Source organism: Pseudomonas sp. FP453, from assembly GCF_030687495.1.
In the GTDB taxonomy this organism is placed as follows: domain Bacteria; phylum Pseudomonadota; class Gammaproteobacteria; order Pseudomonadales; family Pseudomonadaceae; genus Aquipseudomonas.
This window is the reverse complement of sequence record NZ_CP117435.1, coordinates 4224835-4686207: the sequence shown is the minus strand read 5'-3', so window position 1 is coordinate 4686207 and position 461373 is coordinate 4224835. Positions and strand designations below refer to the sequence as shown.

General features: G+C 61.8%; 391 protein-coding genes, 2 tRNA genes, 1 other RNA gene, 20 pseudogenes and 1 riboswitch (2 of these 415 cut by a window edge). Of the genes and pseudogenes, 255 read left to right on the top strand and 159 right to left on the bottom strand.

Going from position 1 to position 461373, the window contains the following annotated elements; translation table 11 throughout:
- Positions 1-1015: the start of a ribonuclease E gene (gene rne / locus PSH87_RS21220; RefSeq protein ID WP_305430986.1), read on the bottom strand. 2126 nt of this gene lie to the left of the window's left edge; only the first 1015 of its 3141 coding nucleotides appear in the window; it begins with the start codon at positions 1013-1015; its stop codon lies beyond the left edge, outside the window.
- A 760-nt stretch (positions 1016-1775) separates the two neighbouring features.
- Here rne and rluC point away from each other — a divergent pair.
- From rluC to PSH87_RS21205, 3 genes are read left to right on the top strand one after another with little or no spacing between them, the layout of a single operon-like run.
- Positions 1776-2735 carry a 23S rRNA pseudouridine(955/2504/2580) synthase RluC gene (gene rluC, locus PSH87_RS21215; protein ID WP_017737764.1) on the top strand — a complete coding sequence of 320 codons (960 nt, stop codon included), beginning with the start codon at positions 1776-1778 and terminating at the stop codon, positions 2733-2735.
- Positions 2722-3384, top strand: a complete 663-nt coding sequence (locus PSH87_RS21210) for an HAD-IA family hydrolase (RefSeq protein ID WP_305430985.1) — start codon at positions 2722-2724, stop codon at positions 3382-3384. Before rluC ends, PSH87_RS21210 begins: the two co-directional genes overlap by 14 nt.
- 21 nt (positions 3385-3405) lie before the next feature.
- Complete coding sequence (locus tag PSH87_RS21205) at positions 3406-4389, top strand: S49 family peptidase (RefSeq protein ID WP_305430984.1); 984 nt, start codon at positions 3406-3408, stop codon at positions 4387-4389.
- 133 nt (positions 4390-4522) lie between these two features.
- Here the strand turns inward: PSH87_RS21205 and PSH87_RS21200 are convergent, their stop codons facing one another.
- Positions 4523-5101, bottom strand: coding sequence for a nucleoside triphosphate pyrophosphatase (locus PSH87_RS21200; protein ID WP_305430983.1), 579 nt, complete (start codon positions 5099-5101; stop codon positions 4523-4525).
- Positions 5102-5206: 105 nt separating this feature from the next.
- On the opposite strand from PSH87_RS21200, the gene PSH87_RS21195 reads away from it, so the two are divergent.
- The 20 genes and pseudogenes from PSH87_RS21195 to PSH87_RS21100 all read left to right on the top strand — a co-directional run bounded on the left by PSH87_RS21195 (position 5207) and on the right by PSH87_RS21100 (position 22878).
- Entirely contained in the window at positions 5207-5737 is a 531-nt protein-coding gene (locus PSH87_RS21195; protein WP_017737760.1) for a YceD family protein, read from the top strand.
- Between the two features lie 13 nt (positions 5738-5750).
- A complete protein-coding gene (gene rpmF, locus PSH87_RS21190; protein ID WP_008152339.1) occupies positions 5751-5933 on the top strand; it encodes a 50S ribosomal protein L32 in 183 nt (60 codons plus the stop codon).
- 4 nt (positions 5934-5937) lie between these two features.
- Entirely contained in the window at positions 5938-6948 is a 1011-nt protein-coding gene (plsX, locus tag PSH87_RS21185) for a phosphate acyltransferase PlsX (protein ID WP_026136916.1), read from the top strand.
- 126 nt (positions 6949-7074) lie between these two features.
- On the top strand, positions 7075-8013 hold the full coding sequence (gene fabD, locus PSH87_RS21180; protein WP_305430982.1) for an ACP S-malonyltransferase: 939 nt from the start codon (positions 7075-7077) through the stop codon (positions 8011-8013).
- A 31-nt stretch (positions 8014-8044) separates the two neighbouring features.
- Positions 8045-8791, top strand: a pseudogene (gene fabG, locus PSH87_RS21175) (3-oxoacyl-ACP reductase FabG).
- A 191-nt stretch (positions 8792-8982) separates the two neighbouring features.
- Positions 8983-9219 (top strand): acyl carrier protein, encoded by a 237-nt coding sequence (gene acpP, locus PSH87_RS21170; RefSeq protein WP_003175607.1) that lies wholly within the window; start codon positions 8983-8985, stop codon positions 9217-9219.
- A gap of 125 nt (positions 9220-9344) precedes the next feature.
- Complete coding sequence (fabF, locus tag PSH87_RS21165) at positions 9345-10589, top strand: beta-ketoacyl-ACP synthase II (protein WP_305430981.1); 1245 nt, start codon at positions 9345-9347, stop codon at positions 10587-10589.
- Positions 10589-11404 (top strand): aminodeoxychorismate lyase, encoded by an 816-nt coding sequence (gene pabC, locus PSH87_RS21160; RefSeq protein WP_017737755.1) that lies wholly within the window; start codon positions 10589-10591, stop codon positions 11402-11404. The genes fabF and pabC overlap by 1 nt, the downstream gene beginning before the upstream one ends.
- Before the next feature lies 1 nt (position 11405).
- The gene (gene mltG, locus PSH87_RS21155; RefSeq protein WP_305430980.1) at positions 11406-12506 is read left to right on the top strand and encodes an endolytic transglycosylase MltG; all 1101 of its coding nucleotides are present in this window, start codon (positions 11406-11408) and stop codon (positions 12504-12506) included.
- A 19-nt stretch (positions 12507-12525) separates the two neighbouring features.
- Positions 12526-13158, top strand: a complete 633-nt coding sequence (gene tmk, locus PSH87_RS21150) for a dTMP kinase (protein WP_017737753.1) — start codon at positions 12526-12528, stop codon at positions 13156-13158.
- A complete protein-coding gene (locus PSH87_RS21145) occupies positions 13151-14140 on the top strand; it encodes a DNA polymerase III subunit delta' (protein WP_017737752.1) in 990 nt (329 codons plus the stop codon). The genes tmk and PSH87_RS21145 overlap by 8 nt, the downstream gene beginning before the upstream one ends.
- Positions 14141-14203: 63 nt before the next feature.
- Positions 14204-14989 (top strand): TatD family hydrolase, encoded by a 786-nt coding sequence (locus tag PSH87_RS21140; protein WP_257782295.1) that lies wholly within the window; start codon positions 14204-14206, stop codon positions 14987-14989.
- 429 nt (positions 14990-15418) lie between these two features.
- Complete coding sequence (locus PSH87_RS21135) at positions 15419-16072, top strand: TetR/AcrR family transcriptional regulator (RefSeq protein WP_017737750.1); 654 nt, start codon at positions 15419-15421, stop codon at positions 16070-16072.
- A 115-nt stretch (positions 16073-16187) separates the two neighbouring features.
- Positions 16188-17156 (top strand): GTP 3',8-cyclase MoaA, encoded by a 969-nt coding sequence (locus PSH87_RS21130; protein WP_305430978.1) that lies wholly within the window; start codon positions 16188-16190, stop codon positions 17154-17156.
- Positions 17157-17364: 208 nt separating this feature from the next.
- Positions 17365-17970, top strand: a complete 606-nt coding sequence (locus PSH87_RS21125; protein ID WP_017737748.1) for a DUF4823 domain-containing protein — start codon at positions 17365-17367, stop codon at positions 17968-17970.
- Positions 17971-17986: 16 nt separating this feature from the next.
- On the top strand, positions 17987-18547 hold the full coding sequence (locus PSH87_RS21120; RefSeq protein ID WP_305430976.1) for a DUF1285 domain-containing protein: 561 nt from the start codon (positions 17987-17989) through the stop codon (positions 18545-18547).
- A gap of 70 nt (positions 18548-18617) precedes the next feature.
- Positions 18618-19331: a GntR family transcriptional regulator gene (locus PSH87_RS21115; RefSeq protein WP_026136913.1), complete on the top strand. Its 714-nt coding sequence runs from the start codon at positions 18618-18620 to the stop codon at positions 19329-19331.
- On the top strand, positions 19328-20329 hold the full coding sequence (locus tag PSH87_RS21110) for an ADP-ribosylglycohydrolase family protein (RefSeq protein WP_305430974.1): 1002 nt from the start codon (positions 19328-19330) through the stop codon (positions 20327-20329). Before PSH87_RS21115 ends, PSH87_RS21110 begins: the two co-directional genes overlap by 4 nt.
- 184 nt (positions 20330-20513) lie before the next feature.
- Positions 20514-21980 carry a cytosine permease gene (locus PSH87_RS21105; protein ID WP_305430973.1) on the top strand — a complete coding sequence of 489 codons (1467 nt, stop codon included), beginning with the start codon at positions 20514-20516 and terminating at the stop codon, positions 21978-21980.
- Complete coding sequence (locus tag PSH87_RS21100) at positions 21973-22878, top strand: PfkB family carbohydrate kinase (RefSeq protein ID WP_305430972.1); 906 nt, start codon at positions 21973-21975, stop codon at positions 22876-22878. Before PSH87_RS21105 ends, PSH87_RS21100 begins: the two co-directional genes overlap by 8 nt.
- Before the next feature lie 122 nt (positions 22879-23000).
- Here the strand turns inward: PSH87_RS21100 and PSH87_RS21095 are convergent, their stop codons facing one another.
- Both PSH87_RS21095 and PSH87_RS21090 read right to left on the bottom strand, forming a co-directional pair.
- Positions 23001-23327: a hypothetical protein gene (locus PSH87_RS21095; RefSeq protein ID WP_017739263.1), complete on the bottom strand. Its 327-nt coding sequence runs from the start codon at positions 23325-23327 to the stop codon at positions 23001-23003.
- 34 nt (positions 23328-23361) lie between these two features.
- Positions 23362-24564, bottom strand: a complete 1203-nt coding sequence (locus PSH87_RS21090) for an MFS transporter (RefSeq protein ID WP_305430969.1) — start codon at positions 24562-24564, stop codon at positions 23362-23364.
- Positions 24565-24748: 184 nt separating this feature from the next.
- Between PSH87_RS21090 and PSH87_RS21085 the strand changes: the two genes are divergently transcribed.
- From PSH87_RS21085 to PSH87_RS21060, 6 genes and pseudogenes are all read left to right on the top strand, one after another.
- A complete protein-coding gene (locus PSH87_RS21085; protein ID WP_010208407.1) occupies positions 24749-25228 on the top strand; it encodes a GNAT family N-acetyltransferase in 480 nt (159 codons plus the stop codon).
- Positions 25229-25507: 279 nt separating this feature from the next.
- Positions 25508-26329, top strand: coding sequence for an SDR family oxidoreductase (locus PSH87_RS21080; protein ID WP_017739261.1), 822 nt, complete (start codon positions 25508-25510; stop codon positions 26327-26329).
- Positions 26330-26359: 30 nt separating this feature from the next.
- Positions 26360-27340, top strand: a complete 981-nt coding sequence (locus PSH87_RS21075; RefSeq protein ID WP_305430968.1) for a substrate-binding domain-containing protein — start codon at positions 26360-26362, stop codon at positions 27338-27340.
- Positions 27337-28836, top strand: a complete 1500-nt coding sequence (gene araG / locus PSH87_RS21070; RefSeq protein WP_305430966.1) for an L-arabinose ABC transporter ATP-binding protein AraG — start codon at positions 27337-27339, stop codon at positions 28834-28836. The genes PSH87_RS21075 and araG overlap by 4 nt, the downstream gene beginning before the upstream one ends.
- Before the next feature lie 17 nt (positions 28837-28853).
- Positions 28854-29820, top strand: a pseudogene (araH, locus tag PSH87_RS21065) (L-arabinose ABC transporter permease AraH).
- A gap of 197 nt (positions 29821-30017) precedes the next feature.
- Positions 30018-30821: an IclR family transcriptional regulator gene (locus tag PSH87_RS21060; RefSeq protein WP_305430964.1), complete on the top strand. Its 804-nt coding sequence runs from the start codon at positions 30018-30020 to the stop codon at positions 30819-30821.
- Positions 30822-30886: 65 nt separating this feature from the next.
- On the opposite strand, the gene PSH87_RS21055 is transcribed toward PSH87_RS21060, so the two are convergent.
- The gene (locus PSH87_RS21055) at positions 30887-31939 is read right to left on the bottom strand and encodes an NAD(P)-dependent alcohol dehydrogenase (RefSeq protein ID WP_122485029.1); all 1053 of its coding nucleotides are present in this window, start codon (positions 31937-31939) and stop codon (positions 30887-30889) included.
- A gap of 182 nt (positions 31940-32121) precedes the next feature.
- Here PSH87_RS21055 and PSH87_RS21050 point away from each other — a divergent pair, with 182 nt between their 5' ends.
- Positions 32122-33015 (top strand): AraC family transcriptional regulator, encoded by an 894-nt coding sequence (locus PSH87_RS21050; RefSeq protein WP_305430962.1) that lies wholly within the window; start codon positions 32122-32124, stop codon positions 33013-33015.
- A 170-nt stretch (positions 33016-33185) separates the two neighbouring features.
- Here PSH87_RS21050 and PSH87_RS21045 read toward each other — a convergent pair whose 3' ends face one another.
- Positions 33186-34850, bottom strand: a complete 1665-nt coding sequence (locus PSH87_RS21045; protein WP_305430960.1) for an electron transfer flavoprotein-ubiquinone oxidoreductase — start codon at positions 34848-34850, stop codon at positions 33186-33188.
- Between the two features lie 506 nt (positions 34851-35356).
- Between PSH87_RS21045 and PSH87_RS21040 the strand changes: the two genes are divergently transcribed.
- The 14 genes and pseudogenes from PSH87_RS21040 (at position 35357) to PSH87_RS20975 (ending at position 46931) form a co-directional block, all read left to right on the top strand.
- A complete protein-coding gene (locus PSH87_RS21040) occupies positions 35357-36106 on the top strand; it encodes an electron transfer flavoprotein subunit beta/FixA family protein (RefSeq protein ID WP_017138339.1) in 750 nt (249 codons plus the stop codon).
- 2 nt (positions 36107-36108) lie between these two features.
- Positions 36109-37038 (top strand): electron transfer flavoprotein subunit alpha/FixB family protein, encoded by a 930-nt coding sequence (locus PSH87_RS21035; protein WP_017739253.1) that lies wholly within the window; start codon positions 36109-36111, stop codon positions 37036-37038.
- A gap of 74 nt (positions 37039-37112) precedes the next feature.
- A complete protein-coding gene (locus PSH87_RS21030; protein WP_017739252.1) occupies positions 37113-37928 on the top strand; it encodes an ABC transporter substrate-binding protein in 816 nt (271 codons plus the stop codon).
- 9 nt (positions 37929-37937) lie between these two features.
- Complete coding sequence (locus tag PSH87_RS21025) at positions 37938-38300, top strand: DUF4398 domain-containing protein (RefSeq protein ID WP_026137113.1); 363 nt, start codon at positions 37938-37940, stop codon at positions 38298-38300.
- Positions 38297-39112, top strand: a complete 816-nt coding sequence (locus PSH87_RS21020; protein WP_017739250.1) for an OmpA family protein — start codon at positions 38297-38299, stop codon at positions 39110-39112. The genes PSH87_RS21025 and PSH87_RS21020 overlap by 4 nt, the downstream gene beginning before the upstream one ends.
- Before the next feature lie 286 nt (positions 39113-39398).
- The gene (locus tag PSH87_RS21015) at positions 39399-40838 is read left to right on the top strand and encodes a PLP-dependent aminotransferase family protein (protein WP_017739249.1); all 1440 of its coding nucleotides are present in this window, start codon (positions 39399-39401) and stop codon (positions 40836-40838) included.
- Positions 40839-40942: 104 nt separating this feature from the next.
- Positions 40943-41407 carry a translation initiation factor 2 gene (locus PSH87_RS21010; RefSeq protein WP_305430958.1) on the top strand — a complete coding sequence of 155 codons (465 nt, stop codon included), beginning with the start codon at positions 40943-40945 and terminating at the stop codon, positions 41405-41407.
- Positions 41408-41569: 162 nt separating this feature from the next.
- The gene (locus PSH87_RS21005) at positions 41570-41824 is read left to right on the top strand and encodes a YkgJ family cysteine cluster protein (protein ID WP_026137112.1); all 255 of its coding nucleotides are present in this window, start codon (positions 41570-41572) and stop codon (positions 41822-41824) included.
- A gap of 41 nt (positions 41825-41865) precedes the next feature.
- Positions 41866-42471 (top strand): START domain-containing protein, encoded by a 606-nt coding sequence (locus tag PSH87_RS21000; protein ID WP_017739246.1) that lies wholly within the window; start codon positions 41866-41868, stop codon positions 42469-42471.
- Positions 42472-42574: 103 nt separating this feature from the next.
- Positions 42575-42811 (top strand): hypothetical protein, encoded by a 237-nt coding sequence (locus PSH87_RS20995; RefSeq protein WP_207045904.1) that lies wholly within the window; start codon positions 42575-42577, stop codon positions 42809-42811.
- A gap of 213 nt (positions 42812-43024) precedes the next feature.
- A complete protein-coding gene (locus tag PSH87_RS20990; protein WP_015885395.1) occupies positions 43025-43366 on the top strand; it encodes a ribonuclease E inhibitor RraB in 342 nt (113 codons plus the stop codon).
- A 401-nt stretch (positions 43367-43767) separates the two neighbouring features.
- Positions 43768-45177 carry a circularly permuted type 2 ATP-grasp protein gene (locus PSH87_RS20985; protein WP_017739244.1) on the top strand — a complete coding sequence of 470 codons (1410 nt, stop codon included), beginning with the start codon at positions 43768-43770 and terminating at the stop codon, positions 45175-45177.
- Positions 45178-45181: 4 nt separating this feature from the next.
- Positions 45182-46132 carry an alpha-E domain-containing protein gene (locus PSH87_RS20980; protein WP_026137110.1) on the top strand — a complete coding sequence of 317 codons (951 nt, stop codon included), beginning with the start codon at positions 45182-45184 and terminating at the stop codon, positions 46130-46132.
- Positions 46129-46931, top strand: a pseudogene (locus PSH87_RS20975) (transglutaminase N-terminal domain-containing protein). The gene PSH87_RS20980 and the pseudogene PSH87_RS20975 overlap by 4 nt, the downstream one beginning before the upstream one ends.
- A 176-nt stretch (positions 46932-47107) precedes the next feature.
- Here PSH87_RS20975 and PSH87_RS20970 read toward each other — a convergent pair.
- Positions 47108-47914, bottom strand: coding sequence for a cytochrome c (locus PSH87_RS20970; protein ID WP_305430956.1), 807 nt, complete (start codon positions 47912-47914; stop codon positions 47108-47110).
- 650 nt (positions 47915-48564) lie between these two features.
- Between PSH87_RS20970 and PSH87_RS20965 the strand changes: the two genes are divergently transcribed.
- The 3 genes from PSH87_RS20965 (at position 48565) to PSH87_RS20955 (ending at position 52751) form a co-directional block, all read left to right on the top strand.
- Positions 48565-49770, top strand: coding sequence for an acetyl-CoA C-acetyltransferase (locus tag PSH87_RS20965; protein ID WP_305430955.1), 1206 nt, complete (start codon positions 48565-48567; stop codon positions 49768-49770).
- A gap of 16 nt (positions 49771-49786) precedes the next feature.
- Entirely contained in the window at positions 49787-51931 is a 2145-nt protein-coding gene (locus PSH87_RS20960; protein ID WP_305430954.1) for a 3-hydroxyacyl-CoA dehydrogenase NAD-binding domain-containing protein, read from the top strand.
- A 94-nt stretch (positions 51932-52025) separates the two neighbouring features.
- The gene (locus PSH87_RS20955) at positions 52026-52751 is read left to right on the top strand and encodes an amidotransferase (protein ID WP_305430952.1); all 726 of its coding nucleotides are present in this window, start codon (positions 52026-52028) and stop codon (positions 52749-52751) included.
- Here PSH87_RS20955 and PSH87_RS20950 read toward each other — a convergent pair.
- From PSH87_RS20950 to PSH87_RS20940, 3 genes are all read right to left on the bottom strand, one after another.
- Positions 52748-53719, bottom strand: a complete 972-nt coding sequence (locus PSH87_RS20950) for a magnesium and cobalt transport protein CorA (RefSeq protein WP_017739237.1) — start codon at positions 53717-53719, stop codon at positions 52748-52750. The genes PSH87_RS20955 and PSH87_RS20950 overlap by 4 nt on opposite strands.
- 143 nt (positions 53720-53862) lie before the next feature.
- On the bottom strand, positions 53863-54585 hold the full coding sequence (locus PSH87_RS20945; RefSeq protein WP_305430951.1) for a 1-acyl-sn-glycerol-3-phosphate acyltransferase: 723 nt from the start codon (positions 54583-54585) through the stop codon (positions 53863-53865).
- Positions 54586-54798: 213 nt separating this feature from the next.
- The gene (locus tag PSH87_RS20940; RefSeq protein ID WP_017739235.1) at positions 54799-55491 is read right to left on the bottom strand and encodes a crotonase/enoyl-CoA hydratase family protein; all 693 of its coding nucleotides are present in this window, start codon (positions 55489-55491) and stop codon (positions 54799-54801) included.
- Between the two features lie 336 nt (positions 55492-55827).
- Here PSH87_RS20940 and PSH87_RS20935 point away from each other — a divergent pair.
- Positions 55828-55917, top strand: a tRNA-Ser gene (locus tag PSH87_RS20935).
- A 266-nt stretch (positions 55918-56183) separates the two neighbouring features.
- Here the strand turns inward: PSH87_RS20935 and PSH87_RS20930 are convergent.
- The 6 genes and pseudogenes from PSH87_RS20930 to PSH87_RS20905 all read right to left on the bottom strand — a co-directional run bounded on the left by PSH87_RS20930 (position 56184) and on the right by PSH87_RS20905 (position 59834).
- Positions 56184-57134 (bottom strand): fimbrial protein, encoded by a 951-nt coding sequence (locus tag PSH87_RS20930; protein ID WP_305430950.1) that lies wholly within the window; start codon positions 57132-57134, stop codon positions 56184-56186.
- A gap of 76 nt (positions 57135-57210) precedes the next feature.
- Positions 57211-57588 carry a c-type cytochrome gene (locus tag PSH87_RS20925; RefSeq protein WP_305430948.1) on the bottom strand — a complete coding sequence of 126 codons (378 nt, stop codon included), beginning with the start codon at positions 57586-57588 and terminating at the stop codon, positions 57211-57213.
- Between the two features lie 73 nt (positions 57589-57661).
- Positions 57662-58015, bottom strand: a complete 354-nt coding sequence (locus PSH87_RS20920; protein WP_305430947.1) for a gamma-glutamylcyclotransferase family protein — start codon at positions 58013-58015, stop codon at positions 57662-57664.
- 17 nt (positions 58016-58032) lie between these two features.
- Positions 58033-58692: a M24 family metallopeptidase gene (locus tag PSH87_RS20915; RefSeq protein WP_305430946.1), complete on the bottom strand. Its 660-nt coding sequence runs from the start codon at positions 58690-58692 to the stop codon at positions 58033-58035.
- A 144-nt stretch (positions 58693-58836) separates the two neighbouring features.
- A pseudogene (locus tag PSH87_RS20910) lies at positions 58837-59413 on the bottom strand (DUF4337 domain-containing protein).
- Between the two features lie 37 nt (positions 59414-59450).
- Complete coding sequence (locus PSH87_RS20905; RefSeq protein WP_305430945.1) at positions 59451-59834, bottom strand: DUF2784 domain-containing protein; 384 nt, start codon at positions 59832-59834, stop codon at positions 59451-59453.
- A 108-nt stretch (positions 59835-59942) separates the two neighbouring features.
- Between PSH87_RS20905 and PSH87_RS20900 the strand changes: the two genes are divergently transcribed.
- The gene (locus tag PSH87_RS20900; protein WP_017739227.1) at positions 59943-60629 is read left to right on the top strand and encodes an HAD-IA family hydrolase; all 687 of its coding nucleotides are present in this window, start codon (positions 59943-59945) and stop codon (positions 60627-60629) included.
- A 110-nt stretch (positions 60630-60739) separates the two neighbouring features.
- On the opposite strand, the gene PSH87_RS20895 is transcribed toward PSH87_RS20900, so the two are convergent.
- On the bottom strand, positions 60740-61486 hold the full coding sequence (locus PSH87_RS20895; protein WP_305430943.1) for a 3-oxoacyl-ACP reductase family protein: 747 nt from the start codon (positions 61484-61486) through the stop codon (positions 60740-60742).
- Between the two features lie 126 nt (positions 61487-61612).
- Between PSH87_RS20895 and PSH87_RS20890 the strand changes: the two are divergent.
- Positions 61613-62544: pseudogene (locus PSH87_RS20890) on the top strand (LysR substrate-binding domain-containing protein).
- 122 nt (positions 62545-62666) lie between these two features.
- Here the strand turns inward: PSH87_RS20890 and PSH87_RS20885 are convergent.
- From PSH87_RS20885 to PSH87_RS20875, 3 genes are all read right to left on the bottom strand, one after another.
- Positions 62667-63395: an aspartate/glutamate racemase family protein gene (locus PSH87_RS20885; RefSeq protein WP_305430941.1), complete on the bottom strand. Its 729-nt coding sequence runs from the start codon at positions 63393-63395 to the stop codon at positions 62667-62669.
- 13 nt (positions 63396-63408) lie between these two features.
- Positions 63409-64935 carry an NCS1 family nucleobase:cation symporter-1 gene (locus PSH87_RS20880; RefSeq protein WP_305430939.1) on the bottom strand — a complete coding sequence of 509 codons (1527 nt, stop codon included), beginning with the start codon at positions 64933-64935 and terminating at the stop codon, positions 63409-63411.
- A gap of 480 nt (positions 64936-65415) precedes the next feature.
- Positions 65416-66150, bottom strand: coding sequence for a phosphoadenylyl-sulfate reductase (locus tag PSH87_RS20875; protein WP_017739222.1), 735 nt, complete (start codon positions 66148-66150; stop codon positions 65416-65418).
- 152 nt (positions 66151-66302) lie between these two features.
- Here PSH87_RS20875 and thrH point away from each other — a divergent pair, with 152 nt between their 5' ends.
- Positions 66303-66920 carry a bifunctional phosphoserine phosphatase/homoserine phosphotransferase ThrH gene (thrH, locus tag PSH87_RS20870; RefSeq protein WP_305430937.1) on the top strand — a complete coding sequence of 206 codons (618 nt, stop codon included), beginning with the start codon at positions 66303-66305 and terminating at the stop codon, positions 66918-66920.
- Positions 66921-67033: 113 nt separating this feature from the next.
- Here the strand turns inward: thrH and pabB are convergent, their stop codons facing one another.
- The 4 genes from pabB to PSH87_RS20850 form a co-directional block, all read right to left on the bottom strand.
- Positions 67034-68377 (bottom strand): aminodeoxychorismate synthase component I, encoded by a 1344-nt coding sequence (gene pabB, locus PSH87_RS20865; protein WP_017739220.1) that lies wholly within the window; start codon positions 68375-68377, stop codon positions 67034-67036.
- A 218-nt stretch (positions 68378-68595) separates the two neighbouring features.
- Positions 68596-69582, bottom strand: coding sequence for an alpha-L-glutamate ligase-like protein (locus PSH87_RS20860; RefSeq protein WP_027603666.1), 987 nt, complete (start codon positions 69580-69582; stop codon positions 68596-68598).
- Complete coding sequence (locus PSH87_RS20855) at positions 69582-71117, bottom strand: inactive transglutaminase family protein (protein WP_305430935.1); 1536 nt, start codon at positions 71115-71117, stop codon at positions 69582-69584. The genes PSH87_RS20860 and PSH87_RS20855 overlap by 1 nt, the downstream gene beginning before the upstream one ends.
- Before the next feature lie 5 nt (positions 71118-71122).
- Positions 71123-71659, bottom strand: coding sequence for an ATP-dependent zinc protease (locus PSH87_RS20850; RefSeq protein ID WP_305430934.1), 537 nt, complete (start codon positions 71657-71659; stop codon positions 71123-71125).
- Between the two features lie 272 nt (positions 71660-71931).
- Here PSH87_RS20850 and PSH87_RS20845 point away from each other — a divergent pair, with 272 nt between their 5' ends.
- From PSH87_RS20845 to PSH87_RS20815, 7 genes and pseudogenes are all read left to right on the top strand, one after another.
- Positions 71932-72642: a GntR family transcriptional regulator gene (locus tag PSH87_RS20845; RefSeq protein ID WP_017739216.1), complete on the top strand. Its 711-nt coding sequence runs from the start codon at positions 71932-71934 to the stop codon at positions 72640-72642.
- The gene (prpB, locus tag PSH87_RS20840; RefSeq protein ID WP_017739215.1) at positions 72642-73535 is read left to right on the top strand and encodes a methylisocitrate lyase; all 894 of its coding nucleotides are present in this window, start codon (positions 72642-72644) and stop codon (positions 73533-73535) included. The genes PSH87_RS20845 and prpB overlap by 1 nt, the downstream gene beginning before the upstream one ends.
- Before the next feature lie 160 nt (positions 73536-73695).
- Entirely contained in the window at positions 73696-74823 is a 1128-nt protein-coding gene (gene prpC, locus PSH87_RS20835; protein ID WP_305430933.1) for a 2-methylcitrate synthase, read from the top strand.
- A gap of 183 nt (positions 74824-75006) precedes the next feature.
- Positions 75007-77599, top strand: a pseudogene (gene acnD, locus PSH87_RS20830) (Fe/S-dependent 2-methylisocitrate dehydratase AcnD).
- An 11-nt stretch (positions 77600-77610) separates the two neighbouring features.
- Positions 77611-78801 carry a 2-methylaconitate cis-trans isomerase PrpF gene (gene prpF, locus PSH87_RS20825; protein WP_017736129.1) on the top strand — a complete coding sequence of 397 codons (1191 nt, stop codon included), beginning with the start codon at positions 77611-77613 and terminating at the stop codon, positions 78799-78801.
- 139 nt (positions 78802-78940) lie between these two features.
- On the top strand, positions 78941-80425 hold the full coding sequence (prpD, locus tag PSH87_RS20820; RefSeq protein WP_305430931.1) for a 2-methylcitrate dehydratase: 1485 nt from the start codon (positions 78941-78943) through the stop codon (positions 80423-80425).
- Between the two features lie 420 nt (positions 80426-80845).
- Positions 80846-81124, top strand: a complete 279-nt coding sequence (locus tag PSH87_RS20815) for a hypothetical protein (protein WP_305430930.1) — start codon at positions 80846-80848, stop codon at positions 81122-81124.
- Positions 81125-81300: 176 nt separating this feature from the next.
- Here PSH87_RS20815 and PSH87_RS20810 read toward each other — a convergent pair whose 3' ends face one another.
- From PSH87_RS20810 to PSH87_RS20780, 7 genes and pseudogenes are all read right to left on the bottom strand, one after another.
- Positions 81301-82623, bottom strand: a complete 1323-nt coding sequence (locus PSH87_RS20810) for a nitrate/sulfonate/bicarbonate ABC transporter ATP-binding protein (RefSeq protein WP_305430929.1) — start codon at positions 82621-82623, stop codon at positions 81301-81303.
- 15 nt (positions 82624-82638) lie between these two features.
- Positions 82639-84385 (bottom strand): annotated as a pseudogene (locus tag PSH87_RS20805) (ABC transporter permease).
- Positions 84386-84622: 237 nt separating this feature from the next.
- On the bottom strand, positions 84623-85351 hold the full coding sequence (locus PSH87_RS20800) for an alanyl-tRNA editing protein (RefSeq protein WP_257781155.1): 729 nt from the start codon (positions 85349-85351) through the stop codon (positions 84623-84625).
- Positions 85352-85353: 2 nt separating this feature from the next.
- The gene (locus PSH87_RS20795) at positions 85354-86346 is read right to left on the bottom strand and encodes a serine O-acetyltransferase (protein WP_257781156.1); all 993 of its coding nucleotides are present in this window, start codon (positions 86344-86346) and stop codon (positions 85354-85356) included.
- 37 nt (positions 86347-86383) lie between these two features.
- A complete protein-coding gene (locus PSH87_RS20790; protein WP_017739554.1) occupies positions 86384-87298 on the bottom strand; it encodes a PLP-dependent cysteine synthase family protein in 915 nt (304 codons plus the stop codon).
- A gap of 15 nt (positions 87299-87313) precedes the next feature.
- The gene (gene moeB / locus PSH87_RS20785; RefSeq protein ID WP_305430926.1) at positions 87314-89176 is read right to left on the bottom strand and encodes a molybdopterin-synthase adenylyltransferase MoeB; all 1863 of its coding nucleotides are present in this window, start codon (positions 89174-89176) and stop codon (positions 87314-87316) included.
- 23 nt (positions 89177-89199) lie between these two features.
- Positions 89200-90093 carry a DMT family transporter gene (locus tag PSH87_RS20780; protein WP_177325364.1) on the bottom strand — a complete coding sequence of 298 codons (894 nt, stop codon included), beginning with the start codon at positions 90091-90093 and terminating at the stop codon, positions 89200-89202.
- A 160-nt stretch (positions 90094-90253) separates the two neighbouring features.
- Between PSH87_RS20780 and PSH87_RS20775 the strand changes: the two genes are divergently transcribed.
- Complete coding sequence (locus PSH87_RS20775) at positions 90254-91678, top strand: PLP-dependent aminotransferase family protein (protein ID WP_305430924.1); 1425 nt, start codon at positions 90254-90256, stop codon at positions 91676-91678.
- Between the two features lie 117 nt (positions 91679-91795).
- Here the strand turns inward: PSH87_RS20775 and PSH87_RS20770 are convergent, their stop codons facing one another.
- Positions 91796-92614, bottom strand: coding sequence for a pyruvate, water dikinase regulatory protein (locus PSH87_RS20770; protein WP_017739558.1), 819 nt, complete (start codon positions 92612-92614; stop codon positions 91796-91798).
- Positions 92615-92792: 178 nt separating this feature from the next.
- Between PSH87_RS20770 and ppsA the strand changes: the two genes are divergently transcribed.
- The 8 genes and pseudogenes from ppsA to PSH87_RS20730 all read left to right on the top strand — a co-directional run bounded on the left by ppsA (position 92793) and on the right by PSH87_RS20730 (position 100878).
- The gene (gene ppsA, locus PSH87_RS20765; protein ID WP_124526656.1) at positions 92793-95168 is read left to right on the top strand and encodes a phosphoenolpyruvate synthase; all 2376 of its coding nucleotides are present in this window, start codon (positions 92793-92795) and stop codon (positions 95166-95168) included.
- 106 nt (positions 95169-95274) lie between these two features.
- Positions 95275-96252, top strand: a complete 978-nt coding sequence (locus tag PSH87_RS20760) for an alpha/beta fold hydrolase (RefSeq protein ID WP_305430922.1) — start codon at positions 95275-95277, stop codon at positions 96250-96252.
- Positions 96253-96440: 188 nt separating this feature from the next.
- The gene (gene rraA, locus PSH87_RS20755; RefSeq protein WP_017739561.1) at positions 96441-96932 is read left to right on the top strand and encodes a ribonuclease E activity regulator RraA; all 492 of its coding nucleotides are present in this window, start codon (positions 96441-96443) and stop codon (positions 96930-96932) included.
- A 24-nt stretch (positions 96933-96956) separates the two neighbouring features.
- A complete protein-coding gene (locus PSH87_RS20750; protein WP_207041693.1) occupies positions 96957-97952 on the top strand; it encodes a zinc transporter ZntB in 996 nt (331 codons plus the stop codon).
- An 86-nt stretch (positions 97953-98038) separates the two neighbouring features.
- Positions 98039-98284 carry a hypothetical protein gene (locus PSH87_RS20745; RefSeq protein ID WP_025854229.1) on the top strand — a complete coding sequence of 82 codons (246 nt, stop codon included), beginning with the start codon at positions 98039-98041 and terminating at the stop codon, positions 98282-98284.
- 2 nt (positions 98285-98286) lie between these two features.
- Positions 98287-99112 (top strand): annotated as a pseudogene (locus tag PSH87_RS20740) (mechanosensitive ion channel domain-containing protein).
- A gap of 87 nt (positions 99113-99199) precedes the next feature.
- Entirely contained in the window at positions 99200-99790 is a 591-nt protein-coding gene (sigX, locus tag PSH87_RS20735; RefSeq protein ID WP_124526653.1) for an RNA polymerase sigma factor SigX, read from the top strand.
- 107 nt (positions 99791-99897) lie between these two features.
- Complete coding sequence (locus tag PSH87_RS20730; RefSeq protein ID WP_305430919.1) at positions 99898-100878, top strand: OmpA family protein; 981 nt, start codon at positions 99898-99900, stop codon at positions 100876-100878.
- A 60-nt stretch (positions 100879-100938) separates the two neighbouring features.
- On the opposite strand, the pseudogene cobA reads toward PSH87_RS20730, so the two are convergent.
- The 8 genes and pseudogenes from cobA to PSH87_RS20690 all read right to left on the bottom strand — a co-directional run bounded on the left by cobA (position 100939) and on the right by PSH87_RS20690 (position 112312).
- A pseudogene (gene cobA, locus PSH87_RS20725) lies at positions 100939-101683 on the bottom strand (uroporphyrinogen-III C-methyltransferase).
- A gap of 10 nt (positions 101684-101693) precedes the next feature.
- Positions 101694-104402, bottom strand: a complete 2709-nt coding sequence (locus PSH87_RS20720; RefSeq protein WP_305430918.1) for a nitrate reductase — start codon at positions 104400-104402, stop codon at positions 101694-101696.
- Positions 104402-104719, bottom strand: coding sequence for a nitrite reductase small subunit NirD (gene nirD / locus PSH87_RS20715; RefSeq protein WP_017739567.1), 318 nt, complete (start codon positions 104717-104719; stop codon positions 104402-104404). Before nirD ends, PSH87_RS20720 begins: the two co-directional genes overlap by 1 nt.
- Entirely contained in the window at positions 104716-107169 is a 2454-nt protein-coding gene (gene nirB / locus PSH87_RS20710; RefSeq protein WP_305430917.1) for a nitrite reductase large subunit NirB, read from the bottom strand. The genes nirD and nirB overlap by 4 nt, the downstream gene beginning before the upstream one ends.
- 234 nt (positions 107170-107403) lie before the next feature.
- On the bottom strand, positions 107404-109074 hold the full coding sequence (locus PSH87_RS20705; protein WP_305430916.1) for a bifunctional protein-serine/threonine kinase/phosphatase: 1671 nt from the start codon (positions 109072-109074) through the stop codon (positions 107404-107406).
- Positions 109074-110285: a NarK/NasA family nitrate transporter gene (locus PSH87_RS20700; protein ID WP_017739570.1), complete on the bottom strand. Its 1212-nt coding sequence runs from the start codon at positions 110283-110285 to the stop codon at positions 109074-109076. The genes PSH87_RS20705 and PSH87_RS20700 overlap by 1 nt, the downstream gene beginning before the upstream one ends.
- A gap of 211 nt (positions 110286-110496) precedes the next feature.
- On the bottom strand, positions 110497-111072 hold the full coding sequence (locus PSH87_RS20695; RefSeq protein ID WP_305430914.1) for an ANTAR domain-containing response regulator: 576 nt from the start codon (positions 111070-111072) through the stop codon (positions 110497-110499).
- 13 nt (positions 111073-111085) lie between these two features.
- A complete protein-coding gene (locus PSH87_RS20690; protein WP_305430913.1) occupies positions 111086-112312 on the bottom strand; it encodes a CmpA/NrtA family ABC transporter substrate-binding protein in 1227 nt (408 codons plus the stop codon).
- Between the two features lie 299 nt (positions 112313-112611).
- On the opposite strand from PSH87_RS20690, the gene PSH87_RS20685 reads away from it, so the two are divergent.
- From PSH87_RS20685 to PSH87_RS20665, 5 genes are all read left to right on the top strand, one after another.
- A complete protein-coding gene (locus PSH87_RS20685) occupies positions 112612-113493 on the top strand; it encodes a secretin N-terminal domain-containing protein (protein WP_305430911.1) in 882 nt (293 codons plus the stop codon).
- Positions 113494-113508: 15 nt separating this feature from the next.
- A complete protein-coding gene (locus tag PSH87_RS20680) occupies positions 113509-113724 on the top strand; it encodes a FliM/FliN family flagellar motor switch protein (RefSeq protein WP_017739574.1) in 216 nt (71 codons plus the stop codon).
- Between the two features lie 165 nt (positions 113725-113889).
- On the top strand, positions 113890-114276 hold the full coding sequence (locus tag PSH87_RS20675; RefSeq protein WP_017739575.1) for a winged helix-turn-helix domain-containing protein: 387 nt from the start codon (positions 113890-113892) through the stop codon (positions 114274-114276).
- Complete coding sequence (locus tag PSH87_RS20670) at positions 114269-114730, top strand: transglycosylase SLT domain-containing protein (protein WP_017739576.1); 462 nt, start codon at positions 114269-114271, stop codon at positions 114728-114730. The genes PSH87_RS20675 and PSH87_RS20670 overlap by 8 nt, the downstream gene beginning before the upstream one ends.
- 85 nt (positions 114731-114815) lie before the next feature.
- On the top strand, positions 114816-115835 hold the full coding sequence (locus PSH87_RS20665) for a quinone-dependent dihydroorotate dehydrogenase (protein WP_017739577.1): 1020 nt from the start codon (positions 114816-114818) through the stop codon (positions 115833-115835).
- A 156-nt stretch (positions 115836-115991) separates the two neighbouring features.
- Here the strand turns inward: PSH87_RS20665 and rmf are convergent, their stop codons facing one another.
- Positions 115992-116207, bottom strand: a complete 216-nt coding sequence (gene rmf / locus PSH87_RS20660) for a ribosome modulation factor (RefSeq protein ID WP_002553055.1) — start codon at positions 116205-116207, stop codon at positions 115992-115994.
- A gap of 532 nt (positions 116208-116739) precedes the next feature.
- Here rmf and rlmKL point away from each other — a divergent pair.
- Both rlmKL and PSH87_RS20650 read left to right on the top strand, forming a co-directional pair.
- Positions 116740-119004: a bifunctional 23S rRNA (guanine(2069)-N(7))-methyltransferase RlmK/23S rRNA (guanine(2445)-N(2))-methyltransferase RlmL gene (gene rlmKL, locus PSH87_RS20655; protein ID WP_017739578.1), complete on the top strand. Its 2265-nt coding sequence runs from the start codon at positions 116740-116742 to the stop codon at positions 119002-119004.
- 140 nt (positions 119005-119144) lie between these two features.
- On the top strand, positions 119145-121553 hold the full coding sequence (locus PSH87_RS20650; RefSeq protein WP_305430908.1) for a GGDEF domain-containing protein: 2409 nt from the start codon (positions 119145-119147) through the stop codon (positions 121551-121553).
- 832 nt (positions 121554-122385) lie between these two features.
- On the opposite strand, the gene dacB is transcribed toward PSH87_RS20650, so the two are convergent.
- Positions 122386-123846 (bottom strand): D-alanyl-D-alanine carboxypeptidase/D-alanyl-D-alanine-endopeptidase, encoded by a 1461-nt coding sequence (gene dacB / locus PSH87_RS20645; RefSeq protein WP_017739580.1) that lies wholly within the window; start codon positions 123844-123846, stop codon positions 122386-122388.
- A gap of 237 nt (positions 123847-124083) precedes the next feature.
- Between dacB and PSH87_RS20640 the strand changes: the two genes are divergently transcribed.
- Positions 124084-124428: a YggL family protein gene (locus PSH87_RS20640; protein ID WP_017739581.1), complete on the top strand. Its 345-nt coding sequence runs from the start codon at positions 124084-124086 to the stop codon at positions 124426-124428.
- A 37-nt stretch (positions 124429-124465) separates the two neighbouring features.
- Here PSH87_RS20640 and PSH87_RS20635 read toward each other — a convergent pair whose 3' ends face one another.
- On the bottom strand, positions 124466-125656 hold the full coding sequence (locus PSH87_RS20635) for a benzoate/H(+) symporter BenE family transporter (protein WP_017739582.1): 1191 nt from the start codon (positions 125654-125656) through the stop codon (positions 124466-124468).
- A 214-nt stretch (positions 125657-125870) separates the two neighbouring features.
- Between PSH87_RS20635 and PSH87_RS20630 the strand changes: the two genes are divergently transcribed.
- The gene (locus PSH87_RS20630; protein ID WP_017739583.1) at positions 125871-126635 is read left to right on the top strand and encodes a GntR family transcriptional regulator; all 765 of its coding nucleotides are present in this window, start codon (positions 125871-125873) and stop codon (positions 126633-126635) included.
- 156 nt (positions 126636-126791) lie between these two features.
- On the opposite strand, the gene guaD is transcribed toward PSH87_RS20630, so the two are convergent.
- The 4 genes from guaD to xdhA all read right to left on the bottom strand — a co-directional run bounded on the left by guaD (position 126792) and on the right by xdhA (position 132911).
- Entirely contained in the window at positions 126792-128096 is a 1305-nt protein-coding gene (gene guaD / locus PSH87_RS20625; protein ID WP_305430903.1) for a guanine deaminase, read from the bottom strand.
- A gap of 12 nt (positions 128097-128108) precedes the next feature.
- Entirely contained in the window at positions 128109-128948 is an 840-nt protein-coding gene (gene xdhC, locus PSH87_RS20620; protein WP_305430901.1) for a xanthine dehydrogenase accessory protein XdhC, read from the bottom strand.
- A 122-nt stretch (positions 128949-129070) separates the two neighbouring features.
- Positions 129071-131470, bottom strand: a complete 2400-nt coding sequence (xdhB, locus tag PSH87_RS20615) for a xanthine dehydrogenase molybdopterin binding subunit (protein ID WP_305430899.1) — start codon at positions 131468-131470, stop codon at positions 129071-129073.
- Positions 131463-132911 (bottom strand): xanthine dehydrogenase small subunit, encoded by a 1449-nt coding sequence (xdhA, locus tag PSH87_RS20610; RefSeq protein ID WP_305430897.1) that lies wholly within the window; start codon positions 132909-132911, stop codon positions 131463-131465. The genes xdhB and xdhA overlap by 8 nt, the downstream gene beginning before the upstream one ends.
- Positions 132912-133191: 280 nt before the next feature.
- Between xdhA and PSH87_RS20605 the strand changes: the two genes are divergently transcribed.
- The 6 genes and pseudogenes from PSH87_RS20605 (at position 133192) to ffs (ending at position 142515) form a co-directional block, all read left to right on the top strand.
- Positions 133192-133851 (top strand): GntR family transcriptional regulator, encoded by a 660-nt coding sequence (locus PSH87_RS20605; RefSeq protein ID WP_124526631.1) that lies wholly within the window; start codon positions 133192-133194, stop codon positions 133849-133851.
- 2 nt (positions 133852-133853) lie between these two features.
- Entirely contained in the window at positions 133854-137342 is a 3489-nt protein-coding gene (gene smc / locus PSH87_RS20600; protein ID WP_305430896.1) for a chromosome segregation protein SMC, read from the top strand.
- A 259-nt stretch (positions 137343-137601) separates the two neighbouring features.
- Positions 137602-138465 carry a cell division protein ZipA gene (zipA, locus tag PSH87_RS20595; protein WP_017739590.1) on the top strand — a complete coding sequence of 288 codons (864 nt, stop codon included), beginning with the start codon at positions 137602-137604 and terminating at the stop codon, positions 138463-138465.
- A gap of 64 nt (positions 138466-138529) precedes the next feature.
- Positions 138530-140892: pseudogene (gene ligA / locus PSH87_RS20590) on the top strand (NAD-dependent DNA ligase LigA).
- A gap of 121 nt (positions 140893-141013) precedes the next feature.
- Positions 141014-142180 (top strand): putative zinc-binding metallopeptidase, encoded by a 1167-nt coding sequence (locus tag PSH87_RS20585; protein ID WP_017739592.1) that lies wholly within the window; start codon positions 141014-141016, stop codon positions 142178-142180.
- Positions 142181-142418: 238 nt separating this feature from the next.
- An RNA gene (ffs, locus tag PSH87_RS20580) (signal recognition particle sRNA small type) lies at positions 142419-142515 on the top strand.
- A 116-nt stretch (positions 142516-142631) separates the two neighbouring features.
- Here the strand turns inward: ffs and PSH87_RS20575 are convergent.
- Positions 142632-143357, bottom strand: coding sequence for a retron system putative HNH endonuclease (locus PSH87_RS20575; RefSeq protein ID WP_017739593.1), 726 nt, complete (start codon positions 143355-143357; stop codon positions 142632-142634).
- Positions 143354-144730 (bottom strand): AAA family ATPase, encoded by a 1377-nt coding sequence (locus PSH87_RS20570; RefSeq protein WP_017739594.1) that lies wholly within the window; start codon positions 144728-144730, stop codon positions 143354-143356. Before PSH87_RS20570 ends, PSH87_RS20575 begins: the two co-directional genes overlap by 4 nt.
- A 341-nt stretch (positions 144731-145071) precedes the next feature.
- On the opposite strand from PSH87_RS20570, the gene PSH87_RS20565 reads away from it, so the two are divergent.
- Positions 145072-146118, top strand: coding sequence for an N-acetylmuramidase family protein (locus PSH87_RS20565; protein WP_305430892.1), 1047 nt, complete (start codon positions 145072-145074; stop codon positions 146116-146118).
- A gap of 1 nt (position 146119) precedes the next feature.
- Positions 146120-146707, top strand: coding sequence for a hypothetical protein (locus PSH87_RS20560; protein WP_305430890.1), 588 nt, complete (start codon positions 146120-146122; stop codon positions 146705-146707).
- 123 nt (positions 146708-146830) lie between these two features.
- Here PSH87_RS20560 and PSH87_RS20555 read toward each other — a convergent pair whose 3' ends face one another.
- Positions 146831-147694, bottom strand: coding sequence for a LysR family transcriptional regulator (locus PSH87_RS20555; protein ID WP_305430888.1), 864 nt, complete (start codon positions 147692-147694; stop codon positions 146831-146833).
- Between the two features lie 102 nt (positions 147695-147796).
- Between PSH87_RS20555 and PSH87_RS20550 the strand changes: the two genes are divergently transcribed.
- Positions 147797-148696 carry a DMT family transporter gene (locus PSH87_RS20550; protein ID WP_305430887.1) on the top strand — a complete coding sequence of 300 codons (900 nt, stop codon included), beginning with the start codon at positions 147797-147799 and terminating at the stop codon, positions 148694-148696.
- Here PSH87_RS20550 and PSH87_RS20545 read toward each other — a convergent pair.
- Positions 148647-149405 (bottom strand): ABC transporter substrate-binding protein, encoded by a 759-nt coding sequence (locus PSH87_RS20545; protein WP_305430886.1) that lies wholly within the window; start codon positions 149403-149405, stop codon positions 148647-148649. The genes PSH87_RS20550 and PSH87_RS20545 overlap by 50 nt on opposite strands.
- A 133-nt stretch (positions 149406-149538) precedes the next feature.
- Between PSH87_RS20545 and dnaX the strand changes: the two genes are divergently transcribed.
- The 5 genes from dnaX (at position 149539) to PSH87_RS20520 (ending at position 155229) form a co-directional block, all read left to right on the top strand.
- Positions 149539-151575, top strand: coding sequence for a DNA polymerase III subunit gamma/tau (dnaX, locus tag PSH87_RS20540; protein WP_305430884.1), 2037 nt, complete (start codon positions 149539-149541; stop codon positions 151573-151575).
- A gap of 43 nt (positions 151576-151618) precedes the next feature.
- The gene (locus PSH87_RS20535) at positions 151619-151957 is read left to right on the top strand and encodes a YbaB/EbfC family nucleoid-associated protein (protein WP_003175481.1); all 339 of its coding nucleotides are present in this window, start codon (positions 151619-151621) and stop codon (positions 151955-151957) included.
- Between the two features lie 203 nt (positions 151958-152160).
- The gene (locus PSH87_RS20530; protein ID WP_257781828.1) at positions 152161-153195 is read left to right on the top strand and encodes an NADP-dependent oxidoreductase; all 1035 of its coding nucleotides are present in this window, start codon (positions 152161-152163) and stop codon (positions 153193-153195) included.
- 66 nt (positions 153196-153261) lie between these two features.
- A complete protein-coding gene (gene recR, locus PSH87_RS20525) occupies positions 153262-153864 on the top strand; it encodes a recombination mediator RecR (protein WP_017735338.1) in 603 nt (200 codons plus the stop codon).
- A 216-nt stretch (positions 153865-154080) separates the two neighbouring features.
- Positions 154081-155229, top strand: a complete 1149-nt coding sequence (locus PSH87_RS20520; RefSeq protein WP_305430882.1) for an acyl-CoA dehydrogenase family protein — start codon at positions 154081-154083, stop codon at positions 155227-155229.
- A 116-nt stretch (positions 155230-155345) separates the two neighbouring features.
- Here PSH87_RS20520 and PSH87_RS20515 read toward each other — a convergent pair whose 3' ends face one another.
- On the bottom strand, positions 155346-155894 hold the full coding sequence (locus PSH87_RS20515; RefSeq protein ID WP_017735336.1) for an adenine phosphoribosyltransferase: 549 nt from the start codon (positions 155892-155894) through the stop codon (positions 155346-155348).
- Positions 155895-155974: 80 nt separating this feature from the next.
- Positions 155975-156709, bottom strand: coding sequence for a fumarate/nitrate reduction transcriptional regulator Fnr (gene fnr, locus PSH87_RS20510; RefSeq protein WP_016979302.1), 735 nt, complete (start codon positions 156707-156709; stop codon positions 155975-155977).
- A 155-nt stretch (positions 156710-156864) separates the two neighbouring features.
- On the opposite strand from fnr, the gene PSH87_RS20505 reads away from it, so the two are divergent.
- Complete coding sequence (locus PSH87_RS20505) at positions 156865-157329, top strand: hypothetical protein (protein WP_026136610.1); 465 nt, start codon at positions 156865-156867, stop codon at positions 157327-157329.
- Between the two features lie 6 nt (positions 157330-157335).
- On the opposite strand, the gene hemN is transcribed toward PSH87_RS20505, so the two are convergent.
- From hemN to ccoG, 6 genes are all read right to left on the bottom strand, one after another.
- Entirely contained in the window at positions 157336-158718 is a 1383-nt protein-coding gene (hemN, locus tag PSH87_RS20500; protein ID WP_305430878.1) for an oxygen-independent coproporphyrinogen III oxidase, read from the bottom strand.
- A gap of 103 nt (positions 158719-158821) precedes the next feature.
- Complete coding sequence (locus tag PSH87_RS20495; protein WP_305430877.1) at positions 158822-159505, bottom strand: sulfite exporter TauE/SafE family protein; 684 nt, start codon at positions 159503-159505, stop codon at positions 158822-158824.
- Entirely contained in the window at positions 159498-159710 is a 213-nt protein-coding gene (gene ccoS, locus PSH87_RS20490) for a cbb3-type cytochrome oxidase assembly protein CcoS (RefSeq protein WP_305430876.1), read from the bottom strand. The genes PSH87_RS20495 and ccoS overlap by 8 nt, the downstream gene beginning before the upstream one ends.
- Positions 159711-159732: 22 nt before the next feature.
- On the bottom strand, positions 159733-162177 hold the full coding sequence (locus tag PSH87_RS20485; protein ID WP_305430875.1) for a heavy metal translocating P-type ATPase: 2445 nt from the start codon (positions 162175-162177) through the stop codon (positions 159733-159735).
- 115 nt (positions 162178-162292) lie between these two features.
- Complete coding sequence (locus tag PSH87_RS20480) at positions 162293-162832, bottom strand: FixH family protein (protein ID WP_026136609.1); 540 nt, start codon at positions 162830-162832, stop codon at positions 162293-162295.
- Positions 162833-162847: 15 nt separating this feature from the next.
- Entirely contained in the window at positions 162848-164251 is a 1404-nt protein-coding gene (gene ccoG / locus PSH87_RS20475; protein WP_305430874.1) for a cytochrome c oxidase accessory protein CcoG, read from the bottom strand.
- A gap of 513 nt (positions 164252-164764) precedes the next feature.
- On the opposite strand from ccoG, the gene PSH87_RS20470 reads away from it, so the two are divergent.
- The gene (locus PSH87_RS20470; RefSeq protein WP_305430873.1) at positions 164765-165418 is read left to right on the top strand and encodes a hypothetical protein; all 654 of its coding nucleotides are present in this window, start codon (positions 164765-164767) and stop codon (positions 165416-165418) included.
- A gap of 262 nt (positions 165419-165680) precedes the next feature.
- Here PSH87_RS20470 and ccoP (PSH87_RS20465) read toward each other — a convergent pair whose 3' ends face one another.
- From ccoP (PSH87_RS20465) to ccoN (PSH87_RS20450), 4 genes are read right to left on the bottom strand one after another with little or no spacing between them, the layout of a single operon-like run.
- Entirely contained in the window at positions 165681-166658 is a 978-nt protein-coding gene (gene ccoP, locus PSH87_RS20465) for a cytochrome-c oxidase, cbb3-type subunit III (protein WP_017735326.1), read from the bottom strand.
- On the bottom strand, positions 166655-166840 hold the full coding sequence (locus PSH87_RS20460; RefSeq protein ID WP_005790274.1) for a CcoQ/FixQ family Cbb3-type cytochrome c oxidase assembly chaperone: 186 nt from the start codon (positions 166838-166840) through the stop codon (positions 166655-166657). Before PSH87_RS20460 ends, ccoP (PSH87_RS20465) begins: the two co-directional genes overlap by 4 nt.
- A gap of 5 nt (positions 166841-166845) precedes the next feature.
- Positions 166846-167454 (bottom strand): cytochrome-c oxidase, cbb3-type subunit II, encoded by a 609-nt coding sequence (gene ccoO / locus PSH87_RS20455; RefSeq protein WP_003193167.1) that lies wholly within the window; start codon positions 167452-167454, stop codon positions 166846-166848.
- Positions 167454-168896 carry a cytochrome-c oxidase, cbb3-type subunit I gene (gene ccoN / locus PSH87_RS20450; protein WP_017735324.1) on the bottom strand — a complete coding sequence of 481 codons (1443 nt, stop codon included), beginning with the start codon at positions 168894-168896 and terminating at the stop codon, positions 167454-167456. The genes ccoO (PSH87_RS20455) and ccoN (PSH87_RS20450) overlap by 1 nt, the downstream gene beginning before the upstream one ends.
- A gap of 504 nt (positions 168897-169400) precedes the next feature.
- Here ccoN (PSH87_RS20450) and PSH87_RS20445 point away from each other — a divergent pair.
- Positions 169401-170012, top strand: coding sequence for a hypothetical protein (locus PSH87_RS20445; protein WP_305430872.1), 612 nt, complete (start codon positions 169401-169403; stop codon positions 170010-170012).
- 101 nt (positions 170013-170113) lie between these two features.
- Here PSH87_RS20445 and ccoP (PSH87_RS20440) read toward each other — a convergent pair whose 3' ends face one another.
- The 4 genes from ccoP (PSH87_RS20440) to ccoN (PSH87_RS20425) are packed head-to-tail and all read right to left on the bottom strand — an operon-like array spanning position 170114 to position 173290.
- Positions 170114-171046 (bottom strand): cytochrome-c oxidase, cbb3-type subunit III, encoded by a 933-nt coding sequence (gene ccoP / locus PSH87_RS20440; RefSeq protein ID WP_017735322.1) that lies wholly within the window; start codon positions 171044-171046, stop codon positions 170114-170116.
- Entirely contained in the window at positions 171043-171243 is a 201-nt protein-coding gene (locus PSH87_RS20435; protein WP_010208563.1) for a cbb3-type cytochrome c oxidase subunit 3, read from the bottom strand. The genes ccoP (PSH87_RS20440) and PSH87_RS20435 overlap by 4 nt, the downstream gene beginning before the upstream one ends.
- Before the next feature lie 3 nt (positions 171244-171246).
- Positions 171247-171855 (bottom strand): cytochrome-c oxidase, cbb3-type subunit II, encoded by a 609-nt coding sequence (ccoO, locus tag PSH87_RS20430; protein ID WP_017735321.1) that lies wholly within the window; start codon positions 171853-171855, stop codon positions 171247-171249.
- A gap of 10 nt (positions 171856-171865) precedes the next feature.
- Positions 171866-173290, bottom strand: a complete 1425-nt coding sequence (ccoN, locus tag PSH87_RS20425) for a cytochrome-c oxidase, cbb3-type subunit I (protein WP_017735320.1) — start codon at positions 173288-173290, stop codon at positions 171866-171868.
- 79 nt (positions 173291-173369) lie between these two features.
- On the opposite strand from ccoN (PSH87_RS20425), the gene PSH87_RS20420 reads away from it, so the two are divergent.
- Entirely contained in the window at positions 173370-174062 is a 693-nt protein-coding gene (locus PSH87_RS20420) for an alpha/beta family hydrolase (RefSeq protein ID WP_305430869.1), read from the top strand.
- Positions 174063-174179: 117 nt separating this feature from the next.
- On the opposite strand, the gene PSH87_RS20415 is transcribed toward PSH87_RS20420, so the two are convergent.
- The 4 genes from PSH87_RS20415 to PSH87_RS20400 form a co-directional block, all read right to left on the bottom strand.
- Positions 174180-175745 carry a PAS domain-containing methyl-accepting chemotaxis protein gene (locus PSH87_RS20415; protein ID WP_017735318.1) on the bottom strand — a complete coding sequence of 522 codons (1566 nt, stop codon included), beginning with the start codon at positions 175743-175745 and terminating at the stop codon, positions 174180-174182.
- Positions 175746-175818: 73 nt separating this feature from the next.
- Positions 175819-176610: a CPBP family intramembrane glutamic endopeptidase gene (locus PSH87_RS20410; protein ID WP_305430868.1), complete on the bottom strand. Its 792-nt coding sequence runs from the start codon at positions 176608-176610 to the stop codon at positions 175819-175821.
- Positions 176611-176687: 77 nt separating this feature from the next.
- Positions 176688-177584, bottom strand: coding sequence for a DMT family transporter (locus PSH87_RS20405; RefSeq protein ID WP_305430867.1), 897 nt, complete (start codon positions 177582-177584; stop codon positions 176688-176690).
- 52 nt (positions 177585-177636) lie between these two features.
- On the bottom strand, positions 177637-179247 hold the full coding sequence (locus tag PSH87_RS20400) for a methyl-accepting chemotaxis protein (RefSeq protein ID WP_370695330.1): 1611 nt from the start codon (positions 179245-179247) through the stop codon (positions 177637-177639).
- Between the two features lie 405 nt (positions 179248-179652).
- Here PSH87_RS20400 and aceK point away from each other — a divergent pair, with 405 nt between their 5' ends.
- The 5 genes from aceK to PSH87_RS20375 all read left to right on the top strand — a co-directional run bounded on the left by aceK (position 179653) and on the right by PSH87_RS20375 (position 187982).
- Positions 179653-181368 (top strand): bifunctional isocitrate dehydrogenase kinase/phosphatase, encoded by a 1716-nt coding sequence (gene aceK, locus PSH87_RS20395; protein WP_305430865.1) that lies wholly within the window; start codon positions 179653-179655, stop codon positions 181366-181368.
- Between the two features lie 221 nt (positions 181369-181589).
- Positions 181590-185501 (top strand): ATP-dependent RNA helicase HrpA, encoded by a 3912-nt coding sequence (gene hrpA, locus PSH87_RS20390; protein WP_305430864.1) that lies wholly within the window; start codon positions 181590-181592, stop codon positions 185499-185501.
- Positions 185502-185855: 354 nt separating this feature from the next.
- A complete protein-coding gene (locus tag PSH87_RS20385; protein WP_305430863.1) occupies positions 185856-186977 on the top strand; it encodes a beta-ketoacyl-ACP synthase III in 1122 nt (373 codons plus the stop codon).
- Between the two features lie 151 nt (positions 186978-187128).
- The gene (locus PSH87_RS20380) at positions 187129-187743 is read left to right on the top strand and encodes an RNA polymerase sigma factor (protein ID WP_257782714.1); all 615 of its coding nucleotides are present in this window, start codon (positions 187129-187131) and stop codon (positions 187741-187743) included.
- Entirely contained in the window at positions 187737-187982 is a 246-nt protein-coding gene (locus PSH87_RS20375) for an anti-sigma factor (RefSeq protein WP_305430862.1), read from the top strand. Before PSH87_RS20380 ends, PSH87_RS20375 begins: the two co-directional genes overlap by 7 nt.
- A 107-nt stretch (positions 187983-188089) precedes the next feature.
- On the opposite strand, the gene PSH87_RS28880 is transcribed toward PSH87_RS20375, so the two are convergent.
- Together PSH87_RS28880 and PSH87_RS20370 are read right to left on the bottom strand one after the other, a co-directional pair.
- The gene (locus PSH87_RS28880; RefSeq protein ID WP_370695329.1) at positions 188090-188293 is read right to left on the bottom strand and encodes a hypothetical protein; all 204 of its coding nucleotides are present in this window, start codon (positions 188291-188293) and stop codon (positions 188090-188092) included.
- Between the two features lie 267 nt (positions 188294-188560).
- A pseudogene (locus PSH87_RS20370) lies at positions 188561-189436 on the bottom strand (putative porin); the annotation flags it as partial.
- A gap of 283 nt (positions 189437-189719) precedes the next feature.
- Here PSH87_RS20370 and PSH87_RS20365 point away from each other — a divergent pair.
- The 5 genes and pseudogenes from PSH87_RS20365 to PSH87_RS20345 all read left to right on the top strand — a co-directional run bounded on the left by PSH87_RS20365 (position 189720) and on the right by PSH87_RS20345 (position 192842).
- A complete protein-coding gene (locus tag PSH87_RS20365) occupies positions 189720-190844 on the top strand; it encodes a GNAT family N-acetyltransferase (RefSeq protein WP_305430861.1) in 1125 nt (374 codons plus the stop codon).
- 317 nt (positions 190845-191161) lie between these two features.
- The gene (locus PSH87_RS20360; protein ID WP_305430860.1) at positions 191162-191698 is read left to right on the top strand and encodes a transposase; all 537 of its coding nucleotides are present in this window, start codon (positions 191162-191164) and stop codon (positions 191696-191698) included.
- Between the two features lie 63 nt (positions 191699-191761).
- The gene (locus tag PSH87_RS20355; RefSeq protein WP_305430859.1) at positions 191762-192082 is read left to right on the top strand and encodes a transposase; all 321 of its coding nucleotides are present in this window, start codon (positions 191762-191764) and stop codon (positions 192080-192082) included.
- Positions 192083-192336: 254 nt separating this feature from the next.
- Positions 192337-192615: a BrnT family toxin gene (locus tag PSH87_RS20350; RefSeq protein WP_305434352.1), complete on the top strand. Its 279-nt coding sequence runs from the start codon at positions 192337-192339 to the stop codon at positions 192613-192615.
- Positions 192593-192842 (top strand): annotated as a pseudogene (locus tag PSH87_RS20345) (BrnA antitoxin family protein). Before PSH87_RS20350 ends, PSH87_RS20345 begins: the two are co-directional and overlap by 23 nt.
- 55 nt (positions 192843-192897) lie before the next feature.
- Here PSH87_RS20345 and aqpZ read toward each other — a convergent pair.
- From aqpZ to PSH87_RS20320, 5 genes are all read right to left on the bottom strand, one after another.
- The gene (aqpZ, locus tag PSH87_RS20340) at positions 192898-193599 is read right to left on the bottom strand and encodes an aquaporin Z (RefSeq protein ID WP_305430858.1); all 702 of its coding nucleotides are present in this window, start codon (positions 193597-193599) and stop codon (positions 192898-192900) included.
- 294 nt (positions 193600-193893) lie between these two features.
- Positions 193894-195726 (bottom strand): ABC transporter ATP-binding protein, encoded by a 1833-nt coding sequence (locus tag PSH87_RS20335; RefSeq protein WP_017735359.1) that lies wholly within the window; start codon positions 195724-195726, stop codon positions 193894-193896.
- Between the two features lie 82 nt (positions 195727-195808).
- Positions 195809-196372: a peptidylprolyl isomerase A gene (locus tag PSH87_RS20330; RefSeq protein ID WP_017735360.1), complete on the bottom strand. Its 564-nt coding sequence runs from the start codon at positions 196370-196372 to the stop codon at positions 195809-195811.
- 3 nt (positions 196373-196375) lie between these two features.
- Entirely contained in the window at positions 196376-197179 is an 804-nt protein-coding gene (locus tag PSH87_RS20325; RefSeq protein WP_305430856.1) for an alpha/beta fold hydrolase, read from the bottom strand.
- A gap of 14 nt (positions 197180-197193) precedes the next feature.
- Entirely contained in the window at positions 197194-198117 is a 924-nt protein-coding gene (locus tag PSH87_RS20320) for a LysR family transcriptional regulator (RefSeq protein ID WP_305430855.1), read from the bottom strand.
- A gap of 49 nt (positions 198118-198166) precedes the next feature.
- Here PSH87_RS20320 and PSH87_RS20315 point away from each other — a divergent pair, with 49 nt between their 5' ends.
- From PSH87_RS20315 to PSH87_RS20305, 3 genes are all read left to right on the top strand, one after another.
- Positions 198167-198481, top strand: coding sequence for a 3-phosphoglycerate kinase (locus PSH87_RS20315; RefSeq protein WP_305430853.1), 315 nt, complete (start codon positions 198167-198169; stop codon positions 198479-198481).
- 151 nt (positions 198482-198632) lie between these two features.
- Complete coding sequence (locus PSH87_RS20310) at positions 198633-199232, top strand: FMN-dependent NADH-azoreductase (protein WP_305430852.1); 600 nt, start codon at positions 198633-198635, stop codon at positions 199230-199232.
- Positions 199233-199435: 203 nt separating this feature from the next.
- Positions 199436-200302: a carboxylate/amino acid/amine transporter gene (locus tag PSH87_RS20305; RefSeq protein WP_305430850.1), complete on the top strand. Its 867-nt coding sequence runs from the start codon at positions 199436-199438 to the stop codon at positions 200300-200302.
- A gap of 40 nt (positions 200303-200342) precedes the next feature.
- Here PSH87_RS20305 and PSH87_RS20300 read toward each other — a convergent pair whose 3' ends face one another.
- Positions 200343-201641, bottom strand: a complete 1299-nt coding sequence (locus PSH87_RS20300) for a mechanosensitive ion channel family protein (protein ID WP_305430849.1) — start codon at positions 201639-201641, stop codon at positions 200343-200345.
- A gap of 193 nt (positions 201642-201834) precedes the next feature.
- On the opposite strand from PSH87_RS20300, the gene PSH87_RS20295 reads away from it, so the two are divergent.
- Entirely contained in the window at positions 201835-203181 is a 1347-nt protein-coding gene (locus PSH87_RS20295) for a DEAD/DEAH box helicase (protein ID WP_017735367.1), read from the top strand.
- Between the two features lie 118 nt (positions 203182-203299).
- Here PSH87_RS20295 and PSH87_RS20290 read toward each other — a convergent pair whose 3' ends face one another.
- Positions 203300-203575 (bottom strand): hypothetical protein, encoded by a 276-nt coding sequence (locus PSH87_RS20290; protein WP_305430848.1) that lies wholly within the window; start codon positions 203573-203575, stop codon positions 203300-203302.
- A gap of 155 nt (positions 203576-203730) precedes the next feature.
- Between PSH87_RS20290 and PSH87_RS20285 the strand changes: the two genes are divergently transcribed.
- The 5 genes from PSH87_RS20285 (at position 203731) to copD (ending at position 208054) form a co-directional block, all read left to right on the top strand.
- Positions 203731-204120, top strand: coding sequence for a transcriptional regulator (locus tag PSH87_RS20285; protein ID WP_305430847.1), 390 nt, complete (start codon positions 203731-203733; stop codon positions 204118-204120).
- Between the two features lie 126 nt (positions 204121-204246).
- On the top strand, positions 204247-205944 hold the full coding sequence (locus tag PSH87_RS20280) for a copper resistance system multicopper oxidase (protein ID WP_305430846.1): 1698 nt from the start codon (positions 204247-204249) through the stop codon (positions 205942-205944).
- 10 nt (positions 205945-205954) lie between these two features.
- Positions 205955-206770 carry a copper resistance protein B gene (locus PSH87_RS20275; protein WP_305430845.1) on the top strand — a complete coding sequence of 272 codons (816 nt, stop codon included), beginning with the start codon at positions 205955-205957 and terminating at the stop codon, positions 206768-206770.
- A 49-nt stretch (positions 206771-206819) separates the two neighbouring features.
- On the top strand, positions 206820-207194 hold the full coding sequence (gene copC, locus PSH87_RS20270; RefSeq protein ID WP_305430844.1) for a copper homeostasis periplasmic binding protein CopC: 375 nt from the start codon (positions 206820-206822) through the stop codon (positions 207192-207194).
- On the top strand, positions 207191-208054 hold the full coding sequence (copD, locus tag PSH87_RS20265; protein ID WP_017735373.1) for a copper homeostasis membrane protein CopD: 864 nt from the start codon (positions 207191-207193) through the stop codon (positions 208052-208054). The genes copC and copD overlap by 4 nt, the downstream gene beginning before the upstream one ends.
- On the opposite strand, the gene PSH87_RS20260 is transcribed toward copD, so the two are convergent.
- From PSH87_RS20260 to PSH87_RS20250, 3 genes are all read right to left on the bottom strand, one after another.
- The gene (locus PSH87_RS20260; protein ID WP_305430843.1) at positions 208051-208917 is read right to left on the bottom strand and encodes a DUF6279 family lipoprotein; all 867 of its coding nucleotides are present in this window, start codon (positions 208915-208917) and stop codon (positions 208051-208053) included. The genes copD and PSH87_RS20260 overlap by 4 nt on opposite strands.
- Positions 208918-208983: 66 nt before the next feature.
- Positions 208984-209706: a TorF family putative porin gene (locus tag PSH87_RS20255; RefSeq protein ID WP_305430842.1), complete on the bottom strand. Its 723-nt coding sequence runs from the start codon at positions 209704-209706 to the stop codon at positions 208984-208986.
- 206 nt (positions 209707-209912) lie between these two features.
- Positions 209913-210092: a hypothetical protein gene (locus tag PSH87_RS20250; RefSeq protein WP_003193095.1), complete on the bottom strand. Its 180-nt coding sequence runs from the start codon at positions 210090-210092 to the stop codon at positions 209913-209915.
- Between the two features lie 323 nt (positions 210093-210415).
- Here PSH87_RS20250 and PSH87_RS20245 point away from each other — a divergent pair, with 323 nt between their 5' ends.
- The 3 genes from PSH87_RS20245 (at position 210416) to PSH87_RS20235 (ending at position 213344) form a co-directional block, all read left to right on the top strand.
- The gene (locus tag PSH87_RS20245) at positions 210416-211252 is read left to right on the top strand and encodes a S1 RNA-binding domain-containing protein (RefSeq protein ID WP_017735376.1); all 837 of its coding nucleotides are present in this window, start codon (positions 210416-210418) and stop codon (positions 211250-211252) included.
- A gap of 52 nt (positions 211253-211304) precedes the next feature.
- Complete coding sequence (locus PSH87_RS20240; protein WP_305430841.1) at positions 211305-211703, top strand: DUF2177 family protein; 399 nt, start codon at positions 211305-211307, stop codon at positions 211701-211703.
- A 198-nt stretch (positions 211704-211901) separates the two neighbouring features.
- Complete coding sequence (locus PSH87_RS20235) at positions 211902-213344, top strand: NCS1 family nucleobase:cation symporter-1 (RefSeq protein ID WP_305430840.1); 1443 nt, start codon at positions 211902-211904, stop codon at positions 213342-213344.
- On the opposite strand, the gene PSH87_RS20230 is transcribed toward PSH87_RS20235, so the two are convergent.
- A complete protein-coding gene (locus PSH87_RS20230; RefSeq protein WP_305430839.1) occupies positions 213256-214452 on the bottom strand; it encodes a YbfB/YjiJ family MFS transporter in 1197 nt (398 codons plus the stop codon). The genes PSH87_RS20235 and PSH87_RS20230 overlap by 89 nt on opposite strands.
- Positions 214453-214555: 103 nt before the next feature.
- On the opposite strand from PSH87_RS20230, the gene PSH87_RS20225 reads away from it, so the two are divergent.
- Positions 214556-215449: a LysR family transcriptional regulator gene (locus PSH87_RS20225; protein ID WP_305430838.1), complete on the top strand. Its 894-nt coding sequence runs from the start codon at positions 214556-214558 to the stop codon at positions 215447-215449.
- A gap of 142 nt (positions 215450-215591) precedes the next feature.
- Positions 215592-215714, top strand: coding sequence for a PA1414 family protein (locus PSH87_RS20220; protein WP_017737772.1), 123 nt, complete (start codon positions 215592-215594; stop codon positions 215712-215714).
- A 197-nt stretch (positions 215715-215911) separates the two neighbouring features.
- Here PSH87_RS20220 and PSH87_RS20215 read toward each other — a convergent pair whose 3' ends face one another.
- From PSH87_RS20215 to speB, 4 genes are read right to left on the bottom strand one after another with little or no spacing between them, the layout of a single operon-like run.
- Positions 215912-217294, bottom strand: coding sequence for a sodium:solute symporter (locus PSH87_RS20215; RefSeq protein ID WP_305430836.1), 1383 nt, complete (start codon positions 217292-217294; stop codon positions 215912-215914).
- 24 nt (positions 217295-217318) lie between these two features.
- The gene (locus tag PSH87_RS20210) at positions 217319-218827 is read right to left on the bottom strand and encodes a cytosine permease (protein WP_305430834.1); all 1509 of its coding nucleotides are present in this window, start codon (positions 218825-218827) and stop codon (positions 217319-217321) included.
- Between the two features lie 21 nt (positions 218828-218848).
- Positions 218849-219271, bottom strand: a complete 423-nt coding sequence (locus PSH87_RS20205) for a nuclear transport factor 2 family protein (RefSeq protein ID WP_017737774.1) — start codon at positions 219269-219271, stop codon at positions 218849-218851.
- Positions 219271-220221, bottom strand: a complete 951-nt coding sequence (speB, locus tag PSH87_RS20200) for an agmatinase (RefSeq protein ID WP_017134866.1) — start codon at positions 220219-220221, stop codon at positions 219271-219273. The genes PSH87_RS20205 and speB overlap by 1 nt, the downstream gene beginning before the upstream one ends.
- A gap of 257 nt (positions 220222-220478) precedes the next feature.
- Here speB and PSH87_RS20195 point away from each other — a divergent pair, with 257 nt between their 5' ends.
- The 8 genes and pseudogenes from PSH87_RS20195 to PSH87_RS20160 all read left to right on the top strand — a co-directional run bounded on the left by PSH87_RS20195 (position 220479) and on the right by PSH87_RS20160 (position 234245).
- Positions 220479-221372 carry a LysR family transcriptional regulator gene (locus PSH87_RS20195; protein WP_034108063.1) on the top strand — a complete coding sequence of 298 codons (894 nt, stop codon included), beginning with the start codon at positions 220479-220481 and terminating at the stop codon, positions 221370-221372.
- A 6-nt stretch (positions 221373-221378) separates the two neighbouring features.
- Positions 221379-221969 (top strand): tRNA-uridine aminocarboxypropyltransferase, encoded by a 591-nt coding sequence (locus tag PSH87_RS20190; RefSeq protein ID WP_305430833.1) that lies wholly within the window; start codon positions 221379-221381, stop codon positions 221967-221969.
- Between the two features lie 74 nt (positions 221970-222043).
- On the top strand, positions 222044-227989 hold the full coding sequence (locus tag PSH87_RS20185) for a dermonecrotic toxin domain-containing protein (protein WP_305430832.1): 5946 nt from the start codon (positions 222044-222046) through the stop codon (positions 227987-227989).
- 80 nt (positions 227990-228069) lie between these two features.
- The gene (gene cysM, locus PSH87_RS20180) at positions 228070-228972 is read left to right on the top strand and encodes a cysteine synthase CysM (RefSeq protein ID WP_305430831.1); all 903 of its coding nucleotides are present in this window, start codon (positions 228070-228072) and stop codon (positions 228970-228972) included.
- On the top strand, positions 228972-230324 hold the full coding sequence (gene rlmD / locus PSH87_RS20175) for a 23S rRNA (uracil(1939)-C(5))-methyltransferase RlmD (RefSeq protein ID WP_305430830.1): 1353 nt from the start codon (positions 228972-228974) through the stop codon (positions 230322-230324). The genes cysM and rlmD overlap by 1 nt, the downstream gene beginning before the upstream one ends.
- 122 nt (positions 230325-230446) lie before the next feature.
- Positions 230447-232692, top strand: a pseudogene (relA, locus tag PSH87_RS20170) (GTP diphosphokinase).
- Between the two features lie 148 nt (positions 232693-232840).
- The gene (mazG, locus tag PSH87_RS20165) at positions 232841-233674 is read left to right on the top strand and encodes a nucleoside triphosphate pyrophosphohydrolase (protein ID WP_207045299.1); all 834 of its coding nucleotides are present in this window, start codon (positions 232841-232843) and stop codon (positions 233672-233674) included.
- Between the two features lie 25 nt (positions 233675-233699).
- Positions 233700-234245 (top strand): DUF2058 domain-containing protein, encoded by a 546-nt coding sequence (locus PSH87_RS20160; RefSeq protein WP_017734625.1) that lies wholly within the window; start codon positions 233700-233702, stop codon positions 234243-234245.
- A gap of 113 nt (positions 234246-234358) precedes the next feature.
- Here PSH87_RS20160 and PSH87_RS20155 read toward each other — a convergent pair whose 3' ends face one another.
- From PSH87_RS20155 to purM, 4 genes are all read right to left on the bottom strand, one after another.
- Positions 234359-234547, bottom strand: coding sequence for a hypothetical protein (locus PSH87_RS20155; protein WP_017734626.1), 189 nt, complete (start codon positions 234545-234547; stop codon positions 234359-234361).
- A gap of 355 nt (positions 234548-234902) precedes the next feature.
- Positions 234903-235616, bottom strand: a complete 714-nt coding sequence (locus tag PSH87_RS20150) for a DUF3108 domain-containing protein (protein WP_017734627.1) — start codon at positions 235614-235616, stop codon at positions 234903-234905.
- 8 nt (positions 235617-235624) lie between these two features.
- On the bottom strand, positions 235625-236275 hold the full coding sequence (purN, locus tag PSH87_RS20145; RefSeq protein ID WP_017734628.1) for a phosphoribosylglycinamide formyltransferase: 651 nt from the start codon (positions 236273-236275) through the stop codon (positions 235625-235627).
- Positions 236275-237333 carry a phosphoribosylformylglycinamidine cyclo-ligase gene (gene purM / locus PSH87_RS20140; protein ID WP_005790182.1) on the bottom strand — a complete coding sequence of 353 codons (1059 nt, stop codon included), beginning with the start codon at positions 237331-237333 and terminating at the stop codon, positions 236275-236277. Before purM ends, purN begins: the two co-directional genes overlap by 1 nt.
- A 356-nt stretch (positions 237334-237689) precedes the next feature.
- Here purM and PSH87_RS20135 point away from each other — a divergent pair, with 356 nt between their 5' ends.
- The 5 genes from PSH87_RS20135 to PSH87_RS20115 all read left to right on the top strand — a co-directional run bounded on the left by PSH87_RS20135 (position 237690) and on the right by PSH87_RS20115 (position 242238).
- Complete coding sequence (locus PSH87_RS20135; protein WP_305430829.1) at positions 237690-238706, top strand: DUF2066 domain-containing protein; 1017 nt, start codon at positions 237690-237692, stop codon at positions 238704-238706.
- A 36-nt stretch (positions 238707-238742) separates the two neighbouring features.
- Entirely contained in the window at positions 238743-239816 is a 1074-nt protein-coding gene (locus PSH87_RS20130) for an AI-2E family transporter (RefSeq protein ID WP_017734630.1), read from the top strand.
- A 194-nt stretch (positions 239817-240010) separates the two neighbouring features.
- Positions 240011-240715: a DnaA regulatory inactivator Hda gene (hda, locus tag PSH87_RS20125; RefSeq protein ID WP_017734631.1), complete on the top strand. Its 705-nt coding sequence runs from the start codon at positions 240011-240013 to the stop codon at positions 240713-240715.
- A gap of 213 nt (positions 240716-240928) precedes the next feature.
- The gene (locus PSH87_RS20120) at positions 240929-241558 is read left to right on the top strand and encodes a C40 family peptidase (protein ID WP_026136507.1); all 630 of its coding nucleotides are present in this window, start codon (positions 240929-240931) and stop codon (positions 241556-241558) included.
- Between the two features lie 143 nt (positions 241559-241701).
- On the top strand, positions 241702-242238 hold the full coding sequence (locus PSH87_RS20115; protein ID WP_017734633.1) for a C40 family peptidase: 537 nt from the start codon (positions 241702-241704) through the stop codon (positions 242236-242238).
- A 134-nt stretch (positions 242239-242372) separates the two neighbouring features.
- On the opposite strand, the gene PSH87_RS20110 is transcribed toward PSH87_RS20115, so the two are convergent.
- The gene (locus PSH87_RS20110; protein ID WP_017734634.1) at positions 242373-243686 is read right to left on the bottom strand and encodes a sorbosone dehydrogenase family protein; all 1314 of its coding nucleotides are present in this window, start codon (positions 243684-243686) and stop codon (positions 242373-242375) included.
- A gap of 99 nt (positions 243687-243785) precedes the next feature.
- Positions 243786-244022: riboswitch (cobalamin riboswitch) on the top strand.
- Positions 244023-244100: 78 nt separating this feature from the next.
- On the opposite strand from PSH87_RS20110, the gene cobO reads away from it, so the two are divergent.
- The 13 genes and pseudogenes from cobO to PSH87_RS20045 all read left to right on the top strand — a co-directional run bounded on the left by cobO (position 244101) and on the right by PSH87_RS20045 (position 255571).
- Positions 244101-244712, top strand: a complete 612-nt coding sequence (cobO, locus tag PSH87_RS20105) for a cob(I)yrinic acid a,c-diamide adenosyltransferase (protein ID WP_017734635.1) — start codon at positions 244101-244103, stop codon at positions 244710-244712.
- On the top strand, positions 244709-246145 hold the full coding sequence (locus PSH87_RS20100; protein WP_305430825.1) for a cobyrinate a,c-diamide synthase: 1437 nt from the start codon (positions 244709-244711) through the stop codon (positions 246143-246145). The genes cobO and PSH87_RS20100 overlap by 4 nt, the downstream gene beginning before the upstream one ends.
- Entirely contained in the window at positions 246142-246792 is a 651-nt protein-coding gene (bluB, locus tag PSH87_RS20095) for a 5,6-dimethylbenzimidazole synthase (protein WP_017734637.1), read from the top strand. The genes PSH87_RS20100 and bluB overlap by 4 nt, the downstream gene beginning before the upstream one ends.
- Positions 246789-247698, top strand: a pseudogene (gene cbiB, locus PSH87_RS20090) (adenosylcobinamide-phosphate synthase CbiB). The gene bluB and the pseudogene cbiB overlap by 4 nt, the downstream one beginning before the upstream one ends.
- Complete coding sequence (cobD, locus tag PSH87_RS20085) at positions 247691-248680, top strand: threonine-phosphate decarboxylase CobD (protein WP_305430823.1); 990 nt, start codon at positions 247691-247693, stop codon at positions 248678-248680. The pseudogene cbiB and the gene cobD overlap by 8 nt, the downstream one beginning before the upstream one ends.
- On the top strand, positions 248677-250128 hold the full coding sequence (locus PSH87_RS20080; RefSeq protein ID WP_305430821.1) for a cobyric acid synthase: 1452 nt from the start codon (positions 248677-248679) through the stop codon (positions 250126-250128). The genes cobD and PSH87_RS20080 overlap by 4 nt, the downstream gene beginning before the upstream one ends.
- Positions 250129-250285: 157 nt before the next feature.
- The gene (gene cobU / locus PSH87_RS20075; RefSeq protein WP_305430820.1) at positions 250286-250807 is read left to right on the top strand and encodes a bifunctional adenosylcobinamide kinase/adenosylcobinamide-phosphate guanylyltransferase; all 522 of its coding nucleotides are present in this window, start codon (positions 250286-250288) and stop codon (positions 250805-250807) included.
- Positions 250804-251859, top strand: coding sequence for a nicotinate-nucleotide--dimethylbenzimidazole phosphoribosyltransferase (gene cobT, locus PSH87_RS20070; RefSeq protein WP_305430819.1), 1056 nt, complete (start codon positions 250804-250806; stop codon positions 251857-251859). Before cobU ends, cobT begins: the two co-directional genes overlap by 4 nt.
- Positions 251856-252431 (top strand): alpha-ribazole phosphatase family protein, encoded by a 576-nt coding sequence (gene cobC, locus PSH87_RS20065; protein WP_305430818.1) that lies wholly within the window; start codon positions 251856-251858, stop codon positions 252429-252431. The genes cobT and cobC overlap by 4 nt, the downstream gene beginning before the upstream one ends.
- Before the next feature lie 2 nt (positions 252432-252433).
- Complete coding sequence (locus tag PSH87_RS20060) at positions 252434-253162, top strand: adenosylcobinamide-GDP ribazoletransferase (protein WP_305430817.1); 729 nt, start codon at positions 252434-252436, stop codon at positions 253160-253162.
- A gap of 42 nt (positions 253163-253204) precedes the next feature.
- The gene (locus tag PSH87_RS20055) at positions 253205-253609 is read left to right on the top strand and encodes a MarR family winged helix-turn-helix transcriptional regulator (protein ID WP_305430815.1); all 405 of its coding nucleotides are present in this window, start codon (positions 253205-253207) and stop codon (positions 253607-253609) included.
- 63 nt (positions 253610-253672) lie between these two features.
- On the top strand, positions 253673-254872 hold the full coding sequence (locus tag PSH87_RS20050) for an MFS transporter (protein WP_177325305.1): 1200 nt from the start codon (positions 253673-253675) through the stop codon (positions 254870-254872).
- 150 nt (positions 254873-255022) lie between these two features.
- Positions 255023-255571 (top strand): glutathione peroxidase, encoded by a 549-nt coding sequence (locus PSH87_RS20045; protein WP_017734648.1) that lies wholly within the window; start codon positions 255023-255025, stop codon positions 255569-255571.
- A gap of 65 nt (positions 255572-255636) precedes the next feature.
- On the opposite strand, the gene PSH87_RS20040 is transcribed toward PSH87_RS20045, so the two are convergent.
- The 4 genes from PSH87_RS20040 to PSH87_RS20025 all read right to left on the bottom strand — a co-directional run bounded on the left by PSH87_RS20040 (position 255637) and on the right by PSH87_RS20025 (position 258790).
- A complete protein-coding gene (locus tag PSH87_RS20040) occupies positions 255637-256905 on the bottom strand; it encodes an OmpP1/FadL family transporter (protein ID WP_026136509.1) in 1269 nt (422 codons plus the stop codon).
- A gap of 146 nt (positions 256906-257051) precedes the next feature.
- A complete protein-coding gene (locus tag PSH87_RS20035) occupies positions 257052-257534 on the bottom strand; it encodes a hypothetical protein (RefSeq protein ID WP_017734650.1) in 483 nt (160 codons plus the stop codon).
- A gap of 282 nt (positions 257535-257816) precedes the next feature.
- Positions 257817-258041 (bottom strand): hypothetical protein, encoded by a 225-nt coding sequence (locus PSH87_RS20030; RefSeq protein WP_005790139.1) that lies wholly within the window; start codon positions 258039-258041, stop codon positions 257817-257819.
- Positions 258042-258484: 443 nt separating this feature from the next.
- A complete protein-coding gene (locus PSH87_RS20025) occupies positions 258485-258790 on the bottom strand; it encodes a hypothetical protein (protein WP_026136510.1) in 306 nt (101 codons plus the stop codon).
- Between the two features lie 456 nt (positions 258791-259246).
- Here PSH87_RS20025 and PSH87_RS20020 point away from each other — a divergent pair, with 456 nt between their 5' ends.
- Complete coding sequence (locus tag PSH87_RS20020) at positions 259247-259570, top strand: sel1 repeat family protein (protein WP_257780414.1); 324 nt, start codon at positions 259247-259249, stop codon at positions 259568-259570.
- A gap of 61 nt (positions 259571-259631) precedes the next feature.
- Positions 259632-261110 (top strand): DNA recombination protein RmuC, encoded by a 1479-nt coding sequence (gene rmuC / locus PSH87_RS20015; protein WP_017734653.1) that lies wholly within the window; start codon positions 259632-259634, stop codon positions 261108-261110.
- 105 nt (positions 261111-261215) lie between these two features.
- Here the strand turns inward: rmuC and PSH87_RS20010 are convergent, their stop codons facing one another.
- From PSH87_RS20010 to PSH87_RS20000, 3 genes are all read right to left on the bottom strand, one after another.
- Complete coding sequence (locus PSH87_RS20010) at positions 261216-264686, bottom strand: PAS domain-containing hybrid sensor histidine kinase/response regulator (RefSeq protein ID WP_305430812.1); 3471 nt, start codon at positions 264684-264686, stop codon at positions 261216-261218.
- A 120-nt stretch (positions 264687-264806) separates the two neighbouring features.
- Complete coding sequence (locus PSH87_RS20005; RefSeq protein WP_305434350.1) at positions 264807-265190, bottom strand: YbaN family protein; 384 nt, start codon at positions 265188-265190, stop codon at positions 264807-264809.
- A 20-nt stretch (positions 265191-265210) separates the two neighbouring features.
- Positions 265211-265798, bottom strand: a complete 588-nt coding sequence (locus tag PSH87_RS20000; RefSeq protein ID WP_017734656.1) for a YecA family protein — start codon at positions 265796-265798, stop codon at positions 265211-265213.
- 276 nt (positions 265799-266074) lie between these two features.
- Here PSH87_RS20000 and recQ point away from each other — a divergent pair, with 276 nt between their 5' ends.
- Positions 266075-268201, top strand: a complete 2127-nt coding sequence (gene recQ / locus PSH87_RS19995) for a DNA helicase RecQ (protein ID WP_017734657.1) — start codon at positions 266075-266077, stop codon at positions 268199-268201.
- Between the two features lie 121 nt (positions 268202-268322).
- Positions 268323-268757: a MarR family transcriptional regulator gene (locus PSH87_RS19990; protein ID WP_017734658.1), complete on the top strand. Its 435-nt coding sequence runs from the start codon at positions 268323-268325 to the stop codon at positions 268755-268757.
- 140 nt (positions 268758-268897) lie between these two features.
- Here PSH87_RS19990 and PSH87_RS19985 read toward each other — a convergent pair whose 3' ends face one another.
- Positions 268898-271087 carry a patatin-like phospholipase family protein gene (locus PSH87_RS19985; RefSeq protein WP_017734659.1) on the bottom strand — a complete coding sequence of 730 codons (2190 nt, stop codon included), beginning with the start codon at positions 271085-271087 and terminating at the stop codon, positions 268898-268900.
- An 84-nt stretch (positions 271088-271171) separates the two neighbouring features.
- Between PSH87_RS19985 and PSH87_RS19980 the strand changes: the two genes are divergently transcribed.
- A complete protein-coding gene (locus PSH87_RS19980) occupies positions 271172-271459 on the top strand; it encodes a SelT/SelW/SelH family protein (protein WP_017734660.1) in 288 nt (95 codons plus the stop codon).
- A 37-nt stretch (positions 271460-271496) separates the two neighbouring features.
- On the opposite strand, the gene PSH87_RS19975 is transcribed toward PSH87_RS19980, so the two are convergent.
- From PSH87_RS19975 to PSH87_RS19965, 3 genes are all read right to left on the bottom strand, one after another.
- Positions 271497-271778, bottom strand: a complete 282-nt coding sequence (locus PSH87_RS19975) for a hypothetical protein (RefSeq protein ID WP_017734661.1) — start codon at positions 271776-271778, stop codon at positions 271497-271499.
- A gap of 128 nt (positions 271779-271906) precedes the next feature.
- Positions 271907-272791, bottom strand: coding sequence for a DMT family transporter (locus PSH87_RS19970; protein ID WP_305430808.1), 885 nt, complete (start codon positions 272789-272791; stop codon positions 271907-271909).
- A gap of 99 nt (positions 272792-272890) precedes the next feature.
- Positions 272891-273637: an AraC family transcriptional regulator gene (locus PSH87_RS19965; protein ID WP_305430807.1), complete on the bottom strand. Its 747-nt coding sequence runs from the start codon at positions 273635-273637 to the stop codon at positions 272891-272893.
- 137 nt (positions 273638-273774) lie between these two features.
- Here PSH87_RS19965 and PSH87_RS19960 point away from each other — a divergent pair, with 137 nt between their 5' ends.
- Positions 273775-274584: a UDP-2,3-diacylglucosamine diphosphatase gene (locus PSH87_RS19960; RefSeq protein ID WP_305430806.1), complete on the top strand. Its 810-nt coding sequence runs from the start codon at positions 273775-273777 to the stop codon at positions 274582-274584.
- A gap of 124 nt (positions 274585-274708) precedes the next feature.
- Here PSH87_RS19960 and PSH87_RS19955 read toward each other — a convergent pair whose 3' ends face one another.
- From PSH87_RS19955 to phhA, 3 genes are all read right to left on the bottom strand, one after another.
- Complete coding sequence (locus tag PSH87_RS19955; protein WP_305430804.1) at positions 274709-275902, bottom strand: amino acid aminotransferase; 1194 nt, start codon at positions 275900-275902, stop codon at positions 274709-274711.
- Complete coding sequence (locus PSH87_RS19950; protein ID WP_017735186.1) at positions 275902-276258, bottom strand: 4a-hydroxytetrahydrobiopterin dehydratase; 357 nt, start codon at positions 276256-276258, stop codon at positions 275902-275904. The genes PSH87_RS19955 and PSH87_RS19950 overlap by 1 nt, the downstream gene beginning before the upstream one ends.
- 98 nt (positions 276259-276356) lie before the next feature.
- Positions 276357-277148: a phenylalanine 4-monooxygenase gene (gene phhA, locus PSH87_RS19945; RefSeq protein WP_017735187.1), complete on the bottom strand. Its 792-nt coding sequence runs from the start codon at positions 277146-277148 to the stop codon at positions 276357-276359.
- A 257-nt stretch (positions 277149-277405) separates the two neighbouring features.
- Here phhA and PSH87_RS19940 point away from each other — a divergent pair, with 257 nt between their 5' ends.
- From PSH87_RS19940 to yegS, 57 genes and pseudogenes are all read left to right on the top strand, one after another.
- Positions 277406-278968, top strand: a complete 1563-nt coding sequence (locus PSH87_RS19940) for a sigma-54-dependent transcriptional regulator (protein WP_305430802.1) — start codon at positions 277406-277408, stop codon at positions 278966-278968.
- Positions 278969-279285: 317 nt separating this feature from the next.
- Positions 279286-280026, top strand: coding sequence for a flagellar basal body rod protein FlgF (locus PSH87_RS19935; protein ID WP_026136592.1), 741 nt, complete (start codon positions 279286-279288; stop codon positions 280024-280026).
- Between the two features lie 61 nt (positions 280027-280087).
- Entirely contained in the window at positions 280088-280873 is a 786-nt protein-coding gene (gene flgG / locus PSH87_RS19930) for a flagellar basal-body rod protein FlgG (protein ID WP_017735191.1), read from the top strand.
- A 53-nt stretch (positions 280874-280926) separates the two neighbouring features.
- The gene (gene flgH, locus PSH87_RS19925; RefSeq protein WP_026136593.1) at positions 280927-281622 is read left to right on the top strand and encodes a flagellar basal body L-ring protein FlgH; all 696 of its coding nucleotides are present in this window, start codon (positions 280927-280929) and stop codon (positions 281620-281622) included.
- A 6-nt stretch (positions 281623-281628) separates the two neighbouring features.
- Complete coding sequence (locus tag PSH87_RS19920) at positions 281629-282738, top strand: flagellar basal body P-ring protein FlgI (RefSeq protein WP_370695328.1); 1110 nt, start codon at positions 281629-281631, stop codon at positions 282736-282738.
- A 4-nt stretch (positions 282739-282742) separates the two neighbouring features.
- Complete coding sequence (flgJ, locus tag PSH87_RS19915) at positions 282743-284011, top strand: flagellar assembly peptidoglycan hydrolase FlgJ (RefSeq protein ID WP_305430801.1); 1269 nt, start codon at positions 282743-282745, stop codon at positions 284009-284011.
- A 10-nt stretch (positions 284012-284021) separates the two neighbouring features.
- Positions 284022-286070 (top strand): flagellar hook-associated protein FlgK, encoded by a 2049-nt coding sequence (flgK, locus tag PSH87_RS19910; RefSeq protein WP_026136594.1) that lies wholly within the window; start codon positions 284022-284024, stop codon positions 286068-286070.
- Between the two features lie 14 nt (positions 286071-286084).
- The gene (locus PSH87_RS19905) at positions 286085-287674 is read left to right on the top strand and encodes a flagellar hook-associated protein 3 (protein WP_305430800.1); all 1590 of its coding nucleotides are present in this window, start codon (positions 286085-286087) and stop codon (positions 287672-287674) included.
- 281 nt (positions 287675-287955) lie between these two features.
- On the top strand, positions 287956-288885 hold the full coding sequence (locus PSH87_RS19900) for a ketoacyl-ACP synthase III (RefSeq protein WP_305430798.1): 930 nt from the start codon (positions 287956-287958) through the stop codon (positions 288883-288885).
- 266 nt (positions 288886-289151) lie between these two features.
- Positions 289152-290891, top strand: a complete 1740-nt coding sequence (locus tag PSH87_RS19895) for a flagellin (protein WP_257780429.1) — start codon at positions 289152-289154, stop codon at positions 290889-290891.
- A gap of 75 nt (positions 290892-290966) precedes the next feature.
- Positions 290967-291317, top strand: a complete 351-nt coding sequence (locus PSH87_RS19890; RefSeq protein WP_305430795.1) for a flagellar protein FlaG — start codon at positions 290967-290969, stop codon at positions 291315-291317.
- Between the two features lie 83 nt (positions 291318-291400).
- On the top strand, positions 291401-292771 hold the full coding sequence (gene fliD, locus PSH87_RS19885) for a flagellar filament capping protein FliD (protein ID WP_124526523.1): 1371 nt from the start codon (positions 291401-291403) through the stop codon (positions 292769-292771).
- A 139-nt stretch (positions 292772-292910) separates the two neighbouring features.
- Positions 292911-293300 carry a flagellar export chaperone FliS gene (gene fliS / locus PSH87_RS19880; RefSeq protein WP_026136596.1) on the top strand — a complete coding sequence of 130 codons (390 nt, stop codon included), beginning with the start codon at positions 292911-292913 and terminating at the stop codon, positions 293298-293300.
- A gap of 25 nt (positions 293301-293325) precedes the next feature.
- Positions 293326-293623 (top strand): annotated as a pseudogene (fliT, locus tag PSH87_RS19875) (flagellar protein FliT).
- Positions 293624-293792: 169 nt separating this feature from the next.
- A complete protein-coding gene (locus PSH87_RS19870; protein ID WP_017735203.1) occupies positions 293793-295265 on the top strand; it encodes a sigma-54 dependent transcriptional regulator in 1473 nt (490 codons plus the stop codon).
- Positions 295266-295376: 111 nt separating this feature from the next.
- On the top strand, positions 295377-296567 hold the full coding sequence (locus PSH87_RS19865) for a PAS domain-containing sensor histidine kinase (protein WP_305434348.1): 1191 nt from the start codon (positions 295377-295379) through the stop codon (positions 296565-296567).
- Positions 296568-296573: 6 nt separating this feature from the next.
- Entirely contained in the window at positions 296574-297950 is a 1377-nt protein-coding gene (locus tag PSH87_RS19860) for a sigma-54 dependent transcriptional regulator (protein ID WP_305430792.1), read from the top strand.
- A 131-nt stretch (positions 297951-298081) separates the two neighbouring features.
- Positions 298082-298411 carry a flagellar hook-basal body complex protein FliE gene (fliE, locus tag PSH87_RS19855; RefSeq protein ID WP_017735206.1) on the top strand — a complete coding sequence of 110 codons (330 nt, stop codon included), beginning with the start codon at positions 298082-298084 and terminating at the stop codon, positions 298409-298411.
- A 16-nt stretch (positions 298412-298427) separates the two neighbouring features.
- The gene (fliF, locus tag PSH87_RS19850; RefSeq protein WP_017735207.1) at positions 298428-300209 is read left to right on the top strand and encodes a flagellar basal-body MS-ring/collar protein FliF; all 1782 of its coding nucleotides are present in this window, start codon (positions 298428-298430) and stop codon (positions 300207-300209) included.
- A complete protein-coding gene (gene fliG, locus PSH87_RS19845) occupies positions 300202-301221 on the top strand; it encodes a flagellar motor switch protein FliG (RefSeq protein WP_017735208.1) in 1020 nt (339 codons plus the stop codon). The genes fliF and fliG overlap by 8 nt, the downstream gene beginning before the upstream one ends.
- Positions 301222-301231: 10 nt before the next feature.
- Complete coding sequence (gene fliH / locus PSH87_RS19840) at positions 301232-301996, top strand: flagellar assembly protein FliH (protein ID WP_305430791.1); 765 nt, start codon at positions 301232-301234, stop codon at positions 301994-301996.
- Complete coding sequence (gene fliI, locus PSH87_RS19835) at positions 301986-303344, top strand: flagellar protein export ATPase FliI (RefSeq protein ID WP_017735210.1); 1359 nt, start codon at positions 301986-301988, stop codon at positions 303342-303344. The genes fliH and fliI overlap by 11 nt, the downstream gene beginning before the upstream one ends.
- Before the next feature lie 3 nt (positions 303345-303347).
- Positions 303348-303797: a flagellar export protein FliJ gene (gene fliJ, locus PSH87_RS19830; protein WP_017735211.1), complete on the top strand. Its 450-nt coding sequence runs from the start codon at positions 303348-303350 to the stop codon at positions 303795-303797.
- A 183-nt stretch (positions 303798-303980) separates the two neighbouring features.
- Positions 303981-304286 (top strand): STAS domain-containing protein, encoded by a 306-nt coding sequence (locus tag PSH87_RS19825; RefSeq protein WP_017735212.1) that lies wholly within the window; start codon positions 303981-303983, stop codon positions 304284-304286.
- Entirely contained in the window at positions 304283-306001 is a 1719-nt protein-coding gene (locus PSH87_RS19820) for a fused response regulator/phosphatase (RefSeq protein WP_017735213.1), read from the top strand. Before PSH87_RS19825 ends, PSH87_RS19820 begins: the two co-directional genes overlap by 4 nt.
- Positions 306002-306031: 30 nt before the next feature.
- The gene (locus tag PSH87_RS19815) at positions 306032-306379 is read left to right on the top strand and encodes an Hpt domain-containing protein (protein WP_017735214.1); all 348 of its coding nucleotides are present in this window, start codon (positions 306032-306034) and stop codon (positions 306377-306379) included.
- Positions 306380-306574: 195 nt separating this feature from the next.
- Positions 306575-307891 (top strand): flagellar hook-length control protein FliK, encoded by a 1317-nt coding sequence (locus tag PSH87_RS19810; RefSeq protein ID WP_305430790.1) that lies wholly within the window; start codon positions 306575-306577, stop codon positions 307889-307891.
- A gap of 220 nt (positions 307892-308111) precedes the next feature.
- A complete protein-coding gene (fliL, locus tag PSH87_RS19805; protein ID WP_017735216.1) occupies positions 308112-308612 on the top strand; it encodes a flagellar basal body-associated protein FliL in 501 nt (166 codons plus the stop codon).
- 9 nt (positions 308613-308621) lie between these two features.
- A complete protein-coding gene (gene fliM / locus PSH87_RS19800; protein ID WP_017735217.1) occupies positions 308622-309590 on the top strand; it encodes a flagellar motor switch protein FliM in 969 nt (322 codons plus the stop codon).
- A 34-nt stretch (positions 309591-309624) separates the two neighbouring features.
- Positions 309625-310092 carry a flagellar motor switch protein FliN gene (gene fliN / locus PSH87_RS19795; RefSeq protein ID WP_010208756.1) on the top strand — a complete coding sequence of 156 codons (468 nt, stop codon included), beginning with the start codon at positions 309625-309627 and terminating at the stop codon, positions 310090-310092.
- A gap of 1 nt (position 310093) precedes the next feature.
- Entirely contained in the window at positions 310094-310531 is a 438-nt protein-coding gene (gene fliO / locus PSH87_RS19790; protein ID WP_305430788.1) for a flagellar biosynthetic protein FliO, read from the top strand.
- On the top strand, positions 310531-311274 hold the full coding sequence (gene fliP, locus PSH87_RS19785) for a flagellar type III secretion system pore protein FliP (protein ID WP_017735219.1): 744 nt from the start codon (positions 310531-310533) through the stop codon (positions 311272-311274). Before fliO ends, fliP begins: the two co-directional genes overlap by 1 nt.
- Positions 311275-311278: 4 nt before the next feature.
- Positions 311279-311548 carry a flagellar biosynthesis protein FliQ gene (gene fliQ / locus PSH87_RS19780; protein ID WP_003214552.1) on the top strand — a complete coding sequence of 90 codons (270 nt, stop codon included), beginning with the start codon at positions 311279-311281 and terminating at the stop codon, positions 311546-311548.
- Positions 311549-311552: 4 nt separating this feature from the next.
- Entirely contained in the window at positions 311553-312341 is a 789-nt protein-coding gene (fliR, locus tag PSH87_RS19775) for a flagellar biosynthetic protein FliR (RefSeq protein ID WP_305430787.1), read from the top strand.
- A 3-nt stretch (positions 312342-312344) separates the two neighbouring features.
- Positions 312345-313481, top strand: a complete 1137-nt coding sequence (flhB, locus tag PSH87_RS19770) for a flagellar biosynthesis protein FlhB (protein ID WP_017735221.1) — start codon at positions 312345-312347, stop codon at positions 313479-313481.
- A gap of 457 nt (positions 313482-313938) precedes the next feature.
- Entirely contained in the window at positions 313939-314142 is a 204-nt protein-coding gene (locus tag PSH87_RS19760) for a cold-shock protein (RefSeq protein ID WP_017735223.1), read from the top strand.
- 263 nt (positions 314143-314405) lie between these two features.
- Positions 314406-316520: a flagellar biosynthesis protein FlhA gene (gene flhA, locus PSH87_RS19755; protein WP_017735224.1), complete on the top strand. Its 2115-nt coding sequence runs from the start codon at positions 314406-314408 to the stop codon at positions 316518-316520.
- Between the two features lie 11 nt (positions 316521-316531).
- Positions 316532-317848 (top strand): flagellar biosynthesis protein FlhF, encoded by a 1317-nt coding sequence (gene flhF, locus PSH87_RS19750; RefSeq protein WP_305430785.1) that lies wholly within the window; start codon positions 316532-316534, stop codon positions 317846-317848.
- 105 nt (positions 317849-317953) lie between these two features.
- Positions 317954-318787 carry a flagellar synthesis regulator FleN gene (gene fleN / locus PSH87_RS19745; RefSeq protein WP_003192912.1) on the top strand — a complete coding sequence of 278 codons (834 nt, stop codon included), beginning with the start codon at positions 317954-317956 and terminating at the stop codon, positions 318785-318787.
- Positions 318784-319524, top strand: coding sequence for an RNA polymerase sigma factor FliA (fliA, locus tag PSH87_RS19740; RefSeq protein WP_017735226.1), 741 nt, complete (start codon positions 318784-318786; stop codon positions 319522-319524). The genes fleN and fliA overlap by 4 nt, the downstream gene beginning before the upstream one ends.
- A gap of 168 nt (positions 319525-319692) precedes the next feature.
- On the top strand, positions 319693-320067 hold the full coding sequence (locus PSH87_RS19735; protein WP_015885173.1) for a chemotaxis response regulator CheY: 375 nt from the start codon (positions 319693-319695) through the stop codon (positions 320065-320067).
- Between the two features lie 18 nt (positions 320068-320085).
- The gene (locus PSH87_RS19730) at positions 320086-320874 is read left to right on the top strand and encodes a protein phosphatase CheZ (protein ID WP_026136598.1); all 789 of its coding nucleotides are present in this window, start codon (positions 320086-320088) and stop codon (positions 320872-320874) included.
- An 11-nt stretch (positions 320875-320885) separates the two neighbouring features.
- Complete coding sequence (locus PSH87_RS19725; protein ID WP_305430782.1) at positions 320886-323084, top strand: chemotaxis protein CheA; 2199 nt, start codon at positions 320886-320888, stop codon at positions 323082-323084.
- Between the two features lie 47 nt (positions 323085-323131).
- Positions 323132-324259: a chemotaxis response regulator protein-glutamate methylesterase gene (locus tag PSH87_RS19720; protein ID WP_017735229.1), complete on the top strand. Its 1128-nt coding sequence runs from the start codon at positions 323132-323134 to the stop codon at positions 324257-324259.
- Positions 324259-324999, top strand: coding sequence for a flagellar motor protein (locus tag PSH87_RS19715; protein ID WP_017735230.1), 741 nt, complete (start codon positions 324259-324261; stop codon positions 324997-324999). Before PSH87_RS19720 ends, PSH87_RS19715 begins: the two co-directional genes overlap by 1 nt.
- A 15-nt stretch (positions 325000-325014) precedes the next feature.
- Positions 325015-325902: a flagellar motor protein MotD gene (motD, locus tag PSH87_RS19710; RefSeq protein ID WP_026136599.1), complete on the top strand. Its 888-nt coding sequence runs from the start codon at positions 325015-325017 to the stop codon at positions 325900-325902.
- Positions 325903-325952: 50 nt separating this feature from the next.
- A complete protein-coding gene (locus tag PSH87_RS19705) occupies positions 325953-326741 on the top strand; it encodes a ParA family protein (protein ID WP_017735232.1) in 789 nt (262 codons plus the stop codon).
- Positions 326741-327517 carry a CheW domain-containing protein gene (locus tag PSH87_RS19700; RefSeq protein ID WP_017735233.1) on the top strand — a complete coding sequence of 259 codons (777 nt, stop codon included), beginning with the start codon at positions 326741-326743 and terminating at the stop codon, positions 327515-327517. Before PSH87_RS19705 ends, PSH87_RS19700 begins: the two co-directional genes overlap by 1 nt.
- Positions 327518-327597: 80 nt before the next feature.
- Positions 327598-328083: a chemotaxis protein CheW gene (locus PSH87_RS19695; RefSeq protein ID WP_017735234.1), complete on the top strand. Its 486-nt coding sequence runs from the start codon at positions 327598-327600 to the stop codon at positions 328081-328083.
- Positions 328084-328476, top strand: coding sequence for a DUF2802 domain-containing protein (locus PSH87_RS19690; RefSeq protein WP_017735235.1), 393 nt, complete (start codon positions 328084-328086; stop codon positions 328474-328476). It begins immediately after the preceding gene.
- Between the two features lie 1127 nt (positions 328477-329603).
- Entirely contained in the window at positions 329604-331310 is a 1707-nt protein-coding gene (locus PSH87_RS19685) for a ShlB/FhaC/HecB family hemolysin secretion/activation protein (RefSeq protein WP_305430780.1), read from the top strand.
- An 11-nt stretch (positions 331311-331321) separates the two neighbouring features.
- On the top strand, positions 331322-331843 hold the full coding sequence (locus PSH87_RS19680; protein ID WP_305430779.1) for a toxin-activating lysine-acyltransferase: 522 nt from the start codon (positions 331322-331324) through the stop codon (positions 331841-331843).
- Between the two features lie 24 nt (positions 331844-331867).
- The gene (locus PSH87_RS19675) at positions 331868-339634 is read left to right on the top strand and encodes a hemagglutinin repeat-containing protein (protein ID WP_305430777.1); all 7767 of its coding nucleotides are present in this window, start codon (positions 331868-331870) and stop codon (positions 339632-339634) included.
- 11 nt (positions 339635-339645) lie between these two features.
- Positions 339646-339957 carry a hypothetical protein gene (locus PSH87_RS19670; RefSeq protein ID WP_026136600.1) on the top strand — a complete coding sequence of 104 codons (312 nt, stop codon included), beginning with the start codon at positions 339646-339648 and terminating at the stop codon, positions 339955-339957.
- A 24-nt stretch (positions 339958-339981) separates the two neighbouring features.
- Positions 339982-340308, top strand: coding sequence for a hypothetical protein (locus tag PSH87_RS19665; protein ID WP_017735240.1), 327 nt, complete (start codon positions 339982-339984; stop codon positions 340306-340308).
- A gap of 156 nt (positions 340309-340464) precedes the next feature.
- Entirely contained in the window at positions 340465-341010 is a 546-nt protein-coding gene (locus PSH87_RS19660; protein WP_305430775.1) for a hypothetical protein, read from the top strand.
- A gap of 92 nt (positions 341011-341102) precedes the next feature.
- Positions 341103-342020 carry a lipid kinase YegS gene (gene yegS, locus PSH87_RS19655; RefSeq protein WP_305430774.1) on the top strand — a complete coding sequence of 306 codons (918 nt, stop codon included), beginning with the start codon at positions 341103-341105 and terminating at the stop codon, positions 342018-342020.
- Here yegS and PSH87_RS19650 read toward each other — a convergent pair.
- The 3 genes from PSH87_RS19650 to PSH87_RS19640 form a co-directional block, all read right to left on the bottom strand.
- The gene (locus tag PSH87_RS19650; RefSeq protein WP_026136602.1) at positions 341979-342638 is read right to left on the bottom strand and encodes a response regulator transcription factor; all 660 of its coding nucleotides are present in this window, start codon (positions 342636-342638) and stop codon (positions 341979-341981) included. The two genes, yegS and PSH87_RS19650, sit on opposite strands and share 42 nt — an antisense overlap.
- Positions 342635-343528: a sensor histidine kinase gene (locus tag PSH87_RS19645; protein WP_017735244.1), complete on the bottom strand. Its 894-nt coding sequence runs from the start codon at positions 343526-343528 to the stop codon at positions 342635-342637. The genes PSH87_RS19650 and PSH87_RS19645 overlap by 4 nt, the downstream gene beginning before the upstream one ends.
- A gap of 229 nt (positions 343529-343757) precedes the next feature.
- On the bottom strand, positions 343758-344207 hold the full coding sequence (locus PSH87_RS19640) for a hypothetical protein (RefSeq protein WP_017735245.1): 450 nt from the start codon (positions 344205-344207) through the stop codon (positions 343758-343760).
- A 518-nt stretch (positions 344208-344725) separates the two neighbouring features.
- On the opposite strand from PSH87_RS19640, the gene PSH87_RS19635 reads away from it, so the two are divergent.
- On the top strand, positions 344726-345661 hold the full coding sequence (locus PSH87_RS19635) for a chemotaxis protein CheV (RefSeq protein ID WP_017735246.1): 936 nt from the start codon (positions 344726-344728) through the stop codon (positions 345659-345661).
- Between the two features lie 39 nt (positions 345662-345700).
- Complete coding sequence (locus tag PSH87_RS19630) at positions 345701-346507, top strand: MOSC domain-containing protein (protein WP_305430773.1); 807 nt, start codon at positions 345701-345703, stop codon at positions 346505-346507.
- A gap of 47 nt (positions 346508-346554) precedes the next feature.
- On the opposite strand, the gene PSH87_RS19625 is transcribed toward PSH87_RS19630, so the two are convergent.
- From PSH87_RS19625 to PSH87_RS19590, 8 genes and pseudogenes are all read right to left on the bottom strand, one after another.
- Positions 346555-346839 (bottom strand): pyrimidine/purine nucleoside phosphorylase, encoded by a 285-nt coding sequence (locus PSH87_RS19625; RefSeq protein ID WP_010208796.1) that lies wholly within the window; start codon positions 346837-346839, stop codon positions 346555-346557.
- A gap of 63 nt (positions 346840-346902) precedes the next feature.
- Positions 346903-347433 carry an exonuclease domain-containing protein gene (locus PSH87_RS19620; protein ID WP_305434345.1) on the bottom strand — a complete coding sequence of 177 codons (531 nt, stop codon included), beginning with the start codon at positions 347431-347433 and terminating at the stop codon, positions 346903-346905.
- A gap of 84 nt (positions 347434-347517) precedes the next feature.
- Positions 347518-349401, bottom strand: a complete 1884-nt coding sequence (locus tag PSH87_RS19615) for an acetyl/propionyl/methylcrotonyl-CoA carboxylase subunit alpha (RefSeq protein ID WP_305430771.1) — start codon at positions 349399-349401, stop codon at positions 347518-347520.
- Between the two features lie 111 nt (positions 349402-349512).
- Positions 349513-350274, bottom strand: a complete 762-nt coding sequence (locus tag PSH87_RS19610) for an enoyl-CoA hydratase/isomerase family protein (protein ID WP_305430770.1) — start codon at positions 350272-350274, stop codon at positions 349513-349515.
- Complete coding sequence (atuD, locus tag PSH87_RS19605) at positions 350271-351428, bottom strand: citronellyl-CoA dehydrogenase (protein ID WP_017735251.1); 1158 nt, start codon at positions 351426-351428, stop codon at positions 350271-350273. Before atuD ends, PSH87_RS19610 begins: the two co-directional genes overlap by 4 nt.
- Positions 351429-351444: 16 nt before the next feature.
- Positions 351445-353061 carry a geranyl-CoA carboxylase subunit beta gene (gene atuC, locus PSH87_RS19600; protein ID WP_305430768.1) on the bottom strand — a complete coding sequence of 539 codons (1617 nt, stop codon included), beginning with the start codon at positions 353059-353061 and terminating at the stop codon, positions 351445-351447.
- A 3-nt stretch (positions 353062-353064) separates the two neighbouring features.
- A pseudogene (locus tag PSH87_RS19595) lies at positions 353065-353939 on the bottom strand (SDR family oxidoreductase).
- 13 nt (positions 353940-353952) lie between these two features.
- Positions 353953-355731 (bottom strand): acyclic terpene utilization AtuA family protein, encoded by a 1779-nt coding sequence (locus PSH87_RS19590; protein WP_305430766.1) that lies wholly within the window; start codon positions 355729-355731, stop codon positions 353953-353955.
- 153 nt (positions 355732-355884) lie between these two features.
- Here PSH87_RS19590 and PSH87_RS19585 point away from each other — a divergent pair, with 153 nt between their 5' ends.
- Together PSH87_RS19585 and PSH87_RS19580 are read left to right on the top strand one after the other, a co-directional pair.
- Entirely contained in the window at positions 355885-356508 is a 624-nt protein-coding gene (locus tag PSH87_RS19585; protein ID WP_017735255.1) for a TetR/AcrR family transcriptional regulator, read from the top strand.
- Between the two features lie 93 nt (positions 356509-356601).
- On the top strand, positions 356602-357393 hold the full coding sequence (locus PSH87_RS19580) for an ABC transporter substrate-binding protein (protein WP_305430765.1): 792 nt from the start codon (positions 356602-356604) through the stop codon (positions 357391-357393).
- A 142-nt stretch (positions 357394-357535) separates the two neighbouring features.
- Here the strand turns inward: PSH87_RS19580 and PSH87_RS19575 are convergent, their stop codons facing one another.
- Positions 357536-358087, bottom strand: coding sequence for an RNA polymerase factor sigma-70 (locus tag PSH87_RS19575; protein WP_026136875.1), 552 nt, complete (start codon positions 358085-358087; stop codon positions 357536-357538).
- A 302-nt stretch (positions 358088-358389) separates the two neighbouring features.
- Here PSH87_RS19575 and PSH87_RS19570 point away from each other — a divergent pair, with 302 nt between their 5' ends.
- The 3 genes from PSH87_RS19570 (at position 358390) to PSH87_RS19560 (ending at position 375051) form a co-directional block, all read left to right on the top strand.
- Positions 358390-359142, top strand: a complete 753-nt coding sequence (locus tag PSH87_RS19570; protein WP_305430764.1) for a thioesterase II family protein — start codon at positions 358390-358392, stop codon at positions 359140-359142.
- A gap of 51 nt (positions 359143-359193) precedes the next feature.
- Entirely contained in the window at positions 359194-372078 is a 12885-nt protein-coding gene (locus PSH87_RS19565) for a non-ribosomal peptide synthetase (protein WP_305430763.1), read from the top strand.
- A 258-nt stretch (positions 372079-372336) separates the two neighbouring features.
- On the top strand, positions 372337-375051 hold the full coding sequence (locus tag PSH87_RS19560; protein WP_305430762.1) for a hypothetical protein: 2715 nt from the start codon (positions 372337-372339) through the stop codon (positions 375049-375051).
- A gap of 121 nt (positions 375052-375172) precedes the next feature.
- On the opposite strand, the gene dsbG is transcribed toward PSH87_RS19560, so the two are convergent.
- From dsbG to dsbD, 3 genes are read right to left on the bottom strand one after another with little or no spacing between them, the layout of a single operon-like run.
- Positions 375173-375934 (bottom strand): thiol:disulfide interchange protein DsbG, encoded by a 762-nt coding sequence (dsbG, locus tag PSH87_RS19555; RefSeq protein WP_305430761.1) that lies wholly within the window; start codon positions 375932-375934, stop codon positions 375173-375175.
- The gene (locus PSH87_RS19550) at positions 375910-376755 is read right to left on the bottom strand and encodes a TlpA disulfide reductase family protein (protein ID WP_305430760.1); all 846 of its coding nucleotides are present in this window, start codon (positions 376753-376755) and stop codon (positions 375910-375912) included. The genes dsbG and PSH87_RS19550 overlap by 25 nt, the downstream gene beginning before the upstream one ends.
- Positions 376755-378485, bottom strand: coding sequence for a protein-disulfide reductase DsbD (gene dsbD, locus PSH87_RS19545; protein WP_305430759.1), 1731 nt, complete (start codon positions 378483-378485; stop codon positions 376755-376757). Before dsbD ends, PSH87_RS19550 begins: the two co-directional genes overlap by 1 nt.
- A gap of 175 nt (positions 378486-378660) precedes the next feature.
- On the opposite strand from dsbD, the gene PSH87_RS19540 reads away from it, so the two are divergent.
- The 5 genes from PSH87_RS19540 (at position 378661) to PSH87_RS19520 (ending at position 383498) form a co-directional block, all read left to right on the top strand.
- Entirely contained in the window at positions 378661-379341 is a 681-nt protein-coding gene (locus PSH87_RS19540) for a response regulator (RefSeq protein WP_017737527.1), read from the top strand.
- Positions 379338-380660 (top strand): ATP-binding protein, encoded by a 1323-nt coding sequence (locus tag PSH87_RS19535; RefSeq protein WP_305430758.1) that lies wholly within the window; start codon positions 379338-379340, stop codon positions 380658-380660. The genes PSH87_RS19540 and PSH87_RS19535 overlap by 4 nt, the downstream gene beginning before the upstream one ends.
- A 122-nt stretch (positions 380661-380782) precedes the next feature.
- Positions 380783-381550 (top strand): N-acetylmuramoyl-L-alanine amidase, encoded by a 768-nt coding sequence (locus PSH87_RS19530; protein ID WP_017737529.1) that lies wholly within the window; start codon positions 380783-380785, stop codon positions 381548-381550.
- Positions 381551-381796: 246 nt separating this feature from the next.
- Complete coding sequence (locus PSH87_RS19525) at positions 381797-383191, top strand: aspartate aminotransferase family protein (protein ID WP_305430757.1); 1395 nt, start codon at positions 381797-381799, stop codon at positions 383189-383191.
- An 82-nt stretch (positions 383192-383273) separates the two neighbouring features.
- Positions 383274-383498 carry an MbtH family protein gene (locus PSH87_RS19520; protein ID WP_017737531.1) on the top strand — a complete coding sequence of 75 codons (225 nt, stop codon included), beginning with the start codon at positions 383274-383276 and terminating at the stop codon, positions 383496-383498.
- Positions 383499-383622: 124 nt separating this feature from the next.
- Here PSH87_RS19520 and PSH87_RS19515 read toward each other — a convergent pair whose 3' ends face one another.
- The 7 genes from PSH87_RS19515 to minC form a co-directional block, all read right to left on the bottom strand.
- Complete coding sequence (locus PSH87_RS19515) at positions 383623-385791, bottom strand: mechanosensitive ion channel family protein (RefSeq protein WP_305430755.1); 2169 nt, start codon at positions 385789-385791, stop codon at positions 383623-383625.
- A gap of 52 nt (positions 385792-385843) precedes the next feature.
- Positions 385844-386020 (bottom strand): hypothetical protein, encoded by a 177-nt coding sequence (locus tag PSH87_RS19510; protein ID WP_010208820.1) that lies wholly within the window; start codon positions 386018-386020, stop codon positions 385844-385846.
- 191 nt (positions 386021-386211) lie between these two features.
- The gene (locus PSH87_RS19505; protein WP_017737533.1) at positions 386212-387501 is read right to left on the bottom strand and encodes a M18 family aminopeptidase; all 1290 of its coding nucleotides are present in this window, start codon (positions 387499-387501) and stop codon (positions 386212-386214) included.
- Positions 387502-387696: 195 nt separating this feature from the next.
- Positions 387697-388332 carry an RluA family pseudouridine synthase gene (locus tag PSH87_RS19500; protein ID WP_017737534.1) on the bottom strand — a complete coding sequence of 212 codons (636 nt, stop codon included), beginning with the start codon at positions 388330-388332 and terminating at the stop codon, positions 387697-387699.
- 96 nt (positions 388333-388428) lie between these two features.
- Positions 388429-388683 (bottom strand): cell division topological specificity factor MinE, encoded by a 255-nt coding sequence (gene minE / locus PSH87_RS19495; RefSeq protein WP_003175252.1) that lies wholly within the window; start codon positions 388681-388683, stop codon positions 388429-388431.
- A 3-nt stretch (positions 388684-388686) separates the two neighbouring features.
- Positions 388687-389499, bottom strand: coding sequence for a septum site-determining protein MinD (minD, locus tag PSH87_RS19490; RefSeq protein ID WP_017737535.1), 813 nt, complete (start codon positions 389497-389499; stop codon positions 388687-388689).
- Positions 389500-389699: 200 nt separating this feature from the next.
- The gene (gene minC, locus PSH87_RS19485; RefSeq protein WP_026136878.1) at positions 389700-390437 is read right to left on the bottom strand and encodes a septum site-determining protein MinC; all 738 of its coding nucleotides are present in this window, start codon (positions 390435-390437) and stop codon (positions 389700-389702) included.
- A 119-nt stretch (positions 390438-390556) separates the two neighbouring features.
- Between minC and PSH87_RS19480 the strand changes: the two genes are divergently transcribed.
- Both PSH87_RS19480 and PSH87_RS19475 read left to right on the top strand, forming a co-directional pair.
- A complete protein-coding gene (locus PSH87_RS19480; protein ID WP_305430751.1) occupies positions 390557-391492 on the top strand; it encodes a lipid A biosynthesis lauroyl acyltransferase in 936 nt (311 codons plus the stop codon).
- A 142-nt stretch (positions 391493-391634) separates the two neighbouring features.
- Positions 391635-392777: a patatin-like phospholipase family protein gene (locus PSH87_RS19475; protein WP_017737538.1), complete on the top strand. Its 1143-nt coding sequence runs from the start codon at positions 391635-391637 to the stop codon at positions 392775-392777.
- Positions 392778-392891: 114 nt separating this feature from the next.
- Here the strand turns inward: PSH87_RS19475 and PSH87_RS19470 are convergent, their stop codons facing one another.
- The 8 genes from PSH87_RS19470 to puuE all read right to left on the bottom strand — a co-directional run bounded on the left by PSH87_RS19470 (position 392892) and on the right by puuE (position 400132).
- Positions 392892-393677, bottom strand: a complete 786-nt coding sequence (locus PSH87_RS19470) for an outer membrane protein OmpK (protein ID WP_124529478.1) — start codon at positions 393675-393677, stop codon at positions 392892-392894.
- Positions 393674-394069 carry a hypothetical protein gene (locus PSH87_RS19465; RefSeq protein ID WP_157356524.1) on the bottom strand — a complete coding sequence of 132 codons (396 nt, stop codon included), beginning with the start codon at positions 394067-394069 and terminating at the stop codon, positions 393674-393676. Before PSH87_RS19465 ends, PSH87_RS19470 begins: the two co-directional genes overlap by 4 nt.
- Before the next feature lie 45 nt (positions 394070-394114).
- Positions 394115-395461: a nucleobase:cation symporter-2 family protein gene (locus tag PSH87_RS19460; RefSeq protein ID WP_017737540.1), complete on the bottom strand. Its 1347-nt coding sequence runs from the start codon at positions 395459-395461 to the stop codon at positions 394115-394117.
- 226 nt (positions 395462-395687) lie between these two features.
- Positions 395688-396974: a urate hydroxylase PuuD gene (locus tag PSH87_RS19455; RefSeq protein WP_124529482.1), complete on the bottom strand. Its 1287-nt coding sequence runs from the start codon at positions 396972-396974 to the stop codon at positions 395688-395690.
- Positions 396975-397025: 51 nt separating this feature from the next.
- The gene (locus PSH87_RS19450) at positions 397026-397529 is read right to left on the bottom strand and encodes an ureidoglycolate lyase (RefSeq protein ID WP_105694926.1); all 504 of its coding nucleotides are present in this window, start codon (positions 397527-397529) and stop codon (positions 397026-397028) included.
- Between the two features lie 127 nt (positions 397530-397656).
- Positions 397657-398652: an allantoicase gene (gene alc, locus PSH87_RS19445; RefSeq protein WP_017735898.1), complete on the bottom strand. Its 996-nt coding sequence runs from the start codon at positions 398650-398652 to the stop codon at positions 397657-397659.
- 41 nt (positions 398653-398693) lie between these two features.
- Positions 398694-399209 (bottom strand): 2-oxo-4-hydroxy-4-carboxy-5-ureidoimidazoline decarboxylase, encoded by a 516-nt coding sequence (gene uraD, locus PSH87_RS19440; protein ID WP_207045001.1) that lies wholly within the window; start codon positions 399207-399209, stop codon positions 398694-398696.
- Positions 399206-400132 (bottom strand): allantoinase PuuE, encoded by a 927-nt coding sequence (gene puuE, locus PSH87_RS19435; protein ID WP_257780616.1) that lies wholly within the window; start codon positions 400130-400132, stop codon positions 399206-399208. Before puuE ends, uraD begins: the two co-directional genes overlap by 4 nt.
- A gap of 386 nt (positions 400133-400518) precedes the next feature.
- Here puuE and uraH point away from each other — a divergent pair, with 386 nt between their 5' ends.
- The 3 genes from uraH to PSH87_RS19420 all read left to right on the top strand — a co-directional run bounded on the left by uraH (position 400519) and on the right by PSH87_RS19420 (position 406247).
- Positions 400519-400872: a hydroxyisourate hydrolase gene (gene uraH / locus PSH87_RS19430; RefSeq protein WP_017735895.1), complete on the top strand. Its 354-nt coding sequence runs from the start codon at positions 400519-400521 to the stop codon at positions 400870-400872.
- Between the two features lie 145 nt (positions 400873-401017).
- Positions 401018-403456, top strand: a complete 2439-nt coding sequence (locus PSH87_RS19425; RefSeq protein ID WP_305430745.1) for a dermonecrotic toxin domain-containing protein — start codon at positions 401018-401020, stop codon at positions 403454-403456.
- A complete protein-coding gene (locus tag PSH87_RS19420) occupies positions 403407-406247 on the top strand; it encodes a dermonecrotic toxin domain-containing protein (protein WP_305430744.1) in 2841 nt (946 codons plus the stop codon). The genes PSH87_RS19425 and PSH87_RS19420 overlap by 50 nt, the downstream gene beginning before the upstream one ends.
- Here the strand turns inward: PSH87_RS19420 and PSH87_RS19415 are convergent.
- From PSH87_RS19415 to PSH87_RS19405, 3 genes are all read right to left on the bottom strand, one after another.
- On the bottom strand, positions 406186-406812 hold the full coding sequence (locus PSH87_RS19415) for a LysE family translocator (protein WP_017735893.1): 627 nt from the start codon (positions 406810-406812) through the stop codon (positions 406186-406188). The genes PSH87_RS19420 and PSH87_RS19415 overlap by 62 nt on opposite strands.
- A 14-nt stretch (positions 406813-406826) precedes the next feature.
- A complete protein-coding gene (locus tag PSH87_RS19410) occupies positions 406827-408173 on the bottom strand; it encodes an NCS2 family permease (protein ID WP_305430742.1) in 1347 nt (448 codons plus the stop codon).
- Between the two features lie 187 nt (positions 408174-408360).
- On the bottom strand, positions 408361-408795 hold the full coding sequence (locus PSH87_RS19405; protein ID WP_305430741.1) for a MarR family winged helix-turn-helix transcriptional regulator: 435 nt from the start codon (positions 408793-408795) through the stop codon (positions 408361-408363).
- An 81-nt stretch (positions 408796-408876) separates the two neighbouring features.
- On the opposite strand from PSH87_RS19405, the pseudogene PSH87_RS19400 reads away from it, so the two are divergent.
- Both PSH87_RS19400 and PSH87_RS19390 read left to right on the top strand, forming a co-directional pair.
- A pseudogene (locus PSH87_RS19400) lies at positions 408877-410044 on the top strand (PLP-dependent aminotransferase family protein).
- Positions 410045-410054: 10 nt separating this feature from the next.
- Positions 410055-410658: pseudogene (locus tag PSH87_RS19390) on the top strand (glutathione S-transferase family protein).
- Between the two features lie 106 nt (positions 410659-410764).
- On the opposite strand, the gene PSH87_RS19385 reads toward PSH87_RS19390, so the two are convergent.
- Positions 410765-411661: a LysR family transcriptional regulator gene (locus tag PSH87_RS19385; RefSeq protein WP_305430740.1), complete on the bottom strand. Its 897-nt coding sequence runs from the start codon at positions 411659-411661 to the stop codon at positions 410765-410767.
- A 125-nt stretch (positions 411662-411786) separates the two neighbouring features.
- Between PSH87_RS19385 and PSH87_RS19380 the strand changes: the two genes are divergently transcribed.
- From PSH87_RS19380 to PSH87_RS19370, 3 genes are read left to right on the top strand one after another with little or no spacing between them, the layout of a single operon-like run.
- Positions 411787-413079, top strand: coding sequence for a CitMHS family transporter (locus PSH87_RS19380; protein ID WP_017735887.1), 1293 nt, complete (start codon positions 411787-411789; stop codon positions 413077-413079).
- Between the two features lies 1 nt (position 413080).
- Complete coding sequence (locus PSH87_RS19375; RefSeq protein ID WP_305430738.1) at positions 413081-414403, top strand: acyclic terpene utilization AtuA family protein; 1323 nt, start codon at positions 413081-413083, stop codon at positions 414401-414403.
- Entirely contained in the window at positions 414400-414720 is a 321-nt protein-coding gene (locus tag PSH87_RS19370; protein WP_017735885.1) for a hypothetical protein, read from the top strand. The genes PSH87_RS19375 and PSH87_RS19370 overlap by 4 nt, the downstream gene beginning before the upstream one ends.
- Before the next feature lie 140 nt (positions 414721-414860).
- Here PSH87_RS19370 and PSH87_RS19365 read toward each other — a convergent pair whose 3' ends face one another.
- From PSH87_RS19365 to PSH87_RS19345, 5 genes are all read right to left on the bottom strand, one after another.
- Entirely contained in the window at positions 414861-415232 is a 372-nt protein-coding gene (locus tag PSH87_RS19365; protein ID WP_017735884.1) for a glutathione S-transferase N-terminal domain-containing protein, read from the bottom strand.
- Between the two features lie 101 nt (positions 415233-415333).
- Positions 415334-415879, bottom strand: coding sequence for a GTP cyclohydrolase I FolE (folE, locus tag PSH87_RS19360; protein ID WP_003442011.1), 546 nt, complete (start codon positions 415877-415879; stop codon positions 415334-415336).
- Between the two features lie 78 nt (positions 415880-415957).
- On the bottom strand, positions 415958-416515 hold the full coding sequence (locus PSH87_RS19355; RefSeq protein ID WP_017735883.1) for a Smr/MutS family protein: 558 nt from the start codon (positions 416513-416515) through the stop codon (positions 415958-415960).
- A 75-nt stretch (positions 416516-416590) separates the two neighbouring features.
- Positions 416591-416911, bottom strand: a complete 321-nt coding sequence (locus PSH87_RS19350) for a hypothetical protein (RefSeq protein ID WP_017735882.1) — start codon at positions 416909-416911, stop codon at positions 416591-416593.
- 136 nt (positions 416912-417047) lie between these two features.
- Positions 417048-417638: a cysteine hydrolase family protein gene (locus PSH87_RS19345; RefSeq protein ID WP_026136688.1), complete on the bottom strand. Its 591-nt coding sequence runs from the start codon at positions 417636-417638 to the stop codon at positions 417048-417050.
- A gap of 238 nt (positions 417639-417876) precedes the next feature.
- Here PSH87_RS19345 and prmB point away from each other — a divergent pair, with 238 nt between their 5' ends.
- Positions 417877-418785: a 50S ribosomal protein L3 N(5)-glutamine methyltransferase gene (gene prmB / locus PSH87_RS19340; RefSeq protein WP_305430735.1), complete on the top strand. Its 909-nt coding sequence runs from the start codon at positions 417877-417879 to the stop codon at positions 418783-418785.
- Positions 418786-418917: 132 nt separating this feature from the next.
- On the opposite strand, the gene PSH87_RS19335 is transcribed toward prmB, so the two are convergent.
- Both PSH87_RS19335 and PSH87_RS19330 read right to left on the bottom strand, forming a co-directional pair.
- Positions 418918-419724: a hypothetical protein gene (locus PSH87_RS19335; RefSeq protein ID WP_017735879.1), complete on the bottom strand. Its 807-nt coding sequence runs from the start codon at positions 419722-419724 to the stop codon at positions 418918-418920.
- 98 nt (positions 419725-419822) lie between these two features.
- On the bottom strand, positions 419823-420785 hold the full coding sequence (locus tag PSH87_RS19330; RefSeq protein ID WP_305430734.1) for an alpha/beta hydrolase: 963 nt from the start codon (positions 420783-420785) through the stop codon (positions 419823-419825).
- Positions 420786-420927: 142 nt separating this feature from the next.
- Here PSH87_RS19330 and aroC point away from each other — a divergent pair, with 142 nt between their 5' ends.
- From aroC to PSH87_RS19310, 4 genes are all read left to right on the top strand, one after another.
- Positions 420928-422019 carry a chorismate synthase gene (aroC, locus tag PSH87_RS19325; protein WP_017735877.1) on the top strand — a complete coding sequence of 364 codons (1092 nt, stop codon included), beginning with the start codon at positions 420928-420930 and terminating at the stop codon, positions 422017-422019.
- Between the two features lie 70 nt (positions 422020-422089).
- On the top strand, positions 422090-423247 hold the full coding sequence (locus PSH87_RS19320) for an MFS transporter (protein ID WP_017735876.1): 1158 nt from the start codon (positions 422090-422092) through the stop codon (positions 423245-423247).
- Positions 423244-423771 (top strand): acireductone dioxygenase, encoded by a 528-nt coding sequence (locus PSH87_RS19315; RefSeq protein ID WP_305430733.1) that lies wholly within the window; start codon positions 423244-423246, stop codon positions 423769-423771. Before PSH87_RS19320 ends, PSH87_RS19315 begins: the two co-directional genes overlap by 4 nt.
- A gap of 206 nt (positions 423772-423977) precedes the next feature.
- Positions 423978-424247, top strand: a complete 270-nt coding sequence (locus PSH87_RS19310) for a response regulator transcription factor (protein ID WP_017735874.1) — start codon at positions 423978-423980, stop codon at positions 424245-424247.
- A gap of 62 nt (positions 424248-424309) precedes the next feature.
- Here PSH87_RS19310 and PSH87_RS19305 read toward each other — a convergent pair whose 3' ends face one another.
- Positions 424310-424588, bottom strand: coding sequence for a DUF3509 domain-containing protein (locus PSH87_RS19305; protein WP_010208870.1), 279 nt, complete (start codon positions 424586-424588; stop codon positions 424310-424312).
- 354 nt (positions 424589-424942) lie between these two features.
- Here PSH87_RS19305 and PSH87_RS19300 point away from each other — a divergent pair, with 354 nt between their 5' ends.
- From PSH87_RS19300 to PSH87_RS19280, 5 genes are all read left to right on the top strand, one after another.
- Positions 424943-426769 carry a long-chain-acyl-CoA synthetase gene (locus tag PSH87_RS19300; protein WP_305430732.1) on the top strand — a complete coding sequence of 609 codons (1827 nt, stop codon included), beginning with the start codon at positions 424943-424945 and terminating at the stop codon, positions 426767-426769.
- 110 nt (positions 426770-426879) lie between these two features.
- Positions 426880-427395 (top strand): ankyrin repeat domain-containing protein, encoded by a 516-nt coding sequence (locus PSH87_RS19295; RefSeq protein WP_017735872.1) that lies wholly within the window; start codon positions 426880-426882, stop codon positions 427393-427395.
- Between the two features lie 41 nt (positions 427396-427436).
- Positions 427437-427967 carry a hypothetical protein gene (locus PSH87_RS19290; RefSeq protein ID WP_305430730.1) on the top strand — a complete coding sequence of 177 codons (531 nt, stop codon included), beginning with the start codon at positions 427437-427439 and terminating at the stop codon, positions 427965-427967.
- Positions 427968-428034: 67 nt separating this feature from the next.
- Complete coding sequence (locus tag PSH87_RS19285; RefSeq protein WP_003172956.1) at positions 428035-428226, top strand: PLDc N-terminal domain-containing protein; 192 nt, start codon at positions 428035-428037, stop codon at positions 428224-428226.
- 459 nt (positions 428227-428685) lie between these two features.
- On the top strand, positions 428686-430773 hold the full coding sequence (locus tag PSH87_RS19280; protein ID WP_017735870.1) for an LTA synthase family protein: 2088 nt from the start codon (positions 428686-428688) through the stop codon (positions 430771-430773).
- Between the two features lie 54 nt (positions 430774-430827).
- On the opposite strand, the gene PSH87_RS19275 is transcribed toward PSH87_RS19280, so the two are convergent.
- Positions 430828-430980: a DUF3309 family protein gene (locus PSH87_RS19275; protein ID WP_015885095.1), complete on the bottom strand. Its 153-nt coding sequence runs from the start codon at positions 430978-430980 to the stop codon at positions 430828-430830.
- A gap of 317 nt (positions 430981-431297) precedes the next feature.
- Between PSH87_RS19275 and PSH87_RS19270 the strand changes: the two genes are divergently transcribed.
- The gene (locus PSH87_RS19270) at positions 431298-432113 is read left to right on the top strand and encodes an SDR family oxidoreductase (protein WP_305430727.1); all 816 of its coding nucleotides are present in this window, start codon (positions 431298-431300) and stop codon (positions 432111-432113) included.
- Between the two features lie 263 nt (positions 432114-432376).
- Positions 432377-432574 carry a carbon storage regulator CsrA gene (csrA, locus tag PSH87_RS19265; protein WP_257782391.1) on the top strand — a complete coding sequence of 66 codons (198 nt, stop codon included), beginning with the start codon at positions 432377-432379 and terminating at the stop codon, positions 432572-432574.
- A 5-nt stretch (positions 432575-432579) separates the two neighbouring features.
- Here the strand turns inward: csrA and PSH87_RS19260 are convergent, their stop codons facing one another.
- The 4 genes from PSH87_RS19260 to PSH87_RS19245 form a co-directional block, all read right to left on the bottom strand.
- The gene (locus PSH87_RS19260; protein ID WP_003192759.1) at positions 432580-432807 is read right to left on the bottom strand and encodes a YheU family protein; all 228 of its coding nucleotides are present in this window, start codon (positions 432805-432807) and stop codon (positions 432580-432582) included.
- A 69-nt stretch (positions 432808-432876) separates the two neighbouring features.
- Positions 432877-434061, bottom strand: coding sequence for an osmoprotectant NAGGN system M42 family peptidase (locus PSH87_RS19255; RefSeq protein WP_017735867.1), 1185 nt, complete (start codon positions 434059-434061; stop codon positions 432877-432879).
- 148 nt (positions 434062-434209) lie between these two features.
- Positions 434210-435943 (bottom strand): N-acetylglutaminylglutamine synthetase, encoded by a 1734-nt coding sequence (gene ngg, locus PSH87_RS19250; RefSeq protein WP_305430726.1) that lies wholly within the window; start codon positions 435941-435943, stop codon positions 434210-434212.
- Between the two features lie 3 nt (positions 435944-435946).
- The gene (locus tag PSH87_RS19245) at positions 435947-437719 is read right to left on the bottom strand and encodes an N-acetylglutaminylglutamine amidotransferase (RefSeq protein ID WP_305430725.1); all 1773 of its coding nucleotides are present in this window, start codon (positions 437717-437719) and stop codon (positions 435947-435949) included.
- 399 nt (positions 437720-438118) lie between these two features.
- On the opposite strand from PSH87_RS19245, the gene PSH87_RS19240 reads away from it, so the two are divergent.
- Positions 438119-441217: an NEL-type E3 ubiquitin ligase domain-containing protein gene (locus tag PSH87_RS19240; RefSeq protein ID WP_305430724.1), complete on the top strand. Its 3099-nt coding sequence runs from the start codon at positions 438119-438121 to the stop codon at positions 441215-441217.
- On the opposite strand, the gene mnmC is transcribed toward PSH87_RS19240, so the two are convergent.
- Positions 441200-443188 (bottom strand): bifunctional tRNA (5-methylaminomethyl-2-thiouridine)(34)-methyltransferase MnmD/FAD-dependent 5-carboxymethylaminomethyl-2-thiouridine(34) oxidoreductase MnmC, encoded by a 1989-nt coding sequence (gene mnmC, locus PSH87_RS19235; RefSeq protein WP_305430722.1) that lies wholly within the window; start codon positions 443186-443188, stop codon positions 441200-441202. The two genes, PSH87_RS19240 and mnmC, sit on opposite strands and share 18 nt — an antisense overlap.
- Positions 443189-443329: 141 nt before the next feature.
- Between mnmC and pap the strand changes: the two genes are divergently transcribed.
- From pap to PSH87_RS19220, 3 genes are all read left to right on the top strand, one after another.
- Positions 443330-444847 carry a polyphosphate:AMP phosphotransferase gene (pap, locus tag PSH87_RS19230; RefSeq protein ID WP_305430720.1) on the top strand — a complete coding sequence of 506 codons (1518 nt, stop codon included), beginning with the start codon at positions 443330-443332 and terminating at the stop codon, positions 444845-444847.
- Between the two features lie 91 nt (positions 444848-444938).
- A complete protein-coding gene (locus PSH87_RS19225) occupies positions 444939-446123 on the top strand; it encodes a thiolase family protein (protein ID WP_305430718.1) in 1185 nt (394 codons plus the stop codon).
- Positions 446124-446330: 207 nt separating this feature from the next.
- Complete coding sequence (locus tag PSH87_RS19220) at positions 446331-447287, top strand: DMT family transporter (RefSeq protein ID WP_305430716.1); 957 nt, start codon at positions 446331-446333, stop codon at positions 447285-447287.
- On the opposite strand, the gene PSH87_RS19215 is transcribed toward PSH87_RS19220, so the two are convergent.
- Positions 447284-448666 carry a class II fumarate hydratase gene (locus tag PSH87_RS19215; RefSeq protein ID WP_305430714.1) on the bottom strand — a complete coding sequence of 461 codons (1383 nt, stop codon included), beginning with the start codon at positions 448664-448666 and terminating at the stop codon, positions 447284-447286. The genes PSH87_RS19220 and PSH87_RS19215 overlap by 4 nt on opposite strands.
- A 182-nt stretch (positions 448667-448848) precedes the next feature.
- Between PSH87_RS19215 and PSH87_RS19210 the strand changes: the two are divergent.
- From PSH87_RS19210 to PSH87_RS19180, 7 genes and pseudogenes are all read left to right on the top strand, one after another.
- Positions 448849-449365 (top strand): annotated as a pseudogene (locus tag PSH87_RS19210) (DUF2059 domain-containing protein); the annotation flags it as partial.
- Positions 449366-449375: 10 nt separating this feature from the next.
- Positions 449376-449669, top strand: coding sequence for a BolA family transcriptional regulator (locus tag PSH87_RS19205; RefSeq protein WP_305430713.1), 294 nt, complete (start codon positions 449376-449378; stop codon positions 449667-449669).
- 101 nt (positions 449670-449770) lie between these two features.
- Positions 449771-450712 (top strand): rhodanese-related sulfurtransferase, encoded by a 942-nt coding sequence (locus tag PSH87_RS19200; RefSeq protein ID WP_017735403.1) that lies wholly within the window; start codon positions 449771-449773, stop codon positions 450710-450712.
- Between the two features lie 36 nt (positions 450713-450748).
- Positions 450749-451351, top strand: a complete 603-nt coding sequence (locus PSH87_RS19195; RefSeq protein WP_305434343.1) for a DsbA family protein — start codon at positions 450749-450751, stop codon at positions 451349-451351.
- The gene (locus PSH87_RS19190; RefSeq protein WP_017735401.1) at positions 451344-453146 is read left to right on the top strand and encodes an ABC transporter ATP-binding protein; all 1803 of its coding nucleotides are present in this window, start codon (positions 451344-451346) and stop codon (positions 453144-453146) included. Before PSH87_RS19195 ends, PSH87_RS19190 begins: the two co-directional genes overlap by 8 nt.
- A 71-nt stretch (positions 453147-453217) precedes the next feature.
- Positions 453218-455684, top strand: a pseudogene (locus PSH87_RS19185) (EAL domain-containing protein).
- Positions 455685-455729: 45 nt separating this feature from the next.
- The gene (locus PSH87_RS19180; RefSeq protein WP_026136616.1) at positions 455730-456530 is read left to right on the top strand and encodes a TenA family transcriptional regulator; all 801 of its coding nucleotides are present in this window, start codon (positions 455730-455732) and stop codon (positions 456528-456530) included.
- Positions 456531-456551: 21 nt separating this feature from the next.
- Here PSH87_RS19180 and PSH87_RS19175 read toward each other — a convergent pair whose 3' ends face one another.
- A complete protein-coding gene (locus tag PSH87_RS19175; protein WP_305430708.1) occupies positions 456552-457478 on the bottom strand; it encodes a GGDEF domain-containing protein in 927 nt (308 codons plus the stop codon).
- Between the two features lie 290 nt (positions 457479-457768).
- A complete protein-coding gene (lldD, locus tag PSH87_RS19170; protein ID WP_305430705.1) occupies positions 457769-458905 on the bottom strand; it encodes an FMN-dependent L-lactate dehydrogenase LldD in 1137 nt (378 codons plus the stop codon).
- Between the two features lie 101 nt (positions 458906-459006).
- Between lldD and PSH87_RS19165 the strand changes: the two genes are divergently transcribed.
- The 3 genes from PSH87_RS19165 to PSH87_RS19155 all read left to right on the top strand — a co-directional run bounded on the left by PSH87_RS19165 (position 459007) and on the right by PSH87_RS19155 (position 461321).
- Positions 459007-459903, top strand: coding sequence for a LysR family transcriptional regulator (locus PSH87_RS19165; RefSeq protein WP_017735397.1), 897 nt, complete (start codon positions 459007-459009; stop codon positions 459901-459903).
- Between the two features lie 50 nt (positions 459904-459953).
- A tRNA-Asn gene (locus PSH87_RS19160) sits at positions 459954-460029 on the top strand.
- Positions 460030-460547: 518 nt separating this feature from the next.
- A complete protein-coding gene (locus tag PSH87_RS19155) occupies positions 460548-461321 on the top strand; it encodes a hypothetical protein (protein WP_305430703.1) in 774 nt (257 codons plus the stop codon).
- A 33-nt stretch (positions 461322-461354) separates the two neighbouring features.
- Here PSH87_RS19155 and PSH87_RS19150 read toward each other — a convergent pair whose 3' ends face one another.
- Positions 461355-461373 carry the 3' portion of a very short patch repair endonuclease gene (locus tag PSH87_RS19150; protein ID WP_305430701.1) on the bottom strand. It continues 395 nt past the right edge of the window, so the window shows 19 of its 414 coding nt (coding positions 396-414); its start codon lies beyond the right edge, outside the window — the gene reads right to left on this strand; it ends in the stop codon at positions 461355-461357.

Sequence of the window (461373 nt, the reverse complement as noted above, 5' to 3'; positions counted from 1 at the left end):
GGCCGCCGATATCACGCAGGCGCAGCTGGCGGGCGATTTCTTCAGCCGCTTCCAGGTTGGTCTGCAGGGCGGTTTCTTCGATGTCGCTGCCTTTCGTGGCGCGCGCCGAGTTGATGTCGATGGACACCAATGCTTCGGTCGGGTCGATCACGATGGAGCCGCCGGAAGGCAGTTCGACGACGCGCTGGAAGGCGGTCTCGATCTGGCTTTCGATCTGGAAACGGTTGAACAGCGGCACGCTGTCTTCGTACAGCTTGATCTTGCTGGCGTACTGCGGCATCACCTGGCGGATGAAGGTCAGGGCTTCGTCCTGGGCTTCAACGCTGTCGATCAGCACTTCGCCGATGTCCTGGCGCAGGTAATCGCGGATGGCGCGGATGATCACGTTGCTTTCCTGGTAGATCAGGAACGGCGCGGAACGATCCAGGGACGCCTCTTTGATGGCGGTCCACAGTTGCAGCAGGTAGTCGAGGTCCCACTGCATTTCTTCGCTGCTGCGGCCCAGGCCGGCAGTGCGAACGATCAGGCCCATGTCGGCAGGTGCGATCAGGCCGTTCAGCGCTTCACGCAGTTCGTTGCGCTCTTCGCCTTCGATGCGACGGGAAATGCCGCCGGCACGTGGGTTGTTCGGCATCAGGACCAGGTAACGGCCCGCCAGGCTGATGAAGGTGGTCAGGGCTGCGCCCTTGTTGCCACGTTCTTCTTTTTCGACCTGGACGATGACTTCCTGGCCTTCGCTCAGGACGTCCTTGATATTCACGCGGCCTTCAGGGGCTTTCTTGAAGTATTCGCGGGAGATTTCTTTGAGGGGCAGGAAGCCGTGGCGCTCGGAGCCGAAATCGACAAAGGCAGCCTCAAGGCTTGGTTCGATGCGAGTGATCTTGCCTTTATAGATATTGGCTTTTTTCTGCTCGCGTGCACCGGATTCGATGTCCAGGTCGTAGAGGCGTTGGCCATCTACCAGTGCAACACGCAACTCTTCGGGTTGAGTTGCGTTAATCAGCATTCTTTTCATGTTGTACCGTCGGTTTCCGGGCTGCCGGAAACGGCGTTCGGCACACACGACTTCTCACGGTCGGTGTCAGGTGCGTCAAGAGTGGTTGGCCACTCCAGTGTCCAGCAAATACAGACCAATTGGGCCGGTATCGCGACGGACGCGTCCTGCTTGTTAGCGGTGGTGACAAAGGCACCACTTCAACAAAAGCTAAGGTCAGGAGGAGGAATCAACCGGCGACTGTGGACGAGATGAAGCGTCTAAATATAAGCCTAGTGCTACACGGTCCGACGGTTGTGCATCTCCACCCTACACGGTATCCCTGATAATTCGGGTGCTGCCGCGCGCAGAATCCGCAGCGGGTTGGCATTTACCGTGTTTTCCAATGGGGAGAACACGCTCATGGCTAAACAAGACTGGGTGAGGGCGACTGCGCTCTCACTCAGCTCTTAACAGGCGTTGTTTCCGAAGCATTCGCCATGGTCTGGCTCAAGACTGACTGCACTTTGTGAACTGGCCGTAAATATCGGCGCAAAACGCGAGTATTCACTCTGCTTTCTGCACTCGCTTCAGGCCTCATGTCACCTGCGCTCGTTACAATCCTGAGCTTTCCAAGGTGGCGAAAGCCCCGTAGGACGGCCTCGCGTCCTGATGAATTGCGATGGTCAGGGCCGGCTGTGTGCCGCATGTCCTCTGGCCAGGCCGCTTTTGGCGGCGTTCGCGACTATAGCAGCAATGATTAAGTGCTTCAATTCCATAAAAAATTGTTATCATCGCCGGCATGACGACTACCGCCCCCCAGACCCCCAGCGTCCAGCTGCTTGAGGTCTCGCCGGAATATGCCGGCCAACGCATCGACAATTTTCTCCTGGCCAGGCTCAAAGGCGTGCCCAAGACCTTGATTTACCGCATCTTGCGTAAAGGTGAAGTGCGGGTGAACAAGGGCCGGATCAAGCCCGAGTACAAGTTGCAGGCGGGCGATATCGTCCGTGTGCCGCCGGTGCGCGTGCCCGAGCGTGACGAGCCTGTGCCCTTGGCCCAGGGCTTGTTGCAGCGCCTGGAAGCCTCGATTGTCTACGAAGACAACAAGCTGATCGTGATCAACAAGCCCTGCGGTATTGCAGTGCACGGTGGCAGCGGCCTGACGTTCGGCGTGATCGAAGCCTTCCGTCAGTTGCGTCCGGATGCCAAGGAGCTGGAGCTGGTTCATCGCCTGGACCGTGACACGTCCGGCCTGCTGATGATCGCCAAGAAGCGCAGCATGTTGCGCCACCTGCACACCGCCCTGCGTGGCGACGGCGTGGACAAACGCTACATGGCGCTGGTGCGTGGCAACTGGGCCAGCTCGATCAAGAGCGTGCGGGCGCCGTTGCAGAAGAGCAACCTGCGCTCCGGCGAACGCATGGTCGAAGTGGACGAGGAGGGCAAAGAAGCCCTGACCCTGTTCAAGGTGCTGCGCCGCTTCGGTGACTTCGCCACGATGGTCGAGGCCAAGCCGGTGACCGGTCGTACTCACCAGATCCGTGTGCACACGCTGCATGCCGGGCATTGCATTGCCGGTGACACCAAGTATGGCGACGAGGATTTCTCCAGGGAGATCCGCGACCTCGGCGGCAAGCGCCTGTTCCTGCACGCCTACATGCTCACTGTGCCGCTGCCCGATGGTGGCGAATTGAAGTTGCAGGCCCCGGTCGATGAGATGTGGGCCAAGACCGTGGAGCGTTTGAGTGTCGCACCTTGACTACAAGCTGCTGATTTTTGATTGGGACGGCACCCTGGCCGATTCGATTGGCCGGATCGTCGAGTCGATGCACGCCGCGTCGACCCGTTCGGGTTACGCGCTGTGCACGGATCACGCGGTCAAGGGCATCATCGGCCTGGGTCTGCCCGAAGCGATCCGCACCTTGTATCCCGAGATCAGCGACGCTGAGCTGATCGCCTTTCGCGAGCACTACGCCGATCACTACATTGCGCTGGAGGCCGAACCTTCGCCGCTGTTTGAGGGCGTGGTGCAGTCCCTGGCCGCGTTCCGTGCCGAGGGCTATCACCTGGCTGTTGCCACCGGCAAGGCCCGTCGCGGCCTGGACCGTGTGCTCAAGGCCCACGGTTGGGAAGATTATTTCGACATCACCCGTGCTGCCGATGAGACCGCGAGCAAACCGCACCCGTTGATGCTGGAGCAGATCCTGGCCCATTGCGGCGTATCGCCGCGCCAGGCGCTGATGGTGGGTGATGCCTCCTTCGACCTGATGATGGCGCGCAATGCTGGCATGGACAGTGTCGCGGTCAGCTATGGTGCCCAGGCCGCCGAAGTCTTGCAGCAATACGAGCCGCGGCTGACGATCGATCATTTTTCCGAATTGCAGGCCTGGCTCGGCCGGGCTCAATAAGTCTTTGCTGGGGTTAATGGCATGAGTGATGAGTGGAAAGCGCCCGAAAAGGCCCAGAGTGGTGACGACAAGAGCTGGAAGCTGCTGGAGAAAACCCTCCTGGCCAGCGTCCAGGAGCAGCGTCGTTCGCGGCGTTGGGGGATTTTCTTCAAGCTGCTGACCTTCACTTACCTGCTCGGCATGCTGGTGTTGTTCAGCCCGCTGGTGGACATGGAGAAGAGCGCCACCCGTGGCAGTCATTACACGGCCTTGATCGAAGTGCGTGGTGTGATTGCCGACAAGGAGTCCGCCAGTGCCGACAATATTGTCGGCAGCCTGCGCGCTGCGTTTGAAGACCCCAAGGTCAAGGGCGTGATCCTGCGGATCAACAGCCCTGGCGGCAGTCCGGTGCAGTCGGGTTATGTGTATGACGAGATTCGCCGTCTGCGCGCCCTGCACCCGGATACCAAGCTGTACGCAGTGATTTCCGACCTGGGTGCCTCCGGCGCCTATTACATCGCCAGTGCCGCCGACCAGATCTATGCCGACAAGGCCAGCCTGGTGGGCTCCATTGGTGTGACGGCGGCCGGCTACGGCTTTGTCGGCACCATGGAGAAGCTGGGGGTGGAGCGTCGCACCTACAACTCGGGTGAGCACAAATCGTTCCTTGACCCTTTCCAGCCGCAGAAGGCGGATGAAACCCAGTTCTGGCAGGGCGTGCTCGACACCACCCATCGCCAGTTCATCGCCAGTGTGAAGCAGGGGCGTGGTGATCGGCTGAAGGACAAGGATCATCCAGAGCTGTTTTCCGGGTTGGTCTGGTCGGGTGAGCAGGCGTTGCCGCTGGGCTTGATCGATGGCCTGGGCAGTGCCAGTTCGGTGGCGCGGGATGTGATCGGCGAGAAAGAGCTGGTGGACTTCACCGTGCAGGAATCGCCGTTTGACCGGTTCTCCAAGAAGCTGGGGGCCAGCGTGGCGGAGAAACTGGCGCTGTATATGGGCTTCCAGGGCCCGACCCTGCGCTGAGCTTCTGATCTGATGTAGATCTAAATGTGGGAGCGGGCTTGCCCGCGATAGCGGTGGGTCAGTCAATATAAGTGTTGGCTGGCCCGCCCTCATCGCGGGCAAGCCCGCTCCCACATTGGGTTTTGTGGTGTATTTAAGGGATCTGTACGCCTTCGGCCAGCAGCATGTCTACCAAGCGAATCAGTGGCAGCCCGATCAGGCTGGTGGCATCCGGCCCTTCGGTACTCTGGAACAGGCTCACCCCCAGTCCTTCGGCCTTGAAGCTGCCCGCACAGTCATACGGCTGCTCGATCCGCAGGTAACGCTCGATCCTCTCAACGTCCAGTACACGCATCTGCACCGTAAACGGCACGCAGTCCACCTGGCAGTGCCCCGTCTCGCTGTTGAGTAGTGCCAGGCCGGTCAGGAAGCTCACGCGCTTGCCGCTGGCGGCCAGCAGCTGTTCGCGGGCGTTCTCGAAGGTGTGCGGCTTGCCGATGATCCGTCCGTCGAGTGCGGCCACCTGGTCGGAGCCAATGATCAAATGCCCCGGATGAGTGGCGGCAAGGGCGCGGGCCTTTTCTTCGGCGAGGCGTTTGACCAGTTCGATGGCGGACTCATTGGCGCGATGGCTTTCGTCAATATCCGGCGAGCTGCAGATGAACGGCAGGTGCAGGCGGCCGAGCAATTCCCGGCGATAAACCGAGCTGGAAGCGAGTAATAAAGGCAGCATGGGCGTCTCCTCAAGGCAGTCGCGGATTCTAGCGAGGAGTCCAGGTGACGGACAGGGCTGAATTTCCTTTGACATGGCTGGGTGCATCCCTATAATGCTGCGCCTATGTTGAATGACCCGATTCCACCTCACGTTGACCCGCGCAAATTGGCAGATCGTGGCACTTCCCTTCAAGGTGAATTGCTGCTGGCCGATTTGGAGAGACTCTGCGACCCGCTTTCCGACACTGTCGGTACGGTGCAGGCGAAATTCGTTTTTGAACGAGATGAACGTAAATCTGTGGTAATTCACAGCTTTATCGACACCGAGGTCAAAATGGTTTGCCAGCGTTGTCTTGAGCTGGTCACCCTGCCGATTCACAGCGAATGCAGTTACGCTGTGGTGAAGGAGGGTGCGAATACCCAGTCGTTACCGAAAGGTTATGACGTGCTGGAACTGGGCGAAGATCCATTGGATCTGCATGCACTGATCGAGGAGGAGCTCTTGCTCGCCTTGCCCATTGTGCCTGCTCATCATCCGGAAGAATGCCAGCAGCCGGAGGGGCTCGATGACGAGCCCGAACCGAGCGAGGACGAGGTAACGCGGTCCAACCCGTTCAGTGTATTGGCGCAGTTAAAGCGTGACCCAAACGTTTAGGAGTTAATCAATTATGGCTGTTCAGCAGAACAAAAAATCCCGCTCTGCCCGTGACATGCGTCGTTCGCACGACGCCCTGACGGCGAGCACTCTGTCTGTAGAAAAAACCACCGGTGAAATTCACCTGCGTCACCACGTATCGCCAGAAGGCGTATACCGTGGCCGTAAAGTGATCGACAAGGGCGCTGACGAGTAATCACTTGTCTGCTCTAGTCATCGCGATAGACGCAATGGGCGGGGACTTCGGTCCCCGCAGCATTGTTCAGGCCTGCATTGCCAGCCTGTCTGCAACGCCCTCGCTGCACCTGACCCTCGTCGGTCAACCCTCCTTACTTGAAGACCTGATTGCCAGCCATCCGGCGGTGGATCGCGCGCGCCTGACGATTACGCCAGCCAGTGAAACCATCACCATGGATGAAAAACCGGCGGCTGCCCTGCGTGGCAAGCCTGACTCTTCAATGCGCGTGGCTTTGGAGTTGCTGCGTGATGGCAAGGTGCAAGCCTGCGTCAGCGCCGGCAACACCGGCGCGCTGATGGCGTTGTCGCGTTATGTGCTCAAGACGTTGCCGGGCATTGACCGGCCGGCGATGGTCGCAGCGATTCCGACGCAGAAAGGCTATTGCCAGCTGCTGGACTTGGGGGCGAACGTCGATTGCAGTGCCGAGCATCTGTTCCAGTTCGCGGTGATGGGCTCGGTGGCCGCTGAAGCATTGGGCGTGGCCCGGCCGCGTGTCGCGTTGCTGAATATCGGCACCGAAGACATCAAGGGCAACCAGCAGGTCAAGCTCGCCGCCACGTTGTTGCAGGGCGCGCGCGGCTTGAATTACATCGGCTTTGTCGAGGGCGACGGTTTGTACCGTGGCGAAGCGGATGTGGTGGTGTGTGACGGGTTTGTCGGCAATATCCTGCTTAAATCCAGCGAAGGCCTGGCGACGATGATCGCCACGCGCATTGAAGCGCTGTTCAAGCAGAACGTCGCGTCACGCCTGGTGGGCGCTCTGGCGCTGCCATTGATGCGCCGCTTGCAGGCTGACCTGGCGCCGGCACGGCATAACGGTGCGAGCTTTCTCGGCTTGCAGGGGATCGTGGTGAAAAGCCACGGCTCGGCCGGTGTGGAAGGCTTTCAAAGTGCGATTGCGCGGGCCGTGATCGAGATCCAGGAAAACCTGCCGCAACGCTTGCACGGCCGTCTCGGGGACCTGTTGCCTTAGGCGAATCGGCCCGGAAATGCTTAAATGTGACCGGCCAGTTCAATTGACCATCCAATTTGTCAGTTTCGTGCGCTCCCACCGTAGGCGCGTTCATTTTTGACGACCAGATCATTAGGGGCTTGTTACATGTCTACATCCCTCGCATTCGTCTTTCCAGGGCAGGGTTCGCAGTCCCTCGGCATGTTGGCCGAGCTGGGCGCGCAATACCCGCTGATCCTGGATACCTTCAAGGAAGCTTCCGACGCCCTGGGTTACGACCTGTGGGCGCTGACCCAGCAAGGGCCGGAAGAGCAACTCAATCAAACCGATAAAACCCAGCCGGCCATCCTGACTGCTTCGATCGCCCTGTGGCGCTTGTGGCTGGCAGAGGGCGGCGCGCGTCCGGCATTTGTTGCCGGTCACAGCCTGGGCGAATACAGCGCCCTGGTGGCGGCGGGCAGCCTGACCCTCACGGAAGCGGTCAAGCTGGTCGAGCGTCGTGGCCAATTGATGCAAGACGCCGTTCCGGCCGGGCAGGGCGGCATGGCCGCGATCCTGGGCCTGGACGATGCTGTGGTGATCGAAGCCTGCGCCGAAGCGGCCCAGGGCGAAGTGGTCAGCGCGGTGAACTTCAACTCACCTGGCCAGGTCGTGATCGCCGGTGCCAAGGCCGCCGTTGAGCGCGCCATCGAAGGCTGCAAGGCCCGTGGCGCCAAGCGTGCGTTGCCGTTGCCGGTGAGCGTGCCGTCGCACTGCGAACTGATGCGTCCGGCCGCCGAGCGTTTTGCCGAGTCCATCGCCGCCATCAACTGGCAGGCGCCGCAGATCCCGCTGGTGCAGAACGTCAGCGCGGCCGTGGCCGCTGATCTCGACACCCTCAAGCGTGACCTGCTGGAGCAGCTCTACAAGCCAGTGCGCTGGGTAGAGTCGGTGCAGACCCTGGCTGCCAATGGCGCCACCGAGCTGGTCGAATGCGGCCCGGGCAAAGTCCTGGCCGGCCTGAACAAGCGCTGCGCCGACGGCGTGTCGACCACCAACCTCAATACCCCGGATGCCTTCGCTGCCGCTCGTGCAGCACTGGCCTGAGCCTTTATTTACGAACTTGGGAGAAGCCTGCATGAGTCTGCAAGGTAAAGTTGCACTGGTTACCGGCGCCAGCCGTGGCATTGGCCAGGCAATCGCTCTGGAACTGGGCCGTCAGGGCGCCGTTGTGATCGGCACCGCCACTTCCGCTTCGGGCGCCGAGCGTATCGCCGCGACCCTGAAGGAAAACGGCGTGCAAGGCACCGGCCTTGAGCTGAACGTGACCAGCGATGAATCCGTGGCGGCTGTATTGGCCCAGATCACTGCACAGTTCGGCGCGCCGGCTATTCTGGTGAACAACGCCGGTATCACGCGCGACAACCTGATGATGCGCATGAAAGACGACGAGTGGTACGACGTGGTCGATACCAACCCTGAACAGTCTGTTTCGCCTGTCCAAGGGCGTTCTGCGCGGCATGACCAAGGCGCGTTGGGGCCGAATTATCAATATTGGCTCCGTAGTGGGTGCCATGGGCAACGCAGGCCAAGTAAACTACGCGTCCGCCAAGGCCGCGGTCTGGAAGGTTTCAGCCGCGCATTGGCACGTGAAGTCGGTTCGCGGTCGATTACGGTCAACTCGGTGGCCCCTGGGTTCATCGACACCGATATGACCCGCGAACTGCCGGAAGCACAGCGTGAAGCCTTGCTGACGCAGATTCCGCTGGGCCGTCTGGGCCAGGCTCAAGAGATCGCGAATGTGGTGTCTTTCCTGGCATCCGACGGTGCGGCATACGTGACTGGGGCTACAATCCCGGTGAACGGCGGGATGTACATGAGTTAAATTGTGACGGATCGCTTCAAAAAAATGTCATACGAGCTGTCTAAAATCCGTTATAAAGCTGCAACTTAATTTAGAGGCGGGTGGCCGAACGGGTAGGTGGTGAAGCTTTCAGTTGAAAAGCTGAAAAGGCTTTCTATACACTTACCCACTGGCCAGCTGCCTGAATTTGTCCATTAGGAGTTAAACAAGGTATGAGCACCATCGAAGAGCGCGTCAAGAAAATCGTTGCCGAGCAACTGGGCGTTAAAGAAGAAGAAGTGGTCAACACTGCTTCCTTCGTAGAAGACCTGGGTGCCGATTCCCTTGACACCGTTGAGCTGGTGATGGCTCTGGAAGAGGAATTCGAGACCGAAATCCCGGACGAAGAAGCTGAAAAAATCACTACTGTTCAAGCTGCTATCGACTACGTTACCAGCCATCAGGCGTAATAGTTTTTAGTCGTCGCTTGCTGTTGGGAAAAACCGCACTGCTGTTACAGCGTGCGGTTTTTTCTTTAGCTCGGGCGAAAAGTGGTTTTGAAGCGAAGTGTCGTCATTAGAAAAAGGAGAGTGCTGTGTCGCGTAGACGCGTCGTAGTCACCGGTATGGGTATGTTGTCGCCACTGGGTACGGATGTGCCGAGCAGTTGGCAGGGCATTCTGGCTGGCCGCAGTGGTATTGGTCTGATTGAACACACGGACCTTTCTGCCTATTCCACCCGTTTTGGCGGCTCGGTAAAGGGCTTCAATGTCGAGGAATATCTCTCGGTCAAAGAGTCCCGCAAGCTCGACCTGTTCATTCAGTACGGCCTGGCAGCCGGTTTTCAGGCAGTGCGTAACGCCGGCCTGGAAGTCACCGACGCCAACCGTGACCGCATTGGCGTGGCCATGGGCTCGGGTATTGGTGGTCTGACCAATATCGAAGAAACCAGCCGCATCCTGCACGATACTGGCCCCCGTCGAATTTCACCGTTCTTCGTGCCGGGCTCGATCATCAATATGATTTCCGGTTTCCTGTCCATCCACCTGGGTGCACAGGGGCCTAACTACGCGATTGCCACGGCGTGTACCACGGGTACGCATTGCATCGGCATGGCGGCGCGCAACATCGCCTATGACGAAGCAGACGTGATGATTGCCGGTGGCGCTGAAATGGCTGCCTGCGGCCTTGGCATGGGCGGCTTCGGCGCGTCCCGTGCGCTGTCCACCCGCAACGACGAGCCAACCCGTGCCAGCCGTCCGTGGGACAAGGGCCGTGACGGCTTCGTGCTGTCCGACGGCGCCGGTGCCCTGGTGCTGGAAGAGTTGGAACACGCCAAGGCGCGTGGTGCCACCATCTACGCCGAACTGATCGGCTTTGGCATGAGCGGCGACGCCTACCACATGACCTCGCCACCGTCCGACGGTGCCGGTGCTGCACGTTGCATCACCAACGCCTTGCGCGATGCGAAGATCAATGCGGACCAGGTGCAGTACATCAACGCCCACGGCACCTCGACCCCGACGGGCGACCTGGCGGAAGCCGAAGCCATCAAGTCGGTGTTCGGCGAGCACGCCTGCAAGCTGGCGGTCAGTTCCACCAAGTCCATGACCGGTCACCTGTTGGGCGCCGCGGGCGCGGTCGAAGCGATCTTCAGCGTGATGGCCATCAAGGACCAGGTCGCTCCGCCGACCATCAACCTGGATGAGCCGGACGAAGGTTGCGACCTGAACTTCGTGCCGCACGAAGCGCAGCCGATGCCGATCGACGTGACGATTTCCAACTCGTTCGGCTTTGGTGGCACCAACGGCTCCCTGGTGTTCCGCCGGTTCGCCGAGTGATGGACAGCTGGGTCGACGGTCAGCCAGCGGCCAATGTGCCCCTGAAAGATCGCGGCCTGGCCTATGGCGATGGGCTGTTCGAGACCATCGCCGTCAAGGCCGGGCAGCCGGTGCTGCTCGACCGTCACCTGCAACGTCTCGATGACGGCTGCAGGCGCCTCGCTTTGGTTGCGGATCACGGGTTGATCCGCAGCGAAGTGCTGGCCTATGCCGCCGCCCTTGGCGATGGCGTGCTCAAGTTGATCCTCACCCGCGGCGACAGCCTGCGCGGTTATGGCATCAACCCCGGCGCCCCGGTGCGCCGTATCTTGCAGGGCAGTGCGCCTGCAACCTATCCCCCCGCCCATGGACTCGACGGCATTCGCCTGTTTCCGTGTGCCACCCGTTTGGCCGAGCAACCCTTGCTGGCCGGTCTCAAGCACCTCAATCGCCTGGAACAAGTGATCGCTCGCAGCGAATGGCAGGATACCGAGCACGCCGAAGGCTTGATGCTGGATGTGTCCGGGCGCGTCATCGAAGGTGTGTTCAGCAACCTGTTCCTCGTGTGCAACGGCTTGTTACTAACCGCTGATCTGACGCGTTGCGGGGTTGCCGGCGTCATGCGCGCCGAGATCCTGGCCCAGGCGCAAACCCTGGGCGTCCCGGTGGCCGTGGCCGATATCAGCCTTGAGCAGTTGCAACAGGCCGATGAAGTGTTTGTCTGCAACAGCGTTTATGGCATTTGGCCGGTGCGCGGCTGCGCTGCGATGAGCTGGTCGGTTGGGCCGCTCACCCGTAAACTGCAGGGCATTGTTCGCGCGCTATTGGATATTTGAGTTGATACGAAAACTGGTTGTACTGCTGCTGGTCGGTGTGTTCTCGGCGGCGTTGCTGTTGGGCTATGGCGCCTGGAAATACGACGCTGCCCTCAAGCAGCCCCTGAACCTGACCCAGGAGCAATTGCTCGACGTACCGGCCGGGGCGACGCCCACCGGCACCTTCAATCGCCTGGAAGCCGACGGTGTGCTCGACGGCGCGTTCTGGCTGCGCCTGTACTGGCGCTTCAACCTTGATGGCCAGCCCCTGCACAGCGGCGAATACCGCATGACCCCCGGCATGACGGCGCAGGGCTTGATCGGTCTGTGGCAGCGTGGCGAAGTGGTGCAATACAGCCTCACGTTGGTGGAAGGCTGGAATTTCCGCCAGGTGCGCTCGGCCCTGGCCAAGCATGAAAAGATCGTACAAACCCTGTCGGGCCTGACCGACAGCGAAGTCATGGAAGAACTCGGCCACCCTGGCGTGTTCCCTGAAGGGCGATTCTTCCCCGACACCTACCGCTTCGTACGCGGCATGACCGACGTCGAGTTCCTGAAAAAAGCCTACAACCGCCTGGACGATGTCCTCGCCCAGGAATGGAGCAAACGCGCGCCTGATGCGCCCTACACCGAGCCCTATCAAGCGCTGATCATGGCGTCGCTGGTCGAGAAAGAAACCGGCGTGCCGGAAGAGCGTGGCCAGATCGCAGGCGTGTTTGTGCGGCGCCTGAAGATCGGCATGCTGCTGCAGACTGACCCGACGGTGATCTACGGCCTGGGCGAGCGCTACAACGGCAAGTTGACCCGCGCCCACCTCAAGGAAGCCAACCCCTACAACACCTACATGATTGCCGGCCTGCCGCCGACGCCGATCGCCATGGTCGGCCGCGAGGCGATCCATGCCGCGCTGAACCCGGTGCCGGGCAGCAGCCTGTATTTTGTCGCCCGTGGCGATGGCAGCCATATTTTCTCCGATGACCTGGATGCCCATAATGCCGCCGTGCGTGAGTTCCAACTCAAGCGCCGCGCCGATTACCGCTCCAGCCCGGCGCCCGTGGTAAAACCAGCGGAGGATGCAACACCTCCGGCCGACACGCCCGCCGAGCCGCAAAGCCCGCAATGACTCTGACTAAGGACTGCCTGTGACTGGCTTGTTTATTACCCTGGAAGGCCCCGAAGGCGCCGGCAAGAGCACCAACCGCGATTACCTGGCCGAGCGTTTGCGCGCCGATGGCATCGAGGTGGTGCTGACCCGTGAGCCCGGCGGTACGCCGCTGGCCGAGCGCATCCGCGACGTGCTGCTGGCCCCAGGTGACGAGCCAATGAACCCGGACACCGAGCTGCTGCTGGTGTTCGCCGCCCGCGCCCAGCACCTGGCCGAAGTGATCCGCCCGGCGCTGGCACGCGGTGCGGTGGTGATTTGCGACCGTTTCACCGATTCCACCTATGCCTACCAGGGCGGCGGCCGGGGGTTGTCCCTGGAGCGCATCGCCACGCTGGAAACCTTCGTGCAGGGCGATCTGCGTCCCGACCTGACCCTGGTGTTCGACCTGCCGGTGGAAGTCGGCCTGGCCCGCGCCAGCGCCCGGGGTCGCCTGGACCGCTTCGAGCTGGAAGGCCGCGCCTTCTTCGATGCAGTGCGCAGCGCATTCCTCGCCCGCGCCAAGGCCGAGCCTGCGCGTTATTACCTGTTGGATGCCGCCCAGCCGCTGACCCAGGTGCAACAGGCCATCGATGCCTTGCTGCCGACCCTGCTGGAGCGCGCCCGTGGCTGAAGCCTACCCGTGGCAGGACAGCCTCTGGCAGCAATTGGCCGGCCGTGCCCAGCATGCCCACGCCTATCTGTTGCACGGGCCGATCGGCATCGGCAAGCGCGCGCTCGCCGAACGCCTGATGGCCAGCCTGTTGTGCCAGCGTCCGGTCAACCTGGAAGCCTGTGGCGCGTGCAAATCCTGCCTGCTGCTCAAGGCCGGCAGCCACCCGGACAATTACCTGCTGGAACCCGAGGAAGCCGACAAGGCGATCAAGGTTGACCAGGTCCGCGATCTCGTCAGCTTCGTGGTGCAGACCGCGCAGATGGGCGGGCGTAAAGTGGTGCTGATCGAGCCGGTTGAGGCGATGAACATCAACGCCGCCAACGCCTTGCTCAAGAGTCTTGAAGAACCTTCGGGCGATACGGTGTTGTTGCTGGTGAGTCACCAGTCCAGCCGTCTGCTGCCGACGATCCGCAGCCGTTGTGTACAGCAGGCGTGTCCGTTGCCAAGCGAGGCCATGAGCCTTGAGTGGCTGGCGCAGGCGTTGCCGGAATGCAGTGCAGACGAGCGCGGCGAATTGCTCACCCTGGCCGCTGGTTCGCCGCTGGCCGCAGTGAAATTGCAGGCCCAAGGCGTGCGTGAACAACGCGCGCTGGTGGTGGATGGCGTGAAGAAACTGCTCAAGCAGGAACTGTCCGCCACCCAGTTGGCCGAAACGGCCTGGAAGGATATTCCGCTGTTGCTGCTGTTCGACTGGTTCTGCGACTGGTCGAGCCTGATCCTGCGCTATCAGTTGACTCAAGATGAAAACGGCCTGGGCCTGCCGGACATGCGCAAAGTCGTGCAATACCTCGCGCAGAAAAGCGCCCAGGACAAGGTGCTGAATATTCAGGACTGGATTCTGGCCCAGCGCCAGAAGGTGCTCGGCAAGGCCAACCTCAACCGCGTGCTGTTGCTCGAAGCGCTGCTGGTGCAGTGGGTGGGCCTGCTCGGCCGCCGTTAATTTCCGTGGCCGACGGGTGTATCGTCGGCCAGACACTCTCTGTGATTTAAGTCGTAACTACCTATGCTCGTAGATTCCCATTGCCACCTCGACCGCCTCGACCTTGCCCAGCACGGCGGCTCCCTTGACGCCGCCCTTGAAGCGGCGCGCCAGCGCGGGGTAGGGCACTTCCTGTGTATCGGCGTCAGCGCCGACAACGCCGCCGACGTCAAAGCCCTGGCCGAGCGTTATGCCGATGTGGATTGCTCGGTGGGCATCCACCCGCTGGACCTCAAGCCCGGCGAAGCCCCGGCCCTCGACTGGTTGCTGGGTGAACTCAACCACCCGCGCGTCGTGGCGATTGGCGAAACCGGCCTGGACTACCACTACGAGCCCGAAGCCGCCGAGTTGCAGCAGGCCTCGTTCCGCCTGCACCTGCAAGCTGCGCAGCAGACCGGCAAACCGGTGATCGTCCACACCCGTGGCGCTCGCGCCGACACCCTGGCCCTGCTGCGCGAAGCCGCGCTGCCCCAGGCGGGCGTGCTGCATTGCTTCACCGAAGACTGGGACATGGCCAAGGCGGCCCTGGACCTGGGGTTCTACATTTCCCTGTCGGGGATTGTCACCTTCCGCAACGCCGACGCCTTGCGTGACGTGGCGCGCCAGGTGCCGGCCGACCGCCTGCTGGTGGAAACCGACTCGCCGTACCTGGCGCCCATCCCCCATCGCGGCAAGCCGAACCTGCCGGAATACGTGCGGGATGTGGCGGATTACCTGGCGATGCTGCGCGGTGAATCCGTTGAGCGCTTTGCCGAACAGACGACCGCGAACTTCAAGCGCCTGTTCCCGCTGGCCCACGTCAAATCGTAGGCAAAAAAAACCCGGGTTCTGGGGGGTGAATCCGGGCTAAGACCATTAGGAGTAAAACAGGGCACACAGTCCGTCGGTACCCAGGGTCAGCGCGTCACTTGGGGGAGATGCCGCGCCGACAGTTCAAGTATTGATCAGTATCTGATTCAGTCCAGTCGCGACTGGTCGTTTTTTAAACAGATTTGGAATACGCGCGCTTCGCTTGAGTTCTCATTAAGCGGGTGCACAAGTGCCTTTGTTACGTATGATTTCTGACTGCAAGGGATGAAATCGTTGGCGCGCTGAAACTTAAGTGTGCGGCGGGTTCACATAGGCGTTGCCCAACGACCGTTCAGTCGGGATAATCCCTCGCACCGGGTAAATCGTATCGCCACGTGTTCGTGGCCCTGCGCAACCCTCCCCACAGTCACCTTTGCAGACCTCTTTCTCATGCACAAAGAACCCCGTAAGGTCCGTGAGTTTCGCCGCCGTGAGCAGGAAATTCTCGACACCGCGCTCAAGTTGTTTCTCGAACAAGGTGAAGACAGTGTCACCGTCGAGATGATCGCGGATGCCGTGGGTATCGGCAAAGGCACGATCTACAAGCACTTCAAGTCCAAGGCCGAGATCTACCTGCGCCTGATGCTCGACTACGAGCGCGACTTGAATGAGCTGCTGCATTCGGCTGATGTGGACAAGGACAAGGAAGCCCTGTCCCGCGCCTACTTCGAATTCCGCATGCGCGATCCCCAGCGCTACCGCCTGTTCGACCGCCTGGAAGAGAAGGTGGTCAAGGGCCATCAGGTGCCGGAAATGGTCGAGGAGCTGCACAAGATCCGTGCCTCGAACTTCGAACGCCTGACCCTGCTGATCAAGGGCCGCATCAGCGAAGGCAAGCTGGAAGACGTGCCGCCGTATTTCCACTACTGTGCCGCCTGGGCGTTGGTGCACGGCGCAGTGGCGCTGTACCACTCGCCATTCTGGAGCAATGTGCTGGAAGATCAGGAAGGTTTCTTCCAGTTCCTGATGGATATCGGCGTGCGCATGGGCAACAAGCGCAAGCACAGCAGCGAACTGCCACCGGCTGAACCGCCGGTTGCGTAAGGATTTACTGCCAGACGCAGTACCCCAGGAATATACTCAGGCAAGGACTCTTGCTAAAAGCTGATTTATCAGTCAGCTTTTAGCGCGCCCGAATCATCCTCTGCCGGAGTGATCCATGATCGTTGATCGTCAAGGCAGGCGTTTTCGCAATTTGCGGATCAGCCTGACCTCAGCCTGCAATTATGCGTGTACCTACTGCGTGCCCAACGGCAAGCGGCTGGTGGCTGCTCAGGACGAACTCTCGGCCGAGGCCATGGCGCGGGGCGTCGAATACCTGATCGAAGCGGCGGGCATCGACCGCCTGCGTATCACCGGTGGTGAGCCGCTGGTCAGCCCCAAGCTGGAAGCCTTCATGGGCGCGGTGGGGCAAATGGGCCTCAGTGACATCAGCCTGACCACCAACGGCCAGTTGCTGGCGCGCAAACTGCCGCTGCTGGTGGATGCTGGCATCCAGCGCATCAACGTCTCCCTCGACACCCTGGACGCCGACGCCTTCCGCAGCATTGCCCGTGGCGGCGACCTCGCCACTGTGCTCGATGGCATGGACCAGGCCCGCGCTGCCGGGATCAAGATCAAGGTCAACATGGTGCCGTTGCGCGGCCAGAACCTGGACCAGGTGATGCCGTTGCTCGACTACTGCCTGGAACGTGGCTACGAGCTGCGTTTTATCGAATTGATGCGCATGGGCCACCTGGCCAAGGATTCCAATGCGTTTTTGCAGCAGTTCGTCAGCTTGCAGCAATTGCTCAGCCTGATTGGCGAGCGCCACGAATACCTGCAAGCCAATGCCCCGGTGGACGCCACCGCCGTGCGTTATGAAATCCCCGGCAAAGGCTATTTCGGCGTGATCGCCAATGAAAGCGTGCCGTTCTGCCGGACATGCTCGCGCCTGCGCCTGTCGTCTACCGGCTGGCTGCATGGCTGCCTGTCATCGAGCAACCGCCACTACGTCGGCGACCTGCTGGACAAGCCGCGCCACCAGGCATTGCCGGCGCTGCAAGGGCTGCTGATGAAAGCCCTGGGCGACAAGCAGGAAGTGGCGTTTTCGGGCGGTGCGACGATCATGAAGATCATCGGCGGCTGACCCCGCGTTCAATTCCCCTGTACGTACGGGCTTGTGTGGGAGCTGGCTTGCCTGCGATAGCATCCACTCGATGTCACTGTAAGACCGAGGTGCCTGCATCGCGGGCAAGCCCGCTCCCACATTTGATTGGTGTCGTCTGTGAATGGCGCGGATTCTGCATCTCACGCCCATTCGCCGGTTTTCCGTCACCGGCCTCTGGAGGATTAGGATGCGTAGTCTGGTTTTGTTGCTGGCGTCATTGACGCTGAGTGGTTGCATGACCGTCAGCGATATGGCCGAAGGCACCCGCTATCAGATGAGCGATGCCGGCTTGCTGGACCACAGCGATACCCGTCGTACCAACTCGATCCGCGTGCAACCGGACTCCTTTATCTTTATCGCCCAGGGCGCCTTCGTGCCGCCCGGCAGCGCCTATCCGCGCCCGAACGTGGTGGCCGAAGAAGCCTTCAACGGCTTCATCGAGTATTTCCCCATGGTGCGCCGCGCCCGCCAGCCGGAAGGCCTGGAGCAGGCAATGGCTGAAGCCCGTGCCGCCGGCGCGCATTACCTGCTGTACTGCCGTTTCGCCAAGGCGGATGACCGCATCGGCAACGCCGACGAGTGGGCCGACCAGGAAGCCCTCGACCGCGTCGGCCTCGACAGCGGTGTGATCCAGGTCATGCTGATCGAGACCAGCACCCAGTATTTGATTGATACTGTGCGTATTCGCAGCCGTGGCGGTTTACTGACGTTCCACGACAACAAGCCAGAAGACCTGATCGCCCGCCCCCTGGCCAAATACGCCCGTGGCCTGCTGGGCATGAGCGATCAGTAAGACACAGGAGATGCCCATGACCGATTCCGCCAAGGCCAACGATCTGTTGGCCCAACTGCCCAAGGGCAAGGGGCCGGCGCCGGTACACCTGTGGAACCCGGCGTTCTGCGGGCATATCGACATGCGTATCGCCCGCGATGGCACCTGGTTCTACCAGGGCACGCCGATCGGGCGTAAGCCGATGGTCAAGCTGTTCTCCAACATCATCCGCCGCGATGGCGATGATTACTTCCTGATCACCCCCGTGGAAAAAGTCGGCATCAGCGTCGAAGATGCGCCGTTCGTCGCACTGACCCTGGCGGTCGAAGGGCAGGGCGAAAGCCAGGTGCTGCGCTTTACCACCAATGTCGACGAGACGGTCGACGCTGGCCTGGAGCATCCGCTGCGTGTGGTCATCGACCCACTCACCGAAGAGCCGTCACCTTATTTGCGGGTACGCACCAACCTCGAAGCCCTCGTGCATCGCAACGTGTTCTACCAACTGGTGGAGCTGGCGGTAAGCCGTCCGATCAACGGTCAGAACTGGCTGGGCGTCTGGAGTGGCGGGGAGTTCTTCCCCATTGGCCTGGAACCCTGAGGCCGGTTTTTTCATTTCCCTGAAATAATTCGCTTGCTGCCAACGGCGGCTTTCGGTTATCAATTTGTACATGATTAGACATGTCCGATTTGATAAGAAAAAACGCGTCGTCGACGAACTGATCCGCCGTATCGAAGGTGGGGTGATGGTCGATGGCTTTCTGTTGCCCGGTGAGCATCAACTGGCCGAAGAGTTTGCGGTCAGTCGCGGCACCCTGCGTGAAGCCCTCGCCGAGCTCAAACGCCGCAACTACATCGCTACCCAGAGCGGCGTCGGCTCCATCGTCACCTTTGACGGCATGGTGCTCGACCAACGCAGTGGCTGGGCCCAGGCTTTGGCCGACACCGGCGCGCGGGTCAACACCGATATCCTGCGCCTCGAAGCCGTGACCCGGCCGGACCTGCTCAGCCGTTTCGGCAGCGACCAATTCATTGCCCTCGACCGCCTGCGCTACACCACCGATGGCACCGCCGTGTCCCTGGAGCGCTCGCTGATGCCGGCGTCCGGCGGCCTGGAAAGCCTGCCCACCGTCGGCCTGATCGAAAACTCCCTGACCATCACCCTGGCGGCCTACGGCTATGTAGGCGCCGAAGGTGACCAGTGGATCGGCGCCGAGCCCCTCAATGCTGAAGATGCCGAATTGCTCGGCCGTCCAGCCGGCAGCGTGTTTCTCAAGGCCTCGCGCACCACCTACGACCGTCGCGAGCGCTTTATGGAACATGTCGAAAGTCTGCTCGACCCGCTGCACTTCCGCCTGCACCTGCAATTTGGGAATTCGAAATGACCCCGCACAACCGCGCCCTCGGCGCCTTCTACGGCTTGGCGTTGGGCGACGCCCTGGGCATGCCCACCCAGTCGTTGAGCCGCGAGCAAGTACGCGCCCGCTTCGGTGCCATCACCGCGCTGGAAGCTGCCGGCGCCGACCAACCCATCGCGCCAGACATGCCCGCCGGTTCCATCACCGATGACACCGAGCAGGCGATCCTGGTGGGCGAGTTGCTGGTGGCAGGCCAAGGCCGCATCGAACCCACCGTGCTCGCCCAGCGCCTGATCGACTGGGAAGCAGTGATGCGCGCCAAGGGCTCCCAGGATTTGCTCGGCCCCTCGACCAAACGCGCGATCGACATGATCCTCGCCGGCCACACGCCGGAAGAGTCCGGCCGTTATGGCACCACCAACGGCGCGGCGATGCGTATCACGCCCGTCGGGATTGCCGCCGATGTCAGCGACCCCGCGCACTTTATCCAGGCCGTGATCCAGGCGTGCCAGGTCACCCACAACACCAGCCTGGGCATTTCCAGCGCCGCCGCCGTGGCGGCCGTGGTCTCGGCCGGCATCAACGGCGTGGACCTGGGCGAAGCGCTGAACATCGGCACCCAGATCGCCCAGCAGGCCGAGCACCATGGCCACTGGATCGCCGGCGGGCGCATCTCCACCCGCATCAGCTGGGCGCGCACCTTGAGTGTCGGCAGTGGTGATAAAGCGTTGTTTGCCGATTTGCTCTACGAGTTGATCGGCACTTCGGTCGCGTCCCAGGAATCGGTGGTGGTGTCGTTTGCCCTGGCCCAGCAAGTGGCGGTGGGCGAGATGGATGCCTTCGAAGCCCTGTGTTTGGCCGCCAGCCTTGGCGGCGACACCGACACCATCGCCGCGATTCTCGGCGCCATGCTGGGTGCCTGCCTGGGCATGCAGTGCTGGCCGCAGGAGATGGTGGAGCAGGTCAAGCGGGTGAATGGTTTGGACTTGCAGCCGCTGGTCGAAGGGTTACTCGCAATTCGATAAGCACCACCGATCAAAATGTGGGAGCTGGCTTGTGTGGGAGCTGGCTTGCCTGCGATGCAGACACCTCGGTCTGTCAGTAGAACTGCAGTGATGCAATCGCAGGCAAGCCAGCTCCCACATTGGACCGAGTTGAATAGAACATCTGCCACAACCACAACAATATCGGCACCCGGAGTATCCCTTCATGAGCAACACCTCTTCCGGCCAAAGCGCCGGGCAATTGGAAACACGCGGCATCGAGCCGGTCCCGGAAGGCGAGTGCAACGGCCATCCGCTGCAACTGTTCTGGGTCTGGTTCGCGGCCAATATCAGCATCCTCGGCTTGCCATTGGGCGCGACGCTGGTGGCGTTTCGTGGCCTGGCCATCTGGCAGGCGATCATCGTTGCGATCCTCGGCGCGGCCGGTTCGTTCGCCGTGGTGGGCATCATCTCCATCGCCGGCCGACGGGGCCGCGCGCCGAGCCTGACGCTGTCCCGGGCGATCTTCGGCGTGCGCGGCAATATCGGCCCGACGCTGGTCTCGCTGATGTCGCGCCTGGGCTGGGAAACCGTCAACACCACCACCGCCGCCTTCGTGCTGCTGTCGTTGTGTTCAATCCTGTTCGGCTCGCCGGTCGCGGCAAAAAGCGCACCCCTGCTGACCCTGCTGTTCATCGCCATCTTTGTGCTGTTGACCCTGGCAGTGTCCGGCCTGGGCCATGCCACCTTGCTGGTGATCCAGAAGTGGGCGACCTACGTGTTCGGCGCGCTGAACGTTCTGGTGGGCGGCTTCCTCTGCGCCACCATCGACTGGAGCGCCGTGTTCAACGCAACCCCGGCGCCGCTCAGCGCGATGATCATCGGCGTCGGCACCATGGCGGCCGGCACCGGGATTGGCTGGGCCAACGCCGGCGCCGACATGTCGCGTTACCAACACCGCAGCGTCAAGGCCGTGCGCCTGGTGGCGTCGGCGGCGTTTGGCGCGGGTATTCCGCTGGTGTTGCTGATCACCCTCGGGGGCCTGCTGTCGGTGGGCAACAATGACCTGGCCTCGGCCACCGACCCGATCATCGCGATCCGCGACATGCTGCCGACCTGGATGGCCGTGCCGTACCTGATCACGGCGTTCGGCGGGTTGCTGCTGTCCAACAACCTCTCGGTGTACTCGGCGGGTCTTACCACCTTGACCCTCGGCTTGAAGGTCAAGCGCGTGCACGCGGTGATCGTCGATATCGTCGCGATCTTTGCTGGCTCCATCTACTTCATGCTGATTGCCGACAGCTTCTACGGCCCGTTCATCACCTTCATCTCGCTGTTGGCGGTGCCGATTACCGCGTGGGTCGGGATCTTCGTGGTCGATCTGATCCACCGTCACTACTACAGCCCCAAGGACTTGCTGGACGTCAGCCCGACCAGCGCCTACTGGTATCGCGGCGGCGTGGAATGGCGTGCGTTCGGCGCGTGGGCGGTGGCGATTGTGCTGGGTTTCAGCTTCACCACCATCGGCACCACCGCCGAAAATATCTGGTTTGCCGGGCCGCTGTCCGACTCCTGGCTGGGTCACAACGGCCTGGGCTGGATCGTGACCTTCCTGGTGGCCGGTGGGATTTATGCGGTATTGGGCGGCGCGGCTGATCGTCGCCCGGCGTTAGTTGAGAGCCACCATGTCTAGATTGCTGCACACCGGCCAGGTCATCGTCGACCTGGTCATGGCCCTGGATTCCCTGCCTGTCAGCGGCGGCGATGTGCTGGCGCGGTCTGCCAGCTTTGAAGCCGGCGGCGGTTTCAACGTGATGGCCGCCGCCAAGCGCAACGGCTTGCCGGTGGTGTACCTCGGGCGCCATGGCACCGGGCGTTTCGGCGACCTGGCGCGCGCGGCGATGCAGGCCGAAGGGGTGGAGATGGCCCTGGCGGCCAGCACCGATAAAGACACCGGCTTATGTGTGTCGCTGACCGAGGCGAGCACCGAGCGCACGTTCATTTCCCATCTCGGCGCCGAGGGCGAGTTGAGCGCCGAGGATTTGGCCGGCGTGCTGCCGCGTGCGGACGATTATGTCTACGTCAGCGGCTACAGCCTGTTGCTGGACGGCAAGGCGCAGGCGTTGCTCGATTGGCTGCTGGCGCTGCCGCGTGACATCTGCGTGGTGTTCGACCCGGGCCCGCTGGTCAGGGCGGCGGATTCGCCGCTGATGGTCGCGTTGTTGCCGCGCATCGACATCTGGACCAGCAATGGCCCGGAAGCCTTGGCCTTTACCGACGCGGGTACGTTGGCGCAAGCATTGGGCGAGCTGCAACGCCATCTGCCGGAGGGCGCTTTGCGCGTGGTACGGGATGGACCGAATGGGTGCTGGGTGAATGCCGAGCATGTGCCGGGCTTCAAGGTGAAAGCCGTGGACAGCAATGGCGCAGGGGATGCTCATGCGGGCGTGTTTATCGCTGGGTTGGCGAGTGGTTTGACACCCGCCCAAGCGGCACGTCGAGCGAATGCGGCGGCGGCATTGGCCGTGACACGCTGGGGCCCGGCCACGTCCCCCGGCACTGCCGAAGTGGACGCGCTACTGGCTGGATAAACCCAATCAAAACTGTGGGAGCGGGCTTGCCCGCGATAGCGGTGTATCAGCCACATCATCCTTGGCTGACAGGACGCCATCGCGGGCAAGCCCGCTCCCACACAAGCCAGTCACAGGCTGGTTTATTCTGCCGGCTGTTTAGGCGCCCCCGGAATGTTCGAGTCATCACCTTTATTGACCTTCGGCTCATTCACCGCCGGCCCCATCTTGCCATTACCTACAGCAGCGGGCGCCTGGCGCTGGGTGTCCTGGCCTTTGGTGTGCGGATCGGCACTGTTGCTGTTGTCGACGGCGCCGCCGTTGATCTCCATGCCGGTGCCCATGGATTTCTGGGTCTCGCTGGTGGACGGATTGGTCGGGCCGGTGGACGACGTGGCCGCAACACCACTCAGGGAAACCGCAGACAGCAGGCCGGTGAGGGCGAGGGCAGCAAACTGGGAATGCTTCATGGGGGTGTCTCCTTAGGATGATTGTCCTTACCCTCTATTGGTCCACCCCCATTGGCTGTTGGTGCCTGGCTGGCGACGAACGGCGCCAGAGCAGCCGCACCACGGTGATCAACCAGTTGCACAACGCCACCGCCACGACCGTCATCAGCAACGTCGCCAGCCCGTATTCGACGATGATCCGCCCTGCCAGCAACGGGAACCCGAACACCCCGACAAAGTACCCAAGACTGAACAGCAACAGCGCCTGGGGCGTGGTGCCCGCCGGCGCTTCATTGGCCACCAAGCCGTTGATCACCGAGTACGTCAGGCCGTAACCCACGCCCAAGGTGACCGCCGCCAACAGGTAGCTGAAGGGGCCCGACACGGTGAAGGCAAACATCAGCACCGACAGCAGCATCAGCCCCGACAACACACACGCCGCCGCGTAGGCATCCCGCTTGACCACCCACCCGGCGATCAGCAAGCGGCTGGTGATCGCCGCGCTGAGGAAGCCGGCAAAGAACAGCGAATAGTCCAACCCGTGCGCCGCCGCATAGCTGGTCTGGAACGAGGACAACCCACCAAACACACAACCGCCCAGGCCGACCATGATGATTGCGAATGCCGCTTTGGAGGACAGTACCTGGCGCGTGGCGGCCCAGGAGATTTTCGCCACCGCCGCTTCTCTCGTGAGATGCCGGCTCAGGCGCCAAAACACCAGCACGCCAATCAGGCTGGCCAGTGCGGCGATGTAGAACGCCGTGGCCAGCGGCAGCCCCAACGCGCTCGCCGCCCGCCCCAACAATGGCCCGGCACCGATGCCGCTCATCATGCTGCCCGACAGCAACGCGAAGTACTTGGCCCGTTGCTCGGGTGCGACCAGCATCGCGACGATGATCGGCCCCAACGTATAGAACACCCCCCAACCCAGGCCCAAGGCCAGGCCAAACACCCGCAAGCCCTGGCCAAACCCGGGCATCAGCGCAAAACCCAGGCAAGCCAGCACCAACAGCAAGCCCATCCCGGCAATCGTGCGGGCCGCGCCCCAGGCATCGGACAAGTGCCCGGAGATCATCACCGCCACAAAGGTGCTGAGCATCGCCGTGGAAATCACACTGCCGGCATCGTGCTCGTCACCGCCGCGTGTATGAATCAGCAGCGACAGCAAAAAGGTCGAGCCGTAGGACAGCGACAGCAAAAAACTGGCAAGGCAAAACAGGGCGAACAGCTTGGTGCTCACCGGCGATGAGGCATGCATGGGAAGGCCTGGAAGTCGTTGGAGTTATGCGCAACTTTTTACCATGCACGCTCAGGGCGATTGTTGCGTGGTTGCTGGTCCCAGCGTTACCCGGCGACGGAGTAACGCTGCCCATGAAAATGCACTGCAATCAGTCATCAAACCCCCTTAGTATGTGTGCTTTGCAATTGCCCAAGGCTCGCCCATGACCATCGAGATTCGCCCCGCCGTGCCCAGCGATGCTGCGCAGATCCTGACTTTCATCACCGAGCTCGCCGAATACGAGAAGGCCCGGCACGAAGTGATCGCCAGTGTGGTGGACATTGAGCGCAGCCTGTTCAGCGAGGGCGCCACCGCCCATGGCCTGATCTGTTTGCGCGACGGCTTGCCGATTGGTTTCGCGGTGTTCTTTTTCAGTTATTCCACGTGGCTGGGCAGCAACTGCCTGTACCTCGAAGACCTCTACATAAACCCCGAGCAACGCGGCGGCGGGGCCGGCAAGAAGTTGCTGCGCCACCTGGCCAAGATCGCCTTTGACAACGGGTGCGGGCGTTTCGAATGGAGCGTGCTGGACTGGAACGAACCGGCGATTGCCTTCTACAAATCCATCGGCGCGCAGCCGCAGGAAGAGTGGGTGCGTTATCGCATGGAAGGTGATGCGCTGCGGGATTTTGCGCTGGGCTGAAAACACTGAAGTTCAAATGTGGTAACCCAACTCCCTGTGGGAACACAATCCCCTGTGGGAGCTGGCTTGCCTGCGATAGCGGTCTGTCAGTTGATACATCTTTAGCTGACCCACCGCTATCGCAGGCAAGCCAGCTCCCACATTGGGATTGGGTTGTCACATTTTTTTCGCGATATGTTCAATATATGGGATGAGAATTTATATATTGAGATATTTCAAAAGATCGGTTTATAGTCGCCTGCATCAGCACTCACTACCAAAAATAAAACAGGTGAAGCGATGCAGGCACAACCGTTGTCACTCCCCGCCGTGCCCGAGCCAACCTATGGCGAGCGGCTCAAAGACAAGGTGGTGATCATCACCGGCGCCGCCCAAGGCATTGGCGAGGCCATCGTCGCGTGCTTCCAGGCCCAGCAGGCGCGCCTGGTCATCGCTGATATCCAGGCTGAAAAAGTCGAAAAAGTCGCCGCCCACTGGCGCGACCGCGGCGCTGAAATCTACGCGCAAGCCGTCGATATCACTTCAAACGAGCAATGGCAGGCGCTGGTCGAACGGGCCATCGCGCGCTTCGGTCGCGTCGACGTGCTGGTCAACTGCGCCGGGGTCAACGTGTTCCGCGACCCGCTGCAAATGAGCGACGAAGACTGGCGCCGCTGCTTCGCCATCGACCTCGACGGCGCCTGGTTCGGCTGCCGCGCGGTGTTGCCACACATGATCGCGCAGGGCATCGGCAACATCATCAATATCGCCTCCACCCATTCCAGCCACATCATCCCCGGCTGCTTTCCCTATCCCGTGGCCAAGCATGGCCTGCTCGGCCTGACCCGTGCCCTGGGCATCGAATACGCGCCCAAGGGCATCCGCGTAAATGCCATCGCGCCGGGCTATATCGAGACCCAACTCAACGTCGACTACTGGAACGGCTTTGCCGACCCCCACGCCGAGCGCCAGCGCGCCTTCGACCTGCACCCGCCCAAGCGCATCGGCCAGCCGGTCGAGGTGGCGATGACGGCGTTGTTCCTGGCCACCGACGAGGCGCCCTTTATCAATGCCACCTGCCTGATGATCGATGGCGGGCGGTCTGTGATGTACCACGACTAGCACTTTTCCAATAACAAGAAGAGGTGGTTCATGTTGAAGAAGACACTCGGCACCCTGGCCCTTGCGATGGCCTTCAGCGGTGTGGCGCTCGCCGAAGAAGTGAAGATCGGTTTCCTCGTCAAGCAGGCCGAAGAGCCCTGGTTCCAGACCGAATGGGCCTTTGCCGAAAAAGCCGGCAAGGAACACGGCTTCACGGTGATCAAGATCGCCGTGCCCGATGGCGAGAAGACCCTCTCGGCCATCGACAGCCTCGCCGCCAATGGCGCCAAGGGTTTTGTGATCTGCCCACCGGACGTGTCCCTCGGCCCGGCCATTGTCGCCAAGGCCAAGGCCAACGGCTTGAAAGTCATGGCAGTGGATGATCGCTTCGTCGATGCCAAGGGCAACTTCATGGAAGACGTGCCGTACCTCGGTATGGCGGCCTTCGAAGTCGGCCAGAAACAAGGTGCGGCGATGGCCGCCGAAGCGAAAAAACGTGGCTGGGATTGGAAAGACACCTACGCGGTGATCAACACCTACAACGAACTCGACACCGGCAAAAAGCGCACCGATGGCTCGATAAAATCCCTTGAAGACGCCGGGATTCCCAAGGACCACATCCTCACCGCCGCGCTGAAAACCCTCGATGTACCGGGCAGCATGGACGCCACCAACTCGGCCCTGGTCAAGCTGCCCAGCGCCGCGAAAAACCTGATCATCGGCGGCATGAACGACAACACCGTGCTCGGCGGCGTGCGCGCCACCGAAAGCGCCGGGTTCAAGGCGGCCAACGTGATCGGCATCGGCATCAATGGCACCGACGCCATCGGTGAATTGAAGAAAGCCGACAGCGGCTTCTTCGGTTCGATGCTGCCGAGCCCGCACATCGAGGGCTACAACACCGCGCTGGCGATGTATGAGTGGGTCACCACCGGCAAGGAACCGGCGAAGTACACGGCCATGGACGAAGTGACCCTGATCACCCGCGCCAACTTCCAGGAAGAACTGACCAAGATCGGGCTGTGGAAATGACCGGCGCGGCCCTGCGCTTCAACGGCATCGGCAAGGAGTTTCCCGGGGTCAAGGCCCTGGCGCAGATCAGCTTTGAAGCGCGGCCGCATCAGGTGCATGCGCTGATGGGCGAGAACGGCGCGGGCAAGTCCACGCTGTTGAAGATCCTCGGCGGCGCCTACATGCCGAGCAGTGGCACGGTGCATATCGGCGAGCAAACCATGGCGTTCAAGTGCGCCGCCGACAGCATCGCCAGCGGCGTGGCGGTGATTCACCAGGAGCTGCATCTGGTGCCGGAAATGACCGTCGCCGAGAACCTGTTTCTCGGGCACTTGCCGTCGCGGTTTGGCGTGGTCAATCGTCGGCAACTGCGCGAGCAGGCGCTGGCGTGTCTCAAGGGCCTGGCGGATGAAATCGACCCGGAGGAGAAGTTGGGGCGCCTGTCCCTGGGCCAACGGCAACTGGTGGAAATCGCCAAGGCGCTGTCCCGTGGCGCGCATGTGATTGCCTTTGATGAACCCACCAGCAGCCTCTCCGCGCGGGAAATCGACCGGCTGATGGCGATCATCACGCGCCTGCGCGACGAGGGCAAAGTGGTGCTCTACGTGTCCCACCGCATGGAGGAAGTGTTCCGTATCTGCAACGCGGTGACGGTGTTCAAGGATGGCCGGTTTGTGCGCACCTTCGACGACATGCGCGCGCTGAGTCATGACCAGTTGGTGACCTGCATGGTCGGCCGCGACATTCAGGATATCTACGACTACCGCCCGCGCGAGCACGGCGAGGTGGCGCTCAAGGCCAAGGATTTACTCGGCCCCGGCTTGCGCGAGCCGATCAGTTTTCAGGTGCGCAAGGGAGAAATCCTCGGCCTGTTCGGGTTGGTGGGGGCAGGGCGCACCGAGCTGTTCCGCTTGCTCAGCGGTTTGACCCGCAGCACCGCCGGAAGCTTGGAACTCTGCGGGCAAAAACTGCAACTGCATTCACCGCGCGATGCCATCGGCGCCGGGGTGTTGCTGTGCCCCGAAGACCGCAAAAAGGAAGGCATCATCCCGCTGTCCAGCGTCGCCGAGAACATCAATATCAGTGCCCGTGGCGCCCATTCCGCGTTCGGTTGGCTGCTGCGTGAAGGCTGGGAAAAGAGCAACGCAGCGCAGCAGATCAAGGCGATGAAGGTCAAGACGCCGAACGCCGAGCAGAAAATTATGTACCTCTCGGGCGGCAACCAGCAGAAGGCCATTCTCGGCCGCTGGCTGTCGATGCCGATGAAAGTCCTGCTGCTGGATGAACCCACGCGCGGCATCGACATCGGCGCCAAGTCGGAGATTTACCAGATCATCCATAACCTGGCGGCCCAAGGCATTGCCGTGATCGTGGTGTCCAGCGACCTGATGGAAGTGATGGGCATCAGCGACCGCATCCTGGTGATGAGCGAAGGCGCCCTGACCGGCGAAGTGAGCCGCGACCAGGCGGATGAAGCGCGGCTGTTGCAACTGGCTCTCCCGCGTTCGCGGGCTTGAAGAATTCGAGGTGAATGATGTCCGACGTAAAAACTGCAAAGGGCTTCTGGCCGGGTTTCAACCAGCGCAAGTTCCTCGATGACTGGGTGATGCTGCTCGCGGCGCTGGGCATCTTTGTGCTCAGTGCGCTGTTTATCGACAACTTCCTTTCGCCGCTGAACATGCGTGGCCTGGGCCTGGCGATTTCCACCGTGGGTATTGCCGCGTGCACCATGTTGTTTTGCCTGGCGTCGGGGCACTTCGACTTGTCGGTGGGCTCGGTGATCGCCTGCGCCGGCGTGGTGGCGGGCATTGTCATTCGCGATACCGACAGCGTGGTGCTCGGCGTGTCAGCGGCGTTGGCCATGGGCCTGGTGGTGGGGCTGATCAACGGCATCGTGATTGCCAAGCTGCGTATCAATGCGTTGATCGCGACGCTGGCGACCATGCAGATCGTGCGGGGCCTGGCGTACATCTTCTCCAACGGCAAGGCGGTGGGGGTGATGGATGAGCGCTTCTTCGTGTTCGGCAACGGCCAACTGCTGGGCGTGCCGGTGCCGATCATCATCACCGTGCTGTGTTTTGTGTTCTTCGGTTGGCTGCTGAACTACACCACCTACGGGCGCAACACCATGGCCATTGGCGGCAACCAGGAAGCGGCGCTGCTGGCGGGGGGTGAATGTTGATCGCACCAAGATCATCATCTTTGCCGTGCACGGCTTGGTGGGCGCCTTGGCGGGGGTGATCCTCGCCTCGCGCATGACCTCGGGCCAGCCGATGATTGGGCTGGGGTTCGAGTTGACGGTGATCTCGGCGTGCGTGCTGGGCGGGGTGTCGTTGAGTGGGGGGATCGGCATGATCCGGCATGTGATTGCCGGGGTGTTGATCCTGGCGATTATTGAGAATGCGATGAACCTGAAGAACATCGATACCTTTTACCAGTATGTGATCCGGGGCTCGATCCTGTTGTTGGCCGTCATCATCGACCGCATGAAACAACGCTGAAGCTAGACCCAATGGAGATCCAAATGTGGGAGCTGGCTTGCCTGCGATAGCATCACCTCGGTTTAACTGGAAAACCGAGGCGCCTGCATCGCAGGCAAGCCAGCTCCCACAAAAGCCAGCTCCCACATTGGGAACGCCACTGTATTGATGTTCGGTATTTGCCATAATGCCCGCGCTTTCACACTTATAGGCCCGACATGCAGGAAAACGCCCCCACCCCCAGCAAAGACACCGCCCCCACCGGCACCCAGACCCTGCTCCGTGGCCTGGGCGTGGTGCAGGCGGTGGCGGCCGGTGCGCGGGATCTCAAAGAGATCGCCAAGCGCATCGGCACTACCCGCAGCACCACCCACCGCCTGGCCAGTTGCCTGGTGGAGGAGCGTTACCTGCGCGTGGTGCCGCAAGTCGGTTACCTGCTAGGGCCGAAGCTGATCGAGCTGGGTTTCCAGGCGCGTGAAGAACTGCCATTGGTAACCCTGGCGGTGCCGTACCTGGACGAGTTGTCGGCGCTGACCGGCGACACCATCCACCTGGCCATTCGCGAATACGATGACGTGCTCTACCTGCACAAGAACCCCGGCCGCAACGGCCCGGAAATGCGCTCGCGGGTCGGCCATCGCATGCCGCTGGCGCGCACCGGTATCGGCAAGGCGTTGTTGTTGGATGACCCGGTGCAAGAGTGGCAGCGCCTGTACGACGTGAGCCAGCCGGCGGCCGGCAAAAGCCCGCAGTGGCCACAGCACCCGGAGCAATCCTGGGCGCAGTTCGAGCAGCGCATGCGCGAATACGTGGTGGGTGGTTTTGCGTTCGATCTGGAAGACAACGAACCGTCGATCCGTTGTGTCGCGGCACCGGTGCGCGATGCCAGCCGGCGAATCGTCGCCGGCATCAGCATCGCCAGTACCGTGCCCTACATGCCGCTGGAAAAAATGGCCGAGCTGATCCCTGTGATCAAACAGGTCGCAGCACGGCTGTCAGCGGAGTTGGGCGCGAAGGCCTGATCAGACCTGATCGTTCCCACGCTCTGCGTGGGAACGTCGCCCCGGACGCTCCGCGTCCAGCGCCATCAGACCTTCAAAGTCGCCATGTCGATGACAAAGCGGTACTTCACATCGCCGGCGATCATGCGGCTGTAGGCTTCGTTGATGTTGCGGATGTCGAGCATCTCGATGTCGCAGCTGATGCCGTGCTCGGCGCAGAAATCCAGGACTTCCTGGGTTTCGGCAATGCCACCGATCAGGGAGCCGGCCAGCACTTTGCGGCCCATGATCAGCTTGGCGGCGTTCACCGGTGGGTCAACCGGTTCGATCAGGCCGACCAGGATGTGCACGCCGTCAAAGCGCAGCACGTCGAGGTAGGGGTTCAGATCGTGCTGCACCGGGATGGTGTCCAGCAGGAAGTCGAAGTGCCCGGCGGCGGCTTTCATCTGTTCGGCGTCGGTGGACACGATCACATGGTCGGCGCCCTGGCGACGGCCTTCCTCGGCCTTGCTCGCGGAACGGGTGAACAGGGTCACCTCAGCGCCAATCGCCTTGGCCAGCTTGATGCCCATATGGCCCAGGCCGCCCATGCCCAACACGCCGACTTTGTCTCCGGCCTTGATCCCGTAGTGCTTGATCGGCGAGTACATGGTCACGCCTGCGCAGAGGATCGGCGCGGCGCTGGCCAGGTCGAGCGTGGCCGGGATCTTCACGACGAAGTGCTCGCTGACGACGATGCTGTCGGAGTAGCCGCCCATGGTGTTGCTGCCATCGACGCGGTCCGGGGTGGCGTAGGTCATGGTCGGGCCTTCGAGGCAGTATTGCTCCAGGTCCGACTTGCACGCGTCGCAGTGGCGGCACGAATCGACCATGCAGCCCACACCGACCAGGTCGCCGACTTTATGCGCGGTGACGTTGGCGCCGACGGCGGTGACCTTGCCGACGATCTCGTGGCCCGGCATCAACGGGTACACGGCGATGCCCCACTCGTTGCGCGCCTGGTGGATGTCGGAGTGGCACACGCCGCAGTAGAGGATCTCGATCGCCACGTCATCCACGCGCGGGCTGCGGCGCTGGAAGGACATCGGGGCGAGGGGTGTGGTGGCCGACTGGGCGGCATAACCGATGGCGGTGTACATGGGGAAAACCTCGCAAAAACAATCACAGGAGAGGCGGCGCATTCTCCGCGCCGGGCCTTGCAGCGGCCATGGCGATTGCTCCGAGTCTCATGCCTATTCGTCCGGGAGTGCCCTGTGTTTGGATTTATGTGTCGCCAGACCTGCGATGATGCTCTCATCCCTTTTTCGCGAAGTTTTTTGCCATGTTGTTGACCCGCCATCTCGACGCCAACGCCACGCTGGTCTCCTTGATCGAAGGGCTGACGCCCTGCGACGGTTTCTCCCCGACGAACCTGCCGGGCGTGAAGGTGTTGCGCGCCAGTTGCGATGTGGCGCGCGGGCCGCAGATCTATGAGCCGAGCCTGATGTTCGTGGCCCAGGGCAGCAAACTCGCCTATCTGGGCCCGCGCACGCTGGAGTATGGCGCCGGGCATTACCTGATCCAGGCGATGCCGGTGCCGTTCGAATGCGAGACGTTTGCCATGGCGCCGGATGCACCGCTGTACGGGGTGACGGTGAACATCGATCGCGTGGTGTTGGGCGAGTTGGTGATGGCCATGGGCATTCAGGCCGGGCCGCCGCCGACGGCGCAGACCTTGGAGTCGATGAGTTCAGTGGTACTCGATGACGCCATGCGCGGTTGCGTCGAGCGGCTTTTGCAGTGCCTGCACGATCCGCTGGAAAGCCGGATCATGGGCCCGGCGCGGGTGCGTGAATTGTTGTTCACCGCACTGCGTGGGCCGCAGGCGGATGTGTTGCGTGCGTTGGTGGAGCAGCAAGGGCAGTTTTCGCGGATTGCCACGTCGTTGAACCACCTGCATGCGCATTTTGACGAGCCGCTGAATATCGAGACGTTGGCCGGGTATGCGCACATGAGTGCGTCGACCTTTCATGAGCATTTCAAGCGCTGCACGTTGTTGTCGCCGGTGCAGTATCTGAAGCGCCTGCGGTTGTTGAAGGCGCAGCAGTTGCTGTTGGTGGAGGGCATGGGCGTGGCGCAGGCGGCGCACAGCGTGGGGTATCAGAGTACGTCGCAGTTCAGCCGCGAATATAAGCGCTACTTCGAGCGTAACCCCGGCGAAGAGCGGGTGGCGTAGGTCTTGCTGGCTCACCACAGTCAATGTGGGAGCTGGCTTGCCTGCGATAGCGGTCTGTCAGTGTCTTATGTGTAGCTGACCCACCGCTATCGCAGGCAAGCCAGCTCCCACATTTGACCGAGTTGTGCCAGCTATAAAAAAGGCTCCCATCTGGGAGCCTTAGTTGGCGCTTACATATTCGGGTAAGTCGGCCCGCCCGCGCCTTCCGGCGTAACCCACGTGATGTTCTGCGAAGGGTCCTTGATGTCACAGGTCTTGCAGTGCACACAGTTCTGGGCGTTGATCTGGAAGCGCTTCTCGCCGTCTTCCTTGGTGATCACCTCATACACGCCAGCCGGGCAGTAGCGCTGCGCCGGTTCATCGTAGAGCGGCAGGTTGGTGCCGATCGGGATGCTCGGGTCTTTCAGCTTCAAGTGGCACGGCTGCTCTTCTTCATGGTTGGTGCTGGAGAGGAACACCGAGCTCAGCTTGTCGAAGCTCAGCTTGCCGTCGGGTTTCGGGTAGTCGATCTTCTGGCTGTCTTTCGCCAGCTTGAGGCAGGCGTAGTCCGGCTTGGTGTCGTGCAGGGTGAACGGCATCTTGCCGCCGAGGATGTTCTGGTCGAACCAGTTGAAGCCGGCGCCGATGATCGGGCCGAACTTGTGCATCGCCGGGCCGAAGTTGCGGCTGGCGAAGAGTTCTTTGTACAGCCAGCTCGACTTGAAGCTGTCGACGTAAGCGGTCAGTTCGTCACCGCCCTCGGAGTCGGCGAACAGGCGGTCGGCCACGGCGTCGGCGGCGAGCATGCCGGATTTCATCGCGGTGTGGCTGCCCTTGATCTTGGCGAAGTTCAGGGTGCCGAGGTCGCAACCGATCAGCGCGCCACCGTTGAACACCATCTTCGGCAGCGAGTTCAGGCCGCCTTTGCAGATGGCGCGGGCGCCGTAGCTGATGCGCTTGCCGCCTTCCAGGTACTGGGCCAGCACCGGGTGATGCTTGAGGCGCTGGAACTCATCGAACGGCGACAGGAAGGTGTTGCTGTAGGACAGGTCGACAATCAGGCCCACGACAACCTGGTTGTTTTCCAGGTGATAGAGGAACGAGCCACCGGTGTTCTCGTTCTTCATGATGTCCAGCGGCCAGCCGGCGGTGTGCACCACCAGGCCTGGCTGATGCTTGGCGGGGTCGATTTCCCAGATTTCTTTGAGGCCGATGCCGTAGTGCTGGGCGTCGGCGTCGCTGTCCAGGTTGAAGCGCTGGATCAGTTGCTTGCCGATGTGGCCACGGCAACCTTCGGCGAACAGCGTGTACTTGCCACGCAGCTCCATGCCCGGGGTGTAGACGCCTTCTTTCGGATGGCCTTCACGGTCGACGCCGAGGTCGCCGGTGATGATCCCGCGCACCACGCCATTTTCGTCGAACAGCGCTTCCTGGGCGGCGAAGCCTGGGTAGACTTCCACGCCCAGGTTCTCGGCCTGCTGGGCCAGCCAGCGGCACAGGTTGCCCAGGGAGATGATGTAGTTGCCTTCGTTGTGCATGGTCTTGGGCACAAAGAAGTCGGGAACCTTGGTGGAGGCTTCGGGGCTGCGCAGTACATAGATGTCATCGCGCACCACGGGGGTGTTGAGCGGGGCGCCAAGCTCTTTCCAGTCCGGGAACAGTTCGTTCAGGGCGCGTGGTTCAAACACGGCACCGGAGAGGATGTGGGCGCCGACTTCGGAGCCTTTCTCGACCACGCAGACGCTGATTTCCTTACCGGCTTCGGCGGCCTTCTGCTTCAGGCGGCAGGCGGCAGACAGGCCCGCCGGGCCAGCGCCGACGATGACCACGTCGAATTCCATGTATTCGCGTTCCACAGGTTATCTCCTACTCAAGGCTCAACAGGCTTTTTTTCTAATGGGGTGGAGGTTTGGTGTCGTCTGGCGCGAAGGCCCGACCCACCTTTCTCTCTAGGTGGCGCATTATATATAGACCACTGCGAGCGTCCAATACAAACGTTTGTTTGAATTGGCCGCAGGCTAGGTAAATCAAAGCAACGCGGCTTATGACTGGCTATTTTGGCGTATTGACCAGAATAGGCGTTCCGGTCAATATACGGTCGGTTTTGCGCTTACCGTAGGCAGACAGCGGGTTTCAAGAGCACGTCCAAAGACAGGCTAAAGGCATGCGTGCCCAAATGATGGCGCGCAGTTTACACGCCGCGATAAAGAATGACCTCTCAGTCACCACTGACGAACGGTCATCACTTCCCGTGAGCAAGGTCCCTGCCGAAGGTTTTGGAGGTGCCCTTGTGTGCCGATGAGCATCAACCGCCAGGTTCGCCTAGGCGACTTTCTTTTCAACGGAGAGTAACGAGGAATCCATGAAGGTTCTTGTAGCTGTCAAACGCGTTGTCGATTACAACGTGAAAGTTCGCGTCAAGGCGGACAATTCCGGCGTCGATCTTGCTAACGTCAAGATGTCGATGAACCCTTTCTGTGAAATCGCCGTGGAAGAAGCCGTACGCCTCAAAGAAAAAGGCGTGGCAACTGAAATCGTCGTGGTTTCCATCGGCCCTACCACTGCTCAAGAGCAGCTGCGTACCGCCCTGGCCCTGGGTGCCGACCGTGCCATCCTGGTCGAGTCTGCCGAAGACCTGACCTCCCTGGCCGTGGCCAAGCTGCTCAAGGCCGTTGTCGACAAGGAACAGCCTCAGCTGGTGATCCTCGGCAAACAGGCCATCGACAGCGACAACAACCAGACTGGCCAGATGCTGGCTGCCCTGACCGGTTACGGCCAAGGCACCTTCGCCTCCAAAGTCGAAGTGAGCGGCGACAGCGTAGCTGTGACCCGTGAAATCGACGGCGGCGCCCAGACCGTTTCCCTGAAACTGCCGGCCATCGTCACCACCGACCTGCGTTTGAACGAGCCGCGCTATGCGTCCCTGCCAAACATCATGAAAGCCAAGAAGAAGCCGCTTGAGTCGGTCACTCCTGAAGCTTTGGGCGTTTCCACCGCCTCCACCAACAAGACTGTAAAAGTTGAAGCCCCGGCTGCACGCAGCGCGGGCATCAAGGTCAAGTCGGTGGCTGAACTGGTCGAGAAACTGAAAAACGAAGCGAAGGTAATCTAATCATGACTATCTTGGTAATCGCTGAACACGACAACAAGGTTGTGGCCCCGGCCACCCTGAACACCGTGGCGGCTGCCGCTAAAATCGGTGGCGACATTCACGTGCTGGTAGCAGGCCAAGGCGCTGGCGCCGTGGCTGAAGCCGCGGCGAAAATCGCTGGCGTGAGCAAGGTACTGCTGGCCGACAACGCCGCGTACGCTCACCAGCTGCCAGAAAACGTGGCCCCGCTGATCGCAGAGCTTGGCGCTGGCTACAGCCACATCCTGGCTGCCGCGACCTCCAACGGCAAAAACATCCTGCCACGCGTTGCCGCGCAGCTGGACGTTGACCAGATCTCCGAGATCATCTCGGTTGAAAGCGCTGACACCTTCAAGCGCCCGATCTATGCCGGTAACGCCATTGCTACCGTGCAATCGACCGCTTCGGTAAAAGTCATCACCGTGCGCGCCACCGGTTTCGACCCGGTTGCCGCTGAAGGTGGTTCGGCTGCCGTTGAAGCCGTCGCGGCTGCCCACGACGCTGGCACCTCCAGCTTTGTCGGCGAAGAGCTGGCCAAGTCGGATCGTCCTGAGCTGACCGCTGCCAAGATCGTCGTTTCCGGCGGCCGTGGCATGCAGAACGGTGACAACTTCAAGCACCTGTACGCCCTGGCCGACAAGCTGGGCGCTGCGGTCGGCGCTTCCCGCGCGGCCGTCGACGCAGGTTTCGTACCCAACGACATGCAGGTCGGCCAGACCGGCAAGATCGTTGCGCCACAGCTGTACATCGCGGTCGGTATCTCCGGCGCGATCCAGCACTTGGCCGGTATGAAAGACTCCAAAGTGATCGTTGCGATCAACAAGGACGAAGAAGCACCGATCTTCCAGGTGGCTGACTACGGCCTGGTCGCGGACTTGTTCGACGCCGTACCTGAGTTGGAGAAGCTGGTCTAATCCAGCCGCTTCACTTATAAAGAGCCCGGTCCTTGTGACCGGGCTTTTTTTTTGACTGGCTGGAGAACTTCCCCATGGAATTGCGTCGCTGGACTGTACTGCTGGGCCTCACGCTGCTGCCAGGCCTGACGCTGGCCGCCGGCAAATGCGAACGCCTGGTGATCACCGGCAGCCCGGACGCACCGCCCTTGCTCTGGCGCGACCCCCAAGACCCCACGCGGCTGATCGGTGCCACCGCCGATGTGTTGCAACAAGTGGCCAAGGACCTCGGCCTCAAGGTTGACCTGCTCTACGGCGGCAAACGCTCCCTGGCCCTGGACGAAGTGCGCAGCGGGCGCATGGACATCCTCGCCGATGCACCGCTGAACCTCGGCGAACTGGACACCCTCGACTACATCCACCCGGCACTGGTGCACACCGATTACCTGGTGTGGACGCGCAAGGATTCGGCGCTGGCCTACACCACCGCCACCGACCTGCACGGGCACAAGGGCGCGGTCTCGGAGCGTGCACGCTTGAGCGCCGGTTTCGAAACCTTCGCCGGCCAGCAACTCACCCTGCAACGCTTGCCCAGCTTGACGCCGGCCTTCCAGAAACTGCTGCTTGGCGAAGTGGATTACGTCCTCGCCGGACGTTACTCCGGCATGGCCATGGCCCAGACCCTGGGGATGAGCAATGACTTGATCGCCCACGAAGTGCCGGTCGATCAGCCCGGCCTGTACCTGGCGATTTCCCACAACTCCGCCTGCAATGATCCGTGGCTACGCGGACAGTTGGCTAAAAAGATGACAGAATTGTCGGCCTCCGGTGTGGCGCAAGCAGCGTTGCAGAGCAATCTGGAACGTTGGAAAGCGCAATTGCAGCAACCTGTCGGCACCCCAGCAAAGTAAGGATTTTCAGTGACTCTTCGACCTCTTTTCGCGGCCCTCGCCGTTGTAGCTCTGGCGGGATGTGCGAGCGATCCTGCGCCGATTGAACAAATGCGCCTCACCCAGCAAGCCTTGGAACAAGCCAGTGCCGTAGGTGCCAACGCGGATGAATCGGCTGAATTGAAACTGGCCGAAGCCAAGTTCGCTCGGGCCCAGGGCAGCATGGCCGATGAGTCCTACAAAAATGCGCGCATGCGCGCCGAACAGGCTGAACTGGATGCGCGCCTGGCCGAAGCCCAAGTGCTGACCCGCAAGAGCCAGGAGCAGTTGAACGTGCTCAACACCCGCATCACACGCCTGCGCAAACAGCTGCAGTTGGGAGAAGCCCAATGAGCCCGCTGATCCGTGGTCTGAGCTGCGCGTTGCTGGTGAGTAGCGCAGTGCTGGGCGGTTGTGCCAGCCATCCCAACAGCGAGCAGGCCTTGCAGCAGGCGGGCAGCGACTTCCAGAAGGTCAAGGAAGACGCCAACGTGCTGCGCTTCGCGCCCAAGGATGTGATCCGCGCCGGCGAGTCCCTGGCCCGTGCCGACCGCCTGTCCAGCTACTGGGGCAGCGGCAACGACGTTGCGCATTACGCCTACCTGAGCCAGCGCTACAGCGCCATCGCCCGCGAACACACCGAGCAGGCGCTCAACGCCGAACGGGGCGCCAAGCTCGAACTGGAACGCCAGCGCCTGCAACTGGCCCTGCGGGAAAACAAGCTGACCAGCGTGCAGCAGCAGGGCAAATGGCTCGAAGAACAGATCGCCAGCCTGACCACCACCCAGACCGATCGCGGTTTGGTGATGACCCTGGGCGACGTGCTGTTTGATACCGGCGAAGCCGAGCTGAAAAACTCGGCGAACCGCACCGTGTTGAAAATCGTCCAGTTCCTGCAACTGAACCCCAAGCGCGTGGTGCGGATCGAGGGTTATACCGACAGTACCGGTGGCGAACAGGAAAACCTCAAACTGTCTCGTGACCGCGCGCAATCGGTGGCCGATGTGCTGGTGGACCTGGGGATCGATGAAAAACGCATTCAGGTCGAGGGGTATGGCGACCAGTATCCGGTGGAGGCCAACGCGTCCGAGCGGGGCAGGGCGCAGAACCGTCGGGTAGAGATTGTGTTCTCCGACGAGAAAGGCCAACTGGGCGCTGCTCGCTAAAAGCCAGCTACCAATTCAAATGTGGAGTGGGCTTGTGTGGGAGCGGGCTTGCCCGCGATAGCGGTGGGTCAGTCAAGAATGTTTTTGCTGATACACCGCTATCGCGGGCAAGCCCGCTCCCACATTTTGTCTGGTGTACACCCAAAAGGCACTTAAGCACCCTTACAGTTTTTACTGTCACTCCCGCCCGCGCTCGACTATTGTGGCAACTGTCCCCGTACACTTCTAAACTGTGCCGGTATGTTTCACACAAAAATAAAATACCCGTGAAATCGAGTGCTGCGTCATGACCAATCTGTTGCTCTACCAACGTATCGCCCAGCAACTGGCTGAGGATATCCGGCGCGGTGTCTATCAACCGGGCGAGCGTGTGCCTTCGGTGCGCAAGATGAGCTCCCAGCTCAACGTCAGCCATGCCACGGTGTTGCAGGCATACGCCAACCTGGAAGACCAGGGGCTGATCCGCGCGCGGCCGCAGTCCGGCTACTACGTGCACCAGACGCCCGCGCTCACCGCGCCGACGCCAGACATCGCCCGTGTAGAGCGCCCAGGGTTGGTCACCCGCAGCAGCATCATCCAGCAGGTATTGGTCGAGTCGCGCCGCGAAGGCGTGTTCCCGCTGGGCGCCGCCGTGCCGAGTGTCGATTACTTGCCGGTGCGCGCACTGCACCAGCAGTTGGCCAAGGTCACGCGCTTCCAGAGCCCGCGGGCGTTCAGCTACATGTTCAGCCCCGGTTTCGAGCCGCTGCGGCGCCAGGTGGCGATCCGCATGCGCGATGCGGGCGTGGTGGTGGACCCGTCCGAAGTGGTGATCACCCACGGTTGCGTGGATGCGTTGCAGATGTCGCTGCGGGTGCTGACCCGTCCCGGCGACCTGATCGCTGCGGAATCGCCGACTTATTACGGGTTGCTGCAACTGGCTGACCTGCTCGGCCTCAAGGTCATCGAAATTCCCAGCGACCCGGCGTCGGGCATGAGCCTGGAAGCCCTGCAACTGGCGGCCAACCAATGGTCGATCAAGGCCCTGGTGCTGACCACGCGCCTGAGCAATCCCCTCGGCGGCACCATGCCCGAGGAACGGCAGAAACAGTTGCTGCGCCTGGCCTCGGATTTCGATATCCAGATCGTCGAGGATGATATCTACGGCGAGTTGATGTTCGAAGTCGGCCGCACCAAGGCCCTGAAAGCCTATGACCGCCTGGATCGGGTGATCTACTGCTCGAGCTTTTCCAAGACCTTGTCCCCGGGCGTGCGCATTGGCTGGATGATTGCCGGCAAATACCAGCAGGAAATCCAGCGCTTGCAGATGTTCAGCACCCACTCGGCGTGCAGCGTCACGCAGATGGGCGTTGCGGCCTACCTGGAAAACGGTGGTTATGATCGTCACCTGCGCTATATCCGCCAGGAATATCGCAAGAACCTCAACGCCTTCCAGCTGGCGGTGCAGCAGTACTTCCCCGAAGGCACGCAGATGACCCGTCCCAGTGGTGGTTTTATCCTGTGGGTCAGTTTGCCGGGGCGGGTCAATACCCAGGAACTGCACGTACGCGCCCTGCAACAGGGCATCAGCATTGCGCCGGGGCTGATTTTCAGTAACACCGAGCAGTTCAACCACTGTATCCGTCTCAACTGCGGCACGCCGTGGAACCGCGAGGCAGAGCGCGCGCTGATGACCTTGGGGATGCTCGCCAGCCAGTTGTGCCAGGAAACCGCAGCGGGCTTTTGAACTCCGGAACAGGGGCATGATCGGTAGTAGGCTAATCACCACGCTTGTCATGCCGCGCACAACAAGCGAGCATATGGCCCTCTGCCGTTAATGCTGTTGGCGATATGACCTCTATTTTTCGTGCTGTCTGGGTGATTGGCCTGCTAAGCCTGTGCAACGTCGGCACCGTGCTGGCGGCGGCGCCTGTGACGGAACGCGCACCTGTCGCTGCCGAGCAAAAGACGCCGGCGAAAAAAGCCCCGGTGGCGAAAAAGAAGGCCCCGGCAGTGAAAAAACGCGTAACGAAAGCGAGCAAATCCGCCAGCGAAGTGGCCCAGACTAAATTGCCACCGGCACAGTTGGATCTGTCCTTGCCTTCAGACATGGTCAGGCACTTGCAGCCCATTGGCACCATGCCCAAACCCAAGAGCGTGCCCTTGCTGCCGCCGATGTTCGGTGAGAAACCCACCGACAACAGCGCCTTCCAGATCAACGGCCGCCTGCTCAGCAATGAGATGAAGCTGCAACTGCGCAACGAAGAGCGCCGTGACGTGGAAGGTGCAGCGTTGGAATTCGAGTTCAAGCAGTAAACTTTTCCCACAAACGTGACGGCGCCCTTCGACCATCTGTCGCAGACTGGTCAGTCACTTTTGTTTTCTGCGAAAAACCCCTGTTAGACCATTTTAAAACGGCTGTTTAAGGGCGTACTCTAGCCCGGCCATCCACATTGAGTCGTCGAGGACCTGCTGGTCATGAAATGCCGTGAAGGCTGTGGCGCTTGCTGCATCGCCCCCTCCATCAGTTCGCCACTCCCCGGAATGCCACAGGGCAAACCGGCGGGCGAACGCTGCCTGCACCTGTCGGTCGAACAGCTGTGCCAACTGTTCGGGCAACCGGAGCGACCGGCGGTGTGCAGTGATTTCAAGGCGGATATCGAGGTCTGCGGCACCGACCAGGCCGATGCGATCCGTTTGATCGGCTGGTGGGAGCAGATGACGGCGGCTTGATGGGCTTTACTATCGGAACTTCAACAATAAGGAATACAACAATGGGTTCGCTGAAACGAATGGCTGTGTTGTGCGGTTTTACGGTGATGTTTGCTGCCACTGCCCAGGCTGAGGATTGGCAGGTCGCCAAGGACGAAGACGGGATCAAGGTGTCGCTGAGCGAAGTCGCTGGCTCCAAGTACAAGGCGTATCGCGGTGTGACCACGATCAAGGCGCCGGTGGCCAAGATCCAGGCGCTGCAAGAAGACGTGGCGGGCGCCTGTTCCTGGATTCACGAGTGCAAATCGCAAAAACTGCTCAAGCAGGAAGGCGACAAGAGCTGGACCTACACCCAGTTCAAGGCACCGTTCCCGGTGACCGACCGTGACTCCATCCTGGAGATCACCACCTCCAAGGCCGCCGACGGCACGCTCACCCGCAAGTTGCTGGAAGTGCCCACCTATCAGCCGGAAGTCAAAGGCTACGTGCGTGTCGCCCAGGTCGAGGGTTTCTGGAAGCTGGTGCCAAAAGGCGACAACCTGACCGAAGTCACCTATCAAGTACACACCGAGCCAGGCGGCAGCGTGCCATCGTGGTTGGCCAACAAGTTCGTGGTGGACGCGCCGTTCAACACCTTGAAAGCCCTCAAGGACCACGCCGAGAAGTAAGCGCAGTTGATCAGGTGCCTCCGGCCTTGGGTGGAACGTTTGGCGAACCCTCAAGGTCCAGATGGATGTGAGCCCACACACGGGCTTTATCGAGGAGGCACCGATGCAAACGTGGAAAATTACCTTCGTTGACGATCACGGCGAGACCTCGGTGGAGCAGTTCGCCTGCGCTGAAAAACCCAGCCTCGAAGACGCCGCGCACATGATCCGCAACAAACTGGTACCGGTCGCCGCCGAACTTGACCTCAATGACCTTGAGGGGCGCAAGCCCGAGCCGACGGTCAAGATCCTCAAAGACCAGAACAGCATTCAAATCCTCGACATCTCGCCTGCCGCCTGAACATTCCCTGATTGCCATTAAAGCGCCTCTGGTGGAGGTGATAGCTTCGCGCTACTCTGCAATCGAGATCAGCGAATGAATCGCTAAGGTCTGGTCTTGTCAGCTACATGCTTGTTTTCCAGCGGTGTTGTCATTGCCGTGGTACCCACGCCATTGCGGCGTGGGCTTCGGGAAGCACGGAAAGTCTATCCATCGGTTAGAGGAGCACTTTTCATGAGCACAGCCTATCAAGAAGACATCAGCACCAACGTTCTGCGCCGCATGAAAGAAGGCGGCTTCGACTTCTCGCGTTTTCACCCCATCGAGTTCTACGCCATTTTCCCGGATGAGGAACGGGCGCGCAGGGCTGCGGGCGAGTTTCGTGGGGAATCCCTGAATGCCCAGGTCAGCGCGCGCGACGATGGCGCCTGGTACCTGGAACTGAGCAAGATCATGTTCGCCACCTACGACGGCATCGGCGACTTCGAGCAAGACTTTGAAGCCGTGGTGGAACCGCTGGGCGGGATTATCGAGGGCTGGGGCGTCAAGCAGGAGGTGCGTGGTTTACCCATGTAGCCGTATGAGAAACACAGCGTATCGGCTGACCTCAGGGTCGGCCGATTTTGTTTGTGCCGTAGGCAAACTTTTCGGAACTTGCGGGCCCTTTTTCAGCACCAAAAAAAAAGCCACCCAGCAAGGGTGGCCTAAAGGGAAGAGCGGTGTGCTGAAAGGAGCGTGTTCAGCAGATGAGCGCGATTATCCGCAGGCGTGGCCGGGCAGTGAAATCAACTCTGACTATGCTGTTGATAGTCAAAGCTCGCATTGCGATGAAGCGTACGACAGGACGGCGGGCATTCCTCGCACCAGGACGGTGCGGCTGGATTTCTGTTTCTATTCAACTCACTGATTTTTAAGTGTTTATGCCGCTGGCACGGGCCTTGCGATGGTTCTTGCGTCCGGGTGACAAGGAGTACGGCATGATCCGCACTTATTACGATGAAATGTACGATGGGGCAGGGCAGGTCCGCCCCCATTACCGCGAATTCGCCCGCTGGTTGGCCGAAACCCCTGCTGAACTGCTGGCCCAGCGCCGGCGCGAAGCCGATTTGCTGTTTCACCGCGCCGGGATCACCTTCACCCTTTACGGCGACGAGCAGGGCACCGAACGCCTGATTCCGTTCGACACGATCCCGCGCAGCATTCCTGCCAGCGAATGGCGGATTGTCGAGCGCGGCTGCATTCAACGGGTCAAGGCGCTGAACATGTTTCTCGCCGACCTGTACCACGAGCAGCGCATCATCAAGGCCGGGATCATCCCCGCCGAGCAGGTGCTGGCCAACGAGCAGTACCAGTTGGCAATGCAGGGCCTGGACCTGCACCGCGACCTGTATTCCCACATCTCTGGGGTCGATCTCGTACGTGATGGCGACGGCACCTACTACGTGCTGGAAGACAACCTGCGTACCCCCAGCGGCGTCAGCTACATGCTCGAAGACCGCAAGATGATGATGCGCCTGTTCCCCGAACTGTTCGCGGCCCAGCGCATCGCCCCCATCGACCATTACCCCAACCTGCTGCTCGACACCCTGAAAAGCTCCAGCCCCCTGGACAACCCCAGCGTGGTGGTGCTGACGCCGGGGCGCTTCAACAGTGCGTTCTTCGAGCATGCCTTCCTGGCCCGGGAAATGGGCGTGGAACTGGTAGAAGGCGCCGACCTGTTCGTGCGCGACGACCGCGTCTTCATGCGCACCACCGACGGCCCCAAGGCAGTGGACGTGATCTATCGCCGCCTCGACGACGCCTTCCTCGATCCGCTGGCGTTCAACCCCGACTCCATGCTCGGCGTGCCCGGCCTGCTCGCGGCCTATCGCTGCGGCAACGTGGTGCTGGCGAACGCCATCGGCACCGGGGTCGCGGATGACAAGTCGGTGTACCCCTTCGTCACCGACATGATCCGTTTTTACCTGGATGAAGAGCCGATCCTGAAGAACGTTCCGACCTTCCAGTGCCGTAAGCCCGACGAACTGTCCCACGTGCTGGCCAACCTGCCGGATCTGGTGGTCAAGGAAACCCAAGGCTCCGGCGGTTACGGCATGCTGGTGGGCCCCGCTTCCACGGCGGCGGAGATCGAAGCCTTCCGCGCACGCATCAAGGCCAAGCCCCATGCCTATATCGCCCAGCCCACCCTCTGTTTGTCCACGTGCCCGACTTTTGTCGAAAACGGCATCGCGCCGCGCCATATCGACCTGCGCCCGTTCGTCTTGTCCGGCAAGGAAACCCGCGTCGTGCCGGGCGGCCTGACCCGCGTGGCACTGCGCGAAGGCTCGTTGGTGGTCAACTCGTCCCAGGGCGGCGGCACCAAAGACACGTGGGTGGTGGAGGACTGATGCCATGCTGAGTAGAACTGCCTCGGATCTGTACTGGATGTCGCGCTACCTGGAGCGCGCGGAAAACCTCGCGCGCATGCTCGATGTCAGTTATTCGCTGTCGCTGATGCCCCAGGATGGGCGCGGCGATGGCCTGCATGAACTGGCGATGCCGCTGCTGATCACCGGCACCCTGGATGATTACCGCGAGCGCCACGGTGAACTGCACGCCGAACACCTGCTGCACTTTTTCGCCCTGGATGCGGCCAACCCGGCGAGCATCTACAGCTGCCTTGGTGCGGCGCGGGCCAGCGCCCATGCGGTGCGTGGGCGAATCACCGCCGACATGTGGGAAAACATCAATGCCACCTGGCTGGATATTCGCGATATCGCCCAGCAAGGCCTGAGCCGCTACGGCATGAGCCGCTTTTGTGAGTGGGTCAAGGAACGTTCCCACCTGTTTCGCGGCGCGACCTACGGCACCATCATGCGCAACGACGCCTTTCGGTTTATTCGCCTGGGCACCTTTATCGAACGGGCCGACAACACCCTGCGCCTGCTGGATGCGCGCTACGAAATGGCCGGCGACCAGGCTGCCGCAGTCACCGACGGCACGGCCCACGCCTACTATCAATGGAGCGCCTTGCTGCGCGCGCTGTCCTCGTTCGAGGCCTACACCGAGATCTACCGTGATGCGCCTGGCGCGCGGCAAGTCGCCGAGTTGCTGCTGTTGCGCGCCGATGTGCCGCGTTCGCTGCGCGCCTGCAGCGAGGAAATCGACCAGATCCTCGCCAGCCTGCCCGGCCTCAACGGTCGCCCGGCCCAGCGCCTGGCCGCCGAGATGGACGCGCGCCTGCGCTTTACCGCCATCGATGAAATCCTCGAGGAAGGCCTGCACGCCTGGCTGACCGACTTTATCCCCTTGGTCCGCCAGTTGGGCGACGCCATCTACAGTTCCTACCTGGAGGCCGCATGAGACTCTCCATCAGCCACGAAACCACCTACCACTACGACGACCAGGTTCGCGCGAGCATCCAGTACCTGCGCCTTACGCCCCACGACAGCGAGCGCCAGCACGTCCTCAGCTGGCAACTCGACCTGCCACGCCCAGTGCGCGCCCAAGTGGACCCGTTCGGCAACATCCTGCACGTGCTGACCCTGGACGAACCCCACGACGCCATCATCATCGGCGCCCGTGGCCAGGTCGACATCGACGAGCTGCGCGAAGCCGAACACGAGAGCCAGTCCGCGTTCCCCTTCCTGCGCAGCCCGCCTGACCGAGGCCGACGAAGCCCTGCGCGGCTTTGCCCGGCAGCACTGCCAGCAACGTCGCGACCGCAATGCGTTGATCGACCTGATGCAGGCGCTGAATCACTCGATGGTCTATACCCCCCGGCGCCACCGAAGTGGACACCAGCGCCGCCGAAGCCTTTGCCGGCGGCGCGGGCGTGTGCCAGGACCACACCCACGCGTTCCTCGCCTGCGCCCGCAGCCTGGGGGTACCGGCGCGATATGTGTCGGGGTATTTGTACACAGAAGACAGCGCGCACCTGGCCAGCCACGCCTGGGCCGAAGCCTGGCTGGATGACGCCTGGTACAGCTTTGACGTGACCAACCAGCTCGCACGGCCCGAGCGGCATTTGAAGCTGGCTGTGGGCCTGGATTACCTCGACGCCTGCCCGGTGCGCGGCATGCGCCGTGGCGGCGGGCATGAGCAGATGCATGCCAAGGTATTCGTGGCGCCGACGCCGGTGATTGCGGTGCAGCAACAGTAGGCGAAGGTGATCAGCTGTGGGCGCTGTGTTGGAAGGGCTGACAGTGCTCCCACAGGCACATCCAATCCCCTGTGGGAGCTGGCTTGCCTGCGATAGCGGACTATCAGCCAGTACCTGTTTAGCTGACCCACCGCTATCGCAGGCAAGCCAGCTCCCACAGTTGATATAGGTTGTACTCAGGGATGTTGTTTACGCCCTGCCATATGCTTCAAATACCCCACCAACAAATCCAGCTCATTATCCGGCAACACACTCGCCGCAAACCCCGGCATCTTCGCCTGCGACCAGTGCCTCAGGCTTTGCGGGTCACGGATATAACGCTTGAGGAAATCCCCGCCGAAATACTCCGTGGGGTTGTAGGGAATATTCAGGTCCGGCCCCACCTGCGCATCGCCGGCGCCATTGAGCCGGTGACAGGCCAGGCAATTCTTCTGGAACAGCGCAAAGCCCTGGTTGATCGGATCATCGGCGGCCAGTTTCGGGTCCGGCAACAGGGACGGAAACCGTTCGGCCACGCCCTTGAGCTGCTTGATCGCGGCGACCTGGAAGGGCCACTGCTCCGGGCTGATATGGCCGGCTTGCGGGTCCGTCCACACCAGGTAGAAGGGCCCGGCACTCGGTTTTCCAGGCGCCAGTGCGGGCCACGGGTGCGCCGGGTCTTCCACCGCCAGCCAGGCGCGGGCGCCACGTTTCTCCAGCAGCGGTGCAGCAGCGAGTTCGGCAGCGAACCCATCGAGGGCAACCGCTTGCAGATGGCTCTGCGGATCAAGGCCCGGTAGGAGCACCGCCAGCGGCACTGCGCGATACGTCATGGCGCGCTTGTAGGAAACGTCATCGACGATCTGCACCGTTTGCGCGTCCGGGTGCTTGAGCAGCTCGGCGGTCTGCCAGGTCTTGCTGGCGTGGTCCAGTTCGACGCTCAATGGCGCGGCCGCGACCGGCAGGGTGAAGAACAAGGCGAGGAGGGCGAGGATCGATTTCAAGAGAAAGGCCCGATACAAAGTGGCAATGGCGCCCACGATACCGGAAATGCGCAGGCAAAAAGACAGCGCCTGCAACGGGAGCGCTATGCGCAATGTCCCGGCAGGCGCTGCCAAAAGCTGCAGTCCTGATGCTGTGTGTGCACGGAATGTGTGGGCTGAAGGGTCACCCAATGACCTTGGTCAGATTGGGCAGGATCAGAATCAGTGTGGTGGCGAACAGAATAAGTCCCGCCTGACGTACTTTCGAATGTTTGAACATGGCTGACTGCCTTTTGTTGTTATTCCTGAGCGTCAAATACGTGCCGGTCAATTTCAGTATTGCGCTGTGGCGTGACACTTTTCTTACAGCTGCTCCAGCAAAACCCGGCAGCAGCCTCCTACTGATTCAACCTTAGAGCCCTCGTTCTGCGTGGCTTAGATCCATTTCATATCAGCTAAGCAATATTTGCGCTAAAAAAGGCATGAGGCTTAACGCCATCTTGGCGCCAGACCGTTGGCTAGACAGCTAAAACGATTAACCCACTGATGGCCCGCACTGCCTACCGTTCGTCCGAGCGTGGGGGTCAAAAGCAATGAGCGCATCCGTCATTGAAACCGTGTCAATCGGGCCTAAGGTAAGGGGCACACATGCACAGCGGTTCGAGGACGTCATGACCCAAGCTTTGATCTTTGATGCGATACGCACGCCCCGTGGCAAAGGCAAGGCTGACGGCGCCTTGCACAGCGTCAAGCCGGTAAACCTGGTGGCCGGCCTGCTCAATGCGCTGGCCCAGCGCACTGACCTCGACACACATCAGGTGGATGACATCGTCCTCGGTTGTGTCACTCCCGTGGGCGACCAGGGCGCCGACATCGCCAAGACCGCTGCGCTGGTGGCGGACTGGGACATCAGCGTCGCCGGCGTGCAGGTCAATCGCTTCTGCGCCTCGGGCCTGGAAGCGGTGAACCTCGGCGCGATGAAGGTGCGTTCCGGCTTTGAAGACCTGGTGGTGGTCGGCGGCGTCGAGTCCATGTCCCGCGTGCCCATGGGCAGCGACGGTGGCGCCTGGGTGCTGGACCCGCAAACCAACCTGCACAGCCACTTCACCCCCCAGGGCATCGGCGCGGACCTGATCGCCACCCTGGAAGGCTTCACGCGCGAGGATGTGGACGCCTTCGCCCTACATTCCCAGCAGAAAGCGGCCAGGGCCCGTGCAGACGGTTCCTTCAACAAATCGCTGATCGCGGTGCAGGACCAGAACGGCATCGTATTGCTCGACCACGATGAGTTCATCCGTGGCGACTCCACCCTCGAAGGCCTCGGCAAGCTCAAGCCCAGCTTCGAAATGATCGGGCAGATGGGCTTCGACGCCACCGCGCTGCGGGTCTACAGCCATGTCGAGCGCATCCACCACGTACACACCCCCGGCAACAGTTCCGGGATTGTCGACGGCGCCGCGCTGATGCTGATCGGCTCCGAAGCCAAGGGCCGCGAGCTGGGCCTGCAACCCCGTGCACGCATCGTCGCCACGGCGGTGACCAGCACCGACCCGACCATCATGCTCACCGGCCCTGCGCCGGCGACGCGCAAGGCCCTGGCCAAGGCCGGCCTGCGCGTGGAAGACATCGACCTGTTTGAAGTCAACGAAGCGTTTGCCTCGGTGGTCCTCAAATTCATCAAGGACATGGGCATCGACGCTGCCCGGGTCAACGTCAACGGCGGCTCCATCGCCATGGGCCATCCCTTGGGCGCCACCGGCTGCGCGATTCTCGGCACCTTGCTCGATGAGCTGGAAACACGCCAGCAGCGCTACGGCCTGGCCACCCTGTGTGTCGGCGGTGGCATGGGCATCGCCACCATCATCGAACGGCTCTGAGCCCAAGGAATCCATCATGACCCAAGCCATTCGCTACGAAAAAGGCCAGGACCGGATCGTCGTGCTGACCCTCGACATGCCCGGCCAGAGCGCCAACACCATGAACGGCGCGTACCGCGAGGCCATGGCCGCGACGGTCGAACGCCTGGAAGCAGAAAAAGACACGCTGGCCGGCGTGGTCATCACCTCGGCGAAGAAGACCTTTTTTGCCGGCGGCGACCTCAATGAACTGATCAAGGTCGACAAGGCCCACGCCAAGGATTTCTACGACGGCGTACGGGTGCTCAAGGCGCAACTGCGCCGCCTGGAAACCCTTGGCAAGCCGGTGGTCGCCGCGATCAATGGCGCAGCGCTGGGCGGCGGCTGGGAGATTTGCCTGGCGTGCCATTACCGGGTCGCGCTGGACGACAAGTCGGTGCAACTCGGCCTGCCGGAAGTCACCCTGGGTTTACTGCCTGGCGGCGGTGGCGTGGTGCGCATGGTGCGCCTGCTCGGGCTGGAAAAGGCCTTGCCGTATTTGTTGGAGGGCAAAAAAGTCCGCCCACAACAAGCGTTGCAGGCCGGATTGATCAACGAACTGGCGGCAGATCGCGATGAGTTGCTGGCCAAGTCCTGCGCCTGGATTCTGGCCAATCCCGAGGCCCGACAGCCTTGGGACAACAAGGGTTACCAGATCCCCGGCGGTACGCCCTCGAACCCCAAAGTCGCGCAGATGCTGGCCATCGCGCCGTCGATCCTGCGCAGTAAAACCCAGGGTTGTTTCCCCGCGCCGGAGAAAATCCTGTGTGCCGCCGTGGAAGGCGCCCAGGTGGATTTCGACACCGCGCATTTGATCGAGACCCGCTACTTCACCGAGCTGGTGACCGGGCAAGTGGCGAAAAACATGATCGGCACCTTCTGGTTTCAACTCAATGAAATCAACGCCGGCAGCTCCCGGCCGCGAGGCTTTGCGCCCTATGTCACGCGCAAGGTCGGCGTGCTCGGCGCCGGGATGATGGGCGCGGGTATCGCCTACGTCAGCGCCAGCGCCGGGGTCGAGGTGGTGCTCAAGGACATCAATCTGGCGGCGGCCGAGAAGGGCCAGGCACACTCGGCGGCGTTGCTGGACAAGAAAGTCAGCCGTGGGCAATTGAGCGCCGAACAGCGGGAAACCATCCTCGCGCGGATTCATCCTACGGCCGAGGACGCAGACTTGGCCGGCTGCGATCTGATCATCGAAGCGGTGTTCGAAGACCGCGAACTCAAGGCCAAGGTCTCCGCGGCGGCGCAACGTGTGGTCGGTGCCGACGCGGTGATCGCCTCCAACACCTCCACCTTGCCCATCAGCGGGCTGGCAACGGCGGTGCCGGACCAAGGCAAGTTTATCGGCCTGCATTTCTTCAGCCCGGTGGACAAGATGCCCCTGGTGGAAATCATCAAGGGCGCCCACACCTCGGACGAAACCCTGGCGCGAGGTTTTGACTTCGTACTGCAAATCAAGAAAACCCCGATTGTGGTCAATGACAGTCGCGGCTTCTTCACCTCGCGGGTGTTCGGCACCTTCACCAACGAAGGCATTGCGATGCTTGGCGAAGGCGTGGCGGCGCCAATGATCGAGACCGAAGCGCGCAAGGCCGGTATGCCGGTAGGGCCGTTGGCGGTATCCGATGAAGTGTCCCTCAGCCTGATGAGCCATATCCGACAGCAGACGGCCAAGGATCTACAGGCCGAAGGCAAGGCCGTGCCGACGCATCCGGCGACGCTGGTGATTGATCTGTTGGTCAACGAGTACAAGCGCTTGGGCAAGGCGGCAGGCGGCGGTTTTTACGATTACCCCTTGGGTGGCCAGAAGCAGCTGTGGCCGGAACTGAAAGCGCGCTTTGAGCGACCTGATCAACGCATCTCTGCGCAGGATGTGCGCGACCGCTTGCTGTTTATCCAGGCCATCGAAACCGTGCGTTGCGTGGAGGAGGGCGTGCTGATGTCCACGGCTGACGCCAACGTCGGCTCGATCTTCGGCATCGGCTTCGCCGCGTGGAGTGGCGGCGCGTTGCAGTTCATCAATCAGTATGGCCTGAACGACTTTGTCGCCCGCGCCCGCTATTTGGCCGAGCAGTATGGTGAGCGCTTCACACCGCCTGCGTTGCTGCTGGAAAAAGCCGCACAGGGTGCTAGCTTCTAGCAGATGGGCGCACGGGCAGGGCTTGCCTTGAAGGGGTATTTCAAGGCAGGCTCTGGGCTGTGCATTATTCCCATCACCGTGTCAGGTATTTTTTATGTCGCTACGCGTCTGCATTCTGGAAACCGATGTCCTGCGCCCGGAGTTGGTGGATCAATATCAGGGTTATGGGCAGATGTTCCAGCGTCTGTTTTCCCAGCAGCCGATTGCGGCCGAGTTCATCGTCTATAACGTGATGAATGGCGATTACCCGGCGGACGACCAGTTGTTCGATGCCTACCTCGTCACCGGCAGCAAGGCCGACTCCTTCGGCACCGACCCATGGATCCAGACCCTCAAGACCTACCTGCTCAACCGCTACGAGCGCGGCGACAAACTGTTGGGCATCTGCTTCGGCCACCAGTTGCTGGCGCTGCTGCTGGGCGGCAAGAGCGAGCGCGCGAGCCAAGGCTGGGGCGTGGGCATCCACAACTATCAAATGGCCGCCAAGGCACCGTGGATCAGCCCGGTGGTGGAGGAACTGACCCTGTTGATCAGCCACCAGGACCAGGTCACCGCGCTACCGGAAAACGCCACCGTCATCGCCTCCAGCGATTTCTGCCCGTTTGCCGCGTACCACATCAATGATCAGGTGCTGTGCTTCCAGGGCCACCCGGAATTTATCCACGATTACTCCCGCGCCTTGCTGGATATTCGCCAGCAGAACCTCGGCGAGCAGATCTACAGCAGCGGCGTGGCCAGCCTGGAACATGACCACCACGGCGTGACCGTGGCGGAATGGATGATGCGCTTTGTGGCGCACAAGCCCGGCGCTGCGGCTTAAAGCCAGCCCGAACGCTTGAAGCTGGCCCACAGCCCGGTGCAGCCAAATGCGATAAACCCGAGCACCGCAAAATAGCCGTAGTGCCATTGCAGCTCGGGCATGTTCTGGAAGTTCATCCCATAAATTCCCGCCACCGCCGTGGGGAACGCAAGGATCGCCGCCCACGCGGCGAATTTGCGCTGCACCACGCTCTGGCGCGAGGCCTCCAGCAACACACCGATCTCGATGGTCTGGCTGGCGATATCGCGCAGGGTGGTGAGGTCTTCCATCTGCCGCGTGACGTGGATCTGCACATCACGGAAATACGGGCGCATGTTCTTGTCGATAAACGGAAAGCTCAGCTTCTGCAGCTCCTGGCTGATCTCCACCATCGGTGCCACATAACGCTTGAGCCGCAGTACATCGCGGCGCAGGCCGTGAATCTTCTGGATGTCGCGTTCACTCAATGAGCTGCACAGCACGTTGCGCTCCAGCTCATCGATCTCGGCATGGATCGCTTCGCTGACCGGCTGGTAGTTCTCGGTGACGAAATCCAGCAACGCATAGAGTACGAAATCTTCCCCATGCTCCAGCAATAGCGGCCGCGCCTCACAGCGCTGGCGCACAAAGCCGTAGGACGCCGAGTGACCGTTACGGGCGGTGATGATGTAGCCGTTGCCGGCAAAGATATGGGTCTCGATAAACACCAGCTTGCCGTTCTCGCGCACCGGTGAGTAGGTGACGATAAACAGCGCATCGCCGAAGGTTTCCAGCTTCGGGCGGCTGTGTTTCTCCAGGGCGTCTTCGATGGCCAGTTCATGCAGGTTGAACTGGCGTTGCAGATTGGCCAGCTCCTGGGCGTTGGGTTCTTCCAGGCCGATCCATACAAAGTGGTTGGGTTTGGCGGCCCAGGCCGCGCCTTCGTCAAGGGTGATATCCGTAACTTTCTTACCGGCGCTGTAGACGGCGGCCGCAACAACTCTACCCATGGTGCTGATCACTTCTTATTAGGAGGACAGGTGTTGGGCAGCTTAGCCTGAAAGGCGTTCCATTGCGGCTGCTCACTGTGCCGAGCGAGCTAGTTGTGGCGAGCGAGCTTGCTCGCGCTGGGGCGCGAAGCGCCCCCAAAGGCTTAGCCCACCCGCAACTCAAGATCCATCTGCGCAATGCAAGCTTCCATCTGCGCCTGACACGCCTGCATCAACCTCGGCACGTCATCCACCGTCATCCCAACCGTAGGAATCGGCGGCAACGAGCGTATGAGCACATCACCACTGTTCCAGCGATTCAGCCGCATATGCGTGACGTAATTGCTCACGCACACCTGCACGATCGGCACGCCGGCCGCAATCGCCATATGGAACGCGCCTTTCTTGAACGGCAGCAACCCCTTGCCCAGATTGCGCGTACCTTCCGGGAACACCCAGATCGACGTGTCCTTGTGTTGCAACGTATCGGTGGTGGTGAGCATCGCCCGGCGCGCCTTGTGCGCGTTGCCCCGGTCGATCAGCACATTGCCCGCCAGCCAGAACAACTGGCCGAACAGCGGCACCCACTTCAGGCTTTTCTTGGCGATGCACACGGTGCGATAGGGCACCACGTTGCCAAACACAAACAGGTCATAGTTGGACTGGTGGTTGGCGATGATCACGCAACCGCTGGGCTTGTCTCGCAGCGAATCCACATCGGTCTTGACGTTCAGCCCCAGGATCCACATGGCCGGCAACGCATAGAGGCGTGCGCACAGGCGACTGTTGTCCGGGTTGAACGGCCGGCAGATCCCGACGAGCACGCCTAGCACGCCCGCGATCATAAAATGCAGGCCCATCAACAACATACGCAACAGAAAAAGCATCGACACGGCCTATCGAGACAAAAGGTGGCGCAGTGTACGGATGTGCACTGTATTCGGCAATTACCCCTGTAGAGGTAGGAGATAGGCGATGTTTTAGTACATGTTTCAACATGTGCCAGCAGCGGCTGGCTAGAGCGGCTAAAGGTGTTTCGGATTTTTTTGTAAGAAAAAGCCCGACTCAAGGTCGGGCTCTGGTATTGCGGATGTAGGCGGTCAGCTCAGGTTATGGCCCTGATCCTGGATGATGGCATCGTCCAAGGCCTCCAGCAGCGCTTTGCGCACCTTCAATTTGGTGTGCTTGTGCGCATTCATATTGATCTTCTTCAACTGGCGTGCGGCTTCCAGGGCGGCAGCGTGCAGTTCTTCAGGCGCCACCACCTTATCCAGGAAGCCAGCCTGCAACGCGCCCTGCGGGTCGAACATCTCGGCATTGATCACCGAACGATGAAACGCCGATTTGCGCAGACGATCCCGCGCCAACTCGATCCCGGCGTGGTGCATGGTCATGCCGATGGCCACTTCATTCAGGCCAATGCTGAACGGGCCTTCGACGCCAATCCGATAATCCGCCGACAACAACAGGAACGCACCTTTCGCCACCGCATGCCCAGGGCACGCCACAATCACCGGGAACGGGTGCGACAACAGGCGGCGCGCCAGGGTCGAACCCGACGTCACCAAACCGATTGCCTCTTTAGGACCGGCAGTCATGACCTTCAAATCATAACCACCGGACAAAATCCCCGGCGTGCCGGTGATGATCACCACCGCCCGATCCTTCTCCGCCTGATCCAGCGCTGTATTAAACGCACTGACCACATCGGGAGAAATGGCATTCACCTTGCCGTTGCTCAACGTCAGGGTCGCGATACCGTCTTCGAGGTGGTAAGCAATCAACTCACTCATGACGCGGTTCCTTGTAGGACTTGTTATAGATAGGCTGTTTATAGACGAGCATGCACAGACGTTACCCACCACGCCCGTCTCGGTAAAGCGCCATGACTGACTACCCAGTCAGACTTTTCCCGCTTACCCAGCGCTGGGCGGCCTAGGGCAGGGGACAACAGCCTCCCCGGGCGTGCGCTGCCGGTGCCCGAGAATGGCAGAAACACCGCCCCTTGCCGGGCATGGAATGGCATATCCCGCTAAGCGCATGAAAATTCTGAAAAAAACCTTTGCCATCTGAAAGGCTTTCGACTACATTAGCGCGCCTCGACAGACTGAACTGGTTTGACGAGATACGGTGAAGTGTCCGAGTGGCTTAAGGAGCACGCCTGGAAAGTGTGTATACAAGAAATTGTATCGAGAGTTCGAATCTCTCCTTCACCGCCACATTAAGTAAACACAAACCCCCGGTTTTCCTAGAGGAAACCGGGGGTTTGTGGTTTCTGGCGTCTGAAAAATCGCTATATGGGACGGATCGGGGACTGGGGCTCTATTTGGCTGCGCAAAAAGAGCCAGCCGGATGAGTGGCTGACCTTGGCCGGCAATGCGCTTGGGGTGGCAGTGGAGGGGGGGCACTAAATGGCTTTCGGAGGTTGCGAGTTCACGATTTTTTGAATGGCCGCTTCTGACGGTAAATGAGACGACCTTCCTCTTTACAGGTAATTCACGATAAAGGTGACTTCCGAATTGGCGCTGCCAGCTTGGAGGGTGCTGTCCGCCAGGCGAATATAAGCGGCGGTTAACGGGATTTTGAAGTCGGTACCCGTGGTGTTGAACCCGCTGAATACATAAGGCGTGTTTAGCACAATGGGTTGGCCTGCATCGTTCTTCAGCTGCAAGCCGATGCCTTTGGCGGTGGATGCGCCGCTCAGTGCGACAATGCCTTTTTGCGCGTCGATGACCGGCGTATTGGCCTGGAGTTGGTAAGTGACTTTTTGTATTCCTCGTTGGCAGTTGTTCAACGACAGGTCGAATTTTATGGGGCGAGGCGCGTCGCCAGTGTTGTCGAATTCAAACAATTGGTAATCGTCACCCATCGCCACAAATACCGACGGTGTTTGGCAGGACGCAGCATTCACCGTCACTGGATTGATTAGGTTGAACGTGATTACTTTCAAGTTATCGCCTCGGAACTCTCCCAGTGAGATTGCAGGGACCGGGCTCTGTGATAAAAGCTCGCCAGACTTGATGATTTCAAGGCGGTAACTTGTAGAGGGGTAGAAAAAGGTGATGTTACCGGATTCAAGTGCTGGCGTGGCTACATAAAAGCCACCGAAATATATTCGGAACGAGAGCCCTGGCACTCCTAAAGGAAAGACCGTTCCAGTGGTCGCACTACCCAAAGCAGGATTGACGTTAAAGCCGAGTGTTGCGTTTTGGCAATAAAGGTCAAACTTTGGCATTACCGCGGAAGTTTCCGAGTAAAGTACCGTTCCGTTCGGTACATCTTGGGGTGTCGTAATGCTCTGAGTTAGATTTTTTCCGAAATTAATGGTAAGTGCGCTGCTATTCGAGGCGCAGGCTGCTGCAGCACTCGATGAGTAAGCCTGGCCAATAAACTTTTCCAAAGCGTCATGTTGATACCGATAGAGTTTTCTGAACAATGAAGCACTCTATTCAGCATCGAAACCCGCGAATATCAGACGTTCCCTAATTTATGGCTGTGCCTTTTCCGCCTGTTCATCGGGCTTTAGTGATCGCGCCACTCATGTATTCATTCAAGTCGCGCAGGTCCTGGATGGTCCACGTATGCGGCGCGAGCTTTACCCCGTTCTCCCGCAAGGTGCGTGGAATCAAGTCGCCATTGGGGCGAAGGATGATCGAAGACACGATGACGCCCGGGTAATCATCCAGCCGTTTCTTGAAGGCAGGTGTAGTCAGGTTGGGCGTAGGCGGGGTGCTTTTATTGGCCAGTGGTTCTGTGGCTTTGAGGTCGGCTCCGTGACACATGGCGCATCGCTGTGAAAAGAGATTCTTGCCGTTGCTATTCTCCGCGAGGGAGAGTGACGCGTGTATCAGCGATAAAAATCCCAACGCAGCGATGAGTGACATCCTCATTGATAGATGGCCTTTTTCATAAAGAAGGTTTGGGTCGAGAGGGGGCCGCGAGTGCTCAGGCCCCCATGACTCATTATGCCTGCACGTACACCCAAGCCGTCAGCCCTGACGCCAGGGCTACCGACACCCGCTTGTAGTCCGACACTTCATACGCATCCGCCGCCGCCAGTTCTTTCTCGGTGATCTGAAAGACCATGCCCTCCACGCTGTGGCCGTTTTCGGTCGTGGGCGCCACGATCGGGTGATGGGTTTTGCCGCTGGTGGCCAGCACTTCGGGATCGGTGATCTCTACCCAGCTTTTTGTGTAGCCGAGCATTGCATCGTGCTGGCCCGCCAGCTCGCGGCCGAAGTTGGCCAGTTGTACGGCTTTGTCCTGCAATGTGCCGTAGGAAAAAAGCAGCACGGGGGGCTCGGTGGAGCGTTCCATTTGGGTTCCTTAAGGGGTCAGGCAAGCAGGTCTTCGTAGAAGGCGCCGTAGGGTTTGCTCGGGTGGGCGATCTGGATTTCGAGGATCCACAATCCCGCATTCGGGTAGTGCTCGAAGTCGCCGAGGTCGCCGCCACGGTGGATGGCGTGGGGGAAGTCGCTGACGCGGTGGCCCTTGATGTCGAGGTTCAGTTGCCAGCCCATGGCCCGGGCTTGTTCTTCGGCGTAGCGGTAGAGTTCGAGGCCGACGACCTGGTCGTTTTTCCAGCGGGCCTGTACGCGGTCGAACAGCGCTTTGGCGGCGCTGGCGCAGGCGATCATGTCTGCATCGTTGCCGGTGGTGAATGTGGCGCCGGCGTCACCTTCGTGGCCTTGCCATACGGCGCCCATGTCGATGAAGAAGATATCGTCTTCGCCCAGCACCGGATCGCCTTCGGAGCGCTGGTTGAAGGCCTTCAGCGTGTTGGCGCCGAAGCGCACCAGCAGCGGGTGCCAGATGCGTTGCATGTCGAGGTCGGCGAGGACTTGTTTGCCCAGTTCTCGGGCTTCGGACTCCAGCATGCCGGGGCGGATGCGTTGGGCGAGGTGTTCGATGGCTTGCCAGGTCATGGCCTGGGCGTAGCGCATGGATTCTATGCTGTAGGCGGCGCCCACGGCTTCCTTGGGTTGTGCGGTCACCAGCTGTTCCTCGGCTTGTGTAGGTTTTTTCGTTATGCTTTTTACTATATAGCGATGGGGTGGTGGAGTGACAGTGCAAATTGTGGGGGCTGGCACACCGTTATCGCAGGCAAGCCAGCTCCCACATTTTTGGCCTGGGGGGTGTCAGATGTGCAGCCATGCCAGGCTACCGAGCACGACCGCCACTCCCGCCGCCGCATACGACATCCGTTTCAACCACTCCTTCCTCGTCAACAACGTAATCGCCGCCAGCGAGATCGCGATCTGAATCGCGGTCATCGCCTGGGCCCAGCGGTGATGCTGGTGCAGCGCCTGTTCCGACTTTTCATCCCATGCCTTCGAGGTAGCCTCAAGCTTCTCGGCCTGTTTGCGCACGTCTTCTTTCTGGCTCTTGTAGCGCTCGATCTCGTCCTTGTAATGCGCCGCGTCCACGCCGGGAATGTGGGTGGCCAGTTCCGCCAGGTTCTGCCGGCTGGACTTGGCCTGGTAGTAGTTCCACTGGTTGGCGGCTTCGGTCTTGATGATGGCGGCGTTGTTCTTCCATCGCCGCTTCGCTTTCGGTGGAGCCGGCCTGGTAGCTGAGCATGGCGCCAAGGGTGGCCATCAGTGCCGTCATCACGGCAATGCGGCTGGCGAAATTGTCCCCGCGGCCGTGGGCATGTTCGGTGGTGTGTTCGATGTGTTTTTCGTGGGGGCTGGGGACTTCGAAGGCTTCGGACATGGCGACGGCTACGCACGGACTGAGGGAGCCTGATTCTTCACCAGCCGAGCTGTCTCAAGCCTGTACGTAACGCCCGGATCAGCCAGCCGTACACCGCGACATTGATCGCCACCACCACGGCGCCCAGCACCAACTGGATATCCGGCGTCAGCCCGGCGGGATAAATCAGCGCGAGGATGTAGTGTTCGATAAACCCGGCGCCATAGCCGTCCTGCCCGGCGAGGTGGCGCAGCAGGTTTTCCCAGCGGGTCAGCGGGCAGGGCAGGTGCAGCACCTCGACGGCGATGCCCCATGCCACGGCGGGCAGGTGCAACCACATCACGCGGTGCCATTTGAGGGCGAGCAACCCGCCAAACAACACGAACAGGATAAAGCTGAGGTGAAACAGCACCAGGCTGTCGGCGGCAAGGCGGTAGAGCATCGTGGGCACTTCAAAAGGAGAGGCGCACAGTCTAAAGGGTTGCTTGCCGGCAAGCGTGACCGTTATTGTGCTGAATCCTTTTAGTCCTTCCTCCCAGGATCTGTTTTGATGAACGCACCGCGTACCGCCGGCCCGATCAAGGCCGTGATTTTCGATATGGACGGTTTGTTGCTGGATACGGAAGGCATCTACACCGAAGTCACGCAGATCATCGCCGAACGCTATGGTCGCACCTATGACTGGGGGATCAAGCAGCACATCATCGGCCGTGGCGCGCAGGACTTGGCCGAGTATGTGGTCAAGGCGCTGGACCTGCCGATCACCCCGGCGGAGTTCCTGGTGATTCGCGAGCCGCTGATGAGCGAGCGCTTTCCCAAGGCCCTGGGCATGCCCGGCGCCGAAGCGCTGGTGCGGCACTTGAAGGCGCACAATATTCCGATTGCCGTGGGCACCAGTTCGTCGCGCAATTCGTTTGGGCACAAGACCACGTTGCACCGCGAATGGTTTGGCTTGTTCGATACCATCGTCACCGCCGATGACCCGGAAGTCGGCGCCGCCAAACCTGCGCCGGATATCTTCCTCACCGCCGCCCGCCGTTTGGGCGTTGCGCCCGAGGATTGCCTGGTGTTCGAGGATTCGCCGTTCGGTGTGACCGCTGCGAAGGCCGCCAACATGACCGCCATCGCCGTGCCGGATGAGGCCATGGCCGACAGTAAGTACCAGCATGCGGATCAGATCATTCGCAAGCTCGCCGAGTTTGACCTGGCGGCCTACGGCCTGCCGCCATTGCGCTGACTGAACTCGGTCAAAAACTGTGGGAGCTGGCTTGCCTGCGATGGCGTCCTCAAGACCGCCATCGCAGGCAAGCCAGCTCCCACAGTGGGTTTTGCGGTGTTTCTGAAGTCTTAGGCGCTGAAACCACCGTCGATGGTCAGGCTGGCCCCCGTAATGTAGCCGGCCTCTGGGCCCGCCAGGTACGCCACAAAGCTCGCAATCTCTTCCACATGCCCATACCGCCCCACCGCCATCAACCCGATCAGGCTCTCGGCAAAGTCACTGTTCGCCGGGTTCATATCCGTGTCCACCGGCCCAGGCTGCACGTTGTTGATGGTGATGCCGCGCGGCCCCAGATCCCGTGCCAAACCCTTGGTCAGGCCCACCAGCGCCGCCTTGCTCATCGCATACGGCCCACCGCCACCGAAGGGCATGCGCTCGGCGTTGGTGCTGCCGATATTGATCACCCGACCACCATCACCCATGTGTTTCGCCGCTTCCTGAGTCGCGATAAACACGCTGCGCACGTTGATTGCCAGGGTCTGGTCAAAATCTTCCAGCTTGAAGTCTGCCAGCGGGGCGATGGCCAGTACGCCGGCGTTGTTCACCAGGATGTCCAGGCGGCCAAAGGCTTCGACGGTGGCGTTGACCGCGTTGCGGATGGCGTCGGCACTGGCGCTGTCGGCGTGGATCGCCAGGGCTTTGCCGCCGGCGCTGATCACGCTGTTCTGCAATTCTTCAGCCTTGGCGGCCGAGCTGACGTAGGTGAAGGCAACCGCTGCGCCCTGTGCGGCCAGGCGCTTGACGATGGCGGCGCCGATGCCACGGGAACCGCCTTGAATCAAGGCGACTTTGCCGCTGAGGTTTTGTGTGGTCATGTCGATCTCCTAGCTGTTCAAGGCGGAATGCCTTGTTGTTGGAGCCGAGTATCCGCCTCGCCCCGGGGCGCCGGTAGACCGTGATTGCTATAGTCTGTGTAAACCAAAAGTTTAGAGTGAGGCGATATGGAAAGCTTTGGCAGTATCGAATGCTTTGTGCGCAGCGCCGAAGGGGGCAGTTTTGCCGAGGCTGCGCGGCACCTGAGCCTCACCCCGGCGGCGGTGGGCAAAAGTGTCGCCAAGCTGGAGGCGCGCCTCGGTGTGCGCCTGTTCCAGCGCAGCACTCGGCGCCTCACCCTGACCGAAGCCGGCAAGCTGTTTCTTGAGGAAGTCAGTGGCAGCCTCACCACTATCCAAAATGCCGTGGCCAACCTGGCGAGCGCCGAAGGGCGGCCGGTGGGCACCCTCAAAGTCAGCATGGGCACGGTGTTTGGCAACCGCTATGTGGTGCCGCTGCTGGGGGCGTTCATGCAGCGCTTCCCGGATATCAGCCCGGATTGGCACTTCGATAACCGCCAGGTGGACCTGATCGGCCAAGGTTTCGATGCGGCCATCGGCGGCGGTTTTGAGCTGCCCCAGGGCGTGGTGGCGCGCAAGTTGACGCCGGCCCATCGGGTGTTGGTGGCCGCGCCGGATTACCTGGCGCAACGCCCGCCGGTCAATGCGCCAGAAGACCTGGCGCGCTGTAGCGGTATCCTGATCCGCTCCCCGCAAACCGGGCGCGTGCGTTCGTGGCAACTGACCAGCGCCGAGCGCGAGCACCGCCCGCTGGTGCTCAAGCCGGGCATGACCATGAGCGACTCCGAAGCCGCCTGCTGCGCCAGCGCCCAGGGCTTGGGCATTGCGCTGGTGAGCATGCCGATGGCCGTGCCATTCCTGGACAGTGGCGCGGTGGCGCGGTGGTGCGGGTGTTGCCGGATTGGTATGTGGACGACGGCAATATCTCCATCTATTACGCCGAGCACAAGTTGTTGCCGGGCAAGACCCGGGCGTTTGTGGATTTCATCATCGAGCAGTTTGCCGAGCAGCAGTGGGGGCGGCGGTTTAGTGCGGTTTAATGAGTCTGGTAGACCGAGTCGCCGGCATCGCAGGCAAGCCAGCTCCCACAGGGGAATGCATTCCAAAGTTGCAATGCGATCAACTGTGGGAGCTGGCTTGCCTGCGATGGCCGCACCTCGGTCTACCGCCCGAACTGTCCCGGCCAGCCAATGACTTTCTTCGGCCGCGGTGTCGCATACGTCCTGATCTTCGACGTCGACAACCCCAGTCGCACCAACGCCTCCGCAATCGTCACCGCCGCCGTCACCCCGTCCACCACCGGCACGCCGGTGCGCTGGCGAATCTGCTCGTCCAGCCCGGCCATGCCGCCGCAGCCCAGGCAGATCACCTCGGCCTTGTCTTCGCTGATGGCCAGTTCCGCTTGGCGCACGATGGCCTCCATCGCGGCCAGCGGGTGTTCTTCCAGCTCCAGCACCGCCATGCCGCTGGCCCGCACCGAGGCGCAGCGTTGGTACAGGCCGGCGAGTTTCAGGCGGTCTTCGATCAGCGGCACCGTGCGGTCGAGGGTGGTCACCACCGAATAGGCGTGGCCCAGAAACATCGCGGTGCTGGCGGCCGCTTCGGTGATGTCCACCACCGGCACGTTCAACAGCTCCTGCAACCCTTCGCGGCCGTGTTCGCCGTAGCCGGCCTGGATCACCGCGTCGAAGGGTTGATCGTAGGCCATCACCCGGTCCATCACCGCGATGGCGGCCAGGTAGCTTTCAAAATTGCCCTCCACCGATTCCGCGCCGAAGTAGGGCGTGAGCCCGACAATCTCGGTGCCTGGCGCGGCCACGGCCCGTGCCTGCTGGGCGATGGTGTCGGTGATGGATTCGGTGGTGTTGACGTTGACCACGAGGATGCGCATGGAATGTCCTTGATTAATGGCTGACGTTATCGACGGCAATGCTTTCGCCGCTGACATCGGCGTAGAACGGCTGGCGCTTGGCGATCAGCAGGTACAGCAACCCTGCAATACCGGCGCCAAACATCCAGGAAAACGGTGACACGCTGGCGAAACCGGGCAGCAGGGCCAGGAGAATGGCAATCACGGCTGCGGGAATAAACGCCGCCACCGCGCGCAAGTTGACGCCACGGCTGTAGTAATAAACGCCGTTCGGGTCTTCGCTATACAGCTGCAGCACATCGACCTGGCTTTTACGGATCAGCCAGTAATCGACCATGATGATCCCGTACAACGGCCCCAGCAGCGCGCCCAGGCCGGAGAGGAAATACACGATTACCAACGGGCTGTTGTAGAGGTTCCACGGCAGGATCAGCACCGCGACCGTGGCGCTGATCAACCCGGCGCGGCGGAAGTTCAGGTACTTGGGCGCCAGGTTGCTCAGCACAAACGCCGGCGCGACGAAGTTGGCCATGATGTTCACCGCCACGGTGACGATCAGGAACGCCAGGCAGCCGAGTACCAGGAAGAAGGTATTGGGGATCGCGGCGATGATCTCGGTCGGGCTTTCGATTACCCGGCCATTGAGCTGGAATTGGCCGCCGCACAGCAGCACGGTGATTGCGGCAAATACCAGGATATTCACCGGCAGGCCCCAGAAGTTGCCGACCTGGATGGTCTTGCGGCACGGCGAGGAGCGGGCGAAGTCGCAGAAGTTGAGGATCAGCGTGCCGTAGATCGCCAGCCACAGCGCGCCACCGGCGAAGATATTGCGCCACATCTCGCCGCCGCTCAGCGGCTCGCGGATCGACCAGGCGATGTTGCCGCCCGTCTGGAAGTACATCCAGCCGGCCAACGCCGCCACCGTCAGCAAAATCACCGGCCCGGCGAAGCCTTCGTAGCGACGCACCATCTCCATGCCGTAGGCCAGGATCACCAGTTGCACCAGCCAGATCACGACAAAACACGCCCAGCCTAGGGATGACAGGCCGAGGATCGAGTCGTGGTCATAGTCGGCAAAACCTGGATGAATCGCCGTCAGCAATACGCGGAAAACCACCGAGGCCAAGTAGGTCTGAATACCAAACCAGGCAATCGCAATCACCGCACGGATCAAGGCCGGAATCTGCGCGCCATGAATGCCGAAACTGATGCGGCTGATCACCGGGAATGGCACACCGGTCTTTTGGCCCATATACCCCGACAAGTTCATGAAGAAGTACACCAGTGCGGCACCTATCCCCAAGGACAGCAAAATCTGCCAGCCGCCCAGGCCCAAGGCATATAAACCAATGGCGAACGAATAGTTGGCGATGTTGTGCACGTCATTGGTCCACAGCGCGAAGATGCTGTAGCGCCCCCAGCGTCGGCCTTCGACCTTGGTGGGGGCCAGGTCCTTGTTGTGCAGGCGCGGGCTCAGCACCAGCGGGCCGGGGCCCTCGGCCGCAGGGTTCAGGGAGGAGGGCAGATCCAGTGCGATGTTATTCGAGAGACTTGTACGCATTCCGGCAGGCTCCAGCACATCTGCGAGAGATCCGCGGATGGCAAAGTGTATGTAGGTTTTGTATTTATTGTATACAAAGCGCTTTTCACCTTAAGCCACTTGCGTGCCAGTTTTTGATCTATGAAAACTTTGGTTAATTTCGTTTTTATAGGTTGGTTAAATAACTTGCTGAATTAGAAGAAATATAAATTGACCGATTGAACAGGTATTTATTTTTCGGCGAGAAGAGGGTGATTCGCGAGCGGGGAAGATAGGCGGGAAGAGGTGTTACGTATTGGTGCGGGTAAAGAAAAATTGCACACATAAATGGCACCGATGGTTACATTTGTGTGTACACCTTAAGTAACCAATACGAAAACAAATGTGGGAGCGGGCTTGCCCGCGATAGCGGTGTTTCAGTTGATACATTCATCACTGATACACCGCTATCGCAGGCAAGCCAGCTCCCACACAAGCTCGCTCCCACATCTTTTTACTGCATCAAGCCTTGCTGATGATGTTCCCCGCATGCAGCCCACATTCCTTCTGCGTCGCCTCTTCCCACCACCAACGACCCTCGCGCTCGTGCTGGTTCGGCAACACCGGACGGGTGCAGGGCTCGCAGCCGATGCTGATAAAGCCACGCTCATGCAGGCTGTTGTAAGGCAGCTCCAGCATGCGGATGTAGCCCCAGATTTCCTCGCTGGTCATCTGTGCCAGCGGGTTGAACTTGTACAAGGTGCGCTCCGGCGTGGAGAAGGCTGCGTCGATCTCCAGCGCCGCCACCTGGCTGCGGGTGCCGGGGCTCTGGTCGCGACGCTGGCCGGTGGCCCAGGCGCTCACGCCGGACAGCTTGCGGCGCAGCGGCTCGATCTTGCGCACGCCGCAGCACTCGCCGTGGCCGTCCTTGTAGAAGCTGAACAGGCCCTTTTCCTTGACGAAGGGTTCCAGCTTGGTCTGGTCCGGCGAGATCAGCTCGATGTCGATCTTGTAGAACTCGCGCACCTGCTCGATAAACCGGTAGGTCTCCGGGTGCAGGCGGCCGGTGTCGAGGCTGAACACCTTGACGTTCTTGTTCAGCTTCCAGGCCATGTCCACCAGCACCACGTCCTCGGCACCGCTGAAGGAAATCCACAGGTCATCGCCGAACTGGCTGAACGCCAGCTTGAGAATGTCCTGGGCGGACTTGTTGGCATAAGTCGCGGCGAGTTCAGCGACGTCGAAGGCTTGGTTCATCAGCACGGTTCCTACAAGGTCAGTGGCGCTAAGCGCTCTATAGGTGGGCGATGGTATCAAAATCCGCTCTGCGTTGCGGCGGCGAGCATGAATCGCTAGAGTTCGGCAGTCCTTTTGCTCGCTCAACCAACAACATCCAATGGGAGTGTCTTGTGGAAATTGCCTGTCTCGACCTGGAAGGGGTACTGGTCCCGGAAATCTGGATCGCCTTCGCTGAAAAAACCGGTATTGAATCCCTGCGGGCCACCACCCGCGACATTCCCGACTACGACGTGCTGATGCAGCAACGCCTGCGCATCCTCGATGAACACGGGCTCAAGCTCGCCGACATCCAGGCAGTGATCGCCACCCTCAAGCCGCTGGACGGTGCCGTCGAGTTCGTCAACTGGCTGCGCGAGCGCTTCCAGGTGGTGATCCTGTCGGATACTTTCTACGAATTCTCCCAGCCGCTGATGCGCCAACTGGGTTTCCCGACGCTGCTGTGCCACCGCCTCATCACCGATGAAACCGACCGCGTGGTGAGCTACCAACTGCGCCAGAAAGATCCCAAGCGCCAGTCGGTATTGGCCTTCAAGAGCCTGTATTACCGCGTCATCGCCGCGGGTGATTCCTACAATGACACCACCATGCTGGGCGAGGCTGATCGTGGGATTCTGTTCCATGCGCCGGAGAATGTGATCCGTGAGTTCCCGCAGTTCCCGGCGGTGCACACGTTTGAGGATTTGAAGCAGGAATTTATCAAGGCGTCGAATCGGTCGTTGAGTCTGTAGGGCTTTCAGCGCGGCGGATGGCCCTATCGCAGGCAAGCCAGCTCCCACACTAGAATGGGTTCACACCTCAAAATGTGGGAGCGGGCTTGCCCGCGAAGAGGCCAGCCCAGTCACTACAAAGCTTCCAGTGTCTCCAACAACACCCGCACCTTCGTCAGCGACTCTTGGTACTCCGCCTCCCATTCCGAATCCGCGACAATCCCGCCGCCGCCCCAGCAGCACACCTGCCCGTCCTTGACCAGCAAGCTGCGGATGGCGATGGAGCTGTCCATCTCGCCGCGCACATCCAGGTACACCAACGAGCCGCAGTACAACCCGCGCCTTGTAGGCTCCAGCTCGTCGATGATCTGCATCGCCCGGATCTTCGGCGCGCCGGTGATGGAGCCGCCGGGGAAGCTGCCGGCGATGAGGTCGAGGGCGTCCTTGTCGTCGGCCAGTGTGCCGATGACGCTGCTCACCAGGTGGTGCACGTTGGGGTAGCTTTCCAGGCTGAACAGCTCTGGCACGCTGACCGAGCCGGTGCGGCAGGTGCGGCCGAGGTCGTTGCGCAGCAGGTCGACGATCATCAGGTTTTCCGCGCGGTCCTTGGGGCTGGCCAGCAGTTCGGCGGCGTTGGCGGCGTCTTCTGCGGGCGTCAGGCCACGGGGGCGGGTGCCCTTGATCGGGCGGGTTTCGACGCGGCGGTCGCTGATGTGCACGAAGCGCTCCGGCGACAGGCTCAGCACCGCGCCATCATTCGGCAGGCTCTGGAAACCGGAGAAGGGCGTAGGACAGGCAGCGCGCAGGGCGCAATACGCGGTCCATGGATCACCCACGCAGGGTGCGCGAAAGCGCTGGGCAAAGTTGACCTGATAGCAGTCGCCGGCCTGGATATAGTCCTGGATGCGCACGATGGCTTGTCGGTAAGCGTCGGCGCTGAGGTCCGGGGCCATGGGGCCTTGGAGTTTGAACGTCGCGCCGGTGTCGGCAGCTTCAACGCTGAACACTGCTATCAAGCGTTGCCGCTCGCTGTCAGCCAGCGTGGGGTGGAATACAAGCTGGCTGGTCTGCGCCTGGTGATCGCTGATCAGCGCCCAGGCGTACAGCCCAAAGCGTGCGTCCGGTAGGTGCAGGTCGTCCACCGCCAGGTGCGGCATTTGCTCCAGGTGCCGGCCGAAGTCGTAGCTCAGGTAGCCGATCAAGCCGCCGGCAAAGGGCAGTTCATAACCGGCCGGTATATTCGCTTCGCCCAGTTGTGTGAGGTTCTTCCGTAAGCGTTGCAGAAACGAACTGCCGCTTTCGTCAGGCGATACCGTCAACGTTTCCAAAGGCCAGGCGCTGAGCAGGTCATAACGCCCACGTTCGGCAGCGGGTCGGCCGCTGTCCAGCAGCACCGCGCCGGGGGCATGGCGAATCGCCGTGAAGTACTCGGCGGGGTTGGCCCGGTAGGGCAGCGGGTGTACGGAGCAGGTTGGCATGCGGGGTGGATCAGCCGTTGGCGTGGGGGAGGGGATTGTATTCCCCTGTCGGTTTTGGTCCTAGAGGGGATGTCGGTGATAGGCAGATTGAAGGCTTATAGGGAGGGCTGTATTGCTTGTCAGAAAGCTATCGCAGGCAAGCCAGCTCCCACCTTTTTGATGTGTGAACCCATTCCACTGTGGGAGCTGGCTTGCCTGCGATGCAGTCGACGCGGTCTTCAGCCTTCAACCGGCGGAATATGCCCAAACATCTCCTGCACAAACTTCACCCGTTCTTCCGGCGTTTCCGTCACGCCTGCGGCCTTCAGTTCTTCCAGGCGCGCTTCCACCGCATGGGTGCGCAAGGTCAGCCCGCAGTCGTTGGCAATCTGGATATTCAGCCCCGGCCGCGCATTCAGTTCCAGGATCAACGGGCCTTTCTCCTGGTCCAACACCATGTCCACGCCGATATAACCCAGCCCGCACAACTCATAGCAACCGGCGGCGAGCTTCATGAAACCGTCCCAGTTGGGCAGTTGCACGCCATCCACCGCGTTGGTGGTGTCGGGGTGTTTGGTGATGATGTTGTTCAGCCAGGTGCCCCGCAGGGTCAGGCCGGTGGCCAGGTCCACACCCACGCCGATGGCGCCCTGGTGCAGGTTGGCCTTGCCGCCCGACTGGCGGGTCGGCAAGCGCAGCATGGCCATTACCGGGTAGCCCATCAGCACGATGATGCGGATGTCCGGCACGCCTTCGTAGCTGATGCTCTTGAAGATCTGGTCAGGCACCACGCGGTATTCGATCAGCGCGCGGTCGCGGTGGCCGCCCAGGGAATACAGGCCGGTGAGGATGCTGGAGATCTGATGCTCGATCTCCTCATGGCTGATGATCTTGCCCGACACCGTGCGATAGCGCCCCTCGAAGCGGTCCGCCACCACCAGGATGCCGTCACCGCCGGCGCCTTGTGCCGGCTTGATCACAAAGTCGCTGCGCCCGCCAATGATCTCGTCGAGCTTGTCGATTTCCTTCTCGGTGGAGATCACCCCGTACATTTCCGGCACATGGATGCCGGCGGCGATGGCCCGTTCCTTGGTGATGATCTTGTCATCCACGATCGGGTACAGGCTGCGCTTGTTGTACTTGAGCACGTAGTCGGCGTTACGCCGGTTGATGCCCATGATCCCCCGCGCTTCCAGGGCCTTCCAGGTTTTCCAGAAACCGAACATTACTGGTCAGCCTTCTTGAGGAATGCCTTGAAACGCACCAGCTCGGTCAGGCGATAACCGCGATAGCGACCCATGACCAGCATGAAGCCCACGAGGATCAACAGGATCGCCGGGAAGGTAAACACGAAGTACACCAGTTCCGGCACGCTCATGATCAGGTGCGCCAGGGACGCAGCGAACAGCGTGCCAATCGCCACTTTCAGCGCATGGTTGGCGCCGCGTTCTTCCCAGGTGATCGACAGGCGTTCGATGGTCATGGTCAAAATCACCATCGGGAACAGCGCCACCGACAAGCCGCGCTCCAGGCCGAGCTTGTGGCTGAACAGGCTGATGGCCGCAATCAACACCACCACAAACGTCAACACCACCGACAGCCTCGGCAGCATCTGCAACTTCAAGTGTTCCAGGTACGAGCGCAAGGACAACCCCAGCGCCGTAATAATCGTAAACAGCACAATGCCGAAGCCCAGCTGTGTCTCGCGGAATGCCAGGGCGATCAGCACCGGGGTAAACGTGCCCAGGGTCTGCAGGCCGATCAGGTTGCGCAGGATCAGGATCACCAGCACGCCAATCGGGATCATCACCATGATCATGAAGGTCTGCTGGGTTTGCAGCGGCAAGCCGTACAGCGAGTATTCGAGGAAGTTGGCGTCGGTGTTCTCGTCGGTCAGCTTGGCCAGGCGAATCGCGTTCATCTCGCTGTTGTTCAGGCTGAAGGTCACCATGGCTTTCTTGCCGCCATCCACGGTGATCAGGTTTTCATCACCGGTCCACCACAGCAGGCGGTCGGCGGGCAGGCCTTGTTCGCCGGTTTCCGGGTTGAAGTACAGCCAGTCATTGCCATTGAAGCTGCGCAGCCACAGTTCCGGGGTTTGCGGCTGGTCGGCGACGAGGCGGATGGTGTGGACTTTTTCCACCGGCACGTGGGCGATGGACAGCAGCAACTCGACGATCTTGGCCTTGTGCGGCGTCGACGGGTCGCCCGCCAGCAGCAGCTTGACGTTGTCGTCGTTGAGGTTGTTGGTGCGCTTGATCGCTTCGGTAATAAAGGTCTCGACGTCGGCCGAGTGCTGGCGGATCGGCGCCAGCAGGGCTTCGGCGGCGATTTTCTCGGGGCCTTCCACGGCGATGCTGTCGCGGAAGGTCGGGCCCTTGACCTTGACCTTTTCACCGCTGTAACGCTTGGTCAGCACCAGGCGGTAATACAGGGTCTGGTTGCCCTTGGCGCGGCGTGCCGACCAGGTGACCTTGCGGTTGCCGTCGATGCGGTTGACGCTGACCCCGTAGTTGTTCGAGATAAAACTCTCGTTGAGGCTGACGAAGTCGCGGCTCAGCGGCGGCACGAACATCTGGATCTTCACCGGGTCTTTCGGGTTGGCGACGAACTCGACCTTGGCGTCGATGTTCCACAAGTCGTCGGTGGCGTCCTCGGTGACGGGGATCCCCAGCACGAAGATCTGGTAGGCGGTGACCGAAATACCCAGTACCACCAGAATGGTGATCAGGATTTTCAGGTGCAGGGTCAGAGAGCGCATTCGGTTTACTCGGCGGTATGAGCGTCGGCGGCGCAGGCGGGTTTGCCTGCTGCGTATTTAAGGCTGGGGTCGACCAGCGCATCAAAGCGTTTCAGCGCTTCGGAGCCGATCAGCAGCGGGTATTGGAAGGTGCTGCGGTCGGTCAAGTTCACTTCGATGCTGCGTAAAGCAGTGCCCATGCACACATCGAGGGCAATCACCGGACGAGCCGTGTAGTTCTTGCCCTCGTCGGGGTCGTAGTCACCGGCGCGGCGCTTGATCTTGCTGACGCGGGCCAGGGGCAGTTCGATGGGGTGGGAATGGGCGGTGTCGATGGCCAGGTAGAAGCGCACCCAGGATTCGCCGTTGCGCTTGAAACGCTTGATGTCGCGGGCGCTGAGGGAGGCGGTCTTGGCGCCAGTGTCGAGTTTGGCGGCGACTTCAAGGTCGATGCCCGCCAACTTGGCGTATTCGTTGAGGCCGTACACGGTTTTCTCGGCGGCAACGCCAAGGCCTGGTACGAGCAGCAGGCTGATCAATAGAAGGAAGGGCTTGAGTGTCATAAATCCCGAGGCGGTGCAGTGCGATGTTGAGTTCAAGGCGACTGGCATTACTGCGCAAACTCCCTCGTGCGCCGTTTCATCAGGTGATGTCAGGCAAAAGCGGCGGGCATTCTAACATGATGCTTTTTTGGCGCCAGCGCTGGCAGGCGGCCATGCCCCGTTGGAGTGCGAAAGGGGTTATTAGACGATTGTCGACAATGTGCATTTATTCTTTGACTATCCAGGGATGATTGGCTAGTTTTTGCCACATTGCTTTTAAAGGTGTCGACAATATGCTGGATCAGCTGGAAACCCCAGTGGCGATACAAGACGACTCGCAGACCATGTCCGAGAACGTCTTCCGGCGTATCCAGGCCGCCATCGTCAAGGGCGAGATCGCCCCCGGCAGCAAGATCTCCGAGCCGGAACTGGCGCGCACCTACGGCATCAGCCGTGGCCCGCTGCGCGAGGCGATCCACCGCCTGGAAGGCCAGCGCCTGCTGGTGCGCGTGCCCCACGTTGGCGCGCGGGTGGTGTCGTTGAGCCACGCCGAACTGATCGAACTCTATGAAATCCGCGAATCCCTCGAAGGCATGGCCTGCCGCCTGGCGGCCGAGCGCATGACCGACGCGGAGATCGAAGAACTGCGCCAGGTCCTGCACACCCATGAACGCGACGAAGCGTTCCAGGCCGGCGTCGGCTATTACCAGCAGGAAGGCGACTTCGACTTTCACTACCGGATCATCCAGGGCGCCGGCAACCGCACCCTCACGCAAATGCTCTGCGGCGAGCTGTATCAGTTGGTGCGCATGTACCGCATCCAGTTCTCCGCCACCCCCAATCGTCCACGCCAGGCCTTTGCCGAGCACCACCGCATTCTGGACGCGATTGCCGATCGCGACGGTGAACTGGCCGAACTGTTGATGCGCCGTCACATCGGCGCATCCAAACGCAACATCGCCCGTCACTTCCCCGACGGCGCAGCCCAATCACGAGGTGAATGATGAGTTCCAATAATAAGAGCACCCCAGGCCAGCGTTTCCGTGACGCCGTCGCCAGTGAGCACCCTCTGCAAGTGGTGGGCGCGATCAACGCCAACCATGCGTTGCTGGCCAAGCGCGCCGGGTTCAAGGCGATCTATCTGTCGGGTGGCGGGGTAGCGGCCGGTTCCCTCGGCGTGCCGGACCTGGGCATCACCGGCCTGGACGACGTGCTCACCGACGTGCGCCGCATCACCGACGTCTGCGACCTGCCGCTGCTGGTGGACGTGGACACCGGCTTCGGTTCCTCGGCGTTCAACGTCGCGCGCACCGTCAAGTCGATGATCAAGTTCGGCGCGGCCGCGATCCATATCGAAGACCAGGTCGGCGCCAAGCGCTGCGGCCATCGCCCGAACAAGGAAATCGTGTCCCAGCAGGAAATGGTCGACCGCATCAAGGCCGCCGTGGATGCGCGCACCGATGACAGCTTCGTGATCATGGCGCGCACCGACGCCCTCGCCGTCGAAGGCCTGGAGTCCGCCCTGGAGCGCGCCGCCGCCTGCATCGAAGCCGGCGCCGACATGGTCTTCCCCGAAGCCATCACCGAGCTGGAGATGTACAAGCTGTTCGCTGCCCGCGTGAAAGCGCCGATCCTGGCCAACATCACCGAGTTCGGCGCCACGCCGCTGTACACCACCGAACAATTGAAAGCGGCCGATGTGTCCATCGTGCTGTACCCGCTCTCGGCGTTCCGCGCGATGAACAAGGCCGCCGAAAACGTTTACACCGCGATCCGCCGCGACGGCACCCAACAGAACGTGATCGACACCATGCAAACCCGCATGGAGCTTTACGATCGCATCGACTACCACACCTTCGAGCAGAAGCTCGACGCGCTGTTTGCGGCGAAGAAATAAGACCTGTGGGCGCAGGCTTATGTGGGAGCGGGCTTGCCCGCGATGGCGGTGGGTCAGCAAATATGTTGTGACTGATATACCGCTATCGCGGGCAAGCCCGCTCCCACAGGGGTCTAGCTCCGCACGCGACTCCCTATAAATACAAAATTGGAGAAGAACCATGGCTGAAGCAAAAGTACTGAGTGGCGCCGGCCTGCGTGGCCAGGTGGCCGGGCAGACCGCACTGTCCACCGTGGGCCAGGCCGGTGCCGGCTTGACCTATCGCGGCTACGACGTGCGTGAACTGGCCGCCGATGCGCAGTTCGAAGAAGTCGCCTACCTGTTGCTGTACGGCGAATTGCCGAGCAAGACCGAACTGGCCGCCTACAGCGCCAAACTGAGCAAGCTGCGCGACCTGCCCCAAGCCCTGAAAGAAGTGCTGGAACGCATCCCCGCCGACGCCCACCCGATGGACGTGATGCGCACCGGCTGTTCGTTCCTGGGCAATATCGAACCGGAAAAAGACTTCAGCGCCCAGCACGACGTGACCGACCGCCTGCTCGCCGCGTTCCCGGCGATCATGTGCTACTGGTACCGCTTCAGCCACGACGGCCAGCGCATTGACTGCGTGACCGACGAGCCTTCTATCGGCGGCCACTTCCTGCACCTGTTGCATGGCAAGAAGCCGAGCGAGCTGCACGTCAAGGTGATGAACGTGTCGCTGATCCTCTACGCCGAGCACGAATTCAACGCCTCGACGTTCACCGCCCGCGTGTGCGCCTCGACCCTGTCGGATTTGTACTCCTGCGTCACTGCGGCCATCGGCTCCCTGCGCGGCCCGCTGCATGGCGGCGCCAACGAAGCGGCGATGGAAATGATCGAGCGTTTCTCGTCCGCTGAAGAAGCCGTCGAAGGCACCCTCGGCATGCTGGCGCGCAAAGACAAGATCATGGGCTTCGGCCACGCGATCTACAAAGACAACGACCCGCGCAATGAAGTGATCAAGGGCTGGGCGAAAAAACTCGCCGACGAAGTGGGCGACAAGGTGCTGTTCCCGGTCTCGGAAGCCATCGACAAGACCATGTGGGAACAGAAAAAGCTGTTCCCCAACGCCGACTTCTACCATGCCTCGGCGTACCACTTCATGGGCATCCCGACAGAGCTGTTCACGCCGATCTTCGTCTGCTCGCGGCTGACTGGCTGGGCGGCACACGTGTTCGAACAACGCGCCAACAACCGCATCATCCGTCCAAGCGCCGAGTACATCGGCGTTGAGCAGCGCAAGTTCGTGGCAATCGAACGTCGCTGAGTGGAATGAACCGAGCACACCGGCCACTGTGCTTTTCTGTGGGAGCTGGCTTGCCTGCGATGGGATCAACTCGGTGTGCCTGCCACACTGCAGTGATGCCATCGCAGGCAAGCCAGCTCCCACAGGAAGCAAGGCCAGTGTCGACCGTTCGTCCTGTGAACCTACCGTGACCGAGTCCTGACGATGAACACTGACCACCGCAAACCGCTCCCCGGCAGCCGCCTGGATTTCTTCGACGCCCGTGCGGCAGTCGAGGCCATCACCCCCGGCGCCTACGCCACCTTGCCGTACACCTCCCGCGTGCTCGCCGAGAACCTGGTGCGCCGTTGCGACCCGGCCACCCTCAATGCGTCCCTGAGCCAGTTGATCGAGCGCAAGCGCGACCTCGACTTCCCGTGGTTTCCGGCCCGTGTGGTGTGCCATGACATCCTTGGCCAGACGGCCCTGGTGGACCTCGCCGGCCTGCGTGATGCCATCGCCCTGCAAGGTGGCGACCCGGCGCAGGTCAACCCGGTGGTGCCGACCCAGCTGATTGTCGATCACTCCCTGGCCGTCGAAGCCGGTGGTTTCGACCCGGACGCCTTCGAGAAGAACCGCGCCATCGAAGACCGCCGCAACGAAGACCGTTTCCACTTTATCGAGTGGACCAAAAAGGCCTTCAAGAACGTCGATGTGATCCCGCCGGGCAACGGCATCATGCACCAGATCAACCTGGAGAAAATGTCGCCGGTGATCCAGGTGCGTGACGGCGTGGCCTTCCCGGATACCTGCGTCGGCACCGACAGCCACACGCCCCACGTGGACGCGCTGGGCGTGATCGCCATCGGCGTCGGCGGCCTTGAAGCCGAGAGCGTGATGCTCGGCCGCGCGTCGTGGATGCGCCTGCCGGAAAGCGTCGGCGTGGAGCTGACGGGCAAGCTGCAACCGGGCATCACCGCTACCGATATGGTGCTGGCGCTGACCGAGTTCCTGCGCAAACAGAAAGTCGTCGGCGCCTGGCTGGAGTTCTTCGGCGAAGGCGCCTCGGCCCTGACCCTGGGCGACCGCGCGACCATCTCCAACATGGCCCCGGAATACGGCGCGACGGCGGCGATGTTCTATATCGATCAGCAAACCATCGCCTACCTGAAACTCACCGGCCGTGAAGACGAACAAGTCGCCCTGGTCGAGCAATATGCCCGCCACACCGGCCTGTGGGCCGATGACCTCAAGGGCGCGCAATACGAGCGCGGCCTCACGTTCGACCTGTCCAGCGTCGTGCGCAACATGGCCGGCCCGAGCAACCCCCATGCCCGCGTTGCCACCAGCGACCTGGCGGCCAAAGGCATCAGCGGCCAGTGGGACGAGGTGCCGGGGCAAATGCCCGACGGCGCGGTGATCATCGCGGCCATCACCAGTTGCACCAACACCAGCAACCCGCGCAACGTGATTGCCGCCGGCCTGTTGGCACGCAACGCGAACAAGCTGGGGCTGGCGCGCAAGCCGTGGGTCAAGTCCTCGTTGGCGCCGGGCTCGAAAACCGTGGCGATGTACCTGGAAGACGCCGGCCTGGACCATGAGTTGGAAAAACTCGGCTTCGGCGTGGTGGCGTTTGCCTGCACCACCTGCAACGGCATGTCCGGCGCACTCGACCCGGTGATCCAGCAAGAGATCATCGACCGCGACCTGTACGCCACCGCCGTGTTGTCGGGCAACCGCAACTTCGACGGGCGCATTCACCCTTACGCCAAGCAGGCTTTCCTCGCGTCGCCGCCGTTGGTGGTGGCGTATGCGATTGCCGGCACCATCCGTTTCGACATCGAAAAAGACGTGCTCGGCCTCGACGCCAGCGGCAAGGAAATCCGCCTGCAAGACATCTGGCCGAGCGACGAAGAGATCGACGCGGTGGTCAAGGCGTCGGTCAAGCCGGAGCAGTTCCGCGCGGTTTACATCCCGATGTTCGCGATCCACGAAGACACCGGCCCGAAAGTCGCGCCGCTGTACGACTGGCGCCCGCAAAGCACCTATATCCGCCGCCCGCCGTACTGGGAAGGCGCGCTGGCCGGGGCGCGTCCGCTCAAGGGCATGCGCCCGCTGGCGGTGCTGCCGGACAACATCACCACCGACCACCTGTCGCCGTCCAACGCGATCATGCTCGACAGCGCCGCCGGCGAATACCTGGCGAAAATGGGCTTGCCGGAAGTGGACTTCAACTCCTACGCGACTCACCGGGGCGACCACCTGACCGCGCAGCGCGCCACCTTTGCCAACCCGAAACTGTTCAACGAAATGGTGATGGAAAACGGCAAGGTCAAGCAGGGTTCCCTGGCGCGGATCGAGCCTGAAGGCCAGGTCACGCGGATGTGGGAAGCCATCGAAACCTACATGGAACGCAAGCAACCGCTGATCATCATTGCCGGCGCCGACTACGGCCAAGGCTCGTCCCGCGACTGGGCCGCCAAGGGCGTGCGCCTGGCTGGGGTGGAAGCGATTGCCGCCGAAGGGTTCGAGCGCATCCACCGCACCAACCTGGTGGGCATGGGCGTGCTGCCCCTGGAATTCCTGCCGGGCACCGACCGCCACACCTTGCAGATCGACGGCAGTGAAACCTATGACGTGATCGGCGCGCGCACCCCGCGTGCGACGCTGACCCTGGTGATCAACCGCAAGAATGGCGAACGTGTCGAAGTGCCGGTGACCTGCCGCCTGGACACCGCCGAAGAAGTGTCGATCTACGAGGCGGGCGGCGTGTTGCCGTTTTGCCCAGGACTTCCTGGAATCGGCGGCGACGGCCTGAGGGGGGTAACCATGGCACATGCAGCGCAAATCAAGATTCCCGCCACCTATATGCGTGGCGGCACCAGCAAGGGCGTGTTTTTCAGCCTCACCGACCTGCCCGCCGTGGCGCAGGTGCCAGGCGCTGCGCGGGATGCCCTGCTGCTGCGGGTGATCGGCAGCCCCGATCCCTACGACAAGCAGATCGACGGCATGGGCGGCGCCACATCCAGCACCAGCAAGACGGTGATCCTGGCCAAAAGTACCCGCGCCGATCACGACGTGGACTACCTGTTCGGCCAGGTATCCATCGACAAGCCGTTTGTGGATTGGAGCGGCAACTGCGGCAACCTGTCGGCGGCGGTGGGTTCGTTCGCCGTCAGCGCGGGGCTGGTCGATTCGTCCCGCATCCCCCACAACGGCGTGGCCGTGGTGCGGGTGTGGCAGGCCAATATCGGCAAGACCATCATCGCCCACGTGCCGATCACCGACGGTGCGGTGCAGGAAACCGGCGACTTTGAGCTGGACGGCGTGACCTTTCCGGCCGCTGAAGTGCAGTTGGAATTCATGGACCCGGCGGCGGAAGAAGAGGGCGGTGGCGGTTCGATGTTTCCTACCGGCAACCTGGTGGATGACCTCGAAGTACCCGGCGTCGGCACCTTCAAGGCGACGCTGATCAACGCCGGCATCCCGACCATTTTTATCAACGCCGAAGACCTCGGCTACACCGGTACCGAGTTGCAAGGCGCGATCAACAGCGACCCCAAGGCCCTGGCGATGTTCGAAACCGTGCGCGCCTACGGCGCGCTGCGCATGGGCCTGATCAAGCACCTGGACGAAGCCGCCCAGCGCCAGCACACGCCGAAAGTCGCGTTTGTTGCCAAGCCTGCGGACTACGTGGCCTCCAGCGGCAAGGCGATCAAGGCCGCTGATGTGGACTTGCTGGTGCGCGCGCTGTCCATGGGCAAGCTGCACCACGCGATGATGGGCACGGCAGCGGTGGCGATTGGCACGGCGGCGGCGATTTCCGGGACCTTGGTCAACCTGGCGGCCGGTGGTGTGGAGCGTAATGCGGTGCGCTTCGGCCATCCGTCCGGCACGTTGCGGGTGGGCGCCGAGGCCAGTGAAGTCAACGGTGAGTGGGTGGTGAAGAAGGCCATCATGAGCCGAAGTGCGCGGGTGTTGATGGAGGGCTTTGTGCGCATTCCCGGCGATGCCTTCTAAAACATCACACTAACCCTGTGGGAGCGGGCTTGCCCGCTCCCACAAGGGATCTCTATTCCAAGGCAGGCAACCAGACCGGCCAAAACCCGATTAACCGTGAGCCCGAGGACCAACCCCAACCCATTCTTGGAGTACTGCCATGAGCGCCAACGTCGACCAGAACCACCGCCCCGACTACGACCAGGTCTTGCAGGACATCGCCGACTACGTCCTCAACTACCGGATCGACTCCCCGGCCGCGCTGGACACGGCCCGCAACTGCCTGATGGACACCCTGGGTTGCGGCCTGCTGGCCCTGCGTTTCCCCGAGTGCACCAAGCACCTGGGGCCGATTGTCGAAGGCACGGTAGTGCCGTTCGGCGCACGGGTGCCGGGCACTTCGTTCCGACTCGACCCGGTCAAGGCCGCCTGGGACATCGGCTGCATCGTGCGCTGGCTCGACTACAACGACACCTGGCTCGCCGCCGAATGGGGCCACCCTTCGGATAACCTCGGCGGCATCCTCGCCGTGGCCGACCACCTCTCGCAAAAGCGCGTGGCCAACGGCGACGCGCCGCTGACCGTGCGCGCGGTGCTGGACGCGATGATCATGGCCCACGAAATCCAGGGCGTGATTGCCCTGGAAAACTCGTTCAACCGCGTCGGCCTCGACCACGTGCTGCTGGTGAAAGTCGCCTCCACCGCCGTCACCGCCAAGCTGATGGGCGCCAACCGCGAGCAACTGCTGGCGGCCTTGTCCCATGCCTTTGTCGATGGCCAAGCGTTGCGCACTTACCGCCATGCGCCGAATGCCGGCTCACGCAAATCGTGGGCGGCGGGGGATGCGTCGAGTCGCGGCGTGCGCCTGGCCGACATCGCCCTGCGTGGCGAAATGGGCATCCCCGGCGTCTTGAGTGCGCCGCAATGGGGGTTCTACGACGTGCTGTTCAGCCACACCAACAAGGACCTGGCCCTCAAGCCCGAGGACAAGCGCGCCTTCAGCCTGTCCCAGCCCTACGGCACTTACGTGATGGAAAACGTGCTGTTCAAGATCAGCTTTCCCGCTGAATTCCACGCGCAAACCGCCTGCGAAGCCGCCGTGACCTTGCACCCGTTGGTCAAGGATCGCCTGCATGAAATCGAGCGCATCGTAATCACCACCCATGAGTCGGCGATCCGCATCATCTCCAAGGTCGGCCAACTGGCCAACGCCGCCGACCGCGACCACTGCCTGCAATACATGACCGCCGTGCCGCTGGCGTTCGGCAACCTGGTGGCCGAGCAGTACGAGGATGAGTTCCACGCTGCGCACCCGATCATCGACGCGTTGCGCGACAAGATGGTCATCGTCGAAGACCCGCGCTACAGCCGCGAATACCTGGAAGCGGACAAGCGCTCGATTGCCAACGCCGTGCAGGTGTTTTTCACGGGCGGCTCCAGCACCGAGCAAGTGGCGGTGGAATACCCGATCGGCCATCGTCGGCGCCGGGTGGAGGGCATTCCGTTGCTGGAAGACAAGTTCAAGGCCAACCTGGCCACGCGGTTTGCCGCGCAGCGCAGCGGGGAGATTTTTGCGTTGTGCAAGGATCAGGCGAAGCTTGAGGCCACGCCGGTGAATCGGTTTGTCGATCTGTGGGTGGTGTGAACAGCCTGCGCAAGGGCCAGGCTTGAAGCCTGAAGACTCGGCGGTTCGCGCTTCCTACATTTGCGGAACCGTTTTCGGATAAATGCCAATCAGATAGTCAGGCGACCGGTGGTTACCGGTCGCCCGCCAAGTGCTCCCCGAGCTAAACCTTGAATCTGAAGAGGTACTTCAATGATTTGCACACATCCACAGGCTTATGCGCCTCACTACGCCAGTTTTGAATTGTCTGCGCCCCCTGCGCCCATCCGGTACGCAGACAGTGCCCAGGCCCGCTCCGGGCACATGACTGTGTCAGGTCCAGCGCTGCCTCAGGGGACGATGGCGTCACTACCGCGCGGGCTGTTTGCAACCCATGCGGGTTTGCAAAACCCAATGCCGCTGTCTCGCGTCGACGGGTCCACCCCACGGGGAGGTAGCCTGATGCACGATGGCGTAGGCCAGCTGGCCGTCGATATCAGGGCTGTACCCAACAGCCCGACGCCGCTCTCACGCTTGAGTGGGTTGAATGAGGGGGTCAGACTCCCGGACAGAGAGGTGATAGCGGGCAACGTTGACTCGTTCGTCGGCGATGTCAGGTCTGTACAACACAGCCCGACGCCGCTCTCACGCTTGAGTGCGTTGGATGATCGGTTCGGGCACCAGGACAGAGAGGTGATGCTGCGCAAAATCGACCAGTTCTTCGACGGTCTCAGCGCTTAACCCAACAGCCCGCCCGCACCTTCACGCGGCGTGTGTTGAACCGGGCGCTCAAGCGCGGGGGAGCCATCGCCAGTCAACAAGGCTTGTGATCGTGTTTTTCAGGTGGGCAACGCTACAGTCAATGTGGGAGCCAGCTCCCACATTTCTTTAGGTGTGGTTCATTCAACGCGAAGGGCTTACAGGCTGCCTTCAACATCTTCCAGGCTGAATGTCTCGGTATGGTCGTCATACGAGAAAATCTCCGCATACCGTCCCCACGCCACCACGCTTTCCAGGGTTTTTTCGACGAAGGCCTCGGTCATCGAGTCCTCCAGCTCCTGCTCGAAACGCACCCGTGGCGCGCGGTGCCCGCTGCGTTCGAGCAGCACCTGGTGAATGCGCGCGGCCAACGGCACATGCTGGATCAGGTGCTCGGCGAACAGGGTCTTGCGTTCCTGGGTGCCATAGTCGGCAAACAACTTGCCGGCGTCGGTGAGGGTGATGTCGGCGCCCTTGAGTTCGGCGAAGCCCAGGTGCTCGAGCATTTCCGCCACGGGAAACAGGTCATCGACTTCCAGCAAGCGCCGCTCGGCCACGGTGGGCAAGCCGGCGTGGCCGTTGTAGGGCTCGGCGGCCAGGGTTTCGATCAGGCCGGCCATCAGGTTGGTGGAGACTTCCGGCAGCAGGCTGCTCATTTTCAGCTCGGGCTTGCCGGCGCTGGCATCGGCGCTGCGCCGGTCGGTCATCAGCGCATAGATGTCATCGACCATTTGCCGGAAGGTCGGGTCCAGCCGGTTGCGCGGGTGGGCAAACGGCACCTTGATCTCGGCGACCACACGGCCGGGGTTGGAGGACAGCACGAGGATGCGGTCGCACATCAGCACCGCTTCTTCGATGTTGTGAGTCACGATCAGGATCGACTTGATCGGCAGTTGCTTGCCACTCCACAGGTCCAGCAAGTCGGTGCGCAGGGTTTCGGCGGTGAGCACGTCGAGGGCGGAGAAGGGTTCGTCCATCAGCAGCAGGGTCGGGTTGACCACCAGGCCACGGGCAAACCCGACGCGCTGGCGCATGCCGCCGGACAGCTCGCGGGGGTAGGCGTTTTCAAAACCGTCGAGGCCGATCAGGTCGATGGCGGCCAGGGCGCGGCGGCGGGTTTCTTTGCGTTCGACCTGTAAGGCTTGCAGGCCTGCTTCGACGTTTTCCAGCACGGTCAGCCAGGGGAACAGGGCGAAGGTCTGGAACACCATGGCCACGCCTTCGGCCGGGCCGGTCAGTGGCACGCCGTGGTAACGCACCTCGCCTGATGACGGCTGGATCAGCCCGGCAATGATGCGCAGCAGGGTGGATTTGCCGGAGCCGGAGCGCCCGAGCATGCCGACGATCTCGCCTTCGTGCAGGCTCAGGTCGACGCCGCTGAGCACGTGCAGTTCATCTTTGCCTTTGCCGAACACCCGGTTCACATTTTTCAGCGAATAGATTTGCGGGGTGTCGGCGGTGTGTTCGGTCGTGGTAGTCATCTGGGTGCATCCCCCTCAATTCAGACGCAGTTTGTTTTCCGCCAGGGCGTACATCGGGCGCCAGACCGCGCGGTTGAAGGCCACCACAAAGATCGACATCACCACCACGCCCAGGGCGATCTTCGGGAAGTCGCCGGCAGCGGTGGTTTGTGCGATGTAGGCGCCGAGGCCGTGGGCGACCACGTTGTCCTGGCCCCAGGACACGTACTCGGAAACGATGCTGGCGTTCCACGCACCACCGGAGGCGGTAATCGCGCCGGTGACGTAATAGGGGAAAATCCCCGGCAGCATCACCTTGCGCCACCACAACCAGCCGCGAATGCGGAAGTTGGCGGCGGCTTCCTTGTAGTCATTGGGAAACGCACTGGCACCGGCCACCACGTTGAACAGGATGTACCACTGGGTGCCGAGCACGATCAGCGGGCTGAGCCAGATGTCCGGGTTGAGGTGGTAGTGCAGGATCACGATGACAAACACCGGGAACAGCAGGTTTGCCGGGAACGCCGCGAGGAACTGCGCCACGGGCTGGATCTTTTGCGCCAGGCGCGGGCGCAGGCCGATCATCACCCCCAGCGGCACCCAGATCAGCGAGGCGATCAGGATCAGGCCCGTCACACGCATCAGGGTGATCAAGCCGAGCACGAACACATGGCCGACCTCGGCGAAGGTCACTTCGGTGCCGACGTACATCACGATGTGGTACAGCGCGTAGGCGGTGAGCACGGCAATCAACGTGCCCCAGACCCAATCGATCACCTTGGAGGCTGCCGGTGATTCGCTCGGCAGCGCCTTGAGCGCACCACCGGCCAGGCTGAAGCGTTTGTTGCCGATACGGCTGATGCTGCGGGTGATGGGGCGCAGGATGCGCTGGACCATGCGCGTGCGTTGGATCAGGTTCAACACCCAGGATTGCGGCGCGGCGCCCTGGGAAGCGGTGGTTTCCATGCGGAATTTGTCGGCCCAGGCCACCAGCGGGCGGAACAGGAACTGGTCGTAGATCAGGATCACCGCGATCATCGCGAGGATCACGTACCCCACCGCATGCAGGTCTTTCTGCGCGATGGCCAGGGCCAGGTACGAACCCACGCCGGGCAAAGTGATGGTCTTGTCGCCGACGGTGATGGCCTCGGAAGCGACCACAAAAAACCAGCCGCCGGACATGCTCATCATCATGTTCCACACCAGGCCGGGCATGGCGAAGGGCACGTCGAGCTTCCAGAAACGTTGCCAGCCCGACAGCCGCAGGTTGGTGGACACTTCCACCAGGTCATGGGGCAACATGCGCAGCGACTGGTAGAAGCTGAACGTCATGTTCCAGGCCTGGCTGGTGAAGATCGCAAAGATCGCCGCACACTCGGCGCCGAGCACACGGCCGGGAAACAGCAGCAGGAAGAAGGTCACGGTAAACGAGATGTAACCGAGTACCGGCACCGATTGCAGGATGTCGAGCACCGGCACCAGGAGTTTTTCGGCGCGCCGGCTTTTTGCCGCGAGGGTGCCGTAGAGGAAGGTGAACACCAGCGCCGCCACCATCGCCGCGAGCATGCGCAGGGTGGTGCGCATGGCGTATTCCGGCAGGTTGGCCGGGTCGAGGGAGATGACCTCACTCTGCAACGTGTCGATGGGCGCCCAGGTTTCCCGTGCGGTGATGGAAAAAAACAGCAGAAAGCCGATCACCAACGGCAGGGCGACACAGGTCCCAGCGATTGGGCAGCAAGCGCAAGGTGGAGGCTGGTATGTAGTGACGGAGCACTTTATTCATAGGCAGTCATTCCTGCTGCGTTCAGGTTCAGGGGCGGCGATGGGGTGAGCATGGCTTCTGTACGAAAGACCCTCCGGGAACGGGCGGGTGTGCTTTCCTGGAGGTTCAAGTAGCCGCGCATCAGGACGATGGCTGCTGGTGGGATGATACGTTTCTGAATGTTACAAGCGGATAAATTTCCTGTCAGTTCGCTGTACGAAAAGCGGCTGGGGCATTGGCGCCCCAGGCGCTTGAGGGTTATTCAAAACGCAGGATGACCCGGCGGTTGTGCTTGCTCTTCTTCTCGATCTTCTCGCAGAACACCCGGCCGATTTCCTCGGTGTTGATCACATGGGTGCCGCCGCACGGCTGGATATCCACCCCGGCAATCTCGATGATGCGCACCGAGCCTTGCACCACCGGCGGCGCAACCGCCTGGGTGCGGGTGATTTGCAGCAGGGTCGAATACTCCGAGGCGGGCATCGACAGGGCCTTCACCGTGTGGGCCTGTTCGATCAGCGCATTGAGGTCGCGGGTGATGCTGTCCTTGTCGAGGGTCATTTCCGGCAGGTCGAAATCCAGGCGACCTTTGTCGGCGCTGATGCTGCAACCGGTCACAGGGGCGTCGATGATCGAGCACAACAGGTGCAGGCAGGTGTGCATCTTCATGTGCTGGTAGCGCCGCTCCCAATCGAGGCCGGCGTCAACCTGCACGCCCGAGGTCAATTGTTCGGGGCAGTGTTCCACCTGGTGCCAGATGATCGAGCGCAGCACCGGGTCGCGCACGGTGCCGACGACCTCGACCCGCGTGCCATCGGCCAGGGTGAAGTGCCCGGTGTCGCCCGGTTGCCCGCCGCCCGTGGGGTAGAACAGCGTGTGCTCCAGGGCGATGCCGTGTTCGCTGACGGCGATGACCCGCGCGCTGAACGCATTCTGGTAGGGCGCGCTGTCGAACAGCGCCAGGGTTTCCATGGTGTGCACGGACATGTTCAACCTCCGACGTTCAAAGGGCTGGTTTGCAACAGATGACGCACCATTGCACTCAAGCCAGGGGGGGAAAGCAGGGTGATTTCAAATTCCGGGCCGCAGACCTTCAGGTTCAGTGGCAGGCGCGGCAGGTGGCTATCGGCTTCAATGCGGTGCAGGCGAAATTGCAGGTGGTGGCGCTCTTTCACCGTCGGCTCCAGCATCAGGCCCTGCAAGGGGTGAAAGTCGGCGTCGAGCACCGTGACCTTGTGGTTGGCGTTGATTTCGCCGACCACGTGCAGGCGCTCGTCGAGGGCGAAGGCGCCGAGGTAATTGCTGTGCTCGGACTCGTCGTTTTTTTGCAGTTGCACCTGGTTGACCACCTTGACCTTGGTGCCTGCGGGCACGTCCTGGGTGATCACGCAGGATGGGCTGATGAACACGTTGTCGCCGATCAGCACATAGCCCAGCACCCGCGCGCCGGAGCCGATCTCGACGTTGTTGCCCAGGCGCGGGTGGCGCTTGCCGTCCGGGTTATTGGCGATGCCACGGGCACCCAGGGTCACGCCGCAGAGGATGTAGCAGTCGTTGCCGATCTCGCAGGTCTCGCCGATCACCGTGCCGTAGCCGTGGTCCAGCACAAAGCGCCGGCCGATACGCGCCGCCGGGTGGATCTCGGCGCCGGAGAGGATCTTGCCCTGGTTGCTGAGCTTGAGGGCCATGCGCGAAAACACGCCGTTGACCTGGTCGGGGAAGTTCCACACCAAATGCGCCAGGCGGTAGAACAGCACCGCCTTGAACGAGGCGTAGGACTCCAGGATCAGCTCACCCCGGCCACGCGAGGCGGGATCACGGTAGGCGTAGGCGATCAAGTCTTCGGCCACGGCCTGGGCGGCGTTCTGCACCAAGGGCGCCAGGTGCGGTTCCAGTTGCTTCATCTGCGCAGGCGTCAGGGTCTTGATGAGGTGCGTGAGCAACTCATCGTGCAGCTGTTGCATGTCAATAAACCCCCCCATGGAGGCACCCCCGCATTCTGGATGGTTGGGAAACCGCTTATTCGAAACTGGGCAGGTAGCTGTCGGCATTGTCGTAGACCATGGTCAGTACCACTGTTTCGGTGGGCAGCTCCGGGGCGAGCTTGGCAATGGCCACCATGTTGGCGGCCGAGGACAGGCCCAGGCTGATGGCATCCGTGCGCATGATGCGTTTCATCATGTCGATGCACTCCTGGCGCGACACCTTGAGCATGCCGTCCAGCACATCCAGGTTGAGGATGCTGGGGATCAGGCCGATCGACAGGCCCTGGATATGGTGCGGCGCGTGCTGGTTTTTCAGCAGGTCGCACTCTTCCGGCTCCACGCCCATGACGCGCAGCTCCGGCCAGGCGGCCTTGAGGGTTTCGCCGATGCCGGTGATGTGGCCACCGGTGCCGATGCCGCTGACGAAGTAGTCCACGCGCCGCTCACCAAAAGCGCGCAGGATCTCGGGTGCGGTGGTGTCGCGGTGGGTTTGCGGGTTGGCGCCATTGCGTTGCTGGTTGAGCATCACGTAGCTGGGGTTTTCCAGTTGCAGTTCCAGGCACTTTTCGCCGTGGGAATTGTTACCGAGGCGGCTGTCTGACAGCACCACCTTGGCGCCGTAGAGGCGCAGCAGCTTCTGCTTTTCGGGGCTGTAGTTGTCGGGGATCACCAGCACCACTTTGTAGCCCAGCACGTTGCCCGCCATCACCAGGCCAATGCCGGTGTTGCCGCCGCTGGGCTCGATGATGGTTTGCCCGGCGTCACGGATCAGCACGCCACGGCGCTCGGCGTCGAGGATCATGCCCAGGGCGATACGCGCCTTGTGGCTGCCGCCAGGGTTGAGGGATTCGAGCTTGGCGTAGACCTCGATGCCGAGGTCTTCGGAAAACTGCGCCAGACGTACGATCGGCGTATGGCCGATGACGTCGAGAATGGAGTTATGCAGCATCAGTCAGCCCCCGGCTCAATACAAAGGCATGTCGGGTTCGACGTCGCGCACCCAATGCTTCATGCCGCCCTGCAGCACTTTGGTGTTGGCGAAACCGGCCGCCAGCAGGGTGGTGGCCGCTTGCTCGGCGCGGGTGCCGGCATAACAGATCAGGTAGTGGGTGTTGTCGCGGCTGAGGCTGTCGAGTTGTCCATCCAGCTCGGCCAAGGGGATGTGCACCACGCCGGGCAATTTGCACACTTCCAGCTCGCTGGCGTCGCGCACGTCCAGCAGTACGTCGGCGCTGCGCGGGTGTTCGAGCAGTTGCTTGAGCACGCGCGGCTTGATGTAGCGTTCTGCGGCCAGCGACGGCGTGCTCGGCACTGCGTCGGCCCACACCGCTGGTGCCTGGCTTGCGCTGTGGCGCAGCTCCGAGCAGCACGGGCAGTCGGCGCGGCGCTTGAAGCGGATCTCGCTGAATTTCATTGCCAGCGCATCGAAGCGCATCAGGCGGCCAGACAGGGGGTCGCCGATGCCGATGAGCAACTTGATCGCCTCGGTGGCCTGGATCATCCCGACCACGCCGGGCAGCACGCCGATGACCCCGCCGGCGCTGCAATTGGGTGCCAGCTCAGCGGGCGGCGCCTGGGGAAACAGGCAGCGGTAGCACGGCCCACCTTTATAGTTGAGCACGCTGATCTGCCCGTCGAAACGGTAGATGGCGCCGTACACCAAGGGTTTGCCCAGCTGGACGCAGGCGTCGTTGACCAGGTAGCGGGTGTCGAAATTGTCGGTGCCGTCGATCACCAGGTCGTAGGCGCCGACCAGCTCGAGGGCGTTGTCGGCATTCAGGGCGGTGTCGTGGGCGTTGATCTGGATATGGCGGTTGAGGTCCTGCAGGCGCTGCCTGGCGGACTCGACCTTGGGCATGCCCAATGTGCTGTTGCCGTGGACGATCTGGCGTTGCAGGTTGCTGCTTTCCACCACGTCGAAATCCACCAGGCCCAGGGTGCCGATGCCGGCCGCCGCCAGGTAGAGGCTGATGGGCGAGCCCAGGCCGCCGGTGCCGATGATCAGCACCTTGGCTTTCTTCAGGTTCAACTGGCCTTCGCGGCCGACGCCCGGCAGGGTGATATGGCGCACATAACGTTGCACTTCTTCATTGCTCAACGTCTCCACATCCATGCCGCCGGACGTGGCGAGCAACACTTCGATCCGGGCTTTCCCGGGGAGTGGATCGTCGGCGCCGATCAGCTCTTCCTCGGCGGTAAACAGGAAGTGTTCCTTGAGCTGGTTGTTCTTTTCGTGGAACAGATGCGGGCGCAATTGCGGGTGGCTTTCGCAGAGGTTTTCAATGACTTCGCGCAATGTCGATCCGGTGCCCTCAAGGGTCGATTCCGGCAGCTTGGCCACGCGAACCAGAATGTCGGGGAAAGAGACAGCGTTCATGGACAACTCCGTGTGCAGGTCGTTGAAAGGGTTAAGGGCGAAATGCTTGCCATCCCAGGCAAACAGCTTTGAACTCAGGGCCTGGCCCTGGCGAACATCGACCACCAGGTAGCTCACGGGGAAGATCGGTTCGCCCATGAACAGCGCCTTGTCCTGGTCTTCGTCACTGAAGTAGGCGCCGACGTCGGGGTGGGAGTGGTAGATCACCACCACCGGGTTGTCGCCGCGAAACGCTTTGTTCAGCAGCAGGGTGTCGGCCACCGAGAAGGTGTAGCCGTTGGCGGCGGTGCGCGGGTAGATCTCGGGGTTCTTGCGGTGCAGCTCGTTCTGGATATTGCTGCCCAGGTGCACACTGCCGTCGGCGAAGACGAACCCACAGCATTCCTCAGGATAGCTGCGGCTGGCGTGGGCGTAGATCTGTTCCAGGGCGTTGGGGCGGAGGACGTCCATGTTTCTCTCGCGTCTGTTGAAAGTCATTTTTTCTTGGCCAGGAGTTTTTCAACCGGCAACTTGGTGATCGCAAAACCGGCCAGCAGGATGGCCGAATACAGCATCAGGTCGCGGGAAATCGCCACGCCTTCGTACCAGGCGCCGATGATCACCGCGAACACCGGGAAGATGATGAACACGAACGACAGGATGATCGGGCTCAGGCGCTTGAGCAGCATGAAGTACACGATGAAGCCACCGACCGAGGCGACCAGCCCGAGGTAGAACAGCGCACTCCAGGAGCGCAGGGTGATGCTGTCGAAGCTGGGGGTTTCAAACCACAGCCCGGCCACGAACAGCATCAGCCCGGCAATGCCGATGGGCAGGGTGTTGTAGGTGATCACGCTGATGGCGCTGCCTTTTTGCTTGGTAATGACGTAGCACAAGGCATGCATGATCGCGGCGGTCAGAATCGCCAGCACCCCGAAGAACTCGGCGTGGTCCAGGTGCAGGCCCTGGCTCTTGATGATCATGTAGAGGCTGCCGAAACCGATACCGATGCCGACCACCTGGGAGAAGTAGATGCGCTCGCGCAGGAACAGCGCGGAGAAAATCAGGATGAACACCGGCATGCAACTGAACAGCAGGGCGGTCAGGCCGGATGACACATGCATCTCGCCGTAGTTGAGCAGGTAATAGGGAACGCTGAAGTAGGAGAGGGTCACGAACACAAAGAACCAGCGGCTTTCCCGGGGGAACAGGATCGGCTCGCGGCGCACCATGGCAAAACACAGGAACAGCGGGAAGGCGATCAGGAAGCGCAGGCCCGCGGACGTCAGCGGCGGCACGCTCTCCACGGCAATCTTGATCCCCAGCCAGGTGGTGCCCCAGCTCAGGCACACGATGAGAAACATCAGGCTGGTGACCAGGCCGGCCAACCACTGTTTCTGGGATTTGGTTTTTTCAGCGTTTTCGAGAACGGCGGACATTGGCATCGTTTATTACTTCCCTGAGCCGGAATTGAACTCTATATTGAACTTGTAATGAGTTATTAAATTCGGCGATTGAACCCGTAAAAGCACACTATTAGGGCGAAAGATGGCTGTCAAAACAAATATTGACATGGTGTCAATTATGCGTGAGGGGTTGTCCAGCGGGCAGGGCGTGAAGTACAAGCGCCTGTCCGATGTCATGGAACGGGGCATCCTCGAAGGGCTGATTGAACCAGGACGAAAGCTACCGCCCCATCGGGTGCTTTCCGACAATCTTGGGGTGACCATCGGCACCATCAGCCGGGCCTACGGCGAACTGGAACGCCTGGGCTTGGTGGTGGCGCGGGTGGGTGACGGCACTTTCGTGCGCAAGCGTGGGATGGAGCGCCAACGTGATGAAGGTTTTCGCAACTTCAGCGAGGAGCCGCGCCAGTTCTTCGACATGAGCCGCAACATGCATATCCCCGGGCAAGAGACGGCCTTTCTTTCCCAGAGCCTGCAAACCCTGGCGACCAACGCCAAGTTCCTTCAGGACATCAGTGCGTACACACCCGATGCCGGCCTGCCGCGTTACCGCGAAGCCGGCGCGCAATGGCTGGTACAGCGTGACTTTCATCCGATTCCCGAGCAGGTCATCTGCGTCAACCGCGGCCAGCACGGTTTGCTCTGCGCGATGATGGCGTTGCTGCGCGCTGGCGATACGGTGGTCACCGAACAATTGACGTACCCGGGCTTGATCACCGCAGCCCGTATGCTTGGCGTGCGCCTGATCGGCCTGGAGATGGACGAAGAGGGCGTGCTGCCGAGTGCGCTGGAAGAAGTCTGTCGTAACCACCGGGTTTCGGCGTTGTATTGCACGCCGACCATTCAGAACCCGACGACGGCGGTCCTGTCGATTTCGCGCCGGGAGGCATTGGCCCGGGTCTGCCGGGAACACAACCTGCTGATTCTCGAAGACGAGGCCCACGGCGTGTTGGTGGAAGATCGTCCACCGCCCCTCAGTCACTTCGCGCCCGAGCGTACGATTTTGATCAGCAGTCTGAGCAAGGCGGTGTCGGCCGGGTTACGTGTGGGGTATGTGCACGCACCGCCGGCGCTGGTCAGCCGTATTTCGGCGGCGCTGCGCTCGACCTGCTGGATGGCCACGCCGGTGACGCTGGAACTGGCGACACAGTGGATCGAAAACGGCACTGCGGAATACCTGTTGCGTCAGCAGATCAACGAGATCAGTCGCCGCAAAACCCTGGTCGAGGGGGTGTTGGCCGGGCTTGAGTACCGCACGCACCTCAACAGCCCGCACTTCTGGATCGAAGTCCCGGAACCGTGGCGCGCGTCGGAAATCGAGGCGGAGCTCAAGCAGAATAATTACCTGATCGCCACGGCCGAGGCGTTTGCCGTAGGGCAGACGGCGGTGCCGCAGTTTATTCGGGCGAGTGTCTGCAATACATCGGGGGATGACCAGCTGTTGTTGGCGGGGTTTGATGCGTTGGCGACGGCGCTGGGGCAGGGTGGAGGGCGGTTTCAGTTGTAGGCAGGTTTACCGCGTTATCGTTCATCGCAGGCAAGCCAGCTCCCACATGTTGATGTGTAAATGCAGTCAACTGTGGGAGCGGGCTTGCCCGCGAAGAGGCCAGCCCAGACGACACAACTACTTGAACCGACGCTCCACACCCTTCTCCACCAAAATCTTCGCGGAAATCTCCTCCACCGAAAAGTGGGTGGAATTGATATGCGCAATATTCTCGCGACGGAACAGATTTTCCACTTCACGCACTTCGAACTCGCACTGCGCGTAGCTGGAATAGCGGCTATTGGGCTTGCGCTCGTTGCGGATCGAGGTAAGGCGGTCCGGGTCGATGGTCAGGCCGAACAACTTGTGGCGGTGCGAGCGCAGGGCCGCAGGCAGCGTCAGGTGCTCCATGTCGTCCTCGGTCAGCGGGTAGTTGGCCGCGCGGATGCCGAACTGCATGGCCATGTAGAGGCAGGTGGGCGTCTTGCCGCAGCGGGACACGCCCACCAGGATCAGGTCGGCCTTGTCGTAGTAGTGCGTGCGGGCGCCGTCGTCGTTGTCGAGGGCGAAGTTCACCGCCTCGATACGCTCCATATAGTTGGAGTTGTGCCCAATGGAATGGGACTTTCCTACCGAGTATGAGGAGTGTTCACTCAGCTCTTGTTCCAGTGGCGCAAGGAACGTCGAGAAGATGTCGATCATGAAACCATTGGAAGTCGCGAGGATCTCACGAATGTCCTGATTGACAATGGTGTCGAAAATGATCGGCCGAAAGCCGTCTTTTTCAGCCGCCAGATTGATTTGTTGTACCATGGCCCGCGCTTTATCCACGCTGTCGATATAAGGCCGCGTGAATTTGGCGAAGGTAATGTTTTCGAACTGCGCCAACAGGCTTTGACCCAATGTTTCGGCGGTGATGCCGGTGCCGTCGGAGATAAAGAAAGCAGATCGTTTCATTTGAGCCCTGGGCCTTAAGCTGATGACGAATCTTGGATATGATAGGCGCGATTTTGCCGTCCCGCAGTGGGCCGCATTCTCACTTATTTTCCAGGTCCAGGCCACAAGCGCTGGCGAAAGCTCCTACTGAGCAGCCGGCGTCCTGAGCTTTTCCAACACAGTTAGTGGAGAGATCACCTTGGTAGAGTACGTAGTTTCCCTCGATAAGCTCGGCGTCCATGATGTAGAGCACGTGGGGGGCAAGAACGCATCCCTCGGCGAGATGATCAGTAATCTTGCAGGCGCTGGTGTTTCGGTGCCGGGTGGTTTTGCCACCACGGCCCAGGCTTACCGCGATTTCCTCGAACTGAGCGGCCTCAACGCTCAGATCCACGCCGCGCTGGACGCACTGGACGTCGATGACGTCAACGCCCTGGCCAAGACCGGCAGCCAGATCCGCCAATGGATCATGGACGCCGAGTTCCCCGAGAAGCTCAACGAAGAAATCCGCACCGCCTTCGCCGAACTGTCGGCCGGCAACCCGGACGTGGCCGTCGCCGTACGTTCCTCGGCCACCGCCGAAGACTTGCCGGACGCCTCCTTCGCCGGTCAGCAAGAAACCTTCCTGAACATCCGTGGCGTGGAGAACGTGATCCGCGCGGCCAAGGAAGTGTTCGCCTCGCTGTTCAACGATCGCGCAATTTCCTACCGTGTACACCAAGGTTTCGACCACAAGCTGGTAGCCCTGTCTGCCGGCGTGCAGCGCATGGTGCGTTCGGAAACCGGCACCGCCGGCGTCATGTTCACCCTCGATACCGAATCGGGCTTCCGTGACGTGGTGTTTATCACCGGAGCCTACGGCCTGGGGGAAACCGTCGTACAAGGCGCGGTCAACCCGGACGAATTCTACGTCCACAAGCACACCCTTGAAGCCGGTCGCCCGGCCATCCTGCGCCGTAACCTGGGCAGCAAGGCCATCAAGATGATCTACGGCGACGAAGCCAAGGCCGGCCGTTCGGTGAAAACCGTTGACGTCGACAAGGCTGATCGCGCGCGTTTCTGCCTGACCGACGCTGAAGTCAGCGAATTGGCCAAGCAAGCGATGATTATCGAAAAGCACTACAAGTGCCCGATGGACATCGAGTGGGCCAAAGATGGCGACGACGGCAAGCTGTACATCGTGCAGGCTCGCCCGGAAACCGTGAAGAGCCGCACTTCGGCCAATGTCATGGAACGCTACCTGCTGAAAGAAACCGGCACCGTGCTGGTGGAAGGCCGTGCCATCGGCCAGCGCATTGGCGCCGGCAAGGTGCGGATCATCAAGGACGTGTCCGAAATGGACAAAGTCCAGCCAGGTGACGTGCTGGTCTCCGACATGACCGACCCGGACTGGGAACCGGTGATGAAGCGCGCCAGCGCCATCGTCACCAACCGTGGCGGACGTACCTGCCACGCGGCGATCATCGCCCGTGAACTGGGGATTCCTGCGGTCGTGGGCTGCGGCAACGCGACTCAACTGTTGAAAGACGGTCAGGGCGTCACCGTTTCCTGCGCCGAAGGCGACACCGGCTTCATCTTTGAAGGCGAGCTGGGCTTCGACATCAAGCAAAACTCCATCGACGCCATGCCCGACCTGCCGTTCAAGATCATGATGAACGTCGGCAACCCGGACCGCGCCTTCGACTTCGCGCAGTTGCCGAACGCCGGTGTGGGCCTGGCCCGCCTGGAGTTCATCATCAACCGCATGATCGGCGTGCACCCCAAGGCCCTGTTGAACTACGACGGCCTGCCGCTGGACATCAAGGAAAGCGTCGACAAGCGCATCGCCGGCTACAACGACCCGGTGGGTTTCTACGTCGAGAAGCTGGTGGAAGGCATCAGCACCCTGGCGGCAGCGTTCTACCCGAAAAAGGTCATCGTGCGCCTGTCGGACTTCAAGTCCAACGAATACGCCAACCTGATCGGCGGCAAACTCTATGAGCCGGAAGAAGAAAACCCGATGCTGGGTTTCCGTGGCGCCTCGCGTTACATCAGCGAAGCGTTCCGCGACTGCTTCGAACTCGAATGCCGCGCCCTCAAGCGCGTGCGTAACGAGATGGGCCTGACCAACGTCGAGATCATGGTGCCGTTCGTGCGCACCCTGGGCGAAGCGAGCCAGGTCGTGGATCTGCTGGCTGAGAACGGCCTGTCCCGTGGCGAGAACGGCCTGCGCGTGATCATGATGTGCGAACTGCCGTCCAACGCCATCCTGGCCGAAGAGTTCCTGGAATTCTTCGACGGTTTCTCCATCGGCTCCAACGACCTGACCCAGCTCACCCTGGGCTTGGACCGCGACTCCGGGATCATTGCGCACCTGTTCGACGAGCGGAATCCTGCGGTCAAGAAGCTGCTGGCCAACGCCATCCAGGCCTGTAACAAGGCCGGCAAGTACATCGGTATCTGCGGCCAAGGCCCTTCCGATCACCCGGACCTGGCCAAATGGCTGATGGAACAGGGTATCGAGAGCGTCTCGCTGAACCCCGATTCCGTGCTGGAAACCTGGTTCTTCCTGGCGGAAGGCCAAGCGTCCGCCTAAGGTCGGTACGTCAAAAGTGCCGGTCACTCGTTGAGGGTGGCCGGCATTCTTATCTGTACAGGGCGGGCCTCCTCGCGGACGCCGCCCTTTTTTGTGCAAGAGCATTATGCAAAGCAGCAGCAACCTGTTTCCCGTCGCCCTGATCAGCGCTGAACGTCGTGGCGACCTGAGTGAAGATGTCTATCGCCTCAAACCCGGTAACAGTCCCGACGGCACCGTCGAGCTGGCGGTTACCCGTTTGGGCCAGGCCGATGTCCCGGAAAACCGGGGCATCCCCGTTATTTTGTTGCACGGCAGTTTTTCCAACCGCCGCTTCTGGTATTCGCCCAAGGGGCTCGGCCTGGGCGCCCACCTGGCACGCCAGGGGTTTGATGTGTGGATCCCGGAAATGCGTGGGCATGGCCTGTCCAAGCGCAATCATGACTACGCGCGCAATCGTGTCGCGGACTATGCGCGCTACGATTTGCCGGCCATTGGGGCGTTTGTGCGTGAGCAAAGCGGGCAGATCCCGCATTGGGTCGGTCATTCGTTGGGCGCCACCAGCCTGGCTGCCGCCCTGGGTGGGCAACACCTGGGCGCGCCGGCAGCGGCTTCGGTGGCACTGTTTGGCTGTCAGGTCAGTCGCACGCATTGGCCGTTGAAACTGCCGCCGCTGGAGTGGACCGGCCGCTTGCTGTTGAAACGCTTCGGCGAGATTTCCGGCACACGGTTCAAGCGCGGCCCGGAGGACGAACCGGCGGGCGTGCTGATCGAGGCCATGCGCTGGAACGGCTTGTTCGGACGGTTTGGCGAAGGTAAGAATGATTGGTGGAAAGGCCTGGCCGACGTCGAGGTGCCGCTCTTGGCGGTCAGTGCTGCCGGCGACCTTCAAGACCCGGACTGGGCCTGTCGCAAGCTGTTCGAACAGGTGGGCTCCGAGCATCGCCAATACCTGTGCCTGGGGCGCCAGCAGGGTTTCAGCGGGGATTTCGGCCACGTAGAGATGCTGGTCAGCAAGGCGGCGCAAGCTGAAGTGTGGCCGCTGGTGGCGCAGTGGTTGAAGGACCCGCTTACACCTTTGACCGGGGCCGTCACCCAGGTTTGAGGCAACGCTCAGCCACGGGCGTTTCGCTCCATTACGGTTACGGCTAAGATATGACGCGCCGGACGCTTCTGGTCATATTCAGTCGCGTAGTGGCTATTGCGTTGCGGTGGCGCGGGTGGGATGTTTCCCACCGGCTTCGACCGGTACTTCCTTGAAAGACACTTCTTTGACAGAAAGGAATTTTTTCGATGAACCATTACGTGACCCCCGACCTGTGCGACGCCTACCCGGAGCTGGTGCAGGTCGTCGAGCCGATGTTCAGCAACTTCGGCGGCCGAGACTCCTTTGGTGGTGAGATCGTCACTATCAAGTGCTTCGAAGACAACTCGCTGGTCAAGGAGCAAGCCGAGCAGCCGGGCGCTGGCAAGGTGCTGGTGGTCGATGGTGGTGGTTCCCTGCGCCGCGCCTTGCTGGGTGACATGATCGCCGAAAAGGCTGCGAAAAACGGTTGGGAAGGGCTGGTGATCTACGGTTGCATCCGTGATGTCGACGTCATCGCGCAAACCGATCTGGGGGTGCAGGCGCTTGCCAGCCACCCGATGAAGACCGACAAGCGCGGTATCGGCGACCTCAACGTGGTGGTCACGTTTGCCGGCGTGACGTTCCGCCCGGGTGAATACATCTACGCCGACAACAATGGCGTGATCGTGTCGCCAAGCCCGCTGAAAATGCCTGAATAAACCGCAATAGCCGATGGGGTGAGGATGTTCGAGGAAGAAAACGCGCAATGGGGGCTGGTGCACGCCCTGGTGCTGGACGGTAAAGGCGGTGCGCGTTCGATTGCCCGGACTGAGCTCGACGACTTGCAACTGCAGCCCCAGGAAAGCCTGTGGCTGCACTGGGATCGCAGCCATCCCCAGACGCAGACCTGGCTGCGCAAATCCAGTGGCTTGAGCGAATTCGCCTGTGACCTGCTGCTGGAGGAGAACACCCGCCCGCGCCTGTTGCCGCTGCCGGACGCCGAGTTGCTGCTGTTCCTGCGCGGGGTCAACCTCAACCCGGGTGCCGAGCCGGAAGACATGGTCTCGGTGCGCATCTTCGCGGCAGCCAGTCGCGTGATTTCCCTGCGTTTGCGGCCATTGCGCGCCACCGATGAGCTGTTGGTGCAATTGGCGGATGGCAAAGGTCCTAAAACGGCGTCAGAACTTATCCTTTATATGGCGCAGTACCTGACCAATAAAGTGCAGGACCTGGTCACGGACCTGTCCGAAATCGTCGATGCCGAGGAAGAAAAACTCGATACCGACGAACGGTATACCCCGGAACACGGCAGCGTTTTGCAGATCCGTCGGCGAGCGGCCGGGCTCAAGCGATTCCTCGCGCCGCAACGGGATATTTTTGCCCAGCTGACGCGGATCAAATTGCCGTGGTTCTGCGACGACGATGCCGACTATTGGAACGAATTGAACAACAGCCTGACCCGCTACCTGGAAGAGCTTGAATTGACCCGGGAGCGCGTGGGGCTTGTGCTGGAAGCCGAAGACCGGCGCTTGAGCGTGCGGATGAATCGCACGATGTACCGTTTTGGCATCATCACCGGGATCTTCCTGCCGATGAGCTTTCTGACCGGCTTGCTGGGGATCAATGTGGGCGGGATTCCGTTCTCCGCCAGCCCCTATGGGTTTGTGATTGCATGCTTGTTGATGGTGTCGGTGGCACTGGGACAATGGTGGCTATTTCGACGATTGCGCTGGGTTTGACCTGAATATGACCTGAACGTAGGAAGGGTCCTATGTGACCCCAAGAATTTAACCCTCGTCTTTTAAAACACTTGCGAGAGGTCTTTATGCACGATCCGTTCGAACAGTCTTTGCGTGACATGCTCAATGCTTCGCCGTCCAACCGGGACGACGATGCCTGCCTGGGCCGCGTGTTGAAAACCGCCAACCGTCAGGTAGGGGCGGGTGATTTGTTCGGTCTGCTCGGGCGTTGGGTGCCGGCGTTGATGATGGCCCTGAACAACGGTTCGGCCCACGTATCACCGGTTTCCCGTCGTAAACCTCTTGCTCGCACTGCTGATAAGGCTGATTGAATATGGAACTTGATCTCTGGACCCAGAGCCTGGTCACCGCGATGACCGCATTGTGGACCAAGGTGGCGAACTTCATTCCCAACCCTGTTTGGGGCTTTGGTCCTGGTATTGCTGGGTTTTGTCGTGGCCAAGCTGCTCGACACCCTGCTGTCCAAGCTGCTCGCCAAGCTCGGCCTCGACCGCCTGATGGCAGGCACCGGCCTGACCAAGCTGCTGGGGCGTGCCGGGCTGCAAGTGCCGATCTCCACACTGATCGGTAAGATCGTCTACTGGTTCGTTTTGCTGATTTTTCTGGTTTCTGCGGCTCAATCCCTTGGCCTTGAGCGAGTTTCAGCTACGCTCGACATGCTGGCGCTGTATTTGCCGAAGGTTTTCGGCGGCGCGCTGGTGCTGCTGGTAGGCGTTTTACTGGCGCAATTGGCCAATGGCCTGGTGCGCGGAGCCGCTGAAGGCGTGGGGCTTGACTATGCCGCTGGCCTGGGGCGAATTGCCCAGGGCTTGGTGATCATCATCAGTATTTCGGTCGCGATCAGCCAGTTGGAGGTCAAGACTGACCTGCTCAACCATGTGATTGTCATCGTTTTGATTACCGTTGGTCTGGCCGTTGCGCTGGCCATGGGCTTGGGAAGCCGGGAAATTGCCGGCCAGATTCTTGCGGGAATCTATGTGCGTGAGTTGTATCAGGTTGGGCAACAGGTGCGTGTAGGCGAGGTCGAAGGGCAAATCGAGGAGATCGGCACAGTCAAGACGACGGTGCTGACCGATGACGGCGACCTGGTGTCGCTGTCCAATCGGATCCTCCTTGAGCAGCAGGTCAGTAGCCGCTAACCCGGCAAACCCTGCTAATGTACGCCGCCGCAAACCCGGCTGACCGGGCTGTAGCGGACATTGACCTGACTGTCGGCACGACTTGTTTTGAATAAAGCCCAAACGCTGTCCACGCGCTATGACCCCCGTGAGCTCTCTGATGAGGAGTTGGTCGCGCGCTCGCACACGGAGCTGTTTCACGTAACTCGCGCGTACGAAGAATTGATGCGCAGATATCAACGCACTCTGTTCAACGTTTGTTCAAGGTATTTAGGGAACGATAGAGATGCGGATGATGTCTGTCAGGAAGTGATGCTCAAGGTGCTGTATGGCTTGAAGAACTTCGAGGGAAAATCGAAGTTCAAGACATGGCTATATAGCATCACGTACAACGAGTGCATCACGCAGTATCGCAAGGAACGGCGAAAGCGTCGCTTGATGGACGCCTTGAGTCTGGACCCCCTTGAGGAGGCGTCTGAAGAAAAGACGCCGGCACCCGAGGACAAGGCTGGACTCGATCGCTGGTTGGTGTATGTGAACCCGATTGACCGCGAAATTCTGGTGCTACGATTTGTCGCAGAACTGGAATTTCAGGAAATCGCTGACATCATGCACATGGGTTTGAGTGCTACAAAAATGCGTTACAAACGTGCTCTAGATAAATTACGTGAGAAATTTGCGGGCGAGACTGAAACTTAGTGCGTGGCAAATATCTCTTACGTGTAGGCAAGTTCTGTTAGACTTGTCGCCGAGTTGTCCCCCGGTTTGTGGGACTGCTTTACAATCACCAGATGGGGATTTAACGGATGAAACTGAAAAACACCTTGGGCTTGGCCATTGGTTCTCTTATTGCCGCTACTTCTTTCGGCGTTCTGGCACAAGGCCAAGGCGCAGTTGAAGGCGAGCTGTTCTACAAGAAGCAGTACAACGATAGCGTCAAGCACATCGAAGACGGCTTCAACCCTGGCGCTCGCATTGGTTACTTCCTGACCGACGACCTGTCCTTGAACCTGTCGTACGACAAGACTAACCACACCCGTTCGAACGACGGCACTGGCAACCAGAAGATCAAAGGTGACACTGGCAGCCTGACTGCTCAGTACCACTTCGGTCAGGCTGGCGTTGACAGCCTGCGTCCATACGTAGAAGGCGGTTTCGGCCACCAGAGCCGTGGCAACGTCAAAGCTGACGGCCACAGCGGTCGCGATCAATCGACCCTGGCTATCGCTGGCGCCGGTGTGAAGTACTACTTCACCAACAACCTGTACGCTCGTGCCGGTGTTGAATCTGACTACAACCTGGACAACGGCAAGTGGGATTACTCCGCACTGGTCGGCCTGGGCGTAAACTTCGGCGGCAACGCTGGCGCAGTAGCTCCAGCTCCTACCCCAGCACCAGCTCCAGAGCCAACTCCAGAGCCAGAAGCTCCGGTTGCTCAGGTTGTTCGTGTTGAGCTGGACGTTAAGTTCGACTTCGACAAGGCCGTTGTTAAGCCTAACAGCTACGGCGACGTGAAAAACCTGGCTGACTTCATGAAGCAGTACCCAGCTACCAACGTAGAAGTTGCTGGTCACACTGACTCCGTAGGTCCAGACGCTTACAACCAGAAGCTGTCCCAGCGTCGTGCTGACGCTGTTAAGCAAGTCCTGGTTAAAGACGGCGTTGCTGCCAACCGCGTAACTTCCGTAGGTTACGGCGAATCCCGCCCAGTTGCTGACAACGCAACTGAAGCTGGTCGTGCTGTTAACCGTCGCGTAGAAGCGTCGGTTGAAGCTCAAGCTCAGTAATTACTGAGTGGTAGAAAAAAGCCCGGCTTAGGCCGGGCTTTTTTTCGCCTGCAATTTGCCTCAGGCGCTGACCGCTGCCGCCACATAGGCCGCTTGCCCGCTGGCCGCAACCTGGCCAATCACCAGGATGGCCGGGCTTTTCAAGGCAAAGTCTTGGGGCGTCTTCGTGCATCCGCGACAGCGTGCTGCGGCACTCGCGCTGCTGGGGCAACGAGGCATTTTCAATCATCGCCACCGGCATATCCGCCGCCATGCCGCCCTCCAGCAATTGCTGGCGAATCTCCACCAGCTTCGCCACGCCCATATACACCACCAACGTCGTCCCGCCCTCGGCCAGCGCCCGCCAATTGAGGCTGCTGTCGTCCTGGGTATGCGCCGTCACCAGCGTCACGCCCCGGCTGACACCGCGCAACGTGAGGGGCACCGCGCAATTCGTCGCCCCCGCCAGGCCGGCGGTGATGCCGTTGACCAACTCCACCTCGACCCCACGCTCACGCAACCACATCGCCTCTTCGCCACCCCGGCCGAAAATGCACGGGTCGCCGCCCTTGAGTCGCACCACGCACTTGCCCTGGCGCGCATAACGCAGCATCAGGCGGTGGATAAAATCCTGCGGCGTCGAGCGACAACCGCCACGTTTTCCCACAGTAATCACCCGTGCACCGGCACAGTGTTCCAGCACCATCGGGTTGACCAGATCATCAATCAGCACCACATCGGCTTCATTCATCGCCCTTACCGCCTTGAGGGTCAGCAACTCGGGGTCGCCGGGCCCTGCGCCCACCAGCCAGACTTTTGCGCTCATGTTCTCTCCCTCACACACTGATTGCGATTGGCTGCGGATGGCTGGCCAATAGACGTTTGATTTCCGGTACACAGGAGCCGCATTGCGTGCCGCAACCCAGCTCCCGCTTGAGCCCGTCCAGGTCCAGGCCACGGGTTATGCCCGCGCACACGGCGTTCTCGCTGACGTTCTTGCAGTTACACACCACCTTGCTGCTGGCGGCTGCGCCCCCCGGCGGTGCACTGAGTGGCGCCAACAGCCAGCGCCGCAGTTGATCGTCGGTACGCCCCTCCAGCCACAGGCTTTGCAGCCAGTGGCGCGCCAGGGTTTCCCCGGCCAGGCGCAACGCGGTGATGCGGCCTTTTTCGATTTTCACGCGCTTGCCAATGGAACGACGCGGATCGTCGTAGGCCATCACCGGGCCGTCGTTGAGGCCGAGCAATTGGTCGATACGCGTCAGCAGTTGCAGGTCGGGCGCTTCGCTGTGCGCCGCACGCAACAGCAGGGCCGGGCGCTCGCGTCCGGCCAGGCTCAGGCTGACGTAGGCAAACGCCTCGCATAGCGGGCGCAACGCGGCAAAGTGTTGCTGCACATCGCCTTCGATCAAGGCGAACAACTGCCACGGCAGGTTCACCGCCTCCAGGCGCACACCGCTGTGCTTGAGTTCCGGCTGTTTCGACAGCGGGTCGAACGCCGGTTGGGTGAGGGCATTCACGCCGCCCTTGAGAAAACGATCCCCCCAATGCATCGGCAGGAATGCCTGGCCAGGGCGCACGCTGTCGTCAGCGCTGACCGCCACGATCACTTGGCCGCGACGGCTTTTCAGGTTGACCAGATCACCGTCTTTCACGCGATGGCGGCGCATTTCGTCTGGGTGCAGGCTCAACAATGCCTCGCTGACGTGTCCGAACAGCTGCGCGGCGGTGCCGGTGCGGCTCATGCCATGCCACTGGTCACGCAGGCGGCCGGTGATCAGGGTCAGGGGGAAGCGTGCATCACGCTGTTCCTTGGCCGCGCGGTAAGGGTCGGCGACGAACTGTGCACGCCCACTGGCGGTAGGAAAGTGGCCATCGGTGTACAAGCGTGGCGTGCCAGCCTGTGCACCTGTAGGAAACGGCCATTGCTGTGGGCCGATCGTGTCGAGCAAGGCGTGGCTGATGCCCGACAGGTCGAGATCGCGTCCGTGGGTCAGCCGTTTGTACTCCTCAAAAATCTGCGCTGGCTGCGCGAAGGCAAACAGGCTGTCCCGCCCCGGGCGTAAACGACGCTCCAGGCGCTGTGCGAAATCCACGGTAATTGCCCAGTCCGGCCGCGCTTCCCCTGGTGGGGCGATGGCGCGGCGCACGTGGGAAATACGCCGTTCGGAGTTGGTCACTGTGCCTTCTTTCTCCCCCCAACTGGCGGCGGGCAGTAACAGGTCGGCATAGGCTGCGGTTTCAGTGGTGTGAAAGGCTTCCTGCAACACCACAAAAGGGCAGGTTGCCAAGGCCGCGCGCACGGCGTTCTGGTCCGGCAGCGATTGGGCCGGGTTGGTGCAGGCAATCCACACGGCCTTGATCTTGCCCGCCTGCATCTGCTCGAACAGCTCGACCGCGCTCAGCCCAACGGCGGCGGGCAGCGACGCCACGCCCCAATACGCCGCGACCTCTGCGCGATGTTCAGGGTTCGCCGCCTCCCGATGCCCCGGCAGCAGGTTCGACAAGCTGCCCGTTTCGCGCCCACCCATGGCATTCGGCTGGCCCGTCAGGGAAAACGGGCCACAACCCGGCCGTCCAATAGTCCCGGTGGCCAGGTGCAGATTGATCAGCGCGCTGTTTTTTGCGCTGCCGGCGGTGGACTGGTTAAGCCCCATGCACCACAGCGACAGGAAACTGCTGGAGGTGCCCACCCACTCTGCGCACAAGCGCAGTTGCTCGACGCTGATCCCGCACAGCTGCGTGACCATCTGCGGCGTGTAGTCATGGACCAGGCGTTTCAGCTCGGCCAAACCCTCGGTGTGTGCCTGGATAAACCCGCGGTCGATCCAGTCTTCCCACAGCAATAGATGCAAAATCCCATGGAACAACGCCACATCGGTGCCGGGCAAAATCGCCAGGTGCAGGTCAGCCAGATCGCAGGTGTCTGTGCGCCGTGGGTCGATCACCAGCACTTTCATCTGCGGGCGGCGTGCCTTGGCTTCTTCCAGGCGTCGGAACAGTACCGGATGGGCGTAGGCCATATTGCTGCCGACGATCATCACGCAGTCACTGCTTTCCAGGTCTTCATAGCTGCATGGCGGCGCATCGGCCCCCAGGCTGCGTTTGTAGCCGACCACTGCCGAGGACATGCACAGCCGTGAGTTGCTGTCGATATTGTTGGTGCCCACCAAGGCCCGGGCGAGCTTGTTGAAGCTGTAGTAGTCCTCGGTCAGCAGTTGCCCGGAGATGTAGAAGGCCACGCTGTCCGGCCCGTGTTCGGCGATGGTCTCGGCGAACACGTTTGCCGCGTGATCCAGGGCCGTGTCCCAGTCGGTGCGCGCCCGGGCCATGCCTTTGCCCAGGCGCAGTTCTGGGTACAAGGCGCGGGCGGACAGGTCGCCGGTCAGGTGCAGGCTGGAACCCTTGCTGCACAATTTGCCGAAATTGGCCGGGTGGCTCGGGTCGCCCTTTACCCCGAGGATCTGCGCACCGTCATGTTCGATCAGCACGCCGCAACCCACGCCGCAATAGCAGCAGGTGGACGCGGTGGTCTGGCGGTTCATCACACGGCGTCCCGCAGGGCCAGCAGCACCCGGCCGTTTTCCACGCGGGCCGGGTGATGGTGGGCGCAACCGATGTCCGGCGCCTGGGCTTCGCCGGACGCCAGGTCGATCTGCCAGTTGTGCAGCGGGCAGGCCACGCGCTTGCCGTAGATCAAGCCTTGGGACAACGGGCCGCCCTTGTGTGGGCAGCGGTCGTCGAGGGCGAAGACTTCATCGTCACTGGTACGAAAAATCGCGATATCGCCCTTGGGCCCCTGGATGATGCGCGAGCCCAGCACGTTGATCTCATCGAGGGCGCAGATATTCAGCCAGTTCATGCCGGCACCTCCAGCTGTTGGACAGGGATGACATCGAATTCCTTTTTCAGCAGCGGCTGTTCCAGGCGCTCCTTCCACGGGTCTTGTTCGAACGACAGGGAAAACTGCAGGCGTTCATTGAGGGCCTGGCGGCGCGCGGGATCTTCCAGTACGGCTTTCTTGATGTGCTCCATGCCGACCCGCTGCAGGTAGTGCACGGTGCGCTCAAGGTAGAAGGCTTCTTCGCGATACAGCTGTAGGAAGGCGCCGTTGTATTCGCGTACTTCTTCGGCAGTCTTCAGCTTGACGAAAAACTCCGCGACCTCGGTCTTGATCCCGCCATTGCCGCCGATGTACATCTCCCAGCCGGAGTCGACGCCGATGATTCCTACGTCCTTGATTCCGGCTTCCGAGCAATTGCGTGGGCAACCGGATACCGCCAGCTTGACCTTGTGGGGCGACCACATATTGAACAGGTCATGCTCCAGCTCGATGCCCAGTTGCGTGGAGTTCTGCGTGCCGAAACGGCAGAATTCGCTGCCCACGCAGGTTTTCACGGTACGGATGGATTTGCCGTAGGCGTGGCCAGACGGCATGTCGAGGTCTTTCCACACGCCCGGCAAGTCCTGTTTCTTGATCCCCAGCAAGTCGATGCGCTGACCGCCGGTGACCTTGACCATGGGCACGTTGTACTTGTCGGCCACGTCGGCAATGCGGCGCAGCTCCGAGGGATTGGTCACACCGCCCCACATCCGTGGGACTACGGAGTAGGTGCCGTCTTTCTGAATATTGGCGTGGGCCCGTTCGTTGATCAGGCGCGATTGCGGGTCGTCCTTGGCTTCGCCGGGCCAGGTGGAAATCAGGTAGTAGTTCAGCGCCGGGCGGCAGGTGGCGCAGCCGTTGGGCGTGCGCCAGTTGAGGTAGCTCATGGTGCCGGCGATGGTCAGCAGGTGCTGGTCGCGGATGGCCTGGCGGATCTGCCCGTGGTTGAGGTCGCTGCAACCGCAGATGGCTTTTTCGCTTTTTGGTTTGACGTCAGCCGCACCGCCGACGGTGTTGATCAGGATCTGTTCCACCAAGCCGACGCAGGAGCCGCAAGAGCTGGCCGCCTTGGTGTGCTTTTTCACTTCATCGACACTGAACAGGCCCTGTTCCTGGATCGCCTTGACGATGGTGCCCTTGCACACGCCGTTGCAGCCGCAGACCTCGGCGTTGTCGGCCATGCTCATGGCCTTGTCCTGGCCCTGGTGGCCTACGTTACCCAGGGCGTTTTCGCCGAACATCAGGTGGTCGCGGATCTCGCCAATGGCGTGGTTCTCACGGATCTGGCGGAAATACCACCCCCCGTCGGCGGTGTCGCCGTACAGGCAGGCGCCGACCAGGATGTCGTCCTTGATCACCAGCTTCTTGTACACGCCGCCAATCGGGTCGGAGAGGGTGATGGTCTCGGTGCCTTCGCCGCCCATGAAGTCACCGGCGGAGAACAGGTCGATACCGGTGACCTTCAACTTGGTCGAGGTCACTGAGCCCTTGTAGGTGGCAAAACCCAGCTGGGCCAGGTGATTGGCGCAGACCTTGGCCTGTTCGAACAGGGGCGCCACCAAGCCGTAGGCGATCCCGCGATGGCTGGCGCATTCGCCGATCGCATAGATGCGCGGGTCGTAGGTTTGCAGGGTGTCGTTGACCAGAATCCCACGGTTGCAGGGGATGCCGGATTTTTCCGCGAGTTCGGTGTTGGGCCGGATGCCGGCAGCCATCACCACCAGGTCGGCGGGGATGATGTCGCCGTTCTTGAATTGCACCGAGCCGACGCGGCCATTGCCGGCGTCATGCAGCGCCTGGGTCTGTTCACACAGGCGAAACACCAGGCCACGGCTTTCCAGCTCGGTTTGCAGCAACTGGCCGCTGGTCTTGTCCAGTTGCCGCTCCAGCAGCCACTCGCCGATATGCACCACGGTCACGTGCATGCCGCGCAGCATCAGGCCGTTGGCGGCTTCCAGGCCGAGCAGCCCGCCGCCGATGACCACCGCATGCTTGTGGGTCTTGGCGGTGTCGATCATGACCTGGGTGTCGGCGATGTCGCGGTAGCCGATCACGCCCTGCAAGGTGTTGCCGGGGATCGGCAGGATAAACGGCGTGGAACCGGTGGCGATCAGCAGGCGATCGTATTCGGCTTCGCTGCCGTCTTCGGCGATCACCACGCGTTTGACGCGGTCGATCTGCACCACTTTGCGGTTGAGCAGCAGCTTGATGTGGTTATCCAGGTACCAGCTGAGGTCGTTGAGCACGATCTCCTCAAAGGTCTGTTCACCGGCCAGCACCGGCGACAGCAGGATACGGTTGTAGTTGGTGTAGGGCTCGGCGCCGAACACGGTGATGTCGTACAGGTCGCTGCTCAGCTTGAGCAATTCTTCAAGGGTGCGAACCCCGGCCATGCCGTTGCCGATCATCACCAATTTGAGTTTTTTCATGTCGTTCTCCGCAATGGCTCGACAAATCACGCGCAAACAAAAAAGGCGCCCCCGCTAGCTAGCTAGCGAGGACGCCTTTGTCCTGGTCCCGTTCTGTCGGGAAGCACGGCCCTTCGTCGTTGAAGGGGCGGCTATATGTGTGTTGTTGAAGGAGCTAATGCAGTGCTTGTGCCAAGTTGGCCTGCCCCTGTTTTTATTGGGTTTGCGCCGGATCCGGCGAGCTTGTTTCGCCCTCTAGTGGTGCAACAGCCAGTACAACAGCACCAGATTGAACAGCAAAGACACGGCCGCCAGGGTTTGCCAGACCTTGAGCGGTTCACGCTCCAGCAGCGGCCTGGGGCGCACGCTTAATTCGCGGCGGTCGGCCTGCTCCAGGGCCCGCAGCCATTCCTCGGCCGTTTCGTAACGTTGTGTGGGGTGAGCGGCCACTGCCCGTTCCAGGCAGAGGGGTAGCCATTCGGGCAGGTCGGGACGGTAGCGGCTGGCGCTGACGGCCTGGGTGAAGCGCGGCCGTTGAAAGGCTTCGATCTCACCGTAGGGATAATGCCCGGTCAGCAGGTAATACAGCGTCACGCCAACGCTGTATAAATCCTGCTGGGCCGTAGGAAGTTCACCGCCGAAGGCCTCGGGGGCGATAAAGCTCGGGGTGCCGGGCAGCAAGTGGGCGCGGTCTTCCGAGAGCCCCGGACAGTAGGCCAGGCCGAAATCCAGCACACGCAGTTCGCCGTCGTCCCCCAGCAGCAGGTTCTCCGGTTTTATGTCGCGGTGCAGGATCTGTCGCCGATGCAGCAGGCCCACCGCCCGCACCAACCGCTCGGCGATGGACTGCCATTGCGCCAGGGGCAATGGGCCTTGTTGCTGGAACAACTGCGCCAGGGTTTGCCCCGAATATTCACGCATCACATAGTACAAATGCTGACGCGCGCTGGCGGCATGGACTTCAGGAAATGCCCGCCCGGCGACCCGGCGCAGAAACCATTCCTCCGACAGCAAGGCCTGGCCCGCATCGTTGTCGTCGTCACGGTTGAGCGGCAGGGTCTTCAGCAGCCAAGGTTGCTGTTGGGCATCGCGCACCCGGTACAACAGTGACTGTTGGCTCTGGGCCAGCAGGCTTTCCACTTGCCAGCCTTCGAAGTGTTGTCCGGCTTTTAATCGCGGCGGCAGCGGCCACTGCTGCAACTGCACCAGGGCATCGCCGAGGGTCGCGGCGCCGAGTGTGTCGATCCGCACCAGCAAGGCGCTGGCATTGTCCTGGCTGCCGGCCAGGTGCGCGGCGTTGACCAAGGTGTTGACCGCCAGGTCGAGGTCGCTTTGCTCCCGCAGGATCGTGCTGATGCTGTTGTCGCCCAAGGTGGCCCACACACCGTCGCTGACCAGCAGGAAGCACTCGCCCTCACGCAGTTCGCCGTCGAGAAAATCCAGCACCAGGTGTTGATCCAGGCCGAGGGCGCGCTTGAGCACATGCTGCATGCCCGGCTGTTCCCACACATGGTCTTCGCTGATGCGTTGCAGCTCGCCCTCCAGCCAGCGATACACCCGGCAATCGCCAACATGGGCCAGGGTGAAGCGCTGGCCGCGAAACACCAGGGCGCTGAGGGTGGTCAGCAGCGGCTGGCCACCGCCATTGGCTTGCAACCAGCGATTCTGCGCGAGCAGCAAGCGTTCCAGCGCCTGGGCCACGCCCCAGGTCTGCGGCGTGGCGTAGTAGTCGAGGGCCAGCGCCTGCAAGGTCGAACGGGCGGCCAGGCCGCCATCGGCGCATTGGCTCACGCCGTCGGCCAGCGCGCACAGGTAGCCTTTGCTCGCGGCCAGTTCGGCCACGGGCGTGACCACCCGCAGCGCGTCCTGGTTTTCCGGTCGTGGGCCGATGGCGCTGGCGTGGGCGATGCTCAGTCGCAGGCTCATCAGACGCGCGCGGCCGTTACGGCGGCCGAGCCCCAGGTGGTGCGCCAGCGACGTTTCACGCCGTGCAGGCCGAACCAGGCCAGCACGCCGAGGCTGGCGAACAGCCACAGGGCCAATTGATAGCTGCCGGTGCTCTGTTTGATCGCGCCCATGCCCGCCGCGAGGGCAAAGCCGCCGATACCACCGGCCATGCCGATCAAGCCGGTCATCACGCCGATTTCGCGGCGGAAACGTTGGGGTACCAATTGGAACACTGCGCCATTGCCTGCGCCGAGGCCGAGCATGGTGCAGACGAAAAGCGCCAGGGCCGCGTAGGAACTCGGCAGGTTGAAGCCCACTGCGGCAATGCAGACCGCCGCCACGCCGTACATGCCGAGCAGGGTGCGAATCCCGCCGAAACGATCGGCCAGTGCGCCGCCCAATGGGCGCATGAGGCTGCCGCCGAACACACAGGCGGCGGTGTAGTAGCCGGCCGCCACCGGGCTCAGGCCGTACTGGTCGTTGAAATAGCCGGGCAGGGCGCTGGCCAGGCCGATAAAACCGCCGAAGGTCACGCTGTAGAAAAACATGAACCACCAACTGTCGCGGTCGCCCAGGGCCTTGAAGTAGTCGGCCATGGCTTTGGCTTTTGGCCGTTCCGGGGCGTTGCGCGCGAGCCAGGCGAAGACGATCAGGGTCAGGATCAAGGGAATCAGGGCAAAACCGAACACATTGCTCCAGCCAAACGCGGCGGCCAGCACTGGCGCCAGCAACGCCGCAAACACGGTGCCGGAGTTGCCCGCACCGGCGATGCCCATGGCTTTGCCCTGGTGTTCAGCGGGGTACCACTGGGACGCCAGTGGCAAGGCGACCGCAAACGACGCGCCAGCCATGCCAAGGAACACACCCAGCAGCAAGGCTTGTTCGTAGCTGTGAATCCCGAGTTTCCAGGCGCCGAACAACGCCGCGATCACGATCACCTGGCCGATCAGGCCGGCTGTCTTGGGCGACAGCTTGTCGGCCAGCATGCCCATCAAAAAGCGCAGCACCGCGCCGGCGAGGATCGGCGTCGCAACCATCAGGCCGCGTTGTTGTGTGGTCAGGTGCAGGTCGGCGGCAATCTGGATCGCCAGCGGGCCCAACAAATACCAGACCATGAAGCTCAAATCGAAATACAGGAACGCGGCAAACAGGGTCGGGGTGTGCCCGGATTTCCAGAAGCTTGATTTCATCACGCACCTCAACGGTTGGGAGTCTTATAAGAAGGCCTGGTGATGGAGCTGCCGGCGAAGGCCGCCCCACCGGCCCCAAACGCTGGGGCCAAAACGCAAAAACGCCGCCACCGGGTTCGCGAGGGGCAAACCGGATGTGCGACGTCTTTGTCGTGGAGGGGCAACCGCCGTTGGTTACCTATAGGGATCCTTTAGCAAGAGCTGAGCCAGATCAGCCGAGCAACTCGCTCATGGCGATAATCTGCTCCGCCACCTGGATCAGTTTCTGCTGGCGGCTCATGGCCTGGCGGCGCATCAGGGTGTAGGCCTCTTCCTCGTTGCAGGCCTTCATTTTCATCAGCATGCCCTTGGCCAGTTCGATGCGCTTGCGCTCGGCCAACTGTTGGTCACGGGCCTGCAACTGGGCGCGCAGGGCCTGGTCGCTCTCGAAGCGCGCCATGGCCACGTCGAGGATCGGTTGCAGGCGCTGGGCCTGGATGCCTTCGACGATATAGGCGCTGACGCCGGACTTGATCGCCTGGCGCATCACATTCGGGTCGTGCTCGTCGGTAAACATCACGATGGGCCGGGGCTGGTCGCGGCTGACCAGCACCACTTGCTCCATCACGTCGCGCCCGGGTGACTCGGTATCGATCAGGATCACGTCCGGGCGCACCGTTTCGACGCGCCCGGGCAGGTCGATGGTCAGGCCGGACTCATCGATCACCTCGAACCCGGCCTCGATCAGCGCAGCCTTGAGCCGCCCGACTTTGCGCGGGGTGTCATTGATCAACAGGATTCGCAGCATATCGGTCTTCCTGTCAGCGCTGGGCCTGGCGGCCGGTAGGATCAGTCATGGCGTGCAGACGGAAACTGCGCGCATAGGCGGCGGGGTTGGAACCGTCCCAGAGCTTGCCGTCGATCAATTGGCTGCTGCGCATGTCCTGGGCGATGGGGGTGACGCCAACGGCGCTGGCGGCTTCGCGATACAGCGTCAATTGCTGCACCTGGCGGGCAACTCCGAGGTAGTCCGGGTCTTCGCGCAACAGGCCCCAGCGGCGGAATTGGGTCATGAACCACATGCCGTCCGAGAGATACGGCAGGTTCACCGCGCCATCGGCAAAAAAACGCAGGGCATGGGGGTCTTGCCATTGGTGGCCGAGGCCGTCGTCATAGGTGCCGAGCAGGCGGGGTTCGATGCAGTCGAGCGGCGCGTCGAGGTAGTCGCGGGCGCTGAGCAGTTGGGCGGTGGAGCGGCGGTTTTCCTGGCTCTGTTCGATGAAGCGGCTGGCTTCGAGGATGGCCATTACCAACACGCGGGCGGTGTTGGGGTATTGCTCGACAAACGCCTGGGTACAGCCGAGGACTTTCTCCGGGTGGTCTGGCCAGATCGCCTGGGTGGTTGCCAAGGTAAAGCCCTGGTTTTGTTGCACCGCGCTGGCGCTCCAGGGTTCGCCGACACAAAAACCATCGATACGCCCGGCTTGCAGGTGCGCGACCATTTGCGGCGGCGGCACCACCACGCTGTTGACGTCCTGCAGCGGGTGGATGCCTTGGCTCGCCAGCCAGTAATACAGCCACATGGCGTGGGTGCCGGTGGGAAACGTCTGGGCGAAGGTCAGTTTTGTGCGGCTTTGGTGCACATGGCGATCCAGTGCCTCAGGAGTGACCACGCCTTGCTGTTGCAGGCGGTGAGACAGGTTGATGCTCTGGCCGTTCTGGTTCAGCCCCATCAGCACCGCCATGTCGGTGGGCGCTACACCGCCGATGCCCAGGTGCACGGCATAGATCAGGCCGTACAGGCTGTGGGCGGCGTCCAGTTCGCCGCTGACCAGTTTGTCGCGCAGGGTGGCCCATGACGCCTGGCGCTTGAGGTTGAGTGTCAGGCCATAGGGTTGGGCGAAGCCCTGGGTGGCGGCAACCACCAGCGAGGCGCAATCACTCAGGGCCATGAAGCCCAGGTCGAGGCTGCTCTTCTCCGGCGCGTCACTGCCGTTGACCCAGGCCAGTGGGTCTCTTTTCAGGTGGTTATCTGCCGGTTCGTTCATCAACACCTGCCTTTTCTCTGAAAAAAAAGCGTCGTTCCCTCGGATGGCGCTAGAGGCCATTGCAGGGTAACGACGCCTTTGTCCGTAGGCCCGTGCCTTCGTTGGCACGCGCTCTGATGAGTGTATGTAGCAATGCACATGCCATGGGCAGGGGGGAGGTGTGCCGTCAGTTTTCCGTCAAGATTGAAAACTGGCTGGCTCTCAGTATGGCCGCTTTGTCACGCCAGGCTGCCGAGATAACCAAGGTGAAGAGTGCTTTCCCTGCAAGGATGACCCGCCACCGGCTGTGCAGCTGGTTGTTGTGCGCTGCGTTAGCGCTGGGCACCTGCGCAGCCAGGGGCGAGCCCTACCGGGCGCAGGAGGAGAACCTGCAGCGTTTTTTTACCGCGCTCTCGGTGCCACTGGGCTTGTCGGTTGTGCTCAGCCGCAAAGTCGCTCGCCTGCACGTCAGTGGGTTGTTTGATTTTGATGCGCCGCAACAGGTCCTGGAGCTACTGGCCATGCAGGAGGGCCTGATCTGGCATCGCGATGGGAAAGTCCTGTACCTCTACGAAGCCGATGAGGTGAGGAGCTCGGTGGTGGCGTTGCGGCACATTTCCGTCGACAGGCTGCGGGGCCTGATGCGTCGTACGGGGCTGGATGAGTCCAGCTATCCCTTGCATAAAAGCGCGGAACGCATGTTCTCCGTCACGGGGCCGCCAAGCTATGTCGATCAGGTGCTGCGCATGGCGCAATTGATGGATCGGCCACCTGCCCAGCCGCGCGTGGAGTTGCCCGCCGTTGGCGTGGTGCAGGTGTTCAATGTCAACGTCGCTGATCGTCAATTTGGAGTGGGTGCGGACACGGTCAGCGTGCCGGGGATGGCTTCGATGATCGAAGCCCGGTTGTCCAGCGAGCACAAGACGCAACTGGCTGACGGCAGCCTTACGTTCATTGCCTATCCAGACACCAACAGCCTGCTGATCCAGGGCAAGCCCGACCAGGTGAGCCTTATCAAGCAGTGGGTCGCGGAGCTGGATGTGCTCACCCGGCCGGATGAGGTCTCGTTGTGGCAGGTCGGTGCCGACCACAACGAACTCAAGACCCAGACGACCCCTCCCGGGCCATCACCCTTGACGGCGGAGCAGCATGAGCGTGTGCATCGCGCGTTCATGCAACGGGGTCGCGAAATTTCTCCATGAATAGGGCGCTTGTCCATGCACCTGGAAATACTCCTGCAAGAGCAACTGATCAGTCGCAAGCGTCTGGCGGCGTTTGCAGTGGGCAAGGTGTTGCCGCTGACACCTGAAGTCATTCGCTGTGTGGAGGTGCGGGTCAATGGTCAGTTGATGGCTTTGGGAGAGTTGGTGCAATTGGAGGATCGATTGGGTGTTGAGTTGCATGAGGTTTACCAGGATTGGGTCGCTCGGTAAGGCTGGATAAAGAATCGTCCTACTGAGCACCTGCGAAAAGCGCTGGATGAATGGGTTTTTCCCTAGGGCGAGGTGTAGGACTGCTTCTTATAGTCGTGATGTTGGCGGGTGAGCCAGTACAGGGAATAAGGATTTCAATGTCAGTAGTTGGATGCAGAGGTGCGTATGGCGGTCGTGATTGACGGGTCAGCGACGTCTCTTGTTTTTGCCCGTTGGACCTTGCATGGCGATGGTCGGTTGACGGGGGGAGGGACAGACGTTCAGTTGCCACCCAAGGAGGGTTTGGTGCTGCGGTTGCTGCTGGGGTCTGGTGGCACGTTGATGACCAAGGACCGCTTGCTGGAACTCGCATGGCCCAGAGGCGAGGTGGCCGAGGAGTCGCTGACACGATGCATTTACTCGTTACGCAAGCACTTGAAAGCCGACAAGGGCTTTATCAAGACGATCTATGGCAGAGGGTATCGGTTTACTTGTCCGGTGCAGGCGGGAAGTGCTGATGCGAAGCAGGTGGCGCATGTGTGTGCGGTGTGTGGTCAGGTCAACAATGTTTGAAACCTGGGGGAAAAGCCTGTTGTTGAGCCTGTTGATGGGCAGCAGCCCGGCGCTGGCATACTGCTGGGATGAAGTGGCCAGCCGTTATGACCTTGAGCCGGAGTTGCTGCAGGCCATCGCTGCTGTCGAGTCGGGTTACCGCGCGCAGACCATCAACAATGCCAACAGCAATGGCACGCGGGATATCGGCTTGATGCAGATCAACAGCATTCATCTGCCCCGCCTGCTGAAGCTGGGCATTACGGAAGAACGGTTGTTGAGCGAGCCGTGTCTCTCGGTGGAGGTGGCAGCGTCGATTCTTACCGAGTTCATCCAGCGCTTTGGTTACAACTGGACGGCTGTCGGCTCCTATAACGTCGGTGGCGGGGCAGGCCCCAAACGTGATGCCTTGCGCCTGCAATACGCGCAGAAGATCTGGGCACGCTACGAAGAGCTGGTTGCCAATCGCCCATGATGATTGGCGGCACGCCTCGCATGCAGCCCGCCACCCCGGCTATAATCGTCGCCACCTTTCGCCGCCATCCGAGTCTAGCCCGCCCATGTATACCCTGGCCCGCCAGCTGTTGTTCAAACTTTCCCCGGAAACCTCCCACGATCTGTCCCTGGACCTGATCGGTGCAGGTGGCCGCCTGGGGCTCAATGGCCTGGTATGCAAGGCACCGGCAAAGATGCCGGTATCGGTGATGGGGCTCGACTTCCCCAACCCGGTCGGGCTGGCGGCTGGCCTGGACAAGAACGGTGCGGCCATCGATGGCTTTGCGCAGCTGGGTTTCGGTTTTGTCGAGATCGGCACCGTGACCCCGCGTCCACAGCCGGGCAACCCCAAGCCGCGTATCTTCCGCCTGCCGGAAGCTGAAGCGATCATCAACCGCATGGGCTTCAACAACCTGGGCGTGGATCACTTGCTGTCGCGGGTTCAGGCGGCGAAGTACAAGGGTATCCTCGGCATCAACATCGGCAAGAACTTCGACACGCCGGTGGAGCGTGCGGTGGATGACTACCTGATCTGCCTGGACAAGGTCTACGCCCACGCCAGTTACGTCACCGTCAACGTCAGCTCGCCCAACACCCCGGGCCTGCGCAGCCTGCAGTTCGGTGACTCCCTCAAACAATTGCTCGAAGCCTTGCGCCAGCGCCAGGAAGACCTGGCCGTGCGCCATGGCAAGCGTGTGCCGTTGGCAATCAAGATTGCCCCGGACATGAGCGACGAAGAGACCGTGCTGGTGGCCCAGGCCCTGGTGGACTCGGGCATGGACGCAGTGATCGCGACCAATACCACCCTCAGCCGTGTTGGCGTCGAAGGCCTGGCCCATGGCGACGAAGCGGGCGGCCTGTCGGGCGCGCCGGTGCGTGAGCAGAGCACCCATATCGTCAAGGTCCTGGCAGCCGAACTGGCCGGGCGCTTGCCGATCATCGCCGCCGGTGGCATCACCGAAGGCCAGCATGCGGCCGAGAAGATCGCGGCTGGCGCCAGCCTGGTGCAGTTGTACTCCGGCTTTATCTACAAGGGCCCGGCGTTGATTCGCCAGTCGGTGGATGCGATTGCGGCACTGCGCTGATGCCTTGACTGTGGGAGCCCGCTCCCACAGTAATTTTCAGCCAATAAAAAGGGCTCCATAAAGGAGCCCCCTGGGCCGAAGCCCGCCGCCCGGATAGGACGTGCGTGGTTAAGTCGTTACATCTTCAACAGTGTATGTCGGAATTGAATGCCCTGATTAGCCGACGGCGTGAAGTTCGTTGAGTCTGTGGATTCCCGCAGTGCCAGTCATACCGTCCCAGTTGTCGCCGCGTCCTTCTCGCCAGCCGTTGATCCAGGCTTGGCGTACCGACGGTAGAGTAAATGGGCAAAGCTCACGGGATTTGCCATGAACGCCATATTGATATCCGCGTAAAAATGCTCTTTCCAACGGATCACGCTTAAGTCTTCTCATAGGGTGTTTCCCTCACTTGTTGACTGTCTTGATATCCTTCGGCCTCGTCTGGGGCCGGGCAGAGTTTTTCTGCCGTTGGTGGGCTCGCTGCCGGCGTGGCGAGCCTATGTGTCGGCGTCGTTACGGCGCCAACCTGTGTTGAGTTCTAACCAATAGGTCACATGGATTCAATGATCGTTTTGTCATAAGCACGTAACGATAACGATGCTATAGCCATAAGCTAGGGTGGCTTTTCGCCCCATTTAATGGGCAAAGCCAGCTATGATGCACCCTGCAAAGAGGATGGGTTTAATCCTTTAGTGAGAATGTCCGCCCGTTGCAGTCGGTTACTATTCGACGAAGGGTCGGAATATTTCCTTTTGTTACGCCACATTATCTATCTGCCCCGTCAACCACGGCCTAAAGGCCTGGCAGGCGGGGTGGGACGGCACATTCGTGCCACGCGAGCACTCTTCAAGAAAAGTGCTTGATTGAAAACCGAGCCGGCGATGCGTCGCCCGTTCATTTATTGCTGAAAAGCCTGGAATGCCCCATGTCGGACCGTTTTGAACTCTTCCTCACCTGCCCCAAGGGCCTCGAAGGCCTGCTGATCGAGGAAGCCGTCGGGCTTGGCCTTGAGGAAGCCCGCGAGCACACCTCGGCCGTGCGCGGCATGGCCGACATGGAAACCGCCTACCGCCTGTGCCTCTGGTCGCGTCTGGCCAACCGCGTGTTGCTGGTACTCAAGCGCTTCCCGATGAAGGACGCCGAAGACCTCTACCACGGTGTGCTGGATATCGAATGGGCCGAGCACATGGTCCCCGACGGTTCCCTCGCCGTGGAATTCAGCGGTCACGGCTCGGGCATCGACAACACCCACTTCGGCGCGCTGAAGGTCAAGGATGCGATTGTCGACAAGCTGCGCACCCCGACCGGCGAACGTCCGTCCATCGACAAGATCAACCCGGACCTGCGCATTCACCTGCGTCTGGACCGTGGCGAAGCGATCCTGTCCCTCGACCTCTCCGGCCACAGCCTGCACCAGCGCGGCTACCGCCTGCAGCAGGGCGCTGCGCCGTTGAAGGAAAACCTGGCGGCCGCGATCCTGATCCGTGCCGGCTGGCCGCGCATTGCTGCCGAAGGCGGCGCGCTGACTGACCCGATGTGTGGCGTGGGCACCTTCCTGGTGGAAGGCGCGATGATCGCTGCCGACATGGCGCCCAACCTGAACCGTGAGCTGTGGGGTTTCACCACCTGGCTCGGTCACGTCCCGGCGCTGTGGAAGAAACTGCACACCGAAGCGTCGGAGCGTGCCGCTATCGGCATGAACAAGCCGCCGTTGTGGGTGCGTGGCTATGAAGCCGACCCGCGCCTGATCCAGCCTGCGCGCAACAACATCGAGCGCGCCGGCCTGAGCCATTGGATCAAGGTCTACCAGGGTGAAGTCGGCACCTTCGAGCCGCGCCCGGACCAGAACCAGAAAGGCCTGGTCATCTGCAACCCGCCGTACGGCGAGCGTCTGGGTGACGAAGCCAGCCTGTTGTACCTCTACCAGAACCTTGGCGAACGCCTGCGCCAGGCGTGCATGGGCTGGGAAGCGGCGGTGTTCACCGGCGCGCCGGACCTGGGCAAGCGCATGGGTATCCGCAGCCACAAGCAGTACTCGTTCTGGAACGGCGCGTTGCCGTGCAAATTGCTGCTGATCAAGGTCAACCCGGACCAGTTCGTCACCGGCGAGCGCCGCACCCCGGAGCAGCGCCAGGCCGAACGTGAGCAAGCCGCTTACGATCAAGCCCCGGTGGAGCCACAAGAGCGCCAGTACAACAAGAACGGCAACCCGATCAAGCCAGCCCCGGCGCCAGTGGTTGAACAGGCGCGCCTGAGCGAAGGCGGGCAGATGTTCGCCAACCGCCTGCAAAAGAACCTCAAGTTGCTGGGCAAGTGGGCCAAGCGTGAAGGCGTTGACTGCTACCGCGTGTACGACGCCGACATGCCGGAATACTCCATGGCCATCGACCTGTACCACGATTGGGTCCATGTCCAGGAATACGCCGCGCCGAAGTCTATCGACCCGGAAAAAGCCTCCGCACGCATGTTCGATGCCCTGGCCGCGATTCCCCAGGCGCTGAACATCGACAAGAGCCGCGTGGTCGTCAAACGCCGCGAGCGTCAGAGCGGCACCAAGCAGTACGAGCGCCAGAGCGCCCAGGGCAAGTTCACCGAAGTCAGTGAAGGCGGCGTGAAGCTGCTGGTCAACCTCACCGACTACCTCGACACCGGCCTGTTCCTCGACCACCGCCCGATGCGCATGCGCATCCAGAAAGAAGCCGCCGGCAAGCGTTTCCTCAACCTGTATTGCTACACCGCCACCGCGAGCGTGCATGCAGCCAAGGGCGGCGCGCGCAGCACCACCAGCGTCGATTTGTCGAAGACTTACCTGGACTGGGCGCGTCGCAACTTCTCCCTCAACGGTTTCTCCGACAAGAACCGTCTGGAGCAGGGCGATGTGATGGCATGGCTGGAAGCGAGCCGCGATGAGTTCGACCTGATCTTCATCGACCCGCCGACCTTCTCCAACTCCAAGCGCATGGAAGGCATCTTCGACGTGCAGCGTGACCACGTGCAGTTGCTCGACCTGGCCATGGCCCGCCTGGCACCGGGCGGCGTGCTGTACTTCTCGAACAACTTCCGCAAGTTCGCGCTGGAGGACAACCTCGGCGAACGCTACGCGGTCGAGGAAATCAGCGACAAGACCATCGACCCGGATTTCGCGCGTAACGCGAAGATCCACCGGGCGTGGAAAATCACCGCGCGCTGATCGCCGTCACTAAAAGCCGCAAGCCTGGAATATTCCGGCCTTGCGGCTTTTTTACGCTGGTCAAATACAGGCCCGATGGCTATAACTTAACGCCTAGCCAAAGTGACACCCCCCGCACGCTGGCGTTGTGAGTGTTGCTTATGCCGTTGCAAGCCGTTCGCCCGAAAATCCTTGGTTTTATCAGTGAGCAGGCATCGGCTTGGCTGGTGGCATTGGTGGTGTTATTGGCGGGCGCTGCGCTGACGCTGATTGTCGCGTGGGCGGCGTCCAACCTCTATCAGCAACAGCTGCGCCAGCGCTTTCAGTTGCTGGTCAATGAACGCTACAGCCGCCTGCAAGAGCGCTTTGAGGACCAGGAGCAACGCCTGGGTAGTCTGCGGCGTTTCTTCGTCAACTCCGGCGACGTCTCCCGTGACGAGTTCGATGGTTTCGCCCAACCCCTGCTGCTGCGCGCCCGTGCCTATTCCTGGGCGCCGCGGGTGTTTCGCGACCAGCGCAGCGCGTTTGAGCAGGAGGTGTCACGCCAGCGCGGCAAGCCTTTTGTCATTCGCGAGCTGGACGCCACGGGCGAGTTGGCCCCAGCGCCCGAGCGCGATGAATACGTGCCGGTGCTCTACAGCCAGACCCAGAGCCTGCTCGGTTCGCCATTGGGCTTTGACCTGCTGGCCCAGCCACTGCGCCGTTCAGCCCTTGAGCGTGCGCTGAAGACCGGCAAGATGGCGGTGTCGCAACCCATGCAACTGGTGGGGGTGGAACCGTCCTATGCCGCTGGCGTATTGCTGGTAGCCCCCGTCAGCAAGCTGCCGGACAGCCAGCAATCCCAGCCCGAGGCCTATGGCTTCGTGATGGCGGTGATCAGCATGCGGCAGTTGGTGGCCGATGGCTTGCCCAAACCCAACCGCGACAACCTGGTGATGCAGATCATCGACACCTCCGACACCCAGAAGCGCGTGCTTTATGCATCCAGCAATGCACCAGGCAGCAGCGACCTGGCCGCCGCGCGCCGGCTGACCCTGGGCGATCACGTCTACGCCCTGAGCCTGCAAGCGAGCCAGGTGTTCGACCAGGCCAACCACTCTTCGATGAACACGATCCTGACCATGGGCGGCCTGCTCAGCCTGCTGCTCAGCGCGTTGCTGTATGTGCTGGTCAGCCAGCGTCAGCGCGCGCTGAAAATGGTCGAGCAACGCACCGAGCAATTGCGCCTGAGCGAGCTTGAGTTGCGCGGCGCCCATGGTCAGTTGCGCAGCGTGCTGAACGCGGCGACCCAGGTGGCGATCATTGCCACCGACCTGCGCGGCGTGATCAATACGTTCAATGCCGGCGCCGAGCAGATGCTGGGCTTCAAGTCCGATGAAGTGCTGGGCCGCCTGACCCTGGAAAGCCTGCACCTGGCCCCCGAGCTGGACGCGCGCGCCGCCAGCCTGAGCATGGTCATGGGCAAGCGCATCCCGCCGAGCCAGGCGATGTTGGTCGAGAGCCCTGACCACCAGCACGAGGCCCGCGAGTGGACCTTGAAACGCCAGGATGACAGCCAGTTGACGGTGAATATGCTGGCCACGGTGTTGCTGGATGACCATGGCTTGTGGGTGGGGCACTTGGCGATTTACCTGGACGTCACCGAACAAAAGCGTGCCTACGAAGCCTTGGCTGCACGGGATCGCCTGCTGAAAAAACTCAGCGCCCATGTCCCCGGCGGGATCTTCCAGTTCACCCTCGAGCCCAAGGACAACTGGCGCTTTATCTACGCCAGCGATGGCATACGCGATATCTACGAGATCGAACCGGGGGTGTTGCAACAGGACGCCAGCAAGGCGCTGGACCGCATTCATCCCCTGGACATCGAGCGGGTGCGCGCCTCGATTCGCTTGTCGGCGCTGCAATTGAGCCATTGGCGTGAAGAATACCGCGTGCAGTTGCCGCAGCGCGGCGTGCGCTGGATTCGCGGCGAGGCTACGCCGGAAGAGTTACCCGGAGGCGGTACGTTGTGGCATGGCTATGTGTCGGATATTTCCGATTTGAAACGGGTCGAGGAAGAGCTGCGCGCCCTGTCGATTACCGACTCCCTGACGGGTATTCATAACCGTCGGTATTTCCAGGATCGCCTCAAGGCCGAGATGGTGCGGCTCAACCGGGTGTCGGGGTCGCTGTCGCTGATCATGCTGGATATCGACCACTTCAAGCGGATCAACGACCAGCACGGGCATGGCGTGGGCGACGGCGTGTTGCAGGAGTTGTGCAAGCGCATCAGCGTGCGCCTGCGGCGTACCGACGTGTTCTGCCGCCTGGGTGGGGAAGAGTTCATGGTGCTGTGCCCCAACACCGATGGCGAGCAGGCCTACAGCCTGGCGATGGAGTTGTGGCAGTCGTTGCGCAGCGAGCCGATGGAGCCGGTGGGCATCGTCACCGCGAGCTTTGGCGTGGCCAGTTGGCGCGTTGATGAGGGGATTGACGGTTTGTTGCTGCGTGCTGACTCGGCGGTGTATGTCGCCAAGCAGACCGGTCGGGATCGGGTGGAGGCCCGGGATAGCGGCAGGTCAGTCAACTGATGGGTGACTGAGCGATCGCCATCGCGGGCAAGCCCGCTCCCACATTTTGATCGGGTTCACACCCATTTTGCTTTGCGAACCCAATCCACTGTGGGAGCTGGCTTGCCTGCGATAGCGGCGTGTCAGTCACAGACATGCAAATTGACACTCTGCCATCGCGGGCAAACCCGCTCCCACATTTTGATCGGGTTCACACCCATTTTGCTTTGCGAACCCAATCCACTGTGGGAGCTGGCTTGCCTGCGATAGCGGCGTGTCAGTCACAGATATGCAAATTGACACTCTGCCATCGCGGGCAAGCCCGCTCCCACATTTTGATCGGGTTCACACCCATTTTGCTTTGCGAACCCAATCCACTGTGGGAGCTGGCTTGCCTGCGATAGCGGCGTGTCAGTCACAGATATGCAAATTGACACTCTGCCATCGCGGGCAAGCCCGCTCCCACATTTTGATCGGGTTCACACCCATTTTGCTTTGCGAACCCAATCCACTGTGGGAGCTGGGCTTGCTGCGATAGCGGCGTGTCAGTCACAGATATGCAAATTGACACTCTGCCATCGCGGGCAAGCCCGCTCCCACATTTTGATCGGGTTCACACCCATTTTGCTTTGCGAACCCAATCCACTGTGGGAGCTGGCTTGCCTGCGATAGCGGCGTGTCAGTCACAGATATGCAAATTGACACTCTGCCATCGCGAGCAAGCCCGCTCCCACATTTTGATCGGGTTCACACCCATTTTGCTTTGTGAACCCAATCCACTGTGGGAGCTGGCTTGCCTGCGATGGCGGTGTATCAGTCACTCATATGCAAACTGACACTCTGCCTTCCGGGGTCAGAGAACGGGCGCAGCCGCCGCCAGTTTCGGCTGGCGATACAAGTCCAGCAGCACTTGATCCAGCACCGACGAAGCGCCCCACGGCTTCGGATCGTTGAGGATTGCCACCACTGCCCAGGTGTTGCCGTTGTTGTCGCGGCTGAACCCGGCAATGGCGCGCACGGTGTTCAAGGTGCCGGTCTTGACGTGGGCCTCGCCGCGCATGGCGGTGGTCTTCAGGCGTTTGCGCATGGTGCCGTCGGTGCCGGCAATCGGCAGCGAGCTGATGTATTCCGCCGCATACGGGCTTTTCCACGCGGCCTGCAGCATCGCCGCCATTTCCCGGGCGCTGACCCGTTCGGCACGGGACAGGCCGGACCCGTTCTCCATCACCAGGTGCGGCGCGGTAATGCCTTTTTTCGCCAGCCACTGGCGCACGACGCGCTGGCCGGCCTTGGCGTCGTCGCCGTCGGCATCGTTGCGAAACTGCGCGCCCAGGCTCAGGAACAACTGCTGGGCCATGGTGTTGTTACTGTATTTGTTGATGTCGCGGATGATTTCCGCCAGGTCCGGCGAGAACGCGCGAGCCAGGACCTTGGCGTCCTTCGGCACCGGCGCCTGGATATCGCGGCCCTGGATGCTGCCGCCCAGTTCCTGCCAGATCGCCCGCACGGCGCCGGCGGTGTAGGTGGCGTGGTCGAGCAGCGACAGATAAGTCTGCGAGCTGCAGCCATCGGCCAGTTGGCCGCTGACGGTGACCGTCACGCTGCCATCGGCGGCGGTGACCGGGTTGTAGCGCACGTCGCCGGTGCACTGCTTGGTGTTGGACACTTTGACCTGGTTGTCGATACGGATACTGGCAATCGGCGGCTCGACGGACACGATGACCCGGCCTGAGTCATTACGGGTCACGAAGCGCAGGGCCTTGAGGTTGACCAGCAAGGCGTCGGGTTTGACCAGGAAGGGTTTGTTCTCGTCGTTGCCGTCGTCATTGAACTCGGGCAACAGCGGCTGTTTGAAGAAGGCACGGTCCAGCACCAGGTCGCCGGTGACTTGCTGCACGCCGTTGGCGCGCAGGTCGCGCATCAGCAGCCAGAGCTTTTCCATGTTCAGCTTGGGGTCACCGCCGCCCTTGAGGTACAGATTGCCGTGCAACACGCCACCGCTGAGGGTGCCGTCGGTGTAGAACTCGGTTTTCCACTGGTGGTTGGGGCCGAGCATTTCCAGGGCGGCGTAGGTGGTGACCAGCTTCATGGTGGACGCCGGGTTTACCGAGACGTCGGCGTTGAAGATGGTCGGCGTGCCCGGGCCGTTCAGGGGGATCATCACCAGGGACAGTGCGTTGTTTTGCAGCTTGGCTTTGGACAGTGCCTGCTGGACGTTGGGTGGCAGGGTGTTGTTGACGGTGGCGGCGGTGGCAGAGAAGGCCAGCGGCAGAAGAAGGCCGGCAAGGAGCAATGGACGCAAAGATTTGATCATAGAGAATAAAACCCTACTGCTGAGGAGGGTGAAAAAGGTGAGGGGTAAATAAGAAAAATCCCTCATTGGTCACGAAATTGTCGGCATTATGCCCCAAGGTGGGGCCTCTTGTAGCTGAACGATAGCTGGAAATCGGCGTTTTTTTGCAGGCAATTTGCCGCCCGTCCCAGAGAGTCGGGCAATCGCCGCCTTAAACTGCTAAAGTGCCGCCCGGTATTACTTAAGAGGATTGTTCCAATGGCGACTAACCGTTCCCAGCGTCTGCGCAAAAAACTGTGCGTTGATGAATTTCAAGAGCTGGGTTTCGAACTGAACCTGGACTTCAACGAAGGCCTGAGTGAAGAAGCTATCGACGCTTTCCTCGAAGCATTCATCAACGAAGCCATGGAAGCCAACGGTCTGGGTTATGTTGGCGGCGATGACTACGGTCTGGTTTGCCTGCAGAAGCGTGGCTCGGTCTCCGAAGAGCAACGTGCTGCCGTTGAAGCCTGGCTGAAAACCCGTTCCGAGCTGACCAAGGCTGAAGTCAGCCCGCTGCTGGACGTGTGGTATCCGGAAAAGCCGATCAACGCGGCTAAGTGATACTGAAAAAAACGGCGACCTGAGGGTCGCCGTTTTTTTATGCCTTGCGCCAATTCAGAATCAGCAGCGTCAACACCCCCGCGACAATCCCCCAGAACGCCGAGCCGATGGAAAACAGCGTCAAGCCAGACGCCGTGACCATAAAGGTGATCAGCGCCGCTTCCCGTTCCTTCGGCTCATTCATGGCGATGCTCAGGCCATTGATGATCGAGCCAAACAGCGCCAATGCCGCAATCGACAGCACCAGTTCCTTGGGCAAGGCGGCGAACAGTGCCGCCAGCGTCGCGCCAAACACCCCGGCCATCCCGTAGAACACCCCGCACCAGACCGCTGCCGTGTAGCGCTTGTTGCGGTCTTCATGGGCGTGGGGCCCGGTGCAGATCGCCGCGCTGATCGCCGCCAGGTTGATGCCGTGGGAGCCGAAGGGCGCCAGCACCAGCGAGGCCAGGCCGGTGGCGGTGATCAACGGGGAGGCGGGCACGTTGTACCCGTCCGCCCGCAGCACCGCGACGCCCGGCATGTTTTGCGAGGTCATCGCCACCACGAACAGCGGGATGCCGATGCTGATGGTCGCGGCCAGGGAGAAGTGCGGGGTGGTCCACACCGGCGTCGCCACTTCCAGGTGAAAGCCGCTGAAATCCAGGAGGCCCATCAGCCCGGACAATACGGTGCCGATCACCAGTGCAGCCAGCACCGCATAACGCGGCGACAGGCGCTTGATGATCAGGTAAGTGAAAAACATCCCCAGCACCAGGCCGGTACGGTGTTGGGCGGCGACGAAGATCTCGCTGCCGATCTTGAACAGGATCCCCGCCAGCAAGGCGGCCGCCAAGGACGCCGGAATGCGTTTGACCAGCTTTTCAAAGCTGCCGGTCAACCCGCAGATTGTCACCAGCACCGCGCAAGTGATGTAGGCGCCAATCGCCTCGCCATAACTCACCCCGCCCAGGCTGGTGATCAGCAGCGCCGCGCCGGGCGTCGACCAGGCAATGGTGATAGGCGTGCGGTAGCGCAGCGACAAGCCGATGCTGCACACCGCCATGCCGATGGAAATCGCCCAGATCCAGGAAGAAATCTGTGCCGTGGTCAAGCCGGCGGCTTGTCCGGCCTGGAACATCAGCACCAGGGAGCTGGTGTAGCCGGTCATCATGGCGATAAAACCGGCGACGACGGCCGATGGAGACGTGTCGGCCAGCGGGCGCAGAGGCGCTTGGGTGGCATCGGTCATGGAGCGGTGTTCCTTCTACCTATGAAAAAGCGAATTCAAGCCTAAACTCAAACGTAACCACTCATTGCAATACAGCCGAAGCCACAAACAGCCGTACAGTGTGTTGGCGCATGCGGTTGTGTACAATGTGCGCTGTTTTTAGGTGATACTTGCCAGCAACACGTTGTTGCCGTATTACCGTTATTTCGCCGCCGTTCTCCCGACCCGAGTGCCCATGAACGAACAGTTGCAACCTCTCAAGAAACAACCGCGAGCCGGCAAGGCCGGTCGCAGCGGAACCCAGGACGATATCGTCTACGCGCATATCTTCGAGGCGATCCTCGAACAACGCCTGGCACCCGGCACCAAATTGAGCGAAGAGGCACTGGGCGAAATTTTCGGCGTCAGCCGCACCATCATTCGCCGCGCGCTGTCGCGCCTGGCCCATGAAGGCGTGGTGCTGCTGCGGCCCAATCGCGGTGCCGTGGTGGCCAGCCCGAGTGTCGAAGAGGCCCGCCAGGTCTTCATGGCGCGGCGTCTGGTGGAGCGCGCGATCACCGAACTGGCGGTGCAGCATGCCACGGCCGAGCAACTGGCCGAGTTGCGCCAGATGGTCAACGACGAGCGCGACAGCTTTTCCCGTGGCGACCGGGGTGCGGGTATCCGTCTCTCCGGCGAGTTCCACCTCAAGTTGGCCGAAGCAGCGAAGAACGCGCCGCTGATCAGCTTCCAGCGCAGCCTGGTGTCCCAGACGTCGCTGATCATCGCCCAGTACGAAAGCGGCAACCGCTCGCACTGCTCGTACGATGAGCACACCCAGTTGATCGACGCGATCGAAGCGCGGGACGCGGTGTTGGCGGTGGATCTGATGATGCATCACATGGATCACATCGACAGCAAGCTCAACCTCGATGAGGAAAGCGCGTCGGATGATTTGCATGCGGTGTTTTCGCATTTGTTGCAGACCAAGAAGCCGGGGCGCTCGTCTGTAAAGCTGTAAACCCGATCAACAATGTGGGCGCTGAGCTTGTGTGGGAGCTGGCTCTTGTGGGAGCTGGCTTGCCTGCGATGCAGGCACCTCGGTCTTTCAGTTAGACCCAGGTGATGCCATCGCAGGCAAGCCAGCTCCCACATTTGTTTTGTGGTGGTTCTGAAATCAGCGTTGGTGCACCAGAGCACCCGCCGCATACGTCTGCAACACCGTCCGATCATCCCCCAGCGTCATCAGCACAAACAACGTCTCGGCAATGTCATTCGCCTGCTTCAAGCGATAGCTCAGCAGCGGCGTAGCGTTGTAATCCAGCACCAAAAAGTCCGCATCCGTGCCCGGCTGCAAGGTACCGATCTTGTCTTCCAGGCGCAGCGCCCGCGCGCCGCCCAAGGTGGCGAGATACAGCGACTTGAACGGGCTCAACCGCGCGCCCTGCAACTGCATGACCTTGTAGGCTTCGTTCAGGGTTTGCAGCAGCGAGAAGCTGGTGCCGCCGCCCACGTCGGTGCCCAGGCCGACATTCAGTTTGTGCTTTTCCGCCATCGGCAGGTTGAACAAGCCACTGCCGAGGAACAGGTTCGAGGTCGGGCAGAACGCCACGGCCGAACCGGTCTCCGCCAGCCGCGCGCACTCGTCGTCGCACAGGTGTACGCCGTGGGCAAACACCGAGCGCTCGCCGAGCAATTTGTAGTGGTCGTACACATCCAGGTAACCGTTACGCTCAGGGAATAGTTCTTTTACCCACTCGATTTCCTGCTTGTTCTCACTGATGTGGGTCTGCATGTAGAGGTCCGGGTATTCCCCCAGCAGTTGCCCGGCCAGCGCCAGTTGTTCCGGCGTGCTGGTCGGTGCAAAGCGTGGCGTGACGGCGTAGTGCAGGCGGCCCTTGCCGTGCCAGCGCTCGATCAGCGCCTTGCTTTCCTGGTAGCCGGATTCGGCGGTGTCGGTCAGGTAGTCCGGGGCGTTGCGGTCCATCATCACTTTGCCGGCGATCATGCGCAGGTCGAGCTTTTCGGCCGCTTCAAAAAATGCGTTCACCGACTGCGGATGCACGCTGCCAAACACCAGGGCGGTGGTGGTGCCGTTGCGTAGGAGTTCCTTGATGAAGATGTCGGCAACTTCCTCGGCGTGGTCCTTGTCGGCGAATTGGCTTTCACACGGGAAGGTGTAGGTGTTGAGCCAGTCCAGCAACTGTTCGCCGTAGGCGCCGACCATGCCGGTCTGGGGCAGGTGGATATGGGTGTCGATCAGGCCGGGGGTGATCAACGCGTCCTGGTGATGGGTGATGTCGATATCGGCGGGCAGGGTCGGCAGCAAATCGCTGGCATGGCCGACGGCGCTGATCTTGCCGTTTTCGATCACCAGCAGGCCGTCTTCGAAATACTCATAAGAGGCTTCGATGCCCACTTCGGCGGGGTCGGCGATGCTGTGCAGAATGGCGGCACGGTAGGCTTTGCGAGTCAAAGGCATGGTCATCTCGATTCAAATGGCTTGGCTGCGACGCGACGCCGGCAGCAGTTTGGCAATCGGTTCGGCGCTGGCGGTGTGCTGGCCGAAATTGGCGTTATAGGTGGCGATGATTTCGCCGGCGATGGAGATCGCGATCTCCACCGGCAACTTGCCCTTCACCTCGGTGAGGCCCATGGGGCAGCGCATGCGTTGCAACTGTGCGGCGTCGAAGCCGCGGTCACGCAGGCGATGTTCGAACTTGACCCGTTTGGTCTTGGAGCCGATCAGGCCGAAGTAGGCGAAGTCATTGCGTTTGAGCAGGGCGGCGGTGAGTTCCAGGTCCAGCGCGTGATTGTGGGTCATGACGATGCAGTAACTGCCCACCGGCAGGTCGGCAATTTCATCGACCGGCTCTTCGCTGACGATTTTACGCACGCCTTCGGGGATATGTGCTGGAAACTCCTGCTCGCGGGAATCGATCCAGCGCACCCGACACGGCAGGCTCGCCAGCAGCGGCACCAACGCACGGCCGACATGACCGGCGCCAAACACCGCGATCTGTGCCTGCACCTGGCCCATGGGCTCGAACAGCAGCACGGTCACGCCGCCGCAGCACTGGCCCAGGCTCGCACCGAGGCTGAAGCGCTCCAGATGGGTGTTCTGCTGGCCACGCACGAGCATGTCGCGGGCAATCTGCATCGCCTTGTATTCCAGATGCCCGCCGCCGATCGTGTCGAAGGTCTGGGCGGCGCTGATGACCATCTTGGAACCGGCGTTGCGCGGGGTGGAGCCGAGTTCTTCGATGATGGTTACCAGTACGCAGGGTTCGCCGCTGGCTTGCAGGTGGGCGAGGGCGCTGATCCAGTTGTTCATGTCTACCTCAACATTGCTGTTGTCAGTCAGGCCGCTATCGCAGGCAAGCCAGCTCCCACATTTGACGGTGTTCACGCTCAAAATGTGGGAGCTGGCTTGCCTGCGATGGCAGCACCTCGGTCCTAAAGCGAAGCCAACTCGGTTTCAGTTTCCACAGGCGAAGCCGCCGTCAACTGCCGCATCTGCTCACACCCCCAAAGCACCCGCTCCGGCGTCGCCGGCGCATCGATCTTGGGCTGATACCGATAGTCACCCAAACTCGCCACCGCATCCTTGATCGCACACCACGAGGCAATCCCCAGCATGAACGGCGGTTCGCCCACGGCCTTGGAATGGAACACCGTGTCTTCCGGGTTCTTGCGGTTTTCCACCAGCTTCACCCGCAGGTCCAGCGGCATGTCCGCCACCGCCGGGATCTTGTAGCTGGCCGGGCCGTTGGTCATCAGCTTGCCTTTGTTGTTCCACACCAGCTCTTCCATGGTCAGCCAGCCCATGCCCTGGATAAACCCGCCTTCCACCTGGCCGATGTCGATGGCCGGGTTCAGCGAAGCGCCCACGTCGTGGAGGATGTCGGTGCGCAGCATCTTGTATTCGCCGGTCAGCGTATCGACGATCACTTCGCAGCACGCCGCGCCGAAGGCGAAGTAGTAGAACGGCCGCCCGCGCGACTGGCTGCGGTCGTAGAAGATTTTCGGGGTCTTGTAGAACCCGGTGCTCGACAGCGACACCTGGGCGAAATACGCCTGCTGGATCAGCGCCTCGAACGTGAGGATCTGCTCGCGCACGCGCACGTGGCCGTTGTGGAATTGCACATCCGCTTCGCTCACATCGAACTTGCGCGCGGCGAATTCCACCAGGCGCTGCTTGATGATTTCGGCGGCGTTCTGCGCGGCCTTGCCGTTCAGGTCGGCGCCGCTGGAGGCGGCGGTCGGCGAGGTGTTGGGCACCTTGTCGGTGTTGGTGGCGGTGATCTGCACGCGGTCGATTTCCACCTGGAACACTTCGGCCACCACCTGCGCGACCTTGGTGTTCAAGCCCTGGCCCATCTCGGTGCCGCCGTGGTTCAGGTGGATGCTGCCGTCGGTGTAGATGTGGATCAGCGCACCGGCCTGGTTGAGGAAACTGGCGGTAAACGAAATACCGAATTTCACCGGAGTCAGCGCCAGGCCTTTTTTCAGGATCGGGCTGTGGGCGTTGTACAGGCGGATCGCTTCGCGGCGCTCGGCGTATTGGCTGCTGGCCTCAAGCTCGGCGGTCATCTCTTCGAGCAGGTTGTGCTCGACGGTCTGGTAGTAGTGGGTGACGTTGCGCTCGGTCTTGCCGTAGTAGTTGACCTTGCGCACGGCCAGCGGATCGAGGGCCAGATGGCGGGCAATGGCGTCCATCACCTCTTCGATGGCGACCATGCCTTGTGGGCCGCCGAAGCCGCGATAGGCAGTGTTGGACGCGGTGTTGGTCTTGCAGCGATGGCCGTTGACCGTGGCATCGCCCAGGTAATACGAGTTGTCGGAGTGGAACATCGCGCGGTCGACAATCGAGTTGGACAAGTCCGGCGAGCAGCCGCAGTTGCCGGCCAGGTCGAGGTTGATCCCGTGCAGGCGGCCGCTGTCGTCAAAGCCCACGTCGTATTCGATATAGAAGGGGTGGCGCTTGCCGGTCATCAGCATGTCTTCGACACGCGGCAGGCGCATCTTGGTCGGCTGGCCGGTGAGGCGTGCGACCACGGCGCACAGGCACGCCGGGCTGGCGGCCTGGGTTTCCTTGCCGCCGAAACCGCCGCCCATGCGGCGCATATCCACGACGATTTTATTCATCGACACGTCCAGCACTTCGGCCACCAGTTTTTGCACTTCGGTGGGGTTTTGCGTGGAGCAGTAGACGATCATGCCGCCGTCTTCGGTGGGCATCACCGAGGAGATCTGCGTCTCCAGGTAGAAGTGTTCCTGGCCGCCGATGTGCAGGGTGCCCTGGATGCGGTGTTTCGCCGACGCCAGTGCGCTGGCTGAATCGCCGCGTTGGTGGGTGTGGCTGTCGAGCACGAAGTGTTTCTTGCGGAAGGCCTCGACCACGTCCAGCACCGGTTCCAGGTCTTCATATTCGATCACCGCCGCCATCGCCGCTTTGCGCGCGGTTTCCAGGTCACGGGCGGCGACGGCGAGCACGACCTGGCCGACAAACTGCACCGTGTCGATGGCCAGCAGCGGATCGCCAGGCATCAACGGGCCGATGTCTTTCAGGCCGGGCACGTCTTCGTGGGTGATCGCGATGCGCACACCTTCAAACGCGTAGCAGGGCGCGGTGTCGATGCTGATGATGCGGGCGTGGGCGCGGTCGGACATGCGCGCATACAGGTGCAGCTGGTTGGGGAATTCCAGGCGGTCATCGATGTACTGCGCTTCACCGGAAACATGCTTGGCGGCGCTGTCATGCTTGACGCTGCGGCCGACACCGGAGGTGAGGTCCTGGGCGAACAGCTCGGCCAGTTCGGCTTGGGTTTTAACGACGGCGTGATGGTTAGACATAAGCGGTCACCCGAGTCTCGATGTGCGGCGTTTGCAGTTCGATGAAGTATTTGCGCAGCAGGTTCTGCGCACTGAGCAGGCGGTATTCCTTGCTGGCACGGAAGTCTGACAGCGGGGTGAAATCTTCGGCCAGGGCGGCACAGGCTTTCTCCACGGTGGCGCTGTTCCAGGTGGCGCCGACCAGCACGGCTTCGCAGCTTTTCGCGCGTTTCGGCGTGGCAGCCATGCCGCCGAAGGCGACGCGGGCTTCGCGGATCACGCCGTTGTCGATCTTCAGGTTGAACGCGGCACAGACGGCGGAAATATCATCGTCCAGGCGCTTGGACACCTTGTAGGCGCGGAACAGCGCGTGGCCCTTCGGCACGATGATCTTCTCGATGAACTCGCTGTCCTGGCGCGCGGTGACGCGGTAGTCGATGAAGTAGTCTTCGAGCGCCAAGGTGCGCCGGGTGTTGCCCTTGCACAGCACGACCTGCGCACCGAGGGCGATCAGCAGCGGCGGCGAATCGCCGATGGGCGAAGCGTTGCCGATATTGCCGCCGAGGGTGCCCTGGTTGCGGATCTGCAAGGAGGCGAAGCGGTGCAGCAACTCGCCGAAGTCCGGGTATTCGTGGTGCAGTGCTGTGTAGCAATCGGAGAGGGCGGTGGCGGCGCCGATTTCCAGGCGATCGGCGAAGTCGTCGATGCGCTTCATCTCTTCGATGTTGCCGACGTAGATCATCACCGGCAGCGTGCGGTGGAACTGGGTGACTTCCAGCGCCAGGTCGGTGCCGCCGGCCAGCAGACGGGCTTGCGGATAGGAGTCGTAGAGGTCGGCCAGGTCGGCGACGGTCAGCGGCACCAGGCAGCGTTTGTCGCCGCTGTTGAGTTCGCCGGTTTGCGTCGGCGCGATGGCTTTGAGGCGGGCGATGGTGTCGGCCTGGCGGCTGTCGAACTGATCCTGCGGCTTGTTGCAGCAGGCCTGTTCGGCGGCGGCGAGGATCGGCCGATAACCGGTGCAGCGGCACAGGTTGCCGGCCAGGGCTTCGTGGGCTTTCTGGCTGTCGGGGGCGTCGCTGTTCTTTTGCAGGGCGAACAACGACATGACGAAACCGGGGGTGCAAAAGCCGCATTGCGAGCCGTGGCACTCGACCATCGCCTGTTGCACGCTGTGCAGTTGGCCCTGGTGCTTGAGGTCTTCGACGCTGATCAATTGCTTGCCGTGCAGGGACGAGACAAAGGTCAGGCACGAGTTGAGGCTGCGGTAACGAATCTGCTCCGCGCCTTGCGCATCGGTGTGCAGCTCGCCGACCACCACGGTGCACGCGCCGCAGTCGCCGCTGGCGCAGCCTTCCTTGGTACCGGATTTGCCCAGGTGCTCACGCAGGTAGTTGAGCACAGTGAGATTGGGGTCCAGGGCGTGCTCGCTACGGAGTTCCTGGTTAAGTAAAAACTGGATCACGGAAGGCCTCGCAGACTCATTATTGTTGTTAACCGCTTTGCGCCGAATCTAGTCATGTCTGACTTTTCGGTCAACGATTTTCTGACCAGAAGGTCAAGAAAATCCGGTCGCAACACTTTCAATTATGGTCCAGTCTTCTGGAACCGGCGTTTTCAGGGGCTTTTGCGTTTTCCACGCTGCTTATTCCGTGCCAAATTCGCCACGGTGGGCGTAGCGCCATCAGCGGGCCAATGCGCTACACTGCCGCGCTTGTATCGATAGAAGATTTTGAAGGTAAAACATGACGTTCAAGGCGCCGGACAGCCTCGCCGAGCAAATCGCTCACCACCTCGCCGAACGCATCATTCGCGGCGAACTCAAGCCTGGGGAGCGGATCCAGGAGCAAAAGGTCACGCTGGCGCTTAATGTCAGCCGTGGTTCCGTGCGCGAAGCCTTGCTGATCCTCGAACGCCGCCACCTGATCGCGATCCTGCCGCGCCGTGGCGCCCACGTCACCGAACTCACCGCGCACAAGGTGCAGAGCCTGTGCACGCTGATGGGCGAGTTGTACATCCTGCTCGGCAATGCGGTCGCCCAAGGCTGGCAGACCCAGGCCGACATGGCGCCGTTCGTGCAGATCCAGCAGCGCCTGGTGACCAATTTCGAGCGCCAGGACATCCGCGCCTTCGTCGAAGAAAGCTTCAACGTGATGCGCGCCGCGTACCCCTTCGCCAACAACCCGTACTTGCAGGAAACCGTGGAAAACCTGCAGCCGGCGATGAACCGCGCCTATTACCTGGCCCTGGATCAGCGCAAGGCGTCCATGAGCGAATACCTGGTGCTGTTCGAGCAATTGCTCGCAGCCGTCCTCGCCCGTGACCTGCCACAGATCCGCCAGGTGTTGTCGGCTTACGGCGAGCGCAGCTGCTCGTTGGTCATTGCTGCGTTGGCGGACGCCTAAACGTGCGGCTCAAGTGCATCAAACTGGCGGGGTTCAAATCCTTCGTCGACCCGACCACGGTGAACTTCCCCAGTAATATGGCGGCGGTGGTCGGGCCCAATGGTTGCGGCAAGTCGAACATCATCGACGCCGTCCGTTGGGTGATGGGCGAGAGCTCGGCCAAAAACCTGCGCGGCGAGTCGATGACCGACGTCATCTTCAACGGCTCCACCAGCCGTAAGCCGGTGAGCCAGGCCAGTATCGAACTGGTGTTCGACAACTCCGATGGCACCTTGATTGGCGAGTACGCGGCCTACGCGGAAATCTCGATTCGCCGCAAAGTGACCCGCGACAGCCAGAACAGTTATTTCCTCAACGGCACCAAGTGTCGCCGTCGGGATATCACCGATATTTTCCTCGGCACCGGCCTGGGCCCGCGCAGCTACTCGATCATCGAGCAGGGCATGATCTCCAAGCTGATCGAAGCCAAGCCCGAAGACCTGCGCAACTTTATCGAGGAAGCGGCCGGCATCTCCAAGTACAAGGAGCGCCGCCGCGAGACCGAAAACCGCATCCGCCGCACCCACGAAAACCTCGCCCGCCTCACCGACCTGCGCGAAGAGCTGGAGCGCCAGTTGGAGCGCCTGCACCGCCAGGCCCAGGCGGCCGAGAAGTATCAGGAATACAAGGGCGAAGAGCGCCAGCTCAAGGCCCAACTGTCGGCCCTGCGCTGGCAGGCGCTGAACGAGCAGGTCGGCCAGCGCGAGGCGATCATCGGCACCCAGGAAATCAGCTTTGAAGCGCTGGTGGCCGAACAGCGCAATGCCGACGCCAGCATCGAACGCCTGCGTGACGGGCACCATGATTTGTCCGAGCGCTTCAATCTGGTGCAGGGCCGCTTCTATTCGGTGGGCGGCGATATTGCTCGCGTCGAGCAGAGCATCCAGCACGGCCAGCAGCGTTTGCGCCAGTTGCAGGATGACTTGAAGGAAGCCGAACGCGCGCGCCTGGAGACTGAATCCCACCTGGGTCACGACCGCACCTTGCTGCTGACCCTCGGTGAAGAACTGGACATGCTCACCCCCGAGCAGGAAGTCACCAGCGCTGCCGCCGAAGAAGCCGCCGCCGCCCTGGAAGAATCCGAAAGCACCATGCACGGCTGGCAAGAGCAGTGGGACACGTTCAACCTGCAATCCGCCGAGCCGCGCCGCCAGGCCGAGGTGCAGCAGTCGCGCATCCAGCAACTGGAAACCAGCATGGAGCGCTTGGCCGAGCGCCAGCGCCGCTTGCAGGAAGAGCGCGTGCTGCTCGCCGCCGACCCGGAAGACGCGGCGATCATGGAGCTGAGCGAGCAACTGGCCGAAAGCGAAATGACGCTTGAGGAGCTGGAAGCCAGCGAAGAACAACAAGTGGAGCGCCTGGAGCAACTGCGTCAGCAACTGCAACAGGCGACCCAGGCGCAGCAGCAGGCCCAGGGCGATTTGCAGCGGCTTAACGGCCGGCTGGCGTCCCTTGAAGCGTTGCAACAAGCGGCGTTGGACCCCGGCACCGGCACCGCCGAATGGCTGCGCGACCAGCATCTGGCCGAGCGCCCGCGCCTGGCCGAGGGTTTGAAAGTCGAAGCGGGTTGGGAGCTGGCGGTGGAAACCGTGCTGGGCGCCGACCTGCAAGCCGTGCTGGTGGATGACTTTGGCGGTTTCGACCTGGCCGGTTTTACCCAGGGCGACCTGCGCTTGCTCAGCCCTGCTGCCGATGGCCAGCGGGTGCCCGGCAGCTTGCTGGACAAGGTTGAGGCGGCGATTGATCTGTCGCCGTGGCTGGGGCCGGTCAAGCCGGTTGAATCACTTGAGCAAGCCCTGGCCCAGCGCGGTCAACTGGCGGCCGGCGAAAGCCTGATCAGCCGCGACGGCTATTGGGTCGGCCGGCACTTCCTGCGGGTGCGCCGCGCCAGCGAAGCGGAAAGCGGTGTATTGGCCCGTGGCCAGGAAATCGTCAACCTGATCGCCGAGCGCGAAGAGCGCGAAGCCACCCTGGAAAGTCTGGAAACCCAACTGCAAACCCTGCGCGCCACCCAGCGCCAGCAAGAGACCGGTCGCGAACACCTGCGCCGCCTGTTGCAGGACGAAGCGCGCCAGCAAGGTGAACTCAAGGCCCAGCTCTCCGCGAGCAAGGCCAAGGCCGAACAGCTGACCCTGCGCCGTACCCGCCTCGACGAAGAAGTCGCCGAGATGGGCGAACAGCGCGCCCTGGAACACGAACAGATCGGCGAAGCGCGCCTGCAGTTGCAGGACGCCCTCGACAGCATGGCCCTCGACACCGAGCAGCGCGAACTGTTGCTGGCCCAGCGCGACAGCCTGCGCGAACGCCTCGACCGCGTGCGCCAGGAAGCCCGCCAGCACAAGGATCACGCCCACCAACTGGCGGTGCGCCTCGGCTCGCTCAAGGCCCAGCATGCGTCCACCGCCCAGGCCCTTGAGCGCCTGGAGATGCAGTCCGAACGCCTCACCGAAAAGCGCGAGCAACTGAGCCTCAACCTGGAAGAGGGCGAAGCGCCGCTGGAAGAGTTGCGCCTCAAGCTCGAAGAATTGCTCGACAAGCGCATGACCGTCGACGAAGAACTCAAGACCGCGCAAATCGCCCTGGAAGACGCCGACCGCGAACTGCGTGATGCCGAAAAACGCCGGACCCAGGCCGAGCAGCAATCCCAGTTGATCCGCGGCCAACTCGAACAACAGCGCATGGAATGGCAAGCCCTGACCGTGCGCCGCAAGACCCTGCAAGACCAGTTGCTGGAAGACGGCTACGACTTGCACGGCGTGCTCAACACGTTGACCACCCAGGCCAACGAGAAAGACGCCGAAGAAGAACTGGAGCGGATTGCCGCGCGCATTCAACGCCTGGGCGCGATCAACCTCGCGGCCATCGACGAATACCAGCAACAATCCGAGCGTAAACGTTATCTGGACGCGCAGGACGCCGACTTGGTCGAAGCCCTGGATACCTTGGAAAACGTGATCCGCAAGATCGACAAGGAAACCCGCAACCGCTTCAAAGATACCTTTGATCAGATTAATAGCGGTTTACAGGCGTTATTCCCGAAAGTTTTCGGCGGTGGCAGCGCTTACTTGGAACTGACGGGCGAAGATCTACTCGATACAGGGGTAACGATCATGGCGCGGCCTCCGGGCAAGAAGAACAGCACCATCCATTTGTTGTCCGGCGGCGAAAAAGCCCTGACCGCATTGGCCCTGGTATTTGCCATCTTCAAGTTGAACCCGGCGCCGTTCTGCATGCTCGATGAAGTTGACGCACCGCTGGATGACGCTAACGTTGGACGCTATGCACGACTGGTTAAAGAGATGTCCCAGACCGTGCAGTTCATCTATATCACCCACAACAAGATCGCCATGGAAATGGCTGATCAGTTGATGGGCGTAACGATGCATGAACCGGGCTGTTCGCGTTTGGTGGCGGTGGATGTGGAAGAAGCAATGGCGATGGTGGAATCCTGACCCAGGCTTCGAAAGAGAATTTTCAGCAGGATGTAAGGTGTTTTACCGGTCTGGCAAAGATGGCCTAACGACATAATTGTTCAAGGCATTTTGACAGACGGTGTAAAGTTATCTTTGGTCGTGCTAGTTTAATGTCAATTTTTCGTGTGCGTGGGCAAAACGTCAGTCAGAACATAGAGTTGGCGCCACGTTTTAAAGCGGTTTGCACGGTGCTAAACCCCTTATTTTTCAGCATTTTTTATTAGAGGCACGGGATTACATGGAAATCGGTCTGCGCGAGTGGCTGATCGTCATCGGCATTATTGTCATTGCCGGTATTCTTTTTGATGGCTGGCGCCGGATGCGCGGCGGCAAGGGCAAGCTTAAGTTTCGCCTGGACCGCAACCTGTCCAACCTGCCAGACGACGACGGCGCCGCCGAGCTGCTGGGGCCGCCCCGTGTGCTGGATACCCATAAAGAACCGCAACTGGACGAGCACGACCTGCCGTCGATGAGCGCGCCGCTGCGTGAAGCCCGCGAGCCGTCGTCCAAGCGTGGCAAGCGTGCCAGTGCCGCCGTGGCCGAGCCGCATCAGGGCGACCTGAACCTCGACGTCGATGATGGCCCGAGCTTCAGCAGCCGCGACGATGACTTCCCGGATGAAAACGTCGGCAAGCCCGCGCCGCGCCAATCGGTCAACGACCAGCCAGCCGCTGAAGAAGTGCTGGTGATCAGCGTGATCTGCCGCGACGCTGCCGGTTTCAAAGGCCCGGCGCTGTTGCAGAACATCCTCGAAAGCGGCCTGCGTTTTGGCGAGATGGATATCTTCCACCGTCACGAAAGCATGGCCGGCAACGGCGAAGTGCTGTTCTCCATGGCCAACGCGGTCAAGCCGGGCACCTTTGACCTGGACGACATCGACCTGTTCAGCACCCCGGCCGTGAGCTTCTTCCTCGGCCTGCCAGGCCCGCGTCACCCGAAACAAGCGTTCGACGTGATGGTGGCTGCAGCGCGCAAGCTGTCCCAGGAACTGAACGGCGAGCTGAAGGACGACCAACGCAGCGTCCTCACTGCGCAGACCATCGAACATTACCGTCAGCGCATCGTCGAGTTCGAGCGTCGCGCCCTGACACAAAAACGCTGAGTAGAATAAGCGCACCAACATTTGAGCAGCTTCGGCTGCTCTTTTGCTTTATGAGAGAACACCCATGACCGCCGCCCACACCCGCATCCTCGAACTGCGCGCTGAACTGGATCAGCACAACTACCGTTACCACGTCCTCTCGACGAGCCGAGCATCCCGGACGCCGAGTACGACCGCTTGTTCCACGAGCTCAAGGCCCTGGAGGTCGAGCATCCGGAGCTGGTCACGCGGGATTCGCCGACACAGCGTGTGGGCAGTGCGGCGTTGTCGGCGTTCACCCAGGTCAAGCATGAAGTGCCGATGCTCAGCCTTGGCAACGCATTCGATGAAACCACCATGCTCGAATTTGATCGCCGCGTGAACGAGGGGGGCCTGGACCTGCCGGCCGGTGATCTGTTCGGCGGCGGCGCGGTGGTGGAATACAGCTGCGAACCCAAGCTGGACGGCCTGGCGGTCAGCCTGCTGTATCAGGATGGCGAACTGGTACGCGGCGCCACCCGTGGCGACGGCACCACCGGCGAAGACATCAGCGTCAATGTGCGCACCGTGCGCAATATCCCGCTGAAACTGCACGGCAGCGGCTGGCCGGCGACCCTGGAAGTGCGTGGCGAAGTGTTCATGTCCAAGGCCGGTTTCGAGCGGCTCAACGCCTCGCAGCTGGAAGTCGGCGGCAAGACCTTCGCCAACCCGCGCAACGCCGCCGCCGGCAGCCTGCGCCAGCTGGATTCGAAGATCACCGCCAGCCGCCCGCTGGAGTTCTGCTGCTACGGCGTGACCACCGACATCAGCGACACCCATATCGGCAACCTGCAACAATTGCAAAAGTGGGGCATGCCCATCAGCCACGAGCTGAAACTGGCCAAGGGCATTCAGGATTGCCTGGATTACTACCGCGACATCGGCGAGCGCCGCAACAGCCTGCCGTATGAGATCGACGGCGTGGTGTTCAAGGTCAACAGCATTGCCTACCAGCGCGAGCTGGGCTTCCGCGCCCGTGAGCCGCGCTGGGCTATCGCGCATAAATTCCCGGCCCTGGAAGAGCTGACCGAACTGCTCGACGTGGAATTCCAGGTCGGCCGCACCGGCGCCGTCACCCCGGTGGCGCGCTTGAAGCCAGTCAAGGTCGCGGGCGTGACCGTGTCCAACGCGACCTTGCACAACATGGATGAAGTGGCGCGCCTGGGCGTGATGATCGGCGATACCGTGATTATCCGCCGCGCCGGGGACGTGATCCCGCAAGTCGTCTCCGTGGTGCTCGAACGCCGCCCGGAAGACGCCCGCGCCGTGCCGATCCCCGAAAGCTGCCCAGTGTGCGGTTCCCATGTGGAACGCACCCAGCTGGTCAAACGCAGCAAGGGCAAGGAAACCGTCAGCGAAGGTGCGGTGTACCGTTGCGTCGGGCGCCTGGCGTGTGGCGCGCAGCTCAAGCAGGCAATCATCCATTTCGTCTCGCGCCGGGCCATGGACATCGACGGCCTGGGCGACAAGACCATCGAGCAACTGGTGGACGAAAAACTCATCGGCTCGCCGGCGGATCTCTACAAGCTCAAGTACGAGCAGATCATCGACCTGGAAGGCTTCGCCGACATCTCCAGCAAGAAGCTGATCGCCGCCATCGAAAACAGCAAGACACCGACCCTGGCGCGCTTTATCTATGCGCTGGGCATCCCCGACGTGGGCGAGGAGACGGCCAAGGTGCTGGCGCGCTCCCTGGCGTCCCTGGAGCGCGTGCAGAAGGCCTTGCCGGAAGTGCTGACGTACTTGCCGGACGTGGGCCTGGAAGTGGCGCACGAGATCCACAGCTTCTTTGAGGACAGCCATAACCAGGAAGTGATCGGCGCGTTGCTGTCGCCGGACGAGTGCGGCCTGCAATTGCAGGAGCAGGGCGACCTGAGCGCCGAGTTCGCCGCCAGCACCACCTTGGGCGGCTTGCTCGACAAGCTGCATGTGCCGAGCGTCGGCCCGGGTGCTGCGCAGAAACTCGCGGACAAGTTCGGCAGCCTCGAAGGCGTGATCAAGGCGGACTGGCTGGACATGCGCCAGGCGCTGCCGGAGAAGCAGGCCAAGGCCGTGCGTGAGTTTTTCGACAATCCTGACAACGCCAACCGTGCCCTGGCCATCGAGCAGCAGCTCAAGGACTTCGGCATGCATTGGCACAGCGAGAAGAAGGTCGTCGAAGGCTTGCCCGAAGCCGGTCACACCTGGGTGCTCACCGGCTCCCTGGAGCTGATGAGCCGCGACGTGGCCAAGGACAAACTCGAAAGCCTTGGCGCCAAGGTGGCGGGTTCCGTCTCGGCGAAAACCCATTGCGTGGTGGCTGGCCCGGGCGCCGGTTCGAAACTGGCCAAGGCCAGCGAACTGGGGCTCAAGGTTCTCGACGAAGAAGCCTTCGTCGCCTTCCTGGCCAAGCACAACATCACCGTCTGATCGCGCCCTGTGGCGAGGGAGCTTGCTCCCGCTGGGCTGCGCAGCAGCCCCCCTTGTAGGAAAGCGGAACGATCTCACCCTGGAAATGATCTAGTCTCTGTCATCCAGGGGAGAGATCGCCATGTTCCGCTACTTCGAGCAGCTCAGTTCACGCATCGCCGCCCCTTTCGTGGCCGGGCCATCCCGCGACGGCAAGGTGTGGCAATGCCGCTGCGGCCAATCCCTGTTTTTCCGCAACAGCCAATGCCTGGCCTGTCAGGCCCTGCTGGGCTATCAACCGCAACAAAGCCGGCTCGCCTCCCTGCAACCCGGCCCCGTGGTCGGCACCTGGCTACAAGACGGCAACCTGGAAGCCGGCGCCTTCCGCCGCTGCGCCAACCTCGACACTCCGGCCGCCTGCAACTGGCTGATCCCCGCCCATAGCACCGCGCCACTGTGCGTGGCGTGCAGCCTCAACCGCACCATCCCCGACCTGTCTATCCCGGAAAACCCCGAACGCTGGCGCAAAGTGGAGATCGCCAAGCGCCGCCTGGTGGCCCAGCTCATCAGCCTCGGTTTGCAAGTGGTGCCCAAGAGCGTCGACGAAGACAGCGGCCTGGCCTTCGATTTTGTCGGTATCGACCTCGAAGGCAACGCGCCCATGACCGGCCACGCCAACGGCCTGATCACCCTCGACATCAAGGAAGCCGACGACGCCCATCGTGAGAAAGTTCGCGTACAGATGCGTGAGCCTTACCGCACCTTGCTTGGGCATTTTCGTCATGAAGTCGGCCATTACTACTGGGATCGCCTGATCGCCAATACCCATTGGATTGAACCGTTTCGTCGCCTGTTCGGCGACGAACGCGCCAGCTATGCCGACGCCCTCGACCAGCATTACCAGAACGGCCCGCGTCCCGACTGGCAACAGACCTGCGTCAGCGCCTACGCCACCATGCACCCCTGGGAAGATTGGGCCGAAACCTGGGCCCACTACCTGCACATGATGGATGCCGTCGACACCGCGCTGGGCTTTGGCATGAGCGCCCGCGAGATGGACCTGGATTACCAGCCATTCCCCCTCAGCACCCTCTACGACCCCGAACATCCGGGCGGCGTGGCGTTCCTGTCGTTCGTCAACGCCTGGATCGAACTGGCCGGCATGCTCAACGAACTGTCGCGCAGCATGGGCCAGCCGGATTTCTATCCCTTCGTGCTGCCACCGGCGGTGATCGCCAAGCTGCACTTCATCCATCTGGTGATCCAGGAAGAGGGCGGCCGGGCGGACCAAGTCCTCCAGGCCCAATGAATTGGCTTTTCTGTGGGAGCTGGCTTGCCTGCGATAGCATCACCTCAGTCCAACAGATACACCGAGGTGCCTGCATCGCAGGCAAGCCAGCCCCCACAGGGGGCGATGTACTGGCTGAGGCCGTGGGCAAGTGCTTGAACCGCCAGATGTTTTTATTCCAGCACCAACGGTTGTAACTTCCGATGAGATCGGTACAATGGCCCCGCTTGCCGAGAGGCAGGCGTCGTTATGGTGACCCCATCGGTCCCCCCGCAACGATTACCCGTGAACCTGGTCAGAGCCGGAAGGCAGCAGCCACAGCGGGAACATTGTGTGCCGGGGTGTGGCTGGTGGGGTTGCCTCCATAACGCTCTCCCTTGCAGTACCTCTTCTGCGCCAAATCAAAAATCTTTATTCAGTCACCTGGCCGGTTTATTGCGCAGTTGTGACGGCTATTTCACAGTTTTCCAGTTCATCTCAGGTGGGGGGCATTCTCCTCCAGTACTTCTTCAGCAATGCTGCCAAAGAAGTTCCGTGTGATGCTGAAGAAAGGGCTCAGTTGTTTCCCACGAGGAACGAGGTCAATGCCTGCAAGGCAGGAGAGGCTCATATCCTGTTCAACATGATCATCGAAAAGCACCGACAGTTCGTCCCACCATTGCTGGCGTAAGTCCTTCAGGACGAAGCTATTCAAGTTGAGCAAGTCAATGGTGTAGAGGGCTCGGTCTTCATCCTGAGCAGATAAGCCGTCAGCAGGGACAATCCGTCCATCGGACAGGTAGGAAAAAAAACGGCTGCAATCAGCTTGATGGCAGGACACAAAGCGCTGGATATCAACTGAATCCGATTTCCCAAGGGCGTGTCCGCCAAAGACTTCTGACGCCCGGCCTTTGAAGTGATGCAGATCTGTTTCGCTGTCTAGTGCTGAGGCCGCGAGGTTGTCGTAATCGAACGTACGCTGTGGGTTTTGGCTTTTGTTTTCGACATGCTCTATATGCAGCCCCAGGCTGAGCTGGTCGGGTCGAATTTCACTGTAGCAACACAGACCATATTGCTCTTCAAGCAGGTAGCCAAGTACCTGCTGTTTATAGCCAAACCCTGACCATCGGCTGTCCGCGGCCTTGGCCGTCTGTGGTGGGTTTGCATGTGAGTTATTCAGTTGATACGGGCCTTGGCCCTGTTTGTGAACGGCCCTCATTTTTTTAGTGCTCTTTGCCGTTTGATACTGCGTTGGAGGCGCTGAAGCTGGGGATGTTGTTCACTTAATGCGTTTGTAAGCTGCGTCATCAATTCAATCGCCGGTTGCTCGTCGAAGCGCCCCTTGTCTACCCATTCCGTGAGTTTTAACAAATCGGGCTTTTCGATGACCGGAGGCTGAGGATCTACCTGCATGACGCTATGTAAAACGCTGCTGCTCGGCTCGCCATAGGTCATCGCCAGTGGTGGCGAGGCGATCAAGTTGCCCTGCACATCCTTGCCAATGACTCGAATGTTTTCGCGCCGCACGGTACTTAGGACTTGTGGGCTGTGCGTTGTGACAATGAATTGCATAGCTGGGAAGGCTTCACGCAATGAGCCCAGGATTGTCTGTTGCCAATGAGGGTGGAGAAACATATCCACCTCGTCGATCAACGCAATGCCCGGCGTTTGCAAAGGCGCCTGATCTCCCAGCTGAGGGTTGAGCTTGCAAGCACGAAAGGCCAAGTCAGCAACCATTGCAATGGCGTTACGCAGTCCGTCACTGAGCATCTCTACCGGCAATATTCCTTGTTCTGGATGATGCATGATCAGTTGTTGTTGATGGCTCTCACTGTATTCCAGGCTATGCCAGCCTGTCGGGGCCTGTATCAATCGATCAATCGCTTCTTTGACGGACTTGATGATCTGCCCGAATCGAACACCAAGAACGGACATCGCTGCATTGCGCTCAAGCGCGATTACCTGAGCTTCCCGATAGCTGCGATAAATCCAGACGTACCAAGCAGTAAAGGTTTTGAAGCTCGACGAGTAGGAAAGACAGTTCAGATACCCCGATGTTCTGGAATACTCAGTTTTATCGAGAGTGGTTTGGGCAGCTGCCGAAGTGAAGCGACCCTCGAACCAAAGGCGCGAGGTCCCCAGATAAGTAACCAGTGGCAACACGACGGGCTCATCGCTCCGTACTTTTTCCTGAAGAGACTTGCCGTATCCCGTCAGTGCTTTCGAGCCGATATCACCAAGGGTGTTGGTTGATTTCTTCAGGCTCGTACGCTGCTGCAACCAGTTGTTATCAGTTTCACTGGGTGACCAAGGCCCCCATGCTTCGATCACACTGGCAATCTGAGGCTCCATGTTGCCGCTGGCAAGGTGGGCAAGACGTACGTCGTCGATTTGGATTGTTGCGGATTTTCCGGTCTGGCTCCCCAAGTCAAAGCCTTTGACAAAAGGCCATAGGGCAACTCGCGCGGCATCCAGAATGGTGGTTTTACCACCTCCGTTGGAGGCGATCAATACGGTCAGATGAGGGTCGAAGTCGATCTCGAACTCTCCAAAGCAGCGGTAGTTCTGCACGCGCAGTTTGTCGAGCCTCACAGTTGTTTCTCCGATTCGATTATCTGACCAAGCATAGGGTGTATCCCTCCGCGTTTTTGGGGGGTACAGCATACTAAAGGGAAATGATGAAAATGCTAAGCAAACCTAGCTTGGCAGAAGCACCACCGCCGGACTCTACCGGGAGGACATTCGGGGCAGTAGCCTGAAAGTCGTCGATCGTCGTATACCATTCGATTGCTATCTCACAACTCTCGATCCTCCCACTTTACAAGCCAAAACCACCTTGTTAGTTTGCGCCGGCCACTTGTTTCAGAATGTGACAAGTGCACGGAATTGATATTGAAGTGCCATCACTTCTTTAACTAACAAGGATGTTTGTGATGAAAAGCCTGCAAGGGTTGCCCCGTCTTATCAGTGCGTCGGTGGGCGCTCCCGGTAAAGCCCGCAACTTGCCCGCCGATGTGCAGTGCATCCAGTACTTGTTCAATCTGATCATTCCCAAGCTGGGTTTTCCGCTGGCCGAGAACGGCAAGTGCGACGGCCAATTGGTGCAGTGCATCAGCCAGTATCAGTTCCGCCATCTCAAGTACGCGCACCCCGATGGGGTGATCGATCCCACGGGTCGCACCTTCAACAGCCTGATCGAAGAAGCGGTGAAAGTGCCGGTGAAGGCGTTCCCGGCGATGCGCATCCCGAGCTTTCTCAATGTGTTCGGCAATAACCAGGGCGATGCGGTGCAGGCCACGGTCAATGTGTACCTGGACCGCATGCGCGCCATGGTCGAGGCCGAGCGGCGCAACCGCCAGTTGGTGCTCCAGGCCACGTGCGACGGGGGCATGACCCTGACTGAAACGGACTTCCAGAACGCCGCCAAGCAGGTGGGCAATGGCATTTCGGTAAATATCATCAAGGCCTTTGCCACAGTCGAATCGGGCGGGCGCTCGGGCTTCGGGCCGGCGAAGTTGCCGGTGATCGCCTTTGAAGGGCACCTGTTTCGCAAGTACACCAAGCACATCTACGACCAGGCGCATCCGCTGCTGTCGTATCCCTATGTGCGCAAAGCCGGGCCGCAGTGGCAGGTCAACAACAAGGACCAGGTCAAGGCCTGGGAGACCATGGCCACCGCCTTTGCGTTGGATCAGGACGCGGCGTTGATGTCGGCGTCATGGGGCATGTTTCAGGTCATGGGTTTCAACTTCGCGGCGTGCGGTTACAAGACGGTGTTTGAGTTTGTCGCGGCATTGAAGATCAATGCCGGCAGCCAACTAAGGGCGTTCCTGAGTTTTTGCAGCCAGAGCCCGGCACTGATGAAGGCCATGAAAGACAAGGATTACGTGGCCATGGCCCGTAACTATAACGGCAAGGATTACGGTAACTATGACGTGCTTATCGAAAAAGCCTACAACACGCTTGAAGGGAAAAAATAAGATGAACCGTGTTCTGACGATGGGTGTGTTGTCGTTGTGCGCCGTGGCCCCGGCGTTTGCGGGTGCGCCTGCGCTGCATTCGGGCACGTATGAAGGGCTGATGCTGGCGGTGACGCCCGAGCACCGGGTGGAAGGTTTTTACGCGGAAGAGCTGGGTGAGGGCGTCAGCCGATGTGCGTTCTACCTACAAGGCAGCGGGAACGTGCTGACCACCTGGCTCGTCGATGCCTACCCTGGCAGCGTGACGCCGTCCGCCGACGGCGTGACCTTGACCGTGGAGCAGGGCCGCCAGCATCCCGGTTGCATGAGCGTGTTGATGCCGGAGATTGCCACCGGGTTGGACCTGACCCAGACCGCGAATAAACAGTGGATTGGCTTGGTGACGGTGTCCGTCGATAAGGTTTTCCTGCTGAAAACCCCGGGGGCCAAGGCGGCCAAGCGTCCGTATATCGTCAAGGATGATGTGGTGGGCGTGTTGGCCGTCAAGGATGGCTGGGCGCAGGTTGAGTTTATCAATGCGCAGAATCGATCGTTTATTGGTTGGATTAGCCAGGATCAGTACGCGCGCCTAAATGCCCCTGGAGGCTGACCTAGACTGTGGGAGCTGGCTTGCCTGCGATAGCATCACCTCGGTATCACTGACAGACCGAGGTGCCTGCATCGCAGGCAAGCCAGCTCCCACAGAAGCCAGCTTCCACAGTTATGTTGTGTGTCAGCCAAAGGTTTCGCGCAGCAGCCCAGCGAACGCATCCCTCGCCAGATGCCGCTGGGTGTCCGCGTGCCAGAACAGCAGGTTGTCCACCGCCTGCAACTCCTCAAACCGATACGACGCCAGCTGATTGGCCTGCTCATACCGCGCCAGAATGCCCTCCGGCGCCAACGCCACGCCAATCCCCGCGCTGACGCAACCGATGATCGTGCCCCAGCTGGCATAACTGGCGATGCTCGGCTTGAACGCTTGAGGCTTGACCCAGTTCTCCAGCGCCGCGCGATAGGGGCAGCCCGGCGGCCATACCAGCAGCGTGCGTCCGGCCAGGTCTGCGGCGCTGTGGATCGGCGCGCTGGACGCGCTGGCGATCAGCACCAGGCGTTCGCTGTAGACCACGCTGTGTTCGAGCTTGGCGCGCTTGCCGCCGCTGGCCACCAGTGCCACGTCCAGGCGGTGGTGTTGCAGGTCGTCGAGCAGTTGGCTCCAGGCGCCGGTCACCAACTCCAGGCTGACGTCCGGGTAACGCCGGTGATACTCCGCCAGCAGCGGCGGCAAACGCCCGCTGGCGCTGGATTCCACCGCGCCGATGCGCAAGGTGCCACGGGGGATGGCGCTGGCGTCCACGGCGCGTTTGGATTCGTCCACCAACGCGAGGATGCGCTCGCAGTACTCCAGGAAGATCTCGCCAGCGGCACTGATCGCCAGCCCGCGTCCGGCTCGGATAAACAGCGGTGTGCCCAACTCGTTTTCCAGTTGCTTGATGCGCGTGGTGATGTTGGACGGCACGCAGTGCAATTGCACGGCGGCCTGGGCCACGCTGCCGGTTTGCGCCACGGCTCGCACCATCTTCAGTTGGGCCAGTTCCATTGCTCAGTTCCAGTGATTGCAGAAGTCAGAAACGGTTAATTGTCCTGCGGGTGACCGGGGCCAAGACTGACGGCATTCCTTCTCTGTTTCTGGATGCCTTCGATGAAATCCCCGTCACCCGTGAAGCTTACGCTAGTGGTTGCCAGCGTCATCCTCTGTTGGGCCTATTCGCCGATTGGCGTGCACATGGGGCTGCACAGCTACAGTCCCGGGCAATTGGCGTTGCTGCGGTTTGTGATTGCGTCGCTGTTCATGGGCGGCGTGGCGCTGGTGCTGGGCATTGGCCGGCCGCGCCTGCGGGATCTGCCATGGTTACTGGTGCTGGGTTTTTTCGGCGTGTTCCTGCACCACACCAGCCTCAACTATGGGCAGCAATTCGTCACGGCGGCGGCGTCCAGCGTATTGGCGCAATCGGCGCCACTGTTTAGTGTGTTGATCGCATTTTTCGCCTTGAAGGAGCGGGTCAGCGGCTGGCGCTGGGGGTGTGTGTTGCTCGGCTTGCTGGGCGTGCTGGTGGTGATCTGGGGCGATCAGGGCGTGGCAGGCATCGACCCGCGTGGCCTGTCGATCCTGCTGGCGGCGCTGTCGTGGAGTGTGTATTTCGCCATCCAGAAACATTATTCCCATCGCTACAGCCCGCTGACGCTGGCGTGTTACATGGTGTGGGCGGGCACCTTGATGCTGTGCGTCAACCTGCCAGGCCTGCCCGCCGCCGTGGCGCAGGCGCCGTTGGCGGAGAACCTGGCGGTGCTGGTGCTGGGGATTTTCCCCAGTGCCTTGGCGTACCTGGCCTGGGCCTATGTGTTGAAGCATGTCGAGGTCAGCCGCGCGTCGGTGGCGATGTACCTGATCCCGCCAGTGGCCATGCTGATGGCCGCGACGCTGCTCGGCGAGCAGATTGCCGCGCAAGTGGTGCTGGGCGGGGTGATCGTGCTGGCCAGTGTGGCGGCGATCAGTCTGGAGGGGCGCTGGTTGCGCGATCCCCGGTGTACAACTGGATGATGTCGTCGATCTCGCCGGACATTTTCATCCGCAACAAGGTGCGCAGGATGCGTTGCACCGGCACATTCGGGTCGTTGCGCACGGTGCAGCCCAGGCTTTGTTCTTCGAGCACCGCGACTTTGTGCAAGCGCCGGCCGGGCGCCAGGCGTTGGTTGAAGCGGTCGAGTATCCATTCATTGGCGACTGCGTACTTGAAGCGACCGGCCACCAGTTTGTGCAGCACCTGCTCTTCACTGCGGGCGTCGTCACGGGTGAGCTGGCCGCTGGCGAACAAGGGGTCGAGGGTGCTGTAGCGGTAGTTGAGCACCGTGCCGATCAACTGCGGCGCCAGCTTGCTCAACTCCACGGCCTGCGCGGGCACATGGGTGCTGACCAGCAGGTTGCGCTGCACAAACAGCGGCACGCTCCAGGTGTAGTCGCCGGACATGTCATCGACCCACGCCTGGGCGACATAACAGCGCACATCAATCTCGCCGTGCTCCATGGCGGCGGCGATGCGCGCCCGGGCCAGCACGTGGAAGTGCGCCGGGTGCCCGACCTGGGTGGCGAGGCTGGACATCAAGTCATACAAAATACCCTGGGTCGGCCGGCCGTCCTCCACTTGCACCATGGGCATCGCCCAACTGTCGGAAACCGAGAAACGCAGCGGTGCAGGCGCCGCCAGGCTAGCCGTGGCAATCATCCATAAAGCGCCCAGGACTACGCGCATATGCTCTCCGGGTTCAGGCCTTTTCGGGGCCAGTGCGATGAGCTTAGTCAGATTAGGCGAGCGTGCCGGATGCAATTTCCCCCTTGCTCCGCTAGCATTACCGGCTTCCGCTTCCCAGTTGCGACGGTTTTCGATGAGTTATCAGGTTCTTGCACGTAAATGGCGTCCGCGCTCGTTCCGCGAAATGGTCGGCCAGACCCATGTGCTCAAGGCTCTGATCAATGCCTTGGACAGCCAGCGGCTGCACCACGCCTACCTGTTCACCGGCACACGCGGGGTGGGCAAGACCACCATCGCGCGCATCATTGCCAAATGCCTGAATTGTGAAACCGGTATCACTTCGACGCCCTGCGGCACCTGCTCGGTGTGCCGGGAAATCGACGAAGGGCGCTTTGTCGACCTGATCGAGATCGACGCCGCGAGCCGCACCAAGGTCGAAGACACCCGCGAGCTGTTGGACAACGTGCAGTACGCGCCGAGCCGCGGGCGCTTCAAGGTCTACCTGATCGACGAAGTGCACATGCTGTCCAGCCATTCCTTCAACGCCTTGTTGAAAACCCTGGAAGAGCCGCCGCCCTACGTCAAGTTCATCCTGGCCACCACCGACCCGCAGAAACTTCCTGCAACGATTCTGTCGCGGTGCCTGCAGTTCTCCCTGAAAAACATGACCCCCGAGCGCGTGGTCGAGCATTTGACCCACGTGCTGGGCGTCGAGAACGTGCCGTTCGAAGACGACGCGCTGTGGCTGCTCGGCCGCGCCGCCGATGGTTCGATGCGTGACGCCATGAGCCTCACCGACCAGGCCATCGCCTTTGGTGAAGGCAAGGTCATGGCCGCCGACGTGCGCGCCATGCTCGGCACCCTCGACCATGGCCAGGTGTTCGACGTGCTGCACGCGTTGATCGAAGGCGACGCCAAGGCGTTGCTCGAAGCCGTGCGCCACCTGTCGGAGCAAGGCCCGGACTGGAACGGCGTGCTCTCGGAAATCCTCAATGTGCTGCACCGCGTCGCCATCGCCCAGGCCCTACCCGAGGGTGTGGATAACGGCCATGGCGACCGCGACCGCGTACTGGCCCTGGCCCAGGCGCTGCCGGCCGAAGATGTGCAGTTCTACTACCAGATGGGCCTGATTGGTCGTCGCGACCTGCCCCTGGCGCCGGACCCGCGCGGTGGCTTCGAAATGGTCCTGCTGCGGATGCTGGCGTTCCGGCCCGCCGACGCGACAGACGCGCCGAGACAGCCGCTAAAGCCAGTGGGGATCAGCCAGGCCACAGTTGATTCCGCCAAACCAGTGGCTGGCGCGGCGGTTGTCGCGCCAGTGGTTGCTGCACCGGCGCCGGCTCCCGAGCCGGTGGTGGTTGCGCCGGAACCGGTTGTCGAACCCGAACCCGCGCCGGTCGTCGACCTGCCGTGGAACGATCCGGTAGAAGCCGAGGCCGAACCCGAAGCCGAGCAACAGCCCGCCGTGGAGCCCGTGCTGGAAACCACTGGCGAACAGCCCGAGCTGACGCCGATGCCCACGCCGACCCCGGACAGCGCGGTGCCCGACGCCCCTGAGTGGGTGTCTGCGCCTGTGCCCGAGCCGACCGTCGCCCAGGTTGAGGCGGCTGTGCCGGGTATCGACGACGACGAGCCGCCGCTGGACGAAGACTACATCGAGCCGGACATGGATTCGGCCTACAGCTACCTGGACGACCTGGCCAGCGAGCACACCGCCGAGCCGGCCCCCGAGCCCGAGGCAGAACCCGCCGCGGCGCCGGCCACCGGCCTGGCCCTGCAATGGCTGGAGCTGTTCCCGAAACTGCCGATCTCCGGCATGACCGGCAGCATCGCCGCCAACTGCACACTGATTTCCATTGAGGGCGACCACTGGCTGCTGCACCTGGACCCGGCCCACAGCGCCCTGTTCAACGCCACCCAGCAGCGTCGCCTGAATGACGCACTGAACCAGTACCATGAGCGCACGCTGACCATCGCCATCGAGTTGATCAAGCCGGAGCAGGAAACCCCGGCCCAGGCCGCGACCCGCCGGCGCATCAACCGCCAGCGCGAAGCCGAAGACTCGATCCACGCTGATCCGCTCATCCAGCAAATGATGCAACAGTTCGGTGCGGTCGTCCGTCACGATACTATTGAACCTGTCGAAGCCCCGGTGCCCCAGGCGTCCTGATACCGGGCTACTTACTTGATCCACGTACTTTGAGGTGATTCCCATGATGAAAGGTGGCATGGCCGGCCTGATGAAGCAGGCGCAGCAGATGCAGGAAAAAATGGCCAAGATGCAGGAAGAACTGGCCAACGCCGAAGTCACCGGTAAAGCCGGTGGCGATATGGTCAGCGTGGTGATGACCGGTCGTCACGACATCAAGCGCGTCAGCATCGACCCAAGCGTATTGCCAGGTGTTGGCGAAGACGACCTGGAAATGCTCGAAGCGCTGTTCGCCGCGGCCGTCAACGACGCCGTGCGCAAGATCGAAGCCAACAGCCAGGAAAAAATGGGCGGTGTGACCGCTGGCATGCAACTGCCGCCGGGCATGAAGCTGCCGTTCTGATCGGCGAGCGTTAGCTACACTCGAATGCCAGGCCAAGTGCCTGGCATTTTTTTTGCGCGCGCCGCGATCCCTGTGGGAGCTGGCTGATCGTTCCCACGCTCTGCGTGGTAACGCCGCCGCGGACGCTCCGCGTCCAATCTGAACCCAGGCACCCCAATCACGGTCTGCACCCTATACCGATGGATTCGCGAAAGGAGCCCCAGATGCCGCAACAACCGACTTTGAACCAGCGCATTGTCCTGGTCTCACGCCCACAGGGCGCACCCACCCCGGAAAACTTCCGTCTGGAGCGTGTGAATCTTCCGGAGTTGGCAGACGGCCAAGTTCTGCTGAAGACCCTGTACCTGTCCCTCGACCCCTACATGCGCGGACGCATGAGTGACGCACCGTCCTACGCAGCACCAGTGGAAATCGATGAAGTGATGACCGGTGGTGCTGTCAGCCGTATCGAGCAGTCGCGCAATCCGAAATTCGAAGTGGGGGATCTGGTGGTGGGCGCCACCGGCTGGCAAAGCCACAGCATTTCCGACGGACACAACCTGATCCCGGTGCCCAAGGGCCTCGCCAGCCCCTCCATGGCCTTGGGTGTGCTCGGCATGCCGGGCATGACCGCCTACATGGGCCTGATGGACATCGGCCAGCCCAAGGCCGGCGAAACCCTGGTGGTGGCTGCCGCGTCCGGTGCGGTGGGCTCGGTGGTGGGGCAGGTGGCCAAGCTCAAGGGCTTGCGCGTGGTGGGTATCGCCGGCGGTGCGGACAAGTGTCGCTACGTGGTGGACGAGTTGGGCTTTGACGCCTGTATCGATCACAAGAGTGCAGACTTCGCCGATGAACTGGCCCAGGCCTGTTTCAAGGGCGTGGACATCTATTTCGAAAACGTCGGCGGCAAGGTGTTCGACGCGGTGCTGCCGTTGCTCAATCCCAAGGCGCGCATCCCGTTGTGCGGGTTGATCGCCGGCTACAACGCCCATCAGCCGCCGAGCGGCCCCGACCGGTTGCCGGCACTGCAACGCACGTTGCTGACCAAGCGTGTGCGCATCCAGGGTTTTATCGTGTTCGACGACTACGGCGACCGCCAACCCGAGTTCATCAGCGCCATGGTGCCGTGGGTGCGCGAGGGCAAGGTGAAATTCCGCGAAGACGTGGTGGACGGCCTGGAGCAGGCGCCCGAAGCCTTTATCGGTTTGCTCGAAGGGCGCAACTTCGGCAAGTTGGTGGTGCGCGTCGCGCAGGATTGAGCATTTGACGCTAATCCGGGGCGCGGGTATAAACCGCGTCTCGTTGTTTTGTCGGACCCTTCGCCCATGAGCTTCAGCCCCCTGATTCGCCAACTGATCGACGCCCTGCGCACCTTGCCCGGCGTCGGCCAGAAAACCGCCCAGCGCATGGCGCTGCAACTGCTGGAGCGTGACCGCAGTGGTGGCACCCGGTTGGCCCAGGCCCTGAGCCAGGCCATGACCGGCGTCGGCCACTGCCGCCAGTGCCGCACCCTCACCGAAGAAGACCTCTGCCCGCAATGCGCCGACCCGCGCCGCGACGACACGCTGCTGTGCGTGGTGGAAGGGCCGATGGATGTGTACGCAGTGGAGCAGACCGGTTATCGCGGGCGCTACTTTGTGCTCAAGGGCCACCTCTCGCCGCTGGACGGTTTGGGGCCTGAGGCGATTGGCATCCCGCAACTGGTGGCGCGGATTGCAGAGCAGGGCACCTTTACCGAGGTGATCCTGGCCACCAACCCGACGGTGGAAGGCGAAGCGACGGCGCATTACATTGCGCAGCTGCTGACCAACAAAGGCTTGATCACCTCGCGTATCGCCCATGGCGTGCCGTTGGGGGGCGAGTTGGAGCTGGTGGACGGCGGCACGTTGGCGCATTCCTTTGCCGGTCGTAAACCAATCGCGCTCTAAGCAACACCGCAAACCCCGATGTGGAAGCAGGCTTCTGTGGGAGCTGGCTTGCCTGCGATAGCGGTGGAACAGCGACATTGATGTCGCCTGACACTCCGTTATCGCAGGCAAGCCAGCTCCCACAGTGGTTTTGTGTTGTTGGTGATATTTGCGGACAGCTTGATAAACCAAGCAAGCGCTTGGTAATTTCCCTCCACCTCACCGTGGAGCTTGCCGATGTCTGCCTATCAGGACTACTTCGACCCCAGCCACCAATTGGTCCGCGACAGCGTGCGCCGTTTTGTCGAGCGCGAGCTGCTGCCGGGCATCGAGCAATGGGAGGAGGCCGAGCGCTTTCCCCGCGAGCTGTACCTCAAGGCCGGCGCGGCGGGGATACTGGGTATCGGCTATCCCGAAGCCCTCGGCGGCAGCCATGAAGGTGATCTGTTCGCCAAGGTCGCGGCCAGCGAGGAGTTGATGCGCTGTGGCTCCGGCGGTGTGGTGGCGGGGCTCGGTTCGCTGGATATCGGCCTGCCGCCCGTCGTCAAATGGGCACGGCCCGAGGTGCGCGAACGCGTGGTGCCGTTGGTGCTGGCGGGCGAGAAGATCATCGCCCTGGCCGTCACCGAACCGGGCGGCGGTTCCGATGTGGCCAACCTGCAAACCCGCGCCATTCGTGATGGCGACTACTACCGGGTCAGCGGCAGCAAGACCTTTATCACCAGCGGCATCCGCGCCGACTTCTATACGGTCGCCGTACGCACCGGCGGGCCGGGTTTTGCCGGCATCAGCCTGCTCCTCATCGAAAAAAACACCCCCGGTTTCACCGTCGGCCAGCCCTTGAAGAAAATGGGCTGGTGGTCGTCGGACACGGCTGAATTGTTCTTCGACGATTGCCGGGTGCCCGTAGGCAACTTGATCGGTGCCGAGAACATGGGCTTTGCCTGCATCATGGGCAACTTCCAGAGCGAACGCCTGGCCCTGGCGTTGATGGCCAACATGACGGCGCAGATGGCCCTGGAGGAAAGCCTCAAGTGGGCGGCCCAGCGTGAAGCGTTCGGCAAGCCCATCGGCAAATTCCAGGTGCTCAAGCACCGGTTGGCAGAAATGGCCACGGCGGTGGAAGTCTCGCGGGAATTCACCTATCGCCAGGCGGCGAAGATGGCGGCGGGCAAGAGTGTGATCAAGGAGATTTCCATGGCCAAGAACCTGGCGACCGACACGGCGGATCGGGTCACTTATGACGCGGTGCAGATCCTGGGCGGGCAGGGGTATATGCGCGGCAGCCTGGTGGAGCGGCTGTATCGCGACAATCGCATCCTGTCGATTGGTGGGGGGACGCGGGAGGTGATGAACGAGATCATCAGCAAGCAGATGGGACTGTAGTTTTGTAGTATTTTTCAGGGCCTCATCGCAGGCAAGCCAGCTCCCACATTTGAATGTATTAGCAAATCAAAATGTGGGAGCGGGCTTGCCCGCGATGGCGTCAGCCCTGGCAACCCTTACCTTTCAGTGAGGGCAAACTGCGTCAAACAAAACGTCGGAATCCCCATATCTTCCAAGCGCTGCGAGCCACCCAGCTCCGGCAAGTCAATAATCGCCGCCGCTTCAAAAATCTTCGCGCCCATACGCCGCACCAGGTTCGCCGCAGCAATCAAGGTCCCGCCCGTGGCGATCAGGTCATCGAACATCAGCACCGAGTCGCCTTCACACAGGCTGTCGGCGTGCACTTCCAGGAAGGCTTCGCCGTATTCGGTCTGGTAACCCTCGGCCAGCACGTCGGCCGGCAGTTTGCCCTGCTTGCGGAACAGGATCAGCGGTTTGTTCAATTGATAGGCGATGATCGAACCGATCAGGAAGCCCCGCGCATCCATCGCGCCGATGTGGCTGAAGTCGGCTTCGACATACCGCTGGGCAAAGGTATCGGCCACCAGGCGCAGGGCGCGGGGCGATTGGAACAGCGGCGTGATGTCACGAAAGATCACCCCAGGCTTGGGGAAGTCGATGACAGGGCGGATCAGGGATTTGATGTCGAACGAATCAGCGATCATCGTCGAAGAGTCCTGGGGCTGGAAACGGACTCGAAGTATACCTGCGGCCTCGCCGGTTGGCGCGGCCGCAAGTGTCTGGATCAGCCCTCGAGGGAGCCACCGGCCAGCGCACAGAGCTGGATCGGGTCGAGGATATGCACTTCCTTGCCCTCGGCGGCGATCAGTTCGTTCTGCTGGAAGCGGGTAAATACGCGGGACACGGTTTCTACCGCGAGGCCCAGGTAGTTGCCGATTTCATTGCGCGACATGCTCAGGCGGAACTGGTTGGCCGAGAAGCCCCGGGCGCGGAAGCGTGCGGACAGGTTGACGAGGAAGGTAGCGATGCGTTCGTCGGCGGTTTTTTTCGACAGTAGCAACATCATTTGTTGATCGTCACGGATCTCGCGGCTCATCACGCGCATCAGCTGACGGCGCAGCTGCGGCAATTGCAGGGCCAGTTCGTCGAGGCGTTCGAAAGGGATTTCGCACACCGACGTCGTCTCCAGCGCCTGGGCCGACACCGGATGAATCTCGGTGTCCATGCCGGACAGCCCCACCAGTTCGCTGGGCAGGTGGAAGCCGGTGATCTGCTCTTCGCCGCTGTCGCTCAGGCTGAACGTCTTCAACGCGCCGGAACGTACTGCATAGACGGAATCGAACTTGTCGCCCTGGCGAAACAGGAACTCGCCTTTTTTCAGCGGGCGGCCGCGTTTAACGATGTCGTCCAGCGCATCCATGTCTTCCAAATTCAGCGAAAGTGGCAAGCAGAGGGGGGCCAGGCTGCAATCCTTGCAATGAGCCTGGCTGTGAGCGCGCAGTTTAACTGGCTCGGACATTTCTTAAATCCTTGTGGGAAAACACACATAAGACGTAAGGGTAACGCACTGAGGGAGGGTGAGGCCAGCCTGTACAAAAAACCGGCAGGGGTATAAAGATTTTTCGCCAGGTGCCGATGGCATGCTATCAACCCTGGAACCTGGATGTTCACAAGATGGCTTCCCTTACGCTCGACCTGGCAATGCGCACGCAGATTACGACGACGCCAGATACAAAAAAAACCGCTGTTAAAACCGACGACGCCGACCCCAAGGCCACCGATGCGACCAAACCTGCGGTCTCGGTGGTTATTTCCGGTGCGGCGATGAAAGCGGCGGCGGCCGAGAAAACCTCCAACAGTGACATCGACGACAGCGGCCTGGCAGAAAACGTCAAGCAACTGTTGAAGATGATTCGCGAGATCAAGAAGCAGATCGCCGAGAAACAGGCGGAAATGGCGGCGGTCATGGCTGACAAGAGCCTCAGCCCCGAGCAGGCCAGGGCCAAGGCCACTGCCCTGCAATCGGCGTTGGGTGCGCTGCAGGCCAGCCTGACCAGTGCCCAGGCGTCCTTGACCAAGGCGATGAAGGACCTGAGTGCCGGCGACGCGATCAAGGCCGCCAGCCTGGCAATGAAATAACCGCGCTCAAATCACCCGTGAAAACCGCTGCCTATTCTGGTGCTCCAGGTAGGCATCGAACACCATGCACACCGAGCGCACCAGCAGGCGCCCGGCTGGCAACACGCGAATGCCCTGGGCATCCAGTTCGATCAGGCCATCGGCGGCCATCGCCTCAAGTTGCGGCCAGATCTCGTCGAAATACCCGCGAAAATCGATGTTGAAGGCCTGTTCGACCTTGTCGAATGCCAGGCTGAAATTGCAGATCAACTGCTGGATCACTTCCCGGCGCAAGCGATCGTCCGTGGTGCACACCAAGCCCCGGCTGGCGGCCAGTTGCGCGCTGGCCAAGGTGTTCTGGTAAACGTTGAGGTCGCTGGTGTTCTGGCAGTACAGGTCGCCGATCTGGCTGATGGCCGAGACCCCCAGCCCGATCAGGTCGCAATGGCCATGGGTGGTGTAGCCCTGGAAGTTGCGTTGCAAGGTGCCTTCTTCCTGGGCGATGGCCAGTTCGTCGTCCGGCAGGGCGAAGTGGTCCATGCCGATATAGCGGTAGCCGGCCTGGGTCAGCTGTTCGATGGTGGTTTGCAGCATCAGCAGCTTTTCCGCCGGGGAGGGCAGGTCGTCGGTGTTGATCCGCCGCTGCGGCATGAAGCGCTCCGGCAGGTGGGCGTAGTTGAACACCGACAGGCGGTCGGGTTGCAGCTTGATCACTTCTTCCACGGTGCGTGCAAAGTTGAGCGGGGTTTGCTTGGGCAGGCCATAGATCAGGTCGATGTTGATCGAGCGAAATTGCAGGGTGCGCGCGGCATCGATGACGGCGCGGGTTTCTTCCAGGCTTTGCAGGCGGTTGACTGCCCGTTGTACCTCGGGGTCGAGGTCTTGCAGGCCAATGCTCACGCGGTTGAAGCCCAGCTCGCGCAACAGGCCCATGGTGGCCCAGTCCGCTTCGCGCGGGTCGATCTCGATGCCGTAGTCGCCGGAGTCATCGTCGAGCAGATTGAAGTGCTTGCGCAGGCAGCCCATGACTTGGCGCAGTTCGTCGTGGCTGAGAAAGGTCGGGGTGCCGCCGCCGAAGTGCAGCTGTTCCACTGGCTGTTTCGGGTCGAGGTGGCAGGCCACCAGTTGGATTTCCTGCTCCAGCCGCTGCAGGTAGGCATGGGCGCGGCCACGGTCCTTGGTGATGACCTTGTTGCAGGCGCAGTAGTAGCAGATGTTCGCGCAGAACGGCACATGCACATACAGCGACAACGGCCTTGAGGCCTTGCGGCTCTCGCGCAGGGCGTGGAGCAGGTCGAACGTGCCGACCTGGCTGTCGAATTGTACGGCGGTGGGGTAGGACGTGTAGCGCGGCCCCGCCAAGTCGTAGCGGTGAATCAGATCGGTGTCCCAACGAATGGCGTCGAGCATGCGGGCGTTCCCCCGGATAGGCTAATGGGCCGAGTCTAGGGGCGAGGCGGGGATGGCATCTTGATTTGTATCAACGGGGAGCGGCGCTATGCCACATGGCGATTTAGTGGCCCATTAGCCAGTGCTGATGGGGACCCGGCAGCGTCCAAATCCCAAAGAGCATGACCAGCAGGCCACCGGTCATTCTTACGCTGCGTTTGCGCAATAGCGCCGTGACCCGCTCCGCCGCCAACCCGGTGGCCAGCAGCACCGGCCAAGTGCCCAATCCAAACGCGAGCATCAGCATCCCGCTGTCCAGCGCATTGCCCTGGCTCGCCGCCCACAGCAGGGTGCTGTAGACCAACCCGCACGGCAACCAGCCCCAGAGCGCACCCAGCAGCAAGGCGCGCGGCAGGCTGGACACCGGCAGCAAACGGTTGGCAATCGGCTGGATATGCCGCCACAGGCCGCGCCCGAGGCTTTCGATACGGGTCAGGCCGCTCCACCAGCCGGCCAGGTACAGGCCCATGCTGATCAGCAGCAACCCGGCCAGCACGCGCATGAACATCGCCGCCGGGCTGTTCGCCACGGCCCAGCCTGCCAGGCCGATCAACACGCCGGCCGTGGCATAGCTGAGGATGCGCCCCAGGTTGTACGCCAGCAGCAGGCGAAAGCGGCGGCTGCGCTGCTCCTTGGGGATCGCCAGGGTCAGCGCGCCCATCAACCCGCCACACATGCCCAGGCAGTGGCCGCCGCCCAGCAGGCCAAGGATCAGCGCGGAGATCAGCAGCGGCGCCAATTCAAGCATGGGGCGGGTCTTTGGGTGGCTGTTCGGGGCCGTTGGCCTCGTCGACGGCGGCGAGGTGGTTGGGGTCCTGGTCGTCAAACAGCACGCTGTGGGCCGGGCCGTCGAGGTCGTCGTACTGGCCGCTGTCCACCGCCCAGAAGAAGATGTAGATGGCCACGCCCACTAACAGCAGCGCCGCTGGAATCATCATGTAGAGAGCTGGCATCGGTACTCCATGCCCGCCCGGCTCATGCCGGCAGCGGGCGGGTGACGGTGGGGGCGCTGGTGGCCGGCGTGCTCGGCTGGCGAGTCAGGCGCAGGGCGTTGAGCACCACGGTCAACGAACTGAGGGACATGCCGATCGCCGCCCAGATCGGCGTGATCCAACCCAGGGCGGCAAACGGCAGCATAAGGCCATTGTACAGCCCGGCCCACAGCAAGTTTTCAATGATCACGCGCCGGGTGCGCCGTGCCAGGGTGAAGGCTTGGGCCAGGGCGTCGAGGCGGTTGGACAGCAGCACCGCGTCCGCGCTGGTCTTGGCCAGGTCGGTGGCCGAACCCATGGCCACGCTGATATCGGCGGCGGCGAGGACCGGCACATCGTTGACCCCATCGCCGAGCATCAGCACCTTGCGGCCTTGCTGATGCAACTGTTGCAGCACCTGCAGCTTGTCGTCCGGGCGCAGGCCGCCACGGGCTTCGTCGATGCCCAATTCGGCTGCCACGCTGGCGACCATCGGCGAGCTGTCTCCCGACAGCAGCAAGGTGCGCCAACCGCGCGCCTTGCACGCCGCCAGCAGGGCCGGGGCGTCGCTGCGCAAACGGTCATCGAGGACAAACCAGGCGAGGGCGCCGTGGGTATCGCCCAGCAGCAGCCATTGCCCGGCTTCGTCCGGTGAGGCGGGGATCGGGCAACCGCTGAGGGCGCAGACAAACCCGGGCTGGCCGATGCGCAGCTGGCGCTCGCCGACACGGCCTTCCAGGCCCAGGCCGGGGGAGCTGAGCACCTCGTCGGCGGCCAGCGGGGCGCGGCCAAAGGCGCGGGCAATCGGGTGTTCGGAGCGGTTTTCGAGGGCGGCGGCAAGGCCCAGGCAGGCATCGCTGTCCAGCGTGCCCAGGGGGCGGATCGCGCGCAGGGCCAAGCGGCCTTCGGTGAGGGTGCCGGTCTTGTCGAAAATCACCGTGTCGATCTGGTTCAGGCCTTCCAGCACATGGCCACGGGTCAGCAACAGCCCGAGTTTGTGCAGGGTGCCGGTGGCGGCGGTGAGGGCGGTGGGCGTGGCCAGCGACAGCGCGCAGGGGCAGGTCGCGACGAGCATCGCCAGGACAATCCAGAAAGCACGGGACGAGTCCAGTTCCCACCACACCAGGCCGATCACGGCGGCGGCAATCAGCGAGCACAACAGGAACCACTGCGCGGCACGGTCGGCGATTTGCGCCAGGCGCGGTTTTTCCGCCTGGGCCCGTTCCAGCAGGCGCACGATGGCGGACAGGCGCGTGTCGTGGCCGAGGGCGCGCACTTCGACGGTCAGCGCGCCTTCGACATTGAGGGTGCCAGCGGTGACGGCATCGCCGACCTGGCGTGGTTGTGGCAGGTACTCGCCGGTGAGCAGGGATTCATCGATGCTGGATTGGCCGTCGAGGATCACGCCGTCTGCCGGCAACACGGCGCCGGGATGCACCAGCACGCGATCGCCCAGGGCCAGTTCGCTGAGCAGGATGCGTTCGCTCTGGCCGTCGTTTTGCAAGCGCAGGCAGGACGCCGGTAAGAGGTTGACCAGTTGCGCGGTGGCGGCGGCCGTGCGCTCCCGGGCACGGCGCTCCAGGTAGCGGCCGGCGAGCAGGAACAGAGCAAACATGCCCACTGCATCGAAATACAACTCGCCGACGCCGGTGATTGCCGTCCAGATTCCCGCTAGATAAGCCCCGCCGATGGCCAGGGACACCGACACATCCATGGTCAGGTGGTGCGTGCGCAGGTCGCGCAGGGCACCTTTGAAAAACGGTGCGCAGCTGTAGAACACGATGGGCGTGGTCAGGAACATCGCCACCCAACGCAGGATCACGTGCAACTCGGGGCTCAGGTCGATGTTGAATTCCGGCCAGGTGGCCATGGTTGCCATCATCGCCTGGAACCACAGCAGCCCGGCCACGCCCAGCTGGCGCAAGGCCAGACGGTTTTCGTTGGCCAGTTGTTCGGCCGCGCGGTCCGCTTGATAGGGGTGGGCGGCGTAGCCGATATGGCGCAACTCGCCGAGCAGTTGGCTCAGCGGCAATTGCCCGTCGGCCCAGCGCACTTGCAGGCGATGGTTGGACAGGTTCAGCCGCGCCTCGGCCACGGCGGGCAGGCGGCGCAGGTGTTTTTCGATCAGCCAGCCGCAGGCGGCGCAGCTGATGCCTTCCATCAATAGGGTGGTTTCGGCCAGTTCGCCTTCGTGGCGCACGAAGGGTTTTTGCACGTCGGCACGGTCGTACAGCGCCAGTTCGTCCACCAGTTGCACCGGCAGCGCGTCAGGGTTGGCCGAGGCTTCGCTGCGGTGCTGGTAATAGCTTTCCAGGCCGCCGGCGACGATGGCTTCGGCCACGGCCTGGCAACCGGGGCAGCAGAGTTCGCGGCGTGAACCGAGGATGACCGCTGTGAAACGGCTGCCGGCGGGGACGGGCAGGGCGCAGTGGTAGCAGGGGGTGGTCATGGTTTGGAATCTGTAGTGGCTGGGAGGGCCTCATCGCGGGCAAGCCCGCTCCCACAGTTGGAATGCGTTCTTCCTGTGGGAGCGGGCTTGCCCGCGATGCGCGAAGCGCCGGCTGTTACTTTTTCAGGTCTTCGGCACCTTGCAGCGGTTCATCCCCCAGCAGCAAGTCTTTATCGTGGCTGACCTGTTCCTCTTCGAACATGCGCCAGGTACGGTCGCCTTCCACGCCGAGCAGTTCGACGAAGCGGCGGCCTTCGACCTTGTCGGTGACCTGGCCGATGTAGCGCCCGGGTTCGCTGGCGCTGCGGGCCAGGTTGATCTTGCGATCCTTCTCTGGCTGCGTCGGGGAAATCAGGTTGAGCTCCAGGGTGGTTGGGTTGCTGTTGCCGGTCAGGTGCAGCTCGACTTCACCGGTCAGCTCGTCCAGGTGCACCTTGGCGCGCAGTTGCAGGGTCTGGGCCAGCAGTTCGCGGTCCAGGGAGCGGTTGATGCCTTTGCCGGCCTCGTAGTAGTTGTCGTTGACCAGGTTGTCCGGGTTGTTCACCGCGATGGTCACCATGGACAAGGTCAAGGTCACCGAGCAGGCCAGGATCGCAATGATGATCCAGGGCCAGAGGTGCTTGTACCAGGGGCTTGCGGCAGTAGCTACGGGCATTGTCGTGCTCTCTATTTAACGAACTTGGGGGCCGATGAATCGGCTCTTGGCTTCAATACGGACGTCGGGATCATCGGCATCGGTGAGGATGAATTTGACCTCGTTGGTGCTCGACGGCAATTGCTCCGGCGCACTGGACAGCTCTACCGGCATGCTGACGATATCACCGGCAGCCACCCTGATCTCGCGGCGGCCTTGCAGCTTGAGGTCGGGCAGGCCAGCGGCGTCGAGCACGTAGGTGTGGTCGCGCTGGTCCTTGTTCATGATCTTCAGGCTGTAGACGTTTTCGATGCGGCCTTCGGCGTTTTCGCGGTAGAGCACGCGGTCCTTGCTCACGTCGAAACCCACCAGCGAACGCATGAAAAACGCCGCCACCAACAGGCTGATCATCGCCAGCAGCACCAGCGCGTAGCCGATCAGGCGCGGGCGCAGCTTGTGGGTTTTCTGCCCGGACAGGTTGTGTTCGGTGGTGTAGCTGATCAGGCCGCGTGGGTAGTCCATCTTGTCCATGATGTTGTCGCAGGCGTCGATACACGCCGCGCAGCCGATACACTCGATTTGCAGGCCGTCGCGGATGTCGATCCCGGTGGGGCACACCTGCACGCACATCGTGCAGTCGATGCAATCGCCCAGGCCCTCGGCCTTGTAGTCGCTGCCTTTTTTACGTGGGCCGCGCAGTTCGCCACGGCGTGGGTCGTAGGACACGATCAGGGTGTCCTTGTCGAACATCACGCTCTGGAAGCGTGCGTACGGGCACATGTAGATACACACCTGCTCGCGCAGCCAGCCGGCGTTGCCGTAGGTGGCGAGGGTGAAGAAACCCACCCAGAAATACGACCAGCCATCGGCCTGGCCGGTGAAGAAGTCGAACACCAGTTCGCGGATCGGCGAGAAATAGCCGACAAAGGTCATGCCGGTGACAAAACCGATCAGCAGCCACAGGGTGTGCTTGCTGAATTTACGCAGGAACTTGTTGGCGCCCATCGGCGCCTTGTCGAGCTTGATGCGCTGGTTGCGGTCGCCTTCGGTGACCTTTTCGCACCACATGAAGATCCACGTCCACACGCTTTGCGGGCAGGTATAACCGCACCACACGCGGCCGGCGTACACCGTGATGAAGAACAGGCCAAAGGCCGCGACGATCAGGATGCCCGAAAGCAGGATGAAGTCCTGGGGCCAGAAGGTGGCGCCAAAAATGAAGAATTTGCGTTCCGGCAGGTTCCACCACACAGCCTGGTGGCCACCCCAGTTCAGCCATACCGTGCCGAAGTAGAGCAGGAACAGGCCGGCGCCGCCGAGCATGCGCAGGTTGCGGAACAGGCCGGTGAAGGCGCGGGTGTAGATTTTCTCGCGCGAGGCGTAGAGATCGATGGTCTTGGCAGGGGGGGTAACGTCATGTACCGGTATTTGGTCGCTCATCATTGCATCCCACGGCGGTGGAGATTTGCCTCGGCCAGTACGTGCCGGCCGGGGTCAAATTAGGGGTGTTGCAGTGGCCTAATGATACGCCCCCGATGGTGCGCAAAGGGTGCGACCTTTGGTCGCGTTGGGGGAAATCAATTGATGGTGTACGTGATCTGGATCAATTGACTTGGCAAGTATGGATGGTTTTCGGCGGTAGGTTGGTCATTTGTCCCATGGATCTGCCTGTGCAAAATTGTTCGATCCACACTGCTGGCATTGCCCATGCGGTCACGGCGAGCCTCTGTGGTGGAGTGGTTGTGACGGTGTTCTTTATATCCTGCCTGTCAGACATTGAGAGATTTCTCCCCACTCATTTGAGATTTTGCATACCAAGTGATGTAGGAGCAGCAACGTATTTGCTATAGGAAATATTGTTAAACACTTGTTCAACATTCAGAGGGAACGGTGGGTGGAGGTGTTTCCACGAAAGGTGGGCTACATACAATTTTTTTAATTGAGGAACTGTTGATGACTGCTACTAGTGGTGTTTCTTATAACCCTTCGTTGGCCCCGTTGCAGGCTTCGAACTCTCCAGCGGCGGCCGATGTTTCCGATTTTTACAAGTCTACTTCAGATGAAGGGCTGGTCTTTCTTCTGCGTATGGACTTTGAAAAGTTTACCGATCCGAAGCATCCAGGTTCTGTGACTCGTGAATCACTGGCGAAAATGGCTTACGCGGGCGAGCAGAATGGTGTCGATCCCTTTGAGTCAGCCCTCGCGCGGGCCGTCCTGGAAAGAGAGGGACTATTTGAAAAGTGCGATGGTTATGGCAAGCACAAACATGATGGAAAAATTGATCAGGCCAGTCTCGGGGCGTTTGAGGCAAAGGAAAACGGCCGATTCAGCCTCATGAGTGACAAGGACATCGCGCGGCACTTATTTGATAATTTCAATGATTTCAAGTATGTGAGCCCACTCAGTACGGCAGGTCGTGCTTTCGACGAGTTATCGGTTCCACGACTTCAGCATGTACTCACTTCGAAGACCTCCAGTGATGAACAAAAAATGTTCGTGCGTGAACTGTTGAGTCGTCCTGAGTTAATGCAGCAGTTAGGGTTCGATGGTAAGCGCGCATCGGTCGTTCGTAATGATGTGGAGAAGAAACTTCCGTACATCAAGTAAGTGCGAGAAGTCGCCAGGGCGCTGTGGGTTGTCAACGCCTATAAAAACACCGCGGCGGCTTGGCAAGTTTCCCTATTTGCACCAGCGTCTCAAGACTGAATCCTGAGCTAACCAATTCTTGTAAGGTGGCCTGAGGCATTGCCCTGTCAATACGCCAGTTGGCGGTAGGGGAGTGTCGGGTTTTCAGGTAGTGCAATACGGTTGTTGGTCATCATCAAGCCCCTTACGGTGCCACCGTAAGGGGCTTGATGTTTTACGGGGGTTACTGCTCTTCGGCTTTCTTATCCCCATGCGACAAGCTGTACACATACGCGGCCAGCAAGTGCACCTTGTCGTTGCCCTGCATTTGCTCCTGCGCAGGCATCTGGCCCTGGCGGCCATAGCGGATGGTCTGCTGCAATTGCGCGAAGCTCGAACCGTAGATGAATGCACCCGGGTGGGTCAGGTCGGGCGCGCCCATCGCCGGGGTGCCTTTGCCGGCCGGGCCGTGGCAAGCCACGCAGTTGGTGGCGAACAGTTTTTCACCGTTGGCCACGTCCGCCTTGGCGCCTTCCGGCAGCTTGCGGCCGTCGAGGTTGGTCAGCACAAAAGCGGCCACATCGGCCACGCCTTGTTCACCGATCACTTCGGCCCAGGCCGGCATGATCGCGTGGCGGCCTTTCATGATGGTTTCCTTGATCACGGCCGGGTCGCCACCCCAGCGCCAGTCGGCGTCGGTGAGGTTGGGGAAGCCGTAGGCACCCTTGGCGTCGGAACCATGGCACACCGAACAGTTGGACGCGAACAGGCGGCCGCCCATCTTCAAGGCTTGCGGGTCCTTGGCCACTTCTTCAATGGGCATCGATGCGAACTTGGCGAAGATCGGCCCGAACTTGGCCTCCGACTTGGCCATTTCCTTTTCCCATTCGTGTACGCCGGTCCAGCCGGTCTGGCCGTTGGCGAAGGGCGTTTGCTTGTCGTTGTCGAGGTAGTTGTAGCCCGGCAGCACGCCTTTCCAGTTGCCCAGGCCCGGGTAGAGCACCAGGTAGCCGAGGGCGAAGACGATGGTGCCGACGAACAGCATGAACCACCATTTTGGCAGCGGGTTGTCGTACTCCTCGATGCCGTCGAACGAGTGGCCGACGGTTTCGTCGGTTTGTTCGCTGCGCTGCCCCCTGCGGGTCGACAGCAACAGCCAGGTCAGGGCGAAGATGGTTCCCAGACTGAGGACTGTGACGTACAGACTCCAGAACGTAGTCATTCTTTGTTACTCCTAGAAGCTTGCTCGACGTGCTTGATGGCTTCGGGATCATCCGCAAAGGGCAGCATGGTTGCGTCGTCAAACTCCGACTTGCGGCGGGGGCTGAACACCCACAACGCCAGGCCGACAAAGGCCACCATCACCACAACGGTGCCCAGGCCTCGAATCATCCCGATATCCATGTAGGTCACCGTTTGCTTTTGATGATGGTGCCAAGGCCTTGCAGGTAGGCCACCAATGCGTCCATTTCGGTCTTGCCCTTCACGGCTGCGGCTGCACCGGCGATGTCTTCATCGGTGTAGGGCACGCCCAGGGTGCGCAAGACTTCCATTTTCTTCGCGGTGTCCTTGCCGTCGAGCTTGTTTTCCACGAGGAACGGGTACGCCGGCATTTTCGACTCAGGCACCACGTTGCGCGGGTTGTACAAGTGCGCGCGCTGCCAGTCATCGGAGTAACGTCCGCCGACACGGGCCAGGTCCGGGCCGGTGCGCTTGGAACCCCACAGGAACGGGTGGTCCCACACGCTTTCGCCGGCGACCGAGTAGTGGCCGTAGCGTTCGGTTTCGGCGCGGAACGGGCGGATCATCTGCGAGTGGCAGCCGACACAACCGTTGGCGATGTAGACGTCGCGGCCTTCCAGTTCAAGGGCGGTGCGCGGCTTCATGCCTTCCACCGGCTTGTTGGTGACGTCCTGGAAAAACAGCGGAACGATCTGGGTCAGGCCGCCGATACTCACGGCGATGACCATGAAGAAGGCCAGCAGGCCGATATTCTTCTCGACTACTTCATGCTTCATCAGTGGGCTCCCACTACGGCGATCTTGGCGGCGGCTTCGGCTTCTACTGGATCGGCGGCACGCACGGTGCGCCAGACGTTGTAGGCCATCAGGAACATGCCGGAGGCAAAGAATGCACCGCCCAGGGCGCGCACGATGAACCCCGGATGGCTGGCTTGCAGCGCTTCGACGAAGGAGTAGGTGAGGGTGCCGTCATCGTTGATCGCACGCCACATCAGGCCCTGGGTGATGCCGTTGACCCACATCGAAGCGATGTAGAGCACGGTACCGATGGTGGCCAGCCAGAAGTGCGCATTGATCAGGCCAACGCTGTGCATCTGCGGGCGACCGAACAGTTTCGGGATCATGTGGTACAGCGCGCCGATGGAGATCATCGCTACCCAGCCGAGCGCGCCGGCGTGTACGTGGCCGATGGTCCAGTCGGTGTAGTGGGACAGCGAGTTGACGGTCTTGATCGCCATCATCGGCCCTTCGAAGGTCGACATGCCGTAGAACGCCAGCGACACCACGAGGAAGCGCAGGATCGGGTCGGTGCGCAATTTATGCCAGGCGCCCGACAGGGTCATCATGCCGTTGATCATGCCGCCCCAGCTTGGGGCCAGCAGGATGATCGACATCGCCATGCCCAGCGACTGCGCCCAATCCGGCAGCGCGGTGTAGTGCAGGTGGTGCGGGCCGGCCCAGATGTACAGGGTGATCAGCGCCCAGAAGTGCACGATGGACAGGCGGTACGAGTAAATAGGACGTTCGGCCTGTTTCGGCACGAAGTAGTACATCATCCCCAGGAAACCCGTGGTCAGGAAAAACCCTACCGCGTTATGCCCGTACCACCACTGGATCATCGCGTCCGTCGCCCCGGCGTAGGCCGAATAGGACTTGAACAGGCTGACCGGCAGCGAGGCGTGGTTGACGATGTGCAGCATCGCCGTGACCAGGATGAAGGCACCGTAGAACCAGTTGCCCACGTAGATGTGTTTGGTCTTGCGCTTGACGATAGTGCCGAAGAACACCACGGCATAGGTCACCCACACAATGGCGAGCAAGATGGCGATGGGCCATTCCAGCTCGGCGTATTCCTTGGTGGTGGTGTAGCCCAGGGGCAGGGTGACGATGGCGCCGAGGATCACGGCTTGCCAACCCCAGAAGGTGAAGGCGGCGAGGCCATCGGAGATCAGTCGCGTCTGGCAGGTTCGCTGCACGACATAGTAGGAGGTGGCAAACAATGCACATCCACCGAAGGCGAAGATCACCAGGTTGGTGTGCAGCGGGCGCAGGCGACCGAAGGTCGTCCAGGGCAAGCCGAAGTTCAATTCCGGCCAGACCAGTTGCGAGGCGATGAACACCCCGAGCCCCATGCCAAGGATCCCCCAGACCACCGTCATGATGGCGAACTGGCGGACTACCTTATAGTTATAAGCAGTCGGACTGATTGCTGTGCTCATTCTAAGGTTCCACGGTTTAGGTTTTTTTATAGGTAAAAATCGGCCGCAAGTATGTAGAAAGCGAGAGGCCAATGCAACGCAACGCTGACCTGTGTCAAGGCGTTCCACGCCAGATTCTGCGCCCTTTCCCTGTTTTACGTAAGGATAAAGTCGGCGTTCGAAAGCTGATCAAGTGGACAGGAATTTTTTCGGCTCGCAACGGTACTCGTCGCGTACGCCAGAACCGGACCGCTGTGGGGGAAGCGTAGACCCGAATGGCGGGAGGGGAAAGTTGTGCTTTGGAGGGGGTGTGACAAAAGGTCGCGAAGCCAGGGCGGGTGAACGCCCGATTATTCGCGAAGGGCATCGGCGAGCACTTTCTAGATTTATCTATGCAAAAAAATGAGCGGATGGGAACCGCCCCGGTCCTTTTCCCACATAGGAGAAGCAAATAGACCGTAGGACTTCCAGTTAAGGAGAATGTGATGAGTGTGAATACTGTGTCCAATAACGCTGATGGGTGCTATGCAGCCGGCCGCGCAACTTTCGGCAAAATCCGACACCGGCAACCCGTTCACGCGAATGAATGAGACGGAGTTGGCCAATCATCTCTACGTTCATTTCGACAGATTCAGCGACCCCAAACAGCCAGGTGTTATCACGCGTCAATCCCTTGAGAACATCGCGTATAGCTCCACGCAGTCTGGTGTCAGCACTGAAGATTCGCAGTTTGCACGTGCGCTGTTGGAAAACCACGGCCTCATGGACAAGCTCGACAGGTACGGCAATACCAAATATGACGGCAAGATTAAGCGGGAAAGCGTTCGCATGGTCGCATCCCCGGAGCACCAGAAGTTCAGTGCCATGAGCAATAAGGACATGGCCAACTACTTGATCGCTCATTTCGATACGTTCAAGGAACACCCGGACACTTTTAATGCGTCCAAGTCCATGCAGGGCGTGACCCTCTGGTCGCTTGAGGATGTAGCCCTTTCGCAGGCGTCGCCGCCTGAAGCAAAGATGTTTGCGCGTGAGCTGCTTGCTCGCCCTGAGCTAATGGATCAACTGGGATTGGCGGACCGGGGGAGTCGAGTCACTAAACAATCGCTTGTGATCTCTCTGCCCAATGTTCAGTAGCGGTGCTCAATCAGCGTTGCCGGGGGGATTGGCGTCGCTGTACGCGCAAAAAAGCCCCGCCAGTTTTCACTGAGCGGGGCTCCAGGCCTGCCAAGAAGGGCCTACTCGGCAGTTTGCTTATCACCATGGGACAAGCTGTAAACATACGCCGCCAACAAATGCACCTTGTCATTCCCTTGCAGCACATCCTGCGCCGGCATCTGGCCCTGGCGGCCGTGACGGATCGTCTGCTGCAACTGCGCCAGGCTGGTGCCGTAGATGTAGCCAGCCGGTTTGGTCAGGTCGGGTGCACCCATGGCTTCCATGCCAGTGCCTTGCGGGCCGTGGCAGGCGACGCAGGTGGTGTTGAACGCGGCTTGGCCGGCGGCCAGGTCGGCGCTGTTATCCGCCGGCAATGGCAGCTTGGCCAGGTCGTGACGCACATAGGCGGCAACGTTTTTCACGCCGTCTTCACCGAGGATTTCGCCCCAGGCCGGCATCGCCGCGTGGCGACCGTTGAGGATCGTGGTCTTGATCGCCTCGGCCGAACCGCCCCAGCGCCAGATGTTGTCCGCCAGGTTCGGGAAACCGTACGCGCCCTTGGCGTCCGAGCCGTGGCACACCGCGCAGTTGGAGGCAAACAGGCGACCGCCCATTTTCAACGCTTGCGGGTCTTTCGCCACTTCTTCCACGGGCATGGCCGCGAATTTGGCGAAGATCGGCCCGAACTTGGCGTCGGCCTTGGCCATTTCCTTGTCCCATTCCTTGTTCTGCGTCCAGCCGTCCTCGTAGCCTGGCAACACGCCTTTCCAGTTGCCCAGGCCCGGGTAGAGGATCAGGTAGCCGACCGCAAACACCAGGGTGCCGGCGAACAGCATGAACCACCACTGGGGCAGGGGGTTGTCGTACTCCTCGATCCCGTCGAAGGCGTGGCCCATGGTCTGGTCCACACTGCCCTTGGTCTCGCCCTTGCGGGTGCCGATCAACAGCCAGGTCAGGCCGATCAGGCTGCCCAGGGTCAGTACGCAGATCCATGTACTCCAAAATAGGGTCATGGCCGAGTGCTCCTTATTGCAGGCTCTTCTTGAGCGTCGGATGGAGAAGGTTCATCGGCGAACGGCAGCAGGCGCGCCTGCTCGAACTCCGCATTGCGGCGGTTGTTGAACACCCACAGCGACAGGCCGATAAAGGCGATGGCGACGACCAGCGTGCCAAGGCCGCGGATGGTGCCCGCATCGAATTCAAATCCCATGGCTCACCTCTTGCTCTTGATGGCAGTGCCGAGCACTTGCAGGTACGACACCAGCGCGTCCATCTCGGTCTTGCCCTTGAGGCTGGCGACGGCGCCACTGATGTCGTCGTCGGTGTACGGCACGCCGAGGGTGCGCATCACTTTCAACTTGGTCTCGGTGTGGCTGCTGTCGACCGCGGCGGTGACCAGCCACGGGTAGGCCGGCATTTTCGACTCGGGCACCACGTTGCGCGGGTTGTACAAGTGCGCGCGGTGCCAGTCGTCCGAGTAGCGTGCGCCGACGCGCGCCAGGTCCGGCCCGGTGCGCTTGGAGCCCCACAGGAACGGGTGATCCCAGACGCTTTCGCCGGCGACCGAGTAGTGGCCGTAGCGTTCGGTCTCGGCGCGGAATGGGCGGATCATCTGCGAGTGGCACTGCACACAGCCTTCGCGGATGTAGATGTCACGGCCTTCCAGTTGCAGCGCGGTGTAGGGCTTCATGCCTTCCACCGGCTTGTTGGTGACGTCCTGGAAGAACAGCGGGACGATCTGGGTCAGGCCGCCGATACTCACGGCCAGCACCATCAGCAGCATCAGCAGGCCGACGTTCTTTTCAATCGTTTCGTGTTTCATCACTGACTCCTCAGGCCATCTGCGTGGCGGTGGCGGCTTCGACAGGTTGTGCCGAGCGCACGGTGCGCCAAGTGTTGTAAGCCATCAGGAACATGCCGCTGAGGAACACTGCACCGCCCACCAACCGCACGATGAAGCCAGGGTGGCTGGCCACCAGGGTTTCGACGAAGGAGTAGGTCAAGGTGCCGTCTTCGTTGACCGCACGCCACATCAGGCCCTGGGCGATGCCGTTGACCCACATCGAGGCGATGTAGAGCACGGTGCCGATGGTGGCCAGCCAGAAATGCGCGTTGATCAGGCCGAGGCTGTACATCTGCTCGCGACCGAAGATTTTCGGGATCATGTGGTACAGCGCGCCGATGGAAATCATCGCGACCCAGCCGAGGGCGCCGGCGTGTACGTGGCCGATGGTCCAGTCGGTGTAGTGGGAAAGGGCGTTGACGGTCTTGATCGCCATCATCGGGCCTTCGAAGGTCGACATGCCGTAGAACGCCAGGGAGACCACGAGGAAGCGCAGGATCGGGTCGCTGCGCAACTTATGCCAGGCGCCCGACAGGGTCATCATGCCGTTGATCATCCCGCCCCAGCTCGGTGCCAGCAGCACCAGCGACATCACCATGCCCAGGGACTGTGCCCAGTCCGGCAGCGCGGTGTAGTGCAAGTGGTGGGGACCGGCCCAGATGTACAGGGTGATCAGTGCCCAGAAGTGCACGATGGACAAGCGATAGGAATACACCGGACGCTCGGCCTGTTTCGGCACGAAGTAGTACATCATCCCGAGGAAGCCGGCGGTGAGGAAAAAGCCTACCGCGTTATGTCCATACCACCACTGCACCATGGCATCCGTCGCACCCCCGTAGAGGGAGTAGGACTTGGTCAGGCTGACCGGGATTTCCAGGTTGTTGACGATATGCAAAATGGCCACGGTGATGATGAACGCACCGAAAAACCAGTTACCGACGTAGATGTGCTTGGTGTTGCGCTTCATCACTGTGCCGAAGAACACGATGGCGTAGGCCACCCAGACAATGGTGATGAGGATATCGATCGGCCATTCCAGCTCGGCGTATTCCTTGGAGCTGGTGTAGCCCAGCGGCAAGGTGATCGCGGCCAGCAGGATGACCAACTGCCAGCCCCAGAAGCAGAACGCGGCGATTTTCGGCGCAAACAGCTGGGTCTGGCAGGTGCGTTGCACCGAGTAGAAGGAGCTGGCGAACAGCGCGCAGCCACCGAACGCGAAGATCACCGCGTTGGTGTGCAGCGGGCGCAGGCGGCCGAAGCTGGTCCAGGGTAAATCGAAATTCAGAGCAGGCCAGACCAATTGGGCGGCGAGAAAAACCCCGAGCCCCATGCCGACGATGCCCCACACCACCGTCATAATGGCGAATTGGCGGACCACCTTGTAGTTATAGGCGGTACTTAAAGTAGTGTTCATGGTTCCCCATCCACGGTTCAACCCAAGCAAATGCGGCACTTGGGCTGGAGTTATAGGCAGACTAAATAGCGAGGCAAGCATGGGCAAAGAGCACAAGGCCAGTATTGACGGGGATCAATGGGCGCAGTGTGTGCGGGAACACGGCTGGTTGTGGGGCGTCGCGACAAGCGTTGCAGGGCATGAACCTGTGACGCTGATCCTGGCCCACGGCGCCGGCGCACCGATGGACTCAGCCTTCATGAACGACATGGCTGCACGCCTTGCCGGGCACGGCGTCAACGTGTTGCGCTTCGAGTTTCCCTACATGGCCCAACGCCGTGTGGACGGCGGTAAACGCCCACCGAATCCGGCGCCGAAACTGCTGGAAGCGTGGCGCGAGGTGTATGCGCAAGTGCGACGTCATGTCGCTGGGAAACTGGCGATGGGCGGCAAGTCCATGGGCGGGCGCATGGCCAGTCTGTTGGCCGACGAGTTGGGTGCTGATGGGCTGGTGTGCCTGGGGTATCCGTTCTATGCGGTGGGCAAGCCAGAAAAGCCACGGGTGGAGCATCTGGCCGGGTTGCAGACGCCGACGCTGATCGTGCAAGGCGAGCGCGATGCCTTGGGCAATCGGGCGGCGGTGGAGGGTTATGTGTTGGCGCCGGGCATCGAGGTGATGTGGCTGGTGGCGGGGGATCATGATTTGAAACCGTTGAAGGTTTCAGGGTTTAGTCATGAGCAGCATTTGGCGGCTGCGGCGGTGAAAGTGGCTGGGTTTCTCGGCGGCTGTTAGGGCCTCATCGCAGCGATGCGGCGACCCGAGAAGCCAGCTCCCACATTTGAATGCATTCACAGATCAAAATCTGTGAACCCAGTCCAATGTGGGAGCTGGCTTGCCTGCGATAGCGGTTTACCGGTTGAACCGTTCTACCAGCGAATACTGGGTATTCGCGGTATGAGTAAGCTCTTCACTCAACTGCGCCGAGTTCAACGCCTGCTCCGACGTCTGGTCCGCCAACAGCGCAATGGTGCTGATATTGCGGCTGATCTCTTCGGCCACCGAGCTTTGCTCTTCGGTCGCCGCCGCGATCTGCGTGGTCATGTCGGTGATATGCGCCACCGCTTCACTGATCCCCACCAACGCCTGATCCGCTTCCATCACCCGGGCCACACCTTCTTCGGCCTGGCGATGCCCGGCGTCCATGGTCTGTACGGCAGCGGCAGCGGTTTGCTGCAGCTTGGCGATCAGGGCATGGATCTGCCCGGTGGACTCAGCGGTGCGCTGGGCCAGTTGGCGCACTTCGTCGGCCACTACGGCAAAACCACGGCCCATCTCACCGGCACGCGCCGCTTCGATGGCGGCGTTGAGTGCCAGCAGGTTGGTCTGGTCGGCGATGCCTTTGATCACATCGACCACGCCGCCGATTTCATCGCTGTCCTTGGCCAGTTGGGTGACGGTCACGCCCGTCTCGCCAACGGCCACCGACAGGCGCTGAATCGCCTCCCGGGTTTCCCCGGCGATATCGCGGCCGCGCCCGGTCAGGCGGTTGGCTTCCTGGGTCGCATCGGCCGTGCGCTGCACATGGCTGGCGACTTCCTGGGTCGTCGCGGCCATCTGGTTGACGGCGGTGGCCACTTGTTCGGTTTCCACGCGCTGGCGTTCCAGGCCGCTGGAGCTGTTGTGCGCCAGGGTATTGGACTGCGCAGCCTGGTCGTTGAGGTGTTCGGCGGTGTCCTGCAAGCGCGTCAGGCACGTCTTCAGACGCGCCTCCTGGCTGAGGATCGACATCTCCAGACGCGCCTGGGCGCCCCGGCTGTCGGTGTACATCTGCGCGATCAACGGGTCGGAGGTGGTCTGCTCGGCCAAACGCAGCAAACGCTTGAGGCCGCGCTGTTGCCAGCTCAGGCCCAGCAGGCCCAGTGGTACCGACAACCCCGCTGCCAGGGCAAAGCCCCAGTGGGAGTTGAGTGACGCGCCGATCATGAAGCTCAACTGGCTGACCAGGATAAACGGCAGCCAGTCTTGCAACACCGGCAGCCACTTGTCTTTCTGCGGGATCGCCGACTTGCCCTGGTTGATGCGTTGGTAGAGCGCTTCGGCACGGCGGATCTGCTCGGCGGTGGGCTTGATGCGCACCGATTCGTAGCCGACCACCTGGTTGCCCTCGAAGACCGGCGTCACATAGGCGTTCACCCAGTAGTGGTCACCGGTCTTGCAGCGATTCTTGACAATGCCCATCCATGGCAAGCCTTGTTTGAGCGTGGTCCACATATGCGCAAACACCGCTCCCGGAACATCCGGGTGACGCACCAGGTTATGGGGCGCGCGCAGCAGTTCGTCGCGGGTGAACCCACTGATCTCGACAAACGCGTCGTTACAGTAGGTGATCACACCCTTGGCATCTGTGGTGGAGATCAACCGTTGCTGAGCGGGGAAGGTACGTTCGCGCTGGGTAACGGGTTGGTTATTACGCATGATTGTTCAATCCGCAAGGCTTTCAGGGGTTATCGGCACGGGCAGGGGTTTATTTAACTTATTTTTGCAACAATCAACCGGCCAGCATCGGGTACGTAAACAAGCCGAAGTGAAGCAGATTCAAGCCGAAGTGCGTGGCAACCGCCGCGCCCAAGCCGCCGAAGCGATACGCCAGGCCATAACCGACTCCGGCGATGCTCGCCAGCAGCACCCACTGCCAACCCGCGCCCAGGTGCACCAGGCCGAAGAGCAGCGAGGCCAGCAGCAGCGCGAGATTGTCACCGTAGGGCAGCTGTTTGAAACGCTGGCTCAGCCCACCCTGGACGTAGCCACGGAACAGCGCTTCTTCCACCAGGGTGACAAGAAGCAGATTGTTCAACACCCACAGCCACGCCTGTTCGGGCCATTTCGGCGCCCAACTGATCATGCCCAGCAACGCGGCGCCACCCAGCGCGGCCACGGCGGTCAAGGTCAAGGCCAGCGCGGAGACGCAGATCGACAGGCGCAACGAACGGCGCGCTACGATCCACGGGCAGGCCAGCAGCAGCCAGAAGCCGATCAGCGGTTTGTCCTGGTTCAGGTACATCGAGAAGGGCACCGCGTCGGCGGTGAACCGTTGCGGGGCAATACCGCGCCCGTTGTAGAAACCCGGCAGCCAGTGCATCGCCAGGCCCAGGGCCAGCACGATAAACAAGCCGTGGCCCAGGTAGCGCGCCCAAGGGGTGCGCTGCTGGCGCACGGCATACCCGGCCAGCAACAACAGGGCGACCGAGATGCCGGCGAGCAGGCCCAATTGCCCATAGATCAGGGCCAATACGTAGCCAATGGAAAGAAGCGCCAGGTACAGCCAGGGCAGTGCGAGCATGGGAAATCCTTGGAAAAATCTGGGCGGCATTATAGCGACCGTCCTACAGGCGACACATGAAAACTCCGGTAATCGTCCTACAAGGTTTTAGCCAGCCGTCCTGGTCGCAACACCATCCACAACGCGCCGGCAATCAATAACCCGCCGTACACGTGCGCCATTGATAGAGGCTCGCCCAGCAACAGCGCACCCCACAGCACGCCAAACGGTGGGATCAAGAACGTGGTGGTCATCGACCGCACCGGCCCGATGGCGGTGAGCAAGCGGAAATACAACACGTAGGCCAGCGCCGTACACACCAGGCCCAACCCCAGCAACGAGCCCCACACCGGCCATCCGCCCCAACTCGCGGGCGGATGGCTGATGGCGCTGTAGGCAAACAGCGGCAACAGAAACAACGTCGCGCCGAGCATGCTGCCCAGGGCCGACAGACGACTGTCCAAGCCACCGCGCTGGTCCAGCCAGCGCCGCGCCAGGAACCCGGCAAAGCCATAACAGGTGGTGGCGACCAGGCAAGCCAGCGCGCCCATCAACAATTCCAGGTCAAACGCCACCGGCCCGGCACGGGTCAACACGCCCACGCCAAGCAGGCCCAGGCTGACCCCGGCGAGTTTCGACGGGGTCAGGCGCTCACTGAAAAACAGCCCGCCAATCAACACGCCCATCAACGGCGTGGTGGCGTTGAAGATCGCCGAGTAACCCGCCGGCAGCACCTGGGCGGCCACCGAGTACATCGTCGCCGGGATGCCCGAGTTGATCACGCCCAGCAGCAGGACGGTCTTGAACTTGCCCTGGAAATCCCACTTCACGCGCATCACCGCCAGGATTACCAACAACCCTGCGGCCGCAATCGACACACGGAAGAACGCGGTCGGCACCGCCCCCAGCTCCGGCGCGATAATGCGCATGAACAGGAAGCTGGCGCCCCAAATGGCGGCGAGCCCCAGCAGGTACAAGGTGTCGACAGGTCTCACGGAGTTCTCCTACATCAATCAGGCGGCGAGTGTTGCACGCCACCTCGACTGATTACAGGACAAACCGCGTCACCAGCCCATTGAGGTCCACCGCCAGGCGCGACAGTTCCTGGCTGGCGGCCGAGGTCTGGGTGGCACCGGCAGCGGTCTGGGTGGACAGGTCGCGAATGTTCACCAGGCTGCGGTCCACCTCGCGCGCCACCAGGGCCTGTTGCTCGGCGGCGCTGGCGATCACCAGGTTGCGCTGGCTGATCTGCGAGATGGCTGCGGTGATTTTCTCCAGGGCGCTGCCCGCGCTGTTGGCCCGTTGCAAGGTTTGGCCAGCGTGTTCGGCACTGCTGTTCAGCGCGCCGACGGTGTCCTGGGTGCCTTGCTGGATGCCGGTGATCATCTGCTCGATTTCTTCGGTGGAGTCCTGGGTGCGCTGGGCCAGCGAGCGCACCTCGTCGGCGACCACCGCAAAACCACGGCCGGCCTCGCCCGCGCGGGCGGCTTCGATGGCGGCGTTCAGCGCCAGCAGGTTGGTTTGCCCGGCAATGCCGCGGATCACTTCCAGCACCTTGCTGATGTCTTGCGCCTGCACCGCCAGGCCTTCGGCTTTATTGGAGGCGCCGAGCACTTCGTCCACCAGGTTCTGGATCGAGCTGATGGTTTCGCTGATCTGGTAGTGGCCGTGCTTGCTGTCCTCGTCGGAGGCCTTGGACGCTTCGGCGCTGGACACCGCATTGCCCGCCACCTCGTCCACGGCGGCGCTCATTTCGGTCACGGCGGTCGCGGCCTGTTCGATTTCATCGTTCTGCGCTTGCAGGCCACGGGTGCTCTGTTCCATCACCGAGCTCATTTCTTCGGCGGCCGAGGCCAGTTGTTGCGCCGATTCGCTGATGCCGCGAATGGTGGTTTGCAGCTGTTCCTGCATGGTGGCCAGGGCCGTCAACAAGTGCGCCGGCTCATCCTTGCCGCGCACCACGATGGGCTGGCTCAAGTCGCCGGCGGCGATGGTACGCGCCACGCTCAGCGCCTGGCCGAGGGGCGCGGTGATGCTGCGGGTCAGCAGCCACGCCAGGACCAGGGTGGCCAGCAGCGCGAACACGATGATCAGGCCGACCACCCATTGTGCGTTCACATACATCTGCGCGGCCGACGCCACTGCCGCTTCGACGCCGTTCTGGTTGAACACGATCAGCGCTTCCAGGCTTTTGCTGAGGATCACACCCTGGGGCGCCAGGCGCGTGTTGAGCAGGTCGATGGCGTCTTGTTGCTGATCCTTGTCCACCAGCGCGACGATCTGCCCGACCAGGCTGAGATAGGCGTCCACGTTGACCTTGAGCTGCTGGAGTTTCTCGCCTTCTTCGGCGTCGCTGAGCAGGCTTTCGTGATGCTGCAGCAGGGCTTGCAGTTCGCTGCGGTGGCGGCCGAGCAGGCTTTTGCTGGTGTCACGAATCCGCGATTCGTCGGTGGTGGCCAGGCGCAAGGCCTCCAGGCGGATGCTGGCCACGTAGGCGGCGCTGTCGTGGATATTCTCGATGCTCGGCATCCACGATTGCTCGATGACCAGCGCACTTTCCCGCAGCTTGGCCATATGGCCCAGGCCAAACATCCCCACGATCACCAGCAAGCTGGCCAAAACCCCAAAACTCAGACCCGCACGCAAGCCGATCCTCATATTCCTCAATGACATCTCAATGCTCCTTGGGCGATTAGAACCTGTTCCCGGGTCGGCCTTTTAGCCTTGTTAGGAGGGGAAAGGGCGCGCTGTATAGCAAAGTGCCACTAATGAGGTAATCAGGGTTTCCCTTACGGTGTATCAAGACGGTTACATAGCGGCGTCGGCCGTTGCGGTGCCGGGTTTTTCGCCCGCACAGCGCCAGACAGCGCCGTTGCAGGGGTGTGCAGAAAACATCCTGCGACTTTTTGGTGCGTTTATTGACCGATTGGTCGAATAAAAAAAATTGAAAATAGATGTACGAAATGAACGAAGTTGTACAACGCGCCAGGAAAAATCGTCCTTCTCCTGCCTTCCTACACTGGCTAAGCTCAGTGCTTCCAGATACCCGTAGAGGTTTCCCGCATGTCGCCATCCACGCCCGCCCTCGCCATCGCCCGGATGATCCTTGATGGCTTCGACGATTACCGCGAGCACTTCCGCCAGATCACCGACGGTGCCCGCGAGCGTTTCGAAAAGGCCCAGTGGCAGCAGGGGCAGGCGGCGTCGGCGGCGCGGATCAACCTGTATGAAGAGAAGGTCGGCGAAGTGACCACGCGCCTGCACGCGAGCTTCGCCGAACACGAATTGCTGGACATCGACCTGTGGCCCCTGGTGAAAAGCGCCTACATCGGCCTGATCGACCTGCGCTTTGACGATGAACTGTCCGAGACCTGGTACAACTCGATCTTCTGCGGCCTGTTCAGCCATGACCTGATCAGCGACGGCTGCATGTTCATCCACACCACCCGGCCCAGCCTGCGCCGGGCGCGCGCGGCGCAAACGCGCACCTATGCACCGGCGGGCAACATCGCCGCGATGCTGGCGCAGGTCTTCGCCGACTATCGCTTCAGCGAGCCCTACGCCGACCTGCCTGCCGACCTGCGCCGCCTGGAAGCGCAGTTGCGCGAGAACCTGCCGGACTGGGTGTGCAAAGACCCGGACCTCAAGGTCGAGCTGTTTTCCTCGGTGCTCTACCGCAATAAAGGCGCCTACCTCGTAGGACGCATCTACACCCGCGACGAACAATGGCCCCTGGTGATCCCGCTGCTGCACCGCGAAGGGCAGGGCATCCAGATCGACGCGTTGATCACCGACGAAGCCGATGTGTCGATCATCTTTTCGTTTACCCGTTCCTACTTCATGGTCGACGTGCCGGTGCCGGCGGAGTTCATCGGCTTTCTGCGGCGCATCCTGCCGGGCAAGCACATTGCCGAGCTGTACACCTCCATCGGCTTCTATAAACACGGCAAGTCGGAGTTCTACCGCGCGTTGATCAACCACCTCGCCACGACCGACGACCAGTTCATCATGGCCCCCGGCGTGCGCGGCATGGTCATGAGCGTGTTCACGCTGCCGGGCTTCAACACCGTGTTCAAGATCATCAAGGACCGCTTTTCACCGTCGAAAAACGTCAACCGCGCCACGGTGATCGAGAAATATCGCCTGGTCAAAAGCGTCGACCGCGTAGGACGCATGGCCGACACCCAGGAATTCGCCGACTTCCGTTTCCCGCTGAGCAAATTCGAACCCGAGTGCCTGGCCGAACTGCTGGAAGTCGCCGCCGGCACCGTCGAAGTCGAAGGCGACACGGTGCTTATCCGCCACTGCTGGACCGAGCGGCGCATGACCCCGCTCAACCTCTACCTGGAAAACGCCAACCCCGCCCAGGTACGCGAAGCCCTCGAAGACTACGGCCTGGCCATCAAGCAACTGGCGGCGGCGAACATCTTCCCCGGCGACATGCTGCTGAAAAACTTCGGCGTCACCCGCCACGGCCGCGTGGTGTTCTACGACTACGACGAGATCTGCTTTCTCACCGAAGCCAACTTCCGCCACATCCCCGCGCCGCGTACGCCCGAGGACGAAATGGCGTCCGAGCCCTGGTACTCCATCGGCCCGCTGGATGTGTTCCCCGAAGAGTTCCCGCCGTTCCTGTTCGCCGATGCCGGCCAGCGCAAGTTGTTCGATGAACTGCACGGCGAGCTGTACAACGCCGACTACTGGAAAGGCCTGCAGGATGCGATTCGCGCGGGCAAGGTGATCGACGTGTTCCCATACCGGCGCAGGGACCCAGTGTGACGCGAGCCCCCTGTGGGAGCGGGCTTGCCCGCGATAGCGGTGTATTAGTCGGCAGATGTGTCGCTGACAGATCGTAATCGCGGGCAAGCCCGCTCCCACATGATCGTTGCTCCCACATTTGCTTGTGGTTTACCGCCGATGCCACTCAGGCGCCTGCCAGACGCGACGCTTTTCTGCCACACTTGCCGGCCGTGCCTATATAGATAACCGTCAAGTACCTGATGACTGACCAAGCGCCCACTATCGACCAACTGCTCAAAACCCTCGATCACGCCATGCTCGCCGACCGCCACCGCTTGCGTCGGCAGTTGCTTGAGCTGCGCAAGAAGCCCGACGAGGACAAGTTGGCGCAGTGGGTGGCGCGCATGCAGGCGTCCTGCGCCCAGGTCACGGCGCGCCGCGCCAGCCTGCCGGTGATTCGTTACGACGACAGCCTGCCGATTGCCGCCAAGCGCGATGAAATCAAAGACGCGCTGAACAAGCATCAGGTGTTGATCATTGCGGGTGAGACCGGTTCGGGTAAAACCACGCAGTTGCCGAAGATCTGCCTGGAAATCGGTCGCGGCCAATTCGGCCTGATCGGCCACACCCAGCCGCGCCGGATCGCTGCGCGCAGCGTCGCCAGCCGGGTCGCCGAAGAGTTGGCGACGCCATTGGGCGCACTGGTTGGCTATCAGGTGCGCTTTGAAGATCAGAGCGACTCCAACACCCTGATCAAGCTGATGACCGACGGCATCCTGCTGGCGGAAACCCAGAACGACCGCTACCTGGAACGCTACGACACGATCATCGTCGACGAAGCCCACGAACGCAGCCTGAACATCGACTTCCTGCTGGGTTACCTGAAGACCCTGCTGCCCCGTCGCCCGGACCTGAAAGTCATCATCACCTCGGCGACCATCGACCTGGAGCGCTTCTCCAAGCACTTCGACGATGCGCCGATTGTCGAAGTGTCGGGCCGCACCTTCCCGGTGGACACCTGGTACCGCCCGCTGACCCTGGAGCAGGACGAGGAGGGCAACCGCGTCGAGGACGACCTCACCGTCGACCAGGCGATCCTCGCCACCCTCGATGAAATCGCCGCCTACGAGCGCAGCGAACGCCGCAGCCCTGGCGACGTGCTGGTGTTCTTGCCGGGCGAGCGCGAGATTCGCGACGCCGCCGACATGCTGCGCAAGGCCCAGCTCAAGCACACTGAAATCCTGCCGCTGTACGCGCGCCTGTCGCCGGCCGAGCAGCAGCGGATTTTCCAGTCCCACCCGGGCCGGCGCGTGGTGCTGGCGACCAACGTCGCAGAAACCTCGCTGACCGTGCCGGGCATCCGTTATGTGATCGACAGCGGCACCGCGCGCATCAGTCGCTACAGCTACCGCGCCAAGGTGCAGCGCCTGCCCATCGAGGCGATTTCCCAGGCCAGCGCCAACCAGCGTAAAGGCCGCTGCGGCCGGGTCGAGCCGGGGATCTGCATCCGCTTGTACAGCGAAGAAGATTTTATTGGCCGCCCGGAATTTACCGACCCGGAAATCCTGCGCACGAACCTCGCCGCCGTGATCCTGCAGATGCTGCACCTGCGCCTGGGCGAAATCACCGACTTCCCGTTTATCGAACCGCCCGACGGCAAGGCCATCAGCGACGGTTTCAACCTGCTGCAAGAGCTCTCGGCCGTGGACCGCAACAGCCAGCTCACGCCGTTGGGCCGCCAGTTGGCGCGCCTGCCGGTGGACCCGCGCATGGGCCGCATGCTGCTGGAAGCGGCCAAGCTCGGCAGTTTGCAGGAAGTGCTGATCGTCGCCAGCGCCATGTCGATCCAGGACCCGCGCGAGCGTCCGCCGGAACGTCAGCAAGCCGCCGACCAGGCCCACGCACAATGGAAAGACGCGGATTCGGACTTCGCCGGCCTGGTCAATCTGTGGCGCGGCTTTGAAGAGCAGCGCCAGGAACTGACCGCCAGCCCGCTGCGCAACTGGTGCCGCAAGAACTTCCTCAACTATTTGCGCCTGCGCGAATGGCGCGACTCCCATCGCCAGCTCAGCCTGATCTGCCGCGACATGCAGCTGACGATCAACAAAGAGCCGGCGGATTTCCCGAAACTGCACAAGGCGGTGCTGTCCGGCCTGCTCAGCCAGATCGGCCAGAAGACCGAAGACGGCGATTACCTCGGTGCGCGCCAGCGACGTTTCTGGATTCATCCGTCGTCGGGCATCGGCAAGAAGCGCCCGCAATGGCTGATGACCGCCGAACTGGTGGAAACCACCAAGCTGTATGCGCGCATGGTCGCCAAGATCGATGCTGACTGGATCGAGCCGCTGGCCGGGCATTTGATCAAGAAAAACCACTTCGAACCCCATTGGGAGAAGAAACGCGGCCAAGTGGTGGCGTTTGAGCAGATCACCCTGTTCGGGCTGATCGTGGTCGGGCGCCGGCCGGTGCATTACGGGCCGATCGATCCGGTGGTGTCGCGGGAGTTGTTTATCCGCGAAGGCCTGGTGCGCGGCGAGATCCAGTCGCGGGCCAAGTGCCTGACCGCCAACCAGCAACTGCTGGAGCAGCTCGACGAACTGGAAGCCAAGGCGCGCCGGCGCGACATCCTCGCCGATGAAGAAACCCTGTACGCCTTCTACGATGCGCGCTTGCCGGCGGAGATCCACCAGACCGCGACCTTTGACAGCTGGTACAAGATTCACAGCCAGAAAGACCCGCAGTTGCTGATCATGCGCGAAGAAGACGTGCTGGCCCGCGAGGCCAGTGAAGTCACCGCCGCGCATTACCCGGACACGCTGCACCTGGGCGATCTGGAACTGGCATTGAGTTACCACTTCGAACCCAACCACCCCCGTGACGGCGTGACCCTGCGCGTGCCGGCGCCGCTGTTGCCGGCGTTGCCGCCGGAGCGCCTGGAATGGCTGGTGCCGGGGGTGATCGAAGCCAAGTGCATCGCCTTGGTGCGCAACTTGCCCAAGGCTTTGCGCAAGAACTTCGTGCCGGTGCCGGATTTCGTCAAGGCCGCGTTGCAACGTATGGAGTTTGGCCAAGGCTCGCTGCCCCAGGCCTTGGGGCGTGAGCTGTTGCGCATGACCGGCGCGCGCGTGAGCGACGAAGCCTGGGCCGAGGCGGCGCAGCAGGTGGACAACCACCTGAAGATGAACCTGGAAGTGGTCGACGGCCAAGGCAAGTTCCTTGGCGAAGGCCGCGACCTGGCCGAGCTGACCGCGCGCTTCGCCGAAGCCAGCCAAGCCGCGTTGGCCGTGCCGCAAACCGCGAAAAGCCAGCAGCCGGTGGAGGCCAAGGTGTTCGCGGCGGTCGCCGAAAAGACGCAACAGAAGATAGCCGGCCTGTCGATGACGGTCTATCCGGCGCTGGTGGAAGAAAACGGCACGGTCAAGGAAGGGCGTTTCTCCACGGCTGCCGAAGCTGAGTTCCAGCATCGCCGCGCCTTGCAACGCTTGCTGATGCAGCAACTGGCGGAACCGGCCAAATTCCTGCGTGGCAAATTGCCTGGTCTGACGGAGCTGGGCCTGATGTACCGCGAACTGGGGCGCATCGACGCCCTGGTGGAAGATATCCTGCTGGCGAGCCTCGACACCTGCGTACTGGACGGCGAAGCCAGCCTGCCGCGCGATGGTGCCGGTTTGGCCGCCTTGGCCGAGCGCAAGCGTGGCAGCTGGACCGAACACGCCGAGCGCCTGGCGCGCTTGACCCTGGAAGTGCTGAAGCTCTGGCACGCGCTGCAAAAACGTTTCAAAGGCAAGATCGACCTGGCCCAGGCCGTGGCCTTGAACGATATCAAGCTGCAACTGAGCCACCTGGTGTACCCCGGGTTTGTCCGCGAAACCCCGGCGCAGTGGTTCAAGGAACTGCCGCGTTACCTCAAGGCCATCGAACTGCGCCTGGAGAAACTGCCGAGCCAGGTGCAGAAGGACCGGGTGTGGAGTGGCGAACTCAGTGGCCTGTGGGCGCAATACGAAAACCGCCTGAAAAAACACGCCCAGGAAGGCAAGCGCGACCCGCAGCTGGAGCTGTACCGCTGGTGGCTGGAGGAATATCGGGTGTCGTTGTTTGGCCAGCAGCTGGGCACCAAGGTGCCGATTTCCGACAAGCGCCTGAGCAAGCAATGGAGCCTGGTCGAGGCCTGAAGCCCAACCCAAATCCAAACCCCAATCCCCTGTGGGAGCGGGCTTGCCCGCGATAGCGGTCTATCAGCTGCTGATGTGCAAACTGACCCGCCGCTATCGCAGGCAAGCCAGCTCCCACAGTTCAGGTACATCCAGGAAAATGGCGGTTTGTCCGCAGATAGCGCCAAATTCCGAGGTTTGTGGCAAACTTCGCGCCTATAAATGCCGGGATCGCCGGTTTGGGCTGGCTGCTACAGCCACGGCGCGATGGAATAAAGCGATGCCAGTTTGATGTCCGCCGGGCGGAATAAAACTACTTAAAGTTTGGTACGACGGTACCAATATCTTCTGCCTGACAGATTTAGAGGAACGACCGTGCATAACGTCGTCATCAGCGGCACTGGCCTGTACACCCCTGCCAACAGCATCTCCAACGAAGAGCTGGTGCAGTCCTTCAATACCTACGTGCAACAGTTCAACAGCGAAAATGCTGACCCCATCGAGCGCGGTGAATTACAGGCGCTGACCGAATCCAGTGCCGCCTTCATCGAAAAAGCCTCGGGTATCAAGAGCCGCTTCGTGATGGACAAGGACGGCATTCTCGACCCCAAGCGCATGGCCCCGCGCCTGCCTGAGCGCAGCAACGACGAATGGTCGGTGCTCTGCCAGATGGCCGTCGGCGCTGCCGAACAGGCCCTGCAACGCGCCGGCAAGACCGCCGCCGATATCGACGGTGTGATCGTCGCCTGTTCCAACTTGCAGCGCGCCTACCCGGCCATCGCCATTGAAGTCCAGGAAGCCCTGGGCATCGCGGGTTTCGGTTTTGACATGAACGTGGCGTGTTCCTCGGCCACCTTCGGCATCCAGAACGCGGCCAATAGCATCGCGCTGGGCCAGGCCCGGGCGATCCTGATGGTCAACCCGGAAGTCTGCACCGGCCACCTGAATTTCCGTGACCGTGACAGCCACTTCATCTTTGGCGACGCGGCCACCGCCGTGATCCTGGAGCGTGCCGACCTGGCGACGTCCGAGCACCAGTTCGACGTGGTCAGCACCAAGCTGCTGACCAAGTTCTCCAATAACATCCGCAACAACTTCGGCTTCCTCAACCGCGCGGCGGAAGAGGGCATCGGTGCGCCCGACAAGCTGTTCGTGCAGGAAGGCCGCAAAGTCTTCCGCGACGTGTGCCCGATGGTCGCCGAGCTGATCGGCGTGCACCTGGCGGAAAACCAGTTGGACGTGGCGGACGTGAAGCGCTTCTGGCTGCACCAGGCCAACCTGAGCATGAACCACCTGATCGTGAAAAAACTGCTGGGCCGCGAGGCCACGGTGGAAGAAGCGCCGGTGATCCTTGATACCTATGCCAACACCAGTTCGGCGGGGTCGGTGATTGCGTTTCATACTTATCAGGACGATCTGGCCAAGGGCTCCGTTGCGGTGCTCAGCTCGTTCGGTGCGGGTTATTCGATCGGCAGCGTGATCCTGCGCAAACGCTGATTGATCGGCCAAATGTGGGAGCGGGCTTGTGTGGGAGCTGGCTTGCCTGCGATGCAGACACCTCGGTATTTCAGATACACCGAGTTGATGCCATCGCAGGCAAGCCAGCTCCCACATCGATTGCATTCCCAAAGTGAAATTGAGGTAGACAATGGCAGCAGCCGACGACGCGCACCTGCTTGAACGCCTGCTCAAGGGCGAGCAACGGGCCTACAAGGAGTTGGTCACCACCTACCAGAGCGCCATGCGCGCGGTGGCCTATGCCATCGTCGGCCAGCGCCATGCCGATGAAATCGTCCAGGATGCCTGGTTGTCGGTGGTGCGCAACCTGTCTAAATTCGAAGGGCGTTCCAGCCTCAAGACCTGGCTGCTGACCATCACCGCCAACGCCGCCAAGGGCCGCTACAAGCAGAACCGCCGCGAAGTGCTGCTGGATGATCTGCCTTCACCCCACGGCACCATCGGTGATGATCGTTTTACCCCCGATGATGGCCACTGGGCCGTCGCCCCGTACGCCTGGCACCAGGACACCCCGGAAGCCCTGCTCACCGAGGATGAACTGCGCAATTGCCTGGAACACACCTTGCTGAGCCTGTCGGAGTTGCAAAGCAGCGTGCTGGTCTTGCGTGAACGCCAAGGCCTGGAGTTGGAAGAGATCTGTAATCTTCTGACGCTCTCTCTCTCCAATGTCCGTGTGCTGTTGCATCGAGCACGGCTTAAAGTCTTCGCCACGGTGGAGCATTTTGAGGAAACGGGCGAATGCTGACCTGTAAAGAACAAGTGGCACGTTCCAGTGACTATCTCGATGGGCAACTGACCTTTCGCGAGCGCTTGCTGGTGCGTCATCACCTGATGTTTTGCCCCAACTGCCGACGGTTTATCCGCCAGATGCGCCTGATGCAGGCCACGCTGAAAATACTGCCGGACGAGCCGGTGGGGGATGTGGATGCCTTGGCGCAGCAGCTGGCTGCCGAGCGGCTCAAGGATCAGAACGGCGGGGAATAAGAGGGCTCGCGTGGCGGGATCGAACGGATGATGGGGACCGATCCGACCACGCAAGACTGTTGCAGCCACCTCGGGCCGTCCTGGCCCAAGGCTTCAAGCACTCACATTTAGAACTTGGCTTCTGCGTCCAGCTGCAAGGTGTTGACCTTGGCATCGCGGTAGTTTGTCGCGCTGGAGTAATCGGCCTTGGTCAGGAAGTAAGTGGCGCCGATCGCGAAGTTCTTGTCGATGTCGTAACCGACCTTGAACTTGTGACCGCGCGAACCGGTAACACCGCCGGCGAAGTCCGAGTCGGTGAAGCCACCGACCACGGCGTAACGCTGGATGTCGCGGTAGTTGTAGTCCAGGTTCAAGCCAAACACCTTGGACTTGGCACCCACCAACCAGGCAGTGTCCTTGTCGCTTTCAGTGGCTTTGGTGTTTTGTACATACTGACCGTAGAAGGACAACGGCACGGCCAGGCCGCCGACGTCGATCTGGCTGAAGCCTTCATACAAGCGGTATTCGCTGGCATTGCCGGCCACGGTGTTCAGGATGGTTTCCTGTGGGGTCAGGCAGGCGGTGGAGCCGGCAGTCGGGCAACGGCTGTCTTCGTCGTTCTGGAACGCGTAGACGCTACCGCCCAAGGTCACTTTCAGGTTGTCGGTCACGGCGAAACGCGCGCCCAACTGGCCGGACGTCATGCGCATGTCGTTGCGAAATTGCACGCCTTCGCCGTTGACGTTGTCTTTGAGGCTGTAGTTACCGGCGCTACCGAACAGCTCGGCGCTGCCACCCAGTGGGTATTTGTAGGTCAGTGCCAGGCCTTCCGGGTTCACGTCGGTGTCCCAGATCACGTCGCCCATGCTGACCCACGGTTGCAGCATCTTGCCGCCGATCACGTGCAGGTTCTTGACCTGGTCTGGGTGGTAGTCGATGTAGCCGAGGTCCAGCCACAGCGCTTTCTTGTTGAAGTAGCCGTCCAGGTCAACGTTGGTGGAACGGGCGTCGTCGCTACTGCCGGTGGCGATACGGATACCGGTGTCGACTTGCGAGTTGATCTCGGTGTAGGCACCCAGGCGGGCACGCAGGCGCTGGCGATCCTTGTCCTTGCCGCCATTGTTTGGCGAGCCTTCGACCTTGACGGTCTCCTGGCGCACGCGCACGTCGCCTTTGAATTGGGTCTTGGCCGCCCAGGCCAGCTTCTGGTCGAAGCTGCTCAGCTCGTTGGTTTTCTTCGCGGTGGCCGCGATCTGTTCGTTGGTCTCTTGTTGAGCTTGCCGTGCGATCTGCTGTTCTTTCTGATCCCGTGCCAGCTCAGCTTGCAGTTCGCTGTACTGGGCATTGGTGATCTGGCCGTTGGCCTTGAGCATGTCGAGCAATTTAGCGTCGACTGCAGCGTTGGCCGGTACGCTCAGGGCCAGCAACAGGCCGCCGCACAGGATCGCCGCAGTTTTAGTGGAAGCAAGACGCATATCAATCTCCGAAAGTGAGGAGGGATGGCAAACCATCCAGGACACAACCGACCAATGACGGACGGAAAAAATGCCGCCTGGTAGCACCAGGCGCTCTAAAAACAGGCGTCAGTATCGCGATCGTTTATGACGGAGCAGTGGCGAAGTGATGTCATCTACATGACAAATTATTCATGATGGGAACTATTGCTTTAGAGCCTTGTCCGGCGATTCGAGGGTGTGCGAAGGCCGGCGATAAGCGATACTCGCGAGGCTTTCACGCCCCTGAGCCATGAGGATTCCGATGCCGCTGCAACGTCTGACCAGACTGTCCGAAATCGCCCCGCAGACCTGGGATGCACTGGTGCCAGACGCCCAGCCGTTTGTGCGGCACGCGTTCCTGAGTGCGTTGGAAGACAGCGGCAGCGTCGGCCCGCACTCGGGTTGGCAGCCGGAGCACTTGCTGCACTGGGAAGGCGAGCGGCTGGTGGCGGCACTGCCCAGTTATCGCAAGTGGCACTCCTATGGCGAGTACGTGTTCGATCATGGTTGGGCCGACGCCTGCGAGCGGGCCGGCATCGACTACTATCCCAAGCTGCTGACGGCCGTGCCGTTCAGCCCGGTCAGCGGGCCACGCCTGCTGGCAGCGAGTGCCGAGGACGGTTTTGAGCTGCTCAAAAGCCTGCCGGGTTACCTGGAAATCGAAGGGCTCTCCAGCGCCCATATCAACTTCACCGACGGTTTGGCCGATGATGCGCTGGCCCAGCAACCGGGCTGGTTGCAACGTCTGGGCTGTCAGTTTCACTGGCAAAACCGTGGCTACCGCGACTTCCAGGACTTTCTCGACGCCCTCAGCTCACGCAAGCGCAAACAGATGCGCAAAGAGCGTGAACAAGTGGCCGGGCAGGGCATCGACTTCGAGTGGTTGCACGGCCATGAGCTGAGCGAAGCGCAGTGGGATTTTGTCTACGCCTGCTACGCCAACACCTATGCGGTGCGCCGCCAATCGCCGTACCTGACCCGCGAATTTTTCAGCCTGCTCGCCGCGCGCATGCCCGAAGCAATCCGCGTGGTGCTGGCCAAGCAAGGCACGCGGCCGGTGGCCATGGCGTTCAGCCTGATTGGTGGCAACAACTTCTACGGCCGTTACTGGGGCTGCCTGGCGGAGTTCGACCGCCTGCATTTTGAAACCTGCTTCTACCAGGGCATGGACTACGCCATCGCCCATGGCGTGCAACGCTTTGACGCCGGGGCGCAGGGTGAGCACAAGTTGATTCGCGGGTTTGAACCGGTGATTACGCGGTCGTGGCACTACTTGCGGCACGCGGGGTTGAGGAGCGCCGTGGAGGATTTCCTCGAGCGTGAACGGGTGGGGATTGTGGCGTATGCCGAAGAGGCGCGGACGGCGTTGCCGTATCGGCAGGTGTAACTCGAAATACGGGGGAGTGAGCTTGTGTGGGAGCTGGCTTGCCTGCGATGCAGACACCTCGGTCTTTCAGTGATACTGAGGTGATGCCATCGCAGGCAAGCCAGCTTGTGTCTTTCGCCGGGATTAGACTGTGGATGAGAGCGGTGGATGGCAAGCTGACTGACAGCGGTGCTTGAAGCACGTGTGGGAGCCTAAGCTGCCATCCACCTCTCCACTCTGGTTATTGAGCCCGAACAGTTGAACGAGCCGACCTCGAACAGTTACAAGCGTGGGCCCCGCCAGAGCGCTCTCACTTTTGAGTGTAAGAGGGTTTGGCCATGTTTGCAGGCATCGATGTTTCAAAAGACGATCTTGAAGCGCAGCTCGATTCCCAAGCTGAGGAGATGAGCTGCTCCAACACAGCGGCCGGTTTTTCACGGCTGATTCGTTGGCTGAAGAGTCACCACGTTAGTCGTGTGGTGCTGGAGGCGACGGGCGGTTACGAGCGCCAGGTCATGAAAGCACTTCAGGCGGCAGATTTGGAAGTTGTGAGGATTAACCCCAGCCGGGCCAGGAGCTTTGCCCGAGCGTTGGGGTTGCAAGCTAAAACCGACCCAATAGACGCAAAGCTTCTTGCCCATTTCGCGGCCACTATCAAGCCCCCAAAAAGCCAGCCTACTAGCCCTGAACAAGACGACTTACGAGCCTTGGTGCACCAGCGCGAGAACTTTGTTCAGCAGCGAAGCGACGATGAGCGTCGTGTCAAAACGGCCTCTTCTGATGCTGTTAAAAACCTGCTGAAAAGCCATATCGATTACCTGGCCAAAGTCATAGCGTCAGTTGATATACAGATTCGCCAAGCGTTGAAACCTTAATAAAAAAAGGGTTTCACAATTGTGCTCGGTCAAAGGAATAGGGCTTATTACCGCTGCTGCTTGATGGCCTACCTGCCTGAGTTGGGCAGCGTTGGGCGTCGTGAGATCGCCGCACTCTCGGGCCTTGCTCCGTATAACAACGACAGTGGCAAGCACAAAGGTAAGCGCTATATCTGCGGTGGGAGGTTCTCGGTCCGACGCTCGCTCTACATGGCGTGCTGGTCCGTCATTCGCTTTCAGCCTGAATTCAACGCGCGATATAAAGCTCTGCGTGATAAAGGAAAATGCGCAAAAGTAGCGCTTATCGCCTGCATGCGAGTGTTGTTGATACGCCTGAATGCAATGATCCGAGACGGCTCGGAGTGGAGCGATTGCGTAGCGTAATCAACTACGCGATCACTAGTGGAGTAGTACACGGCATAGGCTGTGGGCGGCTGTGTGGCTGCCGTAATGATGTTTTTTAATAAACTGCCAAGACAGTTGCTCCCACATTTGATTGATGGTGTTTCGGCGCGCGCAGCCATCCAGAAAAAAAGCCCTGCCTCACCGGCAGGGCTAAGACCAATGGTCAGGTAGCACTTTCAAGGACGATATAAATGGCACATCCTGTATGTACAAAAGTACATACAGGATGTGCCATGCTTTTTGAATGGGATGAATCCAAAAATGAGGCCAATATTGCTAAGCACGGCATCGACTTCAATGACGTACCCGCTATCTTTCGGCATCCAATGCTGGCCTTGCGCGATGATCGAGTGGATTATGGCGAAGAGCGTTGGATCAGTATTGGCTGGATCAAAATGTTAATGGGTGTGGTCGTATACACCGAACGGAGTGGTGATGTGATTCGTATCATTTCCGCCCGAAAAGCAACCAAGAAGGAGGCCAAATATTATGACGCAAACATCGAAAACTGATTGGGGAGCGCCTGGCCAAGATGAATGACGAAGACATCGATACCAGTGATATTCCTGAGTTGGACGCCGACTTTTTCAAGCGTGCCGACTTACGTGTTCCGGTAAAACAAGCCGTCACGATTCGACTTGATGCGGATGTCCTGGAGTGGTTCAAAGGTCAGGGTACTGGCTATCAGACGCGTATTAATCAGCTATTGCGCCAGTACATGCAGGCCCATCAGGGCTGAAAACAACTCAGTGATCTCAGCCCTACCTTATCGGCAGGGCTGAGCCCGCTTTGCTTCAGGCCGGCTCCTCCTTGCCCAGCCATCGATAGGTAACACCGCCGATCACCGCACCCACGATCGGCGCGAGCCAGAACATCCACAATTGCTGGATCGCCCACCCGCCAACGATCAAGGCTGGCCCTGTACTGCGCGCAGGGTTGACCGAGGTGTTGGTGACGGGGATGGAGATCAGGTGGATCAGCGTCAAGGCCAGGCCGATGGCGATGGGCGCGAGGCCCTTCGGGGCGCGGTGGTCGGTGGCGCCGAGGATGATCAGCACGAACATCGCCGTCATCACCAGCTCACAGACAAACCCCGCCGCCATCGAATACCCGCCGGGCGAGTGCTCGCCATAGCCGTTGGACGCCAGGCCCGACGCCAGTTCAAAGCCGGGTTTGCCGCTGGCAATGAAGTACAACAAGGCTGCGGCAACTGTGCCGCCGATGACCTGGGCGACGATGTACGCTGGCAACTCCTTGGCGGGGAACCTGCCGCCAACGACCAGCCCCACCGACACGGCCGGGTTGAGGTGACAACCACTGATATGGCCGATGGCAAACGCCATGGTCAATACCGTGAGCCCGAACGCCAGGGACACCCCCAGCAAACCGATCCCGACTGCCGGAAACGCCGCGGCCAACACCGCACTCCCGCAACCGCCCAACACCAGCCAAAACGTACCTAGACTCTCCGTGACTGAACGCTTGAACAAAGACATGGAACACGTCCTTGATAGATCGCTCTACCAGATCAGTAAAACCGTGATGCTCCCTGCACTTACTACAGCGCCCGTCTGGGCACTGCGTTGAGTACAGCAGGGTTGTGGCACAAATCCAGTGCCAAAAAAAGCGCCAGGGCCCAATGGGGTCGGGCGACTGGCGCAGATCAAAATGTGGGAGCTGGCTTGCCTGCGATAGCATCACTGCAGTTCAACTGACAGACCGAGGTGCCTGCATCGCAGGCAAGCCAGCTCCCACAGAAGCCAGCTCCCACAGGGGTGAGAAGTGTGACTTCAGTCGATGCCGACGAAGCCTCCGGTCTGGTGCTGCCACAACCGCGCATACAACCCGCCATGGGCCAGCAATTCGGCATGGCTGCCCGTCTCGGCAATCTGGCCTTTCTCCAGCACCACCAGGCGGTCCATGCGTGCGATGGTCGACAAGCGGTGCGCAATCGCAATCACCGTCTTGCCTTGCATGAGGGTCTCCAGGCTCTCCTGGATCGCCGCTTCCACTTCCGAGTCCAGGGCCGAGGTGGCTTCGTCCATGATCAGGATCGGCGCGTCCTTGAGCAGCACGCGGGCAATGGCGATGCGCTGGCGTTGCCCGCCGGAGAGTTTTACCCCGCGCTCACCGACGTGCGCATCCAGCCCGGTACGACCCTCGGAGTCGGACAACAATGGGATGAACTCATCGGCGCGGGCCTTGTGGATGGCGGCCCAGAGCTCCTCGTCGGTGGCGTCCGGCTTGCCGTACAACAGGTTGTCGCGGATCGAGCGGTGCAGCAGGGACGTGTCCTGGGTAATCATGCCGATCTGTTCGCGCAAGGACTCCTGCGCGACTTCGGCGATGTTCTGCCCGTCGATCAGGATGCGCCCGCCTTGCAGGTCGTACAGGCGCAGCAGCAGGTTGACCAGAGTAGATTTGCCGGCGCCGGACGGGCCGATCAGGCCGATCTTTTCCCCGGCCTGGATCTTCAAGTTCAGCCCGCCGATGATTCCGCTCTGCTTGCCATAGTGGAAATCCACCTGTTCAAAGCGCACTTCGCCATGGGGCACCGTCAGGCGCGGGGCGTTTTCGCGGTCGACCACGGCCAGGGGCTGGGCGATGGTTTTCAAGCCGTCCTGCACCATGCCGATGTTCTCGAAGATGCCATTGACCACCCACATGATCCAGCCGGACATGTTGACGATACGGATCACCAGGCCGGTCGCCAGGGCAATCGCGCCCACGGAAATCAGCGACTGCGTCCACAGCCACAGGGCCAGGCCGGTGGTGGTCACGATCAGCAGGCCGTTCATGCTGGTGATCACGATGTCCATGCTGGTGACGACGCGGCTGGCCAGCTGGGTTTTTTCGGTTTGCTCGATGATCGCTTCCTTGGCGTACTGCTGCTCATATTGGGTATGGGCGAACAGCTTCAAGGTGGTGATGTTGGTGTAGCCGTCGACGATGCGCCCCATCAGCTTGGAGCGCGCCTCGGAGGAGATCACCGAGCGCTCCTTCACCCGTGGCACGAAGTAGCGCAGGGCCAGGCTGTAGCAGATGATCCAGGTCACCAGCGGGATCATCAGGCGCCAGTCGGCCTCGGCAAACAGCACCAGGGAACTGATGGCGTAGATCGCCACGTGCCAGATCGCGTCCACCGCCGCCACGGCGGAGTCGCGCAGGGAGTTGCCGGTTTGCATGATGCGCTGGGCGATGCGCCCGGCGAAGTCGTTCTGGAAGAAATTCAGGCTCTGCTTGAGCACGTAGCTGTGGTTTTGCCAGCGGATCAGGCTGGTCATACCGGGGCTGATGGTCTGGTGCACCAACAGGTCGTGCAAGGCGCCGAAGATCGGGCGCAGCAGCAGGGCGACCACGGCCATCCAGATCAGCTCGGTGCTGTGTACCTGGAAGAAATTCGCCGGCGGCGTGCCCTGGGCCAGGTCGATGATGCGGCTGAGGTAGCTGAACAGCGCGACCTCGATCAATGCACCGATCAGGCCAACGACCAGCAAGGCGGCAAAATGCGGCCACACCTGGCGCAGGTAATAGAGGTAGAAGGGCAGGACTTTATCGGGCGGGGCGTCGCTGGGGGCGTCGCGGAAAATATCGATCAGTTGTTCAAAACGACGATAGAGCATTAGGTATGACGCCCGCGTGGCGGGCTCTCCATTCAAAGGCGCGCATGGCCTTGTGGGCCATGCGCGCAAAGCACTGTAGACCTCAGTCGATGCGCTTGGCCGACTTGATCAGGACAGGATCGATGGGCACGTTCTGCATGCCCTGCTTGGTGGTGGTCTGGGAGTTGACGATGATGTCGACCACGTCCATGCCCTTGACCACTTTGGCGAATACGGCATAACCGGCGTCGCGGCCTGGGTCGAGGAACGCATTGTCGGCGACGTTGATGAAGAACTGGCTGGTGGCCGAGTTCGGGTCGTTGGTGCGGGCCATGGACAAGGTGCCGCGCACGTTATGCAAACCATTGCTGGCTTCGTTGCGGATCGGCGCTTCGGTCGGCTTTTGCGACATCTGCGTGGTGAACCCGCCGCCCTGGACCATGAAGCCCGGGATCACGCGGTGGAAGATCGTGTTGGTGTAGAAGCCCTTGTCCACGTAGGCCAGGAAGTTCTTGGTACTGATCGGCGCCTTGACCGGGTCCAGTTCGATTTCGATGTCGCCGTTGGTGGTGGAGATCAGCACGTGGGGCGCCTTGGCAGGCTCGGCCGCCATCAGGTTGGCAGCGAACAGAACAGAACCGGCAAAGAAGGCGATTTTTTTCAGCATGGGTCAGTGATCCTGGGTAGTGGTTTCGACTGTCTTTAGAAAATCGAGCAAGGTAGCGTTAAAGACTTCGGGTTGGTCCAAGGGCGTGGCATGGCGGGAATCTTCGATCACCACCAGCCGCGCATCGGGCAGCAGTTTTACATAGTTTTGTTTTTGCGCCACGGGGGTGTAGTCGTGGTCGGCGCTGATGACCAGGGTTGGACAGGTGATCCGCGAAAGTTGTTCCTGCACGCCCCAGCCCACAATCGCATCGAAGCTGGCGAGATAAGCACGTTTGTCGTTTTTTGCCCAGCGTTCAGCCATCTTGCGGCGCAGGTCGGCCTGGTCTGGCTTGGGAAACAGGCGGTCGCCCAGGGCCTTGCCGATCGTGGCCAGGCTGAGCACGCGCGCCAGGCTCCAGCGCTTGGCCCACTGCCAATAGTCATTGGCACTGCGCACCTTGACCTCAGGCGCGCTGTTGACGATGCACAGGCTCTTGACCAGGGTCGGTTCGTCCACCGCCAGTTGGAAGGCGATCATGCCGCCCATGGACAGGCCCACCACATGGGCGGGCGGCAGGCCCAGGTGTTCGATCAGGGCCAGCAGGTCATAGGTGAAACCCTGGATGCTGTAGCGCTCGCGGGGTTTGTCCGAGCGCCCGTGGCCGCGCACATCCACCACGATCAGGCGGTAGTGCCTGGCCAGCACCGGGATCTGCAATTCCCAGTCCTGGCTGCTGGAGCCCAGGCCGTGGATCAGGATCAGCGGCGAGCCGTGGCCGTATTCCTCGTAGTGCAGGCTGCATCCTTCGTGGTCGAACCAGGCCATGCGTGAACTCCGTTTCAGGCTTGCTGGGGGGCGGCGAAAGGCGCGTCCAGGGGGGCCGTGTCAAAGGTGCGCAGCATCTCCACGAGGATCTGCGTCGCCGGCCCCAAGGGTTTGTCCTTGTTGGAATACAGGAAGAACGTCGGGTGGCGGCTGCCGCCCTGTTCCAAGGGTAGCTGCTTGAGCACGCCTTCGGCGAGTTCGCGTTCGATCATGTGCCGGGGCAGCCAGGCAAAGCCCAGGCCGCTGCCGACAAAGGCCGCAGCGGTGGCCAGGCTGCCGACGGTCCAGCGCTGTTCGGCGCCGAGCCAGCCGACATCGCGCGGTTGCTGGCGGCCGGAGTCGCGGATCACCACCTGCATCTGGCTTTCCAGGTCCTGGAAGCTCAATTCGCGCTGCATGCGGTGCAAGGCATGTTCGGGGTGGGCCACGGCGACAAATTCCACATCGCTCATTTCCGTACCCAGGTAACCGGGAATGCTGAAGCCGCAGATCGCCAGGTCGGCCACGCCTTCGATCAGCAACTCTTCGACGCCGGAGAGCACCTCTTCGCGCAGGCGCACACGGCAACCACGGCTTTGCGGCATAAAGGCGGAGAGGGCGCGTACCAGCCGCGCATTCGGGTAGGCGGCGTCGACTACCAGGCGCACTTCGGCTTCCCAGCCTTGTTCCATATGGTGGGCGAGGTCTTCCAGTTGGCTGGCGTTTTTCACCAACTGCCGCGAACGGCGCAGCAGCACTTCACCGGCGTCAGTGAGTACCGCCTTGCGCCCGTCGATGCGCAGTAGCGGCACGCCGAGCTGGTCTTGCATGCGGGCCACGGTGTAACTCACCGAGGACTGCGAACGGTGCAGCGCTTCAGCCGCCTGGGCGAAGCCACCATGGTCGACCACGGCTTGCAGCGTGCGCCATTGATCGAGGGTAACGCGGGGCGCTTTCAAGATGGGTTCCTCTTGTCCTAAGCTGGCGGTCCTTATTGGAGACTGCCGAATGAGAAAATTCTGTTGTGTGTTGCTGGCGCTGCTGCCGGCGAGTGCGTTTGCCTACTCCATCGACGTGACAAAAAAGATCGACGGCGTGAGCATCGATTACCGCGCCTCCGACGTAGACGGCGACATCAGTTCGATCCAACTCAATAACTACGGCAGCAACGATGCGGTGTGCACGGTCACCTTCAGCAATGGCCCGGAAGCGCCACGTACGCGTAAGGTCACGGTGCCGGCGGGTAAAAGCACCAACACCACGGTCAAGTTCAACCGCGCCATTATCAAGATGCGCATCGCCCTGGCCTGCACGCCGAAGTAACCCGGCAGCGGGGCATCGCGCTAGCAATACTCCGCTTATAAACAAATTTATAGATGGGTTATAGCAGTTTTTTGCGCTTTTTTATCGAATTGGCTCTGTTTAATCTCCACTCCATCGCCTTACAGCATTTACCGATGGAGCTTACCCAGCCATGTCCAACGTTCTGATCATCGAAAGCAGCGCCCGTCAGCAGGACTCGATTTCCCGCCAACTGACCCAGCAGTTCATCAGCCAATGGCAGGCCGCCCATCCAGCGGACTCGATCACCGTGCGTGACGTGGCCCTCAACCCGGTTCCCCACCTGGACGCCAACTTGCTCGGCGGCTGGATGAAACCGGCGGACCAGCGCAATGGCAGCGAACAGGCCTCCCTCGACCGCTCCAACGAACTGACCGACGAACTGCTGGCCGCCGATGTCCTGGTCATGGCCGCGCCGATGTACAACTTCGCCATCCCCAGCACCCTGAAAGCCTGGCTGGACCACGTGTTGCGCGCCGGTGTGACCTTCAAGTACACCGCCACCGGCCCGCAGGGCTTGCTCACCGGCAAGCGTGCCATTGTGCTGACCGCTCGCGGCGGCATCCACACCGGCGCCACGTCGGATCACCAGGAACCGTACCTGCGCCAGGTCATGGCCTTTATCGGCATCCACGACGTCACCTTCATTCATGCCGAAGGGGTGAACCTGAGCGGCGACTTCCAGGAAAAAGGCATCAACCACGCCAAGGCCTTGCTGGCACAGGTGGCCTGATCCTTTAATCGCCAGATAATCGCGCCGTGTTTATCTAGCCCCACGCAAACCCTTCAAGTACGCGTAATGAACCTCCCTTTGCACTTTTTGCTCCTGAGTGCTCCAACCCGACTGCCGCTTTAGCGAGGTCGGGTTTTTTTTGCCTTGAGTTTCTTCAACCGCCGAAAACCTTTAATGTCCCGCCCATTCGAAACGAGGCGCGCATGGGCTATCTACTGGTTGTCACCCTGATTCAGGCATTTTCCTTCAGCTTGATCGGCGAATACCTCGCCGGCCACGTCGACAGCTACTTCGCCGTGCTGGTGCGCGTGCTGCTGGCCGGGTTGGTGTTTATCCCGCTGACCCGCTGGCGCTCGGTGGAACCGGGGTTCATGCGCGGCATGCTGGTGATCGGCGCGTTGCAATTTGGCGTGACCTACGTGTGCCTGTACCTGAGCTTTCGCGTGCTCACGGTGCCGGAGGTGCTGCTGTTCACCATCCTCACGCCGCTGCATGTGACCCTGATCGAAGACGCCCTCAACCGGCGTTTCAACCCATGGGCGCTCATCGCCGCACTGGTGGCAGTGGCGGGCGCGGCGGTGATTCGCTTCGACCAGATCACCCCGCACTTCCTCGGCGGCTTCTTGTTGCTGCAACTGGCCAACTTCACCTACGCCGCCGGGCAGGTGATGTACAAGCATTTGGTGCAGCGTTACCCGAGCGACTTGCCGCATTACCGGCGCTTTGGTTTCTTCTATGTGGGCGCAGTGCTGGTGGTGTTGCCGGCGTTCCTGCTGTTCGGCAAGGCCAACTTTTTGCCTGAAGCGCCGCTGCAATGGGGCGTGCTGGTGTTCCTTGGGTTGGTCAGCACGGCGCTGGGCATGTACTGGTGGAACAAGGGCGCCTGCCTGGTACAGGGCGGCACGTTGGCGGTGATGAACAACCTGCATGTGCCGGTGGGGTTGCTGCTGAATTTGCTGATCTGGAACCAGCATGAACCGCTGGGGCGGCTGGCGTTGGGCGGGTTGGTGATTCTGGCGGCGGTGTGGATCAGTCGGTTGGGTGTGCGCAAGCAGGTAATTCACCACTGAACCCTTTGTGGGAGTGGGCTCCCACAAAGGGTTGGTGGTGTCAGGCAGATTTGTTTTCCAGGGGCGGCAAATGGCTGGCGCCGAGCAAGGCCGGTAGCACCCCCGCGCGCAAATCATTGCCACTCGGCTGCTGATACAGGCTCAAGCCAAATTCCGGCAACACCGCCAGTAGATAGTCAAAAATGTCCCCCTGGATGCGCTCGTAATCCGCCCACGCGGTGGTGCGCGTGAAGCAGTAGATCTCCAGCGGCACACCCTGCGCCGTGGTTTGCATCTGGCGCACCATGCAGGTCATGTTCGGCTGGATGTCCGGGTGGCTTTTCAGGTAGGCCAGGGCGTAGGCGCGGAACGTGCCGAGGTTGGTCATGCGCCGACGGTTGGCCGACAGTTGCGCGCTGTGGCCCTGGGCTTCGTTCCAGGCCTTGAGCTCGGCTTGCTTGCGTCCGATGTAGTCGGTGAGCAGGTGCACCTGGGTCATGCGCACTTCTTCATCGTCACGCAGGAAGCGCACGCCGCTGGCGTCGATAAACAGGCTGCGCTTGATCCGCCGCCCGCCCGACGCCTGCATGCCGCGCCAGTTCTTGAACGACTCGGACATCAGGCGCCAGGTGGGAATGGAGACGATGGTCTTGTCGAAATTCTGCACCTTGACCGTGTGCAAGGTGATGTCCACCACGTCGCCATCGGCGCCGACCTGGGGCATTTCGATCCAGTCGCCGACCCGCAGCATGTCGTTGCTGGTCAACTGCACGCTGGCGACGAACGACAGCAGGGTGTCCTTGTACACCAACAGGATCACCGCCGACATGGCGCCAAGCCCCGACAGCAGCAACAGCGGCGAACGGTCGATCAGGGTGGCGACGATGATGATCGCGCCAAACACGTACAAGACCATCTTCGCCAGCTGCACGTAGCCCTTGATCGAGCGGGTGCGGGCGTGTTCGGTGCGCGCGTAGATGTCCAACAAGGCGTTGAGCAGGGCGCTCATGGCCAGCATCAGGAACAGGATGCTGATCGCCAGCGCCACGTTGCCGATGAACAGGATCGCGGTCTTGCTCAGGTCGGGCACCAGGTACAGGCCGAACTGGATCACCAGCGAGGGCGTCATTTGCGCCAGGCGGTGGAAGACTTTGTTGTGCCGCAGGTCATTGAGCCAGTGCAGCGCCGGCTGGCGGCCGAGCAGTTTGATCGTGTGCAGGATCAGGTAGCGCGCCACCCGTCCGAGCAACAGCGCCACCACCATCAGCACCACAAAGCCGAGGCTGGCGTGCAGCAGCGGGTGTTCATCGAGGGCGCCCCAAAGGTCTTGGACGTTGAGCCAGAGCTGTTTGATATCCATGGGTGAAACCGATTCTTCTGTAGGACAAGACGGGGCGATTAGAGCATTGAAGTGCTACAAAGTTGGCCTCACAGACAAAAGTGCTCACAAAAAAGCAGCTGATTAGCACCGTTCGCGTAAAGAAACTCGGTTTGGACGCGCGAAACCGGTACCCTATGCCGCTGATATTTTGTATTTCTTCGAGGTAGCACCCGTGTTTTCCCAATTCGCCCTGCACGAACGCCTGCTCAAAGCCGTGGCCGAGCTTAAATTTGTCGAGCCAACGCCTGTGCAAGCAGCGGCCATCCCGCTCGCGCTCGAAGGGCGTGACCTGCGGGTGACAGCTCAAACCGGTAGCGGCAAGACCGCCGCTTTCGTCCTGCCGGTGCTGAACCGCCTGATCGGCCCGGCCAAGGTTCGCGTCAGCATCAAGACCCTGATCCTGCTGCCAACCCGCGAGCTGGCCCAGCAGACCCTGAAGGAAGTGGAGCGTTTCTCCCAGTTCACCTTCATCAAGTCCGGCATCATCACCGGTGGTGAAGACTTCAAGGTCCAGGCCGCCATGCTGCGCAAGGTGCCGGACATCCTGATCGGCACCCCGGGCCGCATGATCGAGCAGCTCAACGCCGGCAACCTTGACCTCAAGGAAGTCGAAGTGCTGGTGCTGGACGAAGCCGACCGCATGCTCGACATGGGCTTTGCCGACGACGTGCAGCGCCTGGTGGCCGAGTGCGTCAACCGTCAGCAGACCATGCTGTTCTCCGCCACCACCGGCGGTTCGACCCTGCGCGAGATGGTCGCCAAGGTCCTGAACAACCCTGAGCACTTGCAGGTCAACAACGTCAGCGACCTGAACGCCACCACGCGTCAGCAGATCGTCACCGCCGACCACAACGTGCACAAAGAGCAGATCCTCAACTGGCTGTTGGCCAACGAGACCTATCAGAAGGCCATCGTGTTCACCAACACCCGCGCCGCCGCCGACCGTATCTACGGCCGCCTGGTTGCCCAGGAATACAAGGCGTTCGTGCTGCACGGCGAGAAAGACCAGAAGGACCGCAAGCTGGCCATCGACCGCCTCAAGGCCGGCGGCGTGAAGATCCTCGTGGCCACCGACGTTGCCGCCCGTGGCCTCGACGTGGATGGCCTGGACCTGGTGATCAACTTCGACATGCCCCGCAGCGGCGACGAATACGTCCACCGTATCGGGCGTACCGGGCGTGCCGGCAACGATGGCCTGGCCATCTCGCTGATCTGCCACGGCGACTGGAACCTGATGTCGAGCATCGAGCGCTACCTCAAGCAGTCGTTCGAGCGCCGCACCATCAAGGAAGTCAAAGGCACCTACACCGGGCCGAAGAAGGTCAAGGCGTCGGGCAAGGCCGTTGGCGTGAAGAAGAAAAAGACCGACGCCAAGGGCGACAAGAAAAAAACCGGCGCCAAGTCGCCGACCAAGCGCAAGATCGCCAACCGGCCGAAGACCGACAACCTGTCGCTCGTCAGCAAGGACGGCATGGCCCCGCTCAAGCGCCGCAAGCCAGAAGCACCAGCCGCCGAGTAAGGTTGGGCTGATGTAAAAAAACCGGACAGATGTCCGGTTTTTTTATGCACGGTGATTGATCGTTCCCACGCTCCGCGTGGGAATGCCTCCAAGGACGCTCCGCGTCCTGCCTCTAGCTTCAATTCTCGGCTTTGGCCGCCGCTTCCTTGAGTTCCTTGAGCCGAGCGTCGATCAGCTGGCACTTGTCAGGGAACTGCGCACTTTCCGTATCCAGGTCCATCTTCTGCAGTTCGTCGTTCATTTCCTTGGCTTTGGTCGCGTTCTGTTCGGTCAGCTTGGCCACTTCCTGGCCCAGTTGCTCGCGCTTTTCCGTGGCCTCGTCCGGCGTACAGGCCCAGGCGGGCAGGGCAGTCAACAAGGTGGCCGCGATGGCCAGGTTCATCAGGGTTTTCATGGGTGGACCTCCTTGGCGGGGATATCTCAGTGGAGGTCGGCGCCGCGTGGAAAGTTCACAAAAGTGACGCTCGTCCATTGGGCTGAACGGCCAGTGACGTGCTCGGTCACACCTTTTAACGGGCTACTTTCCACCCGCCCGCAGGAGGAATCAGGATGACGACTTACAATTGGGATCTGATCGAGCGCTTGCTGCACGAAGTGCAGAATGGTGAAGGCAGTTTCGCCCCGCGCCAGTATGCCGAGCAGGAAGCGGCCGAAAAGGCCACGGCAGGCGAATCCACGGGCAATCTGGACGCGTTGAAAAAGACCGCAGCGGATTATGAAGCGCTGTTGCTCAAGCGCGGTTTCATCGAGCCGCGGCCAGAGGCAGAGGGCGGCACCGGTGAGAATTTCATCTTGACGCCGTTGGGTGCGCAGCTGTTGGCGTTGATCGACAGTTCGATCCCGGGCAACGACCATCCGCGCCAAGTGCTGGACGAGCAAGCCGATGCGCTGGACCCGGCGACCTTCGCCGAAGTCGCGTCCAAGGCCCAGATCGCCTGACCTTAACCGCGCCCGGCACCCGCTGCGGTGCCAGGCGAACCTGTCAGATCGGTAATCTGCCGCTAAGGTGGCTGACAGCCGGCCCCCCCTAATCTGCTGCCATTCCCCTGACGGACGTGAATCGGCATGCATTGCACACCCTCCAGACGCACCTTTGTCAAAGGCCTCGCCGCTGGCGGCCTGCTGGGCGGGCTCGGGCTTTGGCGCAGCCCGGTCTGGGCCTTGACCAGCCCAGGCCAGCCCACTGTGTTGGCGGGCAGTGAATTTGAGCTGTTTATCGACCAGACCCCGGTCAACCTCACCGGCCGCCACCGCACCGCGCTGACCATCAACGGCAGCCTGCCCGGCCTGCTGCTGCGCTGGCGCGAAGGCGACACCGTGACCCTGCGCGTGAAAAACCGCCTGGCCGAGCCCACGTCGATCCACTGGCACGGCATTTTGCTGCCATCGACCATGGACGGCGTGCCCGGCCTGAGCTTCAAGGGCATCGAGCCGGGCGGGGTGTTTGTCTACCAGTTCACCGTCAAGCAGCATGGCACTTACTGGTACCACAGCCATTCAGGGTTCCAGGAACAGAGAGGTGTCTACGGCCCGCTGGTGATCGATCCGAAGGAGCCCGAACCCTTCAGCTACCAGCGTGACTACGTGGTGATGCTCTCGGATTGGACGGATGAAGACCCCGTCGCACTGATGAAGGCCCTGAAGAAGCAGTCCGATTACTACAACCTGCACAAACCCACCGTCGGCGACTTTGTCCGCGATGTGGGGGCGAAGGGCTGGTCCGCCACGGCCGCCGACCGCCTGATGTGGGCGCAGATGAAGATGAACCCCACCGACCTGGCGGACGTCAGCGGCGAGACCTACACCTATCTGCTCAACGGCCAGCCGCCCGAGCGCAACTGGACCGGGTTGTTCGCGGCGGGGGAGACGATTCGCCTGCGCTTTATCAACGGCTCGGCGATGAGCTATTTCGATGTGCGCATCCCCGGACTGAAGATGACCGTGATCGCTGCCGATGGCCAGCCGGTCCAACCGGTCAGCGTCGATGAGTTGCGCATTGCCGTGGCAGAGACGTTTGACGTGCTGGTCGAGCCCACCGCGCCGGCCTACACGCTGTTTGCCCAGGCGATGGACCGCAGCGGCTTTGCCCGTGGCACGCTGACCCGGCAAGCTGGCGTGACCGCGCCAGTCCCGGCCGTCGATCCGCGCCCCTGGATCACCATGGACGACATGGGCATGGGCGGCATGGACCACGGCGCCATGGCGGATATGGAAGGCATGGACCACAGCGCCATGGCGATGCAAAGCCATCCGGCCAGCGAGCAGAACAACCCGCTGGTGGACATGCAAGCCATGAGCCCGGTGCCCAAGCTCGACGACCCGGGCATCGGCCTGCGCAACAATGGTCGCCGCGTCCTCACCTACGCCGACCTGCGCAGTACCTTCGAAGACCCCGACGGCCGCGAGCCCAGTCGCACCATCGAGCTGCATCTTACCGGGCATATGGAGAAATTCGCCTGGTCATTCAATGGGGTGAAGTTCTCCGCGGCCGAGCCGTTGCAACTGACCTACGGCGAGCGGGTGCGGCTGGTGTTGGTCAACGACACCATGATGAGCCACCCGATCCACCTGCACGGCCTGTGGAGCGACCTGGAAGACGAGAACGGCCAGTTCCAGGTGCGCAAGCACACCATCGACATGCCGCCCGGCTCCCGGCGTAGCTACCGTGTGACCGCCGATGCCCTGGGCCGCTGGGCCTATCACTGCCACCTGCTGTACCACATGGAAATGGGCATGTTCCGTGAGGTGCGCGTGCATGAATAAGGACCTGAGGATGAGCCGTCGTGTGGTTGCTCTCGTCATCGCGCTGGGGTGCAGCCCTTTGGCGCTGGCGGATGAATTTCAAGGCATGAGCCCGGCGACCCCGGCACTCACCGAGAGCCGTACGCCGATTCCGGTGCTGACCGATGCCGATCGCGCGGCAGTGTACAACGCCCCCGGTGGCCACTTGGTGCATGACAGTGGCGTCAATTCGATGCTGCTCATCAACCAGCTGGAGTGGCGGGGCGGCAGCGGTGAAGGGGCGCTGAGCTGGGATATGAAGGGCTGGCTCGGCGGCGACATCGACCGCCTGTGGCTGCGCACCGAGGGCGAGCGCAGCGCCGGCCGCACACACAGCGCCGAGGCCCAGGCCCTGTGGGGGCATGCCATCAGCCCATGGTGGGACCTGGTCGGCGGCGTGCGCCAGGACTTCAAGCCGGGTGATGGGCAGACCTGGGCTGCCTTCGGCGCGCAGGGCATGGCGCTCTACAACTTCGAGGCCGAAGCGACGCTGTTTGTAGGGGAAGCCGGGCGCACCGCCGCACGGTTGGAGGGTGACTACGACATCCTGCTGACCAACCGCCTGATCCTGCAACCGACCGCCGAACTCAACTTCTACGGGCGTAATGACCCCCAGCGCGGCATCGGCGCCGGCCTGGCCGACAGTGAGGTCGGCGTGCGCTTGCGCTACGAGGTACGCCGCGAGTTTGCGCCCTATGTGGGTTTCACCTGGCACCGCAGCTATGGCCAGACCGCGCAATACGCCCACGATGAAGGCGAAGACGCCAGCCAATGGCGCTGGGTCGCGGGTGTGCGCCTGTGGTTCTGACGTTTCACTCTTCCTATCACTCGCCGCCATGAGCGGCCTGGAGCCTTGCATGTCGATGTTGAAAACCGCGCTGGTGGGCGTTGCGTTGCTCACCAGCCTGTCGGTCACCGCCCATCCCAAACTGCTCTCATCCATTCCGGCAGCGGGCGCCCGGGGTCCTGCGCCCGCAGTGATTGAACTGCACTTCTCGGAAAACCTGCTGACGCAGTTTTCCGGCGCCAAGCTGACCATGACCGGCATGCAGGGCATGGCCCACGCGCCGATGCCCGTGAAGGCCAGTGTCGCTGCCAGTACCGACCCCAAAGTGATGCTGATCAAGCCCGCGTCCGCACTGACGGCCGGCACCTATCAGGTGGACTGGCGTGCCGTGTCGTCGGATACGCACCCGATCCTTGGCAATGTGGTGTTCAGCGTTCAGCCATGAGTGAACTGATCCCGGTGGTGCTGCGCTTTGTGTTGTATGCGGACTTGATGCTGGTGTTTGGCCTGGGATTGTTTGGCTTCTATGCCGCGCGTCGACTGTTGAGTGTGCAGCGCTTGCTGCGCGTGCTGGCAGGGCTGGGGGTGTTGGTTTCGGTGCTGTCGATGCTGGCCATGACCCAGGCCATGAGCGGTGCCGAGGATTGGCCGACATTGTGGGCGCACCTGCACATGATGCTGGGGCAGACTGAACTGGGCTGGACGTGGTGGTTGCGCGTGGTGGCGCTGGTGTTGGTTGTGCTGGATACCAGGCTGGCCACGCTGTGCGGCGGTGTCGCGCTGGTCACGCTGGCGTGGACCGGGCACGGCGCGATGCACGAAGGCACGTTGCGGCTCTGGCATGTGCTCAGCGACAGCGCACACCTGCTGGCGGCGGCGGGTTGGCTCGGGGCGCTGGCGGCGTTTGGGCTGTTGCTGGTGAGCCGGTCGTTGCCCCAGGCCGGGCGTGTGCAGGCGCTGGCGCGTACGTTGGCGGGATTCGGACGTATCGGCAGCGGGTTTGTGGCGGTGTTGATGGTCACCGGTGTGGCCAACTATCTGTTTGTCGTCGGGCCGAACCTGGACGGCCTCACGGGTGGGCGCTATGGGCTGCTGCTGTGCCTCAAGCTGGGATTGTTCGGCCTGATGCTGGGGTTGGCGGCGCTCAATCGTGTGCACCTGGCGCCGCGGCTGCAACGGTCCCTGGCGGCGGGCGAGCATGGGGCGGCGCTCAAGGCGCTGCGCCGAAGCATCGCCCTGGAGTTGGTGGCGGTGGTGGTGATCCTGGGGCTGGTCGCGTGGCTGGGCACTTTGGCACCCACCTAGGATGGCGTGCTTTTCAGGCATTTAAGCGCCTCGAAATCACCGCGTACCTTGTCGATTTTCTGGCTGAGTTTCTGGCGTTGCGCCGGGGTGCTTTCGGCCATCAGGTCGATAATCAGCCTGCGCGCTGCGGTTTCCGTTTGTGCGTAGGCGCTGCGGTATTGCGGGGTCCACAGGCTTTCGCGGTCCACCAGCAACTGCTGGATTTTCTGCGGGAAGTCGGCGTCGTGGCGTTGCTGTACGGCGGCGATGAAGTGCGCCTGCCAGCGGGCGCGGTTGCCGACCCAGGCCTGGTTCTGTTCACCCAGCGCGACGGACCAGGCGTTGACCCGACTCTGCTGGCTGGCACTGAGCGGGCCGATCCAGGCGTCCAGGCGCTTGCTCATGCGCTCGGCGCGTTCCTGAATTTGCTTGGCCAGTGGCGGTTTGAGGTAGTCGTCCTGGCGCTTGCGCAGGTCCTTGGCCAGGGCGTCGTTCATGCTTTGCACCTGCTGATCGTCGAGGCCTTGCAGCAGTTCGATGGCCGACGGGGTGATTTGCCGGGCGATTTCGCCGATCGCCTGCTTGGCTTCGGCGGTGCGGGCTTGCAGTGCGGCGTCGCTGACCTCGCGGTTTTCGGCCATCTGTTGCAGGCGGTCCAGCCAGTCGAGGTAGCCCGGCAGTTGGGTGGTGCAGTGCCAGGCCAGGTGCGCCTTGAGGTTGTCGTTGAACCAGCTCTTCTGCCCGGCATTCATGTCCAGGTAGTCGCCGAGGGTCCAGGGGATGATCACATCGAGGTTGCGGTAGGCCAGGCCGACGCGGTTGCAGCCACCGAGCACCAGGCTGAGGGCCAGCAATACCATCAGGAGTTTGAGCCGATGCAGCATGGGCGGGTCCTTGCGCAGAGGAGGTGTGTGCATGTGAACCTGCGCGGGGTGCGACAGTTCAGCCCATCAATAAAACGACCGCGCGGCCTTCAGCGTCAACAGGCCATCGCATTGCGAGTTGTGTCCAGAATAGGCCGAGCAATCGCCGCCGCTGAGGCTGGAGTCGCTGTAGATCAGGTTCAGGTCAACGCCCATCCACGCCCGGGAGAATTGCACCGACCAATCGCTGAAGCTGCGGATGGAGCCCCCGTCGACGGCGACCGGGCTGCCCAACTGATGAGTGGTGTACTTCATGCTGACGCCGATGCCGAAGGGTTGCGTGCCGCCGAGGTCGGCGAACAAGGTGCTGTCCTGGCGATCCGGGTCGTTGCTGAAGGACGCGCCGAAGCGGTTGCCCAGCAGGTTGAGACCGCCGTAGAACTCCTGGCTGTCGAGGGGGCTGAGCTTGGGGTAGCTGTAGTGGATCAGGCCGACTTCATAGCCCAGGGTCTGGTCGAAGGGGTGCTTGAAGCCCAGGTAGGAGTCGACTTCGAGGGTGCTGTCCGGCGACAGCCCCATGCTCGGTGAGAACTGGCCGACATACAGGCCGCTGTCGTGGCTCAGGTCGAGCCCGCCATGGAATGAATCGCTGCCCGGCGAGGTCGGCTTGACGAGGCCCTGGGCCATGCTGCGGCTGGGCGTGGTGCCCAGCTTCAAGTCGAAGTCGCCCCATTCGCGCTGAAAGATCTGCGCTTCGGCAAGGGGGCTGGCGACCAGGGCCGTGAGCAGGAAAATGCAGGGTTTGAACATGCGTCACTCCATGAAAAGCGAGGAGCAGTAACGGAAGAAGTCGGGAAGATGCCCGTGCTAGACGTGTGCAAGCATACCGGCGAATGCCTGGGGTTGAGCCCCGTTCGTCGATTGGTGCGAGATTGAATGTGTCGGGAAGGTGTTGCGGGCTCTAGTCCTAGCGCCTTGATTGCAAGGCGCTTAGGGACCAGGTGTGTTGCGCGGTATTACTTCTTGCCCAGGCTGATCTGCTTGGACGGGCCGAAAGTCTGGCCGCTCACGCCCTTGGCAATTTGCTGGATTTCGCCGCCGGACTTGAGGAACGCAGCAATCTGGCTGTTGATCGATTCGCTGGTTTCAACGGCGGGAGCTGGCTTTGCTTTGCTGTTGGATGCTTTTACGCGCATGGCGGCCACTAACCTGTAGAAAATTAACTTGGCCAGGCATCGTACAGGAAATACTTGACAATTGCTTGGCAAATATCCCCCGGGAATAAGCGCGGCGTGTGCAAATAACCGAAGTCTGTCTTTGAAATAAGCCTCTAACTTACTGTTTTAACTCGAAACCCAAGGGCGGGCTGCAGCGTACGTAGCCGTAAAATCGAGCCGATTGATCGGACGAGCGGGGCAGGGCCAGCAGCACGCCACGCCAGCCCGCGATTTTTCAGGGGCGCGCGCGTGGCGGGCGCAACTCGGGTAGAATGCCGCCCACGTAATGAGGGTATTGAAAAATGGCTTTGGTCGGTCGCTACAACAGCTTGCAAGTGGTTAAACACACTAACTTTGGTTTGTACCTGGACGGCGCGCAAGACGGTGAAATCCTCTTGCCCAACCGGTATATCCCCAAAGATATTCCCAGTGAAGATGAAGACTGGCTGAACGTTTTCATTTATCTGGACAGCGATGACAAACTTATCGCCACGACTGAAAAGCCGAAAGTTCAAGTGGGCGAGTTTGCCAGTTTGAAAGTGGTGGAAGTCAACAGCATTGGTGTATTCCTCGATTGGGGTTTGCCCAAGGACCTGTTGCTGCCGTACTCGGAAGAAAAGCGCCAGATGACCGCTGGTGAATATTGCGTGGTGCACGTCTACCTCGACAAGCACACCAAGCGCATCACCGCGACCGCACGCCTGGATCGCTACCTGGATAAGACCCCGGCGAATTACCAGGTGGGCCAGGAAGTCAATCTGCTGGTGGCTGAAGCCACCGACATGGGCTTCAAGGCGATCATCAACAACAAGCACTGGGGCTTGATCCACAAGAACGAAGTGTTCAAGTTCCTGCGCCCGGGCAAGGAAGAGAAAGGCTTCATCAAAGAGATCCGCGCCGATGGCAACATCAGCCTGAGCCTGCAGCCCGTGGGCCAGGAAGCGGCGTCCAGCCTGAACTCGAAGATCCTCGCCAAGTTGCGTGAAAACAACGGCAGCCTGCCCGTCAGCGACAAGAGCGACCCGGCGGTGATCAGCAACTTGTTCGGCGTGAGCAAGGGCAACTTCAAGAAGGCCATCGGTGCCCTCTACAAGCAGGGCCAGATCGTGATTCATGCGGATCGCATTGAACTAAGCTGATCGCGGTTTGCTCTTCTGTAGGCGCCACTCGGCGCCTACAGGGGTTGTTTCAATGTCCAGAAAAACCATCTTCGCCTACCTCGGCACCTTGCTCGCCTTTCTGGTCCTCGATGGCCTCTGGCTCGGCGTTCTCATGGGCCCGACCTACACATCACTGCTGGGTCCGCTGATGCTCGATCAGCCACGGTTATTGCCCGCAACACTCTTCTATCTCCTGTATGTCCTCGGTTGCGTCGTATTCGTCGTGCTGCCCAGCGCCAGTTGGCAACGTGCGGCGCGTCTGGGCGCCTTGTTGGGCCTGGTGGCCTATGGCACCTATGACTTGAGCAACTGGGCCACATTGCACGGCTGGTCTGCCGGGTTGGCGGTGATGGATATGGCCTGGGGCATCTGCCTGACGGCGGTTTGCTGCACGGTTGGGCGCCTGTGTGCAGATCGGGTGCGTGACTGATTGTGTACAGGTTTTTTGTGCACCGTAGCTGAGCGAAGTCCCCGTATCCAATCCTTCGTTAATCGCTTTGGAGCGCCATCCAGAAAGGATTGTGTGCCATTGGCACGCATTCTGCTGACTGCTTCGTATACAGACTAGGCCGCCTCCCGTATGCACACCGCTACGGCGGCGCAGGCCGGTATGACGAGGAGCCCAGCGATGACCGAACAATTGCCCAAAGGCTACAGCCCGCGCCTGTACAACCAGGACCTGGGCCCACTGCCGCAAAAGTGGACCTGGTACAACATTTTCGCCTTCTGGATGAGCGATGTGCACAGTGTCGGCGGCTACGTGTTTGCCGCCAGCCTGTTCGCGCTGGGCCTGGCCAGTTGGCAGGTGTTGATCGCCTTGCTTGCCGGTATCTGCATCGTGCAGTTGATCGCCAACCTGGTGGCCAAGCCGAGCCAGCAAACCGCCGTGCCGTATCCGGTGATTTGCCGGCTGGCGTTCGGGGTGTTCGGCGCGAATATTCCCGCCGTGATTCGCGGCCTGATCGCCGTGGCCTGGTATGGGATTCAGACCTACCTGGCCTCCAGCGCACTGATCATCGTGGTGCTGCGTTTTTTCCCACAGATGGCGGTGTACGCAGAGCCGCATTTCGCTGGCCTGTCCTACCTCGGCTGGTTCGGCTTCCTCAGCCTATGGGTGCTACAAGCAGCTGTGTTCTGGGCGGGCATGGAGTCCATCCGGCGTTTCATCGATTGGGCAGGGCCGGTGGTGTATGCGGTGATGTTTGCCCTGGCCGGTTGGATTGTGTGGAAAGCCGGCTGGGCGAATATCAGCTTTACCCTGTCGGAAAAATCCCTGTCTGGCTGGCAGGCGTTCGGCCAGGTGATTGTTGCGACGGCGCTGGTGGTGTCTTACTTCTCGGGCCCGACGCTGAACTTCGGCGATTTCAGCCGCTATTGCCGCAGCATGCACGACGTGCGGCGTGGCAATTTCTGGGGGCTGCCGGTGAATTTCCTGGCGTTCTCGCTGGTCACCGTTGTGATTGTGTCGGGCACCTTGCCGGTATTTGGGGAGATGCTCCATGACCCGATTGCCACGGTGTCGCGCATCGACAACAACATGGCCGTGCTGCTCGGTGCCTTCGCCTTTGTGACCGCCACCATCGGCATCAATATCGTCGCCAACTTTGTGTCCCCGGCGTTTGATTTCGCCAACGTCGCCCCCAGCAAGATCAGCTGGCGTGCCGGCGGCATGATCGCCGCCGTGGCGTCGATCTTCATCACCCCGTGGAACCTGTTCAACAACCCGCTGATGATCCACTACACCCTGGACATCCTCGCCGCATTCATCGGGCCGTTGTTCGGCATCCTGCTGGTGGATTTCTACCTGATCAAAAAGCAGAAGATCGACGTGGACGCGTTGTTCGACGACAGCCCCAGCGGGCGCTATTACTTCGACGGCGGCGTGAACTGGACGGCGGTCAAGGCGCTGGTGCCGGCCACGTTGGTGGGCGTCGCGATCACCTTTACCCCGGCGTTGCAGGGCATGGCCAACTTCGCCTGGTTTACCGGGTGCTTCCTGGGTGGGCTGTTTTTCCTGGTGCTGGCACGCCGGGAACAGCTGCGCATGCCTGTGTCCTTGGTTGCTGGCTAAGCAACACACCTGCCACGAGCAGGCCGCATCCGGCGATCACCAACGCCGGATGCAGGCCGCCACTCAGATGACTGCTCACCGAGGCCAGCAACGGCCCGCTCAACTGGCCGATGGCAAAGCTGGCGGTGAGCAACCCGGTGCTGCGCTGGTAGCCATGAGGTGCAATGTCCCGCAGGCGCGTCATCACCAACTGCATGCACGCCAGGAACGGCGCGCCACACAGCAGCACACCCAGCGCCAGGCCCCAGGCATTGCCCAGCAGGCAGGCGAACACACCGGCGGCCTGCAGCCACAACGTTGCCATCAGCCAGCGCCGCGTGGTGTCCGGGTCCTTGCGGCGCAGGCTGGCGATGGCTACGCCCAGCGCCGCTGCCAAGCCAAAGCACGGCCAGAACAGATCGGCCTGCCAGGCGCCTTTGAATTGCGCGTTGGCCATCTGCGACAGAAAGGTCGCGGGGATGATGTAGCCCAAGCCAAATAAAAAGTAGATCCAGCCCAGGTGCGCGATGCTCTGATTGCTGCCCGCAAGGGCGGTGGCCGTAGTGGCCGGTGCCGGCTGGGGCAGGAAGGGCAGGACGACCAGCAGCATCACCAGCGCCACCGTCCCATATATCAACCATAGGGTGGCCGAGTCTTGCCCGAGCAGGTTAGAGCCCAGTGCCAGCAATCCCGTGAGCAGGATCCCCAGCCCCGGCCCGGCAAATACCAGGGCGCCCAGGCGCGGACGCCCGGCGGCAAGCGCCAGCGGCTGGCTCAGGCTGGTGATCATCACCAACGCCCAGGCACTCGCGACGCCCGTCCCAAAGCGCAACAGCAGATGGGGCCAGAACCCATGGGCCCAGTACGACGCCAAGGTCAGCAGCACGCACAACCACAGCCCACCGTAGAGCCGGCCGCGCACGTGGTGATGGCTGCGGGCGAAGATCGAATCCACCGCCCCGACCAAATATCCCAGGTAATTGGCGGCGGCGATCAGGCCGGCACCGGTCAGGTCGATCTGCCCTTCGCCGAGCAAATGCGGCATTTGCGGGGTGAGGGCAAAGCGGCCAATGCCCATGGCCATCATCAGGGCGATAAAGCTGGCGAGTAGACGAATCAGGGGTGACATGGCGGTTTTCCTGCGGGTCAACGAATGACTCTCAGGCTAAAGCGGATTGACTTTCTGTAAAATTGAATAATAGTGAGTAACTTGTTCAGTTTTGGAGAAAGGTATGGAGTTCAGTCAATTGCGCATTTTCCAGGCCGTGGCGGAAGAGGGCTCCATCACCCGTGCGGCCGAGCGCCTGCATCGCGTGCCATCGAACCTGTCGACCCGGCTCAAGCAGATGGAGGAACAACTCGGCGTCGAGCTCTTCGTACGCGAACGCCAGCGCTTGCAGCTTTCTCCGGCGGGCAAAGTGTTGCTGGACTACAGCAGCCGTCTGCTGGCGTTGCACGACGAAGCCCATGGTGCAGTGCAGGGCGGGCAACCGGCCGGCGACTTTGTGCTGGGCAGCATGTACAGCACGGCGGCGGTTCATTTACCGAAGCTGCTGGCGAGCTATCACAAGGCTTACCCGATGGTGAATCTCCAGGTGCAATCGGCGCCCAGCGGCGAGTTGCTCGAAGGCCTGATTACCGGTCGCCTGGATGCGGCGTTTGTGGACGGCCCCATCACTATCGCCACCCTGGACGGCGTGCCGTTGTGTGAAGAGCGCCTGGTATTGATCTGTGAGGCCGATCACCCGCCAGTGCGTGGGCCACAAGACGTTGCGGGGCGTTCGGTGTTCACCTTCCGACGCAGCTGTGCCTATCGCACACGGCTGGAGACGTGGTTTTCCCACGAGCATGTCGCCATGGGCCGGGCGATCGAGATCGAGTCCTATCAAGGCATGCTGGCCTGCGTGATTGCGGGTTCCGGAGTGGCGCTGATGTCCGAATCCATGCTCGACAGCCTGCCAGGCAAGGACAGCGTGTCCGTTCATCCGCTGACAGGGCATTTTGCCACTGCGACCACCTGGCTGATGTGGCGAAAGGGTATGCTCGGCGCTAACCTCAATGCATGGATCGACTTGCAGCAAGCGGGCAGGGTCGAAGTCCTGCAAGACGCACGGGCGATTGCTTGAACGATCCGTCAGGATTCAGATCAATTCAGTAATAGTTCGTTGTGGTTTCGTCCATGCAATACGTAGGACTTAGGGCTACTATCACTGTAGGAAAAGGCGACAGAACTTGCGCCTGCCAGCATTACCCTCAAAGGGGGCAACCATGAAAGAGAAAATTCAAACCTGGCTCCATGACCTCGGTGTTGCACTGGGCTTGATCGAGCCGCCACTGCAGCCGGTGCCGATCCGTACCGATGATGAGCAGCGTCGGCCACGTCGCCGGTAATCTCGGGTCACAGCGGGATCAAACATGTGGGAGCAGGCTTGCCCGCGATAGCGGTGAACCAGCGACATCTTCGTCGGCTGACACTCTGCAATCGCGGGCAAGCCCGCTCCCACAGTTGTTTTTCTGCCAGGCAAAAAAACGGGCACGACCTCCGACGTCGTGCCCGCTGAAGAAACCGCTCTAAATCCTGTTATGCCTCAAACCGCGTTAGCCGCCACCGCCTCAGGCTTGCGCGATAACACGCTCACCAGCACAAAACTCACCAACCCGACTGCCAGGCTGTAGTAGATCGGCGTGTTCGCATCCAAGCCATCCTTGAACATGAACACCAGCGCCGTGACAAACCCCAGCGTCATCGAGGTGATTGCCCCGGAGGTGGTCGCGCGCTTCCAGAAGATCGCGCCGATCAACGGGATCAACATGCCGCCCACCAACAGGTTGTAGGCCAGGGTCAGCGCGCTGATCACGTCGTTCACCACCAAGGCGATACCCAGGACGGCGATGCCGGTCAGCATCGTGAACAGGCGGTTGATCGCCAGGCTCGACTGTTTGCCGCCGCGCAGGCGTGGCAGGAGGTCTTCGGTCAGTACGGTGGAGGCCGCGAGCAAACCGGCGCTGGCGGTGGACATCATCGCGGCCAGTGCCGCTGCAATGACCAGGCCACGGATGCCGTCTGGCAGCGAGACTTTGACGATCGCGGCAAACGCATTGTTGACGTTGTCCAGATCCGGGATCAGCACATGGGCCGCCATGCCGATCAACGCGCAGGCCAGGCCGTAAAGGATGCAGTAGAACCCGGCGAACGTGCCGGCGTACTTGGCGACCTTTTCGTCACGGGCGGTGAACACCCGTTGCCAGATGTCCTGGCCGATTAGGATGCCGAAGAAGTAGATCATGAAGTAGGTGATGATCGTGTCCCAGCCAATCGCGGTGAAGCTGAAACTCGACGCCGGTAGCTTGGCCACCAGCTCATCCCAGCCGCCGACGCGGTACAGGCAGATCGGCAGCAGGATAAACATCAGGCCGACGGTCTTGATCACGAATTGCACGATGTCGGTGAGGGTCAGCGACCACATGCCGCCGATGGTCGAGTACACGACCACCACGCCACCGCCGAGCAGCACCGAGATCCAGAACGGCAGGCCAAACAACACTTGCAGCACGGTGCCGATGGCGAGGATCGAGGTCACGCCGATCATCAGCGCGTAGGCCAGCATGATCACCGCGCTGGCCTGGCGGGCCATGGGGTTGTAGCGTTTTTCCAGGACCTGGGTGACGGTGAAGATCTTCAGCTTCAACAGCGGCTTGGCCAGGAACAGGTTCAGCGCAATGATCCCCATGCCCAGCGCGGCGCACAGCCAGAAGCCCGAGATGCCATGCACATAACCCAGGCGCACCGTGCCGACGGTGGACCCCCCACCCAGCACCGTGGCGGCCATGGTGCCCATGTACAGGGTCGGGCCAAGGTTGCGGCCGGCCACCAGGTAATCTTCGTGGGTCTTGGCGCGGCGCATGCCGTAATAGCCGAGCACGAGCATGCCGGCGGCGTAGATGAGTACGACGAATAAATCCAAAGCCATGACGGCGGTTCTCCGATTTTATTTTTAGGTAGGGGAGTGGGCGGTGGTGAGTGAACGTCCTGTGGCGAGGGCGCTTGCTCCCGCTGGCCCATACACCGCAGCCGGCTCGGGAAAAACGCGCAGCAAGGTCAGATACACCACCGATGCCAATCCCAACGTCACCGGCAAGCTGATATCAATGCCATCCGCCAAATTGCCCAGCGGCCCGACAAACTGCCCCGGCAAGTTGACGAAGCACAGCCCCACCAACGCACTCGGAATCCACGCCCCCAGCCCGCGCCAGTTCCAGCCATGGCTGAACCAGTAGCGGCCACCGGTCTCACCGCGGGTGAACACCTGCAAGTCATCCGGGCAGTAGAAGCCGCGGCGCACGATCAGGCCGATGATCATCATCACCATCCACGGCGTGGTGCAGGTGATGATCAGCACGGCGAAGGTCGACACGCTCTGCACCAGGTTGGCAGCGAAACGTCCGATAAAGATGAAGGCAATCGACATCACCCCTATCAGCAACGTGGCCTTGACCCGCGACAGCAGGCGCGGGAACACGCTGGACATGTCCAGCCCCGTGCCATACAGCGACGTGGTGCCGGTGGACATGCCGCCAATCACCGCGATCAGGCACACCGGCAGGAAAAACCAGCTCGGCGCCACCGCCAGCAATCCGCCGACGTAGTTGTTGGCCGCGATGTAGTCCGGTGCCTTGATCGCCACGATGGTCGCGGTGGCCAGGCCGAACAGGAAAGGGATCAAGGTCGCGATCTGCGCCAGCACCACGGCCAGCATGATGCGTATTTTCGGCGTCTCACGCGGGATGTAGCGCGACCAGTCGCCGAGGAACGCACCGAAGGAAATCGGGTTGCTCATGGCCACCAGTGCTGCACCGATAAACGCCGCCCAAAAGCCGGTCTGGCCCAGGGCGACAGTGCCAGCGAAATGGCTGTCGAAGGCTGGTGCAAACGCGAAGATGCCCAGCAAAAACAGCAGGCTCGCCGCCCACACCGCGATGCGGTTGACCCACAGCATGAAGCGAAAGCCGTAGATGCACACGGTCAGCACCAGGATCGCAAACACGCCGTAGGCCAGGCCCAGGGTCAGGTCGGTTTCCGGCAGGCCGATCAGCCGTTTCGCACCGCCCACCAGCGCATCGCCTGAACTCCACACCGACAGTGAGAAGAAGGCAATCGCCGTCAGCAACGACAGAAACGAGCCGACAATCCGCCCGTGCACGCCGAAGTGCGCACCGGAGGACACCGCGTTATTGGTGCCGTTGATCGGCCCGAACAGGCCCATGGGCGCGAGGATCAGTGCGCCCACGAGCACGCCCAGCACAATCGCCCAGACCCCGGCCTGGAACGACAGGCCGAACAGCACGGGAAACGAACCCAGCACGGCGGTGGCAAAGGTATTGGCACCGCCGAAGATCAGGCGGAACAGATCCTTGGGGCCGGCGGTACGTTCGTGGTCCGGGATCTGTTCGACCCCGTTGGTTTCTATCTGGCGAATACTTTTATCGTTGTTTTTATTATTCATGATCAGCTCCGATCACATTGGCTAAGGGGGCGGCAGCCCTTCCGGCATAGCGGACAAATGTTCGTGACAGGCCAGCCACAGGCCTTCTTTTTGTTCTGTGCGAGTCCCTTGCCGTTTGAAGACAATGGTCTCGCGTTCCTGGCTAAAGAATTGCTCCCCTTGCATGCGCAGCTCGGTGGCCACGTCATGCATAAAAATCGCCACGTCACCTTGCAGGCTGACAAAGGCGTTGCTCGACGTGCACGACAGCACCTCGAACCCCTCGTCCCGGCGCCAGCTGTCCCACACTGCCTGGTAGGCATCGCGACTGAGCAGCGGCTGGGGCAGGGTGTAGAACACAAAGCTGGCATCGGCCGTGAACGCGCCGAAGTAGGCGGCGCGGTCATTGCGGGCGAAGGCCGCCACCAGGTCGGCAGCGGCTTGCAGCACCTCGCGGGCGCTCATCAGCGGTGCGCCACGCCAGGCAGTACGCAGAGCATCTCGTACAGCAGGTTGGCGCCGAGCAGCGAGGTGTTGCCGGTGGTGTCGTAAGGCGGTGAAACTTCTACCAAATCGCAACCAACCAGGTCGAGGCCCTGGCAGCCGCGAATGATCTCGATGGCCTGGATGGTGGTCAGCCCGCCGATTTCCGGGGTGCCGGTGCCGGGTGCCCAGGCGGGGTCGATGCCGTCGATGTCAAAGCTCAGGTACACCGGGCCGCCGCCGACTTTTTCCCGCACTTCGGCCATCAGTGGCGCGAGGGAGTGGTGCCAGCACTCTTCAGCCTGGACCACGCGAAAGCCCTGCTTGCGGCTCCAGTTGAAGTCTTCGGCGGTATAGCCCTGGGCGCGCAGTCCGATCTGCACGACGCGGTCGCAATCGAGCAGGCCTTCTTCCACGGCGCGGCGGAAGGTGGTGCCGTGGGCGATTTTCTCGCCGAACATATGGTCGTTCACATCGGCGTGGGCATCGATGTGCACCAGGCCGACCTTGCCGTGTTTCTTGTGGATCGCCCGCAGGATCGGCAGGGTGATGGTGTGGTCGCCGCCCAGGGTCATCGGGATCACATCGTGTTCGAGGATCTCGTCGTAGGCTTCTTCGATGATGCGCACGGCGTCCAGCAGGTTGAAGGTGTTGATCGCCACGTCGCCGATATCGGCCACCGACAGCGAGTCGAACGGTGCGGCACCGGTGGCCATGTTGTACGGGCGGATCATCACCGATTCGGCGCGGATTTCACGCGGCCCGAAGCGGGTGCCGGCGCGCAGCGAGGTGCCGATGTCCAGGGGCACGCCGATAAAGGCAGCGTCCAGGCCCTTGGCGGTTTGCAGGTGGGGGAGTCGCATCATGGTGGCGATGCCGGCAAAGCGCGGCATTTCGTTGCCGCCCAGTGGTTGGTGGAAAATCTTGTCCACGGGAGTGCCTCATCGTTGTTTTGTTTATTAGAGGCCGATTCTGCGAAATACCCCGTGATGGAAGAATCGGCAGGGGCAAATACTTAGTTCAGATTTTTCTAAACTAACGCCTGAGGTAAACTCCGTTCAAATGTGGGAGCGGGCTTGCCTGCGATAGCGGTGGGTCAGCCACACTTTCTTTTTTGATACACCGCGATCGCAGGCAAGCCAGCTCCCACAGTTTTGATTGTGCTGCATCCGTTGAATCCGGAGATCCGATGGCCAACGCCTTGCCCGACCTGAAACTCCTGCGCATCTTCGTCAGCGTCGTGCGGCACCAGGGCTTCGCCAATGCCCAGCACGAACTCAACCTGTCCACCTCGGCTATCAGCACCTATATGAGCCAGCTGGAGTCGGCCTTGGGCCTGGTGCTGTGCCATCGCGGGCGCGGCGGGTTCAGCCTGACCAGCAAGGGCGAGCTGTTCCACCAAGAGACCTTGCGCCTGCTGGGCGAGCTGGAAGGCTTCGAGCAGTACGCCGCCGCACTGAAAGGCGAGCTGCGCGGCACGCTCAAGCTTGGCGTCCTCGACTCCACTGTCAGCGACAAGGCCCTGCCGTTCGCCGAAGTGATCGGCGCGTATAGCCTGGAACACCCGGCGGTGCACCTGCATTTATCGGTGATGAGCCCTTATGAATTGCAATTGGGTGTACAGGACAACCGTCTCGACCTGGCCATCGGCGCCTTCTCCAACCGCATGAGCGGGCTGATCTACATGCCGCTGTACCGCGAGCAACACTGGCTGTATTGCAGCACCCGCCATCCTTTATTCAATGAACGGCGCATCCCTGAACAAGTGATCACCCAGCAACGCATGGTCGGTCGCGGTTACTGGAGCCAGGCGGAACTCGCGCGCCACGGCTTCAAGCACAGCGCCGCCACGGTGGAAAGTATGGAGGCGCAACTGATCCTGGTGCTCTCTGGCGCCTATATCGGCTACCTGCCCGAACACTACGCCCAGGCGTGGGCCGACAAGGGCGACCTGCGCGTCTTGCTGCCGGCGACCTTTGGCTACCAGGCGCCGTTCTCCATGATCATGCGCCGGGGCCGTAGCCGCGAACCGTTGATCCAGACGTTCCGCGACTTGCTCAAAACCCAGCTCAACCAGGCCTGATAAACCATGTCCAGACCCCAATGTTCCCGCTGCCTGCGGCCCGTCACCCACTGCCTGTGCGCGCTGATCCCCAGCCTCGACAGCCGTACCCGTGTGCTGCTGTTGCAGCATCCGAGCGAGGTCAATCATGCGCTCAATACCGCGCGGCTGGCGGCACTGGGGTTGAACAATGCGCAGTTGGTGGTGGGCGAGGTCTTTGACGACTTGCACACCTTGCTTAACCCACCGGGTTACCAGGCGCGATTGTTATTCCCGGGCGACGATGCGCAGCCGCTGCAGGCCTACGGTTCATTCACCGAGCCGTTGCTGCTGGTGGTGCCCGACGGCACCTGGCGCAAGGCGCGTAAGTTGTTGCACCTCAACCCGCTGTTGGCAGCGTTGCCGCGGGTGACGTTGGCCGATGGCGCCGTTTCTCGCTATCGCCTGCGCAAGGCGCCAGGGCCCGGGGCCTTGTCCACGGTAGAAGCGATTGTGCAGGCCTTGCAGGTGCTGGAGGCGCCGACGTGTTTCGAGGCGTTGCTCCAGCCGTTTGAGGCGTTGATCGAGGGGCAGATTGCCGCAATGGGGCCTGCAATCTTCGAAAAAAACCACGGTTGAACCCACGCACTACATAGCTACCCGAGTAGCTGAGGACAAATGGATAGGCTGATCTTTTTTCTGGATACAGATCAATGGTCGAGCCAACCAGCAGTGCTGCATCACCGCAAGACCCGCTGGCCGAATTCATCGCGGATCAACCCTCTCCGCTAATGGCGGCCCCCGAATGGACAGCGGTGCAAGCCCTGGATTTCCTGCGGGTGAAGTTCAACCGCTTTCTCGACGCCCTCAGTGACGAGGAGAAGCTTGAATACGTGCGCCTGCAACGGGTCTGGATCGAGGCCCAGCACGCCCTAGAACAGGACATTGCCCAGTTCACCCAAGCGTTTGAACGTCAGGCCATGGGGGCGTTACGCGCCGCGCTCAAGGCGTTGACGGGCCAGGATATCGACCCGGCCACGGCGTACATCCATACCCGCTACCTGCAGTCGTCCCGGCGCGTGCGGCGTGTGGCCCACGAGGACGGGGCCATAAAGGTGGCAAGCCTTACCCTCTGGGAAGCCGCGTGCCGAAACTATGACGGCTTGACCGGTTGGAGCTACCCCGGCCGCACGGGCTTGGCGGATGCCAGCTACCTGGACAGCCAAATCAACGCCACCGCCGCGGAGTTCATCGCCTTGGTGCGGCGCCTCGATATTGGCGGGCAGCTCAAACAACAGCTCAATGCTGCACTGGCTGCCAACACGAAGCTGGGTGGCAGCTTCATGGCGCTGGCCAGTGCCGAATTCGAGTTTGCCCTGATCGATGCGCTCAAAAACAGCACCCACAGTCACGTCGATCGCGACAGGTATCAATACGTGCGGCGGGCGCTGGCTGGGGAAGAGCGCTGGGGTGTTGTGCAAGAGATGCAACTGTTCATCCCTCACGGTACGGACAACATCAGTTGGCTACCGCAAGCCGTCGGGTTTACCGGGCAATACGTGGCGCCGCCGCCCGGTGATTATTTAGCGATTCCCCACTTGGTTTTTTCGGTCAGTGGTTGCCAGGGCGCCTTCAGTTTTTTTCCGAATCGGCCCGGTGGTTCTTTGCGCCACCATGAAAGCTTTCGTAGTGCCTGCGAAGAATTCCACGTCGCTTTCAACGGTTTTTACGTCAGGGGCGAGATCGACTGGTTGTACCAGATGATGTCGTTTCGCGACTGCGCCCGTCTCAAGCAGATCGTCAAGACCACGGCACGCCCGAACAACCTGGAGTGGTTTGCCAGCCTGGTCTACGAACTGGCCCACGCCGTTCCCAGCGTCGATCATGTGCGAAACATCGGTTTTGTACGCAACACCGTGCAACGCACGCCGGTGGTGTGTTTGAACGACATCTACATCAAGCGCAGCCGCGCCAACCTGCTGGAACTGGCCAATGAAACCCCCGGCTTTATGCCGACATTGATCGAGCTGTCCCAGACCGTGCTGAACGAAGTGATCAATGTGCTGCTGATCCCTGTGCCGGGCGCATTGAAAGGCCTGGGCAGGGTGCGGGCCATCGCGATGTTCTATGCCTTGGCTACGGCGATGGTGGAAGGCTACGCCCTGGCGCTCCAGGGGGAACCCGGCGAGTGGCTACAAGGGCTGGTTGACCTGGTGGATTTGCTGATCAGTGGCCGATTGCACACCCGCGTGGCCAAAAGCGCACGACGTCGCCACCAGCGCTTGTTTGCGCAACTGTCGCAGCCGCGCAGTATGCCCCTCGATCCCGTACCACTGAACGCCCCCCAATTGCTTGAAAAAATGCTCGGCACCCAGGACGCGCCCACTCGCGCCCTGGCGGCCGCGCTCGCCACCAGTGGCACGTCCAGCGAGACCTTGAACCAAGTGTGGGAGGGGGCAGCGCCGTCGGCCTCCCTGGTGGACGCGGCACATCGATTCCGGGCCGACCGCCTGATCGAATGGGTGGCCGAAGGCGCCGAACCCGCGCGCAGCGTGCCGGTTGGCGCCTTTGAAGTCATGGCGCCGTTGCTGACGCAGTTGGCACACTGGCCTGCGGACACGGCGTTGAGCATTGTCAATCAACACGGCCTGCAATTGCGTCGCTACAGCAAGGATGCAACACAGCCGACGACAGTGACTGTGGCCGTGACCGTGCTGGAAAACTATCAATTTGCCTACTCGACACCGCGCCGTATGACGCCACATTTGCCGAGGGCCATCCTGGCGTTGATGCCCGAGCATTTCCCCGGTGGCGAGCCGGTGATGCGCCAACACCTGGCGGCGCAGGCCAGGGCGCTGGGCGTGGAACTGTTTGAAGCATTGACGCGCTTCGCCGAGGTCAGCCGTACGGCGGCGAAAGGCGCCAGTGCCGCGGTGCGCCGGTTGCTGCCGGAAAATGTGGGCACCGAGGTTGCCGTCCCGGCGGTGGTTGCGCAGTTGCAGGCCTTGCACCCGCAACTGAGCCTGGCGCGCGTGCTAGAGGTGTTGCGCGAACATCCGTTATCGGCGCACCAGCAGACACAGTTGCTGGCGTCGCAATTGCAGCCTGAGGCGCTGTATCAAGCCCTGCGCTCCGCTCGCCGAGTGGCGCGGCGTGAAGCCATTGTCGATGGACTTTTCCACGGGCGACGGTTTGATCGGCAAACCCAGAACTGGGCCGCTGCATTTGCCCAAGGTTTCTTGAGTGAGCTCACGGGGCGGGCGCTGGTCGTCAGCCCGGCAAGGCAAGCGGTGCCCTATGTGGCCAAGGGCAGCAAGGATCGGACGCTCGTCGTGATCGATCATCGCCAGGGGCATTTTGCCCCGTACGACCCGCGTGAACTGCGCGCCGGCGAGGTGTTGACGGGGGTGGACAGCTTCTTTGAAGCCATCGTGCACCAGCTGTCTGCAAATGAGCGCATCCAATTGGGGCTCTCCGCACGGCAGGCCATCACGGATTTACGGCATCAGCTGGCCCAGGCAGTGCTGCGCAATCGGGCGCTGGATGGTTCGTTTCATCCGTATCGGCGTGAGATCACACAGTACGCCCGAGCCATCGATAACGCCCGTATCGCCAGCGAACCCGACGCGCTGGGTCTTTATCACTTGGGTGCGGATCGTTATCTATTTATTGAAGGCGACTACTTCAAGGTCACCCAGTCCGACCCGGCACAGGCGTGGCGCATCCAACATCCTTCCTTGCACGATGCGTACGCGCCGATCCTGACCCACAACGGCGCTGGCGCCTGGCGCCATGAATGGGAGAACCCCCTGACCTGGGAGGGGCAACGACCGTTTTATCGCCTAGGGCCTTTGGCTCGCGCATTATCGCCGGATGCCATAGAACAGATTCAGCGCATCAGTGGCGTGACATCGGACATCTTGCGGCGGGTGCATGTGCGCAATGAACGGCCCCCCGCCATCCTTATGGATACCGTTGAGCGTTTCAGGGGCCACCAACGGGTCAAGGCGGGGGTGGAAACGGGGGCGGACTTTTTCGACACACTGCTGGGTGAAGTCGGTCCCGATCGTGCAGATGCATTGGTTGGGCGCACAGGCGTTGCACGCGTGGATCAGGTCACCGTGCTGGAAACCAAAGTCGCGCTGGACAAGCCGTTGATGGAGCACCTTTTCTTCGAAGCGTTGTGCCCTGATCGCCAGCTTTCTTCAAACCCCTTGGCGCAAGTGCTACAGCGGGTTAATCCCGGGCTGACGGCCTGGGTCGCCGAAGACCTGGTGCGCGGCGTTACCCCGAGCGAGCGCCGAAGCCTGGAGAAAGGTGTGGTTCCAGCGACGCTGAATTCGGCCATACGGTGGTGGATAGAGTACTTGCGCAAAACCAGGGCCTTGGAAAGCGTGCACCTGCCTGCGGCAGCCAATGAGGACACCGCGACAACGATCTTGCATGCACTGCCGCAGATCGATGGCTGGCCGGCGTACTTGCGGGTAGAAGTGTGGAAGGGCGGTTTTTTGCGTACCAGCGTCGGCCCTTCCGACGGGTCGCTTCAGCGCATCATGGTGGCTGTGTCCAATCAGTATCAGGCCTATATCCCCCTGGCGAACGGAAAACGCCAACCTACGGGCAGTGTCGGCCCGTTCCTTGAGGTTTTATTGGCGGCGCTGCCGCTGGCCGAACGCAAATCAATGGGCTACGTCGAGGGTGCTGGAGAGGGGGAGTTGTTGGAGGCGGTCCGTTCACGCCTGCAAAGAAAATGGGAGTTTGCCGAGACTTTCCGAAGCATAGGGCGTCGGCCTCGTTTCTATGCGCCCCGGCGCGTGGCGGATGGACGAATCGGTTACCCGCTCAGTGGTTGGGGCCTGAGGCCGATGGAGCGCGAGCAGGTCGCTCGTTTACGCGTGTTGTTTCCATCACGGACAGATGAAGAGGTTTTGCAGCTGTGGAGGGACGCCGGCGATTCCGTTCGAGAGCGTGATGCAATGATTGACTATCTGTACCGGGAGCGTGACGCAATGAACGTTGCGCTGGAGCAATGGCGTCATGCTGCGCCGTCCGGCCCGGCCCGTGACGCACGCGCATTGGCGGTTGAGCTGATAGCTAGGTGTTGGGCCAAGGAGGCCTCCACTCGTGGGACAGCGGTGGCCAAGGAGCTGAATCTCGATGGCCTGGACCTGACTGATCTCCCCATGCTGCGTGCTCATCTTGGTCACGTCGAGGTACTGAACCTTCAAAATAACCAGCTCTCTCAATTGCCCCAGCGTTTCCTGCGGTGCTTTCCGGGGGTGAAACAGGTTCGTTTAAACCACAACCAGTTTGAACATATGCCCTCAGGGCTTTCCCGTATGCCGCGTCTGAAAGACTTGGACCTGAGTAACAACCGGCTCAAGTTCAAGCTGGGTGATGTGATTCAACTGAATGAAATGGGGCAACTGCGCGTATTGGATTTGTCCTCCAACCCTCTGCGGCAAGGGCAACGCCTGGACCTATCGCGATTGAAACACCTGCGCTTTTTGAACCTGCGCAACACTCAGCTGGAAAGCTTGCCCAAAGGCGCCGTCACCCTGAAATGGCTGGAAGTATTTGACCTGCGGGATAACCAGATCAGAGTGCTCACGCGCTCTGACCTTTTTTTATACCCGGATGTCCATCGTGCCATGGACCTGTCCGGTAATCCCTTATCAGAGGGCACGCTTCAGATGTTTCGTCAGTATCGTGAGCAGCCGGGGCGTGCAGACATCCATTTCGGCCTGCACCCGCATAACGTCCCCGTCACGGCTGGCCCCGACCGTTGGCTGGCTGTGCTGGCGGTCAGGGACGTAGCGTCCCATCTCGCTGCTTGGCAGGACTTGCAGGGGCGTGGGCTCTTCGAGCGTTTTTTTACCCTGATCGAGCGTATTGCTACTGATCCCAAGTTCGTCGAGCCGGGGTATCGAGCGTTGCGTGAAGACCTGGCCGATAGGGTATGGCACCTGATTTTCAGGGCGGCCGCTGACCAGCAACTGGCCACGATCCTGTTCGAACACCCGTACAGAATGAGTCGTGGCGTGAACGGTTTGATAGTGTCGCTCAACGATTTGGAACTCAGGTTCATGATGTTCGAACTGCATAAAAAGGGCGGCGGTGATGCCATGCCGCTCTTGAACTGTTTTCGGGCCGCCAGCCGGTGGGCAGCCATCGAGAACGCGATCATCATGGCTGATCCTGATCAGTCGGGGGCATTGATGGGCACGCGTGTACTGGCCTACCGAATCGCCTTGTCTCAGGCCCTGGACCTTCCCCTGGCATTTGACCAGCGGCTTGACCGAACCCTGGGCGCTCCCAACCCGGTGTCGGTTGCCGCATTGCGTAACGGCATTCTGGCTGACGAGGCAATGTTGGACTGGCCTGGGTGGCTGGCCACTAGTGAATATTGGAGGGAGTTTCTGCTAGCGAAGTATCAGGTGCTCTTTAGCGCCACACTGGAGGGCTACCGTCGGGAACTGGAGGTCATCGAAGAAAGAAATGAACGCGCAGAGCTAAGCAGCGGCGCCTATCTGAATTTGATGGATGACGTTTTAAGTCGCCAGCAAGCCGCTGAGGACCGCTTGGTTCTAACGGTGACAGAGGGGGAGTGGGGCAACTTCAACGGTGCCGCCGATGTCGCTTATATCTATCAGCAATAAGCACCACACTTTGCGTGATATGGCCCGCCGACCTTTCCCGGTATGATGTTCGCCCCCGCAGTCTGGATTGCGAATACGCCATGACCTTGCAGTACCCTACAATCGCCGACTGCGTCGGCAACACGCCCCTGGTCCGCTTGCAACGCATGGCGGGTGAAACCAGCAATACCCTGTTGCTCAAGCTCGAAGGGAACAACCCGGCCGGTTCGGTAAAAGACCGCCCGGCGCTGTCGATGATCACCCGCGCCGAGTTGCGCGGGCAGATCAAGCCTGGCGACACCCTGATCGAAGCCACCTCGGGTAACACCGGGATCGCCCTGGCCATGGCCGCCGCGATCAAGGGTTACAAGATGGTGCTGATCATGCCCGACAACGGCAGCGCCGAGCGCAAGGCGGCGATGACCGCCTATGGCGCCGAGTTGGTGCTGGTGACCCAGGAAGAGGGCATGGAAGGCGCCCGCGACCTCGCCGAGCGCATGGCCGCCGAAGGCCGTGGCCAGGTGCTGGACCAGTTCGCCAACGGTGACAATCCCGAGGCGCATTACACCAGCACTGGCCCGGAAATCTGGCGCCAGACCGGCGGCACCATCACCCACTTCGTCAGCTCCATGGGCACCACCGGCACCATCATGGGCAACTCGCGCTACCTCAAGGAGCAGAACCCGGCGATCCAGATCGTCGGCCTGCAACCGATGGAAGGCGCGGCCATCCCGGGTATCCGCCGCTGGCCCGAAGAGTACCTGCCGAAGATCTACAGCGCGACCCGCGTGGACCGCATCATCGACATGGCCCAGCGTGAAGCCGAAGACACCACGCGCCGCCTGGCCCGTGAAGAAGGCATCTTCTGCGGCGTGTCCTCCGGTGGCGCCGTGGCCGGTATGTTGCGCTTGTCCCAGGAAGTGGAAAATGCGGTGATCGTCGCGATCATCTGTGACCGTGGCGACCGTTACTTGTCGACCGGCATTTTCGACGAACCCAACTGATGGCCAAGCACGAGAGAGGCCTGCGCTTCCAACCGACGGGCGGCAGCCGCGCCCCGCAGATTCCCGTAGGCAAGAAACAACGCCTGACCATCGAACGCCTGGCCAATGACGGCCGTGGCATCGTGTTTTTCGAAGGCCGCACCTGGTTTGTCAATGGCGCGCTGGCCGGCGAAGAAGTCGAAGCGCGGGTGTTGGGCGCCCACGGCAAAGTGGTCGAGGCGCGCACCGAGCGCGTGTTCAAGGCCAGCGAACTGCGCCGCCCGGCGCCGTGCGCCCACGTCGGCCGCTGTGGCGGTTGCAGCGTGCAGCACTTGTCCCATAGCGAACAGCTTGCCCTGAAACAGCGCATGCTCGCCGAGCAACTGTCGCGCGTGGCCGGTGTCGAACCGCAAGAATGGGCTGCGCCGTTGAGCGGGCCAGAATTCGGCTACCGCCGCCGCGCCCGTGTGGCCGTGCGCTGGGACGCCAAGGCGAAACACCTGGAAGTGGGTTTTCGCGCGGTTGCCAGCCAGGACATCGTCGCCATCGACGATTGCCCGGTGCTGGTACAAGCCTTGCAACCGATCATGCAGCGCCTGCCGAACATGCTGCGCCGCTTGAGCAATCCGAAGGCCTTGGGGCATGTGGAGCTGTTCAGCGGTACGTCCATCGCCGTGTTGCTGCGGCATATGGCGCCGTTGTCGGCAGCGGACCTGCAAGTGCTGCAAGAATTTTGTACTTTCCATGAAGCCCAGTTGTGGCTGCATGGCGAGGGCCAGCCGGAGCCGGTGGACGCCGATGCGGTGCTGGGTTTCCGTTTGGAGCAGTGGGATCTGCAACTGGCCTACCGTCCAGGGGATTTCGTGCAAGTCAACGCGGGGGTCAACGCCGCGATGGTGGCCCAGGCCCTGGAATGGCTGGCGCCACAACCCGACGAGCGGGTGCTGGACCTGTTTTGCGGCCTGGGCAACTTTGCCCTGCCACTCGCCAAGCAAGTGCGCGAAGTGGTGGCGGTGGAAGGTGTGCAGACCATGGTGGACCGGGCGGCCCTCAATGCCGTCAGCAACAATTTGCATAATGCGCAGTTTTTTCAGGCCGATTTGTCCCAGCCTTTGACCGACGCAGAATGGGCCAAACAGGGCTTTTCTGCGGTACTCTTGGACCCACCCCGTGACGGTGCCCAAGAGATTGTGCGCAAGCTCGCTACCCTGGGCGCCAAGCGCCTGGTGTATGTGTCCTGCAACCCAGCGACGCTGGCGCGGGACACGGTTGAGTTGGTCAAGCAAGGCTACCGGCTAAAACGTGCCGGGATCCTCGACATGTTTCCGCAAACCGCGCATGTCGAGGCCATGGCGTTATTTGAAGCGGGCTAGGATGCCCGTTCAATCCGACCGGCCTGCGTTCTCCAGGGCCTGTGACCTGCCAGGGAGTTCGCAGTAAAAGGTCGGCGATGATTTTGGCGCATCAAAGGTGCGTCGTAGGGAAGGTAAGAAAGATGGTACAGGTGAGAGCACACCAGCCGATCAACACCGACGGCAGTATCAACCTGGAGGCATGGCTGGACCATGCCATCAGTGTCGATCCGGCACTGGACCGTGAAGCGTTGAAAGCGGCCTGCGAGTTCGCGCGTGAGGCTGAGCAGCAGGACAATGCGGCGAAGAACCTGTGGGCCGAAGGCACTTCCAGCTTTCGCACCGGGCTTGAAATCGCCGAGATCCTCGCTGACCTCAAACTGGACCAGGATTCGCTGATCGCCGCCGTGCTCTATCGCGGCGTGCGTGAAGGGCATATCGCGTTGCCGCTGGTCAGCCAGCGTTTCGGCGCCGTGGTGGCCAAGCTGATCGACGGCGTGCTGCGCATGGCCGCCATCAGCGCCAGCCTCAGCCCGCGCCAGTCGATGGTGCTGGGCACCCAGGGTCAGGTCGAGAACCTGCGCAAGATGCTGGTGGCGATGGTCGACGACGTGCGCGTCGCCCTGATCAAGCTGGCCGAACGCACCTGCGCGATCCGTGCGGTGAAGACCGCCGACGACGAAAAGCGCAACCGCGTCGCCCGCGAGGTCTTCGACATCTACGCGCCGCTGGCCCATCGCCTGGGTATCGGCCATATCAAGTGGGAGCTGGAGGACTTGTCCTTCCGCTACCTCGAACCCGACCAATACAAACAGATCGCCACGCTGCTGCATGAGCGGCGGCTCGATCGCGAGCGCTTTATCAGCGACGTGATGGGCCAGTTGCGCGCCGAGCTGCAAGCCACCGGCGTGGATGCCGACATCAGCGGCCGGGCCAAACACATCTATTCCATCTGGCGCAAAATGCAGCGCAAGGGCCTGGCCTTCAGCCAGATCTACGACGTGCGCGCCGTGCGGGTGCTGGTGCCGGAAATGCGCGACTGCTATACCGCGCTGGGCATCGTCCACACGTTGTGGCGGCACATTCCCAAGGAGTTTGACGACTACATCGCCAACCCCAAGGAGAACGGCTACCGCTCGCTGCACACCGCCGTGATCGGCCCCGAAGGCAAGGTGCTGGAAGTGCAGATCCGCACCCACGCCATGCACGAAGAGGCCGAGCTGGGCGTGTGCGCGCACTGGCGCTACAAGGGCACCGACGTCAAGGCCGGGTCCAACCAGTACGAAGAGAAAATCTCCTGGCTGCGCCAAGTGCTGGAATGGCACGAAGAACTCGGCGACATCGGCGGCCTCGCCGAACAGCTGCGGGTGGATATCGAGCCGGACCGGGTCTACATCTTCACCCCCGACGGCCACGCCATCGACTTGCCCAAGGGCGCGACGCCGCTGGACTTCGCCTACCGCGTGCACACCGAGATCGGCCACAACTGCCGGGGCGCCAAGATCAACGGGCGCATCGTGCCGCTCAACTACAGCCTGCAAACCGGTGAACAGGTCGAGATCATCACCAGCAAGCATGGCACGCCGAGCCGCGACTGGCTGAACCCGAACCTGGGCTACATCACCACGTCGCGGGCGCGGGCGAAGATCGTCCACTGGTTCAAGTTGCAGGCGCGCGACCAGAACGTCGCCGCCGGCAAGACCCTGCTCGAACGCGAACTGGCACGCCTTGGCCTGCCGCAGGTGGACTTCGACAAGCTGGCCGAAAAGGCCAACATGAAGATCGCCGAAGACATGTTCGCCGCCCTCGGTGCCGGCGACCTGCGCCTGGCGCAACTGGTCAACCTGGCGCAACAGCTGGTCGAGCCGGAACGCGGCAGCGAGCAACTGGAGCTGATCCCACGCAAAGCCACCGGCTACAAGCCCGGCAAGCGTGGCGATATCCAGATCCAGGGCGTGGGCAACCTGATGACGCAAATGGCCGGCTGCTGCCAGCCGTTGCCGGGCGACGCCATCGTCGGCTACATCACCCAGGGCCGTGGCGTGAGCATTCACCGCCAGGACTGCGCCTCGGTGCTGCAACTGGGCGGGCGCGAGCCGGAGCGGATCATCCAGGTCAGCTGGGGACCGGTGCCGGTGCTTACCTATCCGGTGGACATTGTGATTCGCGCCTACGATCGTTCCGGCTTGCTGCGCGGGATGTGTCGCAAGTGCTGCTCAATGAGCGGATCAACGTGCTGGCGGTCAACACCCGCTCGAACAAAGAGGACAACACCGCGCTGATGTCCCTGACCATCGAGATCCCGGGGTTGGACGCGTTGGGAAGGTTGTTGGGGCGGATTTCCCAGTTGCCGAACATCATTGAGACGCGGCGTAACCGCACACCTTGAAGTGTGGGCTCCGGGCTTCTGTGGGAGCTGGCTTGCCTGCGATGCAGACACCTCGGTATTTCAGTGATACCGAGGCGATGCTATCGCAGGCAAGCCAGCTCCCACATTGAGTTTCCAGCGGTTCCAGAAAATGGGCAGAGATTGACCGATGTATTCACTAGATGACCTGCTGCACCTGATGAACCGCCTGCGCGACCCGCAATACGGTTGCCCGTGGGACATCAAGCAAACCTACGCCACCATCGTCCCGCACACCCTGGAAGAAGCCTACGAAGTCGCCGACGCCATCGAGCGCGGTGATTTCGATCACCTGCAAGGCGAGTTGGGCGACCTGTTGTTCCAGGTGGTGTATTACAGCCAGCTGGCGCGGGAAGAAGGGCGTTTCGAATTCGCCGGGGTGATCGACAGCATCACGCGCAAGCTGATCCGTCGCCATCCCCACGTGTTTCCCACCGGTGACCTGTATGCGCCGCTGGATATCCCGCAACTGAGCGAAGAGCAGGTCAAGGAACGTTGGGAGCAGATCAAGGCCGAGGAGCGTGCGGAAAAATCCGATGCGCCGGAGCAATTGTCCCTACTCGATGATGTGCCCACAGCGCTACCGTCCCTGTCCCGCGCGGCCAAGCTGCAAAAGCGCGCCAGTCAGGTCGGCTTTGACTGGCCATCCGCCTTGCCGGTGGTCGACAACGTGCGCGAAGAGCTCGATGAAGTGCTCGAAGCCATGGCCGATAACGACCCGGCCGCGATCGCCGATGAAGTCGGTGACCTGCTGTTTGCTGCGGTCAACCTGGCCCGCCACCTCAAGGTTGACCCGGAAACCGCGCTGCGTGGCGCCAATGCCAAGTTCGAGCGACGTTTCCGATTTATCGAACAGGCATTGCGCGACACGCATCAACCCATAGAAGATTGCACCCTCGAAACGTTGGACGCCCTGTGGGGCGAAGCCAAACGCCAGGAAAAGAACATGTCCAGCTGCGGTTGAGCGGCTGCCTAAGTGAGTAAGCACCATGAGCATTTCCCTTCGCGATCAGTTGCTCAAAGCAGGTCTGGTCAACCAAAAGCAGGCCAAGCAGGTCGGCAAAGAGAAACAGAAGCAGCAGCGCCTGGTCCACAAGGGCCAGATCGAGGCCGATGACACCCAGGCTCGTTTGGCCCAGGAAGCGCAGGCCGAGAAGGTCAAGCGCGACCAAGAACTGAACCGCCAGCAGCAGGAAAAAGCCGAGGCAAAGGCCCGCACGGCCCAGGTCAAGCAACTGATCGAGACCTCGCGCCTGCCCAAGCTGACCACCGAGGACTACTACAACTTTGTCGATGACAAGAAGGTCAAGCGCCTGTCGGTCAACACCTTGATGCGCAACAAGCTGAGCAACGGCTCCCTGGCGATCGTGCACCACGGTGGCAGTTACGAGGTGATCCCGCGTGAAGCGGCGCTGAAGATCCAGGAGCGCGCGCCAGAGCGTATCGTGCAGCTCAATATCCTCACGGAAAGCCAGGTGCCGGATGAGGATGATCCGTACGCCGCCTACCAGATCCCTGACGATCTGATGTGGTAAGGCTGTAGAAACAACAAACCCCGCTCAAAAGGCGGGGTTTTTGTTGATAGGTACCCATGTGGCGAGCGAGCTTGCTCGCTCGCCACAATGGTGTACCTAAATTCTACGAATACTCAGGAGCTTTCTGCCTGACGTTTCATCTCAAGCGACTCCAGCTCGTTCTTATAATTGTGAGCGTCACTCTCGTTGTGAAACATGCCGACCAGCAGGTCTTGTTGGTGTACATCCCAGATGTGAATCCCATGGCCCAGCGCTTCGTGGGACATGTGTGCATCGTCGCGTTCAGTTACTTTTACAGTCATCTGCTTGCTCCAATCTCTGGTGGGTCTGCGGCAAGTCGTCGCAGGCCTCTTTTATATGTTTTGTTAGCTTGCTAAGTAAACCGACTTTTCGCGCAACTATTCATTGCAGGAACTGCAACAGTGCTGCAGGCCTTGAGAATTGGGGGTTTGTGTTTTGGGGGCTGGAGTTTTATGACAGAAGTTTCATGTTGTGAGGCCGCTACCGCCATCGCAGGCAAGCCAGCTCCCACAGGGAAATGCATTCCAACTGTGGGAGCTGGCTTGCCTGCGATAGCGCCAGAAGCTTCTAAATTGAATCCGCAGACGAAAAAAAACCCCGCATTCCGCGAGGCTCTTTTTTTGATTCACCAGCTCATCAGCTCCCTTTGACAGCCTTGCCGTCAACGGTGCCGTCTTGCAGCATGATGTTGTATTCCTTGCCGTCAGTTTCTACCTGACGCAGTGCAACCAGAATGCCGCCCTGGTCCTTGGCAAACCACATCTGGGTAATGCGCTTGCTTTGCGTCGGGTCGCGCACGCGCTCAACCTTGATCGCGTCAATGGAACCGACCTTGGTCTGGACCTTTTCCGGGCCGATCACGCGGAAGTCGTAGGTGTCGACGTCGGTACCTTCCACCACGTTGTAGCTCATGCTTTTCTTGCCGGCGGCCACGTCACGTTGCAGGGCCAGCTGGTAGGTCGACTTGTCGAGCATGCCGCTTTGCAGCGCCACGTTGACCGGGTCCTTGTTTTCAAAACCGGTGACTTTCTTCGCGGTCTGGTCGAAGTCCAGGTTGATCTTCTTCGCCTTGCCCAGGCCGCCGCGTTCGAAGGTGTAGCTCTTCGGTTGCAGGGTGTCCTTGTCAAACAGGATCACGCTGGTTTCGGTCAGGCTGGCGATCATCATCGAAGCCTTGAAGTTCAAGGTCCAGGTGCCATCGCCATTCTTGGCCAGGCTGCGTTCAGCCGAGCCACTCATGGGCAACTGTTTCCAGTCGGCGGTGTAGCTGACGGAGAAAGGGTGAAGGTCTGCCGCTTGCACCGCAGGCAAGGCAAACAGAGCAAAAGCGAAGAGCAAGGCGCGACGCATAAAATCTCCTAGGTTCGAATCAAGTGGCCGCTGGCCGCGAGTAACTGACCGTCCAATAATGCACCCTGGTCACCAAGAATCAACCGCCCCTCGGCAAACCAGCGTACAGCCAACGGGTAAATCCTGTGTTCCTGGGTGTGAACCCGTTGCGCAAGGGTCTGCGCCGAGTCGTCAGACTCTACCGGAACCACTGCCTGTACGACCAGAGGCCCGCCATCGAGTTCCTCGGTGACGAAGTGCACGCTGCAGCCATGCTCGCTGTCGCCGGCGTCGAGCGCCCGCTGGTGCGTGTGCATGCCTTTGTACTTGGGCAGCAGGGAAGGGTGGATATTGAGCAGGCGCCCGTCGTAGTGGCGCACGAAATCAGCGCTGAGGATGCGCATGAAGCCGGCCAGGACCACGAGTTTGGGGTTGAAGGCGTCGATCAGTTCGATCAAGGCGGCATCGAAGGCCTCGCGGCCCTCGAAAGCCTTGTGATCCAGGGAGCGGGTGTCGATACCCGCGTCCCTGGCGCGTTGCAGGCCGTAGGCGTCGCTGCGGTTGGAGATCACCGCAGCGATGCGCACCGGGCTGTCGCCGGTGCGCGTGCTGTCGATCAGGGCCTGCAAGTTACTGCCGGTGCCGGAGAGCAGCACCACGACATCACAGGTCTGGGACATCAATGAGCCTTGAGGTTCTTCAGTTCGACCTGGGCTGCGCCTTCTGGAGCAGTGGCGATCTGGCCGATGACCCAAGGCTGCTCGCCCGCTTCACGCAGGACGTTCAGCGCGGTTTCAACGTGCTCTTGCGCCACGCAGATGACCATGCCCACGCCGCAGTTCAGCACGCGGTGCATCTCGGTTTCGTTGACGTTGCCTTTCTCTTGCAGCCAGTCGAAGACCGCAGGACGCTGCCAGCTGGCCACGTCGACGATGGCCTGGGCGCCTTTTGGCAGCACGCGCGGGATGTTGTCCAGCAGGCCGCCGCCGGTGATGTGGGCCATGGCTTTAACTGCGCCAGTGTCCTTGATCAGCTTGAGCAGAGGCTTGACGTAGATGCGGGTCGGGGCCATCAGCAGGTCGGTCAGTGGCTTGCCGTCGAGCTGGATGTTCTCGATGTCGGCGCCGGACACTTCGATGATCTTGCGGATCAGCGAGTAGCCGTTGGAGTGCGGGCCGGACGATGGCAGGGCGAGCAGGGCGTCACCGGCGGCAACCTTGGAGCCGTCGATGATTTCGGCTTTTTCGACAACACCGACGCAGAAGCCGGCCAGGTCGTAGTCTTCGCCTTCGTACATGCCTGGCATTTCAGCGGTTTCGCCGCCGACCAGGGAGCAGCCGGACAGTTCGCAGCCAGCACCAATGCCGGTCACTACCTGGGTAGCGGTCTCGACGTTGAGCTTGCCGGTGGCGTAGTAGTCCAGGAAGAACAACGGCTCGGCGCCGCACACCACCAGGTCATTGACGCACATGGCCACCAGGTCGATGCCGATGCTGTCGTGCTTGTTCAGGTTCAGTGCCAGGCGCAGCTTGGTGCCCACGCCGTCGGTGCCGGAGACCAGCACAGGCTGTTTGTAGCCAGCCGGGATCTCGCAGAGGGCGCCAAAACCGCCCAGGCCGCCCATGACTTCGGGGCGCGCAGTGCGCTTGGCGACGCTCTTGATGCGTTCGACCAATGCTTCACCGGCGTCGATGTCTACACCGGCGTCCTTGTAGCTCAGGGAGGGTTGCTTGCTCATGATCCAGGCCTTTAGGGGGGATTCAGGGGTAACGACCGAGCGGGCAGGCGCTTTTGGTAAAAGGCCCAGCCGTTGACGGTCTGCGAAGGCGCGCGATTTTATCAGGCTTGAGGGGCAGCGGCCATCCTCGGGCCGACGGGCAGGGCGATATAGCTTAAAAAAGCCGATTAAAAAAATGCTAATCGGCTCTGCCTTGGTGCGTATTAAGGTATAGCCTTGAACCCGCTATCGTTATGACAGTACGAAAACTTACCAAGACCCTGTGAATGTTTTACCGGTCGCTGTGGTCACAGCCTTGCGCAACCGAGTTCACGCGGTCTGTTCCAGCCGCTAAATTTGTCGTTCGGGAATCTTTCATGCGTCTGTGTAAATTCTTCTTTGTAGGCTGCTTGTCGTTGGTCAGCCTGGCGAGTCATGCCGAAACCCTCAATGGCCTCTATCAAGTACTTGAACCGGTCAGCAGCCAGTCGCCACAAGAGCGCGACCAGGCGACCCAGCGCGCCGTGCAGACCCTGGTCATCCGCCTCACCGGCGACGCCAAGGCGGCCGACGGCCCTGGCCTGGCGGCGATTCGCAAGGACCCGCAACAAATCATCAGCCAATACGGCTACGACGCCGGCCCGCCCGAGAGCCTGCAAGTGGATTTCGACCCGGTGAGCACCGACCGTGCCTTGCGTGACGCCGGCCTGTCGATCTGGGGCAGCAATCGGCCGTCGATCCTCGGCTGGTGGCTGAACGACTCCACCGAAGGCAGCAGCCTGGTGGGCGACGGTCAAAGCGTCGCCCAGGCCTTGCGCCGTGCAGCGCAACACCGTGGCTTGCCGTTGCGCCTGCCGTTGGGGGATCTGGATGAACAGGTGGTCGCCACCGCGCCGAATCTGGAAGGCGCCGATGCCACGCCACTGCGCGCCGCCTCCGAGCGCTACGGCGCGGATGCCTTGCTGGCGGTGCATGCACGCCAGGAAGGCAGCCAATGGCAGGCCAAGTGGCGGTTGTGGTTGGGCGACAAGAGCGAGCAGGGCAGCGTGCAGGGCGCCGATACCGCAGCTGTGGCGGATGCCGTGATGCTCGCGGTGAGCCAGAAGCTGGCGCCGCGCTTTGCAGTCAAGCCCGGCGTCAGCGCCGAGCAACTGCTGGAAGTGCAGGGCATGACGCTGGAGCGCTACGCCGCCCTCGGGCATCTGCTTGAACCGTTCGGTGGCCAGCCACTGTTGGTAGATGGCAATCGCATTGTTTACCGGGTCCATGGCAGTGCCGAGCAGTTGCGCAGCCAGTTGGGCCTGGCCAAGTTGCAGGAGGTTGCGCCGGGTGAAGTGCCGGTCGCGGCGGGTGGTGCCCCGGAGCCTCAGGCGCAACTGCGCTTTCATTGGTAGAAAGTTCTTCCTTATATAGAAGCAATGGAGTGGTTTATGGCGGATACGCGTCGTTGGGTGTGGATTGGCGGGATTGTCCTGCTGTGTGCATTTGTGTTCTTGCTGCATTCGATCCTGACGCCGTTCCTGGTTGCGTTGCTGTTGGCCTATCTGTTCGATCCGGTGGTGGATCGCCTGGAGAAAGCCGGCCTGTCACGCACCTGGGGCGTGGTGGCGGTGTTCGCCCTGTTTACCTTGATCATCACGGCCCTGGTGCTGGTACTGGTGCCGATGCTGGCCAAGCAGCTGTTCCGTCTGTATGAGCTGGCGCCGCAGATGCTCGACTGGTTGCAGCACACGGCGATGCCGTGGGCCCAGGCCAAGTTGGGGTTGTCGGATGGTTTCTGGAAGTTCGACAAGGTCAAGGCCGCGATCAGCGAGCATATGGGCCAGACCACCGATATTGTCGGTGTGGTGCTCAGCCAGGCCACGGCGTCCAGCCTGGCGCTGATCGGCTGGTTGACCAACCTGGTGCTGATCCCGGTAGTCGCGTTCTACCTGCTGCGTGACTGGGACATCATGATGGCCAAGATCCGCAGCCTGCTGCCGCGCAATCGCGAGGAGCGCATCGTCTCCCTGGCGGAGGAATGCCACGAAGTGCTTGGTGCGTTCGTGCGTGGGCAGTTGCTGGTGATGCTGGCCCTGGGGATCATCTACGCGGCGGGCCTGATGGCAATCGGCCTGGAGCTGGGCCTGTTGATTGGCCTGATTGCAGGTCTGGCGGCCATCGTGCCGTACATGGGCTTTGTGATCGGTATCGGCGCGGCGCTGGTGGCGGGGCTGTTCCAGTTTGGCGGCGACCTGTACCCGATGCTGGGGATTGTCGCGGTGTTTATGGTCGGTCAGGCCTTGGAAGGCATGGTGCTCACACCGCTGTTGGTGGGGGACCGGATCGGCCTGCACCCGGTGGCGGTGATCTTTGCGATCCTGGCGGGCGGCGAGCTGTTCGGCTTTACTGGCATCTTGCTGGCACTGCCGGTGGCGGCGGTGATTATGGTGCTGGTGCGCCATGTGCATGATCTGTACAAGGATTCGGATGTGTACACGGGGGTCGAAGACCCCGATCTGTAAACCTTCTGTCACAAACCCGGCCTGGCCGGGTTTGTTGTTTCGGGTGTCAAACAATTTGCGCAAAACCGGCGAGTTAACGCAAACCTTTGATTTTGCTTGTGGTCTGCTGCATTGTGCGCCCGGCGTCACGGGTATAAACTTTGCAAACTTTACACAGAGGCCACTAGCGGTTCGTTTGGAGCCGTTCAGTCAGCATGAAACCGATTCAGCTGCCCTTGGGTGTGCGTCTGCGTGACGACGCCACCTTTATCAACTACTACCCAGGCGCCAATGCCGCTGCACTCGGCTATGTCGAGCGGCTATGCGAAGCCGACGCCGGGTGGACCGAAAGCCTGATCTATCTGTGGGGCAAACACGGCGTAGGGCGTACTCACCTGCTGCAGGCCGCGTGCCTGCGCTTTGAGCAGATGGGCGAAGCGGCGGTCTACCTGCCGTTGGCTGAATTGATGGACCGTGGCATCGGCATCTTCGATCACCTTGAGCAATACGAGCTGGTCTGCCTGGACGACCTGCAGGCGATTGCCGGCAAGGCGGAGTGGGAAGAGGCGCTGTTCCATCTGTTCAACCGCCTGCGGGACAGCGGCCGGCGCTTGTTGATCGCCGCATCGACCTCGCCGCGCGAGCTGCCGGTGAAGCTGGCTGACCTCAAGTCGCGCCTGACTCTGGCCCTGATCTTCCAGATGCGCCCGCTCTCCGACGAAGACAAGCTGCGCGCCCTGCAATTGCGTGCATCCCGTCGCGGCCTGCACCTCACTGACGAAGTGGGGCACTTTATCCTGACTCGCGGCACCCGCAGCATGAGCGCGTTGTTCGATTTGCTCGAACAGCTCGATCAGGCCTCCTTGCAGGCCCAGCGCAAGCTGACCATTCCCTTCCTCAAGGAAACCCTCGGCTGGTAGCCAGCCCTTTGTTTTCGGGGCTTTCGGCAAATTCCAGGCGCCAGAAAACCTGCGTTTGGGCCGCTTTGGCCACGCAAAAGGCGCGTATAGGGTGTTAAGGGCTTAGATGTCATAGTCCAAACAAGAAGTCACATAGATCACGATTGAATTTGCAAATCGATGTGATAGAGGGCATAGTCTCGGCTTCTTTACACATCAGCCACGGTCGTGCCCATGCTAAATCGCTTCGCACCCCTCGTGCCTCTCGCACTCGTTACCCTGTTGTTTGGTTGCGCCTCCCACCCTCAACAGGTGGTTGAGCAGCAAAAACCCCAGGTTCAAAATCAGGCAAAATTCGTCGCTGCACAGTCTGCTTCTGTTTATGAAGAAGAGCTGGCGACTGAAAAGGAACTGGGCGCCTTCGCCGGCAACAAGCCTTACCAGCTTCCCGTCCTGGCCGACAGCATCCTCGAACGCGGCATGTCCCTGATCGGTACCCGTTACCGTTTCGGCGGTACCTCTGAAGCCGGTTTCGACTGCAGCGGTTTCATCGGCTACCTGTTTCGTGAAGAAGCGGGCATGAACCTGCCACGCTCCACTCGCGAGATGATCAACGTGAATGCACCGTTGGTCGCGCGCAACAACCTCAAGCCCGGTGATCTGCTTTTCTTCAGTACGGCTGGCCGTGGTCGCGTAAGCCATGCCGGTATCTACCTGGGCGATAACCAGTTTATCCACTCCAGCAGCCGTCGCAGTGGCGGTGTTCGCGTCGACAACCTGGGCGACAGCTACTGGAGCAAAACCTTCATCGAAGCCAAGCGCGCACTCGCCATGGCCCCGACCACGGTTACCGCTAGCAAGTAAACTTAAAGTGATACTTGAAGTTTGACGTGTAAGCGCTAGAATCCCTGGACATTGTTGTAATCCGTACGCGCGAGCTTGCTTGCGCGTTCTGGTTTTCAGCGTTCGGCAGCGAAAGCCGCATCCAGACCAGGATTGTTCTGCACATGTCGACCTCGGCCCGCCTGATCCTCATTGTCTGCGCCGCGCTGCTCAGCGCCTGCGCCAGCCGTCCACCGCCTGCACCCGTCGCGGTGAAGCCCAAGCCGGTGTTCAACTACGCCACCCAGAATTTCTCGCCGGCTGCCGAAGACGTGCTCTTTCGCGCGCTGGGCCTGGTCGGCACGCCTTATCGTTGGGGCGGCAACACGCCGGATTCGGGCTTTGATTGCAGCGGCCTGATCGGCTTTGTGTTTCGCGACGCCGCCGGCATCTCCTTGCCGCGTACTACCCGTGAACTGATCGTGATGCGGGCGCAGGATGTCAGTGAGCAGAACCTGCAAACCGGTGATCTGTTGTTCTTCGCTACAGGCGGCGGTTCGCAGGTCAGCCATGCCGGGATCTACGTGGGCGAGGGCCGCTTCGTACACGCGCCGCAAACCGGCGGTACGGTGAAGCTGGACACCTTGTCCAAGGCGTATTGGCAGAATGCTTATCTGAGTGCCAAGCGCGTGTTGCCAGGGAATCTGGCGCGTAATCCCTGAATTGAATGCAGAGCTAACTGTGGGAGCGGGCTTGCCCGCGATTGCGGTGTGTCAGTCATGCATCAGTTGACTGACACTCCCTCATCGCGGGCAAGCCCGCTCCCACATTGGATTTGTGTTGGTCTGAAGCCTACCTACTTAGCCGCCGACACCCGCCACACCTTATTCCCCACATCATCCGCCACCAACACCCCGCCTTGCTGATCAACCACCACACCCACCGGCCGGCCCATGGCTTTCTCGTCCTTGTCGAGGAACCCGGTCAGCACATCCACCGGCTGCCCCTTGGGCTGGCCAGCCTCGAACGGCACGAAGATCACCTTGTAGCCACTGTGGGGCTTGCGGTTCCACGAGCCATGCTGGCCGATGAAAGCGCCATCAGTGAACGGCGCTGGCAGTTTGCTGCCCTCGGCAAACGTCAGGCCCAGCGAGGCGGTGTGTGGGCCCACGGCGTAGTCCGGCGCAATCGCCTTGGCCACCAGGTCGAGGTTTTGCGGGTTGACCCGCACATCCACATGCTGCCCGTAGTAGCTGAATGGCCAGCCATAGAAGGCGCCATCCTGCACCGAGGTGATGTAGTCCGGCACCAGGTCGCTGCCGATCTCATCGCGTTCGTTCACCGCCGTCCACAGCTTGCCGCTTTGCGGTTCCCAGGCCATGCCGTTGGGGTTGCGCAGGCCCGAGGCGAAGATGCGGTGCTGGCCGCTGGCGCGGTCCACTTCCCAGATCGCCGCCCGGCCTTCTTCTGCCTGCAGGCCGTTTTCACCGACGTTGCTGTTGGAGCCAACGCTCACATACAGCTTGCTGCCGTCCTTGCTCGCCACCACGTTTTTGGTCCAGTGGTGGTTGATGCTGCCGCCGGGGAGGTCGACGACCTTGGTCCCGGCGTCCTTGATCGTGGTTTCACCCGGCTGGTAGGGGAAGCGCAGCAGCTTGTCCGAGTCGGCTACATACAGGTCATTGCCCACCAGGGCCATGCCGAACGGCGAATTGAGATTGGCCAGAAACACCGTGCGGGTCTCGGCGATGCCATCGTGGTCGGCGTCGCGCAGCAGCGTGATGCGGTTCGGGCTAGGCACGCCAGCACCGGCTCGGCCCATGACCTTTTCCATCACCCAGCCGCGAATGCCCTTTGAATCATCGGGTTTGGGCGGCGCATTGGTTTCTGCCACCAGCACGTCGCCATTGGGTAGCACATACAGCCAGCGCGGGTGGTCCAGTCCTTCGGCAAACGCCGCCACCTGAGTCCCGGCAGCCGCGGTGGGTTTCGCGCCCTCAGGCCAGCCGATGGCCGGCGCGATGTTGACCGTGGGGATCAGGGTCTTGTTCGGCTCCGGGAGCTTGGGGGAAGGCCCGGTGCCGTCAGACACTTGCAGGGTCGAACTTTCACCGCAGGCGACGAGGGCGCCTGCGCACATGATCAGTAGGGCAAGTCGGGTCTTGTGCATGTTTTTCTCCTGGATACCTGTAAGGGTAGAGGCGCGCGGCGGTCCGATGGTTCAAGTGCGCAGCCGGCTTTAATTGACGCTCCACCCCCAACCCTCTACCCTTCGCGACTTGTTCCAGGTGCTCTGTGACCCATGGGTCGACGGAGTGAAACAGGGAAGCCGGTGAGCGAGCGCACTTGTCCACAGTGTTGCCGCAATTCCGGCGCTGCCCCCGCAACGGTAAATGAGTCAAGACCCTGCTTTTGCCACTGTATCGCCCCGCGATATGGGAAGGCGCAGTGTCGGCAAGCGCGCCACTCATGAGCCCGGAGACCGGCCTGCAACATCCAACAGCATCACGGTGGGCGATGCTTGGCTGTCTGTTTTTTCTTTTTCCTGCCCGCCGTTTTTGTCCAGCCCCAACGGAGAGCTGCCATGACCGATTCCCCCGACCGCGACGAACGCCACCTGGCGCGCATGCTGCGCAAAAAAGCCGTGATCGACGAGCGCATCGCCAATTCCCCCAACGAGTGCGGCCTGCTGCTGGTGCTGACCGGCAACGGCAAAGGCAAAAGCAGTTCCGCGTTCGGCATGCTCGCCCGCGCCATGGGCCACGGTATGCAGTGCGGTGTGGTGCAGTTCATCAAGGGGCGTAACAGCACCGGCGAAGAGCTGTTCTTCCGCCGTTTCCCCGAGCAAGTGCGCTTCCACGTCATGGGCGAAGGCTTCACCTGGGAAACCCAGGACCGCCAGCGCGACATCGCCGCCGCCGAAGCCGCGTGGGAAGTTTCCCGCGAACTGCTGCAAGACCCGTCCATTGGCCTTGTCGTCCTCGATGAACTGAATATTGCCCTCAAGCACGGCTACCTCGACCTCGACCAAGTGCTCAGCGACCTGCAAGCGCGCCCGCCGATGCAGCACGTGGTGGTCACCGGCCGTGGCGCCAAGCCTGAGCTGATTGAAATGGGCGACACCGTCACCGAAATGGGCATGCTCAAGCACGCGTTCCAGGCCGGTATCAAGGCACAGAAGGGCGTCGAACTTTGAATCAGCCCCGTCATTGCCCGGCCGTATTGATCGCCGCACCGGCGTCCGGCCAGGGCAAAACCACCGTCACCGCTGCGCTCGCCCGTTTGCACCGCAACCTGGGGCGCAAGGTGCGCGTGTTCAAATGCGGGCCGGACTTTCTCGACCCGATGATCCACGAGCGCGCCAGCGGTGCGCCGGTGTATCAGTTGGACATGTGGATGGTGGGCGAGCAGGAAAGTCGCCGCCTGTTGTGGGAAGCTGCTGGCGAGGCCGACCTGATCCTCATCGAAGGCGTCATGGGCCTGTTCGACGGCACTCCGTCCAGCGCTGACCTGGCCCGCCACTTCGGCGTGCCGGTACTCGGCGTGATCGACGGCACCGCCATGGCCCAGACGTTTGGCGCATTGGCCCTGGGCCTGGCGCGTTATCAGCCGGACCTGCCGTTCGCCGGCGTGCTGGCCAACCGCGTCGGCACCCTGCGCCATGCGCAACTGCTCGAAGGCAGCCTCACCGAAGGCCTGCGCTGGTACGGCGCCTTGTCCCGCGAGACCGGCATCGAATTGCCAAGCCGTCACCTGGGCCTGGTGCAAGCCAGCGAACTGAATGACCTCGACGTACGCCTCGACGCCGCCGCCCAAGCCTTGGGCAGCAGCTGCGAAGTCGCCTTGCCGCCGCCAGTGACCTTCGCTGCGCCGGAAGTGATCGCCGCCGAGCCGCTGCTCGACGGTGTGCGCATCGCCGTGGCCCGCGACGAAGCCTTCGCCTTTACCTACGGCGCCAGCCTCGACCTGTTGCGGGCGATGGGCGCCGAGTTGCACTTCTTCTCGCCGATCCATGATCGTGAATTGCCTGACGTAGACAGTCTCTATCTGCCGGGCGGCTACCCGGAATTGCATCACCAGGCGTTGTCGGAAAACACCGCGATGCTCGACGCAATCCGCGCCCACCACGCCGCCGGCAAACCGTTGCTCGCCGAGTGCGGCGGCATGTTGTACCTGCTGGACTCGCTGACTGATGTGGATGGCAATCGCGCTGAACTGCTCGGTCTGCTGCAGGGTGATGCGGTGATGCAGAAGAAATTGGCCGCCCTGGCCCTGCAAAATGTCGAGTTGCCGGAAGGTGTACTGCGTGGGCATACCTATCACCACTCCCTGACCAGCACCGACTGCACGCCGATTGCCCGTGGCGTGAGCCCCAATGGCGGGCGGGGTGCCGAGGCGGTTTACCGACAGGGGCGGATGACGGCTTCCTACGTGCACTTTTACTTTCCGTCGAATCCGGCGGCGGTGGCTGCATTGTTTGCGCCAGACCGGGAGGGCGCCATCGCAGGCAAGCCAGCTCCCACATCGACCGCGTCCGCCGATCCAAATAAGGGAGGCAAGCCAGCCCCCACCTCGACAGTGTTCGCAGATCCAAATGTGGGAGCGGGCTTGCCCGCGATAGGGCCATGACCGACAACGCCTTCCCCCAAGCCGACCGCGACGCCGTCTACCGCGCCATCGCCGAACGCCGCGACATGCGCCACTTCACCGGCGGCACGGTGGCCCCCGAACTGCTGCACCGCCTGCTCCAGGCCGCCCACCAGGCGCCCAGTGTCGGCCTGATGCAACCCTGGCGCTTCATCCGCATCAGCGACCGCCACCTGCGTGGGCAAATTCAGCAACTGGTGGAAGAAGAACGCATCCGCACCGCCGAAGCGTTGGGCGAACGCTCCGACGACTTCATGAAGCTCAAGGTCGAAGGCATCCACGATTGCGCCGAAGTCCTGGTGGCAGCCTTGATGGATGACCGCGAACGCCACATCTTCGGCCGCCGCACCTTGCCGGAAATGGACATGGCCTCGCTGTCCTGCGCGATCCAGAACCTGTGGCTGGCCGCCCGCGTCGAAGGGCTGGGCATGGGCTGGGTCTCGCTGTTCGAGCCCCAGGCCCTGGCCGATCTGCTGGGCCTGCCCTCCGGCGCCAAACCCCTGGCCGTGCTGTGCCTGGGCCCGGTGGCCGAGTTCTATCCGGCACCGATGTTGCAACTCGAAGGCTGGACCGAACCACGGCCGCTGAGTGACATGTTGTATGAAAATGTGTGGGGAGTGAGTCAATGAGTGTGGCCTTGCTGTGTGTCGCCGCCGTCGCGCTGGATGCGCTGCTGGGCGAGCCCAAGCGCTGGCATCCGCTGGTGGCGTTCGGCAATTTCGCCGGGCGCATCGAGCAACGTTTCAACACCGGTGGCCGTGGCTGGCGCAGCCATGGCGTGACCGCGTGGTTTATCGCCGTGGTGCCGCTGACCGTGCTGGCCACCGCGTTGTCGTGGGCGCCGTATATCGGCTGGGTCCTGGAGATCCTCGCGCTGTACTGCGCCCTTGGCATGCGCAGCCTGGGCGAACACGTGATCCCGGTGGCCCAGGCCCTGCGCAGCGACGACCTGGACGAAGCGCGCCAACGCGTGAGTTACCTGGTGAGCCGGCAGACCAGCGAGCTGGACCGAACCGAAGTGGCCCGCGCCGGCCACCGAATCGGTGCTGGAGAACGGCAGCGATGCGGTGTTCGCCGCACTGTTCTGGTTTGTGGTGGCCGGCGTGCCGGGCGTGGTGCTTTATCGCCTGAGCAACACCCTGGATGCCATGTGGGGCTATCGCAACGAACGCTTCGAGCGTTTCGGCTGGGCCGCGGCCAAGATCGACGACGTGCTCAACTATATTCCTGCGCGCCTGGTGGCACTGACCTACGCGCTGCTGGGCAAAACCCGCCTGGCGCTGCAGTGCTGGCGCACCCAGGGCCCGACCTGGGACAGCCCCAACGCTGGCCCGGTGATGGCGGCGGGGGCGGGCGCCCTGGGTGTCGAACTGGGCGGTGCCGCGATCTATCACGGCGAAGTCCACCAGCGTCCGCAGCTTGGCGAAGGCCCGGCAGCGGATGCGGATTCCATCGACCGCGGCTGGCAGCTGGTGCAGCGCGGCGTCTGGTTGTGGCTGCTGATTCTCTGCGCGGGGGCGCAATTCTATGCTTGAACACGGTGGCCGGCTGCGCAAGGCGGCGATTCAGTACGGGATTGCCGAGGCCGACTGGCTCGATCTGTCCAGCGGCCTTGCGCCGTGGCCCTGGCCGATCCCGGAGATTCCGCTGCGCGCCTGGGCGCGCTTGCCCGAGACCGACGACGGCCTGGAACGCGCCGCCAGCGAGTACTACGGCGCCGCGCATGTATTGCCGGTGCCCGGTTCCCAGGCCGCGATCCAGTTGCTGCCGCGCTTGCGCCGGGCGGGCAAGGTCGGCGTGCTGTCGCCGTGCTATGCCGAACACGCCGAAGCCTGGCGCCGCGCCGGTTATGTGGTGCGCGAAGTGCTGGAGCAGGAAGTCGATTTCTTCCTCGACGGCCTCGACGTGTTGGTGGTGGTCAACCCGAACAACCCCACCGGCCTGAGCCTGACCCCGGAGCGCCTGCTGGATTGGCACGCGCGCCTGGCGCAACGCGGCGGCTGGTTGGTGGTGGATGAAGCGTTCATGGACATCACCCCGCACCTGAGCCTGGCCAGCCAGGCCCACCAGGTCGGGCTGATCGTACTGCGCTCGTTCGGCAAGTTCTTCGGCCTCGCCGGAGTACGCCTGGGCTTCGTGCTGGCCGAGCGCAAGTTGCTCAAGCTGCTCGCCGAACAGGTCGGGCCGTGGGCGGTCAGCGGGCCGACCCGCGTGCTCGGCCAGGAATGCCTGCTCGACGTGGCCGGGCACGCGCGCCAGCGCAAGCGCTGCGTCGACGCCGGCGAGCGGCTGTTTGCCGTGCTTGAGCGCCACGGCTTGCAACCCCAGGGCGGTTGCGCCTTGTTCCAATGGCTGATTACCCCGCACGCCGAGCGCCTGCACGAATTCATGGCCCAGCGCGGCATCCTGCTGCGCCTGTTTGTGCATGACAGCAGCCTGCGCTTTGGCCTGCCCGACACCGAGGCCGACTGGCAGCGCCTCGACGCAGCACTGATCGCCTACAAGGACGCTTCATGAGTACGCTGATGGTGCAAGGCACCACCTCCGATGCCGGCAAAAGCACGCTGGTGACCGCACTCTGCCGCTGGCTGATACGCCAGGGCGTGGCCGTGGCGCCGTTCAAGCCGCAGAACATGGCCCTCAACAGCGCCGTGACCGCCGAAGGCGGCGAAATCGGCCGCGCCCAGGCCGTGCAGGCCCAGGCCGCCAACCTTGCACCGCACACCGACATGAACCCGGTGCTGCTCAAGCCCAACAGCGACACCGGCTCCCAGGTCATCATCCACGGTCGCGCCGTGACCAGCATGAATGCCGTGGCCTATCACGACTACAAAGCCATCGCCATGCAGGCGGTACTGGCCTCACACGCACGCTTGAGCCAAGCCTACCCAGTGGTGATGGTCGAAGGCGCAGGCTCTCCGGCGGAGATCAACCTGCGCGCCAATGACATCGCCAACATGGGCTTCGCCGAAGCGGTGGATTGCCCGGTGCTGCTGATCGCCGATATCAATCGCGGCGGCGTGTTTGCCCATCTGGTCGGCACCCTGGAATTGCTGTCGCCGACTGAGCAGGCGCGGGTCAAAGGCTTCATCATCAACCGTTTTCGCGGCGATATTGCGCTGCTACAGCCCGGCCTGGATTGGCTGGAGGCGCGCACCGGCAAACCGGTGGTGGGCGTGCTGCCCTACGTGATGGACCTGCACCTTGAGGCTGAAGACGGCATCGACCGCCGCCAGATCGACAAGGCCGCCCAGGTGCTGAAAGTGGTGGTGCCGGTGTTGCCGCGCATCAGTAACCACACGGATTTCGACCCGCTGCGCCTGCATCCCCAGGTGGATTTGCAGTTCGTCGGCCCAGGCCAGCCGATTCCGTCGGCCGACCTGATCATCCTGCCCGGCTCGAAAAGCGTGCGCAGCGACCTGGCCTACCTGCGTGCCAATGGCTGGGACAGCGCCTTGGCGCGGCACTTGCGCTATGGCGGCAAGGTGCTGGGGATTTGCGGTGGTTTGCAGATGCTGGGCGAACAGGTGCACGACCCGCTCGGTTTGGAAGGGCCGGCAGGTTCCAGTGATGGCCTGGGCTTGTTGGCCTTCAGCACGACGCTGGAGGAAGAGAAACAGCTGCGCAATGTGCGTGGGCGGTTGCTGCTGGAAGATGCCGAGGTCAGTGGTTATGAGATCCACGCTGGCGTGACCACCGGGAATGCCCTGTCGCTTGCCGCTGTCATGCTGGACGACGGCCGCCGTGACGGTGCGCAAAGTGCGGACGGACAAATCCTCGGCACTTACCTGCATGGCTTGTTCGAGACGCCGGCAGCGTGCGGCGCCTTGCTGCGCTGGGCAGGGTTGCAGGATGTGCAGGAGGTGGATTACCACGCGCTGCGCGAGCGTGATATCGAGCGCTTGGCGGACTTGGTGGAGAACCATCTGGATACCGAATTGCTGCGCAAGCTATGCGGGATCTGACGGTGCGCACACGGTCCCCTTGTGGGAGCTGGCTTGCCTGCGATGGCATCAACCGGGATCAACTGAGACACCGCGGTGCCTGCATCGCAGGCAAGCCAGCTCCCACAGTTGACCGAGTTTGGCTTGAGTCTCCGGTCGTGAATAAAGGTATGACTTTATGCTGCAACTGATCCTCGGCGGCGCCCGTTCCGGCAAGAGCCGCCTCGCCGAAAAGCTCGCCAGCGACAGCGCGCTGCCGGTCATCTATATCGCCACCAGCCAACCCCTGGACGGCGAGATGAACGAGCGTGTGGCCCTGCATCGCCAGCGCCGCCCCGAGCACTGGGGCCTGATCGAAGAGCCCATCGAACTGGCTCGCGTGCTGCGGGAAAACGCCGCCGCCGACGTCTGCCTGCTAGTGGACTGCCTGACCCTGTGGCTGACCAACCTGCTGATGCTCGAAGACCCGCAGCACTTGGCCTGCGAGCGCGATCAACTGCTGGAAACCCTGGCCACGCTGCCGGGTGAAATCATTTTTGTCAGCAACGAGACCGGAATGGGTGTCGTGCCGCTGGGCGAATTGACTCGCCGCTATGTGGATGAAGCCGGTTGGCTGCATCAAGCCTTGGCCGAGCGTTGTCAGCGTGTTGTCCTGACGGTCGCCGGCCTGCCCCTGACTTTGAAAGGACCTGCGTTATGACTGACACCTGGTGGCTCAACCCTTGTAAGGCAATTGACGCAAATGCGTACGAACAGGCCCTGGCACGCCAGCAGCAACTGACCAAGCCGGCCGGTTCCCTCGGCCAGTTGGAGGCGTTGGCGGTGCAGTTGGCGGGTTTGCAAGGCCAGGTCAAACCCTCGGTGGAGCAACTGTGGATTGCAATCTTTGCTGGCGACCACGGTGTGGTGGCAGAGGGCGTGTCGGCGTTCCCGCAGGAAGTGACCGGGCAGATGCTGCATAACTTTGTCAGCGGTGGCGCAGCGATCAGCGTGTTGGCGCGGCAGTTGAACGCGCAATTGGAAGTGGTCGATCTGGGCACCGTGACGCCGACGCTGGACTTGCCTGGGGTGCGTCACCTGAATATCGGCGCGGGCACCGCCAACTTCGTCAACGGCCCGGCGATGACTGAAGCTCAGGGGCGCCTGGCCCTGCAAGCCGGTCGCGACAGTGCCTTGCGTGCGTTGCAAGGCGGGGCGCAATTGTTTATCGGCGGCGAGATGGGCATCGGCAACACCACCGCCGCCAGTGCGTTGGCGTGTGCGTTGCTCGATTGCCAGGTCAGCGACCTGACCGGTCCGGGCACCGGGCTGAATACCGAGGGCGTCAGCCACAAGGTGGCCGTGATCGAACGCGCACTGGCGTTGCATGCCGGGCAGCGGGGTGATGCGCTGCAAACCCTGTTCAACCTGGGCGGTTTTGAAATTGCCGCGCTGGTCGGCGCCTACCTGGCCTGCGCCCAGGCCGGCATCGTGGTGTTGGTGGATGGGTTTATCTGCACCGTCGCCGCGTTGGTGGCCACGCGCCTGAACCCGGCAAGCCGCGAATGGCTGGTGTTTGGCCATCGGGGCGCCGAGCCGGGTCATCGCCATGTGCTGCAAAGCCTCGACGCGCAACCGTTGCTGGAGCTTGGCTTGCGCCTGGGCGAAGGCAGTGGCGCGGCGCTGGCGGTGCCACTGTTGCGCCTGGCCTGTGCCCTGCATGGCCAGATGGCGACGTTCGCCGAAGCTGCCGTGGCAGATCGCCCGGCATGACCTTGCATCTGGACCTGCTGCGCCACGGCGAAACCGAGCTGGGCGGCGGCCTGCGCGGCAGCCTGGACGACGCGCTGACTGCCAAGGGCTGGGCGCAGATGCGCGCCGCCGTGGTGGCGCAGGGGCCGTGGGATCGTGTGGTCAGCTCGCCGTTGCAGCGTTGTGCGCGGTTTGCCGACGAGTTGGGTACGCAGCTTGCGGTGCCGGTGAGCCTGGAGAAGGATCTGCAAGAGCTGCATTTTGGCGCTTGGGAAGGGCAGAGCGCGGCTGCACTGATGGAGACCGACGCCGAAGCGCTCGGCTTGTTCTGGGCCGATCCCTACAGCTTCACCCCGCCTCAGGGCGAGGCGGTCAGCGACTTTTCCGACCGTGTGCTTGGCGCCGTCGCACGCTTGCATCAGGCCTATGCCGGTGAGCGCGTGTTGTTGGTCAGCCATGGCGGCGTCATGCGCCTGCTGCTGGCGCGGGCGCGCGGGTTGCCCCGGGAGCAGCTGCTGAATGTCGAAGTCGGCCACGGCGCCCTGTTCAGCCTGCACGTCGCGGCTGACGGCGTGTTGAAGGAAGGAGTCTGACGATGCTGCCGTTCTGGATCGCCCTGCAATTTCTCAGCAGCTTGCCGATTCGCCTGCCGGGTATGCCGCAGCCGCAGGAATTGGGGCGCTCGTTGCTGTTTTATCCGCTGGTCGGCTTGCTGTTCGGTGGGCTGCTGTGGGGTTTGAATGCGCTGTTGCTGGGCGCGCCTTTGCTGTTGCACGCCGCGCTGCTGTTGACGGCCTGGGTGCTGCTCAGTGGTGGCCTGCACCTGGACGGCCTGGCCGACAGCGCCGACGCCTGGCTCGGCGGCTTTGGCGACCGCGAGCGCACCCTCACCATCATGAAGGACCCGCGCAGCGGACCGATTGCCGTGGTCACCCTGGGCTTGGTGCTGCTGCTCAAGTTCACCGCGCTGGTGGCGTTGATCGAACAACACAACGCTGCTGCGCTGATCCTCGCGCCATTGATCGGCCGGGCGTCGATGCTGGCGCTGTTTCTGACCACGCGCTACGTGCGCGCAGGTGGATTGGGGCAGGCATTGTCGGATCATTTACCCCGAGTTGTCGGCCAACAGGTGCTGATCCTCAGCGGCCTCGCGTGCCTGCTGATCGGCGGTTTCAGCGGCGGCATTGCGGTGCTGCTCTCGGCACTGTGCTTTGTCGGCTTGCGCCACCTGATGGTCAAACGCCTGGGCGGCACCACGGGCGATACCGCCGGTGCCTTGCTGGAACTGCTGGAAGTCGCGGTGTTGGTCGGCTTGGCGCTGTAACACTTTCTTGCATTCTCTTAATCGCGGGTATATACACGTTCCATGCTTGCCTCCCAATGTTTATGCACCAACCTGCGTCGCGCCGCTCGTGGCGTCAGCAGGCACTACGACGGCGCTCTCGACGGCTTCGGGATCAACGTTGCCCAGTATTCCTTGCTGTGCAACCTGCAACGTCTCGACCAACCCAGCATTTCCAGCCTGGCCGAAGCCATGGGCCTGGACCGCAGCACCCTGGGGCGCAACCTGCGGGTGTTGGAAGGCGAAGGCCTGGTGCAGTTGGTGGAAGGCGATGACCTGCGCAACCGTCTCGTGTTGTTGACCGAAGCAGGTGAGGAACGATTGGCCGCCGCGTTACCGGCCTGGGAAGCAGCACAGCAGAAACTGATCGATCGACTCGGCGCGGAAAAACGCGAAACCTTGTTGGCCTTGCTGGACGAACTCGCCTGACGGCGGGTTTGTTCGAATACAAGCGGGTATATACCCGCGAGCGGAGAATAAGAAATGACCTCGATGTGGCGCACCAGTGGTTGGATCCTTTTAGGGAGTGCGCTGATCCTGGCGTTGTCCTTGGGCGTACGGCACGGCTTCGGCCTGTTCCTGGCGCCGATGAGCGCCGAATTCGGCTGGGGCCGCGGCACATTTGCCCTGGCGATTGCCTTGCAGAACCTGGTGTGGGGCCTGGCGCAGCCGTTTGCTGGTGCGTTGGCCGACCGTTTTGGCGCGACCAAAGTGGTGTTTGTCGGCGGGGTGCTCTACGCCGTGGGCCTGGTGCTGATGGGCTTGTCTGATTCGGCGTGGTCGTTGTCCCTTAGTGCTGGCTTGTTGATCGGTATCGGCCTGTCCGGAACGTCGTTCTCGGTGATTCTCGGCGTGGTGGGCCGTGCCGTAGCGCCGGAAAAACGCAGCATGGCCATGGGCATTGCAAGCGCCGCCGGTTCGTTTGGCCAGTTCGCCATGGTGCCGGGCACCTTGGGTTTGATCAGTTGGTTGGGCTGGTCCGCCGCCTTGCTGGCGTTGGGCCTGATGGTCGCGTTGATCTTGCCGCTGGTCGGCATGCTCAAGGACAAGCCGCTGCCGGTGATGGCCGGCCAGCAAACCCTGCGTGAAGCGTTGAAAGAAGCCTGCTCCCACTCCGGGTTCTGGCTGCTGGCGTTCGGCTTTTTCGTCTGCGGTTTCCAGGTGGTGTTTATCGGTGTACACCTGCCGGCTTACCTGGTGGATCAGCACTTGCCGGCGACCACCGGCACCACCGTGCTGGCGTTGATTGGCCTGTTCAATATCATCGGCACCTACACCGCCGGCTGGCTCGGCGGGCGCATGTCCAAGCCGCGCTTGTTGACGGCGTTGTACCTGTTGCGTGCGGTGGTGATCGTGTTGTTCCTGTGGGCACCGGTGACGCAGGTCAGTGCCTACCTGTTCGGCATGGCGATGGGGTTGTTGTGGCTGTCCACCGTGCCGCTGACCAACGGCACGGTGGCGACCTTATTTGGTGTACGAAACCTGTCGATGCTCGGCGGGATTGTGTTCCTGTTCCATCAGATCGGCTCCTTCCTGGGCGGATGGCTGGGCGGGGTGGTCTATGATCGAACCGGTAACTACGATTTGATCTGGCAGGGCGCGATTCTCTTGAGCCTGCTGGCGGCGGCCCTGAACTGGCCCGTGCGCGAGCGGCCGGTGGCACGTTTGCAGGCGCAGATGGAGGCGGCATGAGCATAGCGGTACGCGGGTTGTTGATCGCGGCGGGTTTGATCCTGATGGTGCTGGCCTGGATGGGCTGGCAGCACGGTGGCCTGGCATTGATGCAACTGGGCATGGCGATCTGTTAAGTTCGTTGCCTGAACCTATTCAAGGACACACGACATGCAGATGCGCTGGCTCGCTGTACCCGTGCTGATGGCCATTGGCAGTGCCGCGATGGCTGCCAGTTGCCCGCCGTTGCTGGAGGGCCAATTGCCCAAGCTGCGGGCCAAGGAATCCATCGACCTGTGCCAACGCTTTGCTGGCAAGCCCCTGGTGATCGTCAATACTGCGAGCTTTTGCGGGTTTGCGCCGCAATTCAAAGGGCTTGAGGCGTTGTATCAGCGTTACAAGGATCAAGGGCTGGAAGTGATTGGCGTACCGTCCGATGACTTCAAGCAGGAAGCCAAGACCGGCGAGGAGACCGCCAAGGTCTGCTACGTGAACTACGGCGTGACCTTCACCATGACCGATCCGCAGAAGGTCAAGGGGCCGGATGCGGTGCACCTGTTCAAGGTGTTGGCCGCGCAGAGCAACGCGCCGAAGTGGAATTTCTACAAGTACGTTGTAGACCGCCAAGGCAAAGTGATCGCCGATTTCTCCAGCCTGACCAAGCCGGACAGCCCGGACCTGATCGAGGCCGTGGAGAAGGCGTTGGCTTCCAAGCCCTGATCGCCGGCCACTAAAAAGCCCCGCCTCCTTTGCAGGAGAGCGGGGCTTTTTTACACCGGTCTGAATCAGAAGGTGTAAGTCATGCCCAGGCCGAAACCGTTGGCACTGTTTTCGTACTTGGCGCGGTAGCCCGGCGCGTCGGTGCGTGTGACCTTGATGTCTTCTTCCTGCAGGTAGGAATAAGCCAGGTCGACGGTCATGTTATCCATGACTTTGTAGCCCAGGCCGACGCTGAAGATCGTACGGTCGCCAGTCGGGATGCGCGGCGAACGGTCTTTGTTGTTGGTCGGCGACTGGTCGAAGGTCAGGCCGGTACGCAGCACAACCTGCTTGGTCAGCTGGTACGAGGTACCCACGGCGTAGGCCCAGGTGTCGTGCCAGTTTTGCGGCTCGCTGATGGTCTTGATCGCGGCAGCACCAATGCCCGATGCAGCCGTTACACCTTCGTTGTTGACGGTGATTTCTTTCAGGCGGCTCCAGCGGGTCCAGGTAGCACCGCCGTACAGTTTCCAATCGGCGGTCAGGTCTTGAGTGACCGACGCATCCCAGGATTCCGGCGTGTCGATTTTCAGCGACGCGTCGTAACGGTTGTTTCTCAGCACGGGTTGAGTCGCGGCTGGACCGCTGACGGTGGTGTGACCTTCAAGCTTGTACTTGACCTTCGAATGGTAGGTCAGGCCAACGCGGGTGGTGTCGGTGGCTTGCACCAATACGCCGACGTTGAAGCCAAGGGCAGTATCGTCACCCTTGATTTTGACGTTGGTGTCGTTGGCCAGCGGGCTGATGGTCTTGTCCGATTCCAGTACGCCGGAAATCCGGTTGATGGTCGGGCCAAAGCCGATGGACACTTTGTCGTTGAATGCATAGCTGACAGTCGGCTGGAAGGTCATGACCTTCACTTCGCTCTTGCTGCCGAAGCCACGGCCCTGGAAGCCGCTTTCATAGTCGGTCACCAGGCCGAACGGTGCATACACACCAAAGCCGATGGCCCACTGATCGTTGAGTTTGTTGGTGTAGAAACCAAAGGGCACGGCCGTGAAGGGAACCATGTCGCCTTTGTTGGTTCCTTTGACGCCACCGCTCGCATCTTTGATGTTGGTCGATGCATCAATGGCTGCAACGCCGCCAGTGATTTGCTGGCCATTGAGGCGCGACATACCGGCAGGGTTACCGTAGACAGTGCTTGCATCATCGGCAGAAGAAGAGCGACCTGCGAAACCGGTACCCATCCCGCTGACGCTCTGTTCGTTGAGGGCAAAGCCGCTTGCGAACAGTTGGGAAGAGGCCATGGCAACGGCGAGGCTAAGTGTGGTCTTGAGCATTACTTTTTTCATTATTAGAACTCCGTGGTGATCACCGCTGCGGAAAGTAACAATAATTTTAAGTTCGCGCTATAGGCTGAAATGCTGGAGATAGAGCGGTTTTGTAGGACAATCCGACCAAAATTCAGGTTTTTTGACGAACCTTGCAAATTGCCCGGTCAGCAAACCACGTGATTCATGGGTGAAACACAGGTTTGCCAGGTTTGGGTGAAATCACGCAGGCGTCCTTGTGGGTGAAATATTTCTTTCCAGATACGCGCCATGGCCAGGATATCGCCAGGGGGTGGCAGTGCGGGGTGATGTTGTTCGACCAGCAGCCAGGCAATGGCGGTGGCGTAACGCAGGTTTACGGTGAGCTCAAGTTGTGGCGCGCTGAGGAAGGCGTGTTGGCTGGCCAGCCCGCGTACGAGGCTGGCGCGCTCGGGGTCCAGTGCCAGGTAGTCGTCCCACAGGGCGCGATGGCGCGGCTCGGTGATGCTGTAGAGGCCATGGCCGCGCCGGTCGTGCAGGGCCGAGCCCAGTTCTGACTGGCTGGCCGCGATGCCCAGCAGCAGGGCTTCGGCAGTCGGGTCATGGCGGCCCAGGTAGATCAACGTCGGCCGGATCACATAACGACATAATTCGCTGGCAGCGATACCCATACAGGCCTCAATCCGTGACGAATAGGTCGGCGAAGCCTGAGAGCGGGGGGCTTGGCAGCAATGGATCGGATCTCAGGCTTGCCGGAAGCGGATCATGCCGCTTGAGTTGAAGTGTAGTGTCATATTCATGATGTAAAGGACTGTTTTTAAAACATCTTATTCATTTAGTTATATCGTTTATATCTATTCGTAATGAGCAAAAAAGCGCATTGCAGAAACTTCAGGCAATAAAAAACCCTGTGTTTTAAACAGGGTTTTTGGTGTTTCAGCGACTCGGGTCGATCAGGCAGTCAGTGCCTGACGGGTACGCTCGATCACGGCCTGCAGCGGTTCTGCGCTGGAGTATTGATCGGGGTACAGGCGTTCGCTGTGACGAGCGATGCCGTGTTCGTTGACCAGGGTGAAGCTGAAGCAGCCTTTGCGAGCAGCCATGATCAGGCAGTTCATTGGTGCAAAAGCGTTGGTGAGGGTGCGAATGGCATCCTGAGTATGGATTTGAGCGTTCATATTATTGGTGTTCCTACAAATGACACGGATAAGAACCGTGCCGTATTAAAACGTTCCAGCGACGTTGATCACGATTGATCGAACGAAGAAACCGACTGGAACAAAGCAGCCAGTTTGAAGCGCTGATAAGTTAGGCGCGCTTGGGCTGGCAGGTAGGTACTTAGGAGGGCAGGCAACACAACAGGGGCAAAGGTTCTGGGCCCGGGGTGAAGATCCTGATCAATTTGCAGGTTGGTTCGGTCAGAGTATCAAGACTTCGCGTCACCCTTCGCTTGTGCAAAGGCAGTGTCGTCGCAAGTGATACCTGGAAACCATCGAGGTGGTCGATCCCGCGTTGTTCGGGGGAGTTGTTCGACCAGAATTGACTTTCAGCTTGGTACTAACGCCGCGGATAGTAACGGATTGAAACAAGGAAAGAAAGGGTGCCAGCCAAAAAACTTCAATCAGCCTCCCAGCAAGCCGCGATAGACCAGCACCGTGGCGGCTGCGGCCAGCGAGCAGCCCAGGGCATAGGCCGCCAGTGTCAGGCGCAGTGATTGGCCGGCCTCGATCACGTTCATCACGTCGCGCATGTCGTTGATCCGACCGTCGCCCAGCTCGATGCACAGGCTCACGGCGGTAAAGGCCGCTGATAACAAAATGGCGATGGCAAACAACGCACCGTCGGGGGAGGGCAGCGCTGCATTGATCCCTAGCGACGTTGCACAGATGGCCAGTAGCAACACGGCGAACAACAATATCCCTTTCATCGGCTCACTCACCGTTGCGCTATCGGTGGAGCAGTGTGGCGAGCTGGCCAGGATTTGAAAAGTGGCCGATTCGCGGGGGCGGTAACATTTTTGCGGCCATGCGCTTTAAAAAAGCCGGCGATATAACCAGCGGATGGGTACTTGTGCACATTAGTTGCGATGTGTGTAACCAACCTGTCAACGGCTTCGCAGGGATGCCTTTAGCCTGTTATGGAAATTTAAGTCAATGAAAAATCTGGCTTTTTTTAATTGGTGAAAAAATCGTCAGTTTGACTGCGGCCCCCGCTCCATGGGCCTTTGCGTGAGTTTAAGTGGGGTTGTCCACTGACTTATCCACAGCTTCTGTGGATTGTCCCGAGCGCTTGCTCTAGGACGGGCGTGCCGCGTTTTTTCAGCTTTACCTGTGCGAAAAAAAGAGTAGAGTGGCGCGCCTTCCGTTCTGTCCCACAGTGCTTTATGAAGTTTCGCTCAGTATCACCTTCTGTTACCGACACCTCCCAAACTGTTACCGCACCCAAGCGTTTTTCCTTGAAAGTCGCTTTGTGGTTGCTCGACAGCCCGCGTCTGGGGCACAACACCAACGTCAAACACTTTGCCGGGCGCTTGCTCAAGCAGCCTGCCCGTGACGGCGTCGTGGCCGCCCAGAGCCGTCTGGGCCAGCTGATGTGCCGCGAATGCGGGAATGCGCGTGATCGCCGCATCGGCCATGACCTGTTGCGCCTGGCCGCCCGCGCCGGTGACCGCCGCGCCCAGCGTGAACTGGGCCAGGTCGAAGACTGAGCTGTCGCCTGGCCCTGAGCTCCGTTAACCTCTCTCTTTTTCGCTGATGGCAGAAATGGCTATGGCTTTTGACTGGACAGGTATTGCCCTGGGCCTCGCTGGCGCTGGATTGCCGCTACTGGCTCTGTGCTGGCAGCTGCAACGGCGGTTGACCGCACGCACCACCGGCTGGGAATTGCTCGAAGAGCGTCTGGCCACGGCACAGATGGCCCAGGAAGGCCTGGCTGCCCAGTTGGACGCGAGCCGCGATGAAATCAGCGACCTGAGCCAGGCCAATGCTGCCAAGCAAGCCGACCTGGCTGCCGTGCGCCGCGAAGTCGAGTTGTTGCAGATCGACCGCGACAACGCCCGCGACGCCGCCCATGCCTGGAACCTCGACCGCAACGCGAAGGACACCGAGCTGCGCCGCCTCGACGCGTTGTCGGCCGCCCTGCGCGCCGAGCTGCGCGAGCAACAGGACAGCCACCAACAACGCCTCACCGACCTGCAAGGCTCGCGCGACGAGCTGCGGGCGCAGTTCGCCGAGCTGGCCGGCAAGATCTTTGACGAGCGCGAACAACGCTTTGCCGAAACCAGCCAGGAGCGCCTGGGGCAGTTGCTCGATCCGCTGAAAGAGCGCATCCAGTCCTTCGAAAAACGCGTGGAAGAGAGCTACCAGAATGAGGCACGCGAGCGCTTTTCCCTGGCCAAGGAGCTTGAACGCCTACAGCAACTGAATCTGCGTCTGTCCGACGAAGCCACGAACTTGACCCGCGCCCTCAAGGGCCAGAAAACCCAGGGCAACTGGGGCGAGCTGATCCTCGAGCGCGTGCTGGAACACGCCGGTCTGGAGAAGGGCCGCGAGTACCAGACCCAGGTCAGCCTCAAAGGCCCGGACGGCGAGCGCTTCCAGCCGGACGTGTTGATCATGTTGCCCGGTGACAAGCAGGTGGTGGTCGACTCCAAGGTCAGCCTGACTGCCTATCAACAGTATGTGGGCGCGGATGATGAGGTGATCGGCCAGGCGGCATTGAAGCAACACGTCCTGTCCTTGCGGAACCACGTCAAAGGCCTGGCGGGCAAGGATTACAAACGCCTGGAAGGCTTGCACAGCCTGGATTTCGTGTTGCTGTTCGTGCCGATCGAAGCGGCATTTTCCGCGGCGTTGCAGGCCGAGCCCAACCTGTTCCAAGAGGCGTTCGACCGCCATATCGTGATCGTCAGCCCGACCACGTTACTTGCCACCCTGCGGGTCATCGACAGCCTGTGGAAGCAGGAGCGGCAAAGCCAGAACGCGCGGGAAATCGCCGAGCGTGCCGGGTGGCTGTACGACAAGTTCGTGTTGTTTATCCAGGATCTGGATGAAGTGGGCAATCGTCTGCAGCAGTTGGATAAGGCTTACAGCGCGGCGCGGAACAAGCTGACAGATGGACGCGGAAATCTGGTCAGTCGTACCGAGCAATTAAGGTTGCTGGGTGCGCGCGCCAGCAAAAGCCTGCCGGCAGATCTGCTGGAACGGGCAATGACCGATGCAGATGGCGTAGCTCATCTCCCTGAATAAACACTGAGCAAAATGTGGGAGCTGGCTTGCCTGCGATAGCGGTGTGTCAGTCACCACCGCTATCGCAGGCAAGCCAGCTCCCACAGGGAAATGCGCCAAGGCTGATTAAAGCGGCAAATGCCGACTCAGCAACGCCCGCAGCGCCGCCGGTTTCACCGGCTTGGCCAGGTAATCCAGCCCCGCCGCATGCACCTCGGCGACCATCTCGGGCCGGCCATCGGCGCTGATCACCACGCCGGGAATCGGCTCGGCCAATTGTGCGCGCAGCCAGCCCATCAACTCGGTACCCGTCTCGCCATGGTCCAGGTGGTAATCCACCAACGCCAGTTGCGGGCGCACGCCGTCGGCCAACAGCGCCGCGCATTGCGCCTGGTCGGTGGCGGTCCACACTTCGCAACCCCAGCGACTCAACAGGCTGCGCATGCCGATCAGGATGCTTTCCTCGTTATCCACGCACAGCACTTGCGCACCGCTCAATGGCAAGCCGCTTTCTTGCGCGCTCTTCACCTGCGGGCTTGCCTGGTTGCGCGCCAATGGCACGCGCACGCTGAACACGCTGCCCTTGCCGGGCCATGAGCGCACGCTCAAGCGGTGGCCCAGGACGCGGCACAGGCCATCGGCAATCGCCAGGCCCAGGCCCAGGCCTTTTTCGGCGCGGGTCTGGTGGCTGTCCAGGCGCTTGAATTCTTCGAAGATCACTTTCTGTTTGTCTACGGGAATGCCGGGGCCACGGTCCCACACCTCCAGGCACAACTCGCCCTTGCGCCGGCGTACGCCAAGCAGCACCGGGCCGTCGGCATAGCGGAAGGCGTTGGTGAGAAAATTCTGCAAGATCCGCCGTAGCAGCTTGATGTCACTGTCTACCCGCAGGCGGCTGCCGCGCAGGCGGAAGCGCAAGCCTTGTTCTTGGGCCAGGGCCTTGAATTCGGCGCCGAGGGTGTCGAACAGGTCATTGAGGGCGAAGGGCTGGCGTTGCGGATTGATCTTGCCGTTTTCCAGGCGCGAGATGTCCAGCAAGTCGCTGATCAGGTCTTCGGCGGAGCGCAGCGAGCTGTCCAGGTGCTGCACCAGTTGCCGGGCTTCGCCGGACAGGCCGTCGTTCTGGTGGGACAGGGCGGCGGAGAACAGGCGTGCGGCGTTCAGCGGTTGCATCAGGTCATGGCTGACTGCGGCGAGGAAGCGCGTCTTCGATTGGCTGGCGGACTCGGCCACGCCCTTGGCATCGGTGAGCGCCACATTGAGTTGCGACAGTTCATGGGTGCGCTCGGTCACCCGTTGTTCCAGGCCTTCGTTGGCCTCGGTCAGCGCTTGTTCGGCTTCGCGGAAGGCGGTGATGTCGGTGAAACTCATGACAAAACCGCCGCCCGGCATCGGGTTACCGATCAGCTCGATTACCCGTCCGTTGGGGAACAAGCGCTCGGAGGTGTGCGCGCGGCCCTGACGCATCCAGTGCAGGCGGCGCGCCACGTGCACTTCCGCCTCGCCCGGCCCGCACAGGCCGCGCTCGGCGTTGTAGCGAATGATGTCGGCAATCGGCCGGCCGACGCTGATCAAGCCTTCCGGGTAGTTGAACAGCTCCAGGTAACGGCGGTTCCACGCCACTAGCTTGAGGGACTGGTCCACCACGCTGATGCCCTGGGTGATGTTTTCAATCGCGCCTTGCAACAGCGCCCGGTTGAATTGCAGCACCTCGGAGGCTTCGTCGGCGATCCTTACGACGTCCTCCAGCTGCATTTCCCTACCTTCAATTGCGGCTTTAACCACGGCCCGCGTGGACGATGCGCCAAGCACGCCGGCCAGCAGGCGTTCGGTGTGGGCGATCCAATCGTTGTCGGCATTCTGGTTGGGGTTGAAACCCTTGCCCTGGCGGTAGGCGAAACGGATAAAGCTCTGCTGGGCGCGCTCTTCACCGACAAACCGCGCCGCCAGGCTCAGCAGGTCGCTGATCTGCACCGACAGCATCGACCGCGCACTAGCCCGCTGGCTGATTTCCTGGCCAATAAAACGTCCCGCCTGCCAATGCTCGGACACCCGTGTGCGCGACAACATCGACACCCAGACGAACAGGGTGAAGTTGCCCGCCAGGGAGAGCACGGTACCCAGGGTCAGCGAGGTCACCGACAAGCCGAACGGGTGGGAATGCATCCACGTCAGGCCAGGGAAAAGGCTCAAGGACCAGCCGAGACTTTTCGCCGTCACCGGTAGGACCAGGGTGTAGAACCACAGGAAAGTGCCCGCCGCCAAACCGGCAAATACGCCACGCCGGTTGGCTTGTTTCCAGTACAGCGCGCCGAGCATGGCCGGTGCCAGTTGGGTCACGGCGGCGAAGGCGATCTGGCCGATGGTCGCCAGGCTCGCGGTGGAGCCCAGCAAGCGGTAGCTCACGTAGGCCAGCAACAGAATGATCACAATGCTGACCCGGCGCACCGACAGCATCCAGTGGCGGAACACTTCGAACGGCCGCTCGGCGCTGGAGCGGCGCAACAGCCAGGGCAGCAGCATGTCGTTGGAAACCATGGTGGACAGGGCGATGCTCGCCACGATCACCATGCCCGTGGCCGCCGACGCGCCGCCGATAAACGCCAGCACGGCGAGGGCCGGATGGGCTTCGGCCATCGGCAGGCTGATCACGTAGGAATCCGGCAGCACCGAGCCGGGCAGCAGCATCTTGCCGCCGAGGGCGATAGGGATGACGAACAGCGCGGCGAGAATCAGGTAGGCCGGGAATACCCATTTGGCCAGGCGCAGGTCCTGGGGGTCGATGTTCTCCACCACCGTCACGTGGAACTGCCGGGGCAGGCAGATGATCGCCATCATGGCCACGCCGGTCTGCACCACCATCGACGGCCAGTTGACGGTTTCTTTCCAGTATTCCTCCAGGCGCGGCGCGAGCATCGCCTGGTTGAACAGGTCGCCGAAACCGTCGTAGAGGCCGTAGGTCACAAACGCGCCGACGGCGAGAAAGGCGAACAGCTTGACCAGCGATTCAAACGCGATCGCCAGCACCATGCCACGGTGGTGTTCGGTGGCGTCGAGGTTGCGGGTACCGAAGACAATGGTGAACAGCGCCAGCACCAGCGACACGATCAATGCCGTGTCCTGGGCGCGGGTGCCGGTGGTGTCTGCGCCGGCGCCGATCAGCAGGTTCACGCCGAGCACGATGCCTTTGAGTTGCAGGGCGATGTAGGGCAGTACGCCGACCAGGCAGATCAGCGCGACCACCACCGCCAGGGACTGGGATTTGCCGTAGCGTGCGGCGATAAAGTCGGCGATGGAGGTGATGTTTTCCTGCTTGCTGATCAGGATCATCTTTTGCAATACCCAGGGTGCCAACACCAGCAGCAGCACCGGTCCCAGGTAGATCGGTAAAAACGCCCACAGTTGTTCGGCAGCTTGGCCGACAGCGCCGAAGAAGGTCCAGCTGGTGCAGTAGACCGCCAGTGACAAGCTGTACACCCAGGCGCGCACACGTGGCGGCAGCGGCGCACGGCGGCGGTCACCGTAGAAGGCGATGGCAAACATAATGGCCATATAGGCCAGGGCAACGGCGGCGATCAGCCCGCTGGACAGCGTCATGGTAACTCCGAGCAGAAGAACACCCAGGCATTCCAGGCCCGGTGGGGCAGTTTCGCACGATGCAGGGGGTTAGTCAGTGTCGACCAAGGTCGCGTGAGGGGGAATGTCGCAGGCTCGCGTTTAGCGCGGCGGCAGGGTCTTCTGGCGCAGGATATAGATAGTCACGAGTACGGCGCTGGTCAGCATGAATGCTCGCGCCCACGGCAGCGGCACCAGGTAGCAGGACAGGCCGATGCTCAGCCACATCAAGCCGATGGCGTAGACCTTGCCTTTGAGGGGGATGCCATGGCCGTCTAGGTAGTCGCGAATCCACGGGCCCAGGCGCGGGTGTTCCACCAGCCAGTGGTAGAAGCGCGGGGAGCTGCGGGCGAAGCAGGCGGCGGCGAGGAGCAGGAAAGGTGTGGTCGGCAATACCGGCAGGAAAATGCCGATCACTCCCAGCGCTACGCTCAGCCAGCCGATGGCCAGCAGTGCGTAACGCAGGAGCGGCGAGCGGTTGCCCATGGGTGTCACGGGCAAGCGACTCAGTGGTGACGTGGCTTGAGGATCGCCGGTTTTTCGTCAGGGGCGTTGCACAGCAGGTACAAGGCAGTCAGGGCTTCCGGGATCTGGACGATCATGTCGTCCATCAGGTTGGCGTCGGAGGCGATGTCGGCGAACTCTGGCTGGTCGTCGAACAGGCCCGAACCGACCATGATCGGCAGCAGCATTTCGCTGACTTCTTCCTCGGCGGTTTCGAACCAGGCGGCTTCACGCAGGAACACTCCTTCCATGAAGCCGATGCACCAGCCGCGCAGGTCGGAGTCGTCCGGCTCTTCGCCCAGGTCGAGGTCGCATGGCAGCTCGAATTCCTCGTCGGAGGCCAGTTGGCGACCGATGTGGGCTTTGAGGGCGATCAGGGTCGATTCGATTTCTTCGCGCTGGGCGGCGTCCGCATAGTGCGGCTCTTCGGCGAACAGGGCATCGATCCACTCACGATCCGGTACTTCTTCGGAACAGATGGACAGGGCGGTCAGGTAGCCGTGGGCGGCCACGTAGTCCAGCGCCTCGTCATGCAGCTCATCGGCGTCGAGGAAGGCTTGCAGGCGGGTTAGTTGCTCAGCGAAGGACATTGAAGGACTACCTTGGGAATAAACGATGCTGAATTCTAGGCTTTCTTGAGCGCCCAGGCCAGCCACACTGCATATTTGCCAGGTTTTAGATAGCCATCGCTATTCGTCAGCCGCGCCCTTTGCCGGGTGCTGCTCGGGTATACTGCCGCGTTTTGTGATGCCCCTGCAGGCCAAGCGCCAACCCGCGAAAACTTCGCTTACGGATTATTTCCCGTGAGACCGGGTTTTTTCGGCCAGCCTGTACAGAGGGATTTCGGCGATATTTTGGAGTTTTACATGCTCGAGCAGGCTCAACGCGTCCTCAAGGACATCTTCGGCTACGACAGTTTTCGTGGCCGCCAGGGTGCGATCATTGAGCGCGTGGCCAGTGGCGGCGATGCACTGGTCTTGATGCCTACCGGCGGCGGCAAGTCGCTGTGCTTCCAGGTGCCGGCGCTGCTGCGCAATGGCCTGGCGGTGGTGGTGTCGCCGCTGATCGCGTTGATGGACGATCAGGTCGCGACCCTTGAAGAACTGGGCGTCGCCGCAGCATCCCTGAACTCCACCCTCAGCGCCGAGCAGCAGCGCGACCTGGCCGCGCGGATCAAGCGCGGCGAAGTGAAGATGCTGTACCTGGCGCCCGAGCGCCTGGTGCAGCCGCGCATGCTGGCGTTCCTGCAGAGCCTGGAAATCGCCCTGTTCGCGATCGACGAGGCCCACTGCGTGTCGCAATGGGGTCACGATTTCCGCCGCGAGTACCTGCAACTGGGGCAACTGGCCGAGTTGTTCCCCGACGTACCGCGCATCGCCCTGACCGCCACCGCCGACAAGCGCACCCGTGAAGAAATCGTCGAACGCCTGCATTTGCAGAACGCCGAGCGCTTCCTGTCGAGCTTCGACCGGCCGAATATCTTCTACCGCATCGTGCCCAAGGAGCAGCCGCGCAAGCAGTTGCTCGCGTTCCTGTCGGAGCGGCGCAGCGATGCGGGGATCGTCTATTGCCTGTCGCGCAAGAAAGTCGATGAAGTCGCCGCGTTCCTCTGCGAGCAAGGCTACCCGGCGCTGCCGTATCACGCCGGCCTGCCCAATGAAACGCGTTCGGCGCACCAGAAGCGCTTCCTCAACGAGGAAGGCCTGATCATGGTCGCTACCATTGCATTTGGCATGGGCATCGACAAATCCAACGTGCGCTTTGTGGCGCACATGGACCTGCCCAAGTCCCTTGAGGCGTATTACCAGGAAACCGGCCGCGCCGGCCGTGATGGCCTGCCGGCGGATGCGTGGATGGTCTACGGCCTGCAAGACGTGGTGATGCTCAAGCAGATGCTGCAAAACTCCGAAGGCGACGAGCGCCACAAGCGCCTGGAGCAGCACAAGCTGGATGCCATGCTCTCGTTGTGCGAAGAGACCCGCTGCCGCCGCCAGACCCTGCTCGCGTATTTCGACGAAGACATGCCCGAGCCCTGCGGCCACTGTGACAACTGCACCGATGGCGTGCAGACCTGGGATGCCACCGAACCCGCGCGCCAGGGCCTGTCGGCCATTTACCGCACCGGCCAGCGCTACGGCGTCGGCCACCTGGTGGATGTATTGCTGGGCAAGGACAACGAGAAGGTGCGCAGCTTCGGCCACGAGAAACTCTCGGTCTACGGCGTCGGCAAGGCCCGCGCCGAAGGCGAATGGCGCTCGCTGTTCCGACAGATGGTTGCGCGTGGCCTGGTGGACATCGATATCGAGGGTTATGGCGGCCTGCGCCTGAACGACAGCTGCCGGCCGTTGCTCAAGGGCGAGGTTAGTCTGGAGCTGCGCCGCGACCTCAAGCCGCAAACCACCGCCAAGACCAGCACCAGCCAGGCCAGCCAACTGGTCCGTGGCGAAGAACGCGAACAGTGGGAAGCCTTGCGCACCCTGCGGCGCAAACTGGCCCAGGAACACAGCGTGCCGCCGTACGTCATCTTCCCCGACTCCACGTTGCTGGAAATGCTGCGCGAGCAGCCGACGACGATGTCGGAAATGGCCCGGGTCAGCGGCGTGGGTGCACGCAAGCTGGAACGTTATGGCCAGGCCTTCCTCGAAGTCCTTGGCGGCCAGGCCGAAGCGCCGAAGGAAGTCGCCGATATCCGCCACGAGCTGATCAGCCTGGCGCGTGCGGGCATGACGCCGATCCAGATCGCCGGCCAACTGCAATGTTCGGAGAAAAACGTCTATACCTTGCTGGCCGAGTCCATCGGCGCACAACAGCTGTCGCTGGAGCAGGCCCTCGATTTGCCGGAAGACTTGCTGGGTGAAATCCAGGATGCATTCCTCGACGGCGAGGGCGAATTGCCGCCGGTTGCGGAGATCGCGCCATTGTTCACCGGGCGGGTGCCTGAGGGCGTTTTGTACTGCGTACGGGCTGCTTTGCAGTCCGAATTCGAAATTTAGTGCGTCAATTACGACAATGTAACGAATCAGTACATAGCACCTCTTGCCTACTGGCAGGGCTCATGCTTAGCTGACTAATAATTAGCCACACTTTGTTTTCAGTCTAAATCATGAGTTTTTTATGCCGTTAACCGATCAACACCGTTTTGGCATGCAGTTGGCGCAAATGTCCCGAGGTTGGCGCGCCGAGCTGGATCGCCGCCTGGCGGGGCTGGGCTTGTCCCAGGCGCGCTGGTTGGTGCTGTTGCACCTGGCGCGTTTTGAAGAAGCGCCTACCCAACGTGAGCTGGCACAAAGTGTCGGCGTTGAAGGGCCAACACTCGCACGTTTGCTTGACAGCCTCGAAAGCCAGGGCCTGGTGCAACGCCAGGCCGTGGTGGAAGACCGCCGCGCCAAGCGCATCCTGCTGTGCGACACGGCCCGCCCGCTGATCGATCAGATCGAAACCATCGCCACGGCGTTGCGGCATGAGCTGTTCGTCGGTGTGGATGAAGAGGATATGAAGGTGTGCATGCGCGTGCATGGGCACATCCTGGCGAATCTGGAAAAGTCCTGATCCTGGACGATAGGTGGGGGCCGGCTTGTGTGGGAGCTGGCTTGCCTGCGATGCAGGCACCTCGGTCTGCCAGTTAAACTGTGGTGATGCCATCGCAGGCAAGCCAGCTCCCACAGAAAACAGCTCCCACACATGCTGTGTCAGAAGGTTTGGCCCAGGTTCAAATACACCGCCTTCTGATTGTCATCGTTAAACCCATAGCTGAAATTCAGCGGCCCCAACGGCGTATCAAACCCCAGGAAAATACTCGCCGCGTTGATGTACCCGCTGTCGAACTCGTTATCGTTGTTCCACGCCCGGCCCCGTTCCAGCGACGCCCCCAGGTACAGCGGGAAATCCAGCGGCAAGTACGAGCGCGGCGTCAGTCGGCGGTAGTACACCGCCCGCATCAGGCTGACGTTCTGCCCGGATATCGCATCTTCGCGAAAGCCTGACAGCTGCCGCGCACCACCCAGCAGGAAGCTGGAAATCACCACATCAGACTTATCCAGCGTGCGCCCGTAACGACCGCCCAGCACCAGCGTATCCGGGCCATTGCTCATGGCCTTGTCCAGTTTGAACTCCCACTGCCGGTAGCGTTGGTCAGAGCCCAGCCCCGGTTCGAATTCGCGGTAGGCCAGGCCGATGTCTTCGCCGGTGTGGGGGAAGTACACGTTATCGAGGGAGTCGAAGGAGTACTTCAACTCGTAGAAGCCTTCACTGAAGCTCACGCTCGGCAGGTCGCGATCACCGATGCGCACATCCGCCTTGCCCCAGGCCTCACCGACACCGAAGCGGATTTCGCCGCTGTTGCCGATCTGCCGCCCGACGTTCAAGCCGAAACCATAGCGTTCCAGGCGGTATTCAGAGATGGGATCGTTGTCCAGGATCAGCTCGACGTTCTGCGCCTGGGCCCTGATATAAGGTGCGACGAAGTACCGCGAGCCGGTGTCCATCGGTTGGTAGAACTCGCTGTACAGCTCTTGGCGATCGCCGATCTGTACCCGCGTCAGCCATTCGGCCCCCAGGCGGTTGATGCCATTCATGCGGTAGCTGGCGCCGAGGTTGAAGGCGCTGTCGCCACGCATGTCGTCGGACAGGTTCAGGCCCAGGCGCAGGTAATCGGTGCCGCTGCGCTTGCCCCGTGCGCTGATGACCAGGGTGTTGTCCTGGCCTTTCTTGATCACGCGGTATTGCACCTGCTCGAAGTAATCCAGGCCGTACAAGGTGCCCATATCGGTTTGCAGGCGCCCCAGGTTCAGCGGTTCGCCCAGGGGTTGGCGGATGTAGTAGCGGATCACGTCTTCGCTGACTTTCGAATCGTTCTCCACGGTGATCGCGGTGATCACCGGCGTGCGCTCGCCCGGTGTACGCGCCGCCACCAGTTGCGGGTCGACCGGCTCTGCGGGGCGCAGGTGGGCCAGGCGCAGGTCGAGGGCGCGGGTGGCGCGGTAGCCGGCGTCGATCATCTCTTTGGCGCGGCCAAAGTCGGTCACGCCAAAGGCCGCCAGGGGTGGCTGGATCAGCACGTCCTTGGGGTGCAGGGCCTTGAGTTGTTCCTCGGAATTGCGGCGCGTCATCAGGGTGATGGACTGGTTGAGCACGTCCACCACCGTCGCCAGTTGTTTGCGCGAACGCAACGGGGTGCCGATGTCCACCACAATGGCGATGTCCACGCCCATCTCCCGCGCCACGTCCAGCGGGATATTGTCGGTCATGCCGCCGTCCACCAGCAGGCGACCGTCCAGCTCAACCGGGGCGAACACCGCCGGGATCGACATGCTGGCGCGGATCACCTGGGGCAGGTGGCCCTTGCTGAACACCACCTTTTCGCCGGTGGTGATGTCGGTGGCCACCGCGCGGAACGGGATCGGCAGCTTGTCGAAATTGCGCGTGTTACTGCTGTGGGCGAACATGCTTTCCAGCAGCAGCGCGAGGTTCTGGCCCTGGATCACGCCCAGTGGCAAACCCAGGCTGCCATCGTCGCGAAAGCTCAGCTTTTGTTTGACCAGGAAGTCGCGGTCATCCTGTTTGCGTCGAAACGGCACGTCTTCCCGTGGCGGCGCGTCGGACAGTGCCTGTTGCCAGTCGATGCTCAGCGCCAGTTTTTCCAGCTCGTCGATCTTGTAGCCCGACGCATACAGCCCGCCAATCACCGCGCCCATGCTGGTGCCGGCAATCGCATCGATATGGATGCCTTGCTCCTCCAGCGCCTTGAGCACGCCGATATGCGACAGGCCACGGGCGGCGCCGCCGGAGAGCACCAGGCCGATTTTCGGACGTGGGGTTTCGACGGCTTGGGCGAGGAGGGGCAGCAGGCACAGCAACAGGCAGGACAGCAGGCGGCGCATCATGAATCTCAAGGCTTGGCGATAAAGGCCGGTATTATAGCCACCCGATCCGCCGAGCCCGTTACCCCAGGAGCCTATCAAGTTATGTCCACGAGCAAGCCCGAGATTGTCATCACCTATTGCACCCAGTGTCAGTGGCTGCTGCGCGCGGCGTGGCTGGCCCAGGAGCTGCTCAGCACGTTTGCGGATGACCTGGGCAAAGTGTCGCTGGAACCGGCCACCGGCGGTGCGTTTCGCATCACCTGCGATGGCGTGCAGATCTGGGAGCGCAAAGGGGATGGCGGCTTCCCGGAAGCCAAGGTGCTCAAGCAGCGGGTGCGTGATCAGATCGACCCGCAGCGCGACCTCGGGCACAACGACCGCACGCCGTGAAGGTCACCGCTCCAGGGGAACGGTGACCAGGACGTGGCTACTTGGCGGCCATCTTCTGCTTGATGAACCCGACAACCCACGTCAGCACCAGGCCGCCGAGGCCACCACCGGCAATGTTGGTGCCCACCGCCGCCACGTCCAGTGCCGCGCCGTCGGCTGTGCCGGTGAACTGCGCAATGACCTGCCCCAGGACCAGGCCGCCCACACCGCCGAGAAAGGTGTTGAGCCCGGTCCCCAGGCTCTGCTTGGTCATGCCGGCCAGGTTGCCGCCGACGGCACCGCTGATGATCTGCACCAGCAAGCTGATAAGTGTTTCCATGATGAAACCCCTGCATAGCGTTAATGGAGTGACCACTCGCTTGCAGCAACTTCAAACGTCAGGGCTGTCGTCGAGAAGTCTTTATCCGTTGAACGACGACAGACTGTTGCGGATCGCCAGAGTATAGATCAGGCCGTTGCCGCCGGCTGTTTGGCCTGGCTGGCGCTGCCCATCAGGCCGGACAGCACGATGGCGACGATGATCAGCGCGCCGCCCAGGAGCATGCGCAGCGTCGGGGTTTCGGCGAACAGCAGCCAGGCCACGGTGATGCCGTAGACCGGCTCCATGGCAAACACCACCGACGCGGTACGCGCCTTGATCACCGCCAGGCTGGCGACAAACAGGCTGTGGGCCAGGCCGGTGCAGAACACCCCCAGCAAGCCGATCCACAACCAGTCCATGCCGCGCACATCCGCCAGCCCGGGGGCCGCAACCGGCAACAGCAACGCCGCGACCACCACGTTCTGGCACAGCGCGGCCTGCACGGCGGGAATCCTCCCGGAGCTGGCGCGATTGTTCAGCGACAACAAGGAGAACAGCAGCCCCGAGGCGATGCCCCACAACAGGCCGCCGGTGGCTTCGCTGGCCAGATTGAAGTCTGGGGTGACCAGCACCAGGCCGATGCTGACCAACACCACCAGCAGCACTTCGTTGGCGCGGATGCGCTCGCGGAAAATCAACCCTTCGAGGATCACGGTAAACGCCGGGAACGCGGTAAAGCCCAGGGTCGCGACCGCCACACCACCCACCTTGACGGCCATAAAGAACGTCACCCAATGCGCCGCCAGCAATACGCCGCTGACCAGCAGCCGGCGCCAGTCGCGGCTTTGCAGTTTTTTCCAGGGGGCATTGCTGGCAAAGCGTGCGAACACCGCCAGGGCGAGCACGGCAAACGCGGCGCGACCAAACACGATGATGGCCGGCGAGGCGGCCGCCAGCTTGCCGAATACGCCGGTGAGGCCAAACATCAATGCGCCGATATGCAGGGCGCCGAGGGCTGAACGGGGAGTCATTGCGATCCTTGAACGTACGGGTGACGAAAAACCCAGTCTAGAGGCATGTTGGCCTGGGTGTCTGTCGTCGGGCTCGCGTTGTTTGTCGCGGGACTCTTGCTACGGTGCGCGCCGCAACTGACCAGGGGCGGCGCCGAATTCCCGCAGCATCGCGGCGGCGAAGGCGCTTTGCGAGCTATAGCCGACGCGCTCGGCGATTTCACCGATGGGCAGCGGTGTGCCGCGCAGCAGGTCGAGGGCCATGTGCAGGCGACGGCTGCGGATGTAGTCCATGGGCGTCTGCCCGCATTCGGCCATGAACCGTGCATGCAGGCGCGCCGGCGACAGGTCGGCGATGCGCGCGAGGTCGGCGACCTGTAGCGGGTGGGCGACGTGGCGCTCGATGTGCGCATTGAACGCGGCATACGGCAGGCGTTTGCCCGGCAGGGGCTCTTGCTGATGGTTGAGGCTGGCGAGCAGCAGCACCGAGCCTTGTTGCACGATCAGCGGGTCATTCACCGGGCTGTGCGCCAGCCACTGCACCAACTGGTGTTGCCGCGCGTCCAGGGCCAGGCGCGTCGGTTGATCGAGCAAGCGGCGACTGGCATCCGCATGCTCCCCCAGCGATTGCAGCACCCAGTGTTCGGTGGGCACGTCCAGCACCAGGCAGCGGCTGCCATCGCGGCTGTCGCAGACGTGGTGGGCAGAGTAGGGCAGCACCATCACGCTGCTTTCGCGCACCTGGCTGCCACGGCCCTCGACCTCGAAGTCCAGGTGCCCGGACAGGCCGAACACCAGCTGCGCATGGTCATGGCTGTGGTCGATGGGCGCTTGGGTGTAATGGCGTAGCGTGAGGATCGGTCTCATCGCGGTCTCCTGGGGCAGGCTGTCGCAGTCTACAACGCTTCGTGCCTGCTGGGCGCTGTCATCAGACTGACGCACCGTTGTCATGGGCTATTAATCGCCTGGGCGCAAGCTCGCAAAAACAGCGTCGAGGGATGCCCATGACCAGTGCCGAGTTGACCAAGCCCAGCCGCAAGCAACGGGTGCGTACCCTGTGGATTTCCGATGTGCACCTGGGCACCCGGGATTGCCAGGCCGAACATTTGTCGCACTTCCTCAAGGGTTACCACGCCGACAAGATCTACCTGGTGGGTGACATCATCGATGGTTGGAAACTGCGCGGCGGCATGTATTGGCCCCAGGCCCACACCAACGTGATCCGCCGCCTGCTGACCATGGCCAAGCGCGGCACCGAGGTGATCTATGTCACCGGCAATCATGACGAATTCCTGCGCCGCTATTCCAAGCTGATCCTCGGCAATATCCAGCTGGTGGACGAAGCCGTGCATGTGACGGCGGACGGTCGTCATTTGCTGGTGATTCACGGCGATCAATTCGATGTCATCACCCGCTATCACCGCTGGCTGGCGTTCCTCGGCGATTCGGCCTACGAATTCACCCTTACCCTGAACCGCTGGCTGAACCACTGGCGCGCGCGGTATGGCTACGGCTACTGGTCGCTGTCGGCGTATCTGAAGCACAAGGTGAAGACGGCCGTGAGCTTTATCAGTGATTTCGAAGAAGCCATCGCTCACGAAGTGACCAAGCGCGAGCTGCACGGCGTGGTGTGCGGGCACATTCACCATGCGGAGATTCGCAAGGTGGGCGAGGTGGATTACCTCAATTGCGGGGATTGGGTGGAGTCGTGCACGGCGTTGATCGAGCACTGGGATGGGCAGATCGAGTTGTATCGGTTGGCGGATGCGCAGGCGAAGGAAGCGCAGCTCAAGGCGGAGATGGTTGCTGGCTGAAAGGTTGTCCTCGGTGCAAATGTGGGAGCTGGCTTGCCTGCGATAGCTGTCTATCAGTGCAAAATGTGGGGCTGACACACCGCTATCGCAGGCAAGCCAGCTCCCACAGTTTGATTGGGTTTCTTCAGTTGGATACGTCAGCGATTGCTTGCGCCAGCAATGCCAGGCGCGTCGCATCAACTCCGGCAACGTTGGCCCGCCCCGAATTGACCATATACACGCTGTGCTTCTCGCGCAGTTGTTTCACTTGCTCGGCACTCAAACCGGTGTAGGAAAACATCCCACGCTGTGCCCCGATATGCGCAAACCGCTCAGCCAACCCATGGGGCGCCAAGGCTTCCACCAACCCGGAGCGCAGATGCGCAATCCGCGAACGCATGGCTTCCACTTCACCACTCCACAGCGCTTTCAGCTCGGCATCACCCAGGATCGTCGCCACCACCGCCGCACCATGATCCGGCGGCGTGGACCACAAATTACGCGCGATATTTGCCAGTTGGCTGCGCACATCCGTGAGCTTTTCGGCATCCGCCGCGCACACGATCAACGCACCGACCCGGTCGCTGTACAGGCCGAAGTTCTTCGAGCAGGAGCTGGTGACCAGCACTTCCGGCAGTTCGGCGGCGAACAGCCGCACGGCCCAGGCATCTTGCTCCAGGCCGTCGCCAAAGCCCTGGTAGGCAAAGTCGATCAGTGGCAGCAATTGGCGCTCGCGCACGATCTGCAGCACTTGGCGCCAGTCGTCCTGGGACAGGTCGAAACCGGTCGGGTTATGGCAGCAGGCGTGCAGCAGCACCACGTCGCCTTTCGGCACGGTGGCCAGGGTGGCGAGCATGGCCGTCACATCCAGGCGGTTGTCCGCGCCCACGTAGGGGTAGTGGCTGACCTTGAGCCCTGCCTTGGCAAAGATGCTTTCGTGGATCGGCCAGGTCGGGTTGCTCAGCCACACGCCACGGCCCGGCAGGCTGTGGGCGATGAAGTCGGCGCTCAGGCGCAGGGCGCCGGTGCCGCCTGGGGTCTGGGTGGCGCCGGCGCGGCGCGCGCGGATCAATGCGGAGTCCGCGCCGAGCACCAGCTCGCTTATCAGCTTGCCGAAGGCCGCATTGCCGTGGCCGCCGATGTAGGTCTTGGTGGTTTGCGTGTCCACCAGGCGCTGCTCGGCCAGCTTCACTGAATGAGGAATCGGGGTCAGGCCCTGGTCGTCCTTGTACACGCCAACGCCAAGGTCGAACTTGTTCGGGTTGCTGTCCTGGGCATACAGGTCCATCAGCCCGAGGATCGGGTCGCCGGGTACACGGCCAATCGCATCAAAGTGCATTACTTGCGGCCCTCGGCGTCCTTGGCCACTTCGTCGGTGCGGGCGGCCATGATGAAGTCATTGCGGTGCAGGCCTTTGATGGAGTGGCTCCACCAGGTCACGGTGACCTTGCCCCATTCGGTGAGCAGGCCAGGGTGATGGCCTTCGGCTTCGGAGATGTCACCCATGGCGTTGGTAAAGGCCAGGGCGAACTTGAAGTTCTTGAACAGGAAAACCTTTTCCAGCTGCATCACGCCATCGCGCACTTCGATGTTCCAGTCGGGGATCTGCTTGATAAGCACCGGCAGCTCTTCATCGCTGACTTGTGGGGCGTCGGCACGGCAGGCTTCGCAGTGGGCTTGGTTCAAGGTGGTCATGTGAAAGTGTCCTGAATTCGAATGATGAAGGTCAGTGGCGTCACCCTAAAGCAACGCGGGGCCAGGGAACAGACTCACCTGGCCTTAAAAGCGGAGTCTCACGCGGCTTTTGGCTTGGGCGGGAACTTCGGTGCGTGCAGGCCGAGCTGCATGCCGCGTTCGACCATGCCCATGATGTCTTCCTGCGCCACGTCGAACAGGCGCTTGAGCTCGGGCAACACGAAGTACAAAGGTTGCAGGATGTCGATGCGATACGGCGTGCGCATCGCTTCCAGCGGGTCGAAAGCCTGGTGCTCGGGCTCGGCGGACAGGCTGTACACCGTCTCCTTGGGCGACGACAAAATGCCGCCACCGTAGATGCGCAGGCCTTGGGGCGTGTCCACCAGGCCAAACTCGATGGTCATCCAGTACAGCCGCGCCAGGTACACCCGTTGCTCTTTGCTGGCGGCGAGGCCGAGCTTGCCGTAGGTGTGGGTGAATTCGGCGAACCAGGGGTTGGTCAGCAGCGGGCAGTGGCCAAAGATCTCGTGGAAAATGTCCGGCTCTTGCAGGTAGTCCAGTTCTTCACGGGTGCGAATAAAGGTCGCGACCGGAAACTGCTTGTTGGCGAGCAGTTCGAAGAAGGTCTGGAAGGGGATCAGCGCGGGAACGCGGGCCACTTGCCAGCCGGTGGTTGCGGCCAGCACTTTGTTGATCTCGCCCAGTTGCGGGATGCGGTCGTGAGGCAGGCCGAGCTTGTCGATGCCGTCCAGGTATTCCTGGCAGGCGCGGCCTTCGATCACTTTCAACTGGCGCGTGATCAGGGTGTTCCACACCGCGTGTTCTTCCGGCGGGTAGTGGATAAAACCTTGCGCATCGGGCTCGCGGGCCACGTAGTGCGTCTGCTTCATACGGCTCTCCTGCTAGGCATTCGTTCTTGTTATGTCCTGGGATGCCCCTATTGATACCCCGTACCGGGCAAGACGCCATCCGTGTTTCAAGCTGGAATGTGGGAAAAGTTACTGGTTTTCGTAAAGTATTCGTTACGGTTGTGGCGCCAGTCGTTGTGACGGGCTGGGAAAAGGTCACGCGCTGTCACATAATCTTGACGACTATCTGCGCCCAGCGACAAAAAGACGCGGCGCCTACCCACTTTTCGAGCCTCTTCATGCGTATCAAAGTGCACTGCCAGAACCGCATCGGCATCCTGCGGGACATTCTCAACCTGTTGGTGGAGTACGGCGTCAACGTCGCCAAGGGCGAGGTCGGCGGTGAGCATGGCAACGCCATTTATCTGTTTTGCCCGAACCTGGTGAACATGCAGTTCCAGGCGCTGCGCCCGCAGTTCGAGGCGATTGCCGGTGTCTTTGGCGTGAAGCGTGTAGGGCTGATGCCCAGTGAGCGTCGGCATATGGAACTCAATGCGTTGCTTGGCGCCCTGGAGTTTCCGGTGCTGTCCATCGACATGGGCGGTTCCATTGTTGCTGCCAACCGTGCGGCGGCGCAGCTCCTCGGGGTGCGCGTGGATGAGGTGCCGGGCATTCCGCTGTCGCGTTATGCCGAAGACTTCGACTTGCCGGAGCTGGTGCGCGCGAGCAAATCGCGGATCAATGGCTTGCGGGTCAAGGTCAAGGGTGACGTGTTCCTGGCGGACATCGCGCCGCTGCAATCCTCCGAACACGATGACAGCGAGGCCATGGCCGGCGCCGTGTTGACCCTGCACCGTGCCGACCGCGTGGGTGAGCGTATCTACAATGTGCGCAAGCAGGAGCTGCGCGGCTTTGACAGCATCTTCCAAAGCTCCAAGGTGATGGCCGCCGTGGTTCGTGAGGCCCGGCGCATGGCGCCTTTGGATGCACCACTATTAATAGAAGGTGAAACCGGCACCGGCAAAGAATTGCTGGCGCGTGCCTGCCACCTGGCCAGCCCGAGGGGGCAGTCACCGCTGATGGCACTCAACTGTGCCGGTTTGCCGGAGTCGATGGCCGAGACCGAACTGTTTGGCTACGGCCCCGGCGCCTTTGAGGGGGCGCGGGCCGAGGGCAAGCTCGGGCTGTTGGAGCTGACGGCGGGCGGGACGTTGTTTCTCGATGGTGTCGGGGAAATGAGTGCGCGTTTGCAGGTGAAGCTGCTGCGGTTTTTGCAGGACGGTTGCTTCCGGCGTGTGGGCAGCGATGAAGAGGTGTATCTGGATGTGCGCGTGATCTGCGCGACCCAGGTGGACTTGTCGGAACTCTGCGCCCGTGGCGAGTTTCGCCAGGATCTTTACCATCGCCTCAATGTGCTGTCGCTGCATATCCCGCCGCTGCGCGAATGCCTGGATGGTTTGGCGCCGTTGGTTGAGCACTTCCTCGATCAGGCCAGCCGGCAGATTGGTTGCCCGCTGCCCAAGCTCGCGCCCGCTGCCATGGAGAAGCTCAGCCACTACCACTGGCCGGGTAATGTGCGGCAACTGGAAAACGTGCTGTTCCAGGCGGTGTCATTGTGCGAAGGCGGTACGGTGAAGGTTGAGCATGTTCGATTGCCGGACTACGGGTTGCGTCAACCGCTTGGCGATTTTTCCCTGGAGGGTGGGTTGGAAGAGATCGTCGGGCGGTTCGAGAAGGCGGTGCTGGAAAGTTTGTACGCCGAGCATCCGAGCAGTCGGCAGTTGGGCAAGCGCTTGGGGGTTTCCCATACCACCATTGCCAATAAGTTGCGCGATTACGAAGTGATCAAGGTAGAAAAGTAGAGCGCTGTTAAAAGTGTGGGAGCTGGCTTGCCTGCGATAGCGGTGTATCAGTGAAGTAGATGCTGACTGATTCACCGCTATCGCAGGCAAGCCAGCTCCCACATTTGATCGTTGTCGCCAATGAGACCAGCGCTTGCCGCTTACGGCAGTAGTCCGCCGTTTTTTCGACTCTCACTCCACACCCATTTCCCGTCACTAGCCCGCAAACCCTTGCTCCGCTTGTATCTCGCCCTCTTTTTGAAAGTTGGTTCGCAAATTGCTTAAGCCTCATCAGCACAGCGGTGGGCGGCAAACGTCCGTCAGAAAGAGGAAAGAGCGTGGACAAGTACCTTTATGTGGCAATGACCGGCGCCAGCCAGAATGCTCTGGCGCAGAAGGCCCATGCCAACAACCTGGCGAACATTTCCACCAATGGTTTCCAACGTGACCTGGAACAGGCGCGTTCGATGCCGGTATTTGGTGACAGCTTTCCGGCGCGGGCGTTTGCCCTCACCGAACGCCCGGCCACCGACTTCAGCCCCGGCGCCATGATCGAAACCGGCCGTGACCTGGACGTGGCCGTCAGCGGCGACGGCTGGATGGCCGTGCAGACCCCGGATGGCGGCGAAGCCTACGTGCGCAGCGCGAGCATGAACGTCGATGCGCTGGGCGTGCTGCGTGCCGGCAACGGCATGCCGATCATGGGCAACGGCGGCCCGATTGCCGTGCCGCCCCAGCAGAAAATCGAAGTGGGCGCCGACGGCACCATCAGCATCCGCGCCATGGGCGAAGGCCCGCGTGTGATGGCTGAAGTGGACCGGATCAAGCTGGTGCAGCCCGATCTGAAGAACATGACCAAGGGTCTGGATGGCAGCATCCACACCAAGGACGGCCAGCCGGCCCAGGTCGATGCGGGCGTCAAGCTGACCTCGGGTTTCCTGCAGGCGAGCAACGTGAATGCGGTGGAAGAAATGACCGCAGTGCTGGCGCTTTCCAAGCAATTCGAGCTGCACATCAAGATGATGAACAGCGCCAAGGAAGACGATCAGGCCATGACGCGCGTCATGGCAATGACCTGATTGCAACCCACTAACTAATTTGTGATGCGCGCCAACAAACAGGCGCACAAAGGAGAACAGCATGCTTCCGGCTCTATGGGTTGCCAAAACCGGTCTGTCCGCCCAGGACACCAACCTGACCACCATCTCCAACAACCTGGCCAACGTGTCGACCACGGGTTTCAAACGTGACCGTGCCGAATTCCAGGACCTGCTCTATCAGATCAAGAAGCAGCCGGGCGCCCAATCGACCCAGGACAGCGAACTGCCGTCGGGCCTGCAACTGGGTACGGGTGTGGCGATTGTCGGCACCCAGAAGAACTTCAGCGCCGGTAACCTGCAACAGACCGGCCAGCCGCTGGACATGGCGATCAACGGCCGTGGTTTCTTCCAGATCCTGCAACCGGATGGCACTACTTCCTACACCCGTGACGGTACTTTCCACCTGGACTCCAACGGTCAGATGGTCACCGCCAACGGTTTCGCCCTGGAGCCTGCCGTGATCGTCCCGGCCGATGCCAAGACCTTCACCGTCGGCAATGACGGCACCGTGTCCATCACCGTGGCCGGCAACCCGGCGTCGCAAGTGATCGGCAACCTGCAAACCGCCGACTTCATCAACCCGGCCGGCCTGCAAGCCATGGGTAACAACCTGTTCCTCGAAACCGCCTCCAGCGGCGCGCCGCAAATCGGCACCCCTGGCCTGAACGGTTTTGGTACCACGCTGCAAAGCACCCTGGAAACCTCCAACGTGAGCACGGTCGAGGAGATGGTCAACATGATCACCACCCAGCGCGCCTACGAGATGAACTCCAAGGTGATCTCCACTGCCGACCAGATGCTCTCGTTCGTCACGCAGAATCTGTAATCAAGTCTATGGGGCGCCCTTGAGGGCGCCTGCAACACCGTGAGGTAAGGGTCATGAATCGCTACGTTTCTGTTCTGGCATTGAGTGGGATTGCCGTGCTCGCGGGCTGTGTCGCCCCGACGCCGAAACCCAATGACCCGTACTACGCGCCGGTGTTGCCACGCACGCCGTTGCCGGCGGCGGCCAACAATGGCTCGATCTACCAGGCCGGTTTCGAACAGAACCTGTACAGCGACCGCAAGGCGTTCCGGGTCGGTGACATCATCACCATCACCCTGAACGAGAAGACCCAGGCCAGCAAAAACGCCAACTCGCAGATCGGCAAGACCAGCAAGACCGGCATCGGCCTGACCTCCCTGTTTGGCGGCATCCCCAACACCAACAACCCGCTGGGCAGTGGTGACCTGAGCCTGGAAGCCGGCTACAGCGGCGACCGTGCCACCAACGGCAAGAGCGCGGCGGGGCAGGGCAACAGCCTGACCGGTTCGATCACCGTGACCGTGGCCGATGTGTTGCCCAACGGCATCATCGCCGTACGCGGTGAAAAGTGGATGACCCTCAACACCGGCGACGAGCTGGTGCGAATTGCCGGCATGGTGCGTGCCGATGACATCTCCACCGACAACACCGTGCCGTCCACGCGGATTGCCGATGCGCGCATTACCTATTCGGGTACGGGTTCGTTTGCCGATGCGAGCCAGCCGGGCTGGTTCGACCGTTTCTTCCTTAGCCCGCTGTTCCCTTTCTAGGTGGCCATTTTGAACTTCAAACAGCTGATGGTGGCGGCCTTGTTGCTGTCCCTGAGCGCCGTCGCCCAGGCCGAACGCCTGAAAGACATCGCCAGCATCTCCGGCGTGCGCTCCAACCAGTTGATCGGCTACGGCCTGGTGGTGGGACTCAACGGCACGGGTGACCAGACCACCCAGACCCCGTTCACCCTGCAGACCTTCAACAACATGCTCTCGCAGTTCGGTATCAAGGTGCCGGCCGGTTCGGGCAACGTGCAGCTGAAAAACGTCGCGGCCGTGTCCATCAGTGCCGACTTGCCGGCGTTCTCCAAGCCGGGCCAGGTGGTGGACATCACCGTGTCCTCCATCGGCAACTCGAAAAGCCTGCGCGGCGGCACCTTGCTGATGACCCCGCTCAAGGGTATCGACGGCAACGTCTACGCCATCGCCCAGGGCAACCTGGTGGTGGGCGGGTTTGACGCCGAAGGCCGCGACGGTTCGAAGATCACCGTCAACGTGCCGTCCGCCGGGCGCATTCCGGGCGGCGCCACGGTGGAACGCACCGTGCCGAGCGGCTTCAACCAGGGCAACAGCCTGACCCTGAACCTCAACCGTTCCGACTTCACCACCGCCAAGCGCGTGGTCGACAAGATCAACGACATGCTCGGCCCTGGCGTCGCGCAAGCCATCGACGGCGGCTCGATCCGCGTGACCGCGCCGCTGGACCCAAGCCAGCGTGTGGACTACCTGTCGATCCTGGAAAACCTCGAAGTCGATCCAGGCCAGGCGGTGGCCAAAGTCATTATCAACTCGCGCACCGGCACCATCGTGATCGGCCAGAACGTCAAGGTGTCGCCGGCCGCGGTGACCCACGGCAGCCTGACCGTGACCATCACCGAAGACCCCATCGTCAGCCAGCCTGGGCCGTTGTCCAATGGCCAGACGGCCGTGGTGCCGCGCTCGCGGGTGAATGCCCAGCAAGAAGCCAAGCCGATGTTCAAGTTCGGCCCCGGCACCACCCTGGATGAGATTGTCCGCGCGGTGAACCAGGTGGGCGCAGCGCCCGGCGACTTGATGGCGATCCTTGAAGCCCTGAAACAGGCCGGCGCGTTGCAAGCCGACCTGATCGTGATCTGAGGCCATGGCCATGGATATGCGCAAGAGCGGGATCACCAGCACGGCGGACTCGGGGTCGTACTCCGACTTGAACCGGCTTAACCAGCTCAAGGTCGGTGCCGACAAGAACAGCGAAGGCAACATGCGCAAGGTGGCGCAGGAGTTCGAGTCGCTGTTCCTGAGCGAGATGCTCAAGTCCATGCGTTCGGCGACTGAGGCATTGGGTAAAGACAACCCGATGAACACCCCGGCGGCCAAGCAGTACCAGGAAATGTACGACCAGCAACTGGCGGTATCGATGTCCCGCGAAGGCGGCGGTATCGGCCTGGCCGACGTGCTGATGCGCCAGATGCAGAAGAACAAACCGGTGGAAGCCCAGGCGGCCACCTTGCAAGGCCCGGCGGCGGCTGAGCCGGCGAAGAAGGTGGACGTGCCGACGGAAATCGGCGCCGGTACCCAGGCCGAGGGTCCGCTGGGTCGTTCCAATGGCCAGCGCCCGTTGTGGGCGTATCGCGTGGCGGAGCCGCAGGCGGGCGCCGCGGCGTCCCACAGCAATGACATGGAGCTGATGAACCAGCGCCGCATCGCCTTGCCGAGCAAGCTGACGGATCGCCTGCTGGCCGGCATCGTGCCAAGCACCGACACCAGCGTGGCCAAGGCCGCGCCACTGCGTAACAGCGCTGCCGAAGACAACGTGATCAACAGCACCGCGCGCACCTTTGCCGTGCCAAGCGGGCGCATGCAGGTCTATGGCCGCGCCATTGCCCAGCCACCGCTGGCGCCGGCGAAAAAAGCCTTCGGCTCCCAGGACGAATTTGTCGCCACCATGCTGCCGATGGCCAAGGCGGCCGCCGCGCGCATTGGCGTCGATCCGAAGTACCTGGTGGCCCAGGCCGCGCTGGAGACCGGTTGGGGTAAGTCGGTGATGCGTGCCGAAGACGGCAGCAGCAGCCACAACCTGTTCGGCATCAAGGCCGGCCAGAGCTGGCAGGGCGGACAGGCCCGCGCGATCACCAGCGAGTTCCGCGATGGCGCGATGGTCAAGGAAACGGCGCAGTTCCGCTCCTACGATTCGTACCAGGACAGCTTCCACGACCTCGTGACATTGCTGCAAAGCAATGATCGCTATAAAGAAGTTGTGAAGTCGGCCGACAACCCGGAACAGTTTGTACGCGAGTTGCAAAAGGCCGGTTACGCAACCGACCCAGACTATGCCAGCAAGATTTCGCAGATCGCCAAAACGATGAACAGCTACCAGAACTACGCTGCCGCTGGCGCAACCACACATTTATAAGGTCTGAATCATGAGTTTGCTCAGTATCGGGATGTCAGGGCTCAATGCCGCTCAAGGATCGTTGTCGGTCTTGAGTAATAACATTGCCAACGTCAACACCGCGGGCTACTCACGTCAGCAGGCCACCCAGAACGCCAGCGCGTCGAACCAGTTCGGCGGCGTGTTCATCGGCACCGGCACGACCCTGGCGGATGTGCGTCGGGTGTACAACGAGTACCTGGATGCGGCGTACCAGAACAGCACCGCGCTGAGCAGCGATGCCAATGCCTACCTGGGGCAGGTCAGTGCCATCGACAAAGTGTTGTCGGACAAGACCACCGGCATGTCGTCGGCGCTGAGCTCGTTCTTTGCAACCCTGCAGACCGCGTCGTCCAACCCGAATGACCTGTCGGCGCGCCAGCTGCTGGTGTCCAACGCCAAGACGCTGAGCAACCGCTTCAACTCGATCTCGACGCAGCTGACCCAGCAGAAAGAAACCATCAACAGCCAGCTGAGCACCATGAGTGATCAGGTCAATCAACTGACCTCCTCGATTGCTTCGCTGAACAAGCAGATCTCCCAGGCCCAGGGCTCGGCAACCGCCGCGCCAGCGAACCTGCTGGACTCACGCAACGAGGCCGTGCGCGCGCTCAATGAACTGATCGGCGTTACCGCGACAGAGAAGAACGGCCAATTCAGTATCAATACCGGCACCGGTCAGTCGCTGGTGGAAGGCGGGATTGCCAACACGATTTCGGCGGTACCGAGCAAGGACGACAACAGCCAGTACACCATCCAGCTGAACGTCAATGGCACCGCCCTGGACATGGGCTCGGTGATCAGCGGCGGCAGCATTGGCGGCTTGTTGCGCTATCGCAGCGACGCCCTGATGCCGGCCATCAACGAGCTGGGGCGCCTGGCGATTGCGACTGCCGATACGATCAACAATCAGCTGGGCCAGGGCCTGGATCTGAACGGTGACTTCGGCACGTCGCTGTTCAAGGACATCAACAGCGCAACCGCCATTGCTTCGCGCAGCCAGGCAGCGGCGGGCAACAGCGCCGCGTCCAGCAACCTGAATGTGACGATCAACGACAGCAGCAAGCTGACGACGTATGACTACAAGATCACGTTCAGCGACAAGACCAACCCGAACATGATCACCGTGGAGCGCTCGGACGGTAAGTCCATGGGCAACTTCGACATCAGCTCTACCACCGTCCCCGTGTCGTTTGACGGCGTGACCGTGACGCTCGATGGCAAAGGCACGATGAGCTATGGCGACAGCTTCAAGGTCAGCCCGACGGCCAACGGTGCCAGCGCTATCGGCGTGGACATGGCGGATGCCAACAAGCTCGCCTTTGCCGGCCCACTCATTGGCGAAGGCGGCAAGACCAACAGCGGCACGGGCACCTTTACCCAGCCGACGCTGACGGCGCCACTGGATATCCATGGCGGTGCGGACACGGCGAAGCTGCGCACGAACATCGAAGGCCTGATGCCGGTGAAAATGGTGTTTGGCAAACCGGCCGCCGACGGCACCCAGTCCTATACGATCAGCAACGCCCAGGGCAAGGCGATTGGCACCGGCACCATCGTGCCGGGGCAGGGCAACAAGATCACCGTCAATGTGCCCGAGCTGGATGCGACCGGTACGCCGATCCCGGGTTCGGGCTTCAAATTCGACACCACCATCAACGGCTCGCCGGCTGACGGTGACAGCACCACGTTCTCGTTCAACAGCGCCGGCAAGTCCGACGGCCGCAACGCGCAGCAGTTGCTTGACCTGCAAACCAAGGCCACCGTTGGCATGGGCGACGGCAACGTCGGCGTGAGCCTGGTGGGCGCCAACAGCCGCCTGGTGTCCCAGGTGGGCGCGAAGGCCAGCCAGTCGAGTGTCGATGTGGCCGCGACCGGCGCCTTGCTGGCCGCCAATAAAGGCGCGCGCAACTCGGTGTCCGGGGTCAACCTGGATGACGAGGCGGGCGACATGATCAAGTTCCAGCAGTACTACACCGCGTCGTCGCAGATCATCAAGGCCGCGCAAGAAACCTTTACCACATTGATCAATAGCCTTTAAGGGAGTCTGGGACGATGCGTATTTCTACACAGCAGTACTTCGAAACCAGCTCCGCCAAGTACCAGGAAAACTATTCCAGTGTGGTGAAAGCGCAGGACCAGGCCAGCTCTGGCGTTCGCGTGCAAACCGCCGCGGATGATCCGGTCGCGGCCGCGCGTTTGCTGATGTTGCAACAGCAGAAAGACATGCTGGGGCAGTACAACACCAATATCGACACGCTGAAAAACTCGCTGCAGACCGAAGACAGCGTGCTGCAGAACATCAACACGGCGATCCAGCGCGCCAGTGAGCTGGCGCTGAAGGCCGGTAACGTCGGGATCAGCGATGCTGACCGCAAATCGACCGCCGCCGAAATCGGTGCCCTGGAAGACCAGATCATGGGTCTGCTCAATACCAAGGATGCCAGCGGCAACTACCTGTTCTCCGGCAGCAAGACCGATACGCCGCCCTACACGCGCAACAACGATGGCACCTACACCTATCAGGGCGATGACACCGCGCTGAACCTGCGGGTGGCGGAGAATCTGTCGGTGCCGATGGGCGATACCGCGAAGAAAATGCTCGAGACCTCGGCCAACACCGGTCGTACCCAGGCCACACCGGTGCTGGTTCCGCCGGCGGTGGATGACGGCAAGGTCACGATCTCGGCGGGCCTGATTGCGTCGGGTGTCGATGTGAAGTTTGCCGACGGCCAGCCTTACACGCTGAAGTTCCTCAGCAGCACCCAATACACCGTCAGTGACAGCACCGGCAAAGACATCACGTCCGAGATCGCGGGCAACGGCACCTTTGACTCCACCAAGGAAGGCGGTTCGACCATCAGCCTGCGCGGGGTCAAGTTCGACATCGGCCTGAACCTGGGCAAAGACGTCTTGCCGGGCGCGCCGTCGGATGCGCTGGTAAAAGACCGCGAGTTCACCCTGGCCCTCAAGCCGGACTCGTTCAGTGTTTCGCGTACCGCCAGCAACCCAAGCGCGGCCCAGTTGACCGGTGGTTCGGTGAGTGATCCGGCGGCTTACGCCAGCACCTTTCCCAACGCCGGCCTGGTGGTCAAATTCGGTGCGGGCGGTAGCTATAACGTCTACGCGCAGCCTTACACGGCAGACAGTAAATCCATCGCCAATGACACGCTGGCTGCGGGCGCGACCTCGATCACCGTGGCGGGCGTGACGCTGGGCGTGACCACTGCGCCGGCACCGGCAGATGGCGATCAGTTCCTGGTGGGCGCCACCAGCAACAAGAACGAAAACGTGCTCGACACCCTCAGCCGCCTGCGCCGCACGCTGGAGACCCCGTCGGATGGCAACCCGGCAGCGCAGAAGGAGCTCAAGGACGTGGTCGCCCGGTCCATCGGCAACCTGACCAACGCCTACAGCCAGATCGACCAGGTTCGCGGGGATATCGGCGCACGGCTGAACACCCTGGATATCCAGAGCGCCGAAAACACCAGCCTGAGCCTGGCGAACGCCACCACCATGAGTTCGCTGGGCAACGTTGACTTCGCCGAAGCCGCGATCAACCTGAGCCTGCAACAAACCATGCTGCAAGCCTCGCAGCTGGCGTTCGTGAAAATCTCCCAGCTGAGCCTGTTCAACAAGATGTAATCGGCCCGCTGCACAGCAACGGCCCAGCCTGGAAACAGGTTGGGCCGTTGTCGTTTCCGGGACTTAATTGTTTGAAGGTTTTGCAGAAAGCACACACAATTAGGTGACCTGCGAGTCATAAAGCGCATCTTCACTGTATCGTGTGAAAAGGATAAGTCGTCCAAGGCGCCTTGCGCAGCGGCTTTCAGCGAGTTCTTCACGGGGTTTGTCCCCTTTATTGTCACCACTTCGCGAGGCAGTTCGCGGGGTGTTCTCCAGCTATTTAGTATTGGGAAGCCACAATGATTGGCATAAAAAGCATCGCCAGTTACGTGCCGGCCGACGGCATTGATAACTACGCCCAGGGTGCCAAATTCGCCAAGGATGAAGAGTTCATCATTGGCAAGATCGGTTCGGCGTTCCTGCCGCGCAAGGAAGCTGCCCAGGAAACTTCCGATCTGTGTGTCGAGGCAGTCAACGCTTTGTTTGCCAACAACCCTACGCTTTCGCGCGAGTCCATCGACGCGCTGATCGTCGTCACCCAGAACGGTGATGAAGAGGGTTTGCCCCACACCGCCGCCATCGTCCAGGACAAACTGGGCCTACCGACCCACGTGGCCGCGTTCGATATCTCCCTGGGCTGCTCCGGCTACGTCTACGGCATCTACGCGATGAAGGGCTTCATGGAAGCCGCCGGCCTGAAAAACGGTCTGCTGGTCACCGCCGACCCGTATTCGAAGATCGTCGACCCGGAAGACCGCAACACCACCATGCTGTTCGGCGACGCCGCCACCGCCACGTGGATGGGTGAAGACGCGCCTTGGCTGCTGGGCAAGTCGAAGTTCGGCACCGACGGTTCCGGCGCGCCGCACCTGAAGGTCAGCGACGGCGTGTTCTTCATGAACGGGCGCCAGGTGTTCAACTTCGCGCTGCTTAAAGTGCCAGCGCATCTGCACGAGCTGCTCAATGAGTCGGACCTCAAGGCCGACGACATCGATGCCTTCTGCATTCACCAGGGCAGTGCGGCGATTGTCGATGCCGTGGCGCGCCGCTTTGAAGAAGCGCCGGTGGAGAAGTTCATCAAGGACATGGTCGAGACCGGCAACACCGTGTCGTCGAGCATTCCGCTGCTGCTGGAAAAGCACGTGATGGACGCCACCTGGAAGCGTGTGGCGATCAGTGGTTTTGGTGTGGGCCTGTCGTGGGGCTCGGCGATTCTCTATCGTCCGTGACGCTTTAACCGGCAATACAAAAAACGCCGATGATCGCTCGATCATCGGCGTTTTTTATTTGGCGCCAGAAAAGCCAATGAATACTGGGTTTTGCGCCTGTGTAAGCCCTTGAATTGCAAGGGGTGGCACCAAGCCAGCAAAAAAATCAAAAAAAAGACTCAAGCAACCGGCACACACGACGATAACTATTACGAAGGTTCTCTAGGCCACACCCGGCGGTTGCCAGGGCCGGAAGCCGCAGCATCCCATCCAACGAGGATTTCGTCATGGCATTATCAGTTAACACCAACATCACGTCTCTGGGGGTCCAGAAGAACCTGAATAAGGCTTCCGACGCTCTGAGCCAGTCGATGAACCGTCTGTCCTCCGGCCTGAAAATCAACAGCGCCAAAGACGACGCTGCCGGCATGCAGATCGCCAACCGTCTGAACAACCAGGTCAAAGGCCTGAACGTTGCCATCGCCAACGCCAACAACGGCGTGTCGATTGCCCAGACTGCTGAAGGCGCGATGCAAGAATCCACCAACACCCTGCAGCGTCTGCGTGAACTCGCCCTGCAAGCGGCGAACGGTGATAAAAGCGACGCTGACCGTGTTTCCCTGCAGCAAGAATTCACCGCTAAAGTGGGCGAGCTGAACCGTATCGCCAGCACCACTACCTTCGGTGGTCGTAATCTGCTGGACGGCTCGTTCCAGAACGTAGCTTTCCAAATCGGCGCCAACGCCAACGAGACTATCTCGTTCGGCATGACCGACATCAGCTCCACCGCGCTGAAAGGCAACTTCAGCGAAGCCACCGTTAACAGCACCGCATTGAGCGGTCTCGCTGCTACCACTACTGGCTCGGTACTCACTGATAAAGCCACTGTCTCGGGTTCCGCTGCTGTCGGCGCTACTGTGGCGAGCGACAATATCAAAATCAACGGTACAACAATCACTTTCGGTGCTGTCGCAGCTAGTGACTTGGGTGTTGCCGCAGCTGCTGCTATCAACAAAGAGACAGCTACCACCGGTGTTACTGCAAGCACCGATGCTACTGGCGTCCTGACACTGAGCTCCACCAAGGCTATCAACCTCGCAGCTGGCGATGTTGTAACTGCTTCTGCTGGCCCACCCCCAGTCGCTGCCAAAACTGATGGCTTGGCTAACCTGAAGCTGACTGCTAACCCTGCCATTGCCACTACCAGCAACCTGACCTCTGACGGTGCGATCACTGTAAACGGTGCTGCAGTAACTTGGGCGAAAGGCGACGCCATGTCGACCGTTCTCACCAAGCTCACCAATGCTGCTGGCGGCGCTGCAGCGGGTGCTTCCGCTACCTTCACCGAAGGTCGTCTCAAGCTGACCTCGGGCAACGGTGCAGACATCAAGCTGGCTAACACTAACAGCGGTTCACTGTCGCAACTGGGTCTGTCTGCCGGTACCACTCAGGCCAAACTGACCGACGATACTTCCATCTCCGTCAACGGCGTAGAAGTCAAGTTCAAGAAAGGCGACACCGCTGACGCAGTTGTAGCTTCGATCAACAGCGCTAGCACCGGTGTACAGGCCAGCAAAAACACTGACGGTACTCTGAGCCTGTTCGCAGACAAAGACATCACCATCAAAGACGGCAGCGCCGGTACCGGTCTGAAAGCCCTGGGCCTGACCACTGTTGCTGCCAACGGCACCAAAACCGCCGTGACCATGGAAACCAGCGTTTCCGACCTGAACATCCTGTCCGCCGCTTCTTCGCAGCAGGCTATCCAGGCTCTGGACGACGCCATGCAGCAGATCGACAGCCAGCGTTCGCAGCTGGGTGCCGTACAAAACCGTTTCGCCAGCACCGTGGCCAACCTGCAGAGCATTTCGCAGAACTCCTCCGCTGCCAAAGGTCGCGTAGAAGACGCTGACTTCGCTTCCGAAGCTGCTGAACTGACCAAGCAACAAACCCTGCAACAGGCTTCCACTGCGATCCTGTCCCAGGCCAACCAACTGCCATCCTCTGTTCTGAAGCTGCTTCAGTAATAGCGGTAGCGGTTAAATAACGGGAGGGTGCGTGAATAACGTGCCCTTCCGTTTTTTCAGTTTGGAGGTGATGACATGGACATGAGCATCAAGCTGAACACGCCGTACCCGGCTGCCGTAGCCCAGCCCAGCACTGCACCTGTCGCCCAGGCCCAGCCTGCGGCCAACAGTGAAGCGAAAGTGCCGGCGAGCGAAGAGCCGCAGCGCGTTGCGCTGGAAAAAGCCGTCACCGATATGCGTGAGTTTGTGCAGGCTTCACAGCGCAACCTGGATTTTTCCATCGATGACTCCACTGGCATAGTGGTCGTCAAGGTGATCGCCACCGACAGTGGTGAAGTGATTCGACAGCTTCCATCGGAGACCGCGCTGAAATTGGCGCAGAATTTGAGCGATGCCAGCAGCCTGCTGTTTGATAGCAAGGCTTGAGTTGGCACGAAACATGTTTCTGATTGCGGCATCGGCGCTTGAGCGCCAAAAAACGGCCGCTTCAGGACAAGGAGAATAAGCAGATGGCTAGTTCAACGATTTCCGGCCCAGGTTCGGGCTACAACACGCAAGCGATCGTCGAGGCACTGGTTGGGGCTGAAAAGGCACCCAAGCTGGCCCAGATCACCAGTCAGCAAAAAGACGCGACTATCAAGTTGTCGGCTGTCGGCTCGATCAAAACCGCGTTGGAAGCCTATCAGGCGGCAATCACCAAGTTGAACAACGTCTCTGCGTTCAACGGGCTTTCTGCCAGTTCCTCCGAAGAGAAGAACATCAAGGTCACCTTGGGTGACGGTGCTTCCAGCGGCAAGTACGAGGTAAAGGTCGATAGCCTGGCCACCGCCGCCAAAGTCACCAGCAAGGTGAATACGGACGGTGCCACGGGCAAGGCCAACAGCACTGACGAAGCGCAGACGTTGACCATTAACCAGGGCGACAAAAGCTACGACGTGGTGATTGCCGGCGGCGCGACCCTCAAGGAAGTGCGTGAAGCCATCAACACCCAGCTCTCGGCCCAGGGTATCAGTGCCAACGTGCTGAGCGACTCCAACGGCGCACGTCTGGTCCTGACGTCGACCAAGACCGGCGATGGCACCGATATCACCCTCAGCGGTGACTCGGAGCTTGCCGTCGGTTACGACCAAGGCAAGCCCCCGGCCAACGCCAAGTACAGCATCGACGGCGTCGCGATGTCGTCCGCCACCAACAAGATCGATTCCGCCATCAGTGGTGTGACCCTCGACTTGCTGGCCGTTGACTTGACCAAGCCGACCACCACCATCACCGTGGCCACCAATACCGACACCCTGAAGACCTCGGTGCAGTCCTTCGTTACCGCGTACAACGCGTTGACTACGGCGATCAACACCCAGACCAAGGTGACCGCCACAGGCGATGCGTCGACGACCGTTGCGGGCGCCTTGACGGGTGATGCGTCGATGCGTCAGCTGGTGAACAGCATGCGTACCGAACTGACCAGCGGCTCCGGTGCGGGCAGCATGACCAGCCTGGCACAGATGGGGATTACCACGGACCAGAAAACCGGCCTGTTGACCCTGGACGACAAGGCGTGGGACAAGGCAGTGGTCAAGGGCGCTGGCGATGTGGCCAAGTTCTTCACTGGCGACACGGGCTTGATCACCCGCATGAACAAAGCCACCGCCAGCTACGTCGGCACCACCGGCACCCTGGCGACGCGCGCCACCGACCTCAACAACAAGTTGACCTCGCTGACCACCGAATCCTCCGACCTGGACGTGCGCATGGAGGCCTTGAAGAAGTCCCTGAGCGCCAAGTACACCGCGATGGATACGATGATCGCGCAGATCAACGCCAGCAGCTCCAGCATCATGACCACCCTCAACTCGCTGAACAACGCGAAGTCGTCGTCCTGATTCGTGGGGGCGCTTCGGCGCCCCGCAGCAGGCTTTACCGGTGGTCTGGCGTATGACGCCTGGATTAAAGAATTTTGTGACGTGGTCGAAAAACTGGTTAAGCAACCCTATTCGACATGGCCAGTAACGAGGTAGCAACATGAACCCGATGAGAGCCCTTCGCCAGTACCAGAAGGTCAATTCCCACGCCCAAGTCTCCGAAGCCAGCCCGCACCGCCTGGTGCAGATGCTGATGGAAGGCGGCCTTGATCGCATGGCGCAGGCCAAGGGGGCATTGAGCCGTGGCGATATCGCTCAGAAAGGTCTGATGCTGGGCAAGGCGATTGAAATCATCTCTGGCCTGCGTGATGGCCTCGAACCGGAAAAAGCGGAAGATCCGGCCTCGGTACAGCAGCTGGATGCGCTGTATGACTACATGAGCAACCGTCTGGTTGAAGCCAACCAGGTGAACGATGCCGACATGATCGACGAAGTCGCGCGGTTGCTGATTACCGTCAAGTCCGGCTGGGATGCCATCGCTCCACAATAAGGCCAAGCGCCTTGAGGTACACATCATGAGCCAAGCACTGCAACGCATCGATGAAGCCCGCGACGCCCTGATAAGCGCGTTGGCCGAGCGCAATTGGGATGCTGTCGGTGAGCTGGATATGGGCTGCCGTGCGGTGATCGATGAGGTGCTCAGCGAGGCGCCGGTGGACGAGGATGCGCGTGCGCGAGAAGCTGGAGAGTCTGCTGGCGGTGTATCAGCAGTTGCTGGAAGTGACCACTGGCGAAAGACAGGCGATTTTTGAAGAGATGTCGCAGATCAACCAAGCTAAAAATGCGTCAAAGGTTTACCATCTGTTCGGCTGAACGGGCTCAGTTAAACCGAATGCGCGTCATAAATTTGACTGCGCGTGATTTTTTGACTTAACTAGTGCTGTTTTCAGATTTCAGAGGGGTGTAAAGCAGAAAATGCTTACAGCCATCTAGATTGCCCAGACTTCAGGGCACTTGAGTTAACTAGGGAAGTTGCTATTGCATGTGGCGTGAAACCAAAATTCTGCTGATTGATGACGATAGCGTCCGCCGCCGCGATTTAGCGGTGATTTTGAATTTTCTTGGCGAAGAAAATCTGCCCTGCGGCAGCCATGACTGGCAGCAGGCGGTCAGCTCATTGTCATCGAGCCGTGAAGTCATTTGTGTGCTGATCGGGACGGTAAACGCTCCTGGCGCTGTTTTGGGCTTGTTAAAGACACTGTCTACGTGGGATGAGTTCCTTCCCGTGTTGCTGATGGGCGATATTTCTTCCGTCGAGCTGCCCGAAGACCAGCGCCGCCGCGTGCTGTCCACCCTGGAAATGCCGCCCAGCTACAGCAAATTGCTTGATTCCCTGCACCGCGCCCAGGTCTATCGCGAGATGTACGACCAGGCCCGCGAGCGCGGCCGCCACCGCGAACCCAACCTGTTCCGTAGCCTCGTCGGCACCAGCCGTGCGATCCAGCACGTGCGCCAGATGATGCAGCAAGTGGCCGACACCGACGCCAGCGTGCTGATCCTCGGCGAGTCGGGCACCGGCAAGGAAGTGGTCGCGCGCAACCTGCACTATCACTCCAAGCGCCGCGACGGGCCTTTTGTGCCGGTCAACTGCGGGGCGATCCCGGCAGAGCTGCTGGAAAGCGAACTGTTCGGCCACGAGAAGGGCGCCTTTACCGGGGCGATCACCAGCCGTGCCGGGCGTTTCGAGCTGGCCAACGGCGGCACCCTGTTCCTTGACGAAATCGGCGATATGCCCCTGCCGATGCAGGTCAAGCTGCTGCGCGTGTTGCAGGAGCGTACCTTCGAGCGTGTGGGCAGCAACAAGACCCAGAGCGTCGATGTGCGCATCATCGCGGCCACCCACAAGAACCTCGAAAGCATGATCGAGGTGGGCAGCTTCCGCGAAGACCTGTACTACCGCCTCAACGTTTTCCCGATCGAGATGGCCCCGCTGCGCGAGCGCGTGGAGGACATCCCGCTGCTGATGAACGAACTGATCTCGCGCATGGAGCACGAGAAGCGCGGCTCGATCCGTTTCAATTCCGCTGCGATCATGTCCCTGTGCCGTCACGGCTGGCCAGGCAACGTGCGCGAGCTGGCCAACCTGGTGGAGCGCATGGCGATCATGCACCCCTACGGTGTGATCGGCGTGGTCGAGCTGCCGAAGAAATTCCGCTACGTCGATGACGAAGACGAGCAGCTCAATGACATCCGCAGCGACATGGAAGAGCGGGTAGCGATCAACGGCCACACGCCGGACTTCGCGTCTACCGCCATGCTGCCGCCGGAAGGCCTGGACCTCAAAGACTACCTCGGCAACCTGGAACAAGGCCTGATCCAACAGGCCCTGGACGACGCCAACGGCATCGTCGCCCGCGCCGCCGAGCGCTTGCGTATCCGCCGCACCACCCTGGTGGAGAAGATGCGCAAGTACGGCATGAGCCGTCGAGATGGCGATGAACAGGCGGATGATTGACGCCTAAATCACAAACCGCTGATTAGTCAGCGGTTTTTTTTTAGGCACGGGTATTGCTACAACCCTCGCAACGTTCCGTTTAACTGACGGTCAGCCAAGCGAGAGAGCATGATGCCCCACGCCGCCCAACTATCTTCGGCTCCCGATGCCGAACAGCTCAGCCGCAATGGCCTGGAACAGGCCTTTTCGCTGTTCAACCAGATGTCCAGCCAACTGACAGACTCCTACAGCCTGCTGGAAGCCCGGGTTTCCGAGCTTAAAGGCGAGCTGGCGGTGGTCAGTGCGCAGCGCATGGAAGAGCTGGCCGAGAAAGAGCGCCTGGCCAACCGTCTGCAAAACCTGTTGTCGCTGTTGCCCGGTGGCGTGATCGTCATCGACGAAGACGGCCGCGTGCGCGAAGCCAACCCGGCCGCCGGCGACATGCTCGGCCTGCCGCTGGAAGGCGAGCTGTGGCGCCACGTGATCACCCGCTGCTTCGCGCCCCGTGAAGACGACGGCCATGAAATCTCCCTGAAGGACGGTCGCCGCCTGTCCATCGCCACGCGCTCCCTCGACGCTGAGCCCGGCCAGTTGGTGCTGCTCAACGACCTCACCGAAACCCGTCACCTGCAAGACCAACTGGCGCGCCATGAGCGTTTGTCGTCGTTGGGCAGGATGGTCGCTTCTTTGGCGCATCAGATCCGCACGCCGCTGTCGGCCGCGCTGATCTACGCCAGTCATTTGACTGATGAGCAACTGCCGCCAGAAACCCAGCAACGTTTTGCTGGCAGGCTCAAGGAGCGTCTGCACGAATTGGAGCACCAGGTGCGCGACATGCTGGTGTTCGCCCGCGGCGAATTGCCGCTGACCGACCGCGTCACCCCGGCCGACCTGATGCGCGCCCTGCAAGCCGCCGCGTCCACCCATATCCAGGAGGCCGAAGTGCGTTGGCAATGCGACAGCCACCTCGGCGAGTTGCTATGCAACCGCGACACGTTGGTCGGCGCCTTGCTCAACCTGATCGAAAACGCCACCCAGGCCAGCACCCCCGGCGCGCGCCTGAAGATTCACCTGTACAGCCGCGCGCAAACCCTGCGCCTGTGCATCAGTGACAGCGGCAGCGGCATCGACCCGCAGGTGCTGCAGCGCCTCGGCGAACCCTTTTTCACCACCAAGACCAACGGAACGGGCCTGGGCCTGACCGTGGTCAAGGCCGTGGCACGCGCCCATCAGGGAGAATTGCAGCTGCGTTCCCGATTGGGGCGTGGCACCTGTGCATTGATGACCTTGCCGCTGTTTTCAGGCGCGGCAAGCGCGGAGTAAGCGAACATGGCAATCAAGGTTTTATTGGTAGAAGACGATCGCGCCCTGCGTGAGGCATTGGCTGACACGCTGTTGTTGGCGGGCCATGACTATCGGGCGGTCGGTTCAGCCGAGGAAGCCTTGCACGCGGTCGAGCAGGAACCCTTCAGCCTGGTGGTCAGCGACGTCAACATGCCCGGCATGGACGGCCACCAGTTGCTCGGCCTGCTGCGCGCCCGCCAGCCGCAATTGCCGGTGCTGCTGATGACCGCCCATGGCGCCGTGGAGCGCGCGGTCGACGCCATGCGCCAAGGCGCGGCGGATTACCTGGTCAAGCCGTTCGAACCGAAAGCCCTGATCGAGCTGGTGGCCCGTCATGCCCTCGGCGTACTGCCGGCCAGCGACGGCGAAGGGCCGATTGCCTTCGAGCCGGCCAGTGCGCAATTGCTGGAACTGGCCGCCCGCGTGGCGCGCAGCGACTCCACGGTATTGATCTCCGGCGAGTCCGGCACCGGCAAGGAGGTGCTGGCGCGCTATATCCACCAGCAATCCAGCCGCGCCAGCCAGCCGTTTGTCGCGATCAACTGCGCGGCGATCCCCGACAACATGCTGGAAGCCACCTTGTTCGGCCATGAAAAGGGCTCGTTCACCGGTGCCATTGCGGCCCAGGCGGGCAAGTTCGAACAAGCCGACGGCGGCACGATCCTGCTCGATGAGATTTCCGAAATGCCCCTGGGCCTGCAAGCCAAGTTGCTGCGCGTGTTGCAGGAGCGTGAAGTGGAGCGGGTCGGCGCACGCAAGCCGATCCAGCTGGATATCCGTGTGGTCGCCACCACCAACCGCGACCTCGCCGGCGAAGTGGCGGCGGGGCGTTTCCGTGAGGATCTGTTCTACCGCCTGTCGGTGTTCCCCCTGGCGTGGCGCCCGCTGCGTGAACGCCAGGCGGACATCATTCCGCTGGCCGAGCGCCTGCTGAACAACCACGTCAAAAAAATGAAGCACGCCCAGGCACGTCTGTCGGGCGAGGCCCAGGCGTGCCTGATCGCCTATCCATGGCCCGGCAACGTGCGGGAATTGGACAATGCGATCCAGCGCGCTCTGATCCTGCAACAGGGCGGCCTGATCCAGCCCCAGGATTTCTGCCTGGCCATGGGCAGCGGCGCGGCGCCATTGCCGAGCCTGGCACCCGCGCCGGTGCCTGTCGAAGCCGAATCTGCCGGTGCCCTGGGCGACGACCTGCGCCGCCGCGAATTCCAGATGATCATCGACACCCTGCGCGCCGAGCGCGGCCGCCGCAAAGAGGCCGCCGAACGCCTGGGCATCAGCCCGCGCACCCTGCGCTACAAGCTGGCGCAGATGCGCGATGCGGGGATGGATGTGGAAGCGTATCTGTTTGCCACCTAACTGGTACCAAGGCCGACAAGGTTTGTCGCCTTTTCTTACGAATCGATACAGAGCTGGCACCCTTGTTGCTACTTCCCCTAGTAATTGCGGCGTAGTGTCAAAAATTTGCGGGTTGTCGGAGAGAGAAGGTCATGAGCCAGGGTATTGAGTTCAATCGGTTGATGTTGGATATGCGCTCCATGCAAATGGATGCCATGGCTCAACCGAAATCCGTCGCGCAAGCGCCGGAATTGGGCCAAAGCAGCTTCGCCGACATGCTCGGCCAGGCGATCAATAAAGTCAGTGACACCCAGCAAGCCTCCAGCCAGTTGGCCACCGCGTTCGAAATCGGCAAAAGCGGCGTGGACCTCACCGATGTGATGGTCGCTTCGCAAAAAGCCAGCGTGTCGTTCCAGGCGTTGACCCAGGTGCGTAACAAGTTGGTTCAAGCCTATCAAGACATCATGCAGATGCCGGTTTAAGGACGAGATTTAAGTCATGGCAGAAGCAGTCGTGGACAACGCACCCGCCAAGGCAGACGGCAAGCCGCCGCTGTTTGGCCTGTCGTTCCTGGAAAACCTCTCCGAAATGACCATGTTGCGTCAGGTGGGCCTGATGGTCGGCCTGGCTGCCAGCGTGGCGATTGGTTTTGCCGTGGTGTTGTGGTCGCAGCAACCGGATTACCGCCCGTTGTACGGCAGCCTGGCGGGCATGGATTCCAAGCAGATCATGGAAACCCTCGCCGCCGCCGACATCGCTTACACCGTTGAGCCCAACTCCGGCGCCTTGCTGGTCAAGGCCGACGACGTGGCCCGTGCGCGCATGAAGCTGGCCGCCGCCGGCGTGACGCCGTCCGACGCCAATATCGGTTTTGAAATCCTCGACAAAGACCAGGGCCTGGGGACTTCCCAGTTCATGGAAGCCACCCGCTACCGTCGCGGCCTGGAAGGCGAGTTGGCCCGCACCATCTCCAGCCTGAACAACGTCAAGGGCGCCCGCGTGCACTTGGCCATTCCGAAAAGCTCGGTGTTTGTGCGCGATGAGCGCAAGCCAAGCGCCTCGGTGCTGGTGGAGCTGTTCTCCGGCCGCTCCCTCGAGCCTGGCCAGGTGCTGGCGATCATCAACCTGGTGGCCACCAGCGTGCCTGAGTTGAGCAAGTCGCAGATCACCGTGGTCGACCAGAAGGGTAACCTGCTGTCGGACATGGCCGAGAACTCCGCGCTGACCCAGGCCGGCAAGCAATTCGACTACAGCCGCCGCATGGAAAGCATGCTCACCCAGCGCGTGCACAACATCCTGCAACCGGTGCTCGGCAACGACCGCTACAAGGCGGAAGTGTCGGCCGATGTGGACTTCAGCGCCGTCGAGTCGACCTCCGAACAATTCAACCCGGACCAGCCCGCGCTGCGCAGCGAGCAGTCCACCAGCGAACAACGCACCGCCAGCAGTGGCCCGCAAGGTGTGCCGGGTGCCCTGAGCAACCAGCCACCTGCACCAGCCTCGGCGCCGCAAACCACGGGTGGCGCCGCAGCCACCGCGGGCGCCATCGCCCCGGGCCAACCGCTGCTGGACGCCAACGGCCAGCAGATCATGGACCCGGCCACCGGCCAGCCGATGCTCGCGCCGTACCCGGCGGACAAGCGTAACCAGTCCACCAAGAACTTCGAGCTCGACCGTTCCATCAGCCACACCAAGCAGCAACAGGGCCGCGTCAATCGCCTGTCGGTGTCGGTGGTGGTCGATGATCAGGTCAAGGTCAACGCGGCAGACGGCACCATCACCCGTGCGCCGTGGGGCGCCGATGAACTGGCGCGCTTCACCCGCCTGGTGCAGGACGCGGTCGGTTTCGACGCCAGCCGTGGCGACAGCGTCAGCGTGATCAACATGCCGTTCTCCGCCGAGCGTGGTGAAGTGATCGCCGAAGCGGCGTTCTACACGCAGCCGTGGTTCTGGGACATCGTCAAGCAAGTGCTGGGTGTGTTGTTCATCCTGGTGCTGGTGTTCGGCGTGCTGCGCCCGGTGCTCAACAACATCACCGGCAATGGCAGCAAGAAACAACTGGCAGCCTTTGGTGGCAGCGACGTCGAGTTGGGTGGCATGGGCGGCCTGGACGGCGAACTGGCCAACGACCGCGTCAGCCTCGGCGGCCCGCAAAGCATCCTGTTGCCAAGCCCGAGCGAAGGGTACGACGCGCAGTTGAATGCAATCAAAAGTCTGGTGGCAGAAGACCCGGGCCGTGTGGCCCAGGTCGTGAAAGAGTGGATCAACGCAGATGAGTGATAATCGAGCCGCTGTTGCCAAGCTCACCAAGGTCGACAAAGCGGCGGTTCTGCTGCTGTCCCTCGGTGAAACCGATGCCGCCCAAGTGCTGCGTCACATGGGCCCCAAAGAGGTTCAGCGCGTCGGCGTGGCCATGGCGCAAATGCGCAATGTGCACCGCGAGCAAGTCGAACAGGTGATGAGCGAGTTCGTCGAAATCGTCGGCGACCAGACCAGCCTGGGCGTCGGCTCCGACAGCTACATCCGCAAGATGCTCACTTCGGCCCTGGGCGAAGACAAGGCCAACGGTCTGATCGACCGCATCCTGCTGGGCGGCAACACCAGTGGCCTCGACAGCCTCAAGTGGATGGAACCGCGCGCGGTTGCCGACGTGATCCGCTTCGAACACCCGCAGATCCAGGCCATCGTCGTCGCGTACCTCGACCCGGACCAGGCCGGTGAAGTGCTCGGCCACTTCGACCACAAAGTGCGCCTGGACATCATCCTGCGCGTGTCGTCGCTGAACACCGTGCAACCGGCGGCGCTGAAAGAACTCAACACGATCCTGGAGAAGCAGTTCTCCGGCAACTCGAATGCCGCGCGCACCACCTTGGGTGGTATCAAGCGTGCCGCCGACATCATGAACTTCCTCGACAGCTCGGTCGAAGGCCAGCTGATGGACTCGATCCGCGAGATCGACGACACCCTGTCCGGCCAGATCGAAGACCTCATGTTCGTGTTCAACAACCTCTCCGATGTCGACGACCGTGGCATCCAGGCGTTGCTGCGCGAAGTGTCCTCCGACGTGCTGGTGCTGGCCCTCAAGGGTTCGGACGAAGGCGTCAAGGAGAAGATCTTCAAGAACATGTCCAAGCGTGCGTCCGAACTGTTGCGCGACGACCTCGAAGCCAAGGGCCCGGTGCGCGTCAGCGACGTGGAAACGGCGCAGAAAGAAATCCTCACCATTGCCCGCCGTATGGCCGAAGCCGGAGAAATCGTTCTCGGCGGGAAGGGCGGCGAAGAAATGATCTAAGGCGCGCCCCATGTCGAACAAAGATGAGACGCCCAGCGATCTGATTCGCGCGCGGGATGTCGGCGGGTTCGACATCTGGTCGTTGCCCAGCTTCGACCCGCATGTGCCGGAACCCGAGCCTGAGCCGGAACCCGAACTGCCGGTGGAAATGGAAGAAGTGCCGCTGGACGAAGTCCAGCCACTGACCCTCGAAGAGTTGGAAAGCATCCGCCAGGAGGCCTACAACGAAGGCTTCGCCGCCGGTGAAAAAGACGGCTTTCGCAGCTCCACCCTCAAGGTCCGCCAGGAAGCCGAGGCCGCGCTCAGCGCCAAGCTGGGCAGCCTGGAGCGCCTGATGCGCAGCCTGTTCGAGCCGATTGCCGAGCAGGATTCGCAGCTGGAGAAATCCATGGTCGGCCTGGTGGAGCACATCGCGCGCCAGGTGATCCAGCGCGAACTGGTGCTCGATTCCAGCCATATCGAAAGCGTCATGCGTGAAGCCCTCAAGCTGCTGCCCCTGGGCGTCGGCAATGTGCGCTTGTACATCAACCCGCAGGATTTCGAACAGGTCAAAGCCCTGCGCGAGCGCCATGAAGAAACCTGGCGCATCGTCGAAGACGCGGCGTTGCAGCCCGGTGGTTGCCGCGTCGAAACCGAACACAGCCGCATCGATGCCACGGTGGAAACCCGCATCAGCCAGATCATGGCCAAGCTGCTGGATCAGGCCCACGAGCAGGTGCTGAACCCGGCCGAGCCAGATCTGAGCGTGGACCTGGACGCCCCCGATGCGCCTTGATCGCACCAGCTTCGCCAAGCGCCTGAGCGGTTATGCCGAGGCCACGGAGTTGCCCGGCCAGCCGATCCTTGAAGGGCGCCTGTTGCGCATGGTCGGCCTGACCCTCGAAGCCGAAGGCTTGCGCGCCGCCATGGGCAGCCGTTGCCTGGTGATCAACGACGACAGCTACCACCCGGTGCAGGTCGAAGCCGAAGTGATGGGCTTCTCCGGCAGCAAGATTTTCCTGATGCCCGTCGGCAGCTTGGCGGGTATTGCCCCCGGCGCCCGCGTGGTGCCCCTGGCCGACACCGGCCGCCTGCCCATGGGCATGAGCATGCTCGGCCGCGTGCTCGACGGCGCCGGCCGTGCGCTGGACGGCAAGGGCGGCATGAAAGCCGAAGACTGGGTGCCGATGGACGGCCCCACGATCAACCCGCTCAAGCGCAACCCCATCAGCCAGCCGCTGGACGTGGGCATCCGCAGTATCAACGGTTTGTTGACGGTCGGCCGTGGCCAGCGTCTGGGCCTGTTTGCCGGTACCGGCGTGGGTAAGTCGGTGTTGCTGGGCATGATGACCCGCTTTACCGAGGCCGACATCATCGTGGTCGGGCTGATCGGCGAACGGGGCCGCGAGGTGAAGGAATTCATCGAGCACAGCCTCGGCGAAGAAGGCCTCAAGCGTTCAGTCGTGGTCGCCTCGCCGGCGGATGATGCGCCGCTGATGCGCCTGCGCGCCGCCATGTACTGCACGCGCATCGCCGAATATTTTCGCGACAAGGGCAAGAACGTCCTGTTGCTGATGGACTCGCTCACCCGTTTCGCCCAGGCCCAGCGGGAAATCGCCCTGGCCATCGGCGAGCCGCCCGCCACCAAAGGCTATCCGCCGTCGGTGTTCGCCAAGCTGCCCAAGCTGGTGGAGCGTGCCGGTAACGCCGAGGCCGGGGGTGGCTCGATTACCGCGTTCTACACTGTGTTGTCCGAAGGCGATGACCAGCAGGACCCGATTGCCGACTCGGCGCGGGGCGTGCTCGACGGCCACATCGTGCTGTCGCGACGTTTGGCGGAGGAGGGGCACTACCCGGCCATCGACATCGAAGCGTCTATCAGCCGGGTGATGCCGTCGGTGGTCACGCCGACGCATATGGCGCGGGCGCAGCAGTTCAAGCAGCTGTGGTCGCGCTACCAGCAGAGCCGCGACTTGATCAGCGTCGGCGCCTACGTGGCCGGTGGCGACCGCGACACCGACCTGGCGATTGCCCTGCAACCGCAACTGGTGACCTACCTGCGCCAGGGCCTCAACGACAAAATCAGCATGGGCGAAAGCGAAGCGCACCTGAACTCGATCTTCGCCCCGGCACCGGGCGGCTAAGCCATGGCCAGCACTCGTTCGTCGCGCCTGGCGCCAGTGGTGGACATGGCCGAAAAGGCCGAAAAAACCGCGGTGCAACGCCTGGGGTATTTCCAGGGTCAGGTGCGCCTGGCGGAAAGCAAGCTCGGCGACCTGGAGCGCTTTCGCGGCGAATACCAGCAACAGTGGATCGAACGCGGCACCCAGGGCGTGTCGGGCCAATGGTTGATGGGCTACCAGGGCTTTCTCAATCAGCTGGAAACCGCCGTCGACCAACAGCGCCAAAGCCTGCTCTGGCACCAGAACAACTTCGAAAAGGCCCGCGACAGCTGGCAGCAGGCGTACGCCCGGGTCGAGGGCTTGCGCAAGCTGGTGCAACGCTACATCGACGAAGCGCGGGCGTTGGAAGACAAGCGTGAGCAAAAGCTGCTGGATGAGTTATCACAGCGCCTCCCGCGCCAATCCCAATACTAACCATCACCACTGACCTACTGTGGGAGCTGGCTTGCCTGCGATAGCGGTACATCAGCTACAGATGAGCCCACTGATACACCGCTATCGCAGGCAAGCCAGCTCCCACATTTGATCCTCTGTGTTGCTGCTGTGGCGTTCAGCTGCTAAACCTGTGTCTACCGCCAATGACAAGGAAGCAGTCACATGTCAGTCGAGTCTGAAGTATCCCTGGACGGGAAGAAGTTGACGATCGCGATCAAGGGTCGGTTCGATTTCGGCAGCCACCAGACGTTTCGCGAATCCTACGAACGCTTCTACAAGGTGCCCGAGTTGTACGTGGTCGACCTGAAAGACACCACCTACATGGACAGCTCGGCCCTGGGCATGCTCCTGCTGTTGCGTGATCACGCCGGCGGTGACAACGCGGACGTGCAGGTGGTCAACAGCAATTCCGATGTGCGCAAGATCCTCGCCATCTCCAACTTCGACAAACTGTTCGACATCAGTTGAGCGGCCTGGCCCCCGTGCTTGAGCCGCTGACGGTGCTGATCGCCGAAGACAGCGCCACCGACCTGCTGTTGTTGTCCACCATCGTGCGGCGCCAGGGGCATCAGGTGCTCACCGCCAGCAATGGTTTGGACGCGGTGCAAGTGTTTGCCCGCGAGCGCCCGCAGTTGGTGTTGATGGACGCGCTGATGCCGGTGATGGATGGTTTTGAAGCGGCACGCCAGATCAAGCAATTGGCCGGCGAAACCTTGGTGCCGGTGATTTTCCTCACCTCCCTGCGTGAGAGTTCGGCCCTGGCCCAGTGCCTGGATGCCGGCGGCGATGACTTCATGGCCAAGCCCTACAACCCGCTGATCCTGGCGGCGAAGATCAACGCCATGGATCGCCTGCGCCGCTTGCAGGCCACGGTGTTGCAACAGCGCGACCTGATCGCCCGGCACCACGACTACCTGCTGCATGAGCAACGGGTGGCCAAGGCGGTGTTCGACAAGGTGGCGCATTCGGGCTGTATCAACGCCGCGCCGAATATCCGCTACCTGCAATCGCCCTATGCGCTGTTCAACGGCGACCTGTTGCTGGCGGCCTATACGCCGTCGGGCGATATGCATGTGTTGCTGGGCGACTTCACCGGCCACGGCTTGCCGGCGGCGGTGGGCGCCATGCCCCTGGCGGAAGTGTTCTACGGCATGACCGCCAAGGGCTACGGCCTGGCGCAGATCCTGCGGGAGATGAACGTCAAGCTCAAACGCATCCTGCCGGTGGACATGTTCTGCTGCGCCACCCTGTTGTGCCTGAGCACCCAGCGCCGTGTGGTGGAAGTGTGGAACGGCGGCATGCCCGAAGGCTATGTGCATGAAGTCGCCAGCGGCAAGCGCACGGCGTTGGTGCCGCGGCATCTGCCGTTGGGCGTGCTGTCGGCCGAAGCCTTCGATGACCGCACCGAGGTGTGGCCGATGGCCCTGGGTGACCGGGTGTTTTTGCTCTCCGATGGCGTGCTCGACACGGCTGACAGCAATGACCAGCTGTTTGGCGTCGAGCGCCTGCATCAGGTATTTGCCGCCAACCGCGAGCCCGACCTTTTGTTTGCCGAGATCGAGCAAGCCCTGGCCGGGTTTCGCGGTGAGGCGCGGGATGACGTGAGCATGGTGGAAATCACCCTGCAAGCCGGGCAGTCCCTGCGCGCGACCGGGCCACTGTATACCGACAGCAGCCAGTCGTGCCCGCTGGATTGGTCGGTGAGTTTCGAGTTTCGCGCCGAGACCCTCAAGCGCTACAACCCGTTGCCGTACTTGCTGCAACTGTTGCTGGAAATCCACGGCCTGCGCGAGCGCAGCGGGGCGTTGTACAGCGTGATGGCCGAGCTGTATTCCAACGCCCTGGAGCACGGCGTGCTGGGCCTGGACTCGCGGCTCAAGCGGGATGTGCACGGTTTTGCCGACTACTATCGCCAGCGCAACGAGCGGTTGGCGCAGTTGAGCGGCGGTTACGTGCGGGTGCACGTGCAGGTGGTGCCGACGGCGACGGGCGGGCAGATGTCGTTGCGCATCGAAGACAGCGGCGCCGGCTTTGACGTGGAACAGGTGCTGGCGCGCCCGCTGGAGGTTGATCGCCTGTCGGGCCGGGGGCTGAACCTGGTGCGTCAATTGAGCGGCGACGTGCACTGGTCCGACGGCGGGCGGAGCGTCTGCGTGGAGTTTTCGTGGCCGGCTCAGGCATAATCCGCCGATTCTTGATCAAGGAGCGAACAAGTGGCTGAGATTCATCTGGACCCGGACGTGTTATCGGGGTTGCAGGAAGTGATGGAAGGTGAGTATCCGCGCTTGCTGGATACCTTCCTCGACGATTCGCAAAAGCGCGTCGAAGCGCTGCGCAAGGCGCGGGATGACGCCAAGGCGCTCGGGCGCATCGCCCACAGCTTCAAGGGCAGCAGCGGCAACCTGGGCGCGGTGCGGCTGGCGCAGTTGTGCCAGCGGTTGGAGGCGGAGTCGGCGCAGGCGCCTGGCAGTGACTTGGGTGAGCTGGTGGATCAGATCGATCACGAATTTGCGCTGGTGCGGCCGCTGTATGAGTCGGAGCGCCAGCGCTTCCAGCTCTGACCTGTGGGAGCTGGCTTGCCTGCGATAGCATCACCACGGTTTAACTGAAATACCGAGTTGCCCGCATCGCAGGCAAGCCAGCGCCCACAGAAAAGCCAGCTCCCGCATTTCAAGTCGCACTCGGCAACCTGGCCCGACTCTTGCTCTATCTCCTGTTACTGCATCCCCGACCCCATGCAGTGGAGACCTTTACCTATGCCAGTCGCCCCGAATTCGCTCCTCCAGGCTGCCCCTGCGGCCAAGCCGCAAGCGCCCGCTGCCAACCCCCCGGCAGCGGCCGTGGAGCCGCGTGACAAGGGCGCCGGCTTTGCCCAGGTGTTCGCCAGCCAGGGGGCAAAACCGGTGGCAAAGGCCGACGACGCGCCGTCAAAAACCACACGCGACAAGCCTGCCGACGCCAATGCCAAGCAGGTGGACAGCAATGACAAACCTGCCGCCAGCAAGCCGGCGGTTGCCGATAGCGGCAATCCTTTGCCTGCCAAACCGCCCGCCAAGTCCGACGACAGCGCCAGCACGGATGACGACAAACCTGTCGGCCCGGCCCTGGCGCAGCAGCCTCCCACTGACCCGGCAGTCGACCCGGCCTTGGTGGCAACGGTCACGCCGGCTGTAGTCGTGCCGGTGGTGACTGTTACTGACGACAGCAAGCCTGCGCCCGTGGCCACCGCACCGCTGGTGGTGACCGATGAGGTCAAGCAGCCAGCCTTCGACCCCGAGGCGGACCCCCTCGATTCCATGCCGGCCGTACGCCTGGCGATGGAGCAGGGCGGCCACGTCTCCGCCAGCAGCCAGTCGCCGCAGAAACCTGCGCCAAACCTGGACCAGCCCACCGCTGCGCAAAACTTCACGGCTGGCCTGGCCAATATGGTCGACCAGCAAGCCGCCAAGGACAGCACTGACCAAGGTGGCGACAAGGCCTTCAGCGGGCTGATCGAAGACGGTCTCAAGGACTTGAAGGGCGCCAGCAGCGACACCCGTGTCGATGACTTCGCCAACCGCCTGGCTGCGTTGACCCAGGCCGCCACGCCGAAAACCGCGAATGCCTTGCCGCCGGCCACTAACACGCCGTTGGCCATGCACCAGAGCGGCTGGACCGAAGAAGTGGTCAACCGCGTGATGTACCTGTCCAGCGCAAACCTCAAGTCCGCCGAGATCCAGTTGCAGCCAGCGGAATTGGGGCGCCTGGATATCAAAGTCAATATGACGGCGGACCAGCAGGCCCAGGTCAGCTTCATGAGCGGCCATGCCGTGGTGCGTGAAGCGCTGGAAAGCCAGTCCGGGCGCCTGCGCGAGATGTTTGCCCAGCAGGGCATGGGACAGGTGGATGTGAACGTGTCGGACCAGTCCCGTGGCCAGGAGCAGCAACAGCAGCAGGGCCAGGCGCGTGGCGTGAGTGGTATCGGTGGGCGTGGGGGTGATAGTGACAGCGGTGCCCATGCTGAAGTGGCTGAAGCGGTTGCGCCGGTGACGTCAACGGTGATCGGCTCCAGCGCCGTCGATTACTATGCCTGATCCCAGCAGGAACGCGGTCCATGTGGGAGCTGGCTTGCCTGCGATAGCGATCTATCAGTGACAGATGTATTCACTGACACACCGTTATCGCAGGCAAGCCAGCTCCCACAGTTGATTTGGGGTGTAGCTGCTTCCTCGCATTACCAGACAACTCTGGCATAACACTTGCTCTTGCCTTTCCGTAGATCTATGAATCCCCGAATAGTGACGGATTATTGGCATGGCGAAGAGCGACGACGCAGCAAAAGCACCCGCAGGCAAAGGCAAGCTCAAGCTTATCCTGATGATTGTCGTGGGCCTGATCCTGGCTATCGGCGCCTCTGTCGGTGGCACCTGGTACATCATGCACAGCAGTGCAAGCAAACCGGCACCGGCTGCCGAAACCGCCAGTAACGTCAAGCAACCGGCAATCTTCGAGCCGATGCTGCCGGCCTTTGTCGCCAACTTCAACCAGAACGGCCGCCAACGCTACCTGCAAGTCAGCATGACCTTGCTGGCGCGCAACCAGGCCGACCTGGATGCCCTCAAGGTGCATATGCCGGTGATCCGCAACAACCTGGTGATGCTGTTCTCCGCCCAAAGCTTCGACGCCCTGGCCACCCCGGTCGGCCAGGAAATGCTGCGCCAGAAGGTCACCGCAAGCGTGCAGGAAGTGTCCCAGAAAGAGCTCGGCAAAGTCGCAATCGAGCAAGTGCTCTTTACCAACTACGTACTGCAGTAGGATCACGACATGGCCGTGCAAGACCTGCTGTCCCAGGATGAAATCGACGCGCTGCTCCACGGCGTCGACGATGGTCTGGTGCAGACCGAAATGGCTGCCGAACCCGGCAGCGTCAAAAGTTATGACCTGACCAGCCAGGACCGCATCGTCCGTGGGCGCATGCCGACCCTGGAGATGATCAACGAACGTTTTGCCCGTTACACGCGGATCAGCATGTTCAACATGCTGCGCCGCTCGGCGGACGTGGCGGTGGGCGGCGTGCAGGTGATGAAGTTCGGTGAATACGTGCACTCGCTGTACGTGCCCACCAGCCTCAACCTGGTCAAGATCAAGCCGCTGCGCGGCACGGCGCTGTTCATCCTCGACGCCAAGCTGGTGTTCAAGCTGGTGGACAACTTCTTCGGCGGCGACGGTCGTCACGCCAAGATCGAAGGCCGTGAATTCACCCCCACCGAACTGCGCGTAGTGCGCATGGTGCTGGAGCAAGCCTTCATCGACTTGAAGGAAGCCTGGCAGGCGATCATGGAAGTCAATTTCGAGTACATCAACTCGGAAGTGAACCCGGCCATGGCCAACATCGTCGGCCCCAGCGAAGCCATTGTGGTGTCGACCTTCCACATCGAACTCGATGGCGGTGGCGGCGACCTGCACGTGACCATGCCGTACTCGATGATCGAGCCGGTGCGCGAAATGCTCGACGCCGGTTTCCAGTCCGACCTCGACGACCAGGACGAACGCTGGGTCAAGGCCCTGCGCGAAGACTTGCTGGATGTGGACGTGCCCCTGAGCGCCACCGTGGCCCGCCGCCAACTGCGCCTGCGCGACATCTTGCACATGCAGCCGGGCGACGTGATCCCCGTGGAATTGCCGGAAGAAATGATCATGCGCGCCAACGGCGTGCCGTCGTTCAAGGTCAAGCTCGGTTCCCACAAGGGCAACCTGGCGTTGCAAGTGATCGAACCGATCAACCGCCGCTGATCAACTTTAATTTTTGCTGCGCCGAGGACATGTAATGGCTACCGAACACGAAAACACTTCCGCCGAAGACCAGGCCCTGGCTGACGAATGGGCGGCTGCCCTGGAAGAGACCGGCGATGTTGGCCAGGACGACATCGACGCGCTGCTGGCCGCCGACGCCGCCACCGCGCCGGCCGGCAACCGCCTGCCGATGGAAGAATTCGGCAGCGTGCCGAAAAACAACGAGCCGGTGACCCTCGATGGGCCGAACCTGGATGTGATCCTCGACATCCCGGTGTCGATCTCCATGGAAGTGGGCAGCACCGAAATCAACATCCGCAACCTGCTGCAACTCAACCAGGGTTCGGTGATCGAGCTCGATCGCCTGGCCGGTGAGCCGCTGGATGTGCTGGTCAACGGCACCCTGATTGCCCACGGCGAAGTGGTGGTGGTCAACGAAAAGTTCGGCATCCGCCTGACCGACGTGATCAGCCCGAGCGAACGCATCAAGAAGCTGCGCTGATATGAACCGCCTGATGGTAGGACTGTTATTCGCGCTGCCATTGGGCGCCATGGCCGCCGAGCCGATTGCCCAGGCCGCCACGGCGGCGCCGGCCGGCAGCGGCCTCGGTGGCCAGTTGACGCAGCTGGTGCTGGGCCTGCTGCTGGTGGTTGGCCTGATTTTCGTGCTGGCCTGGCTGATGCGCCGGGTGCAGAACGTCGGTCCGGGCAATGGCCAGGTGATCGAGCTGATCGGCTCGCGCGCCCTCGGCCCGCGTGATCGGCTGGTGCTGGTGCAAGTCGGCGAGGAACAGATCCTGCTGGGTCTCACACCTGGCCGCATCACTCCGCTGCATGTGCTCAAGACCCCCGTGAGCGTGGATCAGACCGAGTCCGCCACGCCAGAATTCGCCCAGCGCCTGATGGAGTTGCTGGGCAAGGATCAGAAGGATAAGAAGTAATGCGCGTTTTATTGACGCTCATGCTGTTGCTGGCGGCGCCATTGGCGTTCGCCGCCGACCCGTTGTCGATCCCGGCGATTACCCTGGGCACCAACGCGGCGGGCGCGCAGGAGTATTCGGTCAGCCTGCAGATCCTGCTGATCATGACGGCGCTGAGTTTTATCCCGGCGTTTGTCATGCTGATGACCAGCTTTACGCGGATCATCATCGTGTTCTCGATCCTGCGCCAGGCCCTGGGCTTGCAGCAGACACCGTCGAACCAGATCCTCACCGGCATGGCCTTGTTCCTGACGCTGTTCATCATGGCGCCGGTGTTCGACAAGGTGAACCAGCAAGCGCTGCAGCCTTACCTGGCGGAAACCATCACGGCCCAGGTCGCCATCGACAAGGCCCAGGGCCCGATCAAGGACTTCATGCTGTCGCAGACCCGCTCCAGCGACCTGGAGCTGTTCATGCGCCTGTCCAAGCGCACCGACATCGCCACCCCGGATCAGGCGCCGCTGACCATCCTGGTGCCGGCGTTTGTCACCTCGGAATTGAAGACCGCATTCCAGATCGGCTTCATGATCTTTATCCCGTTCCTGATCATCGACCTGGTGGTGGCGAGCGTGCTGATGGCGATGGGTATGATGATGCTGTCGCCGCTGATCATCTCGTTGCCGTTCAAGATCATGCTGTTTGTGCTGGTGGACGGTTGGGCGCTGATTATCGGCACCCTGGCCGGCAGTTTCGGCGGGGTATAGCGCAATGACTCCAGAAGTAGCCGTCGACCTGTTCCGTGAAGCGCTGTGGCTGACCACCATGATGGTTGCCGTGCTGGTGGTGCCGAGCCTGTTGGTGGGCCTGCTGGTGGCGATGTTCCAGGCCGCGACGCAGATCAACGAACAGACCTTGAGCTTCCTGCCGCGCCTGCTGGTGATGCTGATTACCCTGATCGTCGCCGGCCCGTGGCTGGTGCAGACGTTCATGGAATACATCCTGCAGTTGTACGGCAGTATTCCGCAGTTGATCGGCTGACCTGATGCAGTCCGTACTGGCCTTGACCGATACCCAGATCAGCACCTGGGTGGCGTCCTTCATCCTGCCGATGTTCCGGGTCATGGCGGTGCTGATGACCATGCCGGTGTTTGGCACGACCCTGGTGCCCAAGCGCATCCGCCTGTATTTCGCCTTTGCCATTACCGTGGTGATCGTGCCCGGCTTGCCGCCGATGCCACCGGTGAATGCGCTGGACCTCAGTGCGCTGTTGCTGATTGCCGAGCAGATCCTGATCGGCGCGATCCTCGGTTTTTCGCTGACCCTGTTCTTCCAGGCCTTTGTGATCGCCGGGCAAATCATCTCGATCCAGATGGGCATGGGCTTTGCGTCCATGGTCGACCCTACCAACGGCGTGTCGGTGGCGGTGATCGGGCAGTTCCTGACCATGCTGGTGACCTTGCTGTTCCTGGCCATGAACGGCCATCTGGTGGCGTTCGAGGTGATGACCGAGAGTTTCACCACCTTGCCCGTGGGCTCGGGGCTGGTGGTCAACCATTTCTGGGAGCTGGTCGGGCGCCTCAGTTGGGTGCTGGGCGCGTCGCTGTTGCTGCTGGTGTTGCCGGCGATCACCGCGTTGCTGGTGGTCAACATCGCGTTTGGCGTGATGACCCGGGCGGCGCCGCAATTGAACATCTTCTCCATCGGTTTCCCGTTGACCCTGGTCTTGGGCATGGGGATTTTCTGGGTCGGCATGGCCGACATTCTCAATCAGTATCAACCGCTGGCGTCCGACGCCTTGCAGTTCTTACGTGATCTGGCACGGGCGCGCTGAATCATGGCCGAGAGCGAGAGTGGTCAGGACAAGACCGAAGACCCCACGGAGAAACGCAAAAAGGACTCCAGGGAAAAGGGCGAGATCGCCCGCTCCAAGGAGCTGAATACCGTAGCGACCATGATGGCCGGCGCCGGTGCCTTGCTGATCTACGGCGGTGGCCTGGCGCTGGACCTGATGGAGCTGATGAAGCACAACTTCACCTTGCCCCGCGAGGTGTTGCTCAGCCCCGGCGCCATGGGCCAATACCTGCTGCACTCGGGCAAGATCGCGATTCTGGCGGTGCAGCCGGTGTTGATCACCTTGCTGCTGGCCGCGCTGATCGGCCCGGTCGCCCTCGGCGGCTGGTTGTTTGCCGCCGGCAGCATGGCGCCGAAATTCAGCCGCATGAACCCCGGCGCCGGGCTCAAGCGCATGTTCTCCGCCAAGGCTTTGGTGGAGTTGCTCAAGGCCCTGGCCAAGTTCATCGTGATTCTGTTTGTGGCGCTGATGGTGTTGTCGTCCGACATCGACGACCTGCTGCGCATCGCCCATGAGCCGCTGGAGTCGGCGATCATCCACAGCGTGCAGGTGGTGGGCTGGAGCGCGCTGTGGATGGCGGCCGGGCTGATCATCATTGCCGCGGTGGATGCGCCGATCCAGTTGTGGGAAAGCCACAAGAAACTACTGATGACCAAGCAGGAAGTGCGCGACGAACACAAGGATCAGGAGGGGCGCCCCGAGGTCAAGCAACGCATTCGCCAACTGCAGAGGGAAATGTCCCAGCGCAAGATGATGGCCTCGGTGCCCGACGCCGACGTGGTTATCACCAACCCGACCCACTACGCCGTGGCGCTCAAGTACGACCCGGAGAAGGGCGGTGCGCCGATGTTGCTGGCCAAGGGCAGCGACTTCACCGCGTTGAAGATCCGCGAAATCGCAGTGGCCAACGACATCCTGCTGCTGGAGTCGCCGGCGCTGGCGCGGTCGATTTTCTATTCCACCGACCTCGACCAGGAAATCCCTGCCGGGCTGTACCTGGCGGTGGCCCAGGTGCTGGCGTATGTCTATCAGATCCGCCAGTACCGCGCGGGCAAGGGCAAGCGGCCGGACCCGTTGAAGGATCTGCCGATTCCGCCAGAGTTGCGCCGCGATTCCTGAGGTTTGCAATGCCTGTAAGGGCCTCATCGCAGGCAAGCCAGCTCCCACATAAATCACTGTGCTGCCAACCTGTGGGAGCGGGCTTGCCCGCGATGAGGCCCTGAAGCCGTCCTTGTACCGTTTGTCGAAAACCCTTCCCTACCTGTCAACTCTGACAGTAGCCAGCTGGCCCTTCTCGCGGTTCCATGGCGCTAGATACGCGCCGCAGGAAGCAGAGAGATAGCAATGAAGTGGGTCTCCGGAACGGTCAAATCTTACAACCACCAGACGGGTGAGGGTGTGATCGCAATGGATGGCGGGAGCGAGCAGGTGCCTGTGGACCTCGTCAGCTCTGCCGGGGTTCGGCTCAGCGAAGGGCAGCGGGTGAGATTTGCGCGGATCCACCGGCCCCAGGGCGTATTTGCAGCCAGCATCACACTTATCTCGGGTTGATGAATGAGAAGTCGGGAGAACGGCAATGGCAACAGGCACTGTGAAGTGGTTTAACGCGGAGAAGGGGTTTGGGTTTATCACGCCGGACGACGGCTCGGCGGATGTGTTTGTTCACTTCTCTGCGATAACGGGGGACGGTTTCAAAACCCTTGAAGAGGGCAAGAAAGTCGAGTACGGCATCACTCAGGGCCAAAAAGGCCCGCAGGCCGAAAACGTCCGCGCCCTCTAGGCCTTTTCCTCTATCTCAAGCCGAACACGGTCAATTGTGGGAGCGGGCTTGCCCGCGATAGCGCAGTGTCAGTCAACTTGTTCGGGGCTGGTCTGCCGCCATCGCGGGCAAGCCCGCTCCCACATGTGTATGGGCTTTCACCGTGATCTGCCCGTTGAAGCAAAAGTTGGAAGGCTTCTTGCAATACCGCCTCCAAGACGCCTTCTGGCGTCAAAACTTTGCTTCAAAGGACACGAGGAATACCGGTGGTAGATCGCTCTCAAATGTTCAGCACGGCCCGTGGCACCCTGACTGACCTGTCGCGGGGCAATCTGGGTGTGCCGTTGTTGTTGCTGGTGATGCTGGCAATGATGATGTTGCCGATGCCGCCGTTCCTTTTGGACGTGTTCTTCACTTTCAACATTGCCCTGTCCGTCGTGGTGCTGCTGGTCTGCGTGTACGCCCTGCGGCCGTTGGACTTTGCGGTGTTCCCGACCATCCTGCTGGTGGCGACCCTGCTGCGGCTGGCGCTGAACGTGGCGTCGACCCGGGTGGTGATGCTGCACGGCCAGGACGGCCACGCCGCCGCCGGCAAGGTGATCCAGGCCTTCGGTGAGGTGGTGATCGGCGGTAACTACGTGGTCGGTATCGTGGTGTTCGCGATCCTGATGATCATCAACTTCGTCGTGGTGACCAAGGGCGCCGGGCGGATTTCCGAGGTGAGCGCACGCTTCACCCTCGACGCGATGCCCGGCAAGCAGATGGCCATCGACGCCGACCTCAACGCCGGCCTGATCGACCAGAACCAAGCCAAGTCCCGCCGTGCCGAAGTGGCCCAGGAAGCCGAGTTCTACGGCTCCATGGACGGTGCCAGCAAATTTGTGCGCGGTGACGCCATCGCCGGCTTGCTGATCCTGTTCATCAACCTGATCGGTGGCATGGCCGTCGGTATCTTCCAGCACGGCATGACCTTCGGCGATGCCGGTCGTGTGTATGCCTTGCTGACCATCGGTGACGGTTTAGTGGCGCAATTGCCATCACTGTTGTTATCTACAGCTGCCGCCATCATGGTGACCCGTGCTTCGGGCTCCGAAGACATGGGCAAGCAGATCAGCCGGCAGATGTTTGCCTCGCCCAAGGCCCTGGCCGTGGCGGCGGGCATCATGGCGATCATGGGTATCGTGCCGGGCATGCCCCATGTGTCGTTCCTGAGCATGGCGGCCCTGGCGGGCGGTGCGGCGTACCTGTTCTGGAAAAAGCAAAACGCCGTCAAGGTGCAAGCACTGCAAGAAGTCGCCCGTCAGCAGGAACTCCTGCCATCCCCGGCCCGCGCCTCGGAAACCAAAGAACTGGGCTGGGACGACGTCACGCCCATCGACATGATCGGCCTGGAAGTCGGCTACCGCCTGATTCCGCTGGTGGACCGCAACCAGGGCGGCCAGTTGCTCGCGCGGATCAAGGGCGTACGCAAGAAGCTGTCCCAGGACCTGGGCTTCCTCATGCCCACCGTGCATATCCGCGACAACCTCGACCTGGCTCCAAGCGCCTACCGCCTGACCCTGATGGGGGTGATCCTGGCCGAAGCCGAGATCTACCCGGACCGCGAACTGGCGATCAACCCCGGCCAGGTCTTCGGCACGCTCAACGGCATAACCGCCAAAGATCCGGCTTTTGGCCTGGAAGCGGTGTGGATCGAAATCAGCCAGCGCAGCCAGGCGCAGTCCCTCGGCTACACCGTGGTAGACGCCAGCACCGTGGTTGCCACGCACCTCAACCAGATCCTCTACAAGCACTCCCATGAGTTGATCGGCCACGAGGAAGTCCAGCAATTGATGGGCTTGCTGGCCAAAGCCTCGCCAAAACTCGCCGAAGAGCTGGTGCCGGGCGTGCTGTCGCTGTCGCAATTGCTCAAGGTGTTGCAGGCGTTGTTGTCCGAACAGGTGCCGGTGCGCGACATCCGCAGCATTGCCGAGGCCATCGCCAACAATGCCGCCAAGAGTCAAGATACTGCCGCGCTGGTGGCGGCGGTGCGCGTCGGATTGTCCCGCGCAATCGTGCAAAGCATTGTAGGCACTGAGTCTGAGCTGCCTGTGATCACCTTGGAACCAAGGTTGGAACAAATATTGCTCAATAGTATCCAGAAGGCAGGACAAGGCCAGGAAGAGGGCGTTCTGCTGGAGCCAAGCATGGCTGAAAAACTGCAGCGTTCGTTGATCGACGCCGCACAGCGCCAGGAAATGCAGGGCCATCCAGTGATTCTGCTGGTGGCAGGCCCCGTCCGGGCGATGCTGTCGCGGTTTGGACGCCTGGCAGTGCCGAATTTGCACGTTTTGGCTTATCAGGAAATTCCTGACAACAAGCAAGTGACTATCGTCGCGACAGTAGGGCCCAACGGCTGAGGTAGTGGGTTATGCAAGTGAAGCGTTTTTTCGCCGCCGATATGCGTCAGGCCATGAAACTGGTACGTGATGAGCTGGGCGCCGATGCCGCGATTATCGGTAACCGTCGGATTGCCGGCGGTGTCGAGCTGACGGCTGCCCTGGATTACACCCCCCAGGCCCTGGCCCCGCGTGTGCCGAACATGGAACTCGAAGACGAGCTGCGCAAGACCGCCTCGCGCATCGTCTCGGCCCAGGCTGAGCTGAGCATGCGTGGCGACAGCGATGCCACCACCAATCGCCAGTTGTTCGCCGGCCTGCCGCTCACCGCTGCCGAGCCGCTGGTCGAGCCGACGTTGACCGAACCGCCACGTCCCGCAGCGCCAGCCCCGGCCGCCGCGGTTGACCAGCGTGTGTTCGACTCGATGCGCTTTGAACTCAACGGCCTGCGTGAGCTGCTGGAAGTGCAGCTGGGCTCCCTGGCGTGGACGCAGCTGCAAGGCAGCAAGCCGGCCCAGGCCAACCTCTGGCGCCGCCTGCAACGCATCGGCCTGTCCGGCCCGTTGTCCCGCGACCTGCTGGCGCTGACCACCGAAATCGAAGAACCTCGCCAGGCCTGGCGCATGTTGCTGGCGCACCTGGCGCGGATGATCGTCACCCCGGAAATCGAACCCCTGGAAGAAGGTGGCGTGATCGCCATGGTCGGCCCTGCCGGCATGGGCAAGACCACCACCCTGGCCAAGCTGGCGGCGCGTTACGTGCTCAAGTACGGCGCGCAGAATATCGCGCTGGTGAGCATGGACAGCTACCGCATCGGTGCCCAGGAACAACTCAAGACCCTGGGGCGCATCCTCAATGTGTCGGTGACCCACGTCGACCCGGGCCAGTCCCTGGCCAACGCCCTCGATCCGCTGCTGCGCAAACGCGTGGTGCTGATCGACACCGCCGGCCTGCAAGCCAGCGACCCGGCCTTGCGCATGCAGCTGGAAAGCCTGGCCGGGCGCGGGATCAAATCGAAAAATTACCTGGTGCTTGCAACCACCAGCCAGAAACAGGTTCTTACCGCTGCGTATCACAGCTACAAGCGTTGCGGGCTGGCCGGTTGCATCCTGACTAAACTGGATGAGACGGCGAGCCTGGGCGAAGTGTTGAGCCTGGCTATCAGCCATGAACTGCCGGTCGCCTACCTGACCGACGGGCCGCGGATTCCAGATGATTTGCATCTGCCGCGCCGTCATCAGTTGGTCAGCCGGGCAGTCAGCGTACAAATGCAAGAAGAGCCTAGCGAGGAAGCGATGGCCGATATGTTCGCTGACCTCTATCACCACCCGGCAAAGCGGGTGGGTTGAGGCAGTACGAACACCGTGAAATGTACCTACATCGATGGTCTGCAAGCGATTCACGCGGCCAAGCCATGTAGCCTGCGTCTAAGCAAGACAAGGTAAAGAAATAAAATGGGCAGCATGCATCCCGTACAGGTGATCGCGGTGACCGGCGGCAAAGGTGGCGTCGGGAAAACTAACGTGTCAGTGAATTTGTCCCTGGCCCTGGCAGAGCTTGGCCGTCGCGTCATGCTGCTGGATGCTGACCTGGGGCTGGCGAACGTCGACGTTCTGCTGGGGCTGACGCCCAAACATACCCTTGCCGATGTGATCGAGGGCCGCTGTGAGCTGCGCGACGTGCTGCTGCAGGGGCCTGGCGGGATCCGCATCGTGCCGGCCGCCTCGGGCACCCAGAGCATGGTGCACCTGAGCCCGGCGCAACATGCCGGCCTGATCCAGGCGTTCAGTGATATCGGCGACAACCTCGACGTGCTGGTGATCGACACCGCCGCCGGGATCGGCGAGTCCGTGGTCAGCTTTGTGCGCGCCGCGCAGGAAGTCTTGCTGGTGGTCTGCGATGAACCCACCTCGATCACCGACGCCTACGCCCTGATCAAGCTGCTCAACCGTGACTACGGCATGAACCGCTTCCGGGTCCTGGCCAACATGGCCCAGAGCCCGCAAGAAGGCCGCAACCTGTTCGCCAAGTTGACCAAGGTCACGGATCGCTTCCTCGATGTCGCCTTACAATACGTCGGCGCAGTTCCCTATGACGAGTGTGTGCGCAAGGCCGTGCAAAAGCAGCGTGCGGTCTATGAAGCGTTCCCTCGTTCGAAGTGCGCACTGGCGTTCAAGGCTATTGCCCAGAAGGTCGATACCTGGCCGTTGCCCGCCAACCCGCGGGGGCATCTGGAGTTTTTCGTCGAGCGATTGGTGCATCAGACGAGCGCAGGACCGGTGCTATGACAGCCAGCGGCTACAACCTTTACAAGAAGTCGGCACGTGACAGCCAGGGCGAATTGATCGAGCGCTATGCGCCTCTGGTCAAACGCATCGCCTATCACCTGCTGGCGCGTTTGCCCGCGAGTGTGCAGGTCGAAGACTTGATCCAGGCTGGCATGATCGGCCTGCTCGAAGTCTCGACCAAATACGACGCGAGCAAGGGTGCGAGTTTCGAGACGTATGCGGGTATCCGCATCCGGGGTGCGATGCTCGATGAAGTGCGTAAAGGGGATTGGGCGCCGCGTTCGGTACACCGCAATACACGCATGGTCAGTGACGCAATTCGTGCAATTGAAGCAAAAACCGGTCGCGACGCTAAAGATCACGAAGTTGCGGCCGAACTCCAATTGAGTCTCGACGATTACTACGGGATTTTGAACGATACCTTGGGCAGCCGCCTGTTCAGTTTCGACGACCTGCTACAGGACGGCGAACACGAGGGGCTGCATGAGGACGGCGCAAGTGCACATCTTGAGCCGTCGCGTGACCTGGAAGACGAACGTTTCCAGGGCGCGTTGGCGGACGCGATTGCCAATTTGCCGGAGCGTGAGCGACTGGTCTTGGCGCTGTACTACGACGAAGAGCTGAACCTCAAGGAAATCGGTGAGGTCCTGGGGGTCAGCGAGTCGCGTGTCAGCCAGCTGCATAGCCAGTGCGCAGCCCGCTTGCGGGGGCGATTGGGAGAGTGGCGCGCGCGCTGACAGGCGGTGTGGGGACACTGCAGGCGAACCCGTGAAGGCCACCGGCTTTTGCGGGTTTGCCCCGTGGTGCCCTGGGCAGTCCTTTTTGTGTAACGCCTGTTGATTGAAATGGCGCGTCCAGGTGCTGGGCGCGTTTAAGACTGCTTGGAGGTCGAATTGGACAAGAACATGAAAATCCTCATCGTTGATGACTTCTCAACGATGCGGCGGATCATTAAAAACCTGTTGCGTGACCTTGGGTTCACAAACACGGTCGAGGCGGATGACGGCATTACGGCGATTCCGATCCTCAACAGCGGGAGCATCGACTTTCTGGTAACCGACTGGAACATGCCGGGCATGACCGGTATCGACCTGCTGCGCCACGTGCGTGCGGACGAAAAATTGCGCAGCTTGCCGGTGCTGATGGTGACCGCCGAAGCCAAGCGTGAACAGATCATCGAAGCCGCCCAGGCCGGGGTCAACGGTTACGTGGTCAAGCCTTTCACGGCATTGGCGCTGAAAGAGAAGATCGAGAAAATCTTCGAACGCATCCACGGCTAATGCCATCGCGGGGGAGCTATGGAGCATAAAGAAACATCACAGGGAGACTTCGAGTCGACCCTGAAGAAGCATGCTCACCAGTTGGTCGACAGCCTTGAAAAAGGCCAGTTCGGCGACGCGGTGCAGTTGATCCATGAGCTCAACCAGACCCGTGACCGTGGCCTGTACCAGGAAGTGGGCAAGCTCACACGCGAGCTGCACAGTGCGATCGTCAATTTCCAGATTGACCCGCACATGCCCCAGGCCGAAGAAATCTCGCAGATTACCGATGCCACCGAACGCCTGTCCTATGTGGTCAGGCTGACTGAGGCGGCGGCCAACCGCACCATGGACCTGGTGGAAAACGCCACGCCCCTGGTCAACGGCATGGCCAACGAAGCCCAGGCCTTGGGCCACGACTGGGGCCGCTTCATGCGTCGCGAAGTCGGGGCCGAAGAGTTTCGTGAATTGGCGCGTCGGGTCGAAGGTTTCCTGTCACGCAGCGAGCAGGACAACCGCACGGTTTCCAGCAACCTCAATGACATTCTGCTGGCCCAGGATTACCAGGACCTCACCGGTCAGGTGATCAAGCGCGTGACCCAACTGGTCACCGAAGTGGAAAGCAATTTGCTCAAATTGGTGCTCATGGCAGGCCAGGTTGACCGTTTTGCCGGCATCGAACATGACCGCGAAGCGATCCTCTCGGAAAAAGATCCACAAAAACATCTCGCCAAGGGTGAAGGTCCGCAGATTCATGCCGATAAACGTGAAGACGTTGTATCGGGTCAAGATGATGTTGATGACCTGTTATCCAGTTTAGGCTTCTAAGGAGCACCCACATGAGCTTCGGCGCCGATGAAGAAATCCTTCAGGATTTCCTTGTAGAGGCCGGCGAAATTTTAGAGCAGTTGTCCGAGCAACTGGTCGAGCTGGAAAGCCGACCGGATGATGCGAACCTGCTCAATGCAATTTTTCGCGGTTTTCACACTGTAAAAGGGGGCGCCGGCTTCCTCCAGCTCCATGAGCTGGTGGAGTGCTGCCACATCGCCGAGAACGTGTTCGACATCCTGCGCAAGGGTGAGCGTCACGTTGATTCGGAATTGATGGACGTGATTCTCGAAGCACTGGATGCGGTCAACGGCATGTTCAGCGAGGTGCGCGAACGTGCACCGATCACCGCGGCCACCCCGGAACTGCTGGCCGCCCTGGCGCGCCTGGCAGAGCCGGCCGACACCTCGGCTGCGCCTGTCGCAGAAGCGGCGCCGGAGCCTGTGGTCGAGGCCGAGGCGGATGTGACGGACAGCGAGTTCGAACAGCTGCTCAACTCCCTCAATGCGGTCAAGGCTGAGGCCGAAGCTCCGGTGGCGGCAGTTGCTGCGCCAACGGGCGAAGACATCACCGACGCCGAATTCGAATCGTTGCTCGACCAGTTGCACGGCAAAGGCCAGTTCGCTGCCGATGCGGTTGCGCCTGCCGCTGCTGTCGAGGCGCCTGCCGCGCCTGCCAGCACCGACATCACCGACGATGAATTCGAAGCGTTGCTCGACCAACTGCACGGCAAGGGTACGTTCGTGGCCGACGCCTTGCCGGAAGTCGCGGCTGCGGCGCCAACGGCTGCTGCTGCACCGGCTGCTGACGGCCTGATTTCCGATCACGAATTCGAGTCCCTGCTGGACGAGTTGCACGGCAAAGGCAAGTTCACCGAAGTGGGGGCCTCGGCCTCGGCTGCGGTCGCAACTCCTGCACCAGTGGCCGCCAAGGCAGCGGCACCGGTGGCGGCCAAACCCGCTCCGGCACCTGCCGCCGCAGCAGCGCCTGCACGGGCTGCGGCACCGGCAGCGGCCGCCGCGGAAAAGCCTGCCAGTGAAGCCGAAACCACCGTGCGGGTGGATACCGCACGCCTGGACGACATCATGAACATGGTCGGCGAACTGGTCCTGGTGCGTAACCGCCTGGTGCGCCTGGGCCTGAGCAGCGGCGATGAAGCCATGCAAAAGGCCGTGTCGAACCTCGACGTGGTCACTGCCGACCTGCAAACCGCCGTGATGAAAACGCGGATGCAGCCGATCAAGAAAGTCTTCGGCCGCTTCCCGCGCCTGGTTCGCGACCTTGCGCGCCAGCTGAAGAAAGAGATCAACCTGGAACTGGTGGGTGAAGAAACCGACCTCGACAAAAACCTTGTCGAGGCCCTGGCCGACCCGCTGGTCCACTTGGTGCGCAACGCCGTCGACCACGGCGTCGAAACCCCGGAAGAACGCGAAGCCTCGGGCAAGTCCCGCAACGGCAAGGTGATTCTGGCGGCGGAACAGGAAGGCGACCATATCCTGCTGTCGATCACCGATGACGGCAAAGGCATGGACCCGGCGATCCTGCGCAATATCGCGGTCAAGCGTGGCGTGATGGACAAGGACGCCGCCGACCGCCTGACCGACACCGAGTGCTACAACCTGATCTTCGCCCCGGGCTTCTCGACCAAGACCGAGATCTCCGACGTGTCCGGCCGCGGTGTGGGCATGGACGTGGTGAAGACCAAGATCAGCCAGCTCAACGGCTCGATCAATATCTACTCGACCAAGGGCCAGGGCTCGAAGATCGTGATCAAGGTGCCGTTGACCTTGGCGATCATGCCGACCCTGATGGTGATGCTGGGCAACCAGGCGTTCGCCTTCCCGCTGGTCAACGTCAACGAGATCTTCCACCTCGACCTGTCGCGCACCAACGTGGTGGACGGCCAGGAAGTGGTGATCGTGCGCGACAAGGCGTTGCCACTGTTCTACCTCAAGCGCTGGCTGGTGGCATCGGCCAAGCATGAAGAGCAGCGCGAAGGCCATGTGGTGATCCTCTCCGTGGGCACTCAGCGGATCGGCTTTGTCGTTGATCAACTGGTTGGCCAGGAAGAAGTGGTGATCAAGCCTTTGGGCAAAATGCTGCAGGGAACCCCGGGCATGTCGGGCGCGACCATCACCGGTGACGGTCGGATCGCGCTGATTCTCGATGTTCCGAGCATGCTCAAGCGTTACGCCGCTCGGCGTATTTGATTCTGGTGGGGCAGGGCGGTTTGCCCGCCCCGCCTAACGGAGTGTTTATGGCAGTCAAGGTCCTGGTGGTGGACGATTCGGGTTTCTTCCGCCGCCGCGTCTCGGAAATTCTTTCCGCCGATCCAAGCATCCAGGTGGTCGGCACGGCCACCAACGGCAAAGAGGCGATTGATCAAGCCATTGCGTTGAAGCCTGACGTCATCACCATGGACTACGAGATGCCGATGATGGATGGCATCACCGCAGTCCGCCACATCATGCAACGCTGCCCGACCCCGGTGTTGATGTTCTCCTCGCTGACCCACGAAGGCGCCCGAGTCACTCTCGATGCGCTGGACGCGGGTGCGGTGGACTTCCTGCCGAAGAATTTCGAAGACATCTCGCGCAACCCCGAGAAGGTCAAGCAACTGCTGTGCGAGAAAGTCCACAGCATTTCCCGCAGCAACCGTCGCAGCCTGTTCAGCGCGCCTGCGCCTGCACCGGTTGCGGCGGCGCCTGCGCCGACGTCGTCGTTCGGTCGCCCGGCCCCTGCGCCGGTGCCCCGGCCTGCGCCAGCCGCCGCACCGGTTCGCGCCGCAGCGCCGAGCGCGCACTCGCCAGCGCCCAAGCGCAAAGCCTACAAGCTGGTCGCCATTGGTACGTCCACCGGCGGCCCGGTGGCCCTGCAGCGGGTGTTGACGCAATTGCCGGCGAACTTCCCGGCGCCCATCGTGCTGATCCAGCACATGCCCGCCGCGTTCACCAAGGCCTTCGCCGAACGCCTCGACAAGCTGTGCCGCATCAGCGTCAAGGAAGCCGAGGATGGCGACATCCTGCGCCCTGGCCTGGCGCTGCTGGCCCCGGGTGGCAAGCAGATGATGGTGGATGGCCGTGGCGCGATCAAAATCCTGCCGGGGGATGAACGCCTGAACTACAAGCCGTGCGTGGACATCACCTTCGGTTCGGCCGCCAAGTCCTACGGCGACAAAGTTCTGGCGGTGGTCCTCACCGGCATGGGCGCCGACGGCCGTGAAGGCGCGCGCCTGCTCAAGCAGGGCGGCAGTGCGATCTGGGCCCAGGACGAAGCCAGCTGCGTGATCTATGGCATGCCCATGGCCATCGTCAAGGCTGACCTGGCCGACGCCATCTACAGCCTGGACGACATCGGCAAGCATCTGGTGGAGGCCTGCCTCTAATGGATGTGTTGAGCCTGATCGGCATCATCATGGCGTTTGTCGCCATCATCGGCGGCAACTACCTCGAAGGCGGCCACCTTGGTGCGCTGGCCAACGGCCCGGCCGCGTTGATCGTGATCGGCGGCACCGTCGGTGCGGCGTTGTTGCAGTCGCCGTTGAGCTCGTTCAAGCGCGCCATGCAGATCCTGGTGTGGATCATCTTTCCGCCGCGCGTCGACCTGGCCGGTGGCATTGATCGCGTGGTCAACTGGAGCCTCACCGCCCGCAAGGAAGGCCTGCTGGGCCTCGAAGGCGTGGCCGATGCCGAGCCCGACAGCTACGCGCGCAAAGGCCTGCAACTGCTGGTGGACGGCGCCGAGCCGGAAGCGATTCGCAGCATTCTGGAAGTGGATTTCTACACCCAGGAAAGCCGCGATATCAACGCCGCCAAAGTCTTTGAAAGCATGGGCGGCTACGCGCCGACCATCGGCATCATCGGTGCGGTGATGGGCCTGATCCACGTGATGGGCAACCTCGCCGACCCTTCGCAACTGGGCAGCGGCATTGCCGTGGCGTTTGTCGCCACCATCTACGGCGTGGCCAGTGCCAACCTGGTGTTGTTGCCGGTGGCGAGCAAGCTCAAGTCGATTGCCCAGCGCCAGTCGCGTTACCGCGAAATGTTGCTGGAAGGCATCCTGTCGATTGCCGAGGGCGAGAACCCGCGCTCCATCGAATTGAAGCTCCAGGGCTTCATGGACTGATGGGAGGTCATGATTGTGAGCCGTCGCCGTCGCGAGCCTGAAGAGCACGTCAACCATGAACGCTGGCTGGTGTCCTACGCGGACTTCATCACCTTGCTGTTCGCGTTTTTCGTGGTGATGTACTCCATCTCGTCGATCAACGAAGGCAAGTACAAAGTCATTTCCCAAGCGCTGATCGGCGTGTTCAACGACGCCGATCGCTCGCTCAAGCCGATTCCCATTGGTGAGGAACGGCCCAGGACCGTGACCCCGGCCAAGCCGCTGGTCAACGACAGCGACGAAACCGCCGCTGGCGTCGGTGGCACCAGCGACCCGCTGAAAAGCATCGCCGACGATATCAGCGCGGCCTTTGGCGACTTGATCAGCTCCAACCAGATGACCGTGCGCGGCAATGAGTTGTGGGTCGAGATCGAACTCAATTCCAGCCTGCTGTTCGCCAGTGCCGATGCGCTGCCCAGTGACCAGGCGTTCACCATCATCGACAAGGTCGCGGGCATTCTCAAACCGTTCGAGAACCCGATCCACGTCGAAGGCTTCACCGACAATTTCCCCATCAGCACCGCGCAGTACCCGACCAACTGGGAACTGTCGTCGGCGCGCGCATCGAGCATCGTGCGCATGCTCGCGATGCAAGGCGTGAACCCCGGGCGCATGGCGTCGGTGGGTTATGGCGAATTCCAGCCGGTGGCGAACAACGCCACGGTGGAAGGCCGCGCGAAGAACCGCAGGGTGGTGCTGGTGGTGTCGCGCAACCTCGATGTGCGCCGCAGCCTGACCGGTACCGGCACGGCCAATGCAACACCGGACGCGGCCTTGAAGCGCGCTGGCACACAAACTGCACCGGCAGTGGTAACGCCGCCGGTTCGGCAGAGCTCCGTCAATTCTCCGTCACCGGCTCAATAACCTATGCAATGTCTCGGTCGCGCCTGTGCCCACCGGGAGGAACCAACTGAATGAGAGTCTGGGCAGTTGCCAATCAAAAAGGTGGGGTCGGCAAGACCACCACCTCCATCGCCCTCGCTGGCTTGCTGGCCGAGGCGGGCAAGCGTGTGGTCGTGGTCGACCTCGACCCCCACGGCTCGATGACCAGCTATTTCGGCTACGACCCGGATGCGCTGGAACACAGCTGCTACGACCTGTTCCTGCACAAGGGCAGCGTGCCGGCCGACCTGCCGGGGCAGCTGCTGTTGCCCACCAGCAACGAGCGCATTTCCCTGCTGCCGTCCAGCACGGCGCTGGCCACCCTTGAGCGCCAGTCGCCGGGGCAGAGCGGCCTGGGCCTGGTGATCGCCAAGACCCTGGCGCAACTGTGGCAGGACTTCGACTACGCCATCATCGACAGCCCGCCGTTGCTGGGCGTGCTGATGGTCAACGCGTTGGCGGCCAGCCAGCAGTTGGTGATCCCGGTGCAGACCGAGCACCTGGCGGTCAAAGGCCTGGAACGCATGGTCAGCACCCTGGCGATGATCAACCGCTCGCGCAAACAGGCGCTGCCGTTCAGCATCGTGCCGACCCTGTTCGACCGCCGCACCCAAGCGTCCCTCGGCACCCTGCGCGTACTGCGCGATGCCTACCCGGAGACCATCTGGAACGGCTACATCCCGGTGGACACGCGCCTGCGTGACGCCAGCCGCGCCGGCCTCACGCCGTCGCAGTTCGACGGCAAGAGCCGTGGCGTGATGGCCTACCGCGCGCTGCTCAAGCACCTGCTGTCCCAGCAGCTTGTGGCGCAGGTGGCTTGATGAACCGTCCTGTCGAATTCAAGACCCGGCCGCAACTGGCACTGGAATCCTACCTGGATGCCTTGCTCCAGGATGCGACCGCCGAAGAACTGCCTGAACCGCTGCTGGTGCTGGAGCCGGTCGTCGAGCCGCCGGCCACACTGGATGAGTTCCAGCTGGCGGTGCTCGAAGAACAAGCCCGCGATGCCCAGGTGGTGGTGCCGATCACGCCGGCCGTAGTGGCCCCCGTGGTGGTCGCACCGGTGGTGGAAGTCCATCTGCCGCCGAGCATCACACCGCCGCCGGTCACCACCGATGGCCGCCCGAGCTGGGCCGCCGAGCCGTTCGAATGCCTGCTGTTCGACGTCGCCGGCTTGACCCTGGCGGTGCCGCTGGTGTGCCTGGGCTCGATCTATTCCCTGGAAGGCCAGGAGCTGACGCCGCTGTTCGGGCAACCGGAGTGGTTCCTCGGCATCCTGCCCAGCCAGGCCGGCAACCTCAAAGTCCTCGACACCGCGCGTTGGGTGATGCCCGACCGCTACCGCGACGACTTCCGCCAGGGCCTGCAATACGTGATCTCGGTGCAGGGCTACGAGTGGGGGTTGGCGGTGCATCAGGTCAGCCGCTCGTTGCGCCTGGACCCGAACGAAATCAAATGGCGCAGCCACCGGGGCCAGCGGCCTTGGCTGGCGGGCACCGTGATCGAACACATGTGCGCATTGCTCGACGTATCCGAACTGGCCGAGTTGATCGCCAGCGGCGCCGTCAAGTCGATGCCGGTGACTACACGCAGTTGATTGAACAATAAGGGCCGCGATGTTTCGGGGCCAATGAAGCACACACGCCGTACATAGCGGCATTTGAAGGGGTCAGGGGTATGAACAACAAGTCAGCGTCCGCACAAGGTTTGGATGATCCGATCCTGCAATGGGTAACCTTCAAGCTGGACAACGAGTCCTACGGGATCAACGTGATGCGCGTGCAGGAAGTGCTGCGCTACACCGAGATCGCGCCCGTGCCAGGTGCGCCGAGCTACGTGCTGGGCATCATCAACCTGCGCGGCAACGTGGTGACCGTGATCGACACCCGCCAGCGTTTTGGCCTGGTGCCGACTGAAGTCAACGACAACACCCGTATCGTCATCATCGAAGCCGACAAGCAAGTGGTTGGCATCATGGTCGACAGCGTGGCCGAAGTGGTTTACCTGCGCCAATCGGAAGTGGAAACCGCGCCGAACGTGGGCAACGAAGAGTCCGCCAAGTTTATCCAGGGCGTGTGCAACAAGAACGGCGAGCTGCTGATTCTGGTTGAGCTGGACAAGATGATGAGCGAAGAAGAATGGTCGGATCTGGAGAACATCTGATTGTTTCTTGAAGCGGCGGTGATCGTCCTGGCCCTGTTGTGGGCCGGGACGTTGGCCTTCCTGCTGCGCTATCTGCGCCAGCAACGGGAAGTGGCCCTGCAACAGGCCGAGCGCGACGCCGTGCGTGATCGGCGTGTGCTGGAGTTGGTCAAGCGGGTTGATCATTACCAGCAGACGGCGGTGCGGGTGGGCGACGAAGTGCACGAACTGCGCGCGATCCTGGCGCCGTTGCCGGACAAGCTGGCGCAGATCGAGCAGCGTGATCCGTCGAGCCTGTCGTTTGCCCAGGCGGCGAAGTTGGTAGGGATGGGGGCGACGGTGGATGAGTTGACCCAGTCCTGCGGGCTGACCCAGGCTGAGGCGCAGCTGATGAGCAAGCTGCACAAAAGCTGATCCTTGGTTGTACCCCAATCAAAATGGGGGAGCTGGCTTGCCTGCGATAGCTATGTGTCAGGCGCTGGAGCCTTTGGGTCAGAGTACATATCCATTGATGCGGTAACGGCCACTTAGGGTTCCGCTCTTACAGCGGGTCACTTTTGGAGGGACCCAAAAGTAACCCAAAGGTCCTCGCCCCAACACTCGGTGCCTCGCCTAGGCTCGGCATGCCCTCTCTCCGGCTTTGGAGCGTGGGCCGCCGCAATGGGCCATCCCTGGCCCAGTGCGGCTAACCCGGCGTCCTGCCGGGTTACCCACGCTCCAAAGCCTGCGTTCGGCCAGCGTGTTTGACGGGGCGACCCCAGATCAAAAGCCAGAGCGCGGCGGCCTTAGAGCCGACCGGTATTTACCCTGTGGATCTCCTTTCCCCTGTGGGAGCTGGCTTGCCTGCGATAGCGGTCTGACGGGCGACTGCAGTTTGTCGGATGTACCCGATCCAAATGTGGGAGCGGGCTTGCTCGCGAAGGCTATGTAGCAGGCGCTGAGGGCCTTTGGGTCAGAGTACATATCCATTGCTGCGGTAACGGTCACTTAGGGTTCTGCTCTTACAGCGGGTCACTTTTGGAGGAGCCTGTACGGACCAGAGACATGGTTGACGGGTGTGCGGGGACATGGTGGACACTTTTCGGCGAGCCAGCTTCGCCGGGTTGCCCACGGCTTCAAGCCTGCGTTCGGGGCGACCCCAGATCAAAGCCAGAGCGCGGCGGCCTTAGAGCCGACCGGTATTTCTCATGTCGTTCACCGTTCGCCTGTGGGAGCTGGCTTGCCTGCGATCGCATCACCTCGGTATGACTGACACACCGAGGTGCCTGCATCGCGGGCAAGCCCGGCTCCCACACAAAGCTGTACAAAAGTTGAATTATTGTCGAATTCACCTAAGTCAGCTCCAGGCCTTGAAATAGAGCCTTCCAACAAAAAAACCAAGCCTTCCCCAACCCCTCGTTTTTGCGAAATGTGTCACAGGGCCATACATTCCCATGGCACTTTTATGTCTTTGTGGTGACCAAGCCTGCGAATGTAGGAAGTTTCACTCACAAGGATGCGAAATGTCTTTCGACGCTTTACCTAGAACAAAACCGTCTGTTTTGCTGCAGTCTTGCGTCGCCACCTGTTCCCTTGTCGGTTTCCTGACCAGTGCATCGGCTTTAGCGGCTGAACCGCAAGCACCTGCCCAACAATTACTCCTGCAGCAACAACGTGAACGCGCCCAGCGCGAGCAGTTGGAGCAATCCCCCGACGTCCGTCTGGAAGCGCCGCTGGACAGCGCCGGCAACCTGCGTCTGCCGCGCAATGAAACGCCGTGCTTCAAGATCGACCGCGTGGTCCTCCGTGGCGAGCAGGCCGAAGACTTCCAGTGGGCCCTGCGCGCCGCCAACCCGGCGGACGATCCTGTGCAAGGGCGTTGCGTCGGTTCCGCCGGTATCAACCTGACGATGAAGCGCATTCAAAACGCGATCATCGCCAAGGGTTTCATCACCACCCGTGTCCTCGCCGAGGCCCAGGACTTGAACCAGGGCACGCTGTCGCTGGTGCTGGTGCCGGGGCGGATCAAGCACATCCGTTTTGCCGAAGGCACCTCCGCCCGCGCCAATTATTGGAACGCCATGCCCGCATCGCCGGGTGATGTGCTGAACCTGCGCGACATCGAGCAGGCGCTGGAGAACTTCAAGCGCGTGCCCACCGCCGAAGCCGACGTGCAGATCACCCCGGCCGAAGGCACGGATGCGCAGCCCGGCGAGAGCGATGTGGTGATCGCCTGGAAGCAGGCGATTCCGGTACGGGTCAGCCTGTCGGTGGACGATTCCGGCAGCAAGCAGACCGGCAAGTACCAGGGCAACGTCGCGCTGTCGCTGGATAACCTGGCCAGCCTCAACGACCTGTTCTACATCAGCTTCAACCATGATCTGGGCGGCGGCCAAAGTGGCGACCGTGGTTCCAAGGGCCATACCGTGCATTACTCGGTGCCCTACGACTATTGGCAGCTGAGCCTGACGTCCAGCGAGTACGACTACCACCAGACGATTGCCGGGGTGAACCAGGCGTATTCCTACAGTGGCCGCAGCCGGACCAATGAGGTGCAACTGTCACGGGTGATCTACCGCGATGCGGTGCGCAAGACCACCGTGTCGGTCGGCGGTTGGAGCCGCACCTCCAGCAACTACATCGAAGACACCGAGATCGAACTGCAACGCCGGCGCATGGCCGGTTGGCAGGCGGGGATCAACCACCGTGAATTCATCGGCGCCAGCACCCTCGACCTCGGCGTCGGCTATCGCCGTGGCACCGGCGCCCGCGATGCATTGCGCGCGCCTGAAGAGGAAAACGGCGAAGGCACCTCGCGCTCGCAGATCATCACCGCCAACGCCCAATTGCAGCTGCCGTTCACCCTGGCCGACCAACGCCTGCGCTACATCGCCGGCTGGCGCGGGCAGTGGAACCGTACGCCGCTGATCCCCCAGGACCGCTTTTCGATTGGCGGACGCTACACCGTGCGCGGTTTCGACGGCGAGCAGATCCTCTCGGCCGAACGCGGCTGGACCTTCAGCAACGACCTCGGCCTGAGCCTGGCCAACACCGGCCAGGAACTCTACCTGGGCGTGGACTATGGCGAAGTCGGCGGGCATTCCACCCAGTACCTCTCGGGCCGACGCCTGGCCGGTGCGGTGGTGGGCCTGCGTGGCGGCTACAAGCAGTTTTCCTATGACATCTACACCGGCAAGCCCCTGGAAAAACCCAAGGGCTTCCAGACCGCCGACGTGACCAGTGGCTTCAGCGCCAACTGGTCATTTTGAAGGAGGCCAGCATGCAGCACGATACCCTGGAGGTGCTCGCCCCCGAGCGGGCCGACAGCCCCATCGACGAAGCCCAGGTGCTGGGCTCGGCGGTGTGGCTGTGGATGCACTCGGCGGCCCATCGCGATGCGCCGTTGCACAGCCTGTCGACGCTGTTGCTACCGGCGATCAAGCGGCGCCAGTTCATCTTGATCAGCGAAGGCGGGCGGCCGGTGTTTTTCCTCTCGTGGCTCAACCTCAGTGCCGACGCCGAGGCACGTTACCTGCGGGCACCGGCGGTGTGCCTGCCCGCCGAGGATTGGGACAGCGGCGAGCGGTTGTGGATCAACGACTGGGTCGCACCGTTTGGCCACACCCGGCGCATCAGCAGCTTGCTGCGCCGCCGTTTGTGGCCCGGCAAGGTGTTTCGCGCGCTGCACCACAAAGGCGAAGCGCGCGGCTTGCGCGTCTTGAATTTCCAGGGCATCGCCGTCCTGGACCTGGAGGCGCAAGCCTGGTTTGCCACTCACCCGTTACCCAGCGACGCGCTCTGATCAGCCACCGCGCAAAGGATCTGCATGAATAAGCATCTGTTTCGAGTTGTATTCAACAAGGCCCGCGGCCTGCTGATGGTGGTGGCCGAGAACGTCAAGAGCGCCTGCAAGGCCCCCGGCACCACGCGCGGCGTGTCCTCGGTCAGCCCGGTGACGGCAACCCTCACGCCGCTGCGGTTTGCGCTGATGGTGGGCATGGGCTGGGTCACTCTGGTGGCGCCGGTGCAGGCGCAGATCGTGGCCGATGGCTCGGCACCGGCGGGCCAACGCCCGACCATCGGTGCCGCTGGCAATGGCGCGCCGGTGGTGGACATCACCCGCCCGAGCGACGCAGGCGTGTCGCGCAACACCTATTCGCAGTTCGACGTGGACAAGCGCGGGGTGATCCTCAACAACGCCGCGACCAACAGCCAGACCCAGCTGGCCGGCTGGATCGAAGGCAACCGTGCGCTGGCCAATGGCAGCGCGCGGGTGATCCTCAACGAAGTCAATTCGAGCAACCCGAGCCAGTTGCGCGGGTTTGTCGAAGTGGCCGGTTCCAAGGCCCAGGTGGTGATTGCCAACCCGTCGGGCATCGCGTGCGAAGGGTGCGGCTTTATCAACGCCGACCGCGCCACGCTGACCACCGGGCGCGCGCAGTTCGAGAATGGCCTGATCAGCGGCTACCAGGTCTCGGGCGGCAAGATCAGCATCGGTGGCGAAGGCATGGACAGCAGCCGCGCCGACTACACCGAGATCATTGCGCGCACGGTCGAAGTCAACGCGGGCATCTGGTCCAAGGACCTGACGATCAAGGCGGGCACCACCGGTGCCGCGCCCGCTGACACACCAGCGGTAGCCATCGACGTGGCGCAACTGGGCGGCATGTATGCCGGCAAGATCACCCTGGTGGGCAACGGCGCCGGCGTGGGCGTGCGCAACGCCGGGCAGATCGGCTCCAGTGCCGGTGAAGTGGTGATTGGCAGTGACGGGCGCATCGAAAACCGTGGCCAGATCAGCAGCGCGACCCAGCTGACGGCCACCGCTGACAAGGGCATCGACAACAGCGGCACGCTGTACGCCCAAGGCAACCTGGACCTGAATACCGCCGCCGATATCGATAACAAGGGCATTGCCTCCGCCCAGGGCGATGCGCGCCTGACCGCCAAGGGCGCGATTCGCAGCCACGCCGGTTCCGCACTCGCGGCGGGCGTCGACAGCGCCGGCAAGCTCGGCGACAGTGGTTCGCTCACCCTGACTTCGGCCGGCACGATCACGGCCAAGGGGCAGAACCTTGCGGCGCAAAAGCTTACCGCCAACGCCGCGCAGGTTGACCTCAGTGACAGCCAGACCTCGGCCCAGACCGTCGCGTTGACCAGCACCGCTGGCAATCTGGACCTGCGCCGCAGCCGCGTCACCGCCAGCCAGGCGCTGACCGCCAACGCCAATCAGGCCCTGCTCAGCGATGCCGCCCAGGTCGGCGCGGCGCAGATCGGCGTCACCGCGCTGGACCTGTCCAACGTCGGCGGCAAATGGGTGCAGACCGGCACTGCCGGCATGCGCGTGAGCGTCACCCGCAACCTCGACAACAGCAGCGGCATCCTCGCCAGCGGCGGCGGCCTCGACGTCAGTGCCGACAGCCTGAACAACAGCGGCGGCCTGGTGCAGTCCGGTGCCCTTGGCGATTTGTCCGTCACCGCCCGCCAGCACCTGGCCAACGGCAACGGCAAGCTGGTGAGCGCCGCGCAGCTGACCCTCAACGGCGGCACCCTGGACAACAGCAACGGGCAGATCACCGCCGGCGGCGCGCTGGGAGTCACCGCCGCGCAATTGAACAATGCCAAGGGCACCGTCGCGGCGACGCAGACGCTGACGGTCAAGGCCGGCAGCGTCCTGAATCAGGGCGGGACCCTCGGTTCGGTCGCGGGCGACCTGCTGCTCAACAGCGACGCAACGGCGCTCGACAACACCGGCGGTCGTCTGGAAGCCGCGAAGGCCTTGACCGTCAACGCCCAAGGCTTGAGCAACAGCAGCGGGGTGATCACCGGCGCGCAGTTGTTGCTCAACACCCAGGGCCAGCAATTGAACAACGCCCAGGGCACCCTGAATGCCAGCGATACCCTGACCGTCGACAGCGGCGTGCTGAACAACGACGGCGGCATCGTGCAGGCCAAGTCGAGCCTGAAGATCGACACCCACGGCCAACAGCTGAGCAACCGCAACTCCGGCAGCACCGGTGGCATCCTCGGCCAGCGCGACGTCAGCGTGCGTGCGGGCCAGTTGCTCAACGACCAGGGTTTTATCGGCAGCGCCGCCACCCTGGACGTCAACGCCCAGCACCTGAGCAACCAGGCCGGTCTGTTGCGCGCCGACGGGCACCTGCTGTTGACCGCTGCCAGTGTGGATAACAGCAGCACCCAGGGCGCCAACCAGGGTATCAAGGGCCAGTCCGTCGCGATGGATGCGGACAGCGTCAGCAACCGTGGCGGTTCGATCGTCGCCGACACGACGCTGAGCGTTACCGGCAGCGGCACCCTGGACAACGAACAAGGGATCATCTCGGCTGGCAGCACGCTGACCGTGGCCGATCGTGACCTCGCGCAAAAACGCCAGGCTATCAATAACGGCGCGGGCACCCTGATCGCCGGGCAATCGCTGCTGCTCGACAGCGCCAGCTACGGCGGCAACGGCAAGGTTCTCAGCCTGGGTGACCTGACCTTCCGCCTGACCCAGGACTTCGTCAACAACGGCCTGTTCCAGGCCAATGGCAACGTGTCGCTGGCCACCAGCGGGCGCCTGACCAACCAGGGCGCGCTCCAGGCCGGCAACCTGCTGCGCCTCGACGCCAACGTTGTCGACAACACCGCCAGCGGTGTGATCAGTGCGCCGAAGGTGCAGGTCAGCGCGGCCACACAACTGGACAACCGTGGGCTGATCGACGGCGAGGCCACGCGCCTGACCACCGCGACCCTGAACAACCTCGGCACCGGGCGCATCTATGGCGATCTGCTCGGCATCTCCGCCGGCACCCTGAACAACACCGTCGAAGGCGCATCGGCGGCGACGATTGCCGCACGCAACCGCCTGGATATCGGCGCGCAGGTCATCAACAACCGTGAGCACGGCTTGATCTTCAGCACCGGCAACCTGCTGATCGGCGGCGCCCTGGATGCCAATGACCAGGCCACGGGCCAGGCGCAGGTGTTGAACAACGCCAGCGCCACCGTCGAAGCGCTGGGCAGCCTCAGCGTCAACGCCAAGCAGATCAACAACACCAACGAACACTTCGCCACCCAGCAGGTGCAGGTGTCCACCCAGGCCTTGCAGGAATACCTGCTGTCGGGCTCGACCAACCGCTACCTGCCGGGGCAGATCTCGCTGTACAACGACGAAGTCCTGCACCTGGTGACACCGGAAGGCTACGGCACGCGCTGGCTCCGCTACGACTACAACCGCACCGTCACCGAGACGCAGATCGTCGCCTCGGACCCGGCGCAGATCCTTGCCGGTGGCAACATCAACCTGATTGCCGACCAGGTGTTCAACGACAAGAGCCGGATCATCGCCGGCCAGGCGCTGAATGCCAGCGTCGGCACGGTGATCAACACCGAACTGACTGGGCAGAAGGTCACCACCGACAGCGGCACGTTGGCCAGCTACTACCGTATCCAGCGCAAAGGCCGTGACCGCCAGGGCCTTAACGTCACGGCGTATACCCCGGCGCCGTTGATCGAGCAGATCTCGCTGAAACCGACGGTGTTTACCGAGTACGCGGCGATCAACGGCACGGGCACCCAGGTGGGCGCGCTGGTCTTGGCCAAGGTCACCGACAGCGCGGCCGGCACGGGTGACCTGGCCGGTGCCGGGCGTACCTATGCGGTGACCCCGATCAGCGAAGTGCAAGCGCTGACCCAGCAGAACGCCGGCGGCGCGGTAGAGCAGATCCGTACCGGTGGCTTCAACCCGGACCTGCCCAACAGCAGCCTGTACCAGATCAACCCCAACAGCACCGCCGGTTACCTGGTGGAGACCGACCCGCGCTTCGCCAACTACGGCAAGTGGCTGTCCTCGGACTACATGCTCGAACGCCTGAACCTCGACCCGGCTGGCACCCAACAGCGCCTCGGCGATGGCTTCTACGAGCAGAAGCTGATCCGCGAACAAGTCGCCCAACTCACCGGGCGCCGTTTTGTCGACGGCTATGCGAGTGACGAAGCGCAGTACCGCGGCATGATCGACAGCGCGGTGACCCTGGCCGATCAGTGGAAGCTGATCCCGGGCGTGGCGCTGACCGCCGCGCAAATGGCGCAGCTGACCAGCGATATCGTGTGGCTGGTGTCCAAGGACGTGACCCTGGCCAGCGGCGAAGTGCGCAAGGTGCTGGTGCCGCAGGTGTACGTGCGGGTGCGTGAGGGTGATATCGACGGCTCCGGCGCGCTGATGGCCGGGCGCACCTTGAACCTCGACGTGCGCGGTGACCTGGTCAACAGCGGCAGTCTTTCCGGGCGCGATGGCGTGAACGTCAGTGTGCAGAACCTCAACAACCTCGGCGGGCGCATCCAGGGCAACGACGTGTCGTTGAATGCCAGCCAGGACCTGAACAACATCGGCGGCCTGATCAGCGCCAACAGTCGCCTGGCGCTGAGTGCCGGCAACGACATCAATGTGCGTTCGATCACCACCGACAGCGAAAGCGCGCAGGGCACCCGCACCGCCTTGTCGCGTGTAGCAGGGCTGTATGTGTCGGCACCGGCGGCCAACCTGATTGCCACCGCCGGCAACAACATCAACCTGCAAGCGGCCCAGGTCAGCAACACCGGCGTCGGCGGCAAGACGGCGCTGGTGGCGGGCAACGACATCACCTTGAGCACGGTGAACGAGTCCTTCACCCAGGCCAACCAATGGGACGGCGACAACTGGCGCAAGGAAGCCGGGCGCAGCGAAGTCGGCAGCTCGGTACAAGCCACGGGCGATATCCGCCTGGGCGCCGGGCGTGACGTGCAGGCACGCGGCGCGCTGGTCAACAGTGACGCCGGTGCCGTGTCCGTCAGCGCCAACCGCGATATCAACGTCGAAGCCAGCGAGCGCTTCAGCACGGCGGATGAGGCGCACAAGGTCAAGGGCAGCAACGGCATGTTCTCCAGCAAGACCACCACCACCCGTGACACGGTGGCCCAGACCACCGCGCAAGGCTCGACCTTCAGCGGCGAGCAGGCGGTGATGCAGGCCGGCAACAACATCACCATTACCGGCAGCAACGTGGTCTCGACCTCGGGCACGGCGCTGGTGGCGGGCAATGACATCAAGGTGTTGGCGGCCACCGAGACCCTCGACGAAAAACACACCAAGGACGTGAAGACCAGCGGCATGTTCAGCGGCGGCGCGATTGCCGTCACCATCGGCTCGCAGCAACAGACCAACAAGGACAGCAGCCAGCAGACCACGGCCGCCGCCAGCAGTGTGGGTTCCACCGATGGCAATGTGCTGATCAGCTCCGGTGGCGAATACCGCCAAGTCGGCAGCAATGTCAGCGCGCCCAAGGGCGATGTGTCGATCGAGGCGTCCGAGGTGAATATCCTCGAAGCGCGCAACCTTGCCGCGCAGCAGCAGGAGCAGCGCTTCAAGCAGACCGGCGTGAGCCTGACCCTGACCAACCCGATCGTCAACGCCGTGCAAACCGGCCAGCGCATGAACAAGGCCGCCGAGCGCACCGACGACAAACGCATGAAAACCCTGGCCGCGCTGAACACCTTTTGGGCCGGCACCGAAGCACATACCCAAGTGATGGCCGACCCGGCAGCGGCGGGCGGGATCAACTTGAGCATCGCCCTGGGTATGAACAAGAGCGAGAACAAAAGCGAGCAGACCTCCAACACGGCGGCCGGCTCGACCGTGGCGGCAGGGCACGATGTGTCGATTGTGGCCACCGGCGGCAAGCGCAATAACGACCTGACGGTGCAGGGCAGCCAGATCACTGCCGGCAACGATGCGTTGCTCAAGGCCGACGGCAATATCCTGCTGGCGGGTGCTGAGAACACCATCGAGCAACACAGCACGAACAAAAGCGTGAACGGCAGCCTGGGGATCGGCATCTCCTTTGGCAGCGAGAAGAACGGCCTGAGCTTCAACGCTTCGGCGTCCCAAAGCCGCGGCAATGCCGATGGCAATGACCTGGTCTGGAGCAATACCCATGTGACGGCGGGCAATCAGGCAACCTTGGTGTCCGGCAAGGACACCACCTTGCGCGGCGCGGTGGTCTCGGCTGACAAGGTCAAGGCCGACGTCGGCGGCGACTTGAATATCGAGAGCCTGCAAGACACCAGCACATTTGCCTCCGAGCAGAAGAGCATGAGTGCCGGCATCAGCATCTGCATCCCGCCGGTCTGCGCCGGCGCTGCAACGGCCAGCTTCAGCTCCAGCAACACCAAGCAGAAGTCCAACTTTGCCAGCGTCATCGAGCAATCGGGGATTCGCGCCGGCGACGGCGGTTTCGACCTCAACGTGCGCGGCAACACCGACCTCAAGGGCGGCGTGATTTCCAGCACCGACAAGGCCATCGCCGACGGCAAGAACAGCCTGACCACCGGCACGCTGACCGTGGCCGACATCCACAACACCTCCGAAGCGAGCGTCAAGACTTCCGGGGTGGAGCTCAGTTCGGACATGCTCGACGGCAAGCTCGGCACGGCCAAGGCGCTGCTCGCCAACAGCCTCGCCAACGGTTCGGATTCCGACTCCGCCGACAGCGATACCCGCAGCGCCATCAGCGCCGGCACCCTGGTGATCACCAATGCCGAGCGCCAGCGCGTGGTCGCCGGGATGACGGTTGACCAGACGATTGCCAACCTCAACCGCAATACCGAGGCTGCCCACGTTGCCGTGGAGCGCCTGGACGTGGCGGAGATGGGGCGCAAGGTCGAGGCTGAGCAAGAGATCAAGCGTGAGTTCTACAACCAGGTGTCGATGCTGGCGGATGAGGCGTATCGCAAGATCTTCCTTGAGAAGGCGCGGGTGTATGAGGTGTTGAAAGACAAAGATGGCAAGGCGATGCTCGATGAAAAGGGCAACGTTCAGCGCCGGGAATTGAACGACGAAGAAAAGCGCAACCTCAAGCCTGGGCCGGATGGCAAGGTACACATTGCCAACAACGGTATTTTCAACGACATCGACGGTGCGGCCAAATATGCCGAACAACACAGCAGTGCCGATACCGGGCCGCAGTATTTGATCCACTTCGAGAAAGCCAACAACTTCACGTCCGAGTTGATGATCGCGGCCTATCAGAAGAATTTCGAAAATGATTTCTGGGGCTTGTCCAACGCAGCCGTGCAGACCAAGGACTATATGGTCCAGTTTGGTCAAAGCGGGCTACACATCGATGGTCACAGCCGTGGCACGTTGACCACGGGCAGTGCGATGGAGTCGTTGGCGCGTGATCCGGCAAACGTGGGTGTGCTGGGCGGCACGTCGATGAACTTCTTCGGCGCGGCCTACAGCGTGCAAAAGGCCGATTCGCTGCTGGGGGTCTTGCAGGACCGTTCATCGCTCAGTTTTGAAGCACAGCGCGAGGCGATGGCGCTGCAGTACCAGAACCACAATTTCGACCCCGTTGCGCGGACACCGGGCGTAGGTTTCAACGCCGGGACTGGCGGTACGATTCCAGATGGCAGCGTCCGCCTGTGGGAGTGGCTGAAAGTGCTGGGCGGCGATAAAACCGTGCATAACTGCTATGGCAAGGGCGGGGATAACTGCCGGCCATTCTGGATGGACTCACCCGATGGCATGTCACATTTCATGCGCGTCAAACAATGAGGAAGGGCGTCATGTTCAGGAGCAGTTTGCTGTCGAGTGTTTGCGTTTTCCTATTGCTCGGCTGTACAGGAAGGGGCTTTCAACCGCCGCCTCCGGATTTCACCGAGTGGCAAAAAAGCGGAGTCTCTTTAGAGGGCGTCAAGAGTGCAATGCGCGCCTGCGGTTACACCAACTTGGCGGGAACGGGAGACAACTCGCCGATCGATGTGGTGCTGACGCGCTTCTACTGCATGAAGGACGCAGGCTTCACGCGTAAAGACAATATGGACCTGTGCAAGCTCGGCCGTATCGGTGAGTCGCCGGTCTGTGACGGCCGCCGTTAATCCCTCACCCAAAGGACACACGCAATGAACACTTTACGCAATGGACTGTACGGCGCTGCACTGGTGCTGGCGGCAATCACCCTGGGCGGTTGCGCCTCGTCGGCGGCCATCACCGGCGAGCCCGGGGTGAACATGGGTGACAGCTACCAGAAGGTGCTGGCCGTGGTCAGCCGCAACAACACCGTGACCAAGCAGGTCGATGGCCAGGGCTTCCGGGCCGAGGGGTATTCGCCGATGTTCAAGGACTGCCGCGCCAAGTACTTCCTGTTCCAGGGCGCCGATGGCTTGCAGCGCGTGAGCTATGAGCCGGCGCCGAACTTGTCGGTCAACCAGAACTGCCGCCAGCCCTGACGCCTGTCCGTTAAGGATGAACACTCAACCTGTGGCGAGGGAGCTTGCTCCCGCTGGAGTGCGAAGCGCTCCCATGCTTTTTGGGTCTGCTGCGCAGCCCAGCGGGAGCAAGCTCCCTCGCCACAGGTTCAGCGTTTCCATGGAGTACTTATGCAGATGAGACTGTTACCTGTTATCCCCGCCGTGCTGCTGTTGGCGCTCGGCGGTTGCGGCCAGGTGGCGAACATCCGTTCGCTGTCCACCGGCTACGTGCCGCCGCAAAGTGGCGAGACCGCCCGCGTGCGCCTGGTCACCGACGGCCTGGTGCGTGCGGTGCCGGGGCGTGATTGCCTGGACTGGAGCGTGCCCGGCGCCGGGGTGATGGCCTCGGTCAAAGCCGGTTTCCCGGATCACAACGGCGCCAGCCTCGGCATGCCCGGCCCCGTCTATTCGTGGGCGGGCGCGGTCACGTCGGAGCTGGTGGTGCCGGCCAACAAGCCCATCGCATTCCACTACCTGGGCCGGCTGCAATACCCTCGCCAGTGCGCCAAGACCATGACGTTCGTGCCCAAGCCCGGGCGCGACTACTTGGTGCAGGCGTCGATGTCGGCGGATTGTTCGTTCCTGCTCGACGAGTTGCCGGTGGACGGCAAGCAATGGCAGCGCATCGAGCCGACGCCGGTGAGCAAGGTCCCGATGTGCAACGCGATGGATAATTTCTGACCGGCGCAATTTATTTGCGTCACCATGGCTTTTTTCCCGCCAGCAAAGGTCCACATCCTTCATGCACCTTTGCAACCAGGAGTAAGCCCGCTATGACCAGCCCCAAGGCACTGTTGATCCTCCACGGCAAGCAAGCCCTCAACGAGGACGTACGCGCGGCCGTGCAGGCCCGGCGTGAGCAGGGCTGGGAGCTGGCGGTACGGGTCACGTGGGAGGGCGGTGATGCCGAGCGCCTGGTCCATGAGGCGTTGGATGCGGGCTACACCCATTTGATCGCGGGCGGTGGCGACGGCACCTTGCGTGACGTCGCCGAAGCGATGGCCCACGCCAAGACCGACGCCAGCCTGGTGCTGATGCCCCTGGGCACCGCCAATGACTTCGCCCGCGCCGCCGGCGTGCCGCTGGAGCCGGCCCAGGCGCTGGCGCTGCTGGATGTGCCGCCAAGGGCCATCGACCTGGGCCAGGCCGGCGGGCAGATCTTCCTCAACATGGCCACCGGCGGCTTCGGCAGCCAGGTCACGGCCAACACCTCCGAAGACTTGAAGAAGGTCCTCGGTGGCGCCGCCTACCTGTTTACCGGCTTGACCCGTTTCAGTGAACTGAAGGCGGCTTACGGTGAGCTGGAAGGGCCGGGCTTCCACTGGAAAGGCGACCTGCTCGCGCTGGGCATCGGCAACGGCCGCCAGGCGGGCGGCGGGCATGTGCTGTGCCCGGGCGCGGTGGTGGATGATGGTTTGCTCGACATCAGCATTCTGCCGGCGCCGCAGGAAGTGGTCGGCACCTTGCTGACGCTGATGAGCGACGGTGGGCTGGACAATATGTTTGTGCGCGCGCGCCTGCCGTGGGTCGAGATCAAGGTCGCCGACGGGCTGTACATCAATCTGGATGGCGAGCCGCTGAAGGGCGATGACTTGCGTTTTGTCGCCTTGCCCAAGGCCTTGCGCGTGCACCTGCCGGTGGGTTCGCCGCTAGTCGTCGAGGCTGATGATCTGCTCGCGCACCGCGAATAACACCAGGCCCGCCACGTCGAAAATCTGCAGGCGCTTCATGATCTGCGAGCGGTGCGCCTCCACGGTCTTGATACTCAAGCCGAGGCCGTGGGCGATTTCCCGGGTGGACTTGCCGCGCACGATCAAGCGCAGGATCTCCAGCTGGCGCGCCGTGAGGTTGTGGCTGTGGACTACCGGGGACACCGGCCCCTGGTTGCGCACCAGCGCCTGGTTGATCACCGTGTGGGCAATCGCCGGGCTCAGGTAACGTTCGTTGTTGCGCAGCGCCAACAGCGCATGTTCCAGCTCGCTGGCGCTGGTGTCCTTGAGCAGGTAGCCGTGGGCGCCGCACTCGAGGGCACGCATGATCAGTTCCGGGTCGGTGTGCATCGACAGGATCAGCACCTTGCTCTTGGGGTGCGCGCTCTTGAGTTGCTGCAAGGCGTCAAGGCCACCGGTGTGTTTCATCGACAGGTCGAGCAGCACGATATCCGGTTGCAGGGCGTTGAACTGTGCGAGCAGCTGCGCGCCGTCGCTGGCTTCGCCCACCACCGCGTAGCCGGGAATATCGAGGATCAGCGCACGCACGCCGGCCCTGATCAACGCGTGATCATCCACCAGCAATAAATTACAGGTCACTCAAGCACCTTGGGCGCGCTGGCCCGTTCGAGGGCGCGCGGCGCCCAGGGGAAAAGCGCGTCGATCCGCGTGCCGGTGCCGGGATGGCTGACCACGGACAGGGAGCCGCCCAGTTGATCGATGCGTTCGGACATGCCAGCCATGCCCCGTTGGCCTTCGCGGCCGGGGTCGAGGGCGGGTGAAAAGCCTTGGCCATCGTCGTAGATCGTCAGCGACAGCCCTTCGGGCAGGCGTTGCAGGCGCACCACCAGGTTGCGTGCCTGGGCATGGCGTTGCATGTTGGTCACCGCCTCCTGGGTGATGCGAAACGCGGCCACGGCCATTTCCTCGGGGATGCCGGTCAGCCGTTGCTGGCATTCCAGGCTCCAGTGCGTGGGGCTGTTTTCCAGGGTCTTGAGCAAGTGCGCGCGCAGGCTCGCTTCCAGGCCCAGGCTGGTCAGCTGGCGCGGGTTGAGGATGGCGGAGACATCACGCACCTTGGCCAGGGTTTCACTCAGGGTATTGCCGAGCATTGTGCATTGGCCTTGCAACTCCTGGGGCAGGCGGCGCTGCAGCCATTCACTCTGCAACTTGGCGGCGGTGAGCAATTGGCCGATATCGTCGTGCAGCTCCCGGCTCAGGCGGTGGCGTTCGTTTTCCTGGACTTGCAGCAGGCGGTCAGCCAGCTCCTGGGGTTGGAACTTGATGGATTTGCGTGACACCCATTGTTGCAGCGCAACCACGGCCAGCGTGCCCAGGTTGAGGATCAGCAGCAGCAGCGGCACCGGCGCAGCGTGGACGTAGGCCCACAGGCTGACCAGCAGCGCACACAGGCACAGCGCGAGAATGATTCGGCGTGCATGGCTGCGGGAGATGGATGTGACGAGGAGTGACCTGAGGCTGGCGTACATAGCGGATGCTTTTCACGTTGTATGCATCATGAAGTTGAGTCACTTCGAGGGCGGCATGGTAACACTTTGATTACCGCTGGTCGCCAGACGTCAATCGCGCAGTTTCCCTGTTCTGGGAAGTTATAACGGGTCGTACTTTTTCTGCATATAACGGATGCGCGCGCGTAAGTTGCTCCTGTCGTTTCTGGACAAGTAGCCGATTAAAAGCGACCACCAGGCCAAGCGGCATTCATGACGCTCGATGCAGGCGTTGCTCGGGTTTATAGCTGAAGTTCTTTTGTGGGATCTGCAAGGTCACCGTGGCAATCAGGTTGGTTTGCTCACTGTCATCCAGGCCCAGTTCGCCGGTGCGCGTGTCGATCAGTTCCAACTGCCAGGCCAGCAACGTCAGGCACGCGTGCAAGGCATCCAGGGCCTGGTCATGCAGTTGCAGCGGGTTGACGGCATTGGCAATCAAGTACTGGATGTGCCTGGAAAATTCGCTGATCGCCTGCAGGGCCAGGTTGTCGGCCTTTTCGGCGAGTCGGGTGAGGCTGATGGTCATGCACTCGATGGCATCGCTGTCATTGCGAATCAGGTGCAAGTGGCTCAGGCATTCTTCCGACTTCGCCAACAGGGTTTCAGCTTCAAGCAGGAATTCGGGAAGTGCGGTTTGCCATTCGTTTGCGCTATTCATCATGCAAGTCTCCACAACATACGGTCGGGTGATGAGATGCCGCGTCGGGTGAATGGCGTAAAACTACCGCTGAAATATGACGGAGATCTGTAGTTCGCGTCTGAACTTTTAGTAGGAAGTTTATTGTAGTGATCGCGATAGCCGTGCGTTACCCGCATCGTGCGGGCGCACATATGAAGCGCTGGAAGACCCGTGGGTCGTGGGCTGGACATCGCAAACAAAAGCCTGACTCCATTCATGCAATGAGAATGGCGTCACATTAATGGCTATTAGATATTGCGAATATCAGGTTGGGCCTGATTGTGACTAGGGGAATCCCTTAGGCAGCGGAACCTTGCGTCGCTTTGAATGTCGCGCAACGTCGCTGTAGTGCCATATGGAGAGGCGTGGCCAGTAAAGCATGATGTCAGTGTGACATCAATGGATTTACGTGGCATTTTACCGGGGTCAAGATCTGGCGCTCGCCGCCGATAACAGACCTTAATGAGCTGCACATTCCTTTCGCGCATCAGGAGCTTTTAATGGCCGGCATTCTCGACACGGTAGATCAACGTACGCAACTGGTCGGTGAGAATCGCCTGGAGATCCTCATGTTCCGCCTGGCCGGGCGGCAGCTGTTCGCGATCAACGTGTTCAAGGTGCAGGAAGTCCTGCAATTGCCCAAGCTGACCCTGATGCCCCAGCGCCATCCGTTTGTCTGCGGCGTGGTCAACCTGCGCGGCCAGACGCTGCCGGTGATCGACCTGTCCCAGGCCATCGGCATGCGCCCGCTGGTGCCGGGGCCGAACAGCACCATTATTGTCACCGAGTACAACCGGTCGGTGCAGGCGTTCCTGGTGGGCGGCGTGGACCGCATCGTCAACATGAACTGGGAAGCGATCCTGCCACCGCCGACCAGCGCCGGGCGCCAGCATTACCTCACGGCCATCAGCAAGGTCGATGACCAGTTGGTGGAAATCATCGACGTGGAAAAAGTCCTCGCCGAAATCGTGCCGTACAACGCCAAGGTCTCCCGGGAAAAACTCGAAGACCCGGTGCTGGAACGCGCCCGTGGTCGCGAAGTGCTGCTGGTGGACGACTCCAACGTGGCCCTGTCGCAACTGCGCGGCACCCTCGGTCAGCTGGGGCTGAAGATGCACATCGCCAGTGACGGCCTCAAGGCGCTGAACATGCTCAAGGCCTGGGCCGACAGCGGCGTGGTGATGACCGACAAGCTGCTGATGGTCTTCACCGATGCCGAAATGCCCGAGATGGACGGCTACCGCCTGACCACCGAGATCCGCAACGACCCGCGCCTGCGTGGCTTGTACGTGGTGCTGCACACCTCGCTGTCGGGCAGCTTCAACGACTCGATGGTGAAGAAGGTCGGTTGCGACAACTTCCTCTCCAAGTTCCAGCCGGACAAACTGGTGGACGTGGTGCGCGAACGCCTGATGCTGGACGAAGTGCCCGCTTGACCTTAGGGTAGCGTCTTTACCCCCAAGGATTGCAGGCCCATGCTCCGTCTCAGCGCGTTGTACCGTTACCCCTTGAAGTCCGGCAAGGCCGAGGTCTTGCAGCAGATCGGCCTGGATAAGCTGGGGTTGGACGGCGATCGACGCTGGATGCTGGTGGACGAGGCCAGCGGGCGTTTCCTCACCCAGCGCGCCGTGGCGAAGATGAGCCAGCTGTCGGCCCTGTGGAACAGCGCCGGTGGCCTGACCCTCAGCTCACCGGGCTACCCCACCCTGGACGTGGCCCTGCCCGGCAGCGACGCCGAGTTGCGCGGCGTGACCATCTGGCGCGACACCTTGCGCGTGCCGGATGCGGGCGACGCCGCGGCCGCCTGGGTCAGCACCTTTATCGGCAAGCCCACGCGCCTGGTGCAAATCCCCCTGGAGCGTGCGCGCACCACCGAAGCGGGTTACGGCAAGGACGATGACCAGGTCGCGTTCGCCGACGGTTACCCGTTGCTGGTGATCGGCCAGGCGTCCCTGGACGACCTGTCGCAACGTATCGGCCGGCCCATGGAAATGCTGCGCTTTCGCCCCAACCTGGTGATCGAAGGCAGTGAGGCGTTTGCCGAAGATGGCTGGAAACGCCTGCGCATCGGCGATGTGGAGTTTCGCGCGGTCAAGCCGTGCTCGCGTTGCATCCTCACCACCATCGACCCACAGACCGGCGAGCGCAGCCCTGACCGCGAACCCTTCGTGACGCTGGAGGCGTATCGCAAGACCGAGAACGGCGCGATTTTCGGCCAGAACCTGGTCAACGATGGTGTCGGCCAGTTGGCGGTGGGCATGCCGGTAACGATCCTGGAATGAAAAAAGCCCGTCTCCTGCGAGACGGGCTTTTTTTTAGCGGGTGAAACTCAGCCGCGGTATTCGCACAGGTAAGCGGTGTCGACGGCGACTTTCAGCTGGAACTTGCTGTTGGCCGGCACGTTGAACTGGCTGCCGGCGGCGAAGGTTTCCCACTCGCTGGCGTCTGGCAGCTTGACGGTCAGCGCGCCGGACACCACGTGCATGATTTCACGCTGGGCGGTGCCGAATTCGTATTCACCCGGGGCCATCACGCCGATGGTCGCCGGACCTTCTGCGGTGCCGAAAGCGATCGACTTGACGGTGCCGTCGAAGTACTCGTTGACTTTGAACATGGGTGAATCCTCGGAAAAGGGTCTGGAAAGGTCGGCCAGTATGCCCAAGGGCAGGGGAGCTGCCTAGACCGGCAAAATCAGCGGCAACAGGCGTGCGGTGTTGCGCGCATCCTCCAGCGCCCGATGTTGCTGGCCGTTGAACTGCATCCCTGCCAATTGCAGCGCGCCATTGAGCCCCAGCGGCTTGTCCAGCCGGCGCGCCTTGGCGAAGCGTTGCTTGAGGTTCACATGGGGGGTTTGGGCCAGCGCGCTGGCCAGGCCATGGCGCTGCCACTCCAGTTCCAGCCGCTTGCGGTCGTAGTCGCCCCAACTGGCCCAGCCTTCCAGGCGCGCGTGGTGCTGGCCCAGCCAGCGTTCGAACAGCGGCCACACTTCGGTGATCGGCGCGGCAGCGTCGATATTCGCCTGGGTGATGTGGGTCAGTTGCCGGCAAAAGGGCGTCAGCAAGGGCCGGCGCAACGGCCGGACACAGCGTTGGAAATGGTCCAGTTCGCGGCCCTGGCGGTTCACCAGGCTCGCGCCGATCTCGATGACTTCCATCTCCGTCACGGGCCAGCCGCCGTCATCCGTCGTGGCTTCAAGGTCAATAATCAGCCAATGAGGCCTCGTGCAGGTTCCCGTCTCTTCCCTTCTTGATGGGGATAGAGCGTAGCCCGGCCGCGTAGTTCCGCCTAGGCGTTATTCGATCTCCAGCAAAACCTGGCGATTGCGCACCTGATCGCCGGCAATCACCTGCACACCTTTGATCACTCCGTCGATGCCGGCAGTCAGCGAATGCTCCATTTTCATCGCTTCAAGCACCAGCAGCAGCTGGCCTTTGCTCACACGCTCACCGGCGCTGACCCGCACAGCAACGATGGCCCCGTCCATCGGCGCCTTGACCGTGCCGCTCTGCACGTCGGCCTGACGGCTGGCGGCCTGGTGGGTGCGGTCGGTCACGTGCAAGCCCGGCAGCCACAACTGGTCGCCGTCGAGGTGGTAGGCGACGCGACGCCGGATGCCGTTGAGCACCAGGGTGGCGCAGTGACCGTCGGTGGTAAGAGCCAGCGGGGCAAGGGGCACGCTATGGATTTTGTCGTTGACCTCCAGGCGGCAAGTGCCCGCGACGCTGGCGTTGTTGCGCCAGCCCGCGAGGCTCTGGGGATGGGTGTCGGCGCTGTGTTGATAGAACAGCGCGGCGGCCAGGCTGAGCTGTTCGGCCGAGACCGGCTGGCGCGGGATGTGGTTGAAGTGTGCGGCGATAAACCCGGTGCTGAATTCGCCACGGATAAAATCCCCCTGCTTGAGCAAATCCGCGAGGAACCGTTGGTTGGTGGTCACGCCCAGCAACAGCGTGTCCTCCACCGCGCGCAGCAGTTTGCGCCGCGCTTCCTCACGGGTGGCGCCGTGGGCGATGAGCTTGCCGAGCATCGGGTCATAGAACGGGCTGATGCGCTGGCCTGCGCACACGCCGTGGTCAATGCGCACGCCCGCGGCCGGTTGCCAGCGCAGCACCTCGCCGGTTTGCGGCAGGAAGCCCTGGGCCGGGTCTTCGGCATACAGGCGCACTTCCATGGCGTGGCCGCTCAGGGTCACGTCCGCTTGCGTCAGCGGCAGGGGCTGGCCGGCGGCGATCTGCAATTGCCAGTCCACCAGGTCGAGGCCGGTGATCAGTTCGGTGACCGGGTGTTCCACTTGCAGGCGGGTGTTCATCTCCAGGAAGTAGAACTGGCCTTTGCGGTCGAGCAAGAATTCCACGGTGCCCGCGCCAACGTAGTGCACCGCGCGCCCGGCTTTGAGGGCGGCTTCGCCCATGGCCTGGCGCAGCTCGGCAGTCATCACCGGGCAGGGCGCTTCTTCGATGATTTTTTGATGGCGGCGCTGGATCGAACAGTCGCGCTCGCCCAGGTAGATCAGTTGGCCGTGGCTGTCGCCGAACAGCTGGATTTCGACGTGGCGCGGGTCGATCAGCGCTTGCTCGAGGATCAGTTCGTCGCTGCCAAACGCATTTTTCGCTTCGGAGCGCGCCGTGTGCAGGTTCTCCAGCAAGGCGTCGGCCGTGTGCACCAGGCGCATGCCGCGCCCGCCGCCGCCAGCGCTGGCCTTGATCATCAGCGGGTAGCCGATGCGCTCGGCTTCGTGTTGCAGGGTCACGTCGTCCTGGGCGCCGCCCTGGTAGCCGGCGATGCACGGCACGCCTGCGTCGAGCATGGCGAGCTTGGACAGGCGCTTGCTGCCCATCAGCTCGATGGCCGCGACGCTGGGGCCGATGAAGGTCAGGCCGGCCGCGAGGCAGGCGCGGGCGAAGTCGGGGTTTTCGGAGAGGAAGCCGTAGCCGGGATGGATGGCGTCGGCGCCGGTTATGCGCGCTGCTTCGAGAATCGCCGCGATATTCAGATAGGACTGCTGCACGGGCGCTGGGCCGATATTGACGGCTTCGTCGGCCATCTGCACATGCAGGGCCTGGGCGTCGGCGTCGCTGTACACGGCTACGGTGCGGTAGCCCAGGGCCTGGGCGGTGCGCTGGATGCGGCATGCGATTTCGCCGCGGTTGGCGATGAGGATTTTGCTGAAGGCGGGCATGGGGTTATCCCTTGGCTGATGGGGTGTTTGTTCGGGCCTCATCGCGGGCAAGCCCGCTCCCACAGGTTGAAATGCGTTCCTCCTGTGGGAGCTGGCTTGCCTGCGATGGCGTCATTTGCACCACCCAGGCTTGCGCTTCTGCACAAACGCCTGCGTCCCCTCAATCCCTTCTTCGCCAATCACCGCCTCGGCAAACCACTGCGCGCCCCGATCCAATACAACCCCCAGCGGCTCATCCACACTGGCCAGCAACAACGCCTTGGTCCGCCTATTCGCCCCCGGCGCGCAGCGCAAAACCTGCCCGAGCACCTCATCCAACCGCTCGGCCAACGCCTGCGGATCACGCTCGGTAAAGTGCACCACGCCCAGCCGCTGCGCCTCCACGCCATCAAACCGCGCCGCCGTCAGCGCCAGTCGGCGGGCCTGGGTCAGCCCGATGCGCTTGACCACAAACGGCGCAATCTGCGCCGGCAACAAGCCCAGGCTGGTCTCGGGTAAGCCGAACTGCGCCTGGTGATCGGCAATCGCAATATCACTCACGCAGGCCAAGCCAAACCCGCCGCCGAGCACTGCGCCTTGCAGCAGCACGATCACCACCTGGGGCACCGCTTCGACGGCTTGCAGCAAGGTGCCGAACGCGCGGTTCAGCGCCTGCAATTGGTCGCCGGCGTTGACCAGATCCTTCACATCCGCCCCGGCGCAGAAGTGCCCGCCGGCGCCGCTGATCACCACGGCGCGCGTGCGGCCATCCAGCTGCGCCAGCACCGCGTGCAGTTCGTTGACCATTTCCAGGCTCATCGCATTGCGACATTCAGGCCGGTTGAGGGTGATGTGCAGCACGCCGTTATGCGGTTCCAGCAGCAAGGTGTTCATGGTTTTTTCCCCGGCAAGGTGCCCATCAGTTTGCAGATGATGCCCAGCATGATTTCGTCGGCGCCGCCGCCAATCGACACCAGCCGCACATCGCGGTAGGCGCGTGCCACCGGGTTGTCCCACATAAAGCCCATGCCGCCCCAGTATTGCAGGCAACTGTCGCTGACCTCGCGGCCCAGGCGCCCGGCCTTGAGCTTGGCCATGGAGGCCAGGCGGGTCACGTCCTGGCCCTTGATGTACTGCTCGGTGGCCTGGTACACCAGCGCGCGCAGGCATTCGATCTCGGTGGCCAGTTCAGCCAGGCGGAAGTGGATGACCTGGTTGTCGATCAGCGCCTTGCCGAAGGTCTGGCGTTCCTTGCAGTACGCGATGGTGCTGTCGATGCAGTACTCCAGGCCCTTGATCATATTGGCCGCGCCAAACAGGCGCTCTTCCTGGAATTGCAGCATCTGCATCATGAAGCCCGCGCCTTCGTGGCCGATCCGGTTGCGTTGCGGCACGCGCACGTTGTCGAAAAACACCTGGGCGGTCTCGGAGCTGTGCATGCCGAGTTTTTCCAGGGGCGGGCTGACGCTGATGCCCGCGGTGTTCATCGGCACCATGATCAGCGACTTATTGATATGGGGCTTGTCGTCGGAGGTGTTGGCCAGCAGGCAAATGAAGTCGGCGCTGGGGGAGTTGGTGATCCACATCTTGCTGCCGTTGATCACGTAGTCGCTGCCGTCCTTGCGCGCATGGGTCTTGAGCCCGGCCACATCGGAACCGGCACCGACTTCCGAGACGCCAATGCAGCCGACCTGCTCGCCGCTGATGGCCGGGCGCAGGAATTCGTCGCGCAGTTCATCACTGCCGAAGCGGGCGAGGGCGGGGGTGCACATGTCGGTCTGCACGCCGATGGCCATGGGGATGCCGCCGCAACGGATGCTGCCGAACTCTTCGGCGGCGACGATGGAATAGCTGTAGTCCAGGCCCATGCCGCCGAACTGTTCCGGCTTGGAAATGCCCAGCAGGCCGAGGTCGCCGGCCTTGCGGAAGATCTCGTGGATGGGGAAGCGCCCGGCTTTTTCCCATTCATCCACGTGGGGGTTGATCTCGCGATCGACGAAGGCGCGCACGGTGCGGCGCAGTTCCTGGTGTTCCTGGGTAAAGATCATTGTTCTTATTCTCCGGTTAGAAACGCGCCACACCAAAACTGTTGGGGTGCAATTCGCGCACGTCGGCCTCGTGGCAGATATCCAGCAACAAGCCGAGCAGGGTCCGCGTGTCCCGTGGGTCAATCAGCCCGTCGTCCCACAGGTTGGCGCTGCCGTACAACGCGGTGGACTGGCTGTCGAGCTTCTGCGCGGTGACCTGCTCCAGCATGTCCAGCACCTTGGGGTCGGGCACCACACCGTTTTTCAACTGCTTGGCCTCGGTGACAATCCGCAGCACCTTGCCCGCCTGCGCACCGCCCATCACCGCCGTGCGGCTGTTGGGCCAGGCGAAGATAAAGCGCGGGTCTAGGCCACGGCCGCACATCGCATAGTTGCCGGCGCCGTAGGAGCCGCCGACCACGATGGTCAGTTTAGGCACCCGCGCATTCGCCACCGCCTGGATCATCTTCGCGCCGTGCTTGATCACGCCTTGCTGCTCGGATTCGGTGCCCACCATAAAGCCGGTGGTGTTGTGCAGGAACAGCAGCGGCGTACGGCTCTGGTCGCACAGTTGGATAAATTGCGCGGCCTTGCTCGCGCCCTTGGGCGTGATCGGGCCGTTGTTGCCGATCACGCCGACGGCGTGGCCGTGGATGTGCAGGTGGCCGCAGACTGTGTGGGCGTCGAACTCGCTTTTGAAGTCGAGAAAGTTCGATCCGTCCCCCAGGCGCGCGAGGATTTCGCGCACGTCATAGGGCTTTTTCGGGTCGTCGGGGATCAGGCCCAGCAGGTCTTCGATGGGGTACAGCGGTTCGCGGTAGGTGCGCTGTGCAGGCGCTGGAAGACGCTCGTTCCAGGGCAAGGCGCTGACGATTTCGCGCGCGATGCGCACGCCGTCGGCATCGTTTTCCGCCAGGTACTCAGCGGTGCCGGCGACTTGTGCGTGCATCTCGGCGCCGCCCAGTTCTTCGTCCGTCGCCACTTCGCCGGTCGCCGCTTTCAGCAACGGCGGCCCGGCGAGGAACAGCTTGGCCTTGCCCCGCACCACCACCACGTAATCCGACAGCCCCGGCTGATACGCCCCGCCCGCCGTGGCCGAGCCGTGCACCACGGTGATCTGCGGCAAGCCCATGGCCGACAGGCGCGCCTGGTTGGCAAAGCTGCGCGCGCCTTCGACGAAAATCTCGGCGGCGTAGTTGAGGTTGGCGCCGCCGCTTTCGGCCAGGGTCACCACCGGCAGTTTGTTTTCCAGGGCGATCTGTTGCAGGCGCAGGGATTTTTTCAGGCCGCTGGGGGAAATCGTGCCGCCCTTGATTGCGCTGTTGTTGGCCACCACCAGCATGCGCACGCCACTGACGTAGCCGATGCCGGCGATCAAGCCACCGCCGGCGGCGCTGCCGTCCTTGTCGTCGTGCAGCTTGTAGCCGGCCAGGCCGGCCAGTTCGAGGAACGGCGCGCCGGGGTCCAGCAGCAGGTTGAGGCGGTCACGGGGCAGCAGTTGCCCACGCTGGTCGAACTTGGCGCGGGCTTCTTCGGCCTTGTCCAGCAGGTTCTGCTCCAGCTGGCGCAGGTGCTGGATGCCCACCTGCATGGCTGCGCGGTTTTGCGCGAACTGGGCGCTGTGGGGGTCGATCAGGGATTCGATCAGCGGCATGGTTTATTGCTCCGCCTTGAGGACATCCGGCAAGTAGGCGCGGTGAAAGCCATTGAACGGTTCGCTCGGCGGCTGTGCCTTGTGCAAGGGCCAGGCGCGGCTGCCCAGGCTGGCGGCGCCGTCGATACGCAGGGTGCTGCCGCTGATAAAGGCGGCGGCGGGGCTGAGCAGGAACACGATGGCCGCGCTGACTTCCGATTCGGTGCCGATGCGCTTGAGCGGCACATGTTCGCGCAGGGTCGGGATCACCGCCTTGAAGGCGCCTTCGTAGGTGTCCATGCCGCTGGAGGCAATCCAGCCCGGCGCCACGGCGTTGACCCGCACCCCGGCGTAGCCCCATTCAAACGCGGCGGTCTTGGTGAAGTTGTCCATGCCCGCGCGCGCCGCGCCCGAGTGACCCATGCCGGGCATGCCGCCCCACATGTCGGCGAGCATGTTGACGATGGCGCCGCCGTGCTTGCTCATCGACTGGTTGAACACTTCCCGCGCCATCAGGAAGCCGCCGACGAGGTTGGTGCGCAGCACGGTTTCAAAGCCTTTTTTGATTGATCGACGCCAGCGGTGACGGGTATTGGCCCCCGGCGTTGTTCACCAGGCCGTGGATCGGCCCGTGGTCGCTGAGGATCTGCGTGACCAGCGCCTTCACCGCTTCTTCATCGCGAATGTCGCAGGCCTGCCAATGGGCGATGCCGCCATCTTCGGCAATTTCGGCGGCGACGGTTTGCAGCTTTTCGGGTTTGCGCCCCACCAGAATCACCTGGGCGCCGAGGGCCGCCAGTTCATGGGCGGTGCAACGGCCAATGCCGCTGCCGCCACCGGTGACAATCACGGTGTAACCCCTGGAACAGGTCGGCTTTGAAGATCGAGTCGAAGGCCACGGCAACGCTCCTGTCAGTTGAGTTGATCGGCGAGGTGTTGCGGTACGGCGATGGGGATTTCCAGCAACTGCTGGGCGAAGGCCTTGCCTTGCGGGTCGATGCGCAGGCTGGCGATACCGCCGCCGCCCAGGGCGTTTTCCAGGAGGAAGTTGAGGCTGTGGCTGCCGGGCAGGTACCAGCGTTCGACGCGGCCGTGCAGCGGGTCGAGCACGTGGCTCATCCAGTCGACGACCACTGCGGGCGTCAGCGCTTCGGCGATCCATGGCAGGTATTCGGGCGCGCGGGCGATCACCCCGATATTGCTGTGGTTGCCCTTGTCGCCGGAGCGCGCCACGGCGAGTTTGACCAGGGGCACGCTGGCGTCGGCAAGGCCTTGGGGTTGGGGCGGTTCGATTGCCGCAGCCGGTGTTATCAGTGGGTGGGCGCTGGGCAGTTCGACGGTGTGGCGCTCGCCCTGAAAGTCGATCACTGGCGTGCAGAAGGTTTTATCCACCAGGAATGAAAACAGGCGAATCAACGGATACACGGTGGGCCGTCCGCCGACGATCCCGGTCAGCCCCGGCGCCATGCCCGTGGCGGCCTGGGCGATCTCGCGGGCAAACAACACCAGCGCCTGTTTGTTGGGGTGGCGTACCGCGAGTTTCACCACCACTTCGCGGCAATCGTGGCGCCGTGCGTGGGCGCCATAGGTCGCTTCGCTGCCGAGCAGTTCGATATTCACTTCGGTGTAGGGCGCCCAGCCGCGCTGGCTGAACAGTTCGGCGGTCTTGTCGATGATCGCCTGGCTGACCCGCTCGGCCTTGGCGACGGCGTCGATCCCGGCGATCAGGCAACTGGCGGTGCAGCGAAAACCATCGGGGTAGGTGGCGCTGACCTTGTACTGCTCGGTCGGTGGCAGGCCCTTGGCGCCGTGCAGGTGCACGCGGTTTTCGCCCTGCTGTTGCAAGGTGACCTGGCTGAAGTCGCAGATCACATCCGGCAGCAGGTAGGCGCGCGGGTCGCCAATCTCGTACAGCAGTTGTTCGGCCACGCTCAGTTCGCTGATCAGCCCGCCCGTGCCCGCGACTTTGCTCACGGTGAACGCGCCGTCGGCGCTGACTTCGACGATGGGGAAGCCGATGTGCGCGTAGTCCGGCACGTCGCGCCAATCGGTGAAGTTGCCGCCGGTGCATTGCGCGCCGCATTCGATGATATGCCCGGCCAGGGCGGCTTGGGCGAGGCGGTCGTAGTCGTGCCAGGACCAATTGAAGGCATGCACCAGAGCCCCGCTGACCACGGCGCTGTCCACCACGCGGCCGGTGATGACGATGTCGGCGCCCAGTGCCAGCGCAGCGGCAATGCCCGGCGCGCCGAGGTAGGCGTTGGCGGACACGCACACGGGCGGCAGGGGCGCGCCGTTGAACATGTCGGTGATGCCGTGGAGTTGCTTGAGTTGGGGTTGCAGGTCATCGCCCAGCAGCACGGCGATTTTCAGCGCGATGCCGGCCTTGTCACAGACCGCTTGCAGCGCGGCGGCACAGGCTTGGGGGTGGATGCCGCCTGCGTTGCTGATCACGCGGATGCCCTGGCGCTGAATGTCGGCCAGCAGCGGCGTGAGCACCTCGACAAAATCCGTGGCGTAGCCGGCCTGGGGGTCTTTCATCCGCGCGCCGGCGAGGATCGACATGGTGACTTCCGCCAGATAGTCGAATACCAGGTAATCCAGCGCGCCGCCGTTTACCAACTGGGCGGCGGCGGTGCAGGTGTCGCCCCAGAAGGCGCTGGCGCAGCCGATACGAACCGTGTCACGCATGAGAAATCCTTCCTCTGATGGCTGTTGCCGAGACTACCAAGCAAGCGCTTGGTCTGTAAACTCCCGATACAGATTTTGCCCAAGCGCTTGCTTGGGTCGCGGCCACGGCCTAAATTGCCGGCCAAGACGTCAGTAGAAGTAGAGGAGAGTGGCATGGATGAGCACAAAGCCCTGCGGGTGATGCGCACCATGGTCGATGGCGGCCAGTTGACCGACCCCGACAGTGCCCGGGGCAAGTTGCTGCAAACGGCGGCGCACCTGTTTCGCAACAAAGGCTTTGAACGTACCACGGTGCGTGACCTGGCGAGTGCCGTGGGCATTCAGTCCGGGAGCATTTTTCATCACTTCAAGAGCAAGGACGAGATCCTGCGGGCGGTGATGGAAGAAACCATCCACTACAACACCGCGATGATGCGCGCCTCCCTCGAAGAAGCGCGCGACGTGCGCGAGCGCGTGCTGGCGCTGATCCGCTGCGAATTGCAATCGATCATGGGCGGCAGCGGCGAGGCCATGGCGGTGCTGGTGTATGAGTGGCGCTCGCTGTCGGCCGAAGGCCAGGCGCAGGTGCTGGCGCTGCGTGATGTGTACGAAGAGATCTGGTTGCAGGTGCTCGGCGAGGCCAAGGCGGCCGGTTATATCCGGGGCGATGTGTTTATCACCCGGCGCTTTCTCACTGGGGCGTTGTCCTGGACCACGACGTGGTTTCGCGCCGAGGGCAGCCTGACCCTGGAGCAATTGGCCGAAGAAGCGCTGCTGATGGTGCTTAAAGCCGATTGATGAGCAAGCTATTAATTTGACGGTGGAAAGTTGTCTCTCCCGACAAAAACGCCTAGCTTATCGCCATCAGAGTATTCAACGGTGTGTGCCTCAATGTTTTCGCCATGGCGGCTGGCTGCAGGAGTTACCTTTTTGGCACTGGGCACCGCAGGGTGGGCGCCGGCTTCGGCTGCGCAATTGGTGAGGATCGGCGCGGCGCACTTCCCGCCCTACACCGTACGCCCTGAGCAAGGCGCCGACACCGGTTTGCTACCGCAACTGGTGGAGGCCCTGAACACCGCGCAGAGCGACTACCAGTTTGTGCTGGTGCCCACCTCCATTCCGCGCCGCTTCCGGGATTTCGAGCAGGGCCGGGTCGACATGGCCATCTTCGAAAACCCCGAATGGGGCTGGCAGAAGATTGCCCACGCCAGCGTCGACATGGGCCTGGAGGATGCGGAAGTGTTCGTCGCCCAGCGTGAGCCCGGTCGCGAGCAGGGCTATTTCGCCGACCTGGCGGGCAAGCGCCTGGCGGTGTTCAGCAGGGGTTATCACTACGCCTTCGCCAACTTCAACCCCGACCCCAAGTACATGGCCGAACACTTCAACGCCACGTTGACCTATTCCCATGACAGCAACTTGCTGATGGTCGCGCGCGGGCGTGCCGATATCGCGCTGGTGACGCGTTCGTACCTGAGTGATTTCATGGTGCGCAATGCGGATATGGCGGGGCAGTTCCTGGTGTCGGAGCGTATCGACCAGGTGTATCACCACTACGCGTTGCTGCGGCCCAAGGCGCCGATCACCGCCGAGGCGTTTGCCGGGTTGCTCAAGCGGTTGCGGGAAAACGGCGAGATGCTGAAGATTTTCGAGCCGTATCGCATTGACGTGATGCCGGCGCCCTGAAGCCTTAATGAAAATCTAAATGTGGGAGCGGGCTTGCCCGCGATTGCAGTGGTTCAGTCAACACATCGGTGGCTGACAGACTGCTATCGCGGGCAAGCCCGCTCCCACATTGGTTTATTCCACATAGAGTGCTGTGTTGGGTTCAGACCCTGCGCGCAAACGTATCGCTATGGCTGCCCGACACCTTGCGGCAATGCACCAGCGCATCGCGGATCATGAAGTTGACCAGGGTCGGCGACACGCCCAATTCCTTGGCGATGTCCTTTTGCGGCACGCCGTGCAGGCGGTACATCTCGAACGCATAGCGCGTGCGCTGGGGCAGCTCCGTCAGGGCGTCGGCGATGTTTTCCAGGGTGCTGAAGTTGATGTGCGAGGTTTCCGGTGAAGCGCCGTGAATAACCACATTCAAGCCTTCCTCTTCCGTGCCGGAGTATTTGAGCTCCAGGGCCTGCTTGCGATAGTGATCGATCGCCAGGTTGCGCACGATCTGGAACAGATAGCTCAATTGGGCCTTGAACGATGAGGTGATCGTCGGCGCCGATTGCAGCCGGAAGTAGGCGTCCTGCACTACGTCTTCGGCGCGGGAGCGGCACCCGGTAATACGTGCCGCGATCTTCACCAGGATCAGTCGATTATCGACAAAAGCCTGCAGAAGAGGTGAGTCGCACCTGCCTGTGGATACTTGTTCCGTCATGGAAAATCACCTTGTCGCAAAGAGGTTGGGGGAGGGCGTCCTTGCTGAGGCCTCCTACACATCGGGCAACAAATTATGCTTAATGATAATGATTGTCAAATGAGAAGACGAACTAATCTTATGCTTTCTTGTGCGCTGTGAACCACGTCTCGCGCAAAGCCTGCGACTAATTATTTGCCCGCTCCGTCCGTTCTCTTGGGTGACAGGTCCGTTCGTGAAACGGCCAAGGATCAGCACCCGCAGGAGGGCGACATGGGTTTCTATCGTGCATACAGCGTGTTTCAGTTTGGAGTACTCGCCCGATGAGTACGCCGACGTGCCTGCGCCTGTTTTGCCTGCCCTATTCGGGCGCCAGCGCCATGGTCTATGCCCGCTGGCGCCGGGCGATGCCGGCGTGGTTGCAGGTGTGCCCGCTGGAATTGCCCGGGCGTGGCATGCGCATGGACGAGCCGTTGCAGCGCGATATCAAGGCCCTGGCGGCGCAACTCGCCGACGAGATCGGCCGCGACCTCAACGGCCCTTACGCCTTGTTTGGCCACAGCCTCGGCGGCCTGCTGGCGTTCGAACTGGCCCACGCCCTGCGCGCACGCAACCTGCCGGCGCCCCTCGCGTTGTTTGCCTCTGGCACGGCGGGCCCGGCGCGGCGTGATGTCAGTGAGTACGCCAGCGAAAAGACCGACGCCCAACTGCTCGCCCGCCTGCGCGAACTGCAAGGCACCGCTGAAGAAGCCCTGGCCAACCCCGAACTGATGGCGCTGATGCTGCCGATCCTGCGCGCAGACTTTCTGCTCTGCGGCAGCTTCACCTACGGCGAGCGCGCACCGTTGCGCTTGCCGATCCATGTGTTCGGCGGCAAGCAAGACAGCGTGCGCGCCGACCAGTTGCTCGACTGGCAGGACGACGCCGCCAGCGGCTTCTCCCTGGACATGTTCGACGGCCACCACTTCTTCCTCGTGCAGCACGAAAGCGCGGTGCTGCGCTGCATCCGCCGCTATGCCGACGAGCACCTGGCCCGCTGGCGCAACGACACGGCGCGGCAATTGATCGCCGGCTGAACGCACCCGACTTCCCGAATTTCCCGCAAGCCGATTTCAGGCAGGAACCCCATGATGGACGCCTTCGAACTTCCCCGCACCCTGGTCCAGTCCCTTCAACGTCGCGCCGCGCAGACCCCGGACCAGGTGGCCCTGCGCTTCCTCGCCGAATCCGCCGAGCACAGCGTCGTGCTCAGTTACCGTGACCTCGACCAACGCGCCCGCACCATCGCCGCTGCCTTGCAGGCCAACGCCGCGTTGGGCGACCGCGCGGTGCTGCTGTTCCCCAGCGGCCCGGACTATGTCGCGGCGTTTTTTGGTTGCCTGTACGCCGGGGTGATCGCGGTGCCGGCCTATCCGCCGGAGTCCACCCGTCGCCATCATCAGGAGCGCCTGCTGTCGATCATCAGCGATGCCGAGCCGCGCCTGTTGCTGACCATCGCCAGCCTCGCCGAAGGCTTGTCGCAGATCGAAAACGCACCACCGGTATTAAGCGTCGACAGCCTCGAAAATGCGGGCGACTGGATCGCCCCCGACCTGCAACCCGACGACATCGCCTTCCTGCAATACACCTCCGGTTCCACCGCCTTGCCCAAGGGCGTGCAAGTCAGCCACGGCAACCTGGTGGCCAACGAAGTGCTGATCCGCCGCGGCTTTGGCATCGACCTCAACCCCGACGACGTGATCGTCAGCTGGCTGCCGCTGTATCACGACATGGGCCTGATCGGCGGCCTGCTGCAACCGATTTTCAGCGGCGTGCCGTGCGTGCTGATGTCGCCGGCGTACTTCCTTGGCCGGCCGCTGCGCTGGCTGGAAGCGATCAGCGAGTACGGCGGCACCATCAGCGGCGGCCCGGATTTCGCCTACCGCCTGTGCAGCGAGCGGGTCAGCGAATCGGCCCTCGAACGCCTGGACTTGAGCCAGTGGCGCGTGGCCTATTCCGGCTCCGAACCGATCCGCCTCGACACCCTGGAGCGCTTCGCCGAGAAGTTCGCCGTGTGTGGTTTTACCGCGGACAACTTCTTCGCCTCCTACGGGCTGGCCGAGGCGACCTTGTTTGTCGCCGGCGGCAAACGTGGCCACGGCATCCCCGCGCTGCGCGTGGATGAGCAAGCACTGGCGGCCAACCGCGCCGAGCCGGGGCAGGGCAGCGCGATCATGAGTTGCGGCACCAGCCAGCCGGAGCACGCGGTGCTGATTGCCGATCCGCACACCCTCACAGAGCTGCCGGACAGCTGCGTCGGTGAACTCTGGGCCAGCGGCCCCAGCATCGCCCACGGCTACTGGCGCAACCCCGAGGCCACGGCCAAAACCTTCGTGCAACACGCCGGCCGCACCTGGCTGCGCACTGGCGACCTGGGCTTTATCCGCTTTGGCGAGGTGTACATCACCGGGCGCCTGAAAGACCTGCTGATCGTGCGCGGCCACAACCTGTATCCCCAGGACATCGAACAAACCATCGAGCGCGAAGTGGAGGTGGTGCGCAAAGGCCGGGTCGCTGCGTTCGCGGTGAATGACGGCGGCCTGGAAGGCATCGGCATCGCGGCGGAAATCAGCCGCAGCGTGCAGAAAATCCTCACGCCCGAAGCGCTGATCAAGGCGATCCGCCAAGCCGTCGCCGAGGCTTATCAAGAAGCGCCTTGCGTGGTGGTGTTGCTCAACCCCGGCGCGCTGCCCAAGACCTCCAGCGGCAAGGTGCAGCGCGCGGCGTGCGGCCTGCGCCATGCCGATGGCAGCCTCGACAGCTACGCGCAATTCCCGGATCTGCAAGCGTGCGCCAGTGAAGCGGCGCTGGAATCCGCGCTGCAAAGCCAGATCGCCGCGATCTGGTGCGAACAGCTGAACCTTGCAACGGTCGCCGCCGACGATCACTTCTTCCTGCTCGGCGGCAACTCTATCACCGCCACTCAGGTGGTTGCCCGCCTGCGTGAAACCCTCGGCCTGGAGTTGAACCTGCGCCTGCTGTTCGAAGCGCCGACACTCGCCACCTTTGCCGCCAGCGTCGCGCAATTGCAGCACGACGGTGGCGTCGCCCAAGGCTCTATCCATGCGCTGTCACGCCAGGACGACCTGCCGCAATCCCTGGCGCAAAACCGCTTGTGGATCACCTGGCAGTTGGACCCGCACAGCAGCGCCTACACCATCCCCGGCGCCCTGCGCCTGCGCGGCGAGCTGGATGAAGACGCGGTGCGTCTGAGCTTCCAGCAGCTTATCCAGCGCCACGAAGCGCTGCGCACGCGCTTCTACGAACGCGACGGCCAGGCCTTCCAACGTATCGACCCAAGTACCGATTTCGACCTGCAAATCATCGACCTCAGCGACCTGCCCAGCGCCGAGCGCGAAGCCCGTGCGCAACAGATCCGCGAGGACGAAGCACGCACCCAGTTCGACCTGGAGAAAGGCCCGCTGCTGTGGGTGACCCTGCTACGCCTCGACGATGAAGATCACCAGTTGCTGGTGACCTTGCACCACATCATTGCGGATGGCTGGTCGCTGAACATTCTTATCGACGAGTTCTCGCGCCTTTACGCCGCCGCATCCCAAGGCCAGGCATTGGAGCTGCCGCCACTGACGCTGCACTACGCCGACTACGGCAGCTGGCAGCGCCAATGGCTGGCCGAAGGTGAAGGCCAGCGCCAACTGGCGTACTGGAAAAACCAGTTGGGTGAAGAGCACCCAACGCTCAGTCTGGCGACCGACCACCCGCGCACGTCGCAGCAGATTCACAGCGCCTCGCGCCACAGCGTGCGGCTGGACGCGCGCCTCGGCGCCGCGATCCGCCAGACCGCCCAGGCCAACGAAGCCACGCCGTTCATGCTGTTGCTCGCAGCGTTCCAGACCTTGCTCTACCGCTACAGCGGCCAGCGCGATATCCGCATCGGCGTGCCCAACGCCAACCGCCCGCGCCAGGAAACCCAGGGCCTGATCGGCTTCTTCATCAACACCCAGGTCTTGCGTGCCGAGCTGGATGGACGGCTGCCGTTCAACCAATTACTGGCGGCCACCCGGGAGCGCACATTGGGCGCCCAGGCCCATCAGGACCTGCCCTTCGAACAACTGCTGGAAGCCTTCCCCCAGGCCCGCGAACAAGGCCTGTTCCAGGTCATGTTCAACCACCAGCAACGCGACCTCAGCGCCTTGCGCCGCCTGCCGGGGATGCTCGCCGACGAGCTGGCGTGGCACAGCCGCGAAGCCAAGTTCGACCTGCAATTGCACAGCGAAGAAGACCGCAACGGGCGCCTGAGTTTGTCGTTCGACTACGCCGACGAACTGTTTGATACCACGACCATCGAGCGTCTGGCCGAACACTTCGTCAATCTGCTGCAAGCCGTGTGCGAGCAACCGCAGCAGGCTATCGGCGACCTGCAACTGATGCACAACGCATCGCAGCCGTGGGCCGCATCACCGTGCACGCCAGCCCAGCAATGGCTGCCTGATTTGCTCAACGCTCAAACCTCGGACAACACCGCGCTGGTCTGGCAGGACGGCAGCCTGAGCTTCGCCCAACTGCACACCCAGGCCAATCGCCTGGCCCACTACCTGCGCGACAAAGGTGTCGGCCCGGACGTGTGCGTGGCCATCGCCGCCGAGCGCTCGCCGCAACTGCTGATCGGCCTGCTCGCCATCATCAAGGCCGGCGGCGCCTATGTGCCGCTGGACCCGGATTACCCCGCCGAACGCCTGGCCTACATGCTCACCGACAGCGGCGTCGAACTGCTGCTGACCCAGACCTCGCTGCTGGAGCAATTGCCCGCCGCTGAAGGCGTGTGTGTGATCGCCATGGACAGCCTGCACCTCGACAGCTGGCCCACCCAGCCACCGGGCCTGCACCTGCACGGTGACAACCTCGCCTACGTGATCTACACCTCCGGCTCCACCGGCCAGCCCAAAGGCGTGGGCAATACGCATGCGGCCCTGGCTGAACGCCTGCAGTGGATGCAGGCCACTTATCAACTCAACGAAACCGACGTGCTGATGCAAAAGGCGCCGATCAGTTTCGACGTGTCGGTGTGGGAATGCTTCTGGCCGCTGATCACCGGCTGCCGCCTGGTGCTGGCCGGCCCCGGCGAGCATCGCGACCCGCACCGTATCGCGCAGTTGGTGCAGCAGCACGGCGTGACCACGCTGCACTTCGTGCCGCCGCTGTTGCAGCTGTTTATCGACGAACCGCTGGCGGCCGAATGCACCAGCCTGCGTCGCCTGTTCTCCGGTGGCGAAGCCTTGCCCGCCGAGTTGCGCAACCGTGTGTTGGCGCAGTTGCCGGCGGTGCAGTTGCACAACCGCTACGGGCCGACGGAAACCGCGATCAACGTCACCCACTGGCATTGCCACGCTGAAGACGGCGAGCGTTCGCCGATTGGCCGGCCGCTGGGCAATGTGATCTGCCGCGTACTGGATGACCACCTCAACCTGCTGCCCCTCGGCGTGCCGGGTGAACTGTGCATCGGTGGCATCGGCCTGGCGCGGGGTTATCTCGGCCGCGCCGGCTTGACCGCCGAACGTTTTATCGCGGACCCGCTGGGTGAGGCGGGCGCACGCCTGTATCGCACCGGCGACCGTGTGCGCTGGAGCGCCGACGGCGTGCTCGAATACCTCGGCCGCCTCGATCAACAGGTCAAGCTGCGCGGCTTTCGCGTGGAGCCGGAAGAAATCGAAGCGCGCCTGCTGGCCCTCGATGGCATCGCCCAAGCCGTGGTGCTGGTGCGGGATGCGCAGTTGATCGGCTACTACACCGCCCACAGCGATTTGAACGAAGAGGAGGTGAAAACCGCCCTGGCCGCCGAGCTGCCGGAGTACATGGTGCCCGCGCTGCTGATGCGTCTGGACGCGATGCCCCTGAGCCCCAGCGGCAAACTCGACCGCCGTGCCTTGCCGGAGCCCGTGTGGCAAACCCGTGAACACATCGAACCCGAAACCGCGCTGCAACAGCAGATCGCCGCGATCTGGCGCGAAGTCCTCGGCCTGCCCCGTATCGGCCTGCGCGATGACTTCTTCGCCCTCGGCGGGCACTCGCTGCTGGCCACGCAAATCATCTCGCGCACCCGCCAGGCCTGCGACGTCGAGCTGCCACTGCGCACCTTGTTCGAAGCCAGCGAGCTGGGCGCGTTTGCCGAACAGGTCGGGCTGATCCAGGCCTCGGGCCAGCGCAACCAACAGACCGCCATCGCCAGGGTCGACCGCAGCCAACCGGTGCCGCTGTCCTATTCCCAGCAGCGCATGTGGTTCCTCTGGCAGATGGAGCCGGACAGCCCGGCGTACAACGTCGGCGGCATGGCGCGCCTGCGCGGTGTGCTGGACGTGGGGCGCTTCGAAGCGGCGTTGCAGGCCTTGGTCATGCGTCACGAAACCCTGCGCACCACCTTCCCCAGTGTCGATGGCGTGGCCTATCAAAAGGTCGCGGCGCAAACCGGCCTGCGCATGGACTGGCAGGACTTCTCGGCGCTGGACGAAGCCACGCGCCAACAACGCCTGCAACAGCTGGCCGACCATGAGGCCCACACCCCGTTCAACCTGGAAACCGGCCCGTTGCTGCGCGCCTGCGTGGTCAAGGCCAGCGAACGCGAGCACTACCTGGTGCTGACCCTGCACCACATCGTCACCGAAGGCTGGGCCATGGACATCTTTGCCCGTGAACTCAGCGCGCTCTACGAAGCCTTCATCGACGAGCGTGCCTCGCCACTGGCGCCGCTGGCGGTGCAATACCTCGACTACAGCGTGTGGCAGCGCCAGTGGCTGGAATCCGGCGAACGCCAGCGCCAACTGGACTACTGGACCGCGCAACTGGGCCACGAACATCCGTTGCTGGAGCTGCCCGGCGACCGTCCACGCCCGCCGGTGCAAAGCCACCGGGGCGAGTTGTACCGCTTCGACTTGAGCGACGACCTGGCCGCCCGCGTACGTGCCTTCAACGCCGAACGCGGCCTGACCCTGTTCATGACCATGACCGCCACCCTGGCCGTGTTGCTCTACCGCTACAGCGGCCAGACCGACCTGCGCATCGGCGCGCCGGTGGCCAACCGCATTCGCCCGGAAAGCGAAGGGCTGATCGGCGCGTTCCTCAACACGCAAGTGCTGCGCTGCCAGCTCAACGGGCAGATGAATGTCGGCGAATTGTTCGAGCAAGTACGCCACACCGTGATCGAAGGCCAGTCCCACCAGGACCTGCCGTTCGACCACTTGGTCGAAGCCCTGCAACCGCCGCGCAGCGCGGCGTACAACCCGCTGTTCCAGGTGATGTGCAACGTGCAGCGCTGGGAATTCCAGCAAAGCCGCGAACTCGCCGGCATGACCGTCGAGTACCTGGCCAACGATGCTCGCGCGACCAAGTTCGACCTCAACCTGGAGGTCACCGACCTTGACCATCGCCTGGGTTGCTGCCTGACCTACAGCACCGACTTGTTCGACGAGCCGCGCATTGCGCGCATGGCCGAGCATTGGCGCAACTTGCTGGAAGCGTTGATCGCCGATCCGCAACAACGTCTCAGCGAACTGCCATTGCTCAGCGCCGCCGAGCAACGCGCGTTGCAGGACAGCCTGGGCGTCGAGAGGGGCGAGCACCGCCTCGACCACTGCATCCATCAGTTGTTCAGCCAACAGGCGCTGGCCCGTGGCGATGCCCCGGCGCTGACCTTTGCCGGCGTGACCCTCAGCTATCGCGAACTGAACGAGCGCGCCAACCGCCTGGCCTGGATGCTGCGCGTGCGCGGCGTCGGCCCGCAGGTGCGCGTCGGCCTGGCGCTGCCGCGCTCCCTGGAGATGGTCATCGGCTTGCTGGCGATCCTCAAGGCCGGCGGCGCCTATGTGCCGCTGGACCCGGAATACCCGCTCGACCGCCTGCACTACATGATCGAAGACAGCGACATCGGCCTGCTGCTCAGTGATGCTTTGATGTTCGAAGCCCTCGGCGAGTTGCCGGCGACCGTGGCGTGCTGGTGCCTGGAAGATGACCTGCCGGTGCTCGCCAATTACCCGGCGGATGAGTTGCCGTTTATCAATCTGCCGCAGCATCAGGCGTACCTGATCTACACCTCGGGCTCCACCGGCAAGCCGAAAGGCGTGGTGGTGGCCCACGGTGAAATCGCCATGCATTGCCAGGCTGTGATCGAACGTTTCGGCATGCGCGCGGACGATTGCGAGCTGCACTTCTATTCGATCAACTTCGACGCCGCCACCGAGCGTCTGCTGGTGCCGCTGCTCAGCGGCGCGCAGGTGGTCTTGCGTGCCCAGGGGCAGTGGGACGCGGAAGAGATCTGCGCGCTGATCCGCAGCCATCGCATCAATATCCTCGGCTTCACGCCGAGCTACGGCAGCCAATTGGCGCAGTGGCTGGCGACCCAGCAGCAGACCCTGCCGGTGCGCATGTGCATCACCGGCGGCGAGGCGCTGACCGGTGAACACTTGCAGCGTATCCGCGCGGCGTTCCAGCCCGAAGTGTTCTTCAACGCCTATGGCCCGACCGAAACCGTGGTGATGCCGCTGGCCAGCCTTGCGCCCGAGCAACTGGAAGAAGGCGCAGGCAGCGTGCCGATCGGCAGCATTATTGGCGACCGCGTGGCGTACATTCTTGACGCCGACCTGGCCTTGGTGCCGCAAGGCGCGACCGGCGAGTTGTACGTCGGCGGCGCCGGTCTGGCGCAGGGGTATCACCAGCGTCCGGGGATGACGGCGGAGCGGTTTGTCGCCGACCCGTTTGCCGGAAATGGCGGGCGCCTGTATCGCACCGGTGACCTGGTGCGCCAACGCGCCGATGGTTTGGTGGAGTACTTGGGGCGGATTGACCATCAGGTGAAGATCCGTGGTTTCCGCATTGAACTGGGCGAGATCGAAACCCGCCTCCTGGAACATGACGCCGTGCGTGAAGCGGTGGTGTTGGCGCTGGATGCGCCAAGCGGCAAACAGCTGGTGGCGTATCTGGTCAGCGATGCCGAGCACGCCACCTTGCGCGATGCGCTCAAGGCCCATCTGAAAGCCCAACTGCCGGACTACATGGTGCCCGCGCACCTGATCGTGCTGGACAGCATGCCGCTGACCGCCAACGGCAAACTCGACCGCCGCGCCTTGCCGCAGCCGGACCCCGAAGCCAATCGCCAACACTACGTGGCGCCGCGCAATGAGCTGGAAAGCACCTTGGCGGCGATCTGGTGCGCGGTGTTGAACGTGCAGCAAGTCGGCCTCGACGATAACTTCTTTGAACTGGGCGGCGACTCGATCCTGTCGATCCAGGTGGTCAGCCGTGCGCGCCAGGCCGGGATTCATTTCAGCCCGCGCGACCTGTTCCAGCACCAGACCGTGCAAAGCCTGGCCGCCGTGGCCACGCGCTCCGAGCAGGTCACGGCGGAGCAGGGCGTGTTGAGCGGCAGCTCGGGCCTGACGCCGATCCAGCATTGGTTCTTCGACACCGAGATTGCCCAGCGTCAGCACTGGAACCAGGCGCTGCTGCTCAAGCCGCTGCAACTGCTCGACCCGCACCGCCTGGAGCAAGCGCTGCTGGCGGTGCTGGAACACCACGACGCCCTGCGTCTGAGCTTCACCCAGCGCGATGCGCAGTGGCACGCCGAGCACTTGGCCGTGCCTCAAGGCGGCGTGCTGATGCAGGCGCAAGTGCGCGACATGCAAGATTGCGCCGCGCTGTTCACCGATACCCAGCGCAGCCTCGACCTGCAACACGGCCCTCTGCTGCGCGCCTTGCTGGTGGACGGTCCCGAGGGCCAGCAACGCTTGTTGATCGCGATCCATCACCTGGTGGTGGATGGCGTGTCGTGGCGCGTGTTGCTCGAAGATCTGCAAAACGTCTATCGCCAACTGAGCGACGGCCAGTCCGTCAGCCTGCCGGCCAAGACCAGCGCATTACGTGACTGGGCCGCGCGTTTGCAGGCGTATGCCGGCAGCGAATCCCTGCGTGAAGAACTCGGCGTGTGGCAGGCGCAGTTGGCCGGGCCGACGCTCGCGTTGCCGGCGGACCGTCCCCACGGCAGCCTGCGCAATCGCGATGCCGACACCGTCAGCGTGCGCCTGGATGCCGAGCACACGCGCCAGTTGCTGCAACAGGCGCCGAGTGCCTATCGCACTCAGGTCAACGACTTGCTGTTGACCGCACTGGCCCGCGTGCTGTGCCGCTGGAGCGGGCAGCCTTCGGCGCTGATCCAGCTGGAAGGCCATGGCCGCGAAACCCTGTTCGATGACATCGACCTGACCCGCAGCGTCGGCTGGTTCACCAGCGCTTACCCGCTGCGCCTGACGCCGCAGCTGGAGCAGGGCGCTTCGATCAAGGCGATCAAGGAGCAACTGCGCGGCGTGCCGCACAAAGGCCTGGGGTATGGCGTATTGCGCTATCTCGCCGACGACGTGATCCAGCACACCCTGGCCGCGCTGCCGAGCGCCGAGATCACCTTCAACTACCTCGGCCAGTTCGACCAGAGCTTCGGCAGCGCGGCGCTGTTCCACCCGCTGGACGAATCCGCCGGCCTCGCCCATGACCCCGACGCGCCGCTGCCCAACGCCTTGAGCGTCGACAGCCAGGTGTACGGCGGCGAACTGGTGCTGCGCTGGACCTTCAGCCGCGAACGCCACGATCAGCAGACCATTCGCGCGTTGGCCGACGCCTACCTCGCCGAACTGCACAGCCTGATCGCCCATTGCCTGCGGGACGATGCCGGTGGCCTCACGCCGTCGGACTTCCCACTGGCGCACCTGAGCCAAGCGCAGCTGGATGCGTTGCCGGTGCCGGCCAGCGCCATCGAAGACGTGTACCCGCTGACCCCGATGCAGGAAGGCCTGCTGCTGCACACCCTGCTGGAACCGGGCACCGGCCTCTACTACATGCAGGACCGCTACCGTATCAACAGCGCGCTGGACCCCGAGCGTTTCGCCCAGGCCTGGCAGGCGGTGATCGCCCGTCACGAAGCCTTGCGTGCGTCGTTCTGCTGGAACGTCGGCGCCGACATGCTGCAAGTGATCCACAAGCCGGGCAGCACGCCGATCGAGTACCTGGACTGGAGCAATGATCCCGAAGCCGAGCAGGAACCGCGCCTGCAAGCCTTGCTCAAGCAAGAGCGCGAAGCCGGTTTCGATCTGCTCAACCAGGCGCCGTTCCACCTGCGTTTGATTCGCGTCGGTGCCGAGCGCTACTGGTTCATGATGAGCAACCACCACATCCTGATCGATGCGTGGTGCCGTTCGCTGCTGATGAATGACTTCTTCGACATTTACATGGCCCTCGGCGAAGGCCGCGACGCGCAACTGGCCACGCCGCCGCGCTACCGCGACTACATTGCCTGGCTGCAACGCCAGGACCTGGACGAGGCGCGCCAGTGGTGGCAGCAGAACCTGCAAGGCTTTGAGCGCACCACGCCGATCCCCAGCGACCGACCCTTCATGCGCGACCACGCGGGCCACGGCGGCATGGTGGTGGGCGACTGCTACACCCGCCTCGATGCCCGCGACGGTGCGCAACTGCGTGAACTGGCCCAGGCTCACCAGCTGACCGTCAACACCTTCGCCCAAGCGGCGTGGGCCTTGGTACTGCGGCGTTTGAGCGGTGATCGCGACGTGCTGTTCGGCGTCACCGTGGCCGGTCGCCCGGTGGAAATGCCCGAGATGCAACGCACCGTCGGCCTGTTCATCAACAGCATCGCGCTGCGGGTGAAACTGCCCGAGGACGATCAAGCGTGCAGCGTGCGCCAATGGCTGAGCGGCCTGCTCGACAGCAATATGCAGCTGCGCGAGTACGAGTACCTGCCGCTGGTGACGATCCAGGAGCACAGCGAACTGCCCAAGGGCCAGCCGCTGTTCGACAGCCTGTTCGTGTTCGAAAATGCGCCGGTGGAAGTCTCGGTGCTGGACCGTGCGCAAAGCCTGAATGCCACTTCGGATTCCGGGCGGACCCACACCAACTTCCCGTTGACGGCGGTGTGTTATCCGGGCGATGACCTGGGTTTGCACCTGTCCTATGACCAACGTTATTTCGACGAAAGCACCGTGCAAGGCATGCTTGGCGAGTTCAAGCGCCTGCTGCTGGCACTGGTGCAGGGCTTCCATGGCGACATGGCTGAGCTACCGTTGATTGGCGCGCAGGAGCGCGAGTTCCTGGTGGAAGGCTGCAATCAGAGCGCGCACGACTATCCGTTGCAGCGCAGCTATGTCGAGTTGTTTGAAACTCAGGTCGCCGCGCATCCGCAACGTATCGCCGCGAGTTGCCTGGACCAGCAGTGGACTTATGACGAACTGAACCGGCGCAGTAACGGCCTGGGCCATGCGTTGATCGAAGCGGGCGTGGGTCTGGATCAGCCGGTGGCGTTGCTGGGCGAGCGCAACCTCGACCTGCTGGGCATGATCATCGGCAGCTTCAAGGCCGGTGCCGGTTATCTGCCGCTGGACCCTGGGCTGCCGAGCCAGCGTTTGCGCAGCATCATCGACCTGAGCCGCACACCGTTGCTGGTGTGTACCGAAGCGTGCCGCGAGCAGGCCATCGAGTTGCTCGAAGGCTTCGACTGCCAGTTGCTGGTGTGGGAAGAAGTGCCGGCCCGTGGGGCGAATCCCGAGGTCTACAGCGGCCCGGACAACCTCGCCTACGTGATCTACACCTCGGGTTCCACCGGCTTGCCCAAAGGCGTGATGGTCGAACAGCGCGGCATGCTCAACAATCAGCTGAGCAAGGTGCCGTACCTGGACCTGAGCGACGCGGATGTGATCGCGCAGACCGCCTCGCAGAGCTTTGATATTTCCGTGTGGCAGTTCCTCGCCGCGCCGCTGTTTGGTGCGCGGGTGGATATCGTGCCGAACGCGCTGGCCCATGATCCGCAAGGGTTGCTTGAGCATGTCCAGGCGCAAGGCATCACGGTGCTGGAGAGCGTACCGTCACTGATCCAGGGCATGCTGGCCCAGGACCGCATCGGCCTCGATGGCCTGCGCTGGATGCTGCCGACGGGCGAAGCGATGCCGCCGGAGCTGGCGCACCAGTGGTTGCAGCGTTATCCCGGGATTGGCCTGGTGAACGCCTATGGCCCGGCGGAATGCTCCGATGACGTGGCGTTCTTCCGCGTCGATGCCGCATCGACCCGTGGCACTTACCTGCCGATTGGTACGCCGACCGACAACAACCGCTTGTACCTGCTGGACGGCGCACTGGAGCTGGTGCCGCAAGGCGCGGTCGGTGAGTTGTGCGTGGCCGGTACGGGCGTCGGCCGTGGTTATGTCAGCGACCCGCTGCGCACTGCGCCGGTGTTTGTGCCGAACCCGTTTGGCGCAGCGGGCGAGCGTCTCTATCGCACCGGCGACCTTGCACGTCGACGCAGTGATGGGGTGTTGGAGTATGTCGGGCGGATCGACCATCAGGTGAAGATTCGTGGCTACCGCATCGAACTGGGGGAAATCGAAGCACGTCTGCATGAGCAATCCGAAGTGCGCGATGCGGCCGTTGGTGTGCAGGAAGGCGTCAACGGCAAGCACTTGGTCGGCTACCTGGTGGCGGCGGATGAAGCGCTGAACCCGAGCGAACGCCTGGACCGCATCAAGCAACGCCTGCGCGCCGAACTGCCGGAATACATGGTGCCGCTGCACTGGCTGTGGCTCGACCGGCTGCCGCTGAACGCCAACGGCAAACTCGACCGCAAGGCGTTGCCTTCGCTCGAGATCGGACAGCTCCAAAGCCAGGACTACCTGGCGCCGCGCAATGAACTGGAAGTCACCCTGGCCGCGATCTGGGCCGAGGTGCTGAAAGTGGAAAGGGTGGGCGTACAGGACAACTTCTTTGAACTGGGCGGGCACTCGTTGCTGGCCACGCAGATTGCCTCGCGGGTGCAGAAGACCTTGCAGCGCGATGTGCCGCTAAGGGCGATGTTCGAATGCAGCACGGTGGCGGAGTTGGCTGGGTATATCGAGGGGTTGGCGGTGAATGAGATCAGTGCGGAGAAGGTGGATCGGTTGAGTGATTTGATGGCGGAGTTGGAGGGCTTTTAATCTTCATGGCTTGGTCTGGCCTCATCGCGGGCAAGCCCGCTCCCACAGGTTGATCGCACTCCAATGTGGGAGCGGGCTTGCCCGCGATGGCGTCAGTCCAGGCGCCGCCATTTCCGTTGGTCAGGTATCGCCCGGGTATGCATCGGAACTGTCAATTCTGACAGTAGGCAGCCACACCCCAGAAGGATTAGATAACCCTGTTTATCGGCCCACAAGTGCGGGCCAGCGGGTTATCTATTCTTGAAAGGGAGCATCATCATGGCTAAACCGAAAACACCCAAAAAGCCCGCTGGGGCTGCTTCAGCACCTGCCTTGCCGCCTGTGTCCAAGGGCGCGGCGCCGGTCAAGGTTCCCGTGGTGCGTGCTCAACTCCCGCTGCCGCAGGTCCGAAACGCGACGGCCAACAGCACGTTGCCGCCGATGAGTTCCACGGCGGGTACGGATGTGATCATCACTGCCGCCATCGCCGCAGGTGCGCACATCCAGGTGTCCTGGGCGATCAAGGGCCAGGAGGCCAATCCGGTATTCACCGCGCCCGCGCAAGGCACTGGCAGCGCCGGTGTCCAGGTGCCGGTGCCGGCCTGGGTGATTGGTTTGTGCATCGGCCATACGGTGACTATTTGGTATGAAAGTGGCAATGATCAGTCGCTGAAGTTGGAGTTGACGGTCGAAGTGATCGATCCCGACGACATGCCGGCGCCTACATTCCTGGACCTGGTGTTCTTCCAGGGTTCCTGGTGGCTGGACATGGCCAAGTTTCCTGGCAATGCCCACGTGCAATTGTGCGGTTGGCCGTTCATTGCCGCCGGGCAGCGGTTGTGGGTCGAGGCCGTTGGCAACGAGCACCTGACGCCTCGGCGTTTTCATTGGGTTCTTGAAGACCATGTGGTGACCTCCGAAGAGGCACAGCAAGGCTACTGTTTCCTGTTGGAGATTCTGCGCGAGTGGTTGGCTGCAAACGAAGATTGGTCGTCGGTGACGCTGCATTCTGGCGTCATATTCGATGGTACGCATGGTACCGCGCCGGAAGATCCCAGCATTTCCCATATCCCGGCCAATGCCCATGAAATCCCGCGCGTTACGGCGAACCTGCGGCTGGGGGAACCGGAACTCATACTGTCGCCGCCCAAGCTGCGCGAAGCGGTCTATATCGAAGGCAAAGACTGGGTGCTCAACCCGGCACTCACCGTCGACGGCGGTCATGTCGAGGTGGTGTATGACGGTATGACGCGCGGTGATCACGTGTGCGTGAAATTCGAAGGAACACCGGGCCTGGGTTCGCCGGTGCTGGCCTGCCAAGACGTGCAGGACGGCGAGAGCAAACTGGTGTTCCCAGTGCCTGCGTCAGCGATCAGTGCCAACTTCGACCGCCCGGTGCTTATCTCTTTTACAGTCCTGCGCGAGCGCTGGTGGCCTTCGCCGAAGTTGACGGTTCAAGTCCTTGAACCTACCGGCTTGAGCGGGATCGACGTTGACGAAAAAACCGACGGCAAGTTGTGCCTCAACACCTTTCCCGGTGATGCGACGGCCAGAGTGGCCACCTGGGATTACATCGCGCGGGGACAAAGGTGCTGGATGTGGATTGTCGCAACGCGTGAGGACGGCAGCGTGTTTCGCTGGGACGTACTGATTGCCGAATTGGTCAAGCCCGAGTGGATAACAGACGGCGTCAGCGCAGTGCTGAGTCGTGATGAGCTGAAAAAACTGGCCGATTGCCTGGTCTTTGAGATTTATTTTGCGACGAACTTCCAAGGCCTGGCGGATTTGGCTGGCGCTATAGCGTTTCGGCCACTGGCCTTGCAAATGATCCAGGAAGACCTGGTGCTGCCGGCGCCCAAGGTGCTTGAGGCGGTCGGCGATCACCTGACGGTCTGGAATGGCCGTGAGGGTGTGACGGTGCGGGTGGAATATGACGGCATGAGCCGCCATCACACCATCACGCCGTGCTGGGAACAGGCGGGTGTGTGCCTGGCGCTCGCGTCAAAACCGGGGAACATCACACTGGGCTATGTCGATTTTGATGTGCCGCGTGAGGCGGTTATTCACGGTATTGGCAAGACGGTGCCAATTCGCTTCAGCGTTTCCAGCCGGTGCAGGCAGCAGATTTCTGCGGATCTTGAGTTGCAGATCAGTCCACCCGTGCGATTGCCCACGCCAGTAGTGCCTCAAGCTACACCGCCGGCGGTTAAAGGAGGCATTCTGGATCTGGCGACATTTGTGGATGACGCATCAGTCTTCGTTCTGCATTGGTGGTTTGCGCTGGCAGGGCAGTGGGTTTGGCTGAAATGCATGGGTACAAAAAAAGACGGAAGCGCCTATACGTTCTATGTGTTGCCGGGCAGGGCACTCACGCAAGAAGAAGCTGCGAGCGGCCTGGCAGTGCCAATTCGTCGCGCGGACCTTGAACAGTTAAAACATGGTTCGTCGCTGGACGTCATCTGCATTGCTGCGACTGATGACCGTAAACATGAGAGCAATGGCATAGTTTTTCCGCTGCTGAACTTGCTTATCAACACGGTGCTCGTCTGTAAGCTGGAAGAGTTTGAAGATCAACCGCCGCATGTTTATCCCGCTGGCGGTACCCTTGAGACTCCCCTGGTGACCATCGACTTCCTCTCAGGTTCAGGTACGGCGGGTATCGCGCGATACCACAACAATGCGTTTGCGTCGGGTAATCATTACACCGTGTGCGATAAAACGGATCACCAGCTTCCAGCGCAGATCCACCGTTTTACATTCGCACATGCTTTGGAGTCTGTGGAGCTAAGCTGTACTTCTTTGCAGCGCCCGGCCACGTTTACGTTTTATGACGCGCTTGGCGAGGTCATTAAAGTGGTGGCGGATCCCGGTAAAACGCCGGGTGGTTTCTGGGTTCGGTGTGCTGCACTCGCTGGAGGCAGCATTGCGTCGATGGTGCTTGAAGTTCAAGACTGGGCGTTCGTTGATAAGATCAAGACCTGTTATCGCGCATAACGTGGGTGGTTCGCTGGCACGGCGAAACAGCGTCGATCGGCTTCAATGTGTTCAGCCAGTGCCAACAAACAACTCGGCAGATGGATAGAAGAAAGGCCTCTCGCGTACGAGAGGCCTCTTTTCATTTGGGCCCGAGTATTTTCCCCAACTTCTCCGGCGACGGCGCCCCTTGCTGTTGCTGCAACCCACCCTTGTCATCCAGATAGAAAATCGCCGGTGTTGCCGACAACTCCAGCTCATCCATCAACTTCATATTCCCATCCAGCTTGGCCTCGATATTCGCCGGGATCTTTGCCAGCGCCTGCAACTTGCTGCCCTTGCCGGCGGCTTCGTGTTCTTCCAGGGCCTTTTGCGGGTCTTTGGCGGCAAACAACGCGGCGGATTTGGCCGCGCTGTCTTCGCGGATGATGCCGACCATAATGTGGCGCAACTGCACCTTGCCGGCCTTGACCCATGGCCGCGCCTGTTCCCAGAACATGTTGCAGTACGGGCAGTTGGGGTCGCTGAACAGGTAGACGATGCGCGGTGCGTTGACGTCGCCGTCCTGGATCCAGCTGCTTTTTTCCATCTTGGCCCAGACTTCCTTGGCCATGGGCGCGTACACCAGTTTTTCCAGGGGCGCGCTGCTCAGGTCGTTGCCTTGGGCGTCGTACAGGTTGCCGGCGAGCACGTTTTTGCCGTCGGCGGTCAGGTACAGGGCCATGCCGCGGTTCTGGTATTGCGCGGCGTAGCCGGTGAGGCCGCTGGGGGCGTCGAACTTGCCGAGGATCTTGGCGCCCTTGGCTTCGATCTGTTTGATCGGCGCCGGCCAGTCTTCGGCCTGGGCCAGGGTGGCCGCGAGTGTCAGCGGCAGCAGGGTCAGCAGGTGGCGGAGGCTTGGCATGTGGGTTTCCTTTGTGGGGCGGTGTCGAAGGGTTCCATGGCACGGGCCAGGCTGGCTTGGGACAGTTCACCGAGGTGGCTGTTGAGCAGGCGTCCGTCGGCGCTGTAGAACAGCGTAGTCGGCAAGGCCATCGAGCCCACGGCCTGGCCGAGGCGGCCGCTGGCGTCGAAGAGCACGTTGTCGAGGGTCAGGCCCTGGGTGGCGAGGTAGGTGCTGACGCTTTGCATGCTTTCGGCCTGGTTGACGAACAGGAAGGTCACGTCGGGGCGTTGGCGCTGCGCGCGTTCCAGCACCGGCATTTCCCGGCGGCACGGCGGGCACCAGGTGGCCCACAGGTTGATCACCAGCGGGCCGCCCTTGTAATCGGCCAGTTGCACCGTTTCGCCGCTGGCGTTGCGCAGGGTGATGTCCGGCAGTTGTGCGCCCTTGTCGTACAGGCTCAGGGACAAACTGGTCAGCCCCCAGAACACCAGGCCGCTGATCACACCGGCGCCCAGCGGCGTGCGCAGGGCCGGACGGCGCCAGCCGTACGCCAGCGCGCCGAGGACCAGGGCGATAATGCCGGGCCAGGCGAGGAATCCACCGTCACGCAGATCCACCATCAGCAGCGGGTCGTGGCTGTAGTCGTTCCAGTACATCAGCACAAAACTGAGCCGCGCCACCAGCATGCCCAGCAGGAACAGGCTGAACAGCACCGATTCCGGGTTCTCACCGCCACGCTTGGCCACGCGCCACCCCACCAGGGTGGCGAGAATCAGCGCGCTGATCAGCAGGAGGTGATTCAGGGCGATGGCGAAGGTGCCGATGGTCAGGGTCAACATCAGAGGGCGTCTCGGGTTTGCGTCCAGCGTTGCAGGAAGGCGGCGGCATCCACTTCGCCGGTGATGCGTTGGGCGCGGCGTTCTTCACCGTCCGGGCCGATCCACACGAAGCTCGGCGGGCCGGGCACTTTGTAGCGGCCGAGCAGTTCGCGGCTGGCGGCGTTGTCGGCGGTGACGTCCAGGCGCAGCAGGCGCACGTCTTTCAGCGCGGCCATTACTTCGGGTTTGCCGAATACCTGTTTTTCCATGATTTTGCAGGACACGCACCAGTCGGCGTAGTAGTCCACCAGCACCCACTGGCCCTGGGCCTTGGCGCTGTCGAGTTGGCTTTGCAGCACGGCGGGATCGCTGATGGTCATGAACGCGTCGTGGGCGCTGGGTGCAGCCGCCACCGGCGAGCCGCCATAGACCTTCAGCGGTTGCCACAGGTCATCGCTGCCACCGGCGGCGCCCACCACCAGCACTGTGCCCCACAGGCCCAGGACCAGGGAGCCGGCGCCGAACACCTTGGCGGCCAGGCCGTATTCGCGGGCCAGGGTCCAGCCGCAGTAGGCCATGACCAGCGCCAGTGCGCCCCACAGGCCGAGCCACAGGCTGGCATCGATCACCGGGCGGATCATCAGCACGGCGCTGCCGAGGAACAGGAAGCCGAAGATGCCCTTGACCAGGTTCATCCAGCTGCCGGACTTGGGCAGCACACCGTTGCCCAGGGTGACGAGCAACAGCAGCGGTACACCAATGCCGATGCCGAGGGTGAACAGCGCGAGGCCACCGAACACCACGTCGCCGGTCTGGCCGATATACAGCAGCAGGCCCGCCAGGGGCGCCGTCATGCAGGGACCCACCACCAGGGCGGAGAGGGCGCCGAGGATGCCGGCCCCGACCATGCTGCCGCCGCTTTGCTGGCGGCTGAGGTTGTCCAGGCGATCACGCAGGAAGGCCGGCAGTTGCAGCTCGAAGAAGCCGAACATGGGCAGCGCCAGCAACACAAACAGCGTCGCGATGGAACCGAGCACCCAGGGTTGCTGCAGCCACGCCTGCAAGTTGGCGCCCAGCAGGGCCGCCACCACGCCCAGTGCGGCATACACCAGGGCCATGCACACCACGTAGCTGCCGGCGAGGGCAAAGCCGCGTCGCGGGCTGGCACCACTGCCTACCACCAGGCCGGCGAGGATCGGCAACATGGGCAATGAACAGGGCATGAACGCCAGGCCGAGGCCGAGCGCGAAAATTGCCAGCAAGCTCCAGAACAGGTTCCGTTCACTGAGGAAACTGGCGATTTTCTGGTCGTCGGCCGTACCGCTACTCACCGCTGGCGTGGCCGGCCCACCCAGGTCCACTGTCATCGACTGCGGCGGGTAGCACAGGCCCGCATCGGCACAGCCTTGCCAGCCCAGCTTGACCTTGCCGGTGACACCGGCGGGAATTTTCACTTCCAGGCCCTGGCGATACACTTGCTGTTCGCCGAAGAACTCATCGCTATGGGCTTCACCTTGCGGCAGCACCGGCTTCTCGGCCAGGCCGTCGAACTTCATGCGCTGCTGGTACAGGTAGTAACCGTCGGCAATCTGCCAATACAGTTGGGTCTCACCGCTTTCCAGGCGCTCGGAGGTAAAGGTGAAGGCCTTGGCCACCGGGAGAAAGTCGGGTTTTGTCTCAAACGGATTGCCCGGCGCGGCCTGGGCGAACCCCGCGAACAACACCAGCAGAAAGATAAACAGATGCCGCATGGTCAAGCCTTAGTTCGATGCAAGTGAGGCACACAATGTGTGGCGTTGATTAACCGATGATTAACCGGCGCTATTCTAGAGTGTAGGGAATCGCTGAGCATGGATCTTTTAGCGGCATAATCTGCACTTAATCGGCTGCACGTTTAATCACGCCATCTTTCATGAAGGGTTCAGCATGCACGTACTGGTCTGCGAAGACGACGATCTGATCGCCAGCGGCATCGTGGCCGGCCTCACCGCCCAGGGTTTTACCGTGGAGCGCGTGGGCACGGCGGCGGCTGCACGGGCCATGCTCAAGGCGGCGACGTTCGACATCATGGTGCTCGACCTCGGCTTGCCGGACGAAGATGGCCTCAAGTTGTTGCAGCAACTGCGCAGCCAGGGCCTGGAGATTCCGGTGCTGATCCTTACCGCACGGGATTCCGTGACCAACCGCGTCGACGGCCTGCAAGCCGGTGCCGACGACTACCTGCTCAAGCCCTTCGACCTGCGCGAACTGGCCGCGCGCCTGCAAACCCTGTTGCGGCGCATGGCCGGGCGCAGCGTCAACCTGATCGAGCATGGCCGCCTGGCCTACGACCCAAGCAGTCGCGAGACCTTTCTGGGTGGCGAGCCGGTGGACCTGTCCCGCCGCGAGCAGGCGTTGCTGCAAGCCCTGCTGCACAACAAGGGCCGCGTGTTGTCCAGCGAGCAGCTCAAGGACAGCGTCTACGGCTTCAATGACGAACTGGAAAGCAACGCGTTGAACGTGCATATCCACCACCTGCGCCGCAAGTTGGGCAACGGCATCGTCGAGACCGTGCGCGGCCTCGGCTACCGCCTGGGCCCGGCGGATGGCGGAGAGGACGCGTCGTGAAAAGCCTGCGCCTGCGCCTGACGTTCAAGCTGGGCGCCGCCTTTGTGTTGATCTGGGCCCTGGCGGCGGCCTGGATGCTCAACGACCTGCGCAACCAGATGATGTTCTCCCTCGACCAGCGTCTGGTGGCCTCGGCGCGCATGGTCGCCGGGCTGATGGAAGAGATGCCGGGCCTGGCCAGTTCCAGCGTGGGCAAGCATTTTGGCGCCAAGCCCCTGAATGTGCCGGGCGGCATGGCCTGCCAGGTCAGTTCGTTGCGCGGTGAAGTATTGGCCCGCAGCCACACCACCCCGGACGAGGGCCTGGAATCCATGCGCAGCGGCTTTCGTGACCAGGTTATCGACGGCGCGGCGTGGCGCAGTTTCACCTTGTCCCGTGGCGACTTGTTGATCACCACCGCTGACCGTCAGGTGGAGCGTGAAGCGTTGAACCTGTCGATCCTGCTCGCCGCTTCGGTGCCGGTGGGCGTGGCGATGCTCGGTTGCCTGTGCCTGTTGTGGCTTGGGATCGGCCAGAGCCTGGTGCCGCTCAACCGCATGCGTGACGCGCTGATGCGGCGCAGTGCCGACTCCCTGGAACCGTTGCAGATCCATCCGCTGCCCAGCGAACTCAAGCCGCTGCTCGACACCCAGAACCAACTGTTCCAGCGTATCGCCAAGGCCATCGAACGCGAGCGCCGCCTCACCGGCGACGCGGCCCATGAACTGCGCAGCCCGCTGACAGCCATCAAGACCCACCTGCAAGTGGCCCGCATGACCGACGGCGCCGCTCGCGACCAGTCCCTGGCCCATGCCGAGGAGGGCGCCGACCGCCTGCATCGGACCCTGGAGCAACTGCTGTTGCTGGCGCGGGTGGAAGGCAGCCTGTCGTTTGACGACGGTTTGCAATCCAGCGCCGAGCAAGTCGCGCGACTGGCCATCCAGGACGCCAACGCCGGCGACAACGGGCGCATCGACCTGACCCTGGCGGACAACCTCGTCGACACCCCGGTGGAAATGCCGGTGGGCCTGGCGGTCGCGGCCCTGCGCAACCTGCTGGATAACGCCTTGCGCCACACACCCGCCGATACACGCGTAGAGCTGAACGTATTCACCGACGCCGAGCATGTGGTGTTCCGCGTGCGTGACCACGGCAAGCAGATCTCCAGCGAGGACCTGCAATACCTCACCCAGCGTTTCTGGCGCAATGGCAACAGCGAAGGCTGCGGCCTGGGCCTGGCGATCGTGCAGGCGATCGTGCAGCGCTGCTCTTGCTCGTTGAAGTTCGACAGCAGGGCCGATGGCCTGCGTGTCGAATTGGGCATGCCGCTGCGGCGCTGAGCTTTTCTTTCAAGTCCCAAATAATTACCGCCCGCCTGGCATTCAACCCTTCAGGATGGCGGTAATTTTTTTGCGTTTGAACGGGCTGAATGATTCGGCCTGGACTGAAAAGGACAGCTTTCATGTTGGTGATCGATACCAGTTTTCCCTCCAAGGATTTCAATCAACGCAACGGCGAGACCGTGCGCCAACTGATCCTGCATTACACCGCCGCGCCCTTTGGCTCATCCCTGCGCACCCTGACGCGCGATGGCGTGAGCGCGCACTATCTGGTGCCCGACCCGGATGAGCCCAGCTACCGCGCCGCCGGTTATGAGGAGTTGCGCGCATTCCGCCTGGTGGACGAAGGCCAGCGCGCCTGGCATGCCGGCGTCAGCCAGTGGGGCGGTCGGGACAACCTCAATAGCCGCGCGATTGGCATCGAAATCGTCAACCTGGCGCGGGATGACGGTGGCGTGTTCACTTTTCCTGCGTACGCTGAGGAACAGATCGATGTATTGATCGCGCTGGTGCGCGACATTCTTGGCCGTTACCCGCAGATCGGCCCGAGCGACATCCTCGGGCATTCGGACGTGGCGTACTGGCGCAAAAGTGATCCCGGCCCGCGCCTGCCGTGGCAGCGCCTGCATGAGGCGGGGATCGGCGCCTGGTTCGATGAGTCGACGCGGGCAATGTACCAGCGCCGGTTTTGCCTCGGCTTGCCGCCGGAGGTCGAGGTGGAGCGGGCGTTTCAGCGTTACGGCTATAAGCCTGCGCAGAACCGGCGGGCGTTTGAACAGCGCACGCGGGCGTTCCAGATGCACTTTCGGCCGCGGGATTATGGCGGGTTCCTGGATGCGCAGACCTGCGCGATCTTGTATGCCCTGAACGAAAAGTACCGCAGCCTCTGACCGCATACACGTCGCTTGTGCCGAACTCGGTCCAAATGTGGGAGCTGGCTTGCCTGCGATAGCGGTCGATCAGCGAAGAACTCTTAATCTGACACACCGCTATCGCAGGCAAGCCAGCTCCCACAGTTTGGATTTGTGTCTGCCTGGGGGATGTCATTGCCCACTCTGGCTTTTTAGCGACCACAGGCCTAAATCCTCCCCCCGCTGGTGCGTTTCCAGAACAGGAATCAGATGAGGGATCGAGTAATGTCCGTCGCTATCAGCCATATCGAAGACACCCCGCTTCACGAAACGCTCTACCAGTTCGACGATTCTCCGTTGCTGGCCCGCCAGCGCCAGCAGGAATCCAACGCCCGCAGTTACCCGCGGCGCATTCCCCTGGCGCTCAAGCGGGCCAAGGGCATCTACGTTGAAGACGTGGAAGGCCGCAGTTTCATCGACTGCCTGGCCGGCGCCGGCACCCTCGCGCTGGGGCATAACCACCCGGTGGTGATTGCGGCGATCCAGCAAGTGTTGAGCGACGAGTTGCCGTTGCACACCCTGGACCTGACCACGCCGGTCAAGGACCAGTTTGTGCAGGACCTGTTCGGCCTGCTGCCGCCAGAGCTGGCGCAGCAAGCGAAAATCCAGTTCTGCGGGCCCACCGGCACGGATGCGGTGGAAGCCGCGTTGAAGCTGGTGCGCACGGCCACCGGACGCAGCACGGTGCTGTCGTTCCAGGGCGGCTACCACGGCATGAGCCAGGGCGCCTTGAGCCTGATGGGCAGCCTGGGGCCGAAAAAGCCCTTGGGTGCGTTGCTCAGCAATGGCGTGCAATTCCTGCCATACCCTTACGACTACCGTTGTCCGTTCGGCCTGGGTGGCGCGGAGGGGGTGCGGGTCAACCTGCATTACCTGGAAAACCTGCTGAACGACCCGGAAGCCGGGGTATTGCTGCCAGCGGCGGTGATTGTCGAAGTGGTGCAGGGCGAGGGCGGCGTGATCCCGGCCGATCTTGACTGGCTGCGCGGCCTGCGCCGCATCACCGAGAGCGCCGGCGTGGCGTTGATCGTCGATGAAATCCAGAGTGGTTTTGGTCGCACCGGCAAAATGTTCGCCTTTGAACACGCCGGCATCATCCCGGATGTGGTGGTGATGTCCAAGGCCATCGGCGGCAGCCTGCCGCTGGCGGTGGTGGTGTACCGCGACTGGCTCGACACCTGGCTGCCGGGCGCGCATGCCGGGACGTTCCGGGGTAATCAGATGGCCATGGCGGCAGGTTCGGCGGTGATGCGCTACCTCAAGGAGCACGACCTGGCCGGCCATGCCGCCGCCATGGGCGAGCGCCTGGGTGAACACCTGCGCATCCTGCAACGCGACTTTCCGCAGTTGGGGGATATTCGCGGGCGTGGGCTGATGCTGGGTGTGGAGTTGGTCGACCCGCAAGGCGCCGTCGATAGCCAGGGCCACCCGCCGGTGCATCGCCAACTGGCACCGCTGGTGCAGCGCGAATGCCTCAAGCGCGGCCTGATCCTGGAGCTGGGCGGGCGCCATGGCAGTGTGGTGCGCTTCCTGCCGCCACTGGTGATCACCGCTGTTGAAGTGGACCGGGTGGCCGAAATCTTCGGCCGCGCCTTGGGCGCAGCGGTCGCCAGCCTCTAATTTTTCTGCGGCTCTGTACGTTTCTACAGATATCAGCGCTGCGCGTGGTGCGCAGCCAGCCTTTTAGCGATGGAGAACAGCAATGACCTCAGTATTTGACCGCGACGACATCCTGTTTCAGGTAGTGGTCAACCATGAAGAGCAGTATTCCATCTGGCCCGATTACAAAGCCGTGCCGGAAGGCTGGCGCACCGTGGGCAAGAGCGGCTTGAAGAAAGAGTGCCTGGCCTATATCGAAGAGACTTGGACCGATATGCGCCCGTTGAGCCTGCGCCAGAAAATGGATGGTGCTGCGATCGCAGGCTGAGTGACGCCGCAGATCAAATGTGGGAGCTGGCTTGCCTGCGATAGCGGTGGGCCAGCCCCACATTTCTTACTGATAGACCGCTATCGCAGGCAAGCCAGCTCCCACATTAAGATTGCGTTGCCTGTTAGGTATTTTTCTCTTTCTCCAGCCCGCCCGACGCCCCCGTCACCACCTGCACACTCAAGCGCGGCGTAGCCAGATCCAACCCCGCTTCATCCAGATGCCGCTTCAGCGACAGGTTGAACGCCCGCGACACTTCCCACTGCTTGATCGGCGCCGTCTTGAACCGTGCGCGCAGGATCGCGCTGCCCGACTCAAAACTCTCCACCCCCTGAATCTCCAATGGCGACCAGATATTGCGGCGTTGCAGCGGGTCGTTGCGCATCTTCTGGCCGACATCGCGCATCAGCTTGATCGCGTCGTCGATTTCCATGTTGTACGGGATCGCCACCCGGAAGATCGCGTAGCCGAACTCCCGCGAGTAGTTCTTGATGCTCTTGATTTCGCTGAACGGAATGGTGTGCACGATGCCGTCGATATCGCGCAGGCGCACGGTGCGGATGGTCAGGCCCTCGACGGTGCCGAGGTGGCCGCCGACGTCCACGTAGTCGTCGATGGCCAGGGAGTCTTCGATGATGATGAACAGGCCGGTGATCAAGTCCGCCACCAGCGACTGTGCGCCAAAGCCGATGGCCAGGCCGATCACACCGGCACCGGCCAGCAGCGGCGTGACGTTCATGCCCATGTTCGCCAGGGCGACGATGGCGGCGATGATAAAGATGGTCACGAACAGCACGTTGCGGATCAGCGGCATCATGGTCTGCGCCCGCGCATTCGCCAGGCCTTTGCGCGAGCGGGTGAGGGCGTGGTGGATCGCGGTGTCGCTGAGGATCCAGATCAGCCACGCAAACAGCAACGTGCCGGCCAGGCCGAACAGCTTGACGCTGATTTCATGGCCGTCGCCTTCGGTAAAGCGAATCAGCGACAGGCCCCACACCCGCAGGCCCAGTTCGATAAACACCAGCCACACCACCAAGTGGGCCAGGGTGTAGACAAAGCTTTTCAGGCGTTCGGAATACAGCGCATGACGCTTGTGCCCGCGTTGAGGCTTGAGCGCGTGACGCCGCACCAGGCCGTTGATCACCATGCACAGCACCAGCAACACCGTGCACAACAGGGATTGGCGCAAGGCGGTACTGGTGTCGCCGGCGGAGACAAAGGTGGCGAACAGCGAGATGCCCACCAGCAGCAAGGCCGGGATGTACCAGAAGGAACCGATGATCTCGATGGTGTCGCTCAGGGCGCGGCGCGTAAGGCGGCGCGACAGCGGCTGGTTGCGGATCAGGTGGGCAATCGGCCGGCGGAAACGCAGGATAAACACGCCGGTGGACAACGCCGCCATCACATTGGCAACGGTGGCCGCCGCGTGGGACAGGTGCTGGCCCAGGGCCTGGACCAGCCGTGGGTCGCTCAAGGCTTCACCGAAGGCGGCAAAGCTGCCGATCCACCACAACGGGCGGAAGGCCTGGTGGCGCAGGATATACAGGGCACGATGGCGGTGCGGGCCGTCGAGTACCGAAAACGCAATCACGCAGATCGCCGAGAAACAGGTGCCGACCACCAGCGCATAGGCCAGCACCATCGCCAGGGATTTGCCCAGGGACGACGGCAGCACGTAGCTCAGGTACACCGTGATCACCAACGCGATCAGCCATGGCCCCAGTTTGCGCAGGGCGAAGCGCACCATGTCCCAGGTGCGTGGGTGTTGCGGCAGCTCTTCGGGCAGGCCGAAACGCTCGCGCACGCGGTGGCTGAGCCAGATCAGCGCATAGGCCAGCAGGCTCCACACCGCCAGGATCAAGGCAAAGCCGAAAATGATCGGCAGCCATTCGTTGGCCGGCAGCAGCAGGGCGCTGAATTCATCCTTGGCTTGCTCGAATTCATCGGACCAGCGCCCCAACGGGCTGTCGGCCCCGGAAAACTGCGCTTCCAGATTGGCCAGCGTGCCGCCGATCAACCCCAGCACGCCTTCTTCGGCGGCGGGCTGGGCTTTTTGCGTGGCGGCGCGCAGTTTTTTCAGATCGCTCAGCAGCTGGGTGCGCTGCTGGTCGTTTTCCAGGGTCTTGATCACCTCGTCCAGCGACTGGCCGAGCGGCACTTCGGCCTGGGGCTGGGCTTTGTTGCCGCTGCCGAGCAAGCCGGGCAGGCCCACGGCGTGGGCAGGCGCGAGCGGCAGCAAGGTGAGCAGGGCGATGAGCAGGTAGCAGGGCAGGGCAAGCAGGCGGGAGAACACTAGGCGGTCAACCTTGAACACGACGGGTTGACCGAGTGTACGAGGGCAGGGGTCATTCGGCCAGTTTGGCGAGGATTTTGTACACCACGGTGCCGAGGATCAGCAGCATGCCGATCCACATGCCGAACACGCCAAGGGGCTTGTCGCGAAAGTTGAAGCCCACGGCCAGCATGATCATGCCGATCAGGATCGGGATAAGCATGGCGTGGAAGGAGGACATGGAGATCATGGTGCGACGGCCTTGTCGGAGTGGGAATACTGACAAGTCTAGGTCGGATTGCGGGAAATGGTGTTGATGTGTGTCAGATAGCCTTGGGGTGTTCGGGAGATCGCCATCGCAGGCAAGCCAGCTCCCACATTTGAATGTGTTCACAAATCAAATGTGGGAGCTGGCTTGCCTGCGATGGCCGCGCCGCGGTCTCAGGGCAGATCGCGACTGGCGTAGAACGCCCCCAACACCTTCACCAGATGCGCCAGGTCATGGCTGCCGCACAGCTCGCGAATGGAATGCATGGCAAACGTCGGCAAGCCGATGTCCACGGTGCGCACGCCCAGGTGGCTGGCGGTGATCGGGCCGATGGTCGAGCCGCAGCCCATGTCGCTGCGCACCACGAAGCTCTGCACCGGCACTTCTTCGGCCATGCACAGGTGGCGGAAGAACCCGGCGGTTTCGCTGTTGGTGGCGTAGCGCTGGTTGCTGTTGACCTTGATCACCGGCCCGGCGTTGAGCTTGGGACCGTGGTTGGCGTCGTGCTTCTCAGCGTAGTTCGGGTGCACACCGTGGGCGTTATCCGCAGAGACCAGAAGGGATTTCTGAATGGTTCGTACGAATTCATCCCCTTCCGGCAGCAGGCGGCGCAGGGTCTGTTCCAGCATCGGACCATCGGCGCCACAGGCCGAGCAGGAGCCGACCTCTTCGTGGTCGTTGCACACCAGCACGCAGGTTTCATCGGTTTCGCTGGTGAGCAAGGCTTGCAGGCCGGCGTAGCACGACAACAGGTTGTCGAGGCGCGCGCCGGCGATGAAGTCGCCATTGAGGCCGATCACCGCCGCGCTTTGTGTGTCGTAGAAACTCAGCTCGTAGTCGAGCACCACGTCGGCATTCAGCCCGTGTTCGCGGGCCAACTGCTCGGTAAGCACGGCGCGGAAGTCCACGCGCTCGTCGCCGGCAAATTGCGCGAGGATCGGCGGCAGCTCGGTCTGCGCATTGATCGCCCAACCCTGGTTGGCTTCACGGTTCAGGTGGATGGCCAGGTTGGGAATGATGGCAATGGGCAGCTTGAAGTCGATCAGTTGGCTTTCGACCTTGCCGTCGCGGCGGAAGGTCACGCGACCGGCCAGGGACAGGTCGCGGTCAAACCACGGCGCCAGCAGCGCGCCGCCGTAGACTTCGACGCCCAACTGCCAGAAGCCCTGGCGTTGCAGCTCGGGCTGGGGCTTGACCCGCAGGCACGGGCTGTCGGTGTGGGCGCCGACCAGGCGGATACCGCCCTGCAACGGCGAGTGACGGCCGAGCTTGAAGGCGATGATCGAGGAGTCGTTGCGGGTCACGTAATAGCGCCCGTTGGCCTCGGTGGCCCAGGTTTCGCGCTCGTCGAGACGCTGGTAACCCGCGGCTTCCAGGCGCTGGGCCAGGGCAGCAGTGGCATGAAAAGGAGTAGGGGAGGCCTTGAGGAAGTCGATCAGGCCTTGATTCAACGCTTCGCGCATAAATAGCTCCAGACAGCAATGCGCGGAGTTTACCGTATTGGCTCGGAATTTGGCGCGAAGCTACTTTCTTGAGCAAAACACAGAACCATTGTGGGAGCTGGCTTGCCTGCGATAGCGGTGTGTCAGGTAAAAATGTGGGGCTGATACACCGCTATCGCAGGCAAGCCAGCTCCCACATTTGATCGGATTTGCATGTCAAAAAGGTGCCGGGCACTCGAAGCGCAAACGCTCGCCGCTTTGCGGGTGGGTGAAGCTGAGCATGCTCGCGTGCAGGCACAGGCGTGGCCAGGCGGCCAGGGCTTGTTCGTGGGCATACAGGCCGTCGCCCAACAGCGGGTGGCCGATGGAAAGCATGTGCACGCGCAGTTGATGCGAACGCCCGGTAATCGGCGTCAGCTCCACACGGCACCAGTCGCCACAGCGTTCCAGCACTTTCCAGAAGGTCAGCGCGTGTTTGCCGAATTCGTGGTCCACCACATGGCGCGGCTTGGTGGGCGGGTCGTAGCGCAGGGGCAGGTCGATGCTGCCGCTGTCCAGTTCCGGTTGGCCCCAGGCCAGGGCGGTGTAGGCTTTTTCGGTTTCACGGTCGTGAAATTGGCGGGACAGTTCGCGGTGCGTGTCGGCATCGCGGGCCAGCAGGATGATCCCTGAGGTTTCCCAGTCCAGGCGATGGACGATGCGGGCTTCGGGGTAGCCGTTTTCCTGCAGGCGGGTGATCAGGCAGTCTTTGTTGTCGTCGGCGCGGCCAGGCACCGAGAGCAGCAGGGTCGGCTTGTTCACCACCAGGACAGCGTCGTCCTGATGAATGATGTGGATATTGGACAGCGGCATTAAACAGCCTCGTAACAAACGCCAACGGCGGCTCGCCCATCCGTCGCCCAAACAGGGATCAGGATGAACGAGCCGCCGTGGCGGCCGCCTGTTCGATCAACGATCAGGCAGGGTGATATTGAGTTCCAGAATCGAGCAGCTGCCGTCGTTTTCCAGGGCGACATGCACGTCATCGTTGCCGATATTGACGTACTTGCGGATCACCTCGACCAGTTCCTTCTGCAAGGCTGGCAGGTAGTCCGGCGTACTGCGTTGGCCGCGTTCGTGCGCCACGATGATCTGTAGACGCTCTTTCGCTACCGACGCGGTACTTGGCTTTTTGTTGGCGCGAAAGAAGTCGAGAAATTTCATTGTTTAGTTGCCTCCAAAGATACGCTCGAAGAATCCCTTCTTCTTTACATCGAGGAAGCGATGTTCCACGGTCTTGCCGAGCAAGCGATCAACCGCATCGCTGTACGCCTGGCCGGCGTCGCTCTGGTCATCGAGAATCACCGGCACGCCCTGGTTGGATGCCTTCAGCACGGCCTGGGATTCCGGGATCACGCCCAGCAGGGTCACTGCGAGGATGTCCTTCACGTCTTCAACACCGAGCATTTCGCCGTTGCTGACGCGCTCAGGGTTGTAACGGGTCAGGAGCAGGTGTTCCTTGATCGGGTCTTCACCCTTTTCGGCGCGCTGGGACTTGCTGGCCAGCAGGCCGAGCATGCGGTCCGAGTCACGTACCGAGGACACTTCCGGGTTGGTCACGACGATGGCTTCATCGGCGAAGTACATCGCCAGGTGAGCACCGGTCTCGATGCCGGCCGGGGAGTCGCACACCACGTATTCGAAGGTTTCCTTCAGTTCAGCGAGGACTTTGCCTACGCCTTCCTTGGTCAACGCATCTTTGTCGCGGGTCTGGCTGGCAGCCAGTACGTACAGGTTCTCAAGGCGCTTGTCCTTGATCAGGGCCTGTTGCAGGTTGGCTTCGCCGTTGACCACGTTGACGAAGTCGTACACCACGCGGCGTTCGCAGCCCATGATCAGGTCGAGGTTACGCAAACCGACGTCGAAGTCGACGATGACTGTCTTGTGGCCGCGCAGAGCGAGGCCGGTACCGATAGCGGCGCTGGTGGTGGTCTTACCCACACCACCCTTGCCGGATGTAACCACGAGAATCTTGGCCAAGGTGTTTCACCCCTAAGGAAAAAGGACTTTTCAGTCCCTGAAAAACATCTCTTGGAACTCGCCGCAGGCGGACAGCCTTTGTAGGGAAAAGACGGGTTTGCGCAGAAAAAACGCCAACCTTCAGATGTTCCTACACAAGTAATGCCAGTTTCGCTGTGCTATCAGAGTCTAGAGATGCTTGGAAAATGCGGCAGTATCCGTTAAAGACGGATGATGTTCAACACATCGCCCGACAGGCTGACTTGTACCCCGGCCCCCCACAGCGGATCACGGCGCAAATCTTCGGAAACCTTGTAACGGCCTGCGATGGACACTAGCTCAGCGGTCAATTGCTGGCAAAAAATCCGCGCCTTGGTATCACCCTTGATGCCGGCCAGGGCACGGCCACGCATCGGGCCGTATACATGGATGTTGCCATCGGCGAGAAGTTCCGCCCCTGGGCTGACCGAGGAGATCACTACAAGGTCGCTACCCTCGGCGTAAATTTGCTGCCCGCCGCGTACGGGCGAGGTGATGATCTTTGTAGGCTTGATCGTCGGTGCCGGCGGTTTTTCCGGTTTTTTCTTCTCTTCAGCGACCAATGGTTCGATTGGTCGCTCCCGCGCGCCGGACGGCGGCAGTACGGGCAGTTCAATGGCGATGGCCGCGGCAATGTCTTCGATACGGCTGGCACGAATCGCCAGGGTGCGCAGGCCATGGGAGCGGCACACGCGCATCAGGCCGGGCAGGTCGATCAGGCCCTGGCCAGCCGGGAGTTTGTCCAGGGCCAGTACCAGCGGGGCGTTATTGAAAAAGTTCGGCGCCAGGGCGACCTTGGCGGCGAGCTGGCGGTCCAGGGCGTCGAGGTCGTTGCGGGCCAGTTCCAGCACGGTAATGGCGAGCATGCTGCCTTTCAGCTGGAACACGGGATCTTGGTCTAGCGGTTCGGTTTGGCTCATGGTCGGCATAAAGCGGCTTGTCACGAAAAGTGTCGAGACTTATAACGAGAACATCCACTGGCCGCAAGCCGAGTCGAACCGTTGTAGAATGCGCGGCCCTGTCTTTACCGGAATCTGTAATGGATCGCCCGCGTTTTCGAGCTGTATTTTTTCACCCGCGTTTCTGGCTGTTATGGCTGGGGCTCGGCCTGCTGTGGCTGGTCACCCAGTTGCCCTACCGTGCGCTGTTGACCATTGGTCGCCTGCTGGGTGCGGGGATGTACCGTGTGGCCGGCGAACGCCGCCGCATCGCCGCGCGAAACCTGGAACTGTGCTTCCCGGAAAAATCCGCGAAAGAGCGTAAACATTTGCTTAAAGAAAACTTTGCCTCCACCGGCATCGCCTTCTTTGAGATGGCCATGAGCTGGTGGTGGTCGCGCCAGCGCCTGGCGCGCCTGGCCCACGTCGAAGGGCTGGAGCACCTCAAGCAGGCCCAACTGGATGGCAAGGGCGTGATCCTCATGGCCCTGCACTTCACCACCCTGGAAATCGGAGCGGCGTTGCTGGGGCAGAAGCACACCATCGATGGCATGTACCGCGAACACGGCAACCCGTTGTTCGACTATATCCAGCGCCGTGGCCGCGAGCGCCACAACCTCGACTCCCTGGCCATCGAGCGCGAAGACGTGCGCGGCATGCTCAAGCTGCTGCGCGCCGGCCGTGCGATCTGGTATGCGCCGGACCAGGACTACGGCGCCAAGCAGAGCATCTTCGTGCCGCTGTTCGGCATCCAGGCCGCCACGGTGCCGGCCACCAGCAAATTCGCCAAGTTGGGCAAGGCACTGGTGGTGCCGTTCACCCAGGAGCGCCTGGCCGACGGCAGCGGTTACCGCCTGGTGATCCATCCGCCGTTGACCGACTTCCCGGGCGAAAGTGATGAGGCCGACTGCCTGCGCATCAACCAGTGGGTCGAAGCCTCGGTACGCCAATGCCCCGAGCAGTACCTGTGGACCCACCGCCGCTTCAAGAGCCGGCCACCGGGTGAGCCCAAGCTGTACGAAAAACGCCGCCGATAAAACAGACGAACACTTGTGGCGAGGGAGTTTGCTCCCGCTGGAGTGCGAAGCGCTCCCCAGATTTTGGGGCCGCTACGCAGCCCAGCGGGAGCAAGCTCCCTCGCCACAAAAGACCGACCTTTCCCCCACATGGAGTGACGCGATGCGCCCAGCTGAACCGGTTACAGGCTTGATTCTTTCCGGCGGTGGGGCGCGAGCGGCGTATCAAGTGGGGGTGTTGGCGGCGATTGCCGAGCTATTGCCGCCAGGGGCGCCGAACCCGTTTCCGGTGATCGTCGGCACCTCGGCCGGCGCGATCAATGCCGTCAGCCTGGCCAGCGGTGCCACGGATTTCACTGCGGCGATCCAGCGCCTTACGGCCTTCTGGCAGGGCTTTCGCAGTCATCTGGTGCTACGCAGTGATTGGCCGGGGGTGATTCGCCAGGCGAGTCGCTTCTTTATTCACAGTTTGCTCGGGCTGGGCTCGCAAATGCCGGTGGCGCTGCTCAACAGCACACCGCTGAAGGCGTTGCTCAAGGACAAGCTGCACCTGGACGGCATCGACGAGGCCATCCGTAACAAGCACCTGCATGCGGTCGCGGTGACGGCCTTTGGCTATGAGTCCGGACAGGCGGTGACCTTCTACCAGGGCGGCGGCACCATCGACGCCTGGTTGCGCCATCGGCGTATCGGCGTACCGACGCAACTCTCCGTTGAGCACCTGCTGGCCAGCTCGGCGATCCCGTTGCTGTTCGCCCCGGTGAAACTCGACCACGAATACTTCGGTGATGGCGCCGTGCGGCAATCCGCGCCCATCAGCCCGGCCCTGCACCTGGGTGCCAGTCGGGTGCTGGTGGTGGGCGTCAGCGGCAACCCCCGTGGCAATGAGCCGGCTGTGCAGCGCACGTTCACCGGCCAGGAGCCGACCCTGGCGCAGATCGGCGGGCATATGCTCAACAGCACGTTCATTGACAGCCTGGAAAGTGATATCGAGTTGCTGGAACGCCTCAACCAGTTCAGCCATTTCCAGCCGGCCGACAGCGCGGCCCGTGGCCTGGCGCCGGTGGAAGTGCTGGTGATTGCGCCGAGCCAGCCCATCGACGAGATCGCGGCACGGCATCGCCAGGAATTGCCGGCAGCGTTGCGCCTGTTCTTGCGTGGGCCAGGGGCAACCAAGACGAGCGGGGCGGGGGTGTTGAGTTACTTGCTGTTCGAGGCGGGGTATTGCAGCGAGTTGATCGAGTTGGGGCGGCGGGATGCGTTGGCCAAGCGCGACGAAATCACCCGATTTCTCGGCCTTGAATAGATCTGAATGTGGGAGCTGGCTTGCCTGCGATAGCGGTGTGCCAGCCAACACATTTGGCACAGACAGATGGCTATCGCAGGCAAGCCAGCTCCCACAGGAGACTAGCAGCGCTCGTTAGAAGTGGTACTTGACCAGGAAGCTCGCCGTGTCCTGGTTGGTCTTGAATGCACCGGAATCTTCGATCCCGTACTTGTTCTTCCAGTAGTCGTATTCAAAACCGACATACAACTGCTTCGCGCCCCAGTTCATCGCCTTGCCCAGGTCATATTTGACCTGCGGGTTGAAGTGCAGGTTGGCGTGGTAAGTGCCACGGGCGTTCTTGTCGTTGTCCACCACCCAATCCATAAAGCCATCGATCAGGATGTCGGAGTTGCCCACTGGCAGGGTGTAGGCCCATACCGGGGTGATCTGCCAGACGCCATCGCCCGGGCGGTTGCCTTCGGTCTGGCGCTGGTAGAAGTTCAACTGGAAGTAGTCGAAGCCCGGCACGTTCAAGTCAAAGCCAGGGCCGAACAGGTACGACTCGTTGTCGCCTTCGCCGAACTCGTAAGTAAAGGCCAGCAGCACGTCCTTGATCGGGCCAAAGGACAGGTCTTGATTAAAGATCTTGCCGAACGACAGGCGTGGACTGATTTCGCCGTAGTAAGTACTCGGGCCGACGTTGCCGTCTTCCTTGCCGTTGTAAAAGATGCGGTCGACAAACAGGAAGTTGTCGCCGTACTTCCAGGCATCGGCATGTTCGAACGTGACGGTTTGCTGGATCTGCGGGTTGACGGTGAAGTTCTTGCCCCACAAGTAGGTCAGGCTGTTGTTTTGCCATTGCAGCAGGTCACCGGCCACGGCTTGGCCACCGGCCAGCAGGGATCCCGCCAGCATCAGGCCTTTGAACATAGGTTTCATTCGGTTGCTCCCGAGTTAAAGTTTTGTGGTTTTTCTTCTACGCAGGCGCTCTGGTGTGGCGCCTTTTGGTTCGCTGCAAAAATCGTCTGTTCGGTCAGCTTTAATGCTTTTAGCAAGAGCTGCGCCAAGGTGTTTAAAAAGCCAAAAAATCCCCGTCGGCTGCATGAGATGCAGTCGAATTCAGAGGACGTTTGCGCACTTTGGCAGCAGACATTAGGCCGGGATAAGTTGGCCTTGCAGTCAGCTTTTACATTCGCTGTTTTTTTTTGAGTCGATTCGAGCGGGCGCGGAGAATACTGGCTCCAAAGCCTTGGCTCAAGTGCGCTGTTAAAGAGCGCGTGGGGCGAGAATGGGGCACGGCTTGTGGCCGGCCCCGGGTGAATGGCGTGCATGTCGGTGTTCCCTGTCTGTTTTTGTTTTTGTAATGAACGAAGGAATCAATGCGAGTGGGCGACTTCCGGGCGTTCCGCGCCGCCGAGGATGTTGAACAGCACATTCAGCGACAACGCGCTGAGGGTGGCCATGGCGATGCCACTGTGGGTAATCGGGCTCATCCACAGCGGCAGTTGCGCGAAGAACTCCGGGCGTACTACCGGGATCAGGCCCATGCCGATACTTACCGCCACCAGCAACTGGTTGCGGCGGTCGGCGATGTCGGCTTCCTGGAGGATCTTGATTCCGGTCGCGGCCACCATGCCGAACATGGCAATCGCCGCACCGCCGAGCACTGCCGGCGGAATCGACGCCACCAGGTACGCGGCTTTCGGCAGCAGGCTGAGCACGATCAGGAACGCGCCAGCCATGATCGTCACCGAACGGCAACGCACGCCGGTCATCTGCACCAGGCCGATATTTTGCGCAAAGGACGAGTGGGTAAAGGTGTTGAAGAACCCGGCCACAAACGAGGCGCCGGCATCACACAACAGGCCACGGCGGAGCATTTTCGGGGTGACGTCCTGGCCGGTGATCTTGCCCAGGGCGAGAAACATCCCGGTGGACTCGACAAAGATGATCACCACCACCAGGCACATCGACAGGATGGGCGCCAACTCGAATTTGGGCATGCCGAAGTGCAACGGTGTCACCACCTGCACCCACGGCGCCTGGGCCAGGCCGCTGAGGTCGACCATGCCGAGCAGGCCGCACAGCACGTAGCCCAGGCCCATACCGATCAGCACCGAGATGTTCACCCAGAAACCGCGCATGAAACGGTTGATCAGCAGGATGGTGCCCAGTACCAGCGCGGCAATCGCCAGGTAGATCGGCGAGCCGAAGGTGGCCGCTGCGCTGCCGCCGCCGGCCCAGTTTACGGCCACTGGAAACAGCGACAGGCCGATGGCCGTAATCACGGTGCCGGTGACCAGGGGCGGGAAGAAGCGCACCACCTTGGACATGAACGGCGCGATGATCATGCCGAAGAACCCGGCGGCGATGGTCGCGCCGAAGATCCCCTGCAAGCCGATACCGGGCATGCCGGCCATGGCCACCATGCTGCCGACGGCGGCGAAACTGGCGCCCATCATCACTGGCATGCGAATGCCCACCGGGCCGATGCCGAATGACTGCACCATGGTGGCGATACCGGCCACCAGCAGGTCGGCGTTGATCAGAAAAGCGATTTCTTCACGGCTCAGGCCGGCGGCCTGGCCAATGATCAGGGGCACGGCGACGGCGCCGCCGTACATCAGCAAGACGTGTTGCAGGCCTACCAGAATCAGTTGCAAGAGGGGCAGCCGCACCATGGCGGGTGCGGCAGGAATCTGCGGTTCGGCTAACTCGGTCATGCAACACCTCGGATCTTTTTTATTGTTGTGTTGTTTGGCATTCAATTGCCGGGTGGAACTCAATCTACAAACTTGCACGGTGCCAACTGTGGGAGTTGGCTTATGTGGGAGCTGGCTTGCCTGCGATGCAGGCACCTCGGTGTATCAGGTCGACCGAGGTGATGCCATCGCAGGCAAGCCAGCTCCCACACAAGTCCTCTCCCACAGTTGGATGTGTGTGGATCAGTTAGTTGGTACGGGCCCCCTGATTGATCCAGGTACCAATCAGATCCCGCTCCTGCTGGGTCATCTGGGTGATGTTGCCCAACGGCATGATCTGGGTCGCGACGGCCTGCGCTTGAATGCGCGCCGCCTGCTGCTGGATCTGCGCCGGGGTATCAAACATCACTCCACCCGGTGCGGTGCTGAACAGCGGGCTGGTGGGCTTGGCCGAATGGCACACGGCGCAGCGTTCCTGGATCACCCCATGCACTTTGTCGAAATCAATCGACGCCTGCGCAGGTGCCGGTTCGGCAGCAGGAGCAGCGGCGGGCGCGGCCGGTTTCAAGCCACCACCCAACGCCGTTTCTGGCAACGGTTGGTACTCGATGGCTGCAGGGGCCTTGGCCACTTCGGCCACCGGCTTGGGACCGGTCACGTACGCCAGGCTGATCATCGCCAAGGCGCCCACCGGCAAGGTCCACGCGTACTTCTGGCTGTTATGCCGGGTGTTGAAGTAGTGACGGACCAACACGGCGGCCACGGCGATACCGGCCAGGATCAGCCAGTTGTATTGGCTGCCGTAGGTGCTCGGGAAGTGGTTGCTGATCATGATGAACAGCACCGGCAAGGTGAAGTAGTTGTTGTGGCGCGAACGCAGCAAGCCCTTGGCCGGCAGCGCCGGGTCTGGCGTGCGGTTCTCGGCGATGGCCGCGACCAATGCGCGTTGCGCCGGCATGATGATGCGGAATACGTTGCCGACCATGATGGTGCCGATCACCGCACCCACGTGCAGGTAGGCGCCACGGCCGCTGAACACTTTGCTGAAGCCGTACGCGGCGGCAATCAACAGCACGAACAGGATGAAGCCGAGCAGGGCAGGGCGTTTGCCCAGGGCCGAGTCGCAGAGGAAGGAGTAGATGAACCAGCCGGCGAACAGTGAGCCAATGCCCAGCAACACGCCTTCGGTGCCGCTGAGGCTGCTGCCGGGGGCGAGCAGGTACAGCGTCGGGTTGAGGTAGAACACCACGCACAGCAGCGCGACGCCCGACATCCAGGTGAAATAGGCTTCCCATTTGAACCAGTGCAGGTTGTCCGGCATGGTCGGTGGGGCCAGTTTGTATTTTTCCAGGTGGTAGATACCGCCACCGTGGATCGCCCACAAGTCACCGGCCAGGCCGCTCTTGGGGTTGACGCGATTGAGGTTGTTTTCCAGCCAGACAAAGTAGAAAGAAGCGCCGATCCACGCGACGCCAGTGATCATGTGAACCCAGCGCACGCTAAGGTTCAGCCATTCCAACAGATGTGCTTCCACAGTCTTTACCTCTCGCCTGTCACCCTTGTTGTCGGGTGATCAAGCCTTCTCTTATTGGTGGGGGGCGAGGATCAACCGCTCATCCTCTTTGAAAAAATGCTCATCGCAGTTATTGCCTGTGCCACTGCGATCAACCACCAGGAAGTCATCCCGCTTTTCGATCGTCAGCACCGGGTGGTGCCAGACGCCGCGATGGTAATTAATGCCCTGCCTGCCGTTGGTAACGAAGGCGCGGACCAAGCCCGATACAGGTTCATCGCCAAGTGGCGCGACCACGATCAGAAAGGGGTTGCCGAGCAGCGGTATGAACGCTTGGCTGCCCAGCGGGTGTCTCTCCAGCATGCACACGGTCAGCGGCATGTCCTGCGCGTCGGCGCGGAAAATGCTGATGATGGCGTGGTCTTCCGGTTTAGCGGTTTCGACCGTGGCCAATTTGTGAAAGCGCATGGTCGACCCGTTGTTGATCATGAAGTGATCGCTGCCGTCGGTTTCGATAACGTCTCCGAAAGGGGCGAAGGCTTCTTTGGTCAGGGGTTCGATCACTAGTGTGCGCATGGCTGTCTTCTTATCCGAATGTTGTGTTGTTTGTTCGGCCGCCATCGCGGGCAAGCCCGCTCCCACATTTTGATATGTGAATACATTCAAATGTGGGAGCTGGCTTGCCTGCGATCGGGTTCACCGCTTACTTGGCTACTTTGCCCAAAACGCGCAGGCGGCTCACACCCCCATCCGGGAACACATTCAGGCGGATGTGGGTAATCGGCCCCAGCGCCTTGATCTGCTCGGCGAAGCTGTGTTCAGCGTGCATTTCCAGCTTCTGCGAAGGCAACAGCTCGCGCCAGAACAGCGATTGGGTTTCGATCTGGCTGTCGGTGCCGCCTTTCACGAAGGCGCCCTGGATCGAGCAGGTGTCTGGGTAGTTGCCCTTGAAGTGCAGGGTGTCGACGATGATTTTCTCGATCTCGCCCGGGTGGCCCAGTGCGACGATCACCCAGTCATTGCCCGGAGTACGGCGACGTGCGGTTTCCCAGCCGTCGCCCATGTTGATGCCACGGCCCGGGTTGAGGATGTTGCTCATGCGCCCGAAGTGTTCATCGGAGCAGGCCAGTGCACGGCCGCCGTTGAGGGCCGAGGCCAGGTCGACTTGTTCGTTGTCGCCGATCGACGACCAGTCGCGGAACGGAATACCGTACACACGCAGACGAGCGACGCCGCCATCCGGGTAGATGTTGAAGCGCAGGTGGCTGAAGGCCTTGTCGTTGCTGATCTCGTGGTAGTGGTGGCTGTTGCCTTGCAGCTCGACGGCCGACAGCACTTCCACCCACTGGGTGTTCTCATCAGGGTCGCCCGAGGCCAGGAAGCAGGCTTCGAGAGAGGCCGACGGCGGGAAGTTGCCGGTGAAGAATGAAGTGTCGATGTCCACGCCTTTGATCGAGCCGGGTACGCCCAGGCGGATCACTGCGCTGTCGTAGCCTTCGAAGCGCTTGCGGCGTGATTCCCAGCCGTCCATCCACTTGCCGTTGTCATCGAAAACGCCCTCCTTCCATACGGCCGGGGTCGGCTGGAACAGGCGGTTGGCGTCGGCGAACCAGTCATCGGTCACCGAAAGAATCTTGGTGCCCAGGCGGGCGTCGGCCAGGTTGACGAACTTCTCGAAAGGTACGGCGTAAGCTTTCATTCTTCTTGTCTGCCTTAGATAGAGTGGCTGGGGATGGTCGTTTAGAGGGTCAGTAAACGGAACAACGCGATCTTGTTGATCTCGGCCAGGGCGCATTTGAACTCGGTGTCCACCGAGTTGTGGATGCGCGTTTCGAACGCGGCCAGGATCTGATGCCGGTTGCTGCCTTTTACCGCCATGATGAAGGGAAACTTGAACTTGGCCTTGTAGGCATCGTTCAGCTCGGTGAAGCGAGAAAACTCTTCGGCCGTGCATTGGTGAATCCCCGCGCCAGCCTGTTCATCCGTGCTGGCTTGGGTCAGTTGGCCCTGGACGGCGGCTTTGCCGGCCAGGTCCGGGTGAGCGTTGATCAGGGCCAGCTGGCTGGCATGATCGGCGCTCAACAGGATGTCGCTCATGCGCTGGTGCAGGGTTTCGATCTCGTCGATCGAAGGGTCCTGGCCCAGGTCGTAGGCCTTTTCGGCCACCCATGGCGAATGTTCGTAGATATCGGCGAAGGCGGCGACGAATTCGTCGCGGCTCAGCGTCGAGGGTTTGAGGGTCTTGAAGGCGGTCATTTGGCAGCTCCCTGGAACGGGTGGGTGTCGTGCCAGTGACGGGCAATGTCCACGCGACGAGTGAACCACACCTGTTCGTGGCCTTTGGCGTATTCGATAAAGCGCTTCAAGGAAGCCAGGCGTGCAGGGCGGCCGATCAGGCGGCAGTGCAGGCCGATGGAGAGCATCTTCGGCGCCTCGGCGCCTTCGGCGTAGAGCACGTCGAACGCATCTTTCAAGTAGTCGAAGAAGTCATCGCCCTTGTTGAAACCCTGCACCTGGGTGAAGCGCATGTCGTTGGTGTCCAGGGTGTAGGGGATCACCAGATGCGGCTTGCCGGTGGGGTTGTTGGGTTCCCAGTAGGGCAGGTCGTCGTCGTAGGTGTCGCAGTCGTAGAGGAAGCCGCCTTCCTCCATCACCAGCCGCCGCGTGTTCGGGCCGGTGCGCCCGGTGTACCAGCCGAGTGGGCGTTCGCCGGTGAGTTCGGTGAGGATGCGGATCGCTTCGAGCATGTGCTCGCGTTCCTGGGCCTCGTCCATGTACTGGTAGTCGATCCAGCGGTAGCCGTGGCTGCAGATCTCGTGGCCGGCGTCGACCATGGCGCGGATCACATCCGGGTGGCGCTGGGCGGCCATGGCCACGGCGAAGATGGTCAGCGGGATATCGAATTCTTTAAACAGCTTGAGGATGCGCCACACGCCGGCACGGCTGCCGTATTCGTACAGCGACTCCATGCTCATGTTGCGCGCACCTTGCAGCGGCTGGGCCGAGACCATCTCCGAGAGAAAGGCTTCGGACTCTTTGTCACCGTGCAAGATGTTGCGCTCGCCGCCTTCCTCGTAGTTGAGTACAAACGACAACGCAATGCGTGCCTTGCCCGGCCAGTGGGGGTGAGGAGGGTTACTGCCGTAACCGATCAGGTCGCGTGGGTAGTCAGCGCTCACTGCAGTCTTCCTTCTTGTTCGTGATCATTCATGTGGCGGCCGGGCAGTGGAATGACTGGGTGGCGTCACAGCGATGAGTGATTGTATACAACTTATCGTCCACTTTGTAAGCCTAAATTTCTGCATTTTTTCCGCAGGGCTCTGTGTAAAGGGTGTAGCAAGAAACTTGCCCAGTTGGTCAGCTAATGGACAAAAGGTCGTTTAAAAGCAAGGATTACTCGCTGATTGGCTGCTCAGGCAATATGGGCGGGGTGATCAAAAGGTTTGTGATTTTTATTGTGTACAATTTTTTTAAAAAGTGTCTTAATCAGCCATCGCCGGCTTTTTCACTGCCCTGAAAAAGTGCGGATCTCTCTTCTACTGACTTCGGGAGGCGCGTAGACGCCATGGGACGTTTGACCACACACGTTTTGGACGCCGCACACGGTTGCCCCGGCAGCGCAATCAAGGTTGAGCTGTACCGCGTCGAAGGCGCGCAGCTGGAACTGGTGGCCACCACCCTGACCAACAGCGACGGCCGCTGCGACGCGCCATTGTTGCAAGGCGACGACTACCGCAGTGGTGTCTACCAGCTGCAATTCAGCGCTGGCGATTATTACCGCGCCCGCGGCGTGCAATTGCCGGAGCCGGCTTTCCTGGATGTGGTGGTATTGCGCTTCGGCATCAGCGCCGAACAGGAGCACTACCATGTCCCGCTACTGATTTCGCCCTACAGCTACTCCACCTATCGCGGTAGCTAGCGTCACCTCGCTTCACACCCCCAAAGCTCTTCGTTGGTTTTTCGCCCGCCCACACTGCGGGCTTTTTTTCGCCTGCCATTTATGTAGCGCACCGGCTCAGGGTTGGGTGACTAGGCTCGGGTTTTCCTGCCATGAAGACCCCGCCATGAGCCTCGATACCCCCGACGTTGCACCGCAATCTTTCGATTTTGACGACCCGGGCACGCCCCAGGAGCAGCGCCTGGCGGCGATTCGTACGCGGCTGACACGGCGCATCAACAGCGTACGCCTGCCCAGTCGCACGGTTGACGAGTTGTACAGCGCCCATGAACGTTGCACACGCGCCGCCCACTCCCTGCGCACCCTGGTCGTGCGCGCGCCCCGGCTGTTGTCGCGGATTCGTGGGGCGCTGCGCCAGGCGTTCGGCCTGGACCCTTACAGCTTGCTGTTCAGTGAGCCGCTGCCACCGCGCCCGACCCAGCATCGCAACAGTCTGATGGACCGGACCCTGGCGCTGTTTACCGAGCCGTATCCGCCGATCAATCTCCATCACTTCACGGCGCTGAGTATCAAGGGCGATCCCGGCGCGAGGTTGCCCTTCAATGCAGTACAGGCGCTGAAGCAGGTCGGCAAACTGCAGTTGGTGGCCCGGGTTGGCGGTGCGGTGGCGGATTATTGGCAGCAACTGGCCCACGGCAGCGCATCATCGCGCCAGGAGCGCGCGGTGGAACTGCACAAAGCTGTGTTTGCCGAGCAGGCTTTCCTGGCGCAGCAGTTGTTCACGTTGTCGGACGCGGGCTACACGTTGGTCAAGCAACTGTGGGACGCGCCCACCCTCGCGGCGCGCCAGCAGGCCGGCGGCGATTGGGCCACGGTGCACGCAGGCCGGATAATGTGGCCCCACGCCAGCGCAGGCACTCTGGCGATCCCCGGGGCGCTGCACCTCTATCGAGACAGCACCACGCAGGTGGTGTACCTGCCGGGCTTGCACCTTGGGTTTCATGAGTTCAGCTCCTGGCAGCAGCTGCAGGCGCAACTGCCCGAGCGGATCAAGGCGTGGTTGCTGGGGGATGCGTGGCAGTACCTGCCCTTTAGCCGGGCGGATGTGGCAACGTTGCCACCGCTGCAGCCCAGCCAGACGCTCAGTGGCGACGCCCTGGCGCATAGCCTGCACGCCATGCTGGAGCAGCAATCGGCCAATGAATGGGCCGCGCTGCTGTCGATCAATTACGCGCTTGACGTGCCCCTCGATGCCGAACTGCCCAGCCGCCAGGCTGCGCGTCTGATGCGGTTCATCGAGCTGGGCCGGCGGCGTGCGGTGGGTACGCTTGCGTGGGGCCCCGCGCTGGATGAGCTATTGGAGTGGGATCGTCTGCGCCGTCAACCCGAGGTTATCCTGGCGAGCCAATGCTCAGACCTGCCGCGCGGCACCCGTGCCCTGCACATCAGGCGTTATGAACAAGGGTTGCTGGCACTGCTGGATGCCAAGGACCCCGCCCGCGAAACCGACGCCTATCAGGTTTTTTTGCAGGATCAGGAGCAGCGACAGGCCAAGGCGCAGGCGGTCAGGCAGTGGACGCTCGATGCCGGTGAGCGCCTGTTGCAACTGGCGTTCTGGACCGAACGCCCGGATGGCACGCGCAACCGTTCAGCGCTGGTGTTTGCGGCCCAGCTCCAGGCGCTGCGATGTGAAGCGCAGCTGATGCGTCAGTTGGGCGTGATCGAGCAAACCCACCTTGATCGCTTGCTCGAAGTGCTCAACACGCCTTTGGCGGCGGCCCGACAAGGCAGCGACACCGGTGTTTTGCGCGTCTGCGTCAGTGGCAGTGCGCCTGTTCGCTACACCCTGAGGGGGCTGATGGTCGTCACCACCACAGCTGCCCAGGGGGCGCCGGCCCGGCTTCAGCCGGTGGTGCTGGTGGTGAGTGGCAGCCATGGCGGCCTGGCAGTGTTTGATTGTCTCGAAGGGTTGTCCAAAAGCTTGCGGGCCAGCCTGGCCGGGCCTGATGACTCGGCGTTGTGGCGCTGTATCAAACGTGATGAACGCCACGCCGCCCGCTTGGCGGCGTCACTGACGCTCGCGGTGGATTACGTTGTCGCGACCCACGATGTACTGCGTGACGATTTCAAGGCGCTGATCGACGCTCATCGGCAGTTGGATAAGCGTCTGGCTGGCAATGATCGATTGTTCAGCGAAATCAGCGATCCGGCATTGGCGCGACGGGTCCTGGCCCAGGAACTGTTTGAGCACCTGCAAGTACCGGACAACCCGCTGCGCAACGCGGCCCTGGCTAACGTCGAGCTGCTCCGGCTGGCGGCGAGGCATGCCAAGGCCCAGCCAGCCTGGCTCGCTACCGCATCTGCGGCCGCTAAAAAAAACCATAGGCACCTGCAACGCCGCTACCTGGGCAGTGCGATGGCGGTGGAGGGCCGCCTGTGGCACATCCTGCCGTCACTGGAGACGTTTGCTCGCCAGCGTCTGACGGCCCAATTGACGGCGGACGGTTTCTTCCCGGGGGTGGATATCGACCAGCCACTGCTGGATATGCCCGACGATGTCGGTTCACAGTTTCTGCGGCTGGGCAAGTACCTGCGCGCCGGGTGACCGTCATATCAAAAAGACCGTCAGCCCGCAGCGCACCACCTTCAGCCTGCTGGAGCTGGCGCTGCACAATCTCGACCCCCAGGCGCCCTGGACCGAGTGGCGGCTGAACCGTGCGCGGTATTTGCAACCGGCGTGGCAAATGCGCCTGACGCCGCGCTACCTGATGAAGACCCTGGCATCCCTGGACATTGCCGGTCACTACCAACAGCTGATCCGCCAAGTGTTTTACCCGGCGCGGTCCTCCACGGGATTGCCACGGCCGCTGATTGATCGTGCGGCGCGACAGCTCGCCCGGGTGCAGCTGTTTTCGGCTACGCAGCAAGGGCTTTCGCTGCCGGCCCAGCAGCTGTTTACCCGCGCCATGGCGCCACGGGCGGCAACCGGCGTGCCCGCGCCGACCCTGAGTTTTGTGCGTTTGCGCGGGCATACCCTGGCCCATGATCGGCACATAACCGGCCTGTTGGTGATCGTCGACAAGCGCTCGCCACTCTGCCTGGTGTACTGGCCGAGCGCAGTGCATTTCCCGGTGTTGAGCGAGTACGCGGATTGGCAATTGGCCAGGGCTGCATTGAATCGCCAGGGGGCCAGCCCTGACAACCTCCGGGCGCTCGCCAGCCTGGTGGCCCCGGGTTGGGAGGCCGAAGCATTGGCTGGCTATCCGGGGTATCGTCCTGCGCCGGCCATCAGCGTGGCGCCGCTGGTCAAAATTATCCCCACGCGCTTGTTCGGGCACGCCGTTCTTGGACTGTACGAGCAGATCAGCCGGTTCGTCCGCTCGTTCAATATCAAGCACCGCGTCGCGGCGGCCGCCACCGAGGCGATCGAGGTGCAGATCCGCGAACAGATCGACGCCGAACCCATGGCTTGGCTGGATATTGTCAATACCTGCCACTGTGATGCCCTGGCGGTGCTGGCCCACGGGCGCGTGCTGGAGATCCAGCGCCGTGTGCACGCCCGCGCCAACACGGGCGCGGCCCTGGCGCAGTACCGCGAACAGCGCCTTGGCGAGCAGTGGGAGGCCACCGTACGTGGGCTTTTGTCCTTCGTGCCTGTGCTAGGGGTGGGCATCAGCCTGTATGAAATGCTGCTCGCCGCGAGGCGTTTCCATCTCAGTGGCCGGCCAGAGGACGCGGTCGATGTGGCGTTTATCACCCTGATGGCGTTTTTTGATGTGCTGACTTCATTCGTGCCAACCGCCAAATTGGCCAGGCCTGGAGCGGCACTGGGCCGGGGTGCGATGCGTTCGGCGCTGCGCCAGCTGCACCGCCGCCAGGCCTGGATGGCAAATACCCTGGCCACGCCGCAGGCGGCTGCGCACACCCTGGGCGTGCTGGAGCGGTTCAAGAAGCCGTTCTCCAGCGAGGGCGCACTTGCATTGCGCGGCGCGGGGGAGAAGGGCATCTACGTGAAAAACGGCGAGCAGTTCCTGGTGGATGGCGAATATGGCTACCCGCTATATCGACGCCGAGATGAAACGGGGCTACGGATCAAAAGCCCGGGCGACCAAGCCGAAGGGGAGTTGGTGCTGTATATCCGCGAGGAGCGGGAGTGGTTGCTGGGGGCTGATGCCCCGCCGTCGCCGCAACCGGGACCCAGTTCAGGGTTGTGGCAGCCGTTCAGGGCGCAGCGCACCACGGTCTGGCAAGCGCCTTCGCGGGTAGCGCTGGATCGGGCCATGCGCCAGACCCAGGTTCAGCCCCAGTCGTTTCAGGCCTGGGCTGTGGCGCGAGAGCTGACATTGACGGACTTGTTGCCCGCACGCGGGATCTTCCAGGTGACTGTCGCCCCTCCGGCGCGCAACTACAGGGTGCTGCACTACAACGGTCGTTACTACCGGGTGCTCCCGGAGGGTGGCAATCTTTCGTTCAGGGACCTGGTGTTCATCACCCGCGATCAGCCCCTGGCGCACGCGGCGGCCGTGGATGTCCGCTATTGGCTGGAAGCGGGCTTGTTCGATCAACCCATACCGGCGACCGTTTCGGCCAATGGTCAGTGGACGTTTCACCGCCCGCTGTTCAGCGAACCGTTGCACCTGGCCCTGGCTCGGGCATTTCCCGGCATGTTGGCGAGCAGTCGTGGATTTTTGATCGAGCGGCTGCTGGAGTTGTCCGACCCGCACCCGCGTCTCACCGCGACCCACCTGCTCGACCTCAAGGCCGCGCTGGATAAGTGGCTGGCGCCCAATGCCGTGGGGCAGACCGACGACATGCTCAAGCTATTGCGTCCCCTCGACAGCACCACGCGTACTACCGTCTATCTGGGGGATGCGGCCTCGACACCCGGGTTCGAGCGTGCGGACTTCCGCTTGCGTCAGCCGCTGCACCGCTCTTTGCAACTGCCCACCCAGACCAACCTGATCGAGCGGTCGCAGATCATGCAAAAGGCTGTTCGAGAGGTGTTGGAGCAGCAGGGGTTTATCGTACGTGCCCTGGACAAGAAACCAGGCGCGAAGGCGACGCTGGATTACAGTTGCACCCATCCACATTCCAGCAACCGGTACTACGTGCTGACGCGCTGGGCCAACACCTCCAGCGTCAAGTTGCATGCCGCTCACGCCATGCAACTGACTGACGAGTGGTTTAACCGGCGCAGCGTGCTGGCGCACTATGCCAAGGCGTTTGAACCGCTGAAAAAGGCCATGGACGAAGGGCGTCTGGTACGGATCATTGCCGGTATCCAATGGACCCCCACAGAACCGCCGACCCTGTATTTTGCCCGGTTCGGCAGCCTCAAGCCCGGAGCAACGCCGCCACGCCGGCAGTCCCAAAAAAGGCCGCACTCACCCGGTTGAACCAGCCCTGGCCGCTGCCGCTGCGCAGGTAACGCGCGGCGCCATGGGCACTGAGGCCGTAGAACAACTTGCACAGCAGGTCGAGGGCGGTCCAGGTGGCGATCATGATCAGTAATTGTGGGAGAAATGCCTGCTGGCTATTGAGAAATTGCGGCAGGAATGCGGCGAAAAACAGGATGTCCTTGGGGTTGCTGGCACCCAGCACAAACGCCCGGCCAAACAGCGCACGAAAGCGTGGGACCGGCGCGCTGTACGGTACTTCTGCCGCTTTTGCCGGTTGCCGTGATTGCTGCCAGCTCTGCCAGGCGAGGTAAAACAGGTACGCCGCGCCTGCAATCTTCAAGGCGCTGAACAGTTGTTCGGACGCCAGCAACAGCGCGCCCAGGCCCAGGGCCGAGGCGCTCAACAGGCAGATCGAGGCAAACACCCCACCGAGAAACGCTGGATACGAGCGACGCAGACCGTAGTTGAGGCTGTTGCTTATCATCAGCAGCGACAACGGGCCAGGGATCAGGATCACGATCAGTGCAGCGCCGCTAAACAGTAGCCAGGTTTCCAGGTTCATCATGTACTCCGTTTTTATAGAAATATGAATTTGGCGATAAAGATCGCGCACAGCACCCACAGGCTCACCGAAATCTCGCGGTACTTGCCGGTGCCCGCCTTGAGCGCCACGTACGTGATAAAGCCCAAGGCGATACCGTCGGCCACCGAGAAGGTCAGCGGCATCATGATTGCCGTGACAATCGCCGGAATGCTGTCGGTGGCTTCATCCCAGTTGATGTGCGCCATGCTCGCCATCATCAGCATTGCCACGTAGATCAGTGCACCCGCGGTGGCATAGGCCGGAATCATGCCGGCCAGCGGAGCAAAAAACATCGCGGCCACAAACAGCACACCCACGGTCACGGCCGTCAGCCCGGTACGACCGCCAGCGGCAACACCGGCGGCGCTTTCCACGTAGCTGGTCACGGGTGGCACACCGACCATCGCGCCGAACACGCTGGAAGCACTGTCGGCTTTCAACGCGCGGGACAGGTTATCGATCTTGCCATCGGCATTGACCAGCCCGGCCCGTTGCGCGACGCCCATCAGTGTACCTGCGGTATCGAACATGTGTACAAAAAGAAAGGCAAATACAACGCTAATCATGCTGATATTGAATACACCTTTCACGTCCATGGCCATCCAGGTCGGCGCCAGGCTTGGTGGGGTGGAGATCATGCCGTTGTAGTGCACCAGGCCCAGGCCCCAGCCGGCCAAGGTTACGGCGATGATGCTGATGAGGATGGCGCCGAAGACGCGGTGGTAGCTGAGGATGGCAATCAGCAGGAAGCACACCGCCGCCAGCAGTGGTGCGGGTTCATGCAGCGAACCGAGCTTGATCAACGTGGCCGGGCTATCGACGATGATCCCGGCTGTCTTCAAGCCGATCACCCCAAGGAACAAACCGACACCCGCGCCCATGGCATGACGCAGGCTCACCGGAATGCTGTTGAGCAACCACTCACGCACCCGCGACAGGGTCAGGCCCATGAACAGCACGCCCGAGATAAACACCGCACCCAGCGCGGTTTCCCAGGTGTAGCCCATGGTGCCGACCACGGTGTAGGTGAAAAACGCATTCAGGCCCATGCCCGGCGCCAGGCCCACCGGCCAGTTGGCGTACAGGCCCATCAGCAGGCAGCCCAGGGCGGCGGCGATGCAGGTGGCGACGAACGCCGCGCCGTGGTCGATGCCGGCGTCGGCCATGATGTTGGGGTTGACGAAGATGATGTAGGCCATGGTGATGAAGGTGGTGAGGCCGGCGATCAACTCGGTCCTCACTGTGGTGCCATGCAAGCGCAGTTTGAACAGGCGTTCCAGCCAGCTGTTGCTGGGCGGGGAGAGGTCCAGCGTCGGGGCTTCAGATTTGCGGCTATCCACAGCAAGTACTCCTCAAGAGTTTTATTGTTATTTCCAGCGCCGGTCACAAATGTGGGCAACAGCGCTTTGAGGTACTGGCGGGTTTTGTTGACCAGTAGGTCAGGAACTCGCACGAGGCGAATTATGCTTTTGTATACAAAGAAAGCAAATAATGTTTTCGAATGATGCTGTGGAAGGCGATAGAAGGCTAATTCGCCGCACTCAGTGCCTGATTCACTGCCAGCCATCCGGCGACGGCTTGTTCGCCGACATCACTGAACGCGCGCTGCAACAGTTTGACCTGCTCACGGCGCAACGACTGTTCGAAACGCTGGCCTTCTTCGCTCAGCTCCAGCAGGCGTTTGCGCTTGTCAGTCTCGGACGCGACGCTGTTCACCAGGTGCATTTCCTGCAATTGGCGCAGCGGCATATTCAGCGCCTGCTTGCTTACTCCGAGCAGTTCCAGCAGCTCTTTCACGCTCAACGTCGGGTAACGCGCGATAAAAAATACGATGCGCTGGTGCACCCGGCTCAAGCCACGGCGTTCGAGCATTTCGTCGGCCTTGGCGGTGAAGGCCTGGTAGCCGAAGAAGAACGCTTGCATGGCTTCTTGTTGGGCGGCTGGGTTTTTAAGGTCAAGCATATTGACGTATCCATCCAGGCTGTCGTAATTTCGGTCAACCAGTTTGACGTATTTCCCACAGTCTTCGCTAGCGGTGAACCCATGGCCTTCTCTGAACGTGTTACGCGCCTCAAAAGCTCCCTGATCCGTGAAATCCTCGCGGCGGCCCAGCGCCCGGAAGTGATGTCGTTCGCCGGTGGCCTACCGGCCGAGGCCATGCTGCCCGCGTTGAACTGGGACGATATGCCCCTCAACATCGGCCAATACGGCATGAGCGAAGGCGAACCGCAGTTGCGTGAACTGCTCGCCGCCGAAGCCCGTGCGCTGGGCATACCGTGCCAGGCCAGCCAGGTGCTGGTGGTCAGCGGCTCGCAGCAAACCCTGGACCTGGCGGCCAAGTTGTACATCGACAAAGGCACGCAGATCCTGCTGGAAGGCCCGACCTACCTGGCCGCGTTACAGATCTTCCAGCTGTTCGGTGCCGACTGCCTCACCGTGCCTCTGGAGGCTGACGGCCCCGACCTGGCCGCCCTGCGCGCCAACCTTGAGCGCCATCGCCCGGCCTTCATCTACTTGATCCCGACCTTCCAGAACCCCTCGGCCGTGCGCTACAGCGAGGCCAAGCGCGAGGCGGTTGCTGCCTTGCTCGATGAGTTCGGCGTGACCCTGATCGAAGACGAACCTTATCGAGAGCTGACCTTCGATGGCGGCAGCGCCAAACCCATTGTCGGGCGCCTGAAGAAAGCCAGCTGGATCTACACCGGCACCGTGTCCAAAACCTTGTTGCCGGGCCTGCGCGTCGGCTACCTGATCGCCAGCCCGGACCTGTTCCCGCACCTGCTCAAGCTCAAGCAGTCGGCGGATCTGCACACCAACCGCGTCGGCCAATGGCAGGCGATGCAGTGGATCGGCACGGAAAAATACCAGAATCACCTGGTGGAATTGCGCAGTTTCTACCGCGAACGCCGCGACGCGTTCCAGGCCGCACTGGCGCATCACTTCGCCGACCTGGCCCGACTGGCAAGTGCCCCAAGGCGGATTATTCTTCTGGCTGACCTTGAAACAGCCGCTCGACACCCGCACTTTATTGGCGCAAGCGCTGGAGCAGGACGTCGCGTTCATGCCTGGTGAACCGTTCTTCTCCGAGCCGGACCAACACTTGGGCTCGTTGCGCCTCAATTTCAGTCATATCGACCCGGCCCGCCTGGACGAAGGTCTCAAGCGCCTGGCCGCGGTGGTCCGTCAAGCACAGCACGCGCAAGCGGCATAAGGGGAGCCCCATGTACAAGGTTTATGGCGATTACAAGTCGGGCAACTGCTACAAGATCAAACTGATGCTCAACCTGCTGGGCATCCCCGTATCAATGGATCGACGTGGACATCCTCAACGGTGACACCCAGACCGCCGAGTTCCTGGCCAAGAACCCCAATGGCAAGATCCCGGTACTGGAGTTGGAAGACGGCACTTGCCTGTGGGAATCCAACGCGATCCTCAACTTCCTCGCCGATGGCAGCGAGTTTTTGCCGACTGAACCACGCCTGCGCACCCAGGTGTTGCAGTGGCAGTTCTTCGAGCAATACAGCCATGAGCCGTACATCGCGGTGGCGCGGTTTATCCAGTTCTACCTGAACATGCCGGAAGACCGCCTGGAGGAATACAACACCTGCCATAAGCGCGGCTACAAAGCGCTGAAGGTGATGGAGCGCCAGTTGCAGGCCACGCCGTACCTGGTGGGCGAGCAGTTTTCGATTGCCGATATTGCGTTGTATGCCTATACGCATGTGGCGCATGAGGGTGGGTTTGATCTGGCGCCGTATCCGGCCGTGCAGGCGTGGCTGGCGCGAGTGGCCAGCCATCCCAAGCATGTACCGATGCTGGACTGATTCACACGGTCAAAATGTGGGAGCTGGCTTGCCTGCGATAGCGGTCTGTCTGTGCCAGATGCATAGCCTGACACACTGCTATCGCGGGCAAGCCCGCTCCCACATTTTAGCTCGGTGTTGTGTCAGATAATTCCTCGCTGAGCCTATCGAAACAGCGCTGTGCTGCGGGGCTCAAGCTCATCCCGCTCCGTGTAATCAAGCCGATCTCCCGATTCACCCCAGGATGATCGATAGTGATCCGCTGCAATCCCTCCAGACTGTCCGCCGCCGACTCCGGCAACACACTGATCCCCAACCCCTGGCGCACCAGCGCCAACACCGTCGACATGTAGTTGGCCTCCATTCCCGCGTTCAGCGTCAACCGCGTCTCATCGAACAGCGCATCCACCTGCTCACGCACACTGCTGTCGCGGCCGGTGAGGATGATCGGCTGATCCGCCAGTTGTTCGAGGCTCAGCTGGCGATGGCGGGTGAGGGGATGATCCACCGGCACAAACGCACACAGCCGATCATTGAGTACCGGCACAAACGCCAGGCCATGGCTGAGCCGCGCGCGCACGCCAATGCCAAAATCCACTTCACCGGAACGCACCTGGGCATGGATGCGGTGGGCCACCAGGTCATGCAGGCGCACTTCGATCCCGGCAAAGCGCTCGCGAAAGCGGCGCAACGCCGGGGGCAGGGCGCCGGCGCACACTGAGGGCAGGGCGGCGATGGTGACTACCCCGCGACGCAGGGCGGCGAGGTCGCGGGAGCCGGTGACGATGTTGTCCAGGTCCAGCAGCAGTTTTTCCATCGGCCCGCGCGCGTCCTGGCCGGCAGCGGTGATGCTGACGTGGCGCGGGCTGCGGTCGAGCAGGCTGACGCCGAGCCAGTCTTCCAGTTGTTGCACCTGCACGGTCAGCGCCGAGGGCGACAGGTGCAACTCGTTGGCGGCCTTGGTGAAACTGCCGGTGCGGGCGACGGCAAGAAAGGCTTGGATGTGCTGGATGCTATTTTTCATAAGAGCAGCTTCATTTTGTTTTTCCGAACACTAGCGAGTGAATATTCCAATTTACAAAGACTAACCCGCTTCCAATACTCCAGGGAAAACAATAACCGGCCAACAAGGCCGCTCTGGAGTAACCCATGCTCGCTACCCTGGGTGTCATTACCATCCTGTGCCTGCTCGCTGCCGTCATGAGCAAACGCCTGTCGCCACTGGTGGCCCTGATCGCCTTGCCGATCATCGCCGCGCTGCTCGGCGGTTTTGGCCTGCAAACCAGTGCCTTCATCATTACCGGTATCAAGAACGTCGCCCCCGTGGTGGGCATGTTTGTGTTTGCTATCCTGTTTTTCGGGATCATGACCGATGCCGGCATGCTCGACCCGATCATCGACCGCATCCTGCGCACCGTCGGCACGCGTCCTACGCGGATTGTCGTGGGCACTGCGACCCTGGCGCTGCTGGTGCACTTGGACGGCTCCGGTGCCGTGACTTTTCTGGTGACGGTGCCGGCGATGCTGCCGTTGTATACGCGGTTGGGCATTGATAAACGCATCCTTGCCTGCGTGTGTGCGATGGCGGCCGGGGTCAACTTCCTGCCGTGGACCGGTCCGGTGCTGCGCTCGTCCGCAGCCCTGCATGTGCCGGTGGCGGACTTGTTCCAGCCGCTGATCCCGGTGCAGATCGTCGGCCTGATCTTTGTCTTCGCCTGTGCCTGGTGGCTCGGCCGCCGCGAAGAAAAACGCCTGGGCCTGGGCGCCGGTTCCACGGTAGATGCCATGCCGCAACGGGTGCTCAGTGACGACGACATCAAGCTGCGTCGCCCGCGTCTGTTCTGGGTCAACCTGGTGCTGACCGTGCTGGTGATGGTGGTGATGATTGCCGGCTGGGTCGATCCGGTGGTGATGTTTATGCTCGGCACCGTGGTGGCGCTGTGCATCAACTACCCCAACGTCGACGCCCAGCGCGCCCGTATCGATGCGCATGCCAAGACCGCCCTGACCATGGCCAGCATCCTGCTCGCCGCCGGGGTGTTCACCGGCATCATGCAAGGCACCGGCATGCTCAAGGCGATTGCCGAAGTGGCGGTGGCGCAGATTCCGGCCGGCCACGGCAAGCTGATCCCGGCGGTGGTGGGCTTTATTTCCATGCCGCTGAGCATGCTGTTTGATCCCGATTCCTACTATTTCGGCGTGATGCCGGTGATCGCCGAAGTCGGCAAGGCCCTGGGCGTCGACCCGCTGCAAGTGGCCCAGGCCTCGCTGCTTGGCGTGCACACCACCGGTTTCCCGGTCAGCCCGCTGACCCCCGCGACCTTCCTGTTGGTGGGCCTGTGCAAGATCGAATTGGCCGATCACCAGCGCTTCACCATCCCTTTTCTGTTTGCCGCGTCGGTGTTGATGACCCTGACCGCGTTGCTCCTGGGAGTGATTTGAGATGAAAACCTTGCGCATCGGTTCTGGCGCCGGCTATTCCGGCGACCGTATCGAACCTGCCGTCGAATTGGCCGAGCGTGGCGAGCTGGATTACCTGGTGTTCGAATGCCTGGCTGAACGCACCATTGCCCTCGCGCAACAGGCGCGGATCAGTGATCCCGCAGGCGGTTACGACCCGCTGTTGAGTGAGCGCATGCGCCGCGTGTTGCCGTTCGTAGGCGATAAGACTGGGCGTCGCCTGCGGGTGATCACCAATATGGGCGCGGCCAACCCCGTGTCGGCGGCGGTTGAAGTGCGGCGTATTGCCTGCGAACTGGGCCTGGATCTCAAGGTGGTCGCCGTTGTTGGCGATGATGTGCTGGACGTGTTGCACGCCGATTTTCTGCTGGATAACGGCCAGACCGTCGGGTCCCTGGGCGAGCGGCTGATCTCGGCGAATGCCTACCTGGGTGTCGAAGGCATCCTGGATGCGTTGCGCGCCGACGCCGATGTGATCGTCACCGGGCGGGTGGCCGACCCTTCGTTGTTCCTCGCGCCACAGATGTTTGAATTCGGCTGGGCGGCGGACGATTGGCAGCGCCTCGGGCGCGGTACGCTGGTCGGGCATTTGCTGGAATGTGCCGGGCAAGTCAGCGGCGGCTATTTCGCCGATCCCGGCTTCAAGGACGTGGATGACCTGGCGCGCCTGGGTTTCCCCTTGGCTGAAATCGATGCCGACGGTGAAGCCTTGATCACCAAGGTTGTCGGCTCTGGTGGGCGGGTCAGCCGCGCCACCTGCACTGAGCAATTGATCTACGAAGTGCATGACCCCGCGGCGTACCTCACGCCGGATGTCACGGCGGACTTTTCCCAGGTGGGCTTTGTTGAAGAGGCGGTTGATCGCGTGCGCGCTCAAGGGGCTGGCGGTCGCGCGCGGCCCGAGCGGTTGAAAGTCAGTGTTGGCTATCTGGACGGTTGGATTGGCGAAGGGCAAATGTCCTACGGCGGGCCGGGGGCTGTCGCACGGGCAGAGCTGGCTAGGGCTGTCGTCCTCAAACGCCTGGAGTTGATGGGCGTGAAGATGCAGGACGTGCGCGCCGAACTGATCGGCATGGACGCGCTCCACGGCCCGCGCAGCACGGTCGAGCCCTGGGAAGTGCGCCTGCGTGTAGCGGCCCGCTGTGAGGATCGCCTTGAGGCGGTGCGGGTTGGCAATGAAGTGGAAACCCTCTACACCAACGGCCCGTCCGGCGGCGGCGGCGCGAGCAAAAGCGTGCGGCAGGTGGTGGCGGTAGCGTCGTTGCTGCTGCCGCGAGATGCGGTCAACCCGAGGATCGAAGCATGAAGTTGCACACGCTGGCCCATTCCCGCACCGGGGACAAGGGCGATACGTCGAACATCTCGATCATTGCCTATCGCGCGGAGGATTACCCGTTGCTGTGTGAGCAACTGACGGCCGAACGCGTGGCTGAATTCTTTGCCGGGTTGCTGGAGCCGGGTGCGGCGCCGGTGCGGCGCTACGCGTTGCCCAATGTGCAGGCGCTGAACTTTGTGCTGCCGGGGATCTTGCGTGGCGGCGTGACTCGTTCACTGGCGCTGGATGCCCATGGCAAGTCTTTGGGCTCCGCACTACTGGACCTTGAACTGGCAATCCATCCTTAACCACACTGCAGACACCTGTGGGAGCTGGCTTGCCTGCGATAGCATCACCTCGGTCTAACTGAAAAACCGAGGTGCCTTCATCGCAGGCAAGCCAGCTCCCACACAAGCCAACTCCCACAGGGGAGGCATCCTTGTATCTGTCAGATCGCAGCAAACCGCTTGTCCAGGTAATCAATGATCACCTTGGAGTCATACATCCAGGTGACCTGGCCATTCTCTTCAATGCGCAGGCACGGCACCTTGATCTTGCCGCCTTGCTCCAGCAGGGTCTGGCGATCTTGCGCGTTGTTCTTCGCGTCCTTCAACGCCACCGGCACATTCAGGCGGTGCAGGGTGCGACGGGTCTTCACGCAGAACGGGCAGGCGTGGAACTGATACAAGGTCAGGTCCTTGGCCGCGGCGTTGACCTGAGCCTGCTGCTCGGCTGAACGCTGCTTTTTACGCGGGCGCGTCAGGAAATCGCCGGCGATGATGATTTGGCCGAGGCCGACACGAAGTGCTTTGACGAACATGGCTGAAACCTCTTGCCCATGACTGAGGGGGCGCATCTTACTTGATTTTCGCGGACGAAAAAAAACCGGCGATGAACGCCGGTTTTTTCCTGCGCAGCCGGTTACTTGATCAGGCTGAGGAATTCGCTGCGGGTTGCCGCGTTTTCGCGGAACTCACCCAGCATCACCGAAGTGATCATCGACGAATTCTGTTTTTCCACACCGCGCATCATCATGCACATGTGCTTGGCCTCGATCACCACGGCCACGCCCAGGGCGCCGGTCACCTGCATCACGGCATCGGCGATCTGGCGGCTGAGGTTTTCCTGGATCTGCAGGCGGCGCGCGTACATATCGACAATCCGCGCGACCTTCGACAGGCCCAGCACTTTGCCGCTTGGGATATATGCAACATGGGCCTTGCCGATAAACGGCAGCAGGTGGTGTTCGCACAACGAGTACAACTCGATGTCCTTGACCAGCACCATTTCGCTGTTGTCAGAGCTGAACAAGGCACCGTTGGTGACTTCTTCCAGGGTCTGCTCATAACCGCGGCAGAGGTACTGCATCGCCTTGGCGGCACGCTTTGGCGTGTCCAGCAGACCCTCGCGGGAAACGTCCTCGCCGAGTTGGCCGAGGATCGCGGTGTAATTCTGTTCCAGGGACATGAAACTACCTGTGGGATTTTCGCAAAGCGCAAGGTTACGGTGGCGGACACATCGCTGCAAGCCTGAAGAGGCTACTTGTTACTCGTCACGCCCTTCCATCATGGTGCGCTTGAGCATCACATACACCGCCCCCGCGCCGCCGTGGCGGGCCTGGCAGGAGGTAAAGCCGAGCACTTGTGCATGCTGGCGCAGCCAGGTGTTGACGTGGCTTTTGATCATCGGGCGCTTGCCGTCCAGGCGGACTGCCTTGCCGTGGGTGACGCGCACGCAGCGGATTTCGAATTTGGTCGCTTCGGCGAGGAAGGCCCACAGGGTTTCGCGGGCTTTTTCCACGCTCATGCCGTGCAGGTCGAGGCTGCCTTCGAAGGGGATCTGGCCGACCTTGAGCTTGCGCATCTGGCTTTCCTGCACGCCGTCGCGGGCCCACATCAGTTCGTCTTCGGGGCCGACGTCGATCACGAACTGGTCCGACAGGCCATCCACGGTAGTGGCGTCGGTGCGCACGGTCGCGGCCTGGCGCAGCTTGGCGATCTGCGCGCGGTCGGCCTTGGGTTTGCCGGTATCGGCGCGGTCGTGCTTGATCGGCTTGACGCCGCGCAGCTCGTTTTTGAACAGGGAAAAATCGTCGTCTTGCATATCAGCCTCCGCGAAGGGCGGGCAGTTTACCTAAATCGCGGCGGCCGGGGCGCAGGAAACGCTATTCAAGCGCCATCAGTCGTGCTTTTTCATCAGGTGGGAAGCGATATTGAGTGACAACGGCTGGCGCATCTTCCTACGGCTACGACGCCATAACCACACGCCCAGCCACAGCACCAGCAACCCGCTCACCAGCAGGATTGCCGAACCGCCAGGGCTGGCATTCAGCTCGCCAAGGGCTGGTGAATGACCAGACAAACCAGCGCCACCAGCACCCGCCAGCAGCAGACCTACTATTGCCAGCAGCGCGGCAAAGCCGGCTACCAGGCGCAGACGCCAATTGCTCGGGCCCTTGGGGCGCAAGCGACGAGCATCAAAACCATCGGATATCTTCATCCCGACCTTTCCTCCAGGGTATCGGCCCTTCGACCGGAAGATACACGGGTTGTTCCGGGGGGAGGGGGAAATGCGCCAAATGAGACGGCATTGGGGATGAGCGGGGCCGTAAACACGCCGCCCATCCGCGGTACGATCAGATCAGATCTTTGGTCAAGGCGAGGGTGGCGAAGTTGTCGGCCATGATGGCCATTTCAGTTTGCTGCACGTGCTCGGCGCTGAGGATGCCGCCTTTGTAAGGCAGGTCGCGCGTGGCGCAGGCGTCTTCCACCAGGGTGCAGCGAAAGCCCAGGTTCTTGGCCGCACGCACCGTGGTGCTGACGCTGGAGTGGCTCATGAAACCGGCCACGATCAGGTCCAGGGAGCCCAGGTCTTGCAGGTGTTTTTCCAGGCCGGTGCCGTGGAAGGCGCTGGGCAGCAGCTTGCCGATGATGGTTTCGTCACCGCTTGGCTCAAGGCCGGAAATGAACTCACCGCGCTCGCCTTGCGGGTCGAACAGGCCGCCGACAGTGCCCAGGTGGCGTACGTGGACGATCGGGCGCCCGGCATTGCGCGCCGCTGCAACCAACTGCTTGATGTTGTCTACCGCCGCGTCCATGCCCGAGAGGGCGAGTGGACCGCTGAGGTATTCCTTCTGGGCGTCGATGATCACGAGGGTCGCATGGCTGAGGTTGGCTGCTGCGTAACCGCGACCGCTGAGTTGAAACATCGTCTTTGGAACGGACATTCTGGGGCTCCTGTGAGGGGGGCTTTTGCGACATTGTCCACTGGCTGAGCGGTTCTGTGAATCGCTACTATCGTAAGGTACGCCGTTGTTGACGTGCAGCCTTGTCAAGTGGGTGCCGTGTTTAATCGAATGCTGGCAATTTGGATGAAATCCGACGGATGGCGACGAAGTTTCGTACATCGTCGGTACAGGCGAAGGCTGTTAGAATCGCCGGTCGTTTTTTCAGGAGTCTGCCCCCGTGATCACTTCCCGCCTGCGCACCTTGCGCGACCACATCCGTTGGGCTGTCAGCCGTTTCCATGGGGAAGACCTGTTTTTTGGCCATGGTACCGACAATGCCTGGGATGAAGCCCGCCAATTGGTGCTCGGTGCCTTGCACCTGCCGTGGGAAATTGCTGATAGCTACCTGGACTGCAACCTGGAAGAAGAGGAAATCTCCCACGTGCAGCGTTTGCTGCACCGACGCATCCACGAACGTGTTCCCACCGCCTACCTGTTGAATGAAGCGTGGTTCTGCGGCATGTCGTTTATCGTGGATGAGCGCGTGCTGATCCCGCGCTCACCGATTGGCGAGCTGATCGAAAACCGCTTCGAACCCTGGCTGGCCCAAGCGCCGGCGCGCATTCTGGATTTGTGCACCGGCTCCGGTTGCATCGGTATTGCCTGCGCCTACGAGTTCCCGGACGCCGAAGTGGTGCTGGGCGACCTGTCCTTTGAAGCGTTGGAAGTGGCGAACCAGAACATCGAGCGCCATGGTGTCGATGAGCGTGTCTACACCGTGCAGGGCGATGGCTTCGACGGCCTGCCGGGCCAGCGCTTCGACTTGATCGTGTCCAACCCGCCGTATGTGGATGCCGAAGATTTCGCCGACATGCCGGACGAATACCAGCACGAACCCGAGCTGGGCCTGGCCTGTGGCGATGATGGCTTGAACCTGGTACGGCGCATGCTGGCCGAGGCGGCGGACCATCTGACCGAGAAGGGCTTGCTGATCGTTGAGGTGGGCAACAGCCAGGTGCACGTCGAGGCGTTGTACCCAGAGGTGGACTTTGCCTGGCTGGACTTCCAGCGTGGCGGGCATGGGGTGTTCATGTTGACGGCGGAGCAGTGCCGTCAGCATCAGGCCGTTTTCGCCGCCCGGGTCTAACGGTAGATCCGCGGTCAATGTGGGAGCTGGCTTGCCTGCGATAGCGGTGGGTCAGTAACCCATGGGCTGGCTGATACACCGCTATCGCAGGTAAGCCAGCTCCCACAGGTTGAATTGCATTTCACCCCGGTTCTAGCGGTGTGTGGCAATCCAGATCAACAACCCCGCCTGAAACACCGTAAACGCCACCAGGCAGGTAATGGTAAAGCGCAGCCCGCTGTCCTCACGCTTGAACTTGGTGACCTTTTCCTCTTCCTTGCGCAGCTTCACTTCCTGTTCCGCCAGGTTCTGCTCGGCCTGTTGCAGCATCTGCGCGGCTTCCAGGATCTCGACAAACTGCACCTTCTCGGTGTTCCAGTTTTCCAGCACATCCCCGACCTTGCCCGGCTGCACGTTACCCTTGAGGTGCTGCACATCGGCGTAGGCCACATCAAAGCCGTGGACCCGCAAGAAGTGATCGCGGCGCAGGCGCGTGGCTTCGTTCAGTGCGTCCTTGTTGGACAGGTCGACGCCGTCGATGCGGTAGCTGGCCCACTTTTTCTTCGCCCACGCCGCCCCTTGGGCCACGAGGAAGCGCCCGATACCGCGGTTGGCCGGTTCGATTTCCAGGCTGTTGCCCGGGCCGAAATGCACGCGGTGTTTATCGTGATCGACCCACACGTCCAAGTGATTCTGTTCGCGCCGCACCCGTTGCCCTGGCAACTGGATGACCATGCGCAGCAGGCTGTGGTGGCTGTCATTGCGCTCGGCATAGCCGAATTGCACGAACCGCAGCGGTCGCACACCGGTGGCGCGGTCGGTGGCCAGGGGCGCCAGGCGCAGCATCTTGAAATGCTCGGGCTGGACATCCGCCCACGGCAGGGGCGCCGCGTCGACGGCCTCGGTTTTATCAGCCGGGGTGTCGGCGGTGGGTTCCGGTGTTGCTTCTGTGGTTGTCATGCGGCGCGATCCTGTCCAAGCCCAGCTAGCCGACAGCTTTTTTGCTGCGACACTGGGCTTATCGGCCGTTTTCTGTAGGACTAGAGACAAATTGTCGCTTAACGGGGTTGAAGTCCGTCGATAAAGCGCACCACACGGCTGCCCAACTCGGCCGCGAGGGGCAATTGCGGGTCGTTGTAGGAGGCCAATTGCTGGTGCACATCCTTGGGCACGATGCGCATCACGTGATTCATGCCCTCAATCAGCGCTAGTTGTGCATCGGGCTTTGCCTTTTTCAACTGCTGGGCATCGCCGATGCCGACCTGGATATCGTTGGTGCCCTGGATGATCAGCGCCGGCATGTTCAATTTGGCGAAGGCCGCCGACGGATCAGCGCGAAACAGGCTGATCAGATAGGGCTGCACGCTCGGTCGGAAAATACCCAGCAGCGGGCCAGGCACGTCCGCATCCACCTGTCCGGCCTTCAAGCTATCCAGGATCTGATTGCTGCGCAGCAACAGGGCAGGGGGCAGGTGATCCGCCAGTTGCTGGCGGATCACTTGATCCACCGGACGTGCGCTGCCGGACAGGGAAATCACGCCCGCCGGTTGCAGTTGCGGCGCGGCGAGGGCCGCCACCAGCGCGCCTTCGCTGTGGCCGAGCACCACCAGCGGGCCCAGGCGCTTGTCGGCCTTGAGCCGTTTGCCCCAGGCCACGGCGTCGGACACGTAGGCGTCGAGTGTCAGGTTACGTTCGTCCGGCGTGGCCGCCAGGCTGGCGGCGACGCCGCGCTTGTCGTAGCGCACGCTGGCGATGTTGTGCCGGGCCAGTACCCAGGCCAGGCGCTTGAGGCTGTCGTTGCGGGCGCCGTCGGCGCTGTTGCCGTTGCGGTCGGTGGGGCCGGAACCGGCGATGATCAGCACCACCGGCACCGGCTTGTCGGATTGGGGCAGCAGCAGTGAGCCAAACAGCTCGCCGCTGCCGGTGTCCAGGCTGATGGGCCGTTGCAGCACCACGGGGGAGGCGGCGTGGGCCACGGCGGTAAACAGGGTGAGGGCCAGCAGTAGAACTCGAAGCATCATCGCGCCATCATCAGGGAGGTGCCGGTTCGACCAATGTCTACCCGGAAGGTTTCGAGGATGAACTAGTCGGTTGGCCCGCGTATACTGGCGCGCTTGGTTATCACCCCTGAGTGATTACAACTGATTTCACGGAGCGCCCTGCATGTCCGGCAATACCTTCGGCAAGCTGTTCACTGTCACCACCGCGGGCGAAAGCCATGGCCCGGCGTTGGTCGCCATTGTCGACGGCTGCCCGCCCGGCCTCGAGCTGTCCCTGGAAGACCTGCAGCGTGACCTCGACCGCCGCAAGCCCGGCACCAGCCGCCACACTACCCAGCGCCAGGAGCCCGACGAAGTCGAGATCCTCTCCGGCGTGTTCGAAGGCCGCACCACCGGGTGCGCCATCGGCCTGTTGATCCGCAACACCGACCAGAAGTCCAAGGACTACTCGGCGATCAAGGACCTGTTCCGCCCGGCCCACGCCGACTACACCTACCACCACAAATACGGTGAACGCGACTACCGGGGCGGCGGCCGCAGCTCGGCCCGTGAAACCGCGATGCGCGTGGCCGCGGGTGCCATTGCGAAGAAATACCTGGCCACCCAGGGCATCGTGATCCGTGGCTACATGAGCCAGCTGGGACCGATCGAGATCCCGTTCAAGACCTGGGACAGCGTGGAAGACAACGCCTTCTTCAGCCCCGACCCGGACAAAGTGCCGGAGCTGGAAGCCTACATGGACCAGTTGCGCCGCGACCAGGATTCCGTCGGTGCGAAGATCACCGTGGTGGCCGAGGGCGTGAAGCCGGGCCTGGGCGAGCCGATCTTCGACCGCCTGGACGCCGAGCTGGCCCATGCGCTGATGAGCATCAACGCAGTGAAGGGCGTGGAAATCGGCGCCGGTTTTGCGTGCGTATCCCAGCGCGGCACCGAGCATCGCGATGAGCTGACGCCAGAAGGTTTCCTCAGCAACAATGCGGGCGGCATCCTTGGTGGCATTTCCTCCGGCCAGCCGATCGTGGCGCACCTGGCGCTCAAGGCCACGTCGAGCATCACCACGCCGGGCCGCTCGATCGATGTGCATGGCAACCCGGTGGACGTGATCACCAAAGGCCGCCATGACCCGTGCGTTGGCATCCGTGCCACGCCGATTGCCGAGGCGATGATGGCCATCGTGCTGATGGACCACCTGCTGCGCAACCGTGGGCAAAACGCCGACGTTCGTGTAACCACCCCGGTGCTGGGCCAGCTGTGACCTGTAGCCAGGGAGCTTGCTGTGGCGAGGGAGCTTGCTCCCGCTGGGCTGCGCAGCAGCCCCAACCCACATGACGCTTCCCTACTGGCGCCTCTCCAGCTTCTACCTCTTCTACTTCGCCCTGCTCGGGGCGACGGCGCCGTTCCTGGCCCTGTACTTCGATCACCTGGGCTTTTCCAGTGCGCGCATTGGCGAACTGGTGGCCATCCCCATGCTGATGCGCTGCGTGGCGCCCAACCTGTGGGGCTGGCTGGGGGATTACACCGGGCGGCGCCTGGCCATCGTGCGCTTTGGCGCGGTGTGTACCCTGGCAAGCTTCTCGCTGATCTTCGTCAGCCAGACCTACGCCTGGCTGGCCCTGGTGATGGCGCTGCACGCGTTCTTCTGGCACGCGGTGCTGCCGCAGTTTGAAGTGATCACCCTGGCGCACCTGCAAAAACAGACCTCGCGCTACAGCCAGATCCGCCTGTGGGGTTCCATCGGTTTTATCCTTACCGTGGTGATCATGGGGCGCCTGTTCGACTGGCTGAGCCTGGATATCTACCCGGTGGTGGTCGTGGTGATCATGGCCGGCATCATCGGCGCCAGTCTGTGGGTGCCGAATGCGCAGCCGGCCAGCCACGGCAACCGCCTGGCGGGCGACGGCTTTCTCAAGCAACTGCGCAGCCCCGGCGTACTGGCGTTTTATGCCTGCGTGGCGCTGATGCAAATGAGCCACGGCCCGTATTACACCTTTCTTACCTTGCACCTTGAGCACCTGGGCTACAGTCGTGGCCTGATCGGCCTGTTGTGGGCGCTGGGGGTGGTGGCGGAAGTGCTGATGTTTTTGGGCATGAGCCGCATCCTCACGCGCTTTTCGATACGCCGGGTGCTGCTGGCCAGCTTCCTTTTGGCGGCGGTGCGTTGGTTGTTGCTGGGTTCGTTTGCCGAATTTTTCTGGGTGCTGCTGTTGGCGCAGGTGCTGCACGCCGCCACGTTTGGCAGTTTCCATGCGGCGGCGATTGCCTTTGTGCAACGCAGTTTCGGCGACAGACAACAGGGCCAGGGCCAGGCGTTGTACGCCGCGCTGGCCGGCACCGGCGGGGCGCTGGGTGCGCTGTATGCCGGTTACAGCTGGAACCTGTTGGGGCCGACCCTGACTTTCAGTATCGCCAGCCTCGCGGCGCTGGCCGCCGCCATTATCATTGGCCTTCGATTGCAAGAGCCCAACAGAGGAACCGTGCAATGAGTTATGTCGCTGTCTACCACGTCGCCACACCGGACACCCCGAACAAGGTCCTGACCCATCTCGACGACATCGTCGCGACCCTGGCGGAGCATGGCGTGCGTTTCCAGCGCTGGCAGCCGTGCCCGATCGAGAAAGGCGCCAGCGATGCTGACATGATCGCCGCGTACCAGCAGCAGATTGCTACCTTGGGTTACGGCAATGTCGAGGTGTTCAGCGTCACGAGCGCTGATCCGCAAAAAGACCAGGTGCGCGCGCAATTGCTCAGCGAGCGCCACTACCGCGAGGACCATGCGCGCTTCTTCATCGCCGGGCAGGGACTGATTGCCTTGCATGTGGGGGACTATGTGTACGCCGTACGTTGTGAGAAAAACGACGTGTTGCTGATTCCGGCGGGCTTGCCCCATTGGACCGATATCGGTGAGAACCCGCACTTCGTGACACTGCACTTGTTTAATACGGTTGCAGGCGAGGCCGTTCTTACAGGTGACGAAATTGTCCGTCGTTTCCCAGGCTTGGACGATTAAGCACAAGTTCTTGAATGTTCAACCCCGGCGAGTTGGAAGTTGTCGTGGGAAGAACCTTATTCGGTTGTAGGGCTCAGCTGTTTATTGCGGGCCTTACGCCTTAATACCATTCGTTATGCAACTCTTCCTGGCACCCACGTTTATATCACCTGTCAATCGGAGAAGTCCGAAGGTGGTGAAGCATCCGCCGATAAAGGAGAGATGTAATGAGAGGCGCAGAGGAGCTGTACCCGCCGCTGTATACCCTGCCCAACGCTATCAGAAGACGCCTGAGCTTGGCGGGCAAGTCCCTGACGCCGACGGAGCTGGAGATCCTGCGGTGGGCGTCGAACGGCAAGACCGTCTGGGAGATCAGCCAGATTCGCGAGACGTCCGAGGCCACGGTGAAATTCCACCTGCGCAACATCTACGGCAAGTTGGAAGTGACCAACCGCGTACAGGCGATGAATGAAGCGGCGCGCCAGGGACTCTGGTGACAGGCGCATGAAAAAGGGCCGCAACGCTGAATGGCGTTGCGGCCCTTTTTTGTGCCGGGTGTTTAAGCCGAATGGTAGGTCGGCAAGGCAAAGCGATTCTGGCTTTGCAGCATCGAAATCTGTGGCAGGTCGCTGGCTTGTTCGGCCAGGTCGCGGCGAATGGCGCTGATCACCCACGTCAGTTGGTCGGCGGTGTGCAGTTGTTGGTAGGAGATGGAGCGCTTGACCTGCTTGCCTTCGCTGTTGCGCAAGGTCAGCAGGATGCCGCCGTCCGGGCGAGGCTGGGTGGTGACATCGTAGTTGGAGAATACTGAAGCGAATTTATCTTGGATCAGGCTCATGTCTATCAGCTCCGTTGGCTCAAGTTGGCAAGCATGGAGTGATAGGTGCAGTGATTGTGCCATCTAGCCTTTCTAAGAAAAATCCTTATAGATCAGTAGCTTATAAAATTCACGAATTTTTGTTTTCGTGCAAATTGCATGAATGGCCATCATGCATCCTGCATTTTGCGCTATTCAACCGGGTGGTTGGGCGCGCCGATATCTATGAAGACTGCCCTTGAACGGCGAAATTCCCTTTTTCTGCGGCTGTTCATCGGGATACAAAACTTTTCAAATCCCGCGTGTACAGGTGAACAAGGGCTGACGTAATTTCCTGCAAGGCATAACGAAGAATAAGAAAAAGGACGTTCCTCCATGAGCCATCCGCAAAACGACATGATCACCTGGCGCATGCTGTTGCGTAAGGTGCCCGCCATTGTTCGCGCCCTGCCACGGGTGGTGCGCGGCATGCGTGCTGCCAACGTCACCGACCCGGCCCAGCCTTGCGGGTTGGGCTGGCACTTCGAGCAGGCCACCCTGCGCAATCCCGATGGCACCGCGCTTTTATACGCTGACCGCGTGCTCAGCTACCGCGAGGCCAATGGACGCGCGAACCGTATCGCCCATTTCCTGCAGGCCCAGGGCGTGCGCAAGGGTGACGTGGTGGCGATGTTTATCGAGAACCGCCCCGAGTTGCTGCTGAATGTACTGGCCGTGGCCAAGCTCGGTGGCATCTGCGCCATGGTCAACACCTCACAGACCCACGGCACGCTGGTGCATAGCCTGAACCTGGTGAACCCGGTGGCGATTGTGGTGGGCTCGGAACTGGTGGCGTCCTTTGAGGCGGTACGTGATCAGGTGGCGATTCCGGCCGAACGCACGTGGTTTGTCGCCGATCAGCAGGCCAGCGAGGTGCCTGCGGGTTACACCGACCTGATGGCCGCCAGCGCCGAGTGCCCGGCGGAAAACCCGGCCAGCACCGCGCAGATCTTCTTCAATGACCCGTGCTTCTATATCTACACCTCCGGCACCACGGGCCTGCCCAAGGCCGGCATCATGAAACACGGCCGCTGGACCAAGACCGCCGTCAGCTTCGGCAGCATCGCCCTGGACATGGGCCCGGACGACGTCCTCTATTGCACCTTGCCGCTGTATCACGCCACCGGCCTGTGTGTGTGCTGGGGCTCGGCGATTGTCGGCGCGTCGGGGTTTGCCATCCGGCGCAAGTTCAGCGCCAGCCAGTTCTGGGACGATGCGCGCAAGTTCAACGCGACCACCCTGGGGTATGTCGGCGAGTTGTGCCGTTACCTGCTCGACCAGCCGCCCAGCGCCAGCGACCGTGACAACCGCGTGACCAAGATGGTCGGCAATGGCCTGCGCCCCGGGGTCTGGGCGCAGTTCAAGCAGCGCTATGGCGTTGACCATATCTGCGAGTTGTATGCCGCCAGCGACGGCAATATCGGCTTCACTAACGTGCTGAATTTCGACAACACCATCGGCTTTTGCCTGCAACACTGGGCGCTGGTGGACTACGCCCACGACAACGGCGAGCCGATCCGTGGCAGCGATGGCTTCATGCGCAAGGTGCAGACGGGCGGGCAGGGCCTGTTGCTGGCGCGAATCGATGAAAAATCCCCGTTCGACGGCTACACCGACCCGGAAAAGAACCGCAAGGTGATCCTCACCGACGTGTTCGAAAAGGGTGACCGTTACTTCAATACCGGCGACTTGTTGCGCAGCATCGGCTTTGGTCATGCGCAATTCGTCGATCGCCTGGGGGACACCTATCGCTGGAAGGGTGAGAACGTCTCCACCACCGAGGTCGAGAACATCCTGTTGCAACACCCGCAGATCGCCGAAGTGGTGGCCTACGGGGTGGAAATCGAAAACACCAACGGCCGTGCGGGCATGGTCGCGATCACCCCGAGCGAGTCCCTGGCGTCGCTGGACATGCGTGAACTGTTGCAGTTCGCCCATGGCCAGTTACCGCCCTATGCGGTGCCGTTGTTCCTGCGGATCAAGGTGAAGATGGAGACCACGGGCACCTTCAAGTACCAGAAGGTCAAGCTCAAGGAGGAGGCGTTCGACCCGGAGAAGGCGGGTAACGACCCGGTCTACGCCTGGTTGCCGGGCTCGGACTGCTACGTGCCGGTAACGGGGCAGTTATTGGCGCAGATCCAGGGCGGCCAGTTCCGTTATTAATGTCGCGCCATTGATTCTGCCTATGGCCGCTTTTGGCAAAAAAGCCATGACAGTGGGGAACTCCATCGCGACACTAGGCGCCTATATAGCCATCGCCAGGGAGCCCCCACATGTCAGACCAACCCAAACAAATGACCGAAGACGAAGCCGCCGAATTTGCCGAGCAGGTCTTTGACGTTGCGCGCCGGGGCGACGCCGCTATGCTCGCCGCACTGCTGGCCAAAGGCTTGCCTGCGAATTTTCGCAACCATAACGGCGACACCCTGCTGATGCTCGCCGCCTACCACGGCCATGCCGAGGCGGTAAAAGTACTGCTGGAATTCAAGGCCGACCCACTGATCGCCAATGACAAGAATCAACTGCCGATTGCCGGCGCTGCGTTCAAAGGCAACCTGGACGTGGTCAAGGCCCTGATCGAAGGCGGCGCGCCGGTGGATGCGGCCTCTTCCGATGGCCGCACCGCATTGATGATGGCGGCGATGTTCAACCGCGTGGAGCTGCTTGACTACCTGCTCGGCCAGGGGGCCAACCCCAAGGCCGCTGATGCCCAGGGTGCAACTGCACTGGCGGCGGCACAGACCATGGGCGCAGTGGATACGGCGGCGAAGTTGCAGAAACTGGTGTAGGCTTTGCGCCCTCAAAATCCAGCCCACCACAGGATCGCCCCATGAAAGCCGCCCTCGTCGAACTCATCAGCAAAATCAGCGCCAGTGTCATGAGCGAGGACGAGGTGGCCCGCATCGCCGACGAAGCGGTCCAGGCCTACGCAGACCCGGAGGCGTTTCTGGCGGCCAACCCGGATATCAACTACGACGACAGCTTCCCGATCCCGCTGGGTGAATGGATAGTCGTGGGCAGCCTGCCGGACACCGCACTGTTCCAGGCCGACACCTACGGCGAGCTGTTTGCGCAGATCATCGCCTCGTTCGGCCCCGGCGTGGCGTTCAACCTCAAGCCCAAGCAACTGGCCAAGACCGAAAACCTCACGGCGTTGAGCCGCATCCAGATCCAGATGAGCGCCCTCAGCCCAGAAGACGGTGGCTACACGCTGCTCAACTTCAGCCAGTTGCTCGATGACGAGATTCAAACAGTGCTGGTCTACGGCAAGGACCTGCCACGCGTACTGGAGTTGTGTGCCGAAGTCGGTATCAAGGCCGAACCTTCGCTGGAAGCGCTGCGAATCGCCCTACACGTGTGAAATAAAACGGAACCCCCGTCAGGGCTGACTATCCTACAAGTGCATGCCCTCACTTAGGAGCGACACCATGGGTTCCACTTTTAATGGCTTGATCGGGCTGATCATCCTCGCGCTGGATATCTGGGCGATCATCAACGTGTTCAAAAGCGGCGCGAGCACGGGCGCCAAAGTGCTGTGGATTTTGCTGATCCTGTTGTTGCCGGTGCTGGGCTTGATCATCTGGGCGATTGCCGGGCCACGGGGCAACGTGCGGATCTGAACCGCTCGCCAAATCTGATCTAAGCACAATCAGTGTGGGAGCGGGATTGTGTGGGAGCTGGCTTGCCTGCGATAGCATCACCTCGGTGTAACTGAAAGACCGAGGTGCCCGCATCGCAGGCAAGCCAGCTCCCACATAAGCCCTGCTCCCACACATGCCGGTTCCCACACTCGTTTCTGTCCGACCCTAAAATTTGTGTGTCGAAATATTCGCTACACGGAATTTTCACACATCATCTCGGACAATTCCCTCGCTTCACTTTCGCGTAAGAAGGCTCTGTCTCGGGCCGAGAAAACCACCACAAAGAAGGTTTTTTCCTCAGTAATCAATAGCGCTGATGGCATTCCTCGGGCACCATTTGCGCCAACGCGCTGACCCCCTGTTCCTACACGCTTGGGCGTGGGCAGGATGCCGCTGCAATATTTCGCAACTTAAACTTCCAATGGGTCCTAAAACGACATGGCAAACCCGGACGCCCTGAATCAGCAGCGAGCTTCAAATCGCCTGCTGCAACCGACCGTCAAATCCCATCTGGCGTACACGCTGCTTTGCGCACTGGTCATGATGGTGATGTTCTCCCTGCTGCGCCTGGCGCTGCTGGTCTACAACCGTGAAATGATCCTCGACACGCCGGCCTCGACCTTCCTGGAAGCGTTCGGCAACGGCTTGCGCCTGGACATTCGCCTGGTGGTCTACCTGCTGATCCCGCTGCTGCTGGCACTGTTCAGCGTACGGGCCATGGCGGCGCGCGGGTTCTTCCGTGTCTGGCTGACCGTTGCGTCCAGCATCGCGCTGTTCCTCGGCCTGATGGAAATGGACTTCTACCGCGAGTTCCACCAGCGCCTCAACGGCCTGGTCTTCCAGTATGTGAAGGAAGACCCGAAAACCGTGATGAGCATGCTCTGGTACGGTTTCCCGGTGGTGCGCTACCTGCTGGCCTGGGCCGTGGGCACGCTGATCCTGAGCATGGCGTTCAAAGGCGCCGACCGTGCGACGCGCCCGCGTGGCCCGTTCAGCGGGGGTACCATCAGCACCCGCCAGGTGGCGCCGTGGTATTCGCGCATCGCGGTGTTTGTGGTCTGCCTGTTGATCGCCGTGGTCGCCGCCCGTGGCACCCTGCGCCAGGGCCCGCCGCTGCGTTGGGGGGACGTGTACACCACCGACTCCAACTTCGCCAACCAACTGGGCCTTAATGGCACGTTGTCGTTGATCGCGGCGGCCAAGTCGCGCTTCTCCGAAGACCGTTCGAACATCTGGAAAGCCACCCTGGACCAGTCGCTGGCGACCCAGACCGTGCGCGACATGTTGGTGCTGCCACAGGAAAAGCTGGTGGACACCGACACTGCCGCCGTGCGCCGTGACTATCTGCCACCGGCCGAGAAGACGCTGCCGATCAAGAACGTGGTCGTGATCCTGATGGAAAGCTTCGCCGGTCACTCGGTGGGCGCGCTGGATCGCCCGGGCAATATCACGCCGTACTTCGACAAACTGTCCAAGGAAGGCCTGCTGTTCGACCGCTTCTTCTCCAACGGCACCCACACCCACCAGGGTATGTTTGCCACTATGGCGTGCTTCCCGAACCTGCCGGGCTTCGAATACCTGATGCAGACCCCGGAAGGCAGCCACAAGCTGTCTGGCCTGCCGCAGCTGCTCAGCGCGCGCAAGTTTGACGACGTGTATGTCTACAACGGCGACTTCGCCTGGGACAACCAGTCGGGCTTCTTCAGCAACCAGGGGATGACCAACTTTATCGGGCGCAACGACTTCGTCAACCCGGTGTTCTCCGACCCGACGTGGGGCGTGTCCGACCAGGACATGTTCAACCGTGGCCTGGAAGAGTTGAAGGCCCGCGAAGGCGGCAAGCCGTTCTACGCGCTGCTGCAAACCCTGTCCAACCACACGCCGTACGCGTTGCCGACGCCATTGCCGGTGGAGAAAGTCACCGACCGTGGCAGCCTCAACGAGCATTTGACGGCCATGCGCTACTCCGACTGGGCCCTGGGCCAGTTCTTTGAAAAGGCCCGCAAGGAGCCGTACTTCAAGGAAACCCTGTTCGTTATCGTGGGCGACCACGGCTTTGGCAACGAACAGCAGATCACCGAGATGGACCTGGGCCGCTTCAACGTACCGATGCTGATGATCGCACCGGGCGTGCAGGAGAAGTTCGGCGAGCGTGACCATACCGTGGGCACCCAGATCGACATCGTGCCGACCATCATGGGCCGCCTCGGTGGCGATACCCTGCACCAGTGCTGGGGTCGGGACTTGCTGAACCTGCCGGAAGGCGACAAGGGCTTTGGCGTGATCAAGCCTTCGGGCAGCGATCAGACCGTGGCCTTGGTCACCGCAGACCGCGTGTTGGTATTGCCTAAGGAAATGCCACCGAAGTTGTGGGAATTCGAATTGGGTGCCAACCCAAGCGGTAAAGTCATTCCTGAATCGCCGGACGAGGCCGCACTGAAGCAGAAGCTTGAGTCGTTCCTGCAGACCGCGACCAAGAGCCTGCTGGATAACACCGCTGGCGTTGTAGATGGTAAGCCGGACTAACTAACCGAGCATAAAAAAGAGGCCCTCTAGAGGGCCTCTTTTTTTGCCTGCCGTTTATATCCGGCCGAGCAGCAACAACACCAACAGTACGACCAACACCACACCGAGGATACCCGACGGGCCATAACCCCAATTACGGGAGTGTGGGAAGACCGGCAGGCCACCGACCAGCAGGAGGATCAGGATAATGATCAGAATGAGGCTCATGGTTTTCTTCCTTATAGGCCTTCTGCAAAGACCGGTTATTTATCGGTAGGCCTGCCACTTTAATGACAGGCGCCTTAATAACTCCGACTGTGCCAGCTCACAGAAAATTCCAAGTTTTTTTAAAGCTTTTCGCAAACTTGCTTATTTCTTTTGATGCGTGCGCTTAGTTGAAAAAAATGGAACTTGTGCATTGTCCGGCGCTCCGACCCGGTCGCGGGTTTGCCTGGGGCATTCAGCAACTTTATGGGGCGTGGGTGTGGGAAAAACCTTCGCTACACTGCCGATCACTTCTTCCGTGAACCACAAGGCAACTTCCTATGCAAAATCGCATGATGATCACTGGCGCCGGGTCCGGCCTGGGTCGCGAAATCGCTCTGCGCTGGGCCCGCGAGGGTTGGCAGTTGGCCTTGTCGGACGTCAGTGAGCCGGGCCTGCAAGAAACCCTCAAGCTCGTGCGCGAGGCGGGTGGCGATGGCTTCGTCCAGCGTTGCGACGTGCGCGACTACAGCCAGCTGACGGCGTTTGCCCAGGCCTGCGAAGTGAAGCTCGGCGGCATCGATGTGATCGTCAACAATGCCGGCGTGGCCTCGGGCGGTTTCTTCGCTGAGCTGTCCCTGGAGGATTGGGACTGGCAGATCGCGATCAACCTGATGGGCGTGGTCAAGGGCTGCAAGGCGTTCCTGCCGCTGCTGGAAAAGAGCAAGGGCCGCATCATCAACATCGCCTCGATGGCCGCGCTGATGCAAGGGCCGGCCATGAGCAACTACAACGTGGCCAAGGCTGGCGTGGTGGCCTTGTCGGAAAGCTTGCTGGTGGAGCTCAAGCAACAGGAAGTCGGCGTACACGTGGTGTGCCCGTCGTTTTTCCAGACCAACCTGTTGGATTCGTTCCGTGGGCCGACGCCCGCGATGAAAGCGCAGGTCGGCAAGTTGCTGGAAAGCTCGCCGATCACGGCGGCGCAGATTGCCGATTACATCTACCAGCGTGTGGCAGAAGGCGAATTCATGATCTTGCCCCACGAACAGGGGCGGATGGCATGGGCACTGAAGCAGAAGAATCCGCAGTTGCTGTATGACGAAATGACCACCATGGCCGACAAGATGCGGGCCAAGGCGCAGGCGAGCAAGGCCTGAGCGCAGTCTCAGGTTGCAAACCGGTACAAATGTGGGAGCTGGCTTGTGTGGGAGCTGGCTTGCCTGCGATAGCATCACCGCGGTCAAGCAGATAAACCGAGGTGCCTGCATCGCAGGCAAGCCAGCTCCCACAGTTTGGAATGCGGTCTGTCAGGGAAATTACCGGCGGGTGTAGGTCTGGCCTGATTTTGCCGCAAGCCATTGCTGTACTCCCGCGCAATCACGCATGGTCAAGGTCCTGTCACTCTTAAAGGACAACCGCCATGCTGGTACTCAGCCGTGCTGTAGGCGAAACCATTTCCATCGGCGATGACATCGCCTTGCACATCATCGAGCTGAACGGCTCCCAGGTGAAATTCGGCGTCGAGGCACCGGTGGGGGTCAATGTGCACCGCGCCGAGGTGTATCAGAAAATCCGCGAACGCCAAGCCGCAGAAACCCCCGCCGCCACCAGCCCGTAAATCTCTCAGTCGAACAGATGCTTGGGCACGTCGTGCTTGAGCATCAACTGGCATTGCTCGCTTTCGGGGTCGAACACAATCAGTGCCTGGCCTTTGGTCAGCGCCTGGCGTACGCGCAGCACGCGGGTTTCCAGGGGCGTGTCGTCGCCATTGTCGGTGCCGTCGCGGGTGACGAAATCTTCAATCAGACGGGTCAGGGTGTCGACTTCAAGTGCGTCGTAGGGAATCAGCATACAAGCCTCGGCTGGGGAATCCCGGCGATGCTACTGCGCCGGGGCCCTTGTTACCAGCAGTTGCCAGCCTCAGGTTTTCTGACCGACCAGGCTGTCCACGGACGGCACCCGCGTGTCGCTCTCCATCTGCGTCTCGTGTTCCAGCTGATGACTGAAGCGGTCCAGTGAACCCTGGGCCGGTTGTGCATCGCTGGCGAACACCGGCGGGCTGAGGATGTACGCGCCCAGCAGGCGGCTCAAGGCCGCCAGGCTGTCGATGTGGGTGCGCTCGTAGCCGTGGGTCGCATCACAACCAAACGCCAGCAGCGCGGTGCGGATATCGTGGCCGGCGGTCACGGCCGAGTGGGCGTCACTGAAGTAGTAACGGAACAGGTCGCGGCGCACCGGCAGGTCGTTGTCCGCCGCCAGGCGCAGCAGGTGCCGGGACAGGTGATAGTCGTACGGCCCGCCGGAATCCTGCATGGCCACGCTCACCGCATGCTCGCTGGAATGCTGGCCGGGGGCGACCGGGGCGATATCGATGCCGACAAATTCGCTGACGTCCCAGGGCAGGGCGGCCGCGGCGCCGCTGCCGGTTTCTTCGGTGATGGTGAACAGCGGGTGGCAATCGATCAGCAACGGCGTGCCGCTGTCGACGATGGCCTTGAGCGCCGCGAGCAGGGCGGCCACGCCGGCCTTGTCGTCGAGGTGGCGGGCGCTGATATGCCCGCTTTCGGTGAACTCGGGCAAGGGGTCGAAGGCCACATAGTCGCCGACGCTGATCCCCAGGGAATCGCAATCGGCGCGGGTCGCGCAGTAGGCGTCCAGGCGCAGCTCCACATGGTCCCAACTCACCGGCATCTCATCCACGGCGGTGTTGAACGCATGCCCGGAGGCCATCAGCGGCAGCACGCTGCCACGGATCACGCCATTGTCGGTGAACAGGCTGACACGGCTGCCTTCGGCGAAGCGGCTGGACCAGCAGCCCACCGGCGCCAGGGTCAGGCGGCCGTTGTCCTTGATCGCCCGCACGGCAGCGCCGATGGTGTCGAGGTGGGCGGATACGGCGCGGTCGGGGCTGTTTTTCTGGCCCTTGAGGGTGGCGCGAATGGTGCCGCGCCGGGTCATTTCAAAGGGGATGCCGAGTTCTTCCAGGCGCTCGGCGACGTAACGCACGATGGTGTCGGTGAACCCGGTGGGGCTGGGAATGGCGAGCATTTCCAGGAGGACTTTTTGCAGGTAGTTGAGGTCGGGTTCGGGGATGGTTTGGCTCATAAAGACTCCTGTTGGCGTCAAGGGGGAGGGCGCCTTCAAGGGCCTCATCGCGGGCAAGCCCGCTCCCACATTGGAATGCGATCAACCTGTGGGAGCGGGCTTGCCCGCGATGAGGCCAGGTCAGGCAACCCACTTCTCAAGCACTCAGCTAACTATGGGGAAACAACAAATCCACAAAACGCTCAGCCGTCGGCTGCGGTTCATGATTGGCCAGCCCGGCCCGTTCGTTGGCTTCGATAAACACATACTCGGGTTTGTCGGCGGCGGGCACCATCAGGTCCAGGCCCACCATGGGGATGTCCAGGGCGCGGGCGGCACGCACGGCGGCGTCCACCAGCGTGGGGTGCAGGATGGCGGTGACGTCTTCCAGGCAGCCGCCGGTGTGCAGGTTGGCGGTGCGGCGCACGGCCAGGGTCTGGCCCCGTGGCAGGATGCTGTTGTAGTCGTAGCCCGCCGCGTGCAGGGTGCGTTCGGTTTCGGCATCCAGGGGGATTTTGCTTTCACCGTCGGTCGCGGCCTGGCGGCGACGGCTCTGGGCTTCGATCAGCGCGCCGATGGAATGATGACCGTCACCGGTCACTTCGGCGGGGCGGCGAATCGCAGCGGCGACCACCTCGAAACCGATCACCAGGATGCGCAGGTCCAAGCCTTCGTGAAAGCTCTCCAGCAGCACGCGGCTGTCGAACGGGCGTGCGGCTTCAATGGCCTGCTGTACCTCTTCAATCGTTTGTAGATCCACCGCCACGCCCTGGCCTTGCTCGCCATCCAGCGGCTTGACCACGATGCGTTGGTGCTCGTCGAGAAACTCCAGGTTGTCATCGGCACTGCCCGCCAATTGCTGCGACGGCAGTTTCAGGCCGGCAGCCTTGAGCACCTTGTGGGTCAGGCTCTTGTCCTGGCACAGGGTCATGCTGATGGCGCTGGTCAGGTCGCTCAACGATTCACGGCACCGCACGCGGCGTCCGCCGTGGCTGAGGGTGAACAGACCGGCGTCGGCATCATCCACCTGCACGTCAATGCCGCGCCGATGGGCTTCCTCGACAATGATCCGCGCATAGGGATTGAACCCCGCCTGCGGACCCGGGCCGAGGAACAGCGGTTGGTTGATGCCGTTCTTGCGCTTGATCGCAAAGGTGGTCAGCGCACGAAAGCCGAGCTTGGCGTAAAGGTTCTTGGCCTGGCGATTGTCGTGCAGCACCGACAGGTCCAGGTAGCTCAGGCCACGGCTCATGAAGTGTTCCACCAGGTGGCGCACCAGCACTTCGCCCACGCCGGGGCGCGTGCACTGCGGATCGACCGCCAGGCACCACAGGCTGCAACCGTTTTCCGGGTCGTGAAAGGCTTTCTGGTGATTGAGGCCCATCACGCTGCCGATCACCGCGCCGCTGTCTTCATCCTCCGCCAGCCAATACACCGGGCCACCTTGATGGCGCGGCGTGAGGCGTTCGGCATCCACGGGCAACATGCCCCGGCCTTGATAGAGCTGGTTCACGGCCAGCCAATCGGCCTCGCTTTGCACCCGACGGATACGAAAGCCGCGAAACACGCGGGTCGCCGGACGATAGTCGGTGAACCACAGCCGCAGGGTGTCGGAGGGGTCGAGAAACAGCTGCTGCGGGTCGATCCCGAGGATCTGCTGGGGCGCCGCCACGTACAGCGCGATATCCCGTTCGCCGGATTGCTCATTGAGCAGTTCCTGGGCCAGGCTCGCCGGGTCGGGAAACGTGTGACCGATCAATAACCGGCCCCAACCGCAATGCACGGCAATAGGGTCTGCGCTCAACGGGCTGCCATCTTCGGCCAGCCGGGCTTGCAGGCGCTCGTAGGACGGCGCCTGGCCCTTGAGTAAGCGTTGGCTGTAGGCCGCTGCGTGAGGTTTCATCGATCAGATTCCTTGTTCGCTGAGCCACAGGTTCAGCGCCGCCAGTTGCCACAGCTTGGAGCCACGCAGCGGGGTCAGTTGGCCTTGCGGGTCGGTGAGCAGGCGGTCGAGCATGGCGGGGTTGAACAGGCCGCGATCCTGGCTCGGGTCCAGCAACAGCTCGCGCACCCAGTTCAGGGTGTCGCCCTGCAAATACTTGAGGCCCGGCACCGGGAAGTAGCCTTTTTTGCGGTCGATGACTTCGCTCGGGATCACGCGGCGTGCGGCTTCCTTGAGGACTTGCTTGCCACCGTCGGGCAGCTTGAATTTGCCCGGCACGCGGGCTGACAGTTCCACCAGGCGGTAATCGAGGAATGGCGTGCGCGCTTCCAGGCCCCAGGCCATGGTCATGTTGTCCACCCGCTTGACCGGGTCATCCACCAGCATCACCGTGCTGTCCAGGCGCAGGGCCTTGTCCACGGCGGCATCGGCGCCGGGCATGGCGAAATGTTCGCGCACGAAGTCGCCGGCGGCGTCATTGGCGGTCAGCCATTGCGGCGCGACGGTGGCGGCATAATCGTCGTAGCTGCGATCAAAAAACGCTTCGCGATAGGCCGCATACGGATCAGTGGCGCCGTCCACCTGCGGGTACCAGTGGTAACCGGCAAACAGTTCGTCGGCCCCCTGGCCGCTCTGCACCACTTTGCAATGCTTGGCCACTTCCCGCGACAGCAGGTAAAAGGCGATGCAGTCGTGGCTGACCATCGGCTCGCTCATGGCGCGGAACGCCGCCGGCAGTTGCTCGATGATCTCGCTTTCGGCGATGCGCAACTGGTGGTGATGGGTGCCGTAATGCTTGGCGATCAGGTCGGAGTACTGGAACTCGTTACCGGCCTCGCCGCCGGCATCTTCAAAACCGATGGAGAATGTGGACAGATCTTGCACGCCGGCTTCCCGCAGCAGGCCGACGAGCATGCTTGAGTCGACGCCACCGGAGAGCAGCACGCCCACATCCACTGCCGCACGTTGGCGGATGGCCACCGCTTTGCGGGTGCTGTCGAGGACGCGGTCGGTCCAGTCTTCCAGCGTCAGGTTTTTCTCATCCTCACGCGGGCCGTAGGGCAGGGTCCACCAGGTTTTCTGCTCGGTCTTGCCGCTGGCGTCGATGCGCATCCAGCTTGCTGGCGGCAGCTTTTCGATGCCTGCGAGCAAGGTGCGCGGTGCCGGCACCACGGCGTGGAAGTTCAGGTAATGATTGAGCGCCACCGGATCGAGGATCGGGTTGATATCGCCGCCCTTGAGCAGTGCCGGCAACGCCGAGGCAAAGCGCAAACGCTGGCCGGTACGCGACAGATACAACGGCTTCACACCGAGACGGTCACGGGCGATGAACAGGCGCTGGGCATCGCGCTCCCAGATGGCAAAGGCAAACATGCCGTTGAGCTTGGGCAGCAGCGCTTCGCCCCAGGCGTGGTAGCCCTTGAGCAGCACTTCGGTGTCGCCGCCGGAATAGAAGGCGTAGCCCAGGGCTTCCAACTCTTGGCGCAGTTCCGGGAAGTTGTAGATCGCGCCGTTGAAGGCCAGGGACAGGCCCAAGTGGGCGTCAACCATCGGTTGGGCCGAGCCGTCCGACAGGTCCATGATTTTCAGGCGTCGATGGCCCAGCGCAACCGGCCCCTGGGCATGGAAACCCCAGGCATCGGGGCCTCGGGGGGCCAAGTGGTGGGTGATGCGTTCTATCGCTGCCAGGTCGGCAGGTCTGTGATCAAAACGTAACTCGCCAGCTAATCCGCACATAAATTCCTTACCGGTTTTTCCGTTGGGGAGGGGAATACTCGATACGCCCAGAAGGGCGCGTACCCAGAAACTGACACGGGGCTATTCGGGGAGTTTTAGACCGATAAGTTATAAGGCAAATGGCCGCAAGCCTCGCGGCGGCGCTTGCCCAGTGGCGCGGGCTGTAGGGAAGTGGTGGTAAATCCCTGTGCAATCGACGCGGATTTTGCGGGTTTCAAGCGCTCGATCGGCCCGGTATTTGAATCTGAATTTACGTCGCGTGCGCTTAACGTAGTGGGTCATCAATCAATGCAAAAAGGACGGCAGCGATGACCGATAGCCTACGACGCCAACCTGGGCGAATGGTGCCTCAAGCACCCCACGCGCTCGACGGCCTATCGGCCGCCGCTGCGGCACAACATGAAGGGTGGCTGGCAGCATGTCTTCGAACGTCCGGAAGAATGGACGGACCCAACGTACACCCTGCGTCGAATCGATCCGAGCCTGGGGGATATACCGTCCGATGCGCTGCAATCCATCGCGGCCATCCACCAGACGGACCTCGCCGAACTACAGCGCCTGGCGCTGGAACACGCGCCACTGCCGGAGCGCTTCCAGGACACCGTGGCGCGTTTCAAGCTGCACCAGCAAGTCCTCGACTTCGCCGATGCCTTGGCCAGGGAGGGCAAGCTCGACCCGAGCACCGCGCGCACCCAGATCCTGGCCTTGCCGCTGATGCCGGGTTGGCCGAAGGAGCGTTTTTTCGAGTTGCTGGACAATCGCGGCAACCTGCTGGAAAGCCACCCGGATCTCGCGCCCTTCGACTACGAAGACCAGAGCATCCATATCACCGAGCAACAACTCAGGGAGGGGCAGGTACTCGAGACCTTGCTCGAGGCCCTGTCGGACGATGAACGCAACACGTTGCTGGGTAAAACCACGACCCTCGAGGAGGCCCCGGCGCTGCTCAAGCGTCAATTGCTGGAGACGGTCAACAATCGGCATCGCAGGCTGTATGACAAGCTGTATGACGAATACAAAGGCGTCCTTGATGAGGAGACGGCGCCATTGCGTGAGCGATTCCCGCAACTGCCCCGCCAGGTCGTCAGGGAACTGAGGGGCAACGCCTCTTCCATGGATCGTCGGTATTTGATCAAGGACCGTCGTATACCGTTGTCGCTGGAGCAGCGCACGCGTGAGGTGCTCGACCAGATGGCCGAGGATCAGGCGCTGATGGGATTGTACTGGCCACCCTTGGCCGGTGCTTCGACCCGGCGGGTGATCTTCGCCATGCTCGGCCGTCTGAGTCGATGGCCGGTGGACATGTTGTTGCAAATGCATGAGGACAGCTTGAGCGGCAAAGTATTGGAGCAGGTCGGGCCTTCGACGGCGGCGGTGCGCCGTCACATTGTGCGAAACCAGCAGGGTTTCCAGGCCTTCGATGAGAAGGGCGTGAGCCTGAATACGCGTGTGAGTGGGCCAGACGGCTTACTGCAATCGGTGGTCGATTGCCTGTCGCCGGCGCAGCGCCGGGCCATGAACCTGATGAATGAGCAACCGGTCGGGCATTTGCGCAGCCAGCTGCGTTTCAAGTCGCAGGATGAGCGCGACCGTATCGCGCGTTACCTGTGGCCGGAGCGCGGCATTCCCGAAGAGGCGCCAAGTTGCGTGCGGGCACAGGTCGTCGGGGCGCAGGGCGGCACTGGATTTGCTTCGGCACTGGTGCGTAAGGTTAAGAGGCTTTTCCCCCTATTGGACGAGGCGCAAGTGTCCGCGTTGCTCGAGGGCGCAGGGATGGGCCCCATAGGCCGGGCCAGGGCAGTCCAGGCGTTGCAGCAGCAATACGTGACGTTGCGTAAAACGTTGCGCTCGTGGGGCCGGCAACGTATTGCCCCGCTTGTTGACGGCCTGTCCCCGTCGCAATTGCGCCTGAGTCGCGCCCAGGTATTTGCAGCCCTGAAGCATGCCTGGCGTGGGCAGTCCTTGATGCAGAACGATCAAGGCAGCAAGGTGCCGGGGCTCAAGTTGGATCGCATGGTTTTCGGCGACTTCCCCACATTGCCCGCACAGGTGATGTTTGACCGGGTGCAGTGGTTGTCTTTACGGCAGATGGAGCTGAGCCGCGATCCATCGCCTTTTCTGAAACACTTCAATAATGTGAAGGGCGTTGAGCTGGCCGATAACCGGCTCTCGCAATTGCCAGAAGGGCTGTCCTCCATGGCAGGGCTGGAGCATCTGAACCTGGCACGCAATCAGTTGAAAATGACCGAGGCGATGCGCAAGGCGTTCGCGCAGATGCGTACGTTGAAATCCCTCAACCTGTCCGGCAACCCCTTGGTTGACTCTCCGGACGTCAGTCGCCAATTCGAGCTGCGCGAATTGGTCCTCAGCAATTGTCGCCTGCGCAGCTTGCCCGAGGGCGTCAGGCGCCTGCCGTATCTGGAGCGTCTTGATCTACGCGGCAATGAAATCAAGGAATTGCCCGAGTGGCTCGCGCAGGTACCGCGCCGCTATGGCCAATGGATCAACTTGAAGGGCAACCCGTTATCGACCGCCAGCCAAAGCGTGTTGGTGGCTTACCGCGCACGCACGGGCCACGGCATGGGGTACATGGAAGATGATATTGAGCGTGTGAATGAACAGGTGGCGCGTGAAACCTGGCTGGCAGATCAGGGCGACGCCCAGTATGCGCAAAAGGACATGATTTGGCGGGCATTGAAAGACGAGCCCAACAGCGATGCGCTCTTCACGCTGCTGGCCCGACTGATTAATACCGCCGACGCCTTCCAGGTGCGTGCCGACCTGGAACGGCGCGTCTGGCGGGTATTGAATGCAACGGCTGCGGATACTGAGTTGCGTAAAGAGGTGTTCTACCGCGCGGCAACACCGATCAATTGTGATGACGCCGCTGCCGCGAACTTCAGCGACCTTGAAGTGCTGGTCGAAATCCATGAGGACTCGCAGTTGGCGTTGGGTGGGCAGGTCAGTGCCAAACAGATGCTCGACACGGCCAAAAAGTTCTTTCGCCTGAGTAAAGTCGAGAGCCTGGCCTTCGCCCACAGCCGTAAAAATCCCCAGCTGGATGGCGTGGCCGTCAGCCTCTTCTTCCGTACACGGCTGGCGCAAAGCCTGAAACTGCCGGGGCAACCCAAAGACTTGCATCAGAAGGCCTTGGCGGGCGTGGCACCGTCAGACCTGGATGCCGCCGACGCCGCCGTGCGCAGCGCCGAGCTGTCTGCGGAATTGTTGACGTACCTCTCCAAGTTGCCGTTCTGGATCGCGTATTTGAAACGCACCTCTGCCGACCGGTTTGAAACCTTGCTCAAGCCCTTCCATGACCGGCTGGCCGTGTTGGAGTGCCAGGCCCCGCCACTCTCGGACGCCGAAATGATCCAGCAGGCGAATACGATCATGGAGGACAAGGATAAAGCCGAAGCGACGGAAATCGAGCGCCTCACCGAGGATGCAATCAACCGCGCCGATGTGCGCCTCGCGTCCTGTCTAACGCGGGGGCAGTGAGCTGCGCACCAATGCGCGCTGGGCAAACCGGTTGGGGTGACAGCCCTCGGCCACGCTGCGCGGCACCGGCAACGGTTCGTTCTCCAGCCACGCGGCGAGCAGTTCGCCGCACAGTGGCGCGGTGACCAGCCCGCGTGAGCCATGGCCGCTGTTGATGTACAGGCCGGGCAGCCAGGGGCAGGGCGTGTCCGGCACTTGGCGAGCGTCTTTGCGCAGCACGGCGTAGGCCTGGTCAAACGCTTCGCGCGCGGCCAGCGGCCCGACGATGGGCAGGTAGTCGGGGCTGGTGCAACGGAAGGCGGCGCGGCCTTGCAACTGTTCGGGTGCCTGTGTGTCGGCGCCCAGACGGTGCAGCAGGTCAGCGGAAATTTCCCGCAGCATCTCCAGGTTGCCGGCGTGCTCGGCGGCGGTGGGCGTGAGGTCGTCGCTTTTGAAGTCGAAGCTGGCGCCGAGGGTGTGCTCGCCCAGGCGCGCCGGGGCGACATACCCTTCGGCACAGACCACCGTGGCCAGGGCCTGGCTGGCCTGGGTTTGTGGCAGCCGGGTGATCTGCCCGCGGATACGCTTGAGGGGCAAATCGGCGCTGGGCGCAAAATGTTTGATGTCGGCGGCGCCGGCCAGCACCACGACACTGGCGCTGGCCAGCAAGGTGTCGCCGTCGCGGGCCTGCCACTGCTGATCGACGAATTGCAGCTCAACGGCATTGTGGTGCGTGAGCACGTGGATCAACGGGTGAGCCGCTTGCCATTGGCACAGCGCTGGCGGGTGGACCCAACCGCCCTCAGGGAAAAACAGCCCGCCCTGTTCCAGCGAGATGCCGGCTTGTTGCTGCGCCTGGCTGCGGTCCAACAGGTGCAACAGTTCGGGCGCAAAGGCCCCGGCCAGCTGCGCCTGGCGCTCGGCTTCCTTGGCATTGAACGCCAGTTGCAGCACGCCGCAGCCATCCCAGTCGACGCCACGGTGCAGGTGTTCCAGCAGGCGCCGGGTGTGGCCGAAGCCGCTGAGGATCAACTGGGACAACGCCGTGCCATGGGCTGACAACTTGAGGTACAGCACGCCCTGGGGGTTGCCTGACGCTTCCTGGGCCAGCTCGGCATGCCGTTCCAACAGGCTGACGCGCCAGCCCCGAGCGGCGAGGCTGGCGGCGGTGGCACATCCGGCGAGGCCACCGCCAATGACCATGGCATGGCGTTCGCCGGCAATGGCTGCCGGCCGGGCGAACCAGGGTTTAGCCGCGGGCGGCGCGGCGGCGTCCGCGGGCCAGCCGAGGAACTCGCCGCGCAGGATCTCCCATTTGTGGCCGATGCCTGGCGTGCGTTTCATCTTGAACCCGGCGGCGTTGATGAGCCGCCGTACCCAGCCGGTGCTGGTAAACGTGCTGATGGTCGAGCCCGGTGCGGCCAGGCGCGCCAGTTCGGCGAACAGTTCGGCGGTCCACATGTCCGGGTTTTTCGCCGGGGCGAAACCGTCGAGAAACCATGCATCGATCTGCGCATCCAGTTGTGGCAGTTGCTCAAGGGCATCGCCGATCAACAGGGTCAGGGTCACGCGGCCGTTGTCCAGCACCAGGCGTTGGAAGCCCTGGTGGATGGCGATGTACTGCGCCAGCAGCTGCTCGGCGAAGGGTTGCAGTTCGGGCCACAGGGCGAGGGCGCGTTGCAGGTCGGCGGGGCTCAATGGGTACTTTTCCACGCTGACGAAATGCAGGCGCGCGCCGGCCACCGCGTGTTGTTCGAACAGTTGCCAGGCGCAGAGAAAATTCAAGCCCGTGCCAAACCCCGTTTCACCAATCACCAGGCGCCCACCCACCGGCAGCGCGGCAAAGCGCTCCTGCAAACGGTTCTGTTCGAGGAATACGTAGCGGGTTTCTTCAAGGCCCGACTTGTCGGAGAAGTACACATCGTCGAACACCCGCGAGTGCGGGCGGCCTTGGTCGTCCCAGTCGAGCTGGGCGTGGGTTACGGGATTCATGGGCGGCTCGGTAAAGGCAAGGCCGCCATTCTAGCCGATCAACAGGGGTTGAATTGACCCACGGCAAGCGCGAGTGGAATTTCCTCCCGCGTGTTGCGGCCCAATCCGCTAGTCTTGAGCCATCTTGAAACGGAGCTGCCCATGTTCGAATCCGCCGAAATCGGTCACGCCATCGACAAAGACACCTACGACGCCGAAGTGCCAGCCCTGCGCGAGGCCCTGCTGGAAGTGCAGTACGAGCTGCAACAGCAGAAGCGCTTCCCGGTGATTATCCTGATTAACGGCATCGAAGGCGCCGGCAAGGGCGAGACCGTCAAGCTGCTCAATGAATGGATGGACCCGCGCCTGATCGAAGTGCGCACCTTCGACCAGCAGACCGACGAAGAGCTGGCCCGGCCACCGGCCTGGCGTTACTGGCGGCAGTTGCCCGCCAAGGGCCGCATGGGGGTGTTCTTTGGCAACTGGTACAGCCAGATGCTGCAGAGCCGCGTGCATGGGCAGATCAAGGACGCCCGCCTGGACCAGGCCATCGCCGGTGCCGAGCGCCTGGAAAAGATGCTCTGCGATGAAGGCGCGCTGATCTTCAAGTTCTGGTTCCACCTGTCCAAAAAGCAAATGAAGGCGCGGCTCAAGGCCTTGGCCGATGACCCGTTGCACAGTTGGCGCATCAGCCCGCTGGACTGGCAGCAGTCCGAAACCTACGACAAGTTCGTTCATTTCGGCGAGCGTATCCTGCGCCGCACCAGCCGCGACTATGCGCCGTGGCATGTGATCGAAGGCGTGGATGCGCATTACCGCAGCCTCACCGTGGGCAAGCTGCTGTTGGAAGGCATCCAGAACGCCCTGAAGCTGCCCAAGGGCAAGGCCAGCGGCATGAACCCGGCGCCGTTGATCGCGTCGGTGGACAGGAAAAGCCTGCTCGACAGCCTCGACTTGAGCCAGCGCCTGGACAAGGACGATTACGAAGAACAGCTCATCACCGAACAGGCGCGCCTCTCCGGCCTGATGCGCGACAAACGCATGCGCAAGCACGCGCTGGTCACGGTGTTTGAAGGCAACGATGCGGCGGGCAAGGGCGGCGCGATCCGCCGGGTGGCGGCGGCGCTGGACCCGCGTCAGTACCACATCGTGCCGATTGCCGCGCCCAGTGAAGACGAGCGCGCGCAGCCGTACCTGTGGCGTTTCTGGCAGAAGATCCCGGCGCGCGGCATGTTCACCGTGTTCGACCGCTCCTGGTACGGCCGCGTGCTGGTGGAGCGTATTGAAGGTTTCTGCACCCGGGCCGACTGGATGCGCGCCTATGGCGAGATCAATGACTTCGAAGAGCAGTTGCGCGACGCCGGCGTGATCGTGGTCAAGTTCTGGCTGGCCATCGACAAACAGACCCAACTGGAACGCTTCCAGGCCCGCGAGGAAATCCCCTTCAAGCGTTTCAAGATCACCGAAGACGACTGGCGCAACCGCGACAAGTGGGATGACTACCGTGCGGCTGTCGGCGACATGGTTGACCGCACCAGCACCGAAGTCTCGCCCTGGACATTGGTGGAGGCCAACGACAAGCGCTGGGCGCGGGTCAAGGTGTTGCGCACCATCAACCTGGCGCTGGAGGAAGCGTTCGAGAAGTCCGACAAGCACGATAAGAAAGGCAAGAAGAAGTAGGCCTATCTATGGGGTGAATGATCGTCGCGGTTGGAATCAGCTGGATCTATGCTCGATCCATCTCCCAACAACGACAAAATCGAGGTAGCCCATGCGTGAAGTAGTGATCGTCGACAGCGTGCGAACCGGCCTGGCCAAATCCTTTCGCGGCAAGTTCAACCAGACCCGCCCGGACGACATGGCCGCCCATTGCGTCAACGCGCTGCTCAGCCGCAATGGCATCGACCCGGCGACGGTGGAAGATTGCATCGTCGGCGCCGGCTCCAATGAGGGCGCCCAGGGCTACAACATTGGGCGCAATGTGGCGGTGTTGTCGCAGTTGGGCACCGGCACGGCGGGCATGACGCTCAACCGTTTCTGTTCGTCGGGCTTGCAGGCGATCGCGATTGCGGCCAACCAGATTGCCTCCGGTTGCAGCGACATCATTGTCGCAGGCGGCGTCGAGTCCATCAGCCTGACCATGAAAAGCGTCAACACCGACAACCTGGTCAACCCGCTGCTCAAGGAGCAGGTGCCGGGCATTTATTTCCCCATGGGCCAGACGGCCGAGATCGTTGCGCGGCGCTATAACGTCAGCCGTGAAGAGCAGGACCTGTACGCCCTGCAAAGCCAGCAGCGCACGGCCCACGCCCAGGCCGACGGTTTGTTCGATGATGAAATCGTGGCGATGACGGTCAAGTACAAGGTCGAAGACAAGAACACCGGCGCGGTGCAAATCCTTGACGGCGTGGTGGATCGCGACGACTGCAACCGCCCGGACACCACGTTGGCCAGCCTGCAAGGCTTGAAACCGGTGTTCGCCGAAGACGGCTCGGTGACGGCGGGCAACTCGTCGCAACTGTCCGACGGCGCCTCAATGACCCTGGTGATGAGCCTGGAAAAAGCCCTGGAGCTGGGGCTCAAGCCCAAGGCGTTTTTCCGTGGGTTCACCGTGGCCGGTTGCGAGCCGGACGAGATGGGTATCGGCCCGGTGTTCTCGGTGCCCAAGCTGCTCAAGGCCAAGGGCTTGCAGGTGGCGGACATTGACTTGTGGGAGCTGAATGAAGCGTTTGCGTCGCAGTGCCTGTATGCGCGGAATCGGTTGGAGATCGATAACGCGAAGTACAACGTCAACGGCGGCTCGATCTCCATCGGGCATCCGTTCGGCATGACCGGTTCGCGGCAGGTGGGGCATTTGGTGCGGGAACTGCAGCGGCGCAATTTGCGCTATGGGATCGTCACCATGTGCGTGGGTGGCGGCATGGGTGCCACGGGCCTCTTCGAAGCTGTGCGCTAACCTCACTGAAGAAACCGGCTCAAACTGTGGGAGCTGGCTTGCCTGCGATGCAGACACCTCGGTGAGTCAGATGTACCGAGGTGATGCTATCGCAGGCAAGCCAGCTCCCACATTTGATTTGTGGTGTGCTGGAAAAAATCGCTCGCCAAGGTACCCCTTCGTCCCCCTAGAATGCCCGCTCCACTTCCTCTGGCTTCTGGGGCACTCATGCACATCTCTTCCGGCCGCTGGGTCTATGGCTTTCTCCTGACCCTGTTGACCGCGCTGCTCTGGGGCATTCTGCCGATCAAACTCAAGCAGGTGCTGCAGGTGATGGACCCGATCACCGTCACCTGGTTTCGCCTGGCCGTCGCCGGCGGTTGCCTGTTCGTGTACCTGGCGCTGAGCAAACGCTTGCCCCGTCTCAATGTGCTGGGGCCCAAGGGCGGCTGGCTGGTGGGCATGGCCGTGTGCGGCCTGGTGGGCAACTATGTGCTGTACCTGGTGGGCCTGAAAATGCTCAGCCCCGGCACCGCCCAGCTGGTGGTGCAGATGGGTCCGATCTTTCTGATGATCGCCAGCGTGTTTGTGTTCAAGGAGCGTTTCAGCCCGGGGCAGGTGGTCGGCCTGATCGTGCTGGTCTGTGGCTTTGGTTTGTTCTTCAATCAGCGGTTGGAGGAGTTGCTGACGTCCCTTGGCGCTTACACCGCTGGCGTGCTGACCATCCTCCTGGCCACCACCATCTGGGTGTTCTACGCCCTGGGCCAGAAGCAGTTGCTGACGGTGTGGAATTCGCTGCAAGTGATGATGGTGATCTACCTGTGTTGCGCGGTGTTGCTCACGCCGTGGGCGCATCCGCTGGAAGCCCTGGACCTGAGCCCGCTGCAAGGCTGGCTGTTGCTGGCCTGCTGCATGAACACCCTGGTGGCCTACGGCGCGTTTGCCGAAGCGCTGGCGCATTGGGAAGCCTCGCGGGTCAGCGCGACCCTGGCGCTCACGCCATTGGTGACCTTTGTCGCGGTGGCCTTGGCGGCGTGGTGGTGGCCGGACTTTGTGCAGGCCGAAGACATCAACGCCCTGGGCTATGCCGGGGCGTTGGTGGTGGTGCTGGGGTCGGCGACCGTGGCACTGGCGCCTTCGCTGATTGCCGGGCTCAAGGCCCGGCGGTTACGCATGGCGTCTTAAGTGCCCAGCATGTCTTCCGGGCGTACCCACTGGTCGAACTCGGCATCGGTGAGGTAGCCCAGTGACAGGGCCGCTTCCCGCAGCGTCAGCCCTTCGGCGTAGGCTTTCTTGGCGATCTCGGCGGATTTGTCGTAGCCGATATGCGGGTTGAGTGCCGTCACCAGCATCAGCCCGCGCTCCAGGTGCTCGGCCATTTGCGTGGCGTCGGGCTCCAGGCCGGCGATGCAATGCTCCTGGAAGTTATTGCAGCCGTCGGCCAGCAGGCGGATCGATTCCAGCAGGTTGTGGATGATCACCGGCTTGTACACGTTCAACTGCAAATGCCCCTGGCTGGCGGCGATGCCGATGGTCACGTCATTGCCCAGCACTTGGCAGGCCAGCATCGACAGCGCTTCGCACTGGGTCGGGTTGACCTTGCCTGGCATGATCGAACTGCCGGGCTCGTTGGCCGGCAACTTGACCTCGGCGAACCCGGCACGCGGGCCGGAACCCAGCAAGCGCAGGTCGTTGGCGATTTTCATCAGCGCCACCGCCAGGGTTTTCAGCGCACCGTGCAGCGTCACCAGCGGCTCATGGCCGGAGAGGGCGGCGAACTTGTTCGGCGCGGTGACGAAAGGAAAACCGGACAACGCCGCCAGCTCGGAGGCAATCGCCTCGCCAAAGCCATGGGGCGCATTCAGCCCGGTACCTACCGCCGTCCCGCCCTGGGCCAGCTCGCACACGGCGGGCAGGGCGCTGCGCACGGCACGTTCGGCGTAGTCGAGCTGGGCGATAAACGCCGAGAGTTCCTGGCCGAAGGTGATCGGCGTGGCGTCCATCATGTGGGTGCGGCCGGTCTTCACCAGCTTCATATGCTGCGCCGCCTGTTCGGCAAGGCCGCCGGACAGCGCGGCAATCGCCGGCAACAGGCGCTGGTGCACCGCTTGCACGGCGGCAATGCTCATGGCGGTGGGGAAGCAGTCGTTGGAGCTCTGGGAGCGGTTCACATGGTCATTGGGATGCACCGGGCTCTTGCCGCCCCGGGGTTTGCCCGACAGCTCGTTGGCGCGGCCGGCGATCACTTCGTTGGCGTTCATGTTGCTCTGGGTGCCGCTGCCGGTCTGCCACACCACCAGCGGGAACTGGTCGTCATGCTGGCCTGCAAGCACTTCGTTGGCGGCCTGTTCGATCAGGCGGGCGATATCGGCGGGCAAGTCGCCGTTGCGGCTGTTGACCCGTGCGGCGGCCTTTTTGATCAGGGCCAGGGCGTGCAATACCGGCAGGGGCATGCGTTGCTCGCCGATGGCGAAATTCACCAGCGAGCGTTGGGTCTGCGCGCCCCAGTAAGCGTCATCCGGGACGTGCACTTCTCCCAGGCTGTCGGTTTCGATACGGCTCATCGGGCACTCTCCTTGATAACGGTTTGCGCAGTTTAGGTCGTGATTGGCCTGTTGGGTTCCCTGGAAAGACTTTTCATCGGTCAATCTTTGCCCGGCAAGCCCCGGGGTTGAGCCGCGAGGTTTTTTAGGCGCAGAATGGGCGCCCTTGGGGTCTTACCTCGCCTGCTAGAAAAGGAAACTCGATGACTCGTCTTCGTGCCATCTGTACCGCGGTTGCTCTGGTTTGCGCCAGCGGCCAGGTTCTTGCCGATACCGCCAGCCACAACGCCAGTGCCGAAGCCTTCCTTACCCTGGCCCATGCCGACAAGCTGGGTACCCCGGTGTACATGCAAGTGCAGCAAATGTTCGCCCAGCGTTTCGAACAGACCAAGGCGCCTGCCGCCAAGCAATCCGTACTGGACAGCTACCAGGCCAAGGCCAACGCTGCCCTGGACCAGGCGATCGGCTGGCCGAAGCTGAAGCCGGACATGGTCAAGCTCTACACCCACCAACTTCAGCGAATCCGAACTCAAGGACCTGGTTGCCTTCTACCAGTCGCCACTGGGCAAGAAAGTCCTGGAAAAAATGCCGCAACTGACCCAGCAATCGGCCCAGATGACCCAGGCCAAGCTGGAAAGCGCCGTGCCGGTGGTGAACAAGCTGTTGGACGACATGACCAACGAGCTGGCACCCAAAGCCGCCGCACCGGCCAAGAAAGAAGTAAGCAGGAATGACCATGCAACAGCGTATCGAAACGGCGCTCGCCGCCTTGAGCCCGCAGCATTTGAGCGTGCTGGACGAAAGCCACATGCACAGCCGTGGGTTGCAGACCCACTTCAAGGCCGTGGTGGTCAGCCCGCAGTTCGAAGGGCTTAATCGCGTCAAGCGCCACCAGACGGTCTACGCCACCCTGGGTGACCTGATGAGCGAGTTTCATGCGCTGGCGCTGCATACCTACACGCCTGAAGAATGGGCGAAAATCGACGCAGCCCCGGCCTCGCCGACCTGCGCTGGCGGACATTGACGGGTTATCCCTGATAGAATCCGCAACGCGCCGCTTAGCCGGCGCGTTTTTTTTGCATCCGGTTCACCCTTTACGAGGGTAGCCACCTGGAGAGAACACCCATGACTCAACCGATTGTCGTGGCGGCACTGTATAAGTTCGTCACCCTCGAAGACTACGTCGCCCTGCGCGAGCCACTGCTGCAGGCGATGGTCGATAACGGCATCAAAGGCACCTTGCTGATCGCTGAAGAAGGCATCAATGGCACCGTGTCCGGCAGCCGCGAAGGCATTGACGGCCTGATGGCCTGGTTGAAGAACGACCCACGCATGGTCGATATCGACCACAAAGAGTCGTACTGCGACGACCAGCCGTTCTACCGCACCAAGGTCAAGCTGAAGAAAGAGATCGTGACCCTGGGCGTCGAAGGCGTCGATCCCAACAAGAAAGTCGGCACTTACGTTGATCCGCAGGATTGGAACGCGTTGATCAGCGACCCGGAAGTGCTGTTGATCGACACCCGCAACGACTACGAAGTGTCGATCGGCACCTTTGAAGGCGCAATCGACCCGAAAACCACCAGTTTTCGCGAATTTCCCGACTATATCAAAGCCAACTTCGACCCGGCCAAGCACAAGAAAGTCGCCATGTTCTGCACCGGCGGCATTCGTTGCGAGAAAGCGTCGAGCTACATGCTCAGCGAAGGCTTCGATGAGGTCTACCACCTCAAGGGCGGCATCCTGAAGTACCTCGAAGAGGTGCCGCAGGAAGAAACCAAGTGGCAGGGCGACTGCTTTGTTTTCGACAATCGCGTGACCGTGCGCCACGACTTGAGCGAAGGCGACTACGATCAATGTCATGCCTGCCGCACACCGATCAGCGTTGAAGACCGCGCGTCCGAGCATTATGTGGCGGGCATCAGTTGCCCACATTGCTGGGATAAGCTGCCGGAGAAGACCCGCCGTAGCGCAATCGACCGGCAGAAGCAGATTGAACTGGCCAAGGCCCGCAATATGCCGCACCCGATTGGCTTCAACTACAAGCAATCACCTTCCGAGGCCTGAGCCATGTCCGCGCGCCTGCTCTATGTAATGGACCCGATGTGTTCCTGGTGCTGGGGGTTCGCCCCGGTGGCCGAAGCGCTGGTGGAGCAGGCCCGCGCTGGCGGTGTGGACGTGCACCTGGTGGTGGGCGGCTTGCGCACCGGCAGCGGTGCGGCGCTGGAGCCGACGACCCGGCGCTACATCCTTGAACACTGGCAGGCCGTCACCGACGCCACCGGCCAGCCGTTCAAGCGCGAAGGCGCCTTGCCCGACGGTTTTGTCTACGACACCGAGCCTGCGTGCCGCGCCATCGTCACCGCACGCAGCCTGGCGCCGGATTGTGCGTGGACCTTGCTCGGGCTGATCCAGCGTGCCTTTTATGTCGAGGGCCGCGACGTGACCCTCGCCAGCGTGCTGGTGGAGCTGGCCGAGCAGGCGGGCATCCCGCGTATCGAGTTTGCCGGCGCGTTCGACCGTGCCGAGCAGCACGTCGCGACCGCCGCCGATTTCACCTGGGTGCAGGACTTGGGCATCGCCGGTTTCCCGACACTGCTGGCCGAGCGCAATGGTCAGCTGGCGTTGCTGACCAACGGTTATCAGCCGCTGTCCGAGCTGTCGCCGCTGTTGGGCCGATGGCTGGAGCGAGCAACCTGTGCATGAACCCGCTCAACGCACTGATCGGCTGACCTGGGCGGAAATTCGCCGCCTGGCCCTGCGTCACAAGAAATCCCTGTGGATCGCCAATGGCGTCGCCGTGCTGGCGACGCTGTGCAGCGTGCCCATTCCGTTGTTATTGCCCTTGCTGGTGGACGAAGTCCTACTGGGCCACGGTGATGCCGCGCTGAAGGTGATGAACCACGCGCTGCCGCTGGGCTGGCAGAAAGCCGCCGGTTACATCGGCCTGATGCTGCTGGTGACCTTGTGCCTGCGCTGCGGTGCGCTGGTGTTCAACGTGGTGCAGGCGCGGTTGTTTGCGCGGCTGGCCAAGGACATCGTCTATCGCATCCGCGTCCGCCTGATCGAACGGCTCAAGCGCATTTCCCTCGGTGAATACGAAAGCCTGGGCAGCGGCACGGTGACCACGCACCTGGTCACCGACCTGGACACCCTCGACAAGTTTGTCGGTGAAACCCTCAGCCGCTTCCTGGTGGCCATGCTTACCCTGGTCGGCACGTCCGCGATCCTGGTGTGGATGCATTGGCAGCTGGCGCTGCTGATCCTGTTGTTCAACCCGTTGGTGATCTACGCCACCGTGCAGTTGGGCAAGCGCGTCAAACACTTGAAGAAACTGGAAAACGACAGCACCTCGCGGTTTACCCAGGCGCTGACCGAAACCCTCGATGCCATCCAGGAAGTGCGGGCGGGCAACCGCCAGGGCTTTTTCCTCGGGCGCCTCGGCCAGCGTGCCCAGGAAGTGCGTGACTACGCGATCCATTCGCAGTGGAAAACCGACGCCTCCAGCCGTGCCAGTGGCCTGCTGTTCCAGTTCGGCATCGACATCTTCCGTGCGGCGGCGATGCTCACGGTGTTGTTTTCCGACCTGTCCATCGGCCAGATGCTCGCGGTGTTCAGCTACCTGTGGTTCATGATCGGCCCGGTGGAACAGCTGCTCAACCTGCAATACGCCTACTACGCGGCGGGCGGCGCGCTGACGCGGATCAACGAGCTGCTGGCGCGGGCCGACGAACCGCAATACGCCGGGGGGGAAGACCCGTTCATCGGGCAGGAAACCGTGGGTATCGAAGTGCGCGGCCTGGATTTCGGCTACGGCGAAGACCTGGTGCTCGACCAGTTGAACCTGGCCATTGCGCCGGGGGAGAAGGTCGCGATTGTCGGTGCCAGCGGCGGCGGCAAAAGTACCCTGGTGCAACTGTTGCTCGGGCTGTACACGCCCCAGGCCGGCAGTATCCGTTTTGGCGGTGCAACCCAGCAGGAAATCGGCCTGGAGACCATTCGCGAGAACGTCGCCGTGGTGCTGCAACACCCAGCCTTGTTCAACGACACCGTGCGCGCCAACCTGACCATGGGCCGTACCCGCAGCGATCAAGCCTGCTGGCAGGCACTGGAAATTGCCCAGCTGGATGCTACCGTCAAGGCTCTGCCGATGGGCTTGGACAGTGTGGTGGGGCGTTCCGGCGTACGTTTTTCCGGTGGGCAGCGGCAACGCCTGGCGATTGCGCGCATGGTGTTGGCGGAGCCGAAAGTGGTGATCCTCGATGAGGCGACCTCGGCCCTCGACGCGGCCACCGAGTACAACCTGCACCAGGCGCTGGCGCGGTTTCTCAGTGGGCGTACTACACTGATCATCGCCCACCGCTTGTCGGCGGTTAAGCAGGCAGATCGAGTGTTAGTGTTTGACGGCGGTCACATTGCCGAGGATGGCGACCATCAGCAGCTGATTGCCGAGGGTGGGTTGTACGCCAAGCTCTATGGGCATTTGCAACAAGTACGTTGATTTGAACTGGGCTGTGCTAACGGAAGCGGATGTTCGCGTGCGTATCAAGCAGTGCATGTGCAAGGGACTTCATGAAGCAAAAGCGGACTCTCGGAACGCCTCGGCTGTTGGGCATTGTGTGGCCCTTTATCGCCGTCGTGCTGTTCCAGGCATTGTTGGGCTGCGTCAGTCTCTACGTGCTTTCAGCAGTGCGCGGCTACGTAGCAGGCGAAAGCTTGTGGTCCAAGGGCCAGAAGGACGCCATCTACTACCTCACCCTCTACGCCGATAACCGCGACGAAGCCACGTTCCTCAAGTACCAGCAGGCCATCGCCGTGCCCCAGGGCGGGCATGAATTGCGCATCGCCCTTGACCATTCCACCCCGGATATCGCCGCAGCCCGCCAGGGCATCCTCAAGGGCGGCAACCATCCCGATGATGTCTCCAGCCTGATCTGGCTGTACCTCAACTTCCGCCATTTCAGCTACCTGGAAAAAGCCATCGAACTGTGGACCGTGGGCGACGGCTACCTGGTACAACTGGATGACCTGGCCCAGGAGATGCACCGCGCGATCCGCTCGGATCACGTCAGCGCCAACGACGTGCGGCAATGGAAGGCGCGCATCATTGCAATCAATGACGGCGTGACCCCTGCCGCCAAGGCCTTCAGCGATGCCTTGGGTGAAGGCTCGCGGATGATCCTGCGGCTGCTGCTGACCACCAACCTGGCCACGGCCCTGGGCCTGATCGCGCTGGCGCTGTTGCGTACGCGCAAGCTGCTGACCCAGCGCCATGCGTTCGCCGACGCGTTGCAGGCGGAAAAGGAGCGGGCGCAGATCACGCTGGAGTCGATTGGCGATGGCGTGATCACCACCGACGTTGACGGTGCCATCGCCTATATGAACCCGGCGGCCGAGGCGTTGACCCACTGGAAATCGGCCCAGGCCCAAGGCCTGCCGCTGGCTGCGCTGTTCAATCTGCTGGATGAAAACGCCGAGCCCGATGGTTTTACCCTGATCGAACACATCATCAAGGGCCAGCTCAGTGGCGGCAGCGAGCATTCCAAGTTGATCCAGCGCCTGGACGGCAGCACGGTCTCGGTGACGCTGGTGGGTGCGCCGATCCGCAGCGCCGGCAAGGTCAGTGGTGCGGTGCTGGTGCTGCACGACATGACGCAGGAGCGCCAGTACATCGCCAACCTGTCCTGGCAGGCCACCCACGACGCCTTGACCGGCCTGGCCAACCGGCGCGAGTTCGAGTTCCGCCTGGAGCAGGTGTTGCATCACGTCGGGCGCCAGCAGAACCCACGGCACGCGTTGATGTTCCTCGACCTGGACCAGTTCAAGCTGGTCAACGACACCTGCGGGCATGCGGCCGGCGATGAGTTGCTGCGGCATATCTGTGCGCTGCTGCAATCGGACCTGCGCGAAGGTGACACCCTGGCCCGGCTGGGGGGCGATGAGTTCGGCATCCTGCTGGAAAACTGCCCGGCGCCGCCGGTGGCGGAAAAAATCGCCGAGAGCCTGCGCCATACCGTGCAAAGCCTGCATTTTGTGTGGAAGGGCCGGCCGTTCATGACCACCGTGAGCATTGGCCTGGTGCATATCTCCCACGTGCCGACCACCCTGGAGACCTCGCTGCGGGCGGCGGACATGGCGTGCTACATGGCCAAGGAAAAGGGCCGCAACCGGGTGCAGGTCTACCATGCCGATGACTCGGAGCTGTCCCTGCGTTTCGGCGAGATGGCTTGGGTGCAGCGCTTGCACATGGCCCTGGAGGAAAACCGCTTCTGCCTGTACGCCCAGGAAATCTCACCTCTGGGGCATACCGATGGCGGCACTGGCCATATTGAGATCCTGCTGCGCCTGCATGATGAAGCGGGGCGCATCAATTCTGCCCGACAGCTTTATTCCGGCCGCTGAGCGTTACGGCCTGATGACGTCGCTGGACCGTTGGGTGGTGGAGAACGTGTTCAAGATCATCGCCAACTGCATGCGCGAGCGTCCGGGGCGGCCGATGGCGATGTGTGCGATCAATCTGTCAGGCATTACGATTGGCGATGACGACTTTCTCGGTTTTTTACGCGAGAAATTCGCCGCTTACAGTATTCCACCGGCGATGATCTGTTTTGAAATAACCGAAACCAGCGCTATTGCCAATCTGGGCAGCGCTATTCGCTTTATTAATGAACTCAAAGCGTTAGGTTGTCACTTCTCCCTCGACGACTTTTGTGCCGGAATGTCCTCATTCGCTTATCTCAAACATTTACCTGTAGACTTCCTGAAGATCGATGGAAGTTTCGTAAAGGATATGCTGGACGACCCGATTAACCGCGCCATGGTCGAAGTGATCAACCACATCGGCCACGTCATGGGTAAGCGCACAATTGCCGAATTTGTTGAAACACCCCATATCGAACAGGCTCTACTTGAGATAGGTGTGGACTACGCTCAGGGCTATCTGATCGAGCGCCCGCAATTGTTTACCTTTGACAGCTTGCAGTGTCGACCTGTGCGGCCGCAGCCTCTGTTGTTCAAGGCGCCCGGCACATTCCGCTGAAACCTCTGCTGGTCTGTACTATCACACTTAAAAAGGAGCCTTATAGTGATCGACACATTCAACAGAACCGGCCCGCTAATGGAAGCCTCGAGTTACCCCGCCTGGGCGCAGCAATTGATCCAGGACTGTAGTGAGAGCAAGCGTCGCGTTGTCGAACACGAACTGTACCAGCGCATGCGTGATAACACGCTCAGCGCCAAGACCATGCGCCATTACCTGATCGGTGGCTGGCCGGTGGTTGAACAGTTTGCCTTGTACATGGCACAGAACCTCACCAAGACCAAGTTTGCCCGTCATCCTGGGGAGGATATGGCGCGGCGTTGGCTGATGCGCAATATTCGCGTGGAGTTGAACCACGCCGATTATTGGGTGCATTGGGCGCGCGCCCATGGCGTCAGCCTCGAGGAGTTGCAGGCGCAGAACGTTCCGCCTGAATTGCACGCCTTGAGCCACTGGTGCTGGCACACCAGCTCAGCCGACTCGTTGATCGTGGCCGTGGCCGCGACCAACTACGCCATCGAAGGGGCGACGGGGGAGTGGTCTGCCGTGGTGTGTTCGACCGGTGTCTACGCGGCCGCCTTCCCCGAGGAAGACCGCAAGCGTGCGATGAAGTGGTTGAAGATGCATGCCCAGTACGATGACGCCCACCCGTGGGAAGCGCTGGAAATCATCTGCACCCTGGCCGGCATGAACCCGACCAAGGCCCTGCAGGCAGAGCTGCGCCAGGCCGTGTGCAAGAGCTACGACTACATGTACCTGTTCCTGGAAAGCTGCATGCGCCTGGAGAAAGAGAAAGCGCCAGCGGTGGTGCGTGAGCGCCAGGTGCGCGTCGCCAGCGAAGCGTGATGTGACCCGTGGTGGCGGGGTTCACCCCGCCATTGCCAAGCGGTTGCGACCTTCGCGCTTGGCCACGTACAAGGCGCTGTCGGCCCGGCGCAGCAGGCTTTCGGCCGATTCTGCGGCCAGCAGGGTCGAGCAACCCAGGCTTACCGTCAGTTCGATTCTTTCCCCGTCCGCCCAATAATCCTGGGCCTGTGTCGCCTGGCGCAGGCGCTCGCCGACCATCGCCGCCGCATCCCGGCCGGTGTTGGACAGCAGGATCAGAAACTCTTCCCCGCCAAACCTGAACACCATATCGACGTTGCGCAGCTGGTTCTTGATGGCCAGCGCCACGGCGCGCAGCACGCTGTCGCCGGCGGTGTGGCCGTGGGTATCGTTGATGACCTTGAAGTGATCGATGTCCAGCATCAGCAGGGACAGCGGGGTCAGGTGCCGGCGGGCCATGTCGATTTCCCGTTGCAGGGTCTGGTCCATGGCGATGCGGTTGCCGGTTTCCGTCAGCGGATCGAGCAGGGCGCTGCGGGTGGCTGCGCGGTAAAGCAAGGCGTTGCGCATCGGGTAGAGCAGGGTGGCCAGCAAGGATTCGAGCTGGCCCAGTTCTTCTTCCTGCAAGCGCTGGTTGCGGCGGAACACCAGCTCACCCAGATGCTCACCTTCATGGCTCAATGCGTAGCTCACCGAATGATGACCGCGATGGCCGAATTCCAGGCGCAGGTCGCTGGCTTCGTGGCGGTACTGGAGGGCATCGAGGGGGACCAGGCGCTGGATCTCGCGAAAGAACACGCCGAGGATGCGTTCGGGCTCCAGGCTGGTCTGCAAGTGCATGCTCAACTGCTGGCGCAACTGGGCGACCGTGGTGGGGCGGCGGGCCAGAACGGACGGTTGACCGAAACCCAGGCGTTGCAACTTGGCACTGTCGAAGTCGATGGCGTGGGTCTGGGTCGGTGTTTTCATAAACGATCAGCCTCTAAGCACTTAACTGTCTTACAGGCTCGATAAGAGTGGCGAGTGCCATGCGTTGTACTGTTCCCTCAGTTCTGTAAAACATTGGAAACAGTTTAAACCGCTTTGCAGAGGGTTATAACCCCTGGGCACTGCCACACGTCTTGTCATCGCCTAACCTGCTTGAAAAGAGTTAGAGCGAGATTCATGCCAAATGTTTTATTTTTATAAAAATCCTTTTAAATCAAACGGCTGTAATTGGCACTCGAGTGCGAATTCAAATAGTGGCGCCGGTTATTTGGCTACTGGCTCACCAATGTCGTGTGGTCGATCTGATCGATCGAGGTCACGCCGGTCAGTGTCATGGCCACGCGCATTTCCTTGGCGAAGATATCCAGCAGGTTTTCCACGCCGTGCTGGCCGTCGGCGGCCAGGGCGTAGACGGTGGAGCGTCCCAGCAGGCACGCCTTGGCCCCGAGGGCGAGCATGCGCACCACGTCGAGCCCGGAGCGTACGCCCGAGTCCACCAATACCGTCAGGTCATCACCGACGGCCTCGGCAATCGGCGGCAGTGCCTTGGCGGTGGACAGCACGCCGTCCAGTTGCCGGCCGCCATGGTTGGAGACCACGATGCCATCCGCGCCGAAACTCACGGCGTCCTTGGCGTCCTGCGGGTCGAGGATGCCCTTGATGATCATCGGACCCTTCCAGAAATCGCGGATCCACTCCAGGTCGTTCCAGCTGATCGATGGGTCGAAGTTGTTGGCCAGCCAGCCGATGTAGTCTTCCAGATGGGTGGGTTTGCCCAAGTATTTGGAGATGTTGCCCAGGTCATGGGGGCGGCCCAGCAACCCGACATCCACAGCCCATTGCGGCTTGGTGACCGCCTGCAGCATGCGCCGCGACGCGGCGAAGGGGCCGGACATGCCCGAGTGCGCATCCCGGTAGCGTGAGCCTGGCGTGGGCATGTCCACGGTGAACACGAGCGTGGTGACCCCGGCGGCTTGCGCCCGCTCCAGGGCGTTGCGCATGAAGCCGCGGTCCTTGAGCACATAGAGTTGGAACCAGATCGCCTGCGGGCTTTGCGCGGCCACTTCTTCAATCGGGCACACCGACACGGTGGACAGGCAGAAGGGAATACCCTTGTTCGCCGCCGCCTTGGCCGCTTGCACTTCGCCGCGACGCGCATACATGCCCGTCAGGCCCACGGGGCTGAGGATCACCGGCAGCGCCAGTTCCTGGCCAAACAGCGTGGTCTTGAGACTCAGGTTGTCGACATTGCGCAGGATGCGTTGACGCAGGCTGATATTCGCCAGGTCCGAGCCGTTGGCGCGCATCGTGTGCTCAGCGTTGGCGCCACCGTCGATGTAATCGAACAGAAAGCGCGGCAGCTTGCGGCGGGCGGCTTCACGGTAATCGGAAGCGGACGAAATGATCATCGGCGTGAACTCCACAGGTAAAAGGGGGTTCACGATAAGCAAAGCTCTGGCATGATAAAAACAACTTTTTCAACTAGTGCCCAGTCGCAAAAGGAATACCGATGAACCTCAGAACGCTGCGCACCTTTGTCGAAGTCGTGCGCCAGGGCGGTTTTTCCCAGGCCGCTGAGGTGGTGTCCCTGACGCAATCCACGGTCAGCAAAGCGGTCAAGACCTTGGAAGACGAACTGGGCATGCCGCTGCTCAACCGTCTCGGGCACCGCAACGAGCTGACCGCCGCAGGTGAAATGACCTACCGCCGCGCCCTGGTCTTGCTCGCCGAGCACAACGACCTGCTGGCCGAGATCAACGACTTGCGCGGCCTCAAGCGTGGCGTGCTGCGCATCGGCTTGCCGCCGGTGGGGTGTGGCGTGCTGTTCGCGGCGATGTTTGCGACCTACCGTCGACGTTATCCCGACATTGAAATCGAACTCACCGAATACGGCAGCAAAAAGTTGCGGGAATGCCTGGAAGCGGGGGAGGTCGACCTGGCAGCGCTGCTGCTGCCGGTGGATGAAGCCTTTGACTACCAGCCGGTGCGCAACGAACCCTTGATGGCCGTGTTGCCGGTGGACCACCCGCTGGCGCGACGCACACGCATCGACTTCACTGACCTTGCCGACTCACCCTTCATCCTGTTCGAAGCCGGCTTCGCCCTGAACGCCAAGATCCTCGCCGCCTGCGAACGCAAAGGCGTCACCCCGCGCGTCGCCGCTCGCAGCGGGCAGATCGACTTTATCGTCGACCTGGTCTCCGCCGGCCTGGGCGTTGCCTTCCTGCCGCGCATGCTGGCGCACAAGCACCAACACGCCGGCATCGCCCTGATCCCCCTGGACGAACCCCACACCGACTGGCACATCGCCCTGGCCTGGCGCGCCAGCGCCCACCTGCCGCCAGCTGCACGGGCCTGGCTGGACCTGGCCAAAGAGCAGGCACCTTTACCCGTTGATCCGCTTTAATTTCTCGCAGTGCTTGACTTCTTCTTTTTAATCAGTAACATACGGCGCATTCCGCGATAGCTCAGTTGGTAGAGCAAATGACTGTTAATCATTGGGTCCCTGGTTCGAGTCCAGGTCGTGGAGCCAGATAGAGAAAAGCCTGCAGAGATGCAGGCTTTTTTTTGCCTTGGAATTGGCCGGGGTGATTGAAGCGCACAGCGTGACAGGCATGAAGACGTCTCTAAATCCTACTATTCATAGTAAAGTTCCCGCTGCATCTTTTGACGCACAGAGCAAGATTTCTAAAGGTTGAATACTACCTAATCCGACGTATCGATCTGACAGGTATCCTCAACTCCTCTTGGAGATAGAGCCTTTTCTGGGCATGATAGGGCATGTGGCCATCATTTCAATTTCACGACTTATTTGATTTCAGGTCATATAGGCAAAAGGGCATGTTGAAAAGTGGCTCGGGATTCATTTGGCTAGGGCAAAATGGCGGCTCTATATGCTCTCCATATGTCGTAAAAATCTAGCCTCGTCACTTGAGCATTGAGATCTGATCAGTAGAGGGCTGTTGTATTTACGTTGAAATCGAGCATGGCGATTCAGGCGCCAATATTCGGCTTGGGGCTGCTGAATGGAGTGTGCTTATCAGGTTTTTGATGCCTGAGTCACTTCCAGCTAAAAGGGAGGAGTGCATATCACTTCTCCAAACGACGTTCGGAGAAAACCTCCCAGAAGGGGTCGTGTGTGCTTTTTCTCTACTCGCATGTATAGGGCACGAGCAGGAAGCTCATGAGCTTTTGGTTGCGTTTTTGAGCGAGAAGCATGATTCGGAAAGATTGAGTCGTCTGTTACAAGATCGGTTCCTTGCTGGTGGCGTGCCGAAAGTGGCTGTGCTCGATCTTGGCTCGACACCTCAAGCTGAAAATACAGAGCTGGAATCTGGGGAGCTATTCATTGCAGATGACGGCCATCAGGATTGGAGCTGGATCGCGACAGATGAGGCGCAAGCTCCACAAGTAGATGACATGGAACTGAGAGCGCTCGCGAGCATGACTCAAGGATCCATTGGCTCCTATAGCGCGGAGGAAGGCGGTGCTGTAGTGCTTGATTTTGCCCAGCCATTTGACGATGTTGCGTGGGGCGTTGAGTTAACTGATTCCCAAACATCAGATGTTGGGTTGTCTGCAGAGCATGCTCTGGTGGAGCGTACCGGAAAGCTTGGGGCGGTAGGGTTGGATCTGTTGAACTACTTTTTAGACAATCCAGGGGATCGAGCCGTTCACGCGGAGCACGTTCTAGGGCATCACGTTGCTGACATCAATAAGCTTCTAACGGGCCCTTTGAAACACTACCTGAAGAAAACCGGATCAGGCGGGTGGGAGTGCCATTCATGGGTGCCAAGTGTTCTGCTTATGCTGGGAGAGGAGTAGTGGATGGGGGGTGCTTGTTGCTGCCAAGATGGATCACTTCAGATCTTTCAGG

Excerpts from the sequence above, each read along its gene's own strand:
- phhA (WP_017735187.1), bottom strand. The coding sequence starts at position 277,148 with ATGAAGCAGACGCACTACGTGGCCCGCGAGCCCGATGCGCAAGGTTTT.
- PSH87_RS19715 (WP_017735230.1), top strand. The coding sequence starts at position 324,259 with ATGGATGTGTTGAGCCTGATCGGCATCATCATGGCGTTTGTCGCCATC.
- PSH87_RS19220 (WP_305430716.1), top strand. The coding sequence starts at position 446,331 with ATGCACATCTCTTCCGGCCGCTGGGTCTATGGCTTTCTCCTGACCCTG.
- hemN (WP_305430878.1), bottom strand. The coding sequence starts at position 158,718 with ATGCTCGACGCCATTCGTTGGGACACCGATCTGATTCACCGCTACGAC.
- PSH87_RS19695 (WP_017735234.1), top strand. The coding sequence starts at position 327,598 with ATGAACAACAAGTCAGCGTCCGCACAAGGTTTGGATGATCCGATCCTG.
- xdhC (WP_305430901.1), bottom strand. The coding sequence starts at position 128,948 with ATGAACAACTGGATCAGCGCCCTCGCCCACCTGCAAGCCAGCGGCGAA.
- PSH87_RS20700 (WP_017739570.1), bottom strand. The coding sequence starts at position 110,285 with ATGAAATCAAGCTTCTGGAAATCCGGGCACACCCCGACCCTGTTTGCC.
- fliS (WP_026136596.1), top strand. The coding sequence starts at position 292,911 with ATGAACCCGATGAGAGCCCTTCGCCAGTACCAGAAGGTCAATTCCCAC.
- PSH87_RS19385 (WP_305430740.1), bottom strand. The coding sequence starts at position 411,661 with ATGAAAAATAGCATCCAGCACATCCAAGCCTTTCTTGCCGTCGCCCGC.
- ccoG (WP_305430874.1), bottom strand. The coding sequence starts at position 164,251 with ATGAGCGACCAAATACCGGTACATGACGTTACCCCCCCTGCCAAGACC.
- PSH87_RS21020 (WP_017739250.1), top strand. The coding sequence starts at position 38,297 with ATGAGCCCGCTGATCCGTGGTCTGAGCTGCGCGTTGCTGGTGAGTAGC.
- aqpZ (WP_305430858.1), bottom strand. The coding sequence starts at position 193,599 with ATGTCTTTGTTCAAGCGTTCAGTCACGGAGAGTCTAGGTACGTTTTGG.
- flgK (WP_026136594.1), top strand. The coding sequence starts at position 284,022 with ATGAGTTTGCTCAGTATCGGGATGTCAGGGCTCAATGCCGCTCAAGGA.
- PSH87_RS20185 (WP_305430832.1), top strand. The coding sequence starts at position 222,044 with ATGGTCGAGCCAACCAGCAGTGCTGCATCACCGCAAGACCCGCTGGCC.
- PSH87_RS20530 (WP_257781828.1), top strand. The coding sequence starts at position 152,161 with ATGCCGCAACAACCGACTTTGAACCAGCGCATTGTCCTGGTCTCACGC.
- PSH87_RS20965 (WP_305430955.1), top strand. The coding sequence starts at position 48,565 with ATGACCCAAGCTTTGATCTTTGATGCGATACGCACGCCCCGTGGCAAA.
- PSH87_RS21055 (WP_122485029.1), bottom strand. The coding sequence starts at position 31,939 with ATGTACACCGCCATCGGTTATGCCGCCCAGTCGGCCACCACACCCCTC.
- PSH87_RS19260 (WP_003192759.1), bottom strand. The coding sequence starts at position 432,807 with ATGCTGATTCCCTACGACGCACTTGAAGTCGACACCCTGACCCGTCTG.
- PSH87_RS20555 (WP_305430888.1), bottom strand. The coding sequence starts at position 147,694 with ATGGAACTGGCCCAACTGAAGATGGTGCGAGCCGTGGCGCAAACCGGC.
- mazG (WP_207045299.1), top strand. The coding sequence starts at position 232,841 with ATGTATTCACTAGATGACCTGCTGCACCTGATGAACCGCCTGCGCGAC.
- PSH87_RS20810 (WP_305430929.1), bottom strand. The coding sequence starts at position 82,623 with ATGACTACCACGACCGAACACACCGCCGACACCCCGCAAATCTATTCG.
- PSH87_RS19625 (WP_010208796.1), bottom strand. The coding sequence starts at position 346,839 with ATGTTCAAAGTCAACGAGTACTTCGACGGCACCGTCAAGTCGATCGCT.
- PSH87_RS19245 (WP_305430725.1), bottom strand. The coding sequence starts at position 437,719 with ATGTGCGGATTAGCTGGCGAGTTACGTTTTGATCACAGACCTGCCGAC.
- PSH87_RS20110 (WP_017734634.1), bottom strand. The coding sequence starts at position 243,686 with ATGCACAAGACCCGACTTGCCCTACTGATCATGTGCGCAGGCGCCCTC.
- fliE (WP_017735206.1), top strand. The coding sequence starts at position 298,082 with ATGAGCCAGGGTATTGAGTTCAATCGGTTGATGTTGGATATGCGCTCC.
- rlmD (WP_305430830.1), top strand. The coding sequence starts at position 228,972 with ATGGCCAAGCACGAGAGAGGCCTGCGCTTCCAACCGACGGGCGGCAGC.
- fliD (WP_124526523.1), top strand. The coding sequence starts at position 291,401 with ATGGCTAGTTCAACGATTTCCGGCCCAGGTTCGGGCTACAACACGCAA.
- uraD (WP_207045001.1), bottom strand. The coding sequence starts at position 399,209 with ATGACCGCCTTCAAGACCCTCAAACCCTCGACGCTGAGCCGCGACGAA.
- PSH87_RS20705 (WP_305430916.1), bottom strand. The coding sequence starts at position 109,074 with ATGAGCCTGCGACTGAGCATCGCCCACGCCAGCGCCATCGGCCCACGA.
- PSH87_RS20985 (WP_017739244.1), top strand. The coding sequence starts at position 43,768 with ATGATCCGCACTTATTACGATGAAATGTACGATGGGGCAGGGCAGGTC.
- PSH87_RS20135 (WP_305430829.1), top strand. The coding sequence starts at position 237,690 with ATGCGTCTGTGTAAATTCTTCTTTGTAGGCTGCTTGTCGTTGGTCAGC.
- PSH87_RS20885 (WP_305430941.1), bottom strand. The coding sequence starts at position 63,395 with ATGCGCATCCTCGTGGTCAACGTCAACACCACCGAATCCATCACCGAC.
- PSH87_RS19950 (WP_017735186.1), bottom strand. The coding sequence starts at position 276,258 with ATGACCACCTTGAACCAAGCCCACTGCGAAGCCTGCCGTGCCGACGCC.
- copC (WP_305430844.1), top strand. The coding sequence starts at position 206,820 with ATGTCGATGTTGAAAACCGCGCTGGTGGGCGTTGCGTTGCTCACCAGC.
- prpF (WP_017736129.1), top strand. The coding sequence starts at position 77,611 with ATGGCACATGCAGCGCAAATCAAGATTCCCGCCACCTATATGCGTGGC.
- PSH87_RS19990 (WP_017734658.1), top strand. The coding sequence starts at position 268,323 with ATGCCGTTAACCGATCAACACCGTTTTGGCATGCAGTTGGCGCAAATG.
- PSH87_RS21205 (WP_305430984.1), top strand. The coding sequence starts at position 3,406 with ATGAGTGATGAGTGGAAAGCGCCCGAAAAGGCCCAGAGTGGTGACGAC.
- PSH87_RS19510 (WP_010208820.1), bottom strand. The coding sequence starts at position 386,020 with ATGATCTCCATGTCCTCCTTCCACGCCATGCTTATCCCGATCCTGATC.
- PSH87_RS21095 (WP_017739263.1), bottom strand. The coding sequence starts at position 23,327 with ATGAAGCATTCCCAGTTTGCTGCCCTCGCCCTCACCGGCCTGCTGTCT.
- PSH87_RS20190 (WP_305430833.1), top strand. The coding sequence starts at position 221,379 with ATGTCCAGACCCCAATGTTCCCGCTGCCTGCGGCCCGTCACCCACTGC.
- PSH87_RS19165 (WP_017735397.1), top strand. The coding sequence starts at position 459,007 with ATGAACCTCAGAACGCTGCGCACCTTTGTCGAAGTCGTGCGCCAGGGC.
- PSH87_RS19565 (WP_305430763.1), top strand. The coding sequence starts at position 359,194 with ATGATGGACGCCTTCGAACTTCCCCGCACCCTGGTCCAGTCCCTTCAA.
- pabB (WP_017739220.1), bottom strand. The coding sequence starts at position 68,377 with ATGCCAACCTGCTCCGTACACCCGCTGCCCTACCGGGCCAACCCCGCC.
- fliQ (WP_003214552.1), top strand. The coding sequence starts at position 311,279 with ATGACTCCAGAAGTAGCCGTCGACCTGTTCCGTGAAGCGCTGTGGCTG.
- PSH87_RS19415 (WP_017735893.1), bottom strand. The coding sequence starts at position 406,812 with ATGAACCTGGAAACCTGGCTACTGTTTAGCGGCGCTGCACTGATCGTG.
- PSH87_RS21010 (WP_305430958.1), top strand. The coding sequence starts at position 40,943 with ATGACCTCTATTTTTCGTGCTGTCTGGGTGATTGGCCTGCTAAGCCTG.
- PSH87_RS20470 (WP_305430873.1), top strand. The coding sequence starts at position 164,765 with ATGACTGCTACTAGTGGTGTTTCTTATAACCCTTCGTTGGCCCCGTTG.
- PSH87_RS20375 (WP_305430862.1), top strand. The coding sequence starts at position 187,737 with ATGCTGACCTGTAAAGAACAAGTGGCACGTTCCAGTGACTATCTCGAT.
- flhF (WP_305430785.1), top strand. The coding sequence starts at position 316,532 with ATGCAAGTGAAGCGTTTTTTCGCCGCCGATATGCGTCAGGCCATGAAA.
- PSH87_RS20520 (WP_305430882.1), top strand. The coding sequence starts at position 154,081 with ATGTCTGCCTATCAGGACTACTTCGACCCCAGCCACCAATTGGTCCGC.
- PSH87_RS20260 (WP_305430843.1), bottom strand. The coding sequence starts at position 208,917 with ATGCTGCATCGGCTCAAACTCCTGATGGTATTGCTGGCCCTCAGCCTG.
- fliA (WP_017735226.1), top strand. The coding sequence starts at position 318,784 with ATGACAGCCAGCGGCTACAACCTTTACAAGAAGTCGGCACGTGACAGC.
- mnmC (WP_305430722.1), bottom strand. The coding sequence starts at position 443,188 with ATGAATCCCGTAACCCACGCCCAGCTCGACTGGGACGACCAAGGCCGC.
- flgH (WP_026136593.1), top strand. The coding sequence starts at position 280,927 with ATGAATCGCTACGTTTCTGTTCTGGCATTGAGTGGGATTGCCGTGCTC.
- fliL (WP_017735216.1), top strand. The coding sequence starts at position 308,112 with ATGGCGAAGAGCGACGACGCAGCAAAAGCACCCGCAGGCAAAGGCAAG.
- PSH87_RS21090 (WP_305430969.1), bottom strand. The coding sequence starts at position 24,564 with ATGCATGCCTCATCGCCGGTGAGCACCAAGCTGTTCGCCCTGTTTTGC.
- PSH87_RS20460 (WP_005790274.1), bottom strand. The coding sequence starts at position 166,840 with ATGGATATCGGGATGATTCGAGGCCTGGGCACCGTTGTGGTGATGGTG.
- nirD (WP_017739567.1), bottom strand. The coding sequence starts at position 104,719 with ATGAACTGGCTGAATATCTGCGCCCTCGATGAGATCAACGTGCTGGGC.
- atuC (WP_305430768.1), bottom strand. The coding sequence starts at position 353,061 with ATGCCGCTGATCGAATCCCTGATCGACCCCCACAGCGCCCAGTTCGCG.
- prpB (WP_017739215.1), top strand. The coding sequence starts at position 72,642 with ATGAGTTCCAATAATAAGAGCACCCCAGGCCAGCGTTTCCGTGACGCC.
- PSH87_RS20550 (WP_305430887.1), top strand. The coding sequence starts at position 147,797 with ATGAAATCCCCGTCACCCGTGAAGCTTACGCTAGTGGTTGCCAGCGTC.
- PSH87_RS20445 (WP_305430872.1), top strand. The coding sequence starts at position 169,401 with ATGCAGCCGGCCGCGCAACTTTCGGCAAAATCCGACACCGGCAACCCG.
- PSH87_RS19960 (WP_305430806.1), top strand. The coding sequence starts at position 273,775 with ATGACCAGTGCCGAGTTGACCAAGCCCAGCCGCAAGCAACGGGTGCGT.
- fliF (WP_017735207.1), top strand. The coding sequence starts at position 298,428 with ATGGCAGAAGCAGTCGTGGACAACGCACCCGCCAAGGCAGACGGCAAG.
- PSH87_RS20800 (WP_257781155.1), bottom strand. The coding sequence starts at position 85,351 with ATGTCCGTGCACACCATGGAAACCCTGGCGCTGTTCGACAGCGCGCCC.
- PSH87_RS20360 (WP_305430860.1), top strand. The coding sequence starts at position 191,162 with ATGTTTGCAGGCATCGATGTTTCAAAAGACGATCTTGAAGCGCAGCTC.
- PSH87_RS20130 (WP_017734630.1), top strand. The coding sequence starts at position 238,743 with ATGGCGGATACGCGTCGTTGGGTGTGGATTGGCGGGATTGTCCTGCTG.
- PSH87_RS20040 (WP_026136509.1), bottom strand. The coding sequence starts at position 256,905 with ATGAAAAAAGTAATGCTCAAGACCACACTTAGCCTCGCCGTTGCCATG.
- PSH87_RS20315 (WP_305430853.1), top strand. The coding sequence starts at position 198,167 with ATGAGAAAATTCTGTTGTGTGTTGCTGGCGCTGCTGCCGGCGAGTGCG.
- PSH87_RS19215 (WP_305430714.1), bottom strand. The coding sequence starts at position 448,666 with ATGAGCCGTATCGAAACCGACAGCCTGGGAGAAGTGCACGTCCCGGAT.
- PSH87_RS19865 (WP_305434348.1), top strand. The coding sequence starts at position 295,377 with ATGCCCCACGCCGCCCAACTATCTTCGGCTCCCGATGCCGAACAGCTC.
- PSH87_RS20635 (WP_017739582.1), bottom strand. The coding sequence starts at position 125,656 with ATGACCGATGCCACCCAAGCGCCTCTGCGCCCGCTGGCCGACACGTCT.
- fliI (WP_017735210.1), top strand. The coding sequence starts at position 301,986 with ATGCGCCTTGATCGCACCAGCTTCGCCAAGCGCCTGAGCGGTTATGCC.
- PSH87_RS19175 (WP_305430708.1), bottom strand. The coding sequence starts at position 457,478 with ATGAAAACACCGACCCAGACCCACGCCATCGACTTCGACAGTGCCAAG.
- bluB (WP_017734637.1), top strand. The coding sequence starts at position 246,142 with ATGACCGACAACGCCTTCCCCCAAGCCGACCGCGACGCCGTCTACCGC.
- PSH87_RS20990 (WP_015885395.1), top strand. The coding sequence starts at position 43,025 with ATGAGCACAGCCTATCAAGAAGACATCAGCACCAACGTTCTGCGCCGC.
- PSH87_RS20630 (WP_017739583.1), top strand. The coding sequence starts at position 125,871 with ATGAACGAACAGTTGCAACCTCTCAAGAAACAACCGCGAGCCGGCAAG.
- PSH87_RS21075 (WP_305430968.1), top strand. The coding sequence starts at position 26,360 with ATGTTGAAGAAGACACTCGGCACCCTGGCCCTTGCGATGGCCTTCAGC.
- PSH87_RS20305 (WP_305430850.1), top strand. The coding sequence starts at position 199,436 with ATGGGCTATCTACTGGTTGTCACCCTGATTCAGGCATTTTCCTTCAGC.
- alc (WP_017735898.1), bottom strand. The coding sequence starts at position 398,652 with ATGAAAGCTTACGCCGTACCTTTCGAGAAGTTCGTCAACCTGGCCGAC.
- PSH87_RS20410 (WP_305430868.1), bottom strand. The coding sequence starts at position 176,610 with ATGCTCGCACTGCCCTGGCTGTACCTGGCGCTTCTTTCCATTGGCTAC.
- PSH87_RS19370 (WP_017735885.1), top strand. The coding sequence starts at position 414,400 with ATGAAGTTGCACACGCTGGCCCATTCCCGCACCGGGGACAAGGGCGAT.
- ccoN (WP_017735320.1), bottom strand. The coding sequence starts at position 173,290 with ATGAACACTACTTTAAGTACCGCCTATAACTACAAGGTGGTCCGCCAA.
- PSH87_RS20845 (WP_017739216.1), top strand. The coding sequence starts at position 71,932 with ATGCTGGATCAGCTGGAAACCCCAGTGGCGATACAAGACGACTCGCAG.
- PSH87_RS20215 (WP_305430836.1), bottom strand. The coding sequence starts at position 217,294 with ATGGCTTTGGATTTATTCGTCGTACTCATCTACGCCGCCGGCATGCTC.
- PSH87_RS19380 (WP_017735887.1), top strand. The coding sequence starts at position 411,787 with ATGCTCGCTACCCTGGGTGTCATTACCATCCTGTGCCTGCTCGCTGCC.
- fleN (WP_003192912.1), top strand. The coding sequence starts at position 317,954 with ATGGGCAGCATGCATCCCGTACAGGTGATCGCGGTGACCGGCGGCAAA.
- dacB (WP_017739580.1), bottom strand. The coding sequence starts at position 123,846 with ATGATCAAATCTTTGCGTCCATTGCTCCTTGCCGGCCTTCTTCTGCCG.
- fliM (WP_017735217.1), top strand. The coding sequence starts at position 308,622 with ATGGCCGTGCAAGACCTGCTGTCCCAGGATGAAATCGACGCGCTGCTC.
- fliP (WP_017735219.1), top strand. The coding sequence starts at position 310,531 with ATGCGCGTTTTATTGACGCTCATGCTGTTGCTGGCGGCGCCATTGGCG.
- aroC (WP_017735877.1), top strand. The coding sequence starts at position 420,928 with ATGTCCGGCAATACCTTCGGCAAGCTGTTCACTGTCACCACCGCGGGC.
- moeB (WP_305430926.1), bottom strand. The coding sequence starts at position 89,176 with ATGGACGTCCTCCGCCCCAACGCCCTGGAACAGATCTACGCCCACGCC.
- PSH87_RS20775 (WP_305430924.1), top strand. The coding sequence starts at position 90,254 with ATGGCTGTCAAAACAAATATTGACATGGTGTCAATTATGCGTGAGGGG.
- zipA (WP_017739590.1), top strand. The coding sequence starts at position 137,602 with ATGGAAATCGGTCTGCGCGAGTGGCTGATCGTCATCGGCATTATTGTC.
- xdhB (WP_305430899.1), bottom strand. The coding sequence starts at position 131,470 with ATGTCTAACCATCACGCCGTCGTTAAAACCCAAGCCGAACTGGCCGAG.
- PSH87_RS20695 (WP_305430914.1), bottom strand. The coding sequence starts at position 111,072 with ATGCTGCGAATCCTGTTGATCAATGACACCCCGCGCAAAGTCGGGCGG.
- prpC (WP_305430933.1), top strand. The coding sequence starts at position 73,696 with ATGGCTGAAGCAAAAGTACTGAGTGGCGCCGGCCTGCGTGGCCAGGTG.
- PSH87_RS19640 (WP_017735245.1), bottom strand. The coding sequence starts at position 344,207 with ATGATGAATAGCGCAAACGAATGGCAAACCGCACTTCCCGAATTCCTG.
- PSH87_RS19730 (WP_026136598.1), top strand. The coding sequence starts at position 320,086 with ATGGAGCATAAAGAAACATCACAGGGAGACTTCGAGTCGACCCTGAAG.
- csrA (WP_257782391.1), top strand. The coding sequence starts at position 432,377 with ATGCTGGTACTCAGCCGTGCTGTAGGCGAAACCATTTCCATCGGCGAT.
- atuD (WP_017735251.1), bottom strand. The coding sequence starts at position 351,428 with ATGATCTTTACCCAGGAACACCAGGAACTGCGCCGCACCGTGCGCGCC.
- PSH87_RS21050 (WP_305430962.1), top strand. The coding sequence starts at position 32,122 with ATGTTGTTGACCCGCCATCTCGACGCCAACGCCACGCTGGTCTCCTTG.
- PSH87_RS20055 (WP_305430815.1), top strand. The coding sequence starts at position 253,205 with ATGCTTGCCTCCCAATGTTTATGCACCAACCTGCGTCGCGCCGCTCGT.
- PSH87_RS19500 (WP_017737534.1), bottom strand. The coding sequence starts at position 388,332 with ATGCCGCTGTCCAATATCCACATCATTCATCAGGACGACGCTGTCCTG.
- PSH87_RS19425 (WP_305430745.1), top strand. The coding sequence starts at position 401,018 with ATGAGCCTCGATACCCCCGACGTTGCACCGCAATCTTTCGATTTTGAC.
- aceK (WP_305430865.1), top strand. The coding sequence starts at position 179,653 with ATGTCGCCATCCACGCCCGCCCTCGCCATCGCCCGGATGATCCTTGAT.
- PSH87_RS20035 (WP_017734650.1), bottom strand. The coding sequence starts at position 257,534 with ATGGGTATCGCTGCCAGCGAATTATGTCGTTATGTGATCCGGCCGACG.
- PSH87_RS21115 (WP_026136913.1), top strand. The coding sequence starts at position 18,618 with ATGATTAGACATGTCCGATTTGATAAGAAAAAACGCGTCGTCGACGAA.
- PSH87_RS19225 (WP_305430718.1), top strand. The coding sequence starts at position 444,939 with ATGCGTGAAGTAGTGATCGTCGACAGCGTGCGAACCGGCCTGGCCAAA.
- PSH87_RS20120 (WP_026136507.1), top strand. The coding sequence starts at position 240,929 with ATGCTAAATCGCTTCGCACCCCTCGTGCCTCTCGCACTCGTTACCCTG.
- rluC (WP_017737764.1), top strand. The coding sequence starts at position 1,776 with ATGACGACTACCGCCCCCCAGACCCCCAGCGTCCAGCTGCTTGAGGTC.
- PSH87_RS20350 (WP_305434352.1), top strand. The coding sequence starts at position 192,337 with ATGCTTTTTGAATGGGATGAATCCAAAAATGAGGCCAATATTGCTAAG.
- PSH87_RS20795 (WP_257781156.1), bottom strand. The coding sequence starts at position 86,346 with ATGGGGGGGTTTATTGACATGCAACAGCTGCACGATGAGTTGCTCACG.
- PSH87_RS19970 (WP_305430808.1), bottom strand. The coding sequence starts at position 272,791 with ATGACTCCCCGTTCAGCCCTCGGCGCCCTGCATATCGGCGCATTGATG.
- PSH87_RS20080 (WP_305430821.1), top strand. The coding sequence starts at position 248,677 with ATGAGTACGCTGATGGTGCAAGGCACCACCTCCGATGCCGGCAAAAGC.
- PSH87_RS19315 (WP_305430733.1), top strand. The coding sequence starts at position 423,244 with ATGAGTTATGTCGCTGTCTACCACGTCGCCACACCGGACACCCCGAAC.
- PSH87_RS19550 (WP_305430760.1), bottom strand. The coding sequence starts at position 376,755 with ATGTTGACCCTGACCATCGGCACCTTCGCCATCGCCCTGAATCACCTC.
- PSH87_RS19505 (WP_017737533.1), bottom strand. The coding sequence starts at position 387,501 with ATGCGCGAAGCGTTGAATCAAGGCCTGATCGACTTCCTCAAGGCCTCC.
- PSH87_RS20980 (WP_026137110.1), top strand. The coding sequence starts at position 45,182 with ATGCTGAGTAGAACTGCCTCGGATCTGTACTGGATGTCGCGCTACCTG.
- PSH87_RS20155 (WP_017734626.1), bottom strand. The coding sequence starts at position 234,547 with ATGACTGTAAAAGTAACTGAACGCGACGATGCACACATGTCCCACGAA.
- PSH87_RS19870 (WP_017735203.1), top strand. The coding sequence starts at position 293,793 with ATGTGGCGTGAAACCAAAATTCTGCTGATTGATGACGATAGCGTCCGC.
- PSH87_RS19335 (WP_017735879.1), bottom strand. The coding sequence starts at position 419,724 with ATGACAACCACAGAAGCAACACCGGAACCCACCGCCGACACCCCGGCT.
- prpD (WP_305430931.1), top strand. The coding sequence starts at position 78,941 with ATGAGCGCCAACGTCGACCAGAACCACCGCCCCGACTACGACCAGGTC.
- PSH87_RS20670 (WP_017739576.1), top strand. The coding sequence starts at position 114,269 with ATGTTTGAAACCTGGGGGAAAAGCCTGTTGTTGAGCCTGTTGATGGGC.
- PSH87_RS19575 (WP_026136875.1), bottom strand. The coding sequence starts at position 358,087 with ATGACGGAACAAGTATCCACAGGCAGGTGCGACTCACCTCTTCTGCAG.
- rpmF (WP_008152339.1), top strand. The coding sequence starts at position 5,751 with ATGGCTGTTCAGCAGAACAAAAAATCCCGCTCTGCCCGTGACATGCGT.
- araG (WP_305430966.1), top strand. The coding sequence starts at position 27,337 with ATGACCGGCGCGGCCCTGCGCTTCAACGGCATCGGCAAGGAGTTTCCC.
- PSH87_RS21035 (WP_017739253.1), top strand. The coding sequence starts at position 36,109 with ATGACTATCTTGGTAATCGCTGAACACGACAACAAGGTTGTGGCCCCG.
- recR (WP_017735338.1), top strand. The coding sequence starts at position 153,262 with ATGAGCTTCAGCCCCCTGATTCGCCAACTGATCGACGCCCTGCGCACC.
- PSH87_RS19465 (WP_157356524.1), bottom strand. The coding sequence starts at position 394,069 with ATGCACGCCATTCACCCGGGGCCGGCCACAAGCCGTGCCCCATTCTCG.
- PSH87_RS19420 (WP_305430744.1), top strand. The coding sequence starts at position 403,407 with ATGTCGGTTCACAGTTTCTGCGGCTGGGCAAGTACCTGCGCGCCGGGT.
- fnr (WP_016979302.1), bottom strand. The coding sequence starts at position 156,709 with ATGTCCGAGCCAGTTAAACTGCGCGCTCACAGCCAGGCTCATTGCAAG.
- fliN (WP_010208756.1), top strand. The coding sequence starts at position 309,625 with ATGGCTACCGAACACGAAAACACTTCCGCCGAAGACCAGGCCCTGGCT.
- PSH87_RS19645 (WP_017735244.1), bottom strand. The coding sequence starts at position 343,528 with ATGTACGCCAGCCTCAGGTCACTCCTCGTCACATCCATCTCCCGCAGC.
- PSH87_RS20675 (WP_017739575.1), top strand. The coding sequence starts at position 113,890 with ATGGCGGTCGTGATTGACGGGTCAGCGACGTCTCTTGTTTTTGCCCGT.
- PSH87_RS20515 (WP_017735336.1), bottom strand. The coding sequence starts at position 155,894 with ATGATCGCTGATTCGTTCGACATCAAATCCCTGATCCGCCCTGTCATC.
- PSH87_RS21140 (WP_257782295.1), top strand. The coding sequence starts at position 14,204 with ATGCTCGTAGATTCCCATTGCCACCTCGACCGCCTCGACCTTGCCCAG.
- PSH87_RS19965 (WP_305430807.1), bottom strand. The coding sequence starts at position 273,637 with ATGAGACCGATCCTCACGCTACGCCATTACACCCAAGCGCCCATCGAC.
- PSH87_RS20310 (WP_305430852.1), top strand. The coding sequence starts at position 198,633 with ATGTCCAACGTTCTGATCATCGAAAGCAGCGCCCGTCAGCAGGACTCG.
- dsbG (WP_305430761.1), bottom strand. The coding sequence starts at position 375,934 with ATGCCAAGCCTCCGCCACCTGCTGACCCTGCTGCCGCTGACACTCGCG.
- PSH87_RS20850 (WP_305430934.1), bottom strand. The coding sequence starts at position 71,659 with ATGACACTCAAGCCCTTCCTTCTATTGATCAGCCTGCTGCTCGTACCA.
- PSH87_RS19560 (WP_305430762.1), top strand. The coding sequence starts at position 372,337 with ATGGCTAAACCGAAAACACCCAAAAAGCCCGCTGGGGCTGCTTCAGCA.
- PSH87_RS19670 (WP_026136600.1), top strand. The coding sequence starts at position 339,646 with ATGTTCAGGAGCAGTTTGCTGTCGAGTGTTTGCGTTTTCCTATTGCTC.
- PSH87_RS19280 (WP_017735870.1), top strand. The coding sequence starts at position 428,686 with ATGGCAAACCCGGACGCCCTGAATCAGCAGCGAGCTTCAAATCGCCTG.
- PSH87_RS19890 (WP_305430795.1), top strand. The coding sequence starts at position 290,967 with ATGGACATGAGCATCAAGCTGAACACGCCGTACCCGGCTGCCGTAGCC.
- PSH87_RS20115 (WP_017734633.1), top strand. The coding sequence starts at position 241,702 with ATGTCGACCTCGGCCCGCCTGATCCTCATTGTCTGCGCCGCGCTGCTC.
- PSH87_RS20790 (WP_017739554.1), bottom strand. The coding sequence starts at position 87,298 with ATGCTGCATAACTCCATTCTCGACGTCATCGGCCATACGCCGATCGTA.
- PSH87_RS19270 (WP_305430727.1), top strand. The coding sequence starts at position 431,298 with ATGCAAAATCGCATGATGATCACTGGCGCCGGGTCCGGCCTGGGTCGC.
- PSH87_RS20760 (WP_305430922.1), top strand. The coding sequence starts at position 95,275 with ATGCAAAGCAGCAGCAACCTGTTTCCCGTCGCCCTGATCAGCGCTGAA.
- PSH87_RS20150 (WP_017734627.1), bottom strand. The coding sequence starts at position 235,616 with ATGCGTCGCGCCTTGCTCTTCGCTTTTGCTCTGTTTGCCTTGCCTGCG.
- purM (WP_005790182.1), bottom strand. The coding sequence starts at position 237,333 with ATGAGCAAGCAACCCTCCCTGAGCTACAAGGACGCCGGTGTAGACATC.
- PSH87_RS20300 (WP_305430849.1), bottom strand. The coding sequence starts at position 201,641 with ATGGATATCAAACAGCTCTGGCTCAACGTCCAAGACCTTTGGGGCGCC.
- PSH87_RS19470 (WP_124529478.1), bottom strand. The coding sequence starts at position 393,677 with ATGAAACCTATGTTCAAAGGCCTGATGCTGGCGGGATCCCTGCTGGCC.
- PSH87_RS19735 (WP_015885173.1), top strand. The coding sequence starts at position 319,693 with ATGAAAATCCTCATCGTTGATGACTTCTCAACGATGCGGCGGATCATT.
- rraA (WP_017739561.1), top strand. The coding sequence starts at position 96,441 with ATGAACCATTACGTGACCCCCGACCTGTGCGACGCCTACCCGGAGCTG.
- cobD (WP_305430823.1), top strand. The coding sequence starts at position 247,691 with ATGCTTGAACACGGTGGCCGGCTGCGCAAGGCGGCGATTCAGTACGGG.
- flgG (WP_017735191.1), top strand. The coding sequence starts at position 280,088 with ATGCTTCCGGCTCTATGGGTTGCCAAAACCGGTCTGTCCGCCCAGGAC.
- PSH87_RS20240 (WP_305430841.1), top strand. The coding sequence starts at position 211,305 with ATGTCCAGAAAAACCATCTTCGCCTACCTCGGCACCTTGCTCGCCTTT.
- PSH87_RS19205 (WP_305430713.1), top strand. The coding sequence starts at position 449,376 with ATGACCATGCAACAGCGTATCGAAACGGCGCTCGCCGCCTTGAGCCCG.
- copD (WP_017735373.1), top strand. The coding sequence starts at position 207,191 with ATGAGTGAACTGATCCCGGTGGTGCTGCGCTTTGTGTTGTATGCGGAC.
- hda (WP_017734631.1), top strand. The coding sequence starts at position 240,011 with ATGAAACCGATTCAGCTGCCCTTGGGTGTGCGTCTGCGTGACGACGCC.
- fabD (WP_305430982.1), top strand. The coding sequence starts at position 7,075 with ATGTCTACATCCCTCGCATTCGTCTTTCCAGGGCAGGGTTCGCAGTCC.
- ngg (WP_305430726.1), bottom strand. The coding sequence starts at position 435,943 with ATGAAACCTCACGCAGCGGCCTACAGCCAACGCTTACTCAAGGGCCAG.
- PSH87_RS20050 (WP_177325305.1), top strand. The coding sequence starts at position 253,673 with ATGTGGCGCACCAGTGGTTGGATCCTTTTAGGGAGTGCGCTGATCCTG.
- PSH87_RS21125 (WP_017737748.1), top strand. The coding sequence starts at position 17,365 with ATGCGTAGTCTGGTTTTGTTGCTGGCGTCATTGACGCTGAGTGGTTGC.
- PSH87_RS21015 (WP_017739249.1), top strand. The coding sequence starts at position 39,399 with ATGACCAATCTGTTGCTCTACCAACGTATCGCCCAGCAACTGGCTGAG.
- PSH87_RS19520 (WP_017737531.1), top strand. The coding sequence starts at position 383,274 with ATGACCTCAGTATTTGACCGCGACGACATCCTGTTTCAGGTAGTGGTC.
- PSH87_RS20195 (WP_034108063.1), top strand. The coding sequence starts at position 220,479 with ATGGCCAACGCCTTGCCCGACCTGAAACTCCTGCGCATCTTCGTCAGC.
- rlmKL (WP_017739578.1), top strand. The coding sequence starts at position 116,740 with ATGTCGGACCGTTTTGAACTCTTCCTCACCTGCCCCAAGGGCCTCGAA.
- PSH87_RS19290 (WP_305430730.1), top strand. The coding sequence starts at position 427,437 with ATGAAAGCCGCCCTCGTCGAACTCATCAGCAAAATCAGCGCCAGTGTC.
- PSH87_RS20220 (WP_017737772.1), top strand. The coding sequence starts at position 215,592 with ATGAAAGAGAAAATTCAAACCTGGCTCCATGACCTCGGTGTTGCACTG.
- PSH87_RS20945 (WP_305430951.1), bottom strand. The coding sequence starts at position 54,585 with ATGCTTTTTCTGTTGCGTATGTTGTTGATGGGCCTGCATTTTATGATC.
- PSH87_RS20495 (WP_305430877.1), bottom strand. The coding sequence starts at position 159,505 with ATGCTTGAATTGGCGCCGCTGCTGATCTCCGCGCTGATCCTTGGCCTG.
- PSH87_RS20230 (WP_305430839.1), bottom strand. The coding sequence starts at position 214,452 with ATGTCACCCCTGATTCGTCTACTCGCCAGCTTTATCGCCCTGATGATG.
- PSH87_RS20535 (WP_003175481.1), top strand. The coding sequence starts at position 151,619 with ATGATGAAAGGTGGCATGGCCGGCCTGATGAAGCAGGCGCAGCAGATG.
- PSH87_RS20435 (WP_010208563.1), bottom strand. The coding sequence starts at position 171,243 with ATGGGATTTGAATTCGATGCGGGCACCATCCGCGGCCTTGGCACGCTG.
- PSH87_RS21100 (WP_305430972.1), top strand. The coding sequence starts at position 21,973 with ATGTCTAGATTGCTGCACACCGGCCAGGTCATCGTCGACCTGGTCATG.
- PSH87_RS20255 (WP_305430842.1), bottom strand. The coding sequence starts at position 209,706 with ATGTTCAAACCCTGCATTTTCCTGCTCACGGCCCTGGTCGCCAGCCCC.
- PSH87_RS20355 (WP_305430859.1), top strand. The coding sequence starts at position 191,762 with ATGGCCTACCTGCCTGAGTTGGGCAGCGTTGGGCGTCGTGAGATCGCC.
- PSH87_RS20650 (WP_305430908.1), top strand. The coding sequence starts at position 119,145 with ATGCCGTTGCAAGCCGTTCGCCCGAAAATCCTTGGTTTTATCAGTGAG.
- PSH87_RS19720 (WP_017735229.1), top strand. The coding sequence starts at position 323,132 with ATGGCAGTCAAGGTCCTGGTGGTGGACGATTCGGGTTTCTTCCGCCGC.
- PSH87_RS20280 (WP_305430846.1), top strand. The coding sequence starts at position 204,247 with ATGCATTGCACACCCTCCAGACGCACCTTTGTCAAAGGCCTCGCCGCT.
- PSH87_RS20545 (WP_305430886.1), bottom strand. The coding sequence starts at position 149,405 with ATGCGCGTAGTCCTGGGCGCTTTATGGATGATTGCCACGGCTAGCCTG.
- PSH87_RS19630 (WP_305430773.1), top strand. The coding sequence starts at position 345,701 with ATGCTCCGTCTCAGCGCGTTGTACCGTTACCCCTTGAAGTCCGGCAAG.
- PSH87_RS19310 (WP_017735874.1), top strand. The coding sequence starts at position 423,978 with ATGAGAGGCGCAGAGGAGCTGTACCCGCCGCTGTATACCCTGCCCAAC.
- PSH87_RS20940 (WP_017739235.1), bottom strand. The coding sequence starts at position 55,491 with ATGAGTGAGTTGATTGCTTACCACCTCGAAGACGGTATCGCGACCCTG.
- PSH87_RS19300 (WP_305430732.1), top strand. The coding sequence starts at position 424,943 with ATGAGCCATCCGCAAAACGACATGATCACCTGGCGCATGCTGTTGCGT.
- ccoS (WP_305430876.1), bottom strand. The coding sequence starts at position 159,710 with ATGCCAGCTCTCTACATGATGATTCCAGCGGCGCTGCTGTTAGTGGGC.
- PSH87_RS19895 (WP_257780429.1), top strand. The coding sequence starts at position 289,152 with ATGGCATTATCAGTTAACACCAACATCACGTCTCTGGGGGTCCAGAAG.
- PSH87_RS20325 (WP_305430856.1), bottom strand. The coding sequence starts at position 197,179 with ATGGCCTGGTTCGACCACGAAGGATGCAGCCTGCACTACGAGGAATAC.
- PSH87_RS19905 (WP_305430800.1), top strand. The coding sequence starts at position 286,085 with ATGCGTATTTCTACACAGCAGTACTTCGAAACCAGCTCCGCCAAGTAC.
- PSH87_RS20415 (WP_017735318.1), bottom strand. The coding sequence starts at position 175,745 with ATGCGTAATAACCAACCCGTTACCCAGCGCGAACGTACCTTCCCCGCT.
- PSH87_RS19680 (WP_305430779.1), top strand. The coding sequence starts at position 331,322 with ATGCAGCACGATACCCTGGAGGTGCTCGCCCCCGAGCGGGCCGACAGC.
- hrpA (WP_305430864.1), top strand. The coding sequence starts at position 181,590 with ATGACTGACCAAGCGCCCACTATCGACCAACTGCTCAAAACCCTCGAT.
- cobU (WP_305430820.1), top strand. The coding sequence starts at position 250,286 with ATGCTGCAACTGATCCTCGGCGGCGCCCGTTCCGGCAAGAGCCGCCTC.
- PSH87_RS19700 (WP_017735233.1), top strand. The coding sequence starts at position 326,741 with ATGAACCGTCCTGTCGAATTCAAGACCCGGCCGCAACTGGCACTGGAA.
- ccoO (WP_017735321.1), bottom strand. The coding sequence starts at position 171,855 with ATGAAACACGAAACGATTGAAAAGAACGTCGGCCTGCTGATGCTGCTG.
- PSH87_RS20020 (WP_257780414.1), top strand. The coding sequence starts at position 259,247 with ATGAAGTTTCGCTCAGTATCACCTTCTGTTACCGACACCTCCCAAACT.
- PSH87_RS19460 (WP_017737540.1), bottom strand. The coding sequence starts at position 395,461 with ATGACCGAGTTAGCCGAACCGCAGATTCCTGCCGCACCCGCCATGGTG.
- PSH87_RS21200 (WP_305430983.1), bottom strand. The coding sequence starts at position 5,101 with ATGCTGCCTTTATTACTCGCTTCCAGCTCGGTTTATCGCCGGGAATTG.
- PSH87_RS20955 (WP_305430952.1), top strand. The coding sequence starts at position 52,026 with ATGTCGCTACGCGTCTGCATTCTGGAAACCGATGTCCTGCGCCCGGAG.
- PSH87_RS19985 (WP_017734659.1), bottom strand. The coding sequence starts at position 271,087 with ATGCGCCGCCTGCTGTCCTGCCTGTTGCTGTGCCTGCTGCCCCTCCTC.
- PSH87_RS20730 (WP_305430919.1), top strand. The coding sequence starts at position 99,898 with ATGAAACTGAAAAACACCTTGGGCTTGGCCATTGGTTCTCTTATTGCC.
- PSH87_RS20420 (WP_305430869.1), top strand. The coding sequence starts at position 173,370 with ATGGGCAAAGAGCACAAGGCCAGTATTGACGGGGATCAATGGGCGCAG.
- PSH87_RS19955 (WP_305430804.1), bottom strand. The coding sequence starts at position 275,902 with ATGCACTTTGATGCGATTGGCCGTGTACCCGGCGACCCGATCCTCGGG.
- pap (WP_305430720.1), top strand. The coding sequence starts at position 443,330 with ATGTTCGAATCCGCCGAAATCGGTCACGCCATCGACAAAGACACCTAC.
- yegS (WP_305430774.1), top strand. The coding sequence starts at position 341,103 with ATGACCAGCCCCAAGGCACTGTTGATCCTCCACGGCAAGCAAGCCCTC.
- PSH87_RS19200 (WP_017735403.1), top strand. The coding sequence starts at position 449,771 with ATGACTCAACCGATTGTCGTGGCGGCACTGTATAAGTTCGTCACCCTC.
- PSH87_RS20950 (WP_017739237.1), bottom strand. The coding sequence starts at position 53,719 with ATGGGTAGAGTTGTTGCGGCCGCCGTCTACAGCGCCGGTAAGAAAGTT.
- PSH87_RS20045 (WP_017734648.1), top strand. The coding sequence starts at position 255,023 with ATGCAGATGCGCTGGCTCGCTGTACCCGTGCTGATGGCCATTGGCAGT.
- PSH87_RS20060 (WP_305430817.1), top strand. The coding sequence starts at position 252,434 with ATGCTGCCGTTCTGGATCGCCCTGCAATTTCTCAGCAGCTTGCCGATT.
- cobO (WP_017734635.1), top strand. The coding sequence starts at position 244,101 with ATGACCGATTCCCCCGACCGCGACGAACGCCACCTGGCGCGCATGCTG.
- PSH87_RS19810 (WP_305430790.1), top strand. The coding sequence starts at position 306,575 with ATGCCAGTCGCCCCGAATTCGCTCCTCCAGGCTGCCCCTGCGGCCAAG.
- PSH87_RS19610 (WP_305430770.1), bottom strand. The coding sequence starts at position 350,274 with ATGAACACCTTGCTGCTGGAACCGCATAACGGCGTGCTGCACATCACC.
- acpP (WP_003175607.1), top strand. The coding sequence starts at position 8,983 with ATGAGCACCATCGAAGAGCGCGTCAAGAAAATCGTTGCCGAGCAACTG.
- dsbD (WP_305430759.1), bottom strand. The coding sequence starts at position 378,485 with ATGCGGCATCTGTTTATCTTTCTGCTGGTGTTGTTCGCGGGGTTCGCC.
- PSH87_RS19665 (WP_017735240.1), top strand. The coding sequence starts at position 339,982 with ATGAACACTTTACGCAATGGACTGTACGGCGCTGCACTGGTGCTGGCG.
- PSH87_RS20275 (WP_305430845.1), top strand. The coding sequence starts at position 205,955 with ATGAGCCGTCGTGTGGTTGCTCTCGTCATCGCGCTGGGGTGCAGCCCT.
- PSH87_RS20480 (WP_026136609.1), bottom strand. The coding sequence starts at position 162,832 with ATGCCCGTAGCTACTGCCGCAAGCCCCTGGTACAAGCACCTCTGGCCC.
- PSH87_RS19975 (WP_017734661.1), bottom strand. The coding sequence starts at position 271,778 with ATGGAAACACTTATCAGCTTGCTGGTGCAGATCATCAGCGGTGCCGTC.
- minE (WP_003175252.1), bottom strand. The coding sequence starts at position 388,683 with ATGAAATTTCTCGACTTCTTTCGCGCCAACAAAAAGCCAAGTACCGCG.
- PSH87_RS19980 (WP_017734660.1), top strand. The coding sequence starts at position 271,172 with ATGTCCACGAGCAAGCCCGAGATTGTCATCACCTATTGCACCCAGTGT.
- PSH87_RS20905 (WP_305430945.1), bottom strand. The coding sequence starts at position 59,834 with ATGCTCTACCGCCTTGCCGCCGACAGCCTGGTGCTGTTTCACCTCAGC.
- PSH87_RS19725 (WP_305430782.1), top strand. The coding sequence starts at position 320,886 with ATGAGCTTCGGCGCCGATGAAGAAATCCTTCAGGATTTCCTTGTAGAG.
- PSH87_RS19675 (WP_305430777.1), top strand. The coding sequence starts at position 331,868 with ATGAATAAGCATCTGTTTCGAGTTGTATTCAACAAGGCCCGCGGCCTG.
- guaD (WP_305430903.1), bottom strand. The coding sequence starts at position 128,096 with ATGCCTTTGACTCGCAAAGCCTACCGTGCCGCCATTCTGCACAGCATC.
- PSH87_RS20690 (WP_305430913.1), bottom strand. The coding sequence starts at position 112,312 with ATGAACGAACCGGCAGATAACCACCTGAAAAGAGACCCACTGGCCTGG.
- PSH87_RS20030 (WP_005790139.1), bottom strand. The coding sequence starts at position 258,041 with ATGAACGCTCAAATCCATACTCAGGATGCCATTCGCACCCTCACCAAC.
- PSH87_RS20895 (WP_305430943.1), bottom strand. The coding sequence starts at position 61,486 with ATGACCACACAAAACCTCAGCGGCAAAGTCGCCTTGATTCAAGGCGGT.
- PSH87_RS20505 (WP_026136610.1), top strand. The coding sequence starts at position 156,865 with ATGGCTTCCCTTACGCTCGACCTGGCAATGCGCACGCAGATTACGACG.
- PSH87_RS19350 (WP_017735882.1), bottom strand. The coding sequence starts at position 416,911 with ATGAAGATATCCGATGGTTTTGATGCTCGTCGCTTGCGCCCCAAGGGC.
- PSH87_RS19295 (WP_017735872.1), top strand. The coding sequence starts at position 426,880 with ATGTCAGACCAACCCAAACAAATGACCGAAGACGAAGCCGCCGAATTT.
- PSH87_RS21080 (WP_017739261.1), top strand. The coding sequence starts at position 25,508 with ATGCAGGCACAACCGTTGTCACTCCCCGCCGTGCCCGAGCCAACCTAT.
- PSH87_RS20880 (WP_305430939.1), bottom strand. The coding sequence starts at position 64,935 with ATGCGTACAAGTCTCTCGAATAACATCGCACTGGATCTGCCCTCCTCC.
- ccoP (WP_017735322.1), bottom strand. The coding sequence starts at position 171,046 with ATGACCCTATTTTGGAGTACATGGATCTGCGTACTGACCCTGGGCAGC.
- PSH87_RS20235 (WP_305430840.1), top strand. The coding sequence starts at position 211,902 with ATGACCGAACAATTGCCCAAAGGCTACAGCCCGCGCCTGTACAACCAG.
- PSH87_RS19330 (WP_305430734.1), bottom strand. The coding sequence starts at position 420,785 with ATGATGCTTCGAGTTCTACTGCTGGCCCTCACCCTGTTTACCGCCGTG.
- pabC (WP_017737755.1), top strand. The coding sequence starts at position 10,589 with ATGGACAGCTGGGTCGACGGTCAGCCAGCGGCCAATGTGCCCCTGAAA.
- PSH87_RS20365 (WP_305430861.1), top strand. The coding sequence starts at position 189,720 with ATGCCGCTGCAACGTCTGACCAGACTGTCCGAAATCGCCCCGCAGACC.
- PSH87_RS19285 (WP_003172956.1), top strand. The coding sequence starts at position 428,035 with ATGGGTTCCACTTTTAATGGCTTGATCGGGCTGATCATCCTCGCGCTG.
- PSH87_RS20005 (WP_305434350.1), bottom strand. The coding sequence starts at position 265,190 with ATGGGCAACCGCTCGCCGCTCCTGCGTTACGCACTGCTGGCCATCGGC.
- PSH87_RS21085 (WP_010208407.1), top strand. The coding sequence starts at position 24,749 with ATGACCATCGAGATTCGCCCCGCCGTGCCCAGCGATGCTGCGCAGATC.
- PSH87_RS21135 (WP_017737750.1), top strand. The coding sequence starts at position 15,419 with ATGCACAAAGAACCCCGTAAGGTCCGTGAGTTTCGCCGCCGTGAGCAG.
- PSH87_RS19900 (WP_305430798.1), top strand. The coding sequence starts at position 287,956 with ATGATTGGCATAAAAAGCATCGCCAGTTACGTGCCGGCCGACGGCATT.
- fliO (WP_305430788.1), top strand. The coding sequence starts at position 310,094 with ATGAACCGCCTGATGGTAGGACTGTTATTCGCGCTGCCATTGGGCGCC.
- PSH87_RS20680 (WP_017739574.1), top strand. The coding sequence starts at position 113,509 with ATGCACCTGGAAATACTCCTGCAAGAGCAACTGATCAGTCGCAAGCGT.
- PSH87_RS20585 (WP_017739592.1), top strand. The coding sequence starts at position 141,014 with ATGTTCCGCTACTTCGAGCAGCTCAGTTCACGCATCGCCGCCCCTTTC.
- PSH87_RS19585 (WP_017735255.1), top strand. The coding sequence starts at position 355,885 with ATGGATGAGCACAAAGCCCTGCGGGTGATGCGCACCATGGTCGATGGC.
- PSH87_RS21060 (WP_305430964.1), top strand. The coding sequence starts at position 30,018 with ATGCAGGAAAACGCCCCCACCCCCAGCAAAGACACCGCCCCCACCGGC.
- PSH87_RS20000 (WP_017734656.1), bottom strand. The coding sequence starts at position 265,798 with ATGTCCTTCGCTGAGCAACTAACCCGCCTGCAAGCCTTCCTCGACGCC.
- PSH87_RS20745 (WP_025854229.1), top strand. The coding sequence starts at position 98,039 with ATGCACGATCCGTTCGAACAGTCTTTGCGTGACATGCTCAATGCTTCG.
- PSH87_RS20400 (WP_370695330.1), bottom strand. The coding sequence starts at position 179,247 with ATGAGGATCGGCTTGCGTGCGGGTCTGAGTTTTGGGGTTTTGGCCAGC.
- dnaX (WP_305430884.1), top strand. The coding sequence starts at position 149,539 with ATGAGTTATCAGGTTCTTGCACGTAAATGGCGTCCGCGCTCGTTCCGC.
- PSH87_RS20900 (WP_017739227.1), top strand. The coding sequence starts at position 59,943 with ATGAACGCACCGCGTACCGCCGGCCCGATCAAGGCCGTGATTTTCGAT.
- PSH87_RS20485 (WP_305430875.1), bottom strand. The coding sequence starts at position 162,177 with ATGACCACCCCCTGCTACCACTGCGCCCTGCCCGTCCCCGCCGGCAGC.
- PSH87_RS20960 (WP_305430954.1), top strand. The coding sequence starts at position 49,787 with ATGACCCAAGCCATTCGCTACGAAAAAGGCCAGGACCGGATCGTCGTG.
- PSH87_RS19540 (WP_017737527.1), top strand. The coding sequence starts at position 378,661 with ATGCACGTACTGGTCTGCGAAGACGACGATCTGATCGCCAGCGGCATC.
- PSH87_RS19240 (WP_305430724.1), top strand. The coding sequence starts at position 438,119 with ATGAAGGGTGGCTGGCAGCATGTCTTCGAACGTCCGGAAGAATGGACG.
- rmf (WP_002553055.1), bottom strand. The coding sequence starts at position 116,207 with ATGAGAAGACTTAAGCGTGATCCGTTGGAAAGAGCATTTTTACGCGGA.
- PSH87_RS21105 (WP_305430973.1), top strand. The coding sequence starts at position 20,514 with ATGAGCAACACCTCTTCCGGCCAAAGCGCCGGGCAATTGGAAACACGC.
- PSH87_RS20995 (WP_207045904.1), top strand. The coding sequence starts at position 42,575 with ATGCAAACGTGGAAAATTACCTTCGTTGACGATCACGGCGAGACCTCG.
- PSH87_RS20285 (WP_305430847.1), top strand. The coding sequence starts at position 203,731 with ATGACGACTTACAATTGGGATCTGATCGAGCGCTTGCTGCACGAAGTG.
- PSH87_RS20875 (WP_017739222.1), bottom strand. The coding sequence starts at position 66,150 with ATGAACCAAGCCTTCGACGTCGCTGAACTCGCCGCGACTTATGCCAAC.
- PSH87_RS19475 (WP_017737538.1), top strand. The coding sequence starts at position 391,635 with ATGCGCCCAGCTGAACCGGTTACAGGCTTGATTCTTTCCGGCGGTGGG.
- nirB (WP_305430917.1), bottom strand. The coding sequence starts at position 107,169 with ATGAAAAAACTCAAATTGGTGATGATCGGCAACGGCATGGCCGGGGTT.
- flhB (WP_017735221.1), top strand. The coding sequence starts at position 312,345 with ATGGCCGAGAGCGAGAGTGGTCAGGACAAGACCGAAGACCCCACGGAG.
- PSH87_RS19615 (WP_305430771.1), bottom strand. The coding sequence starts at position 349,401 with ATGCCCGCCTTCAGCAAAATCCTCATCGCCAACCGCGGCGAAATCGCA.
- PSH87_RS19860 (WP_305430792.1), top strand. The coding sequence starts at position 296,574 with ATGGCAATCAAGGTTTTATTGGTAGAAGACGATCGCGCCCTGCGTGAG.
- PSH87_RS20290 (WP_305430848.1), bottom strand. The coding sequence starts at position 203,575 with ATGAAAACCCTGATGAACCTGGCCATCGCGGCCACCTTGTTGACTGCC.
- PSH87_RS20245 (WP_017735376.1), top strand. The coding sequence starts at position 210,416 with ATGGCTTTGGTCGGTCGCTACAACAGCTTGCAAGTGGTTAAACACACT.
- PSH87_RS21120 (WP_305430976.1), top strand. The coding sequence starts at position 17,987 with ATGACCGATTCCGCCAAGGCCAACGATCTGTTGGCCCAACTGCCCAAG.
- PSH87_RS20665 (WP_017739577.1), top strand. The coding sequence starts at position 114,816 with ATGTATACCCTGGCCCGCCAGCTGTTGTTCAAACTTTCCCCGGAAACC.
- PSH87_RS20860 (WP_027603666.1), bottom strand. The coding sequence starts at position 69,582 with ATGTTCGGTTTCTGGAAAACCTGGAAGGCCCTGGAAGCGCGGGGGATC.
- PSH87_RS19580 (WP_305430765.1), top strand. The coding sequence starts at position 356,602 with ATGTTTTCGCCATGGCGGCTGGCTGCAGGAGTTACCTTTTTGGCACTG.
- PSH87_RS19320 (WP_017735876.1), top strand. The coding sequence starts at position 422,090 with ATGACGCTTCCCTACTGGCGCCTCTCCAGCTTCTACCTCTTCTACTTC.
- PSH87_RS19345 (WP_026136688.1), bottom strand. The coding sequence starts at position 417,638 with ATGTCCGTTCCAAAGACGATGTTTCAACTCAGCGGTCGCGGTTACGCA.
- fliR (WP_305430787.1), top strand. The coding sequence starts at position 311,553 with ATGCAGTCCGTACTGGCCTTGACCGATACCCAGATCAGCACCTGGGTG.
- fliJ (WP_017735211.1), top strand. The coding sequence starts at position 303,348 with ATGGCCAGCACTCGTTCGTCGCGCCTGGCGCCAGTGGTGGACATGGCC.
- PSH87_RS19760 (WP_017735223.1), top strand. The coding sequence starts at position 313,939 with ATGGCAACAGGCACTGTGAAGTGGTTTAACGCGGAGAAGGGGTTTGGG.
- PSH87_RS20380 (WP_257782714.1), top strand. The coding sequence starts at position 187,129 with ATGGCAGCAGCCGACGACGCGCACCTGCTTGAACGCCTGCTCAAGGGC.
- PSH87_RS20210 (WP_305430834.1), bottom strand. The coding sequence starts at position 218,827 with ATGAATAATAAAAACAACGATAAAAGTATTCGCCAGATAGAAACCAAC.
- cysM (WP_305430831.1), top strand. The coding sequence starts at position 228,070 with ATGACCTTGCAGTACCCTACAATCGCCGACTGCGTCGGCAACACGCCC.
- flgJ (WP_305430801.1), top strand. The coding sequence starts at position 282,743 with ATGGCCATGGATATGCGCAAGAGCGGGATCACCAGCACGGCGGACTCG.
- PSH87_RS19705 (WP_017735232.1), top strand. The coding sequence starts at position 325,953 with ATGAGAGTCTGGGCAGTTGCCAATCAAAAAGGTGGGGTCGGCAAGACC.
- PSH87_RS20605 (WP_124526631.1), top strand. The coding sequence starts at position 133,192 with ATGACGTTCAAGGCGCCGGACAGCCTCGCCGAGCAAATCGCTCACCAC.
- recQ (WP_017734657.1), top strand. The coding sequence starts at position 266,075 with ATGCTCGAGCAGGCTCAACGCGTCCTCAAGGACATCTTCGGCTACGAC.
- PSH87_RS20160 (WP_017734625.1), top strand. The coding sequence starts at position 233,700 with ATGAGCATTTCCCTTCGCGATCAGTTGCTCAAAGCAGGTCTGGTCAAC.
- PSH87_RS20855 (WP_305430935.1), bottom strand. The coding sequence starts at position 71,117 with ATGCGCTCTCTGACCCTGCACCTGAAAATCCTGATCACCATTCTGGTG.
- PSH87_RS19405 (WP_305430741.1), bottom strand. The coding sequence starts at position 408,795 with ATGCTTGACCTTAAAAACCCAGCCGCCCAACAAGAAGCCATGCAAGCG.
- PSH87_RS20750 (WP_207041693.1), top strand. The coding sequence starts at position 96,957 with ATGTTCGAGGAAGAAAACGCGCAATGGGGGCTGGTGCACGCCCTGGTG.
- PSH87_RS20025 (WP_026136510.1), bottom strand. The coding sequence starts at position 258,790 with ATGAAAGGGATATTGTTGTTCGCCGTGTTGCTACTGGCCATCTGTGCA.
- PSH87_RS21005 (WP_026137112.1), top strand. The coding sequence starts at position 41,570 with ATGAAATGCCGTGAAGGCTGTGGCGCTTGCTGCATCGCCCCCTCCATC.
- PSH87_RS20010 (WP_305430812.1), bottom strand. The coding sequence starts at position 264,686 with ATGACGCTGTCCAGCGGGCTGATCGCCGCCGTTGCCCTGGCCTATATG.
- PSH87_RS20720 (WP_305430918.1), bottom strand. The coding sequence starts at position 104,402 with ATGAACCGCCAGACCACCGCGTCCACCTGCTGCTATTGCGGCGTGGGT.
- PSH87_RS20205 (WP_017737774.1), bottom strand. The coding sequence starts at position 219,271 with ATGAGCGCCCGCGAGGTGCTGCAAGCCGCTGCCGACCTGGTGGCGGCC.
- PSH87_RS20330 (WP_017735360.1), bottom strand. The coding sequence starts at position 196,372 with ATGCTGAAAAAAATCGCCTTCTTTGCCGGTTCTGTTCTGTTCGCTGCC.
- PSH87_RS20335 (WP_017735359.1), bottom strand. The coding sequence starts at position 195,726 with ATGCTCTATCGTCGTTTTGAACAACTGATCGATATTTTCCGCGACGCC.
- PSH87_RS20565 (WP_305430892.1), top strand. The coding sequence starts at position 145,072 with ATGAAAAGCCTGCAAGGGTTGCCCCGTCTTATCAGTGCGTCGGTGGGC.
- PSH87_RS20770 (WP_017739558.1), bottom strand. The coding sequence starts at position 92,614 with ATGAAACGATCTGCTTTCTTTATCTCCGACGGCACCGGCATCACCGCC.
- uraH (WP_017735895.1), top strand. The coding sequence starts at position 400,519 with ATGGGACGTTTGACCACACACGTTTTGGACGCCGCACACGGTTGCCCC.
- PSH87_RS20225 (WP_305430838.1), top strand. The coding sequence starts at position 214,556 with ATGGAGTTCAGTCAATTGCGCATTTTCCAGGCCGTGGCGGAAGAGGGC.
- PSH87_RS19570 (WP_305430764.1), top strand. The coding sequence starts at position 358,390 with ATGAGTACGCCGACGTGCCTGCGCCTGTTTTGCCTGCCCTATTCGGGC.
- PSH87_RS21110 (WP_305430974.1), top strand. The coding sequence starts at position 19,328 with ATGACCCCGCACAACCGCGCCCTCGGCGCCTTCTACGGCTTGGCGTTG.
- PSH87_RS19635 (WP_017735246.1), top strand. The coding sequence starts at position 344,726 with ATGGCCGGCATTCTCGACACGGTAGATCAACGTACGCAACTGGTCGGT.
- PSH87_RS19825 (WP_017735212.1), top strand. The coding sequence starts at position 303,981 with ATGTCAGTCGAGTCTGAAGTATCCCTGGACGGGAAGAAGTTGACGATC.
- PSH87_RS19590 (WP_305430766.1), bottom strand. The coding sequence starts at position 355,731 with ATGCGTGACACGGTTCGTATCGGCTGCGCCAGCGCCTTCTGGGGCGAC.
- PSH87_RS21040 (WP_017138339.1), top strand. The coding sequence starts at position 35,357 with ATGAAGGTTCTTGTAGCTGTCAAACGCGTTGTCGATTACAACGTGAAA.
- PSH87_RS19480 (WP_305430751.1), top strand. The coding sequence starts at position 390,557 with ATGGATCGCCCGCGTTTTCGAGCTGTATTTTTTCACCCGCGTTTCTGG.
- ccoO (WP_003193167.1), bottom strand. The coding sequence starts at position 167,454 with ATGAAGCATGAAGTAGTCGAGAAGAATATCGGCCTGCTGGCCTTCTTC.
- rmuC (WP_017734653.1), top strand. The coding sequence starts at position 259,632 with ATGGCTTTTGACTGGACAGGTATTGCCCTGGGCCTCGCTGGCGCTGGA.
- fliG (WP_017735208.1), top strand. The coding sequence starts at position 300,202 with ATGAGTGATAATCGAGCCGCTGTTGCCAAGCTCACCAAGGTCGACAAA.
- PSH87_RS19365 (WP_017735884.1), bottom strand. The coding sequence starts at position 415,232 with ATGTTCGTCAAAGCACTTCGTGTCGGCCTCGGCCAAATCATCATCGCC.
- PSH87_RS19530 (WP_017737529.1), top strand. The coding sequence starts at position 380,783 with ATGTTGGTGATCGATACCAGTTTTCCCTCCAAGGATTTCAATCAACGC.
- PSH87_RS19450 (WP_105694926.1), bottom strand. The coding sequence starts at position 397,529 with ATGCGCACACTAGTGATCGAACCCCTGACCAAAGAAGCCTTCGCCCCT.
- flhA (WP_017735224.1), top strand. The coding sequence starts at position 314,406 with ATGTTCAGCACGGCCCGTGGCACCCTGACTGACCTGTCGCGGGGCAAT.
- PSH87_RS19940 (WP_305430802.1), top strand. The coding sequence starts at position 277,406 with ATGCGTATCAAAGTGCACTGCCAGAACCGCATCGGCATCCTGCGGGAC.
- PSH87_RS19355 (WP_017735883.1), bottom strand. The coding sequence starts at position 416,515 with ATGCAAGACGACGATTTTTCCCTGTTCAAAAACGAGCTGCGCGGCGTC.
- PSH87_RS20560 (WP_305430890.1), top strand. The coding sequence starts at position 146,120 with ATGAACCGTGTTCTGACGATGGGTGTGTTGTCGTTGTGCGCCGTGGCC.
- PSH87_RS21130 (WP_305430978.1), top strand. The coding sequence starts at position 16,188 with ATGATCGTTGATCGTCAAGGCAGGCGTTTTCGCAATTTGCGGATCAGC.
- PSH87_RS19375 (WP_305430738.1), top strand. The coding sequence starts at position 413,081 with ATGAAAACCTTGCGCATCGGTTCTGGCGCCGGCTATTCCGGCGACCGT.
- cobC (WP_305430818.1), top strand. The coding sequence starts at position 251,856 with ATGACCTTGCATCTGGACCTGCTGCGCCACGGCGAAACCGAGCTGGGC.
- PSH87_RS19525 (WP_305430757.1), top strand. The coding sequence starts at position 381,797 with ATGTCCGTCGCTATCAGCCATATCGAAGACACCCCGCTTCACGAAACG.
- PSH87_RS19275 (WP_015885095.1), bottom strand. The coding sequence starts at position 430,980 with ATGAGCCTCATTCTGATCATTATCCTGATCCTCCTGCTGGTCGGTGGC.
- PSH87_RS19195 (WP_305434343.1), top strand. The coding sequence starts at position 450,749 with ATGTGTTCCTGGTGCTGGGGGTTCGCCCCGGTGGCCGAAGCGCTGGTG.
- PSH87_RS20250 (WP_003193095.1), bottom strand. The coding sequence starts at position 210,092 with ATGCGCGTAAAAGCATCCAACAGCAAAGCAAAGCCAGCTCCCGCCGTT.
- PSH87_RS19305 (WP_010208870.1), bottom strand. The coding sequence starts at position 424,588 with ATGAGCCTGATCCAAGATAAATTCGCTTCAGTATTCTCCAACTACGAT.
- purN (WP_017734628.1), bottom strand. The coding sequence starts at position 236,275 with ATGTCCCAGACCTGTGATGTCGTGGTGCTGCTCTCCGGCACCGGCAGT.
- PSH87_RS21195 (WP_017737760.1), top strand. The coding sequence starts at position 5,207 with ATGTTGAATGACCCGATTCCACCTCACGTTGACCCGCGCAAATTGGCA.
- PSH87_RS20925 (WP_305430948.1), bottom strand. The coding sequence starts at position 57,588 with ATGAGGATGTCACTCATCGCTGCGTTGGGATTTTTATCGCTGATACAC.
- fliH (WP_305430791.1), top strand. The coding sequence starts at position 301,232 with ATGTCGAACAAAGATGAGACGCCCAGCGATCTGATTCGCGCGCGGGAT.
- ccoN (WP_017735324.1), bottom strand. The coding sequence starts at position 168,896 with ATGAGCACAGCAATCAGTCCGACTGCTTATAACTATAAGGTAGTCCGC.
- lldD (WP_305430705.1), bottom strand. The coding sequence starts at position 458,905 with ATGATCATTTCGTCCGCTTCCGATTACCGTGAAGCCGCCCGCCGCAAG.
- PSH87_RS21000 (WP_017739246.1), top strand. The coding sequence starts at position 41,866 with ATGGGTTCGCTGAAACGAATGGCTGTGTTGTGCGGTTTTACGGTGATG.
- PSH87_RS19660 (WP_305430775.1), top strand. The coding sequence starts at position 340,465 with ATGAGACTGTTACCTGTTATCCCCGCCGTGCTGCTGTTGGCGCTCGGC.
- PSH87_RS20640 (WP_017739581.1), top strand. The coding sequence starts at position 124,084 with ATGGCGACTAACCGTTCCCAGCGTCTGCGCAAAAAACTGTGCGTTGAT.
- PSH87_RS20815 (WP_305430930.1), top strand. The coding sequence starts at position 80,846 with ATGCACGATGGCGTAGGCCAGCTGGCCGTCGATATCAGGGCTGTACCC.
- ccoP (WP_017735326.1), bottom strand. The coding sequence starts at position 166,658 with ATGACTACGTTCTGGAGTCTGTACGTCACAGTCCTCAGTCTGGGAACC.
- PSH87_RS20575 (WP_017739593.1), bottom strand. The coding sequence starts at position 143,357 with ATGAGGGCCGTTCACAAACAGGGCCAAGGCCCGTATCAACTGAATAAC.
- PSH87_RS19255 (WP_017735867.1), bottom strand. The coding sequence starts at position 434,061 with ATGAGCCAAACCATCCCCGAACCCGACCTCAACTACCTGCAAAAAGTC.
- folE (WP_003442011.1), bottom strand. The coding sequence starts at position 415,879 with ATGTCCCTGGAACAGAATTACACCGCGATCCTCGGCCAACTCGGCGAG.
- cobT (WP_305430819.1), top strand. The coding sequence starts at position 250,804 with ATGACTGACACCTGGTGGCTCAACCCTTGTAAGGCAATTGACGCAAAT.
- PSH87_RS19155 (WP_305430703.1), top strand. The coding sequence starts at position 460,548 with ATGCCTGAGTCACTTCCAGCTAAAAGGGAGGAGTGCATATCACTTCTC.
- PSH87_RS21030 (WP_017739252.1), top strand. The coding sequence starts at position 37,113 with ATGGAATTGCGTCGCTGGACTGTACTGCTGGGCCTCACGCTGCTGCCA.
- minC (WP_026136878.1), bottom strand. The coding sequence starts at position 390,437 with ATGAGCCAAACCGAACCGCTAGACCAAGATCCCGTGTTCCAGCTGAAA.
- PSH87_RS20920 (WP_305430947.1), bottom strand. The coding sequence starts at position 58,015 with ATGGAACGCTCCACCGAGCCCCCCGTGCTGCTTTTTTCCTACGGCACA.